Source organism: Brevundimonas sp. (assembly GCF_965227765.1).
GTDB lineage: Bacteria > Pseudomonadota > Alphaproteobacteria > Caulobacterales > Caulobacteraceae > Brevundimonas.
Genome location: NZ_OZ245778.1, coordinates 780,023 through 1,238,164, shown reverse-complemented (window position 1 = coordinate 1,238,164; position 458,142 = coordinate 780,023). Strand labels below are relative to the sequence as shown.

The 458,142-nt window shown below is 67.4% G+C and carries 404 protein-coding genes, 2 tRNA genes, 1 other RNA gene, 2 pseudogenes and 1 riboswitch (1 of these 410 running past the window's edge); of the genes and pseudogenes, 199 read left to right on the top strand and 210 right to left on the bottom strand.

The annotated features are described in order from the left end of the window. The 4 genes in view from metH to ACO05L_RS05910 are tightly spaced (each overlapping or abutting the next) and all read right to left on the bottom strand, a layout consistent with a single transcriptional unit that may run on beyond the window. Positions 1-1,714, bottom strand: partial view of a methionine synthase gene (gene metH, locus ACO05L_RS05925; RefSeq protein WP_421731250.1) — the 5' portion only. 953 nt of this gene lie to the left of the window's left edge; the window shows 1,714 of its 2,667 coding nt (coding positions 1-1,714); its start codon is at positions 1,712-1,714; its stop codon lies off the left edge, out of view. Continuing rightward, entirely contained in the window at positions 1,714-2,808 is a 1,095-nt protein-coding gene (locus tag ACO05L_RS05920; RefSeq protein WP_421731249.1) for a homocysteine S-methyltransferase family protein, read from the bottom strand. Before ACO05L_RS05920 ends, metH begins: the two co-directional genes overlap by 1 nt. After that, the gene (metF, locus tag ACO05L_RS05915; RefSeq protein WP_421731248.1) at positions 2,808-3,791 is read right to left on the bottom strand and encodes a methylenetetrahydrofolate reductase [NAD(P)H]; all 984 of its coding nucleotides are present in this window, start codon (positions 3,789-3,791) and stop codon (positions 2,808-2,810) included. Before metF ends, ACO05L_RS05920 begins: the two co-directional genes overlap by 1 nt. Continuing rightward, a complete protein-coding gene (locus ACO05L_RS05910) occupies positions 3,791-4,774 on the bottom strand; it encodes an ArsR/SmtB family transcription factor (RefSeq protein WP_421731247.1) in 984 nt (327 codons plus the stop codon). The genes metF and ACO05L_RS05910 overlap by 1 nt, the downstream gene beginning before the upstream one ends. 113 nt (positions 4,775-4,887) lie before the next feature. Between ACO05L_RS05910 and ACO05L_RS05905 the strand changes: the two genes are divergently transcribed. Further along, positions 4,888-5,379 (top strand): EF-hand domain-containing protein, encoded by a 492-nt coding sequence (locus ACO05L_RS05905; protein ID WP_421731246.1) that lies wholly within the window; start codon positions 4,888-4,890, stop codon positions 5,377-5,379. Between the two features lies 1 nt (position 5,380). Here the strand turns inward: ACO05L_RS05905 and ACO05L_RS05900 are convergent, their stop codons facing one another. From ACO05L_RS05900 to ACO05L_RS05890, 3 genes are all read right to left on the bottom strand, one after another. Next, the gene (locus ACO05L_RS05900) at positions 5,381-6,310 is read right to left on the bottom strand and encodes a 2-hydroxyacid dehydrogenase (protein WP_421731245.1); all 930 of its coding nucleotides are present in this window, start codon (positions 6,308-6,310) and stop codon (positions 5,381-5,383) included. Between the two features lie 63 nt (positions 6,311-6,373). Next, a complete protein-coding gene (locus ACO05L_RS05895) occupies positions 6,374-7,891 on the bottom strand; it encodes a calcium-binding protein (RefSeq protein ID WP_421731244.1) in 1,518 nt (505 codons plus the stop codon). 142 nt (positions 7,892-8,033) lie between these two features. Continuing rightward, complete coding sequence (locus tag ACO05L_RS05890) at positions 8,034-9,779, bottom strand: cellulase family glycosylhydrolase (RefSeq protein WP_421731243.1); 1,746 nt, start codon at positions 9,777-9,779, stop codon at positions 8,034-8,036. A 231-nt stretch (positions 9,780-10,010) separates the two neighbouring features. Here ACO05L_RS05890 and ACO05L_RS05885 point away from each other — a divergent pair, with 231 nt between their 5' ends. Then, entirely contained in the window at positions 10,011-11,066 is a 1,056-nt protein-coding gene (locus ACO05L_RS05885; RefSeq protein WP_421731242.1) for a hypothetical protein, read from the top strand. A 10-nt stretch (positions 11,067-11,076) separates the two neighbouring features. Here ACO05L_RS05885 and ACO05L_RS05880 read toward each other — a convergent pair whose 3' ends face one another. After that, positions 11,077-11,937 (bottom strand): aldose 1-epimerase, encoded by an 861-nt coding sequence (locus ACO05L_RS05880; protein WP_421731241.1) that lies wholly within the window; start codon positions 11,935-11,937, stop codon positions 11,077-11,079. Between the two features lie 174 nt (positions 11,938-12,111). On the opposite strand from ACO05L_RS05880, the gene ACO05L_RS05875 reads away from it, so the two are divergent. From ACO05L_RS05875 to ACO05L_RS05835, 9 genes are all read left to right on the top strand, one after another. Beyond that, a complete protein-coding gene (locus ACO05L_RS05875) occupies positions 12,112-13,593 on the top strand; it encodes a carboxylesterase/lipase family protein (protein ID WP_421731240.1) in 1,482 nt (493 codons plus the stop codon). 24 nt (positions 13,594-13,617) lie between these two features. Next, the gene (locus tag ACO05L_RS05870; protein WP_421731239.1) at positions 13,618-14,523 is read left to right on the top strand and encodes an ROK family protein; all 906 of its coding nucleotides are present in this window, start codon (positions 13,618-13,620) and stop codon (positions 14,521-14,523) included. 139 nt (positions 14,524-14,662) lie between these two features. Further along, a complete protein-coding gene (locus tag ACO05L_RS05865) occupies positions 14,663-16,783 on the top strand; it encodes a TonB-dependent receptor (RefSeq protein WP_421731238.1) in 2,121 nt (706 codons plus the stop codon). A gap of 38 nt (positions 16,784-16,821) precedes the next feature. Beyond that, on the top strand, positions 16,822-18,210 hold the full coding sequence (locus ACO05L_RS05860) for an FAD-linked oxidase C-terminal domain-containing protein (RefSeq protein ID WP_421731237.1): 1,389 nt from the start codon (positions 16,822-16,824) through the stop codon (positions 18,208-18,210). A gap of 70 nt (positions 18,211-18,280) precedes the next feature. Beyond that, entirely contained in the window at positions 18,281-19,594 is a 1,314-nt protein-coding gene (locus ACO05L_RS05855) for an MFS transporter (protein ID WP_421731236.1), read from the top strand. Positions 19,595-19,619: 25 nt separating this feature from the next. Beyond that, the gene (locus tag ACO05L_RS05850) at positions 19,620-20,591 is read left to right on the top strand and encodes an alpha/beta hydrolase (RefSeq protein ID WP_421731235.1); all 972 of its coding nucleotides are present in this window, start codon (positions 19,620-19,622) and stop codon (positions 20,589-20,591) included. Positions 20,592-20,673: 82 nt separating this feature from the next. Further along, positions 20,674-21,477 carry a helix-turn-helix transcriptional regulator gene (locus ACO05L_RS05845; protein WP_421731234.1) on the top strand — a complete coding sequence of 268 codons (804 nt, stop codon included), beginning with the start codon at positions 20,674-20,676 and terminating at the stop codon, positions 21,475-21,477. Continuing rightward, positions 21,477-22,223 carry a FadR/GntR family transcriptional regulator gene (locus ACO05L_RS05840; RefSeq protein WP_421731233.1) on the top strand — a complete coding sequence of 249 codons (747 nt, stop codon included), beginning with the start codon at positions 21,477-21,479 and terminating at the stop codon, positions 22,221-22,223. The genes ACO05L_RS05845 and ACO05L_RS05840 overlap by 1 nt, the downstream gene beginning before the upstream one ends. Next, positions 22,213-23,523: an MFS transporter gene (locus ACO05L_RS05835; protein WP_421731232.1), complete on the top strand. Its 1,311-nt coding sequence runs from the start codon at positions 22,213-22,215 to the stop codon at positions 23,521-23,523. Before ACO05L_RS05840 ends, ACO05L_RS05835 begins: the two co-directional genes overlap by 11 nt. An 18-nt stretch (positions 23,524-23,541) precedes the next feature. Here ACO05L_RS05835 and ACO05L_RS05830 read toward each other — a convergent pair whose 3' ends face one another. Next, positions 23,542-24,339 carry an aminotransferase class IV gene (locus tag ACO05L_RS05830; RefSeq protein WP_421731231.1) on the bottom strand — a complete coding sequence of 266 codons (798 nt, stop codon included), beginning with the start codon at positions 24,337-24,339 and terminating at the stop codon, positions 23,542-23,544. 26 nt (positions 24,340-24,365) lie between these two features. Further along, the gene (gene gyrA / locus ACO05L_RS05825; RefSeq protein WP_421731230.1) at positions 24,366-27,158 is read right to left on the bottom strand and encodes a DNA gyrase subunit A; all 2,793 of its coding nucleotides are present in this window, start codon (positions 27,156-27,158) and stop codon (positions 24,366-24,368) included. 130 nt (positions 27,159-27,288) lie between these two features. Between gyrA and ACO05L_RS05820 the strand changes: the two genes are divergently transcribed. Next, positions 27,289-27,858: a superoxide dismutase family protein gene (locus ACO05L_RS05820; protein WP_421731229.1), complete on the top strand. Its 570-nt coding sequence runs from the start codon at positions 27,289-27,291 to the stop codon at positions 27,856-27,858. A gap of 49 nt (positions 27,859-27,907) precedes the next feature. Here the strand turns inward: ACO05L_RS05820 and ACO05L_RS05815 are convergent, their stop codons facing one another. The 5 genes from ACO05L_RS05815 to ACO05L_RS05795 all read right to left on the bottom strand — a co-directional run bounded on the left by ACO05L_RS05815 (position 27,908) and on the right by ACO05L_RS05795 (position 33,536). Continuing rightward, positions 27,908-28,816, bottom strand: coding sequence for a DMT family transporter (locus ACO05L_RS05815; RefSeq protein ID WP_421731228.1), 909 nt, complete (start codon positions 28,814-28,816; stop codon positions 27,908-27,910). A gap of 144 nt (positions 28,817-28,960) precedes the next feature. Next, positions 28,961-29,467, bottom strand: coding sequence for a single-stranded DNA-binding protein (gene ssb, locus ACO05L_RS05810; protein ID WP_421731227.1), 507 nt, complete (start codon positions 29,465-29,467; stop codon positions 28,961-28,963). A gap of 186 nt (positions 29,468-29,653) precedes the next feature. Beyond that, positions 29,654-30,070 carry a hypothetical protein gene (locus ACO05L_RS05805; RefSeq protein WP_421731226.1) on the bottom strand — a complete coding sequence of 139 codons (417 nt, stop codon included), beginning with the start codon at positions 30,068-30,070 and terminating at the stop codon, positions 29,654-29,656. Continuing rightward, positions 30,070-30,756 carry a hypothetical protein gene (locus ACO05L_RS05800; RefSeq protein ID WP_421731225.1) on the bottom strand — a complete coding sequence of 229 codons (687 nt, stop codon included), beginning with the start codon at positions 30,754-30,756 and terminating at the stop codon, positions 30,070-30,072. The genes ACO05L_RS05805 and ACO05L_RS05800 overlap by 1 nt, the downstream gene beginning before the upstream one ends. 104 nt (positions 30,757-30,860) lie before the next feature. Further along, on the bottom strand, positions 30,861-33,536 hold the full coding sequence (locus tag ACO05L_RS05795; RefSeq protein ID WP_421731224.1) for a transcriptional regulator: 2,676 nt from the start codon (positions 33,534-33,536) through the stop codon (positions 30,861-30,863). A 187-nt stretch (positions 33,537-33,723) separates the two neighbouring features. Between ACO05L_RS05795 and ACO05L_RS05790 the strand changes: the two genes are divergently transcribed. After that, positions 33,724-33,855, top strand: coding sequence for a hypothetical protein (locus tag ACO05L_RS05790; RefSeq protein WP_421731223.1), 132 nt, complete (start codon positions 33,724-33,726; stop codon positions 33,853-33,855). 46 nt (positions 33,856-33,901) lie between these two features. Here ACO05L_RS05790 and ACO05L_RS05785 read toward each other — a convergent pair whose 3' ends face one another. The 9 genes from ACO05L_RS05785 to ACO05L_RS05745 all read right to left on the bottom strand — a co-directional run bounded on the left by ACO05L_RS05785 (position 33,902) and on the right by ACO05L_RS05745 (position 40,211). Further along, on the bottom strand, positions 33,902-34,747 hold the full coding sequence (locus ACO05L_RS05785) for a flagellin (RefSeq protein ID WP_421731222.1): 846 nt from the start codon (positions 34,745-34,747) through the stop codon (positions 33,902-33,904). 134 nt (positions 34,748-34,881) lie between these two features. Then, positions 34,882-35,160 (bottom strand): hypothetical protein, encoded by a 279-nt coding sequence (locus tag ACO05L_RS05780; RefSeq protein ID WP_421731221.1) that lies wholly within the window; start codon positions 35,158-35,160, stop codon positions 34,882-34,884. Positions 35,161-35,241: 81 nt separating this feature from the next. Then, complete coding sequence (locus ACO05L_RS05775; protein ID WP_421731220.1) at positions 35,242-35,949, bottom strand: flagellin; 708 nt, start codon at positions 35,947-35,949, stop codon at positions 35,242-35,244. A 390-nt stretch (positions 35,950-36,339) separates the two neighbouring features. Continuing rightward, positions 36,340-37,047, bottom strand: coding sequence for a flagellin (locus tag ACO05L_RS05770; RefSeq protein ID WP_421731219.1), 708 nt, complete (start codon positions 37,045-37,047; stop codon positions 36,340-36,342). A gap of 254 nt (positions 37,048-37,301) precedes the next feature. After that, positions 37,302-37,685: a M15 family metallopeptidase gene (locus ACO05L_RS05765; RefSeq protein ID WP_421731218.1), complete on the bottom strand. Its 384-nt coding sequence runs from the start codon at positions 37,683-37,685 to the stop codon at positions 37,302-37,304. Next, complete coding sequence (locus ACO05L_RS05760) at positions 37,682-37,957, bottom strand: hypothetical protein (protein WP_421731217.1); 276 nt, start codon at positions 37,955-37,957, stop codon at positions 37,682-37,684. Before ACO05L_RS05760 ends, ACO05L_RS05765 begins: the two co-directional genes overlap by 4 nt. Further along, positions 37,954-38,112: a hypothetical protein gene (locus ACO05L_RS05755; protein WP_421731216.1), complete on the bottom strand. Its 159-nt coding sequence runs from the start codon at positions 38,110-38,112 to the stop codon at positions 37,954-37,956. The genes ACO05L_RS05760 and ACO05L_RS05755 overlap by 4 nt, the downstream gene beginning before the upstream one ends. 5 nt (positions 38,113-38,117) lie before the next feature. Further along, positions 38,118-39,611 (bottom strand): DUF2793 domain-containing protein, encoded by a 1,494-nt coding sequence (locus tag ACO05L_RS05750; protein ID WP_421731215.1) that lies wholly within the window; start codon positions 39,609-39,611, stop codon positions 38,118-38,120. Positions 39,612-39,749: 138 nt separating this feature from the next. Beyond that, positions 39,750-40,211, bottom strand: a complete 462-nt coding sequence (locus tag ACO05L_RS05745; protein WP_421731214.1) for a DUF4112 domain-containing protein — start codon at positions 40,209-40,211, stop codon at positions 39,750-39,752. 70 nt (positions 40,212-40,281) lie between these two features. Here ACO05L_RS05745 and ACO05L_RS05740 point away from each other — a divergent pair, with 70 nt between their 5' ends. Beyond that, complete coding sequence (locus tag ACO05L_RS05740; protein ID WP_421731213.1) at positions 40,282-41,241, top strand: endonuclease/exonuclease/phosphatase family protein; 960 nt, start codon at positions 40,282-40,284, stop codon at positions 41,239-41,241. On the opposite strand, the gene ACO05L_RS05735 is transcribed toward ACO05L_RS05740, so the two are convergent. Genes ACO05L_RS05735 through ACO05L_RS05710 form a run of 6 tightly spaced genes read right to left on the bottom strand, consistent with a single transcriptional unit; the run spans position 41,207 to position 46,088 of the window. Continuing rightward, on the bottom strand, positions 41,207-42,418 hold the full coding sequence (locus ACO05L_RS05735) for a CCA tRNA nucleotidyltransferase (protein ID WP_421731212.1): 1,212 nt from the start codon (positions 42,416-42,418) through the stop codon (positions 41,207-41,209). The genes ACO05L_RS05740 and ACO05L_RS05735 overlap by 35 nt on opposite strands. Then, positions 42,415-43,059: a CoA pyrophosphatase gene (locus ACO05L_RS05730; RefSeq protein ID WP_421731211.1), complete on the bottom strand. Its 645-nt coding sequence runs from the start codon at positions 43,057-43,059 to the stop codon at positions 42,415-42,417. Before ACO05L_RS05730 ends, ACO05L_RS05735 begins: the two co-directional genes overlap by 4 nt. Further along, the gene (locus ACO05L_RS05725) at positions 43,056-43,616 is read right to left on the bottom strand and encodes a DUF1285 domain-containing protein (RefSeq protein WP_421731210.1); all 561 of its coding nucleotides are present in this window, start codon (positions 43,614-43,616) and stop codon (positions 43,056-43,058) included. Before ACO05L_RS05725 ends, ACO05L_RS05730 begins: the two co-directional genes overlap by 4 nt. Before the next feature lie 45 nt (positions 43,617-43,661). After that, positions 43,662-44,153, bottom strand: a complete 492-nt coding sequence (locus ACO05L_RS05720; protein ID WP_421731209.1) for a GNAT family N-acetyltransferase — start codon at positions 44,151-44,153, stop codon at positions 43,662-43,664. Positions 44,154-44,202: 49 nt separating this feature from the next. Continuing rightward, positions 44,203-44,973: an enoyl-CoA hydratase gene (locus ACO05L_RS05715; protein WP_421731208.1), complete on the bottom strand. Its 771-nt coding sequence runs from the start codon at positions 44,971-44,973 to the stop codon at positions 44,203-44,205. Continuing rightward, a complete protein-coding gene (locus ACO05L_RS05710) occupies positions 44,970-46,088 on the bottom strand; it encodes an MBL fold metallo-hydrolase (protein WP_421731207.1) in 1,119 nt (372 codons plus the stop codon). Before ACO05L_RS05710 ends, ACO05L_RS05715 begins: the two co-directional genes overlap by 4 nt. A 137-nt stretch (positions 46,089-46,225) precedes the next feature. Between ACO05L_RS05710 and ACO05L_RS05705 the strand changes: the two genes are divergently transcribed. The 4 genes from ACO05L_RS05705 (at position 46,226) to ACO05L_RS05690 (ending at position 49,545) form a co-directional block, all read left to right on the top strand. Beyond that, entirely contained in the window at positions 46,226-47,095 is an 870-nt protein-coding gene (locus ACO05L_RS05705; RefSeq protein ID WP_421731206.1) for a hypothetical protein, read from the top strand. Between the two features lie 94 nt (positions 47,096-47,189). Then, on the top strand, positions 47,190-48,005 hold the full coding sequence (gene xth, locus ACO05L_RS05700) for an exodeoxyribonuclease III (RefSeq protein ID WP_421731205.1): 816 nt from the start codon (positions 47,190-47,192) through the stop codon (positions 48,003-48,005). Between the two features lie 35 nt (positions 48,006-48,040). Beyond that, entirely contained in the window at positions 48,041-48,553 is a 513-nt protein-coding gene (locus tag ACO05L_RS05695; RefSeq protein ID WP_421731204.1) for a hypothetical protein, read from the top strand. A gap of 83 nt (positions 48,554-48,636) precedes the next feature. After that, complete coding sequence (locus ACO05L_RS05690) at positions 48,637-49,545, top strand: cobalamin biosynthesis protein CbiG (protein WP_421731203.1); 909 nt, start codon at positions 48,637-48,639, stop codon at positions 49,543-49,545. 3 nt (positions 49,546-49,548) lie between these two features. Here the strand turns inward: ACO05L_RS05690 and hemF are convergent, their stop codons facing one another. Further along, positions 49,549-50,427, bottom strand: a complete 879-nt coding sequence (gene hemF / locus ACO05L_RS05685) for an oxygen-dependent coproporphyrinogen oxidase (RefSeq protein WP_421731202.1) — start codon at positions 50,425-50,427, stop codon at positions 49,549-49,551. Between the two features lie 138 nt (positions 50,428-50,565). Between hemF and ACO05L_RS05680 the strand changes: the two genes are divergently transcribed. Further along, on the top strand, positions 50,566-51,816 hold the full coding sequence (locus ACO05L_RS05680; protein ID WP_421731201.1) for a dipeptidase: 1,251 nt from the start codon (positions 50,566-50,568) through the stop codon (positions 51,814-51,816). Positions 51,817-51,923: 107 nt separating this feature from the next. Here ACO05L_RS05680 and ACO05L_RS05675 read toward each other — a convergent pair whose 3' ends face one another. Beyond that, positions 51,924-52,439: a hypothetical protein gene (locus tag ACO05L_RS05675; RefSeq protein ID WP_421731200.1), complete on the bottom strand. Its 516-nt coding sequence runs from the start codon at positions 52,437-52,439 to the stop codon at positions 51,924-51,926. 75 nt (positions 52,440-52,514) lie between these two features. Next, a complete protein-coding gene (locus ACO05L_RS05670) occupies positions 52,515-52,958 on the bottom strand; it encodes a tRNA (cytidine(34)-2'-O)-methyltransferase (RefSeq protein ID WP_421731199.1) in 444 nt (147 codons plus the stop codon). Between the two features lie 198 nt (positions 52,959-53,156). Here ACO05L_RS05670 and petA point away from each other — a divergent pair, with 198 nt between their 5' ends. The 6 genes from petA (at position 53,157) to ACO05L_RS05640 (ending at position 60,007) form a co-directional block, all read left to right on the top strand. After that, complete coding sequence (petA, locus tag ACO05L_RS05665; protein WP_421731198.1) at positions 53,157-53,702, top strand: ubiquinol-cytochrome c reductase iron-sulfur subunit; 546 nt, start codon at positions 53,157-53,159, stop codon at positions 53,700-53,702. 17 nt (positions 53,703-53,719) lie between these two features. Beyond that, positions 53,720-55,048: a cytochrome b gene (locus ACO05L_RS05660; RefSeq protein ID WP_421731197.1), complete on the top strand. Its 1,329-nt coding sequence runs from the start codon at positions 53,720-53,722 to the stop codon at positions 55,046-55,048. 5 nt (positions 55,049-55,053) lie between these two features. Continuing rightward, entirely contained in the window at positions 55,054-55,911 is an 858-nt protein-coding gene (locus ACO05L_RS05655; protein WP_421731196.1) for a cytochrome c1, read from the top strand. A gap of 127 nt (positions 55,912-56,038) precedes the next feature. Further along, positions 56,039-57,727: a M28 family metallopeptidase gene (locus ACO05L_RS05650; protein ID WP_421731195.1), complete on the top strand. Its 1,689-nt coding sequence runs from the start codon at positions 56,039-56,041 to the stop codon at positions 57,725-57,727. 89 nt (positions 57,728-57,816) lie between these two features. Then, positions 57,817-59,397 carry a M28 family peptidase gene (locus tag ACO05L_RS05645; protein ID WP_421731194.1) on the top strand — a complete coding sequence of 527 codons (1,581 nt, stop codon included), beginning with the start codon at positions 57,817-57,819 and terminating at the stop codon, positions 59,395-59,397. A gap of 37 nt (positions 59,398-59,434) precedes the next feature. Then, complete coding sequence (locus tag ACO05L_RS05640) at positions 59,435-60,007, top strand: hypothetical protein (protein WP_421731193.1); 573 nt, start codon at positions 59,435-59,437, stop codon at positions 60,005-60,007. Positions 60,008-60,013: 6 nt separating this feature from the next. Here the strand turns inward: ACO05L_RS05640 and ACO05L_RS05635 are convergent, their stop codons facing one another. The 7 genes from ACO05L_RS05635 to ACO05L_RS05605 form a co-directional block, all read right to left on the bottom strand. Then, entirely contained in the window at positions 60,014-61,300 is a 1,287-nt protein-coding gene (locus ACO05L_RS05635) for an O-acetylhomoserine aminocarboxypropyltransferase/cysteine synthase family protein (RefSeq protein ID WP_421731192.1), read from the bottom strand. A 142-nt stretch (positions 61,301-61,442) separates the two neighbouring features. After that, positions 61,443-62,537 (bottom strand): redox-regulated ATPase YchF, encoded by a 1,095-nt coding sequence (gene ychF, locus ACO05L_RS05630; protein WP_421731191.1) that lies wholly within the window; start codon positions 62,535-62,537, stop codon positions 61,443-61,445. Between the two features lie 114 nt (positions 62,538-62,651). Next, positions 62,652-63,137 (bottom strand): copper chaperone PCu(A)C, encoded by a 486-nt coding sequence (locus ACO05L_RS05625; RefSeq protein ID WP_421731190.1) that lies wholly within the window; start codon positions 63,135-63,137, stop codon positions 62,652-62,654. Between the two features lie 78 nt (positions 63,138-63,215). Further along, complete coding sequence (pth, locus tag ACO05L_RS05620) at positions 63,216-63,833, bottom strand: aminoacyl-tRNA hydrolase (protein WP_421731189.1); 618 nt, start codon at positions 63,831-63,833, stop codon at positions 63,216-63,218. A 78-nt stretch (positions 63,834-63,911) separates the two neighbouring features. After that, positions 63,912-64,604 carry a 50S ribosomal protein L25/general stress protein Ctc gene (locus tag ACO05L_RS05615; RefSeq protein WP_421731188.1) on the bottom strand — a complete coding sequence of 231 codons (693 nt, stop codon included), beginning with the start codon at positions 64,602-64,604 and terminating at the stop codon, positions 63,912-63,914. Positions 64,605-64,768: 164 nt separating this feature from the next. Further along, a complete protein-coding gene (locus ACO05L_RS05610) occupies positions 64,769-65,854 on the bottom strand; it encodes a hypothetical protein (RefSeq protein WP_421731187.1) in 1,086 nt (361 codons plus the stop codon). A gap of 91 nt (positions 65,855-65,945) precedes the next feature. Next, complete coding sequence (locus ACO05L_RS05605) at positions 65,946-66,878, bottom strand: ribose-phosphate pyrophosphokinase (RefSeq protein WP_421731186.1); 933 nt, start codon at positions 66,876-66,878, stop codon at positions 65,946-65,948. Positions 66,879-67,072: 194 nt separating this feature from the next. Between ACO05L_RS05605 and ACO05L_RS05600 the strand changes: the two genes are divergently transcribed. Both ACO05L_RS05600 and recN read left to right on the top strand, forming a co-directional pair. Continuing rightward, positions 67,073-67,927 (top strand): outer membrane protein assembly factor BamD, encoded by an 855-nt coding sequence (locus ACO05L_RS05600; protein WP_421731185.1) that lies wholly within the window; start codon positions 67,073-67,075, stop codon positions 67,925-67,927. A 97-nt stretch (positions 67,928-68,024) separates the two neighbouring features. Then, complete coding sequence (gene recN, locus ACO05L_RS05595) at positions 68,025-69,725, top strand: DNA repair protein RecN (RefSeq protein WP_421731184.1); 1,701 nt, start codon at positions 68,025-68,027, stop codon at positions 69,723-69,725. Between the two features lie 3 nt (positions 69,726-69,728). Here recN and ACO05L_RS05590 read toward each other — a convergent pair whose 3' ends face one another. Both ACO05L_RS05590 and ACO05L_RS05585 read right to left on the bottom strand, forming a co-directional pair. Then, positions 69,729-70,202: a hypothetical protein gene (locus tag ACO05L_RS05590; RefSeq protein ID WP_421731183.1), complete on the bottom strand. Its 474-nt coding sequence runs from the start codon at positions 70,200-70,202 to the stop codon at positions 69,729-69,731. Positions 70,203-70,250: 48 nt separating this feature from the next. Further along, a complete protein-coding gene (locus ACO05L_RS05585) occupies positions 70,251-71,012 on the bottom strand; it encodes a type 1 glutamine amidotransferase (protein WP_421731182.1) in 762 nt (253 codons plus the stop codon). 142 nt (positions 71,013-71,154) lie between these two features. Here ACO05L_RS05585 and ACO05L_RS05580 point away from each other — a divergent pair, with 142 nt between their 5' ends. Continuing rightward, the gene (locus tag ACO05L_RS05580) at positions 71,155-72,021 is read left to right on the top strand and encodes a WecB/TagA/CpsF family glycosyltransferase (RefSeq protein WP_421731181.1); all 867 of its coding nucleotides are present in this window, start codon (positions 71,155-71,157) and stop codon (positions 72,019-72,021) included. Between the two features lie 60 nt (positions 72,022-72,081). On the opposite strand, the gene ACO05L_RS05575 is transcribed toward ACO05L_RS05580, so the two are convergent. The 14 genes from ACO05L_RS05575 to sppA all read right to left on the bottom strand — a co-directional run bounded on the left by ACO05L_RS05575 (position 72,082) and on the right by sppA (position 88,815). Next, positions 72,082-74,595 (bottom strand): ATP-binding protein, encoded by a 2,514-nt coding sequence (locus tag ACO05L_RS05575; RefSeq protein ID WP_421731180.1) that lies wholly within the window; start codon positions 74,593-74,595, stop codon positions 72,082-72,084. Between the two features lie 115 nt (positions 74,596-74,710). Continuing rightward, complete coding sequence (locus tag ACO05L_RS05570; protein WP_421731179.1) at positions 74,711-75,892, bottom strand: FtsW/RodA/SpoVE family cell cycle protein; 1,182 nt, start codon at positions 75,890-75,892, stop codon at positions 74,711-74,713. Then, positions 75,889-77,340 (bottom strand): UDP-N-acetylmuramoyl-L-alanine--D-glutamate ligase, encoded by a 1,452-nt coding sequence (murD, locus tag ACO05L_RS05565; protein ID WP_421731178.1) that lies wholly within the window; start codon positions 77,338-77,340, stop codon positions 75,889-75,891. The genes ACO05L_RS05570 and murD overlap by 4 nt, the downstream gene beginning before the upstream one ends. Before the next feature lies 1 nt (position 77,341). Further along, positions 77,342-78,451, bottom strand: coding sequence for a phospho-N-acetylmuramoyl-pentapeptide-transferase (mraY, locus tag ACO05L_RS05560; RefSeq protein WP_421731177.1), 1,110 nt, complete (start codon positions 78,449-78,451; stop codon positions 77,342-77,344). Next, positions 78,451-79,884: a UDP-N-acetylmuramoyl-tripeptide--D-alanyl-D-alanine ligase gene (locus tag ACO05L_RS05555; RefSeq protein ID WP_421731176.1), complete on the bottom strand. Its 1,434-nt coding sequence runs from the start codon at positions 79,882-79,884 to the stop codon at positions 78,451-78,453. The genes mraY and ACO05L_RS05555 overlap by 1 nt, the downstream gene beginning before the upstream one ends. Continuing rightward, entirely contained in the window at positions 79,877-81,340 is a 1,464-nt protein-coding gene (locus ACO05L_RS05550) for a UDP-N-acetylmuramoyl-L-alanyl-D-glutamate--2,6-diaminopimelate ligase (RefSeq protein ID WP_421731175.1), read from the bottom strand. Before ACO05L_RS05550 ends, ACO05L_RS05555 begins: the two co-directional genes overlap by 8 nt. After that, positions 81,337-83,124: a peptidoglycan D,D-transpeptidase FtsI family protein gene (locus ACO05L_RS05545; RefSeq protein WP_421731174.1), complete on the bottom strand. Its 1,788-nt coding sequence runs from the start codon at positions 83,122-83,124 to the stop codon at positions 81,337-81,339. Before ACO05L_RS05545 ends, ACO05L_RS05550 begins: the two co-directional genes overlap by 4 nt. Next, positions 83,121-83,552 carry a cell division protein FtsL gene (ftsL, locus tag ACO05L_RS05540; RefSeq protein WP_421731173.1) on the bottom strand — a complete coding sequence of 144 codons (432 nt, stop codon included), beginning with the start codon at positions 83,550-83,552 and terminating at the stop codon, positions 83,121-83,123. Before ftsL ends, ACO05L_RS05545 begins: the two co-directional genes overlap by 4 nt. Further along, positions 83,549-84,517, bottom strand: coding sequence for a 16S rRNA (cytosine(1402)-N(4))-methyltransferase RsmH (gene rsmH, locus ACO05L_RS05535; protein WP_421731172.1), 969 nt, complete (start codon positions 84,515-84,517; stop codon positions 83,549-83,551). The genes ftsL and rsmH overlap by 4 nt, the downstream gene beginning before the upstream one ends. Beyond that, the gene (locus ACO05L_RS05530; protein WP_421731171.1) at positions 84,514-84,948 is read right to left on the bottom strand and encodes a division/cell wall cluster transcriptional repressor MraZ; all 435 of its coding nucleotides are present in this window, start codon (positions 84,946-84,948) and stop codon (positions 84,514-84,516) included. Before ACO05L_RS05530 ends, rsmH begins: the two co-directional genes overlap by 4 nt. A gap of 420 nt (positions 84,949-85,368) precedes the next feature. Next, an RNA gene (gene rnpB / locus ACO05L_RS05525) (RNase P RNA component class A) lies at positions 85,369-85,757 on the bottom strand. Positions 85,758-85,790: 33 nt separating this feature from the next. Next, complete coding sequence (locus ACO05L_RS05520) at positions 85,791-86,558, bottom strand: N-acetylmuramoyl-L-alanine amidase (RefSeq protein ID WP_421731170.1); 768 nt, start codon at positions 86,556-86,558, stop codon at positions 85,791-85,793. Positions 86,559-86,564: 6 nt separating this feature from the next. Continuing rightward, complete coding sequence (locus ACO05L_RS05515; RefSeq protein WP_421731169.1) at positions 86,565-86,882, bottom strand: hypothetical protein; 318 nt, start codon at positions 86,880-86,882, stop codon at positions 86,565-86,567. A 154-nt stretch (positions 86,883-87,036) separates the two neighbouring features. Further along, positions 87,037-88,815 (bottom strand): signal peptide peptidase SppA, encoded by a 1,779-nt coding sequence (sppA, locus tag ACO05L_RS05510; RefSeq protein WP_421731168.1) that lies wholly within the window; start codon positions 88,813-88,815, stop codon positions 87,037-87,039. Between the two features lie 212 nt (positions 88,816-89,027). Here sppA and panD point away from each other — a divergent pair, with 212 nt between their 5' ends. Further along, entirely contained in the window at positions 89,028-89,384 is a 357-nt protein-coding gene (panD, locus tag ACO05L_RS05505) for an aspartate 1-decarboxylase (RefSeq protein ID WP_421731167.1), read from the top strand. A 73-nt stretch (positions 89,385-89,457) separates the two neighbouring features. Here the strand turns inward: panD and ACO05L_RS05500 are convergent, their stop codons facing one another. Continuing rightward, positions 89,458-90,210, bottom strand: coding sequence for an SIMPL domain-containing protein (locus ACO05L_RS05500; RefSeq protein ID WP_421731166.1), 753 nt, complete (start codon positions 90,208-90,210; stop codon positions 89,458-89,460). A 213-nt stretch (positions 90,211-90,423) separates the two neighbouring features. Between ACO05L_RS05500 and ACO05L_RS05495 the strand changes: the two genes are divergently transcribed. Further along, a tRNA-Ile gene (locus ACO05L_RS05495) sits at positions 90,424-90,499 on the top strand. A gap of 4 nt (positions 90,500-90,503) precedes the next feature. Here ACO05L_RS05495 and ACO05L_RS05490 read toward each other — a convergent pair. From ACO05L_RS05490 to ACO05L_RS05480, 3 genes are all read right to left on the bottom strand, one after another. Then, positions 90,504-91,337, bottom strand: coding sequence for an NAD(P)H-hydrate dehydratase (locus tag ACO05L_RS05490; RefSeq protein ID WP_421731165.1), 834 nt, complete (start codon positions 91,335-91,337; stop codon positions 90,504-90,506). A 115-nt stretch (positions 91,338-91,452) separates the two neighbouring features. After that, positions 91,453-92,934 (bottom strand): hypothetical protein, encoded by a 1,482-nt coding sequence (locus ACO05L_RS05485; protein WP_421731164.1) that lies wholly within the window; start codon positions 92,932-92,934, stop codon positions 91,453-91,455. 12 nt (positions 92,935-92,946) lie between these two features. After that, positions 92,947-94,428: a tetratricopeptide repeat protein gene (locus ACO05L_RS05480; RefSeq protein WP_421731163.1), complete on the bottom strand. Its 1,482-nt coding sequence runs from the start codon at positions 94,426-94,428 to the stop codon at positions 92,947-92,949. Positions 94,429-94,739: 311 nt separating this feature from the next. On the opposite strand from ACO05L_RS05480, the gene ACO05L_RS05475 reads away from it, so the two are divergent. From ACO05L_RS05475 to ACO05L_RS05460, 4 genes are all read left to right on the top strand, one after another. After that, complete coding sequence (locus tag ACO05L_RS05475; RefSeq protein ID WP_421731162.1) at positions 94,740-95,234, top strand: GAF domain-containing protein; 495 nt, start codon at positions 94,740-94,742, stop codon at positions 95,232-95,234. Beyond that, positions 95,231-96,082, top strand: coding sequence for an HpcH/HpaI aldolase/citrate lyase family protein (locus ACO05L_RS05470; protein ID WP_421731161.1), 852 nt, complete (start codon positions 95,231-95,233; stop codon positions 96,080-96,082). Before ACO05L_RS05475 ends, ACO05L_RS05470 begins: the two co-directional genes overlap by 4 nt. A gap of 192 nt (positions 96,083-96,274) precedes the next feature. Continuing rightward, positions 96,275-98,278 carry a capsular polysaccharide biosynthesis protein gene (locus ACO05L_RS05465; RefSeq protein ID WP_421731160.1) on the top strand — a complete coding sequence of 668 codons (2,004 nt, stop codon included), beginning with the start codon at positions 96,275-96,277 and terminating at the stop codon, positions 98,276-98,278. 71 nt (positions 98,279-98,349) lie between these two features. After that, positions 98,350-99,474, top strand: coding sequence for a beta-ketoacyl-ACP synthase III (locus ACO05L_RS05460; protein WP_421731159.1), 1,125 nt, complete (start codon positions 98,350-98,352; stop codon positions 99,472-99,474). On the opposite strand, the gene ACO05L_RS05455 is transcribed toward ACO05L_RS05460, so the two are convergent. Then, positions 99,455-100,663, bottom strand: a complete 1,209-nt coding sequence (locus ACO05L_RS05455; RefSeq protein ID WP_421731158.1) for a M48 family metallopeptidase — start codon at positions 100,661-100,663, stop codon at positions 99,455-99,457. The genes ACO05L_RS05460 and ACO05L_RS05455 overlap by 20 nt on opposite strands. A 188-nt stretch (positions 100,664-100,851) precedes the next feature. Here ACO05L_RS05455 and ACO05L_RS05450 point away from each other — a divergent pair, with 188 nt between their 5' ends. Further along, positions 100,852-101,124, top strand: coding sequence for a hypothetical protein (locus tag ACO05L_RS05450; protein ID WP_421731157.1), 273 nt, complete (start codon positions 100,852-100,854; stop codon positions 101,122-101,124). An 81-nt stretch (positions 101,125-101,205) separates the two neighbouring features. On the opposite strand, the gene ACO05L_RS05445 is transcribed toward ACO05L_RS05450, so the two are convergent. The 9 genes from ACO05L_RS05445 to ACO05L_RS05405 form a co-directional block, all read right to left on the bottom strand. Next, positions 101,206-101,733: a porin family protein gene (locus ACO05L_RS05445; protein ID WP_421731156.1), complete on the bottom strand. Its 528-nt coding sequence runs from the start codon at positions 101,731-101,733 to the stop codon at positions 101,206-101,208. A 195-nt stretch (positions 101,734-101,928) separates the two neighbouring features. Continuing rightward, positions 101,929-104,619 carry a pyruvate, phosphate dikinase gene (gene ppdK / locus ACO05L_RS05440; protein ID WP_421731155.1) on the bottom strand — a complete coding sequence of 897 codons (2,691 nt, stop codon included), beginning with the start codon at positions 104,617-104,619 and terminating at the stop codon, positions 101,929-101,931. 183 nt (positions 104,620-104,802) lie between these two features. Continuing rightward, positions 104,803-106,881 carry a catalase gene (locus ACO05L_RS05435; RefSeq protein WP_421731154.1) on the bottom strand — a complete coding sequence of 693 codons (2,079 nt, stop codon included), beginning with the start codon at positions 106,879-106,881 and terminating at the stop codon, positions 104,803-104,805. Between the two features lie 102 nt (positions 106,882-106,983). Further along, positions 106,984-109,362, bottom strand: coding sequence for a glycine--tRNA ligase subunit beta (glyS, locus tag ACO05L_RS05430; RefSeq protein WP_421731153.1), 2,379 nt, complete (start codon positions 109,360-109,362; stop codon positions 106,984-106,986). Positions 109,363-109,520: 158 nt separating this feature from the next. Next, positions 109,521-110,417, bottom strand: a complete 897-nt coding sequence (locus ACO05L_RS05425) for a glycine--tRNA ligase subunit alpha (protein ID WP_421731152.1) — start codon at positions 110,415-110,417, stop codon at positions 109,521-109,523. Positions 110,418-110,518: 101 nt separating this feature from the next. After that, complete coding sequence (locus ACO05L_RS05420; RefSeq protein WP_421731151.1) at positions 110,519-111,517, bottom strand: fasciclin domain-containing protein; 999 nt, start codon at positions 111,515-111,517, stop codon at positions 110,519-110,521. A 227-nt stretch (positions 111,518-111,744) separates the two neighbouring features. After that, the gene (locus ACO05L_RS05415; RefSeq protein WP_421731150.1) at positions 111,745-112,626 is read right to left on the bottom strand and encodes a 4-(cytidine 5'-diphospho)-2-C-methyl-D-erythritol kinase; all 882 of its coding nucleotides are present in this window, start codon (positions 112,624-112,626) and stop codon (positions 111,745-111,747) included. Positions 112,627-112,631: 5 nt separating this feature from the next. After that, positions 112,632-114,506: a tetratricopeptide repeat protein gene (locus ACO05L_RS05410; RefSeq protein WP_421731149.1), complete on the bottom strand. Its 1,875-nt coding sequence runs from the start codon at positions 114,504-114,506 to the stop codon at positions 112,632-112,634. 148 nt (positions 114,507-114,654) lie between these two features. Beyond that, positions 114,655-116,307, bottom strand: a complete 1,653-nt coding sequence (locus ACO05L_RS05405; protein WP_421731636.1) for an electron transfer flavoprotein-ubiquinone oxidoreductase — start codon at positions 116,305-116,307, stop codon at positions 114,655-114,657. A gap of 195 nt (positions 116,308-116,502) precedes the next feature. Here ACO05L_RS05405 and ACO05L_RS05400 point away from each other — a divergent pair, with 195 nt between their 5' ends. Together ACO05L_RS05400 and ACO05L_RS05395 are read left to right on the top strand one after the other, a co-directional pair. Then, a complete protein-coding gene (locus ACO05L_RS05400) occupies positions 116,503-117,291 on the top strand; it encodes a uracil-DNA glycosylase (RefSeq protein ID WP_421731148.1) in 789 nt (262 codons plus the stop codon). Between the two features lie 153 nt (positions 117,292-117,444). Further along, on the top strand, positions 117,445-119,217 hold the full coding sequence (locus ACO05L_RS05395) for a lytic transglycosylase domain-containing protein (protein WP_421731147.1): 1,773 nt from the start codon (positions 117,445-117,447) through the stop codon (positions 119,215-119,217). A 12-nt stretch (positions 119,218-119,229) separates the two neighbouring features. On the opposite strand, the gene ACO05L_RS05390 is transcribed toward ACO05L_RS05395, so the two are convergent. Together ACO05L_RS05390 and ACO05L_RS05385 are read right to left on the bottom strand one after the other, a co-directional pair. Next, complete coding sequence (locus ACO05L_RS05390; protein ID WP_421731146.1) at positions 119,230-119,352, bottom strand: hypothetical protein; 123 nt, start codon at positions 119,350-119,352, stop codon at positions 119,230-119,232. Positions 119,353-119,427: 75 nt separating this feature from the next. Further along, positions 119,428-120,090, bottom strand: coding sequence for a glutathione S-transferase (locus tag ACO05L_RS05385; RefSeq protein WP_421731145.1), 663 nt, complete (start codon positions 120,088-120,090; stop codon positions 119,428-119,430). A gap of 138 nt (positions 120,091-120,228) precedes the next feature. Here ACO05L_RS05385 and purB point away from each other — a divergent pair, with 138 nt between their 5' ends. The 6 genes from purB to ACO05L_RS05355 all read left to right on the top strand — a co-directional run bounded on the left by purB (position 120,229) and on the right by ACO05L_RS05355 (position 124,172). Further along, positions 120,229-121,527: an adenylosuccinate lyase gene (gene purB, locus ACO05L_RS05380; protein ID WP_421731144.1), complete on the top strand. Its 1,299-nt coding sequence runs from the start codon at positions 120,229-120,231 to the stop codon at positions 121,525-121,527. A gap of 45 nt (positions 121,528-121,572) precedes the next feature. After that, on the top strand, positions 121,573-121,818 hold the full coding sequence (locus tag ACO05L_RS05375; protein ID WP_421731143.1) for a type II toxin-antitoxin system Phd/YefM family antitoxin: 246 nt from the start codon (positions 121,573-121,575) through the stop codon (positions 121,816-121,818). Beyond that, positions 121,805-122,092, top strand: a complete 288-nt coding sequence (locus tag ACO05L_RS05370) for a type II toxin-antitoxin system RelE family toxin (RefSeq protein WP_421731142.1) — start codon at positions 121,805-121,807, stop codon at positions 122,090-122,092. The genes ACO05L_RS05375 and ACO05L_RS05370 overlap by 14 nt, the downstream gene beginning before the upstream one ends. Then, entirely contained in the window at positions 122,089-122,610 is a 522-nt protein-coding gene (locus tag ACO05L_RS05365) for a DNA-deoxyinosine glycosylase (RefSeq protein WP_421731141.1), read from the top strand. Before ACO05L_RS05370 ends, ACO05L_RS05365 begins: the two co-directional genes overlap by 4 nt. After that, positions 122,607-123,446: a formyltetrahydrofolate deformylase gene (purU, locus tag ACO05L_RS05360; protein WP_421731140.1), complete on the top strand. Its 840-nt coding sequence runs from the start codon at positions 122,607-122,609 to the stop codon at positions 123,444-123,446. Before ACO05L_RS05365 ends, purU begins: the two co-directional genes overlap by 4 nt. Before the next feature lie 114 nt (positions 123,447-123,560). Beyond that, complete coding sequence (locus ACO05L_RS05355) at positions 123,561-124,172, top strand: fasciclin domain-containing protein (RefSeq protein WP_421731139.1); 612 nt, start codon at positions 123,561-123,563, stop codon at positions 124,170-124,172. Positions 124,173-124,341: 169 nt separating this feature from the next. Here the strand turns inward: ACO05L_RS05355 and ACO05L_RS05350 are convergent, their stop codons facing one another. After that, a complete protein-coding gene (locus ACO05L_RS05350; protein ID WP_421731138.1) occupies positions 124,342-124,665 on the bottom strand; it encodes a DUF1476 domain-containing protein in 324 nt (107 codons plus the stop codon). Positions 124,666-125,011: 346 nt separating this feature from the next. Here ACO05L_RS05350 and purC point away from each other — a divergent pair, with 346 nt between their 5' ends. The 6 genes from purC (at position 125,012) to ACO05L_RS05320 (ending at position 129,453) form a co-directional block, all read left to right on the top strand. Continuing rightward, the gene (purC, locus tag ACO05L_RS05345) at positions 125,012-125,770 is read left to right on the top strand and encodes a phosphoribosylaminoimidazolesuccinocarboxamide synthase (RefSeq protein ID WP_421731137.1); all 759 of its coding nucleotides are present in this window, start codon (positions 125,012-125,014) and stop codon (positions 125,768-125,770) included. Beyond that, positions 125,770-126,006: a phosphoribosylformylglycinamidine synthase subunit PurS gene (gene purS / locus ACO05L_RS05340; protein WP_421731136.1), complete on the top strand. Its 237-nt coding sequence runs from the start codon at positions 125,770-125,772 to the stop codon at positions 126,004-126,006. The genes purC and purS overlap by 1 nt, the downstream gene beginning before the upstream one ends. A gap of 56 nt (positions 126,007-126,062) precedes the next feature. Beyond that, a complete protein-coding gene (locus ACO05L_RS05335; RefSeq protein WP_421731135.1) occupies positions 126,063-126,536 on the top strand; it encodes a YbhB/YbcL family Raf kinase inhibitor-like protein in 474 nt (157 codons plus the stop codon). A gap of 126 nt (positions 126,537-126,662) precedes the next feature. Continuing rightward, entirely contained in the window at positions 126,663-127,874 is a 1,212-nt protein-coding gene (locus tag ACO05L_RS05330; RefSeq protein ID WP_421731134.1) for an MFS transporter, read from the top strand. Positions 127,875-127,937: 63 nt separating this feature from the next. Continuing rightward, positions 127,938-128,600 (top strand): phosphoribosylformylglycinamidine synthase subunit PurQ, encoded by a 663-nt coding sequence (purQ, locus tag ACO05L_RS05325; protein WP_421731133.1) that lies wholly within the window; start codon positions 127,938-127,940, stop codon positions 128,598-128,600. Between the two features lie 31 nt (positions 128,601-128,631). Next, positions 128,632-129,453, top strand: coding sequence for a hypothetical protein (locus tag ACO05L_RS05320; RefSeq protein ID WP_421731132.1), 822 nt, complete (start codon positions 128,632-128,634; stop codon positions 129,451-129,453). A gap of 15 nt (positions 129,454-129,468) precedes the next feature. Here the strand turns inward: ACO05L_RS05320 and ACO05L_RS05315 are convergent, their stop codons facing one another. Together ACO05L_RS05315 and ACO05L_RS05310 are read right to left on the bottom strand one after the other, a co-directional pair. After that, positions 129,469-129,741, bottom strand: a complete 273-nt coding sequence (locus tag ACO05L_RS05315; RefSeq protein WP_421731131.1) for a hypothetical protein — start codon at positions 129,739-129,741, stop codon at positions 129,469-129,471. 67 nt (positions 129,742-129,808) lie between these two features. Continuing rightward, positions 129,809-130,210, bottom strand: coding sequence for a hypothetical protein (locus tag ACO05L_RS05310; RefSeq protein ID WP_421731130.1), 402 nt, complete (start codon positions 130,208-130,210; stop codon positions 129,809-129,811). Positions 130,211-130,307: 97 nt separating this feature from the next. Between ACO05L_RS05310 and ACO05L_RS05305 the strand changes: the two genes are divergently transcribed. The 3 genes from ACO05L_RS05305 to purL all read left to right on the top strand — a co-directional run bounded on the left by ACO05L_RS05305 (position 130,308) and on the right by purL (position 134,084). Then, a complete protein-coding gene (locus ACO05L_RS05305) occupies positions 130,308-131,105 on the top strand; it encodes a hypothetical protein (protein ID WP_421731129.1) in 798 nt (265 codons plus the stop codon). A 70-nt stretch (positions 131,106-131,175) separates the two neighbouring features. After that, positions 131,176-131,850: a hypothetical protein gene (locus ACO05L_RS05300; protein WP_421731128.1), complete on the top strand. Its 675-nt coding sequence runs from the start codon at positions 131,176-131,178 to the stop codon at positions 131,848-131,850. An 11-nt stretch (positions 131,851-131,861) separates the two neighbouring features. Then, on the top strand, positions 131,862-134,084 hold the full coding sequence (purL, locus tag ACO05L_RS05295; protein ID WP_421731127.1) for a phosphoribosylformylglycinamidine synthase subunit PurL: 2,223 nt from the start codon (positions 131,862-131,864) through the stop codon (positions 134,082-134,084). A gap of 80 nt (positions 134,085-134,164) precedes the next feature. Here the strand turns inward: purL and ACO05L_RS05290 are convergent, their stop codons facing one another. Next, positions 134,165-136,930, bottom strand: coding sequence for a TonB-dependent receptor (locus tag ACO05L_RS05290; protein WP_421731126.1), 2,766 nt, complete (start codon positions 136,928-136,930; stop codon positions 134,165-134,167). Positions 136,931-137,067: 137 nt separating this feature from the next. Here ACO05L_RS05290 and ACO05L_RS05285 point away from each other — a divergent pair, with 137 nt between their 5' ends. The 3 genes from ACO05L_RS05285 to ACO05L_RS05275 all read left to right on the top strand — a co-directional run bounded on the left by ACO05L_RS05285 (position 137,068) and on the right by ACO05L_RS05275 (position 141,878). Continuing rightward, the gene (locus ACO05L_RS05285) at positions 137,068-139,005 is read left to right on the top strand and encodes an isoaspartyl peptidase/L-asparaginase (RefSeq protein WP_421731125.1); all 1,938 of its coding nucleotides are present in this window, start codon (positions 137,068-137,070) and stop codon (positions 139,003-139,005) included. 35 nt (positions 139,006-139,040) lie between these two features. Then, positions 139,041-139,493 carry an Lrp/AsnC family transcriptional regulator gene (locus tag ACO05L_RS05280; RefSeq protein WP_421731124.1) on the top strand — a complete coding sequence of 151 codons (453 nt, stop codon included), beginning with the start codon at positions 139,041-139,043 and terminating at the stop codon, positions 139,491-139,493. A gap of 114 nt (positions 139,494-139,607) precedes the next feature. Then, entirely contained in the window at positions 139,608-141,878 is a 2,271-nt protein-coding gene (locus ACO05L_RS05275; protein WP_421731123.1) for an NADP-dependent malic enzyme, read from the top strand. Between the two features lie 20 nt (positions 141,879-141,898). On the opposite strand, the gene ACO05L_RS05270 is transcribed toward ACO05L_RS05275, so the two are convergent. Next, positions 141,899-142,963, bottom strand: a complete 1,065-nt coding sequence (locus ACO05L_RS05270; RefSeq protein ID WP_421731122.1) for a cell wall hydrolase — start codon at positions 142,961-142,963, stop codon at positions 141,899-141,901. A gap of 248 nt (positions 142,964-143,211) precedes the next feature. On the opposite strand from ACO05L_RS05270, the gene ACO05L_RS05265 reads away from it, so the two are divergent. Continuing rightward, complete coding sequence (locus ACO05L_RS05265; protein ID WP_421731121.1) at positions 143,212-144,048, top strand: metallophosphoesterase family protein; 837 nt, start codon at positions 143,212-143,214, stop codon at positions 144,046-144,048. A gap of 55 nt (positions 144,049-144,103) precedes the next feature. After that, positions 144,104-145,420 carry an Hsp70 family protein gene (locus ACO05L_RS05260; protein WP_421731120.1) on the top strand — a complete coding sequence of 439 codons (1,317 nt, stop codon included), beginning with the start codon at positions 144,104-144,106 and terminating at the stop codon, positions 145,418-145,420. On the opposite strand, the gene ACO05L_RS05255 is transcribed toward ACO05L_RS05260, so the two are convergent. From ACO05L_RS05255 to ACO05L_RS05235, 5 genes are all read right to left on the bottom strand, one after another. Beyond that, positions 145,375-147,330, bottom strand: coding sequence for an ATP-binding protein (locus ACO05L_RS05255; protein ID WP_421731119.1), 1,956 nt, complete (start codon positions 147,328-147,330; stop codon positions 145,375-145,377). The genes ACO05L_RS05260 and ACO05L_RS05255 overlap by 46 nt on opposite strands. A 69-nt stretch (positions 147,331-147,399) precedes the next feature. Next, entirely contained in the window at positions 147,400-147,888 is a 489-nt protein-coding gene (locus tag ACO05L_RS05250) for a hypothetical protein (RefSeq protein ID WP_421731118.1), read from the bottom strand. Continuing rightward, a complete protein-coding gene (locus ACO05L_RS05245; protein ID WP_421731117.1) occupies positions 147,885-148,454 on the bottom strand; it encodes a response regulator transcription factor in 570 nt (189 codons plus the stop codon). The genes ACO05L_RS05250 and ACO05L_RS05245 overlap by 4 nt, the downstream gene beginning before the upstream one ends. Before the next feature lie 7 nt (positions 148,455-148,461). After that, complete coding sequence (locus ACO05L_RS05240; protein WP_421731116.1) at positions 148,462-148,788, bottom strand: hypothetical protein; 327 nt, start codon at positions 148,786-148,788, stop codon at positions 148,462-148,464. Next, a complete protein-coding gene (locus tag ACO05L_RS05235; protein ID WP_421731115.1) occupies positions 148,788-149,174 on the bottom strand; it encodes a response regulator in 387 nt (128 codons plus the stop codon). The genes ACO05L_RS05240 and ACO05L_RS05235 overlap by 1 nt, the downstream gene beginning before the upstream one ends. A gap of 191 nt (positions 149,175-149,365) precedes the next feature. Here ACO05L_RS05235 and ACO05L_RS05230 point away from each other — a divergent pair, with 191 nt between their 5' ends. From ACO05L_RS05230 to ACO05L_RS05220, 3 genes are read left to right on the top strand one after another with little or no spacing between them, the layout of a single operon-like run. Further along, positions 149,366-152,248 carry a chemotaxis protein CheW gene (locus ACO05L_RS05230; RefSeq protein ID WP_421731114.1) on the top strand — a complete coding sequence of 961 codons (2,883 nt, stop codon included), beginning with the start codon at positions 149,366-149,368 and terminating at the stop codon, positions 152,246-152,248. Continuing rightward, on the top strand, positions 152,248-152,733 hold the full coding sequence (locus tag ACO05L_RS05225) for a chemotaxis protein CheW (RefSeq protein WP_421731113.1): 486 nt from the start codon (positions 152,248-152,250) through the stop codon (positions 152,731-152,733). The genes ACO05L_RS05230 and ACO05L_RS05225 overlap by 1 nt, the downstream gene beginning before the upstream one ends. A gap of 18 nt (positions 152,734-152,751) precedes the next feature. Next, the gene (locus tag ACO05L_RS05220; RefSeq protein WP_421731112.1) at positions 152,752-154,689 is read left to right on the top strand and encodes a PAS domain-containing protein; all 1,938 of its coding nucleotides are present in this window, start codon (positions 152,752-152,754) and stop codon (positions 154,687-154,689) included. 201 nt (positions 154,690-154,890) lie between these two features. Here ACO05L_RS05220 and ACO05L_RS05215 read toward each other — a convergent pair whose 3' ends face one another. Both ACO05L_RS05215 and cheB read right to left on the bottom strand, forming a co-directional pair. Next, complete coding sequence (locus tag ACO05L_RS05215) at positions 154,891-155,697, bottom strand: CheR family methyltransferase (RefSeq protein ID WP_421731111.1); 807 nt, start codon at positions 155,695-155,697, stop codon at positions 154,891-154,893. Beyond that, a complete protein-coding gene (gene cheB / locus ACO05L_RS05210; protein ID WP_421731110.1) occupies positions 155,694-156,761 on the bottom strand; it encodes a chemotaxis-specific protein-glutamate methyltransferase CheB in 1,068 nt (355 codons plus the stop codon). Before cheB ends, ACO05L_RS05215 begins: the two co-directional genes overlap by 4 nt. Positions 156,762-156,940: 179 nt before the next feature. On the opposite strand from cheB, the gene ACO05L_RS05205 reads away from it, so the two are divergent. Continuing rightward, entirely contained in the window at positions 156,941-159,268 is a 2,328-nt protein-coding gene (locus ACO05L_RS05205; RefSeq protein WP_421731109.1) for a GH92 family glycosyl hydrolase, read from the top strand. Between the two features lie 139 nt (positions 159,269-159,407). On the opposite strand, the gene ACO05L_RS05200 is transcribed toward ACO05L_RS05205, so the two are convergent. The 4 genes from ACO05L_RS05200 to ACO05L_RS05185 form a co-directional block, all read right to left on the bottom strand. Beyond that, positions 159,408-159,791: an endonuclease domain-containing protein gene (locus tag ACO05L_RS05200; protein WP_421731108.1), complete on the bottom strand. Its 384-nt coding sequence runs from the start codon at positions 159,789-159,791 to the stop codon at positions 159,408-159,410. A gap of 107 nt (positions 159,792-159,898) precedes the next feature. Next, positions 159,899-161,332, bottom strand: a complete 1,434-nt coding sequence (locus tag ACO05L_RS05195) for a glycoside hydrolase family 47 protein (protein WP_421731107.1) — start codon at positions 161,330-161,332, stop codon at positions 159,899-159,901. 73 nt (positions 161,333-161,405) lie between these two features. Continuing rightward, positions 161,406-162,629, bottom strand: a complete 1,224-nt coding sequence (locus ACO05L_RS05190; protein ID WP_421731106.1) for a winged helix-turn-helix domain-containing protein — start codon at positions 162,627-162,629, stop codon at positions 161,406-161,408. A gap of 13 nt (positions 162,630-162,642) precedes the next feature. Then, on the bottom strand, positions 162,643-163,101 hold the full coding sequence (locus tag ACO05L_RS05185; RefSeq protein ID WP_421731105.1) for a MucR family transcriptional regulator: 459 nt from the start codon (positions 163,099-163,101) through the stop codon (positions 162,643-162,645). Positions 163,102-163,301: 200 nt separating this feature from the next. On the opposite strand from ACO05L_RS05185, the gene ACO05L_RS05180 reads away from it, so the two are divergent. The 4 genes from ACO05L_RS05180 (at position 163,302) to ACO05L_RS05165 (ending at position 166,831) form a co-directional block, all read left to right on the top strand. Continuing rightward, positions 163,302-164,420, top strand: coding sequence for an MlaE family lipid ABC transporter permease subunit (locus tag ACO05L_RS05180; RefSeq protein WP_421731104.1), 1,119 nt, complete (start codon positions 163,302-163,304; stop codon positions 164,418-164,420). A 68-nt stretch (positions 164,421-164,488) separates the two neighbouring features. Further along, positions 164,489-165,241, top strand: coding sequence for an ABC transporter ATP-binding protein (locus tag ACO05L_RS05175; RefSeq protein WP_421731635.1), 753 nt, complete (start codon positions 164,489-164,491; stop codon positions 165,239-165,241). A gap of 16 nt (positions 165,242-165,257) precedes the next feature. Next, a complete protein-coding gene (locus tag ACO05L_RS05170; RefSeq protein WP_421731103.1) occupies positions 165,258-166,196 on the top strand; it encodes an MlaD family protein in 939 nt (312 codons plus the stop codon). After that, positions 166,193-166,831: an ABC-type transport auxiliary lipoprotein family protein gene (locus tag ACO05L_RS05165; protein WP_421731102.1), complete on the top strand. Its 639-nt coding sequence runs from the start codon at positions 166,193-166,195 to the stop codon at positions 166,829-166,831. Before ACO05L_RS05170 ends, ACO05L_RS05165 begins: the two co-directional genes overlap by 4 nt. 14 nt (positions 166,832-166,845) lie before the next feature. Here the strand turns inward: ACO05L_RS05165 and ACO05L_RS05160 are convergent, their stop codons facing one another. The 3 genes from ACO05L_RS05160 to ACO05L_RS05150 form a co-directional block, all read right to left on the bottom strand. Continuing rightward, a complete protein-coding gene (locus ACO05L_RS05160) occupies positions 166,846-167,709 on the bottom strand; it encodes a toxic anion resistance protein (protein WP_421731101.1) in 864 nt (287 codons plus the stop codon). Positions 167,710-167,800: 91 nt separating this feature from the next. Continuing rightward, complete coding sequence (locus ACO05L_RS05155) at positions 167,801-168,451, bottom strand: 3-oxoacid CoA-transferase subunit B (RefSeq protein ID WP_421731100.1); 651 nt, start codon at positions 168,449-168,451, stop codon at positions 167,801-167,803. Continuing rightward, entirely contained in the window at positions 168,451-169,155 is a 705-nt protein-coding gene (locus tag ACO05L_RS05150; RefSeq protein ID WP_421731099.1) for a CoA transferase subunit A, read from the bottom strand. Before ACO05L_RS05150 ends, ACO05L_RS05155 begins: the two co-directional genes overlap by 1 nt. 221 nt (positions 169,156-169,376) lie before the next feature. Here ACO05L_RS05150 and ACO05L_RS05145 point away from each other — a divergent pair, with 221 nt between their 5' ends. The 6 genes from ACO05L_RS05145 to ACO05L_RS05120 all read left to right on the top strand — a co-directional run bounded on the left by ACO05L_RS05145 (position 169,377) and on the right by ACO05L_RS05120 (position 177,626). Continuing rightward, positions 169,377-170,285: a DUF459 domain-containing protein gene (locus ACO05L_RS05145; RefSeq protein WP_421731098.1), complete on the top strand. Its 909-nt coding sequence runs from the start codon at positions 169,377-169,379 to the stop codon at positions 170,283-170,285. Next, a complete protein-coding gene (locus tag ACO05L_RS05140) occupies positions 170,282-171,148 on the top strand; it encodes a GDSL-type esterase/lipase family protein (RefSeq protein ID WP_421731097.1) in 867 nt (288 codons plus the stop codon). The genes ACO05L_RS05145 and ACO05L_RS05140 overlap by 4 nt, the downstream gene beginning before the upstream one ends. Further along, positions 171,149-172,627 carry an MBOAT family O-acyltransferase gene (locus ACO05L_RS05135; protein WP_421731096.1) on the top strand — a complete coding sequence of 493 codons (1,479 nt, stop codon included), beginning with the start codon at positions 171,149-171,151 and terminating at the stop codon, positions 172,625-172,627. Between the two features lie 13 nt (positions 172,628-172,640). After that, positions 172,641-173,177 carry a hypothetical protein gene (locus ACO05L_RS05130; protein WP_421731095.1) on the top strand — a complete coding sequence of 179 codons (537 nt, stop codon included), beginning with the start codon at positions 172,641-172,643 and terminating at the stop codon, positions 173,175-173,177. A 372-nt stretch (positions 173,178-173,549) separates the two neighbouring features. Beyond that, positions 173,550-175,043 carry an FAD-dependent oxidoreductase gene (locus ACO05L_RS05125; RefSeq protein WP_421731094.1) on the top strand — a complete coding sequence of 498 codons (1,494 nt, stop codon included), beginning with the start codon at positions 173,550-173,552 and terminating at the stop codon, positions 175,041-175,043. 261 nt (positions 175,044-175,304) lie between these two features. Next, on the top strand, positions 175,305-177,626 hold the full coding sequence (locus ACO05L_RS05120) for a TonB-dependent receptor (RefSeq protein WP_421731093.1): 2,322 nt from the start codon (positions 175,305-175,307) through the stop codon (positions 177,624-177,626). A 138-nt stretch (positions 177,627-177,764) separates the two neighbouring features. On the opposite strand, the gene ACO05L_RS05115 is transcribed toward ACO05L_RS05120, so the two are convergent. The 4 genes from ACO05L_RS05115 to ACO05L_RS05100 all read right to left on the bottom strand — a co-directional run bounded on the left by ACO05L_RS05115 (position 177,765) and on the right by ACO05L_RS05100 (position 183,692). Continuing rightward, entirely contained in the window at positions 177,765-179,438 is a 1,674-nt protein-coding gene (locus ACO05L_RS05115) for an MFS transporter (protein WP_421731092.1), read from the bottom strand. Positions 179,439-179,463: 25 nt separating this feature from the next. Beyond that, positions 179,464-180,768, bottom strand: a complete 1,305-nt coding sequence (locus tag ACO05L_RS05110) for a spinster family MFS transporter (protein ID WP_421731091.1) — start codon at positions 180,766-180,768, stop codon at positions 179,464-179,466. Positions 180,769-180,957: 189 nt separating this feature from the next. Further along, on the bottom strand, positions 180,958-182,346 hold the full coding sequence (locus tag ACO05L_RS05105; protein ID WP_421731090.1) for an acyl-CoA reductase: 1,389 nt from the start codon (positions 182,344-182,346) through the stop codon (positions 180,958-180,960). After that, positions 182,343-183,692: a hypothetical protein gene (locus ACO05L_RS05100; RefSeq protein WP_421731089.1), complete on the bottom strand. Its 1,350-nt coding sequence runs from the start codon at positions 183,690-183,692 to the stop codon at positions 182,343-182,345. The genes ACO05L_RS05105 and ACO05L_RS05100 overlap by 4 nt, the downstream gene beginning before the upstream one ends. 141 nt (positions 183,693-183,833) lie before the next feature. On the opposite strand from ACO05L_RS05100, the gene ACO05L_RS05095 reads away from it, so the two are divergent. From ACO05L_RS05095 to ACO05L_RS05075, 5 genes are all read left to right on the top strand, one after another. Beyond that, positions 183,834-184,808: a helix-turn-helix domain-containing protein gene (locus ACO05L_RS05095; RefSeq protein ID WP_421731088.1), complete on the top strand. Its 975-nt coding sequence runs from the start codon at positions 183,834-183,836 to the stop codon at positions 184,806-184,808. A gap of 94 nt (positions 184,809-184,902) precedes the next feature. Continuing rightward, on the top strand, positions 184,903-185,697 hold the full coding sequence (locus tag ACO05L_RS05090; RefSeq protein WP_421731634.1) for an SDR family NAD(P)-dependent oxidoreductase: 795 nt from the start codon (positions 184,903-184,905) through the stop codon (positions 185,695-185,697). Positions 185,698-185,704: 7 nt separating this feature from the next. Beyond that, positions 185,705-186,292 (top strand): isochorismatase family protein, encoded by a 588-nt coding sequence (locus ACO05L_RS05085; RefSeq protein WP_421731087.1) that lies wholly within the window; start codon positions 185,705-185,707, stop codon positions 186,290-186,292. Further along, positions 186,289-186,825 carry a nuclear transport factor 2 family protein gene (locus ACO05L_RS05080; RefSeq protein ID WP_421731086.1) on the top strand — a complete coding sequence of 179 codons (537 nt, stop codon included), beginning with the start codon at positions 186,289-186,291 and terminating at the stop codon, positions 186,823-186,825. Before ACO05L_RS05085 ends, ACO05L_RS05080 begins: the two co-directional genes overlap by 4 nt. Then, positions 186,822-187,682 carry an SDR family NAD(P)-dependent oxidoreductase gene (locus tag ACO05L_RS05075; RefSeq protein WP_421731085.1) on the top strand — a complete coding sequence of 287 codons (861 nt, stop codon included), beginning with the start codon at positions 186,822-186,824 and terminating at the stop codon, positions 187,680-187,682. The genes ACO05L_RS05080 and ACO05L_RS05075 overlap by 4 nt, the downstream gene beginning before the upstream one ends. Here ACO05L_RS05075 and ACO05L_RS05070 read toward each other — a convergent pair whose 3' ends face one another. Both ACO05L_RS05070 and ACO05L_RS05065 read right to left on the bottom strand, forming a co-directional pair. Next, positions 187,683-188,522 carry an SDR family NAD(P)-dependent oxidoreductase gene (locus ACO05L_RS05070; RefSeq protein WP_421731084.1) on the bottom strand — a complete coding sequence of 280 codons (840 nt, stop codon included), beginning with the start codon at positions 188,520-188,522 and terminating at the stop codon, positions 187,683-187,685. Next, complete coding sequence (locus ACO05L_RS05065; protein WP_421731083.1) at positions 188,519-189,424, bottom strand: hypothetical protein; 906 nt, start codon at positions 189,422-189,424, stop codon at positions 188,519-188,521. Before ACO05L_RS05065 ends, ACO05L_RS05070 begins: the two co-directional genes overlap by 4 nt. 177 nt (positions 189,425-189,601) lie before the next feature. Here ACO05L_RS05065 and ACO05L_RS05060 point away from each other — a divergent pair, with 177 nt between their 5' ends. The 12 genes from ACO05L_RS05060 (at position 189,602) to ACO05L_RS05005 (ending at position 201,378) form a co-directional block, all read left to right on the top strand. Further along, positions 189,602-190,441: an SDR family NAD(P)-dependent oxidoreductase gene (locus tag ACO05L_RS05060; protein ID WP_421731082.1), complete on the top strand. Its 840-nt coding sequence runs from the start codon at positions 189,602-189,604 to the stop codon at positions 190,439-190,441. Positions 190,442-190,509: 68 nt separating this feature from the next. Further along, the gene (locus tag ACO05L_RS05055) at positions 190,510-191,214 is read left to right on the top strand and encodes a GntR family transcriptional regulator (RefSeq protein WP_421731081.1); all 705 of its coding nucleotides are present in this window, start codon (positions 190,510-190,512) and stop codon (positions 191,212-191,214) included. Positions 191,215-191,361: 147 nt separating this feature from the next. After that, on the top strand, positions 191,362-192,705 hold the full coding sequence (locus ACO05L_RS05050) for an LLM class flavin-dependent oxidoreductase (protein ID WP_421731080.1): 1,344 nt from the start codon (positions 191,362-191,364) through the stop codon (positions 192,703-192,705). Further along, positions 192,702-193,739 carry a quinone oxidoreductase family protein gene (locus ACO05L_RS05045; RefSeq protein ID WP_421731079.1) on the top strand — a complete coding sequence of 346 codons (1,038 nt, stop codon included), beginning with the start codon at positions 192,702-192,704 and terminating at the stop codon, positions 193,737-193,739. Before ACO05L_RS05050 ends, ACO05L_RS05045 begins: the two co-directional genes overlap by 4 nt. Next, complete coding sequence (locus ACO05L_RS05040) at positions 193,736-194,542, top strand: hypothetical protein (protein ID WP_421731078.1); 807 nt, start codon at positions 193,736-193,738, stop codon at positions 194,540-194,542. Before ACO05L_RS05045 ends, ACO05L_RS05040 begins: the two co-directional genes overlap by 4 nt. Next, positions 194,539-195,393 carry an isocitrate lyase/PEP mutase family protein gene (locus ACO05L_RS05035; RefSeq protein WP_421731077.1) on the top strand — a complete coding sequence of 285 codons (855 nt, stop codon included), beginning with the start codon at positions 194,539-194,541 and terminating at the stop codon, positions 195,391-195,393. The genes ACO05L_RS05040 and ACO05L_RS05035 overlap by 4 nt, the downstream gene beginning before the upstream one ends. Continuing rightward, the gene (locus tag ACO05L_RS05030; RefSeq protein WP_421731076.1) at positions 195,390-197,015 is read left to right on the top strand and encodes a class I adenylate-forming enzyme family protein; all 1,626 of its coding nucleotides are present in this window, start codon (positions 195,390-195,392) and stop codon (positions 197,013-197,015) included. The genes ACO05L_RS05035 and ACO05L_RS05030 overlap by 4 nt, the downstream gene beginning before the upstream one ends. Before the next feature lie 4 nt (positions 197,016-197,019). After that, on the top strand, positions 197,020-198,201 hold the full coding sequence (locus ACO05L_RS05025) for a thiolase family protein (RefSeq protein WP_421731075.1): 1,182 nt from the start codon (positions 197,020-197,022) through the stop codon (positions 198,199-198,201). 8 nt (positions 198,202-198,209) lie between these two features. Further along, the gene (locus ACO05L_RS05020) at positions 198,210-198,614 is read left to right on the top strand and encodes a Zn-ribbon domain-containing OB-fold protein (RefSeq protein ID WP_421731074.1); all 405 of its coding nucleotides are present in this window, start codon (positions 198,210-198,212) and stop codon (positions 198,612-198,614) included. Continuing rightward, entirely contained in the window at positions 198,614-199,465 is an 852-nt protein-coding gene (locus ACO05L_RS05015) for an FAS1-like dehydratase domain-containing protein (RefSeq protein WP_421731073.1), read from the top strand. The genes ACO05L_RS05020 and ACO05L_RS05015 overlap by 1 nt, the downstream gene beginning before the upstream one ends. After that, complete coding sequence (locus ACO05L_RS05010; protein ID WP_421731072.1) at positions 199,462-200,286, top strand: HpcH/HpaI aldolase/citrate lyase family protein; 825 nt, start codon at positions 199,462-199,464, stop codon at positions 200,284-200,286. Before ACO05L_RS05015 ends, ACO05L_RS05010 begins: the two co-directional genes overlap by 4 nt. A gap of 132 nt (positions 200,287-200,418) precedes the next feature. Next, a complete protein-coding gene (locus ACO05L_RS05005) occupies positions 200,419-201,378 on the top strand; it encodes a phytanoyl-CoA dioxygenase family protein (protein WP_421731071.1) in 960 nt (319 codons plus the stop codon). 1 nt (position 201,379) lies between these two features. On the opposite strand, the gene ACO05L_RS05000 is transcribed toward ACO05L_RS05005, so the two are convergent. After that, a complete protein-coding gene (locus ACO05L_RS05000; RefSeq protein ID WP_421731070.1) occupies positions 201,380-202,411 on the bottom strand; it encodes an alpha-hydroxy acid oxidase in 1,032 nt (343 codons plus the stop codon). 139 nt (positions 202,412-202,550) lie between these two features. Here ACO05L_RS05000 and ACO05L_RS04995 point away from each other — a divergent pair, with 139 nt between their 5' ends. Continuing rightward, on the top strand, positions 202,551-203,729 hold the full coding sequence (locus ACO05L_RS04995; RefSeq protein ID WP_421731069.1) for an acyl-CoA dehydrogenase family protein: 1,179 nt from the start codon (positions 202,551-202,553) through the stop codon (positions 203,727-203,729). Between the two features lie 92 nt (positions 203,730-203,821). On the opposite strand, the gene ACO05L_RS04990 is transcribed toward ACO05L_RS04995, so the two are convergent. Continuing rightward, complete coding sequence (locus ACO05L_RS04990) at positions 203,822-205,171, bottom strand: MmgE/PrpD family protein (RefSeq protein ID WP_421731068.1); 1,350 nt, start codon at positions 205,169-205,171, stop codon at positions 203,822-203,824. A gap of 240 nt (positions 205,172-205,411) precedes the next feature. Here ACO05L_RS04990 and ACO05L_RS04985 point away from each other — a divergent pair, with 240 nt between their 5' ends. The 7 genes and pseudogenes from ACO05L_RS04985 (at position 205,412) to ACO05L_RS04955 (ending at position 210,472) form a co-directional block, all read left to right on the top strand. Then, on the top strand, positions 205,412-205,906 hold the full coding sequence (locus ACO05L_RS04985) for an aromatic-ring-hydroxylating dioxygenase subunit beta (protein WP_421731067.1): 495 nt from the start codon (positions 205,412-205,414) through the stop codon (positions 205,904-205,906). A gap of 18 nt (positions 205,907-205,924) precedes the next feature. Continuing rightward, on the top strand, positions 205,925-207,175 hold the full coding sequence (locus tag ACO05L_RS04980; RefSeq protein ID WP_421731066.1) for an aromatic ring-hydroxylating oxygenase subunit alpha: 1,251 nt from the start codon (positions 205,925-205,927) through the stop codon (positions 207,173-207,175). Beyond that, on the top strand, positions 207,172-207,498 hold the full coding sequence (gene nirD / locus ACO05L_RS04975; protein ID WP_421731065.1) for a nitrite reductase small subunit NirD: 327 nt from the start codon (positions 207,172-207,174) through the stop codon (positions 207,496-207,498). The genes ACO05L_RS04980 and nirD overlap by 4 nt, the downstream gene beginning before the upstream one ends. 2 nt (positions 207,499-207,500) lie before the next feature. Beyond that, a complete protein-coding gene (locus tag ACO05L_RS04970) occupies positions 207,501-208,718 on the top strand; it encodes an NAD(P)/FAD-dependent oxidoreductase (protein ID WP_421731064.1) in 1,218 nt (405 codons plus the stop codon). 3 nt (positions 208,719-208,721) lie between these two features. Continuing rightward, positions 208,722-208,934, top strand: a pseudogene (locus tag ACO05L_RS04965) (GntR family transcriptional regulator); the annotation flags it as partial. Positions 208,935-209,024: 90 nt separating this feature from the next. After that, entirely contained in the window at positions 209,025-209,519 is a 495-nt protein-coding gene (locus tag ACO05L_RS04960) for a GntR family transcriptional regulator (protein ID WP_421731063.1), read from the top strand. 149 nt (positions 209,520-209,668) lie between these two features. Then, positions 209,669-210,472: an IclR family transcriptional regulator gene (locus ACO05L_RS04955; RefSeq protein ID WP_421731062.1), complete on the top strand. Its 804-nt coding sequence runs from the start codon at positions 209,669-209,671 to the stop codon at positions 210,470-210,472. A gap of 71 nt (positions 210,473-210,543) precedes the next feature. Here ACO05L_RS04955 and ACO05L_RS04950 read toward each other — a convergent pair whose 3' ends face one another. Next, complete coding sequence (locus tag ACO05L_RS04950) at positions 210,544-211,314, bottom strand: enoyl-CoA hydratase/isomerase family protein (protein WP_421731061.1); 771 nt, start codon at positions 211,312-211,314, stop codon at positions 210,544-210,546. Between the two features lie 189 nt (positions 211,315-211,503). Between ACO05L_RS04950 and ACO05L_RS04945 the strand changes: the two genes are divergently transcribed. The 3 genes from ACO05L_RS04945 to ACO05L_RS04935 are packed head-to-tail and all read left to right on the top strand — an operon-like array spanning position 211,504 to position 214,753. Further along, positions 211,504-212,604, top strand: a complete 1,101-nt coding sequence (locus tag ACO05L_RS04945) for an acyl-CoA dehydrogenase family protein (RefSeq protein ID WP_421731060.1) — start codon at positions 211,504-211,506, stop codon at positions 212,602-212,604. Then, positions 212,601-213,578 (top strand): acyl-CoA dehydrogenase family protein, encoded by a 978-nt coding sequence (locus tag ACO05L_RS04940; RefSeq protein WP_421731059.1) that lies wholly within the window; start codon positions 212,601-212,603, stop codon positions 213,576-213,578. Before ACO05L_RS04945 ends, ACO05L_RS04940 begins: the two co-directional genes overlap by 4 nt. Next, positions 213,575-214,753, top strand: a complete 1,179-nt coding sequence (locus ACO05L_RS04935; protein ID WP_421731058.1) for an acetyl-CoA C-acyltransferase — start codon at positions 213,575-213,577, stop codon at positions 214,751-214,753. The genes ACO05L_RS04940 and ACO05L_RS04935 overlap by 4 nt, the downstream gene beginning before the upstream one ends. A 67-nt stretch (positions 214,754-214,820) precedes the next feature. On the opposite strand, the gene ACO05L_RS04930 is transcribed toward ACO05L_RS04935, so the two are convergent. From ACO05L_RS04930 to ACO05L_RS04910, 5 genes are read right to left on the bottom strand one after another with little or no spacing between them, the layout of a single operon-like run. After that, a complete protein-coding gene (locus ACO05L_RS04930) occupies positions 214,821-215,702 on the bottom strand; it encodes an SDR family NAD(P)-dependent oxidoreductase (protein ID WP_421731057.1) in 882 nt (293 codons plus the stop codon). After that, entirely contained in the window at positions 215,699-217,804 is a 2,106-nt protein-coding gene (locus ACO05L_RS04925; protein WP_421731056.1) for a 3-hydroxyacyl-CoA dehydrogenase NAD-binding domain-containing protein, read from the bottom strand. The genes ACO05L_RS04930 and ACO05L_RS04925 overlap by 4 nt, the downstream gene beginning before the upstream one ends. A 19-nt stretch (positions 217,805-217,823) precedes the next feature. Beyond that, the gene (locus ACO05L_RS04920) at positions 217,824-218,582 is read right to left on the bottom strand and encodes an SDR family NAD(P)-dependent oxidoreductase (protein WP_421731055.1); all 759 of its coding nucleotides are present in this window, start codon (positions 218,580-218,582) and stop codon (positions 217,824-217,826) included. After that, on the bottom strand, positions 218,582-219,370 hold the full coding sequence (locus tag ACO05L_RS04915; RefSeq protein WP_421731054.1) for an enoyl-CoA hydratase: 789 nt from the start codon (positions 219,368-219,370) through the stop codon (positions 218,582-218,584). Before ACO05L_RS04915 ends, ACO05L_RS04920 begins: the two co-directional genes overlap by 1 nt. A gap of 23 nt (positions 219,371-219,393) precedes the next feature. Next, positions 219,394-220,620: a CaiB/BaiF CoA transferase family protein gene (locus ACO05L_RS04910; protein WP_421731053.1), complete on the bottom strand. Its 1,227-nt coding sequence runs from the start codon at positions 220,618-220,620 to the stop codon at positions 219,394-219,396. 184 nt (positions 220,621-220,804) lie between these two features. Here ACO05L_RS04910 and ACO05L_RS04905 point away from each other — a divergent pair, with 184 nt between their 5' ends. The 9 genes from ACO05L_RS04905 (at position 220,805) to ACO05L_RS04865 (ending at position 231,299) form a co-directional block, all read left to right on the top strand. Continuing rightward, positions 220,805-221,611 carry a crotonase/enoyl-CoA hydratase family protein gene (locus ACO05L_RS04905; protein WP_421731052.1) on the top strand — a complete coding sequence of 269 codons (807 nt, stop codon included), beginning with the start codon at positions 220,805-220,807 and terminating at the stop codon, positions 221,609-221,611. 1 nt (position 221,612) lies between these two features. Beyond that, on the top strand, positions 221,613-222,065 hold the full coding sequence (locus tag ACO05L_RS04900) for an acyl-CoA thioesterase (protein ID WP_421731051.1): 453 nt from the start codon (positions 221,613-221,615) through the stop codon (positions 222,063-222,065). A gap of 75 nt (positions 222,066-222,140) precedes the next feature. Further along, entirely contained in the window at positions 222,141-223,292 is a 1,152-nt protein-coding gene (locus ACO05L_RS04895) for an acyl-CoA dehydrogenase family protein (RefSeq protein WP_421731050.1), read from the top strand. After that, on the top strand, positions 223,292-224,371 hold the full coding sequence (locus ACO05L_RS04890; protein ID WP_421731049.1) for an acyl-CoA dehydrogenase family protein: 1,080 nt from the start codon (positions 223,292-223,294) through the stop codon (positions 224,369-224,371). The genes ACO05L_RS04895 and ACO05L_RS04890 overlap by 1 nt, the downstream gene beginning before the upstream one ends. Further along, entirely contained in the window at positions 224,372-225,472 is a 1,101-nt protein-coding gene (locus tag ACO05L_RS04885) for an NAD(P)/FAD-dependent oxidoreductase (protein WP_421731048.1), read from the top strand. Beyond that, positions 225,469-227,085, top strand: coding sequence for a GMC family oxidoreductase (locus ACO05L_RS04880; protein ID WP_421731047.1), 1,617 nt, complete (start codon positions 225,469-225,471; stop codon positions 227,083-227,085). The genes ACO05L_RS04885 and ACO05L_RS04880 overlap by 4 nt, the downstream gene beginning before the upstream one ends. Before the next feature lie 9 nt (positions 227,086-227,094). Continuing rightward, positions 227,095-228,540 (top strand): NAD-dependent succinate-semialdehyde dehydrogenase, encoded by a 1,446-nt coding sequence (locus ACO05L_RS04875; RefSeq protein WP_421731046.1) that lies wholly within the window; start codon positions 227,095-227,097, stop codon positions 228,538-228,540. Positions 228,541-228,551: 11 nt separating this feature from the next. Beyond that, positions 228,552-229,661: a 3,4-dihydroxy-2-butanone-4-phosphate synthase gene (locus ACO05L_RS04870; protein ID WP_421731045.1), complete on the top strand. Its 1,110-nt coding sequence runs from the start codon at positions 228,552-228,554 to the stop codon at positions 229,659-229,661. A gap of 114 nt (positions 229,662-229,775) precedes the next feature. Continuing rightward, positions 229,776-231,299 carry an aldehyde dehydrogenase family protein gene (locus tag ACO05L_RS04865; RefSeq protein WP_421731044.1) on the top strand — a complete coding sequence of 508 codons (1,524 nt, stop codon included), beginning with the start codon at positions 229,776-229,778 and terminating at the stop codon, positions 231,297-231,299. Positions 231,300-231,864: 565 nt separating this feature from the next. On the opposite strand, the gene ACO05L_RS04860 is transcribed toward ACO05L_RS04865, so the two are convergent. Beyond that, positions 231,865-231,940, bottom strand: a tRNA-Lys gene (locus ACO05L_RS04860). 153 nt (positions 231,941-232,093) lie between these two features. Between ACO05L_RS04860 and ACO05L_RS04855 the strand changes: the two genes are divergently transcribed. Both ACO05L_RS04855 and ACO05L_RS04850 read left to right on the top strand, forming a co-directional pair. Beyond that, positions 232,094-233,521, top strand: coding sequence for an amino acid permease (locus ACO05L_RS04855; protein WP_421731043.1), 1,428 nt, complete (start codon positions 232,094-232,096; stop codon positions 233,519-233,521). Further along, on the top strand, positions 233,521-233,874 hold the full coding sequence (locus ACO05L_RS04850) for an Hpt domain-containing protein (protein WP_421731042.1): 354 nt from the start codon (positions 233,521-233,523) through the stop codon (positions 233,872-233,874). The genes ACO05L_RS04855 and ACO05L_RS04850 overlap by 1 nt, the downstream gene beginning before the upstream one ends. Here the strand turns inward: ACO05L_RS04850 and ACO05L_RS04845 are convergent. After that, a complete protein-coding gene (locus ACO05L_RS04845; RefSeq protein WP_421731041.1) occupies positions 233,871-234,203 on the bottom strand; it encodes a chorismate mutase in 333 nt (110 codons plus the stop codon). The two genes, ACO05L_RS04850 and ACO05L_RS04845, sit on opposite strands and share 4 nt — an antisense overlap. Before the next feature lie 161 nt (positions 234,204-234,364). Next, complete coding sequence (locus ACO05L_RS04840) at positions 234,365-235,210, bottom strand: ferredoxin--NADP reductase (RefSeq protein ID WP_421731040.1); 846 nt, start codon at positions 235,208-235,210, stop codon at positions 234,365-234,367. 119 nt (positions 235,211-235,329) lie between these two features. Here ACO05L_RS04840 and ACO05L_RS04835 point away from each other — a divergent pair, with 119 nt between their 5' ends. The 5 genes from ACO05L_RS04835 (at position 235,330) to ACO05L_RS04815 (ending at position 240,446) form a co-directional block, all read left to right on the top strand. Continuing rightward, positions 235,330-237,609 (top strand): S9 family peptidase, encoded by a 2,280-nt coding sequence (locus tag ACO05L_RS04835; RefSeq protein WP_421731039.1) that lies wholly within the window; start codon positions 235,330-235,332, stop codon positions 237,607-237,609. Positions 237,610-237,707: 98 nt separating this feature from the next. Continuing rightward, on the top strand, positions 237,708-238,205 hold the full coding sequence (locus tag ACO05L_RS04830) for a low affinity iron permease family protein (protein ID WP_421731038.1): 498 nt from the start codon (positions 237,708-237,710) through the stop codon (positions 238,203-238,205). Continuing rightward, the gene (locus ACO05L_RS04825) at positions 238,202-238,477 is read left to right on the top strand and encodes a SemiSWEET family sugar transporter (RefSeq protein ID WP_421731037.1); all 276 of its coding nucleotides are present in this window, start codon (positions 238,202-238,204) and stop codon (positions 238,475-238,477) included. Before ACO05L_RS04830 ends, ACO05L_RS04825 begins: the two co-directional genes overlap by 4 nt. Before the next feature lie 76 nt (positions 238,478-238,553). Further along, positions 238,554-238,976, top strand: coding sequence for a manganese-binding transcriptional regulator MntR (gene mntR, locus ACO05L_RS04820; protein WP_421731036.1), 423 nt, complete (start codon positions 238,554-238,556; stop codon positions 238,974-238,976). Positions 238,977-239,165: 189 nt separating this feature from the next. Beyond that, positions 239,166-240,446 carry a dicarboxylate/amino acid:cation symporter gene (locus ACO05L_RS04815; protein ID WP_421731633.1) on the top strand — a complete coding sequence of 427 codons (1,281 nt, stop codon included), beginning with the start codon at positions 239,166-239,168 and terminating at the stop codon, positions 240,444-240,446. 3 nt (positions 240,447-240,449) lie between these two features. On the opposite strand, the gene ACO05L_RS04810 is transcribed toward ACO05L_RS04815, so the two are convergent. The 5 genes from ACO05L_RS04810 to flgK all read right to left on the bottom strand — a co-directional run bounded on the left by ACO05L_RS04810 (position 240,450) and on the right by flgK (position 248,081). Next, entirely contained in the window at positions 240,450-242,171 is a 1,722-nt protein-coding gene (locus tag ACO05L_RS04810) for a bifunctional protein-serine/threonine kinase/phosphatase (protein WP_421731035.1), read from the bottom strand. A 78-nt stretch (positions 242,172-242,249) separates the two neighbouring features. Then, a complete protein-coding gene (locus ACO05L_RS04805) occupies positions 242,250-243,704 on the bottom strand; it encodes a UdgX family uracil-DNA binding protein (RefSeq protein ID WP_421731034.1) in 1,455 nt (484 codons plus the stop codon). Beyond that, the gene (locus ACO05L_RS04800) at positions 243,704-244,945 is read right to left on the bottom strand and encodes a putative DNA modification/repair radical SAM protein (RefSeq protein ID WP_421731033.1); all 1,242 of its coding nucleotides are present in this window, start codon (positions 244,943-244,945) and stop codon (positions 243,704-243,706) included. The genes ACO05L_RS04805 and ACO05L_RS04800 overlap by 1 nt, the downstream gene beginning before the upstream one ends. 86 nt (positions 244,946-245,031) lie before the next feature. Then, positions 245,032-245,958, bottom strand: a complete 927-nt coding sequence (locus tag ACO05L_RS04795) for a flagellin (protein ID WP_421731032.1) — start codon at positions 245,956-245,958, stop codon at positions 245,032-245,034. After that, positions 245,958-248,081, bottom strand: coding sequence for a flagellar hook-associated protein FlgK (gene flgK / locus ACO05L_RS04790; protein WP_421731031.1), 2,124 nt, complete (start codon positions 248,079-248,081; stop codon positions 245,958-245,960). The genes ACO05L_RS04795 and flgK overlap by 1 nt, the downstream gene beginning before the upstream one ends. A gap of 418 nt (positions 248,082-248,499) precedes the next feature. Between flgK and ACO05L_RS04785 the strand changes: the two genes are divergently transcribed. The 7 genes from ACO05L_RS04785 to ACO05L_RS04755 all read left to right on the top strand — a co-directional run bounded on the left by ACO05L_RS04785 (position 248,500) and on the right by ACO05L_RS04755 (position 257,624). Further along, positions 248,500-249,945, top strand: coding sequence for a flagellar hook-length control protein FliK (locus ACO05L_RS04785; RefSeq protein ID WP_421731030.1), 1,446 nt, complete (start codon positions 248,500-248,502; stop codon positions 249,943-249,945). A gap of 4 nt (positions 249,946-249,949) precedes the next feature. After that, on the top strand, positions 249,950-250,687 hold the full coding sequence (locus ACO05L_RS04780) for a flagellar hook assembly protein FlgD (protein ID WP_421731029.1): 738 nt from the start codon (positions 249,950-249,952) through the stop codon (positions 250,685-250,687). A gap of 12 nt (positions 250,688-250,699) precedes the next feature. Continuing rightward, positions 250,700-252,172: a flagellar hook protein FlgE gene (flgE, locus tag ACO05L_RS04775; RefSeq protein WP_421731028.1), complete on the top strand. Its 1,473-nt coding sequence runs from the start codon at positions 250,700-250,702 to the stop codon at positions 252,170-252,172. Positions 252,173-252,345: 173 nt separating this feature from the next. Beyond that, entirely contained in the window at positions 252,346-252,630 is a 285-nt protein-coding gene (locus tag ACO05L_RS04770) for a DUF1153 domain-containing protein (protein WP_421731027.1), read from the top strand. A gap of 130 nt (positions 252,631-252,760) precedes the next feature. After that, entirely contained in the window at positions 252,761-253,999 is a 1,239-nt protein-coding gene (mnmA, locus tag ACO05L_RS04765; RefSeq protein ID WP_421731026.1) for a tRNA 2-thiouridine(34) synthase MnmA, read from the top strand. Between the two features lie 103 nt (positions 254,000-254,102). Next, a complete protein-coding gene (locus ACO05L_RS04760; protein ID WP_421731025.1) occupies positions 254,103-255,578 on the top strand; it encodes a methyl-accepting chemotaxis protein in 1,476 nt (491 codons plus the stop codon). A 105-nt stretch (positions 255,579-255,683) separates the two neighbouring features. Further along, the gene (locus ACO05L_RS04755) at positions 255,684-257,624 is read left to right on the top strand and encodes an alpha/beta fold hydrolase (protein WP_421731024.1); all 1,941 of its coding nucleotides are present in this window, start codon (positions 255,684-255,686) and stop codon (positions 257,622-257,624) included. A 72-nt stretch (positions 257,625-257,696) separates the two neighbouring features. On the opposite strand, the gene ACO05L_RS04750 is transcribed toward ACO05L_RS04755, so the two are convergent. Beyond that, positions 257,697-258,188 (bottom strand): winged helix-turn-helix transcriptional regulator, encoded by a 492-nt coding sequence (locus tag ACO05L_RS04750; RefSeq protein ID WP_421731023.1) that lies wholly within the window; start codon positions 258,186-258,188, stop codon positions 257,697-257,699. Between the two features lie 227 nt (positions 258,189-258,415). Between ACO05L_RS04750 and ACO05L_RS04745 the strand changes: the two genes are divergently transcribed. From ACO05L_RS04745 to ACO05L_RS04730, 4 genes are all read left to right on the top strand, one after another. Then, complete coding sequence (locus ACO05L_RS04745; RefSeq protein ID WP_421731022.1) at positions 258,416-259,252, top strand: acyl-CoA thioesterase; 837 nt, start codon at positions 258,416-258,418, stop codon at positions 259,250-259,252. A gap of 117 nt (positions 259,253-259,369) precedes the next feature. Continuing rightward, positions 259,370-260,560, top strand: coding sequence for a thiolase family protein (locus tag ACO05L_RS04740; RefSeq protein WP_421731021.1), 1,191 nt, complete (start codon positions 259,370-259,372; stop codon positions 260,558-260,560). Positions 260,561-260,671: 111 nt separating this feature from the next. Further along, entirely contained in the window at positions 260,672-261,214 is a 543-nt protein-coding gene (eco, locus tag ACO05L_RS04735) for a serine protease inhibitor ecotin (protein ID WP_421731020.1), read from the top strand. 253 nt (positions 261,215-261,467) lie between these two features. Further along, positions 261,468-261,809: a VOC family protein gene (locus ACO05L_RS04730; protein ID WP_421731019.1), complete on the top strand. Its 342-nt coding sequence runs from the start codon at positions 261,468-261,470 to the stop codon at positions 261,807-261,809. 15 nt (positions 261,810-261,824) lie between these two features. Here the strand turns inward: ACO05L_RS04730 and ACO05L_RS04725 are convergent, their stop codons facing one another. From ACO05L_RS04725 to thiE, 3 genes are all read right to left on the bottom strand, one after another. Beyond that, positions 261,825-262,811 (bottom strand): hypothetical protein, encoded by a 987-nt coding sequence (locus ACO05L_RS04725; RefSeq protein ID WP_421731018.1) that lies wholly within the window; start codon positions 262,809-262,811, stop codon positions 261,825-261,827. A gap of 64 nt (positions 262,812-262,875) precedes the next feature. Then, a complete protein-coding gene (locus ACO05L_RS04720) occupies positions 262,876-264,537 on the bottom strand; it encodes an ATP-binding protein (RefSeq protein ID WP_421731017.1) in 1,662 nt (553 codons plus the stop codon). A 98-nt stretch (positions 264,538-264,635) separates the two neighbouring features. Then, positions 264,636-265,292 (bottom strand): thiamine phosphate synthase, encoded by a 657-nt coding sequence (gene thiE / locus ACO05L_RS04715; RefSeq protein WP_421731016.1) that lies wholly within the window; start codon positions 265,290-265,292, stop codon positions 264,636-264,638. A 120-nt stretch (positions 265,293-265,412) separates the two neighbouring features. Here thiE and ACO05L_RS04710 point away from each other — a divergent pair, with 120 nt between their 5' ends. From ACO05L_RS04710 to ACO05L_RS04685, 6 genes are all read left to right on the top strand, one after another. After that, positions 265,413-265,598, top strand: coding sequence for a (2Fe-2S)-binding protein (locus ACO05L_RS04710; RefSeq protein ID WP_421731015.1), 186 nt, complete (start codon positions 265,413-265,415; stop codon positions 265,596-265,598). Positions 265,599-265,779: 181 nt separating this feature from the next. Beyond that, complete coding sequence (gene bfr / locus ACO05L_RS04705) at positions 265,780-266,280, top strand: bacterioferritin (protein WP_421731014.1); 501 nt, start codon at positions 265,780-265,782, stop codon at positions 266,278-266,280. A 111-nt stretch (positions 266,281-266,391) separates the two neighbouring features. Then, on the top strand, positions 266,392-266,952 hold the full coding sequence (locus tag ACO05L_RS04700) for a tryptophan-rich sensory protein (RefSeq protein WP_421731013.1): 561 nt from the start codon (positions 266,392-266,394) through the stop codon (positions 266,950-266,952). 104 nt (positions 266,953-267,056) lie between these two features. Then, a complete protein-coding gene (gene efp / locus ACO05L_RS04695) occupies positions 267,057-267,626 on the top strand; it encodes an elongation factor P (RefSeq protein WP_421731012.1) in 570 nt (189 codons plus the stop codon). A 115-nt stretch (positions 267,627-267,741) separates the two neighbouring features. Further along, positions 267,742-268,545, top strand: coding sequence for an inositol monophosphatase family protein (locus ACO05L_RS04690; RefSeq protein ID WP_421731011.1), 804 nt, complete (start codon positions 267,742-267,744; stop codon positions 268,543-268,545). 5 nt (positions 268,546-268,550) lie between these two features. Beyond that, positions 268,551-269,531 carry a glycerophosphodiester phosphodiesterase gene (locus ACO05L_RS04685; RefSeq protein ID WP_421731010.1) on the top strand — a complete coding sequence of 327 codons (981 nt, stop codon included), beginning with the start codon at positions 268,551-268,553 and terminating at the stop codon, positions 269,529-269,531. Between the two features lie 141 nt (positions 269,532-269,672). On the opposite strand, the gene dxs is transcribed toward ACO05L_RS04685, so the two are convergent. The 6 genes from dxs to ACO05L_RS04655 form a co-directional block, all read right to left on the bottom strand. Then, a complete protein-coding gene (gene dxs, locus ACO05L_RS04680) occupies positions 269,673-271,583 on the bottom strand; it encodes a 1-deoxy-D-xylulose-5-phosphate synthase (RefSeq protein ID WP_421731009.1) in 1,911 nt (636 codons plus the stop codon). Between the two features lie 91 nt (positions 271,584-271,674). Next, positions 271,675-272,562 (bottom strand): polyprenyl synthetase family protein, encoded by an 888-nt coding sequence (locus ACO05L_RS04675; protein WP_421731632.1) that lies wholly within the window; start codon positions 272,560-272,562, stop codon positions 271,675-271,677. A 44-nt stretch (positions 272,563-272,606) separates the two neighbouring features. After that, a complete protein-coding gene (locus ACO05L_RS04670) occupies positions 272,607-272,984 on the bottom strand; it encodes a tRNA-binding protein (protein ID WP_421731008.1) in 378 nt (125 codons plus the stop codon). Further along, a complete protein-coding gene (locus ACO05L_RS04665) occupies positions 272,984-273,229 on the bottom strand; it encodes an exodeoxyribonuclease VII small subunit (protein WP_421731007.1) in 246 nt (81 codons plus the stop codon). The genes ACO05L_RS04670 and ACO05L_RS04665 overlap by 1 nt, the downstream gene beginning before the upstream one ends. A gap of 51 nt (positions 273,230-273,280) precedes the next feature. After that, positions 273,281-273,937 carry a peptidylprolyl isomerase gene (locus ACO05L_RS04660; RefSeq protein ID WP_421731006.1) on the bottom strand — a complete coding sequence of 219 codons (657 nt, stop codon included), beginning with the start codon at positions 273,935-273,937 and terminating at the stop codon, positions 273,281-273,283. Positions 273,938-273,954: 17 nt separating this feature from the next. Continuing rightward, a complete protein-coding gene (locus ACO05L_RS04655; protein ID WP_421731005.1) occupies positions 273,955-274,644 on the bottom strand; it encodes a histidine phosphatase family protein in 690 nt (229 codons plus the stop codon). A 226-nt stretch (positions 274,645-274,870) separates the two neighbouring features. On the opposite strand from ACO05L_RS04655, the gene ACO05L_RS04650 reads away from it, so the two are divergent. Continuing rightward, positions 274,871-275,413, top strand: coding sequence for a GNAT family N-acetyltransferase (locus ACO05L_RS04650; RefSeq protein ID WP_421731004.1), 543 nt, complete (start codon positions 274,871-274,873; stop codon positions 275,411-275,413). Positions 275,414-275,433: 20 nt separating this feature from the next. After that, entirely contained in the window at positions 275,434-276,612 is a 1,179-nt protein-coding gene (locus ACO05L_RS04645) for a vWA domain-containing protein (RefSeq protein WP_421731003.1), read from the top strand. A 63-nt stretch (positions 276,613-276,675) separates the two neighbouring features. On the opposite strand, the gene ACO05L_RS04640 is transcribed toward ACO05L_RS04645, so the two are convergent. From ACO05L_RS04640 to ACO05L_RS04620, 5 genes are all read right to left on the bottom strand, one after another. After that, positions 276,676-276,864, bottom strand: a complete 189-nt coding sequence (locus tag ACO05L_RS04640) for a CsbD family protein (protein WP_421731002.1) — start codon at positions 276,862-276,864, stop codon at positions 276,676-276,678. Between the two features lie 87 nt (positions 276,865-276,951). Then, positions 276,952-277,401 (bottom strand): NUDIX domain-containing protein, encoded by a 450-nt coding sequence (locus ACO05L_RS04635; protein WP_421731001.1) that lies wholly within the window; start codon positions 277,399-277,401, stop codon positions 276,952-276,954. A gap of 2 nt (positions 277,402-277,403) precedes the next feature. Then, a complete protein-coding gene (locus tag ACO05L_RS04630) occupies positions 277,404-278,444 on the bottom strand; it encodes a sensor histidine kinase (protein ID WP_421731000.1) in 1,041 nt (346 codons plus the stop codon). After that, positions 278,441-278,842 carry a response regulator gene (locus tag ACO05L_RS04625; RefSeq protein WP_421731631.1) on the bottom strand — a complete coding sequence of 134 codons (402 nt, stop codon included), beginning with the start codon at positions 278,840-278,842 and terminating at the stop codon, positions 278,441-278,443. Before ACO05L_RS04625 ends, ACO05L_RS04630 begins: the two co-directional genes overlap by 4 nt. A gap of 20 nt (positions 278,843-278,862) precedes the next feature. Continuing rightward, entirely contained in the window at positions 278,863-280,428 is a 1,566-nt protein-coding gene (locus ACO05L_RS04620; protein ID WP_421730999.1) for a sensor histidine kinase, read from the bottom strand. Positions 280,429-280,538: 110 nt separating this feature from the next. On the opposite strand from ACO05L_RS04620, the gene ACO05L_RS04615 reads away from it, so the two are divergent. Continuing rightward, positions 280,539-281,261 carry a hypothetical protein gene (locus ACO05L_RS04615; protein WP_421730998.1) on the top strand — a complete coding sequence of 241 codons (723 nt, stop codon included), beginning with the start codon at positions 280,539-280,541 and terminating at the stop codon, positions 281,259-281,261. A gap of 9 nt (positions 281,262-281,270) precedes the next feature. Here the strand turns inward: ACO05L_RS04615 and flhA are convergent, their stop codons facing one another. The 9 genes from flhA to ACO05L_RS04570 all read right to left on the bottom strand — a co-directional run bounded on the left by flhA (position 281,271) and on the right by ACO05L_RS04570 (position 290,873). Next, a complete protein-coding gene (gene flhA, locus ACO05L_RS04610; RefSeq protein ID WP_421731630.1) occupies positions 281,271-283,370 on the bottom strand; it encodes a flagellar biosynthesis protein FlhA in 2,100 nt (699 codons plus the stop codon). A 14-nt stretch (positions 283,371-283,384) separates the two neighbouring features. After that, positions 283,385-284,305, bottom strand: a complete 921-nt coding sequence (gene bla, locus ACO05L_RS04605) for a class A beta-lactamase (RefSeq protein WP_421730997.1) — start codon at positions 284,303-284,305, stop codon at positions 283,385-283,387. A gap of 3 nt (positions 284,306-284,308) precedes the next feature. Continuing rightward, positions 284,309-285,697: a sigma-54-dependent transcriptional regulator gene (locus ACO05L_RS04600; protein WP_421730996.1), complete on the bottom strand. Its 1,389-nt coding sequence runs from the start codon at positions 285,695-285,697 to the stop codon at positions 284,309-284,311. Positions 285,698-285,734: 37 nt separating this feature from the next. Continuing rightward, positions 285,735-286,064 carry a flagellar motor switch protein FliN gene (gene fliN / locus ACO05L_RS04595; protein WP_421730995.1) on the bottom strand — a complete coding sequence of 110 codons (330 nt, stop codon included), beginning with the start codon at positions 286,062-286,064 and terminating at the stop codon, positions 285,735-285,737. Further along, positions 286,064-286,726, bottom strand: a complete 663-nt coding sequence (locus ACO05L_RS04590) for a flagellar assembly protein FlbE (protein WP_421730994.1) — start codon at positions 286,724-286,726, stop codon at positions 286,064-286,066. Before ACO05L_RS04590 ends, fliN begins: the two co-directional genes overlap by 1 nt. Before the next feature lies 1 nt (position 286,727). Next, a complete protein-coding gene (fliG, locus tag ACO05L_RS04585; protein WP_421730993.1) occupies positions 286,728-287,768 on the bottom strand; it encodes a flagellar motor switch protein FliG in 1,041 nt (346 codons plus the stop codon). Then, positions 287,768-289,393: a flagellar basal-body MS-ring/collar protein FliF gene (gene fliF, locus ACO05L_RS04580; RefSeq protein ID WP_421730992.1), complete on the bottom strand. Its 1,626-nt coding sequence runs from the start codon at positions 289,391-289,393 to the stop codon at positions 287,768-287,770. Before fliF ends, fliG begins: the two co-directional genes overlap by 1 nt. 117 nt (positions 289,394-289,510) lie before the next feature. After that, on the bottom strand, positions 289,511-290,563 hold the full coding sequence (locus ACO05L_RS04575; RefSeq protein ID WP_421730991.1) for an alpha/beta fold hydrolase: 1,053 nt from the start codon (positions 290,561-290,563) through the stop codon (positions 289,511-289,513). Then, positions 290,547-290,873 (bottom strand): DUF3253 domain-containing protein, encoded by a 327-nt coding sequence (locus ACO05L_RS04570; RefSeq protein ID WP_421730990.1) that lies wholly within the window; start codon positions 290,871-290,873, stop codon positions 290,547-290,549. Before ACO05L_RS04570 ends, ACO05L_RS04575 begins: the two co-directional genes overlap by 17 nt. Positions 290,874-290,955: 82 nt before the next feature. Here ACO05L_RS04570 and ACO05L_RS04565 point away from each other — a divergent pair, with 82 nt between their 5' ends. Next, a complete protein-coding gene (locus tag ACO05L_RS04565) occupies positions 290,956-291,390 on the top strand; it encodes a PaaI family thioesterase (protein WP_421730989.1) in 435 nt (144 codons plus the stop codon). A gap of 16 nt (positions 291,391-291,406) precedes the next feature. On the opposite strand, the gene ACO05L_RS04560 is transcribed toward ACO05L_RS04565, so the two are convergent. After that, positions 291,407-292,027: a glutathione S-transferase family protein gene (locus tag ACO05L_RS04560; RefSeq protein ID WP_421730988.1), complete on the bottom strand. Its 621-nt coding sequence runs from the start codon at positions 292,025-292,027 to the stop codon at positions 291,407-291,409. 17 nt (positions 292,028-292,044) lie between these two features. Next, positions 292,045-293,316: a NupC/NupG family nucleoside CNT transporter gene (locus ACO05L_RS04555; protein ID WP_421730987.1), complete on the bottom strand. Its 1,272-nt coding sequence runs from the start codon at positions 293,314-293,316 to the stop codon at positions 292,045-292,047. A gap of 127 nt (positions 293,317-293,443) precedes the next feature. Between ACO05L_RS04555 and ACO05L_RS04550 the strand changes: the two genes are divergently transcribed. From ACO05L_RS04550 to ACO05L_RS04535, 4 genes are all read left to right on the top strand, one after another. Then, positions 293,444-294,232, top strand: coding sequence for a hypothetical protein (locus ACO05L_RS04550; protein ID WP_421730986.1), 789 nt, complete (start codon positions 293,444-293,446; stop codon positions 294,230-294,232). Positions 294,233-294,453: 221 nt separating this feature from the next. After that, a complete protein-coding gene (locus ACO05L_RS04545) occupies positions 294,454-295,176 on the top strand; it encodes a response regulator (RefSeq protein ID WP_421730985.1) in 723 nt (240 codons plus the stop codon). 163 nt (positions 295,177-295,339) lie between these two features. Then, a complete protein-coding gene (locus ACO05L_RS04540; protein ID WP_421730984.1) occupies positions 295,340-296,686 on the top strand; it encodes an ATP-binding protein in 1,347 nt (448 codons plus the stop codon). A gap of 101 nt (positions 296,687-296,787) precedes the next feature. Beyond that, positions 296,788-297,303, top strand: a complete 516-nt coding sequence (locus tag ACO05L_RS04535; RefSeq protein ID WP_421730983.1) for a hypothetical protein — start codon at positions 296,788-296,790, stop codon at positions 297,301-297,303. Positions 297,304-298,008: 705 nt separating this feature from the next. On the opposite strand, the gene ACO05L_RS04530 is transcribed toward ACO05L_RS04535, so the two are convergent. From ACO05L_RS04530 to ACO05L_RS04520, 3 genes are all read right to left on the bottom strand, one after another. Next, positions 298,009-298,815, bottom strand: coding sequence for a pyrroline-5-carboxylate reductase family protein (locus ACO05L_RS04530; protein WP_421730982.1), 807 nt, complete (start codon positions 298,813-298,815; stop codon positions 298,009-298,011). 123 nt (positions 298,816-298,938) lie between these two features. Beyond that, positions 298,939-299,442, bottom strand: coding sequence for a YbjN domain-containing protein (locus ACO05L_RS04525; RefSeq protein WP_421730981.1), 504 nt, complete (start codon positions 299,440-299,442; stop codon positions 298,939-298,941). A gap of 109 nt (positions 299,443-299,551) precedes the next feature. Then, positions 299,552-299,827: an accessory factor UbiK family protein gene (locus ACO05L_RS04520; protein WP_421730980.1), complete on the bottom strand. Its 276-nt coding sequence runs from the start codon at positions 299,825-299,827 to the stop codon at positions 299,552-299,554. Between the two features lie 264 nt (positions 299,828-300,091). Between ACO05L_RS04520 and lgt the strand changes: the two genes are divergently transcribed. The 3 genes from lgt to pgeF are packed head-to-tail and all read left to right on the top strand — an operon-like array spanning position 300,092 to position 302,855. Continuing rightward, positions 300,092-301,000 (top strand): prolipoprotein diacylglyceryl transferase, encoded by a 909-nt coding sequence (gene lgt / locus ACO05L_RS04515; RefSeq protein WP_421730979.1) that lies wholly within the window; start codon positions 300,092-300,094, stop codon positions 300,998-301,000. Further along, a complete protein-coding gene (locus tag ACO05L_RS04510; RefSeq protein ID WP_421730978.1) occupies positions 300,997-302,070 on the top strand; it encodes a class I SAM-dependent methyltransferase in 1,074 nt (357 codons plus the stop codon). The genes lgt and ACO05L_RS04510 overlap by 4 nt, the downstream gene beginning before the upstream one ends. Continuing rightward, on the top strand, positions 302,067-302,855 hold the full coding sequence (pgeF, locus tag ACO05L_RS04505) for a peptidoglycan editing factor PgeF (RefSeq protein WP_421730977.1): 789 nt from the start codon (positions 302,067-302,069) through the stop codon (positions 302,853-302,855). The genes ACO05L_RS04510 and pgeF overlap by 4 nt, the downstream gene beginning before the upstream one ends. Before the next feature lie 18 nt (positions 302,856-302,873). Here pgeF and lpxC read toward each other — a convergent pair whose 3' ends face one another. From lpxC to murC, 7 genes are all read right to left on the bottom strand, one after another. Further along, complete coding sequence (gene lpxC, locus ACO05L_RS04500; RefSeq protein WP_421730976.1) at positions 302,874-303,773, bottom strand: UDP-3-O-acyl-N-acetylglucosamine deacetylase; 900 nt, start codon at positions 303,771-303,773, stop codon at positions 302,874-302,876. Between the two features lie 207 nt (positions 303,774-303,980). After that, positions 303,981-305,504, bottom strand: a complete 1,524-nt coding sequence (ftsZ, locus tag ACO05L_RS04495) for a cell division protein FtsZ (RefSeq protein ID WP_421730975.1) — start codon at positions 305,502-305,504, stop codon at positions 303,981-303,983. A gap of 256 nt (positions 305,505-305,760) precedes the next feature. Next, entirely contained in the window at positions 305,761-307,080 is a 1,320-nt protein-coding gene (ftsA, locus tag ACO05L_RS04490; protein ID WP_421730974.1) for a cell division protein FtsA, read from the bottom strand. 27 nt (positions 307,081-307,107) lie between these two features. Next, on the bottom strand, positions 307,108-308,007 hold the full coding sequence (locus tag ACO05L_RS04485; protein WP_421730973.1) for a cell division protein FtsQ/DivIB: 900 nt from the start codon (positions 308,005-308,007) through the stop codon (positions 307,108-307,110). Further along, positions 307,995-308,930, bottom strand: a complete 936-nt coding sequence (locus tag ACO05L_RS04480; protein ID WP_421730972.1) for a D-alanine--D-alanine ligase — start codon at positions 308,928-308,930, stop codon at positions 307,995-307,997. The genes ACO05L_RS04485 and ACO05L_RS04480 overlap by 13 nt, the downstream gene beginning before the upstream one ends. Before the next feature lie 13 nt (positions 308,931-308,943). Beyond that, positions 308,944-309,843, bottom strand: a complete 900-nt coding sequence (murB, locus tag ACO05L_RS04475) for a UDP-N-acetylmuramate dehydrogenase (protein ID WP_421730971.1) — start codon at positions 309,841-309,843, stop codon at positions 308,944-308,946. Positions 309,844-309,957: 114 nt separating this feature from the next. Further along, positions 309,958-311,385, bottom strand: coding sequence for a UDP-N-acetylmuramate--L-alanine ligase (gene murC / locus ACO05L_RS04470; protein ID WP_421730970.1), 1,428 nt, complete (start codon positions 311,383-311,385; stop codon positions 309,958-309,960). 134 nt (positions 311,386-311,519) lie between these two features. Here murC and ACO05L_RS04465 point away from each other — a divergent pair, with 134 nt between their 5' ends. The 3 genes from ACO05L_RS04465 (at position 311,520) to ACO05L_RS04455 (ending at position 316,093) form a co-directional block, all read left to right on the top strand. After that, positions 311,520-312,599: a site-specific DNA-methyltransferase gene (locus ACO05L_RS04465; protein WP_421730969.1), complete on the top strand. Its 1,080-nt coding sequence runs from the start codon at positions 311,520-311,522 to the stop codon at positions 312,597-312,599. A 133-nt stretch (positions 312,600-312,732) separates the two neighbouring features. Further along, complete coding sequence (locus ACO05L_RS04460; RefSeq protein ID WP_421730968.1) at positions 312,733-313,848, top strand: glycosyltransferase family 4 protein; 1,116 nt, start codon at positions 312,733-312,735, stop codon at positions 313,846-313,848. A 97-nt stretch (positions 313,849-313,945) separates the two neighbouring features. Continuing rightward, a complete protein-coding gene (locus tag ACO05L_RS04455; protein WP_421730967.1) occupies positions 313,946-316,093 on the top strand; it encodes a glycogen debranching N-terminal domain-containing protein in 2,148 nt (715 codons plus the stop codon). A gap of 85 nt (positions 316,094-316,178) precedes the next feature. Here ACO05L_RS04455 and mutY read toward each other — a convergent pair whose 3' ends face one another. Then, entirely contained in the window at positions 316,179-317,252 is a 1,074-nt protein-coding gene (mutY, locus tag ACO05L_RS04450; RefSeq protein WP_421730966.1) for an A/G-specific adenine glycosylase, read from the bottom strand. Positions 317,253-317,273: 21 nt separating this feature from the next. Between mutY and ACO05L_RS04445 the strand changes: the two genes are divergently transcribed. From ACO05L_RS04445 to smc, 5 genes are all read left to right on the top strand, one after another. After that, complete coding sequence (locus tag ACO05L_RS04445; protein ID WP_421730965.1) at positions 317,274-317,861, top strand: DUF721 domain-containing protein; 588 nt, start codon at positions 317,274-317,276, stop codon at positions 317,859-317,861. A gap of 107 nt (positions 317,862-317,968) precedes the next feature. Then, on the top strand, positions 317,969-318,622 hold the full coding sequence (locus ACO05L_RS04440; protein WP_421730964.1) for a DsbA family protein: 654 nt from the start codon (positions 317,969-317,971) through the stop codon (positions 318,620-318,622). Positions 318,623-318,636: 14 nt separating this feature from the next. Next, entirely contained in the window at positions 318,637-319,245 is a 609-nt protein-coding gene (locus ACO05L_RS04435; protein WP_421730963.1) for a thioredoxin domain-containing protein, read from the top strand. Then, positions 319,242-319,856, top strand: a complete 615-nt coding sequence (locus ACO05L_RS04430) for a thioredoxin domain-containing protein (protein ID WP_421730962.1) — start codon at positions 319,242-319,244, stop codon at positions 319,854-319,856. The genes ACO05L_RS04435 and ACO05L_RS04430 overlap by 4 nt, the downstream gene beginning before the upstream one ends. An 18-nt stretch (positions 319,857-319,874) precedes the next feature. Further along, the gene (gene smc, locus ACO05L_RS04425; protein ID WP_421730961.1) at positions 319,875-323,312 is read left to right on the top strand and encodes a chromosome segregation protein SMC; all 3,438 of its coding nucleotides are present in this window, start codon (positions 319,875-319,877) and stop codon (positions 323,310-323,312) included. A 5-nt stretch (positions 323,313-323,317) separates the two neighbouring features. Here smc and ACO05L_RS04420 read toward each other — a convergent pair whose 3' ends face one another. From ACO05L_RS04420 to ACO05L_RS04405, 4 genes are all read right to left on the bottom strand, one after another. Beyond that, positions 323,318-324,046, bottom strand: coding sequence for a hypothetical protein (locus ACO05L_RS04420; RefSeq protein ID WP_421730960.1), 729 nt, complete (start codon positions 324,044-324,046; stop codon positions 323,318-323,320). Between the two features lie 55 nt (positions 324,047-324,101). Continuing rightward, positions 324,102-324,764, bottom strand: a complete 663-nt coding sequence (locus ACO05L_RS04415; RefSeq protein ID WP_421730959.1) for a glutathione S-transferase family protein — start codon at positions 324,762-324,764, stop codon at positions 324,102-324,104. A gap of 95 nt (positions 324,765-324,859) precedes the next feature. Then, complete coding sequence (locus ACO05L_RS04410) at positions 324,860-325,849, bottom strand: DUF6607 family protein (protein WP_421730958.1); 990 nt, start codon at positions 325,847-325,849, stop codon at positions 324,860-324,862. A gap of 48 nt (positions 325,850-325,897) precedes the next feature. Continuing rightward, complete coding sequence (locus ACO05L_RS04405; protein ID WP_421730957.1) at positions 325,898-328,117, bottom strand: TonB-dependent hemoglobin/transferrin/lactoferrin family receptor; 2,220 nt, start codon at positions 328,115-328,117, stop codon at positions 325,898-325,900. A 230-nt stretch (positions 328,118-328,347) separates the two neighbouring features. Between ACO05L_RS04405 and map the strand changes: the two genes are divergently transcribed. Both map and ACO05L_RS04395 read left to right on the top strand, forming a co-directional pair. Beyond that, entirely contained in the window at positions 328,348-329,166 is an 819-nt protein-coding gene (gene map, locus ACO05L_RS04400; RefSeq protein WP_421730956.1) for a type I methionyl aminopeptidase, read from the top strand. An 8-nt stretch (positions 329,167-329,174) separates the two neighbouring features. Further along, positions 329,175-329,636, top strand: coding sequence for a hypothetical protein (locus ACO05L_RS04395; protein WP_421730955.1), 462 nt, complete (start codon positions 329,175-329,177; stop codon positions 329,634-329,636). Here ACO05L_RS04395 and ACO05L_RS04390 read toward each other — a convergent pair. Both ACO05L_RS04390 and murG read right to left on the bottom strand, forming a co-directional pair. Continuing rightward, on the bottom strand, positions 329,584-330,729 hold the full coding sequence (locus ACO05L_RS04390) for a mechanosensitive ion channel family protein (protein WP_421730954.1): 1,146 nt from the start codon (positions 330,727-330,729) through the stop codon (positions 329,584-329,586). The two genes, ACO05L_RS04395 and ACO05L_RS04390, sit on opposite strands and share 53 nt — an antisense overlap. A gap of 53 nt (positions 330,730-330,782) precedes the next feature. After that, entirely contained in the window at positions 330,783-331,886 is a 1,104-nt protein-coding gene (gene murG, locus ACO05L_RS04385) for an undecaprenyldiphospho-muramoylpentapeptide beta-N-acetylglucosaminyltransferase (protein WP_421730953.1), read from the bottom strand. Positions 331,887-332,060: 174 nt separating this feature from the next. On the opposite strand from murG, the gene ACO05L_RS04380 reads away from it, so the two are divergent. Next, on the top strand, positions 332,061-333,287 hold the full coding sequence (locus ACO05L_RS04380) for a TMEM43 family protein (protein WP_421730952.1): 1,227 nt from the start codon (positions 332,061-332,063) through the stop codon (positions 333,285-333,287). A 12-nt stretch (positions 333,288-333,299) separates the two neighbouring features. Here ACO05L_RS04380 and ACO05L_RS04375 read toward each other — a convergent pair whose 3' ends face one another. The 16 genes from ACO05L_RS04375 to ACO05L_RS04300 form a co-directional block, all read right to left on the bottom strand. Then, entirely contained in the window at positions 333,300-334,247 is a 948-nt protein-coding gene (locus ACO05L_RS04375) for a DUF6999 family protein (RefSeq protein ID WP_421730951.1), read from the bottom strand. Beyond that, positions 334,244-334,927, bottom strand: coding sequence for an iron-containing redox enzyme family protein (locus ACO05L_RS04370; protein WP_421730950.1), 684 nt, complete (start codon positions 334,925-334,927; stop codon positions 334,244-334,246). Before ACO05L_RS04370 ends, ACO05L_RS04375 begins: the two co-directional genes overlap by 4 nt. Further along, entirely contained in the window at positions 334,927-336,063 is a 1,137-nt protein-coding gene (locus ACO05L_RS04365) for a beta-ketoacyl-ACP synthase III (protein ID WP_421730949.1), read from the bottom strand. The genes ACO05L_RS04370 and ACO05L_RS04365 overlap by 1 nt, the downstream gene beginning before the upstream one ends. 2 nt (positions 336,064-336,065) lie before the next feature. Beyond that, positions 336,066-338,363, bottom strand: a complete 2,298-nt coding sequence (locus ACO05L_RS04360) for a glycoside hydrolase family 3 N-terminal domain-containing protein (RefSeq protein ID WP_421730948.1) — start codon at positions 338,361-338,363, stop codon at positions 336,066-336,068. Positions 338,364-338,505: 142 nt separating this feature from the next. Then, a complete protein-coding gene (locus ACO05L_RS04355; RefSeq protein ID WP_421730947.1) occupies positions 338,506-339,813 on the bottom strand; it encodes a sugar MFS transporter in 1,308 nt (435 codons plus the stop codon). 197 nt (positions 339,814-340,010) lie between these two features. Further along, positions 340,011-340,697 (bottom strand): TorF family putative porin, encoded by a 687-nt coding sequence (locus ACO05L_RS04350; RefSeq protein WP_421730946.1) that lies wholly within the window; start codon positions 340,695-340,697, stop codon positions 340,011-340,013. Positions 340,698-340,817: 120 nt separating this feature from the next. Next, positions 340,818-342,278, bottom strand: coding sequence for an ammonium transporter (locus ACO05L_RS04345; protein ID WP_421730945.1), 1,461 nt, complete (start codon positions 342,276-342,278; stop codon positions 340,818-340,820). Between the two features lie 212 nt (positions 342,279-342,490). Beyond that, positions 342,491-343,594, bottom strand: coding sequence for a 3-isopropylmalate dehydrogenase (leuB, locus tag ACO05L_RS04340; RefSeq protein ID WP_421730944.1), 1,104 nt, complete (start codon positions 343,592-343,594; stop codon positions 342,491-342,493). Next, entirely contained in the window at positions 343,591-344,193 is a 603-nt protein-coding gene (leuD, locus tag ACO05L_RS04335; RefSeq protein WP_421730943.1) for a 3-isopropylmalate dehydratase small subunit, read from the bottom strand. The genes leuB and leuD overlap by 4 nt, the downstream gene beginning before the upstream one ends. Next, the gene (gene leuC, locus ACO05L_RS04330) at positions 344,186-345,601 is read right to left on the bottom strand and encodes a 3-isopropylmalate dehydratase large subunit (RefSeq protein WP_421730942.1); all 1,416 of its coding nucleotides are present in this window, start codon (positions 345,599-345,601) and stop codon (positions 344,186-344,188) included. The genes leuD and leuC overlap by 8 nt, the downstream gene beginning before the upstream one ends. 3 nt (positions 345,602-345,604) lie before the next feature. Then, the gene (locus ACO05L_RS04325) at positions 345,605-345,859 is read right to left on the bottom strand and encodes an ACT domain-containing protein (protein WP_421730941.1); all 255 of its coding nucleotides are present in this window, start codon (positions 345,857-345,859) and stop codon (positions 345,605-345,607) included. After that, positions 345,856-347,571: an acetolactate synthase 2 catalytic subunit gene (gene ilvG, locus ACO05L_RS04320; RefSeq protein ID WP_421730940.1), complete on the bottom strand. Its 1,716-nt coding sequence runs from the start codon at positions 347,569-347,571 to the stop codon at positions 345,856-345,858. The genes ACO05L_RS04325 and ilvG overlap by 4 nt, the downstream gene beginning before the upstream one ends. Before the next feature lie 27 nt (positions 347,572-347,598). Then, positions 347,599-348,606: a ketol-acid reductoisomerase gene (gene ilvC, locus ACO05L_RS04315; protein ID WP_421730939.1), complete on the bottom strand. Its 1,008-nt coding sequence runs from the start codon at positions 348,604-348,606 to the stop codon at positions 347,599-347,601. A 4-nt stretch (positions 348,607-348,610) separates the two neighbouring features. Beyond that, positions 348,611-350,365 (bottom strand): dihydroxy-acid dehydratase, encoded by a 1,755-nt coding sequence (locus ACO05L_RS04310; protein WP_421730938.1) that lies wholly within the window; start codon positions 350,363-350,365, stop codon positions 348,611-348,613. A 116-nt stretch (positions 350,366-350,481) separates the two neighbouring features. Further along, positions 350,482-350,646 carry a hypothetical protein gene (locus ACO05L_RS04305; RefSeq protein WP_421730937.1) on the bottom strand — a complete coding sequence of 55 codons (165 nt, stop codon included), beginning with the start codon at positions 350,644-350,646 and terminating at the stop codon, positions 350,482-350,484. 139 nt (positions 350,647-350,785) lie between these two features. Further along, positions 350,786-351,247 (bottom strand): TetR family transcriptional regulator, encoded by a 462-nt coding sequence (locus tag ACO05L_RS04300; protein ID WP_421730936.1) that lies wholly within the window; start codon positions 351,245-351,247, stop codon positions 350,786-350,788. A 277-nt stretch (positions 351,248-351,524) separates the two neighbouring features. On the opposite strand from ACO05L_RS04300, the gene ACO05L_RS04295 reads away from it, so the two are divergent. The 7 genes from ACO05L_RS04295 (at position 351,525) to ACO05L_RS04265 (ending at position 364,582) form a co-directional block, all read left to right on the top strand. After that, positions 351,525-352,739: an efflux RND transporter periplasmic adaptor subunit gene (locus ACO05L_RS04295; RefSeq protein WP_421730935.1), complete on the top strand. Its 1,215-nt coding sequence runs from the start codon at positions 351,525-351,527 to the stop codon at positions 352,737-352,739. 7 nt (positions 352,740-352,746) lie between these two features. Beyond that, complete coding sequence (locus ACO05L_RS04290) at positions 352,747-356,007, top strand: efflux RND transporter permease subunit (protein WP_421730934.1); 3,261 nt, start codon at positions 352,747-352,749, stop codon at positions 356,005-356,007. Further along, positions 356,007-357,431, top strand: coding sequence for an efflux transporter outer membrane subunit (locus ACO05L_RS04285; RefSeq protein ID WP_421730933.1), 1,425 nt, complete (start codon positions 356,007-356,009; stop codon positions 357,429-357,431). The genes ACO05L_RS04290 and ACO05L_RS04285 overlap by 1 nt, the downstream gene beginning before the upstream one ends. Before the next feature lie 153 nt (positions 357,432-357,584). Beyond that, entirely contained in the window at positions 357,585-359,030 is a 1,446-nt protein-coding gene (locus ACO05L_RS04280) for an NAD(P)-dependent oxidoreductase (RefSeq protein WP_421730932.1), read from the top strand. After that, positions 359,027-363,547, top strand: a complete 4,521-nt coding sequence (gltB, locus tag ACO05L_RS04275) for a glutamate synthase large subunit (protein ID WP_421730931.1) — start codon at positions 359,027-359,029, stop codon at positions 363,545-363,547. Before ACO05L_RS04280 ends, gltB begins: the two co-directional genes overlap by 4 nt. A 7-nt stretch (positions 363,548-363,554) precedes the next feature. After that, positions 363,555-364,172 carry a DJ-1/PfpI family protein gene (locus ACO05L_RS04270; protein ID WP_421730930.1) on the top strand — a complete coding sequence of 206 codons (618 nt, stop codon included), beginning with the start codon at positions 363,555-363,557 and terminating at the stop codon, positions 364,170-364,172. 65 nt (positions 364,173-364,237) lie between these two features. After that, the gene (locus ACO05L_RS04265; protein ID WP_421730929.1) at positions 364,238-364,582 is read left to right on the top strand and encodes a hypothetical protein; all 345 of its coding nucleotides are present in this window, start codon (positions 364,238-364,240) and stop codon (positions 364,580-364,582) included. Positions 364,583-364,601: 19 nt separating this feature from the next. On the opposite strand, the gene thrB is transcribed toward ACO05L_RS04265, so the two are convergent. Both thrB and ACO05L_RS04255 read right to left on the bottom strand, forming a co-directional pair. Then, positions 364,602-365,549, bottom strand: coding sequence for a homoserine kinase (gene thrB, locus ACO05L_RS04260; protein WP_421730928.1), 948 nt, complete (start codon positions 365,547-365,549; stop codon positions 364,602-364,604). A gap of 6 nt (positions 365,550-365,555) precedes the next feature. Next, positions 365,556-367,292, bottom strand: a complete 1,737-nt coding sequence (locus ACO05L_RS04255; protein ID WP_421730927.1) for a homoserine dehydrogenase — start codon at positions 367,290-367,292, stop codon at positions 365,556-365,558. 442 nt (positions 367,293-367,734) lie between these two features. Then, positions 367,735-367,855: riboswitch (SAM riboswitch) on the top strand. 79 nt (positions 367,856-367,934) lie between these two features. On the opposite strand from ACO05L_RS04255, the gene metX reads away from it, so the two are divergent. From metX to ACO05L_RS04240, 3 genes are all read left to right on the top strand, one after another. Then, positions 367,935-369,020, top strand: coding sequence for a homoserine O-succinyltransferase MetX (metX, locus tag ACO05L_RS04250; RefSeq protein ID WP_421730926.1), 1,086 nt, complete (start codon positions 367,935-367,937; stop codon positions 369,018-369,020). Beyond that, positions 369,017-370,207 carry a cystathionine gamma-synthase gene (metB, locus tag ACO05L_RS04245; protein ID WP_421730925.1) on the top strand — a complete coding sequence of 397 codons (1,191 nt, stop codon included), beginning with the start codon at positions 369,017-369,019 and terminating at the stop codon, positions 370,205-370,207. The genes metX and metB overlap by 4 nt, the downstream gene beginning before the upstream one ends. 61 nt (positions 370,208-370,268) lie before the next feature. Next, entirely contained in the window at positions 370,269-370,964 is a 696-nt protein-coding gene (locus tag ACO05L_RS04240) for an HAD family hydrolase (protein WP_421730924.1), read from the top strand. Between the two features lie 6 nt (positions 370,965-370,970). On the opposite strand, the gene ACO05L_RS04235 is transcribed toward ACO05L_RS04240, so the two are convergent. From ACO05L_RS04235 to clpB, 3 genes are all read right to left on the bottom strand, one after another. Beyond that, entirely contained in the window at positions 370,971-371,312 is a 342-nt protein-coding gene (locus tag ACO05L_RS04235; protein WP_421730923.1) for a GIY-YIG nuclease family protein, read from the bottom strand. Between the two features lie 232 nt (positions 371,313-371,544). Beyond that, positions 371,545-372,699: a hypothetical protein gene (locus tag ACO05L_RS04230; RefSeq protein WP_421730922.1), complete on the bottom strand. Its 1,155-nt coding sequence runs from the start codon at positions 372,697-372,699 to the stop codon at positions 371,545-371,547. 24 nt (positions 372,700-372,723) lie between these two features. Further along, entirely contained in the window at positions 372,724-375,312 is a 2,589-nt protein-coding gene (gene clpB, locus ACO05L_RS04225; RefSeq protein ID WP_421730921.1) for an ATP-dependent chaperone ClpB, read from the bottom strand. A 243-nt stretch (positions 375,313-375,555) separates the two neighbouring features. Between clpB and ACO05L_RS04220 the strand changes: the two genes are divergently transcribed. Further along, positions 375,556-375,999, top strand: a complete 444-nt coding sequence (locus ACO05L_RS04220; protein WP_421730920.1) for a BA14K family protein — start codon at positions 375,556-375,558, stop codon at positions 375,997-375,999. Between the two features lie 60 nt (positions 376,000-376,059). Here the strand turns inward: ACO05L_RS04220 and ACO05L_RS04215 are convergent, their stop codons facing one another. Continuing rightward, complete coding sequence (locus tag ACO05L_RS04215) at positions 376,060-376,860, bottom strand: potassium channel family protein (protein ID WP_421730919.1); 801 nt, start codon at positions 376,858-376,860, stop codon at positions 376,060-376,062. Positions 376,861-377,082: 222 nt separating this feature from the next. On the opposite strand from ACO05L_RS04215, the gene dapF reads away from it, so the two are divergent. Both dapF and ACO05L_RS04205 read left to right on the top strand, forming a co-directional pair. After that, positions 377,083-377,913: a diaminopimelate epimerase gene (gene dapF / locus ACO05L_RS04210; RefSeq protein WP_421730918.1), complete on the top strand. Its 831-nt coding sequence runs from the start codon at positions 377,083-377,085 to the stop codon at positions 377,911-377,913. A gap of 104 nt (positions 377,914-378,017) precedes the next feature. Continuing rightward, a complete protein-coding gene (locus ACO05L_RS04205; protein ID WP_421730917.1) occupies positions 378,018-380,294 on the top strand; it encodes an NADP-dependent malic enzyme in 2,277 nt (758 codons plus the stop codon). Between the two features lie 52 nt (positions 380,295-380,346). Here the strand turns inward: ACO05L_RS04205 and ACO05L_RS04200 are convergent, their stop codons facing one another. From ACO05L_RS04200 to ACO05L_RS04180, 5 genes are all read right to left on the bottom strand, one after another. Continuing rightward, positions 380,347-382,104 (bottom strand): AmpG family muropeptide MFS transporter, encoded by a 1,758-nt coding sequence (locus tag ACO05L_RS04200; RefSeq protein ID WP_421730916.1) that lies wholly within the window; start codon positions 382,102-382,104, stop codon positions 380,347-380,349. Positions 382,105-382,164: 60 nt separating this feature from the next. Then, positions 382,165-383,736 (bottom strand): response regulator, encoded by a 1,572-nt coding sequence (locus ACO05L_RS04195; protein ID WP_421730915.1) that lies wholly within the window; start codon positions 383,734-383,736, stop codon positions 382,165-382,167. A gap of 76 nt (positions 383,737-383,812) precedes the next feature. After that, positions 383,813-385,408, bottom strand: a complete 1,596-nt coding sequence (locus ACO05L_RS04190; protein WP_421730914.1) for a YifB family Mg chelatase-like AAA ATPase — start codon at positions 385,406-385,408, stop codon at positions 383,813-383,815. Positions 385,409-385,489: 81 nt separating this feature from the next. Beyond that, on the bottom strand, positions 385,490-385,711 hold the full coding sequence (locus ACO05L_RS04185; RefSeq protein ID WP_421730913.1) for a hypothetical protein: 222 nt from the start codon (positions 385,709-385,711) through the stop codon (positions 385,490-385,492). Beyond that, positions 385,698-387,062: an amidohydrolase gene (locus tag ACO05L_RS04180; protein ID WP_421730912.1), complete on the bottom strand. Its 1,365-nt coding sequence runs from the start codon at positions 387,060-387,062 to the stop codon at positions 385,698-385,700. The genes ACO05L_RS04185 and ACO05L_RS04180 overlap by 14 nt, the downstream gene beginning before the upstream one ends. A 90-nt stretch (positions 387,063-387,152) precedes the next feature. On the opposite strand from ACO05L_RS04180, the gene ACO05L_RS04175 reads away from it, so the two are divergent. From ACO05L_RS04175 to ACO05L_RS04165, 3 genes are all read left to right on the top strand, one after another. Then, positions 387,153-387,512, top strand: coding sequence for a hypothetical protein (locus ACO05L_RS04175; protein WP_421730911.1), 360 nt, complete (start codon positions 387,153-387,155; stop codon positions 387,510-387,512). Positions 387,513-387,571: 59 nt separating this feature from the next. Further along, positions 387,572-388,867 carry an MFS transporter gene (locus ACO05L_RS04170; RefSeq protein ID WP_421730910.1) on the top strand — a complete coding sequence of 432 codons (1,296 nt, stop codon included), beginning with the start codon at positions 387,572-387,574 and terminating at the stop codon, positions 388,865-388,867. Between the two features lie 73 nt (positions 388,868-388,940). Next, the gene (locus ACO05L_RS04165) at positions 388,941-389,372 is read left to right on the top strand and encodes an SRPBCC family protein (protein ID WP_421730909.1); all 432 of its coding nucleotides are present in this window, start codon (positions 388,941-388,943) and stop codon (positions 389,370-389,372) included. Positions 389,373-389,384: 12 nt separating this feature from the next. On the opposite strand, the gene ACO05L_RS04160 is transcribed toward ACO05L_RS04165, so the two are convergent. From ACO05L_RS04160 to ACO05L_RS04120, 9 genes are all read right to left on the bottom strand, one after another. After that, positions 389,385-390,314, bottom strand: a complete 930-nt coding sequence (locus tag ACO05L_RS04160; protein ID WP_421731629.1) for a type II secretion system F family protein — start codon at positions 390,312-390,314, stop codon at positions 389,385-389,387. Between the two features lie 52 nt (positions 390,315-390,366). Further along, a complete protein-coding gene (locus tag ACO05L_RS04155) occupies positions 390,367-391,347 on the bottom strand; it encodes a type II secretion system F family protein (RefSeq protein WP_421730908.1) in 981 nt (326 codons plus the stop codon). 5 nt (positions 391,348-391,352) lie between these two features. Then, a complete protein-coding gene (locus ACO05L_RS04150; RefSeq protein WP_421731628.1) occupies positions 391,353-392,840 on the bottom strand; it encodes a CpaF family protein in 1,488 nt (495 codons plus the stop codon). Positions 392,841-393,009: 169 nt separating this feature from the next. Further along, entirely contained in the window at positions 393,010-394,533 is a 1,524-nt protein-coding gene (locus ACO05L_RS04145) for a cellulose synthase operon protein YhjQ/BcsQ (protein WP_421730907.1), read from the bottom strand. A 2-nt stretch (positions 394,534-394,535) separates the two neighbouring features. After that, positions 394,536-395,228, bottom strand: a complete 693-nt coding sequence (locus ACO05L_RS04140) for a CpaD family pilus assembly protein (protein ID WP_421730906.1) — start codon at positions 395,226-395,228, stop codon at positions 394,536-394,538. Between the two features lie 8 nt (positions 395,229-395,236). Continuing rightward, on the bottom strand, positions 395,237-396,820 hold the full coding sequence (locus ACO05L_RS04135) for a type II and III secretion system protein family protein (protein WP_421730905.1): 1,584 nt from the start codon (positions 396,818-396,820) through the stop codon (positions 395,237-395,239). Beyond that, complete coding sequence (gene cpaB / locus ACO05L_RS04130; protein WP_421730904.1) at positions 396,817-397,728, bottom strand: Flp pilus assembly protein CpaB; 912 nt, start codon at positions 397,726-397,728, stop codon at positions 396,817-396,819. Before cpaB ends, ACO05L_RS04135 begins: the two co-directional genes overlap by 4 nt. A 133-nt stretch (positions 397,729-397,861) precedes the next feature. Next, positions 397,862-398,377, bottom strand: a complete 516-nt coding sequence (locus ACO05L_RS04125; protein WP_421730903.1) for an A24 family peptidase — start codon at positions 398,375-398,377, stop codon at positions 397,862-397,864. A gap of 125 nt (positions 398,378-398,502) precedes the next feature. Next, positions 398,503-398,679, bottom strand: coding sequence for a Flp family type IVb pilin (locus ACO05L_RS04120; protein WP_421729893.1), 177 nt, complete (start codon positions 398,677-398,679; stop codon positions 398,503-398,505). Positions 398,680-398,914: 235 nt separating this feature from the next. Between ACO05L_RS04120 and ACO05L_RS04115 the strand changes: the two genes are divergently transcribed. From ACO05L_RS04115 to ACO05L_RS04105, 3 genes are all read left to right on the top strand, one after another. After that, entirely contained in the window at positions 398,915-399,790 is an 876-nt protein-coding gene (locus ACO05L_RS04115) for a LysR family transcriptional regulator (protein WP_421730902.1), read from the top strand. Positions 399,791-399,956: 166 nt separating this feature from the next. After that, positions 399,957-400,574, top strand: a complete 618-nt coding sequence (locus ACO05L_RS04110) for a TetR family transcriptional regulator (RefSeq protein WP_421730901.1) — start codon at positions 399,957-399,959, stop codon at positions 400,572-400,574. A 64-nt stretch (positions 400,575-400,638) separates the two neighbouring features. Next, on the top strand, positions 400,639-402,171 hold the full coding sequence (locus tag ACO05L_RS04105; protein ID WP_421730900.1) for an acyl-CoA carboxylase subunit beta: 1,533 nt from the start codon (positions 400,639-400,641) through the stop codon (positions 402,169-402,171). A gap of 224 nt (positions 402,172-402,395) precedes the next feature. Here ACO05L_RS04105 and ACO05L_RS04100 read toward each other — a convergent pair whose 3' ends face one another. Continuing rightward, positions 402,396-402,815, bottom strand: a complete 420-nt coding sequence (locus tag ACO05L_RS04100; RefSeq protein WP_421730899.1) for a GIY-YIG nuclease family protein — start codon at positions 402,813-402,815, stop codon at positions 402,396-402,398. Positions 402,816-402,960: 145 nt separating this feature from the next. Between ACO05L_RS04100 and ACO05L_RS04095 the strand changes: the two genes are divergently transcribed. The 5 genes from ACO05L_RS04095 (at position 402,961) to ACO05L_RS04075 (ending at position 411,625) form a co-directional block, all read left to right on the top strand. Beyond that, entirely contained in the window at positions 402,961-404,958 is a 1,998-nt protein-coding gene (locus ACO05L_RS04095; RefSeq protein WP_421730898.1) for a biotin carboxylase N-terminal domain-containing protein, read from the top strand. A 187-nt stretch (positions 404,959-405,145) separates the two neighbouring features. Further along, positions 405,146-406,525 (top strand): methylmalonyl-CoA mutase family protein, encoded by a 1,380-nt coding sequence (locus tag ACO05L_RS04090; RefSeq protein WP_421730897.1) that lies wholly within the window; start codon positions 405,146-405,148, stop codon positions 406,523-406,525. Then, positions 406,525-408,684 (top strand): methylmalonyl-CoA mutase, encoded by a 2,160-nt coding sequence (gene scpA, locus ACO05L_RS04085; protein WP_421730896.1) that lies wholly within the window; start codon positions 406,525-406,527, stop codon positions 408,682-408,684. Before ACO05L_RS04090 ends, scpA begins: the two co-directional genes overlap by 1 nt. Further along, positions 408,681-409,106 carry a methylmalonyl-CoA epimerase gene (gene mce / locus ACO05L_RS04080; RefSeq protein WP_421730895.1) on the top strand — a complete coding sequence of 142 codons (426 nt, stop codon included), beginning with the start codon at positions 408,681-408,683 and terminating at the stop codon, positions 409,104-409,106. The genes scpA and mce overlap by 4 nt, the downstream gene beginning before the upstream one ends. Positions 409,107-409,261: 155 nt before the next feature. Continuing rightward, positions 409,262-411,625, top strand: a complete 2,364-nt coding sequence (locus ACO05L_RS04075; RefSeq protein ID WP_421730894.1) for a TonB-dependent receptor — start codon at positions 409,262-409,264, stop codon at positions 411,623-411,625. A 22-nt stretch (positions 411,626-411,647) separates the two neighbouring features. On the opposite strand, the gene cysN is transcribed toward ACO05L_RS04075, so the two are convergent. Both cysN and cysD read right to left on the bottom strand, forming a co-directional pair. Beyond that, positions 411,648-413,561: a sulfate adenylyltransferase subunit CysN gene (gene cysN / locus ACO05L_RS04070; RefSeq protein WP_421730893.1), complete on the bottom strand. Its 1,914-nt coding sequence runs from the start codon at positions 413,559-413,561 to the stop codon at positions 411,648-411,650. Beyond that, positions 413,561-414,520, bottom strand: a complete 960-nt coding sequence (cysD, locus tag ACO05L_RS04065; RefSeq protein ID WP_421730892.1) for a sulfate adenylyltransferase subunit CysD — start codon at positions 414,518-414,520, stop codon at positions 413,561-413,563. Before cysD ends, cysN begins: the two co-directional genes overlap by 1 nt. A 314-nt stretch (positions 414,521-414,834) precedes the next feature. On the opposite strand from cysD, the gene ACO05L_RS04060 reads away from it, so the two are divergent. The 4 genes and pseudogenes from ACO05L_RS04060 (at position 414,835) to ACO05L_RS04045 (ending at position 420,938) form a co-directional block, all read left to right on the top strand. Next, the gene (locus ACO05L_RS04060; protein WP_421730891.1) at positions 414,835-417,210 is read left to right on the top strand and encodes a TonB-dependent receptor; all 2,376 of its coding nucleotides are present in this window, start codon (positions 414,835-414,837) and stop codon (positions 417,208-417,210) included. A gap of 241 nt (positions 417,211-417,451) precedes the next feature. Further along, the gene (locus ACO05L_RS04055) at positions 417,452-419,608 is read left to right on the top strand and encodes a TonB-dependent receptor (protein WP_421730890.1); all 2,157 of its coding nucleotides are present in this window, start codon (positions 417,452-417,454) and stop codon (positions 419,606-419,608) included. After that, positions 419,518-420,744 (top strand): annotated as a pseudogene (locus ACO05L_RS04050) (PepSY-associated TM helix domain-containing protein). The gene ACO05L_RS04055 and the pseudogene ACO05L_RS04050 overlap by 91 nt, the downstream one beginning before the upstream one ends. Next, positions 420,741-420,938, top strand: coding sequence for a hypothetical protein (locus ACO05L_RS04045; RefSeq protein WP_421730889.1), 198 nt, complete (start codon positions 420,741-420,743; stop codon positions 420,936-420,938). Before ACO05L_RS04050 ends, ACO05L_RS04045 begins: the two are co-directional and overlap by 4 nt. A 15-nt stretch (positions 420,939-420,953) precedes the next feature. Here the strand turns inward: ACO05L_RS04045 and lepA are convergent, their stop codons facing one another. Further along, entirely contained in the window at positions 420,954-422,762 is a 1,809-nt protein-coding gene (gene lepA / locus ACO05L_RS04040; protein WP_421730888.1) for a translation elongation factor 4, read from the bottom strand. Positions 422,763-423,032: 270 nt separating this feature from the next. On the opposite strand from lepA, the gene ACO05L_RS04035 reads away from it, so the two are divergent. Then, entirely contained in the window at positions 423,033-424,157 is a 1,125-nt protein-coding gene (locus ACO05L_RS04035; protein WP_421730887.1) for an efflux RND transporter periplasmic adaptor subunit, read from the top strand. 9 nt (positions 424,158-424,166) lie between these two features. Next, entirely contained in the window at positions 424,167-427,283 is a 3,117-nt protein-coding gene (locus ACO05L_RS04030) for an efflux RND transporter permease subunit (protein WP_421730886.1), read from the top strand. Between the two features lie 91 nt (positions 427,284-427,374). Here the strand turns inward: ACO05L_RS04030 and ACO05L_RS04025 are convergent, their stop codons facing one another. The 3 genes from ACO05L_RS04025 to rplU all read right to left on the bottom strand — a co-directional run bounded on the left by ACO05L_RS04025 (position 427,375) and on the right by rplU (position 429,019). Continuing rightward, positions 427,375-427,923 carry a GNAT family N-acetyltransferase gene (locus tag ACO05L_RS04025; RefSeq protein WP_421730885.1) on the bottom strand — a complete coding sequence of 183 codons (549 nt, stop codon included), beginning with the start codon at positions 427,921-427,923 and terminating at the stop codon, positions 427,375-427,377. 225 nt (positions 427,924-428,148) lie between these two features. Continuing rightward, entirely contained in the window at positions 428,149-428,436 is a 288-nt protein-coding gene (gene rpmA / locus ACO05L_RS04020) for a 50S ribosomal protein L27 (protein ID WP_421730884.1), read from the bottom strand. Between the two features lie 88 nt (positions 428,437-428,524). Next, entirely contained in the window at positions 428,525-429,019 is a 495-nt protein-coding gene (gene rplU, locus ACO05L_RS04015; protein WP_421730883.1) for a 50S ribosomal protein L21, read from the bottom strand. 223 nt (positions 429,020-429,242) lie between these two features. Between rplU and ACO05L_RS04010 the strand changes: the two genes are divergently transcribed. From ACO05L_RS04010 to ACO05L_RS03970, 9 genes are all read left to right on the top strand, one after another. After that, a complete protein-coding gene (locus tag ACO05L_RS04010; protein ID WP_421730882.1) occupies positions 429,243-430,727 on the top strand; it encodes a class I SAM-dependent methyltransferase in 1,485 nt (494 codons plus the stop codon). 90 nt (positions 430,728-430,817) lie between these two features. Then, positions 430,818-432,302 (top strand): alpha/beta hydrolase, encoded by a 1,485-nt coding sequence (locus tag ACO05L_RS04005; RefSeq protein WP_421730881.1) that lies wholly within the window; start codon positions 430,818-430,820, stop codon positions 432,300-432,302. Positions 432,303-432,365: 63 nt separating this feature from the next. Then, entirely contained in the window at positions 432,366-433,031 is a 666-nt protein-coding gene (locus ACO05L_RS04000; RefSeq protein WP_421730880.1) for a hypothetical protein, read from the top strand. Positions 433,032-433,040: 9 nt separating this feature from the next. Next, the gene (locus tag ACO05L_RS03995; RefSeq protein WP_421730879.1) at positions 433,041-434,033 is read left to right on the top strand and encodes a cation diffusion facilitator family transporter; all 993 of its coding nucleotides are present in this window, start codon (positions 433,041-433,043) and stop codon (positions 434,031-434,033) included. 196 nt (positions 434,034-434,229) lie between these two features. Beyond that, positions 434,230-435,354 carry a CobW family GTP-binding protein gene (locus ACO05L_RS03990; protein WP_421730878.1) on the top strand — a complete coding sequence of 375 codons (1,125 nt, stop codon included), beginning with the start codon at positions 434,230-434,232 and terminating at the stop codon, positions 435,352-435,354. After that, a complete protein-coding gene (locus tag ACO05L_RS03985) occupies positions 435,351-436,334 on the top strand; it encodes a WD40 repeat domain-containing protein (RefSeq protein WP_421730877.1) in 984 nt (327 codons plus the stop codon). The genes ACO05L_RS03990 and ACO05L_RS03985 overlap by 4 nt, the downstream gene beginning before the upstream one ends. A gap of 27 nt (positions 436,335-436,361) precedes the next feature. After that, the gene (locus tag ACO05L_RS03980) at positions 436,362-436,496 is read left to right on the top strand and encodes a hypothetical protein (RefSeq protein ID WP_421730876.1); all 135 of its coding nucleotides are present in this window, start codon (positions 436,362-436,364) and stop codon (positions 436,494-436,496) included. Between the two features lie 58 nt (positions 436,497-436,554). After that, positions 436,555-437,256 (top strand): monofunctional biosynthetic peptidoglycan transglycosylase, encoded by a 702-nt coding sequence (mtgA, locus tag ACO05L_RS03975; RefSeq protein WP_421730875.1) that lies wholly within the window; start codon positions 436,555-436,557, stop codon positions 437,254-437,256. A 143-nt stretch (positions 437,257-437,399) separates the two neighbouring features. Beyond that, positions 437,400-439,340 carry a pilus assembly protein TadG-related protein gene (locus ACO05L_RS03970; protein ID WP_421730874.1) on the top strand — a complete coding sequence of 647 codons (1,941 nt, stop codon included), beginning with the start codon at positions 437,400-437,402 and terminating at the stop codon, positions 439,338-439,340. 109 nt (positions 439,341-439,449) lie between these two features. Here the strand turns inward: ACO05L_RS03970 and ACO05L_RS03965 are convergent, their stop codons facing one another. After that, positions 439,450-440,361, bottom strand: a complete 912-nt coding sequence (locus tag ACO05L_RS03965; protein ID WP_421731627.1) for an isopenicillin N synthase family dioxygenase — start codon at positions 440,359-440,361, stop codon at positions 439,450-439,452. A gap of 223 nt (positions 440,362-440,584) precedes the next feature. Between ACO05L_RS03965 and ACO05L_RS03960 the strand changes: the two genes are divergently transcribed. Together ACO05L_RS03960 and ACO05L_RS03955 are read left to right on the top strand one after the other, a co-directional pair. Further along, complete coding sequence (locus ACO05L_RS03960) at positions 440,585-441,259, top strand: OmpA family protein (RefSeq protein WP_421730873.1); 675 nt, start codon at positions 440,585-440,587, stop codon at positions 441,257-441,259. A 172-nt stretch (positions 441,260-441,431) separates the two neighbouring features. Beyond that, complete coding sequence (locus tag ACO05L_RS03955) at positions 441,432-441,569, top strand: hypothetical protein (RefSeq protein ID WP_421730872.1); 138 nt, start codon at positions 441,432-441,434, stop codon at positions 441,567-441,569. A gap of 243 nt (positions 441,570-441,812) precedes the next feature. Here the strand turns inward: ACO05L_RS03955 and ACO05L_RS03950 are convergent, their stop codons facing one another. Then, the gene (locus ACO05L_RS03950) at positions 441,813-442,955 is read right to left on the bottom strand and encodes an outer membrane beta-barrel protein (protein WP_421730871.1); all 1,143 of its coding nucleotides are present in this window, start codon (positions 442,953-442,955) and stop codon (positions 441,813-441,815) included. A gap of 204 nt (positions 442,956-443,159) precedes the next feature. On the opposite strand from ACO05L_RS03950, the gene ACO05L_RS03945 reads away from it, so the two are divergent. After that, positions 443,160-444,065, top strand: a complete 906-nt coding sequence (locus tag ACO05L_RS03945; RefSeq protein ID WP_421730870.1) for an SDR family NAD(P)-dependent oxidoreductase — start codon at positions 443,160-443,162, stop codon at positions 444,063-444,065. A 131-nt stretch (positions 444,066-444,196) separates the two neighbouring features. Further along, on the top strand, positions 444,197-445,399 hold the full coding sequence (locus ACO05L_RS03940) for an acetyl-CoA C-acyltransferase (protein WP_421730869.1): 1,203 nt from the start codon (positions 444,197-444,199) through the stop codon (positions 445,397-445,399). 82 nt (positions 445,400-445,481) lie between these two features. Here ACO05L_RS03940 and ACO05L_RS03935 read toward each other — a convergent pair whose 3' ends face one another. Beyond that, a complete protein-coding gene (locus ACO05L_RS03935; RefSeq protein ID WP_421730868.1) occupies positions 445,482-446,246 on the bottom strand; it encodes a helix-turn-helix transcriptional regulator in 765 nt (254 codons plus the stop codon). A gap of 167 nt (positions 446,247-446,413) precedes the next feature. Between ACO05L_RS03935 and ACO05L_RS03930 the strand changes: the two genes are divergently transcribed. Further along, the gene (locus ACO05L_RS03930; protein ID WP_421730867.1) at positions 446,414-447,022 is read left to right on the top strand and encodes a glutathione S-transferase family protein; all 609 of its coding nucleotides are present in this window, start codon (positions 446,414-446,416) and stop codon (positions 447,020-447,022) included. A 15-nt stretch (positions 447,023-447,037) separates the two neighbouring features. On the opposite strand, the gene ACO05L_RS03925 is transcribed toward ACO05L_RS03930, so the two are convergent. The 4 genes from ACO05L_RS03925 to ACO05L_RS03910 form a co-directional block, all read right to left on the bottom strand. After that, a complete protein-coding gene (locus tag ACO05L_RS03925) occupies positions 447,038-448,483 on the bottom strand; it encodes an alpha,alpha-trehalose-phosphate synthase (UDP-forming) (RefSeq protein WP_421730866.1) in 1,446 nt (481 codons plus the stop codon). A gap of 93 nt (positions 448,484-448,576) precedes the next feature. Beyond that, on the bottom strand, positions 448,577-450,379 hold the full coding sequence (locus ACO05L_RS03920) for a glycoside hydrolase family 15 protein (RefSeq protein ID WP_421730865.1): 1,803 nt from the start codon (positions 450,377-450,379) through the stop codon (positions 448,577-448,579). Beyond that, the gene (gene otsB, locus ACO05L_RS03915) at positions 450,376-451,149 is read right to left on the bottom strand and encodes a trehalose-phosphatase (protein WP_421730864.1); all 774 of its coding nucleotides are present in this window, start codon (positions 451,147-451,149) and stop codon (positions 450,376-450,378) included. Before otsB ends, ACO05L_RS03920 begins: the two co-directional genes overlap by 4 nt. 114 nt (positions 451,150-451,263) lie before the next feature. Continuing rightward, positions 451,264-452,265, bottom strand: a complete 1,002-nt coding sequence (locus ACO05L_RS03910; RefSeq protein ID WP_421730863.1) for an LLM class flavin-dependent oxidoreductase — start codon at positions 452,263-452,265, stop codon at positions 451,264-451,266. A 159-nt stretch (positions 452,266-452,424) separates the two neighbouring features. Here ACO05L_RS03910 and ACO05L_RS03905 point away from each other — a divergent pair, with 159 nt between their 5' ends. Continuing rightward, a complete protein-coding gene (locus ACO05L_RS03905; protein WP_421730862.1) occupies positions 452,425-453,345 on the top strand; it encodes a hypothetical protein in 921 nt (306 codons plus the stop codon). A 15-nt stretch (positions 453,346-453,360) separates the two neighbouring features. On the opposite strand, the gene ACO05L_RS03900 is transcribed toward ACO05L_RS03905, so the two are convergent. The 4 genes from ACO05L_RS03900 to secA all read right to left on the bottom strand — a co-directional run bounded on the left by ACO05L_RS03900 (position 453,361) and on the right by secA (position 458,030). Beyond that, a complete protein-coding gene (locus ACO05L_RS03900; RefSeq protein ID WP_421730861.1) occupies positions 453,361-454,530 on the bottom strand; it encodes an aminotransferase class V-fold PLP-dependent enzyme in 1,170 nt (389 codons plus the stop codon). An 8-nt stretch (positions 454,531-454,538) separates the two neighbouring features. Next, entirely contained in the window at positions 454,539-454,832 is a 294-nt protein-coding gene (locus ACO05L_RS03895; RefSeq protein ID WP_421730860.1) for a type II toxin-antitoxin system RelE/ParE family toxin, read from the bottom strand. Beyond that, the gene (locus ACO05L_RS03890; protein ID WP_421730859.1) at positions 454,829-455,098 is read right to left on the bottom strand and encodes a hypothetical protein; all 270 of its coding nucleotides are present in this window, start codon (positions 455,096-455,098) and stop codon (positions 454,829-454,831) included. The genes ACO05L_RS03895 and ACO05L_RS03890 overlap by 4 nt, the downstream gene beginning before the upstream one ends. Before the next feature lie 76 nt (positions 455,099-455,174). After that, entirely contained in the window at positions 455,175-458,030 is a 2,856-nt protein-coding gene (secA, locus tag ACO05L_RS03885; RefSeq protein ID WP_421730858.1) for a preprotein translocase subunit SecA, read from the bottom strand. Positions 458,031-458,142 lie beyond the last annotated feature (112 nt).

The window sequence follows — 458,142 nt, the reverse complement described above, 5'->3', positions numbered from 1 at the left end:
GATCGACCTTGAAGCGGTTGTCGCGCGCCTGTGGCAGGGTGGCGCGGGCCTTAACCTCCTGGCCGCGCGCGTACTGCTCGCGGATGCGGATGTATTCGTCGCGGGTTGCGGCCTCGTTCCTGGCCCTGTCGGTTGGAGACAGCAGGCCTGACACCACGCCGACCGCGCGCGAGGCGTCGATGACATAGGTGGTGGAGCCTGATCTGTAGCCGGGCTCGATCTTCACCGCCGTATGGGTGCGGCTGGTGGTGGCGCCCCCGATCAGCAGGGGAATGTCGAAGCCGCGACGCTCCATCTCACGCGCCACAAAGACCATCTCGTCCAGAGACGGCGTGATCAGGCCAGACAGGCCGACGATGTCCACCTTGTGCTCGATGGCGGCGTCCAGGATGCGGTCGGCCGGCACCATGACGCCCAGGTCGATGACCTCGTAGTTGTTACACTGCAGCACGACGCCGACGATGTTCTTGCCGATGTCATGGACGTCGCCCTTGACCGTGGCCATCAGGACCTTGCCCGCCTGCTCGCGCGGCTTGCCTTCCTTTTCGGCCTCCATGAAGGGGTTCAGCCAGGCCACGGCCTGCTTCATCACGCGAGCCGACTTCACCACCTGCGGCAGGAACATCTTGCCCGATCCGAACAGGTCGCCGACCACGTTCATCCCGTCCATCAGCGGACCTTCGATGACGTGCAGGGGCCGTTCGAACGACAGGCGGGCTTCTTCGGTATCCGCCTCGATGAACTCGGTGATGCCATGGACCAGGGCGTGGGCGATGCGGGCCGCGACGGGCTGCTCGCGCCATTTCAGATCGACGACGCGCGCGGCGCCCTTTTCGCCCTTGTAGGTCGGGGCCATGTCGACCAGCCGCTCGGTGTTGGACACATTGGTCCGCTGCGGCCGGTTCAGGATCACGTCCTCGACGGCCTCGCGCAGGGGCGGATCGATGTCGTCATAGACCGGCAGGTCGCCGGCGTTGACGATGCCCATGTCCATGCCCGCATTGATGGCGTGGTACAGGAAGACCGAGTGGATCGCGCGGCGCACCGGCTCGTTGCCGCGGAAGCTGAACGAGACGTTCGACACCCCGCCACTGATGCGGGCGTAGGGCAGCGTGGCCTTGATGACCTTCACCGCCTCGATGAAGTCGACCGCATAGTTGTCGTGTTCCTCGATCCCCGTCGCCACGGCGAAGATGTTGGGATCGAAGATGATGTCCTCGGGCGGGAAGCCGACTTCGTTGACCAGGATGTTGTAGGCGCGGGTGCAGATCTCGATCTTGCGCGCGGCGGTGTCGGCCTGGCCCACCTCGTCAAAGGCCATGACCACGACGGCGGCGCCGTAGCGCAGGCATTTGATCGCGTGCTCGCGGAAGGCCTGTTCGCCCTCCTTCATCGAGATCGAGTTGACGATCGGCTTGCCCTGAACGCACTTCAGGCCCGCCTCGATCACCTCCCATTTGGAAGAGTCGATCATCACCGGCACGCGGGCGATGTCGGGCTCGGCGGCGATCAGATTGAGGAAGGTGCGCATGGCGACGGCGCCGTCCAGCAGCCCCTCGTCCATGTTGATGTCGATGATCTGGGCGCCCGCCTCGACCTGTTGGCGCGCGACGTCCAGCGCCGCCGAATAGTCGCCGTCGACCACCAGCTTACGGAATTTGGCCGAGCCGGTGACGTTGGTCCGCTCGCCGACGTTGATGAAGATCGGACGCATCAGGCAACCAACTCAAAAGGCTCTAGTCCGCTCAGCCGCATGGCGACCGGGCGTTCGGGGATCTCGCGCGGGGCCAGCTTGGAGACGGCCTGTGCGGTGTGGGCGATGTGGTCCGGCGTCGTGCCGCAGCAGCCGCCAACAATATTGACCAGGCCAGACGCAGCCCATTCCTCGATGGCGTGGGCGGTCTCGTGCGGCTCCTCGTCGTACTGGCCCATGGCGTTGGGCAGGCCGGCGTTGGGATAGGCGGCGACCAGCGTATCCGCGACCCGGCTCAGTTCGGCGATGAAGGGCCGCATCAAATCGGCGCCCAGGGCGCAGTTGAAGCCGATGGCGAAGGGCTTGGCGTGTCGCACGCTGTTCCAGAAGGCCTCGGCGGTCTGGCCCGAAAGCGTCCGGCCCGAGCGGTCGGTGATGGTGCCCGAAATCCAGATCGGCAGGGCGTCCATGCCCTCGTCCTCAAGGTCCTTGATGGCCTTGATACAGGCCTTGCAGTTCAGCGTGTCCGTGATGGTTTCGATCAGATAGAGGTCGACGCCGCCCTCGTTCAGCGCCTTCACCTGCTGGCGATAGGCCTCATAGACCTGGTCGAAGGTCACCAGCCGCGCGCCCGGATCATTCACGTCCGACGACATGGACAGCATCTTGGTCAGGGGGCCGATGGAGCCGGCGGCGAAGCGCGGCTTGTGCGGCTCCCTCTCGGTCCAGCGGTCGGCGGCGGCGCGGGCCAGTTTTGCGCCTTCCAGATTGATGTCCCAGACGGCCTGGGCGTCCAGATGATAGTCGTCCTGGGCCAGCACGGTGCCCGAGAAGGTATTGGTCTCCGAGATGTCCGCGCCCGCTGCGTAATACTGGTCGTGCAGGTCGGAGATGATGTCGGGCCGGGTGATGCAGAGGATGTCGTTGTTCCCCTTCATCTGGTGCTTTTCGTCATAGCCCTTGGCCGCAACGAAGCGGTCGCCGCGGAAGTCGGCTTCTTCCAGCCCGCGCCGCTGGATCATGACGCCCCAGGAGCCGTCGAGGACCAGGATGCGTTCCTTGGCCGCCGCATGCAGGGCGGCGATCCGCTGAGGGCGGGTGAGAGGGGTCGTCATTACGCTGCAGCCTTGGTTTCACGCACGCCCAGCACCCGACAGATGGCATAGACCAGGTCGGCGCGGTTCAGAGTGTAGAAGTGGAAGTCCGAGAAGCCCTCTTCTTGCAGCCGCGCGCAGGTCTCGGCGGCGACCGAGGCGGCCAGCAGCTTGCGGGTCTCGGGATCGTCGTCCAGCCCATCGAAATGGGCGGCCAGCCACTCGGGCACCGACGTGCCGCACGAACCGCACATCCGCACCAGACCGGCGAAGTTGGACACCGGCATGATGCCGGGGATCAGGGGGATGGTCACGCCCGCCGCCCGCACCCGGTCGCGAAAACGCAGGAAGGCGTCGATGTCGAAGAAGAACTGGCTGACGGCGCGGGTCGCCCCGGCGTCGATCTTGGCCTTCAGCACGTCGATGTCGTGGTCGATCGAGGGACTTTCCGGGTGGCGTTCGGGATAGACGCCCACGGTGATGTCGAAGCCGCCGACACGGCTGATAGCGCGGGTCAGTTCGGTGGCGTTGGCATAGCCGTCGGCGCGGGGCTGATAGACACCGCCGATACCTGCCGCGCCGGGCGGGTCGCCGCGCAGGGCCACGATGTGGTTCACGCCGATGGCCTTGTAGCTTTCGATCACCTCGTCGACCTCGGCGCGGCTGGCGTCGACGCAGGTCAGGTGGGCGGCGGGCTTCAGGGTGGATTCCGTCAGCATCCGCTGGACGGTGCGATGCGTGCGCTCACGCGTTGAGCCCCCGGCGCCATAGGTCACCGAAACAAAGGCGGGGTGCAGGGGCTCCAGCCGGCGCACGGCCTCCCACAGAGTCTCTTCGGCCTTGTCGGTCTTGGGCGGGAAGAATTCGAACGAGACCTGCACCGGGTTGGCGTTCTGGCCAGCGCGCGCGACCGGACCCAGCGGCGACAGCAGCAGCGCCCGGGCGGCAGCCAGGTTGGCGCCCGGGCCGGACAATCCGGCGGGCAAGGCGGCAGAGGAAGTCATCAGGCGGCGCTCTTTATGGAATGGGAACGGACCGGCCGTGTCGCCGTCCAGATCAGGACCGTCAGGCCATCCTTGTCAGGCCCGTTCGTATCGGGCGGCATGACGATGGGGGGCGTCGGCTTCAGCCCCGCCTCGCCCAGCCAGCGCGAAATCTCCTCGTCGGAGAAGCCCAGGCGGCGATGCTGATGCTCTTCTCGCAGGGATTCCAGCTCATGCGGCGCGAAGTCGACAATCAGCAGTCGACCACCGGGCGAGACCAGACGCGCCGCCTCGACCACCGCCGCGTGGGGGTCGTTCAGATAGTGCAGGACCTGATGCACGATCACCAGGTCCGCGCTGCCCCCCGGCAGCCGGGTCGAAAAGATATCGCCGTGGCGCAACTCGACCTTGTCCAGCCCGGCCTTGGCCACACGGGTCCGCGCCAGGTTGAGCATGTTGTGGCTCAGATCCAGGCCGACCGAGGTCTTTGCCCGCGCCCCCAGCAACGTCAGCATCCGCCCCGAGCCGGTCCCCAGATCGACGATCCGCTCGAACGGCCCTGGCCCGGCAGCGGTCTCCACCGCCCGCTCGACGGCCGACTCGGAGACATAAAGCGACCGGATATGATCCCAGCGAGGCGCCACCTGTTCAAAATAAGCCGAAGCGGCCTCGGCGCGTTCGGCGCGGACCTCGTCCAGCCGGCGGTGATCCCCCTCGCCCGCCGCATCGTCCAGCACGTCCAGCACGCTGTCGATCAGGCCCCGATGGACCAGTTCTGACGACAGGCGATAGAAGACCCGCGCGCCATCTGGAAACCGCTCGATCAACCCGGCGTCGGCCATCAACTTCAGGTGACGCGACACGCGCGGCTGGCTTTGGTCTAGAACGCGGGACAGCTCCATCACCGACAATTCCTCACGCGCCAGCAGCGACAGCACGCGCAGCCGCGTCGGCTCGCCGATGGCGCGAAGGGCTTCTACAGTCTGGTCAGCGTCGAGGGACATAACGACATATAAGGATATCCTTATATGATTTGGCAAGCGTAAACGCCCCGTCATGGGTTTCGCGAAGGATTTGTCGGCGGGGCGCGTTCAACCCTCGACACACGGAGATCGCCATGACCCTTCGCCACAGCCTGACCGCCGCCCTCATCCTGCCCGCCGCCCTGGCCATTTCAGCCTGCGACACCAAGCCTGCAGAGCCCGCAGCCGCCACCCCGACGTCGGCGCCCGCGGACAGTCCCGGCCCGGGCGCCCGGCCTGACGGACCGATGACGCTGACGGCGATGCAGGTCCGGTCGGACGAACGATTCCGCGCCGCCGATAGCGATGGCGACGGCGTCATATCGAGCGCCGAACTGGAAACCCTGGCTCAGGCCGGTCCAGGCGGCGGCCGTGACGGAAGGGGCGGCGGACGGGGCCTGGCGCGCGCCGATGCAGACGGCGACGGCCGGATCACCCTGGAGGAAGCCCGCGCCCAGGTCGCCGAACGCTTCGCCCGGATGGACTCGAACGGCGACGGCGCTATCACCGACGACGAGCGCCCTCAACGGGGCGATTGGGGCGGCGGTCGCGGTCGCGACGGCCGCGACGGGCCAGCCCCCCAATAGCCTAGTCCGGCACGGGCGTGACCAGCGCTTCGTTCGCGAAGACGGCCGCCAGGTTGCGCAGCAACAACATCAGCATTCCCTGCACCGCCTCGGTCGTTGCGCCCCCCGTGTGGGGCGTCAGCACGGTGTTGGGCACGTCGGCCCACAGCGCGACATCGACGGGCTCGTCGGTGAAGACGTCCAGCGCCGCCTGACCCAGTACGCCCGAGCGCAGTGCCTCGATCAACGCCGGCTCGTCCACCAGCTGCCCTCGCGCCACATTGACCAGCAGACCCGACGGACCCAGGGCGGCTATCACCTCGCGTGAGATCAGGCCGATACTGCTGTCATCCGCCCGGCAGGCGACGACCAGGATGTCGCTCCGTTTCGCCAGATCGACCAAGCTGTCCGCACGCGGCCAGGCCGCAGGCTTGTCGCGCGGCGCCCACCACCGGACGCTCATCCTCAGGACCTCGGCCCGACGCGCCACGGCTTCGCCGATCAGCCCCAGGCCGACGATCCCCACGCGCTGATCCTTCAGCGAAGGGGTGATGGTCTTGGATTCCGGCGTCCAGTCCCCGGCGCGCAGGGCCCGGTCGCCGGCCGCGATCTGGCGACGCGCCGACAGGATCAAACCGATTGCGTGGTCGGCGACATCCTCGTGATTGACCGCCGGCGCATGGGTGACCGGCAGACCGCGCGCCCGGCACCAGGCCACGTCGATCCGGTCATAGCCGGAGGTGAAACAGGCGATCAGCTTCAGGTTCGGCAGGCGCTCGACCAGCGCCTTGTCCAACTCGAACTCGCCCGCGACGACCAGGGCCTCGATCTGGCTCTCGGCCTCCGCCGGCGGCCCTTCCCAGAAGCGATAGACGGTATAGGCGCTCTCCAGGAACGGCGTCAGCTGTCCCAGATGCCGCTGCATGATCAGCAGGGCGGGTCGATCCGACATAGCGAAACTCCGGCCGATGAAGGTCTAGCGTTCATCGGCCGGTTTCGAGGATCGGGCAACCGATCAGAAGACGAAGTTGTCGAAGCCTTCGTGATTGCCGTTGGCGACGATCTTCATATCCGCGACCCCGTCGCCGTTCACGTCCATCAGGATGGTGGTCAGCTTGGTCGAGGCCGAATAGTCCAGCGTCATCTGGCCCGCCGTCTTGGTGAAGGCGTCGACGATGCTGAAGGCCTGGTCGCCACTGGCCTTGGTGTTGGCGTCGATGGCGGACAGGTCGATGCGGTCGCTGCTGGAGAGGTCGGTGATCCGGTCGAAGGCCGAGACCTTCGAGTCCGTCGTCGCCCCGTAAACGAAGGTGTCGCGACCCGCTCCGCCGGTCAGCAGGTCCGCGCCCGCATCGCCGTCGATGCGATTGGCGCCCGCATTGCCGATGATGATGTTGGCGTAGCTGTTGCCCGTCGCATTGATCGCCGCCGAGCCCGTCAGGGTCAGGTCTTCGACATAGGCGCCCAGGGTGTGGCTGACCGAGCTCTTGACCAGATCGAAGCCTTCGTTGGACTTTTCGACGACCAGATCCTTGGCGTTGTCGACGATATAGACGTCGTTGCCGAGGCCCCCGATCATCTTGTCGGCGCCCGCCTTGCCGTCCAGCAGGTTGGCGCCGCTGTTGCCCGTCAGGATGTTGTCGTAGCTGTTTCCCGTCCCGTTCAGGTTCGCCTTGCCCGTCAGGGTCAGGTCCTCGACATAGGCGCCCAGGGTATAGGACACCGAAGCCTTGACCAGGTCGAAGCCCTCATTGGACCGCTCGACGACCAGATCCTTGGCGTTGTCGACGATATAGACGTCGTGCCCCAGGCCGCCGGTCATCTTGTCCGCGCCCGCGCGACCGTCGAGGATGTTGTTGCCGCTGTTGCCGATCAGGATATTGGCGAAGCTGGAGCCCGTGGCGTTGATGTTGGCCGAACCCGTCAGGGTCAGATCCTCGATGAAGCCGCCGTCCAGGCTGAAGCTGACCGAGCTCTTGACCAGGTCGAAGCCCTCGCCGCTGTTTTCGAACACCCGGTCGCCGGTCGCGTTGACGATGAAGACGTCATTGCCCGTGCCGCCGTACATATAGTCCGCGCCCGCGCCGCCATCGATGTAGTCGTTGCCCGACCCGCCATACAGGTCGTCGTCGCCGCCATAGCCGTACAGAAAATCGTTGCCGCCGAAGCTTTCCAGCCAGTCGGCTTTGTCGCTGCCCTTGAAGGTGTCGGCGCCGCTGAACATCGTCGACAAGGCGTAGTCGGTGTCGTTGTAATAGATCCAGCTGAACAGGGTCGGGGCGTCGATATCCAGGCCGGTGATCTCGAACTCGAACTTGCCGTTGTAGCTCAGCTCGATCTCATCGACGTAGCCCGCATAGAGCTTGCCGGCGCTGTTGTAGGAGAAGGAGCCGTAGAAGTCGGCATACTCGCCCGACGTGGGGTTATAGGCGACGTGATACGCGTTCGCCGTCACCGTCGGCCCATACCAGTCGCCGATCTGCAGCGTTCCCATGTTCAGGGCGACATTCACGCCCGCCGTGACAACGGCCATCTTCCACTCTCCCCGATGTGCGGCGCTTCAGTGCGCCGCTGCGCATCTCGATGAGTGCACAAGGCGATCTCTGCGCTGAACGGCGGCTGAACGGCGAGAGGGGATTTCCGTTATCTGGCTGACGGTTCCTGACGGCAGGCCATCAGGGAATGAGGGTCACAGCACGAAGACTGCAGTCGCAGTTCACGGCGCCGATCCTGATCTGGTTGCCGCCGGGCGTCAGCGGCAGGACGCCCAGATCGACCTCGCGCCAGACAGCAGGATCGCCGGCAGCGATCCCGACCTCGCGGCGGTCGCCGTCGTTCATACTGATCCAAAGCCTGCCCGATGCGCCACGCAGGATCACGCTGGCCCGCCGCGATCCGGCGCTGTCCGCCGCGACCGTGTACTGAAGCCACTCGCCATCGACGAAGTCGGCGACATAGACTGTCCCATCCGCCTCGCGCGCGATGTCGACCCCGTCGTTGCGATAGGTCCGCCCAGGATTCCACCACACCCGCTGCGCCGGCCCACGATAGTCGGCGTCGTGTGTGTCGAGATAGGCGAACCCCGGCCGGCCCAGATCATAATCCACGGCCTGAATCGTCACCAGCCCGGCGCCCGCCGCGTGCGGCTTGAAGGCCAGGGTCTGATCCGAATGGGGTTGGCGGATCATGGCGTCGATGACGTCCGGATGGACGCGATTGTTCTCGAACCGGATGTCGTGCCGGGCCAGTTGCATCAACGTCGCTTCCGCCTCTTCCGGGCTCGGACGCGGGCCGTCGGCAGTCCAGTAGGCGACCAGCTTCGCCCAGCCCGGATTGGGCTCGACCTCCAGCGGGTTGTTGAAGCCGAACTTCTTAAGCGGCCAGAAAGCCCAGCCGATGCCCTCATCCTCGACCAGGCGAATGGCGTCACGGAACCAGACGTTGGAGTTCTCGCCTGACTCCCCCAACCAGACCGGCACCTGATGCTCGTCGCGCAAGGCGACGATCTGGCTGATCGAGGCGGCGTCATTGGCGTTCCAGTATTTGTGGAAGCTCAAGACCAGATTGTCGTCCCAGACCGGCAGGACGCCCCGGTAGTTGTTGCCCCAGCAGTTGCCCTCGATGATGATCATGTGACGCTGATCGACCTCGCGGATGGCGGCGGTGATCTCCATCATCAGACTGCGCAAGGGCGCGTTGACCGTATCCTCGCAGCCGTGGTCGCCCGCGCTGCCTGCATCGCCGAAATCCCAGTTGGGCTCGTTGATCAGGTCATAGCCGCCGACGGCCGGCTCATCCGCATATCGCTCGGCCAGGCGGCGCCACAGGGCGACGGTCTTTCTCCGGTTTTCCGCACTGTCCCATAGAGAAGGCTTTGACGGGTCGCGATCGGAGATGGCCAGGTCTGTCCCCTGCCCGCCCGGCGCGGCGTGCAGATCCAGGATCAGGTACATGTCGTTCGCCTTGACCCAGTCGACCAGGGCGTCGATGCGCGCGAACCCGGCCTCGTTCCAGGTGTCGCGCCCCGGCGTCGGCTCCTGATCGGCAGGCAGGGTCAGTTGCTCGAAATGGATCGGCAGCCGCACCGAGTTGAAGCCCCAGCTCGCCATGGCGTCGATGTCGGCCCATGTCGTGTGGTTGTCCCACCATGCCTCGTAAAAGGCCTGGGCCTTGTCCTCGCCGATCAGTTCGGTGATCCGCGCTCGGATGACATGCTGCTGCCCCAGCTGGGACAGTTGCAGCATATAGCCTTCCTGAAGCATCCAGCCGCCCAGGCCCATTCCCCTGAGGATGACGGGCTGGTTCGCCTCGTCGACGATCCGCACGCCCTCGGCGCGAAGAAATCCCTCGGCGCTCGCGAAGGCGGGGCTGACGACCGCCAAAGCGCCGATCAGCAGGGACAACAGGGGTCTGCGGATCATCGGGTCGGCTCCGGCAGCAGATTTTGAGAACGCTCTCATACATCGAGCTGGGCCGTCTCGCCAGCACGGCTAACGGCTCAGCTTGCGTGTCGAAATCGCCCATAGGGTGTGCCGGAATCGCACAGAGTCGCCTGTCGAGCGCCTGATCGGGGCCAAAAATCCTGAAAAAGAGCAACTAGGTGCGGCCTGTCTCTTGCTCGCCTAGGGCGGTGAAATGCCCGGAGTGAACCCGTGAACCGTATCCTCATCCTCGCTATCGGCGCCGCGCTCGCGGTGGCCGGTTCCGCCAGTGCAGGCGACCGTGGCGGCGGTCAATCAGGCGGCGGGGGCTGTGGCTCCTGCAGCGGCGGCGGCCATGGCGGCGGCGGTGGCCACGGCGGCGGTGGTCATGGTGGCGGTTGGGGCGGCAACTACAACGCCAACGTCAACGTCAATGTGAACGCCAACGCCAATGCGAACGCCTCGGCCGGCGCACGCAGCTATCTCAACGCGCGGGCCTATAGCGTCAGCAGCGGTGGTGGCGGCGGCTATGGCTACGGCGGCGGGGGTGGCGGCGGCTATTACGACGGCGGCGGAAACATCGGCTACGGCGGCCCGATCAACACCGGCCCCGTCGTCGTTGCAGGCCCCAGCGCGCCCTTCGGCTATGCCGTGGCCGGCTTTGGCCGCAACTACAGCAACGGCTATTACAACGGCTGCGGCCAGCCCAACCGCTATTCGAACACGCGACCCTATGGCGGTGGATCGTGCGGCGGCGGCTATCCGCCTCCTCCCCCTCAGCCGTACCCCTCCTATCCGCCGCATCCGGGCAATGGCTATCCGCAGTATCCGGGCGGCCATGACTGCGAGTGCGACTATCCGGTGGCGAACCAGCCCTTCTATGGGGTCGCACCTCCCGGACCGACCGTGCGTGGTCGTCAGGGCGGAGTGCGCGTCTCGGGTCCGCCCGTCTATGCCCGCCAGCCCGACGCCTATATCCAGGGCGGCCCGGTCTATGTCGACGCGCCCCCGGTCAATGTCGCCCCGGCCCAGATCTACCTGGAAGCGCCCGATGTCCACGTCCGCCCATCACAGGTCAACGTCGCGCCGCCGGAAATCCACTACCTGCCGGCACGTCCGCCGCATGAACCTGAGGAAGGCTGCTGCGAGGTCGCCAACCTGCCGGAAGGCGCCATCGTGATCCCGGCCCATCCCGGCGGACCTTCGGCTCTGAGCAACGAGGGCCAGCAGGCGCAGATCACCTTCTCCGAAGGCCGCCCCTACGACCAGGCCGACCACTTCCAGTAGGCGCTCAGGGTCATTCGACCCCGATCTCCATCCACATCGACAGGGTCTCGCCGGGCGCAAGCACGGCGAGACCGCTGCGTTCGCTCTTGGGCGCGTTCACCGCATCCGGCCGATGGGTGACGGGCTCGATGCAACAGTATCCGGTTCCTTCGGGCGTGAAGACGTGCGCCCAGCCTGCGTTGGCCGAGGCCCGCAGCGTCGTGGTGCGATCCTGATCCGACAGACGCGCGACCCCGCCCCAGCCCGCATAGCAGTGGTCCAGCGCCGGAGCCTCGCTCAGAGGGGGACCGCCGGACCAGTCGAACACCTCGCCGACAGGGGCCAGCGTCGTCGGGATGTCCTTCTCCGCCAGAGCCCAGACCGAGGCGGCGTGGAGGGTCAGTCGCGTGGACCCGTCGATCGGAAAATAGGGATGCAGGCCGATGCCGCCGGGCATATCCCGATCGCCTGTGTTGGTCAGGGACAGGGAAAACCGCACCCCGCCATCGACGAAGACGGCCGACTGACGGCTTTCATAGGACCAGGGCCAGTCGCCGGCCTCATGCGCAAACGCCAGTTCTACGGCGGCTTCGCTGGTCTCGACCACCGTCCAGGGCTTCAACCAGCCATGGCCGTGCAGGGTGTTGGGCGCGAAATCGGGCATGATCGGCAGGACGACCTCTTGGTCCCGAAACACGAAGCGGGCGCCTGCGATACGGTTGGCGAAGGGGACCATCGGGAAACAGCCGGCGTCCAGCACCGCGCGCGAGGTCGCGGGCATGGGTCGCAATATATCCCGATCGCGCCATGTCAGCCGGGACACCGCCCCACCGATGGCCGGAGCGAACTCGACCGTCCAATCCTCGTGCGTCGCCGAAATCCTGTCGGTCACCCTGGCTCCTGTCGAAGGTCTGTGCGTCGCGCCCAGTCTGCCTCGTCGCCCGCCGGATCGGAACCCGGCAACCGGCGGCAAGGCGAAAATGCCGTAGAGCAAAGCCCAGCAGCGCCGCGGACTGCGTCTGGCCGCTAAGATGGTTCATCGCCTTCGCGCCAGAGATCTGAAGTCATGACCGATCCCATCGTCGTCACCCGCAGCGGTCCCGTTCGCGGACGGATCGAGAACGGCGTCGCCCGCTACCTCGGCATTCCCTACGCCGCTCCGCCGCTGGGCGACCTCCGCTTCGCCGCACCCCAGCCGCACGCGCCCTGGACCGAGTTCGATGCGCGCGAGAAGGGGCCGAGCGCGCCCTATCCGACCGTGGACTTCCCCGCGCTGGACCTCGAGCCCCTGGTCGGCAAGGGCTGGGAGAAGGGCGACGACTATCTGAACCTCAACGTCTGGACGCCCGCCGAGAATGCAGGCGGCCTGCCGGTCATGGTCTTCATCCACGGCGGCGGCTGGACCGGCGGCGCGGCCATGGCGCCGTGTCAGGACGGGACCGCCTTCGCCCGCGACGGCGTCATCATGATCTCCATCACCTATCGCCTGGGCGTCGAGGGCTGGCTGCCGATTCCCGGCGCGCCCACCAACCTGGGCAAGCGGGACATGCTGGCGGCGCTGAAATGGGTGCAGGAGAACGTCGCAGCCTTCGGTGGAGACGCCGCCAACGTCACTGTCTTCGGCGAATCGGCCGGGGCCATGTCTATCGGCGATCTGGTCGCGTCTCCCGCCGCCAAAGGCCTGTTTCGCCGCGCCATCATCGAGAGCGGCCATGGCTCCATCGTGCGGTCGATCCCGGTCATGGAGCGAGTGACGAAGAAGGTGGCCAAGATCCTGAAAATCAAGCCGACGCTGGAGGGCTTCCGCTCCATCACCATCCAACAGGGACTGGACGCCCTGATGCAGGTATCCAAGCCCGGCTCGGGGCTGGACCTGCGCGACGACAAGGGCCACGAGCCCGCGTTCGGCGTCAGCAAATTCACGCCCGTCGTCGGCGACGACATCATCCCCGTCATGCCGCTGGACGGGCTGAAGGCCGGCGTGGGCAAGGAGATCGACGTTCTGATCGGCACCAATGCCGACGAGATGAACCTGTATCTGATCCCCACTGGCGTCCGCGACAAGGCGGGCAAGCTCCTGTCCTGGTTCGTGCTGAGCCGCTCGATCCGCAACGCCGGCAAGATCCTGAAGGCCTATGGCATGGGCCAGAAAGGCGTGAAGCCGGGCGACGCCCTGATGCAGGCCCTGAGCGACCTGATGTTCCGCTATCCAGCCCGCGCCTATGCCTCAGCCCACCAGGGCCGAACGCATTTCTACGAGTTCGGCTGGCGCTCGCCCGCCTTCGATAATCAGTTGGGCGCCTGTCACGCGCTGGAACTGCCGTTCGTGTTCGACACTCTGGCGACCGGCACTGGTCCCCGAGGCTTCCTGGGAGAGAATCCGCCTCAGGCCCTGGCCGACCGCGTGCACAAGATCTGGGTCGACTTCGCCCGGGACGGGACGGCGCCGTGGCCGGAATTCGACGACAAGACCCGCCTGGTCTATGCGCTTGAGACCGGAACCGTGCATCGTGACCCCGATATGCCGGCGGCCAAGTTCTGGTCCTGACACCCAAGCTGGAAACGACACGAGATGGCAGCATCCCCCCTGGTCGCGGGCGTCGAGCTGGGCGGCACCAAATGCGTGGTGCTGATCGCCGCTGGGCCTGACGACATCCGCGCCGAGGCCCGGATCGACACCACGACGCCCCAGGAGACGCTCGACGCCATCGACGAACGCCTGCAGCAGATGCGCGCCAGGCACGGTTTCGAGGCCATCGGCATCGGCAGCTTCGGCCCGATCGAAATCGACGAGCGGTCGGCCGACTACGGCTGTGTCGTCAACACGCCCAAGCCGGGCTGGAGCGGCGCCAATCTGCTGGCTCGCGCACGCCGCTTCGCCGTGCCCGTCGGCTTCGATACAGACGTCAACGGCGCGGCCCTGGCCGAGGGACGATGGGGCGCGGGTCGGGGCCTGAAGTCCTTCGCCTATGTCACCATCGGCACCGGCATCGGCGTCGGGTCCATCATCGACGGGCGAACCGTGAAGGGTCTGGGCCATACCGAGATCGGCCATCTGCGCGTACCCCGCCTGTCCGGTCGGACCTGGCCCGGAAGCTGCCCCTATCACGGCGACTGCGTCGAGGGCCTGGCCTCCGGCACGGCGATCAAGGCCCAGGCGGGGTTCGCCGCCAATGAGCTGACGCGGTCAGATCCGGTCTGGGACGAGGTCGTGCACACTCTGGCCGCCGCCTTCCACAACCTGGTGCTGACCACCGCGCCCGAGAAGATTCTGATCGGCGGCGGCGTCGGACAGGGCCAGCCGCATCTGCTGCCACGCATCCGCACCGCCTTGCTGGAGAGCCTGAACGGATACGGGGTCGCGCCGCGGATCGCGGCGGGCATCGAGGATTTCCTGGCCCATCCCGAACTGGGCAACCGGGCGGGTCCGCTGGGGTCCGTCGCCCTGGCCCTGAACGCCTTGCAGCCAGGCGAGTGAGGAACGCACCGGGCCGCGAGCGCAAACATCCTGCGGCCCGGCATACAGAGCGACCTTTCAGATAGGTCGGCGCCGGCCTATCCCTTCCTCAACCGCGACCGGACATAAAGTTCGGCGCCTACCCGAGGGGGACAGACCCATGCGCTTCACCACCATTCTCGCAGCCAGCACGGCCATCGTCGCCCTGAGCGGCGGTTTTGCCCAGGCCCAGACCGTGACCACCGACGACGCCGCGACCGTCGACGATGTCATCGTCACGGCGCGCAAACGCGAAGAACGACTGCAGGACGTGCCGATCGCCGTCACCGCGGTCTCGGGTGAAACCCTCGAGCGCGAACAGATCAACGTCATCAAGGACGTCGCCGCCCTGACCCCCGGCCTGAACATCTCGTCGGACGCCGTCGGACGCGCCTTCATGTCGATCCGCGGCGTCGGCACGACCCTGATCGACACCGTGCAGCCGGGCGTCGGCATCTTCATCGACGGCATCTATCAGCCCAACACCTCCTACCTGAACAACCCGGTGGTCGATGTGGAGCGCATCGAGGTCCTGAAGGGACCGCAGGGCACCCTGTTCGGCAACAACACCCTGGGCGGCGCGATCAACGTCATCACCCGCAGCCCGACCGACGAGTTCTCGGGTCGCGCGACCGCATCCTACGCCGGTCCCGACAACTACCAGACCTATGCCGGCAGCATCAGCGGCCCGATCATCGAAGGCTCGCTGCGCGGTCGTCTGGCCGCCAGCTATCACACCCAGGACGGCTTCTCGAAGAACCTGCTGGTCGGCGGCGACGCCCGTCCGATGGAGACCGAAGCGGTCAACGGCACCCTGGTCTGGGAAGTGCCCCAGGCTCAGCGCACCGAGATCAGCCTGAACGGTTATTTCAACCGCGTCACCGGCTCGCAGACGGCCTACGCCAGCCCGTCCGGCCCCACCGACTACGTCGATGACGTGCCGCTGAACTTCAACAGCATCGCCCAGTACGACTACTTCGGCTTCAGCACGAAGCTGGTCACGGACCTGGACGCCAAGACGACGATGACGATCATCGCCGCCTATGACGACAAGGAAGGCAAGGCGACCGGCGACGGCGACTTCGGCCCGGTGCCGATCATCGAGATCACCGACGGCCGCAACGCGCGCGAAACCTATACCGGCGAAGTGCGCTTCGACACGGCCTGGAACGACCGCTTCAGCACCCTGATCGGCGCGTTCGCGAACCGGTCTGACGACAAGAACACCGTCAACCAGTCGATCGACGTGGGCATCCTGGCTCTGGGCCTGCCCGCCGGCCTTGTCGTTGTGCCGCAGACAACGATCCAGACCAGCGAACTGCAGTCGCAGGCCATCTACGCCAACGCCTTCTATGATCTGACCGACAGCATCGAAGTGTCGGCCGGCATCCGCTTCGACCACCAGGAAGTCAGCGTCTCGGGCACCGCCGGCACATACAAGGCCGACGAATGGCAGCCGCGCTTCACGATCCGCAAGAGCTGGAACCCGAACCACTCGACCTATGCCTCGATCTCGCGCGGCTTCCGTGGCGGCGGCGCCAATGCTCCAGGGGCGCCGAACGAGTTCTACCAGGGCGACTCGGTCTGGACCTATGAGATCGGCGACAAGTTCACCAACGACAGCCGCACCCTGACGCTGAACTCGGCCATCTACTATAACGACTACAGCCACTATATCGGCCAGAACGCCCTGACCCCGGCCCTGATCGCGGTCAACCTGAACACCGGCGACGTCGAGGCCTACGGCGCCGAGGTCGAGGGCATCTGGTCGCCCAACTCGATGTTCCAGCTGCGCGGCGGCATCACCTACAACCACGCCAGGATCACCGACGACTCCGAGTTCGAAGCCGTCATCGGCAACGGCCTGGCCTCCGACCGCATCCTGTTCCAGCCGGACTGGAACGGCTTCGTGACCGCCAGCATCACCTATCCGGTCGGCCCCGGCGAGCTGCGCACCGACATCACCGCCAGCTACAAGGGCGAGCGCGTCGGTTCCAGCCTGAGCCCGACCTTCGCCCCGACGCTGGAAGGCTACACCGTCGTCAACGCCAACGTGGCCTACGAGTGGGACAACTATACGGTGGCCCTGTTCGCCACGAACCTGCTGGACGAGGACTACTACGACTCATACCTCGACCAGTCGCTTCTGAGCGCCTTCGGCTTCCCCGCCGCGGCCGTCCACAACCTGGGCATCACGGGTGACGAGCGCCGGATCGGCGTCCGTCTGGCCGCGCGCTTCTAGGCCTGAACCCAGCAAGGAACAGCGACGTGAGCGCCCTGATGACATCGCAACCGTCGCTGCTTCCAGCGGCCCTACTGTCCGAGCTGCGGGCGATCCTTTCGGATCGCCTGCACCTGGGCGAGGCCATGCGCGCCCAGCATGGCGCCAGCGAGAGCCACTTCGACACCGTCCTGCCTGACGCCGTCGTCTTTCCCCATTCGACCGAAGAGGTCGTCGCCGTAGTCAAGGCGTGCGTCGCCGCCGACGTGGCCATCATCCCCTACGGCGCCGGGACCTCGGTCGAGGGCAATGTCACGCCGACGCGGGGCGGTGTCACCGTCGACCTGTCGGAGATGAACGCCATCCTCCAGGTCAACGCCGAGGACGCCGACGTCACCGTCCAGGCCGGGGTGCGTCGCGAGCAGTTGAACGAACACCTGCGCGACGTGGGCCTGTTCTTCCCCATCGACCCGGGCGCCAACGCCACCATCGGCGGCATGGCCTCGACCCGCGCCTCGGGCACCAATGCCGTGCGCTATGGCACCATGCGCGAGGCGGTCCTGTCGCTGCGCGTCGTCACCCCTGACGGCCGCGATATCCGCACCGCGGGCCGCGCCCGCAAGTCGGCCGCCGGATACGACCTGACGCGACTGATGATCGGCGCCGAGGGGACGCTCGGCATCATCACCGAGATCACCCTTCGCCTGCATGGCATCCCCGAAGCGATCATGTCGGCTGTGTGCAGTTTCGACACTCTAGAAGGCGCCGTCGATACGGTGGTCCAATCGATCCAGCTGGGTATTCCCCTGGCCCGTGTCGAGATCCTGGACGATATGCAGATGAAGGCGATCAACGCCTGGTCCAAGCTCGACTATCCCGAGAAGACCACCCTGTTCTTCGAGTTCCACGGCTCGGAACGCTATGTCGCCGAACAGGTCGAGACGGTCTCGGCCATCGCCGGCGACAACGGCGGCGGCGAGTTCAAATGGTCGAACCTGCCCGAGGAACGCGCCCGTCTGTGGAAGGCCCGGCACGAGGCCTATTACGCGGCCATCGGCCTGAGAAAGGGATGCGTCGGTTGGGCCACCGATGTCTGCGTGCCGATCAGCCGTCTGGCCGAATGTATCCTCGAAACCAAGCAGGACCTGGCCACGGCGACCATTCCGGCCACCATCCTGGGCCATGTCGGCGACGGCAATTTCCACGTTGTCTTCGTGCTGGACCCCAACAAGCCGGAAGAAGCCAGGGAAGCCGAGGCGCTGAATCGGATCCTGGTCCGGCGCGCCCTGGCCATGGACGGCACCTGCACCGGAGAACACGGCATCGGCCTGGGCAAGCAGGATTGGCTGGTGGCCGAACTGGGCGACGCGGTCGACATGATGCGGGCCATCAAACGTGCGCTGGACCCCAAGAACCTGTTCAATCCGGGCAAGATCTTCAGCCTCTGACCCCCGCCGTCATGGCGATCCTCGCCACGCCGTTTTCTGACAGGCGCCAGACCGCGCCGGAGGCCTGACCATGGCGACCCCCATCATCGTTCCTTCCGACACGACCGGCGCCGGCGCCGATCCCATCCGCCGCACGGCGTGGCGAGCGGTGCTGTTGACGTCCCTGGTCGTCATGATGGCCGGCATGGTGCGCCTGGCCTTCTCGCCGGTTCAGGAGGCGGCAAAACTCGAACTGGGCCTCACCGACTACGAGATCAGCCTGATCCAGGGCATCGCCGCCGCCCTGCCCTTGGCGGTGATCGCCATCCCCCTGGGCTGGCTGACCGACCACTCGAAGCGCACGCGGATCATGCTGGTCCTGGGTCTGTGCTGGACGGTCGGAATGATCTGGACCGCCTTCGCCACCAATTTCGAGACGCTCTTCCTGGCGCGGATGCTGGCGGGCCTGGGCACGATGAGCCTGGTACCCGTGGCCATCTCGGTCCTGTCCGACCTGTCGGCGCCTCAACAGCGAGGACGCGCCATGCTGTTCCTGGGCATGGGCAACACCCTGGGTCCGGCCCTGGCCTTCGTGCTGGGCGGCGTCCTGTTCACCGCCTTCGCCGCCGATCTCAGTCTGCCCGGCGTCAGCCTGTCGCCGTGGCGCGAAGCCTCCCTGGTCTTCGGTGTCGCCAGCGCGGTGACTCTGCTGCTTCTGGTCCTGATCCGCGAGCCCGAACGGCATGAGGTCGAAAACGCCTCCAACTCGCTGAAGGCCGTGGTGCAGGCGTTGCTGAAGCGCTGGAAATTCCTGCTGCCGCTGTTCGTGGGCCAGATCAGCGTCATCATGGCCGACGCCGCGGCGGGCGTATGGGCGGTGCCGGTGATGCAGCGCGACCTGGGCCTCAGCATCGGTCAGGCCGGCGGCATTCTGGGCGGCATCCTGCTGGTGGCCGGCGTCCTGGGGCCGGTGATGGCCGGCTTCATCGCCGACTTCGGCCACAAGAGCTCTATTCGCGGCGGCATCCTGATCGGCGCCGTTATCGCCTCGGCCATAGGCGTGCCGACGGCCCTGTTCCCGATCGTCAGCACTGTGCCCGCCTTCACCGCCGTCCTGTTCGTGCTGCTGCTCGCAGGCTCCATGACCGGCCTGATCACGGCCACGGCCATCGCCGTCTTGGTTCCCAACGAGGAGCGGGGCATCTGTCTGGGGGCCTTCATGATCCTGGGCGCCCTGATCGGCCTGGGCCTGTCGCCTGTCCTGGTCACCCTGGGCAGTAAGGCCCTGGGCGGCGAGAGCCACCTGGCCATGGCCCTGGCCATCGTCGGGGTCGTGGTCGGGCTGATTTCCTTGGCCGGTTTCGCCCTCGCCATGCTGAACGCGCCGGTCAAGGCCAAGGCCTAGATTCGATCTGCAGGGAAACCGCCCAATGACCACGCCGACCGGAACCCGACACCTGGTGGACCCGCAACTGCTGGACCTGCTGGACAACTGGCCGACCATCGCCCTGACGCCTGATAACCTCCAAGCCATCCGCGAACTGTCGCGCCTGCCCATGCCCGCTGCCGACGAGGCCGGCGCCGCCGTGCAGACGGAACGGCGCACCGTCGCCGGACCCGCAGGCGCGCCGGATGTGGATGTAGTCATCTATCGCCCGGCTGGCGGGGCCTCCGACCCGCTGCCCTGCATCTTCCACATCCACGGCGGCGGCTATGTTCTGGGAAGCGCTGCGGCGAACGAGGGCCTGCATCGGCCCCTGGTCGCCAGGCTCGGCTGCGTCCTGATCACCGTCGAATACCGACTTGCGCCCGAGACCGTAGCGCCGGGGGCGGTCGAGGACTGCTACGCCGCCCTGGACTGGACCTTCGCCAATGCTGTTGATCTGGGGATCGACGCGACGCGGATCGGGGTGATGGGCGAGAGCGCAGGCGGCGGTCTGGCGGCGGCGCTGGCCCTGCTGACGCGCGACCGGGGCGAACACAGGCTGGCCTTCCAGCACCTGATCTATCCGATGATCGACGACCGGACCTGCACCCACGCCGATCCGCACCCCCATACGGGCGAGTTCATCTGGACGCCGCACAACAACCATTTCGGCTGGAAATCTTTGCTGGGCGTCGAGCCCGGCTCGGACCGCGTCAGCCCATATGCGGCGGCGGCGCGGGCCGAGGACCTGTCCGGTCTTCCGCCGACCTTCATCTCCACCGGGTCTCTGGACCTGTTCCTTGAGGAAGACCTGGAGTATGCGCGTCGTCTGTTGCGGGCCGCCGTTCCGGTGGAACTGCACGTTTATCCTGGCGGCATCCACGGCTTTGAACTGGCCCCCGACGTCGCTGTTTCGGCCCAGGCCGTGCGTGATCAGACGGCGGCCCTGGCCCGGTTCATGGACCTGACGGCCTAGACCTATCTGAAAGGTCTTGCGCGACCTGTCAGATAGGTTCATCCTCCCATCGCAGCTCCCGCAGAGGAGCCGGGAGGTATTCATGTCGCAGACCACCACCGCGCACCCTTACGAGTCCGTCGTCGTCTCGCACGAGATGACGATCCTGATCGGTCGTGGGCCGTTCGAGGCCGCAGCCGTGCCGCAGGACGCTATCGGCGTGGTCTATGGCTTCGGCGCCATTACCGCCTCGGCCACCGTGTCTTTGATCGGGTCGGGACAGGTCCCCGACCTGATGGACGAGGATTTGGACGCCACCCGGATCGTCCTTCTGGTCGCACCCACGGCTATCGCCCGGATCGACGGCCATGTCGTGCCGGACACCGAAAGCCGCGCCCATTATCACCTGCCCACCGAACTGCGAGCCATCGCCCTGGCCCTGCGCGACTGCGACCGCACGGGCGAGGCGGGTGACATCTATCGCGCCGCCAAGGGGATCGAGCTGCTGTGCGAGACCTGGGCCCTGGTCGACGCCTGCGCCCTTGCGCCCCTGGCCGGCGACAGCGGCCTGTCGCGCGCCGACAGCGTGCGCATCCTGGCGGTCCGCCAGATGATCGACGACCGCTGGAACGAGAAGCTGTCGCTGGAGCGCATCGCCGCCCAGTGCGGTCTGAACCGCGAGAAGCTGACCCGCGGCTTTCGCGAGATGTTCGGCTGCTCCATCGCCGAGGCCATCGTCGAGCGCCGCCTGACCGAGGCCAGCCGCATGCTGCTGACCACCGACCTGCCAGTGTCGTCGATCGGTTACGAGAACGGCTATCTGAACAACGCCAGCTTCGCCCGCGCCTTCGGTCGCCGGTTCGGGGTTACGCCTTCCGACTTCCGCGCCCAGCGGCTGGCCGCCTGATGGGTGTGATCTCGGTGAACGGCGCGTCCTCGTCCGACGGCGTGTCCCTGGTTCAGCACGCCATCCAGGCGGTCAACGACCATATTCGCACCCAAAAGCTGCGCGTCGGCGACAGCCTGCCGGGCGAGGCCCATTTCGCCACCACCCTGGGGGTCAGCCGGGCGGTGATGCGCGAGGCCTTCGGCGCCCTGGCGGCCCTGCGCCTGATCGACGTCGGCAATGGACGAAAGCCCCGCGTCAGCGCCATCGACGGCTCGGTCATCGCCACGTCGCTGGATCACGCCGTCTCGACCGCCCAGATCACCGTGCCGGAAGTCTGGGACGTTCGCCGCACCATCGAGGCTCGCACCGCAGCCTTGGCCGCCACGTCCCGCACCGACGCCGAGGCTCAGCGCATCGTCGAACTGGCGCAGGCCATGGAGCGCGACGCCCATGACCGCCCGACCATGACCCGCCACGACATCGCCTTTCACGAAGCCATCGCCCGCGCCAGCCACAACGTCCTGTTCGTGCAGATCGTCTCCTCCTTCGGCCCGCTGATGGAGGTGGCAGTTCCCGCCGCCTGGGACACCCGCATCGGCGACGAACAGCGCCGTTCGACCCTGGAGCGCCACCACGCCGTGGCCCAGGCCATCCTCAATCGCGACCCCGCAGCCGCCGTCGCGGCCATGGACGCCCACTTCGACGCCTCGATCGACAGTCTGCTGAAGGCCTCGCTCGCCAAGGAACCGCACAATGGCGACTGACGCCTCCCTGAACTCCGCGCAACCGGGCGAGGCAGCCGTCAAGGCCAAGACTTCTGCCGCGCCAGCTCTGCTGATCCTGGCCCTGGCCGTGACCTGCGGCTCGGCCGTGCAGTCGGCCTTTTCGCCAGTGCAGGAACTGACCAAGCTCGACATGGGCATGAGCGACCTGCAGCTCAGCTATGCCCAGGGCCTGGCCGTGGCCCTTCCGGCGGTGGTGCTGTCCATCCCCCTGGGCTGGCTGGTCGACCACCAGACCCGGCTGCGGCTGCTGATCGCCATGGCCAGCCTGTGGACCCTGGGCGCCTTCGCCACGGTCTGGGCGCCCAATTTCGAAGTCATGATGGCGGCGCGGATGGCGGCCAGCCTGGGCGGCACCTGCGTCCTGCCCATCGCCATCTCCATGGCCGCCGACCTGTGCCGGCCCGAGGTGCGCGGCCGCTCCCTGCTGCTGCTGACCATCGGCAAGGCCGCCGGCACGGCCCTGGCCTTCGCCATCGGCGGCGCGGTCTATGGCTGGCTGCAAGCGGGCGACATCAGCCTGGCCGGTCTGGTGGCGTGGCGCGGGATGCATCTGATCTTCGCCCTGGCCAGCCTGGCGCTGATCCTGCCCCTGTTCCTGCTGCGCGAGCCCGCCCGGCGCGAGGTCGGTCAGAAGGGCGCCGCCCTGGGGCCGTCCCTGGCCGCCCTGTGGGCCCGGCGCGGCTTCCTGGCTCCCCTCTTCATCGGCCAGATCAGCGTCATCATGGCCGACAACGCCGCCCTGACCTGGAGCGCATCGGTCCTGTCGCGGAACTTCGACCAGACGCCGGATCAGTTCGCCGGCTGGCTGGGCGGCCTGTTGCTGGGCGCGGGCATCCTGGGCGCCGTGATCGGCGGTCTGGCGTCGGATCTCGGGCACAAGCGCTGGCCCGGCAAGGGCATCCTGCTGGGCGCGGTCATCTGTTCGGTGATCGCCATCCCCTGCGCCCTCTTCCCGGTCATGCCCACCGTGTTCGGCTTTGCGGCCATGCTGGCCGTGCTGCTGGTCGCCGGGACCGCCACGGGCCTGATGACCGCCACCTCCATCGCCGTCCTGGTGCCCAATGAGTACCGCGGCCTGTGCCTGGGCGCCTTTGTCGTGGTCGGGGTCCTGTTCGGCTTCGGCGTCGCGCCCACGGTCGTCACCCTGCTGAGCCAGGCCATGGGCGGCGACGGCAATCTGGGCATGGCCCTGGCCATTATCGGCGGCGTGTCCGCGGTCGGCGCAGCCATCGCCTTCTTCATCTCGATGCTGGCCGCACCCAAGACGGCGGCAGGCTGATCCAGCCCTGAGCCGGTCTCAGATCGGCTCAGGCGCGTTGGCCGCCCAGGCGGCGGCGATCGCGGCGATCCGGTCGGGGTCCGTCGTGAACTCATGGCCTGCGATGGCGCTGACGGCGCAGGCCGGGGTGGCGCTGTTGCAGATGAAGGCGCCGTCGAAACGGGCCAGGTCCGACAGCCACACGCGCTCCGTCGAGCAGCCGAGCCCCTGCCCCGCCCCCCCCTTCTCGATCAGCCTCTGAGCCACGCCGGCCAGCATGGGCGCCTGGGGCCAGACAATGTTCGAACCGTCCAGGAAGCCGATGTTCCAGACGCTGCCTTCGGAAATCACCCCCTCGCCATCCACGAACAGGACGTCGTCGAAGCCGCCGTCCTGGGCGGCGCGGCGGGCGCGGATCAGGCCGAAGATGGCCGTGTGCTTGAGGTGGGCCTCTTCCCGGCCATAGGTCTGGACCGCCAGCCTCAGCGACGTGGCCAGAGGCGCCGGAGCGGGCGAACGGATGGTCATGACGCGGGGTCGCCCTCGCCAGGACGGATTGCGCACGCCGATCTCGGGCGAGAACAGGCTGACGCGCAGCCAACAGTCGGGCCGGTCGGCGACGGCTTGGCGCATGAGGTCGCGCAAGGTCGCCTCGCCCACCGCCTCGCCGAACAGGTCGAGCGCAGAGGCGTCGAGGCGGGCCAGATGATCGCCCAGCCCCCGCACCCCGCCGCCCTCGACGCGGAAAGAGGTGTAGGCGCCGTAGTTGGTCAAGGCCTGGGACGCGAGGTCGGCGACGCTCGCAGCCGCGCCGTCGATCAGGATTTCAGCCTGCACCGGAACCCTCCCCCGATGGGGGAGGATTATTCCTCGCCACCCTCGGTGCCGTCATCTTCGCCGACATCGTCGCCGCCGGGTGTTTCGGCCAGACGCTCGACCGAGACCACCTTCTCGCCCTCGGCGGTGCGGAAGATCGTCACCCCCTGGCTGGAACGGCCGACGATGCGGACCTGTTCGACGCGGGTGCGGATCATCTGACCGCCCGAGGTGACCATCAGCAGGTCGTCGGTTTCCTCGACCGGGAAGGCGGCGGTCAGGCGCGTGCCCGCACGACCGCCCAGACCGTGGGCCGTCAGACCCTGGCCGCCGCGACCCGTGCGGCGATACTCATAGGCCGAGGACCGCTTGCCGAAGCCGGTGTCGGTGACGGTCAGGATGAACTGCTCCGCCGCGCCCAGTTCGGCGATCCGCTCGATGGACAGGGCGGCGTCGCCCGATCCTTCGGCCTCGTCGCCCTCTTCATTGGCGGTATCGACCACCGGCGTTTCATCGTCCGCGTCGCCCGCCGCCTTGCGCATGGCGTTGGCGTGTTTGACGTAGGCGGCGCGCTCGTCCGGGGTCGCATCGACCCGGCCCAGCACGGCCATGGAGATGACCTCGTCGCCCGATTGCAGGCGAACGCCGCGCACCCCGGTCGAATCCCGGCCCTTGAAGACGCGAACATCATCGGCCTTGAAGCGGATGGCGCGGCCCAGGGCGGTCGTCAGCAGCACGTCGTCCTCGGCGGTGCACAGGGCGACCCCGACCATGTGGTCGTCGTCTTCCAGCTTCATGGCGATCTTGCCGGCGCGGTTCACCGTGGCGAAGTCCGACAGCTTGTTGCGGCGCACGTCGCCCGACTTGGTGGCGAACATGATGTCGTAGTCGCCCCAGGTCGCCTCATCCTCAGGCAGGGGCAGGACGTTCATGATGCTGTCGCCCGGCTCGATGGGCAGCAGGTTGACGAAGGCCTTGCCGCGCGAGGTCGGCGCGCCCAGCGGCAGGCGCCAGGTCTTGAGCTTGTAGGCCTTGCCGTTGGTGGCGAAGAACAGCACCGGCGTGTGGGTCGAGGCCGAGAAGACGCCGACGATGGCGTCCTCGTCCTTCATCGTCATGCCGGACTTGCCCTTGCCGCCGCGATGCTGGGTCCGATAGGCGTTCAGGGCCACGCGCTTGACGTAGCCGCCGTGGGTGACGGTGACGACCATGTCCTCGCGCGGGATCAGGTCCTCGTCCTCCATCTCGGCGTCGCCCTCGCCAATCAGGGTGCGGCGCGGCACGGCGAACTGCTCCTTCACCGCGAACAGGTCCTCGCGGATGATGGCCAGGATGTTGGCGCGGTCCGACAGGATGGTCAGGTGGCCCTGGATGGTGTCGGCCAGGCCGCGAGCCTCGCCGAAGATGTCGTCGCGGCCCAGGCCGGTCAGGCGGCTGAGCGTCAGGGCCAGGATGGCGCGGGCCTGTTCGTCGGTCAGGTTGAGCTTGTCGCCCTCGATCAGCACCGAGCGCGGATCGGCGATCAGCTCGACCAGGGCGATCATGTCGCCCACCGGCCAGGACTTGGCCTGCAAACGCTCGCGCGCCTCTGCCGGGTCGGCCGAGGAGCGGATGATGTGGATGACCTCGTCGATATTGGCGACGGCGACGGCCAGGCCGACCAGGACGTGGCCGCGGTCGCGGGCCTTGGCCAGCTCGAACTTGACGCGGCGGACCACGACCTCTTCGCGGAAGTCGAGGAAGATCTGGACCAGATCGCGCAGACCCATCTGCTCGGGACGGCCATGGTTCAGGGCCAGCATGTTGACGCCGAACGAGGATTGCAGCGCCGTATAGCGGAACAGCTGGTTCAGGATGACGTCGCCGGACGCATCGCGCTTCAGCTCGACCACCATCCGCATGCCCTGGCGGTCGGATTCGTCGCGGACGTCGGAGATGCCCTCGATCCGCTTCTCGCGCACCATTTCGGCGATGCGCTCGATCAGGGTCTGCTTGTTCACCTGATAGGGCAGCTCGGTGATGATGATCGCCTCGCGGTCCTTGCGGATCGTCTCGATCGAGGCCTTGCCGCGCACGATGACCGAGCCGCGACCGTCGCGCAGGGCGTTCCGGGGCGCGGTGCGGCCCATGATCTCGCCGCCGGTGGGGAAGTCGGGGCCGGGCACCAGGTCCAGCAGGGCCTCGGTCGAGATCTCGGGATCGTCCAGCAGGGCGACGCAGGCGTCGATGATCTCGCCCAGGTTATGGGGCGGGATGTTGGTGGCCATGCCGACGGCGATGCCGCCCGCGCCATTGACCAGCAGGTTGGGGATCCGCGCCGGCAGGACGACGGGTTCCAATTCCTTTTCGTCGTAGTTGGGCTGGAAATCGACGGTGTCCTTGTCGATGTCGGCCAGCAAGGCGACGGCGGCTGGGGCCATCCGGGCCTCGGTGTAACGCATCGAGGCGGGCATATCGCCGTCGACCGAGCCGAAGTTGCCCTGGCCGTCGACCAGCATCAGCCCCATCGAGAAGGGCTGGGCCATACGCACCATGGCCATATAGACCGAGGCGTCGCCGTGCGGGTGCAGCCGGCCCAGCACGTCGCCGACCACACGGGCCGACTTCGAATAGGACCGCTCGGGCGTCATGTTCAGTTCGGACATGGACCACAGGATGCGGCGGTGCACGGGTTTCAGCCCGTCGCGCGCGTCCGGCAGGGCGCGGCTGACGATCACGCTCATCGCATAATCGAGGTAACTGCGGCGCAGTTCGTCCTCGATCGTGATGGTCGAAATGTCGCTGCGCGGGCCGTCTGGCCCGGCTGGCGGCAGGGCGTCGGTGTAGTTATCGTCTGACAATGAAATCTGGCTTCAGGTGGCCGGAATCGGAACGTGATCCGCTGTCCGGATTTCTAGCATCCGGGGCTATGTTACGCAAAGATTCGCCGCCCTGCCGCGCGTTCGCCGACCGTCTTGAAAGGACTCCCTCATGCGCCTGATCGCCCTCGCCGCCCCGCTCGCCTGCGCCGCGCTCGCCGCCTGCGTCAGCGTCACCGACAACAGCTTCGGCCAGACCGCTCCGATCCGCGCCGCCGTGGGCGACTTCGGCGAGGCGACCCTGATCGACGGAACGGGCGCTCGGGTCGGCCGCGCCGTCCTGACGCAAGGCGCCACAGGCCTGCTGATCCGGGTCGAGGCCAGCGGCCTGACGCCCGGCTGGCACGGGATGCACATCCACGCGACGGGCGAATGCACCGCCCCCTTCACCTCGGCCGGAGCCCATATCAACCACACCGATCCCAAGACGCCGCACGGCCTGCTGAATGCCCAGGGGCCTGACGACGGCGACCTGCCCAACATCTGGGTCGGCGCGGACGGCAAGGCCAACGCCGAGGTCTTCACCACCAAGGCCCGCATCGCCGCCGACGGCCCCGGCCAGTGGCTGTGGGACGCGGACGGCTCGGCCCTGGTCATCCACGCCAATGCCGACGACCACTCGACCCAGCCGATCGGCGGAGCCGGCGACCGCGTCGTCTGCGGCGTGATGGCGGCGGGCTAGACCAACAGTCCCGACAGCCCTGGTCGCGCCGGCGCGGAGACCGCGCTCGTCATCCCCGCGTCGCGCCGGCGCGGAGACCGCGCTCGGCCAGGGCAACGGCGGCGACGCCGGCGATGGTCAGGGCCGACCCGGCCAGGATCTGCGGCGTCAGCACATCGCCCATCCACAGCCAGCCGATGGCCATGGAGACGACGGGCGTGGCCAGCAGGTAGGGCGTCACCCGCCCGGCCTCGCGTTTCTGCACCAGCCAGAAGACCAGGCTGGTGGCCAGCACGGACGACACCAGCCCGGCCCACAACAGGGCGACCCAGATCAGGGGCGTGGTCTGAGACAGCGCCTCGAACTGGCCCCGCTCGAACACCGCCGACCCCAGCGCCAGGGTCGGCAGGGCGACGCAGGCCAGCATCCCCTGCATCTTCAGCGGCGGGATGGAGGTGGTGCGGCGAGCGATGACGGTGATGACGGCCCAGGCGGACGACCCGATCACCCCGATGATGATGGCCTTCCAATCCTGTAGAGCATGGGGATCCAGCGTCATCCAGGCGACCCCGGCGAAGGCTACGACCAGACCGAACACCGCCACCCGCGACAGGCGCTCGCCCAGAATCAGGAAGGCGAACAGGGCCGTGAAGGGCACCCACAACTGTGTCGCGACCGTCACCGGGCTGACGTCCTGGGCCATCGAATAGGCCAGATAGATCAGACCGTAATGGACCGGCCCGCCCAGGATCACGATGATCAGCAGGCTTTTCAGATCGGGAAATGGCGGCCGCACCATCCAGACCAGACAGGCGGCGGCGATGCCGAAGCGGATGGCGCCGACGAACAGAGGCGGCAGGACCTCGGTCGCGATCTTGGCTCCGGCGTTGTTGACGCCCCAGATCACCACCACAGCGATAATCGCCGCGATCTCGATCAGGCTGAGAGGACTGTGAGGCTTGTCAGGAACGATGGGCACGCCTGCGGCATACTCCGCTGCGGCCGCCAGAGCGACCCGGACGCGAACACGTTCGGTGACCGTTCATGCCAAGGGCGGATCCGGCTTGCCGAACCCGCCCTCTGTCGGAAAATCGCGCCCTGATCCGGGCTGGATGGAAGTCGTTTAGAACGGGATGTCGTCGTTCAGGTCGTAGCTTTCCTTGGGGCCGCTCGGCTTGTTGGCGCCGCCGGTGGAGAAGCCCGACGAATAGTCGTCATCGCCGCGTCCGCCGCCACCGCCGCCGTAACCCCCGCCTTGCGAGCCGCCGCCGCCGCCGTCACGGCCGCCCAGCATGGTCAGCTGGCCGTTGAAACGGCCGATGATGATCTCGGTCGTATATTTCTCGACGCCGTCCTTGTCGGTCCATTTGCGGGTCTGGAGCGAGCCCTCGACATAGACGGTCGAACCCTTCTTCACATAGTTCTCGACCACCTTGACGATGTTGTCGTTGAACACCGAGACCCGGTGCCACTCGGTCTTTTCCTTGCGCTCGCCCGAGGACTTGTCGCGCCAGGTCTCGGACGTGGCCAGCGAGAAGTTGGCGATCCGGTCGCCGTTGGGCATGGAGCGGATTTCGGGATCACGACCCAGGTTGCCGACCAGAATGACCTTGTTGACGCTGCCCGCCATGTCTTCGCTCTTTTGCTGTCTGCCCCGCGCACCCGGATCGGGGCGCGGCTTGTTTGAATGATCACCGCCTAGCGCGCGCGGACGCGCGACGGCAGGGCGATTAACGCATCCTAAACGAAACGCTGTGGATGTTCCACCTTTGTTCTGGCGCCAGAGCCCTGGAGCCGCCAGATCGGCCGTCCCGGATCAGGTCGCCGGCAGCTCGCGCGGTTGTTCGATCGTACCGGGGACTGCCAGACGTCCATCCCCGCTGCGGGCCAGGGCGAAGAAGCGTGAACCGTCCAACGTGCGGGCGAAGGAGACACCGCTACGGTCGATGAAGATGAACTGACCCTGGTAGGAGCCGATGATCTCGCGGTTCTTTCCGCCCATGCGCAGGAAGCGCAGGCGCATTTCTTCCAGACGGGCGGCGCAGACCTCGATCTGGGGCTGGTCGCGAGCGACCACATTGAAACGGGCCGCGCCCGTCTGACCGTCCTCGGGCAGGACCACATAATAGCAGACGCCCGGATCGAACGGCGCCTTGACCGCATTGCTGCACCCGGCGAGCGCCAGACCCAGGCCGGCTACGACCAACAGAGCGTTCAAACCCGTGCGACGCATTATCTCAGCCCCGGAAACTGGCAGTTGCGATCCTGCTCGCCCAGGATACGGAAGCGGTTGTTGTCGTTTGACTGTTCGACCCGGCGCGGCACCAGACGCAGGGTTATGTCGCCCCAGCGGCCATATTGAGCCTCGCCCGGACGGACGCAGGTCCCGGCATAGAGGGCCTGGACGCAGGCGTTCAGGCTCATGCCCGTGGACACCGAACGCCATTCCGAACCCGCATGACGCAAGCAGGCGGAGCCGCTCGCCTGAACCGGAGGGGTCGAGATCTGCCGGCTCGGCTCGAACGACGGCATGGACACGGGCGGGGTGGATTCGGCCAGGTCGATCGGCGGCAGAGCCGGCGGAGGGGCGAAGGCGGCCGTCGGCGCGGCGGCCAGGGCGCCCGTTTCGTCCAGGCCGACGTCGAGAGCTTCAGTCGCCAGGCCGTTGCGCTGAGCACAGTCGGACAGGGTGGCCATGCCGATGAACTGACCATTGACGAAGCAGCGCAACTCGCGTGTCGGCTCCAGCGTGGGGGCTTCGGCCAGATCGACGGTCAGACCGCCCTTGGATGCGGGCGGATCCTCCTTGGGCTGGGCGTCTTTCCCGCCGCTGAACACCATGGCGAGCACCACCGCCGCCAGGATGGCGAGGCCGGCGCCAATAGCCAGGATGGTCTTGTTGTCTTGGGGGAACGCCATGGAACACTCGCGCGGCTCGGTGGCCTCAATAACCCCGCAGCGGTGCGCCGCGTCAACCGCATAGTCCCCGAACAGGGGTCATCAGCGCCCGGAATCGAACGCGGCTAGCCGGTCAGACGGTCCAGCGCGGCCTGATAGTTGGCGATCTGGGCCGACAGATAGGCGGGGACGGGGCCGCTGGTCGCCTTCTTGGCCGCCGTGGCGGGATCCAGGGCCTTGTAGGCGTCGCGAATGACCTTCATCGCCGCTGTCAGCTTTTCGGAGGTCGTCTTGAGCAGGTCGGCGTTCGCAAGGCTCAGATTGCTGGGCAGATCGAGGCCATAGGTCTTGACCTTGGCGTCCTTGGTGGGACCGATCAGACCGGGCGAAAGGCCCAGGGCGCCCAGGGCGTCTCGGCCTGCCTCGCCGGCCGTCAGCACCGCACCGGTCCGCCCGCTCCGCGCCGTGATCGACAGCCGCTGCAGCCCCGCCAGGGAGATCAGCGTATCGTCGATCTCGCCGGCCTTGAGCGTCTTGTCCGACAGAATCTCGACCTTCAGCTTGTTGTTCGAGGCCTGTTCGATCTTGCGGGCCAAGGTCGCCAGGGTGTCCTTGGCGTCGATGGTGACGGCGACGGAGCGTCCGCCGTCTGCCGGCGTGATGTAGAAGCGGTCGCCGGGCCTCAGGGCGGTGGCGGCGGTCAGAAGCTTGGAATCGCTCTGGGCGATCTCGCCCTTGGGCAGGCCCAGCCGGTCCAGGACGCTGGCGCCATCGCTGGCGATGGCCAGGGTGGAGGCCTTGGCCTGACCGGCCTCGCCCGTCCAGACCCGGTTGTATTCCACCGCGCCGGTCAGGGGATCGAGCCGGGCCAGATAGGCCTTGGTCAGGTCGGTGTCCTTGGCGCCCAGAGCCCGATCCGACACGCCGGTCAGCCAGACCTTGCCGTCATGGACCTTCACATCCGCAGCCGTGTCGTCGCCCGCGCCGCCGAAATAGGTCAGACGTTCATCGCCAGAGGGCGACAGGTCGCCCGACAGAGTCGCGACAAACACGTCGGTTCCGCCGGCATGGGTCTGGGTCACGGTTCCGACCGACAGGGCGGCGTTCTTGGTCGTACCGGCGGCGACGACCTTGCCGTCCACGACCGAGATGCCCGCGATCTCGCCGCTGGCCACACCAAGATCGCGCGTCGCGGCCAGGGTCGTCGCCCCATTGGCCCCCAGGGTGAACTGGCGAATGACCATCCGCCCGTTCTCGATTCCGCCGGTGTAAAGGCTGGAGCCATCGATGGTCATGGCCTGGACATTGTCTTCGCCCGTGGTGCCGAACTGCGTCGCGCCCAGCGCCTGGGTCGTGATCGGCGCACCGGCATAGGCCTGACTGGCGCTGAACGACTGGACATAGCCGTCCCATCCGCCAACGGCAGACGCGCCCGGAATGGCGGACTGCGCTCGACCCGACACATAGACGGTTCCGTCAGCGCCAAAGGCGACGGCCGTGGCCTCGTCCGCCGCACGGGCCCCGCGCCTCTGGGTCCATTTCTCCTCGCCCGCCGCATTGAAGACGGTGACGAAACTGTCGGCGACCGTTGCGACCGCCCCGCCCTTTCCGGCGTCGGTCGCAGAGGTGTTCAGCGCGCCGGTGACCGACCCGGCCACGGCCACGTCGCCATTGGCGTCGATGGCGATGGAATAGCCGCTGGCGGTGGAGGCCGCGCCCAGCGTCCGGGTCATCAGCAGCCGACCCGACGAGTCGTATTTCATCAAAGCGACGTCCTGGACGCCCTTGATCGGCTGGTTGCCCGGACCCTCGCTCAGGTCGCCGACCAGCCAAAGGGAGCCGTCAGGCCCAACGGCGCTGGCCCGGACCGCCGTCACCCCGTCCGGCAGATCGGTCTGCGACAGCCGCCCCGCGATCCACTGGTTTTCGCCGATGCCGCCGCCCGTGGGGGCAGCCGCCGAGCCGCCGTCGCTCTGGAACTTCAGCAGTTGATGGCCGCCGGTCGTACCGACGCCCTGAACCACATAGACGGCGTCCGATGTTTCGGCCGCTGTAAAGCCCACGGTCTCGGTCGCGGTTCCGTTGACCGCCAGGGCCCAGCGGTCTGGACCGGCCGGCAGGGTCGACACCACCTTGCCGTTCGCCGTGATCGTCTTGGCTTCGACGGCGATGGCCTGGCGTGTGATCCGGGTGTCGAAGCCCGCGTCATCCAGCTGGGTGTTGATGTAGGAGATGACGTTGTCGAGGCTGCGGGTGGTCGATCCCATTCCCGCCAGGTCGATCGGCACCGTGGTCGTGGTCGAACCCCCGCCCGCTGGCGCCTTGATGGTAATGCCGAAACGCACATCGCCCGCAAAGGCGACGACAGCCGAAGACGACGCCCCTTCGTGGATCACGCCGGTGATGGCGGTCTTGCTGTCGCGCGCGACCCCGGCCGTCGTCTTGCTGGTCTCGGTCACGGCGCCCTGCACCAACCGCAGCTTGTCCAGATCCATGCCCGAGACATAGGAGCCGATTTCGGCCAGGCCGGCGGTGAAGCGCTTCATCAGCTGCGCCTGCTCGTTGGCGCTGACGTTCTTGACGCCGGAGCGATCAGCGATTGCGGCCAGGGTCCGCAGGCCCTGGTAGAGGGCGAACAACTGCTTGTAGTCGGCGGATGAGCCCGCCACGTCGATGGACGTCCCGGTTTCGTTGATAAGCCGCCGCCCGCCCAGCGCCGACCGGACCAGGGCGTCCGCCTGAGGCGCGCTGGAGGTCGTGGCCCATGGCGGGGTCGGCTGGGCCTTCTTCGTCCCCGCCATCAATGAGGCAGCAGTCGGCAAGGACGTGGTCGACGTCCCTCCGTACAGCCCCAAAAGATAGCTTCTGTCGATCACGCGGCGCTCCTGCCGTCACTATCGGCGACGCGTCGGTAACGGAGGCTTAACGCGCGCAACGGAACCGAATCGGCGCAACACTGTTCGTCGTCTGCAACAGGAGAGCGCCGCGATGTCGTTTCCGCAGTCCGTCCTTCAGTCGTTTCTCGCCCTGTACGGGTTTGGCGTTCGCACAGGCTCGCGCGGCGGCCGCCACCGCATCGACCCCGTAATGATCGGCCGTCAGCCGTCCAGCCGCTTCTAGACCGACCGCCCCACTTCAGCCGGCGGAACGGCCTGACGCCTTGCGATCAGTTCTGGAACAGGGACAGGATGATCTGCGGCGCCTGGTTGGCGATCGACAACGACTGCACGCCAAGTTGCTGCTGCACCTGCAGGGCCTGAAGCTTGGCGCTTTCCTTGGCCAGGTCGGCGTCGACCAGGTTGCCGATGCCGATTTCGAGCGCGTCCACCAGCTTGGAGACGAACTTGGTGTGGTTTTCGATCTGGGTCGCCTGCGCTCCCATCTCGGCCAGGCCTGCGCTGACCGTGGTCAGGGCCGCCGTGACCGCCGTCAGGGCGGCGGTGGCGCCGGTGACCGAGGAAAGATCGGGCGCGGGGTCAAGGCCGAGACCGGCCAGCGAAAAGTCCTGGCGATTCAGTGAAATCGTGTCCGTTGCGTCCGCATTGGCCAGGAAGGTCAGCGGATCGGTCGAGGCGGTCACGCCGTCGTCGGCCATGCCGTTCAGCATGTTCTTGCCGTCGAAGGTCGCGTTATCGACGAACGACTTGATCGACAGAAGCAGGGCCTGGAACTCGTTGTTATAGGCCGTGCGGGTCGCGTCGCTGCCGCCGGGATCGGCTGCGGCGGTCGCCTTCTGTTTCAACTGCGTAATGAGGTCCGAGATGGATTCGCCCGCGGCGATCGACACGTCGGCGATCGAGGTCGCCCGGTTCAGGCTGCTGGTGACCGATTCATAGGCCTTGGTGTCGGCGCGCTGGTTCTGAGCGACCGCCCAGACCGCGGCGTTGTCCTTGGCGCCCTGCACCTTCAGCCCGGTTGAAACCCGGTTCTGCGTCGCGGTCAGCCGGTCGCTGATCGCGTTCAGGTTCTGCAGCGCGATCTGCGCCGAAGCATTGGTGTTGATACTGGCCATTGGGTCTTCGCCCTCGTCGATTTCCCGGCAAGGCTATGACGTGAGTCGTATCCGTATGGTTAACAGATGCTAACGCGTTGCGACCGCGACCCATGAGGGCGCGGCGAAGGTCGAGCGGCAGGCGGCTTGCGAAATCAGACCCGGGTGTCGGCGACCGTCCCGACGGCGTAGCTGACGTCGTTTGTCATCTTGACCAGGGCTTCGCGCGGATACTGGCGGATCAGTTCGCCGGTGGTGCGATTGATGGTCTTGTAGACGAAACTGCCCCGGCGAGGTCCCTCCTCGATGACAAGGCGATAGTCGGCGGCGCGTTCGGCATCGCGTCGGGCGTTGTTGTTCTGTGCGCCTGCATCCGGGGTCGTGGCAGGAACAGCCTGGATGGCGGTTCCGATCGCGGCGATTGAGTTGGGCATATCTCCTACGCCAGAGGCGTCTCCTGAAGAACCGGACGGTCGGGCGGAGCCTTTCGGCCCCGCCCTTCACGTCTTGCGGTCTTAGCGGAACAGCGAGAGCAGGATGCTGCTCGACGAGTTCGCGATCGACAGCGCCTGCACACCCAGTTGTTGCTTGGTTTGCAGAGCCGTCAGCTTGGCGCTTTCCTTGGCCAGGTCGGCGTCGACCAGGTTGCCGATGCCGGTTTCCATCGCGTCCTGAAGCTTGGACGTGAAGGTCAGTTGGCGTTCCAGCGACTTGGAGGTGGTGCCCAGGCCTTGCATGGCCGTGGCGGTCGCGTCGATGGCCGTCTGGACGATGGTCTCGGTGGCGGCGGAACCGGCGCCGAGGGTCAGGGTCAGGCTGAGGGCCGTCGTGCCGTCGAACGAAGCCGCCGCGATCGATGCGGTGATTTCAGTCGCCAGGGCAGTGTAGTCGGCTTCATAGGCTGCAGTGTCACCCACGCCGGCTGCGATGGAGGCCGCGAGGGACTTCATCTGGACCAGGGCGTCCATCACCGACTCGCCGGCGGCCAGGCCGACGTCGTTGACGGATTGTGCGCGTTGCAGGTTGGTCTTGGTTGCGTCCAGGGCGATCATGTTCGCCTTCTGGGTCTGGGCGACAGCCCAGACAGCGCCGTTGTCCTTGGCCGAAGCCACCTTCAGGCCGGTGCTGACGCGGTTCTGGGTCGTAACCAGATCACGGCTCGTTTGGTTCAGGCTCTGAAGAGCCACCATCGCGCCGGAGTTCGTGTTGATGCTGTTAGCCATTTTGGCTGTCCTTGTTTCACTTCGTGATGTCCGACGCCGTTTTGGCGGCCGGGAGCATTTTGCTCACCCATCCCCCAGCAAGGGCCGCGCCATCGGCGATATCGCGGGCCAAAACCCAAACCACTGTTATTGCTACGGTACCTTGCCTTAACCATGGCCCTCAGTCGGCAAATCCTGCCGGGCCAGACTTCGAAAGTGGAAAAAACTGCCTGGCGCCCTGCATATCCTGCCGACCAGGCCCTCGCGAGCGGCTGGCGCGAATGGCTTGCGCGAACCCCGGCGCCGCACAGCAAAACGCCGTCCCGGCAGGAACGGCGTGATGGGCATCAAACCCGCTTGCAATGACGGTCGGGCGGAGCCCTTCAGCCCCGCCCTATCGTCGTCTTTGGTCTAGCGGAACAGCGAGAGCAGGATGCTGCTCGACGAGTTCGCGATCGACAGCGCCTGCACACCCAGTTGTTGCTTGGTTTGCAGAGCAGTCAGCTTGGCGCTTTCCTTGGCCAGGTCGGCGTCGACCAGGTTGCCGATACCGGTTTCCATCGCGTCCTGAAGCTTGGACGTGAAGGTGACCTGACGTTCCAGCGATTTGGAGGTGGTGCCCAGGGCCTGCATCGCCGAAGCGGCGGTGTCGATGGCCGTCTGAACGACGGACTCCGTAGCAGCCGAACCGGCGCCGAGGCTCAGGGTCAGGCTCAGCGCGGTGGTGCCGTCGAACGAAGCCGCCGCGATCGAGGCGGTGATTTCAGTCACCAGCGCGTCATAGTCGGCTTCATAAGCGGAGGTGTCGCCCACGCCGGCTGCGATGGAGGCCGCGAGGGACTTCATCTGGACCAGGGCGTCCATCACGGACTCGCCGGCGGCCAGGCCGACGTCGTTGACGGATTGTGCGCGTTGCAGATTGGTTTTGGTGGCGTCCAGGGCGATCATGTTCGCCTTCTGGGTCTGGGCGACAGCCCAGACAGCGCCGTTGTCCTTGGCCGAAGCCACTTTCAGGCCGGTGCTGACGCGGTTCTGGGTCGTGACCAGATCGCGGTTCGTCTGGTTCAGGCTCTGAAGAGCCACCATGGCGCCGGAGTTCGTATTGATGCTGTTAGCCATTTTGGCTGTCCTTTTTCACTTCGTGATAGCCGACGCCATTTTGGCTGCCGGGAGCATTTTGCTCGCATTCCCTTCAGCAAGCGGCGGGCCAGACGTGGACGGCGAGGACACGCCATCGGACCTCTGTTTTCGTTGAATTATTTCTCCGCCTGGCGATCCGCAGACCCGGCAAATAACGCCACGCGCGGTCGGGCATGGGCAGAAAATGCCGGGAGCCCTGCATTTCCTGCCCCAAGACCCTCGCTGGTTCCCGGCTAGGGCCAGGTCCGGCGATCCAGCTCGAAATGGGGACCGTCGCGCAGCCTGGCCCAGTCGCCGCCCCAGACCAGAGGAGTCTTCAACTCCAGAGCCGCCGCCTTGAACGCCTCGGCGATGCGGGGATAGAGGGGCCAGTCCCACCGCACCTGTCCCTCGATCAGGGCCGCGACATCGACGGCATGACCTGTCAGGTGGCGCGAGTTCAGCGTCCGGCTGGCCCCGGCCTTGACCAGCAAGGCCTGGCGCGCCGGGGTGCGAAGGCCTTCGGTGATCATGAAATCGACCGGCGTGCGGGTGATGGCCCGTTCCACCACGGCGATCAGGCTCGGATGGACGCCGATGAGCCGATCGCGAGACCGGCGGGAAAGCCGAAAACTCATGGCCGCCCTCCCGCACCCAGCCGCAGCTTCAGATTGGCCAGCAGTTCGACGATCTGCTGGGCCGTCGGCGCGACCAGATAGAGCACCAGCAGCAAAGCCAGCAGCCCCGTCACCCCGTCGGCGACCCTGGGCAGGACCCGCGGGTCGCCCGTCGCGATCAGACCGGCCAGAAGCCCGCCCAGGCCGGCGCTGGCGCAGAACACATAGATGCGTCGCCACAGCCAACGCCCTTCGGCCAGGGGGGATGGGGAATCTCGGCGGAGGTTCGTCATGTTTCGGTCTCCTCTGGATTGTCCTCGAGGTTGCGGGTGGACCGACGGCCTTCGAGGCCGGTGTGAAGCCAGCAGTCTGCGGGGCTGAGGCGCGGAGGGGCGTCCCAGACATCCGAATCCAGCAGTTCGACTTCGCGAGAGTTCAGGGGCGTCATCGTGATCATCCCATGGCGACGATGCGGACCAGTCCGCCACCGCCTGCTCCCCCCGAGCCCGAGGCGGTCACGCCTGCGCCGCCTCCGCCGCCGCCCGCGCCCGGCGCGCCTGCACCCCCCGCATAGCCGGTAGCGACCGACGCACCGCCGCCTCCGCCGCCGCCGCTCGCCCAGGATCGTGCTGCCGTGCTGGCCGCCACGCCTGCACCGCCCACGGCGCCGCTCCCGCCAGTTCCGCCAGCGGCCGGAGTGGCGACCGTGCCGCCCTGCCCGCCCGCGCCACCCGCCCGGACCGTGTTTGTGCTGGCCAGGCCGCCGCCCGCGCCACCGCCACCCGACCCGTCTGGCCTATCCAGTGCTGCGCCCGCGCCGCTGGTGGCCGTGACGGCGCTGTCCCCGCCGCGATTGGCGACCGTCAGCCCGGCGCCGCCCAGGCCGCCTGTCCCGGACGCCGCGCCGCCGCCCTGTCCTGCCGCGCCGCCCAGACCGGTGATCAGGACCGTGCCGGACGATGTGATCGTGCTGTTGGCGCCCGATACGCCGCCCGCCCCCCCGGCCGAAGACCCGCCCGCGCCGCCCGCGCCGCCTCCGCCCACAACGACGCTCAAGCTGGAGGCCAAATCGCCGGTGTTCCAGCCCGCGAAGGAAATCCCGCCCGCCCCGCCGCCTCCACCGCCGAACCTGCTGGCGCCCGTCGCCCCTGCGGCCCCGGCCCCGCCGCCTCCCCCACCGCCGACAACCACCGCCTCGATCCGCCGCGCCCACGCCGGCACGACATAGATCCCGCTGGCCGCAAGGACGGTAGTCTCGGATCGGCCGCAACCTGCGGGGCAATCGACCGCCCCGGTCGCGCGGTTGACTGTCAGTGCGGATCGCCAGGTGGAACCGTCGGCGCTGACCTTCAGCGTCAGGTCATCGCCGCCGATCAGACCCAGTTCAGCTCGGCCCGCGTATCCACTCTGGAACAGCAGCGACAGGACATCGCCAGCGGTCTCCTTATTGAAGGTCAGGCGCAGGTCGCCGTCGCCGCCCTCGCCGGCGCCTAGCGCAGTCCACAGCGCCTTGTTGATCCTGGCGGCGAAGGGATTGGACCCGTCGGCCGTCGTGTTGAGGCCCAGACGGGTCAGGCCCTGCACCTCGCCTAGACCCGCGCCCAGCAGCCGCCACGCCCCGCCGTGCCGCACCAGGGCGACGCCTTCATCCTCGACCCAGACGATCAGGCCGTCAGCCATGGCGACAACCGACCAGCTGCCGAGTTCCGCCCGCATCATCGCGCCTGAGGGCTGCGACGCCCAGGCCGAGCCGGTCGCACTGGCTGGCAGCAGATAGAGCGCGCCATCCTCGGGGGCGGACGGCTGGCCGGCCGTGGTCCGGCTGACGACCCGTGCGTGAACCAGGCTGTCCAGCCGGGTCAAAGCCTCATTCAGGGTGACGTGTTTCTGAAGCTGGCCCGCGGCCAGATAGGGCAGGCCCAGCCGGGCGCTCGTGTCTCCGCTCATTGTCGATCTCCGCTTGAAAGGGAGATCAGTGTCGCGGCGCGCCGAACCTGGGCGCGTTCAGCCGCTCACTCAAACAAGAATGTCTTCTTTTTCAACTATTTGAAGCCTCGCAATCCGCGCAATACCCGGATCGGGCGATCAGTCATGCAGATAGACGATCCGTCTCAGCCGTGAGTCAGCCCGCACCGTATCCAAGTGTCGCTCGTGCTCGCCGGAGGCCTTTGCCGCACTGGAGGTGTTCTCGACCCAGTGGGTGCTGGCGATATCCTTTTGCAGAGCCTTGGCCGCCAGCAGTTGGCCGGGGAAGAAGGTATCCACGACGTCGCCCGCGATGGGCACCGTGCCGGTCGCCGTATCGACGGCCATATAGGCGGCCATCTGAGCCAGGGTCGCGGGTGATGCCTTGGCGCGTACGGCCTGAAGCATCAGCCATCCCGCCGTGCTGACGGTATAGACCGTCCCAACCACCGGCACCCAGGTCAGCAGGGCGTCCAGGCCGAAGCCTATGGGTCCGATGCCGATGACCCGGTCAGAGAGCTTCTTGACCCCCTCGACATTCGACCAGATTTTCTCGATATCCGCGATGGTCTGATTGGCCATTTCGCCCTCTCCGAAGCGGATGCCTAACGCCCCATATCGAACCGCGTTCAACCCGAAAGGCAAGCGCGCCATGTCGTTTGCCCGATGGATTGTCACCGCCTGCGCCATTCTGGTGCTGTGCGCGCCGCTGACCCTGGCCCTGGCCGCCCTCAGCGGGGTCGGTCACCGATGGGTCGACATCCTGGCCCAGTTCACCGCCCCGGCCCTGATCGCGACCCTCGCTCTGGTCGCGGCGCTGGCGGTGGGGCGGCTGTGGATCGCGACCGGAGCGGGCGGGGTCGTCATCCTGATGTTGCTGACCGCGCTTTGGCCCCAGTGGGCGCCGGACAAGGGGAAGCCGGCCCCGGATGCGCCGGTGATCAGCCTGTATTCGGCCAACCTCTACATCGGCAACCGGGACGCCGACGCCATCGCCGCCTCCGTGCGCGCCGCCGACGCCGATATCGTGGTGATGTTCGAGGCCAACGACGCCCTGACGCCAGCGCTCGACGAAATTCTGGCCGGCTATCCGTATCGGCTGATCTCGCCCGGCGTCGATCATGACCGGGTCGAGCGAAGGATCATCGCCTCGCGTTGGCCCCTCACCGCTGTTCGCGAGCGCGCCGACGGCCTCAGCGACCAGACGGCCGTGGTCGATACGCCGCTGGGGCCGGTGAATATCGTCGGCGTCCACCTGACCCGGCCTTGGCCCTATCAGTACCAGTGGGGCCAGATTTCACAGGTCATGGCGCTGGACGCCGTGCTGGCCGATCTGACCGGGCCGGTCGTCGTCGCGGGCGATTTCAACAGCGTGTCCAGCGCCCGGATCGGGCGTCAGATTCAGAGCGATATCGGCCTGAAGCCCGCGCCCGGCCTGCCCGGCACCTGGCCCTCACAACTTCCGGCCCTGCTCGGCATCACCATCGACCAGGTCTATCGCACCCCCGACCTGGCCTTCGTGGAGCGTCGGGTCGGGCAACGTAACGGGTCGGATCACCGCCCGGTGGTGACGCGGTTCACGCTCGCAGAAGCGGTTCCACCAAGGCGCTGAGCCGTTCGCGATGGCCCTCGGCGGGGAAGTCGTCGGCGATCCATCCGGCCTCGAACGCCGCCAGCACACGACCCGTCTCGGGACCGGCGGCCAGGCCCGCGGCGGCGACATGACGTCCGCCCACAGGCAGGCGTGGAATGGCCCAGGCCTCGGCCAGGGACCGCAAGCCATCGCCCGAGCCCGGCTGACCGGTCATGGCCTCGGCTCGGAACACGCGGTCGAGGAAGGCCCCTCGTCCGACACGATAAAGCGTGGCCCTCGCCTCGCGCTCGCTCATGGCCAGATCCAGCGGCGGCGCGGCGGCGACCAGTCGGGCCAGCATGGCGTTGGGCAATCTCAGCCGACGCGCCGCCGCCTCGATCCCTGCGGCCTCGACGGGCAGCAGAGTGGACAGGCGCAGAACCACGTCCTCGCTCATCGCGGCCATGACCCGCAACGCCTCCAGCGACCCGGCTTCGGGCAGGATCACCGCCAGCACGCCAGACGCCGCCATGGCCTCGACCGCCGCCACTGGCCGGGGCGCGGACAACAGCTTCAGCAGCTCCTTGGACACCCGTTCGGCGGACAGGCGGCTCATGCCAGGCGCATGTTCGGCGCAGGCGGCCAACCCCTCGGCGTCGGGCGCCCCTCGCCCGTACCAGGCATAGAAGCGGAAGAAGCGCAGGATCCGCAGATAGTCTTCCTCGATCCGCGTGCCGGGGTCGCCGACGAAGACGATCCGGCCGTGGCGCACGTCCTCGACCCCGTGGCCCGTCGGGTCGAACACCTGGCCATCGCCATCGGCATAGAGGGCGTTGAGGCGGAAATCGCGGCGGGCGGCGTCCTCGGACCAGTCATCGGTGAAGGCGACCACGGCCTTTCGCCCGTCAGTCTCGACATCGCGGCGCAGGGTGGTGATCTCATGGGGCTTGCGGCCCGACACCGCCGTCACCGTGCCGTGGGCCAGCCCGGTCGGGACGACCTTCAGCCCCGCAGCACGCAAGGCCGCGACCGACGCCTCGGGCAACAGCCGGGTGGCCATGTCGATGTCGTCCACGGCCTGTCCCATCAGGGCGTTGCGCACGCAGCCGCCGACGAACCGGACGCAGCCGGGTCCGCCCGCCGCTTCCAGCGCGTCGATCACCGCCCGCGTCGCGCGGTCGTGGAGCCAGGCCTGGTCGGCGACAGATGCGGTCACGCCGCGTCCTCGGCCTGGACGCCGTACAGCCGGGCGTGAAGGCCCCGGATCACCCCGGCGGTGGCCCCCCAGATATAGCGCTCCTGCCAGGGCATGGCCCAGTAGTGGCGGCGCGGGCCGCCTTCGGGCGGGTCATAGAATTCGCGCCGGTGATTGGCCGTCTCCATCAGGAAGTCCAATGGCGTCTCGAAGATGTCGGCGACCTCGGCCTCCTGGGCCTTGACCGATGGCGCACTCGAGATCCAGCCGATCACCGGGGTGATCAGGAAGCCGGTGCCGGTCTCATAGGCGTCGGACAGGCCCAGAACCTCGACCGCGCCGGGATCCAGGGCGATCTCCTCGGTCGCCTCGCGCAGGGCGGCGGCGATGGCGGTCTCGTGGGGATCCAGGCGTCCGCCGGGAAAGGCGATCTGGCCCGAATGGCTGTTCAGACTGTCCGACCGCCGGGTCAGCAGTACGGTCGGCCCCGTGGCGTGAGCGACGATGGGCACCAGAACGGCGGCGGACTTCAGCGGCCCCTTAGGCCGCTCGGCGCCGGGATTGAGATCGAAATCGGACCGCGCCGCCTTCAGGCTGGGCGTCCAAGCCTCGCCGGGGATCAGCCGTTCGATCAGGGTCTGTTTAAGGCTCTCCAGAATCACGCGACGCCTGCTCCCGCCGGTCCCAGCGCAAAGCGCGATCCGCCCGAGCGCACCGTCAGCCGGTGGTCGACCACCTCGGCCAGCTCGACCAGATCATAGAAGACGGTGCGCGCAATCCGCGCCTCCAGCCCGCGTCGGATGTGGATGCGAGGCGCGGGTTCTCCGGTCAGGGGATCGGTCTCGACCGTGATCGGGTGGTCATCGCCCGCCACAACGCTGTCGCCCACGTCGGTGGTGAAGACCAGGTCATCGCCCGCTCGCTCCATCGCCACGGCTCGGAACGGCAGGTCCTCGACCGTGATCCGCATCTTCTCGACCGGCGTCACAAGGTGATAGCCATCCGGATCCAGCCTCAGCACGGTGGAGAACAGCCGCACCAGTTCCTTGCGGCCGATGGGCGAGCCTTCGTGCATCCAGACGCCGTCGCGGCGGATGATGATGTCGATGTCGCCGCAATGGTCGGGGTTCCACAGGTGGACAGGCGGCAGGCCGTTTCCGGGCGTCTGTTTCGCCGCCGCCGAGACCGCGGCCAGGCCGGTGGGTGTCTGATCCGTCATGCCTCTGACTTAGGCGTCCCGATCCCGAACGAAAAGCTCGGCGAGCTAGTTGGGCAGGATATCGCCCGAAGGAACCGGCGCATCGACGGCCAGCCACATGACCCGACGCGGGTCGGCCGGTCCCGGCAGGCGGGCCTGGGGCGCGGGCTCGAAGCCGAACCGCGCAAAATAGGGGGGATCACCGATCAGGATGACGCCGGGAACGCCATCTGCGCGGGCGGCCTCGACACAGGCGGCGACCAGGGCCGCGCCCAGGCCTGACATCCGACTGGCCTCATCCACCGCGATCGGCCCCAGAAACCAGGCGGGGGTGGTCCCTACCGTGACGCTCCACAGCCGTACCGAGCCGATCAGGCGCTCGCCGTCGCAGGCCGTGAAGCCGCGCACCTGACGGGCGCTTTCGCGCAGCCGCTCGGCGGTCTTGGCGAACCGGCCCGGCCCGAACGCCGCCAGCACCAGGGCGTCGATCGCCCCGGCGTCGTCGGCCTGTTCCGCAAGGATCTGCGGCATGGTGGATATGGCGGCGGTTGCAGGCATGGCGCGCACTAGGGGCATACTGTGCGGGGATCAACCGCCTTTGAGGCGATCAGCCCAGTTTCGAGAAGTCCGGCGCACGCTTCTGGCTGAAGGCGGTGAAGGCCTCAATGGCCTCCGGGCTGGACAGTTGCGAGCCGAAGGCCTCGTTCTCGCGCTGCATCAGGGCCCACAGCTGTTCGGCGTCACGCATCAGCCGCTTGGTCTTGCGCACCGAGTTGGGCGCGCGGGCGGCCAGCTTTTCAGCAAGGTCGGCGGCGATGGCGTCGACCTGATCCGCAGGCGCCGCGCGGTTGGCGATACCCCAAGCCAGGGCGGTGCGGCCGTCGATCGGCTCACCCAGGGCGAAGATCTCGAACGCCCGCTGGTGGCCGATGACCATGGGCAGCAGCAGCGACGACGCCGCCTCGGGCGCGATGGCCAGATTGATGAAGGGCGCCGACAGTTTCGCGTCCTCGGCCACCACCACCATGTCGCAGTTCAGCAGCAGGGTCAGGCCGATGCCGACCGCCCGCCCCTTCACCGCCGCCACCGCCGGCTTGTCCAGATCGGCCAGCGACTTGAGGAAACGGTGGACCGGCAGGTCGTTCGACATGGCGCCGGACCCCATGCCCAGGAAGTCGACGATGTCGTTGCCGGCCGAGAAGCTGTCGCCCTCGGCCTTGAACAGGATGACGCGCACGGCGTCGTCGGTGCGGGTGCGCTCTGTCGCCTCGGCCAGGGCCGTGTACATGGCCTGGGTGATGGCGTTCTTCTTGTCGGCGCGCGCGAAGGTGACGCTCAGGACGCCGCCGGCCAGTTCGGTGCGGATGTAGTCGCTCATGCCTCGGGCTCCATTTCCAGGGATTCGGTGGCGGTGGAAGACCACCAGTCCACGCCATGCTCGTCACGCTCGCGCCGCGCGCGACCCTGACCTTCGAGATAGTTGAGATGCGCCAGGCTCTCGCCCGTGGCCATGCCGAACACGGCGTCGCCGACCGGACGGGCGAACAGGGACGAGAAGACGTCTATGGCGCGGCACGGCTTGCGCAGGGTCCGTTCCAGTCGCCTCAGCGAGGTCTCATGGCCTCGGATCAGGGCCTCGATTCGCGTCGTCACGCCCCGGAAGGGATCCCCGTGGCCGGGCAGAATCAGCAGGTCCGACGGCAACAGGTCGCGCAGTCGGCGCAGCGAACCCATCCAGTCCGCCAGCGGGTCTTGGCCCGGCTCGGTCGGCCAGACGGACACGTTCGAGGAGATGCGCGGCAGGATCTGGTCGCCTGAGATGAAGACGCCGTCCGACTTGCGCCACAGACAGACGTGTTCCGGGCTGTGGCCGTTGCCGACCACAATAGTCCAGGCGTCGCCGCCGATGCTGATCTCATCGCCCTCCGACAGGCGCGTATAGGATTGCGGCAGGGGCCAGACGCCGCGACCAAAGCCGCCGAACTCGGCCGTATATTTGGCGATCTGGGCGTCATCCCAGCCACAGGCGCGATAGAAGACCACGCCCTCGTTCGGGGCCGGCTTGCCCGTATCCGCGACCAGGACGCGACAGGTCAGGTATTCAAGCCGCGACATCGACAGGGATGCGCCGGTCTTTTCGCACAGCCATCCGGCCAGACCGATGTGGTCGGGATGCATATGGGTGCCGATCACCCGGTGTATGGGCCGGCCGCCCAGAGGCCCCGTCAGGATCGCCTGCCAGGCCTCGATGGACACAGCGTTGTTCAGCCCGGTGTCGACCAGGGTCCAGCCGTCGCCGTCCGCGATGGCATAGCAGTTGACGTGGTTCAGCGGCATCGACATCGGCAGCCGCATCCACAGCACGCCCGGCGCAGCCTCGACCGCCATCCCGGGCGTGGGCGGATCGCCCAGCGGATAGGTCAGACCGCGCGCGCCGACATCGGCTGTCGCCGTCTCAGTGGATCGAATCGCCGCGACCTCGCCTTCGGGCAAGTCCATCTCCTATGAAAACGCGCTGACTTAGGCCGAACTGTCGCCACACGTCCACCCTTTGATAAGGCTGTGCTTGACCTTGCGGGCTTGGCTCGCCAAGCGTTCCGCCATCACTTTCACTCGAAGGATTTCCGTCGATGTCCAATCGCAAGATGATCGCCGCCATGGGGACCGCCCTCATGATGGCGGCCGCTCTGGCCTCCGCCACGACGGCCTCGGCCCAGAACCGCCGGGGTCGCGCGCCCACGCCTGAACAGAACGTCGCCGCCGCCCAGGTGGTCGCAACGGCAGCGGGCCTGTCGTGTCAGGTCACCGAAGCCACCCTGCTCGGCAAGACCGACGGAGAGAACGCCGACTTCTACGAAGCCGCCTGCGCCACCGGCCCCGGCTATCTGCTGGTCGCCTCGACGCCGCCTCAGAGCTTCGACTGCGTGCTGCTGGCCGCCCAGGCTCAGCAAGCGGCCGCCACGCCGGACGCGACGCCGACCCCGACCTGCAAGCTGGCCGCCAACCAGAACACCGACGCCCTGATCGCCGGCTACGCCCAGGCGGCTGGCGTGCCCTGCACCATCGACGCCGGCGCCCCGGTCGGCCTGTCCGAAGGCAAGACGGTCTATGAAGTCGGCTGCCCCGGCACGGACGGCTATCGCATCGAGCCGACCGCAACGGGCGGTTGGACCAACATGCCATGCCTGACCATCGTCAGCGCCGGCGGCGCCTGCCGCTTCACCACCGCCGACGAGCAGTACGCCACGGTCAAGACCTTGCTGGCCAACACCGAAGGCGCCGCCTGCGTCGTCGACGGCGCCCGCCACATGGGCGGCAACGCCAACGGCCAGTTCTACGAAGCCAAATGCTCGGGTTCGGAAGGCTATATTCTGCGCGTCAAGGATAACGCGACCGAGCAGGTCTATCGCTGCGCCATCGCCCAGCCCATCGGCGGCGGCTGCACCCTGACGCCCAAGGAAGTCTCCGACGCGGCGGAAGACGCCCGCGAGGCCCAGTAAGCGACCCCGTCCGGCGAGCCTTGCGCTCGCCGGACGGCCCTATCTTTTGTAAAGGCAGTTCCGTTTTCGACAGGCGCGGACTAGCTTCCGCCCCATGCGCATCGCCACCTGGAACGTCAATTCCGTCAATGCTCGCCTGCCGACGATCCTGGCATGGCTCGAGGCGGCCAAGCCCGACGTGGCCTGTTTTCAGGAAATCAAATGCGTCGACGAGAACTTCCCTCGCGAGGCGTTCGAGAGCCTGGGCTATAATGTCGAGACCCACGGGCAGAAGTCCTACAACGGCGTCGCCCTGCTTTCGAAATATCCGCTCAGCGACATCCGGCGCGGCCTGCCCGGCGGCGAGACCGGCGGCATAGCCGTCGACGGGGTCGAGGCCCCGGACGATCAGTCCCGCTACATCGAGGCCCTGGTCGAATCGCCGACGCCAATCCGGGTCGGCTGCATCTATCTGCCCAACGGCAATCCGGTCGGCACAGCCAAATTTCCCTACAAGCTGGCCTGGTTCGACCGGCTGAACGCCCACGCCCGCGACCTGCTGGCCCACGAGGAGCCCCTGGCCCTGTGCGGCGACTATAACGTCATCCCCGCCCCCCAGGACGCAGACAAGCCCGAAGGCTGGCTCGGCGACGCCCTGTTCCAGCCCGAGAGCCGCGCCGCCTTGCGCGCCCTGAAATACCTGGGTCTGTCAGACGCCAGCGAACTGGGGAACCAGCCGCCGGGGACCTATACCTTCTGGGACTATCAGGCGGGCGCCTGGCAGAGGAACCACGGCATCCGCATCGACTTCGCCCTGCTCTCGCCCCAGGCCGCCGACCGTTTCCGCGGCATCGAGACCCACCGCGACGCCAGAGACATGGACAAGCCGTCCGACCATGTCCCCGTGGTCGTCGACCTGGCGCTGGACTGAGCCATGCCCAACCTTAGCCATGCCCGAGCCTGACCATGGATGAGGCGCTCAGGGCCATTCTGCTGATCGGCCTGGCCGCGGCGGTCCTGACCACGGGGGCGCTGACGCTCAACTGGTGGATGGAGCCCGAACGGCGTCTGCGCCGGGCCATGCTCAAGTCACTGGGCGTCGCTGCGGACGCCGAAGCCGTTTCTCCGGCGGAGGGCAAGGCGGCGGGCCTGGGGTTCGAGAGCGGACAGATCGCCGTGCTGTGGGGACGTGGGGCCAACGGCCTGGTGTATGATTTCCACGAGATCGAGGGCGGCGAGATCATCGTCGATGGTCATGTCGTGGCCCGCATCCGACGCGGCGAACCACGCAAGTCTCTGGATGTCATGGCGCCCGAGGCCGAACTGGTGACGTTGCGGCTGATGTTCGCCGATGCGCGCTACCCAGAGTTCGAGCTGTCCTTGTGGAACGCCAACGTCCCCACCCAGACAGGATCGCCTGCCGAGGCCCTGCGTCTGGGGCGGCGCTGGCTGTCGCACCTTGAGGCCCTGCTCAAGTAGGATCGGGTGAAATCGCTTCCGGCGGGAAGGCGGGAAGGCTAGAAGCCCGCAACCTTTCCGTTTCGTGCTTGCCGGAGGCCGCCATGGCCCGACTTTTCGATGCCTATGTCGTCGCTGACTGGACCGCCGCCGAGGGCAAGAAGCTGGGCGACACCTCGCTGTGGATCGGCGTAGCCAAGCGCGACGTGCGTTTCCGCCTCTATACCGAGACCCACAACGTCGCCACGCGCGCCGAGGGCGAGGCCCTGCTGGCCTCGATCCTGGCCGACCACAGGAAGCGCGGCGACCGGGTGCTGGTCGGGTTCGACTTCAACTTCGGCTATCCGGTCGGCACCGCCGAGCGGCTGAAGCTGACCGGCGCCCCGGCCTGGTCGGCGATGTGGAAATTCATCGCATCCAACGTGGTCGACAAGCCTGACAACACCAACAACCGCTATCAGGTCGCGGCCAAGATGAACCGGCTGATGACCGACGAGGCCTGGCCTCTGTGGGGAGCCCCGGCCAAGCAGGCGCAGCGCTGGCTGACCACGACCAAGCCGCCCGTCGGCTCCGGCGCCGACATCCCCGAGTTTCGCGCAACCGAGAACGCCGTCCGCAAGGGCAAGCTGCAGCCCAAGAGCGTGTGGCAGATGCACGGCGCGGGCGCGGTCGGCGGCCAGACCCTGGTCGGCATTCCGGCCGTGCGTCGCCTGCTGGAGAGCCTGGGGCCGTCCGCAGCCGTCTGGCCGTTCGGCACGGGCTGGCGCGAACTGACGCCCGCCGATGTCGAGCCTCTGTCCGTGCTGGTCGCCGAGGTCTGGCCCTCGATGCACCCGACCACGGTCCAGCCCGGCGAGTTCAAGGACCAGGCCCAGGTCCGCACGACCGCCGAGGCCCTGGCCCTGATGGACGATAAGGGCGACCTGGGCAAAGCCTTCGCCCCGCCCAAGACCGCCGACGAAACCCTGATCGCCCAGGTCGAGGGCGAAGAGGGCTGGATCCTGGGGGTTTAAGGCCTAGGGCCAGCGCACCATCGGCGGCATCGAGCTGAGGATGGAATCAACATTGCCGCCGGTCTTCAGCCCGAACATCGTGCCCCGGTCGTAGAGCAGGTTGAACTCGACATAGCGGCCGCGCCGGATCAGCTGTTCCTCGCGCTCGGCCTCGGTCCAGGGCTCGACCATGCGGCGCGAGACGATCTTCGAATAGACGTCGAGGAAGGCCGTTCCCACGTCCTGGGTAAAGGCGAAGTCGGCGTCGTGGTCGCCTGAATCGTGGTGATCATAGAAGATGCCGCCGACGCCGCGCGGCTCGTTCCTGTGCGGCAGCCAGAAATACTCGTCGCACCAGGCCTTGAACCTGGCGTGGTAATCCGGGTCATGAGCGTCGCAGGCGGATTTCATGGCGGCGTGGAAGTCGAGCGAATCCGGCGTGTCCTGCGTGCGCTCCACGTCCAGCACCGGCGTCAGGTCCGCCCCACCGCCGAACCAGGATTTCGTCGTGGCGATGAAACGGGTGTTCATGTGCACCGCCGGAACCTTGGGGCTCCAGGGGTGGCAGATCAGGCTGATGCCGGTGGCGAAGAATCGCGGGTCCTCGGCGGCGCCTGGAACCGTCTTGGCGTAGTCGGCGGGAAAACTGCCATGCACCGTCGAGCAATGGACGCCGACCTTTTCGAACAGCCGGCCGCTCATCATGCCCATGACGCCGCCGCCGCCTGCCTCACGCGTCCACGGCGTGCGGACGAACCGGCCAGGCTCGCCCGGGAACAGATCGGCCGGGGCCGCGTCCTCCAGCGCTTCGAAACCGGCGTGGATACGGTCGCGCAGGACCTCAAACCAGGCGCGGGTCTCGGCCTTCTTCAGCGCCAGGGGGTCGGTCGTGATGTCGCTCATGGCGGCTTGAACCACATTGGAACGCGGCGGGGTAGGGCCGGGCGCCGCGATGTCGCAGGCGGGCCGCTGTCCAAAACGTAACTTTGCCCCAGCCGTCGCCTCTGCCAGTCTCCGGCCCCTGTTCAGGAGAAACATTCGATGATCCGCACCGCCCTGCTTGCCGCCACCGCCCTCGCCGCCCTCAGCGGCCCCGTTCTGGCCCAGACCGCAGGCGAGACCCGCGTGCTTCAAATCCTGCAGGGCACCCCGTTGATCGACGGCCACAACGACCTGCCCTGGGCGCTGCGCGAGGGCTTCGGCAACGACCCCCACGCCGTCGATCTGAGCGCCAATCAGTCCGGTAACGCCAAGACGCTGCACACCGACATCCCGCGCCTGCGCGCCGGCGGCGTCGGCGCCCAGTTCTGGTCCGTCTATGTCCCTGCCGACATCGCCCCGACCGAGGCCGCGCGCGAGACCTTCGAGCAGATCGACACGGTGCGCCGCATCGTGGCCCTGCACCCCGACGTGTTCGAACTGGCCACGACCGCCGACGATATCGAGCGCATCCACAAGGCGGGCAAGATCGCCAGCCTGATCGGCATGGAAGGCGGCTATTCGATCGACGATTCGCTGGGCCTGCTGCGCGAATTCTACGTCGCCGGTTCGCGCTACATGACACTGACCCACTCCAAGACCACCTCCTGGGCCGACAGCGCGACGGACGCGCCCAAATGGGACGGCCTGAACCCGTTCGGCGAGACGGTGGTCAAGGAGATGAACCGCATCGGCATGATGGTGGATCTGAGCCACGTGTCCGAGGCCACCATGCTGGACGCCATCCGGGTGTCCGAAGCGCCGGTGATCTTCTCTCACTCCTCGGCGCGCGCGGTCACCGACGTGCCGCGCAACGTGCCTGACAACGTCCTGCGGATGATGCCCCAGAACGGAGGGGTGGTCATGGTCACCTTCGTGCCCGGCTTCGTTAGCGCCGCCAACAACGACTGGTTTCGCCTGGTGGAAGCCGAGGCGGCTCGTCTGGGCGTCAGTGCGAGCACAGGGACGCCCGATCCCCGCCTGACCGCCTGGGCCGAGGCCCATCCGCGGCCCAAGGCCACCCTGGCCGACGTCGTGGCCCACATCCAGCATGTCCGCGAGGTCGCCGGCATCGACCACGTCGGCCTGGGCGGCGACTTCGACGGCGTGGGCGCCCTGCCCGACGGCATCGACGGCGTGGACGCCTATCCCGCCATCCTGGCCGCCCTGATGGAGGCCGGCTGGACCGAGGCCGACATCCGCAAAATCGCTGGCGAAAACGTGCTGCGGGTCATGCGCGCGGTCGAGGCCGTGGCCGCGTCCAAGGCCGGCGAGGCGCCGAGCCTGGCCGTGAACGCCGCCGCCGCGAGCTGATACGAAAGCCATCCGCCCCTCTCCCGTCGGGGAGAGGGGCGCAGACGTCGAACATCCAAGCCGTCGTCCACGCCGACTGACGGCTTGGGCCGTCGCGACGGGTCGGCCTAAAGCTTGCCGAACGCGACCCCGCGCCAGCCCCAGCCGGCTTCCTTTGCCGCAGCGACCAGGGGCTTTTTGATCTCGTCGGTGCTGAACCGATATTCGTAGACCTTGCCCCAGCTCAGATCTTCCTCGCGAAAGGCATAGACGGTTTCGAAACTGGCCTCCCATTTCTGGCCACGAAACCCTTCGGCTGTCGCCGTCAGTTCCGGCACGCCCGCGCGCCATTCGACGGCGAACTCCTGATCGACCGAGCGGACCTGACCGGCGTCTTCGTCGAACTTCATCAGGACCTTGAACACCCGCTTGGTCCCGGCCTTGGCGAAGATCTCGTACCAGCGGGCGTCGACGATCTTCCATTCGGCGACCAGATCGACCTTTTCCGGCGCGCCGTCGCGGATCCTGAACGGGGCCGTATCCCGGTTCAGAGCCATCAGCGCGTCACGCAGGGATGGCGCCGGCGCCCGCTTGCGATCCGTGGGCGGCTTGGACCCGCCCGTCAGAAAATCGAACAGCCCCATGACGTCATCTCCAAACGCAGGCCTCGCCCGCAGCGCGATCCTGTCACAGCGACGCTTTGGCGACGAGAGGGGGCGTCACACTCCGATCGCCTGCAGCCCGGCCCACAATCCGATGCCGGCGCTGACCGACAGGTTCAGCGAGCGGGCCTCCGGGCGGATGGGGATGAAGACGCGGGCGTCGCAGGCGGCGTGGACCTCATCGGGCACGCCCGCCGTCTCGCGGCCGAACAGCAATGTGTCGTCGGGCTGGAAATCAAAGCCGGACAATGACGTCGCACCCTTGGTGGTGAACAGGACCAGCCGCCCCGGCCCCCGATTCTGCTGGAACGCCTCCCACGAGCCATGCCGCGTCATATGACCCAGGGGGCCATAGTCGAGGGCGGCGCGCTTCATCGCCCGGTCGTCGAAGGTGAAGCCGACCGGCTCGATGACGTGCAATTCGATCCCGAAACAGGCGCTGAGCCGGATACAGGCTCCGACATTCTGCGGGATGTCCGGTTGAAAAAGGGCGAGACGCATTCTAAGGCCCTCATACGCGCGGGGCAGGCTCTTGTCGCGGCCTGAATTGCGACCGTTTCGCAAGAAACGACAGCATCTTGCGGCGAACAACCGCATGAGCAGGCCGGGTAACTGGAAGTCGGTTCCGCTAAAAGATCACACCGTCGCGACGGCTCCGCTCCCAGGGGTCGCCGGCTTCGGGATTTCAGAGGTGAGACGTTGGCCGAATCGGTCGTGAACGAGAACGGAAGCGGCGACGACGCCACGCGCCGCGACTTCATCCACATCGCAGCCGGCGCCGCCGCTGTGGGCGCGGGCGCGGTCATCGCCTGGCCGCTCATCAACCAGATGAACCCGGCCGCCGACACCCTGGCCCTGGCGTCGATCGAATTCGACACCGGCAAGGTGCAAGAGGGCCAGCAGGTCGTCATCACCTGGCAGGGCAAGCCGGTGTTCGTGCGCAACCGCACCGCCGCCGAGATTGCTCGCGCCAAGGCCGACGATCACGCCGGCGACCTCAAAGAGCCCCAGACTGACGCCGAGCGCACCAAGGTGGGTCACGAACCGACCCTGGTTGTCATCGGGTCCTGCACGCACCTGGGCTGTATCCCCACCTTCGGGACGGGCGACTTCGGCGGCTGGTTCTGCCCCTGCCATGGCTCGCACTACGACGTGGCCGGCCGCATCCGCAAAGGCCCTGCGCCCAAGAACCTCGTCGTGCCGGACTATGAGTTCACGGCCGGCACCACGATCAAGATCGGCTGAGGGCGGGCGAGGACATCATGAGCGAACACGAATCCACATACGTCCCCAAGACCGGCGTCGAGAAATGGCTCGACACCCGTCTTCCCATCATCCGCTTCGGCGCCGACTACATGTCGCTGCCGACGCCCAAGAACCTGAACTACTGGTGGACCTTCGGCGGCATCCTGGCCCTGTGCCTGGTGACGCAGATCATCACCGGCATCGTCCTGGCGATGCACTACACGCCCAACACCGCCATGGCCTTCGCCTCGGTCGAGCGCATCATGCGTGACGTCAACGGCGGCTGGCTGATCCGATACGTCCACGCCAACGGGGCGTCGATGTTCTTCATCGCGGTCTACATCCACATGCTGCGCGGCCTCTACTACGGCTCGTACAAGGCGCCGCGCGAGATGATCTGGATCCTGGGCTGCGTGATCTTCTTCCTGATGATCGCCACCGCCTTCCTGGGCTACGTCCTGCCGTGGGGCCAGATGTCCTACTGGGGCGCCGAGGTCATCACCAACCTGATCGGGGCCATCCCGGTCGTGGGCGAGCCTGTCCTGATCTGGCTGCGCGGCGGCCCGGCCATCGACAACGCAACGCTGAACCGCTTCTTCTCGCTGCACTACCTGCTGCCGTTCGTGATCTTCGGCGTGGTCGTGCTGCACCTGTGGGCGCTGCACACCTCGGGCCAGAACAACCCCGTCGGGATCCTGATCCCCAAGGAGCGTGCGGCCAAGGACATGGTCCCCTTCCACCCCTACTTCACGGTCAAGGACGGCTTTGCGGTCATCCTGTTCCTGATCCTGTTCTCGCTGTTCGTCTTCTTCATGCCGAACGCCCTGGGTCACGCCGACAACTACATCCCGGCCAACCCGCTGCAGACGCCCGCGCACATCGTGCCCGAGTGGTACATGCTGCCCTTCTACGCGATCCTGCGCGCCATCCCGGACAAGTTCGGCGGCGTGATGGCGATGTTCGGCGCCATCGGCGTCCTGTTCATCCTGCCCTGGCTGGACACGTCCAAGGTGCGGTCGATGCGCTACCGCCCGACGATGCGGACCTTCTTCATCATCTTCGTGGTGGTGTGCCTGGGTCTGGGTTGGTGCGGTGGGCAACTGCCCGACGCTCCCGTCATCGGCAGCTTCAAGACCTTCAACCTGATCGACGGCGACCTGAACAGCTTCCTGTGGCTGACCCGGTTCCTGACGGCCTACTACTTCGCCTTCTTCCTGATCATCCTGCCTCTGGTGGGTCTGAAGGAGACGCCCCTGCCCGTTCCGCTGTCGATCTCGGAGCCCGTCCTTACCGGATCGGACGCCATGACCGCTGCGGCCCCCGCCCAAGCCGAAAAGAAGGGCTGAGCGCGATGACGTTCTCCATCCGTAAAATCCTCATCGCCCTGACGGCCGTCGCCGGTCTCAGCATGGCCGCGGCTCCGGCCATGGCCTCGGGCGCTGCCCACAAGCTGAAGGACGGCGGCTTCTCGTTCGAGGGTCCGTTCGGCACCTTCGACCAGGGCCAGCTGCAACGCGGCTACAAGGTCTACCGCGAGGTCTGCGCGGCCTGCCACTCGATGAGCATGCTCAGCTTCCGCTCGCTGGCCATCGAAGGCGGTCCCTTCTACGACCCGCATCAGGACAGCCCGGCCGCCAACCGCTACATCAAGGCGCTGGCCGCCGAGATCCAGGTCGCCGACATCGACACCGAGACCGGCGAGGCCATCCAGCGCAACGCCACGGCTGCCGACCACTTCCCCAACCCGTATCCGAACCATACGGCGGCGGCGGCGGCGAACGGCGGGGCGGCTCCGCCCGACCTGTCGGTGATGGCCAAGGCCCGTCACGGCGGCGCCGACTACATCTACTCGCTGCTGACCGGCTACAACACGCCGCCGGCCTACCTGAAGATGACCCCGACCCAGCACTACAACGCCTTCATGGCCGGCGACCTGACGCCCTTCGTTCCCGAAGGCGCCCATGTCCCGCCCGGCGGCTTCATCGCCATGCCCGCGCCTCTGGCCGATGGTCAGGTGACCTATGACGACGGCACCGTCGCCTCGGTCGACCAGATGGCCAAGGACGTCTCGGCCTATATCGCCTGGGCTTCCGAGCCCCACATGGTCGAGCGCAAGCGCACCGGCCTGGGCGTGATGATCTTCCTGGTCCTGTTCGCCGGCATCACCTACGCCAGCTACCGCCGGATCTGGAAAGGCGTCGCCCACTAGGGTCGTCCATACCGACTGATCGATCAGCCCGCCGGAGCCCTCGCTCCGGCGGGCTTTTCATTGGGCACGCCCTTTGCGGGTTGGCTTTCGGGTCTCTAGGCTGGCGCAAACGCCGATCGGAGATCCCATGCGTCTGTTCCAGTCCCGTGCCTGCCTGTCCTTCGCCGCCGCCCTGATGGCGGGGGTCGCCGCCTCCACCCTGGCCGCCGCCCAGACCGCCGCCCCTGAGTTCGACGCCGTCCGCCTGTCCGACCATATCCGCATCCTGTCGGACGACAGCTTCGAGGGTCGGGGCGTGGCCACGGCGGGCGAGGCCAAGACCGTCGACTACCTGAGCCGCGCCTTCGCCGAGGCCGGCTTCGAACCCGGCGGCGACATTCAGGCGGACGGTACGCGCGCCTGGACCCAGGGCGTCCGCATGAACCGCTTCGCCGTTACCGGCTTCGAGGCCCAGCTCAAGGTCGGCGACTGGACCCTGCCTCTGGTTCAGGGCGAACAGGTCGTCGCCTCGACCCGCCTGCCCAGCCCATCCGGCCATGTCATGGCCATGGACGCGCCCCTGGTCTTCGTCGGCTATGGCATCAAGGCGCCGGAACGGAACTGGGACGACTTCAAGGGCGTGGACGTGAAGGGCAAAATCCTGGTCGTCCTGATCAACGACGCCGACTTCGAGGAGCCGGCGCTGGACACCTTCAACGGCGAAGCCATGACCTACTATGGTCGCTGGACCTACAAGTACGAGGAAGCGGCTCGCCAGGGCGCGGCGGGCGTCCTGATCGTGCATGAGACGCGGCCGGCCTCCTATGGCTGGGCCACGGTCAGGAACTCGTGGACCTCGCCCCAGTTCGACATCGAGCGCGCCGACCCGGCCAGCGAGCGCATCCCCTTCGAGGGCTGGATCCAGCGCGACGTGGCGGTCGACCTGTTCCAGCGCGCCGGCCTCGATTTCGAGGCGCTCAAGGTTCAGGCCCGCAGCCGAGACTTCCAGCCCGTGACCCTGGCCGACGCCAGCCTGGACGTCATGTTCAACGTCGACCAGTCATCCATCGAGAGCCACAATGTGGTGGCCAGACTGGCCGGCGCGACCCGGCCGGACGAGACCGTCCTGTACGGCGGACACTGGGACCACCTGGGCGTCGGCACGCCGGACGAGAACGGCGACGCCATTTTTAACGGCGCCGTAGACAACGCCTCGGGCATCGCCAGCTTGCTGGAACTGGCCCGCGCTTACGGAGCGGCTCCTCGACCCCAGCGCTCCGTGGTCATCATCGGCTTCACCGCCGAGGAGAGCGGCCTCTTGGGCTCGACCTATTACGCCGCCAATCCCCTCTATCCGCTGGCGACCACGGTGGCGGGGGTCAATATCGATTCCGAGAACGTCTATGGCCGGATGACCGCCATGAACCTGGTCGGATATGGCCAGTCCGAGATGGATGAGCGCATGACCACGGCCATTGAGGCCCAAGGCCGGCAGGCGCAGCCCGACGGCCATGCGGCGAGCGGCGGCTTCTTCCGCTCCGACCACTTCCCCCTGGCCCGCCAGGGCGTGCCCATGGCCTATGCCGGGTCGACCGGCGAGTATCGCGACGAGCCTATCGAGGCCCGCAAGGCCCAGTCCGCCGACTATGGCGCGCGTCGCTATCACCAGGCGGACGACGAATGGTCGCCGGAGTGGGACTATTCCGGCCAGATCGAGAACCTGCAGATCTATTATTCGGTCGGGCGCGCCTTGGCCGACAGCAGCGACTGGGTCGAGTGGAAGCCGGGCTCGGAGTTCGCACCCGCCCGCGCCGCCACGGCGGACCAGCGCCGCTAGCCTGCCTGGTTGATGACGAAATGGTAATGGGGCGGCGTCTCGGCGCCGCCCTTAGAACCCTGGGCAAATCTCTTCTTCGGAGCGCCCGAATGTTCAATCGTATCGCCTGCGGCATAGCCGCCTCAGCCCTGCTGCTCGTCGCCGGGGCCGGTCATGCCCAGGATATCTCCGCCCAGCGCCTGTCGGACCATATCAAGGTGCTGGCCGACGACAGTTTCGAGGGCCGTTTCCCGGGCCAGGTCGGCGAGGAGCTGACGCTCAACTACTTGCAGGCCCAGTACGAGGCCATGGGTCTGGAGCCCGGCGGGCCGGACGGCGCCTGGCGCCAGCCGGTCGAACTGCTGCGCCTGACGCCTGCCCGCGCCCCTGTGGTCAGCTATGCCGCCAACGGCGTCTCCCAGGCCATCACCGAGGGCCTGAACTTCCGCGCCGGGGCCGGCGACGGCCATGTGACCCTGACCGACGCGCCCATGGTCTTCGCCGGCTTCGGCGTCGTGGCGCCCGAGCGCAACTGGGACGACTATGGCGACGCGGACCTTACCGGCAAGGTCGTCGTGGTGCTGGACGGCCAGCCCTCGGCCTTTGGCGAGGACCCGAACTTCTACGGCTCGTCGCGGCACAAGACCGATGAGGCGCTGAAGCGCGGCGCCGTCGGCGTCATCACCGTGCGCGCGGGCGCGCGGGCCATGCGTGGCTCGGCCCGGCCCCGGATGACCATCGTGGGCGCCAGCGAGCCCCGGTTCACCGGCTCCATGTCGGTCGAGGCCGTCACAGCCCTGGCCGTCAGCGACCCCCAGTTCGCCACCGTCATGGCCACCGCTTCGACAGCCGCCCTGGGCCGCCCCCACGACATGGGCGTCGGCTTCAGCGTCGATATCGCCGAGACGCCCGAAGTCATCCATTCCAACAACCTGCTGGCCAAGATCACCGGCAGCCAGCGGCCCGACGAATACGTCGTCTATTCGGCTCACTGGGACCACGTCGGCGTGGCGGCGGACCCCAATCCCGAGGGCGACCGCATCTTCAACGGCGCCTGGGACAATGCCTCGGGCACCTCGGGCCTGATCGAGGTGGCCCGCGCCTTCAAGGCGGGACCGGCGCCCGAGCGGACGGTCATCTTCCTGCACGTCACGGCCGAGGAACAGGGCCTGCTGGGTTCGGAATGGTACGGCGCCCACCCGGTCTATCCGCTGGAGCGGACGGCGGCGGATATCAATATCGACATGCTGCCCTTCACCCCCGAAACGCGGACCCTGGCCCTGTTCGGCTTCGGCAAGTCGTCGCTGGAAGACGACCTGAGCACCCTGGCCCAGACCCAGGGCCGCACAGTGGTCGGCGATGGCGAGCCTGAGCAGGGCTTCTATTACCGCTCGGACCACTTCAACTTCGCCGCCGTGGGCGTGCCGGCCATCATGCCTTGGACCGCAGTCGACTTCGTCGAGGGCGGCGAAGCGGTGGGCAAGCCCTACTACCAGGCCCAGATGGCGGCCTATTACCATGGGCTGGATGACGAGTGGCGGGCCGACTACGACTTCACCGCCGCCGTGCAGAACCTGCAACTGCTCTACCGGCTGGGCCTGCAGGTCGCCGACAGCAAGGACTGGCCCCAGTGGAAGCCCGGCGCCGAGTTCCAGGCCATCCGCGCAGCCAGCGACGCCGCGCGCCGCTGATCGGTGAACATTGGCGGGCCGTGGGCGTTGGGGAGGCATGACACCCTCCCCTCGCCTGCTCCCCCACCTTCTGATGACGGCGCTACTGCCCGCCATGGTGCTGGTCTCAGGCTGTGGCGAGGGCGGCGGGGTCAATCCTCCGACTGAGCCGGCGCAGGCCGTCGCCACGCCCGAAGCCCCCATGGGGTCGCCGCCTCCGGGCGACTCCATGGCCCCCATGATGCCCGGCGCTGGACCCGCCAGTTTCGTCGGCCGCTGGACCTCCGACGTGTCCTGGTGCGCTGCGCCCAATGGCGCCCAGACCCCGATCGAGATCACGCCTGTCCGCTTCGAGGCTCCCGACGCCAGTTGCCACATCTACGCGATCGACGAGACCGAGACGGGCTATGCCGCGACCCTGCAATGCCAGCCCCGGTCGCCGCCCGGAAGCCAGGCCGCAGCCTCGTCCCTAACCAGAACCGAGCGCGTGCAGATGACCGTCAGCGGCCAGGTGCTGACGCTGCATTATCTGGAACGAGGCGTGACGGGCAGGGTCGAACGGCTGCTGAAATGCACCACCCTGACCGACGCCTCGACCAAGGCTCCGACCCTGCCCATTCCCGGCAAATAGCGCCCGTCAGACCGCCGCCAGCGCCTGTTCCAGATCGGCGATCAGGTCGTCGATATGCTCGATGCCGACCGACAGTCGCACTGTGTCCTCGGTGACGCCGGCCTTGGCGAGTTCGTCCGGCGATAGCTGGCGGTGGGTGGTCGAGGCGGGGTGGCAGACCAGGGACTTGGCGTCGCCGATGTTGACCAGGCGGGTGAACAGCTTGACCGCATCCTGGAACCGCCCGCCGGCCTCACGACCGCCCCCCTCTTCAGTGGAGCTGACGCCGAAGGTCAGCAGGCCCGACGCCTTGCCGCCGAAATACTTCTGAACCAGGGCGTGGGACGGATGGTCGGCCAGACCGGCGTAGTTGACCCATTTCACCTTGGCGTGCGTCTTCAGATAGTTGGCTACGGCCACAGCATTTTCGACGTGGCGATCCATGCGCAGGCCCAGGGTCTCGAGCCCCTGCAGGATCAGGAAGCTGTTGAAGGGCGAGATGGCCGCGCCGGTGTTCCTCAGCAGCACGGTCCGCACCCGGCCGATATAGGCCGCCGGGCCAAGCGCCTCGGTATAGACCACGCCGTGATACGAAACCTCAGGCTCGTTCAGGCGGCGAAAGCGCGCCTTGTGCTCGGCCCAGGGGAAGTTACCGCTGTCGATGATGGCGCCGCCGATCGAGGTGCCGTGCCCGCCGATATATTTGGTCAGGGACTGCACGACGATGTCGGCGCCGTGCTCGATGGGCCGCGTCAGATAGGGCGTGGGCACGGTGTTGTCGACGATCAGGGGCAGGCCCTGCGCGTGAGCCGCCTCGGCCAGGGCGGCGAAGTCCACGACATTGCCCAGGGGATTGCCGATGGATTCGCAGAAGACCGCCTTGGTCCGCTCGTCGGTGTTGGCGGCGATGGCCTCGGCGTCGGCGGCGTCGATGAAGCGGACGGTGATGCCGTACTGCGGCAGGGTGTGAGCGAACAGGTTGTAGGTGCCGCCGTACAGGGTGCTGGTGGCGATGATGTTGTCGCCGGCCTCGGCGATGGTCAGGATGGCGTAGGTGATGGCCGCCTGGCCCGAGGCCACGGTCAGGGCCGCGATGCCCCCCTCCAGCGCCGCCAGACGCTGCTCCAGCACGTCGGATGTGGGGTTCATGATGCGGGTATAGATATTGCCCGCCACCTTCAGGTCGAACAGGTCGGCCCCGTGCTGGGTGTCGTCGAAGGCGTAGCTGGTGGTCTGATAGATCGGCACCGCGACCGACTTGGTCGTCGGATCGGGCGAATAGCCGGCGTGAATGGCCAGGGTGTCGAACTTCATCGGGCGGATCCTCGAAAACCGGCGTGACGCGCGCACGCCTTCATCCCGATCTTCTAGCCGCCGATCCCGCCCGACGGCCCGCCATGTTTTCTGAAAGAAGGGGCGCCGCTTCTATGGGGCGCGCGCCCCAGCCCTCCGCCGATCAGTTGAACAGGAAGTTCATCACGTCGCCGTCCTTGACGACGTACTGCTTGCCCTCGGCGCGCAGCTTGCCCGCCTCGCGCGCCTTGGCCTCGCCGCGCAGGGCGACATAGTCCTCGAAGGCGATGGTCTCGGCGCGGATGAAGCCCTTCTCGAAATCAGTGTGGATCACGCCCGCCGCCTGGGGGGCTGTGTCGCCAATATGGATGGTCCAGGCGCGGGCCTCTTTCGGACCGACGGTGAAATAGGACTGCAGGCCCAAAAGCGCATAGGCCTCGCGGATCAGACGGTTCAGGCCCGGCTCGGCCAGGCCCAGGCCTTCGAGGAACTCGGCCTGTTCGGCGGCGTCCAACACGGCCAGTTCGGCGTCGATCTTGGCCGAGATGACCACCGACTTGGCGTTGTCCTCGGCGGCGCGCTTGGCGACCAGATCGGACAGTTCATTGCCCTTGTCAGCCGAGCCTTCATCGACGTTGGCGACATAGAGGGCGGGCAGCGACGTCAGCAGCTGCAGCATGTGCCAGGCCTTCTCGTCCTCCTTGGACACCTCGACCACGCGGGCGGGCTTGCCGGCGCGCAGAGGGACCAGGGCGGCGTTGATCAGCTTCAGCGTCAGTTGGGCGTCCTTGTCGCCCCCCTTGGCCTTCTTCTCTACGCCGACGACGCGCTTTTCCAGGCTTTCGAGGTCGGCCAGCATCAGCTCCGTCTCGATGATCTCCAGGTCCGAGATCGGGTCGATGCGGTTCTCGACATGGGTGATGTCGTCATCGACGAAGCAGCGGGCGACGAAGGCCACCGCGTCGCAGTCACGGATATTGGCCAGAAACTGGTTGCCCAGGCCCTCGCCCTTGGACGCGCCACGCACCAGGCCGGCGATGTCCACGAAGGTGATGCGCGAGGGGATGATCTCTTTCGACCCGGCGATCTCGGCCAGGGCGTCCAGGCGCGGCTCGGGCACCGCCACGTCGCCGGTGTTTGGCTCGATGGTGCAGAACGGATAGTTGGCCGCCTGGGCAGCCGCAGTCTTGGTCAGGGCGTTGAACAGGGTGGACTTGCCGACGTTGGGCAGGCCGACGATCGCGACTTTCAGAGCCATGGTATTCCTTGGGAGCCGAACGGCGGAGCCGGGCCCCGCGTGGCATTGGGCCTCGTGTGGCGCGAGGCTTTATACGGTTCGCCGCCGTTTGTCAGGCCGCGCGGCGGACGCCGGTCACTCAGGCTGGCGAACAGCCGCCTGAACGGTCATGGCGGGGGTCGCCGAGAAGGTCAGGGTCAGGGGCACGGACGTCCCCTCGACCAGAGGCCCCGTCAGCCCCACCAGCATCAGATGCTTGCCGCCCGGCGCCAGTTCGATCGACTTGCCCGCTTCCAGCGGCAGGCCGTCGGGCATGGGGGTCATGGTCATCATGCCGTTGGCCATGGTCATGTCGTGGATGGCCGCCTCGGTGGCCAGGGGGGTGGCCAGGCCGGTGATCCGGTTGGCGACCGACGACTTGATGGTCAGATAGCAGGCCCCGGCCTGGGCGCCGTTCGGCGACGGGCGGCACCATGCCGTCTTGATCTCTACGACGGCCTTGGCCCCGTCCTTTTCGACCACGGTCTTGGTCGATGCCTTGTCGGGCTCGCGGTTGCAGGCGCCGATGGAGGCGGCGCAGGCGGCCAGGAACAGGGCCATCACGGTTGGTTTCATCGTCATCAACCTTCTTTAGTCTAGTCCGGTAGCCGGGAACAACCGCCCAAACGCCGCAAGCGGAACCGTATGCGAGGGCGCCCCCTACTCGCCCCTTGCCGCCTGTCGCGGGCTGAATTTGGGCGCGGGGGCCAGACGCAGGACCTCGCCCTGATACCGTTCGTCCTCGCCCGCCGCCGCGAACGGCAGGGCGTCGGCGCAGGCGCGCAGCATGGCCTCAAGCCAGGGCTGCTCGGCCTTGTGAAAATCGCCCAGGACGTGGGGCATGACCAGATGGGCCTCGCCGGGGTGGCCGATGCCCATGCGGGCGCGGCGGAAGTCGGCGCCCAGGTGGCTGATCAGCGAGCGGACCCCGTTCTGGCCCGCCGCCCCGCCGCCGGTCTTCATGCGGAACCGGCCCGGCGCCAGGTCGATCTCGTCATGGAAGATGATGATGTCTTTTGGCGCGATCTTGTAGAAGCGCGCGGCCTCGCCGACCGCCCGGCCGCTCTCGTTCATGAAGGTCTGGGGCTTCATCAGCAGGACCTTGACCGGGCCGTTCGCGCTGTCGACCTCGCCTTCGCTGATCACCGACTGGAATTTGGCCCGCTCGGGGCCGAAGCGCCAGCGCCGGGCGATCTCGTCGGCGGCCATGAAGCCGATGTTGTGGCGGTTGTTCTGGTATTTCGGGCCCGGATTGCCGAGGCCGGCGATGATGATCATGCGGTCAGGTCCGGATATGGAAACGGCCCACTCCCGCCAGGGAATGGGCCGTTTCGAAACGTATCAGACGCGAAGCGATCAGGCTTCGGTCTTGTCGCCCTCGGCCTCGTCCGATTGCTCGGAGGCGGGCACTTCGTCGGCAGCAGCCTCGGCGACGGCGGCCTGTTCCTCGGCGATCGTCTCTTCGTCGTGGGCGGCCGAGATGGCTGCCGACGAGGTCTTGATCGAGGCGATCACGAAGTCGCGGTCGGTGATGGTGGGCTCGACGCCCTTGGGCAGCTTGATGTCGGAGAAGCGGATGGTGTCACCCAGCTTGTGACCGGCCAGATCGACGACCAGGTCTTCAGGGATGTGGTCGGCGCGGACCGAAATCTCGACCGCGTGACGAACGATTTCCAGCGAGCCGCCCTGACGGAAGGCTTCGCACTTGTCTTCGTTGATGAAGTGCACCTGCACTTCGATCTTGATGGTCTGCTTGGCGTCGACGCGCATCAGGTCGAAGTGCAGCGGACGGTCCGACACGGGGTCGAACTGCACGTCCTTGGCGATCACCGGCTGGCTCTCGTCGCCGTACTTCAGCGTGACCAGATGGCCCAGCAGCTTGCCGGTGTAGAGGTTCTTGCGGAAATCCTTCTCGTTGACCGAGATGGCGACGGGGGCCTTGCCGCCGCCGTACAGGACGCCGGGAACGGCGCCCGAGCGGCGAACAGCGCGCGCGCCGCCGGTGCCGGAGTTTTCGCGGACGTCCACGTTCAGAATGATCTCGGCCATCTGGCTCGCCTCAACAACAAAAACGCCTGCGCCAGCTTTTTGGCTCGCGCGGCGGGGTCATGGACCCTCGAATTCAAGAGCGCGGGTCATTACACGCAAGAGCCGGCTTACGCAACCGCTCTGCCGTGGATGCCGCCCGCGCGGGTGGCGGATGCCGCCGCCCGTCAGTTCGGACTGACGGGGGATTGCTCCAGCGAGCCGGTGTTGATCGCGATCGGCGTACCGCCCTCGATGGCTGTGGGGGCGGTGTTGGTGATGATCGTGGCCGGGATCGTGGAGGAGGCTGCACAGCTGGCCAGGTCGCGCACGATGTGGCGGCCGACGCAGAACATGTCCTCATAGCTGGGGCGCGATGCGGCCAGGCACTGGAACAGGTTCAGCTTGGACATATCCAGGCAGAACTGGCTGTTGGATTCGAACGTCAGGGCCTCGGTATTGGCGCGAGCCTCATCCCCGGCAGCGCCCATGGCGGCCAGGGCGGCGATGGCCAGGGCGTTGATGACGGCAGGGGTATAGGGCGGGCCACGACGCGCCGCGGCCAGGCCCAGGCCGGTCCCCGAGTTGGCGGCAGCGAACAGCCGGGCCGAATCCTCGGCCGAGGGCAGCATCCCGCTGGCGGAAATGGTCTTGGCCTCTTCCAGGCGGACTTCGCGGTTGGCGATGGGCAGGATGGCCCAGCGACGGCGCGGATCCTGGCGTTCCTGGATGGTGTAGGCGTCGTTTTCGACCGAATCGGCGATGGCTGTCAGGCTGGTGATGTCCTGGCCAAGGGTCGTGGAGATCAAGCCGGCGGCATAGTCGGCGCCCGGCAGGGTCGCGGCATAGGCTGGATCGGCGATCAGGTTCTCGACCACCTGGCGGCGCGAGACGGGATCTGTGGAGAAGCTGCGCACCCCGGCCACGAACTCGGGCGATTGCAGGGCGATGATCGAGGCATAGGCGATCATGCCGCGCGACAGGGTGGCGGGGTCATAGTCGGCGCCCCGGCGCATGGCGGCCTGAATGGCCTCGGGGCTCTGGAAGCCGCCGCTGATCGTGCTCACGTCGCGGATGAAGGACACATAGACCGAGGCGGCCTGGGCCACGCCCTCGTTCAGGGTCACCGGCGGCGGGATGCGGGCGCGCGCCTCGGCCTCGGCGGCCAGGCGTTGGGCTTCCAGCTCGGCGGCGGATGGGCCGCAGGAGGCGAGGATGGTTGCGGCGGCAATGGCGGCCACGGTCATGCCGCGGCGAATTTGGGCCAGTGTCATCAAGAATCTTCCCACGTGAGCGCTATGCGTCGTCGTCGCCGACGCCGATGCTTCCAGCGCCTATAACGCCATCGTGGTGGTTTTCAGACCATTAATCAAACAGCTTGGAAACCGATTCCTCGTTCGCGATCCGGCGGATAGCTTCACCGATCAGGGGCGCGATCGGCACGGTGCGGATCTTGGAACAGTTGGTCACCTCGAACGGCTGTTCGATCGAGTCGGTAATGACCAGCTCCTTCAACGGACCATCCGTGACGCGCTGCACCGCCGGGCCCGACAGGACGCCGTGGCTGATATAGGCCGAGACCTGCGTTGCGCCGGCCTCGATCAGCGCCTTGGCGGCGTTGACCAGGGTGCCGCCCGAATCGACGATGTCGTCGAACAGGATGCATTCGCGGCCGGACACGTCGCCGATGATGTTCATCACCTCGCTCTCGCCCGCCTTGGGACGACGCTTGTCGACGATGGCCAGGTCGACGTTCAGCCGTTCGGCCAGCGACCGGGCGCGCACCACGCCGCCCACGTCGGGCGACACGATCATCAGATTGCCGCGCTGATAGTTGTCCTTGATGTCCTGGGCCAGCACCGGCGTGGCCACCAGGTTGTCGGTCGGGATGTCGAAGAAGCCCTGGATCTGGCCGGCGTGCAGATCCATGGTCAGCACCCGGTCGGCGCCGGCGCGGGTGATCATGTTGGCGACCAGCTTGGCCGAGATAGGCGTACGCCCCCCCGTCTTCCGATCCTGCCGGGCATATCCGAAATAGGGCATGACGGCCGTGATGCGCTTGGCCGAGGCCCGCACCAGGGCGTCGGTCATGATCAGCAGCTCCATCAGGTTGTCGTTGGCCGGATAGGAGGTCGACTGGATCACGAACACGTCCTCGCCACGGACGTTTTCCTCGATGACGGCGAAGACCTCGTTGTCGGCGAAACGCTTCACCTGGGCCTTGGTCAGCGGCATATCCAGATGGGCGGCGATGGCCTGGGACAGCAGCCGGTTCGAATTGCCAGAGAGCAGCTTCATTGACCGGTCATCCTTTCGCCGTCATCGGACCGCCAATGACGCCTGTTCAGTTCTCGCGCTCCTTTAGCAGCGCGGGGCCACGGAGCAAGCCGGGAGCATTCGATTTTCCCTGCATTGGCTTGGCCTGTGTCCCTAGTGTAGAGATCGCGACCAACATTGGAGCGGCGCCGGGGGCGTCGGTCCGCCTGGGTGTCATGAGGTATCCGTTGCCGACTTCGAAACTTCGCACCGGCGTGGCCCTGGCGGTCACGATCGCCGTCTCCCTGACCCTGGCCTCCTGCGGCGGCAAGAACCGTCCCAAGCTGGCCTATGAAGAGCGGCCCGTCGAACTGCTCTACAACACCGGCTATGAGCGGCTGCAGCGCAAGCGCTGGTCCGACGCCGTCGATTATTTCCAGGAAGTCGAGCGTCAGCATCCGTATTCGGAATGGTCGCGCCGCGCGATCCTGATGCAGATCTACGCCTACTACCAGAACGGCAACTACGCGGAGTCGATCGCCGCGTCGGACCGCTTCGTGCAGTTGTTCCCCGGCAGCCCGTCGGCGGCCTACGCCTACTACATGCGCGCCACCTGCAACTTCGAGCAGATCGTCGACGTCGGTCGCGACCAGGGCTATGCCGAGGCCGCCCTCGCCGGCCTGCGCGACGTGGCCCGCCGCTATCCCGGGTCCTCCTACGCCACCGACGCGGTCGTGAAAATCGACATGGTCAACGACCAGCTGGCCGGCAAGGAAATGAACATCGGCCGCTATTACCAGCGCAACAACCAGCCGCTGGCCGCCATCGGTCGCTACAACGCCGTCATCGATAACGAGGCCTTCCAGCGCACGTCGCACACGCCCGAGGCCCTGTATCGCCTGGTCGAGGTCTATCTGACCCTGGGCCTCAAGGACGAAGCCGTCCGCACGGGCTCGGTCCTGGGCTTCAACTATCCCGGCAGCCCCTGGTATTCGGAAGCCTATGCCCTGCTGACCGAAGAAGGCCAGACGCCGGGAACCGCGCCGACCGCCCAGCGCGAAAGCTGGCTGCGCCGGATTATTCCCGGCTGATCGGCGACGAAGGTCACCCGACGTTGTTCGCGGTTGGTTCCGGCCGGGCTATGATGCCCGCCATGCCGAATCGCGCCTGCCAAACTTACGGCCTCCAATGCTGACCGCCCTGTCGATCCGCGACGTGGTGCTGGTCGACGTCCTGGATCTGGACGTCGAGACGGGACTTACGGTCCTGACCGGCGAGACCGGGGCGGGCAAGTCGATCATCCTGGACGCCCTGGGGCTGGCCCTCGGCGGGCGCGCCGACGCTGGACTGGTGCGCTCGGGCGCCAAGCAGGCCAGCGCCACAGCCGTCTTCACCGCCCCCGCCGACCCCGACCTGATCGCCCTGATCGCCGAACGAGGCTTCGAGGTGACGGCGGGCGAGGACCTGATCCTGCGCCGGACCCTGTCGGCGGACGGCCGCAGCCGGGCCTATGTCAACGACCAGCCCGCCGGGGTCACGGCCCTGCGCGAGATCGGCGCCCTGCTGGTCGAGGTCCACGGCCAGCACGAGACCGTCGGCCTGCTGGACTGGAAGACCCATCGCAGCCTGCTGGACGCCTATGGCGGGACCGCACCCCAGCTTCAGGCCGTGGCCCAGGCCGCCGACAGGCTCAAGACCGCCGAGGCGACCCTGGCCGAGCTCAAGGCCGCCGCCGCCGACGCCGCCGCCCGCACCGAAGAGATCGAACAGAACCTGGCCGACCTCGACGCCCTGGACCCGCGCGACGACGAGGAGACCGAGCTGGCCGGCGAACGCGCCATCCTGGGCGCGGCGGAAAAGGCGGTCGCCGACCTGGCCGACGCCCGGATGCAGCTGGGCGGCGACAAGCTGAGCCAGAAACTGTCCGCCGCTCTGCGCGCCGTCGAACACGCCCGCCAGAGGGCGATCCAGGCGGGCGCCGAGGACGGCCATCCGGTCATCGCCCGGCTGGTCGCCGCCGCCGAGGCCATCGACCGCACCATCGTCGAAGCCATAGAGGCCATCGCCGAGGTGGACGCCGCCGCCGCCGCCTTCGACTTCGAACCGGGCCGGCTGGACAAGGCCGAGGAACGGCTGTTCGCCCTGAGGGCGGCTGCGCGAAAGCTGAACACCACCGTCCACGCCCTGCCCGCCCTGCGCATCCATCTGCGCGAGCAGCTCAGGCTGATCGAGGACGGCGCCGACGCCCTGACCGAGGCCGAACGGGCCACCTCCGCCGCGCGCGAGGCCTATGACCTGGCCGCCACCTTCCTGACCTCGGCGCGCGAGGCGGCGGCCGAGCGGCTGACGCGGGGGGTGATGGCGGAACTGGGGCCTTTGAAGCTGGACCGTGCGCGGTTCCGCGTCGCCTTCGAACCGGTCGCCGATGGACGGCGCGGGCCCTTGGGGGTCGAGACGGTGCGGTTCCAGATCGCGACGAACGCGGGCGACGACTTCGGCCCGCTGGACGCCATCGCCTCGGGCGGCGAACTGGCGCGCTTCGCCCTGGCCATGAAGGCGGCGCTCGCAGGACGCGAGGACCAGCGCCAGCCGGTGATGATCTTCGACGAGGTGGATCAGGGCGTCGGCGGGGCCGTGGCCGAAGCCGTGGGCCAGCGGCTGAAGCGGCTGTCAGGCGGGGCCCAGGTCCTGGTCGTGACCCACAGTCCCCAGGTCGCCGCGCGCGGTCACGCCCACTGGAAGGTGATGAAGTCCGACCGCGACGGCGCCACGACCACCACCGTCGTCGCCCTGGACGATGAGCGCAGGCGCGAGGAGATCGCCCGGATGCTGTCGGGCGCAACCGTCACCGACGAAGCGCGGGCGGCGGCCAGGGCCTTGATCGGCTAGGCCCTAGTCCACGCTCAGATAGGCGCTGCGGTGACGCCAGCGACCGCCGGGGACGGGTTCCAGCACGGCGCGAACCCGGGCGTGCTGGCTGCTCTCGCGATAGGGGACGATGACATAGCCATCGTGAATCTCGGGCCGCCCCAGAGTGATGGCCGAAGCATCACGGACGAAGGCGATCTCGGGGATGGGGCAGACCTCCAGCGAGATCCGGCCGGGCGTGCGCTGTTCGGCGCGCTGGGGCTGATACGGCGGGTCCTCGGGCACGGCATAGGCGTAGATGCGCAGCGGACTGCCGTCGAGCGGACGCGGAAACAGCTCCATCATGGCGGTGAAGACCGAACAGTCCTCTGACGAGGCGGGCGTCGAGGGCAGGATGGGATCGGCCTCGATCCGAGGCGTCATCGCGCAACCCGCCAGCAGCGCCAGGCCCAGCAAGGCCGCAGGAATGGCGGCGCGTGCGCCCGTCATGTCTCGCATCGGATCACTTCCCCCGGAAACCCCGTCCGTCAGCCCGCGTCCTGCACGTTAGATGCCACTGCCCTCACCCTCGACCGGCGGCGGGGTCAGCATCAGGAAGGCGCGGATCCAGGCAGTCAGGACCGCGCGGTCATTGGGCCGGGTCAGGCTGAAGGTCGCCTCGTCGGCCAAGGCCTCGGGCAGCCGCGTACCGCGTCGCGACGCGACCAGGGCCGCGGCGTATTCGGGCTGGAACTCCGGATGACACTGGAAGGACATGGCGGGATGGCCCTCGACGCCCTCGTGAGAGACCGGCCCATCCCAGGCCAGGCCCGCATAGGGCGTGAAAGGGCTTTGGGCGATGACGCGGGCGTCCGGCGGCGGGGCCACCACCTGATCCTGATGAGAGACCGGGATGGCAATGCGCGAGGCGCGTGGATACATCCAGGGCTCGTTGGCCACGACATCATAGCGGTGCAGGCCGACGCCCCAGCCGCGATCCGATTTCTCAACCTTGCCGCCGAAGGCCTCGGCCATGGCCTGATGGCCGAAACAGATGCCGACCAGCCGGGTCTTGCCCCGGGCCGCGCGCAGCCAGTCGATCATCGGCGCGATCCACGGCAGGTCGTCATAGACCCCCGCCGACGACCCCGTCAGGATCGCGCCCTGGAAGGCCGAAGGGTCCTCGGGCAGGCGGCCGGCGCGGATATCGAACCGCGTCGTGGGCACCCCGTCGCCCAGCAGGGCGCGGAACCGGGCGGGATAGTCGTCGAACAGGTCCCGAAGCGCCTCGGGCGGTGCGCCGGCTTCCAGGATGGCGATGGGTTTCATGGGCGGGTCCGGGGGAGCAGGCACTGAAGGCGTATCAGGGAGTGATGGCCGACAGCCTAACATTGTCCACCCATCGGGGATCAGGGATTCGTTAAGCCTGTCTCGTCACCGGGTCTTGAGGGGTGGCCGACTAGGTTGGGGTATGGCCGACAGTACCCATTTCCGGATTTCCGCCGCAGCGCCCGACCGCCGCGAGCAGACGCGGACGCGGTTTCGCAAGGCGCGACGCCCCCAGGAACGCGTCCATCTGATGGGCCAACTGGTCGATCTGGTGAAGCCCGAAGAGGTGCTGCACCACATGGAGCGGTGGATCCTGGAACGCCGCAAGGTGATCATCGCCAACCACAACCTGAACAGTATCTACCTCTTGTCCAAGACGCCCGAGATGCGCGAATTCTACGAGCGGGCCGATCTGGTGGAGCTGGATTCCACGCCCCTGGTGCATTTCGCCAAGCTGCTGGGGCTGAAGAGCAAGGGCTTTCATCGCTGCACCTATCTGGACTGGCGCGACCATTTCTGGAGCCTGGTCAATCGAAACGCCTGGCGGATCATGTACGTCGGCGGGACCGCCGAGGTGGGCCAGATCGCCGCCGAGCGCCTGGGCGCCCGGTATCCTCGCGCCCGGATCGTCACCCAGCACGGCTATTTCGACGCCACGCCCGGATCGGACGACAACGAACGCCTGATCGGGCGCATCGCCGCCTATAACCCTCATGTACTGTTCGTGGGCATGGGGATGCCGCGCCAGGAAATCTGGATCAGCCAGAATCTGGACGCCCTGCCCGACTGCGCCATCTTTTCGGTCGGCGCCGCCTTCGACTACGAGGCCGGAGCCCAGAAATCGGCGCCGCGCTGGATGGGTCGGATGGGCGTGGAGTGGCTGTACCGGCTGGTGAAGGACCCGAAACGCCTCTACCGCCGCTATTGCATCGAGCCCTGGAGCCTGATGCCGCTGGCCTTTGCCGACCTCAGGACGGCTTTCGCCAAGAAGCGGACTTCGGCGAACTAACCCCCACCCAGGTTTTTCATACTCGGCTTGTCCCGAGATGACGGTGGTCCTGAGATTGCCTCAGGCCGCTTCTCGCGCCGTCTCGCGGGCGCCGCTCATTTGCGCCTCGATGGCCGCGAACAGGGTGGCCAGGGTGATGGGCTTGGCCAGGTGGCCGTCAGCGCCCGCCTCGCGACCCGCAGCGACGTGTTCGGCCAGGGCGTTGGCGGTCAGCATGACGACCGGGGTGCGAACGCGGTCCTCGGCCGCCTCCAGCGCCCGGATGGCGGCGGTCGCCGTCAGCCCATCCATGACAGGCATCTGCATATCCATCAGCACCAGGTCGAACCGCTCCTTGGCGAAGGCCTCCAGCGCCTGACAGCCGTCTTCGACGATGGTCAGTTCGATGTCGGTCTGGGCCAGCATGATCTCGACCACCTTGCGATTGGCCGGATGGTCGTCGGCCAGCAGGATGCGCAGCGCCATGTCGCCCGTCGAGCCGGTCTCGGCCTGATCCTCGGCTGCGACGGCGTCGGCGAACGGCAGGGGCAGTTCGAGCCAGAACCGCGCGCCCTCGCCCGGCCGGCTTTCGCAATCCAGGCTGCCGCCCATCAACTCGGCCAGATCGCGCGAGATGGCGAGGCCCAGGCCGGTGCCGCCAAAGCGGCGCGTGATCGAGCCGTCCGCCTGCTGGAATCGTCCGAAGATCCGCTCTCTCTGGTCGTCGTCGAAGCCGACGCCGGTGTCCGAAACCGTGAACCGCGCCACGCCGTCGCCCATGGCCTCGGCGGTTACGGTAACCGAGCCCCGGGCTGTGAACTTCAGGGCGTTGGAGACCAGATTGGTCAGTATCTGGCGCACCCGCACAGCGTCGCCCGCGACCATCCGATCCAGCATCATGTCGACGCTGACATCCAGGGCGACGGCCTTTTCGGCGGCGTGCGGCGCCCACAAGGCCTCGATGGCGCGCACCGCGTCACCCAGATGGAAAGGGGCGGCCTCGATCGTAATCTGACCGGATTCAATGCGGGCCGTGTCGAGGATGTCTGATAAAAGCCGTTCAAGCGTGACGCCGGACGAGCGGATGACGTCGACCATCTCGGCTTCCCGCGCACCCAGACTTGCCCGACCCAGGGTGTCGGCCATGGCGACGATCCCGTTCAGAGGGGTGCGGATCTCATGGCTCATGTTGGCCAGAAACTCCGACTTGGAGCGGTTGGCCGCGTCGGCGCGCGAGCGGGCCCGACGCAGGTGGCCCGCCAGCCGGAACTGCCAGACGACCACAGCCACCGCCGAAATCAGGAACAAGGCGACGATACCGACGATCCAGTTCTGCGACCGGATCATGGCCCGCTGAAGCGAGGTGTTGGCGCGGGCGGTGTCGAGCTGGCGACGACGTTCGGCCAGCTTTTCCTCCATGTCGCCCGTGACCTGGCTGATGCCCGCGCTGAAACGCTGGGCCGAGAGGACGGCGTGATTGCGGTAGTATTCGTTGAGCTTGTCATAGGCCTCGGCGGACCGGCCCTGCGCCTGCAGCACTGCCGCCTCCACGTGGGGCAGTTCCGACGGGCCCTCTTCGCGATAGCCGCCGCTGGCCAGGCGGTTGCGCATATCGGCCAGATCTCGCCGGGCTGCCTGAACCTGGCCGGTCTGGGCATAGGCGATGGCGCGCAGCGGCAGCAGCCGGGGGGCCAGGAAGGAGGCCGCGCCCAGGTCCTGGCCATAGGGCGCCAGGCAGTCCAGCACCGCCTGGGGCGCGCCCCGTGACGAGGCCACGATGGCGCAGAGATTGGCGTCATAGACCGACAGGCTCTCGATCCCGGCCCGCTGGGCCAGGCGATGGTGGGCTTGGGCCAGCCGATCGGCCAGGGCCTGGTCTCCAAGCTGCGTCGAGAGCCGGGCCAGATTGTAAAGGCTGTCGAAATCCGGACGCGGATAGGCCGCGTCGGAATAGTCGATCTCGAACCGCCCAAAGGCCTTAGCGGCGCCCTCGAAGTCATTGAGTTTCAGAAGGCCGATGCCCGCCACCTCCCAGACCCCGGCTTGCGCGGTATTGGCGTAGGGGTCTGTGGTGGGAATCAGCTCGGTCACGGCGGTCAGCAGGCTCAGGCCCTCGCCGACCTTGTCCTCGTCCATCAGAGCCAGGGCGGTGAGGCGGGTGGCGTGGGCCTTGGTGAACCAGTCGATCTCGCTGCGGGCCATCTCGGCCATACGAGCCGCAGCGTCCTCGTCGCCCTCATCGTAGAGGATCGCCAAGGCGTTCAGCTGGCTTATCGTGATGTAGCGATAATCGGAGCGGCTCCGGGCGGCCTTCTCGAGCCGAGCGTTCCAGTCTCGCGCCTTGTCGAACTCGCCCTGGTTCAAGAATATCCAGGTGACGTGATAGAGGCGGTTCAGCCCTTCGCGGTCGGTCCGGCGCTCGGCGGCGGCTCCGAAGGCCTCCAACTGCTGGAAGCTTGTCGATTGGGCGCGACGTTCGACGGCGGCCGCAAGTTCCAGCGGCGTGCGGTCCACCTTGGCCGCAGCCTGCGTCGCCAGTGATGTGACCGCCAGGGTCAAGGCGGCGACGATCGACAAGGCGAGACGACGGGACATACGGTAATCCGAAACTGCCCCACGGGTGTGACACACGAGTGTTGCACAAGGCTTAGCAGCAGTCGCAGCGGGCTGAAAAATCAAGCGAACACGCCTGAAAGCCCATGGCCCTCCGTCAGGGCAGGATGCGCCGGGGTCGGGACAGGGTGGCGCCGGGCGCATAGGCGCCGGGCCGCCGCCGGGTCAGGGCCAGGGCGAACCCCATGGTCAGCCCCATGGCCAGCATGGACGACCCGCCATAGCTGATGAAGGGCAAGGTCATGCCCTTGGTCGGGATCAGGTTCAGGTTCACCGCCACATTGATACAGGCCTGAAGCCCGATCAGCATGAACAGGCCCGCCGCCGCCGTCTGCTCGAACGAATCGTTGAGCTTGGTCGCCCGGCGCATCCCGCGCACGACGATGAAGGCATAGAGGCCGATCAGCGTCAGGCTCAGCATCAGGCCGAACTCCTCGGCCCCGACGGAATAGATGAAGTCGGTGTGCAGGTCGGGGACGCTGCGCTTCATCACCCCCTCGCCCACCCCGCGCCCGACGAGGCCGCCGGCGCGGATGGCCTCGGAGGCGCGGTCGATCTGGTGGGTGTCGGTGGTCTCGGGATTGGTGAAGCGGCTGAGGCGGTCGCGCATGTGGCCAAAGGCGAAATACAGCGACACCAGGCCGCCCGCTCCGGCGGCGGCGATGACGGCGACCCACTTCAGCGGCACGCCGGCCATGAAGAAGACGGCCATGAAGGTGGTGGTGATCAAAAGCGTCTGGCCGATGTCGGGCTGGATCAGCAGCAGGCCCACAGTCAGGGCCCAGAAGCCGAAGGCGATGCTGACGCCCGGCACGCCCTGGCCCTTCTGGCCTTCCGCGAACATCCACGAGGCGAAGATGATGAGGCAGGGTTTGACGAACTCGGACGGCTGAAGGCTGAACGGCCCCAGGTTGATCCAGCGCGCGGCGCCCTTCACCTCGTCGCCGATGAACGGCAGGGCCGCCATGACGACAATGGCCCCCATCAGCCCCAGAACGGCCAACCGCCTGACGCCTCGCGGCGACAGCAGGGACGTTCCCAGCATGATGACCACGCCCGCACCCGCCCAGACCATCATCCGCCACGAATAGTGGAAGGGGTCGGTGATCGATTCGTCGGCCAGGATCGCGGCGGGCGAAGAGGCGAAACTCAGCGCCACTCCGGTCGCCATCAGGGTGAGGGCCGCGCCCAGCAAGCCGCGATCCACGGTCCAGAACCACTGGGCGATGGGGCTCTGGTCGTTGCGCGAAAAGGGGTGGCTGAAGGTCGGCTGAGTCATGCCGAGGCCCCGGCGGCCAGGGCGGCGGCGCGGAACGCCTCTCCCCTGGCCTCGAAATCGGGATACTGGTCGAAGCTGGCGCAGGCAGGCGACAGCAGCACGACCTGCTCGCCACCGGCTGCCTGGGCGGCGGCGGCGGCGGCGGCCACGGCGGCCTCCATGGTTCCGCAGACGACATGGGGCGTCTCCCCCAGAGCCGCAGCGAAATCCTGGGCGGATTCGCCGATCAGATAGGCCCTGGTGACGCGGGGAAACAGATCGGCCAGTTCGGCGATGCCGCCCGCCTTGGCCCGTCCGCCCGCGATCCAGAAGCTGGTCGGATAGGAGGCCAGGGCCTGACGCGCAGCGTCGGCGTTGGTGGCCTTGGAATCATTGACGAAGCGGACCGATCCCAGATGACCGACCGTCTCCATGCGGTGGGCCAGACCGGGAAAGCTCATCAATCCCTCGACCGCAGCGTCATCCGACACGCCGACAGCGCGGGCGGCGGCATAGGCGAAGGCGGCGTTCTGGGCGTTGTGACGACCGGGCAGAGAGCGGGCGACAGAGAGGTCGGCGACATGGACGCCGTCGACGGTCAGGAAACCGGCTGTGGCGTCGACGATGATGAACCGGCCCTGATCGAAGGCGGGCGCGCTGTCCGGGTCGATGTCGGCGAGCGGGACGCGGGCGCGGGTCTCCCCGTCCGGGGTGCGGGTGGTGATGGTCGACACACGCAGTCGACGCGCATTCAGGTCGCCGACCACCGCCCAGCCCCAGTCGTCGTCGACGCCGATCAAGGCGACCTTGTCCGGCGTCATCGTCTGGAACAGCCGCCGCTTGGCCGCGACATAGCCCTCCATGCCGCCGTGACGGTCCAGGTGGTCGGGCGAGACATTGGTCAGGATGGCGACGTCGGGGGCGAAGCTGGTGGTCAGGTCCAGCTGATAGCTGGAGACCTCAATGACATAGACCTCGACCTCGGCGGGCGCCGGCAGGGCCAGGACGCCGATGCCGATATTGCCGCCGATGGCCGTCTTCAGCCCCGCCTGTTTCAGCACCCAGCCGATGAGGGCGGTGGTGGTGGACTTGCCGTTGGTGCCGGTGATGGCGATCACCTTGGGCCGCACGGCGTCGGGCAACCGGTCCAGCGCGCGGGCGAACAGTTCTACATCGCCGATGACCGGCACGTCGGCGGCCTGGGCGCGGTCCACCGTCCAGTGCGGCTTGGGATGGGTCAGGGGCGCGCCCGGCGACAGGACCAGGGCGGCGAAGGACGACCAGTCGGCGGTGGTCAGGTCCTCGACCAGAAAGCCCTCGGCCTCGGCCTGCATCCGGCCGGATACGCCGTCGTCCCACAGGATGGGGATGGCGCCCCCGGCGTGCAGGGCGCGCGCCGCCGTGATCCCCGACCGTCCCAGGCCGAAGACCGCGACGCGACGCCCTTCGAAACCGGGGACCGCAATCATCCTATCGCAGCTTCAGCGTCGCCAGACCCAGCAGGGCCAGCATGGCGGCGACGATCCAGAAACGTATGACTACGGTGGATTCCGGCCAGCCCATCTTCTCGAAATGGTGGTGGATCGGAGCCATCAGGAAGATGCGCTTCTTGGTGATCTTGAAATAGCCGACCTGGATCATGACCGAGGCGGCCTCGATGACGAACAGGCCGCCGACGATGCCGAGGACCAGTTCGTGCTTGGTGGCGACGGCGATGGAGCCCAGCGCCCCGCCCAGGGCCAGCGACCCGGTGTCGCCCATGAAGATCTTGGCCGGGGGGGCGTTGTACCAGAGGAAGCCCGCGCCCCCGCCGATCATGGCGGCGCAGAAGATGGCCAGCTCACCCGCGCCGGGGACATGGTGGACGCCCAGATAGCCCGAGAAAATGAAGTTGCCGACCAGATAGCTGATGATGCCGAACGCCGCCGCCGCCATCATGACGGGCACAATGGCCAGGCCGTCCAGGCCGTCGGTCAGGTTCACGGCGTTGGAGAAGCCGACGATGGTGAAGGCGGCAAACGCCACATAGAACCAGCCGACGTTCAGCAGCACAGCCTTGAAGAAGGGGAAGGCGATGGAGGTCTCGAGCCCCGGCGAAGTTGGGGACGCCGTCATCCACAGCACGGTCAGCACCCCGGCGACGATCGAGACGACCAGCTGGGCGGCCAGCTTCTGTTTCGAGGTCAGGCCGGCCGAGGTCTGTTTCGTCACCTTGGCGTAGTCGTCGATGAAGCCCAGCACGCCGAAGGCCGCCGTCACGCCCGAGACGATCCAGATATAGGGATTGGTCAGGTCGCCCCACAGCAGGACGGCGACGCCGATGCCGGCCAGGATCATCAGCCCGCCCATGGTCGGTGTGCCGACCTTGGACAGGTGCGAGACCGGGCCGTCGTCGCGGATCGGCTGGCCCCGGCCCTGCTTGGTGCGGATCCAGTTGATGAAGCGGCTGCCCATGGCCACCGCGACGATCATGGCCGTGGCCATGGCCAGGGCGACCCGCACCGTCTGATACTGGATCAGGTTCAGCAGCGGATAGTCCTGCGCCACGTCGGCGAAGTGGAGATACAGGAGATAGAACATTAGACGCCCCCCTCGGCGTTTCGTGCGGCCAGAGCCTTGGCCACCAGCGAAGCCTTCGAGCCGTTCGAGCCCTTGACCATGACGATGTCGTTCGGACCCGCCAGTTCGTTCGCGCGCGTGGCGAGGTCGACGGCGGTCTCGGTCCAGACGCCGCGCCGCGAAGCCGGCAGGGCGTCGTAGAGATAGCGCATCTCTGGACCGGCGGCATGGACAAGGTCCAACCCGGCGGCGTCGATCGTTTCTGCCAGGCCGGTATGCAGGGCCCGCGATTGGTCGCCCAGTTCCAGCATGTCGGTCAGGACGACGATGCGCCGCCCGCCATTGGAAACCGGACGCGCCCCCAGGCTGCGGAAGCCCGCCGCCATCGACAGCGGGTTGGCGTTGTAGCTCTCGTCGATCAGGGTGAAGGCGCCGCCTGCGATGCCGACGCTGCGCGTCTCGCCCCGCCCGGCCAGGGGCTGGAAATCGGCCAGGGCCGCCAGGGCCGTATCCAGCGGCACGTCCAGCGCCTCCAGCATCAGGATGACCGCCAGACTGTTCAGGCCCCAGTGGAAACCCGATTGGCTCAGGGTGAAGTCGTAAACCTTACCGTGGATCTCGGCGCGGACGCGGGCGCCCTGAGGGCCCGGCTCGAAGGCCAGCAAACGCGCGTCATGACCCGCAGCCGAGCCGAAGCGCAGGATGCGGGCGCCGGCGGCCTGGGCGGCCTCCGACATCAGCCCGTCCCAGGGATTGTCGCCGTTGATGACCGCCACGCCGTCGGGGGCCAGGCCTTCGAAGATGGCGGCCTTTTCGCGCGCGACGCCGGTCTCGCCGTCCGAGAAGCCCTCGATATGGACCGGGCCGACCGTGGTGATGCAGGCGGCGTGCGGGCGGACCATCTTGGACAACGGGCCGATCTCACCCGGCGCGTTCATGCCGATCTCGAACACCGCGCGGGCCGTGTCGGCGGGCATGCGGGCCAGGGTCAGGGGCACGCCGATATGGTTGTTGTAGCTCTTGATCGAGGCGTGGCTGCTGCCCGCCAGATCAAGGCCCGCCTTGATGGCCTGAGTGACGCTGGTCTTGCCGACGCTGCCGGTGACCGCGCCGCGCCGGGTGATGGGTGAACGGTCGCGCGAGAAGACGCCCAGAGCCTCGAGGCCTTTCAGGGTGTCCGGCACGACGACGCAGGGACCGCCGTCGATGGCGTGATCCACCAGGGCGCCGCTGGCCCCGGCGCTAAAGGCGCCGGCGGCGAACTCATGCCCGTCACGCGCGCCGTGCAGGGCCAGGAACAACTCGCCCGGCCCGATCTCTCGGCTATTGTAGGTCAGGCCCGATGCGGAAAATGGACCGCCGATCAGCCTGCCGCCGGTCGCGGCGACGATTTCTTGCGAGGTCCAGAGCGGCCGTGTCGTGGCGCTCGCAGCGGACGGTGTCGGATCAGGCATGGACGCTCAGGGCATTGGCGGCTTCGGTGGCGTCGTCGAAGGGATGCGTGACCCCGCCGACGATCTGACCCTGTTCATGCCCTTTTCCGGCGATGACCACCACATCTCCGTCGCCCATCAGACCGATAGCCTGCTGAATGGCCTCGCGCCGGTCGCCTATCTCCAGCGCGCCGGGGCAGCCCTTCAGGACCTGAGCGCGGATCGCGGCGGGGGGCTCGGAGCGGGGATTGTCGTCGGTGACGATGGCGACGTCGGCCAGCCGCCCGGCGATCTCGCCCATCAGGGGCCGCTTGCCCCGGTCCCGATCACCGCCTGCGCCGAACACGACGATCAGCCGCCCGGTCGCGTGGGGACGCAGCGCGGTCAGCACCGTCTCCAGCCCATCGGGCGTGTGGGCGTAATCGACATAGACCTCGCCGCGGGTCGCCCCGCCGCCGATCCGCTGCAGGCGCCCTTGAGCGCCCGTGATATGTTCCAGCGCGCCCAGCACCCGGTCGGCGCTTTCGCCCGCCGCGATGCACAGACCGGCGGCGACCAGGGCGTTCGAGGCCTGAAATGCGCCGGCCAGAGGCAGCAGCACGTCGTGGACCACGCCGCGCACGTCGATGGTCAGGCGCTGGCCTTCGGGCGTGGCGCGGCGCCCGATCAGGGCCAGGTCGCGCCCGCGCTCGCCCACGCCCATGACGCCCAGGCCAGACATGATGCTGGCGGCGGCGAAACTGGAATAGGCGTCGGAGTCCGCGTTCAGCACAGCCGTCCGCCCGCGTGGCAGCAGGGTCTCGAACAACCGCATCTTGGCCGCGCGATAGGCGTCCATGTCGCCGTGATAATCGAGGTGGTCCTGGCTCAGGTTGGTGAAGCCCGCCGCCTTGATGGTCACGCCGTCCAGGCGGCGCTGGTCTATGCCGTGGGACGACGCCTCCAGCGCCAGATGGGTCACCTCCTTGGCCGCCAGTTCGGCCAGCAGGCGGGCGGCGTCGGCGGCGTCGGGGCTGGTCAGGCCGGGACCGGTCAGGGCGTAGGTCTTGTCGCCCTTCTGGCCGACGACGCCCAGGGTGCCCATGCTGGCCGACTTCAGTCCCAGACCGGCCCAGATCTGACGACAGAAGGCGGCGACCGAGGTCTTGCCGTTTGTGCCGGTGATGGCCACGCAGTTGGCGGGCTGGGCGCCATAGAAGCTGCGCGCGGCCAGGGCGTAGGCGCGTCGCACGTCGCCCGAGGTGACCAGTAGCGGGGCCAGGCCGTCCGGCGTATTGGACGGAGCCAGCACGGCGGCGGCGCCCTGGGCCAGGGCCTGAGGGATGAAGGCGCGACCATCCGCCGCCGAGCCCGGCAGGGCGACGAACAGGGCGCCGGGCGCGACCTTGCGGCTATCGGCGGTGACGCCGGTGATCATCGGGTCGGAGGCCACGTCGCGGCGCAACAGGTCTGACAGGCGCACGGACGGGCGGCTCATGGCCGAGCCCCCGCAACTGTGGCCGTAGCAGGCGCGGCTGTGGCGACCACGACCGGCACGGGATCGGCCTGACGCTCCACCGCCAGGAAGGGGGCGATGCGATCGGCCACGCGGCCCACGACGGGCGCCGCCACTCCGCCGCCCTGGCGCGACCCCACGGCCGGGTCGTCGAACAGGACAAAGATGACATAGCGTTGGGTCGTCTCGGGCCCATCGGCGGGGAAGACGGCGGCGAACGAGCCGACGCCGTGGCTGGCGTCATAGCGGCCATTGACCAGCTTGTTGGCCGAACCGGTCTTGCCGCCGACGCGCAGGCCCGCCGCATTGGCCTGACGGCCCGATCCGCGCAGGACGTTGGCGCGCATCAGTTGACGCATGGCGGCCGAGGTCTGTTCGCTGACCACGCGACGTTCCGGCCCGTTGGCGCCGCCGCGACGCAGGGACAGGGGCCGATAGACGCCGCCGTTGACCAGGGCCACGGTCGCCGCCGTCATCTGCAGAGGCGTGATCATGATGCCATAGCCGAACGACATGGAGGCGCGGGTCGAGTCTTCCCAGTTGCGCGGGCGACGCGGCCGGGCGCTCTCGCGCAGCTCGATGGGGGCGGCGTCCAGCAGGCCCAGCCGCTGGAAATAGTCGCGCATGGTGTTCGCGCCCATCTCGACCGCCAGGCGCGAGGTGCCGATGTTGGACGAGTGGAGATAGACCTCTTCCAGCGACAGGATGCGGTTGGTCGCGTGGAAGTCGCGAATCATCCGATTGCCGATCTTGTAGGCCTGGGACGCGTCGATCATCGTGTTCAGGTCGGCCTGCCCGGTATCCAGGGCGGCGGCGACGGTGAAGGTCTTGAACACCGATCCCATCTCGTAGTGGGCCGAGGTGACGCGGTTCAGGGCCTGGTCGCCGGTCGCGCCGCCGCGCCGGTTGGCGTCATAGGAAGGCCAGCTGGACATGGCCAGGATCTCGCCCGTGCGCGCATCGGCGATGACGCCGACAGCGCCCTTGGGCTGGGCGATTGCAGCCGCCGCAGCCAGTTCGTTGTCGAGCACGCCCTGGATGCGCAGGTCGATGGACAGGGGGAACTCCTGGCCATGGGCGCCGGCGGCGCGGATCTCGCTGTTGAAGGCCAGCTCCGCGCCCGACACGCCCTGTCCCCCCGTGTCGGCGGTGCCGATCAGATGGGCCGCGGCGGTGTTCAGGGGATAGACGCGGCGATCCTCAGGCTCGAAAGACAGCCCGCCCAGGGCCAGGGCGTGGACCGCGGCCCGCTCGCCCGGCGTCAGGCCCGGCATGACGATGGCGCGGCGCTCGCCGTTCAGCACCTTATGCAGCCGCTGGGCCGACAGGCGTGGCAGGACGCGGCGCAGCTGACGCTCGGCCAGACGACGGTCCCAGACCTCGGCCGGATCGATGTAGAGGCCGTAGTAGGTGATGTTCGAGGCCAGCAGCGCGCCGTTGCGATCCACCAGATCAGCCCGCGCCAGACCGCCGGGGTTGGCGGCGAAGGTCCGGCCGCTCTTGGGCGCGAACAGGGCCGAGTGGACGGCGCCCAGCGTCAGGCAGCCGAACACCACGCAGAACAGCGACATGATGAGGAAGATGCGGACCCGCGTGTCCTCTTCCGGCTTGGCGTCGGCGCGGGCGCGCTCGAACCCATGCTCGATCCACCAGACCAGGGCGCCGGCCCAGCGCAGCCAGGGCGACAGGCTGGACCCCAGAGGACGACCCTGCGGATGCGGCACGCCCGGCGCGGGGCGATAGTGGAAGCGGTCCTGAAGGCTCATCGCTGCCCCCCAGCGACGGCGGCGGCGACGGCGGCGGCTTCAGCGGCGGGCGAGGTGGGCGCGGGCGTCACGACCGGGGCCGGCTTGGGCGCCGGAGCGGGCGCGGTGACGATCGTGCCGATCTCGGCTTCCTTGGTCTGGCGGCGAACGTCGACCGGCCCCAGGCCCGCGGCGCGCGACAGGGCCTCCAGACGGCCGGGCTGTTCCAGACGGGAAATCTCGGCGCGCAACAGGCGGACCCGCTGCCGGTTTTCGGCGATTTCGCGTTCCAGTTCGCCGATGCGCGCGCTCTCACGCGCCGCGGCGGCCTTGGCGACATAGACCGACAGCACCATGACGGCGACCAGAACGGCGCCGATGATCTCGACCCAGCGGATGCCGCGCACGCGGGCGTCGAACACGCGCTTCAGGACCAGGACGCCGGTCATGCCGCCCTCCGTCCGTCGATCCGGCCCCAGGCGGGGGCGTCGGTGCGGACGCCCGCGCGCAGCCGGGCCGAGCGGGCGCGGGGATTGGCGGCCAGTTCGGCCTCGCCCGCCTCGCGCGCACCCTTGAACATCAGGTCGAAGCTGGGCTTGCGCGTCTCGACCGCCATGGGGGCGTGGCGCGAGCCGCCGGGCGCGTTGCCCGTGCGCTCGGTGAAGAAGGCCTTCACGATCCGGTCTTCCAGCGAATGGAAGGTGACGACGGCCAGGCGACCGCCCGGCGACAGGCTGGCCTCGGCGGCGGCCAGACCGGCTTCAAGCTCGCCCAGTTCGTCGTTCACGGCGATGCGCAGGGCCTGGAAAGCGCGGGTCGCCGGATGGGTCGGGGCGCCGCGACGCCCGCCCAGGGCCTTTTCGATAACCTCGGCCAGATCGAGGGTGCGGGTGAAGGCCTGGCTTTGGCGACGACGCAGGATGGCCGTGGCGATCCGGCCCGACTGACGTTCCTCGCCATACAGCTTGATCAGATGGGCAAGAGGGCCGTGGTCGTAGGTGTTGACGATGTCGGCGGCGGTCAGACCTTCATCTGACATCCGCATGTCCAGCGGCCCGTCGCGCATGAAGGAAAAGCCGCGCTCGGCCTGGTCCAGCTGCATGGACGAGACCCCGATGTCGAACACGGCCCCGTTCAGGGCGGGACGGCCGCTGTCGGCGAAGGCCTCGGCCAGACCCGAGAAGGGGGTGCGGACCAGCTGGAACCTGCCGGGGAAGTCGGCGGCGACGGCGTCGGCGTGGGGCTGGACCGTCGGATCGCGATCCAGGGCGATCACCTCGGCGCCGGTCTTGAGGATTTCGCGCGTATAGCCGCCGGCGCCGAAGGTGGCGTCGATCATCAGGTCGCCGGGCGCGGGCGACAGGGCGTCGATGACCTCGGCGATCAGGACGGGGGCGTGGGGAGAGGCGGTCATGCGCCCTCACCGCTCATGACATCGCGGGCCAGGGCGCGGCGGGCGGCCTTGCGCTCGTTCCAGCGGGCGCGGTCCCAGATCTGGAAGCGCGGCCCCAGGCCGATGATGACCACGTCCTCGCTGAGACCGGCCTCTTCGCAAAGACTTTCGGGCAGGGTGATGCGACCGCCGCCGTCATAGGCCAGGGGGCGCTGGCCGGCGTAGAAGGCCTCTTCCAAAGCCGTGCGCCGGTCGCTGCCGAACGGCAGGGCTTCGATGCGGGCGACATATTCGGCCATCAGCCGGTCGCCGCCGGCCTCCAGACAGTCCGCCGTTATGGAGAAGAAGCAGAAGACGCCGTGTTCCGCGCCATTGTCAGCCGTGCGGTATTCCTGAGGGATCAAGAGGCGGCGCTTGCCGTCCAGCTGCTTCTCGTAGGTCGAGAGAAACACGCCCTATTCCCTGTCGAGCCCTGCGGCCCGCCCCTGAATGCCAAGACGCCTCTGAGCGAGACGCCGATCACCCCACCCGGTTCACCCTGATGGGATAACATGGGATCAGATGGGCCTCAATGGGATGTATTGACACTTTTTAACCACGTTCACGCTCAAACGACCGATCCGACATCTGAAAAACCAGAACATACACGGAACGTCTATGCAGCAACGTCGTAAGATAACACTGTGACCCGCCCCCAAAGAGGTCAGATTATCCAGTAAAAACAGCTGCTACGGGGCAGGCTCGGACCATGCTGAGCGCCATGGACCATTCGATCCCATCGCTGCCCATGAGGTCGGTCTAAAGTTAGATGGGGATGGCTTGCGGGTCACAGGTCGGCCAACGCCAACCGGACGACAATGCAAAAGCAAAGAGGCGTCAGACGGCCTGTAAGCCGGGTTCTGTTCCGCCCCCGACCGAGATCGAGAGCAGCGACGATCATTCCTCTGGACCGCCCATTGCTGGACGGTTCTCGCGACCTACCCGGACGCCTCGGGCGGTGAGCCCTGCGGCCGAAGCCGCGCGACGTCCCTATTCGGTCTTGCTCCAGGCGGGGCTTGCCATGCCGTCCCTGTTACCAGCGACGCGGTGGGCTCTTACCCCACCCTTTCACCCTTACCGGCCCCGCAGGTCCGGAGGTTTGCTTTCTGTGGCGCTATCCCTCGGGTCGCCCCGGGCGGGCGTTACCCGCCGCCTTTTCACCGTGGAGCCCGGACTTTCCTCGACAGGAGCAGGCTCCTGCCGCGACCGCCCGGCCGTCTGACGGGGCGGTTAGTGAGGCATCAGGGCCGCCGGGTCAATTGAGGACGCCCGTGACGCTCTCGGCCGTGGCCAGTTGCAGCACGCCCATCAGGGTGGCGCGGGTCTCGCCATCGGCGACGCCATCGACGCGGGAGGCCCGCCAGTGGCGCTGGAAGGCGCGGACGGTGGTCGCCGTTTCCTCGTCGAAGGTCCCTCCGGGCTGAAGCCCATAGCCCAGCCGGTGCAGGCCCGAGCGCAGCACGACCACGCCGATCCCCTCGTCCCCGACCTGAAGAAAGCCGCCCAGGGCCGCGATACGTTCGGCGGCGGGCTCGAACCACAGGCCATGACCGGCCTGGGCCAGCCGCTTCCACGGAAACAGTTCTCCGGGGTCTTCCTTGCGCTCGGGCGCGAGGTCGGAATGGCCGATGATCCGGGCGTCGGGAATGGTCCAGCGCGAGCGGATGTCAGACGTCAGGTCGATGACGGCCTGAACCTGGACGTCGGGAAAGGCGCGATAGCCGAACTCATGGCCCGGATTGACGATCTCGATGCCGATGGAGGCGGCGTTGATGTCGGTTTCGCCCTGCCAGACGCCGCGACCGGCGTGCCAGGCGCGGCGCGCCTCGGGCACAAGGGAGAAGATGCGTCCGTCTTCCTCGACCAGATAGTGGGCCGAGACCTCGGCCGCCGGGTCGCGCAGACGGGCCAGGGCCTCTTCGCCCGTCCTCATCCCGGTATAGTGAAGGACCAGGATATCCGGCGGCGCGCGGCGTTCATCGAAGTTCGGCGACGGCGCATCCGTAATGGTCAGGGTGGTCATGACCGCCTAGCGGCCCTGCCGTTCCCAGCCATAGGTGACCCAGGTGTCGCCGACCTTCTTGGCCTCGATCACGTCGTCCGAGCGACGGACGGGGGCGACCACGGTGCGGCGAGCGCGCACGGCCAGGCCGGCGAAGAAGACCAGCACGCCGGCGATCAGGGCGATGACGGCCACGGCGGCGGCGGTGAACACGGCCAGAACGGCGCCCACGGTCAGGGCGGCCACGGCGGCGATCAGCCCGCCCAGCCACATCAACGACGCCACGATACCGCCGGGGCGGCGGCGGGCGTTGAAGCCGAGGGCGGCGAAACGATCCTGCGTCATGGGTATTCCTCTGAGAACGTCGCCCGGTTCACGTCACGATAATCACGTCACCGGAGAACGCCTGAGCGTCAATGTCGGTCCATAGACATGAACCGTCAATGACCGACGCCTTCACAGGCAGGTGTCGTATGCGCGCACCCCGGCTAGACAAGCCTTAGTTGAGCGGCTGATCGGCCAGAACCACCGCGCCCTGGCCGCGCAGTCGCTCTGTCTGGACCCGGCCCAGCAGAACCTGTGCCTGAGGATCGGCCATGACGCCGCCGATGGCGACCAGGGCGTGGGCGGCCTCGCTCGAGACCCCGAACGCCTTGGACAGGGCTTCCCACGGTGACTGAGGCGTCGGGAAACGCTTGAAGCGGACATCTCGGTCGGCCGGGATCTGGGCCAGAGCCTTGGCCTTGGCGACCGCCTCGGTCACCCCGCCCAGTTCGTCGACCAGACCCAGTCCCTTGCCCTGGGCGCCGGTCCAGACCCGCCCGCGCGCGATTTCGCGCACGCGCGCCGGCGGCAGGTGACGGCCGGTGGCGACGCGGGTGATGAACTCGTCATAGGTGCGGTCCATCGAGGCGGCGAAAGCCGCGCGCTGGGGCGCCGTAAAGGTCTGGGTCGGCGAGAAGGCGTCAGCGTAATCGCCGCCCACCGAGATGCCGCGCAGGTCGACGCCGAAACGGGCCAGGGCGTCGGCGACCACGAACTTGCCGCCATAGACGCCGATCGAGCCGGTCAGGGTCGAGGGCTGGGCCACGATCCAGTCGGCCTCCGAGCTGATCCAGTATCCGCCCGAAGCGGCGTATTCACCCATAGAGACGACGACGGGCTTGCCCGCCTTACGCGCCGCGCGAACCGCGGCCAGGATCTGCTCGGACGCCTCGGGCGAGCCGCCGGGCGAGGAGACGCGGAAGACGATGGCCTTGACCGCCTTGTCGTCGATGGCGTCGTAGATGGCCTTGGCCGTCACGTCGGAATGGATCGAAGAGCCGCCGCCGAAACCGCCGCCCCCGCCGCGTCCCGTCAGGATGGCGCCCTCGCCGCCGACGATGGCGATGGCGTCGCGGCCCGACCCTTTGCGCTCACCCTGGATCGAGGCGTAGTCGCCGAACTCGACGATCTCGGCGCGATTGCCGGCGCGACGCTTGGCCTCGGCCTCGGCGTCCTCGGCCTGGCCGATCTTGTCGACCAGCTTCAGCGCCAGAGCCTGCTGGGCGGAATAGGGGCCGGCCTCGATGGTCGTCTTCAGGGCGGCGGGCTCGACCCTACGGTCGCCCGCGGCATTGCCGATGGCGCTGTCATAGATCGACGTCATCCAGGCCGTCATCGCCTCGCGGTGCGGGCCGGTGAAGTCGGACTGGGTGTATTGGTTGACGGCGTTCTTGTACTCGTAGCGCTGCTCGAAGTCGGCGCGGACGCCGTAGCGTTCAAAGGCGCGGGCCAGGAAGACATCGTCGGCGGCAAAGCCCGCGACCTGGAAACTGGCGGTGTTCTGCATCCATAGCTCGGACGCGGCGGCGCCCAGCATATAGCTGGAGATGGCCGTACCGATCGGCTGGAAGCCCTGGGAATGGGCGATGACCGGCTTGCCCGCGGCGCGGAAGCGACGGATGGCCTGGCGGATTTCGTCTGCCGTGGCGGGGTTGATGCCGCCCTCGGGCAGGCGGACCAGCAGGGACTTCACCCGCCCGTCCTTCTCGGCCTGGGCCAGGGTGTCGACGATCTGCAGCGTCGACAGGCTGGACCCGCCAAAGGCCGAGAACGGGCTGGACGAGGCCTGGTCGCTGACGCTCTGGCGCAGGTCCAGCTCCAGCACCGTGTTGCTGGGCGCCGTGGGCTTGGACGCCGTGGCCATCGCGATGGTGATCAGGACGATGGGCAGAACCACCACGAACAGGATCAGGCCGGTGAAGACACCGAGCACCGTCAGGAAGAACTGTTTCATCGTCGCGTTTTAGTCCGGGGAGGCCAGGAACGGCGGCCTCGACCATAGAGGCCGGACGGTCACCGTCAAATGAACGTCGCGTAACGGGCGAACGCTGAAACGAGATCGTGGGTGCGGCGCAGCATGCTCATTGATGCGGGGGCGAGAACTGACTATATCAGCCGCCTGCGAGCGGGGGCCTATGCCCCGCGTCACGATGGACCGCACTCCCCATGCTGGTCACCCTGATGAAGGCCAAACTGCACCGCGCGACGGTGACACAGGCCGATCTCGACTATGAAGGCTCGATCGCCATCGACGGCGACCTGCTGGACGCTGCGGGCATCTTTCCGCACGAACAGGTCGATGTGCTGAACATCACCAATGGCGCCCGCTTCACCACCTACGCCATCGAGGCGCCGCGCGGTTCCAAGGTCATCGGCGTCAATGGCGCCGCCGCCCGTCTGGTGCAGAAGAACGACAAGGTCATCGTCGTGACCTATGCCCAGATGCCTGCGGAAGAAGCCCGCCAGTGGTCGCCCAGCGTGGTGCTGCTGGACGACGCCAACGAGATCAAGCGCGCCGCCTGATCCGCTTCGAACCACCGGAATTTAAAAGGCCCGCCGTCGCCGGCGGGCCTTTTTTCTTGTCTGCGAACGGACCTTAGCGGGCCAGGTCGTAAACGCCGGTGATGTCGATCCGCACGCTCAGTTCGCCGGCCGCGACCGGGGTCGAGGCTGAATCCATAGCCGACGCGCGCATGGCGAACATCGGCATCGGCGGCTGGGGCGTATAGCCGCCGCCCTCGGTCAGCGAGCGAATCCCGCCCAGCGGCACGCCCAGAGCCTGGGAATAGAGCTGGGCCTTGGCCTGCAGGTTGCGCACGGCGACCTGACGGGCCTGGTTCTCGGCGGCGCTGGGATCGCGCAGGCCAAAGCTGATGCCGTCGATCTGGTTGACGCCTGCGGCGACCACGGCGTCGGCGGTCGTGCCCACGGCGTTCAGGTCATAGATGTTCACTGTCACGCGGTTGGTGGCCTGATAGCCGCGCAGCTTGGGCGGCTGGTTCTCGACATAGTCATACTGGGCCTGGAGGTTGAGGCCCGAGGTCTGGATGTCGCGCTCGCCAAGACCGGCGCGGCGCAGGGCGGCGGCGACGCGGGTCATCTGGGCCGCGTTCTGGGCCATGGCTTCCTGCGCGGTGGCCGCCTCGGTCATGACGCCAAAGGTGATGGTCGCCATGTCGGGCGCGACCTTGACCTCGCCGGAGGCCGACAGGTTCAGGGCGGGATACTGGGCCATGGCGTGCACCTGCAATGGGCTGACGGGATCGGCGGCGGTCTGGGCCATGGCGGCGGGCGCGGCGAACGCCATCAGGGCGCCGCCCAGCATCAGGGCCTTGGAAATCGGGGTCATGTCTGTTCTCTCCTGAGACGGCGATCCATCGACCCGCGAGACTTGGCCCCAGGTCGTGGCCGAACCTTGACCTTAAGCGCCTGAACGCCGGCGGGCGTTCCGTGTCAGAAACCGTTCATCGCGGTGAATTCGCCGACAGGTCCAAGGCGGCTTTGCAGCGCGCGCCCCCTCCCCTTTTGCATCGACGCCTGCTAGGCGGTCTGCTCACCTTGGGGGCGAGTAGCTCAATGGTTAGAGCCGACCGCTCATAACGGTCTGGTTGGGGGTTCGAGTCCCTCCTCGCCTACCACCCCTCAATCCCCGCGCAGCGCCCGCAGGACGGTCGGAAGCATCTCGGCCAGGTCCTCGGCGATCAGGCCGGGGCCGAAGCGGGCGCCCGCGTCGGCGTGAAGCCAGACGGCGGCGCAGGCGGCGTCAAAACTGTCCATGCGCTGGGCGATCAGGCCGCCGATCATGCCCGCCAGCACATCTCCGCTGCCCGCCGTCGCCAGCCAGGGCGAGCCGTTGTCGTTGACGCTCAGCCGCCCATCCGGCGCGGCGACGACCGTTGCGCGACCCTTCAGCACGACGACGCACCCTGCTTCTGCGGCGGCGGTGCGGGCGGCGGCCTCGCGCCCTTGCGACAGCAGGCCGGGGAACAGGCGCTCGAACTCACCCTCGTGCGGGGTCAGGACGTCGTCCCGATCCAGGCCGTCGAACAGCTGGCGAGGCCGACCCTTGAAGATCGTCAGGGCGTCAGCGTCGACGATCAGCGCCGCCCCGGTTCGCGCCAGAGCCATCAGGTTGTGCACCGTCGCCTCGGTCAGGCCCGCCGCCGGGCCGATCACCACCGCATCCAGCGGATCAGCCAGACGCGCTAGGGCTTCGGGAGAGGTGAACTCGTCGACCATCACCGCCTCGACCGCGCCCGCGACGACCAGGGATGCGTCGGGCGGACACAGAATGCGGACAAGGCCTGCGCCAATCCTGAGGCTTGCGCGGGCCGCGAGCCGTGCCGCGCCGGTGCGCAGGGCCGAACCGGACACCACGCCCAGCCGTCCGCGCTCATGCTTGTGCGTGTCCGGCCCCGGCCATGGAAAGGTCGCGCGCCAGTCTGCCAAAGCCGTGTCGTCGGTCGAAAGAGTCATGGTCACGCCGCGTGGGAAACCCGAAAATCGGTTCCGCCTCTAGGCCGAGGCGATGACCGCTTCATGCCAACGGATCAATGCGACATCTGCTCCGCCGTCCGCAAGACGGCGCCGCCTATCGCCGCCAGCGATCGTCGCCCCGGCGACGGCGATCCTCGACATAGCGGCCGTCGCGGTCGTACCAGCCATAGCCGGACTGATAGTCGCCGTAGCCGTCCATGCGATAGCCGTCGTCGGCGTATGGCAGGCCCAGGCTGCCTTCCTCTTCGTACCACCACTGTTGCGGATAGGGGCCCCACTGGCAGGAATAGTCCTGATCCGGGCGCGGCTGCCAATAGGGCTCATAGCGGTCGCGGTAACGGGGACGGAAGCTGGGACGGCAGATGTCGTTGCGCGACCAGACCCGGTTGTTGCGGGCGTCGATGATGGCGCGGGTCTCGCGGAAGAAGACATCGCGCACCCCGGCGAAGACGTTGCCGGTGACCACCGCACGACCCGAGGCGGCGGCGACGCCGACGGTACGGGCACGAACGCGGCTGTCGGCCAGGGTGACCTCGCCATTATAGAGGACCACGCCCTTGTCGGCCTTGCAGATGCGGACCTGGTTGATCGAGACCGAGGCCCCCTCGACCGCCACGCCCTCGACATAGCCGCAGATGCGCGAGTTGATGATCGACACCTGGCCCGTCTCGTTGCGCGAACGGACGGTGACGCCGATGGCGCGCGGGCCGAAATTATTGGGTGAATCCGATCCGGTCAGCACCAGGCCGTACAGGCTGGACGGGCCGTTGGCGCCGGGGACCAGTTCGATGCCGGATCGGGCGCCCGACACGGTCGTGCTCTGAGCCGTCAGTGTCGCGCCGTCGGCGACGATGGCCGCCGTCTGGGTCTGGGCCGAGATATTGGTGTCGCGAATGTCCAGCCGCCCGTCGTGGGCATAGATGGCGGCTTCCTCGCCGACATGGGCAAAGGCGACGCGGTTGATGACGATGTCGGCGCCGTCGCCGACCACACAGGCGGCCTCACCCGCCTTGGGCGAGGACAGGATCAGGTCGCGGATCTCGACCCGCACGCCGGGCGAGACGCTGATACAGGGCAGGCCGTCAGGGGCCTGCAGGGTCGCCGCCGGAACGCGCTGGCCGGTGCGAGGGTCGAAGCCGCCCTCGCCCTGGATGGTCATCGGCTTGTCGATGTTGAGCCAGCCGACGCAGGCGCCGCCGCGTCCGCGAATGGTCAAGGAGCCGCCGGGGCGGACGCGGCGCACCGCATCCTCGACCGCGCCGGAACCGGGATTGCCACCGCAGTCGACCCAGACATCCTGTTCGCCGCCATGGAAGGGCGGGCGCCCATTTCCGCCAAAGTCCCAGTCAGGCCGGTGGTCCCGGTAGTGATAGCGGCGCGGCGCCCGCCTGCGCGAATTGACCGGCGGGTCCAGCAGCAGGCCAAAGTTGGGCCGGGTCTGGCTTTCGATCCGGGCGGCGGTCTGGGCCTGGGCCGTGTCCCCCTGGGCCAGCCAGACGACACCGGCGACAGCCGCGACCGTCAGGCCGCCCAGCAGGGTCCGAAGACCGAGGATGCGGGATGTTCTCGACGTCATCGGCTCGCCTCCTTAGCGGCGCTGCGAACGGGACACCTGGGCCAGGACGGCCTGCAGGCGGTTGGCGGACGGCCCAAAGCCGGCCAGGGCGGAATCGATGCGGAAGGCGACGGCCTGGGCCTTGTCCTGATCCGCCACCCCGGCGACGCCCAGGGCGAAGAAGGTGGACATGGCGAACTTGGCCTCGGCGTTGCCCTGCTTGTCGGCCTCGGCGTACCAGTGGAAGGCGCGGGCATAGTCGGTCGGCACGCCGATCCCCTCGGAATACATCACCGCCAGCACCAGCCGCGCCTCGGCCGAGCCGTTCATGGCCGCCAGCTGAATGGCGCGGACCTGCTCCAGATAGGACAGCCGCCCCTCCATCGGGTGGCCCAGCATGGCCTCCAGGGTCTCGACCTGGCGCTTGGACAACTGCTGCGGCTGGCTGGCGGCGGTCTCGGTCACGCCCAGAAAGCGCAGCGCCCGGCCGACGTGGATGAAGGGCAGTTCGCCCATCCGCGACAGGGCGTATTCATAGGCGTCGCCGCGTGGGCGGCTCTCGTCCGAGAAGGGCACGCCCGACTGGGGCGCGTCATTGGGATAGAATTCGAACGGCGGCACCCACTGTCGCGCCTTGCCCTCGACAAAGGCGCCCGAGCGCGCCCGCGCCGGCGAAGACCGCTCGAAATCCTTGAGCAGGACATAGGCGCCGACGTCGCCCGTCTGCACCGCCAGGTAGTTGTAGAGATAGGCGTCGACGTCGTTCCTCTGGAACAGGTTCACCGCTGCATAGCGACCGTACCGCCGACGATCCTTGGCCGACAGACCATCGCCCCGCCCATAGGCCTCGCGTCCCTGCGGGTTGTCCTGAGGCTCGCCGAAGGGTCCGAACAGGCCGTCGTGCAGCCGGGCCAGGGTGCGGAAACCCTCGGCGTCCTGGGTCGATAGGACATAGATCATGCGGTCGCGGACGGCGTCCTGCTCGTCGCGCGACATCCGCGACAGCTGCTCGTCCAGCCTCTGATAGGCGACGTGGCGCTCCCACGCCCGGCAGTCGTCGTAGCGGGACAGGGAGCGGAAGCCGCCCCAGCCGCGCCGCTCGACCCGGTTGATGGGGGCGTAGCCCTCGTCATTGGCCAGGGCCAGTCCGGTCCAGACCGCGCTCTCGATCGGGTCTTCGATATTCTTGTCGGTGGCCTTCAACGCCGCATACCGACCGCCGAGTTCAAGCTGGGCGAAGAAGTCGCCGCGGAAGGCGGCGCGGCGCAGCAGGCGCAGTCCGGTCTCCTGGGCGTTGAACTCCGACCCCGTCAGGGCCGCCGGGCGCGGACAGGCGTTGGCCGCCGCATTGTCTCGACGCCAGAAGGACAGGCCCCGGTCCGTGCAGCTGGCCAGGGATCCGCCGACGACGGCAAGCGCCAGGATAGCGGCGACGGCGACCATGGGTCCGCGCGTCCGGCCCGAGCGCCAGCCGCTGAAGCGTCCGTCCTCGTCTGCGCGGTTCCGATCGCTCATCCCCTCACCCCATCCCCGAAGACGCCGGCCCAAATGTTCAGGCGTGGCCATGCAAGCTTGACTGTTCAGCCTGCCAGCCCGTTAACCATTTCGCAAACCAGCGATCCGGTCCAGTGAACTCGCCGACATGGTTAACGCCGAATTCACACAAAGCGTTGCCGCAGCGTGGCCAAAATGTGGAAGCCTCTGACTTATCCACGGTTTTCGGCGATCTGTGTTCGCGGACCGGCGCCGCACTCGCCAGTCGGGCGCCTGGCGCCTATATCGGCGACGAGCATCCCACCTCTCCTCAATCCGCTTCGAGACCCTCCATGGCCTATGTCGCCCGCGCAGACCGTCCAGCCGACAAGGCCGCCCGCTATGCCGAGGTCGAGGCCGAAATCGCCGCCGTGCTGGACGGAGAGCCGAACGTGACGGCCCGCATGGCCACTGTCGCCTCGATGCTGGCCGACGCCTTCGACCATTTCTTCTGGACCGGTTTCTATGTCGTCGATCCGACGCGAGAGCGCGAACTGGTGGTCGGCCCCTATCAGGGAACCCTGGGCTGTCTGCGAATCGCCTTCGGGCGCGGGGTCTGCGGTGCAGCGGCCGAAACCGGCCAGACCCAGGTGGTCGAGGACGTCCACGCCTTCCCCGGCCACATCGCCTGCGACAGCCGCTCGGCCAGCGAAATCGTCGTGCCGGTGTTCGACGCCTCGGGCGCTCTGATCGCCGTGTTCGACGTGGACGCCACCGTTCCCGCCGCCTTCGACGCCGTCGACGCCGAGGCGCTGGAGCGGCTGCTGGCAGGGGTGTTCGGCCGATGAGCCGGATGACGGGGCCCGTCCGCAGCGTCCTCTACCTGCCCGCCTCCAACCCCCGCGCCATCGAAAAGGCCCGCACCCTGGCCTGCGACGTGGCGGTGCTGGACCTTGAGGACGCGGTCGCGCCCGAAGCCAAGGCCGACGCCCGCCACGCCGCCGTCGAGGCCGTGCGCGCCGGCGGCTTCGGCCTGCGCCTTGGCGTGCGGATCAATGGGCTGGATACGCCATGGGGCAAGGACGACCTCGACGCCCTGCGCGACAGCGGCGTCCGGCTGATCGTCGCGCCCAAGGTCGAGAGCGAGCACGGGGTGCGCGACCTGTCCGCCCGCCTGCCCGCCGGTTGCGACCTGTGGGCCATGATCGAGACGCCATTGGCCGTGCTGCGGCTGGACGCTATCGCCGGGACGGGCGGCGCCCTGGCCGGGCTGATGCTGGGCGTGAACGACCTGGCCAAGGGGTTGGGAACCGGCCCTTCCGCCGACCGCGAACCGCTGAAGCCGTGGATGGCCGCCACGGTCGCCGCCGCCCGCGCCCACGGCCTGGTCGCGCTGGACGGGGTGTTCAACCGCATCGACGACGCGGAGGGATTGGCTGCCGAATGCGCGCAAGGGCGCCTCTACGGCTTTGACGGCAAGAGCCTGATCCACCCGTCCCAGGTCGCCGTCGCCAACGCCGCCTTCTCGCCCGGCGAGGACGAGGTGCGGGCCGCCCGCGCCATCGTCGCCGCCTTCGCCGCGCCGCAAGCCGCCGGTCTGGGCGCCATCCGCCTGAACGGGGCCATGGTCGAACGCCTGCATCTGGAAGCCGCCGAGGCCCTGCTCGCGCGACATGAGGCCGCTCAAGCCCGTTAGTCGCCATCATCTTCGTCATCGCCCGGCTGACGGGGCAATGACGAAAGAGATCGGGCAATAACGAAAGAGATGAGGTGTTCCAGACCCGCGCATCTGGCCCTAGACACGGACATCATCCAACGAAGACCGATCCGCTTGCCGCATTCGCATCCAGATGAGCCTCCGATACCCGCCTGGGTCTGCGCGCCCGGCGTGCTGAAGGTCCCGCATCTGGCCGGCCTGCTGCCCGAATACGACCTGCGCGCCCTGCCCGGCCCGGACATCAAGGCCGTCATCGGCTGGGGCATGAAGCCGTCGGCCAAGGCGGGGCGTCGGCTCGCCGCCAAACGCGGCCTGCCCTATGTGGCGCTGGAGGACGGGTTTCTGCGCTCCGTTGGCCTGGGCGAGGCGGGCGCGACCTCGCTGAGCCTGACTGTGGACGAGGTCGGGGTCTATTATGATGCGACCCGGCCCTCGCGGCTGGAACAGTTGATCCAGTCTGCGCCTGACTGGTGCGACGCCGCCATGACGGCTCGCGCCCGCGCCCTGATCGAACAGATCGTCGCGGCGCGCCTGTCCAAGACCAATATGGGCGTGGCGCTGGACGCCTCGATCCTGAAACCCGGCCGCCGCGTCCTGATCGTGGACCAGACACTGGGCGACGCCTCCATCGGCTTTGGCATGGCCGGGCCGACCGCCTTTGCCGACATGATCGCGGCGGCGCGTACCGACGAGCCGAACGCGCAGTTGATCGTCAAGCGCCACCCCGCCGTCGCCGCCGGACGCAAGTCGGGCTGTATCGCCCAGGCCGACCTGAGCGGCGTCACCTTGATCGACACCGACGTGCGCGCCGCCGACCTGCTGGACGCGGTGGACGCGGTCTATGTCGTCACCTCCGGCCTGGGGTTTGAGGCCCTGCTGCGGGGTCTACCCGTCCGCTGTTTCGGCGCCCCCTTCTATTCCGGCTGGGGCCTGACCAGCGACGCCGTGGACACAGGCCGACGCGGCCAGGCGTGCACCCTGGAACAGGTCGCCGCCGCCGCCCTGATCGCCTACAGCCGCTATGTCGATCCGGTGACGGGTCAGCGTTGCGAGGCCGAAGAGGCGGTCGCGCGTCTGTCGGCCCTGCGCGACCGCGCCGAACGGCTGGCGGGGCCGTGGTCGGCGGTCGGGTTCGCCCCGGCCAAACGCCCGCCGATCCGTCGACTGCTGAACTCGCCCAAGGCGCGCTTGCGCTATTTCATGTCGCCCAAGGCCGCCGTGCGCGATGCGCGCCGCACAGGCGGTCGCCTGACCTGGTGGGCAGGCAAGGAGAGCGAGGCCACGCGTCAGGCCGCCGCCGGGTTCGACGGTCGCACCGTGCGGATCGAGGACGGCTTCATCCGCTCGCGCGGCCTAGGATCGGACTTCCACGGCGCCCTGTCGGTCGCGCTGGACGATCTGGGCGTCTATTACGATGCGACCCGGCCCAGCCGCCTGGAGGCCCTGATCGAGATGGGCGATCTGGACGACGCCGCCCTGGCGCGCGCGGCCCGTCTGCGCGCTCGCATCGTCGAGGCCGGCCTGTCGAAATACAATCTGAAGGGCGAGGCGCCGCCCGCCTGGCCGACCGACCGCGAGCGGCTGCTGGTCGTCGGCCAGGTCGAGAACGACAAGTCCATTGCGCTCGGCTGCACCGACATCCGCACCAACTCGGGCTTGGTCGAGGCGGCGCGGCGCGACTTCCCGAACGCCTTCCTGATCTATCGCAACCATCCCGACGTCATGGCGGGCAACCGGCCCGGCAAGCTGGACGCCGGGGCCATGGCGGCGGTGGATGCGGTCGCGGACGATCTCGACATAATCGACTGTCTGAACGCCTGCGACCGCCTGGCGACCCTGACCTCCCTGTCGGGGTTCGAGGCCCTGATGCGGGGCAAGGCTGTGACCACATACGGTCGGCCCTTTTATGCCGGATGGGGGCTGACCGACGACCGGACGGGCCCCTTCCCGCGTCGAACACGCGCAGCCACTCTGGACGATCTGACCCACGCTGCGCTGATCGCCTATCCCCTCTATGTCGCGCCGAACGGGTGGCCCTGCGAGGCCGAGGATCTGGTCGAGGCCCTGATCGCGGCGCGCGACATGCCGCTGGCGCCGGCGCCGCGCGGCCGGATCCGCCGCTGGTGGCGCGGGATTCAGGCCAGTCTCGACCGGACGCCTCCGCCATCGTATTGACGGGGTTCTCAAAGAGAACGGACCCCGCAAGCAAGCGAGGCTCCGCAGGCCGCGCCAGGGAAGTCTAGACCGTGACCAAGTCCGTTATCGCCGCCACCGGCCTGTTCACCCCCGAACAGTCGATCTCCAACGCCGAGCTGGTCGAGGCCTACAACACCTGGGCCGCCCAGTGGAACGCGGATCACGCCAACGAAATCCAGGAAGGCGACGTCGCCGCCCTGACCCCGTCCTCGGTCGAGTTCATCGAAAAGGCCTCGGGCATCAAGAGCCGGTTCGTGCTGGACAAGGCGGGCGTGCTGGATCCCAGGCGGATGGCCCCCAACATCGCCGAACGTCCTAACGAAGAGCTTTCCGTCATGGCCGAGATGGCCGTCGCCGCCGCACGTCAGGCCATCGCCGCCTGGGGCAAGCCGGTCTCGGAAATCGGCGCCGTCCTGTGCGCCGCGTCCAACATGCCCCGCCCCTATCCGGCCCTGGCCATCGAGGTGCAGCAGGCTCTGGGCATCGGCGGCTTCGCCTTCGACATGAACGTGGCCTGTTCCTCGGCGACCTTCGGCATCAAGACGGCGGCGGACTTCATCGGCGGCGGCTCGGTCAAGGCCGTCCTGATGGTCAACCCCGAGGTCTGCTCAGCCCACCTGAACTTCCGCGACCGCGACAGCCACTTCATCTTCGGCGACGTCTGCACCGCCGTGATCATCGAGGCCGAGGAACAGGCTGCCCCTGGCGGCTGGGACATCCTGGGCACGCGGCTGAAAACGGATTTCTCCAACAATATCCGCAACAACTACGGCTTTTTGAACAACGCGGCCCCCGAGGGGATCGGCCACCGCGACAAGCTGTTCATCCAGCAGGGCCGCAAGGTCTTCAAGGACGTGGTGCCGATGGTGTCGGAGATGATCATCGACCATGCCGCCGAACTGGGCCTCGACCCGCACGGCCTGAAGCGGATGTGGCTGCACCAGGCCAACATCAACATGAACCAGTATATCGGCCGCAAGGTTCTGGGTCGCGAGCCAGAGCCGGAAGAGAACGTCATCATTCTGGACGACTACGCCAACACCTCGTCGGCCGGCTCGATCATCGCCTTCCACCTGAAGCAGGCCGGCTTCGCGCCTGGCGAAACCGGCCTGATCTGCTCGTTCGGCGCGGGCTATTCGGCCGGCACCGTCTTCGTCAGGAAGCGGGCGGACTGACCTCAGAATCCTTCGTCGCCGGATGGGTCGCCTTCCATTCCATGGCCCGGCGAATGCGGTTCTCGACGCTGGGGTGGTCGTAGAAGAAGAACTCCTCGATCGCCGAGGGTGACGGCGCCCGGTATTCGGCGGTCTTGATCAGGGCCTTGGACAGACCGTCCGGCTCATTGGCGTGAACCAGCGAGAAGTGGTCGGCGTCGGCCTCGATGGTGCGGATCATGGTCGCGCTGATCGGCGTGGCCAGTAGTCCCAGCACCGCCAGAACGGCGCCCAGGACCGGCAGGCCGGCTGGATCGCGGATGTCGCCGACGCCTTTGGCGCCCAGCAACCTGTGGGCCACCGGATAGAGGCGGTCGGTCAGGAAGAAGCCTACTGCGGTCAGCAGGACCATGATCCCCACCATCCACAGGACGTGGGCCCGGACATAGTGGCCCATCTCGTGACCCACGACGCCGCGCACCTCGGCCAGGTCGGCGCCCTTGGTGAACATCACGTCGCTCATGGCCACGCGAGCCGTGCCGAACAGGCCCGACACATTGGCGGTGTAGCGGTCGGACTGACGCGAGCCGTCATAGATGTAGATCTTGTCCGACGGCGTGCCGGTCTTCTCGGCCAGGGCGACGACGGCGTCGCGCACCTCGCCGTCCGGCGCCGGGGTATAGGTGTTGAACAGGGGCTCGATCAGGATCGGCGAGACGATCAGGCCGATGACGATGAAGACCGCCGTCAGACCCGCCGCCCAGGCCCACCACAGGGCGCGCGCCCGGCGGATCAGAGCATAGATACCGACCAGCAGCAGGGCGGTGAAGACGGTCGAGATGGCGGCCGACATCAGGCCTTCGGTCAGCCAGCCGACGAAGGGCTGATCGGTCAGGCCGTACTGCCCCTCGCGATACCAGGACTCATAGATCGACCAGGGCAGGGTCAGCAGCCAGCTGACCGCCAGATAGACCAGCCCGACCACGAAAGAGGCCAGGACCGGCCGACCCTTCTTGCGCTCCACCGCCTCGCGCACACGGACCAGAAGGCCGGTGCGGATCAGTATCCAGGCCACCAGGATCGACACCGCGAAGCTCCACAGGATCAACCAGTGGCCGCCCTGGGTATAGGCCACGGCGCGGGCCGTATCCTCGGGCGACAAGGTCGCCAGCCATTGCGCCGTCGCCGCCGCCGGATCGAATTCTTGCATGAGATTCCCCCTCGTTTGTTCGCAGACAATCCGTCCGGCGGGGGTTTGTCAGCTTAATTCCGCGACAGGTCCGCCAGGGTCATCACAAACAATCTATTGCCAAGCCAGCGGCCACGCTTGCACCGCCGGCCCGCCTGCGCGAATAAGCCCTCTTTCCCAGTCCTTGCATCCAAGAGGCGAATTGCCCGATGGCCAAGACCCAGAACCCGTCATCCTCGCCACTTTCATTTCTGGAAGCGATCGCGCGTGACGTGGCCCTGGTGCTGAAGTCGCTTGGCGGCTCGGCGCATCAGAATGTCGTCATCGACTGTGTCGCCGCCCTGAAGCGGCAGCGCGGCGAGGCCGTGACCCACGACCTGCGCGACGCCGTGGTCGAGGCGTTCAACCGCTACAGCCAGTGGTTCGCCCGGCCCTTTGGGGAAGGCTCCCAGCGCTGGGCCCTGATCGCCGAACCCGGCTGACGCTCAGCTCAGGCAGATCCCGAACATGAAAAAGGCGCGCCCCTCTCGGAGCGCGCCTTTCTCTTTGCCGATGGCTTCGAACTAGAAGCGGCGGACGTAGTTGACCGAATAGACGTCGGCTTCGCCACCGTCCGAACGGAAGTCGCGGCGCGTCCAGTCGGCGCGGACGCCGTTCTGGGCGTCGAAGTAGTAGTTGGCGCCGGCGCCGTAGTTGACGCTTTCGCCATCTTCGCTGGCGCTGACGCCGGCGGCCTTGGCCTTGATCTCGGTGGTGCCGTAACCGACGCGAGCGAACAGGTCGAAGTTGGGCGAGACCGGCAGGGTGGCGACGCCATAGATGGCGGCGTCGTACTCATGCTTCACCTTGCCGTCGACGCCGCCGATGCTGAAGTCATCGTCCTTGACGCCAAACGAGGCTTCAGCCTCTGCGCCGAGGTAGGGCGTGAACTTGGCGCCGAAGCGGCCGGTCACGGCGCCCAGGTCGCCTTGCGAGCCGTCCAGCTGGGTGTAGCCGAGCGTGCCGTAGTAGGTCGGCGATTGCATGGTCTGAGCCATCGCAGGAACGGCGAATACTGAGAGAGCGGCGGTTGCGAGAAGAATGTTACGCATTGTTTCTTATACTCCTAGATGTTGACGACGGTTACGTCGCCTGCCCCATCCAGCGAGTGTTCAAATAGGTAGGGGCCAAGGCCGTTCCAAGGCGTGACGAATACATGACCAAAAGCGTGGCATCAGAAACACAGACGCCGTTCTGTCGGGAACAGAACGGCGTTTGCTTATCCATGGCTATTGTGCGGCGAAGGATTACCGATCTTTTTCTCTAGCCTCGCCGCCGCGCGTGACTAGCGCAGCCTGTGCGGCGGCCAGCCGGGCGATCGGCACGCGGTAGGGCGAGCAGGACACGTAATCCAGGCCGACCTCTTCGCAGAAGGCGATCGACGAGGGGTCGCCGCCGTGTTCGCCGCAGATGCCGGTCTTGATGCCCGGACGCGCCGCAGAGCCGCGCTCCTTGGCGATGCGGATCAGGTCGCCCACGCCGTCCTGGTCCAGGCGGACGAAGGGGTCGGTCTCGAAGATGCCCTTGTCCATATAGGCCTGCAGGAACCGGCCCGAGTCGTCTCTGGAGATGCCGAAGGTGGTCTGGGTCAGGTCGTTGGTGCCGAACGAGAAGAACTCGGCGTGTTCGGCCAGGTCGGCGGCCCGCAGAGCGGCGCGCGGCAGTTCGATCATGGTGCCGACCAGATATTCGACGCTGTCGCCCGCATCGGCGAAGACGGCCTTGGCGGTGCGGTCGGTCAGTTCGCGCAGGAACTTCATCTCCAGACCCATGGCGACCAGGGGATGCATGATCTCGGGGATGGGGGCGGCGCCAGAGGCCTGTTTGACCTCGATGGCGGCTTCCAGAACCGCGCGGACCTGCATCTCGTAGATCTCGGGGTAGGCCACGCCCAGACGCGCGCCCCGGTGACCCAGCATCGGGTTGGTCTCGTGCAGTTCCTTGGCGCGGCGCTTCAGCTTGGCGGCGTCCAGGCCGGACGAGGCGGCCAGGGCGTCGATGTCCTCTTCCGTATGGGGGATGAACTCGTGCAGCGGCGGGTCCAGCAGGCGGATCGTGACCGGCAGGCCGGCCATGATGGTGAACAGCTCGACGAAGTCCGACTTCTGGAACGGGGCGATCTTGGCCAGGGCGACGCGGCGGCCCTTCTCGTCGTCCGACAGGATCATCTCGCGCACGGCGGCGATGCGGGCCTCGTCAAAGAACATGTGCTCGGTGCGGCACAGGCCGATGCCCTCGGCGCCGAAGCCGCGCGCGGTGCGGGCGTCCAGCGGGGTCTCGGCATTGGCGCGGACCTTCAAGCGGCGCACGGCGTCGGCCCAGCCCATCAGTGTCTGGAAGTCGCCGGTCAGCTCGGGCTCGATCATGGCCACGGCGCCGTCCAGCACCTCGCCCTTGGAGCCGTCGATGGTGATGATCTCGCCCGCCTTGAAGGTGCGGCCATGGGCGGTGAAGGTCCCGGCCGCCTCGTCGATCGACAGGGCGTTGATGCCGCAGACGCAAGGCCGCCCCATGCCGCGCGCCACCACGGCCGCATGGCTGGTCATGCCGCCGCGCGCCGTGACGATGCCGCGCGCCGCGTGCATGCCGTGGATGTCCTCAGGCGAGGTCTCCTCACGCACCAGGATGACCGCGTCGCCCAGCTGGGCCAGGCGCTCGGCCTCGTCGGCGTCGAACACGATCTTGCCGGTCGCCGCGCCGGGCGAGGCCGGCAGGCCCGAGGCCACGACCTTGCGCTCGGCCTTGGGGTCCAGGGTCGGGTGCAGAAGCTGATCAAGGGCGGCGGGTTCGACCCGGCTGATGGCCTCTTCCTGGGTGATGACGCCCTCGGCGGCCAGGTCAACGGCGACCTTCAGCGCCGACTTCGCGGTGCGCTTGCCGTTGCGGGTCTGCAGCATCCAAAGCCGGCCCTGTTCGACCGTGAACTCGATGTCCTGCATGTCGCGGTAGTGGCTTTCCAGCTTGCCGACGACATCGACGAACTCGGCGAACACCACCGGCATGGCCTCTTCCATCGAGGGGGCGGTCTCGCCCATCTCCTCGCGGCCGACCTTGGTCAGCGACTGGGGCGTGCGGATGCCCGCGACGACGTCCTCACCCTGCGCATTGATCAGGAACTCCCCGTACAGGCGCGCCTCGCCGGTCGAAGGGTTGCGGGTGAAGGCCACGCCCGTCGCCGAGGTCTCGCCCATATTGCCGAACACCATGGACTGGATGTTGACGGCGGTGCCCCAGCTTTCGGGGATGTCGTGCATGCGGCGATAGAATTTCGCCCGGTCGTTCATCCAGCTGGCGAAGACGGCGGACGCGGCGCCCCACAGCTGTTCATGCGGGTCCTGCGGGAAGGGCTGACCCAGCTCGCGCTCGACCACGGCCTTGTATTCGGCGACGACCTTTTCCCAGTCGGCGGCGGTCAGGTCGGTATCGACCGAGACGCCCAGCCGATCCTTGTGATCGTCCAGCACTTCCTCGAAGTCGTCATGGCTCAGGCCCAGGACGACGCTGGAATACATGGTGATGAAGCGACGATAGGAATCGAAGGCGAAGCGGCGATCGCCCGACAGCTTGGCCAGGCCCTCGACGGTCTGGTCGTTCAGGCCCAGGTTCAGCACCGTGTCCATCATGCCGGGCATGGAGGCGCGGGCGCCGGACCGGACGCTGACCAGCAGGGGGTTGGCGGCGTCGCCGAATGTCTTGCCGACGATGCCCTCGACCTTGGCCAGGCCGGCGGCGACCTGTTCGCGCAGGCCGTCAGGATACTGCTGGCTGTTGGAATAATAGTGGACGCAGGCTTCGGTCGTGATGGTGAAGCCGGGCGGCACGGGCAAGCCCAGCGACGACATCTCGGCCAGGTTCGCGCCCTTGCCGCCGAGAAGATTCTTCATCGAAGCATCGCCGTCGGCCGAACCGCCGCCGAAACCGTACACCCACTGAGTCATCGAAAGCCCCTTGGTCGTCTTATGCCGTCACGGTCCGAGCCGAGTCCGGCCTGACTACCGTGCTGCAAGCGCGAAGGCGAGACCGGGCTGTTACAAAGCGTGAGGAATATTACTGTCGAAGCGGGCGACGGCATCTCCTGTCGGAAGGCCGCCCGCCCGGTCTGTGTCATGCCGAAACGCTCCTTATGCGAGGTCGCGCACGCCCGGCTCACGGTCCCACTGACGGGTCGAGGCCGGCGCCAACCAGGCCTTGGCGCCCTTGGACAGGTCCACCACACCCGCGTCCGGCTCGACATTGGCCTTGTCCAGCAGGGGTTGGGCCTCGGGGGTAAAGCCGATGGCCTTCAGGTGGACGAAGGCGAAAGCGGCGAAATCGACCGCCGCGCTCTCCTTCAGGAGGTCGGCGCACCCCGCCTCAGACAGGACAATGGCCACGGCGTCGAACAGCACCGAAGGCGTCCCGGCCAGCTGCCCGTCGGCGGCCAGCTTCTTGCCGCCTTTCAGGGTCACCCCGCCGATCTTGGGGGCCACGATCTTGACCGAGGCGCCGGCGCCCTCCGCCGCGGCCCGGACCGCATCGATCACCGCCCCGTCGGCGCCGTCGCTGACGAGGATGCCCACCACACGGCCCTTCAGGGTGTCCGGATATTTGCCGACGATGCTCAGCGCAGGCGAGGCGTCCATGTCATAGGGCTTGCTGGCGGCAGGATTGGCGGCCGGCAGTTTGACGTTCAGCCCGGCGGCGACCCGTTTGGCCAGATCGGCGTCGATGTTCTGAAGGTTGCCCATAACCCGGTCTCGGACGTGATCCAGCGTCACCTTCGACAGCTCGAACACGATTGCGCTGGCCAGATGCGCCTGTTCGATCTCGGTCTGACTGCGGAAGAACAGCCTCGCCTGACTATAGTGGTCGGCGAAGGTATCGGCCCGGATCCGAACCTTGGCGCCTTCGACCGGCGCCGCAAAGCTGCGGAAGCCGCCCTTGGGGTCCTCGCGCGGACCGCCCTCCTCCCCGGCCTTGGCCAGACTGTTGGGCTCATAGTTGGCGCGGCCCTTGGGCACGGCCATCTGCATATGGCCGTCGCGCTGCATATTCTGGAAGGGGCAGCCCTTGGCCTGGTTGATCGGGATCTGGTGGAAATTCACCGTCCCCAGACGTGACAGCTGGGTGTCCTGATAGGAGAAGAGCCGACCCTGCAGCAGAGGGTCCTCCGAAAAGTCGATCCCCGGCGGCACGTTGGTCGGCAGGAAGGCGACCTGCTCGGTCTCGGCGAAGAAGTTATCCGGGTTCCGGTTCAGGGTCATCTTGCCGATGACCTTCAGCGGATGCAGCTCCTCGGGGATCAGCTTGGTGGCGTCCAGGATGTCGAACGGCAGGGCGTCGGCCTCTTCCTGGGTCAGCAGTTGCACCGCCAGATCCCATTCCGGGAAGTCGCCCTTGTCGATGGCCTCATAGAGGTCGCGGCGATGGAAGTCCGGGTCCGCGCCGGCGATCTTGACCGCCTCGTCCCACAGGGTCGACTGAGCCCCCAGGCGCGGCCGCCAATGGAATTTCACGAAGGTCGCTTCGCCCCTGGCGTTAATCAGGCGGAAGCTGTGGACGCCAAATCCCTCGATCATCCGCAAGGAGCGTGGGATGCCCCGGTCGCTCATGGCCCACATGATCATGTGGCTGGTCTCGGGCATCAGGCCGACGAAGTCCCAGAAGGTGTCGTGAGCCGACGCTGCCTGCGGATAGCCGCGGTCGGCCTCCATCTTCACCGAGTGAATGAGGTCCGGAAACTTAATGGCGTCCTGGATGAAGAAGACGGGGATGTTGTTGCCGACCAGGTCCCAGTTGCCCTCGACAGTGTAGAATTTCACCGCAAAGCCTCGCACGTCGCGCGGCGTATCCACCGAGCCCGCGCCGCCCGCCACGGTCGAGAAGCGGGTGAACAGCTCAGTCTGCTTGCCGACCTCGGTCAGGATCTTGGCGGTTGTGTAGTCGGCCAGGCTCTCGGTCAGTTCGAAGACGCCGTGGGCCGCCGAGCCGCGCGCGTGAACGATCCGCTCAGGGATCCGCTCGTGGTCGAAATGCTGGATCTTTTCGCGGAGAACAAAGTCTTCCAGCAGGTGCGGCCCTCTAGGACCGGCCGAGAGGGTGTTCTGATTGTCGCTGATCGGGACGCCGTGGTTGGTCGTTAGCCGGGTCTCGGGCGTGGATGCAGTCTGGTGGGTCTCTCCACCATTGCCGGGCGTGGCGTCGTTTTTCGAATTGGCCATGGAAGCGTCCTCTCTAGGATCGCACTCCAACGCCCCGCTTGCGTCACGGTCTCAGCTTGGCCGCAAGTAACCCGGATTTTGCGCCCGTGGGGCGGGGTGTGGCTACCCCGCCACCTGTCCGAAGTCGGCGACCTTGCCCATGACGTCGCGGACCTGGCCCAGAAGTTTCAGGCGGTTGTCGCGCTCTGCCGCCACGTCGGAGTTGACCAGCACATCGGTGAAGAAGGCGTCCACGGGGCTGCGCAAGCCAGCGAGCGCCGTCATGGCGGCGGCGAAATCCTCGGTCTCCAACGCGGCATCCACGGCGGTCGCGGCGGCGGCGGCGGCGAAGGCGAGCGCGGTCTCCGCCTCGGGCTGGTTGGGCAGGCCGGTCTGGACCATGCCGGTCGGCACCTCGCCCTTCTTGGCCTCCGCCTTGAGGATGTTGGAGGCCCGCTTGTAGCCCGCCAGCAGGTTGGCCCCGTCGTCGGTAGCCAGGAAGGCGTCCAGCGCCTCGACCCTGCGCACGATGCGCACGAGGTCGTCGTCGCCGAGGGCGAAGACCGCGTCCACGAGATCATGCCGCTTGCCCTGATCGCGCAGGAGGACCTTCAGACGGTCGGCGAAGAAGGTTCGAAGTGCTTGAGCTTCGGCTCCCAGGATCCCAGCCATGAAAGCTTCGACGTTCTTCGAGAGGCCAATACCAAGAGCACTTGCGTACTCGTTCAATAGACCATCACCAACTTTACGATGTTGCTCGAAAGCGAAACTGCAGAAAATCAGCATGCGTGCGTAAATGTCGGTAGCCTTGATCGACTCGACATCTAGGCCAACGTCCGGATCAGCATCTTCATAGAGCGCTGCTAGGTCATCAAAGCTCGTCTCTCTGGGGAAATAACCAGCGTAGGGCACTTTCCTTGCGACATCGACCGCAACCGGACCTGCACTGAGATCCAGCACGTAGTCGGTGATGCTATTCAAGATGGGGTAATATTGACCGATCAGAGTTTTGATCGATGTCACCAAAACCGCGCTCATACCGAGACGCAGGCGATTATCCAACACCAGCCGGATCACGCCCAGCGCCGCGCGCCGCAGAGCGAACGGGTCCTTCGACCCCGTGGGCTTTTCGTCGATGGCGAAGAAGCCGACCAAGGTATCCAGCTTGTCGGCCAGGGCCACCGCCACCGTCAGCGGCGCGGTCGGGACCGAGTCCGCCGGACCCTGCGGCTTGTAGTGGTCGCGCACGGCGTCGGCGACGGCGTCGGGCTCGCCGAAGGCGCGGGCGTAGTAACCGCCCATGACGCCCTGAAGCTCGGGGAACTCGCTGACCATGCCCGAGGCCAGATCGGCCTTGGACAGACGGGCGGCGCGCTCGGCCTGATCGGCGTCGGCGCCGACCAGAGGCGCGATCTCGCGGGCCAGGGCGGCGATGCGGTCGACCCGCTCGGCCAGGGTGCCCAGCTTGGCGTGGAAGGTGACGCCGGACAGCTTGGCGTTCCAGGCGTCGAAGCCGACCTTTTGGTCCTCGTCCCAGAAGAAGCGGGCGTCGTTCAGGCGGGCCGACAGGACCTTGGAGTTACCCGCAGCCAGGGCCTTGCCGCCGTCCGAGGCCTCGACGTTGGCGACGACGACGAAGTGGGGCGCCAAGCCTTCCTTGGCCGGATCGCGCACCGCGAAATACTTCTGGTGGACCTTCATTGACAGCCGGACCACCTCGGGCGGCAGGCTGAGGAACTGCGGGTCCATGTCGCCCAGGATCGGCGTCGGCCATTCGGCCAGACCGGCGACCTCTTCCAGCAGGCCGTCGTCATCGACCAGGGCCAGCCCCTTGGCGGCGGTGACGGCCTTGGCGGCTTCGAGGATCTTCAGCTTGCGGTCGGCGACGTCGAGCAGGACGTAGTCGGCCTCCAGCTTGCGCCGATAATCGGCGAAGTCGTTGACGACGATAGGCTGACCCTTGCCGAGGAAGCGGTGGCCCTCGGTGATGGCGTCCGACGCGATGCCGTCGATCTCGAACGGCACGACCTTGCCGTCGAAGATGGCGACGATCCGCTTCAGCGGGCGGATCCAGCGCAGGGTGCCAGAGCCCCAGCGCATCGACTTGGGCCAGGGGAAGGCGCGGACGATGGCGTCCACCGTCTCGGCGACGATGCCGGCGGTGGCGCGGCCCGGCTGGTCGATGACGGCGAAGAAGACGCCGTCCCGCTCGGTCAGTTGATCCTTCGTCAGGCCGGTCTTTCTGAGGAAGCCTTCCAGAGCCTGTTCGGGCGCATTGGCGCGCGGACCCTTCAGTTCCTCGGAACGGTCGGGCGTGGCCGTGGGCAGGCCTTCGATCACCAGGGTCAGGCGGCGCGGCCCGGCATAGGTCGTCAGCGCGTCCCAGGTCAGGCCCGCAGCCTTCAGCCGCTCGGAGGCCATGCGCTCCAGGTCGCGCGCGGCGCCCTGCTGCATGCGCGCGGGGATTTCTTCGGAGAAGAGTTCGAGGAGAAGTTGGGGCATCAGAGTCTCAAATTAAATCCGCTCATCCCGGCGAAAGCCGGGACCCAGTGCTTTGGGCGACCCAAAGCGACCGGCTTCGCGCTGACCGCAGTCCCGCGCATCGTGCCTGATAAAAGAACTGGGTCCCGGCTTTCGCCGGGATGAGCGGAAGTGATCGATCACGCCTCCGCCCTTTCCTGTTCGACGTAAGCCAGGGCGCAGGCCTTACACAGGTCCCGTATCCGGCCGATGTAGCTCTGGCGTTCGGCGACGGCGATGGCGCCGCGGGCGTCCATCAGGTTGAACAGGTGCGAGACCTTCAGCACCTGATCATAGGCGGGCAGGACCAGAGGCTGACCCTGCGGACCCGTCATGGCCAGCAGGCGGCGGCTCTCGCTCTCCATGTCCTCGAAGCGGCGCTTCAGCCCCTCGACGTCATAGCCGTGGAAATTGGCCTCGGACTGCTGGCGCTCGTTCTCGAGGAAGACCTCGCCATAGGTCAGACCGTCCTTGTTGAACTTCAGGTCATAGACGTTGTCGACGCCCTGGACATACATGGCCAGGCGCTCCAGCCCATAGGTCAGCTCGCCCGAGACCACGTCGACCTCGATGCCGCCGACGCCCTGGAAATAGGTGAACTGCGTCACCTCCATACCGTCGCACCAGACCTCCCAGCCCAGACCCCAGGCGCCCACCGTGGGGTTTTCCCAGTCGTCCTCGACAAAGCGGATGTCGTGCAGCTTCGGGTCGATGCCGATGGCCGCCAGCGAGCCGAGATATAGCTCCTGAAGGTTATCCGGGTTGGGCTTCAGCAGAACCTGAAACTGGTAATAATGCTGCAGCCGGTTGGGGTTCTCGCCATAGCGGCCGTCGCCGGGGCGGCGGCTGGGCTGGACGTAGGCGGCCTTCCACGGCTTGGAGCCCAGCGCGCGCAACACCGTCGCCGGGTGCAGCGTCCCCGCCCCCACCTCGATGTCATAGGGCTGCAACAGGGCGCAGCCCTGGTCGCCCCAGTATTTCTGGAGCGTCAGGATCAGGTCCTGGAAGGACAGGGGATCGGTCGTGGTGCTGGACAATGTCGGTCTTTGCGGGAGGCAAACGAAAGGCGGCGGACCCTAGAGCCCGCCGCCTCGCAACTCAACCTGATGCAGTCAGGCTTTGCGCCTTGCCGCCCATCTTACTGGGGTTCGACAGCGTCCGTCTCGTCGGTCGCCATATCGTCAGTCTGGCCATCGGTCGGGTTGGCGACCGGGGGCGAGGCCGTGGTGGTCACGGCGGCGGCCGGCTCACCCGAGGGCGCGGTCACCGGAGCAGCCTCTTCCATCGGAGCCGCTTCCTCGGCCGGGGTGGCGTCGGTGGCGGGCGCCTCAGGCGCGGCCGGAGCCATGGCGCCGTCCTCGGCCATCGGGGCCGTGGTCGATTCCGTCGGCGCGACCGGCGGGGTCATGGCGGGCGACTCAGCGGGGGCTGCAGCCTCGGGCGCGGTTTCCGTCATCGGAGCGGCCATGGGTGCAGCTTCGGCCGGCATGGCTTCAGCGGGGGCGGCTTCGGCCGGCATGGCCTCGGCGGCGTCACCGGCGGCGACCTGGGATGCGGCGGGATTCAGCACCTTGTCGATGGCGAAGACGGCGCCGTTGGAAGCGTCGATGTCGGCGGTCAGAACCGTGGCGTCATCGGCCTTGATCGCGTCGCCGGTGCCGTCCAGCTGGATTTCGGTCTCAGCCGCAGTCTTCACGCCGCCCTTCGAGCCTTCGATCTGGCTCGAGTTCACGTCGGCCACGATGACATGGTACAGCAGGACCTGGCGCAGCTCGTTGACGTTGGCCGGGTCCATCAGACGGGTGCGATCAGCCTCGGGCAGGGCAGCAAAGGCCGCGTCGGTCGGAGCGAAGATCGAGATGGCGCTGGCGCCCTTCAGGGTGTCGGTCAGCTGCGCGGCGTCCAGCGCGGCCAGCAAGGTCGTGAACTGGCCGTTGGATTTCAGGACATCGACGACAGTATTTGCCTGAGCCGGGGTCGCGGCGACCTGGGCCGCGGCTTCCGCGGCAGGCGCGGCCTCGGCTGCGGGCGCTTCGGCCATGGGAGCCTCGGCGGCAGGAACGTCCTGAGCGAAGGCGGCGGAGCCGGCGAACAGGGCGACGGCGGCGGTAGCGGTCAGAAGGCGTGTGCGGATCATGGGGAGTGTCCTTTCGAAGGAAACGACCGCTGAAGAGCGCGATCACTTTTTTGAGGAGCGATCACGGAGAGCGATCACGATCGGTAACGCGGTGTTACTGGGCAGAGAAAAGCCCAGCCCTGCGCTCAGGTTCCATATGGATGTGTAATCAGTGCGGAACACGGTTCTCGCAAAGACCATCTCGGGGCCATTGCGGGGCGACGCCTCATGGACGCCGCGTCAGCGCCTTAAAGCGCGTTCGCCGCCAAGGGATGGCCCAGAACGGTTGCCTTGACCCACCAATCGCCATGATCGGATTTCAGCCGTTCGGCGGCCGATCTCGCCGCATCGGCGCTGTCGAACAGGCCGAACACCGTCGCTCCCGATCCCGACATCCGCGTCAGACGCACGCCGGAAATCGCCGCCATTTCCGACAGAGCCAGCCCGATCGCAGGGGTCTGGGCGACGGCGGGCGCCTGAAGATCGTTGCGCTGTTCGGCCAGCCAGTCGATCACCGTTCCTGCCAGCCAGTCGGCGGGCTCGGCGGGGCGTTCGACGCTTGCTGCGGGGCCGGCGTCATAGGCGCGATAGACAGCCCCGGTCGATGACGGCGCGCCGGGATTGGCCAGGACGGCGTAGAGCGGCGGGAGGGATGGCGTCGGCGTCAGGATATCCCCCCTGCCCTCGCTCCAGGCGGGCCGCGCTCGCACGCACATAGGCGCGTCGGCCCCGGCGACCGTGGCGATGGCCTCCAGCCGGTCTTCATCCATGTCGAGCCCCAGGACGGCCACGGCCAGACGCAGGGCCGTCGCCGCATCGGACGACCCGCCGCCCAGACCGGCGGCGACCGGAAGCTGCTTGTCCAATGTGACCCTTAGGCCCGGCTCGCCGATGCCGGCCGCTTCACCCAGCGCCCTCAGGGCCGTCAGAATCAGATTGCCTGGACCGTTCAGCCCGGCCGCGAACGGGCCGACGACCGTCAGAGACAAGCCATCGGCGCGCTCGACGCTGACGCGGTCGCCCACGTCGGCGAAGGCGACGACGCCGCATAGGGGATGATAGCCGTCGGCCGCCACCGCGCCGACGTGCAGGAACAGGTTGATCTTGGCCGGAGCCAGGCCGGACAGCACGGTCGTCAGAGCTCGCCACCCTGCTGCGGGGCGTCGTCATCCGTCAGGGCGGCGACCGGAACCTGGGCCGCCAGACCATTGGCGATCTTGTCCTCGACCGCGCTGCGGCGTTCGGCGTCCGGGTCCAGCGTCAGGACCCGGTTCCACTGGAAGCCCGCCTCGCGGCGACGCCCGACCTGCCAGTAGGCGTCGCCCAGGTGGTCGTTGATCTCGGCGTTCGCCGGCTCGGCGCTCACGGCCTGTTCCAGCGTCGAGACGGCGGTCTCGTACTGGCCCTGGCGATACTGGGCCCAACCAAGGCTGTCCTGGATATTGCCGTCGTCGGGATCGGCGGCGTGGGCGCGCGCGATCATGGCCGCGCCCTCGGCCACTCGCGTGCCGCTGTCGACCCAGAGATAGCCCAGGTAGTTGAGGAAGGCGGGTTCATCGGGACGCGCCTGCAGGGCGGCCCACAGCTCGGCCTCCGCCTCGGGAACCTGTTTCAGGGATTCATAGGCGGCGCCGCGCATGAACCGCACCTCCGGCGACTGTTCGGCGGTGTTCAGGACGGGGCTGTTCAGGACCTGAAGGGCTTCCTCGTAGCGGCTCATCTGCACCAGTTGGGCGGCCAGGAAATAGGCCACGCGCGCGTCGTCGGGCGTCGCGGCCATGGCCTTCCTGAACTCGGCCAGAGCTTCGTCGTCGCGGTTCTGACGTCCCAGGCTGGCGGCGATCTGGACGCGCGCGGCGGCGTAATCGCCGGGATCGGCCATCGACACCTGTTCCAGCACGCCGCGTCCCTGCGCCTCCAGCTTGGCCTGGGCCAGGGTCGAACCCAGCAGCAGGCGCGTGGTGTCGCTGGGCAGGACGCTGAGGGCGAGACGCAGATAGACGGCGGCGAACTCGGGCGAGTCGGTCGCAGTCACCGCCGAGGCCAGGGTAAGGGCGGCGGCGGCGCCCTCCTGGAAGGTGGCGACCTTGGGCGGGGTGCGACCGGCCGCAGCGCGGGTCTTCGCCGTTTCGACAACCGCATCGTCGACGCCCGAAGCGACCACGGCGTCATAGACGGCGATGGCCTCGTCGCGACGCCCGCGCCGTTCCAGGAAACCGCCATAGCCCATGCGGAAGGGGGTCTGGGCCGCAGGCGCAGCGATCAGGGCGCGGTACTCAGCCTCGGCCTCGTCGAACTGGCGGTGGATTTCCAGAAGTTGAGCCCGCTGGAACCGGATCACCAGGCTGAACAGATCGGTGGCGGAGCTGGGCGGCGACGTCAGGGCCAGATCCCATTCGCCGGCGGCGGCGGCGATCCAGGGCTGGACCAGCACAGCGGCTCGACCGTGCGGCGGTCGGATGGGATTTCCCTTCAGGGGCGCGATGGCGGCGCGCGCGTCGCCGTGGGCGAAGGTCTGGACGGCGACCACCAGACGACCGGCCTCGCCGATGACCGGGGCCACGCCCGGCCCGGTGGGCGCCAGGCGAGCGGCGTCATCCAGATCGCCCGCGATCAGGGCGGCGGTGAAGGCCTGTTCCCGCACTCGGGGCTGTTCTGGCGTCAGACGAACGACCTCGGCCAGTTGCGCCGAACCGCGCGCCCCATCAGTCTCGAAACTGGCGGCGCCGCTGGAGAGCAGCCGACCTGACAGATAGAGGCCGTAAGCCGTGCGCCCCTCCGCATCGCGCGGCGATGGCGCCCAGACGGCGGGAATGGGCGTGACCAGCGGCCGGGTAGGAATGACGACCGCAGGGGGCTTGGGTGCATCCGTCGGAGCGGTCGCGGCCGGCGGCGCCTCGGCAGGAGCCAGTTCCACGGGAGCCACGTCTTCGGGCGTCGCCTCCTGAGCCGCGAGCGGCGAGGCGAAGGCCGCCATGGCCACGCAGGACAGGAGACCGACTTTGGACATGAAGCGGGAGCGAAGGCGGACCATGGACATGGAACGACCCTCACCACTTTAAGGTCCGCTCGCAAGGGGGCGCGCCATTCCCCCGACGTTTTACGGCCCGTCATAGCAACAAGAGCGCCCGACCGGCGAACCGGCCGGGCTGTCGTCTCTACATATTCGGATAGTTGGGACCGCCGCCGCCTTCGGGCGTGGTCCAGACGATGTTCTGCGACGGGTCCTTGATGTCGCAGGTTTTGCAGTGGACGCAGTTCTGGGCGTTGATCACGAACTTCGGATCGGTCCGCGCCACCTCGTCGGCATAGACCACCTCATAGACGCCCGCCGGGCAGTAGAGCCGCGCCGGCTCGCCGTACTTGGGCAGGTTAACCTGGATCGGCACGGACGGGTCCAGCAGCTTCAGGTGAGCCGGCTGTTCCTCGGCGTGGTTGGTGTTCGAAATGAAGACCGACGACAGCTTGTCGAACGACAGCTTGCCGTCCGGCTTGGGATAGACGCGCGGCTTGTGCTTGGAGGCGGGCTCGGTCGAGGCCGCGTCGGTCTTGGTGTGCTTCAGCGTCCAGGGCGTGGTCAGGCCGGTCAGGCCGGTCAGCCACATCTCGGCGACGCCGAGCGCCCCGCCCAGGGTGGTGCCGAACTTGGACAGATAGGGCTTGGCGTTACGAACCGCCTTGAGCTCCTTATAGACCCAGCTCTTCTCGTAGGCCGCCTGATAGGCGTCCAGCACGTCGCCCTCGCGGCCGGCCATGACGGCGTCGTAGGCGGCCTCGGCGGCCAGCATGCCGGTCTTCATGGCGTTATGGCTGCCCTTGATCCGGGGCACGTTGACGAAGCCGGCCGAGCAGCCGATCAGCGCCCCGCCAGGGAAGGCCAGTTTCGGCACCGACTGGAAGCCGCCCTCGGTGATGGCCCGAGCGCCGTAGGAAATGCGGGTGCCGCCTTCCAGATGCTCGGCGACGGCGGGGTGGTGCTTGAAGCGCTGGAACTCGTCGAACGGCGACAGGAACGGGTCCTTGTAGTTCAGGTGAACGACGTAGCCGATGGCCACGTAGTTGTCGCCGAAGTGGTACATGAACGAGCCCCCGCCGGTGAACTCGTCCAGCGGCCAGCCGGTGGTGTGCTGGGCCAGGCCGGGACGGTGCTTCTCGGCCGGGATCTGCCACAGCTCCTTCAGGCCGATGCCGAATTTCTGCGGGCTGGAATCCTTGGCCAGCTTGTGGCGGGCGATGATGGTCTTGGCCAGGGAGCCGCGAACACCCTCGGCGATGAAGACGTATTTGCCGTGCAGCTCGATGCCCGGCTGGAAGTCGCCGGTCGGGGCGCCGTGCTTGTCGATGCCGAACACGCCGGCGACGACGCCTTTGACCCGGCCCGTCTCTTCTTCCCAGACGACGTGGCTGGCGGCCATGCCGGGATAGACCTCGACGCCCATGGCCTCGGCCTGTTCGCCCAGCCAGCGGGTCAGGTTGCCCAGAGAGGCGATGTAGCAGCCGTCATTGTGCATGATCGGCGGCAGCATCGGCATGGGCAGGCTGATCTGGCCTGCCGGGCCCAGCACCATGAAGCGGTCCTGGGTGACCAAGGTCTCCAGCGGCGCGCCGCGTTCCTTCCAGTCGGGGAAGAGTTCGGCCAGGGCCTTGGGATCGATGACGGCGCCCGACAGGATGTGCCCGCCGACCTCGGCCGACTTCTCCAGCACGGCGACGTTGATTTCCTTGCCCTCGGCCTCGGCCTTCTGCTTCAGGCGGATGGCGGCCGACAGGCCGGCGGGACCGCCGCCGACGATGACCACGTCATATTCCATGATCTCGCGCTCGACGCCCTGCAGCGCTTCCAGCGGCGGCAGGTTGTCCAGGATGGCTTCCTGGCGGGCGGTCGTGGCGCCGCCCTCGCGTGTATCCTCGGCCATGGTCTCGTGCATCCCGGTCGTTCGTGTGGTTTATCTCCGCTTAGGAAGGTGACGGAGGGATGGTCAAGGCCTATCCCTGTGCGGATCGACATGAACGCCTCCCCGATAGACATCTCCGCGACCGAGAGCCTGCTCGCCTTCTGGCGCGATGCAGGGGTCGACGCCTGCTATGGCGAGGCCGCCGTCGACCGCAGCTATGTCGAGCCGCCGGCCCTGAAGGCGGTGGCCAAGGCGACCGCGTCCGTCACCCAGCTGCAGACCCACGACGCCCAGAACGATGCCCTGGGGGACGCCCGACGCCTGGCCGCCGGGGCTAATACGCTGGAAGAACTGGCGGCGGCGGTGGCGGCTTTCGAAGGCTGTGCCCTGCGCGGAATGGGCGCACGCCAATCGGTGTTCGGGCGCGGTGCGGCCGACGCCCCCGTCCTGCTCATCGGCGAGTCCCCCGGCGCGGACGAGACCCAGCCCTTCGGCGGTCGAACCGGCAAGCTGCTGGACCGGATGCTGGCTGCGGCGGGTCTGACGGACAAGGTTTTCATCATCAACACCGTCTTCTGGCGTCCGCCCGGCAACCGACCGCCGACCCCGGCGGAACAGGCCGTTTGCGCCCCCTTCGTCGAGCGGGCCATGGCCATCATGCGCCCCAGGGCCGTCCTTCTGCTGGGCGCCGCCTCGGCCAGAAGCGTGCTCCAGACCGAGGACTCGATCATGAAGATGCGGGGCCAGTGGCGCGACTGGCGGCTGGCCGAAGGCGATGTCTCGGCCCCCGCTCTGCCGACCCTGCATCCGGCCTTCCTGCTGCGTCAGCCCCAGGCGAAACGCCAGGTCTGGGCTGACCTGCTGTCGCTGGCTGCGCGAGTGGACGAGACGCCGGGTTAGGCCATCGGGCGGCCACGATCCTCGCCTAATGGGCGAATTCGTTGAGGAATCTGTCAGTTTCTGGCATGGTCCTTGATTGACGACCGATCGCAGACACACGCGCCGATCCTGAATCGAGACGGGAGACGCGTTGCACGAGGGGGCCGCCGCCTGATGCTTTCCAACCGACGCCTCCCATTCGCGCCTCTCATCGCGCCCGCTTTGGCGCTCTGCCTGTCCGGGATCTCGGGCGCTGCGCTCGCACGCGAGGCCGAATCCTGGAGGCCGCTGGCGACATCGACGGCCGAGGCCGCCTCGGCTGAATCCACGTCAATCTCGGCCGAAGACGACACCGCCCCCCGCACCCTCAGCTCGGCGGATCGCCTCAGCTACACCACCGCCTTCGACGCCCTGCGGCGGGGCGACCTGGAGCTGGCCCGCGCCTCGGCTCGCCAGGCCAACGACCGCGTCCTGCTGGGCCAGGTCGAGTTCGAGCGCCTTTTCCATCCCGACTACGTCGCCACCTACGAGGAGCTGGCGGCCTGGCTCGAAGACTATTCCGGCCTGCCGAGCGCCGAGCGGGTCTATACCCTGGCCCTGCGCCGCCGCCCCGACGGCGCGCCCGAGCCGCGTCGTCCCGCCGGGATCGGCGGTCGCACATGGCAGAACGTCGTCGCAGCCGGCGGCGGCTCGACAGAAGACGACCCGGCCAAGGCGGCGCGGGTCATGCTGAACCACGACGACCTGAACAACGCCTATGTGACCGGCGTCCAGATCGGCGACTGGTGGACAGCCGCTCTGGCCGCCTATCGGATGAACGACTTCGCCCGGTCCTTCCAGGCGTTCGAGCGGGTCGCCGCTGATCCGACCGAGGATCCCTGGGTGCGCGCCGGAGCCGGGGTCTGGGCCGCCAAGGCCGCCGCCCAGTCGGGCCGCAACGACCGGGTTCAGCCCTATCTGCGCTTGGCCGCCCAGTGGCCCGCCACCTTCTATGGCCAGATCGCCCTGCGTCAGCTGGGCGAGGAGGCTGTGGTCCATAATCAGGGGCCCCGCCCCTATTCGGCCGGCGGTTACCAGCAAACCGCCTACGCCCCCGGCCAGGGCGCCCACGAGGATAGCGGCGTCGACGCCCACGAGCTGAATGCCTTCATCCAGAGCGATCCCCAGGCGCGGCGCACGGTCGCCCTGTACGAGGTTGGACGCCGCTCGGAATCCCGCACTGAGTTGACCGCAGGACTGCGCACCGCTGCGGGCGAGGCGCCTCGCCGGATGTGGCTGGGTCTGGCCCGGTCCCTGGGTCCGCGCGTGATGGCCAGCGACAACGACGTTCGCACCATCGACGCCAGCCGGTTCGCCACGCCCGATCTTCAGCCCGAGGGCGGCTTCACCGTCGAACGCTCGCTGGTCTATGCCCTGGCGCGCAAGGAGACGTCGTTCAATCCCGCAGCCCGCTCGGCCGTCGGCGCCTATGGGCTGATGCAGGTGATGCCCGGCACGGCCGCCGAGATGACCGGCGACCAGACCTTCGTCTCGCAACCGCAAAAGCTGCTGGAGCCGGGCGTGAACATGCGTCTGGGTCAGACCTACATCAATCGGATGCTGGCCCGTCCCGAGTTCCAGGGCGACCTGCTGCGAGCCGTGGCCTCCTACAACGCCGGTCCTGGCCCGATGCTGAACGCCCTGCGTCGCCTGGGCCCCAACCCGGACCCGCTGTTGCTCATCGAGACCATCGATGTGCCCCAGGCACGCGACTACGTGGAAAAGGTGGTTGCGGCCTATTGGGTCTATCAGCGGATGTTCGGCGGGCCGCTGAACACGCTCGACGCCGTGGCCTCGGGCGCGGGTCTGGTTCCCGTCAGCCTGGATTATGTCGCCCCGCCGCCTCAGGCACAGCCGGCGCTGGTCCCTGCCATGGCCCTGCTGACCGCAACCAGCGGCGGGCGCTGAGCGCCTTCAGGCCTAGAGAATGCTGGCGATCAGTGAGGCGCTGATACAGCAGGCGATCAGAAGGCCGAACGCATAGCGGCCCACGGTCTGCCCGGGGGCCTCTACGGCGACGACCTGAGACGACTGTTCCGACATTTCGATCTCCCGGGATTGTCCGATCCCGAGCTCCAGATAACGCGGTTTCGCTTAAATCTCGGTTCGCGGAACGGGTTAACGCGAAGCCACGCCCGCCAACGCCTGTTCCGACCATTCCAGAAAGTCCGGCTGGGCCAGCAGGGTCGCGACATAGGCGGTGGCCACGCCGTCCGCGTCGCCATGGGCGGCCAGGTCGATCTGGTAATGACGGATGCGCGCGGCGACCGGGGTGAAGAAGGCGTCGGGCACCGACCAGTCGCCGAACAGATAGTCTCCGCCCGCCCCGAACCGCGTCCGCATCTCGACCCACAGGCTGACCAGACGCCGGATATCGGCGGCGACGGCCTCGCCCTCGGGCGGCGGACTGCGCTCAGGCCCGACCATAGGATGGCCCGGGTTCATCGTACAGGCGGTGCGCAGGGCCGAGAACCCGCCGTGCATCTCGCAGGCCGCCGACCGGGCCAGCCAGCGGGCGTGCGCGTCAATGGGCCAGAGTCTGACCTGCGGATACCGCTCTGCGCACCAGACCGAGATGGCCATGGAATCCCAGATGGTCTCGCCCTCCACCCGCAACACCGGCACCAGGCCGGTCGGCGAGACGGCCAGCATCTCGGCGTGACCTTCAGCCGTGTTGAAGTCGAGTTCGCGCACGGCGAAGTCGCCGGTGCAGCGCTTCAACACCAGCCAGGGGCGCAGCGACCAGGTCGAGAACAGGCGGGGACCGATGATCAGTTCCATGGTGGCTCCTTTTGCGAATGCGTCAGGCTTCATAGGGCCTGGAGCGGGGTCGGGGCCAGCGCCGCGAGACCGAGTTCGCCGCGCCAGGCTACAAGCTGCGCTTGACTCAACGGCCCCCTCGACCGACACGCACGGCCCATGATCATTCGTTATTCCCGCCCCGAAGCCGTCGCCATCTGGTCTTCCGAGACCAAGTACAAGATCTGGTTCGAGATCGAGGCCCACGCCGCCACCAAGATGGCCGAGCTGGGCGTCATCCCCACCGAGGCCGCCGAAGCCATCTGGGCCAAGGGTGAGAACGCCGCTTGGGACAGCGACCGCATCGACGAGATCGAGCGCACCACCAAGCACGATGTCATCGCCTTCCTGACCCATGTGTCGGAAACCGTCGGCGAAGAAGCCCGCTTCCTTCACCAGGGCATGACGTCTTCCGACGTGCTGGACACCTGCTTCTCGGTCCAGCTGGTGCGCGCGTCGGACCTGCTGATCGCCGGCGTCGATCGGGTTCTGGCCGCGCTGGAGGCCCGCGCCAAAGAGCACAAATACACCCCGACCGTGGGTCGTTCGCACGGCATCCACGCCGAGCCGGTGACCTTCGGCCTCAAGCTGGCCGGCTATCACGCAGAGTTCCAGCGCGCCAAGCGCCGTCTTGAGACCGCCAAGGAAGAGATCGCCACCTGCGCCATCTCGGGCGCCGTGGGCACCTTCGCCAACGTCGATCCGGCGGTTGAGCAATACGTCGCCGACAAGATGGGCCTGCAGGTCGAGCCGGTCTCGACCCAGGTCATCCCGCGCGACCGCCACGCCGCCTTCTTCGCCGCCCTCGGCATCGTCGCTTCGTCGATCGAGCGCCTGGCGGTCGAGATCCGCCACCTGCAACGCACCGAGGTGCTGGAAGCCGAAGAGTTCTTCGACAAGGGCCAGAAGGGCTCGTCGGCCATGCCGCACAAGCGCAACCCCATCCTGACCGAGAACCTGACCGGCCTGGCCCGTCTGGTGCGCTCGTCGGTCGTGCCGGCGATGGAGAACGTCGCCCTATGGCACGAGCGCGACATCAGCCACTCCTCGGTCGAGCGCGGTATCGGCCCGGACGCCACCATCCACCTCGACTTCGCCCTGAACCGCCTGGCGGGCGTGATCGAGCGCCTGCTGGTCTATCCCGAGAACATGCAGAAGAACCTGGATAAGCTGGGCGGCCTGGTCCACTCGCAGCGCGTCCTGCTGGCCCTGACGCAACTGGGCCAGTCGCGCGAGGACAGCTACGCCGCCGTCCAGCGCAACGCGATGAAGGTCTGGCGCGGCGAAGGCAACTTCCTCGACTTCCTCAAGGAAGACCCCGAGGTCATCGTGCCCGACGCCGACCTCGAGGCCCTTTTCGACCTCGGCTATCACACCAAGCACGTCGACACCGTGTTCCAGCGGGTGTTCGGCGCCTAACCCATACGGCTTGAAAAAAGGTACGAGAAATCGTATCTTTTTTTCATGCAACGTCTCGCCGCCCAGATTGCCGTCAGCGTCTCGGACCTGAAAAAGAGCCCGAGCGCCGTCCTGGATGGCGCCGATGGAGAGACCGTGGCTGTGCTGAATCACAACCGGGTCATGGCCTATATGGTGCCGGCTGCGACCTATGAGGCGATGATGGATCGGCTGGACGACCTGTCTCTGGCTGACACGATCCGGGCTCGCGCAGACGAACAGCCCGTGCGCGTTTCCCTTGATCAGCTTTGAGCTTCAGTTCCTGCCTTCGGCGCTAAAGGAATGGACCAAACTGGGCGCTTCGGTCCGCGAGCAACTGAAGAAGAAGTTGGCTGAACGATTGGTCGCACCCCGCGTGCCCAAGGACGCCCTTCACGGCCTGCGCGATCACTACAAGATCAAGCTGCGAAGCGCGGGTTACCGCCTCGTCTATCGGGTCGAAGAGCAAACCGTGACCGTTACGGTCGTCGCCGTCGGCAAGCGCGAGGGTGGCGCGGTCTATGACACTGCGGGCAAGCGTCGGTGACGTCGGTTCGCAAGGCCGCGTTCGACCCCGTCGTCGACGCCCGCACCCGCCTGCTGATTCTGGGCAGCCTGCCCGGCGACGCCTCGCTGAAGGCGGCCCAGTATTACGCCCATCCCCAGAACGGCTTCTGGCGGCTGATCGGCGGCGTGGTCGGCCGTGATCTGGCCACCCTGCCCTATCCCGACCGGCTGGAGGCGCTGAAGGCGTCGGGCGTGGGCCTGTGGGACGTGATCGCCTCTGCCGAGCGGCCCGGAAGTCTGGACACCGCCATCCGGTCGCCCGAGGCCGCCGACCTGCGCGGCCTGATCGACAGCCTGCCTGAGATCAAAGCCGTCGCCTTCAACGGCGCCACGGCGGCCAGGACGGGTCGGCGGGTGCTGGCCGGGATCGCTGAGAGCATCGCCCTGATCGACCTGCCCTCCTCCAGCGCCGCCCATGCACGTCCGCTGTCGGAAAAGGCCGCATCATGGTCCATACTGCAGCGCTACCTCCCCGACAGCCTGCCAGACCGATCATGATCCTGACCCTATCCTGCCCCGACCGGCACGGCATCGTCGCCGCCGTGTCCGCCTTCCTGTTCGAGCGGGACTGCAACATCTCCGACGCCCAGCAGTTCGGCGACGCCAGTTCGGACACCTTCTTCATGCGGGTGGTGTTCGAGCCCGTCCAGGGCGATGCGCCCGACGCGATTCGCACGGCCTTCTCACAGGTGGCGACGCGGTTCGACATGGACTGGACGCTGCGAGGGCCAGAACCGCGCAAGGTCATGATCCTGACCTCGAAGTTCGATCACTGTCTGGCGGACCTTCTATACCGCTGGCGCATCGACGAGTTGCAGATGCAGGTGACTGCCGTCGTCTCGAACCACCCGCGCGACCAGATCGGCCATGTCGACCTGGGCGACCTGCCATTCCACCACCTGCCCATGACCGGCGACAAGGCGGCGCAGGAGGCTCTCCTGTTGAAGCTGATCGCCGAAACCGGCACCGAACTGGTCGTGCTGGCGCGCTACATGCAGATCCTGTCCGACGATCTGGCCGGACAACTGGAGGGGCGCTGCATCAACATCCACCACTCCTTCCTGCCCGGCTTCAAGGGGGCCAAGCCCTATCACCAGGCTCATGCGCGCGGCGTGAAGGTGATCGGGGCCACCGCCCACTATGTCACCGGCGATCTGGACGAGGGTCCGATCATCGACCAGGACGTGGAGCGGATCAGCCACCGCGACACGCCCGAGGACCTGATCCGCAAGGGCCGCGACATCGAGAGGCGCGTGCTGGCCCGCGCGGTGCGGTTCCACCTGGAGGACCGCGTTCTGCTGCACGGAACCAAGACCGTGGTCTTCGCCGACTGACCCAATCTCGGCCGTAGTCGGTGCGGCAAAATCGTCGGGCCATGCATCCATTCATGGTCGGGAACAGTATTCCTCAAGGAGCCGCCGTCCGAGCGGCCATTGAGGAGACCTTCGATGAACACCCGCATGATGCTTATGGCCGTATCGGCCGCCGCCCTGATGGGCGTCGCCGCCTGTAACCAGGCCGAGACCCCCGCGCCCGCCACGCCTGCCGAATCGTCCATGGCGCCGGCCCCGACGACCGACCCCGTGGTCGGCGGCGCGGCAATGAGCCCCAACGACACCATCGTCACCAACGCCGCCAAGGCGTCCAACCTGACTACCCTGGTCAGCGCCGTTCAGGCCGCCGGCCTAGCCGAGACCCTGGGCGGAACCGGTCCCTTCACCGTCTTTGCACCCGACAACGCCGCCTTCGAGAAGATCCCAGCCGCCACGCGTGAAGGCCTGATGGCGCCCGCTGGAAAGGCGGCCCTGACCAAAATCCTGACCTATCACGTCGTGCCCGGTCGTCTGACCGCAGCCGACCTGGCCAGCCAGGCGACGGCGAACGGCGGCAAGGCTGAACTGACGACGGTCCAGGGCGACACCCTGACCGCCTCGGTCAATCCCGACGGATCGGTCACCCTGACCGACGCCAAGGGCGGAATGTCACGCGTAACCCAGGCCGATGTCATGCAGTCGAACGGCGTCGTGCACGTCATCGACACCGTCGTGATGCCGAACTGATTTTTCGAGTGAACCAAATGCGCGGCGCCGCATTCTAGAGAGGCGCAAGACGCAAAACTTCGGGTGAGGCTATCCCCCCAGCCCCCGAAACGAAGGGCCGCACTTTCCCCCGAGTGCGGCCCTTTTTCATGTCTGGAAACGGACGGCGGCCGCAGCCGCCATCAAAGACTTATTCGCCGGCGCGGATCTGGTCGCGGGCGAAGGAAGCCAGTTCGTCCATCTTGGAGCGAATTTCGCCTTCGGAAACGGTCAGGCCGGCGCCCTTGAAGTCGCCAGCGACCTTGCGGAAGACATCCTCGTCGCCGGGCTGCTCGAAATCGGCGCGGACGACGGCCTGGGCGTATTGCTCGGCGCTATCGGGCGACAGCTCCATCTTCTCGGCCGCCCACAGTCCCAGCAGCTTGTTGCGGCGGGCCATGGCCTTGAATTCCTGATCCTGATCGAGGGCGAACTTGGCCTCGTAGGCTTTTTCCCGATCATCGAAGGTCGTCATAGGCGGTCGCAAGCTCCTGGCGCGGGCCAGAAACGCGGCTCGCAGACCGCCGTCTATATCCCCCGCGTGGGGCAAGGCAACTGACAACCGCTGACGCCCGCCCTTATCACCCGCCGCGTGGCCCGTCCGCCGCGGCGCGCGCCACATATGGATGCCGCCCGCCGCCTGTACGGCCCTGGTTCGTTGTATCGAGGGCCGCCTTCGGCTAATGGGTGGGCGCGACAGACACCCCCGCCAGCCCGATTCCAAACCCTTGCGTCCAGACCCGATATTCTGGCCGTGCGATTTTCGTTTCCGGCCAAGGCGATCAGCTCTCCCCGCAAGGGATACGGACCAGAAGTTCGAGATGAACACCAAGCGCAAGAAGATCTACGAAGGCAAGGCCAAGATCCTGTACGAAGGACCCGAGCCCGGCACCCTGATCCAGTATTTCAAGGACGACGCCACCGCCTTCAACGGCGAGAAGAAGGCCCAGCTCGAGGGCAAGGGCGTCATCAACAACCGCATCAGCGAGTTCGTGATGAGCCGCCTGAACGGCATCGGCGTCACCAACCACTTCATCAAGCGCCTGAACCTGCGCGAACAGCTGATCCGCGAAGTCGAGATCATTCCGCTGGAGGTCGTGTGTCGCAATGTGGTCGCCGGCTCGCTGGCCACGCGCCTGGGCCAGGAAGAGGGCACGCCCCTGCCCCGCTCGATCATCGAATTCTATTACAAGAAGGATGAGCTCAACGACCCGATGGTCACCGAAGAGCACATTACGGCGTTCAACTGGGCCTCGACCCAGGAGATCGACGACATCCTGGCCACCACCGTGCGCGTGAACGACTATCTGTCGGGCATGTTCGGCGCCGTCGGCATCACCCTGATCGACTTCAAGATCGAGTTCGGCCGCATCTGGGAGAACGACTTCAGCCGCGTGATCCTGGCCGACGAGATCAGCCCGGATTCCTGCCGCCTGTGGGATACCGCGACCGGAGCCAAGATGGACAAGGACCGGTTCCGCCGCGACCTGGGCGACGTGATCGAGAACTATACCGAGGTGGCCCGCCGCCTCGGCATCATGAAGGACATGCCGACCGTGATTCAGGGGGGACTGCACTGATGGCCAAGGTGAAGGTTCATGTCTTCCTGAAGCCCGGAGTGCTGGACGTTCAGGGCAAGGCCGTCGAAGGCGCCCTGCAGGGCCTGGGCTGGCCCGGCGTCGCCAACGCCCGCGTCGGCAAGCTTATCGAGTTCGATCTCGACGGCGCCGAAGACCCCCAGGGTGAAGCCAAGAAGATGTGCGAACAGCTCCTAGCCAACACGGTGATCGAAAGCTACCGCATCGAGATCGCTTGATCGCAACCGTCGCGGACTGCGATCCGTTTTCTCGCTGAACCCCGACTGGAGCGACCATGACCTTCACCCTCACCTCCACCGACGTCACGGACGGCGGCGTGCTGGCCGACGCCCAGGTCAAGGCCAAGGGCAACGCTTCGCCGCATCTGAGCTGGTCGGGCGCGCCCGAGGGCACAAAGAGCTATGCCGTCACCTGCTATGATCCCGACGCCCCCACGGGCTCGGGCTTCTGGCACTGGACCGTGGCCAACATCCCCGCCGACGTGACCGAGCTGAAGACCGGCGCATCCTCGGACGGCCTGCCCAAGGGCGCGGTTGAGGGTCGCACCGACTATGGCGCGCCCGGCTTTGGCGGCGCTGCTCCGCCGCCCGGGCACGGGCCGCACCGCTATATCTTCACCGTCTTTGCGGTGGACGTGGAGGCCCTGGACGTGACGCCCGACAACTCGGGCGCCGTGTTCGGCTTCAACCTGCATTTCCACACCCTGGCCAAGGCGTCGATCACAGCGACCTACGAGAACCAGGGCTGAGGGTCATCGACGTTCCTGAACGTTGATAACATAACTTGATCGGCTCCGGCGGGGGTCACGGTTGATCCCGCCGCCGCCGCGCCTATCTTGCAGCGCAACAATCGTTTTTTGCGGCGCAGCAGAACCATGGCTACCGACACCACCTGCTCTGACGCCATCGGCGCGCAAACGCCGTTGGGCGTGGATCGCAAGGCGGTGGCCCTTGTGCTGCTGGCGCTGGCCGTAGGCGGCTTCGCCATCGGCGTCGCCGAGTTCGCGGCCATGAGCGTCCTGCCAGACTTCGCCGCCGACCTGGGCGTCAACGCCCCCATGGCCGGTCACGCCATCAGCACCTATGCCCTGGGCGTCGTCGTCGGCGCGCCTCTGCTGGCGGTTCTGGGCGCCCGGGTGGCGCGGTGGAAGCTGCTGGTCGGCTTCATGGGCCTGTTCGCCATCGGCAACGGCCTCAGCGCCCTGTCGCCGTCTTTCGAATGGATGCTGGTCTTCCGCTTCTTCAGCGGCCTGCCGCACGGAGCCTATTTCGGCGTGGCGTCCCTGGTCGCAGCCTCGGTCGTGCCCCTGGCCTATCGGACCCGCGCGGTGTCCACGACCCTGCTGGGGCTGACCGTGGCGACCCTGCTGGGCGTGCCGGTGGCCACCGCCGTCAGCCAGAGCTTTGGCTGGCGCTGGACCTTTGTCGGCGTCGCCGTTCTGGCGGTCCTGACCATGAGCCTGATCGCCCTGTTCGCTCCGCGCGACCGGGTACTGGCTGGCGCCAGTCCTCTGCGTGAACTGGGCGCGCTGAAGCGTCGCCAGGTCTGGCTGACCCTGGGCATCGGCGCGGTCGGCTTTGGCGGGATGTTCGCCGTCTATGCCTATCTGGCCTCGACCCTGAAAGAAGTAACCGGCGTCAGCGCACAGGCCATCCCCTGGGTCTTCGCCGTGTTCGGCGTCGGCATGCTGGCCGGCAACCTGATCGGCGGCTGGGCGGCCGACCGTTTCGGCATGAAGGCCGGCGCCGTCATGCTGATCTGGAGCGCCATCGTCCTGGCCCTGTTCTCCATCGCCGCGCCCCACCTGTGGGCCGTGCTGATCGTCATCGTCCTGATCGGCGCAGGGCTGGGCCTCGGCCCGCTGTTGCAGACCCGGCTGATGGATGTGGCGGGCGACGCCCAGACCCTGGCGGCGGCTATGAACCACTCGGCCTTCAACACCGCCAACGCCCTGGGCCCCTTCCTGGGCGGGCTGGCCATCGCGGGCGGACTGGGCTGGGGTTCGACCGGTCTGGTCGGTTCCGGCCTGGCCTTGGGCGGCCTGGCGGTCTGGGCCTGGGCCATGTGGGACGCGCGCCGCAGCTAGGCTGCGTAACTCCGGACGTCCGACCCCTGACAGCCCGAATGAATCCTGCTAGAGGCCCGGCCCATGAGCGCAGCCGTCATCGTCTATCCGGGTTCCAACTGTGATCGCGACTGCAAGGTCGCCATCGAACGCTCCACCGGCGAACGGGTGGAGATGGTCTGGCACCAGGACACAACCCTGCCCGACGGGCTGGACCTGATCGTCCTGCCGGGCGGCTTTTCCTATGGCGACTACCTGCGTTGCGGGGCCATGGCGGCGCAGTCGCCGATCATGCAGGCCGTGAAAAAGGCCGCTGACGACGGGGTCGCCGTGGTCGGCATCTGCAACGGCTTCCAGATCCTGTGCGAGGCCGGAATGCTGCCGGGCGCCCTGCTGAAAAACGCCGGGCTGAAATACGTCTGCAAGCCCATCGCCCTGGAAGTCGCCAACGGCCAGACCCGCTTCACCGCCGGCTATCAGGGCCAGCGCGAGGTCGTCATGACCCAGGGCAATGGCGACGGCAACTATTTCGCCGAGCCCGAAACCCTGGCCCGTGTCGAGGGCGAGGGCCAGGTCGTGTTCCGCTATGTCGACAATCCCAACGGCTCGATCGCCGACATCGCCGGCATCCAGAACGCCCGCGGCAACGTCCTCGGCATGATGCCCCACCCCGACCGCGCCTTTGAGGCCGAGCTGGGTTCTGCCGACGGCGCGACCCTGTTCCGCAGCGTGATGGACGCGGCTTGACCTCTACCGTGAGTTGAGTGGAAATGAGGGCATGAAACACATCCCGCTGCTCGCCTGCCTGCTACCAATAACAGCCTCCCTGGTGCCCGCATCAGCCGTCGCACAAGATGGCGGGGTCGCGGAAAACTGGACCGTAACGCGCTTGCGGAGCCAAGAGACGGTGATCGCCGCAACCTCCTTTGACAACGGCATCACCGTGATGTCGCGCTGCATGAACAATGTGTTCGGCCTGGTCATGATGGGCCTGCCACCTGTCCAGGCCGGCGTGATGTCACGCCCCCTGACCTTGATTGTCGGCGATGAGGAAGAGAAGTCTTACATCTGGAACGTCGCCGCCGCCGACCCTGGAACGGCGCTAAGCCGCGTTCCGGCCGTGCTTGCGCGACGCTTGGCTAAAGGCGGTCGCATGCAGATCATCGTTCCGGCCGAAGCGGGCGGTCGGAGGACTCGCTATATTGTCGAACTCCCTGCATCGGGCTCTGGCGTCAACGAAACTCTATCCCGCTGTGGTCGCCCTCTCGAAGATCCGCGCGACGATAGGCTGATCGGCGACGGCGCAAACATGGCAAAAGGTTATGTATGGCTGCGTCAGCCCCGGCCCGAGTTCCCCGCGCCGACAGTGCATGGAGCCACCAACGGCGGACTGGCAACGCTGTCTTGTGACGTGCTGGTGACCGGGCGGGTTACGGATTGTCAGGTTGAAGACGAGTTTCCAGTGGGGTTCGGATTTGGCCAGGCCGCACGTCGGGCCGCCGCCCAAGCTTTGATCGGCCAAACCGATGAAGCCAGAGCCGATGGGCAACCATTTGAGCCCGGCCGCATCCTGTTCAGCACAACCTTCATGCTACGCTAGCTGGCGCCGAACAGTTTACGCCTCGCTGGTCGAGCTCAGCTGCTCTTCGTCATCCTTGGCGCCCTGAACGCCGACGCTCTGGTCCAGCGCGTCTTCGTCGCCAGCGTTGATGGAGACGCCGTCGGGGCTGTCGCTGTCCTCGTCGGGGGTGACGACGCCGCCGGGGTCGCGCTGGGCGGCCAGTTCGCGGGCGCCGACGCCCAGGCCCTGTTCGATGGCGCGGTTGGCGTCCACGTCGCTGGTTTCGAAATGAGGAGATTCTTCGGGAGGCGTAGTCGGATCGGCCATGACGTGTTCCTTCGGTTGCTGTGACATCAACCGGCGGACGCCGACCCAGTTCCGCCAGCCTTGAGCCTCAGCGACGCAGCAAGGGCTCGAGACTGGCCCGCGACAGGGGGCGAAAGACGTAAAACCGGCCATCCAGCGTCAGGGTCACCTCATGCGCCTGAGGGCGTTGCAGCAGGGCCGGATCGTCGGCCGCGACAGCGCGGCCCGAGGCGATGTCTCGGGCATCCAGCGTCAGTTCGGCAGGACGGCGCCCCTCTGTCGCCAGAGCGCGCAGAAACCCGTTCACCTCATTCGCCTGCTGGGCGGCGCTCTGCGCCAGCATGACCCGCTGCCAGGCGCTGACGACAGACGGGTTGGTGGTCCGGGCGCCGGTAGCGGCCACTTGGGCGCTGACCGTCGTGGCCGGGACCGGCGCAATGGCAAGGACGGCGGCCAGGGTCAGGCAGATCGGAATCGCGCGTGTCGGCATGACGCCAGTGAACGACCCCGGGCCACAGCGTGCAACCGCCGAATGAACCTAAAGGCCAAGCTGGACGTATAAGCTCCGTCTTTGAACCGGAGCCGTCATGTCATCCGTCGCCCGCCCCACACCCGCCCAGCAGACGCGACGCGTCGTTGTCCTTTGCGCCGCCCTGTTCTCGATCCTGATGGCCTACGGCCAGATGGGCCTGGGCTGGGGCCAGAGCGCGTCGGAATTCTCGGCCGACAGCGACACGACCCTGAAGGTCGCCGGCTTCGCCTTCTCGATATGGGGCGTGATCTATCTGGGACTGCTGGCCTATGCGGTGCGGCAGGTGTTGCCCCAGACGGGCGAGAGCGATCTGATCGGCGCTATGGGCTGGCCCTCGGTTCTGGCCTTCATCGGCATCGGCCTTTGGATCGTTGCGGCTGCGATGGACTGGGAAGTGGCCACCATCGTCCTGATCTTCGGCTCGCTGACCGTCCTGCTGATACCGCTTCTGACCTATGCTGGCCGGATTCGCAGCCTCGATATGAAGGCGCGTGATCGCTGGCTGGTGGTTTGGCCGCTGAGCCTGCTGGCCGGGTGGCTGACCATCGCCTCGCCGGTAAACCTGCTGACGGTCGCGACCGGCAATGGGGATCTGCCCGCCCTAGCGACCCCGACCATGTGGGCCGTGATTGCGGTCGTCGTCGTCGCCGCCCTAGCTTTGGGAGTCACCGCCCGGATTCGGACCATGGCCTATTCCCTGCCGATCTCGTGGGGCCTGCTGGGAGCCTTTGTCGCCGAGCAACCGCGCAACGCGCCCCTCGCCTGGACCGCGCTGCTAGCTGCGGCCGTGATCCTGGTCGGCGCCGTGATCCTGTCTTTCGGACTGAAGCGCGGCGTCGCGCGTTCCGACTGATCCCGTAACGAAATCGCTGCGGCAATGTGACGAGATTGCGACGCGAGGGATATCCGCCTAAGCCCGAAACATGACCATTTTCGCCAGGCTCAGGCCGGACCCGCTTTTCCTGTTCTGGCTGGCTGTGGGGGTGGGGGTGACCTTCGCCTTTTCCATCGGCGGGGCCGCCGCCCTGGGGTTCGAAGGCTCGGCCATCGAAAACGGGCCGCAGGAAAATCTCGAGATCGCGCTGCTGGTGGTCGCCGCGCTGACGTTTTCGGGCGCCGCCCTGGTGGGCAAGGGACCGGGCGCTCCCGTGCTGATGCTGCTGGGCGCGATCTTCGGCCTGATGGGTCTGCGCGAGTTCGAAACTCCGATCGACAATGATTTCCTGGCCTATCTGGCCGGCCATCCGGTTCGCATTCACTGGGCCACGTTGACCCTGGCCCTGACAGCGTTCCTGGCGTTTCGAGACCGCCGCTGGAGCCCGATCCAGCATCTGCGGGGAACCGGCCCTGCCTGGCTTCCCCTGATCACCGCCGCCCTGATCGTCGTCTTGGGCTCGTTTGCCGAGAAGGCCTCGGGCGCCGCGCCAGAGGGCACCCACATCCATGATCTCATGGAATGGCTGGAGGAGACGTTCGAGGTCTGCGGCTATCTGGTCGCCGCGGTCACAGCCGGCTGGATGTGGCGCCTGCGCCGCCGGCCTGAGGATCAGACCCCGAATGACGCCGATGGGATTACCTTCGAGCCCGAGTCCCGCTAGAAGCCGGGGCCATGACCGCCCCCAGCACCACCCCCGAAAAGACCATCGCCCAACTGGCCGAGGAATACGGCCTGAGCCCCTCCGAATATCAGGTCGTTCTGGACCGGCTGGGGCGTGAGCCCAACCATCTGGAACTCGGCGTGTTTTCGGTGATGTGGTCCGAGCACTGCTCGTACAAGTCGTCCAAGATCCATCTGGGCAAGTTCCCGACGACCGGGCCGCGCGTCATCTGCGGACCCGGCGAGAACGCCGGCGTCATCGACATCGACGACGGCGACGCCTGCATCTTCAAGATGGAAAGCCACAACCACCCCTCCTTCATCGAGCCCTATCAGGGCGCGGCGACGGGCGTGGGCGGCATCATGCGCGACGTCTTCACCATGGGCGCGCGCCCGGTGGCCCTGCTGAACGCCCTGCGTTTCGGCGACGTGACGCATGAAAGGACCAAGCGCCTGGTCAAGGGCGTGGTCTCGGGCATCGGCGGTTACGGCAACTGCGTCGGCGTGCCGACGGTCGCCGGCGAAACCAACTTCCACAAGGGCTACAACGGCAACATCCTAGTCAACGCCATGTGCGTCGGCTTGGCCAAGGCGGACAGCATCTTCTACTCGGCCGCGCCGGGCGCCGGCATGTCGGTGGTCTATTTCGGCTCCAAGACCGGACGCGACGGCATCCACGGCGCGACCATGTCCTCGACCGAGTTCGACGACGAATCGGAATCCAAGCGCCCCACCGTCCAGGTCGGCGATCCCTTCGCCGAGAAGCTGCTGATCGAAGCCACGCTGGAGCTTATGGCCTCGGGCGCCGTCGCGGCGATCCAGGACATGGGCGCCGCGGGCCTGACCTCGTCGTCCGTCGAGATGGCGGGCAAGGGCGGCGTCGGCATCGAGCTGAACATGGACGCCGTGCCTCAGCGCGAAACCGGCATGTCCGCCTATGAGATGATGCTGTCCGAAAGCCAGGAGCGGATGCTGGCGGTGCTGAAGCCGGGCCGCGAACAGGACGGCTATCGCATCTTCGAGAAATGGGGTCTGGACGCCGCCGTCATCGGCATGACCACCGACACCGGCCGCCTGATCCTGAACCACCATGGCGAGGTCGTCTGCGACGTGCCCCTGGCCCCGCTGTTCGACGACGCGCCCCTGTATGATCGCCCCTGGGTCCAGCCCGAGCTGCATCCGCGCCTGGCGCCGGCCGAGGTTCCGGCCCCGACGAACTGGGCCGACGCGGTGATGAAGGTCATCGCCTGCCCCGACATGGCCTCCAAGCGCTGGATCTGGGAACAGTACGATCGCCACGTCATGGCCGACACGCTGCAGGACTCGGCCACCGGCGCCGACGCCGGCGTGGTCCGGGTCCATGGCACGGACAAGGGTCTGGCCGTCACGTCCGACTGCACCCCCCGCTATGTCCAGAACGACCCCTATGAGGGTGGCAAACAGTGCGTGGCCGAGGCCTGGCGCAACCTGACCGCCGTGGGCTCGCAGCCCATCGCCATCACCGACAACCTGAACTTCGGCAACCCGCAGCGGCCCGAGATCATGGGCCAGATCGTGCGCGCCATCGACGGCATGGCCGAGGCCTGCCGCGAGCTGGACTTCCCGGTCGTGAGCGGCAACGTGTCGCTCTATAACGAGACCAATGGCGTCGCCATTCCGCCGACCCCGACCGTCGGCGCCGTGGGCCTGTTGAGCAACTACGACGTGACCGTCGGCTTCTCGGGCATGGTCGCGGGCGAGAGCCTGGTCCTGATCGGCGAGACCCACGGCGAGCTGGGCGCCTCCATCTATCTGCGTGAAGTGCTGGGCCGCGAGGACGGCGCCCCGCCCCCCGTCGACCTGAAGCTGGAGCGCAAGACCGGCGACTTCGTGCGCGGCCTGATCGAGGCGGGCGACCTGACCGTCGTCCACGACCTGTCGGACGGCGGGCTGATCGGCGCAGCGGCCGACCTGGCCCTGGCCTCGGACGTCGGCGTGACCCTGGACGCGTCCAGCGCCGCCCACGCCCACATCCTGCTGTTCGGAGAGGACCAGGCCCGTTACCTGGTCGCCGTGACCGACGCCGAGGCCCTGATCGCCAAGGCGCGCGAGGCGGGTCTGCACGCCTCGGTCGTGGGTCAGGCGGGCGGCGACGCCTTCGCCTCTGGCCACCAGGGGACCGAACTGTTCAGCATCCCCATGGCCCACCTGCGCGAATGGCACGAAGGCTGGATGCCGGCCTGGATCGAGGGCTGACACCCACCCCAACCCGATAATGAAAGGGCCGGCGTTCCTGCGAACGCCGGCCCTTTTGTCGTTGTGGCTCTAGGCCGCCGTCAGAGAGGCGAGCCGCCCAGCTTGTAGGTCAGCTGGAAGTAGAAGCTGCGGCCGACAGAGTCGAACCACGAGATGTCGTAGTAGGGATAGGCGCTGTAGGTCGGATCCTTGACCGGTTCCTCGTCGAACAGGTTGTTGATCGTCGCCGACAGGCGGACGTGGTCGGTCAGTTCGTACTGGGCCGAGGCGTTGAACAGCCAGCTGTCCGAGATGTAGGCGTCCTCGTCGTAGTTGGGCAGTTCACCCAGGTACTGGCCTTGCAGCGTCGCGGTGACGCGGTCCAGGTTCCAGCTGACGCTGGCCGTCCCCTTGTCGCTCGGGATGTAATAGCCGCTGTCAAAGGCCAGCTTGTCGATGACCGGATCGCCCGGATATTGCTGGAAGGTGTGCTCGTCGACCCAGGTGTAGGACAGCGAGACATTGAACTCGCCGATCTTTTCGGTCGGGATGCGCAGGCGGGCTGCGAAGTCCACGCCCGAGGTGGTTTCCTCGGCGATGTTGATCGGGTTGGTGAAGACGCCGATCAGCGTGCCGCCCGGCGACCGCTCGACACGGGCGACGGCGTCGACGCAGGTCGGCGAGGTCGGGTCGACCGTGGTGCCGCCCTGGGTCTGGCCGATACGGCAGTCGGCTTCGTCACGCAGGATCGAATCCACGCTCATGTCGCGGACCTGGTTGGTCAGCTCGACGCGGAAATAGTCGACCGACAGCGACAGGTTGCGAACCGGCTGCCAGACCACGCCGCCGTTGAAGGATTTCGAGGTTTCCGGCTCCAGATCGCGGTTGCCGTTGCGGTGAGCGACGATGCCCTCGCCCGAATAGGAGCAATCGCCGATATCCTCGTCGGGCTCCTCGGTGCGGCAACGGAAGTAGTCGTCGCCGGACGGGTGGGTGTTGCCCGGCCCCGAGAAGACGTAGTGCAGATCGGGCGCCCGGAAGCCGGTGCCATAGGCGCCGCGCAGCATCAGGGTGCTGATCGGGCGATATTCCAGCCCGACGTTGTAGGTGTATTCGCCGACATCCTTGCCGCCGAACTTGTAGTTGTCGTAGCGGCCAGCGGTGCTGAATTCGAGGTTGCTGAGCACCGGCACGCGGGCCTCGTAACCCACGCCCCAGTGGTCGCGCTCGCCCTGGCCGTCCGAGTCGATGAGGCCGTAATAGTAGGGCGTCAGGGCCAGCGGATCGGGGTTCAGGTCATAGCTCTGGGTGCCTGCCTCGATCACGGCGGCAAAGCCGACCGGCCCGGCGGGCAGTTGGAACAGTTCGCCATTGGTGATGCTGGCCGAGACGCTGTCGGTCTGGGACTTGGGCTTGTAGACCGCGTCCTGCGAAATCAGGTCGTATTCGGCCTCGGTCAGCGGCTGATAAAGGCGCGCCGCGTCGGCGCCGACCGCGAAGATCGGCAGGCCGTCGGCGTCCACACCCAGTTGGTCGCCCAGGAAGAACTGGTTGGCGACGCTGGCGATGATCTGCGGGAAGCGGACCTTCGAGCGGTATTCGGCGTGGTTGTAGGCCAGTTCATAGCCCCACTGGTCGCGCGCGCCGAAGGTGCCCTTGATCCCAGGGGTGATGGTGAAACTGTCCGAGCGGTTGCGGGTGAAGCCCTTGGACAGGCCGCCCATTTCCTCGGGCGTAAACTGGCGCTGCCAGCCTTCGATCAGGCCGGTGTCGGCGTTGACGAACAGGTCGTTCTCGCTGCCGTCCGCATCCTGATAGGACCAGGACTGGACGTCGGAGAACAGCTTCAGATCGCTGTGGCTGTATTGCAGGTCCAGGAACAGCTCAGCCCGGTCGTTGAGCGTATAGCCCATGGCCGCATAGGTGTTCACGCTCTGGCGTTCGCTCAGGATCGTGCCGTAGCCGATCGACTCGTTCGAGCCGCAGAACATGCCGTAGCGGGGACGGTTGGCGTAATAGATGGTGCCGCCGTTCAGTCCGCCCAGGGCGTCGCAGGTCGCCTTGCCCGGATCGATATAGTCGACATATTCGTCGTAGCGAAGGAAGTCGCGGCGGGCCAAGGGCACTTCGGTCGTCGGGCTGTCCGCCGTCGAGTCCTGGATCAAGCGGTCATAGGCCCAGAGCGGCTCCTGGTTCAGGAACTCGACCCCCACCACGCCGTGGAAGGCGCCGCGTTCCCAGCCGGTGGTGACCGTGAACCGCTGCGACTCGCCGCCGCCGTCCTCGGTCAGGCCCGTGCGGAAATCGAAGCGCGTGCCGTCAGCCGATTTCTTGAGCACGAAGTTGACGACCCCGGCGATGGCGTCCGAGCCATAGACGGCCGAGGCGCTGCCGCTCAGCACCTCGACCCGCTCGATCAGGCCCACCGGGATGTTCGACACGTCGGTGAAGTTGCTCTGGCCCTGGAAGGGCAGAGGGAAGTCCGCGATGCGGCGACCGTTGACCAGCACCAGGGTGTGGTTGGGGCCGAGGCCGCGCAGGTCGACCTGTTGCGCGCCCGGCGTGAAGGAGGCGCCCGAGAAGGACTGCTGGCTCTGGGTCTCGCCACCGTTCTGCGTTACGGCGCGCAGCAGGTCCGGCACACTCTGATAGCCGTTGCGCAGGATGTCTTCCGACGTGATCGTGGTGACGGGGGCTGGCCCCTCGGTGTCGATCTGGCGCGGGATGCGCGAGCCCAGGACGACGACTTCGCCGACGTCGGAGGCCTGATCCTGAACCTGGGGTGCGGGCGTCTGGGCCGCCGCCGCGAGCGCGATCAGGCTGGAGCCTGCGCTCAGCGCGCCCATGATTGACTTGACGTACCGCATGACAACTCCCCTGCCTGTTCGAAGTCACAATGCGGTCACTTTCCAACTTTTTGAAGCATGAAAATGTCCGATCGTATCGCCTGCCACGACGAACTGTGTCCTTATGGCTTTTCAACCACAGGCCTGAGGGACGATTCATGCGGTTCGCTTTGTTCGCTTTCCTGAGCGTCTTCGCGCTTTTCCTCGGCCTTGCGCCCGCTGAGGCCGCCAGGGCCTCAGACACCGGCTATACCTATTTCGAGATCGGGGATGTCTCGGCCCCCACGCCGCACGCGACCGAGCCGGGCCTGATGCTGATGGGCGGCGGCGACTGGTCCTATGACGCCTGGCGCTGGTTCCTGGCCCAGGCGGGCAACGGCCATATCGTCATCCTGCGCGCCTCGGGCGACGCCGAGGCGGGTGAGGAGATCTATCGCCAGATCGGCGGCGCGACCTCGGTCCAGACCGTGATCTTCGATGACAGGAAGGCCGCCGAGGACCCGCGCATCCTGGCCATGCTGGACCGTGCGGACGGCATCTTCCTGGCTGGCGGCGACCAGTCCAACTACGTCAACTTCTGGAAGGGCACCTCGGTCCAGAAGGCGATCAACGATCATGTCGCGCGCGGCCGCCCGGTGGGCGGCACCAGCGCCGGCCTGGCGATCATGGGGGCCGTCGGCTACGGCGCCATGGACGGTGGCAGCGTCGACGCCATCCGCGCCCTGCGCGATCCGACCGGCCCGGCGGTGACCATGGTCGGCGAGTTCCTGCACATGCCGCGCATGGAGCACGTCGTCACCGACACCCACTTCACCGCCCGCGATCGCCTGGGCCGTCTGATCGCCTTCGTGGCCCAGGTCCGCGCCGCCAATGACCCCCAGGCCATCGGCATCGGCGTGGATGAGGACGGCGCCCTGTGCGTCGACAAGGACGGCGTCGGCCGCTTCTACACCGCCAGCCGCGGCTATGCCTGGCTGGTCCAGCCCGAGGGCGTCGCGACCCTGAGCGCGGGCCAGCCGCTGGACTATCCGGCCGTGCGCGTCACCACCCTGGGGACCGAGGGCCGCATCGACCTGAAGACCATGACGATCACCGATCCGGTCTTTGAAGGCACGGCCTCGGTCGTCGCCGGTCGGTTGCTGAACGTCCCCGTCGATCCTCACGCCCCCTGGTCCCTGGCCATCCACGGCGGCGCCGGCGTGATCGAGCGCGGCTCCCTGACGCCAGAAGCCGAGGCGGCCTATCGCCAGGGCTTGCAGGCCGCGCTGGACGCCGGCTCGGCGGTCCTGTCGAACGGCGGAACCAGCCTGGACGCAGTCGAGGCCACCGTCCGGGTGCTGGAAGACAATCCCCTGTTCAACGCGGGCAAGGGCGCCGTCTTCAACGCGGACGGCGTGAACAATCTGGACGCCTCGATCATGGACGGGGCCTCGCGCAACGCCGGCGCGGTCACCGGCGTGACCCGCACCCGCAACCCCGTAAGCCTGGCCCGCGCCGCCATGGAACGCTCGGGCCGCCTGCTGCTGTCCGGTCCCGGCGCCGACGAGTTCTCGCGCCTGCAAGGCCTGGAACAGGTCGATCCGTCCTACTTCCGCACCGAGCGCCGCTGGCAGGAATACCAGGAATGGCGCCGGACCCAGAACGCCTCCATCGACCCGACGCACCGCTATGGCACGGTCGGCGCCGTCGCCCTGGACAAGCTGGGGCATCTGGCCGCCGCCACCTCGACCGGCGGCCTGACGGGCAAGCAGTGGGGTCGGATCGGCGATTCACCCATCATCGGCGCCGGCACATACGCCGCCGATGGCGTCTGCGCCGTCTCGGCGACGGGTACGGGCGAATACTTCATCCGCACCTCGGCGGCGCGTCAGGTCTGCGACCGCGTGGACTGGAACGACCAGTCGATCCAGGAGGCCGCCGACGACACCATCTATGACATCGGCGAGATCGGCGGCGACGGCGGCCTGATCGCCATGGACGGCGACGGCGAGGTGGCCTTTTCCATGAACACCGAGGGCATGTACCGTGGCGCGGTCAGCTCGTCCGCCCCGGCCCGCGTCGAGATCTACGCCGACGAAGGCCGGCCCCAACCCTGAGCGGACACGGACACGCAACCGACACGGAGCGCCCGATGGCCAAGACCCAGGACCGCAACGATCTGGACGAGACCGATGTGCAGCTGCTGGCGCTGCTGCGCGAGGACGCCCGGCGTCAGGTCTCGGTCCTGGCCGCCGCGACCGGGGTCTCTCGGGCGACGGTCTATACCCGCATCGGCCGGATGGAGCAGCAGGGCGTCATCGACGGATATACCGTGCGCGTCGGCACGGATTACGACCGCAGCCTGGTCCGCGCCCATGTGATGATGAAGCTGTCGCCCAAGTTGACGGCCGAGACGGAAAAGGCCCTGGCCGCCATACCCGAACTGTCGGCGTTGTATTCCATCAGCGGCGAGAACGACCTGATCGCCATGATCGAGGCCGTCGATCTGGAAGAGCTGGACAAGCTGATCGACGTGATCGGGATGCTGGACGGCGTGGAAAAGACCACCTCCTCGATCATCCTGTCGACGCGCATCCGCCGCTGAAGTCAGCCCTGCGGCCTTATAGATCGGTGAAATCAGCCCATCGCACTGGCGATAGGGGCCATCGAGACGCTATGGCTCCCTCGGCTCCGGCGCGGGAGCCAAAAGGACAGGATCATGGACGAAGATTTCCGCAAGGCCGCACTCGATTATCACCGCCTGCCCCGGCCGGGTAAGCTGGCCATCGAGGCGACCAAGCGGATGGCGACCCAGCGCGACCTGGCCCTGGCCTATTCCCCCGGCGTCGCCGCGGCCTGCGAGGCCATCGCCGCCGATCCCGACACGGCCCGCGACTACACCGCGCGCGGCAATCTGGTGGCGGTCATCACCAACGGCACGGCGGTGCTGGGTCTGGGCAATATCGGCCCCCTGGCGTCCAAGCCGGTGATGGAGGGCAAGGCCGTCCTGTTCAAGAAGTTCGCCGGCATCGACGTGTTCGACATCGAGGTGGACGCCGACGACCCCGAACTGTTCATCAGCACCGTCGCGGCGCTGGAGCCGACCTTCGGCGGCATCAACCTGGAAGACATCAAGGCGCCCGAGTGTTTCGAGATCGAACGGCGCCTGCGCGAGCGGATGAAGATCCCCGTCTTCCATGACGACCAGCACGGCACGGCCATCGTCTGCGCCGCCGCCGTGGTCAACGCCCTGGTGCTGCAGGGCAAGCAGCTGTCCGAAGCCCGCCTGGTCACCTCGGGCGCGGGGGCTGCGGCCCTGGCCTGTGTGGACCTGCTGGTGTCGATGGGCCTGCCGGTCGACAACGTCACCCTGACCGACATCAAGGGCGTGGTTCACGCCGGGCGCGATCCCGGCATGGAGCCCAACATGGCCCGCTATGCGCGCCAGACCGACGCCCGCACCCTGGCCGAGGTCATCGCCGGCGCAGACATCTTCCTGGGCCTGTCGGCGCCGCGCGTGTTCAAGCCCGAGTGGCTGCCTCTGCTGGCGCCCAATCCGCTGATCCTGGCCATGGCCAATCCGGAGCCCGAGATCCTGCCCGAACTGGTGGTCGAGGCTCGTCCCGACGCCATCATGGCCACGGGCCGCAGCGACTATCCGAACCAGGTCAACAACCTGCTCTGCTTCCCCTTCATCTTCCGGGGCGCACTGGATTGCGGCGCGACCGAGATCAACGAGGCGATGAAGATCGCGGCGGTCGAGGCCATCGCCGCCCTGGCCCGCGCCGAGCCCTCCGACGTGGCGGTTCAGGCCTATGGCGGCGCCGTGCCCCTGTTCGGCCGCCAGCACATCATTCCCAAGCCCTTCGACCCGCGCCTGATCCTGGAGATCGCGCCCGCCGTGGCCAAGGCCGCGATGGACAGCGGCGTCGCCGCCCGGCCGATCGCCGACCTGGACGCCTATCGCCGCGACCTGGAGCGGTTCGTCTATCGCTCGGGCCAGCTGATGCGGCCCCTGGTCGAGAAGGCCAAGACCCTGTCGCGCAAGGTCGCCTATGCCGAGGGCGAGGACGACCGCGTGCTGCGTGCGGTCCAGACCGTGGTCGACGACGGCATCGCCCGCCCCGTCCTGGTCGGTCGCCGCACGGTGATCGAGCGCAAACTGGTCGAACTGGGCCTGCGGCTGAAGCTGGATCACGACGTCGAACTGTTCGATCCGTCGGTCGAGAGCCCTGTGCTGGAGGCCATGGACGCCCAGTACCAGGCCAAGGTCGGGCGGCGCGGGGTTCCGCCCCTGGCCGCGTCCCGACGGGTGCGCCGCCAGCCGACCGTGACGGCCTCCATGCTGTTGCAGGCCGGGTTGGTCGACGCCGCCATCGTCGGCGGGACCGGCGACTGGTGGCAGCACATGAGCCACGCCCTGCCGATCATCCGGCCTGCGCCGGGCGTGCAGCGGGTCTATGCCATGTCGGCCCTGATCCTGGGCAATGGCGCCCTGTTCTTCACCGACACCCACTGCACCGTCGATCCGACCGCTGAACAGGTCGCCGAGATGACCCTGCACGCCGCCGCCGCCGTGCGCGGCTTCGGCGTCACGCCCAAGGTGGCGCTGTTGTCCCACTCCAGCTTCGGCGCCTCGTCCTCGCCCTCGGCGCGCAAGATGCGACAGGCCCTGACCCTGGTGAAGGCGGCCTCGCCCGAGCTTGAGGTGGACGGCGAGATGCACGCCGACGCCGCCCTGTCCGAGGCCCTGCGGACCCGGTTGATCGGCGACAGCGCCCTGACCGGCTCGGCCAACCTGCTGGTCATGCCCAATCTGGACGCGGCCAACATCGCCCTGACCCTGCTGGGCGCGGCGACCGAGGCCCTACTGGTCGGGCCCATCCTGCTGGGTCTGGAAAAGCCGCTGCACATCCTGGTGCCGGCTGTCACCGCACGCGGCATCGCCAACATGACCGCCGTCGCGGTTGCCGGGGTGGCGGAGACCTAGAACCCCGGCCTCTGCGGTCCCTACCAGCCGCTCGGCGTGGCGATGCGCGAGCGGCGGCGCGGGCGGGTCTCGCCCTGGCTGGTCAGGGGATTCATCACGGGCGCAGGGGCCGCAGCCACAGGTTCGGACGCCGCAGCCTGGGGCTCGACCGGCACGAAGGTCACCGCCATCGGCGGGGCTGGCGGCAGGGCGGCGACGATCAGAGGCGGCGTCGCCAGGTCTTCTTCGAGAACCAGCTCGGGCATGATCTCCAGCGGCGTCGACAGGGCCGCCATCTTGGCGATCACAGGCTCGGTTCCGGCGTGCTGCTTGTTGAAGGCGAACGGCAGGCCCCATCCACCCGCCCAGCGATAGAAGATATGGGTGCCGATCTGGCGCATCTTGACCAGCCGAGGCGCCCAATAGGGGGCGACCCAGTCGGTGTGATAGTGGGTCGCCATGCCGACACCCGCCGCGACCGAACCATTCAGGGCCGCCGCTGCGACCGCCTTGGCCCGCGCCCATCCCTCGACCGAAGGCGTGCGGCCCATGGCGCCGTCGCAGGTGAAGCTGAACTGACAGCCGGTCGTCCGCTCCGATCCCTGGAACACCACGCCGCATACAGTCGCCGGATAGGCGGGATGATGCATACGGTTCAGCACCACCTGCGCCACCGCCGCCTGCCCTTCCGGGGTCTCGGACGCCGCCTCGTAGTAGATGGCCGTCGTCAGGCAATCCAGCGCGCGGGAATAGGCCTCGATATTGTCGGGCGCCATGATGAAGGGTTTGGCCGCCAGGATAGGCAGGGTTGAAAACGGGATCCCGGCATTGAAGACGCGGGCGTCGTCCTCCGACAGATTGCGCAGATCCTCGGGCGCCAGGGTGAAGTCGCCGGTTCCCAGCACCTGGGCGGGCGGCACGGCGGCGGCGGTGGGCGAGACGGTGGACAGCTCGGCCAGAACCTGAAGCCTCTGCTGGATCAGCATGGCCGTGACGACGAACAGGATCAGCAGAATGCCGAAGACCGCGACCGACAGGGGGGCCCATACGGTCTGGACCGCGCGCAGGACCAGGGCGAGGCCCTTTTCCCAAGCTCGCACCGTCATCGGCCGCTCGATCGCGTTGTCTATCGCCGTCAATTGTCGCCCCTGGGAAACCCCGTTCGCCATAAACGTCTTAAAGCCACGCTGCGCAAGACGGCTCGCCCCATGGGAGACCTCTTGCGACGACTTCGCGTGCGTCGAAGCCACAACCGGGGTCGCACCCGGCGACATGATCCGCCTTGGGGATGCGCATCGTCTGATCGCAGCAGGCATAGCTTGCGCCGACGCGCCAAAGGCTGGATGTAGCAGCCATGTTGCGTTCGTTCTTCAAACGGGGACAGCCACGCGCGGATGCGCGGTCAGGCCGAAATGCGGAACCGGGCGCGGCCTCGGTTCCGACCGGCGCGGTCGTCTGGGCCGTCGGCGACATCCACGGTCGGCTGGACCTGCTGGAGCCGCTCCTCGACGCCATCCTTGACGACCTTCGGGCCAGCGACGCGACGCGAAAGGTCATCGTCTTCCTGGGTGATTACATCGACCGTGGCGCGGACTCTCGCGGCGTGCTGGATCGCCTGTGCAGCCTGCAGGATCAGACTGAAATCGAGACGCATTTCCTGCGGGGCAACCACGAGGACCGGATGGAAGCCTTTCTGGACGACCCCGAGGTCGGTCCTGGGTGGTGCGAATATGGCGGCCGTGAAGCCCTGCGGTCCTATGGCGTGACGTCACCGACGATGAAGGTCGCCTCCGACGCCTGGGTGGTCACCGCCGCCGAGTTCGGCCAGGCCGTGCCGGACCGTCACCGCGAGTTCCTGTCGCGCCAGGAATACAGTTGCTCGATCGGCGCCTATTTCTTCGCCCATGCGGGGGCGCGCCCCGGCGTCGCCCTGGCCGAACAGAGCCCCGACGACCTGATGTGGATTCGCCAGGGCTTCCTGAACGATCGCACCCCGTTCGAGCAGATCGTCGTCCATGGCCATACGCCGGGGGAAACGGTTCACGCCGATCATCGCCGCATCGCCATCGACACCGGCGCCTATGCCACGGGGATGCTGACAGGTCTCAGGCTGGAGGCCGCGGCGCGCGAGACCCTGAACACCCGCCTGGCCGGCCCCACCGTCCGCCTTGAGCGCCGCCCCCTGGCCTGAGCCCGACGGCTCGTCCCGGCAATCCTGATGATCGGCCTTCTCTGCGATGTCTGAAATGACCATCGGCATCGACTTCGGCACCACCAACACCGTCGTCGCCCTGGCTGAACCTGGGCGACCGGCCCGCGTGATCCGGTTCGCCGCGCCGAGCCAGAACACGGGTTCGGACACGGGTGCCTTCCGCTCAGCCCTGGGGTTCCAGATGCATCCGGCCCGCGCCGGTCAGCCACCCGAACGGATCGTGACGGCCGGTCCCTGGGCCATCGAGGCCTATGTCGAGGACCCGCTGGACACCCGCTTCATCCAGTCCTTCAAGAGTTTCGCCGCCAGCGCCGCCTTCACCGAGACCGTCATCGACGGCCGGCGCTACAGGTTCGAGGATCTGCTGGCGGCCTTCCTGTTTCAGCTGCGGAGCCATAGCGCCGGGGCGTTGAGCGACCTGCCCGACCGCGTCATCGTCGGCCGCCCGGTCACCTTCGCCGGCGGGTCCCCCGACGAGGCCCTGGCCCTGACCCGCTATCAGGAAGCCTTCTCGCGCCTGGGCTTCACCGACATCCGCTTCGCCTACGAGCCGGTGGGCGCCGCCTTCTTCTTCGCCCAGACACTGACGACCGACGCCACGGTCCTGGTGGCCGATTTTGGCGGGGGCACTAGCGACTTTTCGGTCGTACGCTTCCAGCCGTCCGACGCAGGCCTGCGCTCACAGGCCCTGGCGCGCTCCGGCGTCGGGGTGGCGGGCGACGCCTTCGACTACCGCATCATCGACAATCTGGTCTCGCCGGCCCTGGGCAAGGGCGGGTCCTATCGCGCCTTCGACAAGGCCCTGCCCATCCCCCAGCGCTATTTCTCGGCCTTCGCCCGCTGGGACCAACTGGCCCTGCTGCGGGCCTCGCGGGATATGCGCGACATCCGCGCCCTGGCCCGCACCGCGCTGGAGCCGGACAAGATCGACCGTCTGATCGAGGTGCTGGACGACAATCACGGCTACGCCCTCTATCAGGCGGTGTCGACGCTCAAGCTGGCCCTGTCCCGTGACGAGGCGGCGACCTTCTCGTTCGTCGCCGGATCCATCGCCCTCGAAACGCCAGTCACGCGCCAGATGTTCGAGGGCTGGATCACACCCGAACTGACCGCCATCGAGGCCGCCGTCGATCAGGCCATCGAGGCCTCAGGCATCGGGCCCGGCGACATCGACCGCGTCTTCCTGACGGGCGGCACATCGTTCGTGCCGGCGGTGCGGGACATTTTCCGGCGTCGCTTCGGGGCCGAGCGGATCGAGACGGGCGGCGAGTTCGAATCCATCGCCTCGGGCCTGGCCCTGATCGGTCAGGCCGCCGACCCGGAACGCTGGAGCGAGCGGCTGTCGTCCTGAAGGCCCGCCTCGGCGACCGCTTGCAGAGCCGCAGCCAGATCCCGAACGTCGATGGGTTTGGCGACCAGACCGTCCATTCCCGCGACCCGGCATTCCTGCAGGTGATGCGGCATGGCGTTGGCGGTCAGGGCGATGATCGGCGTCATCGGTCGGCCGTCGACGGCCTCCAACGCGCGGATGCGTCGGGTCGCCTCGAACCCGTCCATCACCGGCATCTGGATATCCATAAGGACGACGTCCCAGGCCTCGCCGCGCCAGGCCGCGACCGCCTGGGCGCCGTCGCTGACCATGGAGACCTCTATCCCCATCTGCGACAGCAGGGTCTTGAGCACGAACTGGTTCGTGGGATTGTCCTCGGCGGCCAGAACCTTCAGCGGCTTCATCTCCACAGCGGAGGGGCCGTCGCGCTGGGCCTGAACCTCGGCCTCGCCGAGATAGGGCAAGGGCAGGACCAGAGAAAACCGCGAGCCCAGTCCCGGCCGGCTGCTGACCGTCACATCCCCGCCCATCAGTCGCGCCAGACGGCGGACGATGGACAGGCCCAGGCCCGTGCCGCCGAACTGCCGCGTCGTCGTGTTGTCTGCCTGGACGAAGGGGGTGAAGATGCGCGCCAGAACCTCGGCGTCCATACCCCGGCCCGTGTCACTGACGTCGATGCGGACATTGTCGCCCAGACGGCGGGCGCGGATCGAAACCTGACCCTCGGCCGTGAATTTCAGGGCGTTGGACACAAGATTGGACACCACCTGCCGCAGCCGGGTGGGGTCGCCGCGATACAGACCCGATGCAGCCTCGACGTCGATCACCAAGTCCAGACCGCGATCCGCGGCCGTCGGTGCATAGGTCGAGACCAGACCGCTCAGAATCGCTTCCAGTGCAAAGGCGCGCTGTTCCAGCTCCACCTTTCCGGCCTCGACCTTCGACAGGTCTAGGATGTCGTTCAGAATGGTCAGCAGGCTCTCGCCGCAGTCGGCGATGACCTGTAGCCGCTCCTCCTGCGAGGGCAGCAGGTCCTCGGCGCGCAGGGCCTGAACCATGCCGATGATGCCGTTCATCGGGGTGCGGATTTCGTGGCTCATCACGGCCAGGAACTGGGACTTGGCCTCGTTGGCCGCATCGGCCTTCTGGGCCAGGACACGCGCGTCGGTGACGTCCCAGTTGGCGCCGATGAAGCTGGCCGGTTCGCCCGCCGCGTCCCGGTGCAGTCGAGCCAGAACCTTGATGATCCGCACGTCGCCATCCAGGCAGCGGATGCGGAACTCGGTGTCCAGAAGACCTGAGATCAGGGCCGCCGCGATGGACTGAGCCAGGGGCTCATCGTCGTCTTCGTGCAGACACTGTCCGAACTCGGCGTAGGCGACGCGCCTGTCTCGATGCGGCAACCGGAACAGGTCGAACATCTCGGGCGACCAACCCAGGTCGTTGGCGCGCAGGTCCCATTCGAAGATGCCGATCTGCGCCGCCTGCACGGCCAGGGCGGCCCGCTCGGCCAACCGCAGCCGGTCGGTCTCCAGCCGTTTGCGATCCTCGATGTCCTGCACATGAGAGATGAAGAACTGCGGCTCGCCCTCAACGTCGCGCACCAGGGATACCGTCAGCTCGGCCCACACCACGCAACCGTCCTTGCGGACATAGCGCTTGTCCATCCGGTAGGAGGCGATGTCCCCGGCGACCAGGGCGGTCATCCGCTCCAGATCGGCGTCCAGATCCTCGGCGAAGGTCACGTCCTGAAAGGTCAGGGCCGACAGGGCCTCGGCGTCATAGCCCAACAGCTCTCTCAGGGCGGCGTTCGCATTCAGCCAGCGACCGTCCAGGTCGAGCAGGGCCGTACCGATCGGGGAATGCTCGATGGCCTGGCAGAAACGCGTGGCGTCCAGCTCATCCCGACGAACAGAAATAGGCGAAATCATGAGGGTCTCCCGCCCCCGTACTAAGGAGAACAGCTTTCAGTCCGGTAAAGCTTCGGCCCGAAAGGCGTTCTAGGCCACCTGGGTCGAAGAAGGCGGGAAGGCCAGGTCGCTCTCGGCGCGGATTTGCATCAGGTCGTCGATCAGCCGCCCCTGGTCGGCGGACGTCAGACCCAGAGTGAAGACCAGGGCGTGGAGGCCTTCTGCCTGCGCCCGCACCAGACGGGGCGCCCACTCCGAGGCGAACAGCCAGCGATCCAGCAGATCGCAGATGCCCAGGGCGATCGGCACGATGTCGTGGCGGCGGGTGATCGCGGCGGTCTCGACCACCGCCAGCGCCGCGCGGCGGATGTCGCGCGCCTGCGCCTGAAGCTCCGGGTCGCCGCGTCGACACAGCTGAACCAGGGTCGCCACCTGAGGCGCCAGGCTGGCGGCGAAAACGGGCACCATGGCCTCAACCTGCGCCTCGCCCCCCTGCACCAAGAGGGCGATCGGCACGGCGTCTTCGGCGACCAGGATCCGCGCAAGTCGATTGGGCGGCTGGATCAGGTGTTCGCTCACTGGAACAGCCCGTTGATCTCGTCCTGCGACAGGGCCCGGTCAGGCGTGGCGGTCAGGCGCAGATCCTCGGCCCGCCTCTCCTCCTCGCCCATGGGCAGGGGTTCGGTGCGAAAGCGGCGATCCGGGCCGCGATAGGTGGTCTCGTTGACGAAGGCGCGGTTGCTCTGGGCGATCCAAAGCAGCCTCTCCAACAGCACAAGGGGCGAGACGGGCTTGGCGATGGTGAAATTGGCCCCGGCGTCGCGCGCCTTCAGGACGGTCATCTGGCCGGTGCGGGCGCTCAGCATCAGCACAGGCGCACAGCCGTTAGGCGACTGAGGATCGGCCCGGATCTCGCGCACAAGGTCGAAACTGTCCTCGTCGGCCATCTCGCAGTTGATCATCACCACGTCGAACGCCTTGCGCGCCAAGAGCTTTCGCGCATCCGAGACAGACGGGCTCTTGGTGGCGTGGCTGATGCCGAACCCCATCAGGATGCCGCCGATCAAGTCGGCCGACTGAGGGTTGTCATCCACCAGAAGGGGCTGGACGTCGCGAAGCCCCAGACGCTTTGTCGGCAGGCCCATGACAGGATCACCGCGCCTGCATCAGCCGGTCGGCGGCGCCCTGGTCCAGACCCGAACGGGTGGGACCATTCAGCAGGTCAGCATCGGGCCGGGTGTCCGCGCGCTGTTCCAGCAGGCCCGCCAGCCGCTCCAGCCTCTGGCCGACCAGATCCTGAAAGGCGCAGGCCTGCATCATGCCGATAAAGACCGGCTCCACCGCGCCCGGATCCGGCGTCTTGCTCTGAGCCATCGACCGAGCCAGGGCGGCGCCGTGCTCGGCCAGCTGCAACAGATCATCGACCGCGGCTTCAAGCACCCGTCGGATCTCCACGATCTCTTCCAGGGCCGCATCCATCACAGCTCTCCCAGAACGGAACTTAGCTTCTGTTTCAGCACCGCCAGGGTGAAGGGCTTGATGACATAGTTGTTCACCCCGGCCTGACGCGCCGCCACGACGTTCTCGGCCTTGGCCTCGGCGGTGACCATGACGAAGGGCGTCGCCTTGGTCTCGGCGTCGGCCCGGACCCGCTGCAACAGCTCCAGACCGGTCACCGGCTGCATATTCCAGTCCGACAGCACCAGGCCGTAGGGCTTTTCCTTGATCATGCGAAAGGCGGTGTCGCCGTCCACGGCGTCATCGACATTGTGAAAACCCAGCTGGTTCAAAAGACCCCGGACGATGCGGATCATCGACTTGTAGTCGTCCACCACCAGAACATTCATCGACCTGTCGACGGCCATGTTTCCCCCTTGCCGCCGCGCGGCCGATTGATCACGCGACCATCCTGACCGACACCACCTAAGGTAGCATTAACGACGCCGCATTATGCCACCTATGCGGGTAATGCTCCGTTAACCGCATCTGCTCATGGTTGCCCTGCGCCCGCATTTCGCATCGGCGCCCAGGCGGCAATACGGTGGGGGAACTGCGGTTGGACGATGTCATCACCGAGTTCGTGGCGGAGACCCTTGAGGGTCTGGAAGCGCTGGACAGCAAGCTGGTCGGCCTGGAACAGGCGCCGGATGATCCGGCCCTGCTGGGTGAGATCTTCCGCCTGGCCCACACCATCAAGGGCGCCAGCGGCTTTCTGGGCCTGGGCCGGCTTCAGACCGTGACCCACGCCGCCGAGAACGTGCTGGGCGGGTTTCGCGACGGCGCGGTCGCGGTCACCCCGGCGGCGGTGACCCCCATTCTGGAAGTCGTCGATGTCATCCGCGAGATCATCGACGCCCTGGCGGCGGGACAGCCCGAACCGCCCGGAGACGACCGCCGCCTGATCGCCAGCCTGGACGCCATCTTCGCCGGACAGACGCCGACCGCCAGCGCAAACGCCGACACGCCCCCGCCCGCGCGGCCTCATCTGGAACGCCTGGGCGGCGAGGCGACGCTGGACGCCGCCTGCGAGAGCGCGCTGCATCGGCTGTCGGGCGATCCCGAGGTGCAGCCGTCTCTGGCCGGGATGGATCTGGATCGGCTTCAGGCCGCGCTGCGCGACCGGATGTGCGCCATCGCGCGCGGCGGCGACGGCCGGTTCCACGACGCCGTCCTGACCGCCCTGCCCGGCCTGGAGTCAGGCGGCGTCGCCCGCGTCATCGCCGCCCTGTCCCTGGCCCTGGCCGAACTGGACGCGGAGCCGGACGCCATCGCCGAACTGTTCCCCGCCCCTGCCGACGCCCGCCCCGAGGCGGCGCCCGACGCCCCCAATCCGGTCAGGGCCGAGAGTTCAAAGGACGGCGCCGCCAAGGCCTCTGAGGCCAACCAGTCGATCCGCGTCAATGTCGAGGTGCTGGAAAACCTGATGACGGTGGTCAGCGAGCTGGTGCTGATCCGCAACCAGCTTATCCAGACGCTGAGGATCGACCCCGAAAGCCCCTTCGCCGGGCCGCTACACCGGCTGAACCAGGTCACCTCGGAGCTTCAGGAAGGGGTGATGACCACCCGGATGCAGCCCATCAGCGGCGCCTGGGCCAAGCTGCCGCGGCTGGTGCGCGACCTGGCCTCGGACCTGGGCAAGCAGATCGAACTGGTCATGTCGGGCCAGGACACCGAGCTGGATCGCCAGGTGCTGGAGCTGATCAAGGACCCCCTGACCCACATGATCCGCAATGCGGCGGACCACGGCATCGAGACCCCTGACCGGCGCCGCGCCCAGGGCAAGTCCGAGCTGGGCCGCATCTCCCTTCAGGCGCGGCACGAGGGCGGCGCGATCGTGGTCGAGATGTCCGACGACGGACGCGGCCTGCCCGCCGACGCCATCCGCGCCAAGGCCGTTTCCAACGGTCTGATCACCACCGGCCAGGCCGCCGCCATGACCGACGCCGAGGCGCGGCAGCTGATCTTCACGGCGGGCTTTTCGACGGCGGATCAGGTGACCTCGGTCTCTGGCCGGGGCGTCGGCATGGACGTGGTGCGCACCAATATCGAGAAGATCGGCGGGGTCATCGAACTGACCTCGGTCGAGGGCCAGGGCACGCGGTTCACGATCCGCATCCCCCTGACGCTCAGCATCGTCTCGGCCCTGATCGTGGAATCCTGCGGCGAGCGGTTCGCCATGCCCCAGTCCAGCATCATCGAACTGGTCAGCGCCCGCAACGGCGAGGTCGGCGGCGAGGGTCGGCGCATCGAGGAGATCAACGGCGCCGCCGTGCTTCGCCTGCGCGACCGGCTGCTGCCCCTGGTGTCCCTGCAGACCTTGCTGGGGCTGGAGGCGGAAGAGGCGGTGCGCGGCGACGCCTGTATCGTCGTGGCCCGTGTCGGCGCCTTCAGTTTCGGCGTCATCGTCGATCGCGTGTTCGACACCGAGGAGATCGTGGTCAAGCCGGTGGCCTCGATCCTGCGCCACCTCAAGCTCTATTCCGGCGCGACCATCCTGGGCGACGGCTCGGTCATCATGATCCTGGACTTCAAGGGGATGTCGCTGGAGGCGGGCGCCGGTCATCTGGTCAACAGCGGCGACGAGGTGCGCGATCCCGCCGCCCCGGCCCAGACGGTGGAGACCCGCACCCTGCTGGTCTTCCGCACCGTGCAGGGCGGGATGAAGGCCGCATCCCTGGACAGCGTCGCCCGCATCGAGGACCTGGACTGCGCCACCATCGAACAGGTCGATCGCCGCGCGGTGATCCAGTATCGCGGCGAGCTGATGCCGGTGGTCGGTTGCGACGGCGCCCCCCCCGATGTCGATACGGGCCGCCGCCCCCTGCTGGTCTTCTCGCGCGGGGCCGCCAGCATGGGCGTCCTGGCCGAGGAGATCGTCGACATCGTCGAGGGTCCGGCCACCCCCCTCTTGCCCGGCTCGACCGACGGCGCGGCGGGCAGCCTGATCTGCGCGGGCCAGGCCATCGAACTGATCGACCTGGGCTTCTACTGGCGCTGCGCTGGCGGGGGCGGGGGCGGGGGCGCCGCCGATCCTGCAAAGGCACCGGCGGCCTCGCCGGACGCCAAGGCCGGCCGCCCCCTCACCGACCGCCGCATCCTGGTCGTGGATCAGAGCCCCTTCACACGCCTGTTGCTGGGCCCGCTGCTGGCCCAGGCCGGCTATGGGGTCGAGGTCGCGTCCAGCCCGGCCGACGCCCTGGCCCTGCACGACGGGGGCGCCGCCTTCGACCTGATCCTGGCCGACACCACGCCGGGCGCGCCGGGCGCGCGTCAACTGGCCGAGTCGTTCGGGTTGGCCTCGGACTGGCACGCCACGCCCCTGCTGGGTCTGGGTGCCTATCGCATGGCCCAGGCCACGTCCGAACCGCAGACTGAAGACCTCGACAGCGGGCGACTGCTGTCCGACGTGGATCAGAACCTGATGCGGGGGGCGGCGTGATGAGCACCGCAGCCACCACCGCGACCGAGGGTCTGGTCGCCGTCCGCATCGGGCAACAGACCTTCGGCGCCCCGGTCCTCAGCGTTCAGGACGTGATCGCCCCGGTGCGGATCGACCGCGTGCCCCGCGCTCCGCCCGAGGTCGCCGGATCGCTGAACCTGCGCGGCCGGATCGTCACCGCCATCGACATGCGCCGCCGCCTGGGCATGGCGCCCCGCGCGCCTGACCAGGCCCATATGAGCGTGATCGTCGAGGGCGCGGGCGAGCTTTACGCCCTGCAGGTCGACGATGTCGGCGATGTCCTGTGGCTCGATCCCGCCGAGCGCGAGCCCCAACCCATCACCCTGGCCGCCGAATGGCGAGGCCTGTGCAGCGGGCTCTACCGGCTCGACGCCGACCTGGTGCTGGTGCTCGACATCGACGCTGTCCTGGCCCTCGACGCGCCGGTTCCGGCGTCCGCCCTCACGTCTCCCCTTCCCGCCTGACACACAAAAAGGATCGCCATGCCCGCCCTCGCTCAAGCCCCCCACATGACCGACGCCGCCGACGACAGGCCGCTCGATCCGGCCTTCGCCGCCGCCGCCCTGGATCACGCCTCCGTCTGCCTGATGATGCTGGACCCCATGGGCGTCGTCGTCGGCTGCAACCCCGCCGCCCGCGCCCTGCTGGCCAGCCACGCCACCGCCGCCGCCCAGGCCTTCCCCGGCCTGGACCCGCATGCTCCCGAGGGCGGGCGACTGGACCTGTCGCGGGTCGTCTTCGCCATGGGCCAGCACGCCGGACCGGCCGGCGCCCGCCAGGGAGAGATCGGCCTGGGCGTCGCCCAGATCTCGGTCCGCACCAGCCCCGTCCGCGACGAGGTCGGCCGCCCGATCGGCGATCTGGTCGAACTGGCCGATGTCGGCGAGGGCCGCAAACAGGCAGGGACCCTGGCGGCCATCGACAAGGTGCAGGCCATGATCGAGTTCGCCATGGACGGCACCATCGTCGACGCCAACGCCAACTTCCTGGCCACCGTGGACTATGCCCTGTCCGACATCGTCGGCCGTCACCACAGCCTGTTCGTCGATCCGCAGGAGGCCCAGAGCCCCGCCTACCGCGCCTTCTGGGAACGGCTGGGGCGCGGCGAGTTCGATGCGGGCCAGTACCGCCGCATCGGCCGCGACGGCAAGGAGGTGTGGATCCAGGCCAGCTACAACCCGATCCTCGACGCCGCCGGCCGCCCGTTCAAGGTGGTGAAGTTCGCCACCGACATCACCGCCCAGAAGCTGGAGGCCGCCGATTACGCCGGCCAGATCGCCGCCATCAACAAGGCCCAGGCGGTCATCGAATTCGGCCTGGACGGCACGGTCACCTTCGCCAACGAGAATTTCGTCAACGCCGTCGGCTATCGCCTGGAAGAGATCATCGGCCGCCACCACAGCCTGTTCCTGGCGCCCGAGGATTCGGCGTCTCCCGCCTATCGCGCCTTCTGGGAAAAGCTGGAGCGGGGCGAATATGACGCCGGCCAGTATCGCCGCATCGGCAAGGACGGTCGCGAGATCTGGATCCAGGCCAGCTACAACCCGATCCTCGATCTGAACGGACGCCCCTTCAAGGTCGTCAAATACGCCACCGACATCACGGCCCAGAAGCGGGTCGCCGAACGGGTGACCCAGATCTCCGGCATCGTCGCCTCTGCGGCGTCCGAGATGCGCGCCACCGCCGAGGGCATGGCCCTGACGGCCGAGGAGACCACCCGTCAGGCCGGCATGGTCGCATCGGCGGCCGAGATCACCTCGGTCAACGTCCAGACCGTGTCGTCGGCGGGCGAGGAACTGACCGCCTCGATCAGCGAGATCGCGCGCCAGGTCGCCGAGTCCTCCAGCATCTCCCAGCACGCGGTGTCCGAGGCCGACCGGGCCGGAGACTCGATCCGCAGCCTGGCCGACGCGGCGCAGAAGATCGGCAATGTCGTCACCCTGATCAACGACATCGCCGGCCAGACCAAGCTGCTGGCGCTGAACGCCACCATCGAGGCGGCGCGCGCGGGCGAGGCGGGCAAGGGCTTCGCCGTCGTCGCCTCCGAGGTGAAGAGCCTGTCGGACCAGACGGCGCGGGCGACGCACGAGATCTCGTCCCAGGTCAGCGCCATGCAGGCGGCGACCCAGACCTCGGTCGGCGCCATCGGCGGCATCACAGACACGATCAGGAAGGTCGCCGAGATCGCCTCGGCCATCGCCGGCGCGGTCGAGGAACAGAGCGCCGCCACGCGCGAGATCGCCGCCAACGTCACCCAGGTCGCCGAGGGCACGCGCCAGGTCTCGACCAGCATCGCCGGGGTCAACGCCGCCGCCGTCCAGACCAGCGACGCCTCCGCCGAACTGCTCGGCGCCTCTGCCGAACTGGCCCAACAGGCCGAGGCCCTGACCCTGGAGATGGAGAAGCTGGCCGCCGCGTGAGGCCCCGTCTCCCTCCCCAACACCGTCATCCTAGGCCCTGTGCTAGGATCCAGAGACACCGACCCTTGCGGCGACCTGCAGACGAGCCTGCGGGTCGCCGCTTGCTTGCCTCGCTCCAACACCGGGAGTCTGGATCCTAGGCACAAGGCCTAAGATGACGGCAGGAGCGGCAGGAGCGGCAGGAGCGGCAGGAGCCGATCCTCAGCGCTGAACGAACACCCCGCGCAGTCCCATCGCCGGGACAAACGCGCTGTCCAGCCCGACCACCGTCTCGGCGCTGCCCATGACCAGCGCACCCTCGGGCGCCAGGACTTCGGCCAGGCGTTGCAGCGCCCAGCGCTTCTGGCTCTGCTCGAAATAGATCAGCACATTGCGACAGAAGATCAGGTCGAACCGGCCCATGCCCGCCGTGCCGTCCATCAGATTGTGCGCGCGGAAATCGACCAGGGCGCGCACCTCGGGAGCCACCGTCCACTCGCTGCCCTCGCGCCGCATCCAGCGTGTGCGCCTCGCCTCCGACAGACCGCGCGCCGCCTCGAAATCGCTGTAGCGACCCCGCCGCGCGCGGGTCAGGATGGGCTCGGACATATCGGTGGCGACGATCTCGATCTTCCAGTCCGGCATCAGCCGCCGCTCTTCCAGCAGCAGCATGGCGATGGAATAGGGCTCCTGGCCGCTGGAACAGGCCGCACTCCAGATCCGCAGGGACCGGGTCGCCGCGCACCGGGCGACCAAGGCCGGCAGCAGCACGTCGCGCAGCTGATCGAAGGGGGTCGTGTCGCGAAAGAAGAAGGATTCGTGCGTGGCCATCGCATCCACCCCGCGCTGCGCCAGCAGGCCGCGCGGGTCGGCGCGGATGCGGCTGAACACGTCGTCGATGGTGGCCAGCCCCTCCTCGCGCATCAGCGGCGTCAGGCGGCTGTGCAACAGATAGTCCTTGTCCACGCCCAGGCTGAGGCCCGACCGCTCCAGCACCAGCCGGCGAAAGAACTCGACATCGGCGCTCATGCAGCCACCCTCTTCAACCAGGCGCCGATCTCGGGGATCGGCAGGATCGCCTCGGCAAGCCCGGTGCGGGCCGCCGCTCCGGGCATGCCCCAGACCACGCTGGTGGCTTCGTCCTGAACCACGAACCGCCCGCCCGCCTCCGCCATGACACGACAGCCCAGGGCGCCGTCCGACCCCATGCCGGTCAGGATCACCGCCACGGCGCCCGCGCCATAGGTCCGGGCCACGCTGCGAAACAGGGGATCGACGGCGGGCCGACAGAAATGCTCGGGCGGCTCCTGATCCAGCCGCAGGACGCGGTCGTCGCCCCGGCCCTCGGCCGTCATGTGCCAGCCGCCCGGCGCCACATAGGCCCGGCCCGGCAGGATGGGCTCGCCGTCCGTCGCCTCGGCGCAGGGCCGGTCGCCAGCCCGACCCAGTTGTTCGGCCAACAGGGTGGTGAACATCGCCGGCATGTGCTGGGCCACAAGGATGGGCAGATCGACGGCGCCGCGCAGGGCCTCGAACAGGCGGATCAGCACAGGCGGCGCCCCCGTGGAGCCACCGATGGCGATCACGCTGGGGCGTTCGGTGCGGGCGAAAGCGGGTCGGGGCGCCGGACGGACCGCCGCGGCCGCTATCGCAGGCGCGGGGCTCGCGGCGCCGCCGATGGCCTTGACCTTGGCCAGCAGATGACGATGGAAATCCTGCGCCTGGGCCATGCTGCCGTCGGGCTTGGAGACATAGTCGGTGGCCCCGGCCTGAAGCGTCTCCAGACTGAGCCGCGCGTTTCTCAGCGTCAGGGTCGAGGCGACGATCACCTTCACCCCCGGCCGCCGCGCCAGCATCAGCGGCAGAGCGGTCATCCCGTCCATCACCGGCATTTCGAGGTCGAGGATGACGACATCCATCTCGACATGGTCCATCTGGATCAGGGCCGCCTGGCCGTTCTCGGCGCGGGCCACGACGGTGATCCCGGGGTCCTCGTCCAGCGACCGGGCGATCAGGCCGCGCACCACGGCGGAGTCGTCGACCACCATCACGCGGACAGGGCGCGGGGTCGGCAGAGATGAGGCAGGCTGCACAGGCGGCTCCGATTCGATCCGCCCAACCTAGCGCCGACCTGTGAAGACTATACTACCTTAGGCTGCATGAAATTCCCGTCATGAGTGTTCCATCTGTGGACAGGTGACGTTCTTCGCAGGACAGGCCATTCTCCCGATCTGGACGCGGTTCGCGGCCGCAGTCGTGTGGAGATCCCGGCATGAAGCGTATTGGACTGGCCACCGCCATCATCCTCGGTCTGGCCACCTCGGCCCAGGCCCAGGCTCCTGCGACCTCCCCCTTCGATGCGGTCGATCCCTTCATCGGCACGGCGGGCCAGGGCCACACCTTCCCCGGCGCCGTCGCACCCTTCGGCATGGTGCAGCTGAGCCCCGACACCGAGCACAAGGTGTTGCGCGAGGGTTATGACTGGGCCTCGGGCTATCGCTACGACGACCCGACGATCCTGGGCTTCTCGCACACCCATTTCTCTGGCTCCGGCCACTCGGACCTGGGCGATGTCCTGATCACGCCGATTTCGGGCGAAGTGAAGCTGGACCCCGGCAGTTCGGACGCGCCCGGCTCGGGCTATCGCTCGCGCTACGACAAGGCGTCCGAGATGGCCGAGCCCGGCTATTACGCCGTGAACCTGACCGATTCCGGCGTGCGCGCTGAGCTGACGGCGGGAACCCGCGTCGGCATGCATCGCTATGTCTTCCCGGCCGATGCGCCGGCGCGTGTGCTGCTCGATTTCCGCGCCTCCATCTATGACTACCCGGGCAAGGTGTCTTGGTCGCGCATCCGCATCGCGCCCGATGGCACGGTCACCGGCATGCGCGAGACGCGCGGCTGGGCGCCGGGTCGCCAGCTCTATTTCGCCATGCGGTTCTCTCGGCCCCTGACCGGCCACACCATCCAGAACCGTGAGGAGAACGTCACCTACAACGGCTTCACCAAGCCCGGCCGCACGCCCGAAGACCGCGCCCAGGTCGAGGGTCGCGCGCTGGAGGCTGTGTTCGACTTCGGCCAGATCGACGGCCCGCTGATCGTCAAGGTCGCCCTGTCCGGCGTGGACGAGGCGGGCGCCATCCGGAACCTGGACAGCGAAGGCGGCGCCTTCGATTTCGACGCCCTGCGCGCCACGACCCGCGCCACCTGGGAACAGGCCCTGGGCGCGCTCGACATCGACGCGCCGGCGGACATGCGCACCACCCTCTACACGGCGCTGTATCACAGCCTGATCGCCCCCAGCGTCATGGGCGACGTGGACGGACGCTGGCGCGGACCGGACCAGGCGGTGCATCAGGCCGAGGGCTTCACCTTCCACTCGACCTTTTCGCTGTGGGACACCTTCCGGGCCGAGCATCCGCTGCTGACCCTGGTCCAGCCCGAAAGCCGCAACGCCGACTTCATCAACTCCCTGATCGCCTCGCAGCAGGTCAGCCCCTACGGCATCCTGCCGGTCTGGCAGTTCGCGGGTCAGGAGACCTGGACCATGATCGGCTATCACGCCGTTCCGGTCATCGCCGACGCCTGGATGAAGGGCATCCGCGGCTTCGACGGCGAGGCGGCCCTGCGCGCCATGACGGCCAGCGCCACCTATCGGCCCTATGGCGGACTGGGCGACTATATGGACCTGGGCTACGTCCCCATCGACCGCGAGCCCGAGGCCGCGTCAAAGACGGTGGAGTACGCTTATGACGACTGGACCATCGCCCGCATGGCCCGCGACCTGGGCTACGCCGACATCGCCGCCACCTTCGAGGCGCGGGCGCAGAACTGGAGGAACAGCTTCGATCTGGAGACCGGCTTCCTGCGCGCGAGAAAGGCCGATGGATCGTTCCGCACGCCGTTCGATCCCACCGCCATCAACTATGGGTCCGACTACACTGAGGGCAATGCCTGGCAGTATTCCTGGTTCGCCCCCCAGGACCTGGGCGGTATTGTCCAGGCCATGGGCGGCGACGCGGCGACAGTGGCCAAGCTGGACGCCATGTTCGACTTCGACAACTCGGCCATCGACTATTCCCACGCCGAGGACATCGCCGGCCTGATCGGCCAATACATCCACGGCAACGAGCCCAGCCACCACTCGGCCTATATGTACGTCTATGCGGGCGCCCCGTGGCGGACCCAGGCGCGGCTGAAGCAGATCGTCGAGAGCCAGTATCACGCCCGGCCCGACGGCTTGGCGGGCAACGACGACCTGGGCCAGATGTCGGCCTGGATGGTGTTCACGGGACTGGGCTTCTATCCGGTCACGCCCGGCTCGAACCAGTATGTCATCGGCCGCCCCTTCGTGGAGCGCGCGGCGCTGAACCTGCCCAACGGCAAGACCTTCACCGTCGTCACCGAGGGCCTGTCGGATGCGCACCCGTATATCGCGTCAGTGTCCCTGAACGGCCGCCCGCTGGAGCGCAGCTGGATCGGCGACGACGAGATCCGCAAGGGCGGCGAACTGCGGTTCGTCATGGGCGCCGAGCCGAACGAGGCCTGGGGCGCCGAGGCCGAGGCGCGCCCCTATTCGATGACGGGGTACGAACGGTAGTCGCAGCTTCGCCCTCTCCTGGTCGTCGCTTCGCGCCAACCTGTCCTCTCCATCGCCCTCCGGCGATGGAGAGGTGATGCCGTCGAACGTTCACCTCCCTATTCGCGAAGGCGAATGGGGAGGACAGACCGCGCAGCGGTCAGGAGGGGGCGACCGGGTGATAACCGTCTGGAACCCTCTCCCGCACACATGCCAGGATGAAGTCCATCACCCCGCCGATCTCGTCGCGAACGTCACTGGCCCGCAGCCGGATTACGCGAATACCCTGCGTCGCCAGCCAAGCTGTCCGCCGTCGGTCGTGCGCAGCCTGTTCCTCGCTGAGATGCGACGCCCCATCGACCTCAACAGCCAGCTTCACCCACGCACAATAGAAGTCGAGGATGTAGGGCCCGACCGGATGCTGTCTTCGGAACTTCACCCCGTTCAGCCGCGCGGCGCGCAACCGAACCCACAGACGCGCTTCCGGCGGCGTCATCTGACGGCGGAAAACCTTGGCGCGCGTATAGCTCAGGCCATAGGGCATAGCGCAACCATGCCGCGCATCACGTCAGGCGTCGAGTCGCCCTCTCCTGATCGGCGAAGACGCCGATCTGTCCTCTCCATTCGCCTTCGCGAATGGAGAGGTGAGCGCTACTTCACAAACCCCCTGAGCACATTCGCCTCGGTGCTCAGTTGCAGCCGATCCAGGTCCACGCGTGGGCAGTCGGCGAACATCAGGTAGTAGTATTTCATCTGCTCGGACCACCAGTAGCCGGGGCAGTTGTCGCCCTGCGTCATCGGGCGGGTCGTGATGTCCTTCAGCGCCGTGTAGCCGAACTCGGCCTTCGAGGTGACCTTCATGTTGCGATAGTGGATGGCGGTCAGGGCGCGGTAGCGTTCGTCCCTCTGTCCAGACGGGGCGCCCAGCCACAGGTTCAGACAGGCGTCGGCGAACTCGGGACGCAGGCCGGTGCGGGTCGTGCGCGCCACCCCCGTCGTCACCTCGGTCGATTCCGGGATGATGACGTATTTCTCCTGCATCGCCGTATAGGTGGCCAGGAAGTCGTCGCCCTCGGTCTTCAGACCCACCTGGCCCAGCAGCCCGGCCAGATAGGCGCCCAGCACGGTCTGGGACGTGTTGGTCACGGCGCCGGTCTCGTAGTCCACCATGGGGAACCACAGCTTGCCGTCGTAGCGGTGGCCCTGATGGGCGACCATGGCGGCCATGCATTCCTGCGCCGCCGTCTTCATCTCGGTGTCGCCGAACATCTCCCAGCTGTCCCAGAGATATTCGTAGAAGCTGTCCGCATAGACGTCGATCGAGGCGTTGCGGCTGGTGAACAGGCCCGTCTCGGCATGGATGTTGGCGGCCATCAGGCCGAGCGGCGAGCGCATATCCAGCGCGTGTTTCATCGCCCGCTTGGCCGCGGCGTAATAGCGGTCGTCGCCAGTCAGTTGCCCCAGCAGGCCGAACTCTGTCGCATAGGTGCCGATCTCGGCAAGGTTGGTCTCGGGATCGCGAACGGCCCCGGTCCGCAGGTTCACATAGCGATACGGCAGGCCGTGCGGCGAAGCCTCGAACGCCTTCAGCAGCCGGTCGGCCAGGTCCCTGGCCTTGTCCAGCAGCACCGGATCGCCACTGGCCAGATGGGCCGACAACAGGCCGCCGACCAGTCGGATATTGGTCTCGAACACCTGGGCGTAGCCGTCGATGTCGAAGTTCAGGTTGGCCTTGACCCAGTCGACCCCGGCCTGGAACTCATCGTCCAGTTCCATGATCCACAGGGTGTCCAGCGCCTCGACCAGCGACAGGCCCAGGTCATGGCCCTCGATGAAGAAGGACTGGGACGTGCCGGACACCGGATTGATCTCGTCCCTGCCCCAGGCCTTTTCGACATAGTGGTCCCAGGCCCATTTGAACTCGGCCTTCACGTCCGCGCCCAGGGCGGCCCAGTCCTCGGTCGGAACCCCGGCCGAACCGGAAGACGTGGCCCAGGCGGGAAGCCCGCTCAGGCCGCTGCCGGCGAGCAGACCGCCGCCCATGAGACCCAGGGCGGAACGGCGGTGGAGGGATCGTGCGCGCATAAGTCTGCCTCGAAATCTCTGATATCCATGCCTAGCAGGCCATCCGCCTGCCGAGAACATGCGGCGCGAGTAGCTAGGTGTTGGCTGCGGCGAGCCCGCTCTTCAACGCATCGGCCAGATCGCCCTTGCCGACCACCGCGACCGCGTTCAGGCCCAGCCAGCCGGCCATCAGTTGCAACTCGTCGGCCAATGCGCCCGCCGTTTCGGCGTCGGCGTCCGGTTCGCGCCAGGCCGCCTGGACCAGCAGCACTCCCGCCTTGCGGTCCGCCTTCAGGTCCACGCGCGCGGTTATCCGCTCGCCCTGCAGGAAGGGCAGGACGTAATAGCCGTGCTGGCGCTTGTGGGCCGGGGTGTAGATTTCCAGCCGGACCCGCACCCCGAACAGCCGCTCGGTCCGCTCGCGAAACCAGATCAGGTTGTCGAATGGCGACAGCAGGGCGCGGGCCTGGATGCGGCGCGGGCGGCGCGCGTCGGGATCGAGGAAGGCCGGCTTGTCCCAGCCCTCGACGGTCACGGGGATCAGGTCGCCGGCCTCGACCAGTTCGCCGATCCGGGCGCGTGCGTCGGCCAGGGGCAGGCGGAAATAGTCGCGCAGGTCGGCGGCGGTGGCCACGCCCATGGCCCGGGCGGAGATGCGGATCAGTTCGCGCTGGGCCTCGGCGGGGCTGGGCGTGGGCGCATCGACGACGGCGCGCGGCAGGGCGCGGTGGGTCAGGTCATAGACCCGCTCGAACCCGCGCCGGGTCTTTGTGGTGATATGGCCGGTCCAGAACAGCCACTCCAGCGCCCGCTTGCCGTCCGACCAGGACCACCAGCCAGGCGCCCCGCGCGGCCCCGTGGCGAAGTCGCCGCCGACCACCGGCCCGCGCCGCTCGATCTCGCTCAGGATGCCCTCGATATAGTCGCCTCGCTCGCGGGCGAAGCGGGCGATGCCGCCCCAGATGCCCTGCCCCGCCTCGGCCTGGGCCATGCGCCAGCGAAACAGGGGCTGGCTTTCCAGCGGCAGCAGCGATGCCTCATGACCCCAATATTCGAAGAAGGTGGGCTTTGGCCCCCAGGCCTCACGCTCCAGCAGGTCGCGAGGATAGGCGCCCAGACGCGAGAAGGCCGGCAGATAATGGGTGCGGCTGACGACATTGACGCTGTCGATCTGGATCACGCCCAGACGCCGCGCCACAGCCCGGAACTGGCGGGTCGCGGGATCGACCGGGCGCGCGTCCGCAAAGCCCTGGGCCGCCAGGGCGATGCGGCGGGCCTGGGCCGCGCTGAGACCAATGGAAGATGCGACGCCGCTCATGCGCCGCAGCCGTTCAGCCCTTGCGGCCCTTGGCGGCGGGCTTGGCGGCCTTCTTGGGCTGGCGACCACCCTGGCCCAGACCCATGGACTTGGCCATCTCGGAGCGGGCGCGGGCATAGTCGGGGTGGACCATGGGGAAGTCGGCGGGCAGGCCGAAATGGGCGCGATAGGATTCCGGCGAATAGCCGTGGGTGGCGATGTGGCGCTTCATCGACTTGAATGGCTTCTGGGTGATCAGGCTGAGGATGCCCGAGGGCGTGATCAGCTTGCGGGCCTGGGCGGCGGTCAGGGGCGCGGCCTTGGCGGCTTCGACCGGGGCTGCGGGCGTGCCGGTCGCCGCTAGGCTGGCATAGACGGTCTGGATCAGCGACGGCACCGTGGCCGCATCGACCTTGTTGGCGCCGACATAGTTGGCGACGATACCGACCGTCATGGCCAGAAGGTCGCTCTCGTTGATCTGTCCGTCGGCCATGGTCTGCTCCGTCCTTTGAGAAGCGGGGACTATAGGGCCGATGCGGCGACTGTGAAGAGGCCTGTGGATATGCGATGATCGGGCGGGTTCTCGTCGACCGCATGACAGACAACTGCATGGGCTGACTGAACATTTATGCACGTCGATTGAACGAAGCGGCGCCATGGGCGTTTGGAGCAAGCTCGGCTAAAGGGGATCGGATGAGCGTTGCCGGGTTTCAGATCGACGAGTCGCGTGGCGGAGGCGCGATTCTGCGCCTGACCGGCGATTGGACGACCGTCGGCCTGGGTCAGGACGCTCAGGCTCTGACCAGCCAGTTGTCTGGCCGCAAGATCACCGACGTCGACGTCAGCGACCTGGGCCGGTTCGACACGGCGGGGGCTCTTCTGATCCTGCAGGCGACCGACGCCGACCTGCCCGAGACGGCGTGGAAGGCCCGCCCGGAGGCTGGTCGCATCTATGCGATGGTCGAGAAACTGGAACGCGAAAGCGCCGATCCGCCCAAACGCCCCGACGCCTTCACCCGCACCTTCGCCAAGATCGGCCAGGGGGTTTACGACATCGCGGGCGAAATCATCCTGTCGATGGCGTTTCTCGGTCGCCTGATCACCGCCAGCGGCTCGGCCCTGAGACACCCCGGCGACATCCGCTGGCCGGCCTGGTTCAGCCAGGCGGAACGGGCCGGGCTGGACGCCATGCCCATTATCGCCGTGACCAACTTCTTCATCGGCGCCGTCATCGCCTTCCTGGGGGCCAACCTGCTGACCCAGTTCGGCGCAGGCGTCTTCACCGTGCAACTGGTCGCCGTGGCGACTCTGCGCGAGCTGGCCGTGCTGATCACCGCCATTCTTCTGGCCGGTCGTTCCGCCTCATCCTTCGCCGCCGAGATCGGCTCGATGCGGATGAACCAGGAGGTCGACGCCATGCAGGTGATGGGCGTCAACCCGTTCCAGGCCCTGGTCATTCCCCGGCTGGCCGCAATGCTGGCCATGATGCCGCTGCTGACCTTCGTCGGCATTCTGTCGGGTCTGTTCGGCGGTATGCTGGTGACCTGGAGCCAGCTGTCCTACGGCCCGGCCTTCTTCATCCAGCGGATGTCCGACGACCCGATGATGAGTACCCATCTGATGGTCGGCATGGTCAAGGCGCCGGTCTTCGCCATCGTCATCGCCGCGATCGGCTGCCGCCAGGGCATGGCCGTGGCCGGCGACGTCGAAAGCCTGGGCCGACGTGTCACCGCCGCCGTGGTTCAGGCCATCTTCGCCATCATCCTGCTGGACGCCGTGTTCGCACTGATCTTCCTGGAGCTGAACCTGTGAGCCGCAAGCCGGAGACAGTCGCCCGGGACCAGGGGACCTCGGATCAGAAGCCCGAAAAGCGCGAGGTTCTGATCGAGGTGCGCGACCTGCGCAGCCAGTTCGGCGAACAGGTGATCCACGACGGCCTCGATCTTGACGTCGAGCGGGGCGAGGTCCTGGGCGTTGTGGGCGGTTCGGGCACCGGCAAGACGGTGCTGCTGAACACCATCATCGGCTTGAAGCAGCCCGACGGCGGCACGGTCCGCATCTTCGGTCACGACACAGCCGACATGACCGCCGCACAATCGGCCGACATCGAGCGCCGCACCGGCACCCTGTTCCAGCAGGGGGCCCTCTTCTCGTCCCTGACCGTGCTGGAGAACGTCGCCGCCCCCATGGTCGAACACACTCGCCTGCCCAAGGACACGATCCGCGAGCTGGCCGAGATGAAGATCGCCATGGTCGGGCTGAAGCCGGCGTCCCATCACCAGAAGCCATCCGAACTGTCTGGCGGGATGCGCAAGCGGGTCGGCCTGGCCCGCGCCCTGGCGCTGGACCCCGAGCTTCTGTTTCTGGATGAGCCGACGGCGGGCCTGGACCCCATCGGCGCCGCGGCTTTCGATGACCTGATCCGGACCCTGTCGGACGACCTGGGGCTGACGGTCTTCATGATTACGCACGACCTCGATAGCCTCTACGCCATCTGCGACAAGGTGGCGGTGCTGGCCGACAAGGGCATCGTCGCCAAGGCGCCGGTGCAGGAACTGGAGCGTTCCGATCATCCGTGGATCAAGGAATATTTCCTCGGCCCGCGCGGACGCGCCACCAAGAACGCCGCCTGAGGAGGGCGGAGACGAGATGGAAAGAGACGCACACTACGCCGCCGTCGGCATCGCCACAGTCGCCCTTCTGGCGGCGCTGGCGGTGTTCGCCATCTGGCTGGCCCGGCTGCAGTTCAACAACGACTTCGATGTCTATGACATCGTCTTCTACGGCCCCGTACGCGGCCTTTCGGAAGGCGGCGAGGTCCATTTCAACGGCATTCGCGTCGGTGAGGTCACCGATCTGAACCTGGACCCCAAAAAGGGTGATCAGGTCATCGCCCGGGTTCGTCTGAACGGCACCACACCCGTCCGCATCACGTCGCGCGCCCAGTTGGAGCCGCAGGGCATCACCGGCCTGAACTACATCCAGATCACGGCGGGTACTCAGGGAAGCGCTCTGCTGAAGACCCAGTACGCCGAGAACGTCGTCCCCGTGATCCAAAGCCAGCCCTCGCCCATCGCCGAACTTCTCAGCGGCTCGGGCACCGTCCTGGCCCAGACGGTCGACGCCCTGAACCGCATCAACCGCGTCCTGTCCGACGACAACATCCGCTCCTTCTCGACCAGCGTGAAGAACGTCGAATCCCTCAGCACCGAACTTGAAGCCCGCAAGGGGATGTTCGATCAGCTGGAACAGGCTCTGACCAACGCCAATGCTGCGGTCGAAGAGTATCGCCTGCTCGGTGTCGACGCCCGCGCCCTGATCAACGGCGACGCCCGCCAGTCGATTGAGAACATCAACAAGGCCACGGTGGACGCACAGACGGCCATCGCCTCGATCAACAGGTCCGTCGCCGGGCTTGAGCGACCGCTCGGCGACTTCGCCACCACCGGCTTGCCGCAACTGACCCAGACCATCGAGGAGCTGAACGAGGCGACCAACTCGCTGCAGAGCCTCATCGACGACGTCCGGTCCAGCCCGCGCGACTTCATCGGTCGTCCCGCATCCAAGGAAATCGAGGTCCAGCCATGATCGCTCCTTTCCGCAAGGCCGCCGCCGCCACCGTCATCGGCGCCGCCGTCGTCCTGGCCGGCTGTTCGCTGTTGTCCACGCCCGATCCGGTGCAGCTCTATCGCTTCGGCAGTCTGCCCGAGGCGGCGACGAACGCCTCGACCATGGCCGAGCCTGTCGCCGTGGCCCTGCGCCGCGTCGAGTTCCCGGAGGCGTCCAAGGGCGACCGCATCCTGGGGGTGACCGGCGCCGAGGCCGCCTATATCGCCGGCGCGCGCTGGGTCTCGCCGGCCGAGATCCTGTTCAACGATGCGGTCGAGAGCGCCTTCGCCTCGCGGCCCGATCAGGTGCGGTTGCTGGGGCGTCGCGAGCCGGGGGTTTCGACGAGGGTGCTGAGCCTGGACGTCACCACGTTCGAGGCCCGCTACGCCGCGCCGGGCGTCGCGCCCGATGCGGTCATCACGGTGCGTGCCCGCATGACCATCCTGCCCGAGCGTTCGGTGGTCAACGAACGGACCTTCACCGTCGTCCAGCCCTCTGGTCAGAACCGGGTTTCAGCCATCGTCACCGCCTTCGACATCGCCACACGCGATCTGAACAGCCAGATCGTCGACTGGACCGCCACGGCGACCGGACCGGCAGCGCCGGCGCGCTGATCGCCGTCCCGTCGTCAGGCTTTCGGCGCAGCCCGGCGCACGCTTTCGGCGACCTTCTCCATCCGGGTCATGGCCTGAGCGCGACGGGTCGCGGCCGCCGACAGGTCGCGTCTGACGCCCTCCAGCACGGCGATCAAGGCGTCGCGGTCGCGCATCAGGCCGATCTGATCGGGCACAATCTTTCTGGGGCGTTTGCGATCCAGACCCAGGCCCTCGCGCCAGGCCGCGCGCCAGGTGGACGCCGCCTCGGCCAATGACTTCAGCCGGTCTGGCAGCTCACAGTCTGCATTCTGGGTCATCCGCACGAGCGGCAGTTGCCGGATGGCGGTGTTGCGTAGCACCACCAGAGAAGCCAGGCGCCCGGTCAGAGGATGGTCGGCATCCTGGGACGCATCATGGCCCAGGCGCTCGACACCCGCCACGACATAGGCGTCCAGCTCGGTGATGGCGGTGCGCGTCTCGGCCCACAGAACCTCCAGGGCTCGGGAGCGCCGCGTCACGCCCGCGCCCTGATCACCGATGGCGCCGGCGGTCTCGGCCATGGTGGCGGAGGCAGAAGTGAATGCGGCGCGAAAGGCCTTCAACCGCTTCTTGCGGCTGTCGAACCAGCCGGCCATTCCACGTCGCGTCCTAAGCGCGGAGGGGTTCAGGCCGTGCAGCCGTTCCTCGATATGGCCCAGCAGCGGCGCGCACGCGCCCAGGTCCCCGGCTCGCGTCTCCGCTAGCAGCCGTTCGGTCAAGGTCACGACCTCGCCCCGCGCCCTCTCGCCGAAGGTCGTCGCCAGGGCGGGGTCGGACAGGTCGATGGCGTCGCGGATATCGGCCACGCGCGCAGGCGACGGCGCCGGCGCGCCGCCGATCCGCAGGTAGCTTGCCATTGCGCCCTCGGCCCCAGCCATCCGATCAATCTCGCCCGCCTGACGCGATTGCGCCAGAGGGTTCAACCGATCGGCGACCTGAGCCGGACGCCTATGCCAGGCCGGCCGCGACCGTATAGGTCGCCTGGGTCTTGGCGGCGACCTCGTCCAGGGTCACGCCATCGGCCAGTTCGATCAGCTCCAGGCCTGCGCCGTCCGGCTTGACGTCGAACACGGCCAGGTCGGTGATGATGCGGCTGACCACGCCCGTGCCCGTCAGCGGCAGGGTGCAGGATTTCAGCACCTTGGACTCACCATGCTTGTTGGCGTGATCCATGACCACGACCACGCGCTTGACGCCCGCGACCAGGTCCATGGCGCCGCCCATGCCCTTGACCAGCTTGCCGGGGATCATCCAGTTGGCGATGTCGCCGTTCTCGGCGACCTCCATGGCGCCCAGGATCGACAGGTTGATATGGCCGCCACGGATCATGGCGAAGCTGTCGGCCGATGAGAAATAGGCGCTCTCGGCGATCTCGGTGATGGTCTGCTTGCCGGCGTTGATCAGGTCGGCGTCCTCGTCGCCTGCACAGGGAAACGGGCCCATGCCCAGCATGCCGTTCTCGGACTGAAGGGTGACCTCCATCCCCTCGGGGATGTAGTTGGCGACCAGGGTCGGGATGCCGATCCCCAGGTTCACATAGAAGCCGTCCTGCAGCTCCTTGGCGGCGCGTTCGGCCAGTTGTTCGCGGGTGCGGGGCATCAGACGGCCTCCCTCTGACGGACAGTGCGTTGTTCGATGCGCTTCTCGAACGTGCCCTTGAACAGGCGGTCGACATAGACGCCGGGCGTATGGATGTTGTCGGGATCGAGCGAGCCGGCGGGGACGATTTCCTCGACCTCGACGATGGTCATCTTGCCGGCTGTGGCCATCATCGGGTTGAAGTTGCGGGCGGTCTTGCGGAACACCAGATTGCCGCGCTCATCGGCCTTCCACGCCTTGACGATGGCCAGATCGGCGACGAGGCCGGTCTCCATGACATAGTCGCGGCCGTCGAAGTTGCGCACTTCCTTGCCCTCGGCGACCAGGGTGCCGACGCCGGTGGCGGTGAAGAAGGCGGGGATGCCGGCGCCGCCCGCGCGGATGCGCTCGGCCAGCGTTCCTTGCGGGTTGAACTCAAGCTGCAGCTCGCCGGCCAGATACTGGCGCTCGAACTCCTTGTTCTCGCCGACGTAGGACGAGATCATCTTGGCGATCTGGCGCGTCTCCAGCAGTTGGCCCAGGCCAAAGCCGTCCACGCCCGCATTGTTGGAGATGACGGTCAGCCCCTTGACGCCCGAGGCCTTCAGCCCGGCGATCAGGTTCTCGGGAATGCCGCACAGGCCAAAGCCCCCGGACATCACGGTCATGCCGTCGAAGGTCACGCCTTCGAGGGCGGCTGCGGCGTTGTCGAAGATCTTGCGCATCGGCTCCCTTTTCACTCTGTGATGAATATCCACGATCCCTTACGGTGCGATCCGCCGTGGAGCAAGGCTCGCAGCCAGCCGAGACACCCTATTCGCCACAGCCGGGTGCAGGCCACAGTTAACCTTTTTCTTCCCGCACGAGGCGCAGGCGGTGGCGAGGGCGAAACGATCGGCTACAAAGACAATTCGTTGGCGCCGGATGTCCGGCGTGGGGGCGTTTCGTGCGAGCAGGGATCAACTCACTGACAGCGGCGCTGCTGGTCGGCGTGGCGATCGGCCTGGTGCTGACGCCGGACGGCCGCGCCTGGCTGAAACGCCCGACCCTGATGCTGGGATCGACGGCCAACGCCTCTGCCTCCGCCCCGTCGCCCGCGCCCCTGCCGCCCGCAGTCGAGGCGCCCCGCCCGACCGGCCCCGTCATCACCCCCCTGGCCACCCGGATGCAGCGCGGCCAGCTGCGCATCGGCGTGTTCGGCGATTCCATGGCCGACGGCCTGTGGACCGGCCTCTATCGCGAGATGCACCAGACGCCTGGCGTCACCGTGACCAAGTTCAGCGAGGTCTCCACCGGCCTGTCGCGCTACGACTATGTCGACATCCAGTCCAAGACCGAGCGCCAGGTCGCCGAGCATCCGGTGGACGTCGCCGTCATCCTGTTCGGCACCAACGACGCCCAAGGCATCAGCATCGACGGTGAGGTCCACGCCTTCGGCTCGGACGGCTGGAAGATCGCCTATGCAAAACGTGTCGACGACCTGGTCGCCATGCTGCGCAGCCGCGACATCGCCGTCTACTGGGTCGGCCTGCCCAAGATGAAACGGGCCTCGTTCGACGCCCGGATGGCCCTGATCAACGCGGTGGTCTCGGCGCGGATGAAGGCGCTGGACGTGCCCTATATCGACACCGTCGCCCTGACCTCCGACGCCGACGGCGACTACGCCGCCTATCTGACGGCCCAGACCACGGGCCGCCGCCAACTGATGCGGGCCAACGACGGGATCCACATGTCGATGGCGGGCTACATGCGGCTGACCCAGCCGGTGTTCCAGACTCTGACTCACGACGCCGGCATCGCCACTCCAGGCAAGACCGCCGATGCGGCGACGGGCGCAGGCGGCGCCGGGACGTGAGCCGGGTCTGGCCGCCCGCAGGACGCCTGCTCGCGGCGGCGCTGCCGATCATCGTCCTGGCGTTTGCGGCCACGGCGTGGGCGCAGGAACGGCCCTGGACGCCCCTGCCCTCGCCGACCAGCTATTCCTGCCCGGACGGCCTGTGTCAGGCCCAGACACTGGCGCCCCTGTTCCGGGCGCTGGACGGGCGTTGGGGCGGGACGGTGCGGGTCGTCCAGTTCGGCGACAGCCACACCGCCGGGCGGCTGATCACCGGCGCGCTGGAAATGCGACTGCGCGCCCGCTTTCCCGAACGCGACGTCCGCATCGAACCCATCGGCGTGGTCGGAGCGACGCTGAGCGACCTGCGCCAGCGCGTCCCCCCGCCCGAGGCGGCGCCCGTCGATCTGATCATCCTGGCCTATGGCGCCAACGAGGGGTTCGACGACGATTTCGAGCCCGGCGCCTATGGCCGCCTGCTGCGCTCCGAGATCGCACGGATGCGCAGACTGGCGCCGGGCGCCGCCATCCTGATCCTGGGCGCGCCCGAGGCCCTGCGCGGCGACGGTGTCGGCGCCTGTCCCGACGATCCCGAGCGCCGCTGGCGTGCGCCGGTCAACCTGGGGGTGGTGCGCGATGTGCAACGCCGCGTCGCGAGCGAGACAAACGTCGCGTTCTGGGACTGGTGGGGACGGATGGGCGGCGAGTGTTCGGCATACCGGCTGGCGATCCCGGGCGATCTGGGGCCTGACCCCTTCATGCGCCCCGACCATGTCCATTTCACCCCGGCCGGCGCCGACTGGATCGGCGGCATGCTCTACGACGACCTGATGACCGCAGGCCGGGCCTGGTATGCTGCGGGATCGCCGGGGGGCGACCGCTAGATGCTGTTCCCGACCCTGGCCTTCGGCGTCTTCTTCCTGTTCGTCTATTTCACCGCCTGGTCGCTGGATCGCGAGAACGGGCGGCGCAAGCTCTTCCTGCTGCTGGCCAGCTGGTTCTTCTACGCCCAGTGGGACTGGCGCTTCGTCGGCCTGCTGATCGGCTCGGCGGTGCTGAACTGGGGCGTCGCCGCCCTGATCGCCCGGTCGCAGGCGCACGATCCCGAGGACGCGGATCGCAAGGCCAGGGGTCGCCGCAAATGGCTGGTCGGCCTGGGCGTCACGGCCAATCTGCTGATCCTTGGCCTGTTCAAATACTATGGCTTCTTCGTCGAACAGGCCCTGGACCTGGTCAGCCGGTTCGGGTGGGAGCGGGATCTGCCCCTGCTGCAGATCGTCCTGCCGGTGGGCATCAGTTTCTTCACCTTCCAGGGCATCAGCTATCTGGTCGACGTCCATCGCAGGAAGACGCCGCCGGCCAAGAGCCTGCTCGACGTCATGCTGTTGATGAGCTTCTTCCCGCATCTGGTCGCGGGCCCCATCGTGCGGGCCTCGGACCTGCTGCCCCAGTTCGACCGCGTGCCCCGCCTGACCCGCGCCATGGCCACCCATGGCATGCTGCTGATCGCCTGGGGCCTGTTCAAGAAGACGGTGATCGCGTCCGAGCTGTCGGTGCGGCTGGTCGATCCGGTCTTCTTCGACCCGTCCGCCTATGGGACGCTGGACCTGATCGCCGCCGTCTATGGCTATGCGGTCCAGATCTATTGCGACTTCTCGGCCTATTCCGACATGGCCATCGGCATCGCCGCCCTGCTGGGCTATTCCTTCCCGCGCAACTTCGACCAGCCCTATCGCGCCAGTTCGATGCAGAGCTTCTGGCGGCGCTGGCATATCAGCCTGTCCAGTTGGCTGAGGGACTATCTCTATGTGCCGCTGGGGGGCGGGCGCAAAGGTCTGGTCTCGTCCTGCATCAACGTCATGATCACCATGCTGCTGGGCGGGCTGTGGCACGGCGCGGCCTGGACCTTCATCGCCTGGGGCGCTCTGCACGGCAGCGCCCAGGTGGCCGAGCGACTGGGTCGTGCATTCCTTGGGCGCTACCGCCCTTCGGGCGACTTGAGCGCCGACGACGTGGCCGTCGAGCGCGGAGTGATACCGACCTGGCTCGGCGTCCTGATTACCTTCCACGTCGTCTGCCTGGGCTGGATCCTGTTCCGCGCCGAGACCTTCGGCATGGCCATGGCGGTGCTTCAGGGCCTGGGCCGGTTCCAGGCGGCCAGCCTGGTCACGCCGTTCCTGACCGTGCTGATCGTCGGCGGCCTGGCGATGCACTGGCTGCCGCCGCGGGCGGTCGAGGGTATGGCTGAACGGCTCAAGACCGCGCCGTCAGTGACCCTGGGCGTCCTGATCGGTATCTGTATTCTTCTGGTCGAGGCGGTGCGGCCGGACGGTGTCGCCCCCTTCATCTATTTCCAGTTCTGAGGGAGGAGCCGGCATGAGCGACCATCCTGACGATCCCCACGAGGCCGCCGTCGCCCCGTTCCCGGCGGCTATCGGCCCTTCGCCCTTTCCTCCGCTGGACGGCGACCAGGCGGCGCAGCTGACCGATCCCGCTGATCCGTCCAGCGATTGGAACCAGGCCGCCGACGCCCACGACCTGTCCTTCGCCCACGAGAGCCAGAGACAGAACCGCCTCGTGGCCCTCAGCCGTTTCGCCTTCCCGCCCGAACCCTGGCCGGACGACGAGGCCGTGGCCGCCCGCGACCGCCGCTGGACCAGCCGCGCCATCATGGTGACGACCGTCTTCCTGCTGATTTTCAACGCAGTCTCGATCCAGAACTGGTCTCGCCAGCAGGCGCCCGGCTGGGTCACCTCCACCGTGCAGCAACTCTCCGATGTCTGGAGCGCCCAGATCGCCCAACTGGGCGCCGACCAGCCGCGTCAGGGCGTCCGCGAGGCCTATCAGGCGGCCCAGGCGCAGCAGTTGCCAGGCCAGGCTCCGGGAGCAGGTCCGTCCGAAGCCGCCCGCTAGGCGTTTCCGGACGCCGGCAAAACCGCACACAGCCCCGCAGCGCCCAGGGCGTCATCGCGACCCGTCGCGCTTAAACTCCTTCTAAGGCCCCCTCCACGCCGGCAAGATCATCCCCTGCCGCTTCTGCTTCGAGTTCGAACCGTCCGAGACCAAGCATTGGCTCACGACCGCCCCCTCGGGAAGGGGCCTGGCCAAAGCCATCACCGACGACAGCTTCTGAGGTCGGCGACAGATTCTCGCACTAAGGTCTCGGGCTGCTCCACCTTTCCAAGTCTCAACAACTCATCGCGTTTGCGGTCGGTTCGGCCGCGGCTTGGACATGGTCCGCGAGGCCTGCTTTGCATGGTCGTGGGACGGCCCGTGGAGTAAGCTATGACTATCAATGTGGACCTTGCGGTCGTCGGACTGGGCGCAGCGGGCATCGCCGCCGCCATTACCGCCGCTCGACAGGGTGCGACCGTGGCGGTGATCGAGAAGCAGTCGGCGGACAACCACCTGTCAAGCACGCGAATGTCGGGCGGCCTGATCATGGCTGCGACTGACGTGGACGCCTGCACACGCTACCTCGACGCCTGTTCTGGCGGCATGATTCCCACCGACATAAACCGGACCTGGTCCGAACGCGCGGTCGCTGTCGGCGACTGGCTGCGCGGCGTCGGCATCGAGACCGTCGTCATGGCGGGCGGCTGGCATCCCGGTCTGGACGGGTTCCCCACGATCGAGGTTCTGGCGCCCCTGCCCCGCGGCGTCGATCCGGCCTCGGTCGAGATCGAACTGCCGCCGCCAGGCGAACTGGCGTTCAAGGGCAAGCTGCCGTTCGGCAACGGCGAGATGCTGCACGACCAGTTGCTGGATGCGCTGCGGGCCGAGCCCAATATCACCGTCTACTACGACCATGCGGCGCAGCGGCTGCGGACCGAGAACGGTCGCGTAACCGGTGTCGACTGCGACAGCGGCGGCGCCCCGGTGGCAATCAACGCCCGGCGCGGCGTGGTGCTGGCCTGTGGCGGATTCGAGCAGGATCAGGACATGATCCTGAACTACCTGAAGGCCTATCCGATCTATTTCTACGGCTCCAAGGCCAATACCGGCGACGGCATCCGCATGGCCCAGGCGGTCGGGGCTGACCTGTGGCACATGAACCAGATGATCGGCCGCGCGGTGGCCCATTTCCGTCACCGCGACGGGACCGAGACAACCTTCGGCGTATCGCTGAACCCGCCCGGATACGTCATCGTCGATAAGTACGGCCAGCGGTTCGCCAACGAGTATCTGCAGGCCGTTTCGAAGGCGAATTTCTACTTCGAGCTACTGACCTATGACGCGGATCGGCTCGAGTTTCCGCGCATCCCCTCCTACTGGATCTTCGACAGCAAACGCTTGCAGGCCCGGCCCATCGCGCACGGCAGCATCGGCTATTACGCCTGGAGCCAGGACAACCGCGCCGAGATCGACCTGGGCTGGATCAAGGAGGCTGCGACGGTCGAGGAGGCGGCGCGGGCGGCCGGCGTGGCCGATCCGGCCGGCGCCGCCGCGAGCGTGGCCGCCTACAACGCCGCCTGCGAGACCGGCGTGGACGCCTATGGGCGACCAGCCGCATCCCTGGCGCCGATCAGCGAAGGCCCCTTCTACTGCGTGCCGGTCTATCCCGGCGGCGCGACGACCAATGGCGGGCCTCGTCGTGATGCACAGGCGCGCATCGTCGACAGTTTTGGAAGGCCCATCGCGGGTCTGTTCGGGGCCGGCGAACTGGGGGGACCGATCGGTCTGCTCTATCCCTCGCCGGGCTCCAATCTGGGCGAAGCCCTGGCCTTCGGCGCCATCGCCGCCGAGACCGCGCTGAGGGACGAAGTGGCGACACAATAGGCATTCCTACCGTCTCCGGGCGGATGGAAACCCATGCGTCGTCAAGCTCTTGTCAGCCGGCGTTTGCTGGAATTCCTAGCGCAACACGACTCTTGAGCTGGAAAGCCGCACAGCCACGCTCATCGCGCCCGCGATGCGTTGTCGACACCTCTTCCAATTCAGGGGTGGGCGATCAGGATCAAAACAACGCCGAATAAACGGCGACCGGCTCGGACGCCCGACAAAAATGGGCTACGCGCGTGAACAGGGAGAAGAGTGCAGATGAGAGTTTCGAAGCCATTCCGCGCAGCCTTGATGGCCGGCGTGTTCCTCGCCCCCACGCCCGTCCTGGCGATGCAGGATGCGACACCCGCCGGCGAGCAGGCTGCGACCGTAGGCGACGTCGTCGTCACCGCCCGTCGTCGCGAAGAGCGGCTGCAGGACGTGCCGGTCGCCGTCACCGCCCTGTCCGGCGAACAGCTGGCGCGTGAAGGCGTCAACAACGTCGACGACCTGACGACCAAGGTCCCCAACCTGATTTCGGTGCCCGGCACCGGCGGTGGCGGACGCGCCTTCCCGGCCTTCGGCATCCGCGGCCAAAGCCAGCAGGAATCCGTCATCCTGAACGACAGCTCGGTCGGGGTCTACTTCGGCGACATCGTCGCCGCCCGCCCCCAGGGCGTGAACCAGAGCCTGATCGACATCCAGGCCGTCGAAGTGCTGAAGGGACCGCAAGGCACCCTGTTCGGCCGCAACTCCACCGGCGGCGCCATCGTCATTCGCCCCAACCAGCCCAGCCGCAACTACGAAGCCTCGGTCGGCGCCACGGTCGGCAATCTCGACACCCGCAACGTCGAGGCCATGGTCAACCTGCCGCTCGGCGACCGGGTCCAGCTGCGCGTCGCAGCCGGCGCCAATACGGACGACGGCTTCCTGTACGATGAAATCCTGAAGCGGAACATCAACTACACCGACACCTGGAGCGCCCGCGTGACGCTGGGGATCGACGTGTCGGCCGATATCCGCACGGTGTTCAGCTACAACCGCTTCTCCGAGAACGACGGCGGTTCCGGCGGTTTCCTCAACACCGTCAATCCGAACGGCGTGTTCAACGGCGACGCCGCCCGCGCCGCTCGCAACTACGGCAAGACGCTGGAGCAGATGCTGGCCGAGCAACAGGCCCGCGGCATCTATCGCACCGCCAGCGGCATGCCGATGTTCACCAAGGTCGACACCGAGGACTTCGCCAACACCACGACCTGGAATCTGAACGACGACATCCAGATCAAGAACATCATCGGCTACCGGACCGTGGACTCCCACATCCTGGAAGACGCCGACGGGATGGAGATCCCGATGCTGCCGATCGAGCGGATCGACAGCTTCAAGCAGTTCACCGAAGAGTTCCAGATCCTGGGCCAGACGGGCAACCTGAACTGGATCGCCGGCCTGTATTACTTCCGCGAGAAGGGCGAGGACGAGGGCATCAGCGTTTCGGGCGGCGTCGACCCCGGCCTGCTCGAACCCGACACCGTCTATGGCTTCACCGGCTGGGTGAACAACAACCAGCTGGGCCAGAACACCAGCCAGGCCATCTTCGCTCAAGGCACCTATGACCTGAGTTCCTGGATCGACGGCCTGTCCGTCACCGCCGGCCTGCGTCAGACATGGGACGACCGTGAAGCGGAAATCCGCAACCACACCGCGACCACCTGCCGCTTTACGCTGGACACCGACAACGACCCGACCACGCCAGAGGTCAATCCGGGTCTGGCCGGCTGTAGCTTGAAACTGTCGGAGAGCTTCGATCAGCTGACCTACAACTTCTCGCTGGACTATAAGGTCGACGACCAGACCCTGATCTATGCCGCGACGCGCCGCGGCTATCGCTCGGGCGGTTTCTCGGCCCGTGCGGCGACCGAAGAGGGTCTGCGCCGTCCCTTCCAGCCCGAGTTGGTCGATGACGTCGAGCTGGGTCTGAAGCGGGACTGGACCTTCGGCGGCGCCACCGCCCGGACCAATATCGCGATCTTCCAATCGAACTACACGGACATCCAGCGCTACGTCACCGACCTGACCGTCGTGCCGACCGTGTCCTTCATCGTCAACGCCGCCGAGGCGACGATCAAGGGTCTGGAATTCGAGGGCAATATCCGCCCCAACGAATGGTTCGAACTGTCGGGCTTCTACTCCTACCTCGACGCCAGCTTCGACAAGTTCGAGTACCAGGGCCGCGACCTGTCCGGTCTGCCTCTGGCCCGCGCGCCCAAGAACATCGCCAGCATCACAGGAACGGTCTTCCTGCCGATCCCGTCCGAGGCCGGCGATGCACGCTTTGCGGTCACCTACTACAAGACCGCCTCCTACAGCTCGGCGGACGACTACACGCCGCTGCAGGTGATCCCCGGCTACGAGCTGGTGAACATGAGCCTGCAATGGAACAACGTCTATAACTCCAACGTCGATCTGACGGCCTTCGTCAGCAACGCAACCAACGAAGAGTATGTCCGTCACTACACCAGCGTCTTCCCGTCGCTGGGTTACGACTCGCTGACTCCCGGAACGCCGCGTACCTACGGCCTCCAGTTCAAGGCGCACTTCTAGACCCAAGGCCTAACCGGCGGCCTCAGGCCCGCACGCCCCACGGCGTGCGGGCTTTTTGCTGTTCTGAGCACGACGAATGATGGCGGGCGATCCGCCGACAGCCAGGCGCGCGTCGGCAGAAGGTTCAGGCCTGTCCGTTCAAGACAGCCCGGTCTGGGGCATGGTGGGGTCGGCGATACCGGCGTGGACGGCGGGTCCGGGCTCGGTGACGACGACGGGTGAGCGCTGCATCAGGCGGCGGACCAGGGGCTGTTCGGGACCGTTGTGGAACACCCGGATGGCGGCCTCGATGTCGAGGTCGGCGCGGGTCATCCGATACCTCTGGCGGAGGTGTTCGGTCCAACTCGGGCTCTCGAACCGCTCCATCCACAACTCGGGCTGGGCCACATCCTGAAGGATGCGCCAACGCCGCGCGCCATTACGCCGGCGGACCTCGCGCTTCTTCAGCATCAGTTCTAGGAAGGCGGGCGTACTGGCGGCGGGGATCTGATATTCCACCGTGATGACCACGGGATCCGAGCCGATGTCGAAACTGGCGGCGACCGTGGGCGCTGTCGCCGGTCGCGAAGTATCGACCTCCATCTCCGCCGCAGGGATAGGCTGCAGCCGCCAGTGCTGCGCCGGGATCAATGTAGCCAGGACGGCTACGGCCGAGGCGACCAGGGACACGCCCAGACCCGCCTGCTCGGCGATCTGGCCATAGACCCAGCTGCCGACCGCCATCCCGCCGAAGGTCAGCATCTGGAACAGGGACATGGCCCGGCCGACGACCCAGCGCGGGGCGGCCATCTGGACATTGATGTTCAGGGTCGAAACGACGATGACCCAACTCAGTCCGTTCACCACCAGGGCAGCCGCCGTCGCGATGAGGCCAAAGGCGCCGCCGGCCAGGGCGACCGAGACAGCGAAACCGACCGTGGCGATCCGCACCGCTCGTTCGTCCCCCAACCTCGCTCTCAGGGAGGTGTTGGATAGAGCCCCGATCACGGCGCCGAAGCCGAAACTGGCCAGCAGGAAGCCATAGCCGGACGCCCCCTGATTCAAACCATCGCGCGCCAGAAGAGGCATCAGGGCCCAGATCGCGCTGCTGGCCACGCCGAAAAACAGGGCGCGCGACAGGGTGGGCCGGATGGCGGGCGAATGGCGCACATACTGGATGCCGGTCCACATCGCGGCCCGCAGCCGTTCTGGCGGCAGGCTGCGGACGCCGACCTCCCTGCGCCAGCGCAGCAGGACGACAATCAGGCCGACATAGCTGACGGCGTTCATCAGGAAGGCGGCGGGCGGGCCGGCCACAGCGACGATCGCGCCGCCGATGGCCGGGCCGAAGCTTCGGGCGACATTGGCCTGGAGACTGTTCAGGGCGACCGCGCCGGCCAGGTCCTCACGCGGGACCTGTTCGCCGACCGAAGCCTGCCAGGCCGGGGCGTTCATCGCCGTGCCACATCCGATCAGAGCCGTCATGCCGAGCAGCAGCCACGGCGTCAGCATCCCGGCGTAGGTCATGGCGGCCAGAGCAGCCGAGGCGCACAGCATCAGGGTCTGGGCCGCCAGCATGACCAGCCGCCGGTCATAGACGTCGGCGACGGCTCCGGCGATCAAGGCCAGCAGCAGAATCGGCAGGGTGGTCGCCGAGTTGACCAGGGCTACGAACGATGCCGAGGGCGCGATCGAGGTCATCAGCCATGCCGCCCCCACGCTCTGGACATAGCTGCCCAGGTTGGAGGCCATGCTGGCGGACCAGAAGGCGAGGAACAGCGGGCGCCGCAGGGGCGCGATCGTCGCCGCCCAGCCGTAACCGTTGGAGGTCACGGCTGGGGAGGTTTTCGCGTCGGTGTCAGGCGGGCTGGACGTCGGCCTCGCCCTCTTCGCTGGCAGTCAGGTCGCGGTTGATCGTCAGGCTGGCGATCAGGAAGAAGATCGCGCCGACGCCGTAGAAGCAGGACAGGATCACCAGCGACCAGCGCAGCGAGTTGTCGATGCCCAGGGCGTGGACGAAGTCGCTGACCCCGCCGGTCAGCAGCGGCCCCAGGCCGTAGCCCCCCAGGTTCAGAGCCACGATCAGCAGGGCGCCGGCGGTGCCGCGCACTGTCGCCGGCGCCACGTTCAGATAGGTGCTGAAGGTCGCGCCGTAATAGAGGTGGGCCACGACGGCATAGACGAACAGCAGCACCATCGACGCCAGGACGCTGGAGACGGTGAAGGCTGCGATGGCGGCTATGCCCGAGGCCACAGCCGTGATGGCCACGAAAATCTGACCGCGCGCCGCAGAGGTCCGTCCCAGACGGTCGGCGAACATCCCACCCAGGGGCATGCCAATGAAGCCTCCGCCGCCCAGGGCGACAGCGGCGAATAGGCCCGTCTGCGCCAAGGGCATGTCATGGACTCGGATCAGGAAGGGGGAGATGAAGGCGCCGATGCCGGCCTGCACCAGGATCATGCAGATGGCGGCCAGCAGCAACATCAGCATGGTCCGGCGGCGCCAGACCAACCCGACCACCGCCGTCAACGAGGCCTTGACCACCGGGCCGGGCTGGATCGGGTCATAGGCGCCCCGCTTGGGCTCTCTGGAGGTGAAATACATCAACGCCGCCAGGATCAGACCCGGCGCCCCGGCGACGAAGAAGGCGGCGCGCCAACCCCATTCTGCAGCGATCAGGCCGCCGAAGGCGAAGCCCAGGGTCATGCCCAGGGGCGCGCTGGTGAAGAAGATGCCGATGGCGGTGCCGCGTCGGCTGCGCGGGAAATAGTCGGTGATCAAGGACATCGCGCCCGGAGACCCGCAGGACTCCGCGCCGGCGACACCGATGCGGGCGAGCAGCAAGACCCAGAAGGCATGGGCCATGCCGCTGACCACGGTCAGGCCGCTCCAGATCGTCAGACAGGTGGCGATCAGCTTGGTCCGGTTCACCCGGTCGATCAGCAGCCCCATGGGCAGGCCGACGGCCGCAAAGGACAGGGCGAAGGCGGCGCCGGTCAGCAGGCCCAGCTGCGAGTCCGTCAGGCCGTATTCCAGTTTCAGCGGTTCGGCGATAATGGACACGACGTTCCGGTCGATACTGCTGAGGGTGTACATCGCCGTCAGCAACGCGAGGGCGTACCAGTGCTGGCGAGGAACAGGCTGTTTAGCGGCGTCTGACATCGGGACTCCCTGGAACCTTTGATCCGGGCCCGTCAACCGGGCCTGCGATGCGATCTTGATGTCGCTCGGATCGCCCACTGTTTGCGAGGCGACCGATTCCAATAAGCATCTTTTTCGCGGGCTTTAGCGAGGTCGCGCGCCAGCCATCGCAAGCGCGCTATTCGCACCGATCGGACGCCGCCTTTCGCCTCACCCCTCGTCGTTCACCCAACGAACGAAACGCTGCAGCGGATAGAAGCCGTCGTGCGGCAGACCCATCTCGGGGCTGGCCTGCCCAAGGGTGACGATCCGCTGCGCCCCGGCCGCTGCCAGCGCGTCACGCAGCCGCAGCTTGCGCTGTGGCGGATGCACCCCGACCGTCTGGGTGGCGACATTCACATGGCGCACGGCGTCCTCCAGCCGCTCGACCGGCACCACGTTGACGACCTTGCCGTCGGGATGGAAATCGACCGGATCCTCGGAGCGGATGACGCAGCCCTCGCCGGTATAGCCACCCCAGATGCGATAGAAGTCGGGCATGTCGCGCAGGGCCTCGACCTCTTCGCGAACACCCTCGGGCGTCGGCCAGGGCTCGGTCGAGGCCAGGGGCCGGGGTTTACCCAGCTCTTTCTGAAGAGCTTCGGCGAACCGGTCGGCGTCGGCCTCGCTGGCTTCCACGAACTGGAACCGGCTCGCGATACAGGCCTGCTGGTTCAGGATGGTGGCGTCGTGGGCGGCGTGGCGGGCGGCTTCCTGGATGGCTTCCTCCGACACGAAGGCCTCGCGGCCGATCATCGAGATCGAGGTCTTGGGATCGAAGCTGACCAGCTCGAAACCCGGCCCGATATACTGCAGGGCGCTGCGGATGGCGGCGTCCCCGCCCCAGGCGACCAGCTTGTCGAAATACTGGGGCCGGAACAGCATCCGCTCGACCGCCTCGTCGCCGCCCTTCCAATAGACGGCCGAGAAGGAGCGGGTCACGGGGTGGCCGGGCGCCACCGCCGCCAGTTCCCGCAGCAGCGCCGGGGCCGTGAACAGGTCGTTGGACGGCAGCTTGAACAGGTTGGCGCCCTTGACCAGGCCACCCCTCAGGATCGATCCGGCCGAAACCCCTGGCCCATTGCCGGCCAGGACATGGATCAGCCGAGGCGGAAAGGCCCGGACCCGCGCCGGTCGCCCCGACAGGGTGTCGATCTCGCGCCAGCCGTCGACCACATCCGAACCGCCCAGCTCCTGATCGAGGATGAACTGCATCCGGTCGCGCGCAAAGCCTCGCCCAACATTCGCATAGGCCCTCTCCATCAGATCGCGCGGCAGGGGATTGGTCTTCATGTTCCGCTCGAGCGCCTCGGCCAGGACGCAGTCAGGGTCGCGGGTCAGTCGCTGGCCCAAGGCCTCCAACACATCCATGACCTCGCTGATGGGCGTGTCGGCAGCGGGGGGCGGTTCACGCCGGCTCCAGACCAGGGCGTCCAGATCCAGCGCCGGTGTGGCGAAGCGGGCGGAGGGGCGGCCGTACTCAATATCGGCGCCGCTGACGGTCTCGCCCTTGACGAAGTGGTTGACGGCCGTCGGCGGCAGGATCACGGGCGCGTTCATGCCGCCATCTCCCCGCGGACGTAGGCGTCGATGGTGCCGGCGCAGCCGATGTGATCGTCCTCTCCGGGCTGGCTATAGCGGGTGATGGTGTCCAGCACCGTCGGACCGGGACGACCACACGGGCAATGGGAGGCGAAGTCGATCTCGACCTTGTCGCCGCTGATCAGACCGCCCCAGCGACCTTCGTACATCAGGTCGAGGAAGCCGAACCGGCCCTCGATCACGCCTTCATAGGCGCCGTCCGCGTTCTGAAGCGCCTCGCCGGGCCGGTCGAGCAAAAGGGGGACGAGGCCAGGCGGGATATGATAGCGGCGGGCCTCGCAACGCGGCATCCGCTGGGCCATCTCGGTCATGCCGTAGCCGCCGGGACGCACGACGTCGCCATAGAAGGCGTCGACCCGTTCCTTGTAGTCATCCGGCAGCTTCACCCCCTTCACCCCGCCGCCGGCCATGATCAGGCTGTCGGGGTGGAAGGCGCCGTCCTCGACGCCCAGGGCGCGCGCCTTTTCGATGATCATCATGTGCTGGGCCCACAGAGCGCCCAGCAGGATGGGTTCGTGACGGTGAGAGATGATGGTCTCGGCCATCTGCTCCAGAGCCTGGTTCATGCGCGCGCCCTTGGCTGCGCCTGCGGCTTCCGCCTTCTGGATTTCGCCAGGCGTGGCCAGACCCTCGGCCATCCGCTTGCGCAGGGTCGCCATGGCGCTGACGTCGGCGATCAACAGGGGCTCGTCGGTCAGGAAATGGATGTCGCCGGGGCGGCCCCAGATCTCGGCCTGGATCTGCTGAGCCTCGATGGCGCTGTTGAAACCCTGGCTCGGCCCCAGGGCGAAGTAGGGGCGATCCGCATTCGGCTTGGTGAAGGGCCAACCCATCGTCCGCGCGAAATGCCGCTTCTTGCCTTCGCGGTCTCCGGCGGTCTGGTTGAGGAAGGACACCTTGCCGCTGGACCCCGAGGTCGCCAGCACCAGATGGCCAGCGGCGCGCAGCCTGGTGATCCAGTCATCGACCGTCTCGACACCCTCGACATCAGTGTTGGAGACATCGCTGACCGACAGGGTCTGGAGCCATTGCAGCAGCCGCGCCCAGCGTCCGTTCTCGACCAGGGCGGCGGGGTAGGACTTATAGACCGTGTGGGCGAACAGCAGGGGCACGAGGTCGGCGAAGGACGCGATCTCGGACACGCCCGTTTCCTCGGCGCGACGTTTCAGCACCGGGATCTGCCCGCGTCGCTCGGCGAACAGTTCGCGCGCCGCCGCCAGACGCATGGCGTTCAAGTCCTTCGGCGGGGCGTCGAACACGTCCTCACGGTCGATAAGATCCAAAAGTTCGCGCCGCACGGACATGATCGTCTCCTCAAAGCTCGGCCAGCGTCACCGGCTCTGGTGAAAGGATGGAATTCACGGCGGGGCTCGAACATTGGCGAAAACGACATATGATGGGGCAAATCGGACAGAGAGGTTATAGGCGTGCGCAGGATCGGAATCGTGTTGCCGCCCGGATTTCGTTTCTCCGGGCTGGAAATCCTGCGCGATCTGGCAGCCATGGCCGAGGCCTATGCCGCCGATCTGTATGGTGAGACCGAGCCGGTCCAAACCATCTCGCTGCAGACACTCTCTTTGTCCGGGGGGTCGGTCGTCGCCGCAGACGGTCGCCGGGTCAGGGTCGACGGCGTGCTGGCGGATGCGGTTCTGGATGGCCTGTACGTGGCCGATTTCGAGATTGATCCGGCGATCTGGCCCGCTTGGCTGGACGCCCAGGATGAAGCGCTCGCGGTTCTGGGCGCGGTCGCAAGACGGACAGGCGCGGTCGCCTGCGCGGGCGCCGGTGTCGTTCTGGCCCTGGAGGCCGGATTGGGGCGAAGCGGGCCCGTCGCGGCTGCGCCCTTTCTGGTCGAGGCCATCCGGCGCGGGCGGCGCACGGCGATCGACCCGACCCGGACCGTGGTCGAAGCGACGGATTTCCTGTCAACGGCAGGACTGGCGGGCGAGCCCCAGCTGGCGCTCCGCCTGATCGAACGGGCCGTAACGCCGCATCTGGCCGGGGTGCTGGCGAGAAGGATCGGCGCCGCCCTGCCTATCGAGGACACGCCGGACGACGCCTTCGCCGTGACCGTGCTGCGCCCCGACGACATCGTGGCCCGCGCCCGCGCCCTGATCCGGGCCGGCTTCTCTCACCCCATGAACCTGGAAGCCTTCGCCCTTGGCCTGGGAGTGACGCCCCGCACCCTGGCTCGACGTTTCCAGTCCAGCATCGGCATGAGCCCCAAGGCCTATCAGCAACATCTAAGGCTGGCCTCGGCCCAGTCCATGCTGGTGCGCACCTCGCGCCCCGTCGCCCGGATCGCCGCCATGGTCGGCTATGCGGATACGGCCTTTTTCTGCGACCTGTTCAAGCGGCGGGTCGGAGAGACGCCGAAGGCCTTTCGCGACCGGGCCCGGCGGGTTTCGCATCCACGATGATATGTCCGCCGGAACAATACGGCCTTGAGCCCGCCCGGTTCAGACGCGCATTCAAGTCCAACAGCGGCCCAAGGCCCAGAGGAGACGTTGCGTGATGATGCAGGATAGCCTGGTTCTAGTGACAGGAGCCGCCAGCGGCATCGGCCGCGCGACTGCCTTGCGATATGCGGAGCGCGGCGCACGGCGCATCGCCTGCCTCGATCTGCACGACAAAGGCGCCGCCGACACCGTGGCCCTGCTGAAGCAGATGGGCGCCGAAGCCCTGGCCGTGCATGTCGATCTGGGCGATGTCGCCTCGATCCGTGCGGCCTATGAGGAGGCCGTGTCCTGGCTGGGCGGCCTGACCGCAGCGGCCCATATCGGGGGCTATTCCTGGCGTGGCGAGACCCTGGACGTGACGCCGGAACAGTGGGACCAGGTCGTCAATGTCAACCTGCGGGGCGCCTTCTTCTGTTCCCAGGCCGCGCTGCGGGTGATGTATGCGCAAGGCCGCGGCGCCATCGTCAACATGTCCGCCGATGCGGCCTTCCACCCCGTGCATGGGTTCGCGGTGCAGGCGGCGGGCAAGGGCGGCGTCGCCCTTATGAGCCAGACCCTGGCCATGGAATCCGCGCGTCGCGGGGTGCGCGTCAACACGGTCTCGCCCGGCATCGTCAAGGTGCAGCCAACCGGCGTGTCGCGCCCCGACAGCCCCGCCCTGCGTCCGGTCGAGGGGCAGGCTCCGCCGCCGCCCGTCGACACCCTGCCCGATCAGACGGTGCCCGGTCGCTACAGCACCGCCGAAGAGATCGCCGACGCCGTGGTCTATCTAAGCTCCGACGCCGCCTCGGCCGTGAACGGCGTGATCCTGCCGGTTAACGGCGGCGGCTATTTCTCCCTGCAGTACTGAGGTCGCCATGTCCCTTCCACTGCTGGACTTGGTCCCGTCGCAGACCGCCCTCGTCCTGGTCGATATCCAGAACTTCACCGCCGCTCTGGACACCCAGCCGCACACGGGCCGCCAGGTGCTGGAACGCGCCGCCCAGGTCGCCGCCGCCTGTCGCCGGAAGGGAATCCTGGTCGTCCTGATCCGGGTCGAAAGCGGCCCCGGCAATGTGCTGTCCCTCAAGCCCCGGCTGGATGCTGAGGCCGCCGTCTGGAATCTGCCGCCCGGCGCGCACGACTTCCCCGCCGAGTTGGCCGTCAGTCCTGAAGACGTCGTGGTGACCAAGTACAACTGGGGCGGATTCTACGGCACGGACCTGGACGTTCAGCTTCGGCGGCGCGGCGTCAAGACCCTGCTGACCGGCGGGCTGGTCACCGATATCGGCCTCGACACCACCATGCGCCAGGCGCACGAGCGGGGTTACGATCAGGTCGTCATGACCGACGTCTGCGGGGGCTTCACCCAGCGGGACCACGACTATTCGCTGGAGGTCGTCTTCCCCCGCATCGCCCGGATGCGGACCAGCGCCGAGGTGCTGCACGAACTGGAATCGGCATGAGCGACGACGGATTCCTTGCCGCCGAACTGAGTCGGCTGCAGGCCCGAAACACGATCTACGACCTCATCGTCACCATCGCGGCGGGTGTCGATCGCTATGATCCCGATCTGCTCAGATCGGCCATCTGGAGCGATGCTGAGATCGACATGGGCGGCGCCCAGACGATCACGGGCGAGACCTTCGCCGCCGCGCTGAAACGCCCGGAAACCCCCGCCGCCGGGCGGATGCATATCATCGGTAACCACCGGATCCGCCTGTCGGGCGACCGCGCCGAGAGCGAAAGCTATGTCATGTCCTGCCAGGAACTCGCAGCCGGAGATGGCGCGGAAACCCGGGTTCGCGCAGGCCGCTATCTGGACCGGTTCGAGCGCCGCGACGGGACGTGGAAACTGTCGGCTCGGCTCTTCATCGACGAGTGGTCCCGGCTGGATCCAGTGGCTGGTCGCCCGGCTTTGGGTCGCTACGCCGGCGCCCCGGCGCCCGACGATCTGGCCTATCAGACGCTCGGCCTGAATAGGGGTACTCCTGCATGACCGCCCCCTCCATCGACTTCGGCCTGAAGGGCAAATGCGTCATCGTCACTGGCGGGGGCGCCAGCCCGGGACGGGTGCCGAGCGTCGGCGAGGCTACGGCCCGGCTGTTGAGCGCGCATGGCGCTCTTGTCGTCGTCGCCGATCGGGATGCGGACGGCGCGGCGCGGACGGTGGCGTCGATCACGGAAGCTGGAGGCGATGCGAGGGCGGTTGTCGCCGACCTGACGCGCGAGGCCGACTGCGCCCGCGTGGTCGAGCAGGCCCTGGCCGCCTTTGGGCGACTGGACGGCCTGGTCAACAATGTCGGCATCGGCAATGGGGCGACCGTGCACAAGACCGACGAGGACGACTGGGACTTTGCCATGGCCGTCAACGTCAAGACCGCCGTGTTCATGAGCAAGCACGCCATCCCGGCCATGACGGCGGGCGGCGCGGTGACCATGCTGTCGACGACGGCGGTCTGGACGCCCGCCGCCAGCGCCGCCTATTCGGCGACCAAGGCTGCGCTGGAAGGCCTGAGCCGCCAGATGGCACTTCAATACGGTCCGGACGGAATTCGCTGCAACGTCGTCAGGCCGGGCGAGGTCTGGACCGCCATGGTCGATCGCAACTGCGACACCGCGGCCAAGGCCGACGCCCTGCGCGACGAACGGCGTCGCCGGACCGCCCTTCTAAGCATCGGCGACGCCTGGGACATCGCCCGCAGCGTCGCCTTCCTGCATGGCGAAGGCGGACGCTGGATGACGGGGCAGGTGCTGACGGTGGACGGGGGCGCAGGTCTGCTGCGGCCCAATCCCGAATGGACCGATCACCACTCCTACTGGAAGGCTGCGGAACGCCGGGATCGCCAAAGCTGATCAGGAAAAGGCGGTGTCCATGCCCAGATTGGCGGTGCCGCGATAGCCCTCGATCCGCTCGGCAAGCGCTCTTTCGATCCGCTCCCTGGCGTCATGCCCCAGGGCGAAGCGGATCGGCGGTTGCGGGTGTTCAGCCAGGGCGATCAGGGCGCGAGCGCCCTTGGCCGGGTCATTGGGCTGGTGACCGTGCGAGCGCGCAAAGCCGGTGACCAGCGCGGCGTTCTGTTCGGCGTAATCGTCGATGTCACGGCCTTCCAGCTTCAGGCTGCGGCCGGCGAAGTTGGTCCGGAAACCGCCGGGCTCGACCAGGGTGACCAATACCCCGAAACGGGAAACCTCCGCCGCCAGGGTGTCTGACAGACCCGCCAAAGCAAACTTGGAGGCGCAGTATCCGCCGAGGCCGGCCATCCCCGTCACGCCCGACAGAGAGCCGATGTTGATGATGCGGCCAGAGCCCGCCGCCCGCATACCCGGCAGGACCGCCTGAATCATGTTGAGCGCCCCGACCACGTTGGTCTCGAGTTGATCCCGGAACGCCGAGGCTTCGAGGGTCTCGACCGCGCCGGCCAGGCAATAGCCGGCGTTGTTCACCAGCACGTCGAAGGTCTGACCCTCGAGCGCCGAAAATACGCGGTCGCGGTCGGTGACGTCGAGGCGGATCGGTTCAGCGCGACCGGGGCCACCGGCTGCGGGGGACAGCGACGCGAAGGCCCGCGCCGCGTCCTCGGAGCGAACAGTGCCGACGACCGCGTCGCCGTGATCGAGCACCGCCTGGGCCAGGGCGGCGCCCAGGCCGCTCGACACCCCGGTGATCAGCCAGCGACGCGGCGTGCGGCTCATTCCGACCAGCCGTCGAAGATGTCGCCGGCGACGTCCTCGACCATGGTCGCCGCCTCCATCTGACCATAGACGAGCGCGTTGCCGATCACGTCCAAGGTGTCGGATTTGGAAATCCCCCAGGCCTTGCCGAGCAGGATGTTCTCGCGGATGCCTTCGCGGCAGCGCGTCATCACATGATAGTAGAGCATGTAGCTGGGCCACATCTGCTTGGGCAGATGATAGAGCATGTTCTCCATCCGGGCCCGGTGGGTCTTGAGCAGATACGGCCTGTGCTTGCCCAGGAACATGACGTGTCCGGGAACCTCGCCGATCAGATTCTGGTACCAGGCCTGGATCTTCTCGAACTCACCAGCCAGCAGTTCCGGTGTCGAGAAATCGAGACCCGAGCGGAAAGCCTCCACATCGGGCGCCCAGCCGTCGGGAAAGCGGGCGGGCGGGTTGGGGCTTTCGATGAACTCCCATCCGTCCAGGGCGCGAGCGATGCACTGCATGCCGCGCGGGCCGGCGTGGACAAAGGCCAGGCCGACGATCTCCATCATCTGCGCCTTGCTGATCCCGTCCTGCTGGAAGGACTGGATGACGTATTTCACGCCGCGCTCGTAGCCGTTCAGGGCATAGAAGCCGAGCGTGCCGCCGCCGGTCACGGCCGGTTGAACCCGAAGCGTCAAGCTGCAGTAGAGTCGATAGCGTTTCAGGATCTCGGTGTTCTTGTCGAACCACCAGTCCAACCCTTCGAGCGCCGAACCGAACTGGGCGGCGTAGTGGCCCTTGAAGGCCTCGATCTCTTCCGCAGTCGTCTCGGTGGGGTTGGACAGGTCGAGGCCGCGATGGACCATCGCCCCGTTGCGCGGATCAAAGCCGCCGCTCAAGGCGCGGAGTTTATCGACGGTGGGCGCTGACATCGCGAGGCCTTGAAAATCCGGGACAGGGCTCGTCCCCGCCCTACCCTGACACGACAAGCGCAGGCCCGAACAAGCCCGGCGGCCAACATATCGCCAGTCCGAACAGTGCGGATCCGGACTGTCGTCCACGGCCATCCCGTGACCTTAGATGGGCGAACTCCGAACAGGGCTTGAATCATGACGATCGACAAGGGCGCAGCCATCATCACCGGCTGCGGCAAACGCAACGGAATCGGCGCCGCCGTCGCTCGCGTTCTGAGCCGTGACGGCTTTCCCGTCGTCGTCGTCGACATCGAACCTGCAGGCGTCAGGGACATCCATGAACCCGCCAATGCGGCGGACCCCGACTGGCGCGGCGTCGAAAGTCTGGTGGAGGAAATCCGCCAGGCCGGCGGGACCGCCTCCTTCGTCTTCGGCGATGTCAGCGACCGTGTGGCCGTGGACGCCATCGTCGCCCATGCGGTGACGACCCACGGCGCCGTCGAGATCCTGGTCAACAACGCGGGCGCGCCCTTCAGCCTTGGCCATGGCGATATCGCTGCGGTCGATGTGGACGAGTGGGATCAGGTCATGGCGATCAATGTCCGCGGCCCCTTCCTGCTGGCGCGCGCCGTCGCGCCCCTGTTGCGCGAACGTGGCCGGGGGCGGATCGTCAACATCGCCTCCGTCGCCGGTCGCACCGGCTCCAAGAACAATGCGGCCTATGCGGCGTCCAAGGCCGGGGTCATCGCCCTGTCGCAGACCTTGGCGCTGGACCTGGGGCCGGACGGCGTGACCAGCAACGCCGTCCTGCCCGGCTTCATCCTGACCACCCGCTCCCTGAGCGGCATGAGCAAGAAGACCGGCGCATCCGTGGTCGATGACGCGATGGTGGCCAAGTCCATGCCCTCCATTCCCGTCGGCCGCGCGGGCACGCCCGAGGATGTCGCCGCCGTGGTCTCCTTCCTGGCCACCGATGCGGCGGCCTATGTCAACGGCCAGTCGCTGGTGGTCGATGGCGGCGTGCTGCGCCTTTGACGGCTGAAATCCACCCCTTGAGACCTGCGGCCGGGCATCGCATCCTGCCGGCCAGCAAGAGGGTGGCTATGACGAATATCGAATCGAGCCTCAGCGCGTCTGCGGTCGTCGACCTGCAGGACCGCGAGGGCTCGCTGGTCGGCAAGATCGCCAACGAGATCGCCAGCGGCATCGTCAACGGCGATCTGAAGCCGGGCGACGATCTGAACTCGGTGGAACTGGCGACACGTTTCGGCACCAGCCGGACGCCTGTGCGCGAGGCGCTGATGCTGCTCGAGAAGGAAGGCCTGGTGGAAATTCCGCCACGACGCCGTCCCCGGGTGGCCCACGTCACCTTTCAGGAGATCGAGGAGCTTTATCAGATCCGCGCCCTGCTGAACGGCATGATGATCGAACTGTTCGTCACCCACGCCGACGAGGCCGGGCTGGCCGAGGCCCATGCCGTGCTGGAGCGGATGCAGGCGGCTGCGGCTGCCGACGAAACCGACCTCTTCATCGAAGAGCGGGTCCAGCTGCACGCTGTCTGGGCCGACCGATGCGGCAACCAGACGCTAAAGAAGACGCTCGCAGCCTGGCGCGCCCGTATCAGCCTGCGCCGGCTAGGCATCCGACGCCCGGAACAGATCGAGCGCTCGCTGCTGGATCACCGACGCCTGGTCATGGCCTGTGACGACCGCGATTCGAACCTTGCGCGCGAGCTGATCCGGTCCATGACCCTGAGCGGCCTCGACGCCATCCGAGAAACCCGCTGGAGCGACCAACTCCCTCGCTAGACTAGATTTTCGGGCTCAAAGCCGCATACGCGATGCCTGACCCTCAAAGTGTCGACACATTTGACGGGTGCGCAGCCTGAAGCTCAATGTCTCCTCCAACCTGCCGGCAGTCTACGCTCGGCAGGACAAGTCTCTGGAGGAGCGCCCATGCTGAAGCTTTCCGTGTTCATGTCGCCGACTGGCGGCCATGTCGCCGGGTGGCGCCTTCCTGACGCAAGCATAGACGCTGGCCTCCGCTTCGAGCCCTGGGTCGAATTCGCCCAGTTGGCCGAGCGCGGCAAGTTCGACATGCTGTTCCTGGCCGACGGCAACGGCGTCAACGGCATCACCACGCCCGACCTGTTGTCGCGCAACCCGACCCTGCGCCCCTCGGTGTTCGAGCCCATCACCCTGCTGTCGGCCCTGGCCACCCACACCAAACACATCGGTCTGGTTGCGACCGCCACCACCACCTACGACGAGCCTTACAGCATCGCCCGTCGCTATGGCTCGCTGGACCGCCTGTCCAACGGACGCGCCGGCTGGAACGTGGTGACCAGCTCCAACCCCGAAGACGCCCTGAACTTCAGCCACGATTCCCACGCAGGCTGGTCCGAACGCTATGAGCGCGCCGCCGAGTTCATCGACGTGACGCGCGGCCTCTGGGACAGCTGGGCCGACGATGCCTTCGTGCTGAACAAGGAAAGCGGTCAGTTCCTCGACGCCTCGCGGGTCAAGCTGCTGGAGCACAAGGGCAAGAATTTCTCGGTGCGAGGTCCGCTGAACATGGCCCGCCCGCCCCAGGGCCATCCCGTCGTCGTCCTGGCCGGCGGATCGGAATCGGCCAAGGAATTAGCGGCTCGCAGCGCCGACGTCGTTTTCACCGTCAACGAGACCAAGGAAGAGGCGCAGGCCTTCTATGCCGACGTGAAGGGGCGTCTGGCGAAATACGGCCGCTCGCCGGAATCGCTCGTCGTCCTGCCCGGCGCCGCCGTGTTTACCGGCGCGACCACCGCCGAGGCGGAGGCTCTCTACAGCGAGTTGCAGGACCTGATCCCCGAAGAGATCGGCGTCGCCCTGCTGTCGAAACTGTTGTCGTTCGATCTGTCCGGCTATCCGATCGACGGCCCGATCCCCAAAATCGAAGGCGAGGTGTCCGGCATCACCGCCTTCCGCGATATGTTGATCCGCAACTCGGAACGCGACGGGCTGAGCATTCGCCAGACCTATCAGAAGGTCCTGCCGGCGCGCGGCCACTTCGTCATCATCGGCGACGCCGCCCATGTCGCCGACCAGATGCAGGACTGGTACGAGAGCAAGGCCTGCGACGGCTTCAATGTCATCGCCCCCTATCTGCCCGGCGGCCTGGCCGCCTTCGTCGATCACGTCGTCCCCGAACTTCAGAACCGCGGCCTGTTCCGCCGCGAATACGAAGGCGAAACCCTGCGCGACAGCCTGGGTCTGGCCCATGTCCCCAACGCCCGGTTCGACACGGCGCGGCAGGACTCGTGACCCTTCCCGTCACCATGCAGGCGGCTGTCCTGGCCGGGCCGGGCGACGCCGACGCCTTCACCCTGCAGACCGTGCCGACACCCCAGCCCGGCCCCGGCGACGTGCTGGTCAGGGTTCGGGCCTGCGGCGTTTCCTATCGCGACATCGTCGAACGCAACGGGACCTATCGCCGCGACGTGGTCTTTCCGCTGATCATCGGCCTGGAGATCGCCGGCGAGGTGGCGGCCCTGGGCGAAGGCGTCAGTGACCTGAAGGTCGGCGACCGGGTCTGCTCCAAGGCCTTCTCGGCCTGCGGCCAGTGCAAATACTGCCGCTCGGGTCGCGAGACGACCTGCCGCCGTCGCCAGCCGACGCGCGGAGGATACGCCGAGTACTGCTGCCTGCCCCAGGACGTCTGGGTGCGGACGCCGGACGACATGCCGTTCGAGACCAGCTGCGCCCTGGGTCCGGGCGCAGGCGTCGCCCTGAACGCCGTACGCGATACCGCGCACGTTCAGTTGGGCGACACCGTCCTGGTGACCGGAGCGACCGGCGGCGTCGGCCTGCCCGCCGTGCAGATCGCCCGCCTGGCGGGGGCCCGCGTCATCGCCCTGACGCGGAGCGAGGACAAACGCGAGGCGCTCATGACCGCCGGAGCCCATGAGGTCGTGGTCATGGCGGCGGACGGAGGCTTCGCCCGCGCGGTCAAGGCCCTGACCGATGGTGAAGGCGCCGACGTCATCATCGACACCGTGGGCAGCCGCGTCTGGAACGAGGGCTACGACAGCCTGGCCCTCCACGGCCGATACGCCTTCGTCGGCCAACTCTTCGGCGAGGACATCTCGATCAATCCGGCCCGGATCTTCTTCAAACGCGCCCAACTTCTCGGCGTCGGCAGCGTCAGTCGCGCCCAGCTTGCCGACGTGATCGCCATGACGGCGTCTGGCGGGCTGAAGCCTCTCGTCGGCAAAATCCTGCCGCTGGCGGAGGTCGCCGAGGCCCATCGTCTGGTTGAAAAGGCGGCCGTCATCGGTCGCGTAGTGGTGACCCCATGAGCGAAGTGAAAATCGAATCCCCCCTCGACGCGGAACAGCGCGACCGCCTGATCGCCATCTATTCGGCGGTTGTCGACAAGATGAAGGAGGTGGTGCGCGAGTTCACCATCACGCAGGACGAGATCCATATCGCCGGCGACTATCTGAACCGGCTGGGCCAGTCGGGCTTCTGCCGCAGCCTGCTCGACGTCAATCTGGCGATGACCAGCGTGGACGCCACAGGCAAGGCCGACGGCGGCACCCGGCCCAACCTGGAAGGCCCCTTCCATCGGCCGCATCCGATGCGTCCCAACGGTCAGCTGATCGACCAGTCCATGCCCGACCATCACCCGCGCCTGGCGCTGTCCGGCCGGGTCACCCTGTCAGATCGCACCATGCCCGTCGCCGGAGTGATCCTAGATTTCTGGCAGGCCGACAACGAGGGTCACTACGACCACGAGGGCTATAACCTGTGCGGTCGGGTCATGACCGATCAGGATGGTCGCTACCGGATCGAGACGGTCGTGCCGCGCGACTATTCCGACCACGACAACGACCCGATCGGCGAGCTGTTCCGCGCCATGGGACGCCACAACAGGCGCGCGGCGCACATTCACCTCAAGGCTGTCCGCGATGACGAGGAGTTGCTGACGACCCAGTTGTTCTTCCCCGGTTCGCCCTATCTGGACAGCGACTATGTCGAGGGGGCGGTGAGCGAGGATCTGCAGGTCGACCTGCGCGAAACCGCGTTTTCGCGACCGGACGCCCTGGCCTATGAGGCCGAGTTCGACATCGCCCTGCCGCATAGGGCGCGCGTCGCATGACACCCGGCGCCGCGCTTCGCCGCCGCCTGACTGACGGCGCCTGCCTGCCGGCGCCGGGTGTTCACGACGGCCTTAGCGCGCGCATAGCAGAGGCAGCAGGCGCTAAGGCCCTGTATCTGGGCGGTAACGCTCTGGGCCTGTGCCTAGGCAAGGGCCAGCCCTTCGTCACCGCGACCGAAACCGCCGACGCCCTGGCGAGGATCAACCGCGCCGTGGCCGCCCCCGTCATCGTCGACATGGGCGCAGGCTTCGGCGACGCCCCACATGTCCACTTCACGGTGCGTGATATCGAGGCGGCGGGCGCCGCCGCCATCCATATCGACGACCAGCCCTATCCCAAGCCGGCCGGCTATCATCGCGGACAGGGCCGACTGGACACGCCAGAGCGGACGGCGGCCAAGCTGGCCGTTGCGGCGCGCGCCCGACGCTCGCCCGACATGATGGTCATCGCCCGCACCGACGCCCTGAGGGTCACCGGCTCACTGGACGATGCGATCGCCAGAGGCCGCGCCTTCCTACAGGCGGGCGCCGAGGCGCTGATGATCTTGGACCTGACGCCTGCGCACGCCGCAACGGTGCGCGCCGCCCTGCCCGGCGTGCCCCTGGTCTGGATCGGCGGCGTCGTGGCTCCCATCCCTTCACTCAAAGAGCTGACGGCGGCCGGGTTCGCCCTGGCCCTCTACCCCTTCAACGGGATTGCCGCCGTGACGACCGGTCTGACCGACCTGTGGAGCGGGCTGATGGCTTCGGGCCAGATCGCCCAATCCCCCGAACTGCTGCAACGCGCCCGCGTGGACACCGTCAAGGTCGTGGACCTGGCGACCGCCTGGGCCATCGAGGACGCTCAATGACACTCCCCTCGCTTCAGGGTCCCCGGGGCCGGACCCTGGCCCAGGTCCTCGCCGAAAAGGCGGCCGCCAATCCGTCCAGCGACGCGCTATTCCATGACGATCGTCGCTGGAGTTACAGCGAACTTCTGCAACGCTCGCAGGACGTGGCCAAGGCCTTCCTGGCCCAGGGCGTTCGACCAGGCGACCGGATCGGCGTCCTGCTGGGCAACGATCCGAACTGGCTGCTGACCTGCCTGGGCGCCTCAATGGTAGGGGCGGTCTTCGTGCCGCTAAACACCTGGTACAAGTCCGGCGAACTGGCCTGGACCATCCGTCACTGCGGCCTGTCTCTGATCGTTTCGGCCTCGCATTTCATCAAGACCGACTACACCCGGCTGTTCGGCGAATTGATGCCGGATTTCGCCGCCAGCGGCCGCCTGCCGGACAACGAACTGCCCAGCCTGCGGACCCTGGTCTTCATGGACCGCGCGCCGGCCGGAACCCTGGACTGGGCCGGCTTCCTCAAGGCGGGCGCTGCGATCTCGTCAGATGCGCTGGCCGCCGCGACAGCCGCCGTGTCGCCCGACAGCGCCGCATTCGTCCTCTACACCTCGGGCAGCACAGCTGATCCCAAGGGGGTGCTGCTGAACCACCGAGGCGTGGTCGAGAACGGCTTCCAGCTGGGCCGCCGCCGTGACATCCTGGCCGAGGATCGGGTTTGGCTGGGCTCGCCCCTCTTCTATGGTCTGGGCGCCACCAATGCTCTGCCCGCCACCCTGACGGCCGGCGCCGCCCTGGTGCTGCAGGGTCATTTCGAGGCGGGATCGGCGATCGAAACCATCGAACGCACCCGCGCCACGGTCTTCTACGGCACCGGCAACATGACGCGCGGAATGCTGGATCACCCCGACTACGCCCGCCGCCGCGTGGGTTCGCTGCAGAAGGGCAACGCCGGGACCGTCGCCGAATACAAGCGGCTGACCCTGGTCGAGATGGGCATCTCGCGCGCCGTTCCCGCCTATGGCCTGACCGAGACCTATGGCAACGCAACGGTCGGGGATGCGGACGACGATCTGGAGGTCAAGGTCGCGACCAACGGCCGTCCCCTGCCCGGCATGGAGATGATCATCGTCGACCCGACCAGCGGCGCGCGCCTGGCTCAGGGCGAGATCGGCCTGGTCCTCATTCGCGGCCATACCACGCCCGGCTATCTGAACAACGCCGAAGAGACGGCCAAGGCCCTGCGGCCGGACGGCTTCTTCGACACCGGCGATTTGGGCTCGTTCGACGCGGAGGGTCGTTTTATCTTCCACTCGCGGCTCAAGGAAGTGCTGAAGAGCGGCGGCATCAACGTCTCTCCGCTGGAGGTCGAGCAGCTTCTCGCCGCCCACCCGGACGTGCGCGACGCCTATGTCGTCGGGGTCAGCGATCCCGTTCAGGGCGAGAAGATCGTCGCATTCGTCGACGTCGCAGCCTCGGTCAGCGAGGACGCACTCAAGGCCTACGTCAAGGAGCGGGCGGCCGCGTTCAAGACTCCGCACCACATCCTGTTCCGCTCCGAATCTCAGCTGCCGAGGCTGGCCAGCGGCAAGGTGGCCAAATACCGTCTGGCCGAAGACGCCAAACGCGAACTGGGCTTGTGAACCGATGAAGAGCCTGTCCGGCGCAGCCGCCATCACCGGGATCGGAGCCAGCCGCTTCGAGCGCCGACCGGGCGATTCCGTGTTGCAGATGGCGGGCGAGGCGCTCGACGCCGCCCTGTTGGACGCTGGTCTCGACAAGGGGGCGATCGACGGGCTGATCGTGCAGATCGGCTCGCCCCGCGGCGCGGACTATGATTCCGTGGCCCAGACATTCGGCCTGTCGCCGACCTTCTGCAGCCAGACCTGGTCGCATGGCCGATTCACCGCCACCGTCCTGACCCATGCGGCGATGGCCGTGGCCTCGGGCATGGCGACGCGGGTCGCCTGTCTGCTGGCAATGAAGAACTCCGACATCGGCCGCATCGGCGAGGCCGACAATCCCTTCTTCCACGAACAGTTCCGTGAGGGCGGCGGCCCCCACGGCGAGGAGGGCCAGATCGGCATGGCCTCCCCCGTCGCCGGCGCGGCCATGGCCCTGGACCTCTATTGCAATCGATACCGGGTTGACCGGGAGCTGCTGGGCGCCGTGCCCCTGACCTTCCGCAAACACGCCGCCCTGAACCCGGAAGCCGTGGCCCGCGAGCCGCTGACGGCGGACGCCTATGCCAACGCTCGCCCGATCATCGACCCGATCCGGCTTTACGACTGCTCGCTGGTCGGCGACGGCGCCGTCTGCGTCATCGTCAGCGCGAAACACGTCGTGGCCCCGTCGGACCGACCCGTCTGGATCACAGGCGCGCAAGGGATCGAGGCCGGGCGCGAGACCTTCATCTTCGCGCCCCGCGGTCTAGGCGTTGCCCAGCAGTCTACGCGCCGCCTGACCCGGGCCGAAAGTCTGGCCCGGCCGATATGGGCCCAGTCGGGACTGACGCCGGACACGGTCGATGTGCTGGGCGTCTATGACTCGTTTTCGCCCCTGGCGGTCTATGCGCTGGAGGATTTCGGCTTCTGCGACGCCGGCGACGGCCTGAACTGGATCCAGGACGGGCGGATCGGCCTGGGAGGGGCGACCCCCACCAATACCAACGGCGGCCAGCTGTCCCACGCCCAGGTCAACGGCTGGGGCCAGGTGCGCGAACTGGTTCTCCAGCTCAGGGGTGAGGCGGGCGAACGTCAGGTGGCGAACGCCAGACGCGGCCTGTGGGCCACGGTCGGCGGCGACGCCCTGGCCCTGGAACGGGATTGATCGCGACCATGGAAACCGTCGAAGCCATCACCAACAGCCTATGGGCGCCGTTCCATGACGGCGCCGCAGCCGACCGCCTGATGCTGCCGCACTGCGTCGAAACCGATCGCGCCTTCTGGCCCCCCAGTCCAACCAGCCCCTATGTCACCCACGGCGCGATGGACTGGCGTGCCGTCGAGGGCCAAGGGGTGCTGGTCGCGCGGGTCACCTATCGCCGGGGATTCCAGAAGGCTTTCGCCGACCTGCTGCCCTATGGCGTGGCCCTGGTCGAATTCCAGGGCGGGGTCCGCTTACAGGCGCATATCTCGGCGCCCGACGCCCAGGACGGCCCGGTCGCCGGGGCGGCGGTTCGCGTAGGCTTCCGCTCACTGATCGAAGGCGCACACCCCGTTCTGGTCCTGGTGCAAGACTGATGAGCGAGAGACAGAATACCGCAGATTGGGCCGACTGGATCGGGCGCGAGCGGGTCCAGCACGAGACCCTCGACCCCGCCCGCAGCCAGGCCCTAAGCACGGCGTTGGGCCTGCCGCCATCGCAAGACGAGTTGCCGCATCTGCATCACTGGCTGCATTTCTGGGAGGTTCCCGGTCCCGATCGCGTCGGCGTGGATGGCCATCCCCAGCGCGGTGACTTCCTGCCGCCCATCGCCCTGCCGCGTCGGATGTGGGCCGGCGGACGTCTGACATTCCATGCGCCGATCCGGTTCGGACAGAGGCTGGAGCGGCGCTCTACCATCATCTCCGTCCAGCCCAAGTCCGGTCGGTCCGGCGAGATGGTGTTCGTCACCGTCCGCCACCGCCTGTTGACCGAGGACGGCCTGGCCATCGAGGAGGAGCAGGACCTGGTGTTCCGCGAGGCCGCCACCGGGCCAGCCCCACCGGCCGCCGCCGATATCTTGGATCAGCCCGATCCGACCTGGCGCCGCAGTCTGGTGGTCGATCCGGTGCTGCTGTTCCGCTTTTCCGCCCTGACCATGAATGGTCACCGCATCCACTACGACCAGCCCTACGCCACGCGCGTCGAACACTATCCCGGTCTGGTGGTGCACGGCCCGCTTCAGGCCATACTGATGCTGAGCGACGCCGAGGCCCGGATCGGGCGGGGCGCGAGCGGGTTCGGCTTTCGCGGCCTGTCGCCAGCGGACGATTTGGCCCCCCTCGACATCTGCGGCGAAGCCGTCGGCGAGACGGCGCAATACTGGATCGCCCAACAGGGACGCCGCACCATGTCCGCGACAGTCGACTGGACCGGAGACGCCCGATGACGATGCTGCCCCAATCCTGGCTGTTCGTGCCCGGCTCTCGCCCCGACCGCTTCGCCAAGGCGGCGAACAGCGGCGCCGGGGCTGTCATCCTGGATCTGGAAGACGCCGTCGCCGAGGCCGACAAAGAGACGGCGCGCGATCATGTGTTGCAGGGGCTCGTGGCCCTCGTTGGTGAATCCGCGTTGCGCGCCGTGCGGATCAACCCCCTGACGCGGGCCGTCGGTCTGCTCGACCTGGCCGCAATCGCGGGGTCGGCCACGTCGCCGGACTTCGTCGTCATCCCCAAGGTGGAACATCCCGAACAGGTGCGGTTGGCGGCGGCGGTCCTGTCTGAAGCCAAGGGTTTGGTCGGACTGATCGCCCTGATCGAATCCGCTGCGGGCCTGGCGCGTGTCGCCGAGATCGGCCTCGCAGATCCGGCCCTGCGCGGCCTGATGTTCGGAGCCGCCGACTATGCCGCCGACATGGGCCAGACCGTCGGCGCCTTCGACGACCGCATCGCCCGCAGCCTGGTCGCTAACGGAGCGGCCCTGGGCGGCGTCATCGCCATCGACTCGCCCTGGTTCGACATGGACGACTTGACCGGGCTGGAGGCCGGCTGCGTCCAGGCACGCCAGATGGGGTTCTCGGCCAAGGCGGCAATTCATCCCAAACACCTGCAAGCCATCCACGCCCATTTCGGATGGAGCGATGAAGAGCGCGAAAGGGCTGGCAGGATTCTGACCGCAGCCCCCGACGGAGTCGGCGTGCTGGATGGGCGCATGGTCGACCGGGCCATGGTGCGGTGGGCGCAACGGGTGGCGAGGCAGTTCGAGGCCTGACTTCGACAGAGAAGGCATCGCCCATGCAATCTGTCGACCCCGGGCCGCCGCTCGCATGGTTCTGCCCATCTTGCCCGCCTAGACTTCCAATCCAGCCACGCCGTGCCCCGACGAATGAGACGGATTGAGACCATGACCACGCGCGCTACCCCCCCCCATACCTCGCCGATGACGCCGTCGAACCCGCTGCTCGCCGACCATGCGGCTCTGGATCGCGTATGGGAACGCGACGGCTTCTGGTTCTTCAAGAACGTGCTCGACAAGGATGCGGTCGCCCGGATGCGGCGGACCTTCATCGACGAACTGGTGAAGCGAGGCGTGGTCGACGCCGGGCAGGACGATCCGGTCTGGAACGGCAAGGACCTGAGCGACTTTCCCGTCAAGTTCGAACCCCTGCACGACAAGCGCGTCTGGCAGGATTTCGTCGCCGAACCCGCCATCAACGCCTTCTTCGAGAACCTTCTGGACGGACCCGTCTTCTGGGTTCCGATCGTGGAATATCGCATCACCCCGCCAACCCAGAAATTCTGGCCGGACCAGTGGATCGGCCGACATCAGGACGGATTCTCCAACGAGGGCATCGCCTTCCGCACCTGCTGGGTGCCGCTGATGGACATCGGCGCAGAGGAAGGCGGCCTGGCCATGACCTCGGGCTATCACACGCGCGGCTATCTGCACGACGCCGACGACGCGCCTCAGTATCCCATTCCGCGTGATGCGATCGACGACGACGCCTGGCTGCGATCGGATTATGAGCCGGGCGATCTGGTCATGTTCAGCACGCAGATTCCGCACGCCGGGATGCCCAACTATTCGAACCGTTTCCGCATGTCGCTGGACATCCGCATCATGCCGGTGGCGGGCGACCTGCCCCTGGTCGGCACGGTTCACGACATCCAGCCCGACAGCGTCGTGATCGACAATCACGACGGGCGGCGCGTGACCCTGCGCCTGAACGATGACAGCTATTGCCGAGGCGTCGCAGGTCGTCGCATCCCGACGGCTGAGATGTTCCAGCATCTATCGCCCGGCGACCTGGCCATGGCCTCCCAGAAGGACGGTCAAGCCATCCTCCTGCGGCCTCAGCGATAGATCAGCCGATCAGATCGGCGCCGATGTCGGACAGGCGGGCGGCGCCGCACAGAGCCATGGCTCGCTTCAGATCGGCGCGAAGCGACTGGATGACAGTCTCGACGCCCGCCGCCCCGGCGACGGCCAGACCATAGGTCACCGGCCGCCCGACCAGCACCGCCCGCGCCCCCAGGGCCAGGGCGCGGACCACGCTGGCGCCATCACGGATTCCGCCGTCGACATAGACCTCGACCTTACCGCCCACGGCGTCCACTACGGCTGGAAGGGCGCGCACCGAGGGGATGGCTCCGGCCAGTTGGGCGTCGCCGTGGTTGGAGACGATAAGTCCCGCCGCCCCGGCCTCGACGCAAATCCGGGCGTCGTCCCCGCGTAGCACGCCCTTAACCACCACGGGCAGAGGCGACCGGCGGACGAGGCGTTCGAGATCGGCGATCCCGGCCGCGGCATAAAGGGGCGCAGCGCCATCCGCCGCGAGCTCAGGTTCCCACTCGGGCCGGTGCAGCGCGGGCAGGCCCTGGGCGCTGGGACGGCCAGGAACCAGATCGACGGTCGCCACGATGGCGTGACATCCCGCCTCAACGGCGCGTTCGACAAAGCGGGCGACCTGCGCCTCCTCCGTCGCCAGATAGACCTGGCTCCACAACAGGGTCGGCGACGCCGACGCCGACAGAGCCTTCAGGGCGTGGCCCGCGCTGCTGCCAATGACAACCCCGACGCCGGCGTTCTGAGCGCCCGTCATGACCGCGCGCTCACCATCAGGGTGATAGCGGGTGGCGCGTCCGTTCGGCGCCGTAAGGATTGGAGCCTCAAGCCTGCGCCCCAGGACCGTGACGGATGTGTCGACCTCGCCCACGCCGCGCAGGATGCGGGGCCGCAGATCCATCGCCGCCCAGGCCGCCAGGTTGCGATCGACCTGACCCCCGTCTGCGCGCCGTTCCAGATAGGCCCAAACGCCGGGGTCCAGCGCCGCACGGGCGAGATTGCGGGCTCCGACGGGATCGGCGAGATCCCATTCCGTCTTCGAACTGTCCATGTTCCGACTGTGCGGCAGCGAGGTCGGCGAAGGCAGGGGGACACCGGACCCATCGCGGTTGCGAACAGTCTGCGCCAATACGGGCGGCGAGGCTGGAACCGCATATGATGCCGACAGGATCGCAGGAGACGTGCTCGAAATGAACCCAGCCGCCATCAACGCCGTCGACACGCCGGAACTGGCCGAGATCCGGCAGGCCGTGCGGTCCCTGTGCGAGACCTTCCCCGACGACTACTGGCGCCAGGTCGACCGGGAACGGAAGTATCCGACGGAGTTCGTGACCGCCCTGACCGAGGCCGGCTTCCTGGCGGCCCTCATCCCAGAGGAATACGGCGGCAGCGGCCTGAAGCTGCGCGCGGCGGCGGTCATTCTGGAAGAGGTTCAGGCGGCCGGCGGCAACGGCTCCGCCTGTCACGCCCAGATGTACATCATGAACACCGTGTTGCGGCACGGCAGCGCCGAACAGAAGGCCCGCTATCTGCCGCGCATCGCTTCTGGCGAACTGCGTCTCCAGGCATTCGGCGTGACAGAGCCTACGTCGGGCACGGACACGCTGAGCCTGCGCACCACGGCGGTTCGCGACGGTGACCGCTACATCGTCAACGGCCAGAAAATCTGGACCTCGCGCGCCGAACATTCCGACCTGATGCTGCTTCTGGCTCGGACCACGCCGCGAGACCAGGTCGCCAAGAAGACCGAGGGCCTGTCGATCTTCCTGGTCGACATGCAAGAGGCGGTCGGGAACGGCCTGACCATCCGCCCCATCCGCACCATGATGAACCACGCCACGACCGAGGTCTTCTTTGACCAGATGTCTGTGCCGGCGGCCAACCTGATCGGAGAGGAGGGGATGGGCTTCCGCTACATCCTGTCGGGCATGAACGCCGAGCGCATCCTGATCGCCGCCGAGTGCGTCGGAGACGCCAAATGGTTCGTGCGCAAGGCCGCCGACTATGCCGGGGAACGCACCCTGTTCGGACGGCCTATCGGCCAGAACCAGGGCGTGCAGTTCCCCATCTCGCGCGCCTATGTCCAGATGCGGGCGGCCGAGTTGATGGTTCGCGAGGCGACCGATGTGTATGAGGGCGGCGGCAATGCCGGCGCCGAGGCCAACATGGCCAAGATGCTGGCGGCGGACGCCTCCTGGGCGGCTGCGGACACCTGTGTCCAGACCTTCGGCGGCTTCGGCTTCGCCGAGGAGTATGATGTCGAGCGCAAGTTCCGCGAGACGCGCCTGTATCAGGTGGCGCCGATCTCGACCAACATGATCCTGTCCTACGTCGCCGAACACGTCCTGGGTCTGCCGCGCTCCTACTGAGCCGCGCCGGGGCCGACACGACGGCATGGAAAAACGCCGCGCTCCAATCGAGGAGCGCGGCGTTTGCTTGAGCGATCCGCTCTTTAGAACGGTCAGGCGTGACCCGAGAACAGAGGCATCAACTCGCGGACGTCATCCAGAGTCTCCAGTCGCGCCAACAGGTCCAACGCAGGCTGGGCCGTGCCGGGACGCATCACCGGACCGGCGGTGCGCAGGAACCGGGCGACCAGTTCCTCACGCGACAGGGGATTGATGGGATCGCCACGCGCGCTGCGGCATTCGCGCTCCAGCGTGCGGCCGTCACGCAGGGTGATGGCCAGGGTATTCTTCTCGCCCAGTTGGGCCGTGCCCCAGTCGTCGTGCACCGTCATCACCACCTTGTCGCGATGGCGGGTCAGGCGCTCGTCCCTGACTTTCTCGTCGGTGAAGGTGTCGACCGACAGGGTCTCGCCACAGATGGCGGCGGTGACGATATGTGGCAGGCTGAAACGCGCCTCCTCGGCATTGCGCGGATCGGGGTATTTCAGGATTTGCGGGAAGGTGCGGTTGACCCCGACCTCGACCCGAACGATGTCGTCGGCCGTCAGGCTGTGCTCGGCGACGAGGTCCAGCAGGCCGTCGATGATCCGTTGCGTCAGGTAGCAGCAGGGATACTTCTTCATCCCGATCGACATGATGCGGAAATCATCGCCGCGGCCCAGGTCGAACTCGATCTCCGGCTGGCCGGCGATGGCGTCCCAGAAGCCCGCGCGACCTTCCATGATGGTGGGGTTTCCGGTCAGGCCGCGCTCGGCCAGCTCTGCCGCCATCAGGCCGTTGCGGCCGGCGAAGCCGGGCTCGACGACGTGGGCGCCTGCCCCAGTCTGACGGTTCAGGCCCGCGCCGAACGAGGCCGCCACGGCGATGGCCTCGCCCATGGTCTTGCGGTCGTGGCCCTTGAGCCTGGAGGCCGCCGCAGCGACCCCGACCGTGCCCAGAAGCGCGCCGGTCAGCCAGCCGCGCGCGACCCCGCCCGCGTCAGCCAGGACCACGCCGGGTCGCGAGGCGATCTCGAAGCCGACGGCCAGGGCCTCAATGACCTCACGACCCGACGAACCGAAGGCCTCGCCCATCGAAAAGACGGCGGGAAACAGGAAGCAGCTGTAGGTGGCGTCCGGCCACGCCACGTCCTCAAGCTCCGTGCAGTGCGAGGCCGTATTGTTCAGCGCCGCCGCCCATTCGACCGGCATCCGCAGGTCTGAACCGATCACGGTCGCTTCCTGCGGCCCGCCCTTGCTAGCGGCATAGTCGGTCATCAGGCCCGTCACCTTCATGCGGGCGCCCTGCACGGCCGAGCCGAAGGCGCTGATGCTCAGGTCCTTGGTCCGCTCGACGACGGCCGGACTAATGTCCTGAAAGCCGATAGCGAAGGCGTAATCGGCGAGGTCCTGGGTGGTCTTCATCGGATTTCCTGGCATGGGCGCCGTACAGGGGTCGGCGGCGTCTCGGTGCCAAAGAGTCTACACCACGCAGGCTCCGCGATCCGCTGTGCGGCGGGCCGAAACCGACACAACGCGGATGCGATGGGTTATCATCATAGACTGCCCCTGTTGACGAGAGGTGACTGGGGCTCGCAAGGTGTCGACAGTTTAGGGCGCCAAAGAGTGTCCGCCGTCGCCTTTCGCGACAGGGAGTTCAGACGGGTGTCACACCAGCCGACCATTGGCCAAGCCATCACTCGCGGCGAGTTGCGGGACCTCTACGACGACTACGCCTGCGCCCTGGACGCCATGCGACTGGACGACTGGGCCGCCTTCTTCATCGAGGAAGCGCGCTATCGCGTCATGGGCCGCGAGACCCATGACCAGGGCCTGAGCCACGCCACCATCTATTGCGACAGCGGCGCCATGATCCGGGATCGGGCCGCCGCCATCCGCGAGACCGCAGTCTTCGAGCCCCGCTATCAGCGTCACCTGATCAGCGGCGTGCAGATCACCGCACAGGCCCAGAATGGCGTTGAGGCGCGGGCCAACTTCCTGATCGTCGAAAGCATGTTCAACGCAGAGACCCGCATCCTTCTGGCCGGTGAATATATCGACACGGTCGTTCGCCAGGCCGACGGCCAGCTGAAGTTCGCAGACCGGCTTGCGGTCTATGACAGCTACCGCATCCCGACGACCCTGATCCTGCCGGTCTGACCAGAGGCCCGAGCCCCCATGACCCAACCTGCCCCGACATCCGAATTCGCCGCCTGGCCCGAAGCCGGCCCCAGCCGCGTCCCAGCCTGGATCTATTCGGATCCTGATCTCTTCAAGAAGGAGATGGAGACCTTCCATCACGCCGACTGCTGGAGCTACGTCGGTCTTGAATGCGAAGTGCCCAATCCGGGCGACTTCCGCCGCAGCTTCGTCGGCCAGAAATCCGTCCTGATCACGCGCGACATGGACGGTCAGGTCAATGTTCTGGAGAACCGCTGCGCCCACCGCGGCGCACCTGTCTGCTGGAATCAACGCGGGCACGCCAAGGATTTGGTCTGCCCCTATCACCAGTGGGCCTACAGCCTGAAGGGCGACCTGGAGGGCATTCCCTTCATGCGGGGCACGCCGCGCCCCAACCCCGGCATGCCGAAGGATTTCGACAAGAGCCAGAATGGCATGAAGAAGCTGCGCACCCGCGTGCGCCACGGCGTGGTCTGGGCCACCTATTCCGAGACGGCGCCGGACTTCGAGACCTATGTCGGCGAGGGTGTGCTGAAATTCCTCGACCGCACCTTCCCGGGCCGCCCGCTGCGCCTGCTGGGTTATAGCCGCCAGCTGCTGCCGTCGAACTGGAAGCTCTATTTCGAGAACAGTCGCGACCCCTATCACGCGACCTTGCTGCATTCCTTCTTCACGACATTCGGCATCTATCGCGCCGACGCCAAGTTCAAGGTCACGCCGCATCCGAACGGTCACGAAGTGATCTACTCCCACTTCGACGCCGACGCCCGCAACGTGCGCTCGGACGTGACGGCGGAGATGAAGACCCTGAAGGAGGATTTCGTCCTCGAGGACATGTCGGTGGTCACCCCGACCGACGAGTTCAAGGACGGGCTGATCTCTTCGCTTCAGATCTTCCCCAGCATCTTCGTGCAGCAGCACGGCAACATCCTGGCCCTGCGCCACATCCTGCCCAAGGGGCCGACCGAGACGGAACTGGCCTGGACCTATTTCGGCTACGCGGACGACGACGAGGACATGCAGCGTCGGCGCCTGGCCCAAGGAAATCTGGTCGGACCTGCGGGCTTCGTCTCGCTGGATGACAGCGAGGTCCTGGCCCAGATGCAGCCGGTCGTCGATGCCTGCCCCGAGTCCGTCCAGGTTGTCGAGATGGGCGGGCGCGACAATCTGGAGCCCTCCGATACGGCCATCACCGAGAACCTGATCCGCGCCTTCTACGCCTTCTATCGCAAGGAAATGGGCCTGTGAGCGACCAAGCCGAACTGACGTGGGTCGAGGCGGCCAGGGTCGAGGACATGTCTCCGGACGAGGGCAAACTGGTCCGCCTGGGCGGCGCCGCCATCGCTCTGTTCAGCGTGGATGACGAGATCTACGCTCTGGACGACGCCTGCCCCCACTCGAAGACCGCCAGCCTGTCCCAAGGCTATGTCGAGGATGGGCTGGTGGAATGTCCGCTGCATCAGGCCTGTTTCGAGATCCGCACCGGCAAGGTCACCTCCCCTCCAGCTGAGACCGACGTGAAGACCTATCCGGTCAGAATCCAGGACGGCGCCATCCTGATCGGCCTCTAGGCATGTCCGCGCGCGGCTACGACATCCTGATCGTCGGCGGCGGCCAGGCCGCCCGGCGCGCGGCTGAGGGGGTCAAGAGCGTCTCGCCCGACCTGGCCGTCGGCATCCTCGGCGAAGAGATCCACCCTCCGTACGACCGCCCCCCCCTGTCGAAAGAGGCTCTGACCCAAGGGCTGGACGCCTGCGCCTTCCGCGCTCCGGACAGCTATGCCGAGGCTGGCATAGACCTGTTGCTGGGCCGGCGCGTCGCCTCCATCGACACGGCTCTGCGAAGGGTGCGAGTCGAGGATGGCCCCGACTATGGCTACGGGCGATTGATCCTGGCGACGGGGTCGCGGGTCAGGACCCTGCCGACCCGGCCGGAGGTGCGTGATCGGGTGACGACCCTGCGCACCCGCGACGACGCCATTCGGCTGTCCGCCGTCCTGACGCCCGGCGCCCGCATCGCCATCATCGGCGCCGGCTTCATTGGGCTGGAGGTCGCCTCATCCGCCCTGGCTATGGGCGCCCGTCCGATCGTCATAGAAGGCGCGCCGCGCATCCTGGGACGGGGCCTGCCGCAAGCTGTGGCAGAGCGCCTGCTCGACCTGCATCGCCAGGCAGGGGTGGATTTCCGTCTGAATACGCCGGTCAGCGACATCCGCCTGACCGCCGACAACGCTCTGGAGATCGACACCGTGTCGGGGGTGATCCTCGCCGATCATGTGGTCGTCGGCATCGGCGTTATCCCCAATGTCGAACTCGCGGTCGAAGCCGGGCTGGCGGTCAATGACGGGCTGATCGTGGACGAGGCCGGCGCCACTTCCATCGACGGGATTTTCGGCGCCGGCGAGGTTACGCGCCATCCCGTCGATGGTCATGAGGAGGCCCAGCGTCTGGAATCCTGGCAGGCGGCCGAGGTCCAGGCCGAAGCGGCAGGTCGGGCGGCCGCCGGCGCGCCCAGCCCGCAGAGAACGACGCCCTGGTTCTGGTCCGATCAGGCAGGCGTCAATGTCCAGGTCCTGGGTCGGATCGCGGAAACGCCCCTGATCGTGCGCGACCACGACGACGGATCCGCGGCCTTCTTCAGCCTGAACCGAGACGGGCGACTGAGCGGCATGGTCACCCTGGGACGCGGGGCCGACATCTCGGCTGGCCGTCGTCTGATGTCGCGCGCCGTCGCCCTGGACCCCGCCCAACTGGCCGATCCTGCGTTCGCCCTACGCCGGCTGTTGAGTTGACCGCTGAAGATCGGCAGGGTCGCGCGATGTCCGAAACGACCAAGGCCGAAGCGCGACGCGAGAGCGGGGCAAAATCTCCCCCCCCTCTACTACGCCGTCGAGACCGCTATTCGCGACCGCATCCGCGCTGCCGAGTTCCAGCCCGGCGATCCCCTGCCGACCGAGGAAGCCCTGTGCCAGGCCTATGGCGTCAGCCGGATCACAGTAAGACGGGCACTCGAGGCCCTGACCGCCCAAGGGCTGATCCTGCGCCGTCGCGGGGTCGGTTCGTTCGTCGCCGAGACTCGTCGGCCTGGCGTTCGCTCGGTGCGGCTGACTGGATCGCTGGACGAGTTCCTGGCCACCGCCGGCGCGCTGCATCTGGAGGTCCGCAGCCTGCAGAGTCTGGCCGCCAGCGTGCCTGTCGCCGCGGACCTGGGGGTCGAGGTCGGGGCCCCGGTCACCTGGCTCGAACTGGTCAGTTCGCTGCTCGAAGGGCCGGTCATCCACCTCGACATCTTCTTTCCCGACGCGGTGGGTCGCGAGATCAGTGAGGCCGACATTTCCGCCGGAGTGCCCGTGGCCCGCACCGTCGAACGCGTGACGGGCCTGCGGATCGTCAGCGCCCGCCAGGTGATCCAGCCTGCCCTGGCCGATGCGCGATCGGCCTCCGCACTCGGCATCGCCCCCGACACGCCGGTGCTCAGGCTGCGGCGGATCTATTTCACCGCCGAGAAACAGGCGCTGGAACTGGCGGTGCTGACCCTTCACCCCGACCGCTACGCCTACGAGATCGAGTTCACGGCCAACTGCGCGCCCTGATCCGGCCCATGCGGTCGACACTCCGTCGGAAAAGTGTGCCGTAACGCGAACCTAGTCGACATAGTGTCGACACTACTTGCATCCGGCGAGTTGTTATGACAACTTAATCCTCAGACCCCGACAATGTGGGCGTAAGGGAGATTTTCGGCATGGCGAAGGCACTGGATCCCAAGAAGATCAAATCCGCGCAGCGCGTTCTGGAAGTGCTCGAGTACTTCAACAAGGACCGGCAGGAGGGCACCGTCATGGACATCGCCCGGACCTTCAACTACCCGCAATCCAGCACCTCCGAACTGCTCGGATGCCTTGTGGCGCTTGGCTACCTGCGCCGCGACCTGCGGGCCCGGACCTACAAGCCCTCCGCCCGCGTCGCCGTCCTGGGCGCCTGGGTCCAGCCCGAGCTTTTCCGCCACGGCGAACTGCTGCCGATGATGGACGCCGTCGCCGACGAAACGGGTGCGACCGTCTTCATGGCCTCGCGCGTCGGCACCTCGGTCCAAGTCTTCCACGCGGTCCACGGCGGCGACGACGACACGGTCCAGCCGGGCGAAACCCTGCGCCTTCTGTCGACAGCTCCAGGCAAGGCGCTGCTGACCACCATGGACCGAGATCAGGTCCGCAAGCTGGTTCACCGCATCAACGCCGAGTCCGCCGATCACCTGCGGGTGCGGGCCGACGACCTGATCGCCGAGTTGGATCAGATCCGGGCCTGCGGCTATGCGGCGGACCTCGACGGGTCCGAGGCCATGATCACCGTACTGATCCCTCAGGTGGTCGGGGCCGAGCCCTTGGCGCTGACCCTGGTTTCCGCTTCTCCCCTCGATGAATCCCAGGTCGAGACCGTGGTCCAGCGCTTGCGCGCCGCCGTCACCCGTCACGTCGGACTGGTCGATGTGTCGCGCGCGCCGATGGCCCCTCGCCCGGTGCGGACCGACTACCACATGGCCAGCTGACTCCCCGAAACAACCCGTTGTTTCCTCCTGACTTGGGCCGCCTGGACATGATCCGGGCGGCCCCTTTTTTTTCAGTTGCCGACGAAGACGGGTTTGCGCTTTTCCTTGAACGAGGTCGTGCCCTCGCGGAAGTCGGCGGACTCGACCATCAGCGACTGGGTGGCGGCCTCGAAGTCGAGCGCCTGGTCGTAGCTCTGGCCCGGAGCGGCGCTGAACTGTCGCTTGGCCATGGACAGGGCCAGGGTCGGCGCGACGGCGAAGCTTGCGGCCAGTTCCTTGGCCCGCGCCAGAACCTCGCCAGCCGGCACGGCCTCCAGCGCCAAACCCAGTTCAGCGGCCTCCGCACCGCTGACGAACCGGCCCGAATACATGATCTCCCTGGCGCGCTGCGGCTGCAGATACTGGCCCAACAGCCAGGCCGCGCCGCCGTCCGGCGCCAAGCCGATGTGACGGAAGGCGAACTGGAACCGCGCGTCCTGCGCCGTCACCACCATGTCGCAAGCCAAGGCGAGCGCCCAGGACATGCCGATACAGACGCCCTCGACCGCGGCGATCACCGGCTTTTCGGTCTTGGCCAGGCCGCGCGCCATGCGGTGCAGGTGCCGCATCTTGAGCAGCGAGTTGCGCAGCCCGCCGCCGCCCATCTCGCCAACATCGGCCCCGGCGCTGAAATTGCCCTCGGCTCCGGTCAGGATGATGACGCGAACCTCATGGTCGTCCTGGGCCGTCTGGAAGGCGGCCTCAATCTCGGTCCGCATGGCCAGGGTGATGGCGTTCTTCCGCGCCGGCCTGTCGATCGTGATCGTGGCCACGCCGTTGTCGAGTTCGTATCGGATCGCCATCTGAAATCTCCTTGAATGTGGCTCAAGGGGTATCATCTTGGGCCGCGGGATTGACGCGTGCAGGGTTGGGCCGGGCGTCCATATCGTGGCTGCGATAGCGGCCCGCCATGCGTTGCAGCCCGGCCTGTGGCGCCCGATTGCAGAGGGGTGGGAACCTTTGACATCAGACCGTTCGAACCGCCCGGCGACGTGGCACAGCTACGCGCCGACATCCGGGCCTTCATCGCTGAACACGCGCCCAAGGCCGAAGACGCGGCATTGAGAGCCAACTGCTGGGCCGTGGGCGACGCCGCCTTCAGCCGCGCCCTGGGCCAGGCCGGATATATCGGCATGATCTGGCCCAGACAGTATGGCGGGCATGAGCGGCATCCGCTCGAACGTTATGTCGTGCTGGAGGAGCTGCTGGCCGCTGGCGCACCCGTCGGGATGCACTGGATCGCGGATCGCCAGACCGGCGCCCTGCTGCTGAGATACGGCACAGAGGAACAGCGCCAGCGCTTCCTGCCGCGCATGGCTGCCGGTGAACTCTACGCCTGTATCGGCATGAGCGAACCCAACTCCGGCTCGGACCTGGCGTCGGTGCGCGCCCGCGCCGTCCGCGAGGGCGATGGCTGGCGTATCTCCGGCCAGAAGACCTGGACGACAAACGCCCACAACGCCCAGCTGATGATCGCCCTGGTGCGCACCGAGGAAGGGTCCGAGCGCCAGAACGGTCTGACCCAGTTCCTGATCGAAATGGACCAGCCGGGCGTCGAGGTTCGGCCGATCATCGACCTGACCGGCGGGCACGACTTCAACGAGGTCTTCTTGGACGATGTCTATGTGCCCGACACCATGCGGGTCGGCGAGGCCGGGGCCGGCTGGAGCCAGGTCACGGCCGAACTGTCGCTCGAACGCTCGGGCCCCGAACGCTATCTGTCCAGCTATGCCCTGCTGACCGAGCTGGTGCGACTGGCGGGGTCGAATCCCGCGCCACGCCTGGCCGAGCTGATCGGCGAGATCACGGCGCGCCTAATGACGATCCGCCAGATGTCCATGTCGACGGCGGCCAAGCTGGCGGCCGGCGAGGACCCTGTATTGGAGGCCGCCGTGGTCAAGGATCTGGGCAATGGCTTCGAACAGTGGATGCCCCGCGCCGTGCAGGCTGTGGTCGACGCCGACCTGTCCGGCCGGGACGATTTCGCGCGGGTTCTTTCCGTCCTGCTTCAGGTCTCACCGTCCTTCTCGCTCAGAGGCGGGACGCGCGAAATCCTCAGAAGCATCATTGCACGGGGGCTGGGCCTGAGATGAGTGAAAGCCGGGATCTTCTGGTCGCGACCGCTGAAAAGCTGTTCGCGGCCCCCGACCTGACCTGGGCGCAGATAGCCGAGGCCGGATTCCCCCTGCTGCTCACGCCTGAAGCCGACGGCGGCTTCGGCGGTGATTTCGGCGACGCCTTCGCCGTGCTTCGCCTGGCCGGTTTCCATGCGGTCGCTCAGCCGCTGGCCGAGACCCTCACAGCCGCAGCCGCAGCCAACGCCGCAGGCCTGCCTGCCGTCAAGGCAATCGAGACCTTCGCTCTTAAGGTCGACGGCCGGATCGAAGACGGCCGGTTCAGCGGTCGGCTGGCCGGAGCGCCCTGGGGCGCGGCGGCGGACAGTCTGCTGTTCGCGCTGGACGGCGCCGTTTGGCGTATCGCCACCTCGGACGCCGAGGCCATTCACACGACCGCCAACCCCGCCGGCGAGCCCCGCTGCGAGATCGTCTTCGACCAGGCTCCGGTGCAACAGGGCGATGGGGTCGATCTGCTGGCCCTGGCCGCCTTCGCCCGCACGGCCCAGATGGCCGGAGCGCTTGACGCGGCGCTGGATCAATCGGTGGCCTATGCCAACGACCGGGTGCAGTTCGGCCGTCCCATCGGCAAGTTCCAAGCGGTGCAACAGTCGCTGGCCGTCTTCGCCGAGGAGGCTGCGGCGGTAAATGCTGCGGGCCAAGCTGCGGCGCGGGCGCTGGATCGAGGCGACTCCGGTCTGGAAATCGCCGCCGCCAAATTCATCGCCAACCGCGCTGCTGACGTGGGCGCAGCGACGGCCCATCAGGTCCATGGCGCGATCGGCTTCACGGCTGAATACCCGCTGCATCCCTTCACTCGACGGATGGTGTCGTGGCGCTCGGAATGCGGCTCCGACGCCTTCTGGGCCGAGCGGCTGGGCCGGCAGGCTGCCGCCATCGGCGCCGATGTTCTCTGGGCGACGCTCGCCCGCCGTTCGGATCCTGTTGCATGAACCGTCCCGTCATCGTCTCGACCGCGCGCACGCCCGTCGGCAAGGCCTTTCGCGGCGCGCTGAACGACACGCATGGCTCGGCCCTGGGCGGCCACGCGGTGGCCCAGGCCATCGTCCGCGCCGGGATCGAGGGCGCGGAGGTCGAGGACGTGATCCTGGGCTGCGCCACGCCCGAGGGCGCGACCGGCAACAATATCGCGCGCCAGTCGGCCTTCCGCGCCGGCCTGCCCGACAGCGTGTCTGGCATGGCGCTGGACCGGAAATGCTCGTCCGGTTTGCAGGCCATCGCCCTGGCCGCCCAGAGGATACTGGCCGGAGAGGCCGAGATCTTCGTCGCCGGAGGGGTAGAATCCATCTCCCTGACGCAGCCGACTATGAACATGGCCGGCCGTCAGGACGACTGGATCAAACAGAACCGCGCAGGCCTTTACTGGCCTATGATCCGCACCGGAGACGAGGTCGCCTCACGCTATGGCGTCACACGCGAGGCCCAGGACGCCTACGCCCTGCAAAGCCAGCAGCGTTATGCGGTCGCGCGCGCCGCGGGCCGGTTCGACGCCGAGTTGTCACCGCTGACAGCGACCAAGGTCCTGCGCGACAAGACCGGACAGGTGCTGGGTCACGAAACGGTCGAACTGGCCGCCGACGAGGGCGCACGGCCCGAGACCACGCTCGATGGCCTGTCCAGCCTGAAGCCCGTAGCCGAGGGCGGCTTCGTCACGGCCGGTAACGCCAGCCAGTTGTCGGACGGGGCCAGCGCCTGCGTGATCATGTCCGAGCAGGAAGCGGCTCGCCGCGACCTGTCCCCGCTCGGAGCCTTCGTTGGTTTCGCCGTTGCCGGATGCGCGCCCGAGGAGATGGGCATCGGCCCGGTGCTGGCCGTGCCCAAGCTTCTGGCCCGCCACGGCCTGACGGTTCATGACATCGACCTGTGGGAACTGAACGAGGCCTTCGCCTCGCAGGTGATCTATTGCCGCGATCGGCTCGAGATCGACAATGACCGGCTGAACGTGTCGGGCGGCGCCATCGTCATCGGCCATCCCTACGGCATGTCCGGCGCGCGTATGACGGGCCACCTGCTGATCGAAGGCAAGCGTCGTGGCGCGAAATACGGCGTCGTCACCATGTGCATCGGCGGGGGCATGGGCGCGGCCGGTCTGTTCGAGATATTCTAGGCGCCTTCGACAGGGTGGTTCAGGGTGACGCCGGAGGCCTGTTGGGAACGGCCGATCCCTCCGGTGATCAGTCCAACGGATAGCCGGCGAAGACTTTGGCGTAGGCAGCCTGGTGATCGCGTTGGCTGTCCAGACGCACGCCATCTTCGATCTTGCCCGCGCCGGAAAGACCATCTCGGACCCCCTCGGGCGTCAGGTCGTGCAGCACCAGGCCCTGGCTTTCCATCAAGCCGATGCGGCTGAACCGCCCGCCGCCCGCGCTCAGGATCTCGCCGGTCAAATCGCACTCCGACGACGCCAGATAGGCGACCACCGGGGCCACCATCTCCGGGCGAAGATTGGCCTTCATCCAGTCCCTGAACGTCGGATCCGGGTGGCGCTCCAGCATGCTGGTATAGGCCGAGGGCATGACCGCATTCACCCGAAGGCCTGACTGCAGTCCCGCCGTTGCAGCCTCCTTGGTCAGGCCGATCAGGCCCGCCTTTGACACGGCGTAGGGACCGCTGACACCCGACCCCAGGGCGGCGCTGGAACATAGGTTGACGATCCGCCCGGCGCCCGTCTCGGTGAGGTGCGGCCACGCCGCCCGGCACAGGGCATAGGGACCGGACAGGTTGATCCGCATGACGCGTTCAATGGCTGCGTCCTCGCCGCCGTCGAAGGCTCCGGGCGCCACGACCCCAGCGTTGTTGACCAGGATATCCAGCCGACCGAAGGCCGCCATAGCCACCGCCACGATGGCTCGCGCCGCCTCAGGCGTGCCGACTGGCGCGCTGTTGGCGATGGCCTCTGGCCCCAGCGCCTCGGCGGTTTTGGCAGCGAGGCCACCGTCAGCATCGTTGATCAGGACCCTCGCCCCTCGCTCGACGAGCAGTTCCGCGATGGCCCGGCCGATGCCCGAGGCCGCGCCCGTGACGATGGCCGCCCGCCCGTCGAAGCGCAGGGTCACCCCTTCGCGCTCTCGATGAACTCACCGGCATCGGCGAAGCCCTTGCCTGCGGCGACGAGTTTCCTCAGCAGATCACAGGGCGCCCAGCGCGGGCCGTTCTTGGCGGCCATCTGCTCGGCCCGAGCCAAGACCCGGTCCAGTCCCGCAGCCTCACCCCAGAACATCGGCCCGCCGCGATATGAGGGGAAGCCGTAGCCATTGACCCAGACCACATCGATGTCGCCAGCACGCATGGCGACGCCTTCTTCAAGCTCGCGCGCGCCCTCGTTGACCAAGGGCATGAAGAGGCGGTCGCGGACCTCGTCATCCGACAGATCACGGCGCACGCAGCCCAGCGCGGCGGCCTGTCGCTCGATGATAGCCTTGGCCTCAGGGTCCGGTTTCCGCTCGCGGCCTTCGTAGCGATAGAAGCCCAGACCGTTCTTCTGGCCCAACCGTCCAGCTTCCAGCAGGCGCTCGACCATCTCGGGCATGCGCTCGCCGGGCGGCAGGGTGGCGCGGCGCGCGTCCCTGCCCTTCACGCTCAGCTCGAAGCCGATCAGGTCGCGCATCGCCAGCGGTCCCATCGGCATGCCAAAGGCCTCGGCCACCCGGTCGACCTGCTCTGGCGTGGCGCCGTCCTCCAGCAGGAACTCGGCCTCCATCGAATAGTAGTTGAGCATCCGGTTGCCGATGAACCCGTCGCAGTTGCCGGCCAGGGCCACGACTTTGCTCAGCCGCTTGCCCAGATCCATGACCGTCGCCAGGGTTTCAGGAGAGCTTTTGGCGCCCCTGACATTCTCCAGCAGCTTCATGACATTGGCCGGGCTGAAGAAGTGAGCACCGACGACCTTGTCAGGCCGCCCGGTCGCCGCCGCGATCTCGTCGATATCCAGAGCCGACGTATTGGTGGCGAGAATGGCGTGGGCTGGGGCCGCCGAATCCAGCTGTTTGAAGATGGCGGTCTTGATCGCCATGTCCTCGAACACCGCCTCGATGGCGAAGTCGATCTCGCTAAAGTCGGCGTAATCGGTCGTGGTGCGGATCAGCGCCAGGGCGCGATCCCGGGCCTCGGGGCGCATAGAGCCCCGGCCGACGCTGATCTCATAGTTGTCGCGGATCTTGGCCAGACCCCGGTCGACGGCCTCCTGGCTGACGTCCAGCAGGGTGACTGGCAGGCCGGCATTGGCGAACACCATGGCGATGCCGCCGCCCATCAGGCCGGCGCCGACCACCCCGACCGAGCGGATCGGCAGGGGCTGAATGTCCTTGGACAGGCCCGGGATCTTGCGCGCCTGCCGTTCGGCGAAGAAGTAATGTTTCAAGGCCCGATGCTGTTCGCCCGAGACCAGCTCCATGAAGGCCTCGCCCTCGGCGGCCAGAGCGTCCTGGGCCGGTAGGGTGCAGGTGCGCTCGACGCAGTCGATGATGCGGAAGGGCGCCAGTTGTCCGCGCGCCTTGCGGGCAATGCCCTTGCGATAGGCCTCGAACAGGGCGGCGTCGGTCCCCGAGAGCCGGTCGTCGCGCGCGATGACGGGTGCGGGCAGCGGACCTTCGGACAGAGCCAGGGCATGGGCGATGGCCCCTTCGCGCAGAACCGGGACCACCGCCTCGACGATACCCAACCCCAGGGCCTTGGCCGCATTGATCGGCTGGCCGCCGGTCATGATGTCCAGGGCGGCGGTCGGTCCGATAAGACGCGGCAGCCGCACCGTTCCTCCGGCGCCGGGCAGCAGTCCCAGCTTGACCTCGGGCAGCCCGATCCGGGCGGAACTGTCCGCGACCCGCGCATGACAGGCCAGGGCGATCTCCAGCCCTCCCCCCAAAGCATTGCCCGCCAGGGCCGCGACCACCGGCTTGGACAGGCTCTCCAGCCGTTCCTGCAGGGCGCGCAGGCTCGGCCCCTGCTTGTGTTTGGGCGTTCCGAACTCGCTGATGTCGGCGCCGGCGATGAAGCCGTTGTTCCCGATCAGGACGACACCCCGAACGGCGGCGTCCTGGTCCACCGCATCCAGCGCGGCCATCAGACCCGTGCGGACCGCCAGGCTGAGCGCATTGACCGGCGGCGAGTCGATCGTGATGACGGCGACGCCGCCGTCGATCTGGACAGAAATCGGGTCCATCGGAGACTTCCTTGCAAGACTAGAGAGATTGGCCTTCGTCGACCGAGAAGACGCCGCCGGTCACGGATTCCGAAGCGTCGGACGCCAGGAACAGCACCAGGCCGTCCAGATCGGCGGGCTGCATGACCCGACGACGAGGGAAGGATTTGACCAGCTTCTGGCCCGGCTCGGACGCGAGCCATTCGCCGTTCAATTCGGTTTCGATCCAGCCGGGGCAGATGGTGTTGACGTTGACGCCCCAGCGCGCCCACTCACGCGCCAACCCCTTGCCCATCATGCCGACGGCGGCCTTGGACATGGAATAGGCGGTCAAGCCGACCAGGGGTTTCAGCGTGCCGACCGACCCAACCAGAATAATCCGGCCTTTGGACGGTTCCGGCGAGGCGATCAGCCTGCGCGCCGCCTCGCGCGCCGTCAGATAGACGCCCTGTACATTGACGCGAAGCAGCTGCGCCAGAGCGTCCGCGTCCAGATCAACGGCGGCGCCCTGGGCATTCAGCCCGGCATTGGCCAGGACCACGTCGACCGTTCCGAACGCGGCCTCGGCGGCGTCGAAGGCCGCCATGATCGAAGCTTCGTCCTCCACATCCATGCGCACGGGTTCAATTCGCCCACCCTCGGCCCGCACCTCGGCAGCCAGGGCTTCCAGCTGATCGAGGCGCCGGGCGCCGGCGACCACATTGGCCCCGGCGGCAGCCAGACGCCTGGCCAGATGCCGCCCCAGACCGGACGACGCCCCCGTAACGAGGGCGGTCCGGCCCTTCAGTTCCTGGCTCATCAGACGCCCCGGAAGACCGGCTTGCGCTTCTCGGCGAAGGCGCGGATGCCTTCCTTGTAGTCGGCCGAGGCGTAGCAGGTCTGGAACATCTCTTCGCACTTGACCAGGTCGCGGTCAGCCGGGTCCTTGAGGATATTGGCCAGGGTGAACTTGACCTGTTCGCCCGTCAGGGGCGCGCCGCCGGCGATGTTGGCGGCGGTCTTCTTGATGAAGGCGTCGAACTCTTCGCCCTCGGCCACGACGCGACCGACCAGGCCCTTGGCGTAGGCTTCATCCGCCGTGAACTGGAGGCCGCCCAGGAGCATATCCTTGGACGCCGGAACGCCGATGATGTCGACTAGGCGCGACAGGCTCTTGTAGCGGTAGCCGATGCCGTAGCGCATGGCGGGCTGGCCGAACTTGGACTTGGACGAGCAGTACCGCAGGTCGCAGGACACCGCGACCGAGATGCCGCCGCCGATGCACCAGCCGTCAATGGCGGCGATCGTCACCTTCTTGGAGGCATAGATGGCGGTCAGGCCGCGCTCGCCGGTCTGCGCATAGTGCTCCTGGGCGTTCTCGCCCATGCGCTCTTCCTCGTATTTGGACACGTCGGCGCCAGCGATGAAGGAGACGCCGCCCGCGCCCGAGATGACGATGACGCGGATTTCCGGGTCGGATTCGAAGTCGGCCATGATGGTCGACATCCCCTCCCACATCTCCAGCGAGATGGCGTTCAGCTTATCGGGGTTGTTGAAGATCATGTGGCCGATGGCGCCGTCTTTGCGGCTGAGGATCTTGTCGGTCATGGGAGGTTCCTTGTGATGAGGGATCAGACCGCTTTCACGGCGTGGAGGTGGACCTGCTGGGCGGCGTCGAAGCCGATCTCATTCAGGATGTCGGCGGTGTGCTGGCCCAGCAGCGGAGGAGCGGCATAGTCGCCGATGGGCGAGCGGGACAGGCGGATGGGATTGGCCAGAATGTCGAGCGGCCCGGTCGCGTGATCGACTTGCCGCTGCATCTGACGATGCACGATCTGAGGTTCGGCCAGGGCCTCGGCAAAGGTGTTGACCGGCCCCGAAGGCACGTCGTTGGCGTCCAGAAGGGCCAGCCAGTGATCCGCCGTTTCCCGGGCGAAGACCGTATCCAGGACCTGGCTCAGCACCTTGCGGTTCTCGATCCGTTTGGAAGTCGAGGCGAACCGGGGATCGGTCGGCAGCTCGGGTCGCTGGATCGCGCTGCACAGGGCGGCGAACTGGTGCTCGGCCCCGGCGACGATGAAGATCTGTCGATCGCGACACTGGAAGGCCTGGGATGGAACGCCCCCGAACCCGCCGTTGCCGCGCCGCTCCGGGATCTCGCCGGACACCAGATAGCTCATGGCGAAATGGCTGAGCGAGGCCACACCGCAGTCCAGCAGCGAAAGATCGATATACTGGCCCTCGCCCGTTCCCCGCGCGTCGCGTTCGTACAGCGCCGCCTGAATCGCGTTGGCGGCATAGAGGCTGGTCAGGATGTCGATGATCGAGATGCCGACCTTCATCGGCCCGCCGCCGGGCTCGGAATCGGGATGGCCCGATACGTTCATGAACCCCGACAAAGCCTGAAAGACCCCGTCGTAGCCCGGCTTGGCGGCCATGGGGCCGTCCTGGCCGTAGCCCGTGATCGAGCAATAGACGAGGCGCGGATTGACGGCCTTCAGGCTCTCGTAATCCAGGCCGTAGCGCGCCAGCCCGCCGGTCTTGAAATTCTCGATCACCACGTCGGACTGGGCGGCCAGGCGACGGATGATCTCCTGCCCGTCGGGGTGGCCCATATCCACGGTGATGGAGCGCTTGTTGCGATTGCAGGCGAGATAGAAGGCAGAATCCGTGGTCGGCGTATCGTCTGCGTCATGCCGGAAAGGCGGCCCGTAGCCGCGGGATTCATCGCCCTTGCCGGGGCGTTCGACCTTGATGACATCCGCACCGAGATCGCCCAGCAGTTGGGCGGCGAGGGGCGCGGCCAGGACGCGGCTGAGGTCCAGAACCTTGACCCCTGAAAGCACTGTCGATGGCATGGCTTTCCTCTCGCACCCGAAAACAGACGCATCGGATCGGCCGCGACGGGCCGCGTGGCAAGGCGAACGACGCCTGCACGCCCGCCTTATCGTAGGGCCGATATGTCCCCCCTGAATCCGCCTCCACGCTTGAGGCGGCGCGGCCGATGGGCGTTTGTGCACGCTCCCCGCACGGAGATTCCAGGTGAGCGAACCCTTTGTCCTCTACGAACGTCGCGGTCGCATCGCGATCGTGACGATGAACCGACCGGACACCCGCAACGCCATCCTCTCGTTCGAGGACTGCGAGGCCCTGGTCGACGCCCTGCGAGGCGCGGAGGCAGATCCGGAAGTGTCCGTCCTCATCCTGACCGGTTCGGGAAGCGCCTTCTCGGCCGGCGGCGATCTGCGCGGGATGCGTGACCGGAACGGCATCGGCCCCCTGGCCACCCCGGCCGACACCCGCGCCAACTATCGCCGGGGGGTCCAGAAGATTCCCCTGGCCCTCGCCGATCTGGAGATCGCCACCATCGCGGCCGTGAACGGACATGCGATCGGTCTGGGCTGCGATCTGGCCGCGCTCTGCGACATGCGGGTGGCGTCCGAGAAGGCCAAGTTCGCGGCCAGTTTCGTCAAGGTCGGTATCGTGCCCGGCGACGGCGGCGCCTGGGTCCTGCCTCGCGCCGTGGGACCGTCCCGCGCAGCGGAGATGATCCTGACCGGCGACGCCTATACCGCCCAGGAAGCGCTCGCCATGGGCCTGGTCAACCGGCTGGCGGCCCCGGAAGATGTCCTGACCGAGGCCTTGGCCCTGGCCGAACGGGTCGCGGCCAATCCGCCGCGTTCGGTGCGCCTGGCCAAGCGTCTGCTGCGCGAAGCCCAGCACTCGCGACTGGCCGATGTGCTGGAACTGTCCGCCGCCTTCCAGGCCCTGTCGCACGAGACGGCCGACCACCGCGAAGCGCTGGACGCCTTCTTCGAGAGCCGCCCGCCGGTCTTTACCGGAGCCTGAGATGTCGGACTTGAAAGCCCTGCGGCGCGGCGACTTCGGTTTCGGCGTCACCATCCCGACGCGTTGGGCCGACGCCGATGCCTACGGCCACGTCAACAACGTCGTCTATTATAGCTGGTTCGACACGGCCGTGACCAAGATGCTCTATGAGCGCGGCGTGCTCAGTCTGCATGGCGACGGGCCGATCGGCCTGTGCGTCCAGAGCGCCTGCGATTATTTCGCGCCGGTGGAATTCCCCCACGACATCGAGGGCCGCGTCCGGCTGTCCCGTATCGGGGACAAGAGCCTGACCTATCAGGTCGCGGTCTTTCTGGCGGGACGCGACGAACCGGCCGCAGCCGGGCATTTCGTCCACGTCTTCGTCGACCGCAAGACTCGGCGGCCCACCCCCCTGACCACAGCCTCGCGCGCGGCGCTCGCCGACCTCGCCGTCGACGTATCGCACACGCGCTAAGCGGGCCGCGTGGCTTGAGGCCGCCGCTGTGCGGCCCGAAGCTGAAGGCCAATCCTCCCCTGATCGCTGGACCTGATGGACCTCACGTTTTCACCCGAAGAGATCGCCTTCCGCGACGAGGTCCGCGATTTCATGGCCACAGCCCTGCCGTCCGAGTTGCGGGACCGCATGCGCCAAGGTCGGGCGATCTCGCGCGAGGACCTTGTCGCCTGGCAGCGCATCCTGAACCGGCGGGGCTGGGCGACGCCGTCCTGGCCGACCTCGGTGGGCGGCCCGGGCTGGTCCGCCGTCCAGCGCCACATCTTCATGGACGAGTTGCATCAGGCTCCCGCGCCTGAGCCCCTGTCGTTCAACGTTTCGATGCTGGGCCCTGTCCTGATTCAGTTCGGGACCGAGGAACAGAAGACCCGCTTCCTGCCTCGAGCGGCCAACCTGGACGACTGGTGGGCCCAGGGATTCTCCGAGCCCGGCGCGGGCTCCGACCTCGCAGCGCTGCGCACCACCGCGGTGCGCGACGGCGACCACTATGTCGTCAACGGCCAGAAGATGTGGCAGGGCATGGCCCAGAATGCCGACTGGATGTTCACCCTGGTCCGCACCGATCCCGATGCGCCCAAACGTCAGATGGGGATCAGCTTCCTGCTGATCGACCTGCGCTCGCCCGGCGTGACCATCCGCCCGATCATCACCATCGACGGTCGCCACGAGGTCAACGAGGTCTTCCTCGATGATGTTCGGGTGCCGGTCGAGAACCGCGTCGGCCCCGAGAACGACGGGTGGACCTGCGCCAAGTATCTGTTGTCCAGCGAACGCACCGGCATCGCCCGCCTGGGCATGACGAAGCGGCTTATCGCCCGCGCCAAGGCCCTGTGCCCCGACCTGCCCGTCGTCGAGGGCCGCCGAATTCTGGAGCAGCTGGCGCGGCTGGAAGCCGGAGTCAGGGTGCTTGAGGTGACACAGTTGAGGATTCTCGCCGCCCAGGTGCCTGGCCAGGCCGATCCGCGATCCTCCATCCTCAAGATCAAAGGTGTCGAGTTGCGCCAGACGGCGTCCGAACTGCTGCTGAAGGCGTCCGGCCGACGCGGACGGGCCTTCGCTTATGAAGGTCACGGCGAGGCGCCGTTGGAGGCCGCCTCCAACTTCATGACCTTGCGCGCGGCGTCGATCTACGGCGGCGCGACCGAGGTCCAGAAGACCATCCTGGCCAAATCGGTTCTGGGTCTCTGATGCGCCCGGACCTCACGCCAGAACAGTCGATGCTCAAGGAGACGGTCACGCGCCTCGTGGCCGACACCTATGATTTCGAAACCCGTCGCGCGGTTCAGGCCGAACCTGGCGGTTGGAGCCGGACGCTGTGGTCCAGCCTTGCCGAACTCGGCGTGCTCGCGGCCCTCGCACCTGAGGACGCGGGCGGACTGGGCGGCGGTGGCGTGGAAGCCATGCTCATCGCAGAGACGTTAGGGTCGGCCCTGTCCGCAGAACCTTTCCTGCCCAGCGTCGTGATGGGGGGCGGCGTGCTGGCCGAGCTGGGCCACCCGGCCCTAGCCGACATCATCGCAGGCGAATTGACCCTGAGCTGGATCGGCCAGGGGCCAGAGCTGAGCAGCGACGACGACACGCTGAGCGGCTTCGCCGTCAGCGCGCCCTGGGCCGATACCGCCGACCGGCTGATGGTCGTCGCCGCCGGAACGGAGGGTCCGGTCCTGCTTCTGGTCGATCCGTCGGCTTCGCAGGTTCATCTGGACGCGCACCGCACCTTCGACGGACTGCCGGTGGCGAGCGTGACCTTCGACGCCCTGCCGGCTGGCGCCTTTGAACGCCTGGCGGCGGGTCCAGTGGCCGTGGACCTGATCGAACGCGCCGAGCAGCGGGCCATCGCCTGGCTGGCCGGCGAAGGCGTCGGCCTGATGGCGATGGTGCTGGACACGACGGTCGAGCACCTGAAATCACGCGTCCAGTTCGGCCAGCCCCTGGCCGCCTTCCAGGCCCTGCAGCATAGGGCGGCGGAGATGCTGGTCGCGCTCGAGCACGCCCGCAGCGCCGCGATCCTGGGGGCGACGGCCCATGACGATCCTGACCCTGTCGAGCGGCGCAAACTGTTCGCGGCGGTAAAATTCGCCCTCTCGGAATCCAGCCATATCGTCGGGGCCGGTGGCGTACAGCTGCACGGCGGTATCGGCGTCACCGAGGAACACAAGGTCGGCTGGGCCTTCCGGCGCCTGACCATGATCGAACTTCTGCATGGCGACGCCGACGCTCAGGCGTCCGCGCTGGCCGACCTCGGCGGCTTTGTGAGCGCCGACTGAATGGACCGTATAGACGCCATCGTGATCGGCGCCGGCGTCGTCGGTCTGGCCATCGCACGCGCCCTGGCCCAGGCGGGCCGTGAAGTCCTGATCCTAGAGCGCCACGGCCTAATCGGGTCCGAGACCAGCGCCCGCAACAGCGAGGTGATCCACGCCGGGATCTATTATCCGCAGGGCTCGCTGAAGGCCCGGCTGTGCGTCGCCGGGCGCACGGCACTGTACGACTTCTGCCGAAGCCACCACGTCCCGCATCGCCAGTGCGGCAAGCTGATCGTCGCGCCGGAGCTTACGGACGTCGGCAAGCTTTCGGCCATCCGCGGATTGGCGCAGGCCAATGGCGTCGAGGATCTCACCTGGCTTGACGGTCCACAGGCCGTGGCGCTGGAGCCTGGTCTGCGCTGCGCCGCCGCCCTGATGTCGCCCTCGACCGGAATCATCGACAGCCACGCCTATATGCTGGCCCTGCTGGGGGACGCCGAGGACGCCGGCGCCGTTCTGGCGCTCAACAGTCCGGTCGAGATGCTGGAGCCCGCAGGCGACGGCGTCCTCGTGCGCGTCGGCGGCGCCGAACCGATGGTGCTGATGGCTACCACCGTCGTCAACTCGGCCGGGCTTTCGGCGCCCGCTATAGCCGCGACTGCCCGAGAGGCGCTGAGCGCCGCTCCTCCAACCGGCTTTCTGGCCAAGGGCAGCTATTTCTCGCTGACCGGCCGCGCGCCATTCTCGCGCCTGATCTATCCGACGCCGGAGCCTGGCGGCCTGGGGGTTCACCTGACGCTGGACATGGGCGGACAGGCCCGGTTCGGCCCCGATGTCGAGTGGATCGACCATATCGACTACGACATCGATCCCTCGCGCGGTGAGCGGTTCTACGCCGCCGTCAGGGCCTACTGGCCAGCCTTGGCCGACGGCGCCCTGGCCCCCGCCTATACCGGCATCCGCCCCAAGATTTCCGGCCCGGGCGAGCCCGCCGCCGACTTCCGCATCGACGGCCCGAGCGACCACGGCGTCGCCGGTCTGATCAACCTTTACGGCATCGAGTCGCCCGGCCTGACCTCCTCCCTGGCTCTGGCAGACCTCGTTCTGGATCTGGCGGCATGACCATCGACGAAGGCTCCTATGATTTCATCGTCGCCGGTGCAGGATCCGCCGGTTGCGTCCTGGCCAATCGCCTAAGCGCGTCCGGTCGTTTCCGCGTCCTGCTGCTGGAAGCGGGCGGTCAGGACCTTAACCCGTGGATCCATATCCCGATGGGTTATGGCAAGCTCTTCGCCGAACCCAGCGTCAACTGGATGTACCAGACCGAGCCCCAGGCCAACCTGAACGGCCGCCGCATCGTCCAGCCGCGCGGCAAGGTCCTGGGCGGGTCCAGCTCGATCAACGGCCTAGTCTATATCCGTGGTCAGAGGCGCGATTTCGACGGATGGCGCGACGCCGGCGCGACGGGCTGGAGCTATGACGATGTCCTGCCCTGGTTTATCAAGGCCGAGGATCAGGCGCGCGGCGAAGACCCCTGGCACGGCGTCGGCGGCCCCCTGCCCGTCTCGGACCAGCGCGAGGATCATCCGCTGTGCGACGCCTTCATCGCGGCGGCGCAAGAGGCAGGGCACCCGCGCAACGACGACTTCAACGGCGCCGATCAGGAAGGCGCGGGCTATTACCAGACGACGTCCCGCAAAGGCCTGCGGGTCTCGGCGGCGGTCGCCTATCTCAACCCGGCCAAACGGCGTGCGAACCTGCGGATCATCACCCGCGCCCATGTGACTCGCGTCCTGATGGAAGGCGCTCGCATCACCGGGGTCGAGTGGCGCGATGGCGGCGGCGCGGTCCACACCGCGAGCGCAGGCCGCGAGGTCATCCTGTCGCTCGGAGCCATCGGATCGCCGCAGGTGCTGCAACTGTCGGGCATCGGTCCGACCGATCTGCTGAAGACCCACGGCCTGCCCGTGGCGCTGGACGCGCCCGGCGTCGGCGCAGCCTTCCAGGACCATATGCAGGTCAGGATGGTGATGCGCGCCTCGCAGGCGGTCACCGTCAACGACGCCATGCGCACGCCCTGGGGCATGGCGGGCATCGGTCTGCGCTACATGCTTCAGCGCAAGGGGCCTCTGACGGTCAGCGCGGGGTACGCAGGCGGATTCTTCCGGGTCGAGGCGGACGAGACCGACGCCGATATGCAGGTGCATTTCATCACCTATTCGACCACCAAGATGGGCGACCGCCTGCATCCCTTCTCCGGCTTCACAGCCTCGACCTGCCAGCTTCGTCCTGAAAGCCGGGGCTCGGTCAGGATCAGGACCGCGGACCCAATGGATGCGCCCGCGATCGACCCCAACTACATGGCTACCGAGCGGGACAGACAGGTCAATATCGACAGCCTGAAATCCCTTCGACACATGCTTCAACAGCCGGCGCTGGCCCCCTACGTCACCGCGGAACTGGAGCCGGGCGCGGGCGTGGTGTCAGACGAAGCGCTTCTGGCCTACTGCCGCGAACGCAGCGCCAGCATCTATCATCCCAGCTGCAGCGTGCGAATGGGCGAAGCCGCAGATGCGCCCCTGGACCCGCGCCTGCGGATGCGCGGCCTGACTGGACTTCGCGTCGTCGACGCCTCGGTGATGCCCAGCGTGGTGTCCGGCAACTGCCACGCCGCCATCGTGATGATCGCCGAGAAGGCCGCCGACATGATCCTGCAAGACAACCCCCTCGCCTGAAAGCCGCCGATGTATCCTGCACTGACACTCATCATCGACGGCCGCCGTATCGGCGCCGATGCTCGCGCCGGCCAGCCCGTCCTCAATCCCGCCACCGAAGAGACCCTGGCGATGTTGCCCCACGCGCTGGCCAGCGATCTGGACGACGCTCTGATAGCGGCGGAGCGTGCCTTTCACACTTGGAGCCGCATGGCGCCGGTGGAGCGCGCGCGCATCTTGAAACGCGGCGTGGCCCTGATCCGCGAGCGCATAGAGGCCATGGCCCGGATCATGACGCTGGAGCAAGGCAAGCCTCTGGCCGAGGCGCGTGGCGAAATCCTGTACGGCGCCGAGACCATCGAATGGTATGCCGAGGAAGGCCGCCGCGCCTATGGCCGGATCGTGCCCTCGGCGCCCGAAGTTCGCCAGATGGTGGTGGTCGAGCCCGTCGGCGTCACCGCATCTTTCACCCCGTGGAACTTCCCGGCCCTGACGCCGTGCCGCAAGATCGGCGGAGCTCTGGCCGCCGGCTGCACCCTGATCTTGAAGGCGGCGGAGGACACGCCGGGTACAGCCGTGGCCCTGGTCGAAGCCCTGCATGACGCCGGCCTTCCCGACGGCGTCCTGAACCTGGTGTTCGGCGCCCCCGCAGAAGTCTCCGCCCACCTGATCGCCTCCCCCATAGTCAAGAAGGTTTCTTTCACCGGCTCGGTCCCGGTCGGGAAACTGATCCAGAAACTGGCCGCCGAAGGCATGAAGCGCACGACCATGGAACTGGGCGGACACGGCCCGGTCCTGGTGTTCGACGATGCGGACGTTGAGGTCGCCGCGGATCTTCTGGCCGCCGCCAAATTCCGCAATGCCGGTCAGGTCTGCATCTCGCCGACGCGGTTCTATGTCCAGAACGGAGTGCGCGAGCGCTTCACCAAACGTTTCGTCGCAAAGGCCCAGGCCCTGGTTTCAGGGGACGGCACGACCGAGGGCGTGACCTTCGGGCCGCTGGCCAGCGCACGGCGCGTCGCGGTCATGGAAGATATCGTTGCGGACGCTGTGCGTCGTGGGGCCACCGTTCTGACAGGAGGCGCCGCCGGCGACGGCGCAGGCTTCCACTTTCCGCCCACGGTCCTGACCGACGTGCCAGACGACGCGCTGCTGATGACCGAGGAACCGTTTGGGCCGGTGGCCCCGATCGTCGGCTTCGATGATCTGGACGAAGTGCTGGAGCGGGCCAACAGCCTGCCCTTCGGCCTGGCCGCCTACGCCTTCACCACCTCGAACGAGACCGCGGCCCTGGTCGGCGCCGGCCTCAAGGCCGGGATGGTGGGGATCAACACCATGGCGGTGTCTAACCCCGAGACGCCGTTCGGCGGCTTTGGCGAAAGCGGCATCGGCCAGGAGGGCGGCGTCGAGGGGCTGTCCGCCTATCTCAACGTCAAATTCATCGCCCAGGCGGCGCGCGCGGCGGCTCCGCGATGAGCGAGCTTGGCATGATCCTGTCAGAACCATCTCAGGGTAGGCTGCGGGTCTCCAACCTCGACGAGGTTCTGGCCGAGGCGCGTCAGGGTCGCGCCTTCCTGATCGTCGCTGATGCCCAAGCGGGCACAAGCGGGCTGATCGCCGCCCCCGCCCGATCGACCACGCCGGATCAGGTCAACTTCATGGTGCGTCACGGCCGGGGTCTGGTCTGTCTGGCCATCACCCGCGAGCGGGCGCGGGGCCTGAAACTGCCGCTGCAGGAGGAGCGCGGCAGACCGGCGGAGGCCATCCCCTTCACCGTCTCCATCGAGGCGCGCGAGGGCGTGACTACCGGGATTTCGGCCCAGGATCGCGCCCACACAATCCGGGTCGCCGTCGACGGGGCGTCCGGACCGTCCGACCTGGTGTCGCCGGGCCACATCTTTCCCGTCCTGGCCAGCGATGGCGGGGTTCTGGTGCGAGCCGGGTTCCCCGAAGCGGCCGTCGACCTGTGCACTGCCGCCGGCCTCGATCCATCAGCCGCCATTTGCCAGGTGCTGGACGAGGACGGTGAACCGGCCTCAACCGAGACCCTGGCCCGACTCGCCCAAGACCATGATCTGAGAATCCTGTCGATCGCCGATCTGATCCCGTTTCGCCGGCGAACCGAAACCATAGTCGAGCGGACCTTCGAACGGTCCGTGCCGACCATCCACGGCGCCGATTTCCGCATGGTCATCTATCGCAATCGTCTGGACGGCGCCGAGCATATCGCCATGATCCGGGGCGAGCCCAAGCCGGACATCCCCACTCTGGTCCGGTCCCACGCCATCGACTTGGCCACCGACCTGTTTGGCCATGACAATGGGCGCCGCGGGCGTATCGACAGCGCCATGCAGGTCCTGGCGGCCTCTTCCTCGCCGGGCGTCGCTGTCTTTCTCAGGAACCCGGCCATCACCTGGGCCTCCCACTATGCCGAAGGGGTGGACGAGCCGGTTCTGACGTCGCGCGAATACGGCATTGGCGCCCAGATCCTGCGCGACATCGGGGTCCGGCGGATGATCCTGTTGACCGACAACCCACCCAAGGCCTCGTCGCTGGAAGCCTATGATCTGGTGGTCGAGGGCGTGCAGTCCTTCTGACCCGCATCGCCAGGTCGATATGTCGAACACCCACTCTCTCGTGACTTTGCCACCCCGGCCAGGAGGCGCAAATGCGAGGACAGACGGCGCACAGCCGCGAACGAGGACACGTTGATGGAACCCGAACGGAACCCCGCCATCGCCGAGTGGCGCATGTTGATCGATGGCGCGCTGGTCGCCTCGTCCTCGAACCGATTGTTCGACAACATCGACCCCTTCTCGGAACAGGTCATCGGCCAGACGGCCGATGGCACAGTCGAGGATTTCGAGCGCGCCGTCGCGGCTGCGCGCCGGGCGTTCGACGAGACCGATTGGGCGACCAATCACGCCTTCCGCGCCAAATGCCTGCGCCAGCTCAATGCCGCTCTGGAACGTCACAAGGAAGAGATCCGTCCCCTGCTGGTCAGCGAGGCCGGCACTTCGGTCTGGCTGACGCGCGACACGCTTCTGGATGTGCCGATTCAGCGACTACTCGACTTCGCCGACATGGCCGAAACCTATCCCTACACCACACCCTTGCCTGACCTGGATTTCCGGGGCGTGGTCAGCCACCGCCAGCAGATCCGCGAGCCCATGGGCGTCATCGCCGCGATCACGCCCTGGAATGGGCCCTGGGGCTCCAACCTGGGCAAGGTCGGCGCCGGCCTGGCTGCAGGCAATACGATGGTGCTGAAACCCTCGCCCGACAGCCCTTGGCCAGCGACGATCGTCGGACGGCTGGTCGCGGAAGAAACCGACATCCCCGCGGGCGTCTTCAATGTAGTCACCGGCTCCGACAACATGCTGGGAGAGGTGCTCACCCTTTCGCCCGACGTCGATTTCGTCGCCTTCACCGGCTCGGCGCCGAACGGCCGACGCGTGGCGCAGGCCTCGGCAGGCACCCTGAAACGCCTGTTGCTAGAACTGGGCGGAAAGTCTCCCTACGTCGTCCTGCCCAGCGCCGACGTAAAGACCGAGGCGGCCAAGGCGGCCAAGCTCATCTGCACCAACGCCGGTCAGGGCTGCGTCGCCCGCAGCCGTCTTCTGGTCCCGCGCGACCGCTATGACGAGGCCGTCCAGGCCGCCGCCGAAGCGATGGATCAGGTCACCTATGGCGACCCCGCCGTGGCCGAGAACTACATGAACCCGCTCAGCAGCGCCCATCACCGCAAGCGCGTGCTGGAACACATCGAGCGCGCCCGGTCTGAGGGCAATCGCATCGTCCGGGGCGGCAAGGCGCCGGCCGATCAGCCGCACGGATATTTCGTCGAGCCCACCCTGATCGCCGACGTCAGGCCCGACGACACGATTGCCCAGGAGGAGGTCTTCGGTCCCGTCCTGGCGGTCATCGCCTACGAGGACGAGGCCGACGCCCTGCGCATCGCCAACAACTCGATGTACGGCCTGTCCGCCAGCGTCTCGGCCGCCACCAATGACGAAGCCATCGCCTTCGCCCGCAAGCTGCGGACCGGGACGGTCAGCGTCAACGGCGGCGTCTGGATGCACATGGATGTGCCCTTCGGCGGCTATAAGCAGAGCGGCATCGGTCGCCAGTTCGGCGTCCAGGGCTTCGAACTCTATCTCGAAACCAAGGTGATAGGCCTGCCGTCGGACCAGGAATCCCAGACCCTCGCCTGGGGTGCGGTCGCTCGAACGTGAACCGCCGTCACGCATCGACCAGAATGCTGAGCTGAGACCGGCGCGCGAGCAACGCGTCCGTCCCGCTCGGATGTGCGCAGGTCAGGCGATGACGAAAATTCAGATCGTCCAATCCCGGCGCAAGGTTTCGATCCATGCCGCCTGCGCCATTGGGCCTGCCTGGTCGGGCGTCTTCTTCTGGACGGCAACAAGGCTGACGGGCTGAAGATGGCCGTCGCCACAGCGAAACAGGTCCTCGCCGCCATCGCTGTGGCAGGAACCCTGCTCAATCCCTAGCGACGAATGTTGGACCGCTCGGGCTCCACGCGCGTTGGCGAAGCCATACGAAAGCCGGTCCGTTTGGCTTGGTCGGACACTGGTTGTTGGCCGTCGCCTGCTCGGACCCGGGAAGGCGCGATCAGCCAACTGCCCCGGTGACCGGGTCACAACGCGGCCACGTGAACGGCCTCATCGAAGGAATCTGAGATATTTGTCGGACGAGGACGTGGCGGAACTCACCGTCCTAATTATCGGCCTAGCAGAAGCGGATTTCGAACAATGTTCTTGTTCGAAAACAAGAGGACGATGGTGGGTGATGTAGGGTTCGAACCTACGACCCGCTGATTAAGAGTCAGCTGCTCTACCAACTGAGCTAATCACCCGTACCGATCGTCACCGCCGGCGCATGGTTGGCGTCGGGGAGGGGCGGACATACTGTTTCGCCAGCGTCTAGGCAAGCCCGGATTTCCGCAAGGGTTTCCATATGCGCCCTCCTGCGCGCTAAGGTCGCGGCTGGAATCAGTGAGGGTGGCGCAATGGCGTTCTGGAACCGGCGCAAGTCGATCGATGCGATGCACGCGCCGCATGACGAGGCGAGGGACGGCCCGCGACTGAAGGCGACCCTGAGCTGGCCGCACCTGATGGCGCTGGGCGTCGGCGCCATCGTCGGGACCGGGATCCTGACCCTGATCGGCGTCGGCGCCGGTCTGGCCGGACCGGCGGTGATGATCTCCTTCGCCATGGCCGGGCTGGTCTGCGCCTGCGCGGCCCTGGCCTATGCCGAACTGTCGACCATGATGCCGGCGGCGGGCAGCGCCTATACCTATTCCTACGCCGTGCTGGGCGAGTTGATCGCCTGGATCGTGGGCTGGAGCCTGATCCTGGAATACTCGCTGGTGGTGTCGGCCGTGGCGGTCGGCTGGTCCGGCTATGCAGTCGGTTTCCTGAGCGGGCTGGGTCTGGACCTGCCCACAGCCCTGTCCGTCGGCCCCCATGTGGCGGGTGGTTTCATCAACCTGCCGGCGGCCTTCATCATCGCCGTGGTGACCGGCCTGTTGCTGCTGGGCACGCGAGAGAGCGCCAATCTGAACGCCGTGCTGGTGGTCATCAAGGTGGTCGCCCTGATCGTCTTCGTGGCCATCGCACTGCCCGCCTTCAACCCGGACCATTTCCGCCCCTTCATGCCCAACGGCTTTGGCGCGCCCTTCGCCCAGACCGGGGTGATGGCGGCGGCGGCCATCATCTTCTTCGCCTTCTACGGCTTCGACGCCATCTCGACGGCTGCGGAAGAGACCAAGAAGCCCGAGCGCGACCTGGCCATCGGCATCGTCGGGTCGATGCTGATCTGCACCGTCCTCTATCTGGTGGTCGCGGCGGCCGCGATCGGCGCCCGGCCCACGTCCGCCTTCGCCGCCAGCCCGGAGCCCCTGGCCCTGATCCTGCGCGAACTGGGCCAAGGCGTCGCCGCCCAGTGGATCGCAGCCAGCGCCGTGGTCGCCCTGCCGACTGTTCTGCTCGCTTTCCTGTTCGGCCAGAGCCGCATCTTCCTGGGCATGGCCCGCGACGGCCTGCTGCCCAAACGTCTGGCGAAGATTTCGTCGCGCGGGGTGCCTGCCGTGGTGACGATCTTCACCGCCTTGGTCGTGGCGGCCCTGGCCGGGGTCATGCGGCTGGACGAACTGGCGTCCCTGGCCAATGCGGGCACCCTGGCGGCCTTTGCGGCGGTGGGGGTCTGCCTGATCGTGCTGCGCCTGCGCGACCCCGACCGGCCGCGCAAGTTCAAGGCGCCCCTGTGGTGGCTGGTCGGCGCCATCACCATCATCGGCTGCGTCGTCTTCTTCCTCAGCCTGCAGGCGCGGACCCAGTTCTGGTTCCTGATCTGGAACCTGGTCGGGCTGGCGATCTATTTCGTCTGGTCCTCGAAAAACGCCCGGCTGGCCCAGCCGGGTCAGCCGGGGGCCTGATGTCCAGGCGCGATCTCTCGGGCGCCGTCGACTTCTCGGTCCTGGATCGGATGGTCGGCGGCGACGACGCCGTCGCCGAAGAGGTGCTGGAACTGTTCGTCGAACAGGCAGCCATGTGGTCGGCCATGCTGGACCCCAAGGCGGACGGCTGGCGCGACGCGCTCCACACCATCCGCGGCGCGGCCGCCGGCATCGGCGCGGGCGCGCTGGCCGAGGTCTGCCAGGCGGCGGAGACAGCCGATCAGGCCGTCGCCTCTGCCGGGCTGGAACGGGTCAGGGATGCGTTGAACCAGGCCCTGGCCGATGTCGCGGCCTGGCGGCATGAACTGATGCTGCGGGGCCTGAGAGCCTAGCTGCGCGTGCGGTCGTAAACGCTGAACTCATAGGCGATGCAGCGGTCGACCATCAGCCGCCAGACCGGCTCGGCGATGTCGGGCGACAGGCCGTGGGCCTCGGCGCTGGTCAGGACCTTGGCCACCACGTCGTCGATGCGGGCCTGGTCGTGGACGGCGTCGCGGTCGGGCTTGATGCGGGCGGCGGCGTCCATATAGCGCTGGCGTTCGGCGATCAGGGCGACCAGGGCGCGGTCCAGGGCGTCGACGCCCTGACGGACCTGGGCCATCGTGGTGCAGTCGGCGGGATCGACGCGCGGGTCGACGGCGACAAGGGCGGGTTTGTGCATTCAATTCTTCCGCTCATCCCGGCGAAAGCCGGGACCCAGTGCTTTCGCGAAGCACGCTGCATGGGATCAAGGACGATCATCGGCGTCGCCGCCGATCCGCCCAAAGGTCTGGGTCCCGGCTTTCGCCGGGATGAGCGGAGTTTGCAAGTCGGACCGACGTCCTAACCGACGAAGGCGCGCTCCAGCACATAGTCGCCGGGTTCGGCGTTCGAGCCTTCCTTCAGGCCCTGGGCCTCCAGCAGTTCGCCGGTTTCCTTGATCATGGCCATGGAGCCGCACAGCATGATGCGGTCCGTCTCGGGCGAGAAGGCGGTCGCGTCGATGCCTAGATCCTTGAACAGGTCGCCCGACTTGATGCGGTCGGTGATGCGCCCCGGTGTTTCGAACTCCTCGCGCGTCACGGTCGGGTAATAGACCAGCTGCGCCTTGGCTTCCTCGCCGATCAGGGGATCGTCGTGGATCTCGCGCGTGAAGAAGTCGCGGTAGGCCAGGTCGGCGACGCTGCGCACGGTGTGGCAGACCACCACCTGACCGAAGCGGGAATAGGTGTCGGGATCGCGCGCCACGGCCAGCCAGGGCGCCAGGCCCGTGCCGGTGCCGATCAGGAACAGACGCTTGCCGCCGGTCAGGGCGTCCAGCACCAGGGTGCCGGTCGGCTTCTTGCCCATCAGGACGGTGTCGCCGGCCTGGATCTTTTGCAGGCGCGAGGTCAGGGGGCCGTCGGGCACCTTGATGGAGAAGAACTCCAGCTGTTCGTCCCAGCTGGGGCTGGCTATCGAATAGGCGCGCAGAACGGGTTTTGCCCCAGAGTCGGGCGCGCCTTCGCCGGGCAGGCCGATCATGACGAACTCGCCCGAGCGGAAGCGGAAATCCTCGGGCCGTTCGATGCCGAAGCTGAACAGCTGGTCGGTCCAGTGGCGCACCCACAGCACCTTCAGCGCGTTGAACGGGCTGGCTTTCGCGGGCGGCGTCACAGGGGCGGGAGCGGGTGCGAGTGTGTCGGTCATCGCCGACCTATCTAGGCCCTGGGCCGAGCGGACGAAAGCCTCACACGCATCACACCCGAACCTGCCACGACGTAAAAATCTCGGTGACCGCGTTAGATTCCCTCGCTAGCCTGCTCGTCATGCGCAAGTTTCTCCTGGCTTCCAGCCTTCTGATCGCGGCCGGTTCGGCCTCCGCCCAGCCCGTTTCCGTCGCCTCGACCGACCCGTCGATCCTGACGCCGGAACGCGTCTTCGCCGACCCCAGCCTGAACGGCCCGGTGGCCCAGGGCGTCAGCCTGTCGCCCGACGGCGCCCTGGTCGCCTTCCTTAGGGCCCGCACCGACGACGTCTCGGTCCAGGACCTGTGGGCCGCCCCGACCGGCGCGGGCGAGCCGTTCAAGCTGATCGACGCCCGCGCCCTGGTTCCCGAGGCCGGCGACCTGTCGGAGGCCGAAAAGGCCCGGCGCGAGCGGATGCGCATCTCGCAGCGCGGCGTGGTCGAATACGCCTGGGACGAGCAGGGCCGCTACATCCTGGTTCCGCTGGAAGGCGACGTCTATCTAGTCGACCGCCCAGACGCGGTTGGGGCTTCCGAGAGCCAGGGCGCCGTTCGCCGGCTGACCGAGACCGCCGCCGACGAGATCGACGCCAAGGTCTCGCCCAAGGGTCGATATGTCTCCTATGTGCGCGACCAGGACCTGGTGGTCCAGGACCTGACCACCCGCGTCGAGACCCCGATCACCGACGACGGCGACGGCCTGATCACCTGGGCCACCGCCGAGTTCATCGCCCAAGAAGAGCTGGATCGCGACACCGGCTATTGGTGGAGCCCGGACGAGCGCTACATCGCCCTGCAACGCACCGACGAGACCCCGGTCGACGTCGTGCCACGCCTCGACATCACCGGCGGCGGCGCGACCGTGATCGCCCAGCGTTATCCCCGCGCCGGACGGCCCAACGCCGTGGTCGAACTCTATGTCCGCGACCTGCAGACGGGCGCGCGCAACAAGGTCGATCTGGGGTCCAACACCGACATCTACCTGGGCCGGGTCAACTGGTCGGCGGACGCGGCCACCCTCTATGTCCAGCGGGTTTCGCGCGATCAGAAGCGGCTCGACCTTCTGGCCGTCGATCCGGCGACCGGCGCCTCGCGCGTCATCGCCAGCCAGACCTCCAACGCCTGGGTGGACCTGACCGACGACTTCAAGGCGCTGAAAGACGGGACCTTCATCTGGTCCAGCGAAGAGACCGGCTGGCGGCACCTGTATCTCTACAGCCGCGAGGGCCGTCGCATCCGCGCCATCACGCGCGGCGACTATCCGGTCAAGGCGCTGAACGGGGTGAACGAGGCGACGGGCGACGTCTTCTTCACCGCCTCGATGCGCGACGGCCGTGAACTGCCGATCGAACAGCAGATGTTCCGCGCCAGCCTGAAGCGCACCACGGCCCCCGTCGCCGTCACCCCGGCCGGCGGTTGGTGGAGCGCGAACATGAACGCGACGGCCACGGCCTATGTCGGCGACTATTCCGACCCCGCCACCCCGACGCGGTCTGGCCTGTACAGCGCCGACGGGACCTTCGTGCGCTGGATCGAGCAAAATGCGCTGGACGCAGACCACCCCTTCGCTCCGTTCGAGGCGCGCCGTCGCACGCCCGAGTTCGGCACGCTGCTTAGCCACGGCGAGACCCTGGTCTGGCAGATGCAGACCCCGCCCGACTTCGACCCGGCGCGCAAATATCCCGTGGTCATGCAGGTCTATGGCGGTCCCGGCGGCGGGGGCGTGCGTCGCAACTGGCAGCCGGCGACCAACCAGTTGTTGACCGAGGCGGGCTATATCGTCTTCCACCTCGACAACCGCGGCGAGGGCGACCGTTCGGCCGCCTTCAAACAGGCCCTCTACCTGAAGATGGGACAGCCCGAGGTCGAGGATCAGGTCCTGGCCGCCGACTATCTGCGCACCCTGCCCTATGTCGACGCCGACCGGATCGGGGTCATGGGCTGGAGCTATGGCGGCTTCATGAGCCTGATGATGCTGACCGAGCCGAAGATGGGCCTGGCCTCAGCCGTCGCCGGCGCCCCGCCGACCGAATGGAGCCTCTACGACACCGCCTATACCGAACGCTTCATGTCCACGCCCCAGGCCAATGTCGAAGGCTATGCGGCCTCCGACGTCCTGGGCCGGCTCGACAACCTGACCGGCCGGCTGCTGCTGATGCACGGCATGGCCGACGACAATGTGATCCTGGAGAACTCCACCCGCGTCATCGACGCGCTCCAGGCCCGCAGCACCCCGTTCGAACTGATGCTGTATCCTGGTCAGAGACACGGCGTGCGCGGCAATGCGCGCAAGCTGCAGGAATGGCGCACCCGGCTCGACTTCTTCGACCGCACGATCGGAACCCGCTCGCATAGCCAATAGCGCCATGCGGGCGGGCGTCAGGACGCCGGGCTAAAGGCACCCCGACTAAGGAAGCCTGCACCAAGGAACCTGGAGCCAAGCTCGGCGGTTTGGCCGTGATGGAAAAGCTGTTCGTCCGTTTCGCCACCCTGACGGCCAAGATCGCCGGCAAGCCCTGGACCTTTCTGGCCTGCGTCGGGATCGTCGTGATCTGGGCGGTGTCCGGCCCGATCTTCAAGTTCAACGAGACCTGGCAGCTGGTCATCAACACCGGCACGACCATCATCACCTTCCTGATGGTCTTCCTGATCCAGAACACCCAGAACCGCGACGGGGCGGCCATGCAGGCCAAGCTGGACGAGCTGGTCTTCGCCGTCAGACAGGCCGACGCCCGCTTCATCGGCATCGAGCACCTGACCGAAAAGGAACTGGACGCCATCCTGGCCGAGGTCGAGGCGCGCGGCGTCGCCGTCCACCAGGGCAAGCCCGCCCGCGCCATCAAGGGCAAACGCGGCGTGCGCGCCGATGAGGTCGAGGCCGCACAGCCCAAGGCCGCCAGCCCCGCCAAATCCGCCTCGGCAAAATCCCGCACCGCCGCATCGCGCAAATCTGCATGAGCGATCTGGTCGCCAACCTTTTCGGCACGGCGGCGGCCCTGTGCTCGATCACCAGTTTCGCGCCGCAGATGATCAAGATCTGGAAGGAGCGCGACGCCTCGTCCATCAGCCTGAAGACCTATTCCCTGACGGTGACCTGTTTCGCCCTGTGGGTCGTCTATGGGGTGCTGACCTCGGCCTGGCCGGTGACCGTCGCCAACGCCTGCGCCCTGGTCATGGCCATGGGCGTGCTGACGATGAAATGGCGATTTCGCGACGGCGCGTCACGGTGAGGCTGGCCCACACCGGCGCATAGTCTAGAGTGGGGCGGTGAGCTCCGCCCCTTCGCCTTCCTCCGTGATTCCCGCCTTGACCGGCGCCGCCCGGCGCGCGGCCGCGTTCCAGCGCATGCGCGACGCCCATTCGACCGAGATGGCCGAGGACTATGTCGAGCTAATCGGCGACCTGATCGTCGAGATGGGAGAGGCGCGCCTGACCGACCTGGCCGAGAACCTGGGCGTCACCCACGCCACCGCCGCCAAGGTGGTTCAGCGTCTGGCGCGCGAAGGTCTGGTCGAAAGCCGCCCCTATCGCTCGATCTTCCTGACCGAGGCCGGCCAGACCATGGCGGCGGCGTCTCGCGCCCGCCACAAGATCGTCCACGACTTCCTGATCGCCCTGGGTATCAGCGAGATCAACGCCGAGGCGGACGCCGAAGGCATCGAGCACCACGTTTCCGAAGAGACGCTGAAGGTCTTCGAAAAGATGATCGGCAAGCTGAGCAAGCGTTGACGGCTCTGCGCTTGGCGGCGCCGCTCGCCGAGAAAACGCGCGCCTGTTCCATAACTTCGCGATAAAGCGGTTCTGCACCGCCTGGCGCCGGAGACCGTCTTGCAAACCATCGACCAGACCCTCGCAGCTCAGGACCCGTCGGCCAGACCGCGTCATCCCTTCTATCGCCACCTCTATTTCCAGGTGCTGATGGCCATCGCCCTGGGGGCCTTCATCGGCCATTTCTGGCCCGAGTTCGGCGAGAGCCTGAAGCCGCTGGGCGACGGCTTCATCAAGCTGGTCAAGATGGTCATCGCGCCGGTGATCTTCCTGACCATCGTCACCGGCATCGCCGGGATGCGCGACATCGGACGAGTAGGCCGCGTCGCCGCCAAGGCCTTCGCCTATTTCCTGACCTTCTCGACCCTGGCCCTGATCGTCGGCCTGATCGTGGCCAATGTCGTCAAGCCGGGCCGGGGCCTGAACATCGACCCCGCCAGCCTGAACGCCGGCGCGGTGGCCCAGTATGCGACGGCGGCGCACGAGACGACCATCGTCGGCTTTTTGACCGCGATCATCCCCGACACCCTGGTCAGCGCCTTTTCGACCGGCAACATCCTGCAGGTGCTGTTCGTGTCGATCCTGTTCGGCATCGCCCTGGCCCTGACCGGGGATGTCGGCAAGCCGGTGCTGACCCTGTTCGAATCCATCAGCGCGGCGGTGTTCAAGCTGGTGGCCATCGTCATGAGGGCCGCGCCCATCGGGGCCTTCGGCGCCTTCGCCTTCACCATCGGCGCATACGGCATCGCCTCGGTGGCCAACCTGGCCCTGCTGATAGGCGCCTTCTATCTGACCGCCGTCATCTTCGTGGTCGGGGTGCTGGGCCTGGTCGCGCGCGCCAACGGGTTCAGCGTTCTGAAGCTGATCCGCTATCTGAAGGAGGAGCTGCTTCTGGTGCTGGGCACCTCTTCGTCCGAGGCGGCCCTGCCCAGTCTGATCGAGAAGATGGAGCGAGCGGGCGCGTCCAAATCCGTCGTCGGACTGGTGGTCCCGACCGGCTATTCGTTCAACCTGGACGGCACCAATATCTACATGACCATGGCCGCCCTGTTTATCGCCCAGGCCCTGAACATCGACCTGAGCCTGGGCGATCAGATCCTGTTGCTGCTGGTCGCCATGCTGTCGTCCAAGGGGGCGGCGGGCATCACGGGCGCCGGATTCATCACCCTGGCCGCGACCCTGTCGGTGGTGCCCGCCGTGCCGGTGGCGGGCATGGCCCTGATCCTGGGCATCGACCGGTTCATGAGCGAGTGCCGCGCCCTGACCAACTTCGTCGGCAACGCCGTGGCCACCATCGTCGTCGCCAACTGGGAAGGCGAGCTGGACAAGGATGCGCTGAAGCTGGCGCTGGAAGGCGGGCCGGGACCACTGGCCGCAGACGCCGACCCTGCGGCCGGTCCTGGCGACGACGCCGTCCTGGCCGAGGACTGAGGCCTAACGCAGCACCAGGGATGCAATCAGGGCGATGAACAGCAGGGCCGAGACCGCCTGCCAGAAACGCACCGGATAGCGCTCGAAAAGCAGCAGGTCTTCGGGGGGCGCCAGGGTGCGCATATTGAGCCCGCCCTCCAGCGCATAGATCAGCGCGTCCATGTCGTCGAACCGCTCGGCAGGATCGGGCGCAAGGCTGCGCATGATGACCGAGTCCAGCCAGGCCGGCACGTCGGGCCGATGCTGCGTCAGAGGCGTGGGCCGGGCGTATCTGGGCAGATTGAAGGGATCGACCTCGCCGAACGGATAGCGGTTGGCGAACATCCGATACAGGGTGACGCCATAGGCGAACTGGTCGCTCAGGGCGTCGCCGCGATGCTCCTTGGCGAACAGTTCGGGGGCCATATAGTTGGGCGTCCCGGCGATCTCCTCGTCGGCGAACTCGGCGACGCGCGGCAGGCGGGCCACGCCCAGATCCAGCAGTTTCAGCCCGCCGTCAGTCTCCAGCAGCACGTTCTCGGGTTTGATGTCGCGGTGAGCGATGGACTGGCGATGCAGGGCGGCGACGCCCTTGCCCAGGCGGATGGCCACATCCACCCCGACGCGGACGCCGATCGGGTCGGTCTTCAGCCGGCTTTCCAGGGTCTCGCCCTCATAGAAGGGCTGGACGATATAGAGGCCGCTCTGGCGCTCCTGCGGCAGTTCCAAGGTCTTGCCGACATAGGGACTGACCACCTGACGTCCGATGAAACTTTCGCGCAGGAAGGCGGCGCGGGCGCCCTGTTCGGACAGCAGGGCGGGCTTGGGGAACTTCAGCACGCGTCGGTTGGACTGGGCGTCGCGACCCTTCTCGGCCAGCTGGTCACGGGCGACGAACAGCCGGGTGTAGCGCCCGTCCGACAACAGATGATCCAGCGAGAAGCCGTCCACATTGTCGCCCTCGGACGGCAGGGGCAGCAGCGGCAGGCGCGCGGCCTCGGCGCCGATCATGTCCTGATCCACGGCGCCGATGGCGATGACGTCGACCAGCACCGCCGTGTGGTTGTCGCCCGCCCCCGCCGTCGTGGCCGCATCGACGATGGCCTGGGCGTCAGAATCCGAAGAGGCGCGGCGCGACAAAAGCCGCTCCAGCGCGCCATCCGACAGCACCCCGTGCACTCCGTCCGAGACCAGCAGGAAGCGGTCATAGGGTTCGATCTGCACCGAACGCACGTCTAGGCGCAGATCGGATTCGATGCCCACGGCGCGGATCAGCACATGGCTCATCTCGGGCTGGGCGAAGACATGATCCTCGGTCAGCCGGGTCAGGACGCCATCGCGATAGTGATAGGCCCGGCTGTCGCCGACGTGCAGGCAGACCGCCTCTCGTCCGCGCAGGACCACGGCGGTGAAGGTGGTCGCCGTACCCTTCATCTCGGGATCGTTGCGGCCGCGCGAGAACAGCCAGCTGTTATAGCCACGCAGGGCGCTGATGCCGCCGCCGGCGATGCCCTTCAGCGGGCTCTGGCTGGTATAGCCGTCGATGAAGCTGCGGACGGCCAGTTCGGCCGCCATCCGCCCGGCCTTGGTCCCCCCGACCCCGTCGGCGACGGCGGCGATGACGCCGTACAAGGTCTGTTCCTCGGGCGGCCCGATATGGACGGCGCCGAAGTCCTGGTTGTCCGCGCGCGGCCCCTTGGCCGAGGCGAAGCCGGCGGCGATCTCCAGTCTGCTGTCGGCGCTCATGCGTTCGGATCCCCCGGTGTTCAGAGAAAGGCGAGGACGCGCCGCCGTCAAGTGCAGTGCAGCAATTGGCGACTGCAATCAGAGCAGGGCGCGGACCTTCTGCAGGTCGCGGACGAAGGCGGCGCGTTCGGAAATCCTGGCCGCCTCGTCCGGAAGCCGCAGCAGATAGGAGGGGTGGACGGTGATCATGGCCGTGGCGCCATCCGCCAGGGCGATGGGCTGGCCGCGCTCCCTGGTCACCGCCACCTTGCGGTTCAGCACCGCCAGGGACGCCGTCGCCCCCAGGGCCAGAATGACTTTTGGCCGCACCAGCCGCCGCTCATGATCCAGCCACCAGCGACAGGCGGATATCTCGCTGGTGTTGGGCGTCTTGTGCAGGCGGCGCTTGCCCTGAGGCTCGTGCTTGAAATGCTTGACGGCGTTGGTGACGAAGACGTCCTCGCGGTCGATGCCCGCCTCGGCGAGAGCGGCGTCCAGCACCTGGCCCGCCGGTCCGACGAACGGACGACCGGCCAGATCCTCCTGATCCCCCGGCTGTTCGCCGACGATCATCAGCGAGGCGGTCTTGGGCCCCTCGCCACAAACGCCCTGCGTCGCATCCCGGTACAGGTCGCAGCGGCGGCACGCCTGAACCCCGTGGCGCAGGTCGTCCAGCGACGACGGCGAGAAGCCTTCCTCGAACGATCCGTCGCGGGTGTGGCGCGCGATCTCGCGCAGCAGGCGGGCGTTGGGCGCAGGGTGGGGCGCCGCGACCATGGTCTCGGTGCGAACGGCGGATGCGGCGACCAGTTCGGGGATCAGCGCCGCCTCGGGCAGGTTCTTCCAGTACCGCTTGGGCATCTCGCCCTGCATGGTCTTTGTCTTCAGCCGCGCCGGGTTGAAGGTCGAGGCATAGTAGGTCTTCCAGAATTCCTCTACCGCGTCCTCATCGGGGGCGTCGGCGGCGCTGGCGGGCGGGCCGAACGCCAGCGACGCCCCGTCCCAGAAGGCCGAGCCGTCCGGCGTCAGGATCGACCACCGCATGGTGGTGAAGCGGTTGACGAAAAACGGCGCGGTCTTTTCCAGCACGCGGTGTGCGGGCTCGAACCAGGCGACGGCGGTCTCGCCATTCTCGTCCTCGACGAAGCGGAAGCGGACGAAGGCCTTCATCTTGTGGCTGGCGCGGCTGACGTTCCTGACCCTGTCGAGGGCGTCGACGATGTCGCGGTCCGACACCACCTTCATCAGATCCGGCTCGTCGCGCAGTCGCCACAGGATGCGGTACAGCAGGTCGAAGCGGTCGGCCGAGCGGTGCAGGATGACCTCTCTCGCCACGTCCACGAACGCCTTTGGAACCGAGAACCCCTCTTCCTTCCGCTCATCGCGGACAGGGCTGCGATCCTCGGTCGGGGTGTCGAACAACCCGCCCTGCCCCTCTGCGCCCGCCACCCGGAACGTGGCGTCCTCGGGCCTGATCCCCGCCAGCCGCAAGTCCCGCGCGGCCAGACGCCAGCCGTCGAAATCGGTCTCCGAGACCAGTTGGGCGACGCGCATCAGAACAGGCTCAGTTGCACCGGCGCGGGCTCGCGAACCAGTCGCGCGCGCAGATCCACGGCGTCGGTCAGTCCGCCCGGCGACCAGTCCAGGGCCGTGATGAAGGGCCGCACCTTGTCGATGCCCCGGCACAGGCGGGCGATGTCCTCCAGACGCAGGGTCCGGTATCGGCGCACAGAGATCATCCGGTCGACCGACTTCACCCCCAGGCCGGGCACCCGCAACAGCATCTCGCGGTCCGCCGTGTTCACATCGACCGGAAACTGCGCCCGGCTGTTCAGGGCCCAGGCCAGTTTCGGATCCACGGCCAGATCCAGCATCCCGCCGGTCGTCGCTTCGCCGATCTCGGGCGCCGAGAAACCATAGAACCGCATCAACCAGTCGGCCTGATACAGGCGATGCTCGCGCATCAGCGGCGGCTTGGACAGAGGCAGGGTCGAGCTGGAATCCGGGATGGGGCTGAAGGCGGAATAATAGACCCGGCGCAGGCCATAGCCGCCGTACAGCGACGCGCTGCGGTCGAGGATTTCGGTATCCGGCGCCCCGTCGGCGCCGACGATCAGCTGGGTGCTCTGGCCGGCCGGGGCGAATTTGGGCGGCTTGGCGCGGTCCTTTTTCTGAGGCTTGGCCGCCTCGACCCCCAGCCGCACCTGACCCATGGCCTTCTTGATGACGGCCATGTCCTTTTGCGGAGCCAGCCGGGTCAGGGCCTCCTCGCGCGGCAGTTCGATATTGGCCGACAGCCGGTCGGCATAGAGGCCCGCCTCGGCCACCAGTTTGGGGTCCGCCTCGGGGATCAGCTTCAGATGGATATAGCCGCGGAAGTCGTGATCGACCCGCAGCGTCTTGGCCACCAGCACCAGCTGTTCCATCGTGTAGTCGCCCGAGCGGATGATGCCCGACGACAGGAACAGGCCCTCGATATAGTTGCGCTTGTAGAAGTTGAGCGTCAGCTCGACGACCTCGTCCACGCTGAACCGCGCCCGCTGCACGTTCGAGGAGGCGCGATTGATGCAGTAGGCGCAGTCGTAGATGCAGAAGTTGGTCAGCAGGATCTTCAGCAGGGACACGCAGCGCCCGTCCGGCGTGTAGGCGTGGCAGATGCCCATCCCCTCGGTCGAGCCGATCCCCTTGCCGCCGACTGAGTTGCGTTTCGACGTGCCCGACGATGAGCATGAGGCATCGTACTTGGCCGCGTCCGCCAGGACGGCAAGCTTTCCGCGAAGATCGAGCTGGGCCATGTTCGCTTTATGTTCTCAAGCGAGAACAAGGTCCAGCGTGGCCGTAAAAGAAAGCGATTATCGGCGGTTAGCGTACCGAGCCGAGGTTATCGCAGATAGTTCAGCAGCGAGGTCTGGCTGAGCTGACTGATGACCTGGGCCGAGGCCTGAACGGCCAGTTGCGATAGCTGGATGTCCGTGACGGCCTGGGCCAGGTCGGCGTCAGTCTTGTTGCTGACCAGTTTTTCCAGCCCGTTCACCTGGGCGGTGTTGTTGGCGTTGATGGTCTCCAACTGCTTCTGCATCGTGCCGTTGCGCGAAGTCACGTTGACGATGTCGGTAACCGCGGCGCCCAGGCGCGTGATCTGCAGGTTCAGGAAGTCCTTCTGCGCGTCCGTGGGCTTGCCGGTCAGAGGGCCCGTCGCCGGGTCGGCGTGATAGGCCTGGATATCGCGCATGATCTCGAACACCACGCCGCCGACATCGCTGGCCAGATAGCCGGTCTGGACCGTGGTCTTCTCGCTGAGACGCGAGACCGTCGCCAGCTGATCATTGGTGAAGGTGTCGGCGACGGGGGCCGCAGCCAGTTCCGCCAGGGTCTTGGCGGTGACCGGGGGCGTCGAACTGTTGGAGCCGCTGAACAGATAGTCGCCCTGGTGCTGGGTGTTCAGTCCGGTCTGGATGACCTGGAAATTGCCCTGCAGCTCCAGCATCAGAACCTCGATGTTCTCAGACGCCAGGGCGGCGCTGATGGCGGTCCGGGCGTTGGTGATCCCGTCTCCGATCTGGGTCAGGGCCAGGTCCTGGGTATCCAGCCGGGCCGCGACCGCCTCGCCCGTATTGATGAAGCCCTGGATACGACCGGCCGCCGCCTTCAACGCCGTCAGATTCTCGGCCCCGCGACCGAAGCCGGTCATGTCGGTGGCGACCTTTTCGGTGGCCAGCCGGTTCTGCGCCTCGGACTGCTGGGCCTGGGCCGACATCAGGTTGAGCAGGGCCGACTGATAGTTGCCGGCGGTGGAAACTCGGGTCATCAGATCATTCCCAACAAGATGTCGTACATATCCTTGGCCGCCTGGATCAGCCGCGCCGACGCATTGAACGCCTGCTGATAGGTGGTCATGGCGACCAGTTCCTCATCCAGGTTGACCCCTTCATAGGAAACGCGGCGGGCGTCGGCCTCGGCACGGATGGCAGACGCGCTTTCGGACCGGGTCTTGGCCGCCGACGCCCGTGCGCCGATGTCGCCCGACAGGTCCGAGGCGTATCGGGCGATCGACATCGACCCGCCGGACGAGCCGCCCCCAGCCTGGAAGCTCACGGTGCGGGTTCCCGCGTCCGCCAGCCCCAAGGCGCCGCGACCATCGCCGCTGCTCAGCGCCGCTGCGCCGGGCGCCGCCGCCAGGTTCAGCTGGGCCAGGGCCAGTTTGGACGGATCGGTCTGGATGTCGTTGCGGATGGAGAATCCGTCCGCACGAGAGGCCCGGACCCCGCCGCCGATGCCGAACAGCTCGGTCAGGGACACGCCCGAGGGGACTTGAGTGGTCGTATCCTGAGCCACACTCAACACCGCCGGCGGCGAGCCCGAACCCCTGAAGGTCACGGCGCCATTGGCATCCAGCTCGAAGGTCCCGAACCGACCCACGCCGGTGACGGGATTGTTCAAGGCGTTCAGCAGTTCATCGACCTGGCCGGTCCCGCCCGTGGGCACAGCGACGGTGACGTTGCGCAGACGCACCCCGTCCGCCGAACTGAAGCTGAAGGAGACCGTCTCGCCGCCGGTGAAGCCGTGCTGGGAGGTCGGCGTCAGACCCATGTCGTAAACGGCCGTGCGGTCGCTGACGATCAGGTCGTTGAGGCCGAAGTAGTGCGAGAAGCCGCGCCCGGCCTTGTTGCTGCCCGCAGCGCCCGCCGCGTCGGCGATGGAGACGCCGCCCGTGCCGCCCGAGATGGTCAAGGCGCCGTTCGTGAACGAGGCGGTCGCTCCGCCCAGCTGGCCGTTCAGGGTGGTCAGGAAGGTCGCAGGCGTCGCGGCGACGCCGTTGATCGTCATCGACTGCGGCCCGGTGAAGATGATCTCCGCCTGGGCCGTGATCGCGCCAGTCGTGCGGTCGGTGATCGCGATCGTCGTCGTGCCGGTGAAGCCCGACAGGGCCGTTTCCAGCGACTGGCCGACGTTGCGCCCGGTCAGGGTCGTCGGCGCCGGCACGCTGGAGTTGGCGTTATGCGCCCGGTTCAGCTCGTCGGCGACATGGGTGATCAGCTCGGCCAGACGCTGGGCGGCGGCGGGCGCTTCGGTGTCGCGCAGCTCCAGCAGGCCCTTGATCTCGCCGCCGGCGATGGCGTCGGTGAACGACCGTTTCTGGCCACCCGGTTCAGTGACGAAGATATCGCTGAAGGTGCTTTCGGCGTTCACCGCTCCGGCCCCACGGTACTCCAGCGTCGCCGCGCCCGAACCCGCCAGAAGGATGCCCGAGCCTGTGCGGATCGACACCCCGCCATTGGCCCGGTCGGAGACCTTCACGTCCATCAGCTCGGCCAGCTGACTGACCAGACCGGCCTGGATCGTTTCGGCGCCCGAGGAATCGCCCGAGGTGACATGGGCGCGGGCGATCTCGACGTTCAGGGCCTCGATCTGCTGCAACAGACCGTTGGCCTTGGACACGGCGGTCTGGATGCGCCCGTCGGCATCCTCGCGCACGGCCTGGATCTGGGTGGCGATACGCGACGCCTCGTCGAACAGGGACTGCGCCTTGAAGATGGCTTCCTGTCGCAGCGGCGTGGAAGACGCGCTCTCCGACATGGCGGCGAAGGCCGAGAAGGCGCTGTCGATCCGCGAGAAGAATCCGCTGTCTCCGCCGGGATCGCCGAACAGGGACTGGATGCGGTCGTACAACTCATAACGGACGCCCTGGCGGGCGGCCTCGGAACCGGCGTTCAGGCTGGCCGACTGCAGGAAACGGTCGGTGGCCAGGCGTATCTGCGAGACCGTGACGCCCGCGCCGATGCCCTGGGTCGTCAGAGAGGTCTGTTCCGCGACCTTCCTGACATATCCGGGCGTGTTGACGTTGGCGACGTTGTCCGAGACCACGCGAAGTTGGGTCTGGGCGGTCTGCAAGCCGCTGTTGGCGATATTGAGGATGGAGTTCAGCGACATCCGGCGATCCCTCCACCCGTGAAGGCGTCAATGACGGCGGCGCCCGGCAAGCCCTGCCCGCCTGCACGCGCTTTTTGCCCGGCGCGCGAACGAACACGATCCGACAAGGCGTTGAAAAAACTAAAGATCGTCATGAGCGTGACAGACATGACCCGAGAGGCGCGCAATCTATGGGCCAATTGGAACGAGGCCTCGCCGCGGCCGGCGCTCGCACCAACGCGGCGCCGGGCAAAAAGCGACGGCGGCGCGGCAAATTTCGACCTCAGGCCCCGCCAGCACAGCGGCCGCCAATCCCAATTGGCGTTAAATAACAGCCTATTGAAAGGATTTGACCATCTGGCCCAAGGCTTGCGACGGCCTGTTCGAATGATCCGGCGCAGCAGGCGCCAACGCCTTCAATCCGGAAACGCCTGCTCTCATGCCGACGCCCGCCTCCCCGTCCGCCGTCTCGGCTGCGCCCCGCGCGGCCAGCCTCAACGCCGCCCGCCCTGCGGATGGCGTGCAGGCTGACGGCTTCGACACCATGGTGCGTTCGGCTGCCCGCGAAGAAGCTCCGCCAGCGCCCTCGCCCAAACACAGCGCCCCGCGCGCCGTGCCTGCCGACACCGTCCGAGCTGCGCACGCTGACGACGACACCCCTTCGCCGCAAGCCGTCGCCATCCCGACGCCGCCCCAGGATCAGCCGCCGGCTCCAACCGCCGCTGGCCTGGACGCCGCCACGACCGATGCAGCAATGGCGCCTGAGGCGAACCCGACACAGGCGGATGCGAGCCCCGCCCCCGTGGTCCCGACCGGCGCGCTTGCGCTCGCAGCGCTCCAGACCGAAGTTCAACCTCAACCGGCCCTGACCGGCTCGACGCCCCCCGCTGTCACCGGCGCAACCGATCACGCGGACCCTGCCGACACCCCCGCCATCCAGACCACGCCAAAGGGCGCAGACCCCGCTCAAGCGCAGGCCGCACAGGCCACGCTGATGCAGGCCATGCTGGACGCCGAAGCCGACACCGCAGCGGCGCCGGTTCCATCGGACACGCCTCAGGAAGCCACAGACGCGCTCCAGACCGCTGCCCTGCCGATCCCCAGGACAACCGCGCCGTCCAACGCCGCCGCATCCAACCCTGTGCCGGCAGAAGCAAAGGCGGACAACGCCAGCAAGGGCGATGCCTCCGGCCAGAACGCAGATCAGACCCCTAACGACGGCCAAAGCCGCGCCGATAGCCATGCCGCAACCCTGGCGGCGGCGAACGCCAAATCCGATCCCGCAACCGCACGCGCCGCCGCACCCGCCGCCGTCATGGCCCAGCTTCTGGACGCCGCCGCTCCGGACGCCCCGGACGCCCCGCCGCCCGCCGCCGGTCAGCCCGCCGCAACCGCGACCGCCTCGGCTCCTGCCATCGCCGTCACCGCCGCCGGCCAGTCTGGCCTGTCGCACATCAACGCCCAGGCCGTAGTCCATCTGGCGGCCCAGATCACCAAACGGCTGGAAGGCCGCTCGACCCAGTTCGACATGAGCATGACCCCCGAAGGTCTGGGCCGGGTCGATGTCAGCCTGGACATCGACGCCGACGGCCAGTTGGCCGCCCGTCTGGCCTTCGACAACCCACTGGCCGCCACGGACATGAAGGGCCGCGCCGACGAACTGCGCCGCCAGCTCGAAGACGCGGGCTTCACCCTGGCCCAGGACGCGCTCGACTTTTCCCAGCGCGACGGCTCGGCCCCCGGCGGCGGTTTCGACCGGCGTCAGAGCCGCGCCTTCGCCCATGCGTCCCGCAATGCGCTGGACGCCGATATCGCCGCCCCCGCCCAGGCTTCCGCCTGGATGTCTCTCACCGTGACGCCCCAGGGCGTCGACATGAAGGTCTGACGCGATGGTAGACGCCGTCACAACCAATGGAGCGTCCAGCAGGGTCGGCGCCGGCACGACGATGCTGGCCTCGAACTTCCAGACCTTCCTGACGCTGCTGACTTCGCAGCTGAAGAACCAGGACCCCCTGTCCCCGGTCGATTCCAACCAGTTCACCGCCCAGTTGACCCAGATGGCCGGCGTCGAGCAGCAGCTGCTGACCAACGACCTGCTGACCAGTCTGCTGGGCGCGCAACAGGCCGGCGGCCTGGGCACCGCCGCCACCTACATCGGCAAGGATGTTACTGCGGGTTGGTCGGCGACCACCCTGAAGGACGGCGCGGCGACCTGGAGCTACGAACTGGGCAAGGACGCCACCTCGGCCACGCTGCAGGTCGTGGACGGGACGGGCAAGGTCGTCTGGACCGGCGCCGCGACCGATCTGAAGACCGGCGTCCACGACTTCACCTGGGACGGCAAGACCACCGCCGGCGGCCAGATGTCGGACGGCGGCGTCTATTCACTGAAGATCACCGCTGCGAACGCCGCAGGCAAGATCGACAGCCAGGTCCTGACGCGCGGCCGGATCACCGGCGTCGAACTCTATAACGGCGAGCCCTACCTGACGGTGGGCAACTCGATCCTGCCGCTGTCCAGCGTCATCGCCCTGCAAGAACACACCGCAGTCGCCGAACCCGAGGATGAGCCCAGCGCGCTCGCCAAGGCCGCCTCCGCGCTGAACCCCCTCAACCTGTTTTCCTAAGGAGCTCCCCCCATGAGCATCAACAGCGCAATGCTGGCCGGCGTGTCCGGCCTCACCGCCAACGCCTCCGCCCTGGCCTCCATCTCCCAGAACATCGCCAACGTGAACACGGTCGGGTACAAACGCACCCAGACCGACTTCTCGACCGTGGTGAACAACCAGACCAGCGGCGTCAGCTATTCGGCCGGCGGTGTTCTGGCCAATACCCGCAACTTCGTCAGCCAGTCGGGCCAGTTGCAGCGCACCTCCTCGACCACCGATCTCGGCATCTCGGGCCAGGGCTTCTTCGTCACCACTGAAAAGCCTGAGGGACTGGACGCCAGCGACAGCCGGCTGTTCACCCGAGCCGGCGCCTTCCGCGTGGACGAGTTCGGCTATCTGAAGAACACGGCGGGTCTGTATCTGCAGGGCTGGCCGATCAACTCGGACGGTGTCGCGTCCTCGGATCCGTCCGACCTGACGCGCCTGAACTCGATCAACGTCAGCTCGGTCGGCGGCACGGCCGAGGCCACCACTCGCGCCCAGCTGAACGCCAACCTGAAATCCAGCCAGGCCGTCTCGGCCGCCGCGGCCGCCGCCGCCGCCTACGCCGCCGACCCGGCCGACCCCGCCGGCGTAGGCCGCTACAGCCCCTCGACGAACTCCATGGCCCAGTACGACGCCGAGGCCGGCACCGGGGTCAAGCCCGACTTCGAACTGACCGTCCCGGTGTCAGACTCCAAGGGCGGCCAGCGCACGGTCGCCATCTCCTTCCTGAAGAGCGACGTACCGAACCAGTGGTACGCAGAAATCCGGGCTGTTCCGGCCTCCGACGTCACCTCCACCGCGCCCCTGGTCAATGGCCAGATCAAGACCGGCATCGTCGCCTTCACCCAGGACGGTCGCCTGGACACCGCCGCCATGGCGGCCTTGGGCGCAAACGCCCTGTTCCCCGATCCCGCCAATGCGACCCTGACCTTCGGCGCCTCAAACTCGCCGACTCCCGCCGCGGGCTCCGCCAAATGGTCTGCAGGCCTGGGCATCGACGACCAGGTCGTGAACTTCGACCTGAGCGCCGCAGCGGGCGGCCTGACCCAGTACGACAGCGATTCCGTGGTTCAGGCCGTGACCACCAACGGGACCACCTTTGGTAACCTGGCCAGCGTCGAGATCGACGAAGACGGCTTCGTCACCGCCGTGTTCGACAACGGCGTGACCCGCAAGATCGCCCAGGTCGCCCTGGCGACCTTCCCCAGCCCCGACAGTCTGACCTCGGTCAACGGCAACGCCTATCAGGTCAGCCAGGGCTCGGGCACCTACAACCTCAAGGCGCCCGGCACGGGCGGTTCGGGTCTGATCGGGGCCTCGCAACTGGAAGCCTCCACGGTCGACCTGTCGGCGGAGTTCACCGGGCTCATCACCACCCAGAGAGCTTATTCGGCCTCGTCCAAGATCATCACCACAGCCGACGAAATGCTGGCTGAACTGATCAGCATCAAACGCTGATCGCTGGGTAAGTAATCGTTAGCTTCAATGAATCGTTGCTTTAATACTGGCCAGAACGCCGTTTTCGAAGAATCGGATTTTATCCTTTCCTTCACCACGACGCTTAAACGGCCTTTAGGTGCGACTGGGTACATTCACACTCACGAATGTGGTGGTGAATGAGGCAAAAGCCCATGTTGCAAGAGCGACGCCTGAATAACAAAGGCGAACAATACGTGGTTGGACCGACCGGCACCCCGCTGACGCTGCGGGACCTTCCTCCGCCCAATACGGACCGCTGGGTCATCCGCCGCAAGGCCGAGGTGGTCGCCGCCGTGCGCGGTGGTCTCCTGTCGCTGGAGGACGCGCTCAGCCAGTACCGTCTGACGGCCGAGGAGTTCATCGCTTGGCAGAAGGCCATCGACAAATGGGGCATGCAGGGCCTGCGCACGACGCGCATCCAAAGCTACCGCTCCTAGAAGTCCTCCCTCCCCGGGAACGCCTTCCTCGCGGAAGGAACTCGACGGCCGCGCCCGGCAATGGGCGCGGCCGTCGTCGTTTGGGGCTTCGATGCGCTGACACCTCGAAAATGACGACTATTGCGCCTATATGGCCGCGATGACCGTCGCAGCCGACCTCCTCGCAGATACCTTCTGCCCCATCCCGGACATCGCCCCCCTGTCGCCCGTCGACATGGATGCGGCGATCGAGGCGGCGCGCGCGGCGGTAGGCCTGCCTGTCGGGTCGCGGATCGTGGCGGCCATGTCGGGCGGGGTGGACTCCACCGTGGTCGCGGCCCTGCTGCACAAGGCGGGCTACGACGTGGTCGGCGTAACCCTGCAACTGTATGACCACGGCGCGGCGCTGAAGAAGAAGGGCGCCTGCTGTGCGGGACAGGATATCCACGACGCCCGCCTGGCCGCCGAGACCCTGGGCATCCCCCACTATGTTCTGGATTACGAAAGCCGCTTCCGCGACGCGGTGATCGACCAGTTCGCCGACAGTTATCTGAAGGGCCAGACGCCGGTCCCCTGTATCCGGTGCAACCAGACTGTGAAGTTCCGTGACCTGCTGGACGTGGCCCGCGACCTGGGCGCCGCCGCCATGGCCACGGGTCACTATGTCGGTCGGGCCGTCACGACCGAAGGCCGGGTGCAGATGCGCAAGGCCATCGACCACTCACGCGACCAGTCCTATTTCCTTTTCGCCACGACGCCGGACCAACTCGATTATCTGCGGTTCCCGTTGGCTGGGCTGGAGAAGCCGGTGGTGCGCGGCGTCGCCGCTGAACTGGGCCTGAGGATCGCAGCCAAGCCTGACAGCCAGGACATCTGTTTCGTGCCATCGGGCGACTATCGCACCCTGATCGACCGTCTGCGTCCGCAGGGCCGCGAGGCGGGCGAGATCGTGCACATGGACGGTCGCGTCCTGGGCAAGCACGCCGGCATCACCGACTACACCATAGGCCAGCGCCGAGGGCTGAACGTCGCCGTGGGCGAACCCCTGTTTGTGACCAGGCTGGACCCGGATCAACGCCGTGTCATCGTCGGCCCGCGCGAGGCCCTGCTGACGGCGTCCCTGACGCTGGACGAAACCAACTGGTTGGGTGACCAGACATCCATCGAGGCCGCCGCCTCTGAGAATACGCCGGTTCTGGCCCGCGTCCGATCGACGCGCCCGCCCTCGCCCGCGCGCCTGACCCTGGTCGAGGGCGTGATGTCGGTGGTCTTTGATCAGGGTGAGGAAGGCGTCGCGCCCGGGCAGGCCTGCGCCCTGTATGACCCGACCGATCCCGACCGGCTGCTGGGCGGCGGCTTCATCCGCGACACCATAGCCAGCGCCAGCTGAAGGTCAGGCATAGGTACATTCCCCTAGGCTGCAGTTCAGCCGACCGTAAGTCGGTATATCCACACAGCGGCTAGGGCTATCGGCCCGGTGTGGAGTGAAGCCAATGTCGCGCGAAGATATCGAACGCAGAACCGCCTTCATGGGCCTTGGCCACCGTTCGCCGGGCTATGCCGAGCAGGAAAACCTGTTGCGCCAGACCCTGCCCCAGGCGCTGGAGGCCTTTTACGACCGGGTCCGCGTGACGCCCGAAACCCGCGCCTTCTTCCGCGACGAGACCCATATCGGCACGGCCAAATCGGCCCAGGTCAGCCACTGGGATGCGATCATCGAGGGTCGGGCCGACGTCGCCTATGGCCAGGCCGTCCGGCGGATCGGCGCCGTCCACGCCCGTATCGGTCTGGAACCCCGCTGGTACATGGGCGGCTACAGCGTCGTGCTGGCCCGGCTGCTGGAGGCGATCACCACCCGGCCGCGCAGGCTGTTCGACCGTGACCATGACCGTCGCACCGCCGAGGCGACGGGCGAGTTGAGCCGACGCGTCATGCTGGACATGGACCTGGCCATCTCGACCTATCTGGAGGCGCTTCAGGAAGAACGCGCCCGCATCGAGGCCGACAAGGCCGAGGCCGAGGCGCGTCAGGCCCAGGTCGTCGCGATCCTGAGCGGGGCGCTCAAGACCCTGGCCGCAGGGGACCTGGCCTCGACCATCACCGCCCCGGTCGCCGAGGAGTACATCGGGCTGAAGGACGACTTCAACGCCGCCGTCAAAGCCCTGCGCGAGGCGTTTGCGGCCGTCACCGAAAGCGCCGCCGCCGTTGGCAGCGGCTCGATGCAGCTGGCCCGCGCCTCCGACGATCTGGCCACCCGGACCGAGCGTCAGGCCGCCACCGTCGAGCGCACCTCCAACAACGCCGAGCAGATCGCCGATTCCGTCGAACAGACCGCCGTCGCCGCCAAGCAGAGCGTCGAGGCCGTCGATACCGCCCGCCGCGACGTCGAAAGCGGCATCCAGGTCGTCGCCGAAGCCACCCAGGCCATGGCCGCCATCAGCGAGTCGTCCGGCAATGTGGGCGGTTTCGTCACCCTGATCGACGAAATCGCCTTCCAGACAAATCTGCTGGCCCTGAACGCCGGGGTCGAGGCGGCGCGGGCGGGCGACAGCGGTCGCGGCTTTGCGGTCGTGGCCTCCGAAGTCCGCGCCCTCGCCCAACGCTCTGCGGCCGCTGCCCGCGAGATCCGCACCGTCATGCAGAAATCCAGCGAGGAGGTGTCGCGCGGCGTCGATCTGGTCACCCGGACCGGCGACGCCCTGGGCCGCATCGGCGAACGCGTCGCCGACGTGGACGCCTTGGCGCGCGGCATGGCGATCTCGGCCCGCGATCAGGCGGATCGGCTTTCGGACATCAAGCGCGCCATCGTCCAGATCGACGAGATCACCCAACAGAACGCCGCCATGACCGAAGAGGCCACCGCCGCCAGCCGCCAGTTGGCCGCCGAAGCCGAGTCCCTGGTCCTGAAGGTGCAGCGCTTCGACATCGGTTTGCCGACGGGTCACATTCAGCGTCGCCGCGCCGCCTGATGGGCGGTGCTCACAGACCCGCGATCATTAAATCGAGGACAGGTCGCATCTGAAATGGTGTGATGGCGGCTCTAGGGATCAACATCATTCGACAAGGGGCTTGTCATGCGCGTCGTCACTCTGGTTTCCGTCCTGGCCTTGATGGCCGCGGCACCCGCCGCATTCGCCATGCCCGCCGAGCCGCAAACGACTGCGGCCTCGGCGGCTGCGACCCCGACCTACACCTCGGCCCAGTTCTACGACACGACCAGCTTCGGCATGGCCTATTCGGGTGCCAAGGCCTTTTCGCCGGACGGCGCCTCGGTGCTGATCAGCTCGGACAAGACCGGCGTGTTCAACGTCTATGCCCTGCCCGTGGCTGGCGGTGAGCCCACGGCCCTGACCGCCTCGACCACCAGCGCGGCCCGCGCCGTCAGCTATTTCCCCGCCGATGGCCGGGTCCTGTTCACCCAGGACGGCGGCGGCGACGAACTGGACCACCTGTTCGTGCGGGCCGAAGACGGAACGATCACCGACCTGACGCCGGGCGAGAAGCTCAAGGCCGACTTCTTTGGCTGGAGCCGCGACGGCAAGACCTTCTACGTCATGTCCAACGGCCGCGACGAAGCCGCCTTCGACATCATCGCCTATGACGCCGCCACCTATGAACATCGGGTCGTCTATCAGAACCCCGGCGAATACTCGCCCGCCGCCCTGTCGCCGGACGGCCGCTGGCTGGTGCTCGACAAGTCCCTGACCAGCGCCAACAACGACCTCTATCTGGTGGATCTGACGGCATCGGGCGCCGAGCCGACCCTGCTGACGCCGCACACGGGCGACGTCGCTTACGGCGCCTATGACTTCACGCCGGATTCCAAGGCCATCCTGATCGGCACCAACGAAGGCGGCGAGTTCACCCAGGCCATCCGCCAGGACCTGGCCACCGGCGAACGGACCCCCGTCGTCCAGGCCGACTGGGACACCAGTTTCGTCTTCTATTCACCCTCGGGCCGTTACCGCGTCTCGGCCCTGAACGCCGACGCCAAGACCGAACTGACCTTGCTGGACACCACCACCAACCGCCCCGTGGCCCTGACCGGCCTGCCCGATGGCGACATCGGCAGCGTCCGCTTCACCGATGACGAAAGCCGGATCGCCTTCACCGTGGCGTCAGACACCTCGCCCTCCGACGTCTTCGTCGCCGACCTGGCCACCGGCCAGGCGCAGCGCCTGACCCACGCCTTGAACCCGGCCATCGACGAGGACGTGCTGGTCGAGGCGACCATCGTCCGCTACCCGGGCGAAGGCGGGGTGATGGTCCCGGCGGTGCTTTACAGGCCCACAGGCGCATCGGCCGCCAACCCTGCGCCGGCCATCGTCCTGGTGCATGGCGGACCGGGCGGCCAGACGCGTCGCGGCTATTCGGCCATGGTCCAGCATCTGGTTAACCACGGCTATGCGGTGCTGGGCGCCAACAACCGGGGCTCGTCCGGTTACGGCAAGACCTTCTTCCACATGGACGACAAGAAGCACGGCGAGGCCGATCTGCGCGACATCGTCGCCGGCGGCGAATGGCTGCGCCAACAGGACTGGGTCGCCGACGATCAGGTGGCGGTGATGGGCGGGTCCTACGGCGGCTACATGACCGCCGCGGCCCTGGCCTTCCACCCCGACGCCTTCGCCGCGGGGGTCAACATCTTCGGCGTGACCAACTGGGTGCGGACGCTGGAATCCATCCCGGCCTGGTGGGGCGCCAACCGCACGGCCCTGTTCGACGAGATGGGTGACCCGGCCACTGACGCCGAGCGTCACCGCGCCATCTCGCCCCTGTTCCACACCGACGGGATCACCAAGCCCCTGCTGGTGGTCCAGGGCGCCAACGACCCGCGCGTGTTGCAGGTCGAGAGCGACGAACTGGTCGCCGCCGTCCGCGCCAACAATGTGCCGGTCGAATACGTCCTCTTCCCCAACGAGGGCCACGGCTTCACCCGCCGCGACAACCGCATCACCGCCCAGGACGCCTATCTGGCCTTCCTGGACAAGTATGTGAGGAAGACGGGGGAGTAGGCTGCGCCTATCAAGGGATGACGGGAGCCGGGTCCACCGCAGGGTGGGTCCGGCTTTCGTCGTTTCAGCCGCCTAGGCTGCTTCGTCGCGGGGCATGACGTCGCCGACCGTGGGGCGGTTTTCCTTGCGGGTCAGAAGGATGTCGCGGCCCTTCACGATCTCCTGACAGTGGTTGCAGGCGATGCGCGGGTCCAGGGTGTGGCCGCAGGTGTTGTGGATCATGTCGACGCCGCTGTCGGCCTCGCCATAGACGTGCTTGTTGCCCCAGGCGTGCAGGGTGACCAGCACGGCCGACAGGTCCTTGCCCTTGGCGGTCAGGACGTATTCGTTGCGCGGCGGGCGTTCGGAATAGAGCCGCGGCTCCAGCACCCCATGGGCGACCAGGGTCTTGAGCCGCGCGGCCAGGACGTTGCGGGCCACGCCCAGCCGGTCCTGCCACTGCTCGAACCGCGTCAGGCCCTGGAAGGCGTCGCGAATGACCAGCAGGGTCCACGGATCGCCGATGACCTCCAGCGTCGCCGCGATGGAACAGCTTTGTTTTGAATAGTCTGCGGTGCGGCCCATGTCCCGAAAGTGACCTCGCGTCAGCCAATTTGCAAGTGGGTTGTCAAACCGAACGGAGTAGGTCAGTCTCGTTAGGCAACTAACGTCGGCGCTCGCCGGGGTTTCCTGCATTCCTCGACTTCAACGGGCGGAGGTTCAGCGCTTCCGCCCGTCTTCTTGCGGCGCTATCGAACCTCATGACCCCAGAGCCCTCACTCAAAGCCCAAAGCCTGACACAGGCCCTGACATTGACCGCAGACCCGGCCGGGCGGCTGATCGCCGACCTGCACGGCGATTTCTCCAATGGTCCGGTGAGCCAGCCGCCCGAGGCAGGCTTTCCCTTCGGGGGTCTGCTGGCCGCCCTGTCGTGCGAGGCGATGCGCCACGGCCTTGCGGTCCGCGCCCCGCTGAGGAACCTGCACGTCCAGTATCTGTCGGCGGCGCGCTTCGGCCAGCCGCTGGTCTTCACCCCGCGCCTGCTGCGCGGCGGGCGCTCCATCGCCTTCGCCACGGTCGAGGCCGGCCAGACGGTGACGGGGTCCGAGCACCGGGTGACCCATCACGCCACCGCCACCTTCGGCGACGATACGCCCGGCGTCGCGGTCACGCCCCTGACGCGGGTTCCGCCGCCGCTGAACAGTCTGGACCCGCGCGACGCCATGCGCGGCCCCATGGCGCCCCATTTCGCCCAGCACGTCGAACAGCGCTTCGACGGCGGCCCCAACATCCTGGGCGGCAACGAGGGCAGGCCAGCGGTCGAGCGACTATGGATGCGCTGTCGCGACGGCGCGCCGCTGGACACCACGCGCATAGCCTATCTGCTGGACGCGCTGTATCCGCCCAGCTGGACCCTGTTCAAACGCCCGCCGATGATGGCGACGGTGGACCTGCGCTATGATTTCCTGGCCGAGCCGACGCCGGAGACCGCGCCCGACGGCTGGGCCTTTTTCGAGTTCAGCCTGCTGGATTTCGGCGGCGGCTGGACGGTGGACGAGGCCATCGCCTGGGGGGCCGACGGCACGCCCCTGGCCCTGGCGCGCCAACGACGCAAACTGGCGCCGCAGCGCCCGGATCGTGCGCCCTGAGGCCTTTGCAGAACCCGACTTTCGGTTGACACCTGCCGTGTTCGCACTTGCACAACGGCCGCCGAGCGTCGATCTAACACCCGTATTCAGAAGAACCGATCCGTCAGGAACCCCTCCATGTCCGCTTCCAACGACCCCATCGTCATCGTCTCCTTCGCCCGCACCCCGATGGGCGGCTTCCAGGGCGCCTTTGCCGGGGTCAAGTCGACCGAGCTGGGCGCCACGGCGGTGAAGGCGGCGGTTGATCGCGCGGGCGTCGATCCGGCCAAGATCGACCAGATCTACATGGGCTGCGTCCTGCCTGCCGGCCTGGGTCAGGCCCCGGCGCGCCAGGCCGCCATCGGCGCCGGCCTGGGTCAGCATGTCGAGGCCACCACCCTGAACAAGATGTGCGGCTCGGGTCTTCAGGCCGTGATGATGGCCTCAGACAGCCTGGCCGCCGGTTCGGCCGACATCATTGTGGCGGGCGGCATGGAATCCATGACCGGTGCCCCCTTCCTGATGAACAAGCACCGCGCCGGCGCCCGCATCGGCCATGACGTCATCGTCGATTCCATGATGATGGACGGGCTGGAAGACGCCTATCAGGCCGGCAAGCCGATGGGCGCGTTCGCCGAGGATACGGCCGGCGCCTATCAGTTCAGCCGCGAGGCCCAGGACGCCTATGCCGTTGAAAGCCTGAACCGCGCCGTGGCCGCCATCGCGTCCGGCGCCTTCAAGGCCGAGATCACCCCGGTCGAGGTCCAGGGCCGCAAGGGCAGCGTCACGGTCGACACCGACGAACAGCCCGGCAAGGCCATGCCCGAGAAGATCCCCGGCCTGAAGCCCGCCTTCGCCAAGGACGGCACCATCACCGCCGCCTCCTCGGCCTCGATCTCGGACGGCGCCGCCGCCCTGGTCCTGACGCGCGAGAGCGTGGCCAAGGCGATGAACCTGCCCATCGTGGCCCGGATCGTCAGCCACTCGGCCCACGCCCACGAGCCCGGCCTGTTCACCACCGCCCCCGTCCCCGCCATGCAGAAGGCGCTGAAGAAGGCCGGCTGGTCGGTCGAGGATGTCGATCTGTGGGAGATCAACGAGGCCTTCGCCGTCGTGCCCATGATCGCCATGCAGGAACTGGGCATGCCCCATTCCAAGGTGAACGTAAACGGCGGCGCCACCGCCCTGGGCCACCCGATCGGCGCGTCCGGCGCGCGGGTCCTGACCACCCTGCTGGGCGCGCTTCAGGCGCGGGGCGGCAAGAAGGGCGTGGCCAGCCTGTGCATCGGCGGCGGCGAGGCCGTGGCCCTGGCGGTCGAACTGGTCTGACAGGGCCCTGAGGCAGACATTTTCAGCTTGGCCGCCGGATCAAGGAACTGTCATCCCCGATTTCGGGTTTAGTCGGCACAAGAGCTGCGCTCCGAACCGGAAAGACCGCCCATGACCGTCCTCAACAGCCGCCCTGCCTCCACCCTCGCCGCAGTCGCGGTCGGCGCGCTGATGCTGGGGTTGGGCGCCTGCGCGACGGCCAGCGCGTCCGCGCCTGTGGTCGAGAACGCTGCGGGCCAGGTCGCCCCTGGGCGCGATGATCTGACGGCATTCCCCGCCGCCACGGCCGATCAGGCCCGCTACGTCATCCGCCTGCCCGAGCGCGCCAACGAAGATGACTTCAAGGTCGAACTGATCGTCGGCCGCACCCAGATGGTGGATTGCAACCTGCACAGCCTGGGCGGCGCCATCGAGACGCGCACGGCCCAGGGCTGGGGCTATGACTATTTCGTGGTCAGCAAGCTGGACCAGGGCGTTTCGACCCTGATGGGCTGTCCGGACAGTACGCTCAAGGAAGCCTTCGTCCGGGGCGGCGGCGCGCCCACCCTGATACGCTACAACAGCCGCCTGCCGGTCGTGGTCTATGCGCCCCACGACGTGGAGGTGCGTTATCGCGTCTGGAGCGCCGGCCCCGAGGAACACGCGCCCCGCTGAGGTCATGGCGGCTCCGGCTTTGCAGCGTCAGGTCGGGCGCGGCGTGGGCGGCCAGGACGCTGGCGACGCGGGCTTTGCGGGCGGGCGCTGGGCTGACTCGGGCCTGTTCTGCTCGGCCGACATCAATCGCCTCAGACCCGCGCTGCCGGTCGTAAGTACAATCATGACCCGCCTCCTGATATTGAGAACTGTTATCATGTTTGCGCATCCGCCCGGGGTCTGGCAAGCCCCTATCGCAGCAGGGAGTTGAGACATGCGTGAGGACGGCAAGATCGACTATCTGGAGCTGCCTGCCAGCGCGACCGTGACGGTCAAGGCCTTCTATGGCCAGGCGTTCGGCTGGACCTTCCAGGACTATGGCCCGACCTATGCGGCCTTCAGCGAAGGGCTGGACGGGGGGTTCGACGCCGATTCGGAGAACCATTCGCCGGTCCCCCTGCCCGTCCTCTACGCCCACGATCTGGAGGCCATGCAGGCCAAGGTGAAGGCGGCGGGCGGCGTGATCGTGCGGCCGATCTTCGCCTTCCCGGGCGGACGACGGTTCCACTTCCGCGACCCGGCGGGCACCGAACTGGCGGTCTGGTCGGAAGGCTAGCGCGGGGCCGAAGCCCTATCTGACGTCGATGTTCTGGGCGATGGTCTCGGCCAGGGTGCGGTCGGCGCCGTCCAGGCTGGACACCCAGATATGCACCTCACGCGGGGCCGTGCCGCGCTGGAACAGATGCTCCAGCGGATGGCGCACGCCGCCTTCGGTCAAGACAACCGAGTTGCGCCCGCCGGCCTGAACCTGTTCGCCCGAATAGATCGGGAACTGCGACGTCGGACCAGCATAGACGGTCACGAACGACTGCTCGCCGCGCCGGATCGTATAGATGCGGAAATCAGGTCCCGGACGGCCAGTCGTGATGCTGAAGCCGGGCGGCAGGTCCGCCGTGAACGGCAGGGCGGCGACTGCGCGGGCGTCCAGCACAGTCGGGGCTGCGGGGGCCGCCTCCGCCTCGGGCCCGGGAGCGGGTGAAGCGGTGGAGGCAGGAGCCGCCACCGTCGGCCTCGGCGCAGCGGACGGTCGGGGGGAAATCACTTCGGGGGCGGCGGACGCCAAGGGCATGGGTTCGGGCGCAAACGTCGAGGGACTGGCGGACGGCCGTGTGTTCGGCGTCGCCGAAGGCGCGGGCTGACGGGCAGGTGCAGCCGTGCCGGAGGACGCTGGGGGGGTCCGTGTTGCAGGCGGCGGGGTTGCGGTCGCGGGCGTCGGACGCGGGGCCGCCAGGGCCTCGGCGACCGGATCGCGAGGACGGGGCGCGGGGGCCGCCGTCGAAGTCGCTGGAGGGTTCGCCGGAGCCGTGCTGGACACGGGCGCAGTGGCCCGAGGCTGTTGAGCCGCCGGAGCCGACATTGGCGCAGTCGTCATGGGCGCGGGCACGACGGGCGCGGGCGCCTGGACGGCGGACGGTGCGCTGTTCAGGTTGCGCGTCAGGGCGCTTTCGTTCGACTGACCTGCAGCCTGGCGCGCCGGCGCCGTCTGGGCCAGGACGGGGGTCGCAGCCAGCAGGGCGAGGCCAGCGACGGATGCGAGCAGACGATAAGGTTGGGTCATGGGCCAACCTTCGCGCCTCATTCCGACAACAGCAAGGCATGTCGCGCGAGGCGAACGCGCACCGTCAGGCAGCGGGCAGGTCGATCCAGAAGGTCGCGACCTCGTTCGGAGCCGAGACCACGCCGATGGCGCCGTCCTGCAATTCGACCAGCCGCTTGGACAGGGCCAGGCCTATGCCGTGCCCCTCGACCGTCGAACGCTCCAGGCCCAGGCGGTTGAACGGCTCGAACAGCTCGATCTGCTTGACCGCGGAAAGCCCCCGCCCCTTGTCGGCGACCTCGATGCGGATGCGGTCGTCGATGCGCGAGGCCGAAAACCGGATCACCCCGCCCGACGCGCCGTATTTCATGGCGTTGGTGGCCAGGTTGTCGATGACCTGGGTAATGCGCTGGGAATCGGCCAGGGCGATCAGATGAGGCTCGGTGAACTCGACCTGCAGATCCAGGGCGCGCGCCTCGGGCCGCAGGGCGGTGTTGCGTCGCACGTCCTCGATCACGCCGCAGATGTCGGTGGGCCGGATCTCGACCTTTACGGCCCCGCTTTCGGCGCGGGCGACGTCCAGAAGGTCGTGGGCCAGGGTCTCGACCTGGCGTGAGGTCTTGACCAGCATCTCGGCCATTTCCTTCTGCTGGGGCGTGATCGGCCCCAGTTGGCCCGAGGACCACAGCTCGCCGATGCCGATGACGCCGGCGACCGGGCTCTTGATCTCATGGGCGACATTGGCCAGCAGGCGGGACTTGGCGGCCGTGGCCAGTTCGGCGCGAATCTGGCCGGCGCGGGCGCGGCGCGACAGGCGATCCCGCTCCTCCAGAAGAGAAGCGACCAGGATCATCGGCGCGCAGCCGAACATCAACATCATCTGCACCACCAGCACCTTCTCCCCCAGCGGCAGATCCAGCTGGCTGGCAGGGCCGGATCCGTGGGCGATGGCGGTCAGGGCGAAGGCGGAGATGATGGCCAGGGCCACGGTGATGCCGGGCAGGCGCAATCGGACCGCCGTGGTGATCAGGATGGGCACCATGAAATACCGCAGATGGGCCGACTGGCCAAAATAGACGGCGAAACATATGGCGCACACGCAGGCCAGCATGACCGCCCATTCGAGCAGCTTCCTCGGATCGCGCAAAACGGCGGCGGCGCGTCGGTCCAGCGACATCAGCAGCGGAACCGTGACCACCATCCCCAGGGCGTGACCAGCCCACCAGCCGCGCGCCGTCGTCAGAAACTGGGCGTCGAATGCCGATGTCATGGCAAGGCCGGCGATGAGGGCGGCGGGAACGGGGGCCAGGACGGCTACGGCCAGGATGAACCTGCAGGCGCTCTTCACGGTCGCCAGGTTCAGCGCGGGGGCGAACCAACGCGCCAGGAGGACCGCTATGACGATCTCGACCACATTGGCTAGGGCCAGCGAAAAGGCCAGGCCCATGCCTGCGCCGCTCAGGACCTCTCCGCAAACGGCGGCGCCGGCGATCAGCCCGGTGAAGGTCAGGTCCGCATCCCGAGTGCGCGACGTCCTCAGCCATGCGGCGACGGCGACGCCGTTAGCCACCCACAGCAGCAGAAACCATTCGCTCGACCGCGCCAGGCAGATGGCCAGCAACAGCACGGCCGCGACCACCACGGCGGAGGCCATGGGCAACAGCGGGCGGGGCGATGGCGTCGCCCGCGCAACCGGCGGGGCGGCGGAAGCCAGGAACGGCATATCCAGCACTCGGCTTACAGGCATGGATCGTTAACTCAGGTACGACGACGGAACTCGTCGCGCAGGAGCCCTCACAAGACCATAAGCTTCCTAATATCCCCTGAAAGCGTGTCGATATTCGACTAGTCGGTCAGCAGCACGCGCTGGAAGGCGCGCACGGCCTCGGCTGGCCCGTCGGGATGGGACCATACGCCTGCGCTGACCGCGACGAAGTCGGCGCCCGCACGCGCCAGAACCGCAGCGTTGTCGACAGTCACCCCGCCGATGGCCACGCAGGGAATTTCGACCGTCTCCTGCCAGATGGTCAGGATGTCCAGTTCGGGACGATGCGTCGTTTCCTTGGTTTCCGTGGGGAAGAAGGCGCCGAAGGCGACGTAGTCGGCGCCCGCTTCGGCGGCCTCCATGGCCATGTCGCGGCTGTCGTGACAGGTGGCGCCGATCATGGCGTCCGGCCCCATCAGCCGCCGCGCCGAGGCGACGGAGGCGTCCGACTGGCCCACATGGACGCCATCGCAGCCGAGGTCTGCGGCCAGGTCGGGCCGGTCGTTCAGGATCAGGGCCACGTCATGCGCGCGCGTAATGGGCGCCAGCCGCTGGACACAGGCGCGGATCGTCGCCTCGTCGGCGGGCTTCAGCCGCACCTGCAGGGCGGCGACGTCGCCGGCGCCCAGAGCGGCTTCCAGATCGGCGGCGAAGGCCTCCAGATCGGGGATCGCCGGGGGCGTGATCAGATAGAGCCGGGTGGCGGGACGGGGTGGAACAGTGGATGCGCGGGCCATGCCATGGCCCTGCCCGATCCGGACAGGCCGCGTCAACGGGTGCGACATGCGAACGACTTGCACTCTCCTTATCATCGCGATAGAGAATGATTATCAAGTCGAGTCTTCGGGATCGCTTCCGTGTACGTCTGCAACTGCAATGGTCTTCGCCAGCGTGACGTGGCCCTCGCCATCGAGGCGGGCGCCTGCCGTCCGCGCGACATCTTCGCCCGCAACCAGTGCCAGGCCCAGTGCGCCAAATGCGTCTGCGAAATGCGCCAGATGATCCAGGACAGCCGCGAAGTGTTCGCACTCGCAGCCGAATAGACGCCGCTTGGCTCTAAGCTCTGTTTAGACAGACAGTCATTCGCACTATCAATGTCGTGATAAGACCTCGCAAGTAAAACAAAGCCTGTTTGCTGTGGTAATTGCCGCCCTGACGAACGTCGGATACCTCTGAGGACGGCCCCTTGCCGCCCGATCCGCACGGCGAGCAAGGACCATGGCCATGAAGGGCGATCCCGCGATCATCCGCACCCTCAACGCGGTGCTGACCAACGAATTGACGGCGGTGAACCAGTATTTCCTGCACGCCCGGATGTTCGAAAGCTGGGGCCTGTCCCACCTCGGCAACGTGATCTACGAAGAGTCGATCGGCGAGATGAAACACGCCGACATGCTGATCAAGCGCGTCCTCTTCCTCGACGGCCTGCCCAACCTGCAGGACCTGCACAAGCTCAAGGTCGGTGAAGACCCCATCGAATGCCTAGGCGTCGACCTGCAACTGGAACTGGACAGCCGCGCCACCACCGCCGCCGCCGTGACCCAGTGCGAGGAGGCCCGCGACTACGTCAGCCGCGACCTCTTGATGAAGATCCTGGCCGACACAGAGGAACACATCGACTTCCTGGAAAACCAGCACAAGCTGATCGAGCTGATGGGCGCCCAGAACTATCTGCAGTCGGCGATGAAGGAGATCGTCACCGACAACAGCGCCACCGGCGGCTGACGGCGCTGCCAGCTGACGGAGACGGCCAGTTGGCAGCGAGGGGCGGGGCGGTCTTGTCGGAACCGCTCCGGCCGCTGACCATTAGCCTTCAGGGTCAGCTGGGAGCACGCCATGAGCAGTATCGACGACGTCCTTGACGATGTGCAGGACCGGGCGACCGACCTGCTGAACTCGGAGGGTCGCTCAGGCGTCCATGTGGCGACGGGCATCGTGCTGACGGTCGGGTTCGCCCTTCTGGCCCATGCCATCGCCACAGGGACGCTGAAGCCCAAACGGACGGTGAAGTCGCTGCGACGCAACGAAGGCCCCGTGCATGAAAAGCCGCGCGGGGCGTTCAGCCTGATCCTGCCCGCCGTCTTCTCGGCCACTACCCTGTCGGCGGTGCGGGTGTGGAACGCGCCCACCAGCCGCGAGCGGTCCCTGGCCATGGGCCTGTGGTTCTTCGCCCAGACGGTCAATGCGATCTGGCTGGGCCTGCGCCCCTCGTCCATGCGCAGCCAGATCGCAGCGGCCATGTCGTCGGCCGGTCTGGCCGCCGCCTTCGCCTTCGAGGCGCGCAAACTGGACGAGAACGCCGGCAAGATGGCCGCCCCCACCGGCACCGGCGTCCGCATCGCCAACTTCCTGGGCAGGAAGACCGAACAGGCCACGGACGGGCGCACGCTTCACTAAACCGCTGTTGGGGGAGGATTGCCCTCGCGACCCACTTCCTCTACGGATCGCGCCCTTCGCGCGCCCGTCACGGGACCGGCAGCGCCCCTCAGACAGTGAATCCCATGGCCAAGATCAACGGCAACACCATCAAGCCCGGCATGGTGCTCCAGCACAACAACGGCCTCTGGGTCGTGACCAAGGCCAGCCACGTCAAACCCGGCAAGGGCGGCGCCTTCGCCAACGTCGAGGCCAAGAACCTCGAAACCGGCAACAAGCTCAACGAACGCTTCCGCTCGGAAGACAAGGTCGAGCGCGTCACCCTGGAGCAGAACGACTTCTCCTACCTGTACGAACAGGGCGACGCCCTGGTCTTCATGGACGACGCCACCTACGAGCAGATCGAACTGCAAAAGGACTGGGTCGGCGACGAACGCATCCCCTATCTGCAGGACGGCATGAAGGTGGTCATCGAGATGCACGAAGGCCGCCCGATCGGCCTGTCGCTGCCCGACCAGGTCACCGTCACCGTCGCCGAGACCGAGCCGACGGTGAAGGGCCAAACCGCCTCGTCCTCCTACAAGCCCGCCAAGGCCGACAACGGCGTGCGCATCATGATCCCGCCCTATATGTCGGCGGGCGAGCGCATCGTGGTCGACACCTCCACCGGCGAATACGTCCGCCGCGCCGACTGAGGCGCGACGAGCACAGACAAAGACCCGGGGGCGCAATCCTGCGCCTCCATGACCTTCTCCGACCGTCCGGGCGGCCCCTGCCGCCTTGAAGGTCTGTCGGACCAGGAGATCCCCCATGGCCCTCGCTTCAGCCCTCGTTTCCGTTATGATCGACGCGGTCCGCAAGACCGCCCGCCCGATGCTGCGCGACTTCGGCGAGGTCGCCCACCTTCAGGTGTCGCGCAAGGGCCCTGGCGATTTCGTCACCGCCGCCGACATCAAGGCCGAGGACACCCTCTATGAACTGCTGATGAAGGCCCGCCCCGGCTACGGCTTCCTGGGCGAGGAACGCGGCATGATGGAAGGGACCGACAAGTCCCACACCTGGATCGTCGACCCGATCGACGGCACGACGAACTTCATGCACGCCATGCCCCACTTCGCCATCACCGTGGGCCTGCAGCGCTACGCGCCTGACGGGTCGTCGGAGATCGTCGCCGGCGTCACCTACAACCCGATCATGAACGAGCTGTTCTGGGCCGAGAAGGGCAAGGGCTGCTACCTGAACGACGCCCGCATCCGTGTCGCGGGCCGGCGCGAGCTGTCGGAAAGCCTGATCGCCACCGGCCTGCCCTTCATCGGCAAGTCAGGCCACGCCCAGTCGATCAAGGACATCCACGCCGTGGGCCAGCGTGTCGCCGGCATCCGTCGCCTGGGCTCGGCCGCCCTGGACTTCGCCTGGGTCGCCTGCGGCCGGTTCGACGCCTATTACGAGCGCAATCTGAAGCCCTGGGACGTGGCGGCGGGCATCCTGTTCGTCACCGAGGCGGGCGGCATCGTCACCACCATCGACAACGACGGCGATCCCAAGTCGGGCGTGTCGATCCTGGCGGCCAACGCAGAACTGCATAAGCCCCTGCGCAAGGTCCTGCAGGGCTAGCGGCGGTGACCCGCCCGCTCGTCATCGCCCATCGCGGCGCGTCGGGCGAGCGTCCGGAACACACCCGCGCGGCCTATGACCTGGCCATCGAACAGGGCGCCGAGGTCATCGAGCCGGACCTGGTGATGTCCAGCGACGGCGCATTTGTCGTGCGCCACGAGAACGAGATCGGCGGCACGACCGATGTCGCCGCCCATCCCGCCTTCGCCGCCCGGCTCACCACAAAGATCATCGACGGCGTCGCGGTCACCGGCTGGTTCACCGAAGACTTCACCCTGGCCGAGTTGAAGACGCTGCGCGCCCGCGAGCGCCTGCCGCTTCTGCGGCCCGGCAATGTCGCCTTTGACGGGCGCGAGCCGATCCTCACCTTCGACGAGGTGGTCGCCATCGCCCGCGAGGCCTCGGCCCGGACCGGACGGGTCATCGCCGTCGCCCCCGAACTGAAGCACCCCAGCTATTTCGCGGCCATCGACCTGCCGATGGAGGACGCCTTTGTCGCCGAACTGGAACGCCTGGGCCTGACCGGAGCCGATGCGCCGATCCTGATCCAGTGTTTCGAAGTCGGGCCTTTGCAGCGGCTGTCGCGCCGCATCGACGCCCCTCTGGTGCAACTGATCGAGACTACGGGCGGCCCTGCGGATCGGCCCGACCTGACCTATGCCGACATGGTCACGCCACGGGGGCTGGCCGAGATCGCCGCCTATGCCCGATGGGTGGCGCCCGCCGCGACCCTGGTCCTGCCCCGCGACGCCGAAGGGCGCACCACGGGCGCCAGCGCCCTGGTCCCAGACGCCCATGCGGCGGGGCTGAAGGTGGTGGTCTGGACGCTCAGGGCCGAGAACGTCTTCCTGCCGCTGGAGTATCGCCGGGGCGAGGCCGAGGCCGAGCACGGCGACTTTTCAGCCTATGCCCGCGCGGTTCGGGACGCGGAAGTGGACGCGGTGTTCAGCGACTTTCCGGGGTTGGCGGTCGAGGCCCTACGCTAGAACCCGCTCATCCCGGCGAAAGCCGGGACCCAGATCTTTGGGCGACCATCGCGTGTGATGACGCACGCTCATGATCCAAGGCTCCGCCGCGCGAAAGCACTGGGTCCCGGCTTTCGCCGGGATGAGCGGGACGGTGGGTGCTCAGGCCCGAACGGCGCCGCGCGATGCCTCGACGCCCAGGGCCGACAGGGCCGCCTGGGCGATCTGTTCGGCGTTCAGGCCGGCCGTGGCGTACATGGCGGCGGGGTTGTCCTGGTCCTGGAACACGTCGGGCAGGTGCAGGGTGCGGATCTTGAGGCCCGCATCCAGCGCGCCCTTTTCGGCCAGCAGTTGCAGCACAAAGGCGCCGAAGCCGCCCATGGCGCCCTCTTCGACCGTGATCAGGGCCTCATGCTCGCGCGCCAGGCGCAGGATCATGTCGGCGTCCAGCGGCTTGGCGAAGCGGGCGTCGGCGACGGTGGCTGAGACGCCGCGCGCAGCCAGCAGGTCGGCGGCCTTGAGCGATTCCTGCAAGCGGGTGCCCAGGGACAGGATGGCGACCGAGGTCCCTTCGCGCACGATACGGCCCCTGCCGATCTCCAGCGGAGCGGCCAGTTCGGGGATCTCGACGCCCACGCCGTCGCCGCGCGGATAGCGGAAGGCCGAGGGCCGGTCGTCGATCTCCAGCGAGGTGGCGATCATCGCAGCCAGGTCCGCCTCGTCGGCGGCGGCCATCAGGACCATGCCCGGCAGAGCCCCCATGTAGCCGATGTCGAAGCTGCCCGCGTGGGTCGCGCCGTCGGCGCCGACCAGACCCGCCCGGTCCATGGCGAACCGCACAGGCAGGCTCTGGATCGCCACGTCGTGGACGACCTGATCGTATCCGCGCTGCAGGAAGGTGGAATAGATGGCGCAGAAGGGCTTCATCCCGTCGGCGGCCAGGCCGGCGGCGAAGGTCACGGCGTGCTGTTCGGCGATGCCGACGTCATAGGTCCGCTCGGGGAAGGCCTGTCCGAACAGGTCCAGCCCCGTGCCCGAGGGCATGGCGGCGGTGATGGCGACGATCGAGGGGTCGCGCTCTGCCCGCTTGATCAGCTCTGTGCCGAACACCTTGGTATAGCTGGGCGCGTTCGAGACGGACTTGGATTGCTTGCCCGAGACCACGTCGAACTTGACCACGGCGTGCAGCTTGTCAGCGCTGCTTTCGGCGGGTGCGTACCCCTTGCCCTTCTGCGTCACGACATGGACCAGCACCGGGCGGTCGGTGATGGCGGCGGCGTTCTTCAGAATCGGGACCAGATTGTCCATGTCGTGACCGTCGATCGGCCCGATATAGTAGAAGCCCAGTTCCTCGAAGAAGGTGCCGCCGACGACCATGCCGCGTGCGTATTCTTCGGCCTTGCGCGCTGCGTCCCGGAAGGGGCGCGGCATATGCTGGGTGACCTTGCGGCCGAATTTGCGGAAGTTCTGGTAGGCGCCGCCCGAGACCTGCTTGGCCAGATAGGCGCTCATGCCGCCGACCGGGGGCGCGATCGACATATCGTTGTCGTTCAGGATGACGGTCAGCTGGCCCGTCGTCTCGGCGGCGTTGTTCATCGCCTCATAGGCCATGCCGGCCGACATCGAACCGTCGCCGATGACGGCCACGACCTTGTTGGTCTCGCCCTTCTGGTCGCGCGCGGCGCAGAAGCCCAGGGCGGCGCTGATGGAGGTCGAGGCGTGGGCGGCGCCGAACGGATCGTATTCGCTCTCTGACCGCTTGGTGAAGCCCGACAGCCCGCCCGGCTGGCGCAGGGTGCGGATGCGGTCGCGGCGGCCCGTCAGGATCTTGTGCGGATAGCACTGGTGACCGACATCCCAGATCAGGATGTCCTTGGGCGTCTCGAAGACATGGTGCAGGGCCGTGGTCAGCTCCACCACGCCCAGGCCGGCGCCCAGGTGGCCACCCGTCACAGACACCGCGTCAATGGTCTCGGCCCGCACTTCGTCGGCCAGTTGCCGCAACTGGGCGATATCGAACCCGCGCGTGTCGGCAGGAAAGGTGACGGTGTCGAGAAGGGGCGTAGCGGGCATTGAAACTATCTAGTCCGAGTTCAGCGAACGCGCGAGTGCCCATGTCGTCACCATGGCCTTTGGGGAAGCCCCAGCTTGACCGTGCGTTCCGTCAGCTCCGCCGGTTCAGCACATAATCCACGCTGGCTCTCAGGTGTTCGGCGTCGGCGCCGAACAGGTCCAGATGGCTGCGGGCCTGATCGGCCAGGTGTGCGACGCGATGACGCGCCGCCTCGACGCCCAGCAGGGTGACGAAATTGGTCTTGCCCAGGGCTGCGTCCTTGCCGCCCGCCGCCTTGCCCAGGATGTCCTCGTCGCCGTCCACGTCCAGCAGGTCGTCGACGATCTGGTAGGCCAGGCCGATGTCGTGGGCGAACTTGATCAGGGCCTGCTGCTGGGCCTCACCCGCACGGGCGATGATCAGCGGGATCTCGAAGGCGTAAGTGAAAAGGGCGCCGGTCTTCAGCCGCTGCATCCGCGCCACCCCGCCCAGGTCGTCGCGCACGCCCAGCAGGTCGATCATCTGACCGCCCGCCATGCCGCGCGCGCCCGACGCCATCGACAGGCGCGCCGCCAGTTCGCAGCGAATCTCGGCCTCGTCGTGAGTGTCCTCGTGCAGGATGATGTCGAAGGCGGCGGTCTGCAGCGCGTCCCCGGCCAGGATGGCGGTCGCCTCGTCATAGGCGATGTGCAGGGTCGGACGCCCCCGCCTCATATCGTCATTGTCCATCGCCGGCAGGTCGTCGTGGACCAGCGAATAGGCGTGAACGCATTCCAGGGCGCAGGCGGCGCGCAGCACCGACTGTTCCTCGATGTCGAACAGGCGCGCGGCCTCGAGCGCGAAATAGGGCCGCAGCCGCTTGCCGGGCCCCAGGGCCGCATAGCGCATGGCCTCGGTCAGCCGGGCCTCGGGGCCATCGGCGCGGGGCAGCAGCCGGTCCAGGGCGACCGTGACCCCGTCGGCGACCTCGGCGACGCGATCGATGACCGCCTGCTCCACCGAGTTGGCGGCGTGGGGCTTGGCGGATCCGTTGACGGGTTGGGTCAAAACAGCCTCCCGCCGATCACGGCGTCGCGGTCCACGCCGACCAGGACGACCTCGCCCTCGGCGTCGGGAAAGCCCAGGGTCAGGACCTCGGACATGAAGGGGCCGATCTGGCGCGGCGCGAAATTGACCACGGCTGCGACCTTGCGGCCCGTCAGCTGGTCCAGCGTGTAGTGGCGGGTGATCTGAGCGGACGAACGTTTGACGCCGAGGTCCGGGCCGAAGTCGATGGTCAGCTTGAAGGCCGGCTTGCGCGCCTCGGGGAAGGCCTCGGCGGTGACGATCTGGCCGATGCGGATGTCGACCTTCAGAAAATCGTCGAAACCGATGCGGTCGGCGGCCAGACCTTCAGAGGGGACGCCGCCGGCGGCGGACATCAGTTGAACTCGGCGGGCTCGACGCCCTTGGCCTGGCCGTCGGCGCCGACGACGATCTTCTCGACCCGCAGCTGGGCGGCCTTCAGCCGGGCCTCGCAGTGGGATTTCAGGCGCGCGCCCTCTTCGTACAGGCTGATGGATTCCTCCAGCGGGGCCTGGCCGGATTCAAGGCGCGAGACGATGGTCTCCAGCCGGGCGAGGGCGTCCTCGAAGCTGAGGTCGGTAAGGGGGGCTGCGTCGGTCATGTCGGGCGACCCTAAAGGCGGCTCCGCCCCGGTTCAACGCCGAATGCGGGCTCAGCGCGGGTCGGCGACCGTGACGGCCAGGCGGCGCGCCGACAGGATGGCGATGCGCGGGTCCAGCATCTGTCCGCGCATGAAGCCTTCGCCCTCGGTCGCGGATTTCGGGGCCGCCAGGATCTGGCGCACCACGTCCATGCCGTCGATCACATGGCCGAAGACGGCGAAGCCCGGATCGCTGGCGCTGGCGTCCAGCGAAGGCACGTCGCCCAGGATGATGAAGAAGTCGCCGGTCGCCGAGCCGGGCTCGTAGCGGGCCATCGACACGGCGCCGTCCGTGTGGCGCAGGCCCGTCTGGCTGGTCGGCTCATCGGGGATGGGAGGCAGGATGCGGTTGGGCGCATTGTTCGCCCCGCCCTGGATCAGCCCCATACCGGGGGCGATGACCATGCCGCGATAGAAGTCCGTCCCGTCAAACCGCTTGTCGTCGACATAGCGCAGGAAGTTGGCAGAGGTGACGGGGGCGGCGGGGTCCAGGGCGATGACGATGTCGCCGGCCGAGGTCGTCAAGACGACATGCTCGCGGGCCTGGGGCGCGACCATGGCGGCGACGGGGGCGGCGACGGGGGCGGCCTCGGCCTCCACCGTCTGGGCCAGGGCGGGCGCTGCCAAAAGGCTCAGCAGAAGTGTGAGGGACAGGGTGCGCCGATCCATCGCCGTCTCCTTCGCGGTCAGCGCTTTTCGAAGCGGCGCTGGGACCAGTATTTGAAGCCCTGGTTGTGGACCAGCCGCCAGCCTTCGCCCTTCAGCCGCCGTCCCACCATGTGGTTGAAATAGCCGTGGGCGAAGACGATCACGTCCTGGCCCTGGGCCGCGCGGTCGATCAGGATGCGGGCCGCCTGGGCCGCACGGACATCGGCCTGGGCGCGGGTTTCCTGGCCTGCGTGGTGGTTGAAGAAATGCCACCAGAACCGCGACACGCCGCCCCACCATTTGGGCGACAGCTTGATCCAGTCGGGAAAGTTCGGCGGCGGCAGGGGCGCCTCGATGAACAGGGCGTCCGAGGCGATGTCGCGACCCTCGGCCACGGCCGTCGCGGTCTCGACGGCCCTGCGGCGGGTCGAGGAATAGATCACGCCCGCACCGGCCACGGCGGCCATCAGTTCGGGCGGAGGCGTCTGGCCGGCCAGCAGGCCGCCGACCTCGTATCTCGCCCACCAGTCTGCGTACTCGGCGGCGCTGAGCATGCATTCACGTGACAGCGCGGGCTCGCCATGGCGGGTCAGGATGATGGCGCCGGAACGCCCCTCGACGGCGGCGGGCCGCACGGTCGCGGGCGTCAGATCGACGTGCGCCGTGGCGGCGTCCGCAGAATCACGGGCTGGCGTGTCGGGGGCAGGGCTGGTTATCGGAGCGGTCATGATATGGGGACGGATCGAAAATCCTTCGACGTTTTCGTCCCTTAGCCCTCCCCCGATCCAGAACACCAACGCACGCCGAACATGGCCGTCTGCGGGTTGGTAACCGCCCTCGCGCGGCGACACAACCGAGATGACGCCGCACGCTCGCCAAGACACAAGCAGACCGCGGCCATGCATCAGGAATGTCGTGGATGACGCCGCAATGGCGCCGGTGTAATCGCCGGCGATGTCCACGACCCCAGACTCCGCAGTTCTGATCCGCCCCGCCCGCCCCACGGACGCCCAGGCCCTGGGCGCTCTAGGCCGCCAGACCTTCATCGACACCTTTGTCGAGGGGTTCGCTATCCCCTACCCCGCACAGGATCTGGCCGATTTCCTGGACGCCAGTTTCAGCGAAACTGCGACGGCCCGGAAACTGGCCGAGCCGGAAGCCGCCTGGTGGGTCGCCGAACGTGACGGCCAACTTTTGGCCTTCGCCAACGCCGGCCCCAACGGCCTGCCCCATCCCGACGCCACTCCGGCCAATATGGAGCTGCGCCGCCTCTATGTCGGCAAGACCGCACAGGGGCTGGGCCTGGGCACGCAACTGCTGAAACTGTCGCTGGATTGGATGCAGGCCCACACCGACGGCCCCCTGTGGATCGGCGTCTGGAGCGGCAACGAAAAGGCCCTGAAACTTTATGGCGCCTATGGGTTCGAGAAGGCCGGCGAATACGAATACCCCGTGGGCGCCTGGCGCGACCACGAGTTCATCTTGCGGCGCGACTGAACCACGCTCAGTTTAGCGCCATGCTCATCCCCTTCTTCACCGCCCTGCGCGACGCCAAGGTTCCCGTCTCAACCAAGGAATGGCTCCATCTGATGGAGGCCATGGACAAGGACGTGGCGGGCGGAAAGATCGAGGACTTCTACCACCTGTCGCGCGCGGTCCTGGTCAAGGACGAGAAGCACTATGACCGCTTCGACCAGGTTTTCGGCAAGGTTTTCAAGGGCGTCGAAACGGTCGGCATCGGCGACGACCTGACCACCGACATCCCCGAGGACTGGCTGAAGCTGCTGACGGACAAATACCTCACCGACGAGGAGAAGGCCGAGATCGAGGCGCTCGGCGGGTTCGACAAGCTGATGGAGACGCTGAAACAGCGTCTGGAGGAGCAGAAGGAACGCCACCAGGGCGGGTCGAAATGGATCGGCACGGGCGGTACAAGCCCCTTCGGCCACGGCGGCTATAATCCCGAGGGCGTGCGCATCGGCGGGCCGGGCAAACACGGCCGGGCGGTCAAGGTCTGGGAAAAGCGCGAATACCGAAACCTGGACGACACGGTCGAACTGGGCACCCGCAACATCAAGGTCGCCCTGCGTCGGCTGCGGCGGTTCGCGCGCCTGGGCGCCGCCGAGGAACTGGACATCGACGGCACCATCGACGGCACGGCGCGTCAGGGCTGGCTGGACATCCATATGCGGCCCGAGCGTCGGAACACGATCAAGGTGCTGCTGTTCCTCGATGTCGGCGGGTCGATGGATGGCCATATCAAGCTGGTCGAGGAGTTGTTCTCGGCGGCCAAGACTGAGTTCAAGAATCTGGAGTTCTTCTACTTCCACAACTGCCTCTACGAGGGCGTCTGGAAGGACAACCGGCGTCGGCACGCCGAGAAGACCCCGACCTGGGAAGTGCTGAACAAGTATCCCGGCGACTGGCGCGCCATCTTCGTGGGCGACGCGACGATGTCACCCTATGAGGTCACCATGCCGGGCGGCTCGGTCGAGCACTGGAACGAGGAGGCCGGCGCCGTCTGGCTGAAACGCGCCCGACAGCAATGGGACAAGTCGGTCTGGTTGAACCCCGTGGCCGAGAAATACTGGAACTACACAGCCTCGGTGAAGCTGATCGGCGAGGTCATGGACGAGCGGATGTATCCCCTGACGCTGGACGGGCTGGACCAGGCGATGCGCTCCTTGACGCGATAGGTCTCCAGACACGAAAACGCCGCCCGCGGTGACGGGCGGCGTTTCAGGCGAAGCAGACGAACGCTAGTTGCGCTTGTCGGTGTCTCGCAGGCTATCCTTGACGCCGCCGACAGCGTTCTGGACCTTGCCGCTGACCTGATCCGCCTTGCCTTCAGCCTTCAGTTTTTCATCGCCGGTCAAATTGCCAGCGGCTTCCTTGATCTTGCCGCCGATGTTCTTGGCGGCGCCTTCGATGCGATCATGATCGGGCATGGTGAAACTCCTTCAACGGGGCGTCACCGGGGCGCGACGCTTCGGCCTGATCAACCAATGGCCGCTCCTATCGTTCCCGTTCAGACCTCAGGCGTGATGACGCAACCATCTGGCCACCGCCCAGGCATGGGCGTCATGGCGCAGTTCGGCCAGGGCGGTGCGCGGGTGCAGCCAGACCAGCTCATGGTCGTCCTCGACCTTGGCCGCCGGGTCGATGGACAGGTATTCTGCGATCCAGAACCCGCCGAGATTATTGACCGGCTGGCCATCCGACTTGAGGAAATACTGGCCCGCCTCGGCGATACGCTCGACCGGACGGACGGCCATGCCCGTCTCCTCGACGAACTCGCGGACCAGGGCCTGCTGCTCGGTCTCGTCGCCGTCCACGGCGCCGCCGGGCAGGTCGTAATAGGGTATGTCGCGCGCCACCCGGACGCAGGCGATCTTCTGGTCCCGGAACACCAGCCCGAAGGTGGCAGGTCGTCTCAGGTACGACAGAGCCGGATCGGCCAGGCCGAACTGCAGTTGCGGCGTCATGGTCAGAGGTCGAAGGCAAGCCGGGCGCGGACACCCTTGTGATCGCGGTCGAACTCCACGGCCGAGCGCAGGCCCGACGCCATGGCGCTGATGATCTTGCCGCCCAGACCCGTTCCCTTGGGCGCGCCGTCGCCCATACCGGGGCCGTCGTCCTCGACCGTCAGCAGGGCGCGACCGTCGGCGCCGGGGCGCAGGATGATGCGGATCTCGCCGCCCTGACCGGGCGCATAGGCGTATTTGACTGCATTGGTGACCAGCTCGGTGACCACCACGCCCAGGGAAACCGCCTGGTCGGTCGAGACGCGCATGGGCTCGGCCTGCAGCACCAGGCTCGGCGACCCGGCGTCGGGCCCAAGCGACTTGCTGAGCTCGTCGATCAGCCCCGCCAGATATTCGTCCATGTCGACAGAGGACATATCGCCCGAGGTGTAGAGCCGGCGATGGACGTGGGCCACGGCCTCGATCCGGGCCTGGGCCTCCTTCAGGGCGTTGCGCGCGCCCTCATCGGCCAGGTGCCGCAGTTGCAGCGACATGAAGGTGGAGACCAGTTGCAGCGAGTTCCCGACCCGATGGTTCACCTCGCGCAGCATGGCCTCGGCACGGTCGCGGGCCAGACGGATTTGTTCGACGGCCTCGTCATTCTCGCGTTGCAGGCGACGACGCAGCAGAGCGTCTTCCAGCGCCGAGCGCAGCAGGGCCGTGAAGTCCTCGGAAATATCCTTGATCACATAGTCGGCGGCGCCCGCGCGCAGGGCGGCGACGGCGATACGGCCTTCCTGGGCGCCGGTGACATAGACAACCGGCGGCGGCTTGGGCAGCGCCATGATGTCGGGCAGCACATCCAGCCCATCGCGCGCCGGCATATAGTGATCAAGGGCGCAGATGTCGTAGCCGCCGGCAGCCAGCGCCCGCAGTCCCGCATCCCCGTCGGCGACGCAGGTGACCACATAGCCGTGCCGGCCGAGTTCCTTCTGAACCAGACGAGACAGGCCGGCATCGTCGTCGATGTAGAGAAGCCGGATTTCCGGTCGGTCGGGCGTCATTCGATCTCGGGAGCCTGCATCACGGACAGGAACAGGCCCAGCTGGCGGATGGCTCCGGCAAAGCTCTCATAGTCGACCGGCTTGGTGATATAGACGTTGCAGCCCAGGTCGTAGCAGCGCTGGATCTCGACCTTGTCGTCGGTGGTGGTCAGGACGACGACCGGCGCACGTTTCAGCCGCTCATCCTTCTTCACCTCGGCCAGAATATCCGTACCCTGCATATCGGGCAGGTTGAGGTCGAGCAGGATCAGCATCGGCCCGTTGGCCCGGACCTCTTCCGAGAACAGATAGTCGAGCGCCGGCTGGCCCGAGTCGAAGTGCAGGATGTCGTTGGAGATATTCGCGCGGCGAATGTTCTTCTCGATCAACTTGGCATGGCCATGGTCGTCTTCAACCATGACGATTTTTACGGGTGCGCTCACAGGGTGTCTCCGGCCTCGTCGAGGACGAGGCGTTTGGGGAATTTCAGGCGGAAAGTCGAGCCCTTGCCAAGCTCGGAGTCAACGGTGATCTCGCCGCCCAGTCGCCGCACGCTGTTACGCACGAAGGCCAGACCCAGGCCCTCGCCTTTCGTGTCCTGCCGACCGGCGCGGCGGAACAGCTCGAAGACCCGCTCATGATCGCGTGCTGCGATGCCTCGTCCATTGTCCTGAACGGCGTATTCGACCCAGCCGCCTGCCCGTTCGGTTCCGGTGACAACGATTCGACCTGGCCTTGTGGGGTCGAGATATTTGACCGCGTTGTCGATCAGATTGCCCATGATCTGCTCGATCGAGAGCCGGTCATTCTCCATCCCCGCCATCGGCTCGACCACGATCTCGGCGCCCACGTCGGTAACCTGATGGTGCATGCTGTCGGCGATGCGCTGGACCATGGCGGTCATGTCCAAGGCCTCGGGCGTCAGGTTGCGACGGCCTTCGCGGGACAGTTTCAGGATGGCGTTGATCAGCCGGTCCATCTTCTCGGTCGAGGCGCGAATGAAGCCAACGGCCTCGGGGATGTCCTCGCGCACGGCCAGCACCGCGTCACCGTCGATCAGATCGGGAGCTCCGGCTTCCACCTTGGTCATCTGCAGATCGAGCGTCTTGCCCGCCTGTTCCAGCTCGGAGGTGTAGCCCATGACGTTGACCAGGGGCGAGCGCAGGTCGTGGCTGACGATATAGGCGAAACGCTGGACCTCTTCGTTGGCGCGGGTCAGGGCGGCGGTGCGCGAACGGACGGTGTCCTCCAGCCCGGCGTTGATCCGGGCCACGGTGGCGCGGGCATCGTTGATCTCGGCCAGATAGCGGCGGACCAGCACCACGATGATGGCGCCCAAAATCAGGATCAGCACGCCGGCGACGAAGTTGACGGTGATGGTCACCACGGCAGAAAGCCGGGACTGGGCGGCCTCGGCCTCCACGGCCTCACCCTGAAGCCTGTCGATGCGGCCCAGTTCGGCGCGCAACTGCGCCATGATCTCCTGGCCACGCCCGGCCCTGACGATACTGACAGCCTCGCCGATCCGCCCCTGACGCGCGAAGCCCAGCGTGCGCGACATCTCTTGGAACTTTGCGTCAGTCAGCCGGCGGAGTTCGTCGGCGGAGGCTCGGGACTCATGACTGGCCTCTGTCGTCCGCTCCAGATCCTCGAACAGGGGTTCGTTGACGGCGCGGGCGTTTTCATAGGCGGCGAGGAATCCCGGCTGGGCCGTCAGCAGGTAGCCGCGCTGCGCAGTCTCTGCCTCCTCGACGTTCAGCAACACGGATCGGGCGGCGCGGCGCACCTGCCAGGTGGCGTCCACCTGGGCGTTGATCTCGGCTGTCCGCTGGATCAGCACGAAGGTCGAAAAATTGGCCAGCAACAGAAGCGACAGCGCCCCGGCCAGCAGGATCACCACGGATCGCGCCAGAGACGGGGTCCTCAGAAGCCGCCGCACGGCGGCTAGATCTGGCAGGCTGGGGCGCCCCAATGACGGGAAGCGGGTGGCGGGCGCATCGTTCATGGCGCAAGGTTTAGCTGGGCTGTGGCCCGAGTCCAGCGCCGGTGGCGCCGGGCAGGTCCCAAGTGCTTGTTTTCCCGGCCGACTGGCCAGCCCAGACAGGAGCGCCGAACATGGTTTCTTGGTGGTGGGTGGTCCCCGCTTTCGTCGCCGTCATCGGCGGCCTCTTCCTTCTGAATGGTTTGGCGTCGCTGTTCGGCGGTCGTGTCTTCGGCGGCCTGTTCAAGATCATAGGCGGCGGCGCGGTGCTCGGCGTCGCCCTGGCCGCCACTCTGTTGGCACAGAACATCCAGACCTATTCGCGCCTGACCTATGAGCGGCCCGTGGCCACCATCCAGCTGCGCCAGCTTGGCCGTCAGTATTACGAGGTCACCCTGATCCAGCCGCCCTCGACGGAGGGCCAGCCCGCCCGCACCGCCCTCTATCCCGTCAACGGCGACGAATGGCGCATCGAGGCCCAGGTCCTGAAATGGAAGCCCTGGGCCAATGTGCTGGGGCTGGACACGCAGTACCGGCTGGACCGCCTGTCGGGCCGTTATCAGGACATCGAGCAGGAGCGGACGGGCGCCCGCAGCGTCCACGGCCTGTCGGGCGGCGACCAGCCGTCCCAGATCATGGGCGTCGCCCTGCCCTGGCGTGTCGACGCCTGGGACATGGCGCGGCGCTATCGTCGCTACGTCGACGCCGTCGACACCCTGTATGGCGGAGCGGCCTATATGCCGATGGCCGACGGCGCGCGCTACGAGGTCTTCATCACCCAGTCCGGCCTGATCGCCCGCCCCGCCAATGCTCAGGCCCGCAACGCCTCGGCAGGCGGCTGGAGCATGGTCAACTAGACCCGTTCGTCAGACCGAACCGATGGTCTTGAGCCGCGCCCGCGGATGGATCTCGTTCTGGCTCATCACCACGGTCTGGCCGCGGAAGCGTTCGATGATCGAGCGGACATAGGGGCGGATTTGCGGGCCGGTCAGCAGGACAGCGTTTTCGCCGCCCATGGCGATGCGCTCGAAGGTGTCGCGGACCGAGCGGATGAAGTCCTGCAGCCGCGACGGCGCCATGGCCAGCTGCTTGTCCTCGCCGGCGCCGATCAGGGCTTCGGCGAAGGCGGCTTCCCACTCCGGCGACAGGGTGACGATGGGCAGGGCGCCGTCGTCGCCCTTGTGCTGCCAGCACAGCTGACGCGCCAGACGGGTGCGGACGTGTTCGACCAGGGTGGTGACCGACGACGAGTGCGGAGCCGCCTCGGCCAGGCCTTCCAGGATGGCGCCCAGGTCGCGGATCGAGACCTTCTCGCGCAGCAGGGACTGCAGCACCCGTTGCAGCGTCGTGACGGTGACCACCGAGGGCACCAGTTCGTCGACCAGCTTCTTCTCCTCCGGCCCCAGTTCCTTGATGAGCTTCTGGACCTCTGCATAGGACAAGAGGTCGGCCATGTTCTCCTTGAGAATCTCGGTCAGGTGGGTGGTCAGCACCGTCGAGGGATCGACGATGGTATAGCCGCGGAAGGTGGCCTCTTCGCGCAGACCCTCATCGATCCAGGTGGCGGGCAGGCCAAAGGCGGGCTCCTTGGTGTGTTCACCGGGCAGTTCGACCTGACGCCCGGTCGGGTCCATGGCCATCAGCGAACCCAGGCGGACCTCGCCCGCGCCGGCCTCCATCTCCTTGATGCGGATGGCATAGCCCTGGGTCGCCAGGCGCATGTTGTCGAGGATGCGCACCGAGGGAATGACGAAGCCGTACTCCTGGGCCAGGGCGCGACGCAGGGCGCGAATCTGGTCGGTCAGGCGGCGGCCTTCCAGGTCGTTGATCAGGCTGAGCAGCGAATAGCCGAGCTCGATCTTGACCTCGTCGATGGTCAGAGCCGTGCCGATGGGCTCCTCGACGTCTTCCTTGGGCTTGCCCGCATTGGCGGCGGCGGCGATTTCAGCCTCGCTCGGCTGGGGCTTCAGTCGTGCTCGTCCCAGTCGCCAGGCCATGAATCCGGTGCCCAGAGCCAGGGCCGCAAACGGGATCAGCGGCATGCCGGGGATCAGCCCCATCAGGCCCGCAGCGCCAGAGACCATGCCCAGGCTGACGGGGTTGGTGGCCAGCTGCTGGACCAGGGCCTTGTCGGCCGAACCTTCGACACCGGCCTTGGACACCAGGAAGCCAGCGGCGATCGAGATGATGATGGCCGGAACCTGGGTCACCAGACCGTCGCCGATGGTCAGCTGGATATAGGTGTTGGCCGCTTCGCCGATCGGCAGTTGATGCTGAATCACCCCGATCAGGATGCCGCCGATCACGTTGATGAAGACGATGATCAGCCCGGCCATGGCGTCGCCGCGCACGAACTTGGACGCACCGTCCATGGCCCCGAAGAAGGTCGATTCCTGCTCCAGCTCCTTCCTGCGCAGCTTGGCCTGGTCCTCGGTGATCAGGCCCGAGGACAGGTCGGCGTCGATGGCCATCTGCTTGCCGGGCATGGAGTCCAGGGTGAACCGGGCCGAGACCTCGGCGATCCGGGTCGAGCCCTTGGTGATGACGACGAAGTTCACCACCAGGATGATGGCGAAGATGATGACGCCGATGATGAAACTGCCGCCCATCATCAGTTGGCCAAAGGCGTTGATGACCTGACCGGCGGCGTCGTGACCCTCGTGGCCGTGGCTCAGGATCAGGCGGGTCGAGGCCAGGTTCAGCCCCAGGCGGAACAGGGTCGAGACCAGCAGGACCGTGGGGAAGATGGCGAAATCCAGCGGCCGCTTCATCATCAGCGCCGTCATCAGGATCAGGACGGACGACACCAGCGAGATCGCCAGCAGGAAGTCCATCAGGAAGCTGGGCACCGGCAGGATCAGCAGCAGGATGACGCCGATCACGCCGACCGCCATCCCGACCTCGCCGCGCAGCAGCCAGCCCTTGACGTCCGTCCCGGTCGGACGGGCCATGCCGTCCTTCATCATGACAGAGGCGTCGCTCATGCGGCGGACCCGTCACGGCCCAGCGCGCCGAGCGCCAGGCGCGTCGCCTGGGCGATCACCGCGTCGCGGGTGACCTCGGCCATATCGGCCGGGGCGTCGTAATAGACGGCGATGCGGATCGGCTCGCCGGTCGGCGGATGGATCACGCCGATGTCGTTGGTCTGGCCCGAACCGCCGGTGCCGGTCTTGTGCGCCACGGTCCAGCCCTGGGGCACGCCTGCCTTGATCCGCCCCTGCCCTGTCGGCGACTGGATCAGCCAGTTCCACAACAGGGCGTACTGCGACATCAGACCCAGCGGCTGATAGGTGCTCAGTATCCAGCCCAGGTTGGTGGCGATCTGGCGCGGCTGGGCCGTGTCCTTGTCGCCGTCGCGGCGGTTCATGAAGGGCTCGAGCCGGTCGACGTTCGTCGTCGTGTCGCCGATGGAGCGATACCAGGCGCGCAAGGCGTCGATGCCGCCCATCTCGCGGATCAGGATGTTGGCGGCGGGATTGTCGCTGACCTCGACCGTCGCCTGCATCAACTGTTCGATGGTCAGGGTCTTGCCCACGGCCTTTTCCGTCACCGGGGCGTGGCTGATCATGTCGGCGGCGGTGACCGGGATGGCCCGGTCCAGCTTTTCGTTGTCGCGCTGAACCCGCTCCAGGGTCGCGGCAGCGAGGAACAGCTTGAAGGTCGAGCAATAGTTGAACCGTTCGTCCGGTCGCCACGACACGCGGTTCATGTCCTGGGCCGTCAGCCCGATACGGCCGCCGTGCCGACGCTCCAGCTCGGACAGGTCCAGCACCGTGTCCCGCGTGGCGTAGGGCGACGGAGCCTCAGGATCAGGCGCGGACGCAGGGGTGCGGTCGCAGCCCGTCAGGCCGAAGGCGGCCAGGCCGGAAAGAACGCTTCTGCGGTCGGCGACATAGGCCATGGATCAGGCTGCACTCGCGCCATAGTTGGCGGCGACGCCGTTCTGGGGCGCCATGATGGCGGTGCCCTCGTCGGCGTATTCGTTCAGCTTGTTGCGCAGGGTGCGGATCGAGATGCCCAGGATGTTGGCCGCGTGAGTTCGGTTGCCAAGGCAGTGGCTCAGCGTGTCCAGGATGAGGGTCTTTTCCATCTGCGCCACGGTCTGGCCGACATAGGCGCGGCTGACGGCGTCGGCGGTGGCGGCCGCCCGGCTGGCGGGTCCGGCGTCGGCAGAGACCACGTCGGACAGGGGCTGGCCGTCCGGCAGGCGGATAGCCTCGGCGTCGATCTCGGGACCGACCGCCAACAGCACCGCGCGGTGCATGGCGTTCTCCAGTTCCCGCACGTTGCCGGGCCAGCGGTGGGCCGCCAGGGCGCGACGGGCATCCAGCGACAGGGGCCGGACCGGAACGCCGTTGGCGGCGGCGTATTTCTTGACGAAGTGATCGGCCAGGACCGCCACGTCGCCGGGCCGTTCGCGCAGGGCCGGCAGGCGCAGGTTGACGACGTTCAGACGGTAGAGAAGGTCTTCGCGGAACACGCCTTCGGCCACGGCCTTGGCCAGGTCGCGATTGGAGGTGGCGATGATGCGGATATTGACCGGCACGGGCTTGGTTCCACCAACCCGGTCGATGACCCGTTCCTGAATGGCGCGCAGCAGCTTGGCCTGAAGGCGGGCGTCCATCTCCGAGATTTCGTCCAGCAGCAGGGTTCCGCCATCGGCCTCCTCGAACTTGCCGATGCGGCGGGCCACGGCGCCGGTGAAGGCCCCCTTCTCGTGGCCAAACAGTTCTGATTCCAGAAGGTTGTCGGGAATGGCGGCGCAGTTGACGCTGATGAACGGCCGTTCGGCGCGCTTGGAATTGACGTGCAGATAGCGCGCCATGACTTCCTTGCCGACGCCGCTCTCGCCGGTGATCAAGATGGAGGCTTCCGAGCGCGCCACCTGGTCGGCCAGCTTGATGACGGCCTGCATCGAAGGATCGGCCGAAATCAGCGGGCGCTCGTCGTCGGCGACAGCCGACAGAACGGCGGCGATCAGGTCGGCCTCGGGCGGAAGCGGGATGAACTCCTTGGCCCCCGCGCGAATGGCGTCGGCGGCCTTTTGCGCGTCGTTGTCGATGCCGCAGGCCACGACCGGCACGAAAATCCGCTCGGCCTCGTTGGCCGCGATCAGTCCGGCGATGTCGAGGTTGTAGTCGACCATCAAAAGGTCGGCGCCCTGCCCGCGCCGCAGCTGTTCCGTCGCCTGATCGGTGCGTTCGACGTGCTGGACCTTGGCGCCGTGCGCCATGGCCATCTTCACCGCCGCCGCGAGTTGGCCCGAAAGCCTTGCAACCACCAGAAGCCGCATGGGTCTTCTCCTCTAAATCTATGCTGACTGGTCGCCGTTAGGCGCCCGAGTCCTCGGTCTTGATGATTTCCGTCATGGTCACGCCCAGGCGGTCCTCGACGACGACGACCTCCCCGCGGGCGACCAGGCGGTTGTTGACGAAGATGTCGATGGCCTCGCCGACCTTTCGGTCCAGCTCGAGCACCGATCCGCGGTTGAGTTTGAGCAGTTGCGCCACCGTCATGTGGGCCTTGCCCAGGACGGCCGAGATGTTGACCGGCACGTCATAGACGGGCGCCAGATCCGAGGCGCTCTTGTCCCCGGCTTCGTCCATGGTGGCCAGGGCGGTGGAGTCCGGGAACTCCTCCAGGGCGAGATCGTCGGCCATTACAGCGCACTCCTGTCGGTGAGCGATTCAGCGTGCCCGGCCTCAGCGGCCAGGGTGGCGGCCAGAGCCTCGCCCATGCGCGCTGCGGCCTCGGCGGGATCATAGTCGGCGCGGCCGTCGGCCCATTCCAGCTGGAAGGCGGCGGCGGACAGGCCAGGGTCGTCGCGGAAGGCGATCAAGCCCGAGAAACCCGCATCGACGCAGATCGCCTGAAGCTTGACCTTCACCGCGTCGTCCAGGCCCTGCGCGCGAATGACCAGCCGGGGCGAGGCGTCGATCTCCTGGCCCAAGGCCTCGATCGCGGCCTGCAGGGGACCGGCGGGAAAGCGATCCAGCGCGGCGCCGGCGACGACGCGGGCGGCGGCAAGCGCCAGCTCCGCCGACTGTTCGCGGTGGGTCTGGGCGATGGCGGCCAGGGTCGGCGTCGCCGCCGAGACCGCCTCGGCCACCGCCACCACGGCCATGGCCTGAAGACTGTCGACCTCGGCCAGGGCGGCCTCGCGGCCTTCGAACCGGGCCTGAGCGACCAGAGCCTCGACCTCGGCCGGCAGATAGGCGCGCTTGGTCGGGGCGAAGGCGGCGCCGGCGCGGGCGACCGATCCGTCCGAGCTGAACTCGGTGTCGAAAGCGAATGGGCGGCTGTTGAGGGGGGCTGCGGTCATGTCAGTAGATCAGCTCGTCGTCGGCGCCGCCGGCCCCGGCCAGCATGATCTCGCCCTTGGCGGCCAGGTCCTTGGCGGCCTGGACCATCGCCATCTGGGCGCTGTCGACGTCCTTCAGACGCACCGGCCCCATGGATTCCATGTCCTCGCGCATGATCTTGGAGGCGCGCTCGCTCATGTTGGAGAAGAACATCTCGCGCAGAACCTCCGAGGCGCCCTTCAGCGCCAGGGCCAGCTGGTCCTTCTCGACCGCGCGCAGCAGGGTCTGGACGCCGCCGGGATCGAGCTTGTTGAGGTCCTCGAACACGAACATCAGGGCGCGGATGCGCTCGGCGGATTCGCGGTTGCGTTCCTCCAGGGCGCCAATGAAGCGGGCCTCGGTCTGGCGGTCGAAGCTGTTGAAGATGTCGGCCATCATCTCGTGGCTGTCGCGCTTGGACGTCCGCGCCAGGTTGGACATGAACTCGGTCCGCAGGGTCTGTTCGATCTTGTCCAGGATTTCGCGCTGAACCGGCTCCATGCGCAGCATCCGCTGGACGCATTCCAGGGCGAAGTCCTCGGGCAGGGCCGTCAGAACGCGCGAGGCGTGGTCGGGCTTGATCTTGGACAGGACCACCGCGACCGTCTGCGGGTATTCGTTCTTGAGATAGTTGGCCAGAACGCTCTCGTTCACATTACCGAGCTTGTCCCACATGGTCCGGCCGGCAGGACCCCGGATCTCCTCCATCAGGCCGTCGACCCGGTCGGCGGGCATGAAGGCGGCCAGCAGGCGCTGGGTCTGTTCGAACGAGCCCAGGACCGCGCCGGAACCGCTCATCCCGGCCACGAACTCGACCAGCAGTTCCTCGACCACGACGGCGCTGACGGTGCCCAGTCCGGCCATGGCCTGGGAGATTTCCTTGACCTCGTCGTCGTCCAGGTTCTGCCAAAGACGCGTATGCTCCTCGCCGAGCGCGAGCAGAATGACGGCGGCCTTCTCCGGCCCGGTCAGCTTCTTGGCGTCATCGACGGCCGGCTTCTTGGTGACGAGACGGGCGGCCATCAGCCTTCGTGCACCCAGCCGCGCAGGATGGCGGTCGACTCATCGGGATGCTTATCGACGAATTCGGCGACCTTCTTGACGGAGGACGCCTTCACCTGGCCCTCGATACGGGCGATGTCGAGCCGCTGGTCCATGTCCGAGGGGCCGCTCAGCTGGGCCGCGCTGGTATAGACCGGCTGGCCGTCGACCATGGTGGTCTGCAAGGCCGTGACACCCGGTCCCGTCAGGGCAAGACCGCCGCCCGCCGCCGTCTTCAACAGCGGACGCACCACGAAGAAGATCAGCAACAGGCCGGTGACCAGCAACACCAGAAGCTCGACCCCGCGCATGATGTCGGACTTGTCGAAGTTCAGCAGCGGGTTGCCGCCGTCGGTGCCGCCCGCCGCCGAGGTGTCGCGGCTGAAGGGGATGTTGACGACCTCGATCTTGTCGCCGCGCGTGGCGTCGATGCCGACAGCGGCAGACACCAGGGCCTTGATCTGTTCGATCTCTTCAGCCGAGCGCGGTGCGTAGGTCGCCTCGCCCTTGCCATCCGCGGCGGGGGTCCATTTGCCGTCCACGGCCACCGAGACGGCCAGCTTCTTGACCTCGCCAGGCTCCTTGACCGTCGTGGTGGTGATGTTCGAAATCTCGTAGTTGGTCGTCTCGGTATTGGTGGTGTCGGTCGAACCGAGGGGCGTCGTCGCCGGGGCCTCGCCGCCGGGGATGTTGTTGGTCGCCGTCGCGCCGCCGTCCGACTGGCCCGTCGTGTCCTGGGACTGCGAACCATTGGTCGAGGTCGAGCGGACGACCTGGCCGTCGGGATCGTATTTCTGTTCCTGGGTGGTCGAGCGGCTGTGGTCGATGTCGGCGGTGACCTGGACGCGCGCCGCGCCTGAGCCGACCACCCCCTCGACGATGTCCATGATCCGGGCCTGGAGCTGAGCCTCGGTGGTGTTCTTGGCGTCTTGGGCCGATGCGGCCGAGAAGGCGCCGCCGTCTGAACCGGCAGCCAGGGTGCGGTTGGCGGTGTCAGTGACGGTGACCTTCTCCGGCTTCAGGCCGGGCACGGACGAGGCGATGACGTTGCGGATGGCCTGGACCTGATCCCCGGTCAGAGCGCGCCCGCCCACCCCGACGACGACGGCGGCGGTGGGGTCGCCGGTGGCCGACGAGAACATCTCGCGGCGCGGCAGAGCGATCAGCACCTTGGCCGACGAGATGCCGCGATAGGACAGGATGGTGCGGGCCAGTTCGCCTTCCAGCGCGCGCTTTTCGTTGAGGTTCTGCTGGAACTCGGTCTGACCCAGCACCGACTGGTTGTCGAACAGCTCATAGCCGACCGACCCCTGGGTCACGAGACCCTTGGAGGCCACCATCATCCGGGCTGTGCCGACGTCATCGCGGTTGACCATGACGGTCGAGCCGTCGCCCTTGGTCGAATATTTGATTCCGGCCTGATCCAGCGACGCCGTGATCTCCGACGCCTCCTTCAGGTCCAGGTTGGAATAGAGCAGGGCGTCGGGGGCCTGGCCCATACGCAGCATGACGGCGACGAGCACGGCGGCGACGCCGGCCGCGACGCCCAGCACCGCAGCCAGACGGCCGATTCCAAATCTCTGCAACGCCGCCGTGAAGCCGCCCACGCGTCCCCGCCCAAAACTACTGACGGGGGTTGAGACACGCCCGCTAGGCAGAAACTGCCGCGTGTGTGGTAAACGCTGCGTTAAGACGCCTTAACGGATGTGCGGTCCTGGGGTCGGCTAGGGATCAAGCTGCGGCAAAACCGGCACAGCGCCCGACGGCAGGGTTGCCGATTGATCCCGCAGATAAGCCTCAACGTCGCGATAGACGGTTTCAGCCTGCAGATCGCGGTTCAACAGGTGATGCCCCTCGGGATACCAGGCCGTTCGCAGGTTCGGGGGCTGGCCTGCCCGTTGCAGGGCGCGCCGCATGGCAGGCTTCTTCACCACCGTATCGTCGGCGCCATACATCAGAAGAGTCGGCGCTCGCATCAGGCCCAGCCCCCTGCTCGCCACCTCCATCAGATCGACCAGACCGGACAGGGTGTCGAACCGAGTGGCCAGGATGCTTTCGGGGTCGCGGGCGTTGCGGATCAGTTCCAGGTGGTTGTCGGAGGCGACGATGTCGCGCACAGCGAACTCGGGCGGCTCCAGCGCCAGATCGCCCAGGGCCCGGGCGGCGACCCACAGGCCGACGCTGTTGACCGGCCCCTGACTGGACCAGCCCCAGACGCCGGGCGCCAGCAGAATGACCCGGTCCGCATCCGGCGGCCGGTCCGAGCCGAAGGCGGCGGCGGCGACCGACCCGCCCATGCTCTCGCCCACCACAGCGACGACGGCGTGGGGATAACGGGCGCGCACCAGGGCGGTGACGGTGCGCAGGTCCTCGGACATGACCGGCTCTCCGGCCCAGACGCCGCGCCCCGGCGCCTGGCCAAAGCCGCGCTGGTCGAAGGCGTAGGTGACGATGCCCCGCTCGGCCCACCACGGCCCGGCCAGCCGGAAGGAGGCGTCGTGGTCGTTCATCCCGTGCAGGGCGACGATGACGGCCCAGGGCTCGGACGCTCCACCCCAGCGCAGGAAGGGCAGCCGCGCGCCGTCCTGCACCACAAAGGCGCCGGGCGAGCCGGTGCGCGCCGGCTCCTCGATGCGAGGACCGGTGAAGCCTGGCGGCGGCGTCAGGGGCGGCTGGATATAGGGCGCGGCGCAAGCGGACAGCGTCAGGGCGAACAGCGCCCCGATCAGCCCGCGTGCAACGCGGATAGGCCTGATGGGATCAGGCGAAGTCGCCATCGTCCTCATCAGCCAGCGGCGCAGGCCGGGCGGCCAGGGCGGCGGCGGTCTCGTCCGCCGTCGGCAGGCGCAGGCGGATGACGCCCTTGAAGGCGTTCGGATCGACCGGCTTGCCCTTCTTGGTGATGGTCAGCTTGCCCTGACGCATCAGGCCCAGCGCCGTTCCGCGCACCTTGGGCATCATGCGCTGCCACTGTTCGGGCTGCAGGGCCTTGGCCACTTCGGCGGGTTCGATGCTCTTGCCGTTCGTCCCCTTGGGGTCGATCGCCGACAGTTTTTCGAAGATGGCTGTTTCGATTGGGTCGCTCATTGCGCCTATATGCTGCATTGCGAGAGCAAGACAAAGGCGGACTTGGCCAGAATTGGCGCAAGACCTGACGAGGACAGAGGCGATGGTCGCGAAAATTGCGGTGACGGAGGGCGAATTCGCCGGCTGGCATACCTATGACCTGCACGGCACGTTCGATCAGGTCGTCGGACCCTTCTACTTCAGGGTCGATGCCGACGGGCGGATGCGCTGCGCCTTCCGGGCCGAGGAAAAGCACATGAACGCCGGGCACAGGATGCACGGCGGCTGCCTGATGACCTTCGCGGACATCGCCCTGTTCCAGACGGCCTACCAGCAGATGGAGGGCTCGAACGGCGTGACGGTCCAGCTCGATTCCACCCTGATCGACGGCGCCTATGTCGGCGAACTGATCGAGGCGACGGGCGAGGTGGTGCGCGCCGGCGGGTCGCTGATCTTCGTGCGCGGCCAGATCAGCACCGGCCAACGCACCTTGATGACCTATTCCGGCATCATCCGGAAATTCACGCCCCGGCCCTAGGCGCCCGACCTAGACATCAGGCCCCGGCGGCGGCGGCCGGTCTCGCCCGCGATGCCTCGTACCACCGCGCCAGGTGGGTGAACTCCTCGGGCGGCCGGTATTTGACCAGGCGGGCGAAATCTAGCCCGACCGTGGCGACCACGTCGGCGATGGTGAAGCGATCCAGGGCGATGAATTCGTGATCGGCCAGGTGGCGGTCCAGGGTCCGCATGAAGCGCTCGGCGCCGACGCGGTTGTAGTCCGCCACCTGGGGCACCTGGGTGGCCTCCAGTGCGACCAGCGCCGGATGGCTGTGGCGCACGCTGAGCATGATCGGATTGGCCAGATAGAATTCGCCGCGCCGGGTCCACATCTCGACGATGGCCTGTTCGCGAGCGTCATGGCCGAACAGGTTGGGCTCGGGATGCAGCGCCTCCAGATAGCGGCAGATGGCCACGGACTCGGAGATGATGGTGCCGTCGTCCAGCTCCAGCGCAGGGACGTGGGGCACGCCGACGCGGGCGCGGTAGTCGGGCGTCTTGTGCGCGCCGGACATGATGTCGATCTCGATCAGCTCGACGTCGGTGATGCCCTTTTCGGCCATGACCCAGCGGACGCGACGGGGGTTGGGCGCGCGATTGGAGGTGTAGAGTTTCATCTGGGCAGGTCTCCGGCTCAGCGGAATATGGAGGCGGGCATGGCGCCGACAATGGCGGCCGTCATCAATGTGGCCAGAAATCCGGCGAACAGCGCCTTCCAGACCATGCCCAGCACCTCTTCGCGCCGCTCGGGCATCAGCACCGACAGGCCGGTGACGGTGATCCCGACCGAGCCGATATTGGCGAAGCCGCACAGGGCGTAGGTCATCAGCATTCGGGTGCGTTCGCCCATTTCGCCGGCAGGGACCTCGCCCAGGCGGATGAAGGCGACGAACTCGGTCAGGGTCAGCTTGACGCCCAGCAGCCAGCCGGCGCGGCCCGCCTCCGAGCCCTCGACCCCGATCAGCCAGGCGACCGGGGTGAACAGCCAGCCCAGCACCCGCTCGACGCTCAGCGGCCCGCCGAACACCGAAAATCCGCCGACCATGACATTGACCAGGGCCGTCAGGGCCACGAACACGATCAGCACCGCCGAGATGTTCAGCACCACCATCAGGCCGTCGGACGTGCCCTTGACGATGGCGTCGACGGCGCTGTCGTATTTTAGGGCCGAGTTGTAGTCGGCGACCGCCCCGCCCTCGCCCGGCTTCTCAGGGATGATGATCCGGGCCAGCAGGATCCCGGCGGGCGCCGAGACGATGGAGGCGACCAGCACATGGCCCGCCGCATTGGTCAGCACGGGCGACAGGATGGCGGCATAGGCGACCATGGTCGATCCGGCCACGGTGGCGAGGCCGACCACCATCATCAGGAAGATCTCCGACCGGGTCAGCTTGTCCAGATAGGCGCGGATGACGATCGGGCTTTCGATCATGCCCAGGAAGATATTGGCCGCCACCGCCAGGGCCGAGGCGCCGCCCAGCCCCATGGTTTTCTGGAACAAAAAGCCAAAGCCGAGGGTGATCCACTTCAGGATCTTCCAGTGCCACAGCAGGGCCGACAGGGCCGAGATCACCAGGATCAGCGGCAACACCTGGAAGGCGAAGGTGAACAGGGCGCCCTGGTTCTGGACCGCATAGGGCTGATCGCCCCCGGCCAGATAGCCGAACACGAACTTGGTCCCCTCGTTCGTCGCGATGGCGACCCCGTCCACCGCCCCGGTGATGGCGGCCAGGACGACCTGCGAGCCGGGAATGCCGAACAGGGCCAGCACCAGCAGCGCCTGGACCGCGATTGCCCCCAGCGCCAGCCGCCACGGAAACGCCCGGCGGTTCTCCGACAGGCCCCAGCAGGCGGCGACGATGACGACGAGGCCCAGAAGGCTTTGCAGGTTCAGCAGGCTGAACATCGGGGGGCTCTCCGTGGACACCCTCTCTGTAGAGCCGCCCGCGCATCGTGCAAGCGGACGACGGTTGCGAGCCGCCGGGGCTGAGCGCATCGTCGCCGGCAAGGCGCTTGCAGGCGGGGGATGGGCGATGCGGATTTCATCAGCAGGATGTCTGGCGACGGCGCTGGCCGCCTGGTCTCTGGCCGCCTGCGCCTCGCATCCGGCGGCGCCAGACCCTTCGCCCCGGCTGATCGATGATTTCGAGACCTATGCGGTCGGTCGGCCGCCCGAAGGGGGACCGTGGAGGCTTTACGCCGTCAACGGCCGGGCCGTGATCGACGACACGCGCGCCGCCTCCGGCCGGCAATCGGTGCGGATCGACCTGGCGGGCAAGGGCGGGGTCTTCCTGTTCGCCGAGGGCGGGCCTCTGTTCCCTGCCGCGCGCGATGCGATGTCTGGCCGGATGAAGGTCTGGCTGCAGGCGGGGCCGGCCGAAGACGTGCACTGGACCCTGATCGAGGGGCGGGGCCTACGGCGCAGCGACGGTCATACCGGCCTGGTCCGCTTCGGCGGTCAGCATCCGGCGCCGGGCGGCGGGTCGCGGCTGATGTCCAACTACGAGACCCCCGACGGCTATGCCGATCCGGCGGCGCCCCTGTCGGACTGCTGGGCCCATGCGGGCGAGAGCGAGGCCATGCCCGAGGGCCGCTGGGTCGATGTCGCCTGGCGCATAGGCCCCCAGGGCCTGATGCTGAGCCTGGACGGGCGGGCGATTTCCGGCCCCGATGTGGTCGTGTTGGGCCAGGGATGCCTGCACCAGCCCGGCACCTATGTGTGGGAAATCCCGGCCATGGAGCGGGTCAGCATCGGCTGGGAAACCTATCAGCCGGGCGCGCCTCGCACCCTGTGGATCGACGACGTTCGCATCGGCGACTGATCTTCGTCGCCGACCGGTGCAGGTTTCCTTGCCCGTTTCCTTGCTCGCGCGGCCGAATTCCAGCAGGTTGCGAACGCTCGCAAACGCGCGCCGACACCGACTTTGACACGCTCGTCCGCCAATCAGGACGGGTCAGGGAATGCCAGGCCTTTGATGACCTTCCGCCCTCTTGGCCGCCTTTTCGGCCACCGCCTCCTTAGCCGCCGTCCGGAGCAGGCCGCATGAGCAGCGCCAATCGTTCCGGCCCCGTGGCGGGCGCCGGCGTCGGCCGCCATCTGCTGATCGTCGACGACGACGACCGGATCCGCGAATTGCTGAAGGAATATCTGGCGCGCGAGGGCTATCGCACGACAGGCGCGGCCCACGCCGCGGCGGCGCGCAGGCTGATGGAACTGATCGAGTTCGACCTGGTGATCCTCGACATCATGATGCCGGGCGAAAGCGGGCTGGAGCTGACCAGCTGGGTGCGCTCCAAGGCGGCCCTGTCCAAGACGCCCGTCCTGCTGCTGACCGCGCGCGGCGAGGCCTCCGACCGGATCGAGGGTCTGTCGCGCGGCGCCGACGACTATATGTCCAAGCCGTTCGACCCGCGCGAGCTGTCGCTGCGCGTCGACGCCATCCTGCGCCGCACCGGCCTGAAGCCGGTGATGCCGCGCGAGGTGAAGCTGGGGCCGGCGATGTTCGATCTGGAACGGCTGGAGCTGACCCGCGACGGCGCGCCGATGCGGCTGACCGAGGCCGAGGCGCAACTGCTCAAGACCCTGGCCCTGCACGCCCATGCGCCGGTCGAGCGCATGGACCTGTCGCCCGACACCGCCGACATCACCGGCCGGGCCGTGGACGTTCAGGTGACCCGTCTGCGTCGCAAGCTCGAGGCGGACCCCAAGAACCCGCGCTATCTGCAGACCGTCCGCGGCGTGGGATATATGCTGGCCCCCGACTGATGCCGCTCAATCCTCCCCCATCCTACATGGGGGAGGGGGACCGCCGGCACGGCGGTGGAGGGGGCGACCCCAGCCACGGTGCTCGCATCCGCCCCCTCCACCCCGTCGGCCAAGCGGCCTCCGCGGCCCCCCTCCCCCGTTCGCTTCGCTCCTGGGGAGGATCGTGAGGCTCCCCTCCTCCTTCGGCGTGGGCGCGCGCTTTGTGAAGCGGCGGTTGCCGACGTCGCTGTGGGGACGGTCGCTGCTGATCATCGTTTTGCCGATCCTGATCATGCAGGGGGCGGTGACCTGGGGCTTCTTCGACGCCCACTGGCAGAAGGTGACGGCCCGCCTGTCCGAGGGCCTGGCGGGCGACATCGCCTGGGCGGCCGAAAGTTATCGCGACGATCCAACGCCCCAGAACCTGGCCGTCATCTCGGACCGGGCCGAGCGGTCGATGCAACTGTCCATCGATCTTCTGGAAGACGAACCCCTGCCGACCAACGACCGGCGCGGCCCGGTCGGCATCGTCGATCGCACGCTGGAAAACGCCCTGGCCTCGCGGCTGGACCAGCCCTTCTGGTTCGACACCACACGCTATCCCGCCTTCGTCGACATCCAGGTGCAGGAGCCGAACGGCGTGCTGCGGATCATCGCACCGCGCGAGCGGGCGGTGGCGACCCAGGCCCACATCTTCGTCCTGTGGCTGATGCTGGCCACCGTGCTGTTGATGAGCGTGGCCATCCTGTTCATCCGCAATCAGGTTCGCGCCATCGAGCGGCTGGCCGAGGCGGCCGAGGCCTTTGGGCGCGGCGAGATCCAGCCCCGCTTCCACCCGCACGGAGCCCGCGAGGTCCGCCAGGCGGCGACCGCCTTCATGGCCATGCGCGACCGCATCCAGCGCCATATCGAACAGCGCACCGCCCTGCTCGCTTCCGTCAGCCATGACCTGCGCACCCCCCTGACCCGGCTGCGCCTCGAACTCGCCCTGGCCCCGCCGTTCAAGCGGGCCGACGCCATGAAGGGCGATCTGGACGAGATGGAGCATATGATCGACGAATATCTGGCCTTCGCGCGCGGCGAGGCCGGAGAGGCGGCCCAGACCGTCGACGTGGTCGAGATGCTGAACGCCGCCGGGGCCGATGCGCGCCGCGCCGGGGCCGAGGTCGAGGTCAGCGCGCCCAACAGTCTGATGGCTTCGCTCAGGCCCATCGCCTTTCGACGGGCGCTGAACAATCTGGCTGGCAACGCTGCCGTGCACGGCGAACACGTCCGGCTCAGCGCCCGCCCCCTGGCGTCCGGCGGGCTGGAGATCGCGGTCGAGGACGACGGTCCCGGCATCCCCGACGACATGCACGAGGAGGCGTTCGCCCCCTTTTCGCGCCTGGACGAAAGCCGCAACCAGAACTCCAAGGGCGTCGGCCTGGGCCTGGCCATCGCGCGCGACGTGGCGCGCGGTCACGGCGGCGACATCACCCTAGAACGCAGCGCCATGGGCGGTTTGCGCGCCTTGATCCGCCTGCCGGGCTGATCTTCACGAACCGGGGTTCGCGCGAAAAATCGGCGAGGGCTCTGGCGAAGCGCTGCCGTCGAGCGCATCTTGTCAGCGACAGGGGTGTCTCGGAGGATTTCATGCGTCGTTTCGCCTTCATCGCACCGCTCGCCGTCGCGCTTTCCGTGGCGGGCCTGGCCCAGGCCCAACCCGATCTTCAGCCCGCCGCACGCGCGCCCGAAGTGGTCGTCGCCCTGGGCCCCGACGTGGTCAAGGAGATCGACACCCTGGGTCAGCGCGAGGTTCTGCAACAGGTCGACCAGCTCGGCGCCGCCGTTCGTCGTGAACTAGCCCGCAGCGGCGCCCTGGAAGGCGCCGAGGTCTATCTGACCATCACCGACCTGAAGCCCAACCGCCCCACCTTCCAGCAGACCATCGACCGTCCCGGCCTGTCCGTCTTCGACAGCGTCTCCATCGGCGGAGCCACCATCGAGGGCGAAATCGTCACGGCCGACGGCGAACGGCTGCCCGTCCGCTACTCGCGCTATTCCAGCAGCATCCGCGACGTCATCGGCTATGCCGTCTGGCAGGACGCCGGCAACGCCTACCGCCGCCTGGCCTCCAACCTGTCGAACGGCCGCCTGGTCTCGCGATAAGCCGCCGCCGCCATCTCCTCTTCCCGCCGGAGGAGGAGATGTTTGGGGACGAATAGATGCGACGCGGCGCAGAAGCCTGACCGATCGGAATGTCCGCTGTCGGCCATTGCGCGTTTCGGCAATAAGACTCACCGCCAAAGGCAGTTGAAGGCGATGATCGTGAACTCGAAGATGATCATCAGGAGAGTCATCGTTGCGTTTTCAGCAGCGTTAGGGACGGCATGCGTTCTCGCGTTGATATTCGACTGGTCTAACATCCCGGATAGCGCGCTCTGGGCGGGTGTGGCCGTCTCGATCCTAGTCTCACAACGGTTAGGTGGTCGGGCCTGGTAAAGTTCGGGCTGAATCGCCGGCGCAGGACAATGCTGTTGAGCCCCTCACCGGCGTCCACAAGGTCCGCTTCGCGGTGCTGCCATTGATCGTTTTCGAGCCATTGCGGACATCGAAGATTTATGAGTTCTTGAAGTCATGAACCGTCGAGATGTCAGGACAATCGAGTTCGCACAGAAGCGGGAATGGGCGGAGCGGTTTTCCTCGGAAAAACTGAAGGAGAAGCTTGAGAATAAGAATGCTCATAGCGGCGAAGCGTCGATTATTCGTGAGGTCCTGCGAGCGCGGGGAGAAGACGGTTAGTCCGCTACTCTCTTAGCCGAGCCTGCGAAGATCTGCTTTGGGCATCGCACCCTCCAGACACTGATTGAAATATTAGTCCCGCGACAGTTCGCGGGCGCGGTTGAGGGCGGCGGCGACGGCGGCGCCGACGGCACGGTCCAGGGCCTGATCCGTATTCAACGCCTTCAGCCCCGCCTCGGTGGTGCCGCCGGGCGAGGCGACGCGGGCGATGAGGGCTTCCAGGGTTTCCGATGGGTCGGCGGCGGCGGCCGAGCGGATGGCGCCTCGCGCCAGTCTCAGGGCGCTGGCCTCGTCCAGACCGGCGTCGATGCCGCCCTGGGCCAGGGCGCGGGCGAAGGCGTGGACGTAGGCGGGGCCGGATCCGGCGACCGCCGTGGCCGCGTCCATCTGGGCTTCCTCGTTCAGATCCACGACCTCGGCCAGAGCCTGGAACAGGCCATGGGCCACGGCGCGTGCGGCGGGGTCCGCGGACCAGATGGCGGCGATGCCCTGGCCCGTCGCCACGCCGGTCGTCGGCATGACGCGCGCCACCGGACGGTCAGCAAAGGCCTGGCCGATCAGATCGGCGCGCACCCCCGCCATGACCGAGACGATCACGGCGTCCGGGGCGAAGCTGTCGGCGATGGGGGCGGACGCCGCGCGCCACATGGCCGGCTTGACCGAGAGGACCACGGCCCGCGCCTTGGCCAGGACCGCAGGCTCGGGATTGATCCTTGCGCCGCGAGCCTTTGCGGCCTCAGCGATGGGTTTGGACGACGGCGTGAGGATGATCAGATCGGCCGGATCGACCGCACCCGTGCTGAGCCAGCCTTCGGCGATGGCGGACCCCAGTCGGCCACAGCCGACCAGCACGACCGATCCCTGAAACGATTTCGCCATCTGGCCCTCCGCACACGTCTGGCGTCGTGCATACGGAGGATTGGCCGTCATAGGCAATGGCCGCCGAGGTCGGTGGCCCGACGGCGAAGATGCTTTACCCCGATGCGGGGTCGGCCCGCCGGATCAGGCGGTGCCGATGGTCTCGAACAGGCAGGCGTCGATGGCCTCCTGAGGCTTTTTCGAGCCGCGGATCATGAAGTCGAACGCGGGGTAATAGCGGTCGGCCGTCTCCACCGCCGCGTCGATCATAGAGGCGGCCTGGGCCAGGGTCGGGCGCTCGCCGTGCGGCAGGGCCAGGGAGTGGCGGAAGACGATCTCGCCGTCCTCCTGCCAGACCTCGAAATGGCCCATCCAGGTGCGCTGATTGACCAGGGACACCAGTTCATAGGCGGCGCCGCGGCGGCTCTTCTTGGCGCGCAGGTCCAGGGCGCAGCACAGCTGCAGGCAGTCGCCCTCGGGACGCCAGGCGAACCACAGCTCGTAGTCCTTCCAGTCGCCGGCCAGGGCGAAGGCCAGGTCGCCGTCGTCGGTGCGGTCGAAAGGCAGGTTTTCGGCGTTCAGGACATGTTCGACCACGTCGAGAGGGTCATAGGGAACCTCGACCTCTTCCGGTCTCACAGCGTCCATTGGTCGTCCCCAGCAAATAAAGTCTTCTTGGCCGATGTTGAGAGATCATCGGCATGTGGGCGCGACTCACGTCGGCCCATCGAACCGTAGGCGTGTTCGCGGATTCGGCTCAACCGGCTGCGTCCTGGGCGGGAGTTCCGCCTGTGGACGTTCCCTTTCGAGGCGTCTTCGGCGCTTTCAAGGAGGCGACTTCGGCCCGCAGGGCGGCGATCTCGGCCTTCAGCGCATCGAACTCGTCGCGACGCACCAGGTCCATTTCTGCGGCCATCCGGTCGGTCTGGCTGCGGAAGGCGGCCTTGGCCTCCTCGCCCGCCGCCTGGGCCAGGCCCATGGCGCCTGTGGTCAGCTTGGCGAACTCGTCGAGGATGGGGTTGCGGGTCTGCATGATGGTCTCCGGCTCGCCTGCGGGAAGTCAGGAAAGCAATTCACTTGCGCAATTCAGTCCCAGGATTCTGGCAGGTTGAGCGTCGTTAAGGAAGGTTACCCGATACGGTGAACGAAACCTTACCGTCCCCGCCTTGGCAGCCCCCTTCCCAGCCATGGGAGGCGCGAGTGTGGCGAAACATCTCGGGGCCGGCGCACGTTAGAGGCGACGACAGGCGCGGCCCTTGCTAAACGGCGGGATCGACACAGGCTGGAGACGTCATTCGTGCCATTCCCCGAGTTCGACCCGATCTTCTTCTCCATCGGGCCGCTGCCGATCCGTTGGTACGCCCTGGCCTATGTCATGGGGATCGTGCTGGGCTGGTGGTACGCTGCCCGGCTGGTGAAGCGCGAGGCGCTGTGGGCGCCCAACCGCCCCCCGATCACGCCGGTGCAACTGGACGACGTCGTCCTATGGATCACCCTAGGCATCATCCTGGGCGGCCGGTTCGGCTATGCCCTTTTCTACAAGCCGGTCATGTATCTGCAGCTGTTCACGGGCCAGAGCCTGGGCGAACGGTTCGAGCTGTTCCAGCTGTGGACCGGCGGCATGTCCTTCCACGGCGGCTTCCTGGGCGTCGTGATCGCCCTGGTGCTCTACGCGCGCAAGAACGCCATCCCCATGCTCAGCCTGGGCGACCTGATCGCGCCCGTCGTGCCCATCGGCCTGTTCTTTGGGCGGCTGGCCAACTTCATCAACGGCGAACTGTGGGGCCGCGAGACGACCGTCCCCTGGGGCGTCAACTTCTGCAATGACAGGGTGCGCGAGTTCTACGGCCAGACCTGCCAGTTCCTGGGGGCGGACGGAAACATGGTCGGCCCCGGCGATGTCGTGCGCCACGCCAGCCAGTTGTACGAGGCTGGGCTGGAAGGGCTGCTGCTGCTGACCATCCTCTCGATCGGCATCTGGAAATGCAGGCTGCTGGCCAAGCCCGGCTATATCACCGGCCTGTTCCTGGTCGGATACGGCCTGGCCCGCGCCATGCTGGAGACCGTGCGCCAGCCCGACGCCGGCCTGGATAACCTGCCGCTGGGCCTGACCATGGGCATGATGCTGTCCGTGCCGATGATCGCCGTCGGCGCCTGGCTGATCCACCGCGCCTGGAACCGGGCGCCGGCAAGTCCGCAACCGTGAGCCTGAAGGACAGGCTGGCGCGCGAGATCGCCCTGACCGGGCCGATGACGGTCGCCGACTATGTCACCCGCTGCCTGCACGACCCCAAGGACGGCTATTACGCCACCCGGCCCGCCCTGGGCGCCGGGGGCGACTTCATCACCGCCCCCCTGATCAGCCAGATGTTCGGCGAGCTGATAGGTCTGTGGGCCATCGAGACCTGGAACCGGCTAGGCGCGCCCGAACGGTTCCGCCTGGTCGAGGTCGGGCCCGGCGACGGCACATTGATGGACGACGCCCTGCGCGCCGCCCGGCTGGCGCCCGAGTTCCTGCAGGCCTGCGACCTGATCCTGATCGAGCCGTCGGGACCGCTGAGGGCGGAACAGGCCAAACGGCTGGCGGGCGCCGACCTGTCGCCCCGCTGGGTGTCCTCGCTGAACCAGATCGAGACCGATGCGCCGGTCATCCTGATCGCCAACGAGGTGCTGGACTGCCTGCCCGCGCGCCAGTTCGTCAGGACCGAGGACGGCTGGGCCGAGCGCCGCATCGGGGTCGATGACGCGGGCCAGTTGATGTTCGGCCTGACCGCCATCACCGGCGGCTTCGCCCGACCCGACTTCGACATGGAGCCGGGACAGGTGGTGGAGATTTCCGATCAACAGGCGGGGTTCGGACGCGACCTGGGTGATCTGGTGAAAGCGGCCTCGGGCGCGGCCCTGCTGATCGACTATGGCCGCGACCGGCCGGGCGCGGGCGACACGCTTCAGGGCCTCCGACGCCACGCCAAGGTCGATCCGCTGGACCGGCCGGGCGAGACCGACCTGACCCAGTGGGCCGATTTTCCCATGGTGCTGGAGGCGGCGGTGCGGACCGGCGCGGACGTGACCGGTTGTCTGGACCAGGGCGATTTCCTCAGGCTCTTGGGTATCGAGGCCCGGGCCGACCGGCTGATCGAGGGGCGGCCCGACGCCGAGGCCGTGATCCAGCGCCAGCTCGATCGTCTGGTCGGCGACGACCAGATGGGAAGCCTGTTCAAGGCCGCCGCGATCTTCTCGCCGCGCAAGCTGGTCGTGCCGGGGTGGGAGGAATGAGCGCCCCCTCCCCCTTCGACGACATCGCCCCCATCACCCATTCGCTGCTGACGGCTGCGGGCGTGAAGCATGGCTTCTTCACGCGCGGGGGCGGGGTTTCGACCGGCCTCTATCAGGGGCTGAACACCGGCCTGGGGTCCAGCGACGATCCAGCGGCCGTGGCCGAAAACCGGCGTCGCCTGGCCCTGGCCATGGGCGGGACGCCCGACGACATCGCCGCCTGCTATCAGATCCATTCCGCCATCACCCGCGTCGCCGAGGGCCCCTGGCGCGGCGAGCGGCCCGAGGGCGACGCCGTGGCCAGCGCCACGCCCGGCGTGATCTGTGGGGCCCTGACCGCCGACTGCGCGCCCATCCTGCTGGCCGATGCCAAGGCCGGCGTCGTCGCCGCCGTCCACGCGGGCTGGAAGGGCGCGCTGGGCGGGGTGATCCACAGCGCGGTGACGAGCATGCAGGCCCTCGGCGCTCGGCCCGCCGACACCGTCGCCGTCGTCGGCCCCTGCATCGCCCAGGCCAGCTATGAGGTGGATGCCGGCTTCGAGGACAGGTTCATCCACACCGACCCCGACAGCGCCCGTTTCTTCATTCCCGGCGCAGCGGCCGACAGGCGGATGTTCGACCTGCCCGGCTTTGTCCTGTGGCGGCTGGAGATGGCGGGCGTGGGCCAGGCCGCATGGACGGGCGACGACACCTGCGCCGACGAAGCGCGGTTCTTCTCCAACCGCCGGGCGTTCAAGCGCGGCGAGCCCGATTTCGGTCGAATGATGAGTGCGATCAGCCTCTAGGGGCCGTCCAGGCTGAGGTCAGCCGACCTGGGCAAGCTCGGGCACGCGGACGGTCTCGCGCCAGCTCTGCGGATTGGCCAAGAGGGCGCGGACCAGCAGGTTGTTGACGGCGTGACCGGCCTTGTAGCCTTCGTAGCGGCCCAGCAGGGGCGCACCCAGGACATAGAGGTCGCCGATGGCGTCCAGCGCCTTGTGCTTGACGAACTCGCGTTCCATCCGCAGGCCGCCGGGGTTCAGGATCTCGTCGCCGTCGATGACGACGGCGTTTTCCAGCGAACCGCCGCGCGCCAGACCGGCTTGGCGCAGGGCCTCGACCTCATGGGCGAAACCGAAGGTACGGGCGGCCATGATGTCCGAGCGGAAGGTGTCCTCATCGACCACGAAATCGACGACCTGGTTGCCGATGACGGCCGAGGCGAAGTCGATCTCGAAGCGCATCTCGTAGCGGTCGCAGGGCAGCAGGGCCGCAGACTTGTCGCCGTCGGTAATGCGGATCGGCTCGAGGATCTCGATATAGCGGACCGGCGTCGCCTGACGGCGGAAGCCCGCGCGGTCCAGCAACTGGACGAACTGCAGGGCCGAGCCGTCCAGGATCGGCAACTCGGGTCCGTCGACCTCGACCACGGCGTTGGAAATGCCCAGGGCGCAGAAGGCGGCCATCAGGTGTTCGATGGTCGACAGGCGCACGCCGGCGGCGTTCTCGATCATGGTGTTCAGGCGCGCGTCGATGACGGCGTCGCCCGAGACCGGGATACGGTTGTCGCGGTCGGTGATGTCGGTGCGCACGAAGACGATGCCGACGCCCGGCGCGGCTGGACGGATGGCCAGACGCACGCGCTGACCCGTGTGCACGCCCACGCCCGCGATGATGGCGGGGGCGATGATCGTCCGTTCGTGATGATCGTGACGAGCCGGCAAGACGCTCTCTTACTAAAGAGTCCGCCGAAGGGGAGTGGCGGACGGTCTCTGTCTAAGGCGCCCCTCGCAAGTGCGAAACGAAACTCCCGTTTCTGATTGTTTCGCATGGTTACGCTTGCGTTCATGCCGCTGCCGGGCAGGCCACACAACGAAAAACGCCCCGGCGCTGGGCCGGGGCGTTCGTCAGCGCATTACGCGTCTCGCTCTCTAGTTAGCGAGGCGGCGCAAAAAAGAGGGAATCTCCAGATCGTCCTCGGCGTCCACGGCCTGCATCGGCTGGGTCGGCGCGGCCTGCTGACGGGGGGCCGGGGCGTATTCCGGCTGGCGCGGCTTCTTGCCGAACAGGCTCCAGCCCGAACGACGGTGGTCGCGGTCGTCATAGGCAGGGGCGGCGTTCTGCTCGGCGGCGGGCTGGCCACGGTCCAGATACAGGTCGCCCTGGCTGCGGCTGCGGTCTTGAGCCGCCGGACGATGGTCGGACTCGAACTCTTCCACCCAGGGGTCGATGATCGGCTCCAAGGCGCGCTCTTCGGCGGCGTGGATCACCGGCTCGGGGGCGACGGGCGCAGGTTGGGGCGCGGAGAAGGTCGGGACGACGGGGGCGGGCTCCGGCGCACGATAGGCCTCGGAGCGGACAGGCTCACGGGCCGGCTCGGCGCGCGGGGCGTAGGCCGGTTGGGCGGAATAGGTCGGGGCCTGCTGGGGCGCCGGCTGACGACGAGCGTCAAAGCCGCCGGTTGCGGGGGGCTCGATCTTGGAGGCGCCGACCTCGTCCATGCCGGTGGCGACCACCGAGACGCGGATCTTGCCTTCCAGCGCCGGGTCGAAGGCCGCGCCGAAGATGATGTTGGCGTCGCCGTCCACTTCCGCGCTGATGGCGTTGGCGGCCTCGTCGACTTCCAGCAGGGTCATGTCCAGACCGCCGGTGATGTTGACCAGCACGGCCTTGGCGCCCTTCAGGCTGGTCTCGTCCAGCAGGGGGTTGGCGATGGCGTTCTGGGCGGCCAGCAGGGCGCGGTCGTCGCCCGAGGCCTCGCCGGTGCCCATCATCGCCTTGCCCATTTCGGACATGACCGAGCGGACGTCGGCGAAGTCGAGGTTGATCAGGCCGGGCAGGATCATCAGGTCGGTGATCGACCGGACGCCCGAGTGCAGCACCTGGTCGGCCATGCCGAAGGCGTCGGCGAAGGTGGTGCGTTCATTGGCGACGCGGAACAGATTCTGGTTCGGAATGACGATCAGGGTGTCGACATAGCGTTGCAGCTCGGCGACGCCGGAATCGGCCAGACGCATACGGTGGCGGCCTTCGAAGGTGAAGGGCTTGGTCACGACGCCGACGGTCAGGATACCGCGATCACGCGCGCATTTGGCGATGACGGGGGCTGCGCCGGTTCCGGTGCCGCCGCCCATGCCGCAGGTGATGAAGACCATGTGCGCGCCTTCGAGGTGCGCGTGGATCTCGTCGGCGGATTCCTCGGCGGCGTTCATGCCGACTTCGGGGTGGGCGCCGGCGCCCAGGCCTTGGGTGATCGTCTCACCAAGCTGGATGCGGCGGTCGGTCTTGGCGAAGCTCAGGTGCTGGGCATCGGTGTTGGCGACGACGAACTCGACCCCTTCAAGGCCGGCGTCGATCATGTTGTTGACGGCGTTGCCGCCTGCGCCACCGACGCCGAACACGACGATCCGGGGCTTCAGTTCCGTAGCACTTGGACGCACCAGCGAGAGAGACATATCGTACCGACCTTTTTCCGACCCTGCCCCCTGACGGCCAGTGTGAATTCCCCGCCGAATCACACTGGTTAATGGGCGCGTTAAGGAAACGCCCATCACCGTTAAGGGAAGGTTACCGACTAATGTGAGTCGGGCGGCTGTCCAGAGAAAGTCTTAACCTTCACTGGAGAAATCCGACTGTTTTCCCGCATAGATTCAGCGCGGGGTCGTTTCGGCCAACCTCTGATTCAAAAGGCGGTCTTTTTCGGCCCTGCGTTCACAGGTTGTCGCGCAGCCAGCCGGCGGCGCGGGCCACGACATTGCCACGGTGAACCTTCGGCGCATCGGCGGCGGTGATGGGGCGCTGCATCAGCTTGCGGGCCGAGACCGCCTCGCGCGGACCATAGGCGGCGCGCAACAGGACGCCCGCCGACGAACAGAAGGCCGGGCCCGAGGCGGCGTCGGCCAGGTGGGGCGCACGCTGCGGCTTGCCCAGGCGCACGGGGCGGTCGAACACCCGCACCGCCAGCTGGGTAATGCCGTTCAACTGGCTGGCGCCGCCGGTCAGGACCACGCCGGCGCCCGGCTCCAGCATGCCGGCGGCCTTGAGCCGGTCGCGCAGCAGTTCCAGGGTTTCCTCGACGCGCGGGGCGATGACGGTCTTCAGCATGGCGCGCGGCACGACCACCGAGCCGGCGGAGGGATCTTCGCCGCGGTGCGGAGCCTCCAGCATCTCGCGGTCCTCGTTGGCCGAGGCCATGGCCGAACCGTGCAGGGTCTTCAGGCGCTCGGCCCCGGCCTTGGAGGTCGACAGGCCGCGCGCGATGTCGGCGGTGACGTGGTCGCCGCCGACGTTCAGGCTTTCGATATGCATCAGCGAGCGACCGCTCCACACGGCGGCGCTGGTCGAGCCGCCGCCCATGTCGATGCAGATACAGCCCAGGTCCATCTCGTCTTCTTCCAGCGCAGCCAGAGACGAGACATAGGGCGCGGCGGCCACGCCCTGGAGGTCCAGGTGGGCCAGCTCCAGACAATGGCTCAGCGAGGCGAAGGCGCTTTCGGCCATGGACACGACCAGCAGGTCCAGCCCCAGCGAGCCGCCGCGCATCGAGCGCGGATCATGCACGCCCCGCGCGCCGTCCACCGACCAGGCGATGGGCAGGACGTGGATCGGGCGGCGGTTGGGCAGGCGGATTTGGGCCAAGGCCATGCCGATGGCGCGGGCCAGGTCGCCGTCGCTGACCGGATTGGCGCCGAGCGAGACGCGGGCCTGGACGCGGTGGCTGGCCATCTGGCCGATGGCGGTAGTGACGATGACGCCCGAGACGGGCGCGCCCGCCGTGCGTTCGGCGCGTTCGACGGCGTGGCCGATAGCCTGGGCGGCCTCGTCCATATTGATGATGACCCCGCCCTTCACGCCCTTGGACTGGACGTGACTGGCACCCGCGACCCGGATGGTGGAATCGACACGGCGCGCGCCGTCCGACTTCATGATGAAGCACGAGACCTTGGACTGGCCCAGGTCGAGAGCGGCGGTGACCTCGGTGCGCGCGGCCTTGCCGGCCTCGGTCGAGGGATCGTTGCGGCGAACGCTCATCGGTACTGTCCGGTTGTCTTCATCATATCAGGCGTCCGCGCCTGTGCGGGTCGGCGCGGCCTCGGCGCGGATAGCCACGTCGCCGGGCGTCCTCAGGTCGATGCGCGAGAAGCCCAGGTCCAGCAGCCGGTCGCGCTGGTCCATCGCATCCAGGCGGATCAGGGCGGATTCCTGGCCCACGGCGGGCAGCTGAATGACGCTGCCGTCCTTAAGGCTGAGGTTCCAGCGGCGCTCGTCCACCCGGATCATGGCGTCGATCCGGCCCATCAGGCGGGGACGCTCGATCAGCAGGGGCATCAGGGCGGCGGCGGCGGTGTCGGCGCCCCGGCCGACGACGAGTGGAAGCTGGGGATAACGACCCGGATCCGCGCCGGTGATGGCCCGGCCCTCGTTGTCGATGACCTGGACGACGCCGTCGGCCTGCCAGACGGCCAGGCGCTGATGCTCGACCACCTCGACCCGCAGGGTATCGGGCAGCAGGCGCACCACGCGCGCCTCCTTGACCCAGCCCACGGCCTGGACCCGGTCGCGCAGGGCGTCGAGATCAAGACTGGTGATCGGCTGGCCGGCGCGCAGGTCCAGCGCACGGCGGATGGCGGGATTGGCCTCGTCCGAGGCGCCGGTGATCTGCACCCGGCGCAGCGACAGGCCCATGCCGGTGGTGATGGAATCCATGCCCTGGCTGAAGGACGCGCCGATACGCTCGGCCCGCGCGCCCGTTGCCAGCACGGCCCCCAGGACGCCGACCCCGGCCAGAATGCAGATGACGACGGCGCGGGGCGACAGGTCCAGCTTGCCGACGGCGGCGAACTTTCGGGGCACGCCCGAGCTGTTGCGAGGCGCATTGCGCGCGCCGCGAGGTCCAGACCCTCGCTTGGGCGCCGACGCCGAACTCTGTCGCCGACCGCCGCGCACTACCGCGGGCATGAGGCGTCCTCCACAATCCACCGAACCAGGTCTTGATACGACATCCCGACGTAGGCGGCCTGCTCTGGCACCAGAGAGGTCGGCGTCATGCCGGGCTGGGTATTGATCTCCAGAAAGACCAATTCGTCCTTAACATCGTCATAACGGAAGTCGCTTCTGGACGCGCCGCGACAACCCATGGCGACATGGGCCAACTCGGACTGGCGCAGGGCCGCCTCGAACACATGGTCGGGCAGGACCGCCGGCAGGACGTGGACCGAGCCGCCCGGCGCGTATTTGGCCTCGTAGTCATAGAAGCCCTTGGTCGGGGTGATGTCGGTCACGGTCAGGGCGCGCGGGCCCGACGCCTCGCCCAGGACGGCGACGCACAGTTCCTTGCCGGGGATAAAGGGTTCGACCATCACGGTCTCGCCATAGGTCCAGCTGTCCTCGCCGGTCGCCGCGATCGGTGCATCGCCTTCCCTGACGACATAGACGCCGACGGACGAGCCCTCGGCGTTGGGCTTGATGACATAGGGGGGCGGGATGACGTGGCCGCGCGCCACCTCGAACCGGTCGAACAGGCCGCCGCCGGGGACGATGACGCCCGCCGCCTTCAGCACCGCCTTGGACTTGTCCTTGTCCATCGACAGGGCCGAGGCCAGGACGCCTGAGTGGGTATAGGGGATCGAGAGGGTTTCCAGCACGCCCTGGACGCAGCCGTCCTCGCCCCAGTCGCCATGCAGGGCGTTGAACACGACGTCGGGTTTCAGGTCGGCCAGAACCTGGGCCAGGTCGCGCCCGGCGTCCACGCGACTGACCCGCGCCACCTGTCCTTCAAGCGCATCGGCGCAGCCCTTGCCCGAGGACAGGGACACCTCCCGCTCGGACGACAGACCGCCCATCAGGACGGCGACATGCAGTTCGGAAAAGGGGCGGGACATGATGTTCCGGGAACTAGAGAGGGCGGCCGACCCTCTTGATCTCCCATTCAAGGTTTACACCGCGTTTACTTTGAACGTCGGCGCGCACGGCTTCGCCGAGGCCTTCGATGTCCGCTGCGGTCGCCTCATTGAAATTGATCATGAAATTGGAGTGCAGCTCCGAGAATTTTGCGCCCCCAAAAGGTTTGCCGCGCCAGCCCGCTTCGTCCACCAGCTTCCATGACGAATGGCCGGGCGGGTTCTTGAAGGTCGATCCGCCGGTCTTTTCGCGGATCGGCTGGGTGGTTTCGCGCCGTGAGGTGATCTCGGCGATGCGAGCGGCCACCGCATCAGGCGCATCCGGCGTCCCGCGATAGACGGCCTCGATCCAGATGATGTCGGCGGGGGCCTCACTGTGGCGGTAGGTATAGCCGAAATCGGCCAGGGCGTAGTCGACGCGCTCGCCTGCCCGCGTCAGCCCCCAGGCCGAGACCAGCACATCCCTGGTCTCCGATCCATAGCAGCCGGCGTTCATGGTCAAAGCGCCGCCGATCGTGCCGGGGATGCCGGCATAGAACTCCAGCCCCGCCAGACCGGCCTTGGCCGAGGCCTTCGCGACCATGGCGTCCAGCGCCCCGGCGCCTGCGGTAATGGTGTCGCGGTCGGTCGTGATCCCCGCGAAGGGACGCCCGGCCAGCCGGATCACCACGCCTTCGACCCCGCCGTCGCGCACGATGACGTTGGAGCCGACGCCCAGCACCATGACGGGCACGCTGGGGTCCAGGCCTTTCAGAAAGTCGGCCAGATCCTCGGCGTCCGCCGGAATGAACAGCACCTCGGCGGCGCCGCCGACGCGGAACCAGGTGAAGGGGCCTAGCGGCTCGTCGCGCAGCAGGTTGCCGCGCACGGAAGGCAGGGTGTCACGCCAGGCCATGTATCAAAACTCCTTCGAGCATGCACGACACGGTCGCGCGATGGCGCGCCGCCCGGTTCCGGGTCTGCGGCTCGCCGCGCTCGCCTTTGCCCGGAATGACGAAAGGAGCAGGTCTCAAGCCAGGGCCTCAAGCTGCGCCGGCAGGGCGTAGGCCCAGCTGGTGATGTCGCCGGCGCCCAGCAGGACGACCAGATCGCCCGGTCGGGCTTCATCCTTGATCAGGCGAGGCAGGACGGCGGCGTTTTCCAGGGCCGCGACCTGGCGGTGGCCGTATCGGCGGATGCCGTCGGCCAGGGCGTGCTTGTCGACCCCCTCGATCGGCTGTTCGCCCGCCGGATAGACATCGGCGACCAGGACGCTGTCGGCGTCGGAGAAGCAGGTGGAGAAGTCCTCCATCAGGTCGCGCAGGCGGGTGTAGCGGTGCGGCTGAACCACGGCGATGACGCGGCCGGGGTTGTCTGCGTTCTGGACCACCTGACGCGCGGCCTTGAGCACGGCGGCGATCTCGACCGGGTGGTGGCCATAGTCGTCGACGATGCGGACACCGCCCACGACGCCGGTGGTGGTGAAGCGGCGCTTGACCCCGCCGAACCCGGCCAGGCCGACCTTGATGGCCTCGTCCGAGACATCCAGTTCGCGCGCCACGGCGATGGCCGCCAGGGCGTTGGAGACATTGTGCCATCCGGCCATGGGCAGGTGCAGGCCCTCGATCCGGGTCTCCTCGCCGTTCTGGATGACCACGTCGAAGCGGCAGCCGTCGGCGCCCATCTCGACATTCTCGGCCCGGACCATGGCCTGGGGGTTCAGTCCATAGGTGACCAGACGGCGGTTATCGATGCGGGCGGCCAGCTTCTGCACCTCGGGGTGATCCAGGCAGACCACGCCGAAGCCATAGAAGGGGATGTCCTCGATGAAGTCGCAGAAGGCCTGTTTCACCGCGTCGAAGTCGCCGTAGTGATCCAGATGCTCCGGGTCGATGTTGGTGATGATGGCCACGGTGCATTTCAGACGCAGGAAGCTGCCGTCCGATTCATCGGCCTCGACTACGATCCAGTCGCCGTCGCCGACCTTGGCGTTGGTGCCATAGGCGTTGATGATGCCGCCGTTGACCACGGTCGGGTCCAGCCCGGCGGCGTCCAGCAGGGCGGCGACCATCGAGGTCGTCGTGGTCTTGCCGTGAGTGCCGCCGACCCCGATCGAGAACTGCAGCCGCATCAGCTCGGCCAGCATCTCGGCCCGGCGGACGATGGGGATGCGGCGCTCGCGGGCCGCCATCATCTCGGGATTGGTCGCCTTGACCGCCGTGGAATAGACCACCGCCGAGACGCCTTCGCTGACGTGGGCGGCGTCGTGGCCGATGAAAATCCGGGCGCCAAGCTTTTCCAACCGTTCGGTATTGGCGCTGGCCTTGGCGTCCGACCCCTGAACCGAATAGCCGATCTTGAGCATGATCTCGGCGATGCCGCTCATGCCGATGCCGCCTATGCCGACGAAGTGGACGGGACCGAGGTCGAATGGGACGGGGCGAAGGCGTGCGATCATCGAAGCGTCATAGCGAGGGATTTCAAGGATTGCACCACCGCTCATCCCTCCTCTGTCGGGGAAGGAGCCGGAATCAACACTGCCTTAACCGTAAGGATTCACCATGGCCGCTCCACTCCCCGGGGCTGTAACGCGTGACCGAGATCAAGACCGACATTCTGCATCGTGGCGACTGCCTGGAGGTCCTGCGCGGTCTGCCGGACAAGTCCGTCGATATGGTCTTCGCCGACCCTCCCTATAATCTGCAGCTGGGCGGCGACCTGCTGCGTCCCGATAACTCCAAGGTCGATGCGGTCGACGACGACTGGGACAAGTTCGACAGTTTCGCCGCCTATGACGCCTTCAGCCGCGACTGGCTGAAGGAATGCCGCCGGGTGCTGAAGGACGAGGGCTCGATCTGGGTGATCGGCAGCTATCACAACATCTTCCGCCTGGGCACGGCGATCCAGGACATCGGCTTCTGGGTGCTGAACGACATCATCTGGCGCAAGTCCAACCCCATGCCGAACTTCAAGGGCACGCGATTCACCAACGCCCACGAGACCCTGATCTGGGCCGCCAAAAGCCGTGAGCAGAAGCGTTACACCTTCAACTACGACGCGCTGAAGGCCTTCAACGAAGACACTCAGATGCGCTCGGACTGGACCCTGGCCCTGTGCACCGGCGAGGAACGCATCAAGGGCGAGGATGGCAAGAAGGCCCATCCGACCCAGAAGCCCGAGAGCCTGCTGTACCGCGTCATCATGGCCGCGACCAAGCCGGGCGACGTGATCCTGGACCCCTTCTTCGGCACCGGCACCACGGGCGCCGCGGCCAAGCGTCTGGGCCGGCGCTGGATCGGCATCGAGCGCGATCCGGAATACGCCAAGGTGGCCGAAAAACGCATCAAGGCCGTCATCCCCGCCGCGCCCGACGACCTGAAGGTCATGGGCTCCAAGCGGGCCGAGGTGAAGGTGCCGTTCGGCGCCCTGGTCGAGGCCGGGCTGCTGGCGCCGGGCGACCGGCTCTATTCGCCCAAGGGCGACCGCGAGGCGCGCGTGCGGGCCGACGGCTCTCTGGTGTCGGGCGAGTTCACCGGCTCGATCCACAAGCTGGGCGCCCTGCTGGAAAACGCGCCCGCCTGCAACGGCTGGACCTACTGGTCGTTCAAGACGGACACCGGAATGCGGTCCATCGACGTCCTGCGCGCCGAGGTTCGCGCCGGGATGCAGTGACCGCTACCCGACACATGGGCGCCGCGTAACACGTTCCAATCATTGCCGAAATTCTGCGTTCCGCGACGGAACTTCGCGACTGCAATAACATTGATGTTTGCGGCCCGGCTCAACGGGTCGGAGCAAGCACATCATGAAGATCGCCCAGGTCACCCCTCTGTACGAGGCTGTTCCGCCGAAACTGTATGGCGGGACCGAACGGGTTGTCGCTCACCTGACCGACGCCCTGGTCGATCTGGGGCATGAGGTGACCCTGTTCGCCAGCGCCGACGCCCAGACGCGGGCGCGACTGATCCCGGTGCGCGATCAGGCGATCCGGCTGGACCCCGCGCCGCTGAAGTCCGACCTGGCCGCCCACCTGACCATGTTGTGGGAAGTGCATGAACGCGCCGCCGAGTTCGACGTGATCCACTTCCACACCGACATGATCCATTTTCCGCTTTTCCGAAGCATCGCCGACAAGACCCTGACCACCCTGCACGGCAGGTTGGACATGAAGGATTTGCCCGAGGTCTATGACCGCTGGAATGAGTTCGGACTGGTGTCGATCTCGGACCACCAGCGCCGCCCCATCTCCTTCGCCAACTGGAAGGCCACCGTGCATCACGGGATGCCGGCGGAGCAGTACAGGTTCGCGCCGGAATCGCGCGGCTATCTGGCTTTCCTGGGACGCATCTCGCCCGAGAAGCGCCCGGACCGCGCCATCGAGATCGCGACCAAGCTGGGCAAACGTCTGAAGATGGCCGCCAAGGTCGATGCCGCCGACCGCGTCTATTACGAGACCAAGATCAAGCCGATGATCGAGGGCAATCCCCTGATCGACTTCATCGGCGAGATCGGCGACCACCAGAAGTCCGAGTTCCTGGGCGGCGCCGAGGCCCTGCTGTTCCCCATCGACTGGCCCGAGCCGTTCGGCCTGGTGATGATCGAGGCCATGGCCTGCGGCACCCCGGTCGTCGCCTTCCGCTGTGGCTCGACTTCGGAAATCATCGAGGACGGCGCCACCGGCTATCTGGTGGATACGCTGGAGCAGGCCGTCGCCGCCGCCGACCGGGTGGGCAAGCTGGACCGCGAGGCGGTGCGGGCGCGGTTCGAGCTCCGCTTCTCGGCCACGGCCATGGCGCGGCGGTATCTGGACGTCTACGGAGACCTGCTGGCCCGCCGGCCATTCGCCGAGGACGCGATCGGCGGCGTCGTCACTCCGCTGCGTCCTCTGGACGAAGATCGAAGCTTCGCCGCCGTTGGCTGAACTGCAAGGCTGTTCGAACATTAGGCAAGCTGACGGCCCTTGAGCGCCATATTTGGATGACACCGTCCAGAGCCCTCGAACCGCCAGCGGAGCCATCATGGACGACAGCTATTCGGTCCAGACCACGGCCGCCGAAGCCAGCGAAACGGGCAGCCTGGATACGCTCCAGGCGCTGAAGGACGGCGACACCTTTCTGGTCGCCGACCCCTGGGGCGACATCAAGGACGGGGCTGACGGCCTGTTCGATCATGACACCCGCCTGCTGTCGCGCCTGGTGCTGACGGTCGGGGCGGCGAGGCCGTCTCGGCTGGGGTCCAGCGTCTCGCGCGACAACGTCTTCTTCACCGCCAACTCCACAAACCGCCCCCTGCCCCCGATGGGCGGTCGCTCGGCCCCGGCGGGCGTGATCCACATCGAACGACGCCGCTTTGTGTGGAACCGCCGGATGTACGAGCGCGTGCGCCTGGCCAATCACGGGATCGAAGACGTTCTGGTGCCCGTGGCCTTCGACTTCGGCGCCGACTTCGCCGACATCTTCCAGGTCCGGGGCACGCGGCGCGAGAAGCGCGGCACGATCCATCCGCCGACCCACGACGGGCGCTGCATTACCTTTCACTATACCGGACTGGACGATGTCGAACGTGTCTCGCGGCTGGCCTTTTCTGAGCCGCCCGCGCGCCTGACGGCAAGCCGCGCCGAGTTCATGTTCAGCCTGCCCTCGGCCAAATCCATCGACCTGTTCGTCGAATGCGGCGCCGAGGCGGATTGCACTCCCGATCCTATGCGCTGGCGGCATTGCGCCGTACAGGCCAGGCTGGCCATGCGCCGCCGCCGCAGACGCGGCGCTTCCCTGCGGGGGCCACGGAGCCCCCTGTTCAACGCCTGGCTGGATCAGAGCCGCGCCGACATCGCCCTGTTGACCACTGACCTGCCGACCGGCCCCTACCCCTATGCCGGGACGCCCTGGTTCTCGACCCCCTTCGGGCGCGACGGCATCATCAGCGCCTGGCAGATGCTGTGGCTGGATCCGTCCCTGGCGCGCGGCGTCCTGACCTATCTGGCCTCGCGTCAGGCCACCGAGGTCTCGGCCTTCCGCGATTCCGCACCCGGCAAGATCATGCACGAGACCCGCGGCGGCGAGATGAGCGCCCTGCACGAGGTGCCGTTCGGCCTCTATTACGGCGGGGTCGACACCACCTGCCTGTTCGTCGCCCTGGCCGGCGCCTATGCGCGGCGGACCGGCGACCTGGATCTGATCCGCAAACTCTGGCCCAATCTGATCGCCGCGACCGAATGGATGCGCGACTATGGCGACTCGAACGGCGACGGCCTGATCGACTACGCCCGCGCCGCCGAGACAGGCCTGTCGAACCAGGGCTGGAAGGATTCCGAGGACTCGATCTTCCACCGCGACGGGCGCTTCCCCAAGGGACCGATCGCCCTTCTGGAGGTCCAGGGCTATGCCTACGCCGCCTGGCTGGCCATGGCCGACCTGGGCGCCCGGCTCGGCGACGCCCGCGCCCAGGCGTGGGAGGAGCGCGCTCATGAAATCCGCTTCCTGGTCGAGGACAAGTTCTGGATGGAGGACGAGGGCTTCTACGCCATCGCCCTGGACGGGGACGGGGAACAGTGCCGTTCGATCGGCTCCAACGCTGGTCACCTGCTGTTCTCAGGCCTGCCCTCGGCCGAGCGCGCTGCACGGGTGACCAAGCGGATGCTGTCGGCCGAGTTCCGCTCGGGCTGGGGGCTGCGGACCCTGGCCAAGGGTCAGGCGCGGTTCAATCCGATGAGCTATCACAACGGCTCGGTCTGGCCACACGACACCTCGTTGGCGGTCGCGGGCATGGCCCGGTACGGCGAGCGGGACGCGGTGGCCCTGATCCTGGGCGAGATCTACACCGCCGCCAGCCATTTCCAGATGCGCCTGCCCGAACTGTTCTGCGGGTTCGAGCGCGAGCCGGGCGAAGGTCCCATCGCCTATCCGGTCGCCTGCCTGCCCCAGGCCTGGGCCGCCGGTTCGGCCTTTCTGATGCTGCAGGCGTCTCTGGGCGTCGATGTCGATGCGCTGGAAGGCGTCGTCACCGTCGCCAACCCGACCCTGCCCGCCGGCGTCGAGCGCATGACCGTCAGCGACCTGAAAGTCGGCGGCTCTCGCGTCGACCTGATCTTCGAACGCATCGGCGAAGGCACGGTCCTGATGCCACGAGGCAAGACCGGCGACGTGCGGATCCTGACTTCGCGTTAGGCCCAATCCTCCCCCGTCGGGGGAGGTGGCGCGACGCCGCTTGCGTCGTGACGGAGGGGGCCGGATGCAAATTCCGCGTCTGGGGCTAGCCCCCTCCACCCCTTCGGGGTCCCCCTCCCCCGTTGGGGGAGGATTTCTGCAACGCCTTTCTGAACACGGTCGGCAAGGCCTTCAGCGCCTCGGCCTCGGGCGTCCAGATGAAGTCGCCCGCGCCGTCCGCCGCCTGCACCGACAGGGTCAGCGAGAAATGGGTGAAGACGTGTTCGATGGCGCCGGTATCGCGCCATGCAGCCTCGACCGGCGGCGCATCTTCAGGCGCAGCGGACCAGTCGGTCGTCGGCAGGCCCAGCATGCCGCCCAGCAGGCCCTTGTCCGGCCGCTGGACCAGAGCGACGCGGCCCTGGCCGTCGCGCAGCACATAGGCGGTCCCCAGCCGGTGAGGGCGCGCGGCCTTGGGGGTCTTGACCGGATAGCGTTCGGGTTGGCCTGTGGCGTATCCCGCGCACCGCCGGCTGATCGGGCATAGCAGGCATGACGGCGAGCGTGGCCGACAGATGGTCGCCCCCAAATCCATCAGGGCCTGGGCCCAGTCGCCCGGTCGGTCCTCGACGACGAGCGTCCCGGCCAGCACCTTCAGTTCGGGCTTGGCGGTGGGGACGGGGGTCTCGACCGCGAACAGGCGCGACATGACCCGCTCGACATTGCCGTCCACGACATTGGCGGGCCGGTCGAAGGCGATGGCGGCGACGGCGGCGGCGGTATAGGCGCCCACGCCCGGCAATGCGAGCAGACCCGCCTCGGTATCCGGAAAGACGCCGCCGTGATCTCTTGCCACGGCGCGCGCACAGGCCAGCAGGTTGCGGGCGCGGGCGTAGTATCCCAGCCCCGCCCAGGCCGCCATCAGGTCCGCGTCCGCCACCGCCGCCAGATCGCCCACCGTCGGCCAGCGCTGGGTGAAGCTGAGGAAATAGGGCGTGGCGTGGGGCGTCGTGGTCTGTTGCAGCATCACCTCGGACAGCCAGACCCGATAGGGATCGGGCTGCGTGTTCGACCCCGGCGGCGCGCGCCACGCCAGGGTCCGCGCACTGGCGTCGTACCAGTCCAGCAGGGCGCGGCGGATGGCCGTCTTGTCGGCAAGGGAAAGGGGGACGCAAACCATGGCTCGCGCTATATAGGGGTCATGGCCCGCGATCTGCCCACCGAAAGCGAAGCGCGTGAAATCCTGGCGCGGCGTCGCACCCGCCCGGCGCCCCGGCCTGCGCCCCCGGCCGGCCGGGCGCTGCACGGCTTCATCAAGGAGCTGGACGAGAAATTCGGGCGCGGCGCAGGCGCGCTTGAGCCCCGCTGGCGCGAGATCGTCGGCGATCAGCTGGCCCGCGTCACACGGCCGCAGAAACTGACCCGAGGTCGTGCAGGAAGCGGCGGCACGCTGGAACTGCGCGTCGCGGGGCCAGCCGCCCTTCTGGTCCAGCACCAGTCCGCCGAGATCCTGTCGCGGGTGAACCTGTTCCTGGGCCCCGGCGCGGTGGACAAGCTGAGGATCGCCCAGGGGCCGGTGAAGCCCCTGCCCACGCCAGCCGCCTCGACCAAGGGTGCGCGGCGGCGCTTCGAACCCCTGGACGCCGCTGCCGAGGCCGAGTTGTCCAAGTCGGTCGAGCGTGCGCCCGATGCGCTGAAGGCGGCCCTGGCCGGTTTGGGCCGCGCGGTCCTGTCGGACGAGGCCAAGGGGCGGGGTCCGAAAGGCGGATGGAAAGCACCGCGTCGTTGACAAAACTTCGCCTTAGCTGTTCTCGAAATAGGGTCAGTGCGCCCCTGCCCTGCACCGCCGGGGGGAATCGCACGATCATCGACGGTTAAAGTCGCTAGGAAGCTCTCATGCGTTCGAACAAGCCTTTCAAATTCTCGGCTCCCGGCTTCGCTCAGATGAGCCGTCGCGCGGCCATCACCGGCGCCGCCCTGGCGACCATGGCCCTGGCCGCCTGTGGCGGTAAGACCGGCGGCGCCGCCGAGGGCGACATGGCCCTGGGCGCCCCCGAGGGCGCCAAGGTCACGGTGGTCGAATACGCCTCGGTCACCTGCGCGCACTGCGCCCAGTGGCAGAAGGACGTCTGGCCCGAGTTCAAAGCCAAATACGTCGACACCAACAAGGTCCGCTACGTCTTCCGCGAATTCCCGACCGCGCCGGTTCCCGTCGCCGCCGCCGGCTTCCTGGTCGCGCGTTGCGCCGGACCGGACAAGTATTTCGACGTCATCCACGAGATCATGGCCAGCCAGGGCGAAATCTTCGGCGGCACGCCGCCGCGCACCGTCCTGCTGCGCATCGCCCAGGGCGCGGGCCTGAGCGAGCAGCAGTTCGAGGACTGCGTCAAGGATCAGGACGCCACGGCTGCGCTGGAGAAGCGCATCAAGGCCGGTCTGGACGCTGGCGTCACCGGCACCCCCAGCTTCATGGTCAACGGGACCAAGATCGCTGATTCCAGCCTGTCGAGCCTGTCCGAGGCCGTCGACGCCGCCCTGGCCGCGAACTGAGTACGACTGACGCCATGACCCTGATCCGCCGCCTGTTGCTGACCCTGGCCCTGGCCCTGCCCCTCGCGGGCGGGGCTGCGTCGATCGCCATGGCTGCCGACGTGCCGCCGGTCACGGCCGCCGACCGGGTCATCGGTCGAGCCGACGCGCCGGTGACGGTGATCGAGTACGCTTCGTTCACCTGTCCGCACTGCGCCCACTGGTTCAATGAGGTGCTGCCGGTGTTCAAGGCCCGGTTCGTGGATACCGGCCGCGTACGGCTGGTGTTCCGCAACCTGCCGACCAGCCCGGCCGAGGTCGCCATGACCGCCGCCGGGATCGCCCGCTGCGCCCCGGCCGACCGTTATCAGGCCGTGGCGCGATCCCTCTACGAGGGTCAGGCGGCGATGCTCGCAGGGGGCCAGACCTGGTTCTCCGACGCCATCGCCGCTGGCGGCATGACCGGCGCCCAGATCGAAACCTGCTTCGCCGACCCGACGGTCAACAGGGGTCTTCAGTCCGAGATCCGGGCGGCCCAGGCGGCCGGGGTTCAGGGCACGCCGAGTTTCTTCGTCAACGGCAAACTGCAACGCGACGGCTCGATCGAGGCCCTGACCACCGCCATCGAGGCCGCCGCCCCGTGATCCTCGATCGCCGCGCCCTGCTGACCGCAGCCGTCGCGGCGCCGATCGCGGGCGTCTCCACGCACGCCTTCGCCATGGATGTTCCAAGGGTAACGGCGGCGGATCACGTCATCGGCGATGCACGCGCCCCGGTCACCGTGATCGAATACGGCTCCCTGGCCTGCCCGTTCAGCGCGGCCTGGCAGATGGGGACCTACTACGCCTTCAAGGAGCGGTTCATCGACACCGGCCAGGTCCGCTTCGTCTCGCGCGATATGCTGACCGAGCCCGCCGACATCGCCGCCCGCGCCACCGCCGTCGCCCGCTGCGCCCGGCCCGACCGTTATTTCGAAGTGATCCACACCCTGTATCTATGGCAGGGCACCGCCCGGAATTTCGGGCCGATGAGCGAATGGTACGAGCGCGGCATCGCGGTCAGCGGCAAGTCCGCCGACGAGGTCTGGGCCTGCGTCTCCGATCCGGCGACCATGGCGGGTATCCAGCAAGACCACGCGCGCGGCGTCGCCATCGGCATCCGCAACACACCGACCTTCTTCATCAACGGCAAGATGGTCACCGACGGTTCGCTGGAGAACCTGACGGCGGAAATCACCCCTCTGCTCGGACGCTAGGGCGAGGTCGGGGACGCGATGCAGTTCCAGCGTCTTCGCCTGATAGGCTTCAAATCCTTCGTCGATGCGTCGGAGGTGCAGATCGAGCCGGGCCTGACCGGGGTGGTTGGCCCCAATGGCTGCGGCAAGTCCAACGTCCTTGAATCCATGCGCTGGGTCATGGGCGCCAACTCGGCCAAGGCCATGCGCGGCCAGGGCATGGACGACGTCATCTTCGCCGGGGCCTCGAACCGCCCGCCGAGGAACCACGCCGAAGTCCAGCTGACCATCGACAATGCGCAACGCCGCGCGCCCCAGCCCTTTACCGACTCACCCGTGCTGGAGGTGTCGCGCCGCATCGACCGGGGCCAGGGCTCGACCTACCGGATCAACGGCAAGGAGGTGCGCGCCCGCGACGTGCAACTGCTGTTCGCCGACGCCTCGACCGGGGCCAACTCGCCCGCCTTGGTGCGTCAGGGCCAGATCAGCGAGCTGATCGCCGCCAAGCCCCAGAACCGTCGCCGCATCCTTGAGGAGGCCGGCGGGGTCGCCGGCCTACACACGCGCCGCCACGAGGCCGAGCTGCGTCTGAAGGCCGCCGAGACCAACCTGGAACGGCTGGACGACATCGGCAAGGAGCTGGAAACCGCCCTGAACCGGCTGCGGCGCGAGGCCCGGCAGGCCGAGAAATACAAGAAGATCTCGGCAGAGATCCGCGCCCTGCAGGCGGCCCTGCTCTATGTCCGCTGGAACGACGCGCGGGTCGCCGCCGATGTCGCCGCCGCCGAACTGCGAGAGGCCGACGCTGCGGTCGCCGAGGCCACATCCGCCGCCGCCCGCGCCCAGACCGCCGCCCTGTCGGCTCAGGAGGCGTTGAAGCCTGCGCGCGAGGAAGACGCCGTCGCCGCCGCCCTGCTGCACCGCGCCTCGCTGGAACGCGACCGGCTCGACATGGCCGAGCAACAGGCCCGCGCCGAGGTCGATCGCCTGAAGGCCGAGGTCGCCCGCATCGCCGCCGATGCGGAACGCGAAACGACGATGTCGGAGGACGCCGCCGCAGAGCTGTCTCGCCTGAACGCCGAACTGGAAACCCTGAAGGCGGAAATCGCCGCCGCGCCGGCCCGCGGTCCCGAACTGGAGGCCATGCTGGTCGCCGCCGAGGACGCCCGCCGCGCCGCCGACGCCGAGGTCGAACGCCTGGCCGGGACACTGGCCGCCGTCGAGGCCCGTGCCAACGCCGAGACGGCCAGGAAGCGCGACGCCGAGGCCCGCGTCGCCCGCGCCACCTCGGCCCTGGATCAGGCGAAGCGCGAGCGCGAGGCCCTTGGCCCGCTGGAAACGCCCGAACTGGCGACGGCCCGCACCGCGCTGGACGAAGCGACCGCCGCCCTGACCGCCGCCCGCGCCGCTGTCGAAACGGCCGAGGCGAAACGCGGCGACCTGGCCCGCGCCGAGCAGGAGGCCCGCACCAACGCCCGCGCCGCCGAGGACAGGCTGGGCCGCTTGCAGACCGAGGCGCGGGGCCTGGCCTCCCTGCTGGTCTCGAACAAGCGCGAACACGCCCCGGCGCTGGACAAGGTGTCCGCCGACAAGGGCTATGAGGCCGCCCTGGCGGCCGCTCTGGGCGACGATCTGGATGCGGCTCTGGACGCCAGGGCCGCCGCCTACTGGGCCGGCGCGCCGATCCCCACGCCGTCATGGCCCGCAGGCGTCACGCCCCTGTCCGGCCATGTGAAGGCGCCCGATCAGCTGGCCGCGCGTCTGGCCCTGTGCGGCGTGGCGGACAGGGCGGATGCGGCAAGGCTGGCGCAAGACCTGCCGACCGGCGCGCGGCTGGTGACGACCGAGGGCGACCTCTATCGCTGGGATGGTTTCGTCAGCCGCGCCGAAGCGCCCCGCCCCGCCGCCGTACGCCTGGCCCAGCGCGGTCGGTTGGCCGAACTGGAAGCCGCCATCGACGAGGGCAAGCCCGCGCTCGAACAGGCGCAAGCCGCTCAGAAATCCGCCACCGACGCCTTCCGCGCGGCGGAAGAGGCCGTGAAGACGGCCCGCCTCGCCCCCTTCGCCGCCGACAAGGCCGTGACCTCGGCGCGCGACCGGGTCGAGAGCCTGTCGCGCGATCAGGCCCGCCGCGAGGCCCGCGCCCAGGCCCTGGACGAGACCCTGACCCGGCTGGCCGATGAAGTCACGGCCGCCCAGACCGCCCTGGCCGAGGCCCTGTCGGTCGACGCCCCGTCCGAGACCCTGGCCGGGCTGAAGGACGAACTGGCCGCCGCCCGCCTCGCTGCGGACGCCGCCCGCACCGCCTCGGCCCAGGCCCGCGCCGACCGCGACGCCGAGGCCCGTGAACGCATCAGCCGCGACGCCCGCCTGACCGGCCTGACCCGCGAACGCGATGGCTGGGCCACCCGCGCCAGGGACGCCGCCGCCCGGATCAAAACGCTGGAGGCCGACGCCGAGAAATCCGCCGCCCTGCTGACACGCGCGGCGACGGCGCCCGAGGCCCTGGCGGCCCAGCGGTCGTCGCTGCTGGATACGCTGACCACCGCCGAGACCCGCAGGAAGGCCTCCGCCGACACCCTGGCCGAGGCGGAAGACCAGGCCGGCGAGGCCGACCGCGCCTCACGCGCCGCCGACACCGCCGCCTCCGCCGCCCGCGAGGCCCGCGCCGGTCTGTCGGCCCGCGCCGAGGCCGCCGCCGAGCGCCTGACCGACGCCGCCAATACGGTGCACGAGACGGCCCAGATGTCGCCCGACGAACTGGGCCAGAAGTTGATCGACGACGCCATCGCCCGCCCGCCGGACGCCGCGGGCGCCGAGAACCTGCTCTATGGTCTGGAGCGAGAGCGCGAGCAGTTGGGCGCGGTCAATCTGCGCGCCGAGGACGAGGCCCAGGAATACGGCGACCGGCTGAACACCATGCGGCTGGAGCGGTCCGACCTGACCGGCGCCATCGCCAAGCTGCGCGACGGCATCGACGAGCTGAACGCCGAGGGGCGCGAGCGTCTGGTCGCCGCCTTCGACATCATCAACGACAACTTCAAGAGCCTGTTCGAGGCCCTGTTCGGCGGCGGCCAGGCCGAGCTGAAACTGGTCGAGTCCGACGATCCGCTGGAGGCCGGTCTGGAGATCTACGCCTGCCCGCCCGGCAAGCGGCTGTCGGTCATGAGCCTGATGAGCGGCGGCGAACAGGCCCTGACGGCGGCGGCCCTGATCTTTGCCGTCTTCCTGGCCAACCCAGCGCCCGTCTGCGTGCTGGACGAGGTGGATGCCCCGCTGGACGACGCCAACGTGGATCGCTTCTGCCGGATGCTGAACGAGATGCGCAACCGCACCGACACACGCTTCATCGTCATCACCCACAACCCGGTCACCATGAGCCGCATGGACCGCCTGTACGGCGTCACCATGCCCGAGCGGGGGGTCAGCCAGCTGGTCAGCGTCGACCTGCATCAGGCGGAGACGCTGGTGGCATAGCGGTCCTAGGCCGTTAGCCCCGACAGCCGCGCCACGGCGTGGGCGACCGCCGCGAACGGCGCCGTGCCGAACAGGGTCACCTCGCCTACATGGACCGCGATCATCGCCAATCCCGCCTTCCAATAGACCGGATTGACCCTGCGCCAGATCATCTGGTCCGCCGCCATCGCGAACAGCACAAGCGAATCTGCGATGATCGAGAACACGACCAGCGGGTTCTCCACACCGGGGAACAGATGCCGGAACCGGAACCATGCCGGCCCCAGGATCGTGATGGTCGCCAGCAGCATCAAACGTTTGTGCACATCGGGTCGGTTACGCTGAACGATCCCCGCCACGACCAAGGCCAGAAACAGCCCCATCTCGATCCAGACGGTCAGGAAGGCCTGCTCCGCAAAGGTCCCCTGCCCGGCCGCCAGATCTCGATGCGCAGCGAACAGGCCGACGCCGATGCCTGACGCCGCCATGGCGATTGCCAGAGCCGCGCCCGCCAGACCCAGTTTCCTGTGCCAGTTGAGACGTCGCCCAGCCACCAACCGAGCCTGCGTCAGAAGCAAAAGCAGCCACGCAATAAACAGGACGGCATGCAGATGTACCACGGCCGGCGCTGCAAACGCTCCGCGCGCTATCGGCGCGATGAAGGTCGTGGAAAAGCCGATGGCCGAGACGACGATGGCCAGCACAGCCATGCCGCTGAAGAAGACCTGCTCCTTCGCTCGCTGTGTCTGATGCATGTTTCCGAGCCCCCAATCCGGCATAACACCGATCGGCGCCCATGGCGAAGCCGGCTCAGGCCCCCGCCATCGCCTTCTCCGTTTCCCGGAACGGCGCCAGTTGATCGGCCAATGCCTTCTGGAACGCCGGGCGCGCTTCGGCGCGTTTCACGAAGGCGTCCAGTTTCGGATAGTCGGCAATGATCGACGTGTGCCGCAGGTCGCGCAGGACGTGGGTCATGATGATGTCGGCGGCGCTGAAACGGTCGTCGGCGAACCAGTTCCGATCGCCCAGCGCCGTCTGAAGATCGGCCAGCTTGCGCCGCAACTGCGTCTCGACCTGGGGCCTGCGCTCCGCAGCCCAGGCTTCCTTGGCGTGGAACAGGTCGATGCCGGCCAACTGGGCCACATAGGGTTCGATGCTGTTGGACGCCGCGAACAGCCAGCAGGTCACCCGATCCTTTCCGGCCTCGTCGGCGGGCATAAGGGCATCGGACCTGCGCGCGATGTGCAGGACGATGGCGCCGCTCTCGAACAACTCGACCTCTGCGTCCCGATAGGCCGGGACCTGGCCGAAGGGTTGCAGGGCGCGGTACTCGGGCGAAGCCGCCTGGTCGAAGTCGATCAGCATGGGCGCGTAAGGCAGGCCCGCCTCTTCCAGCGCCCAGCGTACGCGGATGTCGCGAACCGAGCCCTGCGCGAACGGCGGGACCCATTTGAAGGCGGCGACCTGGATCATGGCGGGAGGCTCCGGAACAAGACCCCGCCACGTTGCGACCGACCGGGCGATCCTGTCAAAGCCGGACGCCGCCAGGACAGGCGCCCCCGATGGCCTCACGGCCTGGTCGTGCCCTCGGCGATGATCGTGCGGGCCTGCTCGAGGGCGGCTTCGGTGGTGATCTCGCCGGACTGGATCTTCTCGGCCAGATCCATCAGCGGCGGGCCGGTGACGACGCCGGTCTCGGGCGCCTCGGTGACATAGATGCCGCCGTCCTTGGCGATGACGCCGTCCCACAGGTCGCGGATGCCGGCCCAGTAATCCTTGGTCGCCGCCCAGTAGTCGTCGCCCGGTGCGGGCGAATAGGAGGTGGAACGGTCGTAGGTGTTGATCACATCCTCCTGGACGATGGCGACAGGCTGGCCGCCGGGCGTCGTCGGGGCCGTCATCTTGATATTGTCCTGCAGATGGACCCAACCGTTGGGCGTCAGGACGTGTCGGTTGGTCCCCAGATAGCGGTCATAGACGGGGTTCAGCACCGCATCGCGACGGGCCAGCGGCCGCCACGTCGCGTTCGAGGTCCACATGGCCAGACCGTTGTCATAGGTCCATTTGCCGACGCCGCCGTAGCGGGGGGAATCGTCGGTCTGCCACACGGTCTGGGACCAGGCGCCGCTGCGCTCGGCCAATGACACCGGCGTCACGCTCCACTGGTTTGGACCGGCATAGGTCAGGACATCGACGGGCTGATAGACCCAGTCGTGGCGCCAGTGTTTGACCACGATCGACTGGCCCTCGTGCTCCATCACCAGGATATGTTGCAGGCTGATCCGGTCGCCATGGTCATAGACGACGCGCACGATCTCGGACCCGCCCGACAGCTTGCCTTCCATCGGGTCGTAGTCGGCGCTGAAGCTGACGTTCTCGCGCATGTCGAAATGGACGCGGAACTGACCGGCCTGGGCAAGGATCGACTGCCGGTCATGCTCGAAAGCATTGGCGGGCGCCGGCAGGGAAGCGGCGGGCGCCGCCGCCGCCGCCGTCTGCGCCATGGCTGGAGCGCCGGCGAACAACAGGGCGGCGGAGACGATAAGGGCGACGCGCATGGCGGGGTCTTTCATGATATTCAGTCGCATTAACCTGCCTGCCTCGGTCTAGAGACGCAAGGACAGGGAGACGCCGAAGTTGCGGCCCGGCTGGGTGTAGGCGTCGCGGGCGACCGAGGTCCGCGAGACGCCGGCGAAATCGCTCCACCAACCGTATTTCTCGTCGGTGACGTTGAAGACCCCGGCGCGGGCGGTCACCGCAGAGGTCAGGTTCCAGTAGGCGGTGACGTCGATCAGGGTGAAGGCCTCGCCGACCAGGCAGGTCCCGAAGCAAGCCAGGCCATCGGTGTCGCGGTTCTTCTTGGCGTCCGACCAGGTGACCACGGTCTCGGCGCCGAAGCGACCAGCCGGGTCGTTCCAGGCCAGACCGCCGACCAGCTTGATCGGGTCTATGGTCGACAGGGACGCCTCGGCGCCGCCCGTGGTCTGGCTGCCATTGGCCCAGGCTGCGGCGAAGCGGGCGCTGAAGCCGTTGTCCCAGTCGATGTTGGCGCGACCTTCCAGCCCCTCGACCTCGGCCTCGGCGAAGTTGACGTACTGATAGATGACCGGGTCGCCCGGCGCGCCGGTTCCGCCGACGACCTGCTGGCTGATGAAGTCCTCGTACTCGGACCTGAAGGCGACGATCTGGAAGCCCATGCGGCCGAAGGCGAAGTCCTGATCGCGCATCCGCAGACCGATCTCGGCGCTGTGGCTGGTCTCGGGATCGAGATCCGGGTTGGGGATGGAGGTGTAGCCCGAAGCGATGTTGGAGAAGAAGTTGTTCACCTGGCTGGGCGTCGGGGCCTTGAAGCCTTCGGAGTAGTTGCCGAACAGCTGGAAGCCGGGCGTGACCTGCCAGACGGCGCCGATCTTGGGCGACAGGTGGCCGTCGCTCTGGTCGGCGCGGGCGCCGGTGTAGAGGGGATCGCTGTCGGTCGACAGGTCATAGGCGTCGTAACGCAGCGACGGGGTTATCCGCACCGTACCGCCGGCCAGCACGATCTCGTCCTGAACGAAGACTCCCGCCAGGGTGTAGTCGGTCTTGGGGAAGGGGCTGGTCGGGAAGGTCTCGCCGAACGGCGGAACCGTGCCGCCGCGAATGCCTTCCTGGGTCGTCGTGGAAACGTCGCCGCCGAAGATCAGGCGGTGCTCGACGCCCCCCGCCACGATGGTCTTGCGGGCATCGGCGGCCAGGCCGATGACGCGGTTGTTGAACTGGTTGTCGCGGGTGCGGTCCACGCCGGGATCGCGATCCTCGAAGGTGAACTGGGTGGTTTCGGCCTCCTGCCAGTAGGCGGCGATCTGACCGCTATCCAGGCCAAGCACATTCTCGAAACGCCAATCGAGGCTGACACGATCGCGCGTCGTCTCGTCGTGAGCCAGCAGTTCCAGCACGGCGTTGGGGACGAAGGGCGGGGCTGCGGGCACGCGGCCGCTGAGCACGTCGGCGTCCATCTCCATGTCATAGTGTTCGTAGGTCAGACGCAGGCGGTGGTTGTCGTTGAGGTCCCAGACCAGCTTGCCCAGCACCGAGTTGGAGGCGATATCCTGGGGGTTGGCCTCGGTGCGTGTCCCGCCCGTGCCGCCCACGTCGCCGTGGGTCTCGGTCTCCTGCGCATCGCGGCGGGTATAGGCGATCAGGCCGGAGAAGCCGTTGGCCAGCCGACCCGCGAAGGCCACGCCCTCGGTATAGCCCTCGTCCGACGAGTTATAGCCGGCGCGGGCGCGGGCGCCGAAGCTGCGGCCGTCGGACAGGAAGTCCTCTGGATCCTTGGTGGTGAAGCTGACGGCGCCGGCGATGCCGTCCGAGCCGTAAAGCGCCGAGGCCGGTCCGCGCAGTATCTCGACCGACTTCATCAGGTCCAGGTCCGAATAGCCGCCGCGACCCACGCTCTGGGCGCCGAAGGTGAAGCCATCGGGCGTGCGGACACCATCGACCACCATCAGCACGCGGTCGCCGCCCATGCCGCGAATGGTGAAGCCAGCATTGCCCGCGCGACCGGCGGTGCCCAACGCGGCGCCGAAGCGGGCTGGTTGCGAGACGACGCTGACGCCGGGCTCATAGCGGACCAGGTCCTTGATGTCGGTGAACAACTGGCGCTCGATCTGCTCGGCGGTGAAAACGGTGACCGTGGCCGGAACCTCATCGACCGGCGTCTCCGAGCGCGTGGCCAGGACCGTCACCGCTGGCAGGATGTGGGCCTGATCCTCAGGCGCACCGTCCTCGGCGTAGGCCGCCGTAGCCAGCGCGGACAGGCTGGCGGAGAGCAGAAGGAAGGTGCGCATCGTATGGCCTCGCTTGAGTGTGAAGCGGCTTTAATGCGAACGATTATTAGAATCAACTGCAATAGAGGCAGGATTGCGAATTAATCGCAGCAGCCTGACGGCGGAAATCCCTCGTCGCCCACCCCTCGGGGATCCTGAGACGCCCGACCGCCACGTTACGGACAGGGTTGAGGTTCTGTGATAGAAGTACCACCTCAAGCCTCCCCCCGATCTTGCCGCCCGAGCCTGCCATGTACGAAACGCCCGAACTGGAAACCGAGACCCTGACGCGATCCAGCGCGATCCGCCTCTATGAGGTGGACGACTTCGAGGGCATGCGGATCGCCGGCCGGCTGGTCGCCGACGCGCTGGACATGATCACCCCCTATGTCGTGCCGGGCGTGACCACCCAGGAGATCGACGACCGCATCCGCGAATACACGCTGGAGCGCGGCGGTCTGCCCGCCTGCCTGGGCTACAAGGGCTATATGAAGACCGTCTGCACCTCGATCAATCACGTGGTCTGCCACGGGATTCCGGGCGACCGGGTGCTGAAGGACGGCGACATCGTCAACATCGACCACACCGTCATCGTCGACGGCTGGCATGGGGATTCCAGCCGCATGTATGCGGTCGGCAACATCAACGCGCGATCGAAGAAGCTGATCGACGTCACCTATGAATCCCTGCGTCTGGGCCTGGAGCAGGTGAAGCCCGGCAATACGTTCGGCGACATCGGCTACGCCATCCAGCGCTACGTCGAGGAGAACCGCATGAGCGTGGTTCGCGACTTCTGCGGCCACGGCATCGGCCGGCTGTTCCACGACAGCCCCAACGTCCTGCACTACGGCAGGAAGGGCGAAGGCGCGGTGCTGAAGCCCGGCATGTTCTTCACCGTCGAGCCGATGGTGAACCTGGGCAAGCCGCACGTGAAGGTGCTGTCCGACGGCTGGACCGCGGTGACCCGCGACAAGTCCCTGTCGTCGCAATGCGAGCATTCGGTCGGGGTGACCGAGGACGGCATCGAGATCTTCACCGCCAGCGCCGCCGGCCTGTTCCGCCCGAACTGATCTAATCCGTGGCCGCGCCCGTCATCATCGCCCTGCTGAAGGTCGCCCTGATGCAGGGCGCGTCCGTCGCCGCGCCTGAACCCCACGCCTTCGTCCTGGCGGGGGCCGGCCGGTTCGCGGTCCTGGCCGATCTGACCACGCGTCGGCGCCAGGGCGACATCGCCGAGATGCGCTCGCTGCAGGTCAGCGAGGAGGCGTTCAAAGTGGGGGATGTCGAATACTGGGGCGGCTGGTCGCGGTGGCGGTTCGACTGTGCGGCGATGACCGCCGACCGGCTGGACTTCGCCTCCCTGCGCGCGGACGGCGCCGAAGGCCCCTCCACCCCCGAACCCTCGCCCGCCTATCCGGCCGCGCCCGGCGGCGACGCGGCCGAGCTTCTGGTCATCGCCTGTTCGACCGAGGACCGCGCCGCAGAGGTCACGACGGTCGAGGACGCGGTGTCCCTGGGGCGGACGGCCCTGGCTCAGTAGAGCCGTTCGGGTCCAGCTCGACGCGGTCCCTCGGCAGGGCCTCGGGGCATTCGTCGCGCATGAAGGCCATCATCTTCTCGCGGATCTCGCAGCGCAGGTCGAAGGCCACGCCGGCCGATCGTGCGCTGGCCAGGCACCGGACCTGCAAGACCCGTTCGGTGATGTCGGTGACCTGCAAGACCTGCACGTCGCCGTCCCACAGCTTGGACGCCCTGACGATCTTCTCATACCCCTCGCGCAGCCGGTCGATGGGCGCAGCGTAGTCGACATAGAACATGGCCGTGCCGATCAGCCGGGCGTTCTCGCGCGTCCAGTTCTGGAACGGGTTGGTGATGAACCAGGACAGCGGCAGCACCATGCGCCGCCAGTCCCACAGCTTGACCACCACATAGGTCGAGGTGATCTCCTCGACATTGCCCCACTCGCCCTCGACGATGACGGCGTCGTCGATGCGGATCGGCTGGGTCAGGGCGATCTGGATGCCGGCGATCATGTTGGTCAGCATGGGCTGAAGGGCCAGGCCGGCGATGATGCCGACGACGCCCGCCGAGGCCAGCAGACTGACGCCCCACTGGCGGAAGCCGGCGATGGTCATCAGGGCTAGCCCCAGGGTGACGAAGCCGATCAGCAGCTTGGCGACGCGCTGCAGGATGCGGGTCTGGGTCAGGTGCTTGCGCGCGATCAGGTTGTCCTCGACCGCGATGTTGAACTTCTTCAGGTGCACCACCGACCACATGTCGAGGACGCCCGACGCCAGCCAGCCCAGCGCCAGGATGAAGACGAACAGCAGGACAGCGCGGACATCGGCGGAGGGCGCCGGGTCGAGCGGCGAGACGCTAACGCCGATGGCCACCGCCGTGATCAGGACCAGGACGCGCAGCTTGATGCGCGCCCGCTCGACCACGCCGCGCCAGAACACATCCCGGTTCCTCACGATCCGGCGCAGGACGGCGAAGGCCAGGGCGTGAACCAGCCAGCCGGCGCCGACGAAGATCAGCAGCACCAGGCCGATGACCAGCCATTCGGGCATCCAGGCGAACTCTCGCCACAGGCGCGCGGTCTGGCGGGTCAGGTCTATGATGAAGGGGGGCATGGCGGGGGTAACGCACAAGTCCGCCGCCCGTTCGCGCCTGCGACGCGATGCAGCTAGCGCGCCGTCGCCTCCACCAGATCGGCCAGGCGCTGGGCCGCGTCGGGGATGGCCACCGAACGGGCCGCCGCCGACATGGCCGCCAGTCGGGCGGGGTCCGACAGCAGGGGCGCCAGGGCCGCCGTCAGGCTGTCGACGGTGACCGCGTCCTCGGCCAGGACCACGGCGGCGCCGACGTCGGTCAGGGCGCGGGCGTTCAGGGTCTGGTGGTCGTCGGTGGCGATCTTCAACGGGATCAGGACCGACGGCAGGGCGGCGACGGCCAGCTCGGCGCAGGTCGAGGCGCCGGCCCGGCCGATGACCAGATGGGCCGCCGACAGCCGCTGCGCCATGTCGCGGAAGAAGGGCGCGACCTCGGCCTGGATGCCCGCCTCCAGATAGATCTGACGCGCCGCCTCCAGCGTCTCGGGCCGCGACTGCTGCTGGACCCGCAGGCGACGGCGGATGGCCTCGGGCAGGGCCGCCAGCGAGCGCGGCGTGGTCTCGGACAGGATGCGGGCACCCTGGCTGCCGCCGGTCACCAGCACATGGATCGGCCCGTCGGCGCTGGGCGCGACATAGGCGCGGTCGAACAGGGCGCGGATATCGGCGCGGATCGGACTGCCCACCACCTGGGCGCGCGACTGCACGACGACCGAGGCCCGTTCCAACGTCGGGAAGGAGGAGGCGACCGCTCCGACATAGGGGGCCAGGATCCGGTTGGTGCGGCCCAGCACCGCGTTCTGCTCATGCATCATGGTCGGGCGTTTCTGGGTGATGGCGGCGACCAGGGCCGGCGCCGAGGGATAGCCGCCAAAGCCGACGACGACGCCTGCATCCAGCTGCTTGAAGGCGCCGCGCGCCTGGACCACGCCGCGCGCGATGGCGAGGCCGGCCTTCAACAAGGCGACTGGGCCAGAGCCTGTGGCCGTGTCGAGGAACAGCTTCTCCTCGCACCGAAAGTCATGGGCATAGACCTCGCCGCGCCGGTCGGTCGCCAGAACCACCCGCCAGCCGCGCGCCGCCATCTCGCGCGCCAGGGCCTCGGCCGGGAACATATGACCGCCGGTGCCGCCGGCGGCGACGACACAGACCTTGGCGGATGGACCGTTGGACGACATGAGCGCTCCCGTTTGATCGTCTCATAGGGCACCGGGACGCGCCTGCCGAGAGGCTTCCTGAACCTGCGGCCGCCCTCTGTATTGCTCCGCTTGATCGGTGGTATAGAGACCGCACGCGCACGTCGCGGCCGACCGCCGGTCGGCAAGGGATGCGTTGTTTCCGGGGGGAAGCTCATGCCAGACACCATCACGCGCACGACGAACCAGTCGTGGTTCTCTCGCATCGGCGGCGCCATCTCCGGCGTGCTGTTCGGGCTCGTTCTGATCCCGATCTGCATAATCGCCCTGTTCTGGAACGAGGGCCGGGCGATCAAGACCGCCAAGGGCCTGAGCGAGGGCGCCGCTGTCGTCGTCGGCATCCAGCCCGATGCGGTGGCGCCGGAAAATGACCAGAAACTGGTCCATGTCACTGGCCGGGTCGCGGTCACCGCTCCGCTGGAAGACACCGATTTCGGCGTTTCCGCCACGGGTGTCCGCCTGTCGCGCAATGTCGAGATGTACCAGTGGCGCGAGAGCTCCAAGTCCGAGACCCGCACCAAGCTGGGCGGCGGCGAGGAGACGGTCACCACCTATAGCTACGCCAAGGTCTGGTCGTCCTCGCATGAGGATTCCAGCGCCTTCGCCGAGCCGAACGGCCACCAGAACCCCGAGTTCGCGGTCGAGTCCCACGATGTCCTGGCCCAGGACGCCACGCTCGGCGCCTTCAGCCTGGATGAAGACATCGTTGGCCAGATCGACGGCGCCGCGCCCATGCGGCTGACGCCGGAAACCCTGGAAACGGTCCAGGCCGCCGTCGGCGATACCGGCCGCTACGTCTCCATCGCCCAGAACCGCATCCAACTGACCCAGCGCCCCGTCCGCAGCAATGATCCCGACGACGCCGAGGATGCGGCTGTGATCACGCCCACCGCCTCCACCATCGGCGATGTCCGCATCGGCTATGAGCTGACGCCCGCCGGCGAAATCAGCATCGTCGCCGAACAGAACGGCGACGGCTTCTCCACCTATCGCGCCAGGAATGGCGAAGAGTTCCTGCTGGTCTCGACCGGCGCCGTGTCGGCCGAAGATATGTTCCAGGGCGCGCAGGACGCCAACACGTTCTTGACCTGGGCCCTGCGCATCGGCGGGCTGGTCCTGCTGGTCGTCGGCTTCGGTCTGATCCTGGCGCCCCTGGGCGTCTTGGCCGACGTCCTGCCCTTGGCCGGGACCATCGTGCGGATGGGCACAGGCCTGGTCGCGTTCGTTCTGGGGGCCGTGATCGGGACGGTCACCATCGCCATCGCCTGGTTCACCTTCCGCCCCCTGCTGACGATCGCCATCCTGGCCGTCGGCGGCGGGATCGCCTTCCTCGTCTATCGGTTCGGCCGAGGTCGGGCCAAGAAGGCGGAAACAGCGACCTAGTTTTTCTCGCGATCAGGAGGCGGTGCTTCTCGGGTCCAGGGGCAGGCCCGCTTCCTGTCGTGATTTCAGCAGGCGCAGATAGCCGTGCATGGCCTCGCAATCCAGGCCATGCATCATCAACCGGAACCCGGCCTGAAGCGTCGACAGGGTCACCAGCGGGTGGCCGTTCTTGACGAAATGCATGTGGTAGTCGGAGCCAAGGATGCGGGCGATATAGATGCCGACGATCTCGTCCAGTTGCAGCGAATGGGACGCGCGCATGAAGTCCTCGCGCGGCAGCAGAAGGGCGTACAGAGGGGTGTAGAACTCCACCGCCGTCTGGATGTCGATATGGTTCAACGGCCCGGTCGGAAAGGTCTCGAACGCCGGGTCGATGTCGGTCAGCATCGAGAAGTCCACCCTGGCCGGCGGCGTCAGCTCGCGCCCTTGCGCCTGCAGGGCGATGTTCAGTTCGATGATGAAGTTGAAGATGTTCAGGTCGTGCTGGAGGAAGACATTGTCCTCCAGATCCTTCAGCGTCAGCGGCTTCAGGGGGATGGTCTGGACGCTATCGATCGGCACGCCGGCATTGGCCTTAAGAAAGGCCAGCAGCTCCGTCCCGATATGGAAATGGCGCAGGATCAGCATGTTGCACTGGGGCGAGCCAAAGGCGCGCAGGCCCCAGTGGATGGTCTTGTGCAGCAGGCCGTTCAGGTTCGGATGTCGCGGCGAAATCGCCCGCAGCACCTTCACCACGCAGAAGAACAGCAGCACCAGCGGCCGTGAAACCGGAAACAGCCAGCGCCGCGACCATGATCGGGCTCCGGCCAGCAGAGCCTTCTTGGCCTGGGGGTCGATAGGCAGGCTGTGGTCGAGATAGAGCGCCAGCCACGGGTCGGGATCGCGCGGATCGTAACCACGCGGGTCGAAGGGATCGGCCTTGCGGTGATCCCTGGCGGTCGCGCCGTCCGACAGGCTCATGCCGCGATCTCCTCGATCTGCAGGGCATAGAGGCGGGCGGTGACGCGGGCGGTCATGACGATGCGTTCGGCGACGGCGGTATCGGGCAGCACCATCCGCAGCATCTCTTCGAACTCGCGCATATGCTCGGCGTCGTTCTCGCCGTGATACAGCAGGAAGCGCACGGCCTCGTCGGGCAGGTTCAGCCGATCCTTGACCAGCCGGCCCCAGGGCGCGGCCTTGATCGAACCTAGGCCCTCGATGACGAACATGGCGCCCAGCAGGCCGAAGGGATCAGGCCGCGACGCCTCATGGAACATCCAGGCGGACAGGGCCTCGGAGCCGACGTTCTTGGGCGCATTGCGGATGGTCTCGACCGCGCCGCCCGAGCAGACGAAATCGGCCTCCAGCAGGCGGAAGTCACGGTGCTCGGTCACCGCGTGACGCATCAGGGTCGAGCGCAGTTCCAGGTGAGTTTCGCCGACGTTCGACGCCGCGCGCGACATCCACAGCGCCCCGTCCTTCACCTGCTGGCGCAGGTTGATGAGGAAGGCGTGATAGTCGGCCAGCGCGAACCGGCCGCGCGTCAGCTTGCGGATCAGGGGGGTGGATTCCAGCCTCTGTTCGAACTCGGCGAAGACGACCGCGAGCTTCCTCAGGGTGTCGGCGACCGCGTCATTAGCCATGGGTCCATCCGCCATCACACCACCTCCAGCATCATGAACCCTATCATGGCGCGCCCGCTTTCCGGCACGATGAGCAAGACGCGTTCGCCCCGTTTCGCCCGCCCTGACTTCATGAACTCATCCAGCATGACCCAGATCGAGGCCGAGCCGATATTGCCGACGGTCGCCAGATTGGAGAACCACTTCTCCTCCGGGATCATGGCCCTGGTCGACTTCAGGATCGAGACGATCTCCTCACGCAGCGACTGGGCGGAGTAGTGGCACAGCAGGTGGTCGACGGCGTCGGGGTCGATCCGTCCCGCGTCCACCTTCTTCATCCATTCGCCGATCCAGGCGCGGATGACGATCTTCAGCAGGTCGAAATCCTGCAACAGGGCGACCGCCCCGGCGCCGTGGGCGGCGTTCGGTCCGGCGTGGCTCCAGGCCGATGTCATGTCGGCGCGATCCGCAAAGGTCGAGCCCGCCCACATGCAGGGATCAAAGGCCCCGGCCAGGGAGGTCAGGTCGATCCACTCCACCTTCAATGACAGGCCTTCCGGTCGCGGCCTCGGCTCCAGCACCACGGCCCCCGCCCCGTCCGACAGGGTGAAGCGCAGGAAGTCGGCCTCCATCCGCAACCGCCCCTTGGCGTCGATCAGGTCCGTGCCTTCGTAGAAGCCGGGCCGGAACCAGCGCGACGAGAACTCGCTGCCGGTGGCGACGGCGACATCCGCCTCGCCTGCCCTCACCTGCAGCCAGGCCCCCTTCACCGCCATCAAGGCCGAGGCGCAAACGGACTGATAGCTGGCCACCTCTATGGGGCCCGTGCCGAGTTCGGCATGAACGGCGGGACCGTGGCCGGGGACCAGATAGTCCCCTTGCGTCGTCGCCGTCGCCAGATGTTGCAGATCGCCCAGGCCCAGGCCCGCATCCTCCAGCGCGGCCCGCGCAGCCTGCGCCGCCATCGAGGCATTGGAATGGTGGGCCACGCCGTCGGGCGTCATTGCGTAATGGCGGGTCTCGACGCCGTTCCAACGCAGGGCGCGACGACCGATCGCAGAGGCCCTCCCGCTGATACGGCCGATATGATCCTCCATGGCGTCGACGCCCACAGGCTCGCCCGGCAGGAAAGCCCCGGTGCCGGTGATATAGACGTCGCGCAAACCCTCCATGCTCAGCGCGCCAGGACGAAGCTGACCGGATCGCCCCATTGGGCCGAGGGCGCCAGCCACAGGTCGAAGGTTCCCGGCTGGACCGTGGGCCGACCGTCGGCGCCGACGAACTCCAGCCGCGAGCGGTCCAGGGTGAACGTCACCGTCCGCGTCTGCCCGGGCGCCAGATCGACCTTTTCGAACGCCCGCAGGCGCTGGCGCGGCTGGGTCAGGCTGGCCACCCGGTCGTGGATATAGAGCTGAACCGTCTCGACCACCGGAACCGGACCCGCGTTGGTCACCTCGACCGAGACCGCGATCTGGCCGTCCCAGGCCAGGGTCGAGCTGGACAGCTGGGGCGCGCCGTATCCGACCTCGCCATAGGTCAGGCCGTGGCCGAACGGATAGAGGGCGGTGTTGGTCGTCTCGCGGTAGCGGGCCTTATATTCCTCGGACGCCAGGGCCGGATTGGCCGGGCGGCCCGTGTTCTTGTGGTCATAGCTGAAGGGCTGCTGGCCCGAGCGATGCGGGAAGCTGATCGGCAGGCGGCCCGACGGCGAATGGGCGCCGAACAGCACGTCGGCGACGCTGTGGCCCATCTCCGAACCCAGAAACCAGCTGACCAGGATGGCGGGCGCGGTCGCCACCGCGCCGGACAGTTCCAGCGCCCGCCCGTTCCTGAGGATCACCACCATCGGCTTGCCCAGGGCGGCGACCGCCTCGACCAGATCGCGCTGGGGCTCGGGGATGTCGATCTCGGTGCGCGACTGGGCCTCGCCCGACATGGCCGCGCCCTCGCCGATGGCCAGGACCACGACGTCGGACTGCTGCGCCGCCTGAACCGCCGCGGCGATCCCGCCCGCGAGCGGGACCTCGATCCACGACCCTTGCGCCACCGTCAGCAGCGAGGGGTCGTGGAGGGCCGCACGCATCCCTGCCTCCAGCGAAACGCGGCGGCTTTCGTCGCCCCAGATGGTCCAGGGGCCGAAGACATTGTCCACGTCGGCGCCGAAGGGGCCGATCAGGGCGATCCTCTGGCCCTCGCGCTTCAGCGGCAGGACGCCGTTCTGGTTCTTGAGCAGGACGATGGACTTACGGCCGGCCTCGCGCGCCAGATCATAGTGGGCCTGGGCGCCGACCACCGCGCGTTCGCGCCCCAGGTCCGTGCCACGATAGGGATTGTCGAACAGGCCCAGCGACGCCTTGGCCATCAGCACACGCCGCACCGCCTGATCGACCCGCTCCAGCGGCACCTCGCCGGTCGCCACCAGATCGGGGATATGCTGCAGATACAGGCCCGACATCATGCTCATGTCGACCCCGGCCAAGAGGGCGATGCGCGCGGCGTCGCGGCCGTTTTCGGCAAAGCCGTGGGCCACCAGTTCCTGTTCGGAGGTGTAGTCGGACACGACGAAACCCTGGAAGTCCCACTCGTCGCGCAACAGCTCGGTCAGCAGCGCGTGGTTGCCCGAGGTCGGCACCCCGTTCAGGTCGTTGAACCCGCTCATCAGCGACAGAGCGCCCGCGTCGATCGCGGCCTTGAACGGCGGCAGGAAGACCCCGCGCAACATGGCCTCGGACATGTCGGTCGAGTTGTATTCCATGCCCCCGTCGGCGGCGGAATAGGCGGCGAAATGCTTGGGCGTGGCCATCAGAGCGTCGCGGTCCGCCAGACCCTTGTCGCCCTGGAAGCCGCGCACGCGCGCGGTGGCCAGCAGTTCGTTCAGATAGACGTCTTCGCCGCCGCCTTCGACGACGCGGCCCCAGCGCTGGTCGCGCGCCACATCAACCATGGGGGCGTAGTTCTGGTGGATGGCCGAGGCCGCCCCCTCCACCGCCGCCGCCCGCGCCGTGCGCCGCGCCAGTTCGGGATCAAACGCCGCCGCCTCGGCCAGGGGCACCGGGAAGACCGTGACGAGCCCATGCAGGATGTCGGCGCTGAACAGCAGCGGGATCTTCAGCCGGGATTCCTCCATGGCGATCCGCTGGATGGTGCGTCCGGACGCGGCGCCCACGCCGTTGAACAGGGCGCCGACCTGCCCCTGGCGGATCATCTGGCTGACGCGGGCCGGATCGCCCTGGCCGTCCAGCGGATTGACGTTCTTGGGCCGGAACCGGAAGGGATCGCCCAGAAGGTTCAGCTGGCCCGCCTTCTCCTGGATCGTCATGCGCCCGATCAGGTCCTGCACGCGGGCGCGGTCGTCAGCCTGGCGCGCGGCGGCGCGACGCGGCGCGCTGAACAGGCCGGCGCCGAGGGCGCTCAGGGCGGCGAGGCGAGAGAGTGCGGAACGTCGGCTCATGGCGCTGGCGGGGTCGATCATCAAAGGGCTTTCGTGGCCGGTGTCGCCTTCCTAGACGGCGCAGCTTGGTCTGTCAGGTACGCGGTGACGCAGCCACCGCCCTGCGCTGAACGAAAAAGGGCGGATCCGAGGACCCGCCCTTTCGTCGCGTTGAAGATGGCCCTCAGTGTGGCGAGGCCGTCGCGCCCACCAGACCCTCGCGCGGCTTTGACCGAATACAGGCGATGGCGAACACCGTCAGGCAGACATAGCCGATCAGCGGCACGATGAAGGCCGGTCCCAAACTGCCTGCCCGATCGCCGATCTGTGCGGCCAGCAGCGGCAGAAGCGCGCCGCCGATGATGCCGAACACAAGCAGACCCGAGGTCGCCGAGGTCGGCGCGGAAGACCGCTCCAGCGTCAGGGTGAAGATGGTCGGGAACATGATCGAGTTGAACAGGCCGATCGACAGGGCGGCATAGGCGGCGGTCGGGCCGGTCATCTGGGTGACCACCGCACACAGGATGGCGGCAGCGATGGTGCAGATCACAAGAACGACGCCTGCGCGCACCTTGGTCAGCACCGCCGACCCGATGAACCGGCCGATCATGGCCCCACCCCAGTAGAGGGCGACCAGCTTGCCGGCGGTTTCGATGGGAGCGTTCAGCGCCTCGGGGCTGTTCAGGTAGTTGGTCATCATGCCGCCGATCGACACCTCGGACCCCACATAGATGAAGATGGCCACAGCGCCGAAGATGGCCCAGGGCGAACTCAGGGCCTTCAGCGGCGATACGGCCCCTTCCGTCGCCGAGGGGGCGGCCGCGTTGATCTTCTTGCGGGCCGAGAAGATGAAGGCCGCGATCAGGGCGAAGAAGACGGCCATGGCCAGGAAGGCCAGGTCGATGCTGCGCAACGACTGGCCGCGCGTGGCGACGGTGACCACGGCTCCGGCTGCGAACACCCCGCCGGTCAGCAGGACGTGCGAGCCCAGCCACGGCCCGATCGTCGTGCCGAGAGAGTTGAAGGCCTGAGACAGCACCAGGCGGAAATGCGAGGTCTTTCGCGAGCCGAGTTCGGCCACCAGCGGATTGGCCGCGACCTGCAACAGGGTGACGCCCGAGGCGATGACGAACAGGGCGATCAGCACGCCCGGGTACCAGTCGGCCGCCGTCGCCATCGGCACGATCAGACAGCCGGCGACCATGACGGCCAGGGCGGCGATGATGGCGCGGCTGTAGCCCAGCTTGGCCAGCACTGACGCGGCCGGCAGGGACGCGACGCCATAGGCGATGAACCAGGCCGAGGCGGTCAGGAAGGCCTCGGTGTTGTTGAGGTCGAAGACCTTCTTCACCGCCGCGATCAGCGGGTCGATCAGCGAGGTCGCGAAACCCCAGGCGAAGAACAGGGTGGTGACATAGGCGAAGGCGGGTCCGGCGCCGCGAACGGCGGATGCGCCGCCCCCGTCGGACGAGGCGTGTTCTGATTGGCTCATGACGTCTTCCTGGCGTCCCGCGTCGTGCGCGCGGTTTTCGTTGTCACGCTACGCTTCCATCGGTGCGGCTCGCGGTCCACTGGTTTTCGAAGGCCGTAACCAAAAGTGGCCGCAGGCGCCTCGGACGCCTGTCCGAAACGACAAACGCCGCCCGTATCTCTACGGGCGGCGCCTGATCTGTCTTACGTCGTGTCTGACTAGAAGACGGTCTTGAGGCTGGCCACGACGCGGGCGTCGTACAGGTCCGAACCCTTCACATCGGTGTCGTAGTAGCGCAGGTCGGCGGTGAGGACGGGCGACAGGGCGTAAGACACGCCGGCGTGCCAGTTCAGATAGTCGTCGCTGACGTCCAGCCACTGGTTGCCCACGGCGCCCGAGACGGTCCACTTGTCGGCCGGGCTGTACGCGGCGTTGACCTCGACATAGGTGGCTTCGTCGTCGAGGCCGTAGAAGTCAGGCGAATAATAGACGGCGGCGCCGACGGTCGCCGGGCCGATGGCGCGCGAGGCGGCGGCCTTGAACTCGACGAACTCGTAGTCCGAGCCCGAAGGTTCGCCGACGTAGAAATAGCCGACGACACCCAGGTCCAGCGCATAGCCCGCGGCCTCAGTGCGATAACCGCCGTACAGGTCGATCTCGGCATCGGTGCCGTCGCCGAACTTGACGTTCGAGGCCCAGGTTCCGACGTAGAAGCTGCCCGCAGTGACGTCGATGCCCCCCGAGACAGCTGGCTTGCTGTCGGTCTGGCTGGCGCCGCGATAGACGTAGTCGGTGCCGAGCGCGGCGTTGTAGGCAACGTCGAACTCCTGGGCCGAAACGGCCGAAGCGGCGCCCGTCAGGGCCAGGATCGCGGCGGCGGCCGCGCAGGCTGAAGTCATTTTCATGATGAGTATCCCCTCATTGTTTTTGGGTCGTTGGAAGTCTTGGTCGGGTCGTAGGTTTTCGGGGATCTATTCCCGAAGGGCCGGCGCCGGACGCGAGGGAAGTCGCGCCCGGCGTTTGGTTCAGACGTGCTCGAGAGCTTCGCCATGCAGGGTCGAATCCAGACCCTCGGCTTCCTGGGCGTCGGTGACGCGCAGGCCCGTCGTGAACTTGCAGATGATCAGGATCACGAAGGTGCCGACGGCGGAGTAGGCGATCGTCCACGCCAGGCCAAGGGCCTGAGGCACGACGCTGGCGCCTTCGCCCAGGCTGTTGATGGCCGTCGAGGCGAACACACCGGTCAGCAGGGCGCCGATCAGACCGCCCGCGCCGTGGATGCCGAAGGCGTCCAGGCTGTCGTCGTAGCGGAGCAGTTTCTTGATCCACACCGAGGAGATGTAGCAGACCGGACCGGCGATCAGGCCGATGATGACCGCACCCTTGGGATCGACGAAACCTGCGGCAGGCGTAATGGCCACAAGACCGGCGACGACGCCGGACAGCATGCCGATCAGCGACACCTTACGCTTCTCGATGACCTCGATCAGCTTCCAGGTCATGGCGGCGGCGGCAGCGGCCAGGATGGTGTTGAGCAGAGCCACGCCCATCAGTTCGTTGGCGGCGCCCGCCGAACCGGCGTTGAAGCCGATCCAGCCGACCAGCAGCAAGGAGGCGCCGATCATGGTCAGGACGGGGTTGTGAGCGGTGATCGGATCCACGCCATAGCCTTTGCGGCGACCCAGGAAGATGGCGCAGACGAGGCCGGCGACGCCCGAGTTGACGTGAACGACCGCACCACCGGCGAAGTCCAGCACGCCCGCAGCGCCGAGGAAACCACCGCCCCAGACCCAGTGACAGATCGGTGCATAGATCAGCAGCGACCACAGAGCCGTGAACAACAGCAGCGCCGAATACTTGAACCGCTCGGCGAAGGCGCCCGTGATCAGGGCCGGCGTGATGATGGCGAAGGTCATCTGGAAGGAGATGAACAGGAACTCCGGGATGCCCGGCAGCAGGCTGTTGGCCGTCTGCAGCGACACGCCGTTCAGGAACAGGGCGTCGAAGCCGCCGACGAAGGGCTGAAGCGCCTCGTTCGGGTTGGCGCTGAAAGCGATCGAGTAACCGGCGATGAACCACACCAGGGACACGACGGCGAAGACGCCGACCGACTGGGTGATCGTCGCGATCACGTTCTTGCGCCGCACCATGCCGCCATAGAACAGCGCCAGACCCGGCAGGGTCATCAGCAGAACCAGAGCGGTCGAAGTGCCCAGCCAGCTGGTGGCGGCGGCGTCCAGTTCCAGCGGGGCCTGGTGGGCCAGAAGGGTCGGAGCCGGGGCTTCGGGCTCAGCTTCGGCAGTCGTGGTCGCGGCGGCGCCAGAACCCGAAGCGGCGGCGATATCGACAGGCGCTGGGGCGGCGGCCTCGGCGACGGCGGGAGCTGGTGCAGCGTCCTGCGCGAATGCACCGCCGGCGTAGAATAACGCGGCCGTGATCAATAGCAGGGCAAGTACGCCCGGCACCCTATTCCAGATATTTGACATGAGTTGCATCCCCTTTGCTTTCTCGCAAGTGCGAAATGTTTACCGCAATTTGGAAATGCGCAAGGGGCATCGCATCGCGCGGCGCAATTTTAATGCGCCGGTCGAAAATCATCAGGCAGTAAAGGGTGCGTTTGGCCGAACTCTGCGTCTATCGCGCCAGATTCTGGCGTTCGCAGGTGCGATATGCGCAAAGCTCGACCGTAGGCGGGGTTTTAGCCCCAGTGCATCTGCACGCGATGGGCGGCGGCCCAGTGAATGGCGCGAATGGCGTCAACGACGGCCTCGGCCGCCGCGCGCGTGCCCAGTTCGCCGCCCAGGTCAGCGGTGACGGCCCCGGCGGCCAGAACGGCGGCCACTGCGGCCTCGATCGAGCTCGCTTCATCCTCCAGGCCCAGACCGTGGCGCAAAAGCATCGCCGCAGACAGAATCGTCCCGACCGGGTTGGCTAGGTCCTTTCCGGCGATGTCGGGCGCCGAGCCGTGGATCGGTTCGAACAGTCCGGGACCGCTCGTGCCCAGCGAAGCCGAAGGCAACAGGCCGATCGATCCGCCCAGCACCGAGATCTCGTCCGACAGGATGTCGCCGAACATGTTCTCGGTCAGGATGACGTCATAGTCGCGCGGCCGCTGGATCAGATGCATGGCCATGGAATCGACCAGGGCGTGCTTCAGCTCGACCTGCGGGAATTCCTCGGCATGGATGCGGGTGACGACCTCGCGCCACAGGCGGCTGGTCTCCATCACATTGGCCTTGTCGACCGACGTCACCTTGCCGCGCCGCTGTTCGGCGATCTTGAAAGCGGCGCGGGTGACGCGCTCGATCTCGGGGATCGAATAGGAACAGACGTCATAGGCCGAGCCGTCGTCCTTGCGGCCCTTGTCGCCGAAATAGACGCCGCCGGTCAGCTCGCGGAAGACGATCAGATCGACGCCGTCGACGATCTCCTTTTTTAGCGGCGAGCGGTGGGCCATGACCGGCGAGACCTGCAAGGGCCGCAGGTTGGCGAACAGGCCCATGGCCTTGCGCAGACCCAGCAGGCCCTCTTCGGGACGACGCTTGCCGCCATCCCACTTGGGTCCGCCCACGGCGCCCAGCAGTACGCCGTCCGAGGCCAGGCAGGCGTCGATGGTCGCCTGCGGCAGGGGATCGCCGCCATTGTCGATGCCCGCCCCGCCGATCAGGTGTTCGGAAAAGCGGAACTCGTGGCTGTAGAAGTCGCCGATGATCTGCAGCACCGCCTTGGTCGCGGCGATGACTTCGGGGCCGACGCCGTCGCCGGGCAGCAGAGCGATGTCAAAGGTCTTGGGCGTGGTCATCGGACGGACTCGGTCTGTTTGGGCGCGTGTTCGCGCTCGAAGGATTCGATGTCGGGCAGCTTGGCCTGCAGCCAGCCCAGGGTATCGACGCCGTCCAGCAGGCACTGGCGGGCGAAGGCCTCGACGGCGAAGGTCACGGGCGGGTGGTTGCCGCGCCGAACCTCGTTTGTCTCCAGGTCGATGGTCACCGGCTGTTCGGGATGAGCCACCAGATCGTCCCAGGTCGCCTGATCGACGACGATGGGCAGAAGGCCGTTCTTCAGGGCGTTCGAGGTGAAGATGTCGGCGATATTGGTCGAGATCACCGCCCGAAAGCCATAGTCGTACAAAGCCCAGGGCGCGTGCTCGCGAGACGATCCGCAGCCGAAATTGTCGCCGGCCACCAGGATGCGATGCTCGCTTGGGTCGATGCGGTTGAGCACGGCCTCGGGCTTGGCCGAACCGTCGCTTTCATAACGCCAGTCATAGAAGGCCTTGGCCCCCAGGCCGGTCGTCTCAGTCGTGGTCAGGAACCGCGCCGGGATGATCTGGTCGGTGTCGATATTGGCCTGCGACAGGATCAGCGACCGCGAGGTGAAAACGGTGATGGGTTCAGGCATCGACGGCCTCGTTCAGATAGACGCGCGGGTCGGTCAGGACCCCGGCGATGGCCGAGGCCGCAGCGGTGGCCGGGCTAGCCAGGATGGTGCGGGCGCCCTTGCCCTGACGGCCTTCGAAATTTCGGTTGGAGGTCGAGACGGCCAGTTGGCCCGGCCCCACGGTGTCGCCGTTCATGGCGATGCACATCGAACAGCCGGGGATACGCCATTCGGCGCCCGCCTCGGTGAAGACGGTATGCAGGCCCTCGGCCTCGGCGTCGCGACGCACGGCTTCGGAGCCCGGCACGACCAGCATGCGCACGCCGTCCTTGACCTTCCTGCCCTTCAGCACCTCGGCGGCGGCGCGCAGGTCGGGCAGCCGCCCGTTGGTGCACGAGCCGATGAAGACCACGTCCACGGCCTGGGTCGTCGTCGTCTGGCCGGCCTCGAAGCCCATGTAGGCAATGGCCTTGCGGTCAGAATCGGACCGGGGTTCGGGCACGCGCTCGCCGATGGGCGCGCCGGCGTCCGGGGTGGTGCCCCAGGTCGCCATTGGCCGGATAGCCGACCCGTCCAGGGTGATTTCCTTGTCGAAGACCGCGCCCGGATCGCTGGCCAGAGCCAGCCATTCGGCGGCGGCGGCGTCATAGGCGGCGCCCTGCGGAACCTTGGCCCGGCCGCGCAGCCAGTCGATGGTCTTCTGGTCGGGGGCGATCATGCCCGCCCGCGCCCCGGCCTCGATCGACATGTTGCACAGGGTCATCCGCCCTTCCATGTCCAGGCCCGTGACGGCGCTGCCGGCGTATTCGATCACGAAGCCGGTGCCGCCGCCAAAGCCCAGGGCGGCGATCACGGCCAGGGCCACATCCTTGCCCGAGACGCCGGGCTGCAGCTCGCCATCGACGGTGACGCGCAGGGTCTGGGACTTCCTTTGCAACAGGCACTGGGTCGCCAGCACATGGCCGACCTCGGAGGTGCCGATGCCGAAGGCCAGGGCCCCGAAGGCGCCGTGGGTCGCCGTATGGCTGTCGCCGCAGACCACGGTCATTCCAGGCTGGGTCAGCCCCTGCTCGGGCCCCATGACGTGGACCACGCCACGCGCGTCGGAATCCCAGCCGGCCAGTTCCACGCCGTGGGCGGCGCAGTTCTTCTCCAGCCGAGAGACCTGATCGCGGGCCTCGTCGGTGACATAGGGGCGCTGGCCGTTGACCGCCGGAAGCGTCGGGGTCGAGTGGTCCAGGGTCGCAAAGGTGCGGTCGGGGCGGCGAACCTTCAGGCCCCGGCTTTCGATCTCGGAAAAGGCTTGAGGGCTGGTGACCTCATGGACCAGATGCAGGTCGATATAGAGGACGCCGGGCGTGGCCTCCGTCTCGGCCACGACCAGGTGCCTGTCCCACACCTTCTCATACAGGGTACGCGCGACGCTCATGGCTCAGGCGGCCGCCGAACGAAAGGCGGCGTCGTTGGAGATCCTCCGCGCGCCGATCAGGCGGTCGATCTGCATCCCCAGATTGTCGATCGAACGACCGGCGTCGCGACCGCGCACCGTCATGGCGATATGCAGGGCCGAGCCTTCCGAGGCCATGTCCATGCCGTCGATGAAGAAGCCGCGCCGCTCCACCAGGCCGATCAGACGCTGAAGCGCGCCGTCGGCCCGGTCGATCTGAATATGAATGGTGTCGCTCATCGTGCGCCCTCCAGCATTTCGGCGTTGTTCTTGCCCGGCGGAACCAGCGGCCAGACATTGTCTTCGGGATCGATAATGACATGGGCCAGGATCGGGCCTTCGCAGGCCAGCAGGCGGTCGATGCCGGCCGAGACCTGATCGCGGCTGTCGATGCGGAAGGCCTCGATGCCAAAGGCCTCGGCGACCTTCACGAAGTCGGGGTTGTCGGACAGGTCGACCTCGGAGAAGTTCCGCTCGAAGAAGAACTCCTGCCACTGACGCACCATGCCCAGGCGCGAGTTGTCCAAGAGGACGATCTTCAGCGGGATCTTGAAGCGGTTGACCGTGGCCAGTTCCTGGATGTTCATCATCACCCCGCCGTCGCCGGTGATGGTGACGACGCAGGCGTCGGGCTCGGCCAGCTTGGCGCCGATGCCCGCAGGCAGGCCAAAGCCCATCGAGCCCAGACCGCCCGAGGTGACGTGGGCCTGGGGCCGCGAGAACTCGCAGTATTGCGCCACCCACATCTGGTGCTGGCCGACATCGCAGGCGGCGATGAAGCCGGGGCCGGCCTTCCTGGACAGCTCGTTCAGCAGCTGGGGCGCAAAGACGCCTTCGCCGGGGGCGTTGTAGTCGAAGGCCTGGGCGATCGATTGGGCGCGCCAGCGGTCGGCCCAGTCGTTGACCGCGATGGCCGGCCCCGCCGCCAGACTGGCGTTCAGGGCTTCCAGATTGGGCTTCAGATCGCCGGTCACGCCGACCGCGACCTTGCGCAGCTTGCCGATCTCGGACGGGTCGATGTCGAAATGGACGACGCCGGCGTGGGGGGCGAACTCGGCCAGCTTGCCAGTGGCGCGGTCGTCGAACCGGGCGCCGACGACGATCAGCAGGTCGCTTTCCTGAACCGCCTCGTTGGCGGCGCGCGTGCCGTGCATGCCCAGCATGCCCAGGAAGTTGTCCTGGCCCGTCGGGATGGTGCCCAGGGCGTTCAGGGTCGAGACCTGGGGGATGCCGGTCATGCGGGCGAAGTCGCGAACCGCCTCGACGGCGCCCGAGATCTTGGCCCCGCCGCCGATATAGAGGACAGGCTTCCTGGCCGCGCGGATGGCGGCCTCGGCCTGCGCGATCACCGCATCCTCGGCGATATGGGTCTCGTTCGACAGATGGATGCCGCGCGGCTCCGTGGTCATCTCGAACTGCACGTCCTTGGGCAGGTCGATCAGGACCGGACCGGGACGGCCCGAGCGGGCGATGTGGAAGGCCTCCTCGATCACCGCCGGAATGTCGGCGGCGTGACGGACCAGATAGGAGTGCTTCACGATCGGCAGGGTGACGCCCAGGATGTCGACTTCCTGAAACGCGTCCATGCCCATGACGCCCTGGGCGACATTGCCCGTGATGCAGACCATGGGAATGGAATCCAGCATGGCGTTGGCGATGCCGGTGACCAGGTTGGTGGCGCCGGGACCGGAGGTGGCCATGCAGACCCCGACCTTGCCCGAGACGCGGGCGTAGCTGTCAGCCGCAAAGGCGGCGCCCTGCTCGTGACGGCACAGGTAGTGGCGCAGGCTCGACCCGGCCAGGGCGTCATAGATCGGCATGATGGCGCCGCCGGGATATCCGAACAGCACCTCTACCCCCAGCTTCTCCAGAGTGGAGACAACCAGACGCGCGCCCGACTGGGGGGCGGCTTGCGTGGCGGGTTTGAAGGTGGCGGCGGCGGCGCTCATCATGCTTCTCTATTCAGCTCGGTCCGAGGCTCAGGCGGCCGCGGACTTGGGGGCGTGCAGCCAGGCCATGCGCTCGCGCAGGCCCGCGCCGACGACCTCGATCGGATGCTCGGCGTCGGCCTTAACCAGGGCGTCATAGGCGCCCTTGCCGGCTTCGTTCTCGGCGATCCATTCACGGGCGAACTGGCCCGACTGGATCTCGGCCAGGATTTCCTTCATGCGCTCGCGGGTTTCGCCGTTGATGACGCGCGGGCCGGAGACGACCGAACCCCATTTGGCGGTCTCGGAGATGAACTCGTTCATCTTGGTGATGCCGCCCTCGTAGAACAGGTCGACGATCAGCTTCAGCTCGTGCAGGCATTCGAAGTAGGCGATCTCGGGCTGGTAGCCGGCCTCGACCAGGGTGGTGAAGCCGCCCATGACCAGTTCCTTGGCGCCGCCGCACAGGACGGCCTGTTCGCCGAACAGATCGGTTTCGGTCTCTTCGCGGAAAGAGGTTTCCAGCAGGCCGCCGGTCGCGCCGCCGTTACCCTTGGCATAGCCCATGGCGCGGTCGCGTGCCTTGCCGGTGACGTCCTTTTCGATGGCGAACAGCGAGGGGACGCCGGCGCCCTTCTGGAACTCGCGGCGGACCAGATCGCCCGGCCCCTTGGGCGCGACCAGGATGACGTCCATGTCTTCGCGCGGAACGACGCGGCCGTAGATGATCGAGAAGCCGTGGGCGAACAGCAGAGCCGAACCCTGTTTGGCATAGGGCGCGATCTGGGTCTCATAGACCTCCTTCTGGGCCATGTCGGGCGTCAGGATGGCGATGATGTCGGCGTCCTTGACGGCTTCCGAAGGCTCGGCCGTGGCCAGGCCGTCGGCCTGCGCGTTCTTCCAGCCCTTGCCGCCCGCGCGGACGCCGACGATCACGTCATGGCCCGAATCCTTCAGGTTCTGGGCGTGGGCGCGGCCCTGCGAGCCGTAACCGATGATGGCGATCTTCTGGCCGGCGATGACGCCGGGGCGGATGTCGTCGTTGGTGTAGATTTGCATGGTCTTACGCTTCCTGGTGGGCTTTTGCGTTGGCCGGAACTTGGGCCGGCGGCGGGTTGGGAATGGTGACGGCGCCCTGCGAGGCCGAGGCGACGCTGGCGCGGTATTTGGCGAAGACCCCGTGGGCGGGGGCCATGGCGCGAGGGGTGAAGCCTTGGCGACGCGCGGCCAAATCGGCGTCCACGTCGATGCGGCGGTTGGTGACGTCGATGCGGATGCGGTCGCCGTCGCGGACCAGGGCGATCGGGCCGCCGACCGCCGCTTCCGGCGAGACGTGGCCGGCGACGAAGCCGTAGCTCGCGCCCGAGAACCGGCCGTCCGTCAGCAGGGCGACGTTGGAGATCTGGCGGCCCTTCAGGGCGGCGGTGACCTGCAGCATCTCGCGCATGCCGGGGCCGCCGCGCGGACCTTCGTAGCGGATGATGATGACATCCCCCTCGCCGACCGAACCGTCCTGGACGGCGTGGAAGGCGTCTTCTTCCGAATCGAAGACGCAGGCCGGGCCTTCGAAGACATCGACCTTGTGGCCCGTCAGCTTGATGACCGCGCCCTCGGGCGCGACATCGCCATAGATGACGGCGTAGGAGCCGCGATCCATGACCGGCTCGGCGACCGTGCTGACGACGACCTGGCCCGGCGCCTCTTCAGCCTCGGCGGCCTCGGCGAACAGGCTGCGGCCGGTGACGGTGGGGGCGTCCACGATCTTGCCGGCCTCGGCCAGACGCTGGGTGACCAGACGGGTGCCGCCCGCCGCGAACAGGTGGGACGCCAGGAACCGCCCGCCGGGCTTCAGGTCGCAGATGACCGGCGCCGCGACACAGGCCTGGTGACAGTCCTCGACGCCGAAATCGACCCCGGCCTCGGTGGCGATGGCCGTCAGGTGCATGACGGCGTTGGTCGAACCGCCCGAGGCCGAGACGGCGACGGCGGCGTTCATCAGGCTGTCGCGGGTGATGAATTTGCGGGCGTTGTCGCCGGCCTTGACCCGTTCGACGATCAGGCGGCCGCAGCGTTCGCCCTCGGCGCCCTTGTTGGGATCGACGGCGGGAACGTCGTTGGCGCCCATGGGCGAGATGCCCATGACGGTCAGGGCCATGGCCATGGTGTTGGCGGTGAACTGGCCGCCACAGGCGCCGGCGCCCGGACAGACGGCGCTTTCGACACGCTTCAGCTCGGCGTCGTCGATCGTGCCCGCGCCGTGGGCGCCGATGGCCTCGAACACCTCCTGGACCGAAACCTCCTTGGTCCCGCCGTCGGCGGTGGGCAGGACGCCGGGCAGGATGGTGCCGCCGTAATAGACCAGGCCGGGGATATCCATCCGGGCCAGGGCCATGGCCGCCGCCGGGATGGTCTTGTCGCAGCCGACGATGCAGACGACGCCGTCCAGCTGGTGGCCCTCGACGGCCAGCTCGATGGAATCGGCGACAATCTCTCTGGATATCAGCGAGGCCTTCATCCCCGGCGAGCCCATCGAGATGCCGTCGGTGACGACGATGGTGTTGAAGTCGACCGGATAGCCGCCCGCCGCGATGATGCCTGCCCGCACGTCACGACCCAGCCGGTCCAGGTGCATGTTGCAGGGCGTGACGGTCGACCAGGTGTTGACGATGGCGATCATCGGCTTGTCGAAGTCGGCGTCCGTCACGCCCGCCGCACGCAGATAGGACCGCGCCGCCGCCCGGTTGGGGCCTGCGGTGATGACCGACGACCGGCGCGGGCCGGCGGCGATCGGGTTCGAGGAGGAATCTTGCGTGGTCACTAGGGGTCGGTTCCGGCAGATCGATTGGGAAGGAATGAGGCGGCGAGGTCGGGCAAGAAAAAACCCGCTTCCTTTCGGGAGCGGGTGGCTGCGTGCGATCCTGATTTTGCTTGGGTTCAGGTCAGCTGCGTCCACACCGCTCCGGAGAGCAGTCCAATAAGTACGGTGAGAATAAGCGTGGTCAGACCGACCGGAACGAGCCCGCCGAAAACGTCAGCACGGGACGCGGCGAGCGCCTTGGCTCCCCCTGCAGTCCGGTCATGACGAATAGCTTGGCTCACGGCCCGCTCCTGATTACCGGCGCATAAAGCCAGATAGAACGGCGCCGCACAAGACGAATGTGCACGAATTTTCCAAATTGTCGCTCAAGCACTGGCCTTGGGGCAAAATCGACCCTCATCCTGCATCATGAGTGCAGATTCAGTCGTCGATAAGACTCTGCAGCATCGACGCGAGCCGTTTCTGCAGCCGTTGGCATTGGTCCGCGGTCAGGTTGAAGCCGCCGGAAATGTCACGGCTGACGGTCAACCCCATGATCAGACCGGCCGTCAGCCGCGCCCTGATCTCGGCGTCCACGCCCCCGACCCAGTCTGTGAAGGGCTCATAGAAGCGGGTCTGCGACTGGCGCACGATGATCTCGGCCGCCTTGGGCGAGGCGATCGAACGCAGCATGATCAGAAGCCACCTCAGCTTGAACTCCTTGCGGGGTCCATAGATGACGTCGTGGGCCATACGCTCGCCGAAGGTCGCCCGATCGCCAGCCATAAGGTCGGCGCCGTTCCCGCAATCCTCCAGCACCGCGCCGAACAGATCTTCCTTCGAACCGAAATAGCGAGAGATCAGGGCCGGATCGACGCCCACGTCGCGCGCAATGTCGCGCATGCCGACGCGGTCATAGCTGTCCGCAACAAATCGCAGGTTTGCGGCGTTTAGAATCGCTTCGCGCGTGGCCGCGGCGTTCCTCGGTCGGCTGCAAAGCTCGAAACCCAATGTGATGTCCTCAATAGCCCCAGGAAGACTATGGCTATGTCATCACCTGTTGACAAGCCCTTCGCAACTGCACAATAAGCAAGTCATCAGGTGTTGACCTGAGGCCGGGCACCCCCATTTGCGCCGTGGTCCCGTCACTCGCCGAACACATCCAAGCAGGAGTCCGCGCATGCGCAGACTGAAGATCGTCGCCGTATCCGCCATGATCGCGGCAGCCCTATACGGCTGCGCCAAGACGGAAGCGGCCGGCCCTCCGCCTGCCGCTCAGGTCACCGTGGCCAACCCCCTGTCCGAACGGATCGTCGATTGGGACGACTTCACCGGCCGGTTCGAGGCGACCCAGACCGTGGACGTCCGCGCCCGCGTCGGCGGCTATATCCAGTCCGTGCATTTCCGTGACGGCGACTTCGTCCGTCGCGGCCAACTGCTGTTCACCCTCGACCCCCGCCCGGCTCAGGCCCAGGTCGCCGCCGCCCGCGCCACCCTGGCTCAGGCCCAGGCCCAGGTCACCCTGGCCCGCACCAACCTGACCCGCTCGGAAGGCCTGCTGGCCTCGCAGGCGGTGTCCCAGGCCGAGGTCGACACCAATCGCGGCGCGCTCCTGACCGCCGAGGCCGCCGTCGCCTCGGCCAACGCCAACCTGCGCGCTCGCCAGTTGGACCTTGAGTTCACCCGCGTCACCGCGCCCGTCTCGGGCCGCGCCTCCGACCGTCGCGCCGACGCCGGCAACCTGGTCGCCGGGGGATCGTCGGCCGCCGACGTCCTGACCACCATCGTCTCCTCGACGCCGATCTATTTCGTCTTTGACGGGTCGGAAGCCACCCTGCTGAAGTATCAGCGTCAGGTGCGCGCCGGCGGCGGGGCCCCTGTCCGCATCCGTCTGCAGGACGAGGCCGATTTCAGCCGGTCCGGCACGCTGGACTTCACCGACAACTCGATCAACGCCTCGTCGGGCACCATCCGCCTGCGCGCGGTGGTGCCGAACGGCGACGGCTTCCTGAAGCCCGGCATGTTCGGTCAGGTCCGGGTCGCCGGATCGGGCGCCTATGACGCCCTGCTGATCCCAGACGCGGCCGTCAGCGCCGGCGCCGACCGCCGCACCGTCTCGGTGGTCGCGGCCGACGGTTCGGTCACGCCGCGTCCTGTCGAACTGGGTCCGCTGATCGACGGCCTGCGCGTCATCCGCTCGGGCATCACGGCCCAGGACCGGGTCATCATCAACGGCGGCTCGCGCGTCCAGCAGCCGGGCCAGAAGGTGAAGGCCGTCGCCGGTCAGATCACCCGCACCCAGACCACGAACACCGCGCCCGTCACCTACGCCCCGCCCGCCGCTACGGCGACCTCAGCCAGCGCCCTCTCGGGCTCGGTAGCGATCGGCGACTGAGACACACATGAACATCTCGCGCTTCTTCATCGACCGGCCGATCTTCGCGGCCGTCCTGTCGGTGTTCATCACCCTGGTCGGCGTCTTCGCCTATCCCCTGCTGCCCCTGTCGCAGTATCCCGAGATCGCGCCGCCCACGATCACCGTGAACGCGGCCTTCCCCGGCGCCTCGTCGGAAACCCTGGCCGAGACGGTCGCCGCGCCGCTTGAGCAGGAGATCAACGGCGTCGAGGGGATGCTCTACATCTCCTCGTCCTCGACTTCCGACGGTTCTGTGGCGATCACCGTCACCTTCGAGCCAGGCACCGACCTGGATGCTGCGCAGGTGCTGGTCCAGAACCGTGTCGCCCTGGCCGAACCCCGCCTGCCCGATCAGGTGCGCCAGACCGGCGTGGTGGTCGCCAAGGCCTCGCAAGGCTTCCTGTTGATCGCCTCGGTGACCTCGCCGGGCGACACCCTGTCGCCAGACTATCTGGGCAACTACGCCAACACGACGATCCGCGACCGCCTGCTCCGCATCGAAGGCGTCGGCGGCGTCAACATCTTCGGCGGCGGCAACTATTCGATGCGGGTCTGGATCGACCCCGCCAAGGCCGCCGCTCGCAATCTGACGGCCTCCGAAATCGTCGGCGCCCTGCGCGCCCAGAACATCCAGGCCGCCGCGGGCTCGATCGGCCAGCCGCCCTTCGCCACCAACGCCTCCGCCTCCGCCTTCCAGGAACCCATCCAGGTCCAGGGCCGACTGTCCACGCCGCAAGAGTTCTCTCAGGTCGTTCTGAAGACCGACACCACAGGCGCCGTGACCCGTCTGGGCGACATCGCCCGGGTCGAACTGGGAGCCGAAAGCTATGGCATCCGGGGCTTCTTCGACGGTGAACGCGGCGTCGGCATCGCCATCGTTCAGCAACCTGGCGCCAATGCCCTTGGCACCGCAAACCGCGTCATGGCCGAACTGGACCTGATCCGCGCCGACATCCCGCAGGGGATGGAGGTCAAGATCGCCTACAACCCGACGGAGTTCGTCGCCGCCTCGGTCGAGTCGGTGCAGCACACTCTGATCGAAGCCGTGATCCTGGTCGTGCTCGTGATCATGATCTTCCTGCAGACATGGCGCGCTGCGATCATCCCCATCCTGGCCATCCCCGTCGCCCTGGTCGCCACCTTCGCGGTGCAGCTGGCGCTCGGCTATTCGATCAACTCCCTGACCCTGCTGGCCCTGATCCTGGCCGTCGGCATCGTCGTCGATGACGCCATCGTGGTGGTCGAGAACGTCGAGCGTCTGATCGGCGAAGGCCTGTCGCCGCGCGACGCCGCCTATCGATCCATGCAGGAAGTGTCCGGCGCCCTGATCGCCATCGGCCTGGTGCTGGTGTCGGTGTTCGTGCCGACCATGTTCGTGCCGGGCATTCCGGGCATCTTCTATCGCCAGTTCGCCGTCACCATCGCGGCGGCCTCGGTGACCTCGCTGTTCGTGTCCCTGACGCTGTCGCCCGCCCTGGCCGCCCTGCTGCTGAAGCCGCACAAGGAAGGCCATGGCGAGCGCAAGCCCGGCGTCCTTGGCACGGCTTTCTATTACGTCGGCTGGGCCGGTCGTAAGTTCAACCAGGGCTTTGACTGGCTGTCCGACCAGTACGGCCGCCTGACCGCGCGTCTGGTGCGCATGCTGGTGCTGGCTCTGGTGGTCTATGTCGGTCTGCTGGCCCTGACGGGCTGGAGACTGATGGACACGCCATCCGGCTTCATCCCCGAACAGGATCAGGGCACCCTGATCGGCGTTATCCAGCTGCCTGCAGGCGCCTCGCTGGATCGCACCCAGGAGATCGTCCTGCGCGCCAAGGACATCATGGAGGCCCAGGAGGGCGTCGAGGGCACCGTCGCATTCGCCGGCCTTGACGGTTCCAGCTTCTCGTTCGGTTCCAACGCGGGCACCATCTTCGTCCGTCTGGCCCCGCATGCGGATCGCACCACCAAGGAAACCACCGCAGCCGCTCTGGCCGGAGCCATCACCCAGGCCACCGGCAACATCGAGGAAGCCCGTATCTTCGTCATCGCCCCGCCCTCGATCCAGGGTCTGGGCACAGGCAACGGCTTCAAGATGATGGTGCAGGACCGGACCGGCGCGGGCTATCGCGCGCTGGAAGGCGCCACCTTCGCCATGATGGGCGGGGCGGCTCAACAGCCCGACCAACTTCAGCAGGTCTTTTCGACCTACAACACCGCCTCGCCGCGCATCGCCGCCGATGTCGATCGCGACAAGGCGCTGATGCTGGGCGTCCAGCCGTCTGAAGTGTTCTCAACCCTCGGCATCTATCTGGGGTCGTCCTACATCAACGACTTCAACATGGCCGGCCGGACCTATCGGGTCACGGCCCAGGCCGAGCCCGCCTATCGCGACGACCTGGCCGACATCGCCAACCTGAAGGTCAAATCGACCTCGGGCGCCATGGTGCCGATCGGATCCCTGGCCAATCTGCGCCAGGACTCGGGTCCGTCGCGGATCGTGCGCTTCAACCTGTTCCCGGCCGCAGAGCTGCAGGGCCAGGGCGCGCCCGGCGTGTCTTCCGGCCAGGCCATCTCCAAGATGGAGCAGATGGCCGCCACGACCCTGCCGGACGGCTTCTCGTACGAGTGGACCGAGCTGGCCTATCAGGAGAAACAGGCCTCGGGCGGCGCTGGCGTTATCTTCGCCATGTCCGTTCTGCTGGTCTTCCTGGTGCTGGCCGCCAACTACGAGGCCTTCACCCTGCCTCTGGCGGTCATCCTGATCGTGCCGATGTGCGTGCTGGCGGCCATGCTGGGGGTCAACGCCCTGGGCTTGGACAACAACATCCTGGTGCAGGTCGGACTGGTGGTACTGGTGGCCCTGGCGGCCAAGAACGCCATCCTGATCGTCGAGTTCGCCAAACAGGCCGAAGAGGACGAGGGCATGAACCGCTGGGACGCCGCCGTCTCGGCCGCCCGCACCCGTCTGCGGCCGATCCTGATGACGTCGTTCGCCTTCATCCTGGGCGTGCTGCCTCTGGTCCTGGCCGAAGGGCCCGGCGCCGAGATGCGGCAATCCCTGGGGGCCGCGGTGTTCTTCGGCATGATCGGGGTCACGGTCTTCGGCCTGCTGTTCACGCCCATCTTCTACGTGCTGTGCCGTGGCCTGGCCTCGCGCATCCCGCACGAGCCGGAGAAGACGCCGCCGGCGCCGACGACCGGTTCGCACCACCAAGACCCCAACGCTCCGCTGCCGGCTGCCGGCCCGCGCACGGGAGACCTGTAATGACGACCGTTTCCACCCTTTCCCGAATCCTCGCCGTGAGCGCCGCCGCGTCAGTATTGACGGCGTGCGCGGTGGGGCCGAGGGCGCCCGACGCCGACCTCCCCCTGATGGCGTCGGGCGCCTTCACAGGCTCTCAGACCGCAGCGGTGTCGCCCGACGCTGCCCGCGACGACTGGTGGCGGCTGTATCAGGACCCCACGCTGGACGCTCTGATCGCCCAGGCCTTCGCCGAGAACAATGAACTGGAGGCCGCCGCCGCGAACCTGCGCGCCGTGCGGGCCTCGCTGTCCGAAGCCCGCGCCGGTCGCTTCCCCGCGACCTCGGCCTCGGCCTCGGGTCAACGCAGCCAGGGGTCGGCTGCGACCAGCGCCACGGGCGCGCAACTGCCCGAAGCGGATGTCTATGACGTCGGCCTCGACGCCTCTTACGAGATCGACCTGTTCGGTCGGATCGGCTCGTCCATCCGCGCCGCCCGCGCCGATGCCGACGCCCAGGAAGCCGCGCTCAACACCGTTCGCGTCACCGTGGCCGCCGAGACGGCCCGCGCCTATGCCGACGCCTGTTCGGCCAATGCCCAGATCGGCGTCGCCGAGCGCACCATCGAACTGCAGCAGAACACCGCCGACCTGACGCGGCGCCTGCTGGAAGGGGGCGCCGGCACCGGCCTGGACACCGCCCGCGCCCAGTCGGCCCTGGCCTCGACCCGCGCCAGCCTGCCGACCCTGCGCGCCGCCCGCGACGCCGCCCTGTTCCGCCTGGCCACCCTGACCGGCCGCACGCCCGCAGAGGCCAGCGATGCGGCGCGTCAGTGCGCCCGCCCGCCGCAACTCAGCCAGCCCATCCCGGTCGGCGACGGCGCCGCGCTTCTGGCCCGTCGCCCCGATGTGCGTCAGGCCGAGCGCCAGCTCGCCGCCGCCGCCGCGCGGGTCAATGTGGCGACCGCCTCCCTGTATCCGACCATCAGCTTGGGCGGCTCTTTCGGCTCGACGGCCCTGGACAGCAGCGACCTGGGCGACGACCAGAATTTCCGCTTCAGCTTCGGCCCGCTGATCAGCTGGTCCTTCCCCAACATCCTGGTCGCCCGCGCCCGGATCGCACAGACCGGCGCCCTGACCGAGGCCGCCCTGGCGACCTTCGACCAGACGGTTCTGGCCGCCTTGCAGGAGACCGAAACCGCCCTGTCGAACTACGCCAACGAGCTGGATCGGCGCCAGGCGCTGTCGGAGGCCCGGGATCGGGCTGCCGACGCCGCCCGCCTGTCGCGCCTGCGCTTCGACGCCGGCGCCGACAACTTCCTGACCGTGCTCGATTCGGAACGGACGCTGGCTTCGGCGGATGCGACCCTGGCCCAGTCGGACGCCTTGGTGACCACCTATCAGATCGCCCTGTTCAAGGCCCTGGCCGGCGGATGGGGCCAGGGCTAGGCGCGAAACGTTCGCAACTGCGAAGTTGCAGTACAGGTCGCCGCTGCCAGTATGGTGCCGATCCGCGACAGGAATATGCCGATAGACCCTCTAAAGGCCCGTTCATGCGGAAATGATTTGCCGTGAGGCCTCATTTTTGATTTTGATCCCGCCATGCAACAAATGGGATCATCCGGCCCGAAAGGGTTCGTCGTTCAACCGCGCCGCCTGCCCAAGGCGGAGGCGCAGATTCGCGTACAGGATTTTGGCGAGATCATCGTCAAACCGACCACGGAGAACGTCGAGGCTCAGGCCGGCCGCTGCACCGACTGCGGCGTGCCCTTCTGCCAGAACGCCTGCCCGTTGCAGAACAACATCCCCGACTGGCTGGGCCTGTCGGCCGAGGACGAGATGCGCGAGGCCTGGCGCATCGCCTCGGCCACCTCGACCATGCCCGAGATCTGCGGCCGCATCTGTCCGCAGGACCGTCTGTGCGAGGGCGCCTGCACCCTGAACGTGTCGGGCTGGGAAGCCGTGACCATCGGCTCGGTCGAGGCCTTCATCGGCGACACCGCCTTCGACAACGGCTGGGTCGAACCGATCCGCCCGCTGCATGAGCGCGCGGAATCCGTCGGCATCGTCGGGGCCGGTCCCGCCGGTATGGCCGCTGCCGATCGCCTGCGTGAACAGGGCTATCAGGTCACCATCTATGACCGCCACGACCGTGCGGGCGGTCTGCTGATGTACGGCATCCCCGGCTTCAAGCTGGAGAAGCGCGTGGTCCAGCGGCGCATCGATCGCCTGGTCGACGGCGGCGTGACCTTCGTCACCGGCTGCAACGTCGGCGTCGACGTGACCTTGGATGACCTGCGCGACAAGCATGACGTCGTCCTGCTGGCCATGGGCGTCTATGCCGCGCGCGGCCTCAGCGTGCCGGGCTGCGGTCCGGGCGACACCGTCGCCGCGCTCGACTACCTGATCCACCAGAACCGCCGCGATCTGGAAGACCCCGAAAACGAAGGCTGGCATCACGCCAAGGGCCGCAAGGTCGTGGTCATCGGCGGCGGCGACACGGCGATGGACTGTGTCCGCACCGCCATCCGCCAGGGCGCAGAGTCCGTCGTCTGCCTGTATCGCCGCGACAAGGAAAACATGCCCGGCTCGGCCCGCGAGGTCGCCAACGCCGAGGAAGAGGGCGTCCATTTCGAATGGCTGGGCGCGCCCAAGGCCCTGATGTCCAGGGACGGCGCCGTGACCTCGGTCCGCACCGCCCGCATGGCCCTGTCCGAGCCCGTCTTCGGCCAACGCCGCGACATCCAGGTCGTGCCCGGCGGCGACTTCGACATCCAGGCCGACCTGGTCATCGAGGCCCTGGGCTTCGAGCCTGAGAACTTCGCCGCCCACAATCCGGAACTCGCGCTTACCGACTGGAAGACCGTCAAGGTCGCCCGCTTCGGCCAGCCCGGAGCCGGCTTCGCCACCTCGATCCCCGGCGTGTTCGCCGCCGGTGACGCCGTCCGCGGCGCCTCGCTCGTCGTCTGGGCCGTCCGCGACGGCCAGGACGCCGCCGCCGAGATCGACCGTTATCTGCGTACCCGTACCGAAGAAGTCGCCGCATGACCGTTTCTGAAAACTGGCTGGACAAGTACCAGGACGACCGCGCCCGCCTGATCGCCGGCAACGCCTATGAGCCCTCGTCCGAAAAGGACGCCTGCGGCGTCGGCCTGGTCGCCGCCATCGACGGCAAGCCGCGTCGCGAAGTGGTCGAACTGGCCATACGCTCGCTGAAGAACGTCGCCCACCGCGGCGCCGTGGACCCCGACGGCCTGTCCGGCGACGGCGCCGGTCTGATGGCCGAAGTGCCTCAGGCCTTCTTCGCCGAGCAGGTCCGCCTGATCGGCCAGACGCCCAAGCCCGGCCCCATCGCCATCGGCCAGATCTTCCTGCCGCGCACCGACCTGGGCGCCCAGGACCGCGCCCGCGCCATCGTCGAGACCGAGGTGCTGCGCGCCGGCTTCTATATCTATGGCTGGCGTCAGACGCCGATCGACCTCAGCGTCGTCGGCTCCAAGGCCGGCGCCACCCGGCCCGAGATCGAACAGATCATGCTGGCCGCCCCCGCCGATCTTATCGAGGACGGCGAGGCCATCGAACGCGCCCTGTTCCTGTGTCGCCGCCGCATCGAGAGCGCCACCCAGGCCGAGGGCCTGCACGCCTTCTACATCTGCTCCTTCTCGGCCCGGTCGCTGATCTACAAGGGGATGGTCCGCGCCGAACTGCTGGACCAGCTCTATCCCGACCTCTTGGATCCGACCTTCCAGTCGGCCTACGCCATCTTCCACCAGCGCTATTCGACCAACACCTTCCCCGAATGGCGGCTGGCCCAGCCCTTCCGCATGCTGGCACACAACGGCGAGATCAACACGCTAAAGGGCAACCTGAACTGGATGCGGTCGCACGAGATCCGCATGACGGCCCAGGCCTTTGGCGAGCACGACGCCGACGTGAAGCCGGTCGTCCAGCCCGGCGGCTCCGACTCCGCTGCCCTCGACAACGTCTTCGAGGTCCTGGTCCGCGCCGGTCGTCCCGCGCCCATGGCCAAGGCCCTGCTGATCCCGGAATCCTGGTCGAATGACGAAGGGCTGATGAAGCCCGAGCACCGGGCGCTCTACGCCTACTGCAACGCGGTGATGGAGCCGTGGGACGGCCCCGCCGCCATCTGCGCCACCGATGGCCGCTATGTCGTCTGCGGTAAGGACCGCAACGGCCTGCGCCCCTTGCGCGCCTGCGTCACCCACGACGGCCTGCTGCTGGCCGGCTCCGAAGCGGGCCTGGCCGAGGTGCCCGACAGCCGCATCTCGCACCGCATCCCCATCGGCCCCGGCCGGATGATCGTCGCCGATCTGAAGACTGGCCGGATGCTGGACGAGGTCGAGTCCATCGACGCCCTGGCGGCGGCCCACCCCTATCAGCAGTGGATCGACAACATGGTCGATCTGGAGCCCCTGATCGGCCCCGGCCCCGAGCCGCGCGCCACCACGGGCGAGGCCCTGACTCGCCGCCAGATCGCCTCGGGCTATAGCCGCGAAGACCTGGACATGCTGCTGGATCCGATGATCCGGGACGGCAAGGAAGCCCTGGGCTCCATGGGCGACGACACCCCGCCCGCGGTCCTGTCCGACCTGCCCCGTCCCCTGGCCCACTATTTCCGCCAGAACTTCTCGCAGGTCACCAACCCGCCCATCGACCCCTTGCGTGAAGCGGGGGCCATGAGCCTGAAGACCCGGTTCAAGAACCTGGGCAACATCCTGGCCGAGGACGAGGCCCAGACGAACGTCTTCGTGCTGAACTCGCCGATCCTGACGACCGGCATGTACGAGCGGATGCTGGGCGTCGTCGGCGCCGGGACCACGGTCACCATCGACTGCTCATATCCCTTGCCGGAAGAGGGCGACCGACCCGGCGCCGGCCTTCGCGCCGCGCTCGACCGGATCGCCGACGAGGCCGAGGCGGCGGTCAAGGGCGGCAGCGCCCTGGTCGTCCTGACCGACGAACGCGCCTCCGAAAGCCGCCTGTCGATCCCGATGATCCTGGCCACCGCCGGCGTCCATCTGCGCCTGACCAATGTCGGCCTGCGCAGCTTTGTGTCGATCGTCGTCCGCTCGGCCGAGGCGCTGGAACCCCATGGCGTCGCCGTCCTGGTCGGCGTCGGCGCCACCGCCGTGAACCCCTGGCTGGCCCAGGAGATGTTCCAGGACCGCCTGGATCGCGGCGCCTATCCGGGCATGTCGCTGCGCGACGCCTGCCTGAACTACAAGGCCGGTCTGGAAGCCGGTCTGATGAAGACCCTGGCGCGCAAGGGCATCTCGGTCATCTCCGCCTATCGCGGCGGTTGCGAGTTCGAGGTCCTGGGCCTCAGCCGCGCCCTGACGGCCGAGTTCTTCCCCGGCGCTCCGTCGCGGATTTCCGGCATCGGCCTGGCCGGTCTGGAGACCCAGTCCCTGCGTCGCCATGCGGCGGCCTGGACCGAGGCCGTCCCCTCGCCGGCCATCGGCGGCTTCTTCCGCATCCGGGCAGGCCAGGAATCCCACGCCCACGACGCCAAGACGATCCACCTGCTGCAGGACGCCTGCAACCGCGGCGACTACAAGCGCTTCAAGCAGTATTCCGACGCCGTCCGGGCCCAGCCCGACAATGCGCCGCGCGATCTGCTGGACTGGCGCGAGGGTCTGACCGCAGTCCCGGTCAATGAGGTGGAATCCGTCTCGGATATCAGGAAGCGCTTCCTGACCCCCGGCATGTCCCTGGGCGCGCTGAGCCCTGAGGCGCACGGCGTGCTGAACGTGGCCATGAACCGCATCGGCGCCCGCTCGGTCTCGGGCGAGGGCGGCGAGGATCCGGAGCGTTACGCCACCCGTCCGGACGGCGACAACATGAACTCGGCGGTCAAGCAGATCGCTTCGGGCCGGTTCGGCGTCACCGCCGAATACCTGAACCAGTGCCGCGAGATCGAGATCAAGATCGCCCAAGGCGCCAAGCCCGGCGAGGGTGGCCAGCTGCCCGGCTTCAAGGTCACCGAGTTCATCGGCAAGATGCGTCACGCCGTTCCGGGCACCACCCTGATCAGCCCGCCGCCGCACCACGACATCTATTCGATCGAGGACCTGGCCCAGCTCATCTATGACCTGAAGTCGATCAATCCCGACTGCCGCGTCACGGTGAAACTGGTGTCCGCCTCGGGCATCGGCGCCATCGCCTCGGGCGTGGCCAAGGCCAAGGCTGACGCCATCCTGATCGCCGGCCACAACGGCGGCACGGGCGCCTCGCCCCAGTCCTCGATCAAGCACGCCGGCCTGCCGTGGGAGATCGGCCTGGCCGAGACCCATCAGGTGCTCAGCCTGAACAACCTGCGCAGCCATGTCGTGGTCCGCGCCGACGGCGGCATGCGCACCGGCCGCGACATCGTCATCGCCGCCATCCTGGGCGCCGAGGAGTTCAACATCGGCACGGCGTCGCTGATCGCCATGGGCTGTCTGATGGTGCGTCAGTGCCATTCCAACACCTGCCCGGTCGGGGTCTGCTCGCAGGACCCGCGCCTGCGCGAGAAGTTCACCGGCACGGCGGACAAGGTGGTCAACCTGTTCAGCTTCATCGCCGAAGAGGTCCGCGAAATCCTGGCCTCGCTGGGCGCGCGGACGCTGGACGAGATCGTCGGCCGCACCGAACTGCTGCGTCAGGTGCGTCGCGGCGGGTCGCACCTGGACGACCTGGACCTCAACCCCCTGCTGGTCCGCGTCGAATCCGAGAAGAAGACCTGGGCCGAGAAGGGCCGCGCCGAGGTTCCCGAAACCCTGGACGCCCGCGTGCTGAACGACGCCTGGGCCTTCCTGGATCGCGGCCAGACCTCGGAACTGACCTATCCGATCTCCAACGTCATGCGCACCATCGGCGCCGGTGTGTCCTCGGCCATCGTGCGCCGCTGGGGTCCGACCGGACCGACCGGCGTTCTGAAGCTGAAGCTGAACGGATCGGCCGGCCAGTCCTTCGGCGCCTTCGCGGCCAAGGGTCTGAAGCTGGAACTGACCGGCGAGGCCAACGACTATGTCGGCAAGGGCCTGTCCGGCGCCGATATCGTGGTCAAGCCCTACGAGTACCGCGAGAACCAGCCGGCCATCGGCAACACCACCCTGTATGGCGCGACCTCGGGGCGGCTTTTCGTGGCCGGCAGCGCAGGCGAGCGGTTCGCCGTGCGCAACTCCGGCGCCCATGCCGTCGTCGAAGGCCTGGGCGCCCACGGCTGCGAATACATGACCGGCGGCCGCGTCGTGGTCCTGGGCCCCGTGGGCTGGAACCTGGCGGCGGGCATGTCGGGCGGCGAACTGTTCGTCATGAGCTCCAAGGCCCAGATCGACCTGGCCCTGAACGGCGACCTGGCCTCGCAAGCCGACCTCGACGAGGCCGCCGGCGAACGCCTGCTGGAACTGGTCACGGCCCATGCCGCCGCCACGGGTTCGCCCCTGGCCCGGCGTCTGCTGTCCAACTGGTCCGACAGCCTGACGAAGTTCGTCCGCATCATCCCCACGCCCGCCAAGACCCAGGCGCTGGAGCTTGAGCCCGTCGTGGCGGTGCCGGCCTAAATTCGCCATGCAAATCGCGATCTTGACCCTCGACGGCTTCAATGAGCTCGATTCCTTTATCGCGGCCGGCATCCTGAACCGGATGAAGGGCCAGGGCTGGCAGGCGCACATCACCTGTCCTGAGCCCGAGGTCACCTCCATGGCCGGGGTGACGATCCAGCGCCAGAAACCGCTGGAGTTCCTGGCCGAAGCCGACGCGGTCCTGGTCGGCAGCGGCGTCAGGACGCGGGACTACGCCGCCGATGCCGTCTTCCTGGCGCGCATCAGACTGGACCCGTCACGTCAGCTGATCGGCGCCCAATGCTCCGGCACCTTGCTGCTGGCCCGGCTGGGCCTGATCGGCGACCTGCCCGCCTGCACAGACCTAACGACCAAGCCCTGGGTCATGGAGGCGGGGGTCAATGTCGTGGACCGTCCCTTCGTCGCCCATGGCAATGTCGCTACGGCGGGCGGCTGCCTGGCCTCCCAGTATCTGGCCGCCTGGATGATCGCGCGACGGGCGTCCCCTCAAGACGCCGAAGAGGCCATCCGCTACGTCGCGCCCGTAGGCGAGAAGGCCGAATACGTCGAACGGGCCATGGCGGCGGTGAACCCATTCCTGACCGTGACGAACGCGGCAGCCTAGGGCGACATCAAGGATTGCTGAAATCAGTTTGAACGCTGATGGTTCATCCATCCGAGGAGTATCTGATGATCGCAATCATGGCCGCCGCAGTTCTAGTAGCCCATGGATCAAGTCCGCAGGATGTTCCGCGAGTTTGGGAAGGTGATGAGGTCACTTTCACGGCACGACCTCGACCTGATTTTCCAATGTCGGCGCGCGCGAACCGCGGCGAAGCGGGGCTGATTTGCACCGTCACGGCCCGGGGAACATTCAGACACTGCCGGATCGAGGACGAAACGCCACGAGGCAGCGGATTCGGTCGCGCCGCCGCCAATTCAATGTTGCAGGGCGCTCAGATTGCGATGCCTGAGGACGGCCCCTCGGAAGGAGATCAGGTACGCGCCAAGATCACCTTCTGGAACGGGCAGTAGAGTCTCGCTCGCAGACCTGTCAGGCCGGCTCGGCCACCCGCCAGTAGTCCAGCCGGCGCACGAACGCCCCCGGGTCCTTGGGCGTGACCAGATTGGCGGGGTCGTGGAAGATACGGTCGCGCAGGCGGGTCAGGGTGAAGCGGATGGCCGCGAACTCACCCAGGCGCGGCAGGGCCTGAACCTCGGCCCGCGTCAGGGGCCGCACGCTCTCGTAGCCCGACCGGAAGGCCTCGACCGCGCCCGGCAGTTCCTTGCCGTCGCCGTCGAAACACCAGGCGCTCAGCGCGATGGCCAGGTCATAGGCCAGGGGGCCGGTGCAGCCGAAATAGAAGTCGATGACGCCCGACACCTGCCCGCCGTCGAACAGGACATTGTCGGGGAAATAGTCGGCGTGGATAGCGCCCTGGGGCAGATCATCCGCCCACGGATCACCCAGACGAGCCAGGGCCGTTTCGACCGCATCCAGGATCTCGCGGTCCTCGCCCCTGGCCGCCGTCGCCGAGGCGTCGGCCAGGGCGCGCCACTGGTCGGGGCCGACCGGGTTGGCGCGGGTTCCGGCGAAGTCCGCCATGGCCAGGTGCAGCCGGGCCAGCATGACGCCGCCCGCCCTCTGGTCCGCCAGGGACAGGTCGCGGATCCAGGCGCCCGACAGCCATTCGACCACCGCCGCGGCCCGGCCGTTCAGCTCGCCGACCCACTGGCCGTCATGGGCCCGCACAGGCCGTGCGGCGGGAAAGCCCTTGTCCGCCAGATGGTCGGTGAACCCCAGGCAGAAGGGCAGGGATTCGGTCTCCGTCCACTGTTCGAACAGGGTCAGAACGTATCGCCCGGTGGAGGTCTCCAGCCGGTAGTTGGTGTTCTGAACCCCCTCGGCGATCGCGTGCAGGGACACGAAATCGCCCAGGGAAGGATAGCCGGCGACGAACGCCCGCGCCTGATCGTCCGAGACCGGAGTAAAGACCGCCACCTGAAATCAGCCGTAGACGGCGTGATGGGCGCGGATGATGTCGGCGACGTCGGCCAGCACGCTTTCGGTCGTCGGCCAGCGTCCTGCGCCGCGTCCCTTGCACGACCAGACCCGGCCATCCTCGCCATAGACCTTCAGCGCATTGCGCTCGCCCCGCAGCGACTGGAACATCGGATCGCTGAGATCGGCGTCCAGCTTGACCGAGGCGCTCAGCTGGCCGTCCTTGCGGTGACAGGCGCCGATCTGGCGCACCGGGCCGGTGACCGCGTAACGGGCCGACAGTTCATCGCAGGGAATGGAATCCCCCTCCGGCGTCTCGCCAAAGGCCTCGAAGGCCAAAAGCTTGACCTTGGCGGCGGCGTCGCGGCCTTCCAGATCGGACGAGGGGTCCTCCTCGGCGAACCCGGCGACACGGGCGTCGGCCAGGGCGTCGGCGAAGTCGGCGCCGGCGGCCAGGCGGTCCAGCATGAAGTTGACCGTGCCGTTCAGCACCGCCTCGAAGCCTGCGACGGGACCTGCGGCGCGGGCGGCGCGCAGGGTCTCGATCATCGGCGCGCCGCCGCCCACCGCCGCCGAATAGGCCAGGTGCGCCTTGTGCTTTCTGGCCAGGTCCTGGAGGCCGGCGGGATCGCGGCTGATGGCCTGTTTGTTGGCGCTGGCCACGTCGATGCCGCGTTCCAGGGCGGCGCGGATCAGGGCGTGACCGGCCTCGCCTTCCGACAGGGCCTCGACCAGCAGGTCAGGCTTGAGGTCCAGCAGGGCCTCGGCGTCGGCGGTGTAGAGGTCCTGCGGCGCCGCCACGTCGCGCGGCTTCTTGGGATTGCGCACCAGGACGCCGACGACCTCATAGCGGCTGTCGGGCAGCAGCCGGGCCAGCAGGCCGCCGCCGACCACCCCGCAGCCGGCGATGGCCACGCGCACGGGAGCGTCGGGCACGGACGGGCCGGGAGGCGCCGACTGGACGCCGACGATGGTGCCCGAGGCGCGGCCCAGGGCGGCGACCTCGATCTCGACGCCGCGCTGTTCGCCCAGGTCGATGGCGTCATGCTGGACCAGCGACCCGCCGACACGGCGCGCCTCGTCCCAGGAGGCGCGGCGATAGCGCAGCGGCTTGCCGGAGGCCGAGGCCGGATCGCGGTCGTAGAGGCCGTCCACGTCCTTCACCAGCCGCACATGATCCAGACCCAGCTCGGCGGCCAGGAAGACGGCCGTCAGGTCCGAACCGCCGCGACCCAACAGGGCCAGCCGTCCATCGGGCCGCACGGCGCCAAAGCCGGGCACCACCACCACCTGATGCTCGGCCAAGGCCTGACGCAGGGGATCGGCGCGCAGGCCGCAGGGGTGGGCATGCTCGGGCGGTCCCTCGGCCAGGATGCCCAATTCGCGCACCGACAGGGCCACCGAATCCAGGCCGATCCGGTCGCAGGCGATGGCCGTCAGGGCCGCCGCCAGTTCCTCGCCCAGGGCCACATAGCCAGGCAGCAGGTCGTTCTCGTGATCCAGCCCCAGGGTGCGCGCGTCGGTCAGCAGCCGGTCGGTCTGCCCGCCAAAGGCCGAGACCACCGCCACCACCTTTCGGCCGGCGCGGACGTGGCCATAGATCTCGGACGCCGCCGCCGGCGCATCGGCCTGGGTCCGCAGGATCGACGAGCCGAACTTCAGCACCACCACGTCGGCGGAGGTCAGGGGCGCGTGCTGCTGCACCGGTTTTTCGACGAGAGCGAGGTTGGCGGGATTGGGCATGATCGTCTCTGGATTTGAAGTCGGGACAATGAGGAAAGGGTGTGAAGTTTCGGGCAAGAAAAAACCCGCGCCGGGGGTCCGGGCGGGTCTGGGTTGGCTGGCCGATGTCGGCGCGCGCTAACCTGTCCCCGCCCCTGAGGGGCCGGTGATGGTCATACCGCCGGTGGTGGTGAGCGCAGGCGTTCCCGACCGCGCCGTCACGACGGCGGCGGTGGTAATCGAGATCGAAATGATGTGGCCGAGACGGGACACGAAGTTGCATTCCTGCGCAATGTTCGGCGGCAAACTGTCGCTTCGAGGGCCGGTCGTCAAGCCTTATGCGCACGATTTTTGCGCCAATCGGCAATTCGGCGAGTATAGGGCCGCAGGACCGCCCAGCCATTTGGGAGATCGGCGAAGTTTTCTCGCTTGACGACAGGCGTCGATCTCAGCATTTTGCTCTCACTCATCAAGACCGACCGAGGGATAGGCCCTACGACGTCGGGGCAACCATCGGCTTCAAACCCGAACGGTGCCAACTCCTGCGAGGATGCGTTTTCGGACGTGTTCGCGAGAGATGGGTGGAGCGTCGGGCTTACGGCGACGCGCCACGATCTGTCACGCATCGGGAGCCTTGCTGGGCGGGACGATGCGAAGACGACAATGACCCACGCGCTTGCCAGTCTGGATGCGGTTTCCGGCGCCGCCCCCTCCGACCCCTATTGTCGTCCTGCGCCCCTTCGTCGGGGAGCGACCGCCTCGGCCCTGCGCGCCGTGCTGCGCGACGGCAAGGCGACCGACGTGTCCGTCGACATCCCCGCCGACTTCCGACTGCTGTCCGGCCAGCGCCTGGGCCAGAAGAGACTGATCGGCCGGTTGCACGGACGCGACGGCGCGCCCGTCGTCATCGTCGCCGGCGGCATCTCGGCCGGCCGGTTCGTGCATCGCACCGAGACCAACGGCCTGGGCTGGTGGTCGGGCGCCGTCTCGGTCGGCGGCCCCGTCGACCTGTCCCGCTTCCAGGTCCTGGCCATCGACTATGCGCCCGAGGGCGACAGCGAAGAGACCGCCGTCACCATCACCACCCAGGACCAGGCGCGCCTGCTCAGCCTGCTGCTGGACCACCTTGAGATCCACAGCGTCGCCGCCTTCATCGGCTGTTCCTACGGCGGCATGATCGCCCTGGCCTTTGGCGAGCTCTACCCCGACCGGGTCGATCAACTGGTCGTCGTCTCAGCCGCCCACCGCGCCCACCCGCAGGCCACCGCCTGGCGCGGCATCCAGCGCCGCATCCTGCAGCTGGCGACCGAGGCCGGACGGCCCGAGGACGGCGTCGCCCTGGCCCGCGAACTGGCCATGACCACCTATCGCACGGCGGAAGAGTTCCGCGACCGGTTCGAGTCCACCGCCCCCGCCGCCGCCGGCCAGGCCTATCCGGTGTGCGAATATCTGACGGCGCGCGGCGTCGCCTATCGCAACCACACCACCCCGGCCCGCTGGCTGTCCCTGTCGGATTCCATCGACCGGCACGCGGTCTCGCCGGAGGCCATCTCCGTGCCCGTCACCCTGGTCGGCTTCGATTCCGACCGGCTGGTGCCGCTGGACGACATCCGCGAGCTGGCCGCCCGCCTGCCCGCCCTGTTCCGCCTGGTCGAGGCGCCGTCCCTGTACGGCCACGACGCCTTTTTGAAGGAGGACGCGCTGGTCGCGGACATCCTGCGCGCCGCACTTGAGGATATCGACCAGTGACCCGCCCGATCCGCACGACCAAGGATATCCGCACCATCTGCGCCCGCTCGGGCGTGGACACCGACCCGGCCCACGGCGCGGTCATGCCGCCGCTTTATCTGTCGTCCAACTATTCCTTCGCCGGGTTCGAGCAGAAGCGGAAGTACGACTATTCCCGCTCGGGCAATCCGACGCGCGATGTCCTGGCCGAGACCCTGGCCGAGTTGGAGGGCGGCGCCGGCTGCGTGGTCACCGCCACGGGCATGGCCGCCGTCGACCTGCCGCTGAACCTGCTGTCCGCCGGCGATCTTCTGGTCGCGCCGCACGACTGTTACGGCGGCACCCACCGCCTGCTGAGCGCCCACGCCAAGAAGGGTCATTTCGAGGTCCTGTGGGTCGATCAGGGCGACCCGGCCGCCCTGGACGCCGCCTTCAAGCTGAAGCCCAGGCTGGTGCTGGTCGAGACCCCGTCCAACCCCCTGCTGCGCATCGTCGACATCGCCGACATCTGCCTGCGCGCCCACGCCGTTGGCGCAAAGGTCGTCGCCGACAACACCTTCCTGTCGCCCGCCCTGCAAAGACCGCTGGAGCTGGGCGCCGACATCGTCGTCCACTCGACCACCAAATACATCAACGGCCATTCCGACGTGGTGGGCGGCGCCGTCATCTGCGCTGATCCGGCGGACCATGCCGAGCTGGCCTGGTGGGCCAACTGCAAGGGCGTGACCGGCGGCGCCTTCGACGCCTATCTGACCCTGCGCGGCATCCGCACCCTGTTCACCCGCATCGAGCGCCAGCAGGAGACCGCCGGCCACGTCGCCGCCCTGCTGGAGGCCCATCCGGCGGTCCGCGCCGTCCACTATCCCGGCCTGAAATCCCACCCCGGCCACGCCCTGGCCGCGCGCCAGCAGCAGGGCCCCGGCGCCATGCTGTCGTTCGAACTGTCGGGCGGCGTCGAGGCGGTGAAGACCCTGGTCGAGACGCTTGAGACCTTCACCCTGGCCGAGAGCCTGGGCGGCGTCGAAAGCCTGATCGCCCACCCGGCCACCATGACCCACGCCGCCATGACCGACGAGGCCAAGGTCGTCGCCGGCATCACCGACGGCCTGCTGCGCCTGTCGGTCGGGCTGGAGCATCAGGACGACCTGATCGCCGACCTGGTCCGCGCCCTGGACGCCGTCAGCGTGGAACAGGCGGAGGCGGCTTAAACTCCGCCTTCGCGGGGATGAGCGGACATTGTATGGCGTCCGTCCCCGCCGGAGCCTGCCCATGCCCATCACCACCGTCGCCCTCGATGCCGACGACACCCTGTGGCACAACGAGACCATCTTCCGCCTGACCCACGACCGGTTCGCGGCCCTGTTGTCCGACCACGCGGAACAGGCCGCCGTCGCCGACCGCATCGCCGAGGTCGAGCGGCGCAACCTGCGGCTCTATGGCTATGGGGTGAAGGGCTTCACCCTGTCGATGATCGAGACCGCCATGGAGATCTGCGGCGGCGAGGCCCCGCCCCATGTGGTGCGCGAGATCCTGGCCGCCGGGCGCGAGATGCTGTCCCACCCGGTCGAGACCCTGCCCGGCGTGGACGAGGCCCTGGCCGAACTGTCGCAACACTATCGCCTGGTTCTGGTGACCAAGGGCGACCTGATGGATCAGGAGCGCAAGGTCGCCGCCTCGGGCCTGGGCGAGCTGTTCGCCGCCGTCGAGATCGCGTCGGAAAAGGACCGCGCCACCTATGACCACGTCTTCGCCCGCCACGGCACGGGCGCCGCCCAGGGGGTGATGATCGGCAACTCGGTCCGCTCCGACATCCTGCCCGCCCTGGCCGCCGGCGCCTTCGCCATCCACATCCCCTACGCCATCACCTGGGCCCACGAGGAGGCTGACCTGCCGCAGGACGACCCCCGCCTGGGCGTGCTGGACGCCATCGCCGAGGCCCCCGAATGGATCGCCGCGCGGGCCTGAGGGCTCTCAGTCCGCCTCGACCGGAGGCGTCCAGCCGGGGTCGTTGACCGGATACCAGTCGGCCGCCAGATCCAGCCATTGCGGATTGGCGTCCTCGATCAGCTTCAGCTTCCAGTCGCGCTTCCAGCCCTTGATCCGCGTCTCGCGCATGATCGCCCCGACCACCCAGGCGTGCCGCTCGAACCAGACCAGCTGCGTACAGCCCTTGGTCCTGGAATGGCCGTCAAAGGCGCCGGTCTTGTGCTTCCACACCCGCGCCGTCAGGTTGGCCGTCATCCCCACATAGGTCGCGCCGTTCCGCCCATTCGCCATGATGTAGGTGGCGATAAAGGTGCGATGCGTCCCCATCCGCACAACCTATCCGATTTCCCCACAGCCGTTCTCGTCTTCGGCATTCCAGGCGCAGCGCAGTGGAGACCCCGAAGAGGTGCGGCCCGAGATCATGGCGACGGTGGAGGCGAAGGCGCTCCGCTGAGCTTTCCTTCTTCTCTTGCGGGAGAAGATGGCTGAACTAAGCGAGATCGGATGACGGGCGCGCTGACGCTCGGTGCAGTCTTTCTCTTAAAGGCCAGTCCGGGCCTTAAGCAGCGCCAGATTTGCTAAATTCATTAACTGCGGCGATTTCTTCAGATATTTCTCGCATCAAAACAATAAGATTCTCAGTTGATATCAGTAGTTTTCTTTTTGCGGAATTAAGCTCTTTTGTAAGGCGCGGCAGTGTCGAAATTCCCTCTCTGAAACTCTCAATTTGAGGAATCACCCCCGCGATTGTGTCTAGAAGAGACGTTGTAATCTCCCCCGCGATCTCCAGCTCTTGCCTAGAAACTTCTTCCGACAAATCAACATTCTGTATGTCTAGAATGCTTCTTATAGCAGACAAAGAAGACTTGAACCTGTCCGCCATAATCAATCCATCTCTGTGAATACTTTCAGAACATTGAATCATAGCCTCAGCTACTTCTGAAATAATTCCCCTCATTGCCGGCTTATTATCGCCTTCTTGGGCCAAGACAATCTCAGGGGTCTTTGAGACAACTATGTCACCCAACAGCTTCATTGCATCGCCAAGATCTTTAGCCGCCCGAGTCGCCACCTCTATGTCATCTGCAGAAATTTGACTATAGTCCATCAGACCAAGCTCGGCGAGCTCGGCGTCCTGATCATCAATGACTACGTCAACAGGAACTATATACGATAAACGAGGCGTCACGCCTTGGGCATGGCTAGCAAGAAGCACGCCCAGCGACCTTAACACTCCTTCTCGTAAAATTTCGTCGCTATCGTATGACTTATAAAGTATACCCCTAGGACCAAGACTTTGTTTCAGTTCCTGAACTTTTTTAGCCTCATCCAAATTTGAGCTAAGATTTAGAACAACTTCCTTAAAGAAAATCATTACAGAATCATTTCTAAATGTAGCACTTGGGGCGCGCTGTATCGCGCCTTCTATTTCTTCCACCGATCCTGACAAATGATTCAGTGTTGGTGTACCTAAAGTGGCACCGAGCAATGCGATTATTACATCATACCCGTCGGATTGCTCACTAATACGAGCTTGAGGCTCAATGGCCAATCCAGGTGTCGCATTTTCTCGCCAATCAAAAGTGGCGAATCTAACTCCTAGCGGAGCAGCGAGAAAATTTGCGTCTGCAATGGCTTCTTTGACGACCTCAATATCGCTTTCAATATCTGAGGGGCGGGAAAGGAAGATAGTGTAATTGGCAAGACGGATCACTGAGGCCTCCGAAGCAAGGCCCTACTAATGCACCCTAGCCTTCCCGATCTCCAGCCCGTCGCTCCCCGCTGACACGGCGATCACCGACCCGTCCTCCAGCTCTCCGGCCAGCAGCTTCTTGGCGATCGGATCGACCAGGTCCTTCTGGATGACGCGCTTCAGCGGCCGCGCGCCATAGACGGGGTCGTAGCCCTTGTCGGCCAGCCAGGCATAGGCGCTGTCGTCCAGCGACAGGGTCAGGCGACGGTCGGCCATCAGCTTTTCGAGGCGCGACAGCTGGATGCGGACGATGCCGCTCATCTGCTCGCGGCCCAGGCGGCGGAACAGGATGATCTCGTCGATGCGGTTCAGGAACTCCGGGCGGAAATGGGCGCGGACCGAGTCCATCACATAGGGGCGCACGGCCTCGACATCGTCGCCCTCGCCCTGATTGGCCAGAGCCTCTGACCCCAGGTTGGAGGTCATGATCAGCAGGGTGTTCTTGAAGTCGATGGTGCGGCCCTGACCGTCGGTCAGGCGGCCGTCGTCCAGCACCTGTAGCAGGACGTTGAAGACGTCGGGGTGGGCCTTTTCGACCTCGTCGAACAGCACGACCTGATAGGGGCGACGGCGCACCGCCTCGGTCAGGGCGCCGCCCTCGTCATAGCCGACATAGCCGGGAGGGGCGCCGATCAGGCGGCTGACCGAGTGCTTCTCCATATATTCCGACATGTCGATGCGGGTGATGGCGTTGTCGTCGTCGAACAGGAAGGCGGCCAGGGCCTTGGTCAACTCGGTCTTGCCCACGCCGGTCGGGCCCAGGAACAGGAAGGAGCCGAGCGGGCGGTTGGGGTCGTTCAACCCTGCGCGGGCGCGGCGCACGGCGTCGGCGACAGCCTCCAGCGCCTCGTCCTGCCCCACGACGCGACCGCGCAGCGCGTCCTCCATCGACAGCAGCTTCTCGCGCTCGCCTTCCAGCATCTTGTCGACGGGGATGCCGGTCCAGCGCGACACCACCTGAGCGATCTGTTCGGCGTCGACGACCTCGGGCGTCAGCGGGCCGGAACCGGTGGATTCATCGGCCTCGGCCTGGGCCAGCTGCTTCTCGATCTGGGGGATCTGGCCATAGGCGATCTCTGACGCACGGCCCAGGTCGCCGGCCCGCTGGGCGCCCGCCAGTTCGGCGCGCAGACGGTCCAGGGTCTCGCGCAGCTGAGCGCCCTGGCCGACCTTGTCCTTTTCCGCCTTCCAGCGCGTGGTCAGTTCCGCGCTCTCGATCTCGAGGTCGGAGATGGTGTCCTCCAGCGTCTCCAGCCGGGCGACGGAGGCCTTGTCGGTCTCCTTCTTCAGGGCCTCGCGTTCGATCTTCAGCTGGACCAGACGGCGGTCGATCTCGTCCAGGGCCTCGGGCTTGGAATCCACGGCCATGCGGACGCGGCTGCCCGCCTCGTCGATCAGGTCGATGGCCTTGTCGGGCAGGAAGCGGTCGGTGATGTAGCGGTTCGACAGGGTGGCGGCGGCGACGATGGCGCTGTCGGAAATCCGCACCCCGTGGTGGACCTCGTACTTCTCCTTGAGCCCACGCAGGATGGAGATGGTGTCCTCCACCGTCGGCTCGTCGATGAAGACCGACTGGAAGCGCCGGGCCAGGGCCGCGTCCTTCTCGATGTATTTGCGGTACTCATCCAGGGTGGTGGCGCCGACGCAGTGCAGCTCGCCGCGCGCCAGGGCGGGTTTGAGCAGGTTGGACGCATCCATGGCCCCGTCGCCCTTTCCGGCGCCGACCAGGGTGTGCATCTCGTCGATGAAGAGGATGATCTGGCCCTCGGCGGCCGTGACCTCGCCCAGCACGGCCTTCAGCCGCTCCTCGAACTCGCCGCGGTATTTGGCGCCGGCGATCAGCGAGCCCATGTCGAGGGCCATGACCACCTTGTCCTTCAGGCTCTCGGGCACGTCGCCGTTGACGATGCGCAGGGCCAGACCCTCGACGATGGCGGTCTTGCCGACGCCGGGCTCGCCGATCAGGACGGGGTTGTTCTTGGTGCGCCGGGCCAGGACCTGGATGGTGCGGCGGATTTCCTCGTCGCGGCCGATGACCGGGTCGATCTTCTGGTCGCGCGCGGCCTGGGTCAGGTCTCGGGCATAGCGTTTCAGCGCCTCATAGGCGTCTTCGGCGCCGGCGGAATCGGCGGTCTTTCCCTTGCGAATATCGGCCACGGCGGCGTCCAGTTTTGCGGCGGTGACGCCGGCGGATTTCAGGGCTTCGGAGGCCGCGCCGCCCTCACGGGCGATGGCGGCCAGAAGGCGTTCGGTGGTGACGAAGGCGTCGCCGCCCTTCTTGGCGGCGGCCTCGGCGGCGGCGCTGACGCGGGCCATGTCGCCGTGCAGATAAAGCTGCCCATTGCCGCCCTCGACCTGGGGCAGCTTGGCCAGGGCGGCCTCGGCGGCGGTCGCGGCCTTCTCGGCGTCGCCGCCAGCCAGGGAGACCAGATTGCGCGCCAGACCGTCGCGTTCCTCCAGCAGCACCTTCAGCAGATGCTCGGGCGCGAACTGCTGGTGGCGGCGGGCCAGGGCCAGGGACTGGGCCGACTGGACGGCCTGCTTGGAGCGGTCGGAGTAGAGATCGAGGTTCATGCGTGGCTTCCCCTTGAAAGGCAAAGTCCGTCAGCGCGTCCTCTAACGCAAGCAACGCGCCCTTCGGCTGAGCTTCAGGTGGGTGTGTCGATCCCGCCACACAAGGGGTCAGCGGACCGTGATTGCGGCGCCGCCGCCTTCCTCTGATTCATTCGGATGATCTTGCCGATTCCGACGACGGACGAGACACCCGGACACGTTGAACCAGGGTCGGGGGCAAAAACCGATCAAGGACAGACCACCATGCGCTCCACCCGCACTCAGACCCAGGCTTTGGCCGCCATCGCTGCCGGCCTGATGACCCTCTCGGCCCTGCCCGCCCTGGCGGCCCCACAGGCCCACAGCCAGGCCCAGCAGGGCCACGCCAACGACCGCTCGAACAGCGGCCAGACTCGCCCCGGCCAACCCACGCAAAGCCGGCCTGCTCAAAGCCAACCGGCACAGAACCATCACGCGCAGAACCGTCCGTCTCAAGGCAGCTCGAACGCGAACGCCAACACGAACGCACGCCACGGAACCTGGAACACCAGCTGGGGCGCCCGTCCGCCCGCGCCGCCGACCCACTTCACGCGCGTCTCGGACTGGAACCGCCACGTCCACGCCTGCCAGGTCCGCTATCGCAGCTACAACCCGCGCACAGACACCTTCGTCCCGCGCATCGGCCAGACTGCGATCTGCCGGCTGTAGGCGCACGCCCGTGATCTGCGGCCCGCCGTCGAAAGACGGCGGGCCGCTTAGGTCCAACAGTCAGGCGCCCTCATCGGGAATGCACAGCATATTGCCGCACGCCTTGCAGTGGACGGCGTCCGGGTCGTGCTTGGACAGGCCGCAATCCTCGCAGTCGTAGGCGACCTTGTTGGGTCGGAACAGGGTCTGGGCCAGACGCAGGAACAGGGTGATGCCGACCAGCATGATGCAGATCGACAGAAGACGTCCGAACGGTCCCGGCAGGGTGACGTCGCCGAACCCGGTCGTCGTCAGGGTGGCGACGGTGAAATACAGGGCGTCGATATAGCCGTTGATGCCCGGATGAGCGCCGCGGAAGGTCGAATAGACGAAGCCGGTCGAGACGAAGACGAAGGTGACCAGGGCGGCCATGGCGCGGGTGATTTCCTCGACCCGCGTATTGTCGAACTTGTGGCCCACGGTGCGCCAGAACAGGTCCGAGTTCAGCAGGGTCCACAGGCGCAGGATCCGCAGGAAGCCGAAGTTCAGCGCCCAGGTCGGGAACAGCAATGTGCCCAGCACGACGATGTCGATCCAGTTGATCGGCCGCTTGAACCAGTCCTTCCAGTCCGAATAGGCCGAGATGCGGGCGATCAGGTCGGCGGCCAGAAGGGCGGCAATGGCGTAGTCGACGACATAGAAGGTGCGGCCATGCTCCTTCAGGATCGGCGCGGCGATGAAGAAGCCGATGATGGCGAAGTCGATGACGATGACCGCCAGCCGGAACCGCACCGCCAGCGGCGAAGAGCCATGATACAGGTAGCGCAGCCGGGCGCGCAGCTCGAGACCGTGACGTTTCAGGGGCTTGGAGGCGCTGGTCATCGGATCAAGCGATAGACTACCTGTCTGCTTTCGTCATTCCCGACAAGCCGCTTGCGGCGCAGATCGGGGAACCCAACGGCGCGCGAGAGCGCAAAACTGTGGCGGCTACCGCCTGCGTGAACAGATCGCCTTCGGCGCCGCCAGATTGCCCGGTCAAGCCGGGCAATGACGAAAGGAAGGCAAGCTGTTGGGTCCAGCGCTGCTGATGCGTATATGCCTCTCATGAACCGCCCCTTCGTCAAGATGAACGGCGCCGGCAACGACTTCGTCGTGGTCAATGCGCTGGGTCACGCCTTTCAGCCCACGCCCGATCAGGTGCGGGCCCTGGGCGACCGCGAGACCGGCGAGGGGTTCGACCAGCTGATCTCCATTGAGCCTTCCGACACGGCCGACGCCTTCATGCGGGTGTGGAACAACGACGGCGGGGTGGTCGAGACCTGCGGCAATGCGCTGCGCTGCGTCGGCTGGATGCTGATGCAGGCGACGGGCAAGGACACCGTCCTGATCGACACGGCGGGCGGACCGGCCACCGCGTCACGGGCGGGCGACCACCGCGTCACCGTCGACATGGGGGCGCCGCGTCTGGACTGGGCGCAGATCCCGCTCGCCGAGGAAATGGACACCCGCAACATCGAACTGCAGGTCGGGCCGATCGACGCGCCCATCCTGCACACGCCGGGCGCCGTCTCGATGGGCAATCCGCATGTGGTCTTCTTCACCGACCGCCAGGACGACGGCTTCGTCACCGGCTCGGGCTCGCTGGTCGAGCATCATCCTCTGTTTCCCGAAGGGGTGAACGTGGGCTTCGCCAATGTCCTGGCGCCCGACCGTATCCGCCTGCGGGTGTGGGAGCGGGGCGCAGGGCTGACCAAGGCGTGCGGCACCGGCGCCTGTGCGGCCCTGGTGGCGGCGGCGCGGCGCGGCCTGACCGGGCGCAAGGCCACCGTCATCGTCGATGGCGGCGAGATGGTGATCGACTGGGATGAGGCCTTGGGCCACGTCTTCATGACCGGTCCCGTCGAAATCGAGCGAACGGGCAGCCTTTCATTCTGAGGTGAATTCTTTCGCGCTAAACGACGAAAACTCGCGACCGCGCACGGTTGTCCCTCAGGTTTCCACGTTCTAGGACACTTCAGCCTCCCTGCTGAAAGTGCGCCATGCCTGACCTGACCGACAAACAGACCTTCTCCGATCAGGACGCCCTGGATTTCCACTCGACGCCGCAGCCGGGCAAGATCTCGATGGCGCCGACCAAGCCCATGGCGACCCAGCGCGACCTGTCGCTGGCCTATTCGCCCGGCGTGGCCATCCCGGTCCTGGCCATCGCCGCCGATGCGGACAAGGCCTATGACTATACGTCCAAGGGCAATCTGGTCGCCGTGATCTCGAATGGCACGGCCATCCTGGGCCTGGGCAACCTGGGTCACATGGCGTCCAAGCCGGTGATGGAGGGCAAGTCCGTCCTGTTCAAACGCTTCGCCGACGTCGACAGCTTCGATGTCGAGGTCAAAACCACCGACCCGGACGAGTTCATCACCGTGGTCAAGAACATCGGCGACACCTGGGGCGGCATCAATCTGGAGGACATCAAGTCCCCCGAATGCTTCGTCATCGAAAGCGAGCTTCAGGACCTGCTGGACATCCCCGTCTTCCATGACGACCAGCACGGCACGGCCATCATCTCCACCGCCGGCCTGATCAACGCCTGCCACATCACCGGCCGCAAGATGGAGGACGTGAAGCTGGTCCTAGCCGGCGCCGGCGCGGCGGGCCTGTCGTCCATCGGCCTGATGCAGGCCATGGGGGTCAAACCCGAGAACTGCATCGTCGTCGATTCCAAGGGCGTGCTGCACACCGGCCGCGACGGCATGGACCAGTGGAAGTCGCCCTTCGCCATCGACACCCCGCACCGCACCCTGGCCGACGCCATGGTCGGCGCCGACGTGGTGCTGGGCCTGGCCGCCAAGGGCGCGATCACCAAGGAGATGGTGGCCTCCATGGCCCCCAATCCGATCATCTTCGCCATGGCCAATCCGGACCCGGAGATCACGCCGGAGGACGTGGCCTCGGTGCGGTCCGACGCCATCATGGCCACGGGGCGGTCGGACTATGTGAACCAGGTCAACAACGTCCTGGGCTTCCCCTACATCTTCCGCGGGGCGCTGGACGTGCGGGCGCGCCGCGTGAACCACGAGATGAAGATCGCCTGCGCCCAGGCCCTGGCCATGCTGGCACGCGAGGATGTGCCCGACGAGGTCGCCGCCGCATACTCGGGTCGCAAGCTGAAGTTCGGCCCGGACTACATCATCCCCACCCCCTTCGATCCGCGCCTGATCTGGTACATCCCGCCCTTCGTCGCCCAGGCGGCGATGGACACGGGCGTGGCCAGAAAACCCATCGAGGACATGGAGGCCTATCGCGCCTCCCTGCGCCAGCGGGCCGACCCGTCGGCGGCCCTGATGCAGAAGATCTCGGGCGCCGTGCGCGCCGCGCCGGACAAGCGGGTGGTCTTCGCCGAGGGTGAGGAATCCCCCGTCATCCGCGCCGCCTGGGGCTTCAAGCAGGCAGGACTGGGCACGCCTATCCTGCTGGGCCGCGAGGACCTGATCCGCAAGAACGCCGCCGAGGCCGGGCTGGATTTCGACGCGATGGACATCGAGATCGTCAACGCCCGCATTGGCCACAAGAACCTGGAATACACTGACTTCCTGTACGCCAAGCTGCAACGGCGCGGTTACCTGCGCCGCGACGTGCAGCGGATGATCAACCAGGACCGCAACTATTTCGCAGCCAGCATGGTGGCGCGGGGCGACGCCGACGCCGTGGTCACCGGCACGACCCGCAACTTCAACATGGTGCTGAAGGAGGTCCAGCGCGTGCTGGACGTCGAGAAACGCCTGATCGGGATGTCGATCGTCCTGGCCAAGGGGCGGACCCTGTTCGTGGCCGACACCTCGATCCACGAACTGCCCTCGGCCGAGGAACTGGCCGAGATCGCCATCCAGGCGGCGGCGAACGTGCGCCGCCTGGGCCACACGCCGCGCGTGGCCTTCCTGTCCTATTCGACCTTCGGCAACCCGCCCGGCGACCGCTCGGAGAAGGTGCGCGAGGCGATCCGCATCCTGGACGCACAGGGCGTCGATTTCGAGTACGAGGGCGAGATGCCGCCCGAGTTGGCGCTGGATCCGTCCAGCCGCGCGGCCTATCCCTTCATGCGCCTGACCGGCGACGCCAATGTTCTGGTCATGCCGGCCATCCACTCGGCCTCGATCTCGACCCGGCTGGTCCAGGCCCTGGGCGGCGCCCGCGTGATCGGTCCCCTGCTGATGGGGCTGGAGAAGCCGGTGCAGATCGTCGACCTGGGCGCCTCGGTCTCGGAGATCATCACCGCCGCCACCTTCGCCGCCTACGACGGGACGGGCGGCGAGGGCTGATACCGCGGCGCCGTCCGCTCATCCGACCAGGCGCGGATGAGCGGAAGGCGGCTCAGGAGGGCTGAACCTGGGTCGCCTCGACCTCGGCCTGTTCGCGGTTCCGCTCCTGCAACGCCGTCTGCTTTGCCGCGACGATGAAGGCCAGGACGATGGCGAAGACGCCGATCACCGTCGAATAGAGGAAGAAGACCACATAGCCTGCGCCCAGGGCGGCGGGCGTCACGCCGCTGGTCGCCGCGCCCTCGACCAGGGATCCGGGCGGCAGGCGGGTGAACAGAGCCTTCAGCGGACCAAAGATGCCTCCCGCCTCTGCGGCCCGCGCCGAGCCTTCGACGATCCGGCCCGATTGGGACGCGATCAGCTTTCCGGGCAGGGCGTAGAGCGAGCTGAACAGCGCGTACTGGGTGGCGGTAAAGCCGATCGAGGTCAGGCTGGACATGTAGGCGATCAGGGCCGTGCCCGCGTATCCGGTGGCGATGTTGTCGACGCCGATGGCGATGGTCAGGGCGCCCAGGTCCGGCCCCTGGGTGGCCAGCCAGGCGAAGACCAGGTTCGATACCGGGCTCATGAAGGCGCCGATGACCATGGTCCGGATCAGGCCCAGCTTGGCCACCGACCAGCCGCCGATGAAGACGCCCAGGGTGGTCATGATGACCCCGAACACCTTGCGTACCTCGGCCAGCTCCAGCTTGGTGAAGCCCAGATCCAGGTAGAAGGGGTTCATGATGTTGAGCACGAAATCGGCCAGCCGATAGACGCAGATCAGGGCCAGGATCAGGGTCGCGACACCCGCGAACCGCTTGTAGAAATCCTTCAGCGGCTCGCCGAACGAGCCAGCCAGATAGGCGCCCGGACGGGTGCGCAGACCCGGGATGGGCCAGCAGGCCAGGACCAGCAGGCCCAGGCCGCCGAACACCGACACCACCTGCAGATAGACCCCGCCCGGCTTGGCGGCCCAGGCCTCGGTGATCGCGGCCTGGCCTTCCGCCGACAGGCCGAACAGGCCCAGCAGACCATTCAACGGCACGGCCTGACCGCTCAGACCCGAGCCCATGATCATGGCGGCGGCGGCGATGATGGCCAGCCGCACGATCCATTCGCCGACCTCGAGGCCCGGCCGCGACGGGACATCCCCGACCGGGATGGGGCGGATGACGTGGGCCTTCTCGCGCGGGGCGAACAGCACGCCGGCGACCCCGAACGCCATCAGCCCGGCCATCACGGCGTAGGACAGGTTCCAGTTATAGAGCTCGGCCAGGACCAGGGGCACGGCCCCGGCCACGATCATGGCGACGCGGTAGCCCATCTGATAGGCGGCGGCCATGGCGCCATGGCGGCTGTCGTCGGCCGCCTCGATCCGCCAGGCGTCGATGACGATGTCCTGGGTCGCGCCGAAGAAGCCGACCAGCACGGCGAACATCGCCACCTGAGCCAGGGATGTCGCCGGGTTGAGCCCCGAGATGGACCAGAGGCCAAAGATCACCACCGCCTGGGTGACGATCATCCACGACCGCCGGTGCCCCAGATATTTGGTCAGGATCGGGATCGCCGTCCGGTCGATCAGGGGCGCCCAGACGAACTTCAGCGAATAGGAGATGGTGGCCAGGGCGAAGAAGCCGATCACCGACAGCGACAGGCCGCTCTCGCGCAGCCAGGCCGACAGGGTGTCGAAGATCAGCAGGTTCGGCAGACCGGCCGAGAACCCCAGCAGCAGCATGACGAAGACGCGTCGCTCGCCATAGACGGCAAGGCCGCCGAAACGGCCCGCCGGTTTGGCCGAAACGGGATCGGGCGTGGAAGTCTCGGTCATTCGGGCGTCTCCGCGACGCCCTCCCCCACGGACCTGTTTCAGGACCCTGGCGACGTCGTATTATGCGGCGGCGACCTTGGCGCGGTCCGCGCGGTTCGTCCAGCGGGCCAGTGCGGCGCGCAGGGCGTCGGGCTCCAGCGGCTTGACCAGATGGTCGTCCATGCCCGCGTCCAGACAGGTTTTCCGATCCTCGGCGAAGGCGTTGGCGGTCAGGGCGATGATCGGGGTGCGATCTCCCATGGCCCGTATGGCGCGGGTCGCGGCGGGGCCGTCCATGCCCGGCATCCGCATGTCCATGAAGACCAGGTCGTAGCGGGCGCGCTTGCAGGCGGCGACGGCCTCGTCGCCCGTGGCGGCGGTCTCGACCACACAGCCCTCGCGACGCAGCAGGGTGCGGGCCAGAAGGGCGCCGACCGGATTGTCCTCCGCCAGCAGGACACGGGTTCCGGCGAAGCGAACGGGGGCGACGCGATCGTCCTCAGGCCCCAGCAGGCGGGCGCCCGAAGGCGCAGCGGCGGCGTCCTCCTGGGCGGCCAGCACCCGCTCGGCCAGGGAGGCGCGGCGCAGGGGCTTGATCAGATAGCCGTGGAAGCCGGCGGCGCGATAGCGGGCGATCAGATCGCGGTCGTTGGGCCGCAGCAGCACCAGGCCGCGCCCGGTTTCTGGCGGCAAGGCCAGGGGCCGGCCGGTCGCCGCCGCCTCGGCATGATCGACCAGGGTGACGGAGGCGTCGGCGGCGACGCGGCCGCCGCTGGCCTTGATCTGGTCGCGGGCCGACGCGACCACGAAGGGGTCTGGCGAGCGCACCGCGACGACGGCGCCGGTCAGGGTGCGTGTGCGGCGGGCCGCATTGGCGGCGATTTCGAATGCGGCCTCGAAGCGGAACCGCGATCCGCCGGCGGGGGCGCCGCCGGGGCGATCGCCGACCGTCACCGTGCCGCCCATGGCCGTGGCCAGCTTGCGCACAACGGCCAGACCCAGGCCGGCGCCGCCGAACCGGGTGGCGTCGGAGGCATCGACATGGCCGAACTCTTCGAAGATGCGTTCGCGCGCCGCCACGGGGACGCCGGGTCCGGTGTCGTCGACGATGAAGGCCAGGGTGGGCGCCTCGTCCGGCCCGCCCCCGTCCTTGATCCTGACCCGCTCGACGGCGATGCGGACCCCGCCGGTGTCGGTGAATTTCACCGCATTGCCCGCCAGGTTGAACAGCACCTGCCGCAGACGACCTTCGTCGGCCATGATGTCGGGGGCGTCGGGCGCGACCGACCAGACGATCTCCAGCCCCTTGTCGTGGGCGCGGGGGCTAAGCAGTTCGGCGACGCCGCGCACCAAGGTCTCGAGATCGACCGGGGCCGGATCGAACTCCAGCTTGCCGGCCTCCAGCCGGGCGTAGTCCAACAGGTCGTTGACCAGACCCAGCAGATGTTCGGCGGAATCCTTGGCCGCCTCGGCATAGGCGCGCTGGGCGCCGTCCAGCCGGGTGCGGGTCAGAAGGCCCAGCATCCCGATGACCCCGTTCAGGGGCGTGCGCATCTCGTGGCTCATCAGGCGCAGGAAGGGATCGGCCCCGCCCGCTGGCGCTGCGCCTTGGGATGCGGTGTCCGAGCTGGTCTTTCTGGCCTGTCGCGTCATGCCGCTCTCCGTCGAACCCCGACACTGGCACGCCAGGAGTTAAGGACGGTTCAAGGCGAGAGCCATGCCGGCGCCTTCACCAGGCCGGCAGACTGGAAGGCTTGGTCGCGACCTGGCGGTCATAGTCCGCCTCGGCGCCGACCGTGCTGCGACGATAGATCAGGGCCTCGGCGATATGGCGGCGCAGCACCCCGTCGCAGCCGTCCAGGTCCGCGATGGTGCGGGCCAGGCGCAGGGTGCGGGTCCAGCCGCGCGCGGTCAGCCCGCCCGCCTCACCCGCCCGCATCAACAGGGTGCGCCCTGCCTCGTCGGGCGTGGCGAAACGCTCCAGCACCTCGCCGGAACAGCGGGCGTTGATGCCCTGGTCGCGGGCCTGGACCGGATCGAGGCCGAGGGCGCGGACCCTTTCCTCCTGCATGGCGCGGGCCACCGAGACACGGGCGGCGGCCTCGGCCGTGCCTTCGGCGGGCGCAGGCAAGGCCATGTCGGCGGCGGTCACGGGCGGGGTCTCGACGGTCAGGTCGATGCGGTCGAACATGGGGCCAGAGATGCGGTTCTGATAATCGCGCTGACAGCGGGGCGCCTTGCCGCACGCTCCCTTGCCGAAGCCGCCGACGCCACAGCGACAGGGGTTCATCGCCGCCACCAGCTGGAAGCGCGCCGGGTATTTCACATGGTGGTTGGCGCGGGCGACCACGATCTCGCCGGTCTCCAGTGGCTGTCTCAGGCTGTCGAGCGCCTGGGCCGAATATTCCGGCAGTTCGTCCAGAAACAGCACGCCGTTGTGGGCCAGGGACGCCTCGCCCGGCTTGGCCCGAAGGCCGCCACCGGTCAGGGCCGCCATGGAGGCGGAGTGGTGGGGCGCGCGGAAGGGACGGTCATGGGTCAGGGCGCCCCGCTCGATCATGCCGGCCACCGACCAGATCTGCGAGGTCTCCAGCAGTTCCTGGGTAGTCAGGGGCGGCAACAGGCCCGGCAAGCGCGACGCCATCATCGACTTGCCCGAACCGGGCGGGCCGATGAAGAGCAGGTTGTGCCCCCCGGCGGCGGCGACCTCCAGAGCGCGCTTGGCGCTTTCCTGGCCCTTGACCTCGCGCAGATCGGCGACCCGCGCGCCCGCCTTGATCGGCCCGCGTTCGGGCGCGCCCAGCACCTGGCTTCCCTTGAAATGATTGATCAGGCCGATCAGCGACCGGGGCGCCAGGATCGAGACGCCGTCACCGGCCCAGGCGGCCTCGGGTCCATTGGCCTCGGGGCAGATCAGGCCCAGGCCCATGGCGTTGGCCGCCATCGCCGCCGACAGGGTTCCCCCCACCGCCGCGATCCGCCCGTCCAGCCCCAGTTCCCCCAGCGCCGCCCAGCCCTCCAGGGCGTCGGGCGCGATCACCCCCATGGAGGCGAGAAGGGCCAGGGCGATAGGCAGGTCGAAATGACTGCCCTCCTTGGGCAGGTCGGCAGGCGCCAGGTTGGCGATGATGCGCTTGGCTGGAAGCGCCAGGCCGATGCCGGCGAAGGCGCCCCGCACCCGTTCCCGGCTTTCGGCCACCGCCTTGTCCGGCAGGCCGACGATGGAGAAAATGCCGTGGTCGCCACCGCCCAACTGCTGCACCTGCACGTCCACGCGCCGGGCGTCCACGCCCTCGAATGCGACTGTCGCTATGCTGGCCAGCATCGGGGACTCCTCCTGCGAGAGGAGAACGAACCATGAACCCAAACAGATTGCAAGGGCGCGCCAGAACACGCCCTCGTTGCGTCAGTGGGGTGCGCCGGTCGGCTTCAGGTCGGCGAGTTCGATCCGGGCGATGCGGCGATCCATGTCGGCGACCACCTCCTGCAGTCGCGTCTTTTCGGACGCCATGTCGATCGGCGTGCCGTCGTCGTATTTGATCTGCGCGCCCTTGGCGATCAGGTCGAGGCGGAAGATCGCCGTGGTGCGGGCGGCCTTGAACCGCTCAAGTTCGTCATTCGTCGTCATGGTTTATGGGTCTCTGCAAGAACCGCATCGCGGTCAAGACATGGGTTTTGACGCCGACCGGCAGGACGCTTTCATCGGCCTGGAACTGGGGCGAATGGTTGGGCGGGGCGTCGGCCGGATCGATGCCGGCGGGGGTCGCACCCAGGTGATAGAAGACGCCCGGAACCTGGCCCTGGAAGATGCTGAAATCCTCGGCGATGGGCGTCGGCGGAGCCGCCGGATTGACGTTCTCGGCGCCGACCGCCTCGACCAGCACGGGCGCCAGCCAGGCCGACAGCTCAGGATCATTATAGACCAGGGGCGCCCCTTGCAGGATCTTCACCTCGGCCGTGGCGCCGTAAGCCTGGGCCACGTGGCCGATGGCGGTCTCGGCGCGGGCGACCAGATCGTTGCGCTGGGCGATGTCGAAGGTGCGCAGGGTGCCGCTGAGCGTGGCCGTCTCTGGGATGATGTTGTAGCGGACGCCCGCATTGACGGTGGCGATGGTGAAGACGGTCGGCGTCGTGGTCGGATCCACGGTGCGGGCCGTCAGGGTGTTGACCGTCTCGATCACCTGACCGGCGACGGCGATGACGTCGATGCCGCGCCAAGGCCAGGCGCCATGAGTCTGGCGGCCCTTCAGCACGATGTCGACGCGGTCGGATGCGGCCATGAACCCCTGGGGCCGCCACGACAGAGCGCCCGCCCGACCGGGTACGACATGAAGACCGAAGATGGCCTCGACCCTGGGGTTCAGCAGGGCGCCGTCCTCGACCATCATGGCGGCGCCCCCCTTGGTCTCGCCCGGCGGAATGCCCTCCTCGGCGGGTTGGAAGATGAAGACGACGGTTCCGGGGATGCGGTCCCTCATGCCGCTGAGAACCTCGGCGGCGCCCAGCAGCATGGCCATGTGGGCGTCGTGGCCGCAGGCGTGGGCGACAGGCACGGTCTGGCCCTGATAGGTCCCCGTGTCGGTCGAGGCGAAGGGCAGGCCCGTGGCTTCCAGCACCGGCAGGGCGTCCATGTCGGAACGCAGGGCGACGACGTGATCGCCCGCAAGCCCGCCCTTCAGCACGCCGACCACCCCAGTGCGGCCGACGCCGGTGCGAACCTCAAGCCCCAGGGCGGTCAGGCGTTCGGCGATGTAGGCGGCGGTGTTGGTCTCGGCCAGGCCCAGCTCGGGATGCTGGTGCAGATGACGCCGCCATTCGACCACGCGCGGCAGGACGGCCTGTGTCGCCGCCTCGACATCGGCGGCGAGCGTATCCGACGAGGTGGTCTGGGCCTGGGTCTGGGCCTGGGCGCCCCCCGCGATCAGAAGACCGGCTGCGCAACAGGCGGTAACGAAGGCGCGGTGGAATATCGGCGTCATCACAGTGTCTCCGTTCGCGGCGATCATTCGGGCCGGAACGGGGGAATCGCAAGCGCTTGCGATGGACCGGCCCGACGCCAATCTGGGGGGATGGCCATCAAGACCGCAAAGACCGAGTGGCGAGACCTGATCCTGGTCTGCAAGAAATGCTCGAAGAAGCTGGACGGCGGCTTTGGTCCCGACGGCGACAAGACCCTGAAGAAGGCGCTGCGAAAATATCTGACGCCGCCCAAATCGAGCAAGGGCCGCAAGGCGCCCCTGGCGGTGATCGAGACGGCCTGTTTCGACATCTGCCCCAAGAACGCGGTGGTCGCCGTCAACGCCGCCCAGCCCAAGGCCCTGCTGATCGTGCCGGCCGGCTGCGACCTGTTCGAGGTCAAGGCGCGGCTGGGGCTGGACAATGGACGCCGGTTGCAGCCTGCGCCGGCCAGTCTCGGCGCCCCGTCATGATCGCGAAAGCTTCGGCATAACGACGTGACGGCGCACGCGCGCCTGCCTATGGTCGCCCCGTGTCGCCACGATCTCCCACATTCATCATCCTGTTCCTCGTCGGCCTGACCTCGGCGACCGGCAATATGGCGCTGCAGTCCGTCCTGCCCGCGATAGGCCGGGATTTCGGCCTGCCCGACACCCTGGTTGCAGCGGCTTTCGCCGTGTCCGCCCTGCTGTGGATGGTGTCCTCGCCCTTCTGGGCGCGGCTGTCGGACCGGCTGGGACGCAAGCGCGTCATCCTGATCGGCCTAGGCGGGTTCGTCACCTCCATGGCCTGTTTCGGCGTGGCGACCACAGCGGGGATCGAAGGCTGGCTGCCGGTCGGGGTGGCCTTCGCCCTGATGACGGTCGCCCGATCCATCTATGGCGGCTTCGGCTCGGCGGCGCCAATCGCCTCTCAGGCCTATCTGGCGGATCGCACCTCGGTCTCGGGACGCACCCAGGCGATGGCGATGCTGGCCTCGGCCATGGGCCTGGGAACAGTGGTCGGCCCGGCCTTGGCGCCCTTCTTCGTCCTGCCCGTCGTGGGTCTGGCCGGTCCGCTCTACGCCTTCACCCTGGTCGGGGGCGTGGTCTGGTGGATGGTGCTGAAGCGGCTGCCCAGCGGCGACGCGACGCGCATCCCAACCCTGGCCCCGGCCCCGGCCACGCGCGCCAAACGGGCCGGCAAGTCGCTGTGGAAGGACCCCCGCGTACGCGACCACCTGTTGTTCGGCATCCTGCTGGCCAGCGCCCAGGCCGCCAACATGACGGTGCTGGGCTTTCACATCATCGACGAGATGGCGGCGACCGGCATGCCCAGTCGCATGGCCCAGCCCTTCATCGGCGTGGCCATGCTGGCCGGGGCCGCAGCGACCCTGATGGCGCAATGGGGCCTGATCCCGCTGCTGAAACTCGGTCCGCGCGACCTGATGCGGTGGGGCGCGGCGCTGGCCTTGGCGGGCAACATGTTGAGCATGGTGGCGCCGGGCTACTTCGGCGTGGTCATCGGCTATACCGTCATGTCCATGGGGCTGGGGTTTGCCCGGCCGGGCTTCACCGCGGGATCGTCCCTGGCGGTGAAGCCCAACGAACAGGGCGCCATCGCGGGCCTGATGATGTCGCTGGCGGGGTTCAGCTTCCTGGCGCCGCCCATCATCGGGGTGGCCCTGTACCAGATGGGCGAGAGCGTCCCTTTTGTCATGAACGCCGCGCTGCTGGTCGCCGCCCTTGTCCTGTGCTTCGTCAGCCCGGTGCTGCGCCTGGATATCGGCGGCAAGCGCGCACGCCAGGCCGAGGCCGCCACGCCGCCCGCGTCACAGCCCGGACCCTAGATCGCGCAACAGGCAGCGCGTCACGCGCAGCCATGGCCTTCCCTAAGCGGGAAAGCCGTGCGAAATCGCGCCGATGAACTTCAAGATCGAAAAGCGGATCGGCGTCCAGGCCACGACCGACGCCATCTGGGCGCTGATCGGCGACCTGTCGACGTGGAGCCGGTGGAACCCGGTCGAGACCGGCGTCGGCGGCGTCATCGCCTTTGGCGGGTCGGTCACCCTGACCGAACGTTTCGAAGGCCTGCCCGAGCGTGCGGTCGTCGGCCGGATCGGCGACTGGCAGCCCTATTCGCAGTTGGTCTGGACCGAGAAGCGCGGCTGGCAGTTCAACGTCATCCGCTACTATGAGATTCAGGAGCTGGATCCCGGCAGCTGTATCGTCGCCAACGGCTTCATCTTCAGCGGTTTCCGCGGCGAGGGCTTTCACGACAAGCACAAGCGCGTGCTGCGTCACGCCTGCGAGACCATCGCCGAGAAGCTGAAGGCCGCAGCCGAAGCGGGCTGACGGGCCAGCCCCCTACTTGCCCGCCATCGTGTCCTGGATGTTGATGATCGCCGGACCCAGGATCACGACGAAGAGCACCGGCAGGAAGAAGATGATCATCGGCACGGTCAGCTTGGCCGGCAGAGCCGCAGCCTTCTTCTCGGCCGCCGCCAGACGCAGGTCGCGGTTTTCCTTGGCCATGGTGCGCAGGGCCACGCCCAGGGGCGTGCCGTACTGCTCGGCCTGGATCATGGCGGTCGAGACGGATTTGACGCCCGCATGGTTTGTACGCCGGCCCAGGCCCTCATAGGCCAGGCGGCGGTCGGGCAGATAGCTGAGCTCGGCCGACAACAGGCTCATTTCCTCGGCCAGTTCGATGGAAGAAGAGCCGATCTCCTGGCTGACCTTCTGGATCGCCGCCTCGATCGACATCCCGGCCTCGACGCAGATCAGCAACAGGTCGAGCGCGTCGGGAAAGGCTTCCATGATCGACTGGCGGCGCTTGGCGATGCGGTTCGAGAGATAGACGTTGGGCGCATAGAAGCCGATCACGGCGGCCGCCATCGTCGCCGTCACCCGGCTCATCACCGGCAGGCCGAAATCGTTGAACACGAACAGGTAGAAGCCCACCGCCGCAAAGAAGATGAAGGGCGAGGCGAAGCGGAAGAAATAGAATTGCGTCAGGGGTTTGGGCCCCCGGAACCCGGCCTGGGCCATCTTGTCCACGACCTTGGGATCTTCCAGCAGGGTGGTCAGGTTCAACCGGTCCACGACCCGTTTCTTGAAACCCTCGTCGGTGTGACGCAGGCCCGTGGCCCCTGTGCCGATCGCCTGGCGCGAACGGCGGCGCAGCTCATCGCGGCGCGTGGCCACGGCCTTCATCCGGTCGTCCAGTTTGGCCCCGCCCGCCATGCCGTTCAGCAGGGTGAACAGGGTGGCGAACACCAGGACGCCGACCAGCATGCTGATCAGGTTCTGCGGGTCTGTGAGGAAGTCGATCACGTTCGTTTCCCGATCAGAACTTGAAGGCGATCATTTTTTTCATGACGAAGATGCCCGACGCCATCCAGAAGGCGGCCCCCAGCAGCATGACCTGACCGCGCGGATCGGTGAACAGCAGCATCATGTAGGCGGGGGTGGTGATGAAGACGAGCGCCATCACCACGGGCGGCAGCGAGCCGATGATCCCCGCGGACGCCATGGCTTCGGACGACAGGGCCTTGATCTTCTCGCCCATCATGCGGCGCGCACGCAGCACTGTGGTCAGGTTGGACAGGGCCTCGGCCAGGTTGCCGCCGGTCTTCTGCTGGATGGCGATGACGATGGCGAAGAAGCGCAGTTCCGAGGTCGGCATCCGCTCGAACATCTTGTCCAGGGCCTGGCCCAGGGTCAGGCCGACGCCGACGCCCTCGACCAGCCGCTGGAACTCCGGCCCCAGGGGTGCGGGGCTCTCCTTGGCGATGATCTTGAAGCATTCGTGGACCGGCAGGCCCGACTTGATGCCGCGCACGATGACGTCGACGGCGTTGGCGAACTCGCCCGAAAACTTCTTCATCCGCCGCTTGCCGATGAAGCCCACGACCCAGCGCGGCAGGCCCAGGCCGAAGATCACGCCGATGCCCACGGCGATGAAGAAATTCATCCCGAACAGCAGGGACAACAGGAAGGCGACCACCCCCAGACAGGCGCTGATGATGATGAAGGTGCGGATGTTCATCGCCAGACCCGCCTGCTTCAGCTTGGCCGCCATGGTCATGCGGGCCTTGCGCTCCTTGCGGTCGGCCTCCTTCAGCTGAAGCATGATCTGCTTGCGTCGCGCCTCGGGCGTATTGGCGGCGGCGGCGGCGGCCTTGGTCGCGGCGGCGGTCTTGCGTCCGCCCCCCAGGCCCTGGGCTCGCTTGAGCGCATTGGTCGAGGAATCATCGCCGCCGACCAGGGCCCAGCCCAAGCCGCCGACGGTGATGAAGGCCAGAATGGCGGCGAGGACCGGCAGCATCCGCCCTACTCCGCCGCGTCCAAGGCCGACGCCAGCTCGCGCTCCAGCCCGTAATAGCGGGCGCGGTCCCAGAATCGGGGACGGGCGATGCCGGTCGAACGATGGCGACCAACGACCTTGCCGTTCTCGTCCTCGCCGGTGATCTCGTAGACGAACAGGTCCTGGGTCACGATCACGTCGCCTTCCAGACCCAGCACCTCGGTGATGTGGGTGATCCGACGCGAGCCATCGCGCAGGCGGGCGGCCTGGATGATGACATCGACCGAGCCGGCGATCATCTCGCGAATGGTCTTAGACGGCAGGCCATAGCCGCCCATGGTGATCATGGACTCCATCCGGCTGATGGCCTCACGCGGGCTGTTGGCGTGCAGGGTGCCCATCGAGCCGTCGTGGCCGGTGTTCATGGCCTGCAACAGGTCGAAGGCTTCGGGTCCGCGGACCTCGCCGACAATGATGCGTTCGGGCCGCATCCGCAGGCAGTTCTTGACCAGGTCGCGCATGGTGATCGTGCCCTGACCTTCTAGGTTGGGCGGGCGGGTTTCCAGGCGAACGACGTGCGGCTGTTGCAGCTGCAGTTCGGCGGCGTCCTCGCAGGTGATGACGCGTTCGGTCGGGTCGATGAAGGCGGTCAGGGTGTTGAGCAGGGTCGTCTTGCCCGAACCCGTACCGCCCGAGATAACGATATTGCAGCGGCAGGCGCCGATGACGCCCAGGACGCGGGCCCCTTCCGGGCTGATGGAGGCGTACTCCACCAGGTTCTTCATCGTCAGCTTGTCTTTCTTGAACTTCCGGATCGTCAGGGTCGCGCCGTCGATGGCCAGGGGCGGGGCGATGACGTTGACGCGGCTGCCGTCGGGCAGGCGGGCGTCGCAGATCGGGGAGCTTTCATCGACCCGGCGGCCGACCTGGGACACGATCCGCTGGCAGATGTTCATCAGCTGGGCGTTGTCGCGGAAACGGACGTTGGTCAGCTGGACCTTGCCGCCGACTTCGATGAAGACCCGGCCGGCGCCATTGACCATGATGTCGGCGATGTCGTCGCGCATCAGCAGGGGTTCGAGCGGACCGTAACCCAGGACGTCGTTGACGATATCCTGGACCAGATGCTCCTGCTCGGCGACCGACATGGAGACGTTCTTGATCGCCACCAGTTCGGCGACGATGTCGCGGATTTCCTCGGATGCGGCCTTGGTGTCCAGCTGCGCCAGCTGGGCCAGGTCGATGGTGTTCATCAGCGCGTTGAAGATGGTGGTCTTCGTGGCGTGATAATAGTCGCTCTGTTCGCGCACGATCTCGGTGACCGGTTGGGCGCGCTTCAGCTGTTCGAAGCCGGCGGTGGCCTTGGGGCCGGGACCGGCGGCGGGGGCCGGAGCGGCCGGGGCCGGGCGCGGACGTGCGGCCAGGGCGTCGAGACGATCCGCCGGGCCGGCGTCGGCCGGGACTGGAGCGGCCTGAGCGAAACCAGCCTGAGGGGCGAAACCCGCCTGGGGCACGACCGCCGGATCCTCGGCGACATAGACGAAGGGCTGGGACTGAACGCCCTGCTGGGGCTGGGGCGCGCCGCCATCCTGAGCAGGCGCAGGCGCCGGCCGGGACTGGAACTCGGGGGCCGGAGCCGAGGCGCCGGGCTGACCTGTACGTTTTCCGAACACGGCGGTCCCGTCAGCGCTTCTTGAACAGCTTGCCGAACAGCGAGCCGCCGTCGGTTTTGGTCTTGGCGGCTCCGCCTCGACCGGTCGCCGCCACTGGCAGTTCGCGGCGCGAGACGATCTGGGCCAGGGTCTGGAAGGCGTCGGCCGCCTTGGACTTGGCGCCCGCGTCGATGATCATCTGACCATTGTTGGCGGCGGCTCCGAACAGTTTGGCGTCGAACGGAATGATCAGGCTGGGCGCCACGCCCAAGGCCGCGCCGAAATCCTTGGCCGGGATTTCCGGGCGACCGGGCACGCCGACCTGGTTCAGCACCAGGCGGGGCGGGGCGTCGTTGGGACGGCCCGTGCGGATCAGGTCGATCATGTTCTTGGCGTTGCGCAGGCTGGCCAGGTCCGGCGTCGCCACGACCACGACCTCGTCGGCCGAGATCAGGGTCTTGCGCATCCAGCCCGACCACAGATGGGGCAGGTCCAGCACCACGAAGGGCGCCGTCGAGCGGATGCGGCTGGTGACCTCTTCGAAGGCGTCGGGGCTGATATCCCAGTCGACGTCCAGGGTTGCGGGCGCGGCGAACAGGCTCAGCTTGTCGGTGCAGCGGACCATCATCCGGTCCAGCAGGGTGGCGTCCAGCCGGTCGGGCTGCCCCAGGGCGTCGGCGACGCCGTTCAGCGGGTCCTGATTGAAATCCAGACCGGCGGTGCCGAACGGCAGGTCATAGTCGACGATGACCGTATTGGCGCCGATCCGCTCGCTCATCGCATAGGCTGTGTTGTGGGCCACCGAAGACGAGCCGGAGCCGCCACGCGCCCCGACGAAGGCGATCGAGCGTCCGACGAAGGGCTGGGCAGGATCGGCGAACAGGCCGCCGATGGCCGCGATCAGCTGCAGGGGCTGGATCGGTGCGACCAGATATTCGGAGACGCCGCGCCGCATCAGCTCGCGGAACAGGATGATGTCATTGGTCGCGCCGATGACGATGACCTTGGTGCCCGCATCGCAGACCTCGGCCAGGCTGTCGACGTGATGCAGCAGGGTCTGGGGATCATCCAGGCATTCGACCACGATCAGGGGCGGGGTCGGCTCGTGACGATAGGCCTCGACGGCGGCCGGCACGCCGCCGACGCGGATCTGGGTCGTGGCGCGCGACAGGCGACGGTCCTGACCGGCCCGCTCGGCCGAGGCCAGGGTGTCCTGGCGCTCGGCGAAGACGTGGATGGCGATGCGCGGGACCGACACCTCGGCGGCCAGGCCGCTGGCGATCGGCATGTGCGAGGCCGAACTGGCGACCACCGGCATGGAGGATTGCATGGGTTCCGGCTGGATCGCGGCCATCATGTCACCGACCGGATTAAAGGCCTGAGCGGGCGACGCAACGACCGGGGCTGCCCCGACCGGAGCCATGAACTGCAGCGGCTCACGCGCCTGAGCGGCGCCGGTCGGAGCAGGCATGGAGCCTTGCGGACCCAGTTCCAGATCGAGATCGAACTCGTCTTCGAAGGCATCATAGGCGCGAGGGGCGAAGGCGTTGGTCATGCCTATTCCACCGCCTGAGAGACACGCTGATTGGCCACCAGAAGCTCCTGCTGGCCCGCCGTCATCTCGCCTGCCCGATAGTCGGAGAACACCACCGAGCGGCGCCCCCCATCCGCGGGCGTCATGCCGCGTGGCTGGACGATGTCGCGCGGGTTCTCGATCTGGGCGGCCAGGTTGGCGGTGACGGCGCAGCCGAAATTGGCCGAGACCTCGTTGTTGGCCGTGCGGGTCAGGTTCGTCCAGTTGGTCCCGCATTGGGGCACGGCGGCGCGAATGGTGTCGTATCCGACCAGCACGGGAGCGCGGGCGTCCGGTCCGGCATAGGACAGCACCTGGATCTGCTGGCCGGGGACGCCCCTGGCCTCCAGAGCGTGGCGGACCTGATAGGCGAAGTCGGCGGCCACGGTGTCGCCGCCGGCCGGGGCCTCGACCCGCAGGACGGGCGCGCCTTCCAGGCCGAAGTTGTTGGCCAGACCGGTCAGGGCGTCGAGTTGGCGCGGCGACAGACCGCCTTCGCGCACGGCCAGGGCGACGCGTTCGACCCCCGGCTCGACCTGCAGGGTATAGCGCTGGGTCGGGGTCAGGGGCGCAGGGCCCTCGCCGCCAGCAGGGGCGCCCATGCAGCCCGCCAGCGCCAGGGATGCGGCGGCGGCGGCGGCGAGCAGGACAGAGTTGAACGGGGTGTTGCGGGTCATCGCCGGTCTCACTCGATCACATAGCCGACGGGACCCTGCCAGCCCGACCCGGGAGCGCCGGTGGGTGCAGGTGAGCCGTAGGTCTGGTTCAGGACGCCGAACAGGGTGGTCTGCAAATCGGTGGCGATGCGCAGGCCGTCAGCCGGAGTTTGCATCCGTCCCGGCGAGGTCGGGGTGACGATATAGGGCTCGACGATGACGACCAGTTCGGTCTCTCCGCTGACGTAGTCGCGCGAGCGGAACAGCGGGCCCAGAACCGGCACGTTCATCAGGCCAGGCAGGGAGTCCAGGTTCTGGCGGGTGTTTTCCTGCAACAGGCCGGCGATCATCATCGAGCCGCCGGAAGGCAGTTCGACGGTGCTCTGGGTCCGGCGGACGCTCAATCCCTGAAGCGTCAGCGAGGTGGGCGTGCCGGCACCGATGGTGAAGCCGCCCTGGCTGGTCAGTTCGGACACCTCGACCGAAATCTGCAGCGAGATGCGACCGCCCGACAGGACGATGGGGCGGAAGGCCAGACTGACGCCATAGGGTTTGTATTCGACAAGGAGGTTGCCCTGCTGGTCGCGACCGCTCGGCACCGGGAACTCGCCGCCGGCCAGGAAGCTGGCGGATTCACCGTTGACCGAGGTCAGGTTGGGCTCGGCCAGGGTGCGGATCAGACCGACCCGTTCGAACGCCTTGATGGTCGCTTCGCCCTTGTTGAGGTTGTCGCTGCCGGGGCCGGTGCCGGGCTGGGCGGTGTCCCAGTTGCCCGAGTCCTCCGGACCGTTGACCACGAACGGGCACATGGCGCCGGTCGGCTGGCTGGTGTTGTCGCAAAGACGCATCTGCTGATAGTTCCGCGTGGTGTCACGCGACGCGCCGCCGGTGAAACTGCCCAGGAACTCGCCGTTGATGCCGAAGCTGGCGGCTTGATTCAGCAGGAACTGGGTGCCGCCGATCTGGCCCAGAACGGCGCTGGCGTCGAAACCCAACTGCTTGATGGCGTTACGCTGGATCTCGACGACGCGGACCTTCAGCGTCACCTGATCCGAGCCCGCGACGCTCATCATGTTCATCACCTTCTCGGGCGCGGACACGAAGGCGCGGGCGACCTGGACGATGCGGTCGGCCTCGGCCGGACTGGTCACCAGGCCGGTCAGGATGATGCTGTCATTGACCGCCTCGGCGTGGACCTGGGCGCCGGGGGCGACGCGGGTGATGGTGTCCTGCAGCGCATAGACGCCCGCATCGACACGGACCTTGAGCGCCAGGATGGTGCGGCCCGAGGCGTCCAGAAAGACGGCGTCCGTCTGGCCGGGGGCCAGGCCGATGACGGTGATCCGGCGCGGCGAATGCAGCATGGCCTCGGCCACAGCCGGGTTGGAAACGATCACGTCACGCGCGTCGGCCGGAAGATCGACGGCGAAGGATGTGCCGCGCGGCAGGTTCACCAGTTGCGGCTCGGCGCCCATGGCCACGGTCGAACGGGCGCCGGGCCCATAGGACTGGGCCGCCGTAGAGGCCGGAACGACCCCGCTCATGGCGATCAGCGAGGCGCAGGCCAGGCCGGCCGTGCGACGCAGAAGAGAGACGGACACCAGAGGCCTCATTGCACCACGACCACTTCGGGAGCGCCGCCGCGGAAGATCCGCACAGCGGAGGCGGCGTTGCGCGGGGCCGCGACCCGGCCGGACGGCCCAGCCGTGTCGGCGTAGGAGCGCAGCACCAGCGACAGCTCGCCCTCGGACTTGGCCAGGGCCAGGGCCTCGGCGTCGGAGGGACGGACTTCCAGCGTGGCGGTCGCCCCGACCACGGCCTGTTCGTCCTCGCCGGCGCGGGTCGACTGGTCGATGGCCAGAACCTTGACGTTCTGCATGACGGTGGACGAGGCGAACTTGTCGCCCGCGTCGCCACCCATATTGGTCAGCCGGGTCTGCTTGGTCAGCAGCACATCGACCCGGTCGCCGGGCAGGATGAAGCCGCCGGCGGCCGTCTCGACCGTCACGCGAATGGCCATGGCCCGCATTCCGGGCTCCAGATAGGCGGCCATATAGCCGCTGTCCCCGGCGCGGACGATCTTGCGGCCGACAATGGGTTCGCCGGCCAGGATGGGCTCGCGCACGACCGATCCGAAATAGTCGGCCTTGCCGCCGGAGGTGGCGATGTCATTGGCCACGCGGCTGACGGCGGCGACGGCGCCCGCAGGCTTGGCGTCCGCCTTTGCGTCTTCTGGCTTGGCGTCGGCGGTCGGCACTGCGACCGAGCCGTCGGTGATGAAGGCGGGATTGACCTCGTCGACGGGCCAGTCCTTCCACGTCAGGTCTGCGTCGGTCAGGCGTTGACCGGGTTGGAGATCACGAGCGGCGACCAGCACCTTGGCCATCGGGCGGACCTCGACGGCGGCGGCCGAGGCGGCCGCGACCGGCTCGCCCTGCGACCCCATCGCGCGCACGACCAGGGCCAGCGCGATGGCTGCGACAGCGGCGACGCCGATGACGGCGATACGGGCGGGCTTCATCCATGATCTCCGACAGGACGGAGACACGGAATCGGTCTGCCGGGACTCTGCCGTTAACGATCATGAGGGGCGTGGGTTAACGCGTTCCTAAACACCGATCTACGAGCCCCAAGTCACCATCCGGCGGCCGGCGTCAGGCGGCCTGGGTGAAAACCGTGAACAGGGTGCTGGATGGAAAGGCCAGCAGCACGCCGATGGCGATGGCCACGCCATAGGGGATGTCGCCCTTGGGCTGAAGCAGATGATTGAGCCAGCCCGGCCCGGCCATGACATAGGGCGCCCACCAGCGCCGGGCGAAGATCAGGACCAGCGAGAAGACACCGCCTGCGACCCCCGTCCACAGCAGAAAAGCCCCAGATCCGGCCAGGCCCAGCCAGAGACAGGACGCCGCCATCAGCTTGGCGTCGCCGCCGCCGATCAGCCGGGCCGCGAACAAGGCCATGCCGACCACCAGGGCCGCCGCCGCCACGCCGACATGGACGGCGACGGTCATGGGCGAAAGGCCGACCAGGAAGGCTGCTGGAAAGAAGCCGAGGATCAACAGCCCCGAAATCCAGTTCGGAATGGTCATTGTCGTCAAGTCTCGCAGACCGGCCGCGATGACCAGGCAGGGCAACAGGCTGAGCATCAGCAGGGTCACGGTGTCCATGCAGGCATCCTGAAGCAAGGGCGTTAAGGTCAGGTATCGACGCTGCAGTTCGACGACACAAAAGCAAAGGGCCGGGGCGTTTCCGCCCCGGCCCTCGCCGGTTTCAAGACCTGTGGTCGCCTGTGTTAGGCGACGGTGCCGCCCATGGCGGTCACGATCTCGGTGAACTTGGCGGTGATCGAGGTGCCCAGGGCCGTGACGGCCGAGATGATGACGACGGCGATCAGAGCGGCGATCAGGCCGTACTCGATGGCGGTCGCGCCGGATTCGTCCTGAACGAACTTCGAAATGAACTTGGTCATGTGTATTCCCTTTGAAAGACGGTGAAGCGAGCAATGATGGCTGGGGGGCGCCGGTCGCCCGCTTTACCCCCAAACGCTTGAGCATCATGGCGGCGGTCGGTTAAAGCCGCGTGGCCGGTCGTAGTTACCCTGGCGTTCACCTTGAATTTCCGCTCGGCGGACCGCGCTCTGCAACAAAGCCAGGCCGACCCGACGAAAGCTTGCATTTCTGCATGAACCCGTGTGCGGTCCTGCAATGTTCGACTGGGACGACATCCGTATCTTCGTGGCCGCCGCACGGGCCGGCTCTCTGGGCGGCGCCGCCCAGCGACTAGGCATCGACGCCGCCACCGTGGGGCGCCGTGTGGCCCGGCTGGAAAGCGCGCTGAAATCGACGCTCGTCGTGCGTTCCGCCTCAGGTCTGCAGCTGACCCCGGCGGGCGCACAGCTTCTCGAGGTCGGACTTCAGGCCGAGACCGCCATGAGCGGCGTCGGCGACCTGGCCCAGGCGGACGCCGTGGCCGGCACCGTGCGGATCAGCACGTCCGAGGGCTTCGGCGGAGCCGTCCTGGCCCCTGCCCTGCCCGACCTGCGGCGCAAGCGGCCCGGCCTGCGCATCGAACTGGCCGCCAGCGCAGGATACCTGTCGGCCAGCCGCCGCGAGGTCGACATGGCCATCACCCTGAACACCCCCGACAGCGGGCGGCTGATCGTCGAGCCCCTGACGCCGTATCAACTCGCCCTCTACGCCTCGTCCGACTACCTCAAGCAACGCACGGCGCCTGACGACGTCGAGGACCTGACCGGGTTCGAGATCGTCGGCTATGTCGACGACCTGATCATCACGCCCGAGCTGCGCTATCTCGATGAGGTCCGCCCCGGCCTGACGCCGCACCTGGCCAGTTCCTCCATCCGGGGCCAGCGCGAGATCATCGCCTCGGGCGGCGGGATCGGCGTCCTGCCCTGCTTCCTGGCCGAGGGGCTGGAGCGGGTCCTGCCAGATGTCCTGCTGCAACGCCGCTTCTGGCTCAGCACCCACCGCGAGGTGCACGACACGGCGCGGATGCGGGCGGTGCGGACCTGGGTCAAGGACCTGTGCGCGCACAGCCTGGGCCGCCTGTCGCCGTACTAGCAATCCTCCCCCATCGGGGGAGGGGGACCGCGAAGCGGTGGAGGGGCCAGCCCCAGACACCGGCATATCCAGTGAGCCCCCTCCGTCACGGCGCGAAGCCGCGCCGAGCCACCTCCCCCGACGGGGGAGGATTTGATTTCGCGCGTTTCGTGCTACCACCCGACGCATGAGTAGTGTTTCCAGCAGCACAGCCGCCGACGATCCCTGGACTGGCGGAGCAGACGCCAAGCGCGAGGCCGTGCTGTCGGCCGCCGCCTCGGCCTTCGTGCAGGACGGATACGGCGCCACCTCCATTGATGACATCGCCGCCCGGCTCGGCGTGTCCAAACCGACCATCTACTACTACGCCGGCGGCAAGCAGGCCCTGCTGGGCGCCTGTTTCTCGGTGGCGCTCGACGGCTATTCCGAGGCGGTCGAAGAGGGTGCGGTCGCCGGCGTCGACGGTCGCGCGCGGCTGCACCAAGTGGTTCAGAAATATGTGGAAATCACCGCCACGGTTTACGGGCGATGCCTGCACCGTGTGCCCGATGTCGAGCTGACCCCCGAGGTTCGCGACCGCCTGCGCGCGGTCAAGCGCAAGGTGGACGCCCGCATCCGCGACCTGCTGCGCGAGGGGGTCCGCGACGGGTCCCTGCGCACCGCCGACGTGCGCATGTCCACCTTCGTCATCTCCGGCGCGATGAACTCCATCGCCCAGTGGTACGCCCCCGGCGGCGCCCTGACCCCGCAGGAAATCGCCGAACGCCTGTGGGACACCTTCTCCGAAGGCGTCAGGCCCAGATGACGTTGGCCCGTTGACCTTCCTCGACACTTCCGCCATGAACTCTACTCGCGAGTAGGAAATCCAGATGCAGCACATTCTCGATCAACTGGAACAACGCCGGGCCGGAGCGGTCCTGGGCGGCGGCGAGGCGCGGATCGCCGCCCAGCACGCCAAGGGCAAGCTGTCGGCGCGCGAACGCATCGCCGTCCTGCTGGACGAGGGCTCGTTCGAAGAGACCGACATGTTCGTCGAGCACCGCTCGCACCAGTTCGGCATGGAGAAGCAGCGCATCCCCGGCGACGGCGTCGTGACCGGCAGAGGCACCATCGGCGGCCGTCTTGTCTATGTCTTCTCGAAGGACTTCACCGTCTTCGGCGGCTCCCTGTCGGGCGCCCACGCGGCCAAGATCGTCAAGCTGCAGAAGATGGCCCTGACGACCGGCGCCCCGATCATCGGCCTGTTCGACGCCGGCGGCGCGCGCATCCAGGAGGGGGTCGAGGCCCTGGCCGGATACGCCGACATCTTCCTGCAGAACACCCTGGCCTCGGGCGTCATCCCCCAGATCAGCGTCATCATGGGGCCGTGCGCGGGCGGCGACGTCTATTCGCCCGCCATCACCGACTTCATCTTCATGGTGAAGGACACGTCCTACATGTACGTGACCGGCCCGGACGTGGTGAAGACCGTCACCAACGAGGTCGTGACCCACGAGGACCTGGGCGGCGCCAAGGTCCATGCCCAGAAATCCGGCGTCGCCGACGGCGCCTTCGAGAACGATCTGGAGGCCCTCAGCGAGGTTCGCCGCCTGATCGGTTTCCTGCCCCTGTCGAACCGCGAGAAGCCGCCTACGCGCGATAGCTACGACGACCCGTCCCGCGACGAGGCGTCCCTGGACACCCTGATCCCGGCCAATCCGAACCAGCCCTATGACATGAAGGAGCTGATCCTGAAGACGGTGGATGAGGCCGATTTCTTCGAGATCGGCGCCGACTTCGCCCGGAACATCATCTGCGGTTTCGGCCGTCTGGACGGCCAGCCGGTCGGCATCGTCGCCAACCAGCCTCAGGTTCTGGCGGGCGTTCTGGACATCGATTCCAGCCGCAAGGCCGCTCGGTTCGTGCGCTTCTGCGACGCCTTCGGCATTCCGATCGTGACCTTCGTGGACGTGCCCGGCTTCATGCCCGGCACCAAGCAGGAGTACGGCGCTTTGATCAAACACGGCGCCAAGCTGCTGTTCGCCTATGCCGAGGCCACCGTGCCCAAGCTGACCCTGATCACGCGCAAGGCCTATGGCGGCGCCTATGACGTGATGTCGTCCAAACACCTGCGCGGCGACGTCAACTACGCCTGGCCCACCGCCGAGATCGCGGTCATGGGCGCCAAGGGCGCGGTCGAGATCATCTTCCGCAAGGAGGCCGGCGACCCCGAGGCCTTGGCGGCGCGCGAAGCCGAGTACAAGGACAAGTTCGCCAACCCCTTCGTGGCGGCGGGCCTGGGCTATATCGACGACGTCATCATGCCGCACGGGACGCGTCGCCGCCTGATCCGCGCGCTGGGCACGCTGAAGAACAAAGTCCAGGAAAACCCCTGGAAGAAGCACGACAACATTCCGCTTTAGGGGCTTCGTCGTTGCATCCGCTCTCCCATTCACTGTCATCCTCGGGCCTGTCCCGAGGATCCAGACACGCCGTCGCCGACGATGGCGCGCGGGCAGGCGCTTGCCTCACCTCGTCATCCTCGCCCCTGTGGCGAGGATCCCGAAACACCGTCGAAGACGGTACGCCATGTCCGACGCCACGAGTCTGGGCCCTAGGCACAAGGCCTAGGGTGACGGGGGAAGTTTTACTTGTCCTCGGTCGGCCAGTCCTTCGGGAGCGGTCGCGGCCTGGGCGGCTCAGGCTCGCGCGGCGTCCAGTCGCGGTACAGCTCGGGATCGGACGCAACCGCAGCGCCTCCGCTGACCAGGCTGTCGTAGAGGTCGGTCCACAGCGGGTTCAGTCGCTCGATCAGGTTGCACTTCCAGTCGCGGGAATAGCGTTTGAGCGATTTCTCCCGCTGGATGGCGACGGTCATCAGGGTATGGGTTTCGTACCAGACCAGACGGGTCAGACCGTGTCGCTTGGTGAAGCTGTTGTCGTCTCCCAGCCCGGTCCGGTGCTGGTGAACGCGCGCGATAAGATGCCCCGTCACGCCGACGTAGACCGTTCCGTGCATACGGTTCGCCATCATGTAGCAGCCGATGATGCCGTCGCGCGCGACCATTCGCCGTCCCCCAATCCGTCATCCTCGGGCCTGTCCCGAGGATCCAGAAACACCGTCGACGACGGTAATTCACGATCCGCACCGAGTGTCTGGATCCTAGGCACAAGGCCTAGGATGACGATGTTCTGTAAATCTCAGGGCCGCCATGTTTAAAAAGATCCTCATCGCCAACCGGGGCGAAATCGCCGTTCGGATCATCAAGACCTGTCGCAAGATGGGCATCAAGACGGTGCTGGTGCACTCGGACGCCGACACCGGCTCGCTGGCCTATGAGATGGCCGACGAGACCATCCATATCGGCGGCTCGCCGGCGGCCCAGTCCTATCTGATCCAGGACAAGATCGTGGACGCGGTGCGCCAGTCGGGCGCAGAGGCTGTGCACCCCGGCTTTGGCTTCCTGTCGGAGAACCCGGTTTTCGCGCGCCGGCTCGAGGCCGAGGGCATCACCTTCATCGGCCCGAACCCCCACGCCATCGAGGCGATGGGCGACAAGATCACCTCCAAGAAGTTCGCCGCCGAGGCGGGCGTCTCGACCGTTCCGGGCCACATGGGCCTGATCGAGACGACCGAAGAGGCCGTGAAGATCGCCCGCGAGATCGGCTATCCGGTCATGATCAAGGCGTCGGCCGGCGGCGGCGGCAAGGGCATCCGGGTCGCGGAATCCGACGAGGACATGGCCGAGGGCTTTGCGGCGGTGAAGGCCGAGGCCCTGACCGCATTCGGCGACGACCGCGTCTTCCTCGAGAAGTTCATCGTTAATCCGCGCCACATCGAGATCCAGGTGCTGGGCGACAAGCACGGCAATATCGTCAGCCTGTTCGACCGCGAATGCTCGATCCAGCGCCGGAACCAGAAGGTCATCGAAGAGGCGCCGAGCCCCCTGCTGGACGACGCCACGCGCAAGCTGATGGGGGATCAGGCCATCGCCCTGGCCCGCGCGGTGAACTACGACTCGGCCGGCACGGTGGAGTTCGTCGCCGGTCAGGACCGCAGCTTCTACTTCCTGGAAATGAACACCCGGCTTCAGGTCGAGCACCCGGTGACGGAGCTGATCACCGGCGTCGATCTGGTCGAGCAGATGATCCGTTCGGCGGCGGGCGAGACGATGGCCTTCGGTCAGGACGACCTGAAGATCAACGGCTGGGCCATCGAGAGCCGCATCTACGCCGAAGACCCCTATCGCGGCTTCCTGCCGTCGATCGGCCGTCTGGTCCGCTATGAGCAACCCGAAGAGGGCGATCAGGGCGACTATACCGTCCGCAACGACACCGGCGTCCGCGAAGGCGACGAGATCTCGATGTTCTACGATCCCATGATCGCCAAGCTCTGCACCTGGGGCGAGACGCGCATCGAGGCGGTCGAGGGCATGGCCCGCGCGCTGGAAGACACCCACCTGAACGGCGTCGGCCATAACGTGCCCTTCCTGGCCGCCGTGATGGATCAGGAGCGGTTCCGCTCTGGCAATCTGTCGACCTCCTACATCAAGGACGAGTTCCCCGAAGGCTTCACCGGCGTGCCCGCGGGCGCCCTGCAGAAGGACGTCATGGTCGCCGCCGCTGTGGCCATGAACGAGATCATCTCGGACCAGTCCGGCGACCCGTCGCAACGCACCGACTGGATCGTCCTGATCGACAGCCAGCCCATCGGCGTCTCGGTTGGCTATGACGACGAAGAGGCCCTGACGCTGGAGCTGACCGGCGAAGACCGCGTGCTCAGCCTGTCGGACATCGACTGGCGTCCGGGCCAGGCCCAGTTCCGCGGCGTGCTGGCCAGTTCTGGTGAAGAAGGCGACGCCTTCACCGCCGAGGTGAAGCGGGTCGCCGATGGGTTCGAAATCCGTTCGCGCGCCTCGAAATCGCGCGTGCGGGTGCTGAGCCCCGCCGTCGCCGAGCTGTTCGCCCGCCTGCCCGAAAAGGTCGCGGCCGATACCTCCAAGCTGATCCAGTCGCCGATGCCGGGTCTGGTCGTCTCGATCAATGTCGAGCCGGGCCAGGCGGTGAAGACCGGCGAGACCGTCGCCATCATCGAAGCCATGAAGATGCAGAACATCATGAAGGCCGAGCGTGACGGCGTGGTCAAACTCGTCGGCGCCAAGGCCGGCGATCCGGTCGCGGCCGACGACGTGCTGGTCGAGTTCGAGTGATGAGCGTCTCTCTCTTTCGTCATTCCGGGCGAAGCGTAGCGAAGACCCGGAACGGGGCGGCGCCGCAGCGAAGCGCAGGCGATAACGGCGGCAGAAACGCGCGCGACAGTTTCGCGCTCTCGCGCGCCGCCTTGTTCCGGGTCGCGCCGCGCGCGCCCGGAATGACGAAAGGGATGGGAGCCCACGCATGACCTTCGAAACCCCCACCCCCGAGCAATGGCGCGACAGCGCCATCAAGGCGCTGAAGGACAGGCCGCTGGAAAGCCTGCTCCATCTGGATGCGGACCACCTGGCGATCCGGCCCCTCTATGCCGACGCGACCGGGATCACCCCCCTGTTCACGCCGCGCACCACCGACGCCGAAGGCCGGTCCTGGGATCTGCGGACCCAGGTCGAGGGCGATGACGCCCTGGCCGTCAACGCCGCCGTCCTGACCGATCTGGAAGGCGGCGCGGCCAGCGTGATCGTTTCGGGCGGCGTCCTGGCCGACGCCGACGTGCTGGGCCGGGCGCTGGAGAATGTTGCGCTGGAACTGGCGGCCGTGGGTCTGGACGCCGGGCTGGACGGTCCGTCCGCCGCCGACGCCCTGGCCGTCGTGGCCAAGGGCTCGCCGCGCGCCAAGCTGATGTTCCACCTCGATCCGATCTCGGCCCATGCCGCGAACGGCGGATCGCCCCGCCCGCTTCAGGACCATGTGACCGAGGCGGCCCAGACCGCCGCGCGTCATGCCAACACCTATCCCGAGGCGACCTTCTTCCTCGCCAGCGGCCGTGCGGTGCATGAGGCCGGCGGATCGGCGGGCCAGGAACTGGGCGTCATCGCCGCCAGCATCGTCGCCTATGTCCGGGCCGCCATTGATGCCGGCCTCAGCGCGGAGCAGGCCCTGAAGGGCACGGTCCTGAGCCTGTCGGTCGACGCCGAATATTTCGACAGCCTGGCCAAGACGAGGGCGCTGCGCCTGATCTGGGCCTCGGTGACCAAGGCGTTCGATCTCGACATCGCCGCCAATATCGAGACGCGGTCGTCGCGCCGGATGCTGGCCTCTCGCGACCCCTGGCCCAACCTGCTGCGTCTGACCGCCGCCGGGTTCGCCGGCGCGGTGGGCGGCGCCGATGCGGTCGTGTTGGACGGCTTCACCCGCGCCTCTGGCCGCCCCGACGCCTTCGCCCGGCGTCAGGCCAGGAACACCCAGATCGTCCTGATGGAAGAGGCGCACCTGGGCCGGGTCGACGATCCCGCCGCCGGGTCCTGGTTCCTCGACAGCCGCACCCAAGACATGGCCCAGGCCGGCTGGGCCGAGTTCCAGCGCATCGAGCGCGAGGGCGGCATCGTCGCCTCGCTGAAGGGCGGCGCCGTCCAGATGCGCGTCGCCGCCGCGCGCCAAACCCTGCAGAACGCCTATGACAAGGGCGCCAGCCAGATCATCGGCGTGACCAAGTTCGTAGATCCCGATGTGCGGCCTGCCCCAATAGAGCCATCCGCTGCGCGCGCCTCCGCTGCAATCACCGACAGCTGCGCGCCCCTGCTTCCCATTCGCTTCGCCGCCGCCTTCGAGAAGGCTGACTGATGACCTTCCCCGACTTCACCAAGGCCCCGCTCGATCTCGGCGCCACCGGCACGGGTCCGGCCCGCGAACCCTGGACCACGCCCGAAGGCATCGAGGTCGCCTCGGCCTATGACGCCGCCGCCATCGCCGGAAATGAATCCGTGCACGGACTGCCCGGCTTTGCGCCCTTCCTGCGCGGCCCCTATCCGACCATGTACGCGGGCAATCCGTGGACCATCCGCCAGTACGCCGGCTTCTCGACCGCAGAGGCCTCGAACGCCTTCTATCGCCGGAACCTGGCAGCGGGTCAGAAGGGTCTGTCCATCGCCTTCGATCTGGCCACGCACAGAGGCTATGACTCGGATCACCCGCGGGTGAAGGGCGACGTCGGCATGGCCGGTGTGGCCATCGATTCCATCCTGGACATGCGGACCCTGTTCGACGGCATTCCGCTGGACCAGATGTCGGTCTCCATGACCATGAACGGCGCCGTCCTGCCGATCCTGGCCCTCTATGTCGTCGCCGCCGAAGAGCAGGGCGTGCCGCACGCCAAGCTGACCGGGACCATCCAGAACGACATCCTCAAGGAGTTCATGGTCCGGAACACCTACATCTATCCGCCCGAGCCCTCGATGCGGATCATTGCGGACATCTTCGAGTGGACGGCGAAGGAAACGCCCAAGTTCAACTCCATCTCCATCAGCGGCTATCACATGCAGGAGGCCGGAGCCTCGGCCGATATCGAGCTGGCCTATACCCTGTCGGATGGGATCGAATACCTGCGCGCGGGCAAGGCGGCGGGGATGGAGATCGACACGTTCGCGCCGCGCCTGAGCTTCTTCTGGGCCATCGGCATGAACTACTTCATGGAGGTCGCAAAGATGCGCGCCGGCCGCCTGTTGTGGGCCGAGGCGGTGCGCAAGGAGGGCGGCGTCAATCCGAAATCCCTGAGCCTTCGCGCCCACTGTCAGACCTCAGGCTGGAGCCTGGCGGCGCAGGATGTGTTCAACAATGTCTCGCGCACCATGGTCGAGGCCATGGCGGCGGCGGGCGGCCAGACCCAGTCCCTGCACACCAATGCGCTGGACGAGGCCCTGGCCCTGCCGACCGATTTCTCGGCCCGGATCGCGCGCAACACCCAGATCCTGCTGCAGACCGAGACCGGCCTGACGCGGACCATCGACCCCTGGGGCGGCAGCTATTACGTCGAGAAACTGACCCAGGAACTGGCCGACAGGGCGCGCGCCCTGATGGACGAGGTCGAGGCCGCAGGCGGCATGGCCAAGGCCATCGAGGCCGGGATTCCCAAGCTGCGGATCGAGGAATCCGCCGCCAAGACCCAGGCCCGCATCGACACCGGCAAGCAGACGGTCGTCGGCGTGAACCGCTATCTGAACGACGTCGCCGACGACATCCCGATGCTCAAGGTCGACAACGCCGCCGTGCTTTCGGCCCAGATCGACAAGCTGAAAAAGCTGCGCGCCGAACGCGATGAAGCCAGGACCCAGGCCGCGCTGGACGCCCTGACCGAAGGCGCGCGCGGCACGGCCAACCTGCTGGAACTGTCGGTCCAGGCCGCCCGCGCCCACGCCACGGTCGGCGAGATCTCCGATGCGCTGGAGGCCGCCTTCGGTCGCCACGTCGCCTCGGTGAAGACCGTCTCGGGCGTTTACGCCAAGGAGGCCGGTAAGGATGCCCGCTTCGCTCGCGCTCGCGACATGGTCGCGGCCTTCGTCGAGAACGACGGCGGCCCGCCGCGCATCCTGATCGCCAAGCTGGGCCAGGACGGCCACGACCGGGGCCAGAAGGTTATCGCCACCGGCTACGGCGACCTGGGCCTCGACGTCACGGCGGGTTCGCTGTTCCAGACGCCCGCCGAGGCCGCGCGCGACGCGGTGGCGGCCAATGTTCATGCGGTCGGCGCCTCCTCGCTGGCCGCCGGTCACCTGACCCTGGTGCCCGAGCTGCGCGCCGAACTGGCCAAGCTGGGGCGCGAGGACATCATGATCGTGGTCGGGGGCGTCATCCCGCCGTCGGATGTTCAGCCCCTGATCGACATGGGCGCCGCCGCCGTCTATCCGCCCGGCTCGACCGTGGCCGACACGGCCGTGGACCTGATCGAGAAGCTGAACCTGCGGCTGGGTTACGCCCAGCCCGCTCCTGAAAAGGTCCCCGCATGATCGGCAATCTGAACCATGTCGGCGTCGCCACGCCCTCCATCGCCGAGTCCATCAAGCTCTATCGCGACATCCTCGGCGCGACGAAGATCGGCGAGCCTTTCGACCTGCCGGCGCAAGGGGTGAAGGTCTGTTTCGTCGATACGCCGACGGCCCAGATCGAGCTGATCGAGCCCTATGACGACAAGAGCCCGATCGTCGGCTTCCTGGCCAAGAACCCCAAGGGCGGACAACACCACGTCTGTTTCGAAGTCGCCGACATCCACGCCGCCATCGCCGAGATGCGCAGCAAGGGCGTGACCATCCTGGGCACGGGCGAGCCCCGCATCGGCGCCCACGGAACCCCCGTCGTCTTCCTCCATCCCAAGGAAATGGGTGGGGTTCTGATCGAACTCATGGAGACGCCGAAAGGCGACGCTCACTAGCGACAAGACAAAGTTTCCCTTACGGCAACATTCGGCTTTGGCCGAAGGCGCCGCCCCGTGCCTGAAGCCACGCCTCGCCGTGCCCGAAGCCTTGCCTGCTGCATCCCCAATGACCACCGACGGATGACACGTCGGACACCAGGATCATCTCAGCCATGCCGACCCACGCCACCGCCTGCGCCCTCCTGCTGGCCGCCCTTTCGACGCCCGCCCTGGCGCAGGGCATAGCGACGCCTGATACGGTGCAGCTGTCCGACATCATCATCACCGCAGAACGCCGCGAGGCCGCCCTGCAACGCACGCCCCTGTCGGTGACGGTGGCGGCCCAGCCCCTGCTGGCCGGCGCAGGCGTCGTGGACATCAAGGACCTGGCCATCCTGTCGCCCGGCCTGCTGGTCGCCTCGACCTCGAACCAGACCTACACCACCGCCCGCATCCGGGGCGTCGGCACGGTGGGCGACAATCCGGGGCTGGAAAGCTCGGTCGGGGTCATCGTCGACGGCGTCTATCGCGCGCGCAACGGCGTGGCCCTGGGCGACCTGGGCGAGGTCGAGCGGACCGAGGTCATCCGCGGCCCGCAATCGACCCTGTTCGGCCAGAACACCTCGGCGGGGGTCATCAATGTCGTCACCGCCGGTCCCCGCTTCGACTTCGCAGCGGTGGGAGAGGCCACGGTCGCGGAACACGGCACGCGCGGCGGCTCGGCCAGCGTGACCGGCGCCCTGGTCGAGGGCGTGCTGGCGGGTCGTCTCTATGCCTCGGTGCGTCGTCGCGACGGCTATTACGATGTCCGAACCGGCGACGGTCCTCGCACCGCGACGGACGACCAGAACGAGTCCTACGAGACCGCCCGCGCCCAGCTTTTGTGGACGCCCACGGCCGAGATCACCGCCCGCCTCAGCGCCGACTATACCGCGCGCGACGAACGCTGCTGCATCGGCGTGCAGCAGACGACGGGCGCCACCGCCGCCATCCTGGCCCTGCTCAGCCCCGACGGCGGGGTGATGGCGACGCCGGATCGCGAGGCGCGCATCGGATACGCCAACCGCGACACCAATACCCGGATCAAGGACGCCGGCGCCGCCCTGCATGTGGACGCAGAGACGCCCTGGGGCGTGCTGACCTCGACCAGCTCGTACCGCGAGTGGCGCGCCACGCTAAGCCAGGACTGGGACTTCACCTCGGCCGACATCGCCTATCGTCCCGACGACGGCCGCTGGTCCAACCGCTTCCGCACCTTCAGCCAGGAAGTGCGCCTGACGGGCTCGCGCGGCGCGCTGGACTACACCGGCGGCGTCTATCTAGCGCAGGAGAAGCTGCTGCGCCGCGACGCGCTTCTGTATGGCGCGGACTATGAGGAATACGTCAGCCGGCTGCTGTCGCGCACCGACGGAAATCCGGTCGGCGACGCCGATTTCGTCTCCACCCTGACCGGCCTGCCGGTGGGCCAAAGCTTCGTCGAGGGCGAGGGGATGGTCGATCGCTATGACCACGAAAGCCGCACCGCCGCCGTCTTCGGCCAGGGTACATTCCACGTCACTGACCGCCTGGGCCTGACCCTGGGCGCGCGCTGGACCCGCGTCCGGCGCGAGGTCGACGCCGCTTTCCAGAACACCGACGATGGCGTCGGCTGCGGCTCGGCCCTGACCAACGGCTTCAACAACGCGGTCGTCTGCCTGCCCTGGGCCAACCCCGCCTTCAACGACCTGACCCGGTCCGAGACACTGTCCGACGACGGATGGTCGGGTCTGGCGCGGGTCGAATACCAGCTGACGCCGACAGTCCTGACCTACGCCTCCTATGCGCGGGGTCGAAAAAGCGCGGGCTTCAACATGGACAGGACCCAGACGGCCCTGGCGCCCGAGACCTCGACCGACTTCCCCACCGAGACCGTCGATTCCTACGAGATCGGCGCCAAGGCCGAACTGCTGGACCGCCGCCTTTTGGTCAGCGCCGACGTCTTCCACCAGACCTATGAGGACTTCCAGCTCAACACCTTTTTGGGCACCACCTTCCTGGTGCGGTCCATCCCCGAGGTGACGGCGGTGGGCGCCGAGATCGAGGCGACCGCCCGTCTGTCGCAGGGCCTGTCGATCCAGGGCGGCGTCATCTATGCGCAAACCGAGTATGGCGACGAGCCGGTGCCGGGCCTGCCGCTTCTGGCCGGCAATCGCCTGAACTTTGCGCCTCTTTGGTCGGCCAGCCTGTCGGGGACCTATGAGCGGCCGGTGACGGAAAGCCTGAACGCCCGGCTGACGCTCGCGGCCAAATACAGCTCGGACTACAACACCGGGTCGGACCTGGCGCCCGAGAAGGTCCAGCCCGACTTCTGGCTGGTCAATGGCTCGGTCGTGCTCGAGCCGACCAACGGCCCGTGGAGCCTGGAGGTCTGGGCGCGCAACCTGTTCGACGAGACCTATGCCCAGGTGGCCTTCGGCGCCCCGTTCCAGACCGGCACGGTCGGCGCCTTCCTGGGCGCGCCGCGCACCATCGGCGCGACGATCCGGGTTCGGTACTAGGCCCTGACCTTGGAAGGCGGGGCTAGATCCCCTCGCCTTCCGACAGGCCTTCGCTGACCAGCCAGCGGACGATGGATTCCGTCGCCTCGACCGCCGTCACCGCCGTGGTGTCGATCCTCAGGTCCGGCGTCTCGGGCGCCTCATAGGGGCTGTCGATGCCGGTGAAGTTCTTGAGCTCACCGGCGCGAGCCTTCTGGTACAGGCCCTTCACGTCGCGCTGCTCGGCGACCGACAGGGGCGTGTCGATGAAGACCTCGATGAAGTCGCCTTCGTCCATCAGTTCGCGCGCCATGCGTCGCTCGGCCCGGAAGGGCGAGATGAAGGCGGTGATGACGATCAGGCCCGCATCAGCCATCAGCCGCGCCACCTCGGCGACCCGGCGGATGTTCTCGACGCGGTCTTCCTCGGTGAAGCCCAGGTCGCGGTTCAGCCCGTGGCGGACATTGTCCCCGTCCAGCAGATAGGTGTGGCGCCCCAGCGAATGCAGCTTCTTCTCGACCAGGTTAGCGATGGTCGACTTGCCCGCGCCCGACAGGCCGGTCAGCCAGACGACCCGGCCGCGCTGGCCCTTGATCGCCGACCGCGCCGCCTTGTCGACGTCGGTGGCCTGCCAGTGGATGTTGTCGGCCCGGCGCAGGTGGTGATTGATGAGGCCCGCGCCGACGGTGCGGTTCGAGATCTTGTCGATCAGGATGAAGCCGCCCAGATCGCGATTGTCCGCATAGGGCTCGAACGCGATGGGACGATCCAGCGAGATGTTGGCGACGGCGATCTCGTTCAGCTCCAGCCGCTTGGCGGCCAGTTTCTCCAGGGTGTTGACGTTGACCTTGTGCTTGATCTCCGTGACCTGGGCCGTGACCGTGCGGGCGCCGATCTTCAGCAGATAGGGACGGCCCGGCGGCAGGGGCTCGTCGTCCATCCAGACCAGGGTGGTCTCGAACTGATCGGCGACTTCCGGCGCAGCGTCGGCGGCGACCAGCACATCGCCGCGCGAGACGTCGATCTCGTCGGCCAGGGTCAGGGTGACGGACTGTCCGACCACCGCCTGATCCAGATCGCCAGGCATCACCACGATACGGGCCACCGTGCTGGTCCGCCCAGACGGCAGCACCTTGACGGCGTCGCCCGGCCGCACGGTGCCGGCGGCGATCAGGCCGGCGAAACCGCGGAAGTCCAGGTTGGGGCGATTGACCCATTGGACCGGCATGCGGAACGGTTGAGCGCGGGTGTCTTCGCCGACCTCGACGGCCTCCAGCCATTCCATCAGCGTCGGCCCGCCGTGCCAGGGCGTGGCCTCTGAACGGGTCGCGATATTGTCGCCCTTCAGGCCCGAGATGGGGATGGCGGTGACGGCGTTCAGCCCGATCTGGGCGGCGAAGGCGCGGTATTCGGCGACGATCTCGGCGAACCTCGCCTGATCCCAGCCGATCAGGTCCATCTTGTTCACGGCCAGCACGACGTGCCTGATGCCCAGCAGACTGACCAGATAGGAGTGCCGACGCGTCTGGGTCAGCACGCCCTTCCTCGCATCGATCAGGATCACCGCCGCGTCCGCCGTCGAGGCGCCCGTGACCATGTTGCGGGTGTACTGCTCGTGGCCGGGGGTGTCGGCGACGATGAATTTGCGCGTCTCGGTCGAGAAGAACCGATAGGCCACGTCGATGGTGATGCCCTGTTCGCGCTCGGCGGCCAGGCCGTCGACCAGCAGGGCGAAATCGATCTCGCCGCCTTGGGTGCCGATGCGCTTGGAATCGGCTTCCAGCGCCGCCAGCTGGTCCTCGAAGACCATCTTGGAATCATAGAGCAGCCGCCCGATCAGGGTCGACTTGCCGTCGTCCACCGAGCCGCAGGTGATGAAGCGGAGCAAGGATTTGTTCTGGTGCGCCTCCAGATAGGCGTCGATGTCGGAGGCGATGAGGTCGGACTGATGCGCCATCAGAAATAGCCCTCCTGCTTCTTCTTCTCCATCGAGGCGGCCTGGTCGTGATCGATCATCCGCCCCTGACGCTCGGAGGTGGTGGTCAGCAGCATCTCTTGAATGATGGCCGGAAGCGTATCGGCGGTGCTTTCGACCGCCCCCGTCAGCGGATAGCAGCCCAGGGTCCGGAACCGCACCGACTTCATCTGCGGGACCTCGCCGGGACGCAGCGGCATGCGGTCGTCATCGACCATGATCAGGGTCCCGTCGCGCTCCACCACCGGACGCACGTCCGAGAAATACAGCGGCACGATGGGGATGTTCTCCAGGTGGATGTATTGCCAGATGTCCAGCTCGGTCCAGTTGGAGATGGGAAAGACGCGGATCGTCTCGCCCGGCGCCACGCGGGTGTTGTAGCTGCGCCAAAGCTCGGGCCGCTGGTTCTTGGGATCCCAGCGGTGACCCGCCGAGCGGAAGGAGAAGATCCGCTCCTTGGCCCGCGACTTCTCCTCGTCACGCCGCGCGCCTCCGAAGGCGGCGGTATAACCATAGTGGTCCAGCGCCTGCTTCAGCCCCTCGGTCTTCCACAGGTCGGTGTGCAGGGCCGAGCCGTGGTCGAAGGGGTTGATGCCCTTGGCCACCGCATCGGGATTCTTCCAGACCTTGAGGTCGAAGCCGTACTTGGCCGCCGTCCGCTCGCGCATCTCGTACATGGCGCGAAACTTCCACGTCGTATCGACATGCAGCAGGGGAAAGGGCGGCGGCGAGGGATAGAAGGCCTTGGCCGCCAGGTGCAGCATCACGGCCGAGTCCTTGCCGATGGAATACAGCATGGCCGGGCGTTCGGTCTCGGACACCACCTCGCGCATGATCTGGATGCTCTCGGCCTCCAGCTGCTGCAGGTGCGTCAGCCGCGCTGCGGAGAGCAGCGGCGGTGTGGTCGCCGGCTCGTCAGCCATCAGGGATACTGCGGTCATTGGGTGGTCATCTCGTTCGGGGCGGCGGTCGCGACAGTCGCCCTCGTCCTTCTTGCGCTACGCCCATTGGCGCACCGTCTCCATCGACCATCCCGGCGTCAAGGAAACGCGAAAAGACCTGCCGCATCCGATTAGATTTCGTCGCCGCCGACCCGCCCGCAACGCGGATCGAATTTCGTCCGGCGTGCGTGTCGTTTCCGCGACGCTTGCGTGTCGAACCCTGTCTCAAAAGGTGCACCGAACCGTCGCCGCAGCAAAACATCTGCGACATGAAGCCGCGCTAGATGCTCGCCCCTCACTCGGGGACAACCAAAATGAACCGCCGCAACAGTCTCAAACTCCGCCTCCTCCTGGGCGCCGCGCTGATCGCCATCGCGCCGGCCTCGACCGCCCTCGCGTCCGATGTCGCGACCGCTCCCGCTCCCGACGTCGCTCCCGATCTGGAGAACCCCGACGTCTACAGCCTGACCGACGTGGTCGTCACCGCCACCAAGCGCGAGACCAACCTGCAGGATACGCCGATCTCGATCTCGGTCGTGGGTTCGGAAGACCTGGCCAACCGCCACGTCCAGAGCCTGATGGACCTGGCCGACGGCTCGGTTCCCGGCCTGCGCATCACCACCTTCGAGGCCCGCCAGTCGGCCCTGACCATCGGCATCCGCGGCATCGTGCCCAACGACGCCAACCAGCCCGCCCGCGAACAGGGCGTCGGCGTCTATATCGACGGCGTCTATCTGGCCCGCCAGCAGGGTCTGGCCGCTTCGCTGCTCGACATCGAGCGCGTCGAGGTCCTGAAGGGCCCGCAAGGCACTCTGTTCGGCCGCAACACCGAAGGCGGCGCCCTGTCGCTCGTCACCAAGAGGCCCTCAGGCGAGTTCGGCGTTCGCGCCATCGCCGGCCTCGGCAACCTGAACGCCTACAACTCGGAACTGCACGTCGACTTCCCCTCGTTCGGCGACTTCGCGGTCAAGGTGGACGGCGTCATATCGGTCCAGGGTCCCGTGACCGAAAACATCCTGTCCGGTGAGGAAGGCTTCGGCGAATACGACCGTCGCGGCGTGCGCGCCCAGATCATGTGGACCCCCAGCGACGCCTTCACCGCCGTCCTGGCGGCCGATATCGGCAAGGACAAGAACACCCCCTTCTACAGCCAACTGCTGAACTTCAACCCGCTGGGCCTGAACGTTCTGCCCTTCAACTCCCCGGTCGTTTCGGGATCATCCACCGTCGGCAGCGGAAACATCCGCGACCTGTCCCCCCTGGTTCAGGTCGAGGGCGAAGACCGCATGACCCAGGCCGACATCGGCGTGCCGCAGCAGTGGAGCGTCGACGACACCCAGGGCGTCGATCTGCACCTGTCCTGGCGCCCGAGCGACAACCTCGAGATCCGCTCGATCACCGCCTATCGTGAAGTCGACGTGGATCAGTGGGACAACATCGGCGGCGCCCACCGTCCGCCCATCGGCGTGCCGAACGGCAACTTCAGCCGCTACTCGCTGGCCGGCTTCTGGCAGCACCAGTTCAGCCAGGAACTGCAGGCGGTCGGCAACCTGGGCGACAGCATCGAATACGTCGGCGGCCTGTATTACTTCAAGGAAACCGTGTCTGACGACGCGGCGACGCCCTCGACCAACACCTGGAACGCCGACGGCACCGCCTATACGATCCGCGATCCCCTGCCGACCCAGCGCGGCTTCCGCTTCCTGGACCGGGCGTCGACGGCGCATTCCGAATCCAAGGCCGTCTATGGCCAGGCGACCTGGACGCCCGCCGCAGCCGACGCCCTGCACCTGACGGTCGGCGGCCGCTACACCTGGGACGACAAGGACGGCAAGCTGGAGATCGTCAACAACGTCGCCACCGACCTGACCTTCGAAACCTCGGTCGACCGTTTCGATCCGCTGGTCACCCTGGCCTATGACCTGACGGACAAGGTCAATGTCTACGCCAAATACTCGACCGGCTACCGCGCAGGCGGCGCGTCCTCGCGCTCGCTGACCTACCGCTCCTTCGACCCGGAAGAGGTCGAGGCCTATGAAATCGGCCTGAAGAGCGACCTGTTCGACAGCCGGGTCCGCCTGAACGCCGCCATCTACGCCATGGACCGGACCGACAGCCAGATCGACTTCACACTGGTCACCGTGAACCCGATCACCGGCTCCAGCCGCAACACCGTCGAAACGATCAATGCCCCCGGCACCACGGAAATCCGGGGTCTCGAGCTGGAAGGTCAGTTCCAGGCGACCGAACACCTGCGCTTCTCGGCCTCCTACGCCTACACCGACGCCACGGTCCCTGACACGGTCAACCCGTTCAACGGCGTAAGCCAGCAGGTCTTCATCATCTACACGCCCGAAAACGCGGGCACGGTGGCCGCCGATTGGGAATCGCCGCTGATGGGCGCCACCTTCCGCGCCCACATCGACGCCAACTACGCCGACGCGTCGCACAGCTTCGAACAGTTCGAAGTCGAGAACGACAAGTCCTTCATCGTCAACGCCCGCCTGGCCATCGCCGATATCCAGACCACCGCCGGCGGCCCGACGATGGAAGTGGCCCTGTGGTCGCGCAACCTGCTGGACGAAACCTACGTCTATCGCCGCGACCCGTCGAACCGCTCCACGATCGGCGACTACGGCAACTTCAACGCTCCGCGCACCTTCGGCATCGAACTGCGCGCAACCTACTAGCCTGCCGGAACGGGCTGCGGCCCGTTCCAACCACCTCCCCTCCTGACCTTGGCCCTCGTCGCTTCTGCGGCGGGGGCCTTTTTCTCTGGGCGCGGCCGGATTCCGCCAAGCTCGGCTGTGGCGAATGGATCACGTCCACGGCGCGACCGCGCTCAGTCCGCTGGACAGACCGCAAGAGCCTTGCATCGGCCGGACAGCAGGACTAGTGCGACGCGTTATCATTCTCAGGAATCTTGTTCCGATGCTGCGCTCCGTCCTCCTCGCCTCCTCCGCCCTGCTCGTCCTCGCCGGACAAGCCCAGGCTCAGGACGCCGACGCCACTGAACTGTCGGACGTCATCGTGACCGGATCCCAGGTCTCCCTGCCGCCGGTCTATGCCGGGGGCCAGGTCGCGCGCGGCGGTCGGGTCGGCCTGTTCGGCGCCCTTGACGCCATGGACACCCCCTTCGCCACCACCAGCTACACCGAGGAACTGGCGCGCAATCAGCAGACCCGCAGCATCGGCGACATCCTGCAGAACGATCCGGCGGTCCGCGTGTCCAAGGGCTTCGGCAATTTCCAGGAGCTGTATGTGATCCGGGGCCTGCCGGTCTATTCGGACGACATGACCTATAACGGTCTGTACGGCGTCCTGCCGCGTCAGTTCGTGGCGTCCGAGTTCGTCGAGCGGGTCGAGGTCTTCCACGGCGCGACGGCCTTCCTGAACGGCGCAGCCCCCGGCGGCAGCGGCGTCGGCGGCGCCTTCAACCTGGTCCCCAAGCGTGCGGGGAACGAAGACCTGACGCGGATGACCGCCGGCTGGTCGGGCACGGATGAGATCTATGGCGCGGCCGACCTGTCGCGCCGCTTTGGCGACAACGGCGCATACGGCGTGCGCCTGAACCTCGCCGGCCGCTCGGGCGAGGGCTCGGTCGAGGATTCCGGCAGCGAACTGGGCCTGATCGGCCTGGGTCTGGATCGCCGTGGCGACCGCGCCCGCTTCTCGGCCGACCTGGGCTGGCAGGACCATCACATCACCGCCCCGCGCCCTAGCGTGACGCCGAACGGCGCCGTGCCGACCCCGCCGTCGGCGGACACAAACTTCGCCCAGCCCTGGACCTATACGGACGAAGAACAGCTGTTCGGCGCCGCACGCGGCGAGTTCGACCTGACCGACAGCGTCACCGCCTGGGCCGCATTCGGCGGACGCAGCGGCAAGGAAGACAATGTCCTGGCCAACCCGAACGCCGCCCCTGACGGCTCACTGACCGCCTACCGCTTCGACAATGTTCGCGAAGACACCGTCTGGTCGGGCGACATCGGCGTCCGCGCCGACCTGACCACCGGCGCCATCGGCCACACCCTGGTCGCTTCGGCGTCGCAGGTGCGCGTGAAGTCCAAGAACGCCTATGCCTTCTCCAACTTCGCGGGCTTCGCCACCGACCTGTACGCCCCCGTCGACGTCGCCGCCCCGGCGGCCGACTTCTTCGTCGGCGGCGACCTCTCCAACCCCAATGTCACCGAGCGGGTGAAGACCTCCAGCGTCGCCGTCGCCGACATGATCTCCTTCCTCGACGGCCGCCTGCTGGCCACCGTCGGCGTTCGCTATCAGGAGATCGAGACCAAGACCTTCGACTACAACACCGGCGCCTTCGGCTCGGGCTATTCGGGCGACGCCACGACCCCGGCCTTCGGTCTGGTCTACAAGCCCGGCGACAGCATTTCCCTTTACGCCAACTACGCCGAGGCGCTTCAGCCCGGAAAGACGGCCCCAGCGGTCGTCAACGGCGTGCCGGTCGCCAACGCCGGAGAGGTGCTGGCGCCCTTCCGTTCGGAGCAGGTCGAGGTCGGCGCAAAGTATGACGGCGGCGCCTTTGGCGGTTCGCTCAGCGTCTTCCGCACCCTGCTGCCCGGCGAGTCCTTCGACGCCGCCACGGCGATCTATTCGGACGGCGGCGAGCAGGAGAACCAGGGCGTCGAGCTCAGCCTCTTTGGCGAGCCTGTCACCGGCCTTCGCATCATCGGCGGCGCCACCTGGATCGAATCCGAGATCACCCGCTCGCTGTCGCCCGCCCTGGTCGGCAAGTCGGCCATCGGCGTGCCTGAGTTCCAGTCGACGCTGAACGTGGAATGGGACGTGCCTGTCCTCACCGGTCTGACCCTCGAAGGCCGCGCCGTCTATACCGGCAGCCAGGCCGTCAGCGCCGACAACGCCGTGGAACTGGGCGACTGGACCCGGTTCGACGCCGGCGTCCGCTATGCCTTCGTCGCCGGCGAGAAGCCCCTGACCCTGCGCGCCCGCGTCGAGAACATCGCCGACGAGAACCAGTGGGTCGCCGTGGGCGGCTATCCGGGCGCCAACTACCTGACCCTGGGCGCGCCCCGGTCCTTCACCGTTTCGATCTCGGCGGAGTTCTGATCGGGCGTTAGGATAGGGTCATGCAAGCCCGCACTATCCGCGCCTGGTCCTGGACCCACAAATGGTCGAGCCTGGTCTCGACCATCTTCCTGATGATGCTCTGCATCACCGGCCTGCCTCTGGTCTTCACCCACGAGATCAACGAGGTCCTGCTGCGCGACGCCCATGCCCAGACATGGGATCAGGACGTCGATCCCGCGCGGGTTCTGGACCTCGATCAGGTCCTGGCCGTCGCCCTGGCCCGCAAGCCGGGCGAGGTCCCCGCCTTCATGAGCTTCGACGAGGATCGTCCCGTCGTGAACGTGACCAGCCGCGCCCCCGATGCGCCCGCCGGTCGCTACAGCTTTCAGCCCATCGACCGCACTACGGGCGATGCCGCCCCGCCCGTCGCCGGCCACCCGGTCATGGAGTTCCTGCTTCAGCTGCACACCGACATGTTCCTGGGCCTGCCGGGGATGCTGTTCCTGGGCGCCATGGGGCTGTTGCTGATCGTCGCCGTGGTCTCGGGCGTGGTGCTCTACGCACCCTTCATGCGCCGCCTGCCCTTCGGGGCCCTGCGTCTGGAGAAGGCCGCGCGGACCCGCTGGCTCGACTGGCACAACCTGCTGGGCGCGGTGACCGTGGCCTGGGTTCTGGTCGTGGGCGCGACGGGCGTGGTCAACACCCTGGCCACCCCCATCCTGGCCTACTGGAAGGATACGGCGCTGAAGGAGCTGACCCAGGCCTATGACGCGCCCGCCCGCCCCGGAGAGCGCGCGTCCCTGAACGCCGCCGTCGAACGCGCCCGTCAGGCCCTGCCCGGCAAGACCCTGCAGTTCGTCGCCTTTCCGGGCACGGACTATTCGACCGACCACCACTATGCCGTCTTCTTCCACGGCGACACGCCTCTGACGACCCACCTGACCACGCCCGCCCTGATCGACGCCCGCACCGGCCAGCTGGCCGCCGTGGCGCCCGCTCCCTGGTATGTGAAGGTGCTCAGCCTGTCCCAGCCGCTTCATTTCGGCGACTACGGGGGCCTGGGCTTGAAGATCGTCTGGGCCCTGCTGGACCTGGCCACGATCATCATCCTGGGGTCAGGCGTCTATCTGTGGCTGGCCAAGCGCAGGCGGGCCAGACCGGAGGGTGCGGCATGAGCCGCAAGTCCATCGGCCATCATCAGTCACTCAGCGCCATCTTCGCCATCCCGCTGATCCTTGGGGTCCTGGCCTTGATCGGCCTGGTCGGCGCACTGTTACAGGACGGCGCATGGGACCTGATCGGCTCAGCCCTGCTGGCCGCCGCAGTCGGCGTGGTGGTGTGGGCCAGGATCAGGGCGCGTCGGCGCTAAGGGCCGAAGCGTCGATCAATCGTCGTCCATCTTCAGGGCGGCGATGAAGGCTTCCTGCGGGATCTCGACCTTGCCGAACTGACGCATCCGCTTCTTGCCGGCCTTCTGCTTCTCGAGCAGCTTCTTCTTGCGGGTCGCGTCGCCGCCATAGCATTTCGACGTCACGTCCTTGCGCAGCGCCCGGACGGTCTCGCGGGCGATGATCTTGCCGCCGATGGCCGCCTGGATCGGGATGACGAACATGTGGGGCGGGATCAGCTCCTTCATCTTCTCGACCATGCCGCGTCCACGCGTCTCGGCCCGGCCGCGGTGGACCAGCATGCTGAGGGCGTCGACGGGTTCGGCATTGACCAGGATCGACATCTTCACCAGGTCGCCGACCTTGTAGTCGGTGATCTCGTAGTCGAACGAGGCATAGCCTTTCGAGATGGATTTCAGGCGGTCGTAGAAGTCGAACACGACCTCGTTCAGCGGCAGCTCATAGACCACCAGGGCGCGGTTGCCGACGTAGGACAGCTCGACCTGAGAGCCCCGACGGTCCTGGCACAGCTTGATCACGCCGCCCAGGTATTCGTCGGGCGTCAGGATGGTGGCCTTGATCCAGGGCTCGGCGATGGTCTCGATCTGCATCACGTCGGGCAGGTCTGCGGGGTTGTGCAGGTCGATCTCGGTCCCGTCGCGCAGGCCGATCTTGTAGACCACCGACGGCGCCGTCGCGATCAGGTCGAGGTTGAACTCGCGGCTCAGGCGCTCCTGGATGATCTCCAGGTGCAGCAGGCCCAGGAAGCCGCAGCGGAAGCCGAATCCGAGCGCGGCGCTGGATTCCATCTCGAAGGTGAAGGAGGCGTCGTTCAGGCGCAGCTTGCCGATGGCGGCGCGCAGGTCCTCGAAATCGGCGGCGTCCACCGGGAACAGGCCGCAGAAGACCACGGACTGCACGTCCTTGAAGCCCTTGAGCGGTTCGGCGGTGGGGCGTTTCTCGTCGGTGATGGTGTCGCCGACGGCGGCCTGGGCCACCTCCTTGATCTGGGCGGTGATGAAGCCGACCTCGCCTGCGGCCAGTTGGTCCACAGGCGTGTTCTTGGGCAGGAAGACGCCGACGCGGTCGACCAGGTGGGTGGTGCCGTGCTGCATCATCTTGATGCGCTGGCCGGCCTTCAGCACGCCGTCGAAGACGCGGACCAGCAGGACGACGCCCAGATAGGGGTCGTACCAGGCGTCGACCAGCATGGCCTTCAGCGGCGCGTCCGGGTCGCCCTTGGGCGCCGGCAGGCGGGTGACGATCGCCTCAAGCACATCCTCGATGCCGATGCCCGACTTGGCCGAGCACATGACCGCGTCCGAGGCGTCGATGCCGATGACGTCCTCGATCTGCTCGCGAACCCGCTCGGGCTCGGCGGCGGGCAGGTCGATCTTGTTGAGGACCGGCACGATCTCGTGGTTGTTGTCGATGGCCTGATAGACGTTGGCCAGGGTCTGGGCCTCGACCCCCTGCGACGCATCGACCACCAGCAGCGATCCCTCGCATGCGGCCAATGAGCGCGAGACCTCATAGGCGAAGTCGACGTGGCCGGGGGTGTCCATCAGGTTGAGGATATATTCCTCGCCGTCCTTGGCCCGGTAGTTCAGGCGCACGGTCTGCGCCTTGATGGTGATGCCCCGCTCCTTCTCGATGTCCATGTTATCAAGGACCTGAGCCGACATCTCGCGCGCCGTCAGGCCGCCGGTGAACTGAATCAGCCGGTCGGACAGCGTGGATTTGCCGTGGTCGATATGGGCGACCACCGAGAAGTTGCGGATGCGGGAAATGGGGGGCGTCGTCATGTGAGGGCGCGGTTAGCATGGGGGCGGCGCGAACGCCAACGGAGGGCTTGTGCGTTCACGCCTCTGGAACGCTTTTCGCGGCAGATTACTTCGTCGTAATGGCGGGGCTCACGGTTTGAGAAGCCTGAACGAACGCGGTAATAAGCCAGGCTGCAACGGCGGCGCCGAAGGCGATGCCTCGACCCATTTTCGGCCCGGTTTGCGCCAGGCCCGTCTCCAGGCCGGTCTTCGGTCCCGAGACGCACCAGACACAGGACTAGAGCCTTGGCGATGATCACCATGACCCGAGCCGCCCTGATGGTTTCCGCCGCCCTGGTTCTGGGGTCGTGCGGCGGCGGCGACAAGGCCAAGACCGACGAGACCCACGCGGCCAGCCAGACGGTGACCGTGGCCACCGCCGCCCTGACCAGCCAGCCGCGCATCGTCACGGCCTCGGGCAGCGTCACCGCCTGGGAAGAGGTGCCGGTCGGCGCCGAGGTCGGCGGTCTGACGGCGACGGCCGTGCTGGTCGATGAAGGCTCCTACGTCCGCCAGGGACAGCCTCTGGTCCAGTTGAACGACGCCCTGCTGCGGGCCCAGCTGCGCCAGCAGCAGGCGCAGGTGCAGACATCCGAGGCCAACGCCGCGCGCGACGACGCCGCCCTGGCCCGCGCCCAGGAGCTGAAGGAACGCGGCTTCCTCAGCCAGGCCTCGCTGGACACCGCCCTGGCCAACCAGCGCGCCTCGGCCGCCGGGGTCGCCGCCTCGCGCGCCGCCCTGTCCGAAACCCAGACCCGCCTCAGCCAGGCGACGCTGCGGGCGCCCGTCTCGGGCCTGATCATCAGCCGCAGCGTGACCAAGGGTCAGATCGTCGCCGCCGGGACCGAGATGTTCCGCATGGTCCGCGACGGCCGCCTGGAATTGGACGCTCAGGTGCCCGAAACCGAACTGGCCCTGATCCGCGCAGGCCAGCCCGCCACCGTATCCTCCGACCAGGTCGGCCAGACGACCGGCAGCGTCCGCATCGTCACACCCGAGGTCGATCCCCAGAGCCGCCTGGGCATCGCCCGCGTCGCCCTCTCGGGCGCCGGCGGTTTCCGCCCCGGCATGTTCGCCCGCGCCCAGATCGACGTGGGCTCTCAGCCCACCATCACCGTGCCGACGCCTGCGGTCCTGTACCGCGAGAACCGCGCCGGGGTCTTCGTCATGGGCGCAGACAGCCGCGCCCGGTTCCAGCCGGTGACCGTGCTGTCGCGTACCGGCGACCTGACCTCGGTCAGCGGTCTGGAGGCCGGAACGCGGGTCGTGGTGGAGGGCGCCGGCTTCCTGGGCGACGGCGACAAGGTGGCGATCGGAACGCCGGCGCCCGCTGCGGTCCCCGCCGCGGTCCCGGCTGCCGCTCCGGCCGCGCGCTAGGACCCGACCATGAAGAACATCTCCTCCTGGTCGATCAAGAATCCGATCCCGATCATCCTGCTGTTCGTCCTGCTGACCATGGCCGGGGTGAACGGCTTCCTCAACATGAGGATCAACAACAACCCCGACATCGACTTCCCCCTGGTCGTCGTCTCGGCCGCGCGGCCCGGCGCCGCGCCCAGCGAGATGGAGGTCCAGGTCACGCGGCTGATCGAGGATTCCCTCGCCGGCCTGTCGGGCGTGCGGCACATCAACTCCCAGATCACCGACGGCGTCTCGGTGACGACGATCGAGTTCGAGCTGGGCACCGACACCGAACGGGCCACCAACGACGTCCGCAACGCCATGAGCGGCCTGCGCGCCGACCTGCCGCAGGACATGCAGGAACCGTCGGCCCAGCGTATCGACATCACCGGCGACGCCTTGATCACCTGGGTGGTCCGTTCGCCGACAATGACGCCCGAACAGCTCAGTTGGTTCGTCGACAATGACGTCAGCCGGGCCCTGCTGGCCATCCAGGGCGTGGGCGAGGTCAATCGCTCGGGCGGCGTGGATCGCGAGATCGCCGTCGAGCTGGATCCCGACCGCCTGGCCTCCTTCGGCCTGACCGCCGCCTCGGTCAGTCAGGCCCTGGGCAGCGTCAACAGCGACCTGCCGGGCGGGCGGGTGACCATCGCCGGCTCCGAACGCTCGATCCGCACCCTAGGCGCCGCCGGCTCGATCGACCAGCTGCGCGCCACCCTGATCCCGCTGGGCGACGGCCGCACTGTGCGTCTGGGCGACCTGGGCACGGTCAGCGACCTGTGGTCCGAACCCCGCCGTCTGGCGCGCTACAACGGCCAGGAGGCCGTGACCTTCAACTTCCTGCGCTCGCGCACCGCCTCGGAGGTCAAGATCGCCGACCGCGTCCGCGAGGAGGTCGCCAAGATCGACGAAGCCCATCCCGAACTGACCATCGAACAGGTCACCGCCAGCGTCGAAGAGATCGAGGAAAGCTATTTCGCCTCGCTGGAAGCCCTGCTGCTGGGCGCCGTGCTGGCGGTCGTGGTTGTGTTCATCTTCCTGCGCGACTGGCGGGCGACCCTGATCACGGCGACGGCGATCCCGATGTCGCTGATCCCGACCTTCGCCATCCTGGAACCCCTGGGCCAGTCGCTGAACAGCATCAGCCTGCTGGCCCTGTCGCTGACCATCGGCATCCTGGTCGATGACGCCATCGTCGAGATCGAGAACATCGTCCGGCATATGCGCGACGGCAAGGCGCCCTACCCTGCCTCGATGGAGGCCGCCGACGAGATCGGCCTGGCCGTCGTGGCCACCACCGCCACCATCATCGCCGTCTTCGCGCCCGTTGGCGTCATGCCGGGCATCATCGGCCAGTTCTTCAAGGCCTTCGCCCTGGCGGCCTGTATCTCTGTGGCCTTCTCGCTGATCGTGGCGCGGACCCTGACGCCGCTGATGGCCGCCTATCTGCTCAAGCACCACGACCACGACGACAAGGATCCGTTCTGGATGTCGCGGTATCTGAAGATGCTGAGCTGGAGCCTGAAGAACCGTTGGAAGGTGTTCGGCATCGGCACCCTGGCCTTCATCCTGTGCACCGGCCTGGCGACCAAGCTGCCGTTCGAGTTCTTCTCGGCGGGCGACAGGAGCCGGGCGGCCTTCTCGGTCGAACTGCCGCCGGGCTCGACCCTGCACCAGACAGACGTCGTGGTTCAGCGCCTGACCCGCGAACTGCGCGAACGGCCCGAGGTCGTCTCCGTCTATGCCTCCGTGGGCGGCCAGGAGGTCAACCAGGCCAACATCTATGCCGATATGGTCGACAAGGGCGACCGCAAGCTGTCCCAGCAGGCCTTCGCCCGCACCATGGTCGACACCTGGAAAGCCATTCCTGGGGCCCGTATCGGCGCAGGGGTCGCCCAACAGGGCGGCGGACCCGGCGACGGCACCCGCTATGAATTCTCGCTCCTGGGCGACGACGGACCGTCGTTGCTGGCCGCCGCCCGCAAGGTAGAGGCCGAGATGCGGACCGTTCCGGGCCTGGCCAATGTGGTCAACACCGCCGCCATCGCCCGGCCGGAAATCCTGGTCACGCCCAAGCTGGACCAGGCGGCCCTGATGGGAGTGTCGACCGGCTCGATCTCCCAGGCCGTCCGCGTCGCCACCATCGGCGACGTCGATCAGAACCTGCCCAAATACAATCTGGGCGACCGTCAGGTGCCGATCCGGCTGCGGCTGACCCGTGACGCGCGCGAGGACCTGTCGGTGATCGAGAACCTGCGGGTTCCCACCTCCATGGGCGGGTCCGTGCCGCTGAGCACCGTCGCCGACATCCAGTTCGGAGCCGGGGCATCCCAGGTGATGCGTCGCGATCGCTCGCGCGTCGCCAGCATCACGGCCGAGCTTGACGGCATCCGCAGCGGCGACGCGGCCAAGGCCGTGCAGCAACTGCCTTCGGTCAAGAGCCTGCCCGCCGGGGTGCGCCAGACGCCCGCCGGCGACCAGGAGTTCATCCAGGAGATGATCATCGGTTTCGCCACGGCCTTCGCCACCGGCCTGTTCCTGATGTACGCCGTCCTGGTTCTGCTGTTCCGCAGCTTCGCCTATCCGGTGACCATCATGGCCTCCCTGCCCCTGGCCATCGCCGGGGCCTTCCTGGGGCTGCTGATCGCGGGGTCCAGCTTCTCGATCTCGTCCCTGATCGGGGTGCTGATGCTGATGGGGATCGCGGCCAAGAACTCGATCCTGCTTGTCGACTACATCATCATCGCCGAGCAGGAGGGCCAGTCGCGGATCGAGGCCATCATGGACGCGGCCCACAAGCGTGCACGACCGATCCTGATGACCACCTTCGCCATGGGAGCCGGGATGCTGCCCGTCGCCATCGGCTGGGGCGCAGACGTGCAGTTCCGCCAGCCCATGGCCATCGCCGTGGTGGGGGGACTGATCTCGTCCACCTTCCTGTCTCTGCTGTTCATCCCGCCGATCTTCACCATCGTGGACGACATCGGCGGCTGGGGTCGGCGTCGGCTGGGCAAGCGCTTCGCCGGCCAGCACCACACGACTGGAACCGGCGCCGGCGGCGGCGCGATCCCGACGACCGACAGTGGGCCGGTCAACACCTGACCCGTCATCATAGCCCCTGTCATCCCAGGCCGTGCGCCTGGGATGACAGAAGGCGGGCTGGGGCGGGCAGCCTAAGCCCTCTGCGACCGTCTCAGGCCAGCCAGATCATCATCCGCGTGTCGATCTCGCCTGACCGGGCGATGCTGAACTTGCGCCGGGTCTCGCCGGTGTAGAGGAAGCCGGCCTTTTCCAGCACGCGGCCGGACGCGGGATTGTCGACGAAGTGGCCCGCGACCAGGGCCCGACGCTTCCACCGCTTGGACGCCCAGACCAAGGCGCCTTCCAGCGCCTCGGTGGCGAAGCCCCGGCCCCAGAAGTCGCGACCGATCCAGTAGCCCGTCTCGGGCGCGCCATGCTTCATGTCGGCTTCGTCGCCCTCGAACAGACCGATGACGCCGACCGGCCCCATGTCCTCGTGCTCGATGACGAAGGTGGAGGCGCGGCGCGGGTCCTGCCCGGCCACGGCGATGACGAACTCTTCTGCATCGCCGGTCCCGAACGGGTGCGGCATCCGGCAGGTCATGCGGGCGATGTCGTGGTCATTGGCCATGTCGGCGATACGGGTCACGTCCTGGGCGCCGGGCGCGCGCAGGATCAGTCGCCGGGTCTCGATGACCGGGGAGGTTTCGATGATGCACATGGGTCGTCGCCTCGATCTTATGCTGGGCGAATGACGGGCGCTGAAACCGGTGTCCACTTTCAGCTGTCATTCGCCTGGCGTCCGCCTCCTTGGAGGGCTTGGGCGGACTTCAAGGCGGGGAAACGCAAACGGGGAGCCTGGTGATCCAGACTCCCCGCGGAATATTTTCCCTGGTCCGGATCGGCTGCTTTTTGCAAGCACGCCGACCCTGATTGGGAGCCTGCGCTACTCGGCGGCTGCAGCCACAGCCTGGTCGTCGTTGGCCGGAATGATCGATACGTAACAACGGCCGTTGGCTTTCTTGGTGAATTTCACCACGCCGTGCTCGAGCGCGAAGAGCGTGTGGTCGCGACCCAGGCCGACGTTGACGCCGGGATGGAAGGTCGTGCCGCGTTGGCGCACCAGGATGTTGCCGGCCAGCACGTTTTCGCTGCCGTATTTCTTCACGCCGAGGCGCTTGGAATGGGAGTCGCGACCGTTACGCGACGAACCACCGGATTTCTTGTGAGCCATCTGAACTCTCTCTTCGCTGCGCTACCGGCCTTGCGGCGTGTGGAGCGCGGTAACATCAGGGTTCGCGCCGGACGGCGCGGGAAAAATCTTACGCTTCGGTTTCGGCGGCGGCTTCGGCCTTGGGCGCAGCCTTCTTGGCCGGAGCCTTCTTGGCGACAGGCGCCTCGGCCTCGACCGGAGCGGCGACGCGCGGGGCCAGGCCACGAGCACGCAGGTTGATCTCGGCCTTGGTGGTCAGATCGACCTTGCCGTCCCACTTGGCGGTCTCGCCGGCGCCTTCGATGCCGGTGATGCGCAGGACCGATTCCATCTGGCGGTGGCCGTTGGTGCGGCGGTAGCCCTGACGGCGGGTCTTCTTGAAGATCTTGATCTTCTCACCCTTGCGGGTCTCGATCAGGGTCGCGCCGACGAAGGCGCCGTCGATCAGGGGAGCGCCCAGGGTCACGCCCTTGTCGCCGCCCAGCATCAGGACGCTGTCGAACTTCAGTTCTTGACCCGCATCACCATCCAGCTTTTCGACGACAATGGTGTCGCCGGGCTGAACCCGGTACTGCTTGCCGCCGGTCTTGATCACCGCGTACATATTGAAGCCTCAGCGTAACGCAAAAAAGAATGCGCCCGCCGGGTAGACCCCGCGGGCGAAGAGCGGCGACATATACGGATGGACCCGGCGGAGTCAACGCGAATTGGCGCTGGAACCCGCTCAAAATGGCCGTCCGGCCGTGTGTGCGCCCGAAATCACACCGCTCTCTAGCCCCCTTTCGGCAACCTGTGCCAAAGAACGACACGCACGAGGACACCCCTGTATGACCACCGCTCCCGCCACTGTCGCCAAGGCCGCCTCGGCGACCGACAAGCGAATCGTCGCTGCTCGCACGATCACGGCCCATATCGCCGAACATCTGCAGGCCGACCTGTCGCTGCGGCTGTGGACCGGCGAGGTCCTGCCGCTGGGCCCCGGCGCGCGCGACGACATCCAGATCGTCGTGGCGCGGCCCAGCGTGGTGCGCCGCATCCTGCTCAAGCCCGGCCTGATGACCCTGTTCGAGATGTTCGGCACGGGCGACCTGCGCGTCGAGGGCGGCAGTCCGCTGGACGCCGCCGACCGCTGGGACCATGGCCGCGCCATCCATCTGGCCAAGCGGGTCGACCGGATGCTGATCGCCAAGGCGGCGATCCCCTTCCTGCTCAGCGGCGACGATGCGGGCGCGACCGAGCTTCCGGCCTGGGATTCCACCGGCAAGGACGGCGTGGGCGCCGAGAAGGCCGGGCGGCGCGACCAGGACTTCATCCAGTTCCACTATGATGTCGGCAACGACTTCTACCGGCTCTTCCTCGATCCGGAGATGGTCTATTCCAGCGCCTATTTCACCGACCATGACGCCACGCTGGAAGCCGCCCAGGAAGAGAAGCTGGACCGCATCTGCAAGAAGCTGCGCCTGAAGCCGGGGCAAAAGCTGCTGGACGTGGGCTGCGGCTGGGCCGGCCTGTCGTGCTGGGCGGCCAAGAACTATGGCGTCACCGTTCACGGCGTGACCCTGTCCCAGGCCCAGCTCGATTTCGGCCGCGCCAAGGTCAAGGCCATGGGTCTGGAGGACAAGGTCACCCTTGAGCTCAAGGACTATCGCCACATCACCGAGAACGGCGCCTACGACGCCATCTCCCAGGTCGAGATGTTCGAACACGTCGGATTCGCCAACCACGAGCGCCACTTCCTGGAGATGAAGCGCCTGCTGAAGCCGCGCGGTCTGTATTTCCACCAGGCCTCGGTGCGGCGCGGCGGACGGGTGGCGATCAAGCCGACCGCCACGACCAAGGTCATCACCCGCTTCATCTTCCCCGGCGGCGAGTTGGACACCATCGGCATGACGGTGACCAACCTGGGCCGTCTGGGCTTCGAGACCCTGGACGTCGAGGATATGCGCGAGCATTTCGAACTGACGCTGAAACACTGGGAAGACCGTCTCTACGACCGGCGCGAGGAGGCTTATGCCCTGGTCGGCCAGGCCCGCACGCGCCTGTGGCTGATCTATTTCGCCCTGTTCAAGAAGAGCTTCGAGCGGGGGTCGGTGCTGGTCTATCAGACCGTGGCCCAGAAGCGCCGCCCCGGCCCCAGCGGCCTGCCGCTGGACCGCAAGTCGCTCTACATCGACCCGCCCAAACGCGCCGTCGCCGTGGCCGTCACCGCCACCAAACCGGCGCCCAAGCCGCGCGGGCTGAAGGCCACCATGGCCAAGGCCATCGCCAGCGTGACCGGCTCGAAGCGGGGCCGCGCCAAGCCCGCCAGATAGGCCTGTCGACCAACGTTCCTGCAGCGGCGCTTGCGTGATGGGGGGCGGCGGGTGTCAGGTGCCGGCCAAAGACGATCCGAGGAAGCCCCTATGCCCCGCCAACTTCTTGCTCCCCTTGCGGGAGCCCTTGCCGTCGCCGTCACCGGCCTGTTCGGATCGGGCGCCGCCAGCGCCGCCGAGCCGGTCTATGCGATCAAGCCCTGCCCGGCCGACTGGGCGACCGGCGACCGCGTCGTCGAATGCGGGACCCTGACGGTCGATGAGACCCGCGGCGATCCCGCCACCCGCCGCATCGACATCGCCGTGGCCAGGATCAAGGCCAAGACGCCCTTCATCGACGCCATGGGCGAGCCCTTGCCACCCGTCGTCGTCTTCCACGGCGGGCCGGGCGGATCCCTGGTCAGCGGCGTGGGCCGCACCCTGGGCTTCTATGCGGCCAATCCAGAACAGGCCGGGCCTCTGGCCGCCATCGATCAGGACTGGATCTATTTCGACCAGCGCGGCGGCGGGCTGGGCAATCCCTCGATGGACTGTCCGGGGGTGCAACTGACCGACGCCGGTCCGCCCTCGGCCAAGGACGAGGCCGGGCTGATCGCCTGCCTTCAGGCCTATGCCGCCCAAGGCGTGAACCTGTCCCAGTATAATGCGGCTGTCATCGCCGCAGACGTGGCCGACATGCGCAAGGCCATGGGGCTGGAGCGGATCGACCTCTACGGCGGATCATACGGTCCCCGGATCGAGGCGGCGGTCATGACCCATGCGCCGCAGGGCGTGCGCGCCGTGGTGATGGATTCCCCCTGGCCGCCCGAGGGCAACTGGGCCGTGGGCACGCCGGAACAGGTCTCGACCGCCGTCCGCATCATCCTGGCCAAGTGCGCGGCCCAGGCCGCGTGCGGCGCCCGTCACCCCGACCTGCAGACCCGGTTCGAGGCCAATGCCCGCGAATGGCTGGCCGGCCCCAAGACCGGCTCGGACGGCAAGACCTGGACCGTCGAGGACCTGGCCGCCTTCTTGATGGAGACCACCTATGACGCGCGCGGCGTGCGCCGCCTGCCGCACGACCTGGAGGCCATCATCGCCGGCGACTTCAGCCCCATCGCCGAGATCGCCGAGGACCGCGAATACTATACCGAGGCCCAGCAGATGACCCATCTGTGCAAGGAGGAGCTGCCGTTTGAATCCAAGGAACGGCTGGCCGCCGGCGCTGCGGGCGATCCCGTCGCCGAGGTCTCCGTCCCCAGCCTGTCGCGCCTGTTCGCCGTCTGCGCCGCCATCGACGTGGGCGCCGCCGATCCGGTCGAGAACGCGCCGGTCCGCTCCGACATCCCGACCCTGTTCATCGCCGCCGAGATCGACCCCGGCTGCCCGCCTGAACTGACGCGCAAGGCGGCCGCCGGCTATGCCAACAGCCAGGTCATGATCGTCACCAACGCCACCCACGGCGTGACCCGCCAGAGCCCCTGCGCCGCCCGCGCTGCTCGCGACTTCCTGCGCGACCCGACGGAGCCGGTGGACCAGACCTGCCTGCCCCCCGCCGACGAACCCCTGGTCTTCGATGAGGGCGACGCCGCCTGACGACCGCCCTTCCCGAAGATTTCCCCTCGACTGTTATAAAGTAACACGCTACAGGGATCGTCAATGACGCCCCCGGCCCTGGAATTCGATGTGCTGCTATCGCTTCTGGGCGGAGGATTCGTCGCGGCCTTCCTGCACGCCGCCTTGCCCACCCACTGGTTGCCCTTCGTCCTGGTCGGGCGCGCCCAGCACTGGTCGCTGGGCCGCACACTGGCGGCTGTCGCCACGGCGGGTCTGGCCCATATCGGCACCACCGCGGTTCTGGGCGGCCTGATCGTGGCGGCGGGGCTGGCCCTGGACCAGTTCGTGACCGGCCTCATGCCCGCGCTTTCGGCCATGCTGCTCTTGGGCTTCGGCGTCTTCTATCTGGTCCGCGCCGCCGTTCGCCGTCCCGCCCCGCTGGCCGCCAATGGGGCGACACTGGAGTTGAGCGAGCCGACCGTATCCCATGCCGCCGCCTTTTGGGGGCTGGTGGTCATGCTGGCGGTGTCGCCGGGCGAGGTGCTGCTGCCCATCTATATGTCGTCAGCACACGAAGGCCTGGGCGCGCTGGGTCTGCTGACCGCCGCCTTCGCCCTCGGGACCGTGATGGGCATGGCGGTCTTCACCACCTTGGCGCGGGCCGGAGCCTCGGCGCTGCGGCTGGAGCGATGGGCGCGCTACGAGGGGGCGGTGCTGGGCGTCGCCCTGATCGGCCTCGGCCTTCTCGTTTTCATGCATCAGCACTAAAGACGGGTCATGGCCTCCCCCCATGACCACGCCCACGATCACGATGACCACGGTCACGACCATGGAGGTCATTCCCACGCCGGGCATTCGCACGGGGGTCACTCACATGGGGGTCACTCGCACGCCGGACATAACCACGGTCCGGTCAATACCGGCGACTGGCGATACGGCGTCGGCCTGGTCGTCAACCTGGCCTTCGTGGGGATCGAGTTCGGCGCAGGCATACTGAGCGGCTCCACCGCCCTGATGGCCGATGCGGGCCACAATCTTTCGGACGTTCTGGGCCTGGCCATGGCCGGGGGCGCGGCCTGGCTGGCCCGGCGCGCGGCGGGAGCGGCCAAGACCTATGGCTATGGCAAGGCCACGGTGCTGGCGGCCCTGTTCAACGCCCTGCTGCTGATCTTCGCCTGTGGCGCCATCGCCTTCGAGGCCGTGCGCCGCCTGAACGAGCCTGCGCACGTCGGATCCGTCACCATCATGATCGTCGCGGGCATCGGCTTCGTCATCAACCTGGGCACGGCCCTGATGTTCATGAAGGACCAGCACAAGGACCTGAACGTGCGCGGAGCCTATCTGCACATGATGGCCGACGCCGGGGTGTCGCTGGGCGTCGTCATCGCGGGCGCCGCCATCCTGTTCACTGGCTGGACCCTGATCGATCCGCTGGTCAGCCTGCTGATCGTGGTGGCGATCCTGCTCAGCACCTGGGGCCTGCTGAAGGATTCGGTGAACCTGGCGCTGGACGCCGCGCCGCGCGGGGTGGACGTGGCGCAAATCCGCACGGCCCTGCTGGCGCTGCCCGGCGTCAGTGCGGTGCACGACCTGCACGTCTGGGGCCTGTCGACCACCGACACCGCCCTGACCGCCCATCTGGTGCACGACCGCACCGACGGAGACGCCCTGCTGGCCGAGGCGCAAGGCCTGGTCCGCACCCGCTTCGAGATCAGCCACACGACGCTACAGCTGGAAAGCGGCGTCCTGCCAGACTGCCCCGACTGCTGAAGCCGTCTCCTCCCCGTGCGCGCTTGCGCATGGGGAGGTGGATGCGAGCCCTTGCGAGCAGACGGAGGGGTTCTGGACGCCCGCAGACCCCCTCCGTCTCTCCGCTTCGCTGCGAGCCACCTCCCCATCGCCAAGCGGCGACAGGGAGGAGACACCGCCCCTTCCCTTCTGAACCCTGAACCGCCATCTAGCGGCCATGACCGACACCAACCCCAGCCCGGCTTCGGGCAAGATCCCCGTCACCGTCCTCACCGGCTATCTCGGCGCGGGCAAGACCACCCTGTTGAACCGCATCCTGACCGAGGACCACGGCAAGCGTTACGCCGTCATCGTCAACGAGTTCGGCGAGATCGGCATCGATAACGACCTGGTGGTCGGCGCCGACGAGGACGTGTTCGAGATGAACAACGGCTGCGTCTGCTGCACGGTGCGCGGCGACCTGATCCGCGTCGTGGCCGGGCTGATGAAGCGCCAGCGCCCCGGAAAACCCGCCTTCGACGCCATCATCGTGGAAACCACCGGCCTGGCCGACCCCGGCCCGGTGGCCCAGACCTTCTTCGTGGACGAGGACGTCAAGGCCAAGACCCAGCTGGACAGCGTCACCGCCCTGGTCGACGCCAAGCACGTCATGGCCCGTCTGGACGACTCCAAGGAGGCCCGCGAACAGGTCGCCTTCGCCGACCGCATCATCCTGAACAAGACCGACCTGGCCTCCGAGGCCGAGCTGGTCGCGGTTGAGCAGCGGCTGCGCAAGCTCAATCCCCTGGCCCCCATCACCCGCGCCGAGCGGGCCAATGTGCCGCTGGACCAGGTCCTGGGCCTGCACGGTTTTGATCTGGAACGCATCCTCGACATCAATCCCCAGTTCGCCAATCCGGCTCACGGCGACGAAGGCCACGTCCACGACGAACATTGTGGCCATGATCACCACGACCACGATCACGATCACGTCCACGACGAGCATTGCGGTCACGATCACGGCCATGACCACAACGAGCACGGCACGCGCGGCCATGCTCACGCCGACGACATCCGCGGCGTCTCCCTATCGCTGGACCGCCCCATGCACGGCGCCCGCTTCACCGCCTGGCTCGACAAGCTGCTGGGCGAGCAGGGCCAGAACATCCTGCGCGCCAAGGGCATCATCGACGTGGACGGCGAGGACAAACGCCTGGTCTTCCAGGCCGTGCACATGATCCTGGAGGGCGACCTGCAACGCGAGTGGGGAGCGACCGAGCGTCGCTGGAGCCGCGCCGTCTTCATCGGCCGCGACCTGGATGAAGCCGCCCTCAAGGCCGGGTTCGAGAGCTGCGCCGCGTGACGTCCTTCACCTTCGACGCCCAAGTCACCGCCGCCCTGTTCGATCGCGACGGGGCGATCTTCTGCCTCGGCGACGGCTCCGTCCGGTTCGAGGACCGGGCCTATAACGCCGTTCATGACGGGGCCATCCTGTGCGCGGCGCTGCATCCCTCGGGCGAGGGCGTGGTCACGGGCGGCGACGACGGCCGCGTGATCTGGAGCCGCAAGCAGGAGGCCGGCGTCCTGGCCACGAGTGCGAAAGGCCAGTGGATCGACGCCGTCGACGCCTCGGCCGAGTCCAAACTGATCGCCTTTTCGTCGGGCAGGACGGTGTCGGTGATCGACGCCGCCGACGCAGGGTTCCGCCGCGATTTCGCGCATGAGAGGACCGTGTCGGGCGTCGCCTTCGACCCCAAGGGCCGCCGCATCGCGGCCTCGACCTACGGCGGCTGCGCCCTGTGGTTCGCGCGGATCGACAAGCAGAAGCCGACGATGCTGAAATGGGCCGGGTCGCACACGGGCGTGGCCTTCTCGCCCGACGGCTCCTTCGTCGTCACCATGATGCAGGACGCCCAGCTGCACGGATGGCGCATGAAGGATTCCAAGGACATGCGGATGGGCGGCTATCCGTCCAAGGTCCGCAGCGTCGCCTTCCTGTCCAGGGGCCAGCTGATGGCCACCTCGGGCGCGCAGGGCGCTGTCCTGTGGCCCTTCATCGGCGCGAACGGTCCGATGGGGCGCGAGGCGACCGAGATCGGCTATGACGAGAACAGCCTGGTCACCCTGGTCGCCGCCCGGCCAGAACATGGCGTCCTGTGCGCCGGTCTGGACGACGGACGCGTCTGGCACGCCCATCCGGCGGGTCAGGGGCTGAACTTCCTCAAGGCCGAAAAGGGCGCCCCCATCGTCGCCCTGGCCATGAGCCCCGACGGCCAGCGCGTCGCCTGGGCCGACGAGGACGGCAATGCGGGCGTCGCAGAGGCTGACGCCTCGCCGGCGTGATACTCTCCCTCGCAGGAGGGGCGATTCATGGGCCGGAAAGACGATGAGCGGGGCGCTCCGGCCATGATCGGCTGGGGTTGTCTGACCGTCGCCATCCTGCTGGTCGGGGCGGCGATCATGCTCGCCGTGATCTTCGTCTGGGACGTCAACGCCCGGCATTGATCACCTCCCCCGAAGGCCGAGGCCTTGCGCCCGCACGACGAATGGCGAACATGGCGTCATGTTCGGGGTTCCCAAGCTCGGCCGTCGCAGCCGTCCGTTTCTGGTCGCCCTTCTGGTGCTGGCCCTGCTGCCCCTGGGCGGCGTGCTGATCCACGCTGTCGTGCCGCCGCCGATGACCGTGCTGATGGCCCAGCAGTTGATCGCCGGCAAAGGCCTGGACTACCGCTGGCGCGGACTGAAGGACATATCGCCCAACCTGGTCGTCGCCGCCATCGCGTCCGAGGACGCCCGCTTCTGTTCCCACCAGGGTTTCGACATCGAGGCGATCGAGAAGGCCATGCGCGACAACGAGGCGGGCCGCAGGATGCGCGGCGGTTCGACCATCAGCCAGCAGACGGCCAAGAACGTCTTCCTGTGGCCCAGCCGCGACTGGATCCGAAAGGGTCTGGAGGCGGGCTATACCGTGCTGATCGAAACCTTCTGGTCCAAGCGCCGGATCATGGAGGTCTATCTGAACGTCGCCGAATGGGCGCCCGGCGTCTATGGCGCGGAGGCGGCGTCGCGGCACTGGTTCGGCAAGTCGGCGCGCGACCTGACCCCGCGCGAGGCTGCGCGCCTGGCCGCCATCCTGCCCAGCCCGCGCCGCTACGACGCCGCCCGCCCCGGCCCCTATGTCCGCAGGCGGGCCGCCCGCATCCAGGCCGCGTCCGGCACGGTGAGGAACGAGGGCTTGGCGGCCTGCGTGCTGGGATCGGCCTAAGCCGAGACCGCTCCCTGCCGCGACGGCAGGCCCGACGCGCTCTGCATCGGTCCGTTAACCCTGAGCCGTACCGCTTCCCTTAACCGGGGAGCGGTATGTGAGGTCGATTGCGCCGCGATGGCGCGTTAGGCGTCGGGCGGATCATGGGCGTTGGCAACGGATTGCTGAAGCAGGCTAAGGCCTGCGTCCGGAACTTCGCCCGCTCTAGGCGCGGCAATGTGGCGATGATCTTCGCCCTGACCCTGCCGATTCTGGTCATGCTGACCATGGGCGGGGTGGACATCAGCCGCGCCGCCACCGTGCGGGTCAATCTTCAGGACGCGCTGGACGCCGCCACCCTGGCCGCCGCCCGCTCCTCGGCGACGACCGACGTGGCGCTGAAAGAGGTGGGCCTGCGCGCCCTGCGAGCCAACCTGGCCGGGTACAAGGGCGTCACCCTGCGCGAGGACCAGGTCACCTTCACCCTGAACAATGATCAGGTCGTCATCGCCAACGCCAAGGTCGACGTGAAGGCCATGGTAGCCAACATCATCCTGCCGCCCTACGGCAAGCTGCTGGACGACACCCTGCCGGTCGGCGCCCACTCCGAGGTCAACCGCTCGTCCAAGGACATCGAGGTCGCCCTGGTGCTCGACATCACCGGCTCTATGGACAACTGCACCAAGAACTGCCCGGCCAAGAGCAAGCTGCAGAACCTGCAGGACGCGGCCAAGCAACTGGTGAACATCGTCGTCCAGCCGACCCAGACGCCCTTCTATACCCGCATGGCCATCGTCCCCTATTCGGTCGGGGTGAACGTGGGGACCTATGCCAACGGCGCGCGCGGTTCGCTTACCCAATACGTCAACATCACGGGCGCCAGCTGGTCGACCGGAACGTCAAAGGTCATCACCGGCGTATCCAAGGCCAACACCGCCGTCATCTCCGCGACAGCCCACGGCTTCGTCGACAACGACACCGTCTGGATCACCGGCCTGGCGGACGGCAGCAGCTCCGGCACACGCTATTCCACACTGAACGACGCCGCCTATACGGTGACCCGGATCAACGCCAACAGCTTCTCGATCAAGAAGAACGGGGCGGCCGTCAACACCAACGCTTTCCGCACCTTCGCCAGTTCGTCTTCCGGCATGGTGACGAAATGCCAGGTCACCGACTGCTCCATCGTCATCACGGCGCCCGGCCACAACATACCGGCGAACACGAACGACCAGGGCTCGTCCAAGCCTGGGACGGTCTATATCTCCAACGTCGCCGGCATGACCCAGATCAACGGCCAGGGCTACGAAGTCGGCAACGTCACCAACACCAGCTTCTCGATCGGCGTGAACGGCTACAACATGGGCAAATACACCTCGGGCGGACGCTCGTGGTGCGGGCAGGACACCTGCCAGTGGCGCGTGTTCCGCAACATGAGCAATGCCGTGACCGCGGTCGAGGCCTCGACCTGTGTCAGCGAACGCACGGGCTCCAGCCGCTACACCGACGCCTCGCCCTCGGCGCGCGTCGGCCGAAACTATGCGCCCACCGCAAACCCCTGCCCCAGCGCGGTGATCCAGCCGCTGACGGCGGACAAGCCGACGCTGACCAAGCTGATCAACGACTTGTCGGCCACGGGGTCGACCTCGGGCCAGATCGGACTGGCCTGGGGCTGGTATACGGTGTCGCCCAACTTCAACACCCTGTGGAACGGCGCGGCGACGGCGGCGACCTACAACACCCGCAGCACGCTGAAGGCGGTCATCCTGATGACCGACGGTGAGTTCAACGGCCCATATTGCACCGGGGTGATCGCGCGGGACGCAGGCACAGGCTCGGGCGCCGACGCCAACAAGATCAACTGCAACGCCACCAACGGCGACCCCTTCGCCCAGTCTGCCGCCCTGTGCAACGCGATGAAGGCCCAGAACATCGTCATCTACACCGTCGGCTTCCAGATCGCCGCCGGCGGCGACGCGGCCCGCATGCTGGCCAACTGCGCCACCAGTTCCGACTACGCCTTCCTGCCCAACAGCGGCGACGACCTGAGCGACGACTTCGAGGCCATCGGCCGCGACATCACCCGGCTGAGGATTTCCAAATAGTCGGGGCGCTAGCGCCCGGCTCGCGGAGCCTCGCTGCTTGAGCGCGACGACGCACTGATCCCGCGCTCAAGCAGCTAGCGACCGCGTCGCGAGCGTTAGCGCCCTTAACTCAAAGCAGCCGGATTTCCCTCAACCGTTGCAGCAGGAAGTCCTGAGAGGTGATCGCCTGCCCCGCGTATCGGTCGGGCTGGTCCGGCGTGATCGTCGACGGCAGGGTCTCGATCAGGAAATCCGGGTTGAAGTGCAGGAAGAAGGGCGTCGAATACCGGGCGAAGCCGCGACGCTCGGGGGCCGGATTGACCACCCTGTGCGTGGTCGATGGCAGGACATGGTTGGTCAGCCGCTGCAGCATGTCGCCGATATTGACGACCAGGGCGCCGGGAGGCGGCGCGATATCCAGCCAGCGACCGTCGGCGTCCTTGAGCTGCAGGCCGGCTTCCTCAGCGCCGAGCAACAGGGTGATGACATTGATGTCCTCGTGCGCGCCGGCCCGCACGCCCGGCGCATCGGCAGGCACGGGCGGATAATGCAGCATCCGCAGCACGCTGTTGCCCAGCTCGACCTTGTCCTCGAAATAGGCGTCGCCCAGTCCCAGATAACGCGCAATGGCCCGCAGCAGCCGCCGCCCCAGGGCGTCCAGCGCTTCGAACATCGCATAGACGTCGTGGCGGAAGGCCGGGACCTCCTCGGGCCAGACATTGTCGGCCATGAAGGCGCGATAGGGATGACCCGCCGGTAGTTCGCGCCCCGTATGCCAGAACTCCTTCAGGTCGACCGTCGCCGCGTCCTTGGCCGCCTCGACGCCGAAGGGCGTCAGGCCCCGCGCGCCGCCCGTCCCGGCCAGATGATAGCGGCCCTTGATCTCCTCAGGCAGGGCGAAGAAGGTCTTGGCGTCGGCCAGCGCCGCCTCGATCACCGCCGGATCCAGCCCGTGATCTGCAATCACAGCGAAGCCGTACCGGGCGAAAGAAGCTCCCAGGGCGTCGCTGAAGGCCTGAAAGTCGGCGTCGTGCATGGCCATCGACACGGGTTCGATGGCAGGCTGAACGGAGGTCTGAGCGGTCGAAGTCACGGTATGCCCTTTGAAACAGAGGCCCGATCTAGGCGCTTCAAACGGCAATTGTCAGGCCGCAGCGCCATCTGACGTGAAAAACGACATCTCGTTCATCAAGGTGTCAGGTTGGAACCTTCACTGTAAGATGCACGTTCCCCGGCGGGGACGAACAGAAAGCAAGGGTTTCATCATGCGCACCAACTTCATCGTGGCCGGCGTTGGCGTCGTCGCCATGCTCGGCGCTTCCGCCTGCACCACCACCGATCCGTACAGCTCGACGCCTGGCCGCAACAACACCGCGACCGGCGCCATCGCCGGCGCCCTGGGCGGCGCTGTCCTGGGTTATCTGACCAACACCAACAACTCCGAACAGGGCCGCAAGAACGCCCTGATCGGCGCGGGCGTGGGCGCCCTGGGCGGCGCGGCCGTCGGCCAGTACATGGACCGCCAGCAGCGCGCCATGGAAGCCGAACTGTCGGGCACCGGCGTCGGCGTGGCGCGTCAGGGCGACAATCTGGTCCTGCGCATGCCGTCGGACGTGACCTTCGCCACCAACCAGTCGACCATCGACCCGCGTTTCAACTCCACCCTGGCCGACGTGGCCAATGTGCTGAAACAGTATGATCGTTCGATCGTGGACGTGGTCGGCCACACCGACTCGTCGGGCGGCGACACCATCAACCAGCCCCTGTCGGAGCGCCGCGCCCTGTCGGTCGCCAACGCCCTGATCAGCAACGGCGTGATGCGCGAACGCCTCTATGTCGCCGGCGTCAGCTCGCGCAATCCGGTCGCCTCGAACGACACCCCGGACGGCCGTTCGCAGAACCGCCGCGTCGAGATTCTGATCCGTCCGCTGACCAGCTGATCCGCGTACGGAAGTTGAACTGAAGATCGGGGCGGCGCACGGCGTCGCCCCTTTTTTGTGCACACCGTTCCGTGACTTGCACCAAGATGAACGGCGTGATCTCTAACGACATCGATAGATGCCGGGGGAAACGGTGCAGTCCGACAGGGAAGACATTGCGCGCGGTCTGAAAATGGCCGCTGTCGCCCTCGTGTCGGCCGTCATCACGGCCTCGGTCGTGATCGGCGTGGGCGAAGCCTGGCTGTCGCGCACCTCTGCCGCAGAAACCGCATCGCCCAGCGGCGGCCAGCTGATCCAAACCGCAGGCTAGATCGGCTCAGCCCGCGCGGGCGGCTGACGGCCCTTCATCGGACCCTTCCACGACAGGCCCGCTGCACCGGGCCGACCAATAGGCCTGGCCGACAGGTCAGGTCAGGCGGACACGCGACCGCCGGGCTGAACCCCAAACGCGAAACCGCCGGTTCGGCTTTCGCTGAACCGGCGGTTCCTGGTCATTATCGTCTTGGCTTCGAAGAGCCTGAAGGGGTCCGGCCTGAGCCGGACCCCTTCAGTCTTAGAAGTTGATGCCGATGGTGGCGCGACGGTTCAGAGGCTCACGCACGCCGTCGGCGGTGGCGCGGGCCAGCTGGGTTTCGCCCTTGCCGTCCAGCGAGATCACGCCGCCGGCGACGCCTTGAGCGACCAGGGCGTCAGCCGTGGTGCGGGCGCGGCGGTTCGACAGACCGACGTTGTAGGCGGCCGAGCCGGAGGTGTCGGCGTGACCGACGACCAGCACGCGGGTCGGTTGGCCCGACTTGGCGTAGTTGGCGGCCTGAGTGATGACCGAACGGGCTTCGGCAGTCAGGTCCGAGCGATCCCAGTCGAAGTACACCACGAACTCACGCGCGGTCGGAGCCGGAGGCGGCGGCGGCGGCGGGGGAGGAGGCGGCGGGGGAGGCGGCGGAGGCGGGGGCGGCGGAGGCGGCGGTGCGACTTCGTCAGCGCCGAAGGCGTAACGCAGACCCACGGTCACCGTGTGGCTCTCATCGTAGTCGCCGCTGAAGCTGCCGGTGTCGCCGCCGCTGACGGCGTAGCCCGTTTCCATGTCGCCCGTCAGATAACGGTAGGTCAGGTCCAGGTTGGCGCGGTCCGAGATCGCGAAGGCGACGCCGGCGATAGCCTGGGCGGCGAACTTGGTCGAGCTGTCGTCCAGAACCACGGTCGTGCCGCGGTCGCCACGAACCGAACCGATCACGTCGGTGGAGACGCGGTTCACACCGGCGCCGATACCGACGAACGGACGCAGACCCCAGTATTCGAAGCCGAAGTCATAGATGACATTGGCCATCAGGGTCGCGGAATCGATGTCGCCTTCTGGCGAGAAGCAGGGACCCGCAGCCGGAGACAGGTTGCAGAGACCGCCGGTGCCGTTGTTGGGCGCACGGACCGTGCCGACGTCACCCGAACGGTAGCCGCCTTCGAGTTCAACGCGCCAGTTGGGGTTGAAGCGATAGCCCAGGCGGGCGAACGCGGCCCAGCCGTCGTTGGTGTCGAACTTCAGGTGCGACCCGCTTGCGGAGTCTTCCAGGTTAATGTCGTTGTCGGCGATGTGATAGCCGGCGTCCACCGCACCGTACCAGCCGTCCGGTTCCGCCGAAGCCGCGCCGGCTGCGAACAGTCCCGCTACGGCGACGCTGGCGAGAAGTTTCAACTTCATGGTCGTCCTCATTCTTTTGATAAGCCCAATGGCAACGCTTACCACGTAGGCGCAGCGCTCGATAGCCGAACGGGGTCGAGGCGGCGAGGTTCCGCAATGTGGCGACGATAATGGCGACTGTGGCGCCATTTCAACACATCTGCCCCTCTTGGCGTACGGTTTGCGCCTGATAGAGGTCTGACGACAAAATCAATGAGGTGAAACGTGGCGATCAGGTTTGACGGGAAAGTGGCGATCGTAACCGGCGCCGGTGGCGGTCTGGGCCGCCAGCACGCGCTGGCCTTGGCGGCGCGGGGCGCAAAACTGGTCATCAACGACCTGGGGGCCAGCCGCGACGGATCGGGCGGATCCTCGGACGCCGCCCTGGCGGTCGTCGCCGAGATCGAGGCGGCCGGCGGCGAGGCTATCGTCAACGGCGCGTCAGTCACCGACGCCGCCGCAGTCCAGGCCATGGTCGATGAGGCCGTCGCCAAATGGGGCGCAGTCGACATCCTGGTCAACAACGCCGGCGTCCTGCGCGACAAGTCCTTCGCCAAGATGACGCTGGACGATTTCGCCTTCGTCCTCGACGTCCACCTGATGGGCGCGGTCAACTGCACCAAGGCGGTGTGGGACGGTATGCGCGAGCGCAACTACGGCCGCATCGTCATGACGACCTCCTCGTCGGGCCTATACGGCAACTTTGGCCAGTCGAACTACGGCGCCGCCAAGATGGGCCTGGTCGGATTGATGCAGACCCTGTCGATCGAGGGCGCCAAGAACGACATCCGCGTCAACTGCCTGGCCCCCACGGCCCACACCCGCATGACCGAGGATCTGGGCGCCGCCCTGCCCCTGGAGGCGCTGGGGCCTGAACTGGTCACGCCGGGCCTGCTGTATCTGGTCAGCCAGGACGCTCCCACCCGGGTCATCCTGGCCGCCGGCGCCGGCGGGTTCGAGCGCGCCTATGTCACCCTGACCCAGGGCGATTTCATCACCGGCGCGGACGCTCCCGAACAGGTCGCCGCCCGTTTCGAGGCCATCTCGGACCGGACCGGCGAGATCGTGCCGGACATGGGCGCGGCCCAGGGCATGATCGAACTGACCAAGGCCCAGAAAGCGCATTCCTGATCGAAGCGCATCGGCACTTGCCTTGACGTGGCGGCAGGCGCGTAAATCCTCGGGTGAAGTTCGCGATCCGGCCGCAGAAGCCGGACGCACCCAAGGAAACCGCGCTCAAGCCGCAAGCAAGGACACCCCCCATGCGTGAAGCCGTCATCGTCTCGACCGCCCGGACCCCGATCGGTCGCGCCTATCGTGGGGCGTTCAACGACACCGCGCCTCAGCAGCTGGGCGCTCACGCCGTGCGCCACGCCGTCGCCCGCGCCGGCGTGGATCCGGCCGAGATCGAGGACGTGGTCATGGGCGCGGCCCTGCAGCAGGGCGGCACGGGCACCAATGTCGCGCGTCAGGTCGCCCTGGCCGCCGGCCTGCCCGCCTCCGTCCCCGGCATGAGCCTGGACCGCCAGTGCGCCTCGGGCCTGATGGGCATCGCCACGGCGGCCAAGCAGGTGGTGTTCGACCAGCAGAAGATGGCCGTCGGCGGCGGTCTGGAATCCATCTCCCTGGTCCAGAACCAGCACATGAACCTGTACCGGATGAAGGACGAGGCGCTGCTGAAGCTGTCGCCCCACATCTATATGTCGATGCTGGAGACGGCCGAGGTGGTGTCGAAACGCTATGGCATCAGCCGCGACCGCCAGGACGAGTATGCGCTGCGCTCGCAGCAACGCACCGCCGCGGCTCAGGAGGCCGGTCGCTTCGACGCCGAGATCGTGCCGATGACCACCACCATGCAGGTGATGGACAAGGCCACCGGCCAGGCCTCAGCCAAGGAAATCACGCTCTCCAAGGACGAGGGCAACCGCGCCGACACGACGCTGGAGGGCCTGAAGTCACTGAAGACCGTCTTCGGCGGCGGCGAGGAAATCCAGCAGGGCGAATACATCACCGCCGGCAATGCGTCACAGCTGTCGGATGGCGCCTCGGCCTGCGTCATCATGGAGGCCGGCGAGGCGGTGAAGCGGGCGCTTCAGCCGCTCGGCGCCTATCGCGGCATGGCCGTCGCCGGCTGCGAACCGGACGAGATGGGCATCGGCCCCATCTATGCCGTGCCCAAGCTGTTGAAGCGCCACGGCCTGACGGTCGACGACATCGGCATCTGGGAGCTGAACGAGGCCTTCGCCGCCCAGGTGCTGCATTGCCAGGACGTGCTGGGCATCCCCGATGACCGTCTCAACGTCGACGGCGGCGCCATCTCCGTCGGCCACCCCTACGGCATGTCGGGCGCCCGGATGACCGGCCACGTCCTGATCGAGGGCAAGCGTCGCGGCGCCAAATACGGCGTCGTCACCATGTGCATCGGCGGCGGCATGGGCGCGGCGGGTCTGTTCGAAATCTTCTGATCCTAATCCTCCCCCTCGGGGGAGGTGGCTCGAAGCGAAGCGCAGAGACGGAGGGGGCCGAAACCGGAAACGGCGCCTGGGGTTAGCCCCCTCCACCGCGAAGATGCGGTCCCCCTCCCCCGATGGGGGAGGACTGTTGCGCCAAGGCTTCGTAAATCCTGCGCTCCTCATCCATCTTCGCCTGCCAGCGCGCGCGCAACTGCGCCGACGGGCCAGGATAGCGGTCGTCCAGGAAGACGGCCTCCACCACCCGATCCGTGCGGAAGGTGCGAAAATCCTCGCGGGTCTCGCACCAGCCGACCAGCAGCCGGGTCGTCTCGCGATAACCGATCAGACAGGGCCAGACGGTGCGCCACGTCTGCCGGCCCTGCTCGTCGGCATAGTGCAGGGTCAGTTTGCGCCCCGCATGGATCCAGGCCCTGACCTGGGCCATGTCGAGCGCCTCGACCTCGTGCGGCTTCCATGTCGGGGCGGACGCCACGGCCGGCTCCAGCACCACAGGCCGCAGCCGCTCCGGCACGGTGGCGGCGATCTTGGCGATCAGATCGCGGGCGGCGCGGGCCAGGGCGGGGTCTCCCCTGCCCGCCACCCATTGCGCGCCCAGCACCGCCGCCTCGATCTCATCCGAGGTCAGCATCAGGGGCGGCATGTCGAATCCCTGGTCCAGCACATAGCCTATGCCTGCCTCGCCCCGGATCGGCACCCGCTGGCCCATCAGGGCGGCGATGTCGCGATAGACGCTGCGTTTGGAGGTCTCCAGTTCGGCGCCGATGGCCTCTGCAGTCATCGGTTTTGACGACCGCCGCAACAGTTGCACGATCTGGAACAGGCGGTCGGCGCGTCTCATGAATGTCCTCGGGGCGTCCGGGATTGAGGCCTTCGAACGCTTCTGCACCGCGACTGCTGACAGCATGCTGGCAGCAGGATGGCAGTAGTCAAGCGTCACCGGCAGCCGCGCCGCCGGTCGCAGGCGACAGGGTCGTCGGCGTCAGCCCTCGATTGGAAAGACACCCCATGCTCACGCTGTTTCACGCCCCGCAATCGCGTTCCAGCCGCCTGGTCTGGCTGGTCGAGGAACTCGGCGCCGACTGCCGCATCGAATACTGCACCATCCGCCGCATCGACGGGACGGGCGCCGCCGACCCCAGAAATCCGCACCCCGACGGCAAGGTCCCGGCCCTGCTGCATGGCGACGCCCTGATCACCGAGTGCGCGGCGGTGGCCCTCTATCTGAACGGTCTGCATCCGCAGGCCGGCCTGGGCTTCGACGCCGCCTCGCCCCAACGGGGACCGCTGCTGACCTGGATCTGCTGGGCGGCGGGCGAGTTGGAACCGGCCGTCTTCGCCAGGATGACGGGCGAGACCCAGACCAATCCCTATTGGCAGGCCCGCTACGACGCCTGTGTCTCACGGCTTCTGGAGGCGCTGTGGAACGGGCCGTATCTGATGGGGGATGGGTTCACCGTAGCCGATGTGATGATCGGCTCAACCCTCGCCTGGAGCCGAGCCCATCTGCCCGAGAGCCCGACCATCGACGCCTATCTGGCGCGACTGGCCGAACGCCCCGCCTATCGGCGCGCCATGATGCGGGACGGCGGCGAGGTCATCGAACAGGCGGCTTGACCAGCAGGCCCAAGGTCACGCCGCGTTGGCGTGGCCTTCGTGGTTCCGGGGGTCCTGATGGAAGGGGGCGCCGCTGTCGCCGACCCTTTCCACCGCCATCAGGGCGCCGACATAGGCATCGCGCCAGATGCCGACATCGGTGTCCTGAACCACCTTCATCAGGGCCTGCCATTTTCGGATACGCTCTTCCAGCGACATGGCCAGGGCGCGCTTCACGGCGTCAGCGACCTCTTCACGGCTGAACGGATTGACCAGCAGGGCCTCGCCCATCTGCTCGGCCGCCCCGGCAAAGCGCGACAGGATCAGGACACCCGGATCATGGGGGTTCTGGGCGGCGACGTACTCCTTGGCCACCAGGTTCATGCCGTCGCGCAGCGGCGTGACCAGACAGACCCGCGCCGCGCGATAGATGCCGGCCAGCTGGTCCCGACGGTAGGAACGGTTCAGGTATCGGATCGGCTGCCAGTCCATGTCGGCGTATTCGCCGTTGATCCGCCCCGCCAGCGCATCCAGCCGCGCGCGGATGTCCTGATAGGTGTCCACGTCATCGCGACTGATCGGCGTCACCTGCACCAGGAAGACGTCGCCCCGGATGTCTGGGTTATCGTGAAGGAACTGCTCATAGCCGAGCATCCGCTCCTCCAGCCCCTTGGAGTAGTCCAGCCGGTCCACGCCGACGATCATGGCGCGGAAGGCCGACGACGCCGCCATCCGGTCGTAAGTGCGCGCGCCTGCGGCCGAGTTGCGCGCCTCGATGAAGCCCTCCACGTCGATGCCGATGGGGAAAACGCCGATCTGCACCCGGCGGCCGAAACACTCCAGCCCGCCGAACCCGGACAGTTCGCCACGCGCCTCGGAGATCACATAGTCGCGGAACAGGTCGAGCCATTCCTGGGTCTGGAACCCAATCAGGTCATAGGCGAACAGGGATTCCACCAGCCGGCGATGGTGCGGCAGGGTCACCAGCAACTGCCGCGCCGGCCAGGGCGTATGCAGGAAGAAGCCGATCCGATTTGTCACGCCCAGTCGGCGCAGATCCCGGGCCAGGGGGATCAGGTGATAGTCGTGGATCCAGATGATGTCGTCGGGCTGGATCAGGGGCGCCAGCACCTCGGCGAACCGCTGGTTCACCCGCTCGTAGCCTTCGCCGTATGACCGTTCGTAGGCTGTCAGATCGACCCGGTGATGGAACAGCGGCCACAGGGTCTTGTTGGCGTAGCCGTTGTAATATTCCTCGACATCCTGGGCTTCCAGATCGACCAGGGCGACGGTGACGCCGGCCCGGTCCTCCATCTTCAGCTCGCCGGTGAACTGTTCGACGGTCTCTCCGGACCAGCCGAACCACAGGCCATCGTATTTTCTAAGGGCGGCGGAGAGGGCCATGGCAAGCCCCCCGGCCGAGCCCGCGGCCGGGTCGGCGGGAGCCGACACACGGTTGGACACTACAATCAGTCGAGACATGGCCGTTCCAACGCCCACGCTTGGCTTTGGATGCAACGCAACATCGTGATTGGGGCGGGCCTTGACGCAAACAGGACTGATTTCAGGCGCGATTCACCGAACGTCCGTCCATGACCGGCTGAGCAGGACCGCACAGTTGATGATCCCGACCAGCGAATAGGTCTGCGGATAGTTGCCCCAGAGCTCGTTGTCGCCCAGCGAAAGGTCCTCGCTCAACAGGCCTGCATGGGTGCGTTGCGACAGCATGTTCTCGAAGATCTCGCGGGCCTCGTCCGTTCGGCCGTTCAGGTGCAGGGCCTCGATGAACCAGAAGGTGCAGAAGTTGAACGCCGTCTCCGGTTCGCCGAAATCGTCGGGCTCGACGTAGCGGAACAGATACGGCCCCTTCTTCAGATCGCGCTCGATGGCGTCGAAGGTGGCGACCTGACGCGGGTCCTGGGGATCAAGGAAGCCCAGGTCGACCAGTTGCAGCAGGGACGCATCCAGCTCGGTCCCGCCGAAACTGGCGGCGAAATGGCCCTTGTCGGGCATGAAGGTCTCAGCCTCGATCCGCTCGCGGATAGCCTTGGCCCGGTCGCGCCAGACCTCGGCCCGGCTGTCCAGCCCCAGATGATCTGCGGCCTTGGCCAGCCGGTCGCAGGCGGCCCAGCACATCACCGACGAATAGGTGTGGACCCGCGCGATGGTGCGGAACTCCCACAGGCCGGCGTCGGTCTGGTCGTGCATGGCGAAGGCCCGCTCTCCGACCTTCTCCAGCGAATAGAAGTCGTCGATGGTGCCGGGCCGCAGCAGCCGGTCGTCATAGAAGCTCTGCACCAGCGGCAGGACGATCTGTCCGTACACGTCGTGCTGGAGGTGCTCGCGCGCCTGATTGCCGACGCGCACCGGCTCCATGCCGCGATAGCCCTTGACCGACGTGACGATCCGCTCGTCGATATCCTCTTCCAGACCCACGCCATAGACGGGCTGGACGTGACCGCCCGCCGACTGATCGACCAGGTTCCTCAGATAGACGAGGTAGTTCTCCAGGATGTCCACCGCGCCCAGCCGGTTCAGCGCCCGCACGGTGTAATAGGCGTCTCGGACCCAGCAGTAGCGATAGTCCCAGTTGCGGCCGCTCTCGGGGAACTCGGGCACCGAGGTGGTCATGGCCGCGACGATGGCGCCGGTTTCCTCATAGGCGCAGAGCTTCAGGGTGATCGCCGAGCGGATCACCGCCTCCTGATAATCCAGGGGGATATAGAGGGTGCGGACCCAGTCCTTCCAATAGGCGACGGTGCGATCCAGGGTGGCGGCGACGCCGGCGCCGACCTCCTGATCATAGCCCTCGTCCGGCCCCAGGAAGAAGGCCATGGCGTTTTCCAGCCGGAATGTCCGCTCGTCCAGCACATGCGACACTGGGCAGTTGGTCGTCAGCCTCAGGGTCACATCCGTGCACAGATAGCGGATGTGGTTTGAGCCATTGGTGGTCTCGGCCCGGCGCGCGCCCCAGTCCGCCGAGGGGCGCAGGCGCACCGTGATCCGAGGCGAGCCCTCCAGCGGACGCACGATCCGCCCGAAGGCCAGGGGGCGATAGGTGCGCGAATGCTTGGCGTGACGCGGCGCGAAGTCGATGATCTCGACCGCCGCCCCGTCCTCGGCCGTCAGCACGGTCCGCAGCACCGGGGTGTTGCGGATATAGGCCTGGCTGATGTGTTTCAGCCCCTCCAGTTCGATGGACCAGAAGCCGTGGTCGGGCTCCTCGCCGTCCATCAGCGCAGAAAAGACCGGGTCGCCATCCACGCGCGGCGCGCAGGCCCAGACGAACCGACCGCGCCGGTCGATCAGAGCGCTGATGGCGCAGTTGCCGATGGGGGCCAGGTCCAGCGTCGGCTTGGTCGACAAAGGATCGCTCATGCGTCGGCATCCTGTTTCTGGGCGTCCGCGACGGCTTCCAGCCAGTCGAGGACCGCGTCGACATTCTCCAGCCGCCAGCGGGCCGCCGTCTCGCGCGGCGGCCCGACCAGAACCCCGAACCCGCCCAGGGCCGCAGCGGCGCGGAACCCGTCCTCGTCGGTCAGGTCGTCGCCCAGCATGATGGGGGTCGCCCCGGCGAAGGGCGGCTCTGCCATGAAGGCGGCGACAGCCGTACCCTTGGTTGCGCCCGGCGTCTTGAGTTCCAGAACCATGTCGCCCGCCTGAAGCGTCAGGCCGGTCTCTGCGATCAGACGTTGGGCCAGGGCCGTGGCCTCGACCTCGGCGTCGGGCGCCTGGCGGAAATGCAGTCCGGCGGAGACGCCCTTGTCCTCGACGATCACGCCCGGCCGGTCGGCGGCGAAGGCGTCAAAGGCGGCGACCGCCGCCCGAACGCCGGGCGCGGCCGGCGCCGACTGCAGGGAGCCATCACGACGACGGCGTTCAAGTCCGTGCACCCCAGACGCCGAGCGCGCCGAGGAATCGCTGATCCGGTCGATCTCGGACAGGGACCGTCCACTGACGATGGCCATGCGCCCGTCCAGCCTCTGGTCCAGCAGGCGCAGAACCGCCGTGCGTCGCGCCAGGGGGACGACCGCCTCAGGCGTGGGTGCAAAGGGCGCTAGCACCCCATCCATGTCCAGAAACAGCGCAGGCCGGTCCAGTCGAACAGGGGGCGCAGTCAGCAGCGCGGTTCCGGCGTTGGGCGCCATGGGCTCTCCATTGTCGTGTCTTTCCCCGTCCCCTGCATCAGGTAACGCAGCACGACGGCAAAGGTTGGACCGAGCCGATGACTTTTCGTATCCGGCTGCCGGCGAGGCCTCTCTCTAGGCGGCCAGCCTGTCCGACATTCCGACCTCGGCCAGGATCTCCAGCGAGCGTTTGCGCGCCGCCGGGTCCCAGATCTGGCTGGTGACCATCAGTTCGTCGGCCCCTGTCGCCGCGACGAAGGCGTCCAGCGACCGCCGCACCGTCTCACCCGACCCGACCGCCGAACAGGACAGAGCCTGTGCGATCATGCCGCGTGCAACGGGGTCCAGACTGGCCTCGTAACCCGCGACGGGCCGGGGCAGCTTGCCCGGCTGGCCAGTTCTCAGATTGACAAAGGCCTGCTGCACCGAGCTGAACAGCAGCTTGGCCTCTTCATCCGTGTCGGCGGCGAAGACATTGTAGCCCAGCATCACATAGGGCTGGGCCAGTCGCTCGGACGGCTTGAACGTGTCGCGATAGACCCGGATGGCGCTCATCATCTCAGACGGCGCGAAATGGCTGGCGAAGGCGTAGGGCAGGCCCAGATGGGCAGCCAGCTGGGCGCCAAAGGTCGACGACCCCAGGATCCAGATCGGGATGTCCTGCCCCTCCCCCGGATTGGCGCGGATGCGCTGATCCTCGCTGGCCGGGGCGAACCAGTGGATCAGCTCCATCACGTCCTGCGGGAAGCTGTCTAGATCGCCCTGAAGCGTGCGGCGCAGGGCCCGCGCCGTCGCCTGATCCGAGCCGGGCGCCCGGCCCAGGCCCAGGTCGATGCGCCCGGGATACAGGGCGTTCAGAGTGCCGAACTGCTCGGCGATGACCAGGGGCGCATGGTTGGGCAGCATGACGCCGCCCGCCCCGACGCGGATGGTCTTGGTCGCCGCCGCCACCGCCCCGATCACCACCGAGGTCGCCGCCGAGGCGATGCCGGCCATGTTGTGATGCTCGGCCAGCCAGTAGCGGTTGAAGCCCAGCCGCTCGGCCGTGCGCGCCAGATCAATGGTGTTGGCCAGGGCCTGGGAGACGTCCGAGCCTTCTGGCACCGGCGCGAGATCGAGGATGGAGAGGATTGTCATGGCCCCGATATGGGGATCGCGCGCCTCATCGGAAGGCCCGCCCCTGTTGCCGCCAGGACCCGGCGTTAACCCCATGGTTCGCGCGGCCGGTGTTCGGGCGACCCAAAACGATGATAGGCGTTAAGATGATCCAATGCTGAAGCTGGAGTCCCTCTTCGTATGCGTCGATTTCTGATCTGGTCCGCCCTCGCGGCCGCGATCGGCCTGGTCTTGGCCATCTCGGGCTACTGGGCCTACGACCACTTCTACGCCCGCTTTCAGCCGGTCGTCGTCAACCGCGGCCAGGCCGATATCCAGCGCTTGCTGGACGAGGCGTCCTGGGTCTCGCCCGGCGGCGGGGGCGATCCCCTCTATGTCATCGGCTATCGCGACAGCCCCCTGACCACCGCCTATTTGCTGGAAGAGGCCCCCAAGCTGCGCGCCGGGGGCGTCGAGGTCCGTGTCGTGATGTTCGCCCGCGCCGACCGCGAGGGGCAGGCCCTGTCCACCCCCGCCGAGCGCGCCACCCTGGCTGAGCTGTGGCTGACACGCGACTGGTCCCTGTACGAGCGCTGGGCCGCCACCCCGACCGCCAACTGGACCGCAGCCGGCATCCCGGCCGCCGACGGCAACCTGGCCCGCAGCGCCGTGGTCGACGCCGGTCGCCAGTTCCAGACCCGCATCGGCGACCTGATGGGCGACGCAGGGGTCAAGGCAGGCTATCCGCTAATCATCTGGCGCGACCGCGAGGGCTTCATGAAGGCCTGCGCCTGCACCGACCGTCGCTCCTGGACCTTCATCCGCGACGACATCGGCGCGCCCGACGCGATCGGCGCCGACGCGCCTCTCGAGGCCCAGCCCGAGGTGCTGACGCCGCCCGCGCCGCTAGCTCCGCTGGACCCCAGCCTGCCCTATCCCAACCTGCCGCCCATCCCGAACGGCCAGACGGCTCCGCAAACTTCGCCCGGACAGACAGCCCCGCAGGCCCGCCCGACGACGCCCAGCGCGCGCCCAACGCCTAGGCCCGCCCCTACACCGCCGGCGCCAAAGGGGCCTCAACCGCCCCGCGCTCAGCAGCAGGACGACTCGACCTTTTTCTAGGGGAAGCGCGTCTGGCTAGACTTTGAACAGTCGCCCACAGGCGGCGATCAACCGTTCCAGGTCGGCCTCGTCCTGATAGAGGCCAAAGCCGAACCGCAAGGTGTCGTCGCGCACGTCCGTGACGATGTTCTGGGCCAACAGCGCCGCGCACCAGGCCTGAGCCTCGGGGTGTCTCAGGGCCAAGAACCGCGCGCGCGGTCCGTCCCCCGCCAGTGGGTTCAGCACCTCGGCCTGGGCCAGGGCGCCGCATTCGCCCGCCGCCAGGGCCTGCGAGAACCGCACCTGAAGCCTGCGCACCTGAGCCGACACGTCCGCCGTCGTCAGGCCCGCGCCAGCCAGCATCGCCCGCACGCGGTTGAAGCGATAAAGCCCCGAGACGTCGAAGGTCGCGCCCCAGAAACGTCCTGCATCCTCGCGGTACTGGACCCCGCCCGGCGGCCCGGTCAGGTCGCCGAACTCGGCATACCAGCCGGTCACGACCGGGCGCGGACAAAAGCCCGGTGGCGCGTGCAGGAAGGCCGCGCCCTCGCCGCTCATGGCGTATTTATAGCCCCCGGCGACATAGAAGATCCGGTCCGCGACAGCCGACAGATCGGTCGGCGCGGCCATGAAGCCGTGATAGCCGTCGACCACCACCCAGGGCCCTTCCGACCGCGCCAGATCGGCCAGATCGGCGATCCGGCCAAACGTCTGGCCGGTCTTGAAGAAGACCTGGCTGACCAGGATCAGGTCATGCCCGCCGCCCTTCGCCGCCGCCACGAACCGGGCGTCGAAGGTGTCGAACGGCGCCAGAGGCACACGGGTGACGACGACCTCGCCCGCCTCTTCCCAGCGCTCGGCCTGACGACGGAAGGAATGGAACTCGCCGTCCGAGGTCAGGATGCGGACCGGCCGCCGTTCGACGCCCGAGACGATGCGGACAAGCAGGTCATGGGTATTGGGCGCGAACACCACCGTCGCGGGATCGGGCAGGTTCAGCTCGGCGGCGACGTTCGCCTGGGCCTGGGGGATCACCTCGCCGAAGACCAGGTCCCATTTGCGGTCCGCGCGCCGGTTCGCATCCTCCCAGCATTTCGACTGCCCCTCGAAAGAGGCGTCGGGCCACAGGTGATGGCTGTGCGCCGCAAAATGCAGCCGCTCGGGATCGAGGTCGAGAGCGCGGGAGAAGAGGGGCTTGTGGGACAAGGCGACGCCTATCGGGAAAACATTGTGCTTGAGATATCTCGAGCCGAGTCAAGCACACGCTCAATGAGAACGTAATCGCGACGGACCGAATAGAAGATGTAATGCCGGCCCAAGACGCGCTGCCGGACAGGGGGCGTCAGGCTGAAAGCAATTGGAAATCGTTCTGGCATCCGCCGCAGATTCCGGCATCGTCTCTCGATCTCTTCGACATAACGTTTCGCGGCTGCGCGGTTATCGATGGCGATGTAGTCGCCGATCTGGCCGATATCCTCGACAGCCTTCGCCGACAATTCGACCCTCACACAGGATCCGAATAACGGGAACGGAGCGCGGCGAAGGCCTCCTCTGCCGGAAGACTCGGGCGGGGATCGGCGCGTGATTCCTCGATCCTGGCCTTGGCATAGGCCAGAAACTCCGGCGCGTCGGCGCGGCGAACGGCGACCCAGTCACTGACGATTTCGCTGATCGCCTGGTTGACGTCAGAGAACTCGCCGGCCGCCACAGCCGCCTGAACATCAGCATAGGCGTCGTCCGAAATCTCGGCCGTGATCGTCTCGTGCTTACCCATGGGGCGCTCCTAGTCGCACACAGATTAGCACGATCCCGGCGCGGGACCAGCCAGGAGGCCTAGGGCGAAGCGCCCCTTAAATCAGGCTGCCGTGGCAGTGCTTGAACTTGCGGCCCGAACCGCAGGGGCAGTCGGCGTTGCGCGAGGTGCGTTCCCAGCCGACGGGCAGCAGTTCAACCGGCAGGCGCGAGCGGTCGTCGCCGGTGTATTGCCCCTCGGGGTTCTGGGCGCCCGCGTCCAGCATCTGGTTCTCGCCGGTGCCGGGGTTCAGGTGGATTTCCCGGAACTCGGGCATCTCCATCTGCGGCGGCTGTTCGAAGCGGAACTCCACCGTCATCAGCCAGCGCGTCACATTGTGGCGCAGCTCGTGCAGCAGGGTCTCGAACAGCGAGAAGGCCTCGGTCTTGTACTCGTTCAGCGGATCGCGCTGGCCATAGCCGCGCAGGCCGATGACGCCGCGCAGGTGGTCCAGATGGACCAGGTGCTCGCGCCAGCTCATGTCGATCTGCTGCATCAGGAACTGTTTCTCGAGGCCGCGCGTCTGGCCTTCGCCGATCAGCTGCAGGCGTTCCTCGGCACGGGCGGCGGCGGCGGCCTGGAGGCGTTCCTCGACCTCTTCGTTGGACACGCCTTCCTCGGCGGCCCAGTCGTGCAGCGGCAGTTCCAGACCCAGGGTGGACTTCACCTTCTCGTCTAGGCCGTCGATGTCCCACTGTTCGGCATAGGCCTTGGGCGGCATGAAGCGGTCGACCAGGTCGGTGACCACATCCTGGCGGAACTCGCCAACCAGTTCGGACAGGTCCTGCGAGTCCATGAACTCCTGGCGCTGCTCGAACACGGCCTTGCGCTGGTCGTTCACGACGTCGTCGTATTTCAGCAGGTTCTTGCGGATGTCGTAGTTGCGGGTCTCGACGCGCTTCTGGGCGGTCTCAACGGCGCGGTTCAGCCAGGGGTGCGAAATGGCCTCGCCCTCGGCGACGCCGAACTGGCGCATGATGGCGTCCAGGCGGTCGCCGGCGAAGATGCGCAGCAGGTCGTCCTCGCAGCAGAGGAAGAATTTCGACGTGCCGGGGTCGCCCTGACGGCCCGTCCGGCCGCGCAGCTGGTTGTCGATCCGGCGGCTTTCGTGACGCTCGGTGCCCAGGACGAACAGGCCGCCGGCTTCCAGGGCGATCTGCTTCTGAACGGCGATGTCGGCCTTCAGACGGGCCTCTTCGGCCGCCAGCATCTCGGGCGTGACCTCGATGGCCAGATTGCGCTGGTCGAGGCGGTATTTCTCGAGACGCATCTCGAGGTTGCCGCCCAACTGGATGTCGGTGCCGCGGCCGGCCATGTTGGTGGCGATGGTCACCGCGCCCGGCAGACCGGCGTCGGCGACGATGAAGGCTTCCTGTTCGTGCTGGCGCGCGTTCAGGACCGAGTGGGGGATGCCGACGAACTTGGTTTCCCAGACGATGTCATAGGCTGCGTCGCCGATCTTCTCGGCTTCCTTGGCCTTGCCGGCGAACTCGGGCTTCAGGGTGCGCGACACCTCGACCTTGTGCTCATAGGTGTCGAGCGCTGCGGACAGCTGTTCCGACTTCTCGATCGACACCGTGCCGACCAGGATGGGCTGGCCGCGCTCGCGGCAGTCGGCGATCTGACGCGCGATGGCCAGGTTCTTCTCGCGCTCGGTGCGATAGACCTCGTCGTCATAGTCGATGCGCTGGACCGGGCGGTTGGTCGGCACCTCCAGCACGTCCATCTTGTAGATGTCCATGAACTCCTGGGCCTCGGTCGCGGCCGTGCCGGTCATGCCCGAGAGCTTTTCGTAGAGGCGGAAATAGTTCTGGATCGTAACCGAGGCCAGGGTCTGGTTCTCGGGCATGATCTGCACGCCCTCCTTGGCCTCGATGGCCTGGTGCAGGCCTTCGGACAAGCGGCGTCCGGTCATCATCCGACCCGTGAACTCGTCGATCAGGACGATCTCGCCGCCCTTGATGATGTAGTCCTTGTCCTTGGCGTACAGGGTGTTGGCGCGCAGGGCCTGGTTGACGTGGTGCACCAGGCTGACGTTGGCCGCGTCGTACAGACCCGTCGTGTCTTCGGCGAAATGCCCGCCGTCTTCCAGCAGCTGCTCGATCTTCTCGGAGCCCTCTTCGGTCAGCAGGGCCTGTTTCTGCTTCTCGTCGAGGTCATAGGTCGAGGTGTCGAGGATCAGCGTCTTCACGATGCCGTCGACGATCTTGTAGAGGTCCGAGCGGTCCTCGGTGGGCCCCGAGATGATCAGGGGCGTGCGCGCCTCGTCGATCAGGATGGAATCGACTTCATCGACGATGGCGAAGTGGTGCGGACGCTGCACCATCTCGGCCCGGTCATAGACCAGGTTGTCGCGCAGATAGTCGAAGCCGAACTCGTTGTTGGTGCCGTAGGTGATGTCGGCCGCATAGGCCGCCTGGCGCTGTCCCGACGACAGGCCGTTGACGATGACGCCGACCTCCATGCCCAGGAAGCGATAGACACGCCCCATCCACTCGGCGTCGCGCCGGGCCAGATAGTCGTTGACGGTGATGACGTGGACGCCCTTGCCCGACAGGGCGTTCAGATAGGCGGGGGCGATGGCGACCAGGGTCTTGCCCTCGCCGGTCCGCATCTCCGCGATGCCGCCCTCGTTCAGGATCATGCCCCCGGCCAGCTGCACGTCGTACTGACGCTGGCCCAGCACGCGCTTGGAGGCCTCACGCGCAACGGCGAAGGCTTCGTTCAGGATCTTGTCGCTCGTCTCGCCAGCGGCAAGGCGGTCACGGAAGGCATCCGTCATCATCCGTAGCTCGTCATCGCTCAGGGCGGCGAACTTGGGCTCCAGGGCGGTGATCTTCTCAACCCGGCCCAGGAAGTCCTTGACCTTGCGATCGTTGGAAGAACCGAAAAGTTTCTTGGCGAAGCCGAGCATGAAGTATCCGAAGGCGGTCGAGCGTCTGAAGGCTCTGAACAGGTCCCCCGTAACGCCTCGGGAACAGACCCGGCGACGTATCGAGGAAGAGGCGGCGACAGCGCCGCGCGAG

Excerpts from the sequence above, each read along its gene's own strand:
- ACO05L_RS05255 (WP_421731119.1), bottom strand. The coding sequence starts at position 147,330 with ATGATTTCGCCTATTTCTGTTCGTCGGGATGAGCTGGACGCCACGCGT.
- ACO05L_RS05290 (WP_421731126.1), bottom strand. The coding sequence starts at position 136,930 with ATGCGGTACGTCAAGTCAATCATGGGCGCGCTGAGCGCAGGCTCCAGC.
- ACO05L_RS04480 (WP_421730972.1), bottom strand. The coding sequence starts at position 308,930 with ATGTCCCGCCCCTTTTCCGAACTGCATGTCGCCGTCCTGATGGGCGGT.
- ACO05L_RS05170 (WP_421731103.1), top strand. The coding sequence starts at position 165,258 with ATGGAAAGAGACGCACACTACGCCGCCGTCGGCATCGCCACAGTCGCC.
- ACO05L_RS05000 (WP_421731070.1), bottom strand. The coding sequence starts at position 202,411 with ATGGACAGTTCGAAGACGGAATGGGATCTCGCCGATCCCGTCGGAGCC.
- ACO05L_RS04120 (WP_421729893.1), bottom strand. The coding sequence starts at position 398,679 with ATGACCAAGTTCATTTCGAAGTTCGTTCAGGACGAATCCGGCGCGACC.
- ACO05L_RS05490 (WP_421731165.1), bottom strand. The coding sequence starts at position 91,337 with ATGACTCTTTCGACCGACGACACGGCTTTGGCAGACTGGCGCGCGACC.
- ACO05L_RS03925 (WP_421730866.1), bottom strand. The coding sequence starts at position 448,483 with ATGTCTCGACTGATTGTAGTGTCCAACCGTGTGTCGGCTCCCGCCGAC.
- ACO05L_RS05575 (WP_421731180.1), bottom strand. The coding sequence starts at position 74,595 with ATGTCCCGTCGTCTCGCCTTGTCGATCGTCGCCGCCTTGACCCTGGCG.
- ACO05L_RS04025 (WP_421730885.1), bottom strand. The coding sequence starts at position 427,923 with ATGTGCATCATCGAAACCTCCCCGGTCATCGAGACCCGGCGACTGATC.
- ACO05L_RS04780 (WP_421731029.1), top strand. The coding sequence starts at position 249,950 with ATGGTAGACGCCGTCACAACCAATGGAGCGTCCAGCAGGGTCGGCGCC.
- ACO05L_RS05780 (WP_421731221.1), bottom strand. The coding sequence starts at position 35,160 with ATGCCCAACTCAATCGCCGCGATCGGAACCGCCATCCAGGCTGTTCCT.
- ACO05L_RS04835 (WP_421731039.1), top strand. The coding sequence starts at position 235,330 with ATGCGCAAGTTTCTCCTGGCTTCCAGCCTTCTGATCGCGGCCGGTTCG.
- ACO05L_RS05335 (WP_421731135.1), top strand. The coding sequence starts at position 126,063 with ATGACCTTCACCCTCACCTCCACCGACGTCACGGACGGCGGCGTGCTG.
- ACO05L_RS05220 (WP_421731112.1), top strand. The coding sequence starts at position 152,752 with ATGCCCGCCCTCGCTCAAGCCCCCCACATGACCGACGCCGCCGACGAC.
- ACO05L_RS03890 (WP_421730859.1), bottom strand. The coding sequence starts at position 455,098 with ATGGGTAAGCACGAGACGATCACGGCCGAGATTTCGGACGACGCCTAT.
- ACO05L_RS05585 (WP_421731182.1), bottom strand. The coding sequence starts at position 71,012 with ATGAAACCCATCGCCATCCTGGAAGCCGGCGCACCGCCCGAGGCGCTT.
- ACO05L_RS05750 (WP_421731215.1), bottom strand. The coding sequence starts at position 39,611 with ATGAGCGGAGACACGAGCGCCCGGCTGGGCCTGCCCTATCTGGCCGCG.
- ACO05L_RS04525 (WP_421730981.1), bottom strand. The coding sequence starts at position 299,442 with ATGGACGCTGTGAGACCGGAAGAGGTCGAGGTTCCCTATGACCCTCTC.
- ACO05L_RS03905 (WP_421730862.1), top strand. The coding sequence starts at position 452,425 with ATGCGTCGATTTCTGATCTGGTCCGCCCTCGCGGCCGCGATCGGCCTG.
- ACO05L_RS05130 (WP_421731095.1), top strand. The coding sequence starts at position 172,641 with ATGAGCGACCATCCTGACGATCCCCACGAGGCCGCCGTCGCCCCGTTC.
- ACO05L_RS05645 (WP_421731194.1), top strand. The coding sequence starts at position 57,817 with ATGTTCAATCGTATCGCCTGCGGCATAGCCGCCTCAGCCCTGCTGCTC.
- ACO05L_RS04445 (WP_421730965.1), top strand. The coding sequence starts at position 317,274 with ATGGCCCGCGATCTGCCCACCGAAAGCGAAGCGCGTGAAATCCTGGCG.
- ACO05L_RS04460 (WP_421730968.1), top strand. The coding sequence starts at position 312,733 with ATGAAGATCGCCCAGGTCACCCCTCTGTACGAGGCTGTTCCGCCGAAA.
- ACO05L_RS04355 (WP_421730947.1), bottom strand. The coding sequence starts at position 339,813 with ATGAGCCAATCAGAACACGCCTCGTCCGACGGGGGCGGCGCATCCGCC.
- ACO05L_RS05110 (WP_421731091.1), bottom strand. The coding sequence starts at position 180,768 with ATGTCAGACGCCGCTAAACAGCCTGTTCCTCGCCAGCACTGGTACGCC.
- ACO05L_RS05760 (WP_421731217.1), bottom strand. The coding sequence starts at position 37,957 with ATGACGAACCTCCGCCGAGATTCCCCATCCCCCCTGGCCGAAGGGCGT.
- ACO05L_RS05105 (WP_421731090.1), bottom strand. The coding sequence starts at position 182,346 with ATGAACGCGCCCGTGATCCTGCCGCCGACGGCCGTCAACCACTTCGTC.
- ftsA (WP_421730974.1), bottom strand. The coding sequence starts at position 307,080 with ATGAGCGTTCGCCGCAACGATCCCTCGACCGAGGCCGGCAAGGCCGCG.
- ACO05L_RS05445 (WP_421731156.1), bottom strand. The coding sequence starts at position 101,733 with ATGCGTAACATTCTTCTCGCAACCGCCGCTCTCTCAGTATTCGCCGTT.
- ACO05L_RS05485 (WP_421731164.1), bottom strand. The coding sequence starts at position 92,934 with ATGACGTCGAGAACATCCCGCATCCTCGGTCTTCGGACCCTGCTGGGC.
- smc (WP_421730961.1), top strand. The coding sequence starts at position 319,875 with ATGCAGTTCCAGCGTCTTCGCCTGATAGGCTTCAAATCCTTCGTCGAT.
- ACO05L_RS05155 (WP_421731100.1), bottom strand. The coding sequence starts at position 168,451 with ATGCCCCGCACCCGCGAACAACTGGCCGAACGCGCCGCCAAGGAGCTG.
- ACO05L_RS05755 (WP_421731216.1), bottom strand. The coding sequence starts at position 38,112 with ATGACGCCCCTGAACTCTCGCGAAGTCGAACTGCTGGATTCGGATGTC.
- ACO05L_RS04865 (WP_421731044.1), top strand. The coding sequence starts at position 229,776 with ATGGAACCCGAACGGAACCCCGCCATCGCCGAGTGGCGCATGTTGATC.
- ACO05L_RS05650 (WP_421731195.1), top strand. The coding sequence starts at position 56,039 with ATGCGTCTGTTCCAGTCCCGTGCCTGCCTGTCCTTCGCCGCCGCCCTG.
- recN (WP_421731184.1), top strand. The coding sequence starts at position 68,025 with ATGCTGACCGCCCTGTCGATCCGCGACGTGGTGCTGGTCGACGTCCTG.
- ACO05L_RS04405 (WP_421730957.1), bottom strand. The coding sequence starts at position 328,117 with ATGCGCACCTTCCTTCTGCTCTCCGCCAGCCTGTCCGCGCTGGCTACG.
- ACO05L_RS05260 (WP_421731120.1), top strand. The coding sequence starts at position 144,104 with ATGACCATCGGCATCGACTTCGGCACCACCAACACCGTCGTCGCCCTG.
- ACO05L_RS04530 (WP_421730982.1), bottom strand. The coding sequence starts at position 298,815 with ATGGCGAAATCGTTTCAGGGATCGGTCGTGCTGGTCGGCTGTGGCCGA.
- ACO05L_RS05410 (WP_421731149.1), bottom strand. The coding sequence starts at position 114,506 with ATGTCCAAAGTCGGTCTCCTGTCCTGCGTGGCCATGGCGGCCTTCGCC.
- ACO05L_RS05075 (WP_421731085.1), top strand. The coding sequence starts at position 186,822 with ATGACCGCCCCCTCCATCGACTTCGGCCTGAAGGGCAAATGCGTCATC.
- panD (WP_421731167.1), top strand. The coding sequence starts at position 89,028 with ATGCTGGTCACCCTGATGAAGGCCAAACTGCACCGCGCGACGGTGACA.
- fliG (WP_421730993.1), bottom strand. The coding sequence starts at position 287,768 with ATGGCCGCCCGTCTCGTCACCAAGAAGCCGGCCGTCGATGACGCCAAG.
- ACO05L_RS04935 (WP_421731058.1), top strand. The coding sequence starts at position 213,575 with ATGAACCGTCCCGTCATCGTCTCGACCGCGCGCACGCCCGTCGGCAAG.
- ACO05L_RS05635 (WP_421731192.1), bottom strand. The coding sequence starts at position 61,300 with ATGAAGTTCGACACCCTGGCCATTCACGCCGGCTATTCGCCCGATCCG.
- gltB (WP_421730931.1), top strand. The coding sequence starts at position 359,027 with ATGACCGTTTCTGAAAACTGGCTGGACAAGTACCAGGACGACCGCGCC.
- ACO05L_RS03970 (WP_421730874.1), top strand. The coding sequence starts at position 437,400 with ATGGGCGTTGGCAACGGATTGCTGAAGCAGGCTAAGGCCTGCGTCCGG.
- ACO05L_RS05805 (WP_421731226.1), bottom strand. The coding sequence starts at position 30,070 with ATGCGTCGCACGGGTTTGAACGCTCTGTTGGTCGTAGCCGGCCTGGGT.
- rpmA (WP_421730884.1), bottom strand. The coding sequence starts at position 428,436 with ATGGCTCACAAGAAATCCGGTGGTTCGTCGCGTAACGGTCGCGACTCC.
- ACO05L_RS05905 (WP_421731246.1), top strand. The coding sequence starts at position 4,888 with ATGACCCTTCGCCACAGCCTGACCGCCGCCCTCATCCTGCCCGCCGCC.
- ACO05L_RS04555 (WP_421730987.1), bottom strand. The coding sequence starts at position 293,316 with ATGTTCAGCCTGCTGAACCTGCAAAGCCTTCTGGGCCTCGTCGTCATC.
- ACO05L_RS05165 (WP_421731102.1), top strand. The coding sequence starts at position 166,193 with ATGATCGCTCCTTTCCGCAAGGCCGCCGCCGCCACCGTCATCGGCGCC.
- purL (WP_421731127.1), top strand. The coding sequence starts at position 131,862 with ATGACCGCCCCCAGCACCACCCCCGAAAAGACCATCGCCCAACTGGCC.
- ACO05L_RS05590 (WP_421731183.1), bottom strand. The coding sequence starts at position 70,202 with ATGCGAGACATGACGGGCGCACGCGCCGCCATTCCTGCGGCCTTGCTG.
- ACO05L_RS05060 (WP_421731082.1), top strand. The coding sequence starts at position 189,602 with ATGACGATCGACAAGGGCGCAGCCATCATCACCGGCTGCGGCAAACGC.
- rplU (WP_421730883.1), bottom strand. The coding sequence starts at position 429,019 with ATGTACGCGGTGATCAAGACCGGCGGCAAGCAGTACCGGGTTCAGCCC.
- leuB (WP_421730944.1), bottom strand. The coding sequence starts at position 343,594 with ATGACCACGCCCAAGACCTTTGACATCGCTCTGCTGCCCGGCGACGGC.
- ACO05L_RS04805 (WP_421731034.1), bottom strand. The coding sequence starts at position 243,704 with ATGCGCGTCGCCCAACTGGTCTCGGAGACCGATTTCGACGGCTGGCGT.
- ACO05L_RS04940 (WP_421731059.1), top strand. The coding sequence starts at position 212,601 with ATGAGTGAAAGCCGGGATCTTCTGGTCGCGACCGCTGAAAAGCTGTTC.
- ACO05L_RS04220 (WP_421730920.1), top strand. The coding sequence starts at position 375,556 with ATGCGCTCCACCCGCACTCAGACCCAGGCTTTGGCCGCCATCGCTGCC.
- ACO05L_RS04195 (WP_421730915.1), bottom strand. The coding sequence starts at position 383,736 with ATGACGCGACAGGCCAGAAAGACCAGCTCGGACACCGCATCCCAAGGC.
- ACO05L_RS04795 (WP_421731032.1), bottom strand. The coding sequence starts at position 245,958 with ATGACCCGAGTTTCCACCGCCGGCAACTATCAGTCGGCCCTGCTCAAC.
- leuD (WP_421730943.1), bottom strand. The coding sequence starts at position 344,193 with ATGCCTGAACCCATCACCGTTTTCACCTCGCGGTCGCTGATCCTGTCG.
- ACO05L_RS05450 (WP_421731157.1), top strand. The coding sequence starts at position 100,852 with ATGGCCAAGACCCAGAACCCGTCATCCTCGCCACTTTCATTTCTGGAA.
- ACO05L_RS04055 (WP_421730890.1), top strand. The coding sequence starts at position 417,452 with ATGCTGCGCTCCGTCCTCCTCGCCTCCTCCGCCCTGCTCGTCCTCGCC.
- ACO05L_RS04255 (WP_421730927.1), bottom strand. The coding sequence starts at position 367,292 with ATGCCCAATCCCGCCAACCTCGCTCTCGTCGAAAAACCGGTGCAGCAG.
- ACO05L_RS04910 (WP_421731053.1), bottom strand. The coding sequence starts at position 220,620 with ATGCCATCGACAGTGCTTTCAGGGGTCAAGGTTCTGGACCTCAGCCGC.
- ACO05L_RS04125 (WP_421730903.1), bottom strand. The coding sequence starts at position 398,377 with ATGGACACCGTGACCCTGCTGATGCTCAGCCTGTTGCCCTGCCTGGTC.
- ACO05L_RS04815 (WP_421731633.1), top strand. The coding sequence starts at position 239,166 with ATGGCCATCGCCCTGGGGGCCTTCATCGGCCATTTCTGGCCCGAGTTC.
- ACO05L_RS05670 (WP_421731199.1), bottom strand. The coding sequence starts at position 52,958 with ATGCGTCTCGCCCTTTTTCAACCGGACATCCCGCAGAATGTCGGAGCC.
- ACO05L_RS05475 (WP_421731162.1), top strand. The coding sequence starts at position 94,740 with ATGGCCTATGTCGCCCGCGCAGACCGTCCAGCCGACAAGGCCGCCCGC.
- ACO05L_RS03940 (WP_421730869.1), top strand. The coding sequence starts at position 444,197 with ATGCGTGAAGCCGTCATCGTCTCGACCGCCCGGACCCCGATCGGTCGC.
- ACO05L_RS04955 (WP_421731062.1), top strand. The coding sequence starts at position 209,669 with ATGGCGAAGGCACTGGATCCCAAGAAGATCAAATCCGCGCAGCGCGTT.
- ACO05L_RS05355 (WP_421731139.1), top strand. The coding sequence starts at position 123,561 with ATGAACACCCGCATGATGCTTATGGCCGTATCGGCCGCCGCCCTGATG.
- ACO05L_RS05195 (WP_421731107.1), bottom strand. The coding sequence starts at position 161,332 with ATGCGCGCACGATCCCTCCACCGCCGTTCCGCCCTGGGTCTCATGGGC.
- ACO05L_RS04270 (WP_421730930.1), top strand. The coding sequence starts at position 363,555 with ATGCAAATCGCGATCTTGACCCTCGACGGCTTCAATGAGCTCGATTCC.
- ACO05L_RS05480 (WP_421731163.1), bottom strand. The coding sequence starts at position 94,428 with ATGAGCGATCGGAACCGCGCAGACGAGGACGGACGCTTCAGCGGCTGG.
- thiE (WP_421731016.1), bottom strand. The coding sequence starts at position 265,292 with ATGGCCCGCGCATCCACTGTTCCACCCCGTCCCGCCACCCGGCTCTAT.
- ACO05L_RS05275 (WP_421731123.1), top strand. The coding sequence starts at position 139,608 with ATGGACGAAGATTTCCGCAAGGCCGCACTCGATTATCACCGCCTGCCC.
- ACO05L_RS04575 (WP_421730991.1), bottom strand. The coding sequence starts at position 290,563 with ATGGCGACTTCGCCTGATCCCATCAGGCCTATCCGCGTTGCACGCGGG.
- ACO05L_RS05470 (WP_421731161.1), top strand. The coding sequence starts at position 95,231 with ATGAGCCGGATGACGGGGCCCGTCCGCAGCGTCCTCTACCTGCCCGCC.
- ACO05L_RS05050 (WP_421731080.1), top strand. The coding sequence starts at position 191,362 with ATGCTGAAGCTTTCCGTGTTCATGTCGCCGACTGGCGGCCATGTCGCC.
- ACO05L_RS04855 (WP_421731043.1), top strand. The coding sequence starts at position 232,094 with ATGGCGTTCTGGAACCGGCGCAAGTCGATCGATGCGATGCACGCGCCG.
- metX (WP_421730926.1), top strand. The coding sequence starts at position 367,935 with ATGACCCACGCGCTTGCCAGTCTGGATGCGGTTTCCGGCGCCGCCCCC.
- ACO05L_RS05900 (WP_421731245.1), bottom strand. The coding sequence starts at position 6,310 with ATGTCGGATCGACCCGCCCTGCTGATCATGCAGCGGCATCTGGGACAG.
- ACO05L_RS04970 (WP_421731064.1), top strand. The coding sequence starts at position 207,501 with ATGTCCGCGCGCGGCTACGACATCCTGATCGTCGGCGGCGGCCAGGCC.
- ACO05L_RS05580 (WP_421731181.1), top strand. The coding sequence starts at position 71,155 with ATGGCCGACAGTACCCATTTCCGGATTTCCGCCGCAGCGCCCGACCGC.
- ACO05L_RS04060 (WP_421730891.1), top strand. The coding sequence starts at position 414,835 with ATGAACCGCCGCAACAGTCTCAAACTCCGCCTCCTCCTGGGCGCCGCG.
- ACO05L_RS04145 (WP_421730907.1), bottom strand. The coding sequence starts at position 394,533 with ATGACCAACGCCTTCGCCCCTCGCGCCTATGATGCCTTCGAAGACGAG.
- ACO05L_RS04920 (WP_421731055.1), bottom strand. The coding sequence starts at position 218,582 with ATGAGCCAGGAACTGAAGGGCCGGACCGCCCTCGTTACGGGGGCGTCG.
- ACO05L_RS04995 (WP_421731069.1), top strand. The coding sequence starts at position 202,551 with ATGAACCCAGCCGCCATCAACGCCGTCGACACGCCGGAACTGGCCGAG.
- ACO05L_RS05600 (WP_421731185.1), top strand. The coding sequence starts at position 67,073 with ATGAGGTATCCGTTGCCGACTTCGAAACTTCGCACCGGCGTGGCCCTG.
- ACO05L_RS05190 (WP_421731106.1), bottom strand. The coding sequence starts at position 162,629 with ATGAGCGGCGTCGCATCTTCCATTGGTCTCAGCGCGGCCCAGGCCCGC.
- flhA (WP_421731630.1), bottom strand. The coding sequence starts at position 283,370 with ATGATGAAGGACGGCATGGCCCGTCCGACCGGGACGGACGTCAAGGGC.
- ACO05L_RS04115 (WP_421730902.1), top strand. The coding sequence starts at position 398,915 with ATGTTCGACTGGGACGACATCCGTATCTTCGTGGCCGCCGCACGGGCC.
- murG (WP_421730953.1), bottom strand. The coding sequence starts at position 331,886 with ATGTCGTCCAACGGTCCATCCGCCAAGGTCTGTGTCGTCGCCGCCGGC.
- ACO05L_RS03930 (WP_421730867.1), top strand. The coding sequence starts at position 446,414 with ATGCTCACGCTGTTTCACGCCCCGCAATCGCGTTCCAGCCGCCTGGTC.
- ACO05L_RS04420 (WP_421730960.1), bottom strand. The coding sequence starts at position 324,046 with ATGCATCAGACACAGCGAGCGAAGGAGCAGGTCTTCTTCAGCGGCATG.
- ACO05L_RS05655 (WP_421731196.1), top strand. The coding sequence starts at position 55,054 with ATGACGTTCTCCATCCGTAAAATCCTCATCGCCCTGACGGCCGTCGCC.
- ACO05L_RS04630 (WP_421731000.1), bottom strand. The coding sequence starts at position 278,444 with ATGACGCCCGACCGACCGGAAATCCGGCTTCTCTACATCGACGACGAT.
- ACO05L_RS04625 (WP_421731631.1), bottom strand. The coding sequence starts at position 278,842 with ATGGTTGAAGACGACCATGGCCATGCCAAGTTGATCGAGAAGAACATT.
- ACO05L_RS04075 (WP_421730894.1), top strand. The coding sequence starts at position 409,262 with ATGCCGACCCACGCCACCGCCTGCGCCCTCCTGCTGGCCGCCCTTTCG.
- ACO05L_RS05205 (WP_421731109.1), top strand. The coding sequence starts at position 156,941 with ATGAAGCGTATTGGACTGGCCACCGCCATCATCCTCGGTCTGGCCACC.
- ACO05L_RS05090 (WP_421731634.1), top strand. The coding sequence starts at position 184,903 with ATGATGCAGGATAGCCTGGTTCTAGTGACAGGAGCCGCCAGCGGCATC.
- ACO05L_RS04890 (WP_421731049.1), top strand. The coding sequence starts at position 223,292 with ATGCGCCCGGACCTCACGCCAGAACAGTCGATGCTCAAGGAGACGGTC.
- ACO05L_RS04565 (WP_421730989.1), top strand. The coding sequence starts at position 290,956 with ATGGTCGCGAAAATTGCGGTGACGGAGGGCGAATTCGCCGGCTGGCAT.
- ACO05L_RS04545 (WP_421730985.1), top strand. The coding sequence starts at position 294,454 with ATGAGCAGCGCCAATCGTTCCGGCCCCGTGGCGGGCGCCGGCGTCGGC.
- ACO05L_RS05775 (WP_421731220.1), bottom strand. The coding sequence starts at position 35,949 with ATGGCTAACAGCATCAACACGAACTCCGGCGCGATGGTGGCTCTTCAG.
- ftsL (WP_421731173.1), bottom strand. The coding sequence starts at position 83,552 with ATGACCGGCGTCCTGGTCCTGAAGCGCGTGTTCGACGCCCGCGTGCGC.
- ACO05L_RS05550 (WP_421731175.1), bottom strand. The coding sequence starts at position 81,340 with ATGAGCCGCCCGTCCGTGCGCCTGTCAGACCTGTTGCGCCGCGACGTG.
- murD (WP_421731178.1), bottom strand. The coding sequence starts at position 77,340 with ATGATTGCGGTCCCCGGTTTCGAAGGGCGTCGCGTCGCGGTCTTCGGC.
- ACO05L_RS04035 (WP_421730887.1), top strand. The coding sequence starts at position 423,033 with ATGATCACCATGACCCGAGCCGCCCTGATGGTTTCCGCCGCCCTGGTT.
- ACO05L_RS05330 (WP_421731134.1), top strand. The coding sequence starts at position 126,663 with ATGGCTACCGACACCACCTGCTCTGACGCCATCGGCGCGCAAACGCCG.
- ssb (WP_421731227.1), bottom strand. The coding sequence starts at position 29,467 with ATGGCGGGCAGCGTCAACAAGGTCATTCTGGTCGGCAACCTGGGTCGT.
- ACO05L_RS05240 (WP_421731116.1), bottom strand. The coding sequence starts at position 148,788 with ATGGATGCGGCCCTGGAAGAGATCGTGGAGATCCGACGGGTGCTTGAA.
- ACO05L_RS05720 (WP_421731209.1), bottom strand. The coding sequence starts at position 44,153 with ATGCCTGCAACCGCCGCCATATCCACCATGCCGCAGATCCTTGCGGAA.
- ACO05L_RS05400 (WP_421731148.1), top strand. The coding sequence starts at position 116,503 with ATGAACGCCTCCCCGATAGACATCTCCGCGACCGAGAGCCTGCTCGCC.
- ACO05L_RS04850 (WP_421731042.1), top strand. The coding sequence starts at position 233,521 with ATGTCCAGGCGCGATCTCTCGGGCGCCGTCGACTTCTCGGTCCTGGAT.
- ACO05L_RS04760 (WP_421731025.1), top strand. The coding sequence starts at position 254,103 with ATGTCGCGCGAAGATATCGAACGCAGAACCGCCTTCATGGGCCTTGGC.
- ACO05L_RS04135 (WP_421730905.1), bottom strand. The coding sequence starts at position 396,820 with ATGAGGCCTCTGGTGTCCGTCTCTCTTCTGCGTCGCACGGCCGGCCTG.
- ACO05L_RS05705 (WP_421731206.1), top strand. The coding sequence starts at position 46,226 with ATGTCCAATCGCAAGATGATCGCCGCCATGGGGACCGCCCTCATGATG.
- cpaB (WP_421730904.1), bottom strand. The coding sequence starts at position 397,728 with ATGAAGCCCGCCCGTATCGCCGTCATCGGCGTCGCCGCTGTCGCAGCC.
- ACO05L_RS05405 (WP_421731636.1), bottom strand. The coding sequence starts at position 116,307 with ATGGAATATGACGTGGTCATCGTCGGCGGCGGTCCCGCCGGCCTGTCG.
- map (WP_421730956.1), top strand. The coding sequence starts at position 328,348 with ATGTACGAAACGCCCGAACTGGAAACCGAGACCCTGACGCGATCCAGC.
- ACO05L_RS03965 (WP_421731627.1), bottom strand. The coding sequence starts at position 440,361 with ATGGCCATGCACGACGCCGACTTTCAGGCCTTCAGCGACGCCCTGGGA.
- scpA (WP_421730896.1), top strand. The coding sequence starts at position 406,525 with ATGACCTTCCCCGACTTCACCAAGGCCCCGCTCGATCTCGGCGCCACC.
- ACO05L_RS04415 (WP_421730959.1), bottom strand. The coding sequence starts at position 324,764 with ATGATCCAGGTCGCCGCCTTCAAATGGGTCCCGCCGTTCGCGCAGGGC.
- ACO05L_RS05835 (WP_421731232.1), top strand. The coding sequence starts at position 22,213 with ATGGCGACTGACGCCTCCCTGAACTCCGCGCAACCGGGCGAGGCAGCC.
- ACO05L_RS04615 (WP_421730998.1), top strand. The coding sequence starts at position 280,539 with ATGGTTTCTTGGTGGTGGGTGGTCCCCGCTTTCGTCGCCGTCATCGGC.
- ACO05L_RS05615 (WP_421731188.1), bottom strand. The coding sequence starts at position 64,604 with ATGGCCGAGATCATTCTGAACGTGGACGTCCGCGAAAACTCCGGCACC.
- leuC (WP_421730942.1), bottom strand. The coding sequence starts at position 345,601 with ATGAGCGTCGCGCGTACCCTGTATGAGAAGGTGTGGGACAGGCACCTG.
- purC (WP_421731137.1), top strand. The coding sequence starts at position 125,012 with ATGAACACCAAGCGCAAGAAGATCTACGAAGGCAAGGCCAAGATCCTG.
- ACO05L_RS04700 (WP_421731013.1), top strand. The coding sequence starts at position 266,392 with ATGAGCAGTATCGACGACGTCCTTGACGATGTGCAGGACCGGGCGACC.
- ACO05L_RS05135 (WP_421731096.1), top strand. The coding sequence starts at position 171,149 with ATGCTGTTCCCGACCCTGGCCTTCGGCGTCTTCTTCCTGTTCGTCTAT.
- ACO05L_RS04435 (WP_421730963.1), top strand. The coding sequence starts at position 318,637 with ATGACCCTGATCCGCCGCCTGTTGCTGACCCTGGCCCTGGCCCTGCCC.
- ACO05L_RS05320 (WP_421731132.1), top strand. The coding sequence starts at position 128,632 with ATGAAACACATCCCGCTGCTCGCCTGCCTGCTACCAATAACAGCCTCC.
- ACO05L_RS05015 (WP_421731073.1), top strand. The coding sequence starts at position 198,614 with ATGAGCGAGAGACAGAATACCGCAGATTGGGCCGACTGGATCGGGCGC.
- ACO05L_RS04670 (WP_421731008.1), bottom strand. The coding sequence starts at position 272,984 with ATGTCCGCCGCCGGCGGCGTCCCCTCTGAAGGTCTGGCCGCCGACCGC.
- ACO05L_RS05435 (WP_421731154.1), bottom strand. The coding sequence starts at position 106,881 with ATGGCCAATTCGAAAAACGACGCCACGCCCGGCAATGGTGGAGAGACC.
- ACO05L_RS05035 (WP_421731077.1), top strand. The coding sequence starts at position 194,539 with ATGACACCCGGCGCCGCGCTTCGCCGCCGCCTGACTGACGGCGCCTGC.
- ACO05L_RS03920 (WP_421730865.1), bottom strand. The coding sequence starts at position 450,379 with ATGAGCGATCCTTTGTCGACCAAGCCGACGCTGGACCTGGCCCCCATC.
- ACO05L_RS05875 (WP_421731240.1), top strand. The coding sequence starts at position 12,112 with ATGACCGATCCCATCGTCGTCACCCGCAGCGGTCCCGTTCGCGGACGG.
- ACO05L_RS04190 (WP_421730914.1), bottom strand. The coding sequence starts at position 385,408 with ATGCTGGCCAGCATAGCGACAGTCGCATTCGAGGGCGTGGACGCCCGG.
- flgE (WP_421731028.1), top strand. The coding sequence starts at position 250,700 with ATGAGCATCAACAGCGCAATGCTGGCCGGCGTGTCCGGCCTCACCGCC.
- ACO05L_RS05860 (WP_421731237.1), top strand. The coding sequence starts at position 16,822 with ATGACATCGCAACCGTCGCTGCTTCCAGCGGCCCTACTGTCCGAGCTG.
- hemF (WP_421731202.1), bottom strand. The coding sequence starts at position 50,427 with ATGAGCGACATCACGACCGACCCCCTGGCGCTGAAGAAGGCCGAGACC.
- ACO05L_RS04000 (WP_421730880.1), top strand. The coding sequence starts at position 432,366 with ATGACGCCCCCGGCCCTGGAATTCGATGTGCTGCTATCGCTTCTGGGC.
- ACO05L_RS05570 (WP_421731179.1), bottom strand. The coding sequence starts at position 75,892 with ATGACTCAGCCGACCTTCAGCCACCCCTTTTCGCGCAACGACCAGAGC.
- ACO05L_RS05070 (WP_421731084.1), bottom strand. The coding sequence starts at position 188,522 with ATGAGCCGCACGCCGCGTCGCTGGCTGATCACCGGGGTGTCGAGCGGC.
- ACO05L_RS05920 (WP_421731249.1), bottom strand. The coding sequence starts at position 2,808 with ATGACGACCCCTCTCACCCGCCCTCAGCGGATCGCCGCCCTGCATGCG.
- ACO05L_RS04660 (WP_421731006.1), bottom strand. The coding sequence starts at position 273,937 with ATGGATCGGCGCACCCTGTCCCTCACACTTCTGCTGAGCCTTTTGGCA.
- cysN (WP_421730893.1), bottom strand. The coding sequence starts at position 413,561 with ATGGCGCATCAGTCCGACCTCATCGCCTCCGACATCGACGCCTATCTG.
- ACO05L_RS05160 (WP_421731101.1), bottom strand. The coding sequence starts at position 167,709 with ATGGCAAGCTACCTGCGGATCGGCGGCGCGCCGGCGCCGTCGCCTGCG.
- ACO05L_RS05350 (WP_421731138.1), bottom strand. The coding sequence starts at position 124,665 with ATGACGACCTTCGATGATCGGGAAAAAGCCTACGAGGCCAAGTTCGCC.
- ACO05L_RS05085 (WP_421731087.1), top strand. The coding sequence starts at position 185,705 with ATGTCCCTTCCACTGCTGGACTTGGTCCCGTCGCAGACCGCCCTCGTC.
- ACO05L_RS05765 (WP_421731218.1), bottom strand. The coding sequence starts at position 37,685 with ATGAGTTTTCGGCTTTCCCGCCGGTCTCGCGATCGGCTCATCGGCGTC.
- ACO05L_RS05305 (WP_421731129.1), top strand. The coding sequence starts at position 130,308 with ATGTCATCCGTCGCCCGCCCCACACCCGCCCAGCAGACGCGACGCGTC.
- ilvG (WP_421730940.1), bottom strand. The coding sequence starts at position 347,571 with ATGATGAGCGCCGCCGCCGCCACCTTCAAACCCGCCACGCAAGCCGCC.
- ACO05L_RS05660 (WP_421731197.1), top strand. The coding sequence starts at position 53,720 with ATGAGCGAACACGAATCCACATACGTCCCCAAGACCGGCGTCGAGAAA.
- ACO05L_RS05285 (WP_421731125.1), top strand. The coding sequence starts at position 137,068 with ATGCGGTTCGCTTTGTTCGCTTTCCTGAGCGTCTTCGCGCTTTTCCTC.
- ACO05L_RS04535 (WP_421730983.1), top strand. The coding sequence starts at position 296,788 with ATGCGTCGTTTCGCCTTCATCGCACCGCTCGCCGTCGCGCTTTCCGTG.
- ACO05L_RS04350 (WP_421730946.1), bottom strand. The coding sequence starts at position 340,697 with ATGAAAATGACTTCAGCCTGCGCGGCCGCCGCCGCGATCCTGGCCCTG.
- ACO05L_RS05745 (WP_421731214.1), bottom strand. The coding sequence starts at position 40,211 with ATGGCCAATCAGACCATCGCGGATATCGAGAAAATCTGGTCGAATGTC.
- ppdK (WP_421731155.1), bottom strand. The coding sequence starts at position 104,619 with ATGACTCAGTGGGTGTACGGTTTCGGCGGCGGTTCGGCCGACGGCGAT.
- ACO05L_RS05515 (WP_421731169.1), bottom strand. The coding sequence starts at position 86,882 with ATGACGCAGGATCGTTTCGCCGCCCTCGGCTTCAACGCCCGCCGCCGC.
- ACO05L_RS04900 (WP_421731051.1), top strand. The coding sequence starts at position 221,613 with ATGTCGGACTTGAAAGCCCTGCGGCGCGGCGACTTCGGTTTCGGCGTC.
- ilvC (WP_421730939.1), bottom strand. The coding sequence starts at position 348,606 with ATGCAAATCTACACCAACGACGACATCCGCCCCGGCGTCATCGCCGGC.
- rsmH (WP_421731172.1), bottom strand. The coding sequence starts at position 84,517 with ATGACCGCCTCTCCCCACGCCCCCGTCCTGATCGCCGAGGTCATCGAC.
- ACO05L_RS05690 (WP_421731203.1), top strand. The coding sequence starts at position 48,637 with ATGGCCCGACTTTTCGATGCCTATGTCGTCGCTGACTGGACCGCCGCC.
- ACO05L_RS05895 (WP_421731244.1), bottom strand. The coding sequence starts at position 7,891 with ATGGCCGTTGTCACGGCGGGCGTGAATGTCGCCCTGAACATGGGAACG.
- murB (WP_421730971.1), bottom strand. The coding sequence starts at position 309,843 with ATGGCCTGGCGTGACACCCTGCCTTCCGTGCGCGGCAACCTGCTGCGC.
- purB (WP_421731144.1), top strand. The coding sequence starts at position 120,229 with ATGATCATTCGTTATTCCCGCCCCGAAGCCGTCGCCATCTGGTCTTCC.
- flgK (WP_421731031.1), bottom strand. The coding sequence starts at position 248,081 with ATGTCGCTGAACTCCATCCTCAATATCGCCAACAGCGGCTTGCAGACC.
- eco (WP_421731020.1), top strand. The coding sequence starts at position 260,672 with ATGACCGTCCTCAACAGCCGCCCTGCCTCCACCCTCGCCGCAGTCGCG.
- mtgA (WP_421730875.1), top strand. The coding sequence starts at position 436,555 with ATGTTCGGGGTTCCCAAGCTCGGCCGTCGCAGCCGTCCGTTTCTGGTC.
- ACO05L_RS05455 (WP_421731158.1), bottom strand. The coding sequence starts at position 100,663 with ATGCAAGAATTCGATCCGGCGGCGGCGACGGCGCAATGGCTGGCGACC.
- ACO05L_RS03955 (WP_421730872.1), top strand. The coding sequence starts at position 441,432 with ATGGCCGCTGTCGCCCTCGTGTCGGCCGTCATCACGGCCTCGGTCGTG.
- ACO05L_RS05605 (WP_421731186.1), bottom strand. The coding sequence starts at position 66,878 with ATGAAGCTGCTCTCTGGCAATTCGAACCGGCTGCTGTCCCAGGCCATC.
- ACO05L_RS04770 (WP_421731027.1), top strand. The coding sequence starts at position 252,346 with ATGTTGCAAGAGCGACGCCTGAATAACAAAGGCGAACAATACGTGGTT.
- ACO05L_RS05080 (WP_421731086.1), top strand. The coding sequence starts at position 186,289 with ATGAGCGACGACGGATTCCTTGCCGCCGAACTGAGTCGGCTGCAGGCC.
- dapF (WP_421730918.1), top strand. The coding sequence starts at position 377,083 with ATGAACCGCCCCTTCGTCAAGATGAACGGCGCCGGCAACGACTTCGTC.
- ACO05L_RS04550 (WP_421730986.1), top strand. The coding sequence starts at position 293,444 with ATGCGGATTTCATCAGCAGGATGTCTGGCGACGGCGCTGGCCGCCTGG.
- purU (WP_421731140.1), top strand. The coding sequence starts at position 122,607 with ATGATCCTGACCCTATCCTGCCCCGACCGGCACGGCATCGTCGCCGCC.
- ACO05L_RS05545 (WP_421731174.1), bottom strand. The coding sequence starts at position 83,124 with ATGAGCCTTCAGGACCGCTTCCACTATCGCCCCGCGCCGGGCGTGCCG.
- ACO05L_RS05910 (WP_421731247.1), bottom strand. The coding sequence starts at position 4,774 with ATGTCCCTCGACGCTGACCAGACTGTAGAAGCCCTTCGCGCCATCGGC.
- ACO05L_RS04100 (WP_421730899.1), bottom strand. The coding sequence starts at position 402,815 with ATGGTCGCGCGCGACGGCATCATCGGCTGCTACATGATGGCGAACCGT.
- ACO05L_RS05555 (WP_421731176.1), bottom strand. The coding sequence starts at position 79,884 with ATGCCTGATCCGACACCGTCCGCTGCGAGCGCCACGACACGGCCGCTC.
- ACO05L_RS05010 (WP_421731072.1), top strand. The coding sequence starts at position 199,462 with ATGACGATGCTGCCCCAATCCTGGCTGTTCGTGCCCGGCTCTCGCCCC.
- ACO05L_RS04110 (WP_421730901.1), top strand. The coding sequence starts at position 399,957 with ATGAGTAGTGTTTCCAGCAGCACAGCCGCCGACGATCCCTGGACTGGC.
- bfr (WP_421731014.1), top strand. The coding sequence starts at position 265,780 with ATGAAGGGCGATCCCGCGATCATCCGCACCCTCAACGCGGTGCTGACC.
- ACO05L_RS05055 (WP_421731081.1), top strand. The coding sequence starts at position 190,510 with ATGACGAATATCGAATCGAGCCTCAGCGCGTCTGCGGTCGTCGACCTG.
- ACO05L_RS05850 (WP_421731235.1), top strand. The coding sequence starts at position 19,620 with ATGACCACGCCGACCGGAACCCGACACCTGGTGGACCCGCAACTGCTG.
- murC (WP_421730970.1), bottom strand. The coding sequence starts at position 311,385 with ATGATCGCACGCCTTCGCCCCGTCCCATTCGACCTCGGTCCCGTCCAC.
- ACO05L_RS04235 (WP_421730923.1), bottom strand. The coding sequence starts at position 371,312 with ATGGGGACGCATCGCACCTTTATCGCCACCTACATCATGGCGAATGGG.
- ACO05L_RS04365 (WP_421730949.1), bottom strand. The coding sequence starts at position 336,063 with ATGGAGGGTTTGCGCGACGTCTATATCACCGGCACCGGGGCTTTCCTG.
- ACO05L_RS04925 (WP_421731056.1), bottom strand. The coding sequence starts at position 217,804 with ATGGACCCGATTTCTGTCCAGATCGACGGCGGCGTCGCCGTCATCACG.
- otsB (WP_421730864.1), bottom strand. The coding sequence starts at position 451,149 with ATGGCGCCCAACGCCGGAACCGCGCTGCTGACTGCGCCCCCTGTTCGA.
- ACO05L_RS05725 (WP_421731210.1), bottom strand. The coding sequence starts at position 43,616 with ATGACGGATCAGACACCCACCGGCCTGGCCGCGGTCTCGGCGGCGGCG.
- ACO05L_RS03950 (WP_421730871.1), bottom strand. The coding sequence starts at position 442,955 with ATGAAGTTGAAACTTCTCGCCAGCGTCGCCGTAGCGGGACTGTTCGCA.
- ACO05L_RS03935 (WP_421730868.1), bottom strand. The coding sequence starts at position 446,246 with ATGAGACGCGCCGACCGCCTGTTCCAGATCGTGCAACTGTTGCGGCGG.
- ACO05L_RS04600 (WP_421730996.1), bottom strand. The coding sequence starts at position 285,697 with ATGCGGCTTCTGGTGGTTGCAAGGCTTTCGGGCCAACTCGCGGCGGCG.
- purQ (WP_421731133.1), top strand. The coding sequence starts at position 127,938 with ATGAGCGCAGCCGTCATCGTCTATCCGGGTTCCAACTGTGATCGCGAC.
- ACO05L_RS04950 (WP_421731061.1), bottom strand. The coding sequence starts at position 211,314 with ATGGCGATCCGATACGAACTCGACAACGGCGTGGCCACGATCACGATC.
- ACO05L_RS05245 (WP_421731117.1), bottom strand. The coding sequence starts at position 148,454 with ATGGGCCTGCCGACAAAGCGTCTGGGGCTTCGCGACGTCCAGCCCCTT.
- ACO05L_RS04140 (WP_421730906.1), bottom strand. The coding sequence starts at position 395,228 with ATGACCCGCAACACCCCGTTCAACTCTGTCCTGCTCGCCGCCGCCGCC.
- ACO05L_RS04155 (WP_421730908.1), bottom strand. The coding sequence starts at position 391,347 with ATGCTGCCGGTCCTCGCCGCCATTCTGGCCTTCATCACCGTCGGCGGC.
- ACO05L_RS04455 (WP_421730967.1), top strand. The coding sequence starts at position 313,946 with ATGGACGACAGCTATTCGGTCCAGACCACGGCCGCCGAAGCCAGCGAA.
- ACO05L_RS05785 (WP_421731222.1), bottom strand. The coding sequence starts at position 34,747 with ATGGCCAGTATCAACACCAATGCTTCGGCGCAGATCGCGCTGCAGAAC.
- ACO05L_RS04810 (WP_421731035.1), bottom strand. The coding sequence starts at position 242,171 with ATGAGCGCCGACAGCAGACTGGAGATCGCCGCCGGCTTCGCCTCGGCC.
- ACO05L_RS04830 (WP_421731038.1), top strand. The coding sequence starts at position 237,708 with ATGGAAAAGCTGTTCGTCCGTTTCGCCACCCTGACGGCCAAGATCGCC.
- ACO05L_RS04825 (WP_421731037.1), top strand. The coding sequence starts at position 238,202 with ATGAGCGATCTGGTCGCCAACCTTTTCGGCACGGCGGCGGCCCTGTGC.
- ACO05L_RS05390 (WP_421731146.1), bottom strand. The coding sequence starts at position 119,352 with ATGTCGGAACAGTCGTCTCAGGTCGTCGCCGTAGAGGCCCCCGGGCAG.
- ACO05L_RS04095 (WP_421730898.1), top strand. The coding sequence starts at position 402,961 with ATGTTTAAAAAGATCCTCATCGCCAACCGGGGCGAAATCGCCGTTCGG.
- ACO05L_RS03910 (WP_421730863.1), bottom strand. The coding sequence starts at position 452,265 with ATGACAATCCTCTCCATCCTCGATCTCGCGCCGGTGCCAGAAGGCTCG.
- ACO05L_RS05865 (WP_421731238.1), top strand. The coding sequence starts at position 14,663 with ATGCGCTTCACCACCATTCTCGCAGCCAGCACGGCCATCGTCGCCCTG.
- purS (WP_421731136.1), top strand. The coding sequence starts at position 125,770 with ATGGCCAAGGTGAAGGTTCATGTCTTCCTGAAGCCCGGAGTGCTGGAC.
- ACO05L_RS05125 (WP_421731094.1), top strand. The coding sequence starts at position 173,550 with ATGACTATCAATGTGGACCTTGCGGTCGTCGGACTGGGCGCAGCGGGC.
- ACO05L_RS04285 (WP_421730933.1), top strand. The coding sequence starts at position 356,007 with ATGACGACCGTTTCCACCCTTTCCCGAATCCTCGCCGTGAGCGCCGCC.
- ACO05L_RS05225 (WP_421731113.1), top strand. The coding sequence starts at position 152,248 with ATGAGCACCGCAGCCACCACCGCGACCGAGGGTCTGGTCGCCGTCCGC.
- ACO05L_RS05715 (WP_421731208.1), bottom strand. The coding sequence starts at position 44,973 with ATGAGCGACTACATCCGCACCGAACTGGCCGGCGGCGTCCTGAGCGTC.
- mutY (WP_421730966.1), bottom strand. The coding sequence starts at position 317,252 with ATGGTTTGCGTCCCCCTTTCCCTTGCCGACAAGACGGCCATCCGCCGC.
- ACO05L_RS05800 (WP_421731225.1), bottom strand. The coding sequence starts at position 30,756 with ATGGCGTTCCCCCAAGACAACAAGACCATCCTGGCTATTGGCGCCGGC.
- ACO05L_RS05500 (WP_421731166.1), bottom strand. The coding sequence starts at position 90,210 with ATGACCCCGATTTCCAAGGCCCTGATGCTGGGCGGCGCCCTGATGGCG.
- ACO05L_RS04240 (WP_421730924.1), top strand. The coding sequence starts at position 370,269 with ATGCCCATCACCACCGTCGCCCTCGATGCCGACGACACCCTGTGGCAC.
- ACO05L_RS05215 (WP_421731111.1), bottom strand. The coding sequence starts at position 155,697 with ATGAGCGCCGATGTCGAGTTCTTTCGCCGGCTGGTGCTGGAGCGGTCG.
- ACO05L_RS04875 (WP_421731046.1), top strand. The coding sequence starts at position 227,095 with ATGTATCCTGCACTGACACTCATCATCGACGGCCGCCGTATCGGCGCC.
- ACO05L_RS04295 (WP_421730935.1), top strand. The coding sequence starts at position 351,525 with ATGCGCAGACTGAAGATCGTCGCCGTATCCGCCATGATCGCGGCAGCC.
- ACO05L_RS04005 (WP_421730881.1), top strand. The coding sequence starts at position 430,818 with ATGCCCCGCCAACTTCTTGCTCCCCTTGCGGGAGCCCTTGCCGTCGCC.
- ychF (WP_421731191.1), bottom strand. The coding sequence starts at position 62,537 with ATGGCTCTGAAAGTCGCGATCGTCGGCCTGCCCAACGTCGGCAAGTCC.
- glyS (WP_421731153.1), bottom strand. The coding sequence starts at position 109,362 with ATGCCCCAACTTCTCCTCGAACTCTTCTCCGAAGAAATCCCCGCGCGC.
- ACO05L_RS04755 (WP_421731024.1), top strand. The coding sequence starts at position 255,684 with ATGCGCGTCGTCACTCTGGTTTCCGTCCTGGCCTTGATGGCCGCGGCA.
- ACO05L_RS04840 (WP_421731040.1), bottom strand. The coding sequence starts at position 235,210 with ATGACCGACACACTCGCACCCGCTCCCGCCCCTGTGACGCCGCCCGCG.
- ACO05L_RS04360 (WP_421730948.1), bottom strand. The coding sequence starts at position 338,363 with ATGATCGACCCCGCCAGCGCCATGAGCCGACGTTCCGCACTCTCTCGC.
- ACO05L_RS04885 (WP_421731048.1), top strand. The coding sequence starts at position 224,372 with ATGGACCGTATAGACGCCATCGTGATCGGCGCCGGCGTCGTCGGTCTG.
- ACO05L_RS04485 (WP_421730973.1), bottom strand. The coding sequence starts at position 308,007 with ATGCCCGCGGTAGTGCGCGGCGGTCGGCGACAGAGTTCGGCGTCGGCG.
- ACO05L_RS05675 (WP_421731200.1), bottom strand. The coding sequence starts at position 52,439 with ATGGGGCTGTTCGATTTTCTGACGGGCGGGTCCAAGCCGCCCACGGAT.
- ACO05L_RS04165 (WP_421730909.1), top strand. The coding sequence starts at position 388,941 with ATGAACTTCAAGATCGAAAAGCGGATCGGCGTCCAGGCCACGACCGAC.
- ACO05L_RS04390 (WP_421730954.1), bottom strand. The coding sequence starts at position 330,729 with ATGCCCCCCTTCATCATAGACCTGACCCGCCAGACCGCGCGCCTGTGG.
- ACO05L_RS04915 (WP_421731054.1), bottom strand. The coding sequence starts at position 219,370 with ATGACCGACAAGATCCTCAGCCGCAAAGACGGCGCCATCGGCCACATG.
- ACO05L_RS05310 (WP_421731130.1), bottom strand. The coding sequence starts at position 130,210 with ATGCCGACACGCGCGATTCCGATCTGCCTGACCCTGGCCGCCGTCCTT.
- lepA (WP_421730888.1), bottom strand. The coding sequence starts at position 422,762 with ATGACGACGCCCCCCATTTCCCGCATCCGCAACTTCTCGGTGGTCGCC.
- ACO05L_RS05180 (WP_421731104.1), top strand. The coding sequence starts at position 163,302 with ATGAGCGTTGCCGGGTTTCAGATCGACGAGTCGCGTGGCGGAGGCGCG.
- ACO05L_RS04185 (WP_421730913.1), bottom strand. The coding sequence starts at position 385,711 with ATGACGACGAATGACGAACTTGAGCGGTTCAAGGCCGCCCGCACCACG.
- bla (WP_421730997.1), bottom strand. The coding sequence starts at position 284,305 with ATGGCCTATGTCGCCGACCGCAGAAGCGTTCTTTCCGGCCTGGCCGCC.
- ACO05L_RS04690 (WP_421731011.1), top strand. The coding sequence starts at position 267,742 with ATGGCCCTCGCTTCAGCCCTCGTTTCCGTTATGATCGACGCGGTCCGC.
- ACO05L_RS04560 (WP_421730988.1), bottom strand. The coding sequence starts at position 292,027 with ATGAAACTCTACACCTCCAATCGCGCGCCCAACCCCCGTCGCGTCCGC.
- ACO05L_RS05385 (WP_421731145.1), bottom strand. The coding sequence starts at position 120,090 with ATGGAACTGATCATCGGTCCCCGCCTGTTCTCGACCTGGTCGCTGCGC.
- ACO05L_RS03960 (WP_421730873.1), top strand. The coding sequence starts at position 440,585 with ATGCGCACCAACTTCATCGTGGCCGGCGTTGGCGTCGTCGCCATGCTC.
- ACO05L_RS05695 (WP_421731204.1), top strand. The coding sequence starts at position 48,041 with ATGGATGAGGCGCTCAGGGCCATTCTGCTGATCGGCCTGGCCGCGGCG.
- pgeF (WP_421730977.1), top strand. The coding sequence starts at position 302,067 with ATGAGCGCCCCCTCCCCCTTCGACGACATCGCCCCCATCACCCATTCG.
- ACO05L_RS04380 (WP_421730952.1), top strand. The coding sequence starts at position 332,061 with ATGCCAGACACCATCACGCGCACGACGAACCAGTCGTGGTTCTCTCGC.
- ACO05L_RS04265 (WP_421730929.1), top strand. The coding sequence starts at position 364,238 with ATGATCGCAATCATGGCCGCCGCAGTTCTAGTAGCCCATGGATCAAGT.
- ACO05L_RS05680 (WP_421731201.1), top strand. The coding sequence starts at position 50,566 with ATGATCCGCACCGCCCTGCTTGCCGCCACCGCCCTCGCCGCCCTCAGC.
- ACO05L_RS05005 (WP_421731071.1), top strand. The coding sequence starts at position 200,419 with ATGACCACGCGCGCTACCCCCCCCCATACCTCGCCGATGACGCCGTCG.
- ACO05L_RS05065 (WP_421731083.1), bottom strand. The coding sequence starts at position 189,424 with ATGTCAGCGCCCACCGTCGATAAACTCCGCGCCTTGAGCGGCGGCTTT.
- clpB (WP_421730921.1), bottom strand. The coding sequence starts at position 375,312 with ATGAACCTCGATCTCTACTCCGACCGCTCCAAGCAGGCCGTCCAGTCG.
- ACO05L_RS05315 (WP_421731131.1), bottom strand. The coding sequence starts at position 129,741 with ATGGCCGATCCGACTACGCCTCCCGAAGAATCTCCTCATTTCGAAACC.
- ACO05L_RS04635 (WP_421731001.1), bottom strand. The coding sequence starts at position 277,401 with ATGACGCCGCAACTGCAGTTCGGCCTGGCCGATCCGGCTCTGTCGTAC.
- ACO05L_RS05520 (WP_421731170.1), bottom strand. The coding sequence starts at position 86,558 with ATGACCACCCTGACCATTACGGATGCGCCGTCGCCGAACTTCGATGAA.
- sppA (WP_421731168.1), bottom strand. The coding sequence starts at position 88,815 with ATGAAACAGTTCTTCCTGACGGTGCTCGGTGTCTTCACCGGCCTGATC.
- ACO05L_RS04665 (WP_421731007.1), bottom strand. The coding sequence starts at position 273,229 with ATGACCGACGCAGCCCCCCTTACCGACCTCAGCTTCGAGGACGCCCTC.
- ACO05L_RS04520 (WP_421730980.1), bottom strand. The coding sequence starts at position 299,827 with ATGCAGACCCGCAACCCCATCCTCGACGAGTTCGCCAAGCTGACCACA.
- ACO05L_RS04620 (WP_421730999.1), bottom strand. The coding sequence starts at position 280,428 with ATGAACGATGCGCCCGCCACCCGCTTCCCGTCATTGGGGCGCCCCAGC.
- ACO05L_RS04175 (WP_421730911.1), top strand. The coding sequence starts at position 387,153 with ATGGCCATCAAGACCGCAAAGACCGAGTGGCGAGACCTGATCCTGGTC.
- ACO05L_RS04215 (WP_421730919.1), bottom strand. The coding sequence starts at position 376,860 with ATGACCAGCGCCTCCAAGCCCCTGAAACGTCACGGTCTCGAGCTGCGC.
- pth (WP_421731189.1), bottom strand. The coding sequence starts at position 63,833 with ATGATCATCATCGCCGGCCTCGGCAATCCGGGCCCGAAATACCAGAAC.
- ftsZ (WP_421730975.1), bottom strand. The coding sequence starts at position 305,504 with ATGTCTCTCTCGCTGGTGCGTCCAAGTGCTACGGAACTGAAGCCCCGG.
- ACO05L_RS04980 (WP_421731066.1), top strand. The coding sequence starts at position 205,925 with ATGACCCAACCTGCCCCGACATCCGAATTCGCCGCCTGGCCCGAAGCC.
- ACO05L_RS05030 (WP_421731076.1), top strand. The coding sequence starts at position 195,390 with ATGACACTCCCCTCGCTTCAGGGTCCCCGGGGCCGGACCCTGGCCCAG.
- ACO05L_RS04090 (WP_421730897.1), top strand. The coding sequence starts at position 405,146 with ATGACCTTCGAAACCCCCACCCCCGAGCAATGGCGCGACAGCGCCATC.
- ACO05L_RS04740 (WP_421731021.1), top strand. The coding sequence starts at position 259,370 with ATGTCCGCTTCCAACGACCCCATCGTCATCGTCTCCTTCGCCCGCACC.
- ACO05L_RS04800 (WP_421731033.1), bottom strand. The coding sequence starts at position 244,945 with ATGGCCCAGCTCGATCTTCGCGGAAAGCTTGCCGTCCTGGCGGACGCG.
- ACO05L_RS04990 (WP_421731068.1), bottom strand. The coding sequence starts at position 205,171 with ATGAAGACCACCCAGGACCTCGCCGATTACGCCTTCGCTATCGGCTTT.
- ACO05L_RS04300 (WP_421730936.1), bottom strand. The coding sequence starts at position 351,247 with ATGCGCGACATTGCGCGCGACGTGGGCGTCGATCCGGCCCTGATCTCT.
- ACO05L_RS05640 (WP_421731193.1), top strand. The coding sequence starts at position 59,435 with ATGACACCCTCCCCTCGCCTGCTCCCCCACCTTCTGATGACGGCGCTA.
- ACO05L_RS04650 (WP_421731004.1), top strand. The coding sequence starts at position 274,871 with ATGTCCACGACCCCAGACTCCGCAGTTCTGATCCGCCCCGCCCGCCCC.
- ACO05L_RS05040 (WP_421731078.1), top strand. The coding sequence starts at position 193,736 with ATGAGCGAAGTGAAAATCGAATCCCCCCTCGACGCGGAACAGCGCGAC.
- ACO05L_RS04730 (WP_421731019.1), top strand. The coding sequence starts at position 261,468 with ATGCGTGAGGACGGCAAGATCGACTATCTGGAGCTGCCTGCCAGCGCG.
- ACO05L_RS04725 (WP_421731018.1), bottom strand. The coding sequence starts at position 262,811 with ATGACCCAACCTTATCGTCTGCTCGCATCCGTCGCTGGCCTCGCCCTG.
- ACO05L_RS04280 (WP_421730932.1), top strand. The coding sequence starts at position 357,585 with ATGCAACAAATGGGATCATCCGGCCCGAAAGGGTTCGTCGTTCAACCG.
- ACO05L_RS05625 (WP_421731190.1), bottom strand. The coding sequence starts at position 63,137 with ATGACGATGAAACCAACCGTGATGGCCCTGTTCCTGGCCGCCTGCGCC.
- ACO05L_RS04375 (WP_421730951.1), bottom strand. The coding sequence starts at position 334,247 with ATGAGCCTGTCGGACGGCGCGACCGCCAGGGATCACCGCAAGGCCGAT.
- ACO05L_RS04895 (WP_421731050.1), top strand. The coding sequence starts at position 222,141 with ATGGACCTCACGTTTTCACCCGAAGAGATCGCCTTCCGCGACGAGGTC.
- mraY (WP_421731177.1), bottom strand. The coding sequence starts at position 78,451 with ATGTTCTATCTCCTGTATCTCCACTTCGCCGACGTGGCGCAGGACTAT.
- ACO05L_RS04160 (WP_421731629.1), bottom strand. The coding sequence starts at position 390,314 with ATGCTGGTCGGCGTCCTGGTGTTCGCCACCCTGTTCACCCTGCTGAAC.
- ACO05L_RS05120 (WP_421731093.1), top strand. The coding sequence starts at position 175,305 with ATGAGAGTTTCGAAGCCATTCCGCGCAGCCTTGATGGCCGGCGTGTTC.
- ACO05L_RS05235 (WP_421731115.1), bottom strand. The coding sequence starts at position 149,174 with ATGGCCGTCGACAGGTCGATGAATGTTCTGGTGGTGGACGACTACAAG.
- ACO05L_RS04590 (WP_421730994.1), bottom strand. The coding sequence starts at position 286,726 with ATGACCGCAGCCCCCCTCAACAGCCGCCCATTCGCTTTCGACACCGAG.
- ACO05L_RS03990 (WP_421730878.1), top strand. The coding sequence starts at position 434,230 with ATGACCGACACCAACCCCAGCCCGGCTTCGGGCAAGATCCCCGTCACC.
- ACO05L_RS03980 (WP_421730876.1), top strand. The coding sequence starts at position 436,362 with ATGGGCCGGAAAGACGATGAGCGGGGCGCTCCGGCCATGATCGGCTGG.
- ACO05L_RS04105 (WP_421730900.1), top strand. The coding sequence starts at position 400,639 with ATGCAGCACATTCTCGATCAACTGGAACAACGCCGGGCCGGAGCGGTC.
- cysD (WP_421730892.1), bottom strand. The coding sequence starts at position 414,520 with ATGACCGCAGTATCCCTGATGGCTGACGAGCCGGCGACCACACCGCCG.
- ACO05L_RS05300 (WP_421731128.1), top strand. The coding sequence starts at position 131,176 with ATGACCATTTTCGCCAGGCTCAGGCCGGACCCGCTTTTCCTGTTCTGG.
- ACO05L_RS05820 (WP_421731229.1), top strand. The coding sequence starts at position 27,289 with ATGCGCCTGATCGCCCTCGCCGCCCCGCTCGCCTGCGCCGCGCTCGCC.
- ACO05L_RS04570 (WP_421730990.1), bottom strand. The coding sequence starts at position 290,873 with ATGAGCGACCCAATCGAAACAGCCATCTTCGAAAAACTGTCGGCGATC.
- ACO05L_RS04655 (WP_421731005.1), bottom strand. The coding sequence starts at position 274,644 with ATGACCGCTCCGATAACCAGCCCTGCCCCCGACACGCCAGCCCGTGAT.
- ACO05L_RS04870 (WP_421731045.1), top strand. The coding sequence starts at position 228,552 with ATGATCCTGTCAGAACCATCTCAGGGTAGGCTGCGGGTCTCCAACCTC.
- ACO05L_RS04880 (WP_421731047.1), top strand. The coding sequence starts at position 225,469 with ATGACCATCGACGAAGGCTCCTATGATTTCATCGTCGCCGGTGCAGGA.
- ACO05L_RS05740 (WP_421731213.1), top strand. The coding sequence starts at position 40,282 with ATGTCGTTTGCCCGATGGATTGTCACCGCCTGCGCCATTCTGGTGCTG.
- ACO05L_RS04845 (WP_421731041.1), bottom strand. The coding sequence starts at position 234,203 with ATGCACAAACCCGCCCTTGTCGCCGTCGACCCGCGCGTCGATCCCGCC.
- ACO05L_RS04750 (WP_421731023.1), bottom strand. The coding sequence starts at position 258,188 with ATGGGCCGCACCGCAGACTATTCAAAACAAAGCTGTTCCATCGCGGCG.
- ACO05L_RS05795 (WP_421731224.1), bottom strand. The coding sequence starts at position 33,536 with ATGGCGGGGACGAAGAAGGCCCAGCCGACCCCGCCATGGGCCACGACC.
- secA (WP_421730858.1), bottom strand. The coding sequence starts at position 458,030 with ATGCTCGGCTTCGCCAAGAAACTTTTCGGTTCTTCCAACGATCGCAAG.
- efp (WP_421731012.1), top strand. The coding sequence starts at position 267,057 with ATGGCCAAGATCAACGGCAACACCATCAAGCCCGGCATGGTGCTCCAG.
- ACO05L_RS04030 (WP_421730886.1), top strand. The coding sequence starts at position 424,167 with ATGAAGAACATCTCCTCCTGGTCGATCAAGAATCCGATCCCGATCATC.
- ACO05L_RS05265 (WP_421731121.1), top strand. The coding sequence starts at position 143,212 with ATGTTGCGTTCGTTCTTCAAACGGGGACAGCCACGCGCGGATGCGCGG.
- ACO05L_RS05020 (WP_421731074.1), top strand. The coding sequence starts at position 198,210 with ATGGAAACCGTCGAAGCCATCACCAACAGCCTATGGGCGCCGTTCCAT.
- mce (WP_421730895.1), top strand. The coding sequence starts at position 408,681 with ATGATCGGCAATCTGAACCATGTCGGCGTCGCCACGCCCTCCATCGCC.
- ACO05L_RS05270 (WP_421731122.1), bottom strand. The coding sequence starts at position 142,963 with ATGACGGTGCGAGCTTGGGAAAAGGGCCTCGCCCTGGTCCTGCGCGCG.
- ACO05L_RS05150 (WP_421731099.1), bottom strand. The coding sequence starts at position 169,155 with ATGCGCAAGATCTTCGACAACGCCGCAGCCGCCCTCGAAGGCGTGACC.
- ACO05L_RS04640 (WP_421731002.1), bottom strand. The coding sequence starts at position 276,864 with ATGCCCGATCATGATCGCATCGAAGGCGCCGCCAAGAACATCGGCGGC.
- ACO05L_RS05845 (WP_421731234.1), top strand. The coding sequence starts at position 20,674 with ATGTCGCAGACCACCACCGCGCACCCTTACGAGTCCGTCGTCGTCTCG.
- mnmA (WP_421731026.1), top strand. The coding sequence starts at position 252,761 with ATGGCCGCGATGACCGTCGCAGCCGACCTCCTCGCAGATACCTTCTGC.
- ACO05L_RS05395 (WP_421731147.1), top strand. The coding sequence starts at position 117,445 with ATGCTTTCCAACCGACGCCTCCCATTCGCGCCTCTCATCGCGCCCGCT.
- ACO05L_RS04410 (WP_421730958.1), bottom strand. The coding sequence starts at position 325,849 with ATGCGCGTCGCCCTTATCGTCTCCGCCGCCCTGTTGTTCGCCGGCGCT.
- ACO05L_RS04290 (WP_421730934.1), top strand. The coding sequence starts at position 352,747 with ATGAACATCTCGCGCTTCTTCATCGACCGGCCGATCTTCGCGGCCGTC.
- ACO05L_RS05100 (WP_421731089.1), bottom strand. The coding sequence starts at position 183,692 with ATGTCCGTGCGGCGCGAACTTTTGGATCTTATCGACCGTGAGGACGTG.
- ACO05L_RS05025 (WP_421731075.1), top strand. The coding sequence starts at position 197,020 with ATGAAGAGCCTGTCCGGCGCAGCCGCCATCACCGGGATCGGAGCCAGC.
- ACO05L_RS05840 (WP_421731233.1), top strand. The coding sequence starts at position 21,477 with ATGGGTGTGATCTCGGTGAACGGCGCGTCCTCGTCCGACGGCGTGTCC.
- ACO05L_RS05890 (WP_421731243.1), bottom strand. The coding sequence starts at position 9,779 with ATGATCCGCAGACCCCTGTTGTCCCTGCTGATCGGCGCTTTGGCGGTC.
- ACO05L_RS05420 (WP_421731151.1), bottom strand. The coding sequence starts at position 111,517 with ATGATCCGCACACGCCTTCTGACCGCTACCGCCGCCGTCGCCCTGTTC.
- ACO05L_RS04205 (WP_421730917.1), top strand. The coding sequence starts at position 378,018 with ATGCCTGACCTGACCGACAAACAGACCTTCTCCGATCAGGACGCCCTG.
- ACO05L_RS04045 (WP_421730889.1), top strand. The coding sequence starts at position 420,741 with ATGAGCCGCAAGTCCATCGGCCATCATCAGTCACTCAGCGCCATCTTC.
- xth (WP_421731205.1), top strand. The coding sequence starts at position 47,190 with ATGCGCATCGCCACCTGGAACGTCAATTCCGTCAATGCTCGCCTGCCG.
- ACO05L_RS04200 (WP_421730916.1), bottom strand. The coding sequence starts at position 382,104 with ATGACCGAGACTTCCACGCCCGATCCCGTTTCGGCCAAACCGGCGGGC.
- ACO05L_RS04440 (WP_421730964.1), top strand. The coding sequence starts at position 317,969 with ATGCGTTCGAACAAGCCTTTCAAATTCTCGGCTCCCGGCTTCGCTCAG.
- ACO05L_RS05200 (WP_421731108.1), bottom strand. The coding sequence starts at position 159,791 with ATGCCCTATGGCCTGAGCTATACGCGCGCCAAGGTTTTCCGCCGTCAG.
- ACO05L_RS05870 (WP_421731239.1), top strand. The coding sequence starts at position 13,618 with ATGGCAGCATCCCCCCTGGTCGCGGGCGTCGAGCTGGGCGGCACCAAA.
- ACO05L_RS05790 (WP_421731223.1), top strand. The coding sequence starts at position 33,724 with ATGTCGTTTCCGCAGTCCGTCCTTCAGTCGTTTCTCGCCCTGTACGGG.
- ACO05L_RS05375 (WP_421731143.1), top strand. The coding sequence starts at position 121,573 with ATGCAACGTCTCGCCGCCCAGATTGCCGTCAGCGTCTCGGACCTGAAA.
- metF (WP_421731248.1), bottom strand. The coding sequence starts at position 3,791 with ATGACTTCCTCTGCCGCCTTGCCCGCCGGATTGTCCGGCCCGGGCGCC.
- ACO05L_RS05185 (WP_421731105.1), bottom strand. The coding sequence starts at position 163,101 with ATGGCCGACGGACAGATCAACGAGAGCGACCTTCTGGCCATGACGGTC.
- fliN (WP_421730995.1), bottom strand. The coding sequence starts at position 286,064 with ATGGCCGACGATCTCGCCCTGGAGGAGTTCCCGGACTCCACCGCCCTG.
- ACO05L_RS05855 (WP_421731236.1), top strand. The coding sequence starts at position 18,281 with ATGGCGACCCCCATCATCGTTCCTTCCGACACGACCGGCGCCGGCGCC.
- ACO05L_RS05280 (WP_421731124.1), top strand. The coding sequence starts at position 139,041 with ATGGCCAAGACCCAGGACCGCAACGATCTGGACGAGACCGATGTGCAG.
- ACO05L_RS05610 (WP_421731187.1), bottom strand. The coding sequence starts at position 65,854 with ATGACACTGGCCCAAATTCGCCGCGGCATGACCGTGGCCGCCATTGCC.
- ACO05L_RS04180 (WP_421730912.1), bottom strand. The coding sequence starts at position 387,062 with ATGACGCCGATATTCCACCGCGCCTTCGTTACCGCCTGTTGCGCAGCC.
- dxs (WP_421731009.1), bottom strand. The coding sequence starts at position 271,583 with ATGCCCGCTACGCCCCTTCTCGACACCGTCACCTTTCCTGCCGACACG.
- ACO05L_RS04720 (WP_421731017.1), bottom strand. The coding sequence starts at position 264,537 with ATGCCTGTAAGCCGAGTGCTGGATATGCCGTTCCTGGCTTCCGCCGCC.
- ACO05L_RS04645 (WP_421731003.1), top strand. The coding sequence starts at position 275,434 with ATGCTCATCCCCTTCTTCACCGCCCTGCGCGACGCCAAGGTTCCCGTC.
- ACO05L_RS04370 (WP_421730950.1), bottom strand. The coding sequence starts at position 334,927 with ATGGCGGATGGACCCATGGCTAATGACGCGGTCGCCGACACCCTGAGG.
- ACO05L_RS04785 (WP_421731030.1), top strand. The coding sequence starts at position 248,500 with ATGCCGACGCCCGCCTCCCCGTCCGCCGTCTCGGCTGCGCCCCGCGCG.
- ACO05L_RS04325 (WP_421730941.1), bottom strand. The coding sequence starts at position 345,859 with ATGAGCGACACCATTCATATTCAGATCGACCGGGCCGACGGCGCGCTT.
- ACO05L_RS04010 (WP_421730882.1), top strand. The coding sequence starts at position 429,243 with ATGACCACCGCTCCCGCCACTGTCGCCAAGGCCGCCTCGGCGACCGAC.
- ACO05L_RS03995 (WP_421730879.1), top strand. The coding sequence starts at position 433,041 with ATGGCCTCCCCCCATGACCACGCCCACGATCACGATGACCACGGTCAC.
- ACO05L_RS04345 (WP_421730945.1), bottom strand. The coding sequence starts at position 342,278 with ATGTCAAATATCTGGAATAGGGTGCCGGGCGTACTTGCCCTGCTATTG.
- ACO05L_RS05770 (WP_421731219.1), bottom strand. The coding sequence starts at position 37,047 with ATGGCTAACAGCATCAATACGAACTCCGGCGCCATGGTGGCTCTTCAG.